Raw genomic sequence first — 454180 nt, 5'->3', positions numbered from 1 at the left:
CGGCGACGATGATCAGCGCGAAGAGGAAACGCGCGATGCTCGGATGGCCGATCGCCCAGCGCGACAGGTTGAAACGTGTCTTCTCGCTTGCAGACGCCGTCATGGCCGCCTCCATCGGGTTCGGGGAAGGTTTCCGGAGCGCCGTCTAGGGCAGCTTCACCTTCATGTTTTCCTGCATGAACTGCGTGCCGGCGGCGACGACGAGGTCGTTTTCCGCAAGGCCCTTCGATATCCGCACGCCGTCCGGCCCGAAATCGGCCACCTCGACGGCGCGGGCATGCACGGTCGCGCTCGCAGGGTCCGCCACCCAGACGATCTTGCCGCCATTCTTCTCGGCCAGCGCCTCCAGCGGAACGGAAACCAGCGGCGCGTCCGCGCCCACGCTTGCCCTGATCGTCGCCGTCATGCCGAGCAGGATGCGCGGATCGTCCGGCAGGCTGACGCGCACGCCGAATGTCCGCGAGCGCGGATCGGCGCTGCCGGCGATCTCGCGCACCTTGCCGTCCAGCTTCAACGTGTCGTCGGTCCACAAGCCGACCTCGACCGCCATGCCGGGTGTGAAGGAGCGGATCTCCGTTTCAGGCACGGCGACCTCGATCTCCTTCTCGCCGTCGACCGCCACCGAGACGACGGGCGTGCCGATGGCGACGACCTGGCCGCTATCCGCGCCGATCGCGGTGACGATGCCGCTGCGATCCGCCCGCAACTCCGTATAGCCGACCTGGTTCTTCGCCTGTTGCAGCGAGGCCGCCGCCGCATCGCGCGTCGCGATCGCCTGGTGATGGGCGAGCACCGCTTCGTCCAGGGCCGACTGCGAGGCAACGTTTTTCGCCGAAAGCCGCTCGGCGCGCCCGCGCGTCAGGGCGGCCGTCTCGACCTGTTTTCCGGCCGCCGCGAGGCTCGCTTCGGCGGCCGTCACCGCGAGCGTGTAGTCGGTGGCGTCGATCCGGGCGAGCAGGTCGCCGGCCTTCACGCGGTCGCCGATATCGACCGCCCGCTCGACGAGCTTGCCGGCCACGCGAAAACCGAGATCGGCCTGTCTGCGGGCCTTCACGGCACCGGAATACTCCACCACCCGCGCCGTCTCCGCCCGGCCGATCTCGACGAGCTTGACGGGGCGTTCGGCGGCGGGGACGGTTTCGCTCTGCGCTTCGGTGCAGGCGGCAAGGGTCGCACCGAGCGCGGCGACGAGCGCCAGCCTTGCCAGCGTACCCCTGAAAGAAAACTGCAACGCCATCATGGCATCAACTCCCATTGCCGGTTGGTTGCGTCATCTCAGTGCCCTGAGGGCGAATTCGATCAGCTCCTCGGGCGTCGCGCGGTTGGCCTTGCGCGCGCACTGGGCCACCATCTGCGGGTGGCACAGCATCGCGGTGCCCGCGCCGAAGCATTTCGCCGCGACATCCACATCGCGGTCGGCGAACTCGCCCGCCACGATGCCTTGGCGGATGATCTCCGCATAGACGGCATGGACCTGATCGATATGGCGCTCGATGACATGCCAGTCGCGCTCGATGGCGACGATCACCATCTCGTGCACCTTTTCCTGGTCGAGCATGGTTTCGACCGTCACGCGATGCTGCTCGGCGATGCAGCGGCGCAGGCGCTCCTCCGCCGGGAGCGGCAGCCGCGCGATGCCGGAAAGAGCCTCAAGCACCGCCGCCAGCATCCGGCCGCAGATCGCCTGGTGGATTTCGACCTTGGAGGCGAAGAACCGGTAGATATTGGCCGGCGACATGCCGAGGTCGCGGGCGATGTCGGCCACCGTCGTCTTCGAATAGCCGTAGTGCCGGAACAGCCGCTCCCCCGCCTCGAGAATACGCTCCACGGTGTCCTGCCGGTCGGGTTCCAACACTGCTTCCCCTGTCTCGCTCATGGCCTTGCCCATCGATTATGAATTACGACTGACGATTTTAGAATTTCGTCAGTCGTAATTCAAAGGCCTTCACATGTCAATCTTCACGAGCGTCTGTGAAACGGCGATCGATCGTGCGGTCCCTGTCCGGGATGCCACACCGGGACATGATCATCTGGACGGATAAGCAGCCGGCACGCTTTTGGTCAGCACCGCGTTATCGTCAGTTCATTCGGCCACGGATGGGGCTCCAGCGGCCTTCGAGCGTCATGGCGCAAGAAAATGAAAAGACTCGGCATTCCACGATCGCCGGCGGGACGGCGAACACCTTCGCATAGGCGCACCTTGACCGGGCGCGCGAAGAGAAAATCAAGCTGATGTCGGAGGTTTCCGGGCACTCTACGGATGAGTCGATCATCCGCAAGCACCATCTTGCCGGCCAAGAGGTCATCGATGCCATCGGCCGGGGAACAAATCGGAAATGAAATTGTAAAATTTCCGATTTGCTGTAAAATGCGGGTTGGTAGAATTCCGCTAAGTAATTGTATTTGGTGGGTGATCACGGGCTCGAACCGTGGACCCGCTGATTAAGAGTCAGCTGCTCTACCAACTGAGCTAATCACCCACTTGACCGCTCCAGCGGTCTGACGGGGCGTATAAAGGCCTTCGTGGAGCTTGTCCATAGCGATCCGGAAAAAAATGCGTTTGCGGATAAATTTCTTCCGCAGCGCAAAAATCCGTCACAAATCCAGCACCCCGGATGCAATGCGGATGGCCTCGCCGCCGATGCGCGCGCCGGCGATCGCCCCACCCGCGATATCGAGATGCAGGTGGATGAACGAGGGGCGGCCCATTTCGACGCCCTGCTCGATCAGCAGCGGATGGTGGCCGTCCACCAGCTTGTCGAAGAAGTGGATGGCGCCGGACATGGCGGCGACCGCGGCCCCCGTCGCCGGATCCTCGGCGATGCCCATGTCGGGCGCGAACATGCGGGTATGGAAGCGGGCGACGTGATTGACCCCGCCGCGGCAATAGAGGTAGGCCGAGGCAAGCCGCCCCTCGGCGAAGGGCGCGCAGCGCTCCCAGAGCGCCGGGTCGAATTCCACCGCGGCGGCCGCCGCAAGGTCGTGCACCGGGATCATCACGAAGGCGACACCAGCGCTCCACAGCGAGGGAACGTGATTCTCGAAGCCGATCTGGCCGGGCTTCAGGCTGAAGGCATCGGCAAGCGCCTGCCGGTCGAACGCGGCCTCCAGGCGCGCCGCCTTGCGCGGCACGTCGAATTCGGCAAAGGCGGCCTTGCGCGCGCCGAGTTTGACCGCGCAGCGCACCGGTCCGACATTTTCCTCCAGCACGCTGACGAGATCGCGCGGCACGGCCGCGTCCCCCTCGCCCGCCTCGGCAATGGCGATCGCCGCGCCCACCGTCGGATGGCCGGCAAAGGGCAGTTCCCGGCCGGGCGTGAAGATGCGCAGGCGCGCGCTGTGCGCCGGGTTTTCCGCCGTCCTGACGAAGACGGTCTCGGAAAGATTGAACTCGCCGGCAATCCGCTGCATCGTGCCGTCGTCGAGATCGTCGGCGTCGAAGACGACGGCCAGCGGATTGCCGGCAAGCCGCGTGTCGGTGAAGACGTCATAGATGGCGTAGCGACGGGACAAGGCATTCTCCCTGTTCAGTTTTTGCCCGAGAGCATTTTGCTAGAATTGCCCGAGGCCCATCCCGCGGGCAAGGGAAAATGACGCCGCCCGCCGCCCGGGCACTTCGCCGACGGCCGCAAAGCCGGGGCTTCACAGATCGAGCGTCATCACGACGGGGCAATGGTCGGAGGCCTTCGGCCGGTCCCAGCCGACGCGGGGATACCGCTCCACCTCCTGTCCCGGCGGGAAGGGCGTGCGGAAGGGCTGGCCGGCGCGGATGATGTCGGGAACGCGCTGCGCGTTGCGCTCGGCAAGCGAGGGCGAGAGCCAGATATAGTCGAGCTGGCAGAGATGGCGCTCCTCCGGCCCCCGGCTGTGATAGAGCGTCCAGCGATCGTCCACCGGCCGGCGCAGCATCGGATTCACGGCGAAGCCGTCCGCGCTGAAGGCATCGAGCGCGCTCACCGCCTCCTTGCGGGGGATGAAGCGAAAGCCGCTGCGCTTGTCGCCCTCGATCGCCAGCTTCTCCTGATAGTCGTTCATGTCGCCGCAGATGGCGAAGGCCTTGCCCGCCGTATGGCCGGCGCCGAAGCGATCCTCGATGATCCGGCGCACCGCCTTCGCCTCGGCCATACGCACCGGCATGGTCGACTGGCGCCCGTCCATGCCCTCCCTGCCCGGTCCCATCGACTTGAAATGCACCACATAGAGCGTCAGCGGCCGGCCGCCGATGCGCAGGTCCATCTCCAGGCAATCGCGCTTGAAGATCCTGTCGTCCGGATTGAGCCCCTGCCCGAGATCCGGCGTATGGAGGTCGAAATCGCGATAGGTGACCGCGGCATGGCTGCGGATGTCGACGCATTCGATGCGCTGGCCGTCGCGTGTTTCCTCGCGCATCAGCACGGAAACGTCGATGCCGCGGCTGTCATTGCCCTCGATCAGGTATTTCTGCCGGTAGCCGTTGCCGACCATGCGGAAGAGATAGCCGTATTCGAACGCCTGCAGGGCCGCCATGTTGTCGGTTTCCTGCAGGCAGAGGATGTCGGCATCCGCATCGGCGATGGCAAGCGCCGTATGCTGGCGGGTATCGTCCGTATGCGCGATGGTGCGCGCTTCCTCCAGCCGCTGGTATTCCGCCTCGTTGCGGATATCGAAGAGGCGCAGCACACGGTCCTGGCGAAGCTGGTTGCGAAAGCCCGTGAAATCGAAACGGGTCATGAGGTTTTCGATATTGAAGGTGGCGAGGCGTAGCGACATGGGGGCTTTCAAGGGTCCTTCCGGCAATGCCGGGCGAGTGTAACCGGCTGACCGGCAATGGAAAGCCGCTTTTCGTCCCACCACCTGCCATTGCCGGAATAAACCGGCTTGCCATGCCGTTATCCAGTACGGATGATGCGCATCCGGTGGCGGGCGGAGGATCGCTCATGGCTTTTGTTTCCAGCATCGTGCGGGCGTTCGTGGCCGCGTGGCTCGCCCTGCTGCTTCTTGCCTGCCCACCCGCCCGTGCCGCGGAAAGCTACATCACCAGCCCCGGCGAGGCCGCCCGTGCGGTGGGGCGCGTCGCCGAAGCGCTCGGCAGGACGCCGCAGGTGCACACGATCCGAATCACCGAGAAGGAAGTGAACCTCGTCGTCCAGGGGGCTGGCACCGGCGACGTGGACGAATGGCGGGTGCGGCAGGCGCCCCGCCTCCTGTTCTTCGAAGCGGAGATCGTCAGCGGCCCCTCGGCACGGTCCGCGCCGGCCATGGTCGCCGATCTGGCGAGCGGCCTCTTCCCGCTCGACGCGATCCCCCTTGCGAAGGCCGACCAGGTCGCCACCCGCGCCATCGGCTATGCCAGGCTGGAGGGCGGCGGCGCGGTGCAGTCGATCGAGATATCGAAGCGCGTGAATCTTTTGCCGACGCCCTCCTACGGCGATATCCGCTGGGCGATCTACGTCGCCTCGCCGCGCGAAAGCGCCACGGTCTATGCCGATGCCGCCGGCACGATCATCGGCGGCGACCTCTCCAACACCAACCGCGCCCGCCAGATGGATTTCTTCAGGGACGAGGACTGGCCGAAGGAGGCCGCGCTGGAAAGCCTCGCCTCCGTCATCGGCAACAAGCCCGTCGTCCGCGATCTGACGATCTACCCGAAATCCGTTCAGGTGAAAGCCGACCATCCCAGCCTGCCGGAAACCACGGTCGGCTATTCCTGGGATATTTCCGGCGTCACGCGCTCGCCCATCACCTCGCCGATGTTCCCGGGCACATCGGCCCTGCCCGGCTTTTCGATCGGCGATGTCGACCTCTCGAAGCTCACGATGATCCGCGACAAGGCGAAGGCGGCCTGGCAGAACGACAAGTCGACGATGAGCTACATGATGCTGAAACTCTCGACCGACGGGCCCGGCAAGCCGGAACTGCGCTGGGTGGTGAATCTCACCGATCTCGGCCAGCCGGGTGAAATGACGCTGTTTACCGCCAGCGGCACCGTGGAGCTGACGACGGACGGCACGGTGCGCGTCGCCAACCTGCCCGACGCCCGCAAGCCGAAGCGCAACTGGCTCGACCCCGCCATGACCTGGCAGACGTTCGGCTCGATCGGCGAGCAGTTCGGCAAGAACGCCCGCTTCGCCGAAATCACCGTCAGCAAGGATTCGATGAGCCTGCTTGCCGAAGTGCCCGACACGCCCGGCACCATGCGCGATTACAACGCCAACGACCGCGGCATCACCGCATCGAGCATGATGATGCCCTGGGATGCGGAATTCCGGCCGGAGCGGCTCTTCCGCATGGAGGACCTCGCCTTCTTCTCCGCCGAAAAGCTCGGCGAACTGACGGCGCGGACCTTCACCCGCCTGCAGGTCGGCACGGAAATGGCGGTGGCGCGCTACACCTTCTCCATCGGCCAGCTCATGTCGCCGGACGGCAGATTCATGGTGCCCTCGCCGGACGGCAAGGTGACGCTCGAAATCCGTCTGGAGGCCGCCGACGGCTGGAAGGGCGGGCGCATCACCTATTCCTCGACCGGCGAGGAAATCGACATCGTGATGCCGTAGGCCTCACAAGGTCGTCAGCAGCAGGCTGGTTTCCGATTTCGAGACGCCGTCCATGGCGCGGATGCCGCGCAGCACCCGCTCGAATTCCACGAGATTGTCCGCATGGATCTCCGCCACGAGGTCCCAGGCGCCGTTCGTCGTGTGCAGGGCGCGCACTTCCGGCAGGCCGCGCAACGCCTGGATGGCGGCAAGCGTCTTCTGGCCGGTGATCTCGATCATCATGATGGCGCGCACGGCATGCGGATCATCCGCCTCAGTCACGCGCACGGAAAAGCCGGCGATGACCCCGTCGCGCGTCAGGCGCTCGATCCGGTTCTGCACCGTGCCGCGCGAGACCTTCAAGTCCTCCGCGAGAGCCGAGAGCGAGGCGCGGCCATCCTTGCGCAGGAGGGCCAGGAGCTTGCGGTCGATCATATCCATCATACCTGCCGAATTGTCAGCCTTCGCTGGCGAAACGGCAATAGGACCTGCAATTTTTCCAAAAAATTGCCGTTTCGTCTGCCGTCGTCCTTGGCTAGCCTTGTGCTTCCCTCAATGCAACCGCTTTCGGCAGGCCCCATGACGAACGACACCGCACATGCCATCGCAACCGCGCGAGCCCGCGACCTCTCGCTCCTGATGACCCGCTGGCCGAGCGTGACGGGTTCGCCGGACGAGGCGCATTTTTCACAGCAACTGCGGGCGCATCTTGCCGAAACGCCCTATTTCACCCGCCATCCCGACCAGCTCTTCACCGTGGACAGCCATGGCGAACCGCTGACGCGGAGCGTCGCAGCGCTGGTGCGCGGCAGCGGGCGGCGCACGGTGGTGCTGGCGGGCCATTTCGACACCGTCTCGATCGCCAATTACGGCACGCTCGCGCCGCTCGCCTGCGATCCGGAACCGCTGACCGAGGCGCTTGTGAAGGAGCTGAGAAGCCGGCCGCTGAACGCCGCGGAAGCCAGGGCGCTGACGGATTTCGAAAGCGGCGACTTCATCGCCGGGCGCGGCCTGCTCGACATGAAGAGCGGCCTTGCCGCCGGCATCGCGGCGCTGGAGCGTTTTGCCGGACTGGAGGCCAGGGAGGGCAACATCCTCTTCGTGGCGACGCCCGACGAGGAGAACCGGTCGCGCGGCATGCGCAGCCTGCGCAATGCCCTGCCGGAGATCGCCCGGCGCTTCGACCTCGACATCGTCGGCGGCATCAACCTCGATGCCTCGAGCTGCGAGCGAGATGGCGCGGAAGGCCGCGCGGTCTATCTCGGCTCCATCGGCAAGTTCGCGCCCTTCGCCTTCGTCATCGGCCGGCCGACCCATGCCGGCTATCCGTTCAACGGCACGAGCGCCCATCGCATCAGCGCCGAGATCGTGCGCGCCATGGATACGGTGCCGGAGCTGAGCGACGAGGCCTTCGGCGAACGCTCCCCGCCGCCCGTCTGCCTGGAGGCGCGCGACATCCGCGACGGCTACGACGTGACGACACCGGATCGCGTCTGGCTCTCCTTCAACTGGCTGACGCACCGGCGCAGCGCCCGCGATATTCTCGGCGACTTCCAGGCCATCGTTTCCGATGCGCTGGAGACCGCGCTTCGAGCGCAGGACGACCACGCCACCCGCTACCGCGGGCGCGACGCCGGGAAGACGGAAGGGCTCGTGCTCGACTATGCCGAACTGCTGGAGCGGGTCACCGCGCGCGGCGGCCATGCGGCGCTTGCCCGGCTCAAGGCCCTCGACGACTCGCTTGCCGGCAGCACCGATCCCCTGAAGGTCAGCCGCGAGATCGTTTCCGCCGCGGCGACCGAGGCCGGCATCGAAGGGCCGGCGGTGATCATCGGCTTCGGCAGCCTGCATTATCCGCTGGTGCATCTCGACCAGTCCGAGGCCGGCCGCCGGATGCAGGCGCGTCTTCAGCCCGTGATGGAAAAGGCCGCAGCGCGGCACGGCACCTCGATCAAGTTCAAGCAGATCTTCGCCGGCATTTCCGACATGAGCTTCTTCGGCCATCGGCCGGAGGCCGGCGAGACGGGCCTGCTGACCGCCAACACCCCCTCGGCGGCCTTCACCGATGACGCGCCGGACGGCCTGCTCTCCTTCCCGACGGTGAATATCGGCCCCTGGGGTCGCGACTATCACCAGAAATGGGAGCGCGTGCATGCGCCCTATACGTTCGGCGTCTTACCGGACCTGGTGTTCGCATCGGCGCTGGCCTGCCTTGGGGAATAGGACCTAACGCCCCTCATCCGGCCTGCCGGCCACCTTCTCCCCGCAAGCGGGGCGAAGGAATATGGCGCACCCGCTTCTCCAACCAATGCCCGTTCGTAGGGCACGTCCCCTCTCCCCGCTTGCGGGGAGAGGGCTGGGGTGAGGGGCAAACCCCACCCGCATCGCCCCCCCCATTCAGGCCGCAAGGCGCTCGCTGGCGAGCAGCCGGCCGAGGCGGGAAATGCCTTCCTCGATCGTCGCATCGTCGGCGCAGGAGAAGCTGAGGCGCAGCGTGTTCGCGCCGCTGCCATCCGCATGGAAGGCCTGGCCAGGCACGAAGGCGACCTTTTCCGTCTCGATGGAGCGGGCGAGCAGCTTTGCCCCGTCCATGCCGGCCGGCAGCGTGACCCAGACGAACATGCCGCCTTCCGGCTTCGTCCAGGTAACGCCCTCGGGCATGTATTTCTGCAGGGCGGCGAGCATGGCGTTGCGGCGCGCGCTATAGGCCGCCTTGATCTTCGCCACCTGCGCATCGAAACCGCGCTCGGCGACATGGGCGATGGCCATCTGGTTGATGGTCGAGGAATGCAGGTCCGCCGCCTGCTTCATCAGCACGAGCTTGCGGATGACGGGCGCGGCCGCGACGATGTAGCCGACGCGCAGGCCCGGCGCGAGCGTCTTGGAGAAGCTGCCGCAATAGATCGTGCGCGCCGCGTCGATGCTGCCCTTGCGGGCGATTTCCAGCGCCAGGATCGGCGGAATGGCCTCGCCGTCATAGCGCAGCGACTGGTAGGCGGCATCCTCGATGACGGGAATTTCCAGCTCTTCGGCGAGGTCGAGCAACCTTTCGCGGCCCGCCCGGTCGACCGTCTCGCCGGTCGGGTTGGCGAAATCGGCGGAGAGATAGGCGAACTTGACGCGGCCGCCGGCCTCCGCCGCCGTCGCGCGATAGGCATCCGGCGTGCGGTTGCCGGAAAGGTTCAGCCGGTCGTAGGTCGGCTCATAGGCGTTGAAGGCCTGCAGCGCGCCGAGATAGGTCGGCCAGGTGACGAGCGCGGTGTCCTTGGGCGAGAGGAAGAGCTTTCCGAGATAATCGAGGCCCTGCTGCGAGCCGGAGACGATGAAGACGTTTTCCGCCGTGCAGGCGATGCCGATCTTGCCCATCTCGCCGGCGAGCCAGTCGCGCAGCGGCTTGTAGCCCTCGCTGACGGAATATTGCAGGCCCGCCGCGGCGCTGTCGCCGGACAGCACGTCGGCATAGGCGGCGGAGAAGGCTTCCTTGGGAAACAGCGCCGGATCCGGAATGCCGCCTGCGAACGAGATGATGTCGGGCCGTTCCAGGAGTTTCAGCAATTCACGGATTTCGGACGCCTTCATGCGCGACGCACGCGTCGCGAAGGCTTGTTCCCATTTGAACATAGGGGTTTCCTCGGGCTTGTTGTTTGAACGCACCTCATCACGGCGCGGTTTTTATGTCAATAATGCTGACCTAAATATTCGCACCAATAAAAGACACCGGCGACCCAAGGTTTCGCGCGGATCTAATCTCGCCGGAGCGCCCATGCCCCGGCAGCCGTTTCAGGCGCCCATGGCGCTCAGGTGGCGCGATCGCTGTAAAGGCTGAGCAGCACCAGCGTCGCTATACTGCCGAGGATCAACAGATCGAACCAGGCGAAGTATTGGATAATGGTGGACATCGCATTTTCCTCCCGATACCGGAACGAAACACGCGCGTATTTTGTTCCTGTTCGCCCTCCGGCGCAAGTTCATTACTTGCTGCACTGCAAGAGAGAGGAAGGATGCACTGCATTATTTCAGGTAGCCTGAAATAGAAAGCCGGGCGGAAATCCGCCCGGCCCCTGCCTCTGCAAAGGCAGAAGCAATCTGTTGACGGCCTTGTCGGCAAGCCGTTAGTTGACGGCCTTGTCGACCAGCTTGTTCTTGCCGATCCACGGCATCATGCCGCGGAGTTTCGCGCCGACTTCCTCGATCTGGTGCGAGTCGTTGTTGCGGCGGATACCCTTGAAGCGGGCGCCGCCGGCCTTCCATTCCTGCATCCACTCGGAGGTGAACTTGCCGGTCTGGATGTCGTGGAGGACGCGCTTCATCTCGGCCTTGGTCTCGGCGGTGATGATACGCGGGCCCGTGACATATTCGCCCCACTCGGCCGTGTTGGAGATCGAGTAGTTCATGTTGGCGATGCCGCCTTCATAGATCAGGTCGACGATCAGCTTCACTTCGTGCAGGCACTCGAAATAGGCCATTTCCGGCGCGTAGCCGGCTTCGACCAGCGTTTCGAAACCGGCGCGGATGAGCTCGACGAGGCCGCCGCACAGGACGACCTGCTCGCCGAAGAGGTCGGTTTCGCACTCTTCCTTGAAGTTGGTCTCGATGATGCCCGAACGGCCGCCGCCGACGCCGCAGGCGTAGGAGAGCGCGAGGTCAAGCGCGTTGCCGGAAGCGTTCTGGTGAACGGCGACGAGGCAGGGAACGCCGCCGCCCTTCTGGTATTCGCCGCGAACCGTGTGGCCCGGGCCCTTCGGCGCGATCATGACGACGTCGACCGAGGCCTTCGGCTCGATGAGGCCGAAATGGACGTTGAGGCCGTGCGCGAAGGCGATGGCCGCGCCGTCGCGGATGTTGCCAGCGATCTCGCCCTTGTAGATGTCGGCCTGGAGCTCGTCCGGGGTCGCCATCATCAGGAGGTCGGCCCAGGCGGCGGCTTCGGCGACGGTCATGACCTTGAAGCCGTCGGCTTCGGCCTTCTTGATGGTCGGCGAGCCGGCCTTGAGGGCGATCACGAGGTTCTTGGCGCCGGAATCCTTGAGGTTGAGGGCGTGGGCACGGCCCTGCGAGCCGTAGCCGACGACGGCGACGTTCTTCGCCTTGATGAGGTTGAGATCGGCATCACGATCGTAATAGACGCGCATCGATGGTTCCTTCCCTTCGCTAGTCTGTTTGCGTTGAACCGGCGGGTTGCTGCCGGCTTATCCTTTCGCGCCATGAAGCGTCAGGAAGGCGTCGACCGCCTTCTCCGCGCGGGGCGAGAATTCCTTCTTGAGCGCTGCGGCATTCTCGCCGAGCAGCATGCGCAGATGCATGTCGGAGACGATCAGGCCGTAGAGCGTGCCGTATGCCTCGTCCGCACTGTCAAAGGCAAGCAGCTTCGCCTTGCGGCCCGCCTCCAGGAGAGCGGCGGCACGCTTGCTGATCTGCCGGCGGCCGCGCTCCTGCAGGAGGCGGCCGAGACCGGCGCCCTCGCGGCTCGCCTGGCCGATGGCAAGACGGTTCAGCGCCAGCGACACATCGCCGGAAAGCACGTCGATCAGGTCGCAGGCGAAGGCGATGAGGTGCTTGCGCAGCGTCTCGGCCGTCAGCGCGCCGGCGCTCACCTCGACCGTGCGCACCTTGCCGGCCTGGTAGGTGATCATCGCCGAGATCAGCCCGTCGCGGTCGCCGAACCACTTATAGAGGCTTTCCTTCGAACAGTTCGCCGCGCGGGCGACACCGGCCGTCGTCAACGCCCGCTCGCCGCCCTCCACGAGCAGGCCCAGCGCACGCTCCAGCACCGCGCCCTGACGTTCCGTCAGTCCCGCGGCCGCAGCCCCCGCCTTTGCCTGTTCGAACCCCTGCAAGATATCCATCCATCCGATTGCGTACCGTACCGTACGGTTCGGCTCCTTCTAGCGATCTCCGCACGGCCGGTCAACAGCCTTCTGCCAATGAAGGAAAGATAAGTGATTTGCCGTGCTAAATCCCGTTTCGAACCGCGACATCCGGCATGCAATAATCGCTGCAATGCACAATGAAGTCGAAATTTTCTTTCCGCTATGTCGCTGATTTGAAACATATCTCTACGCCAAACCGGCAAGAGGCCCGCCCGGCACAAAATTTTTCGCTTCCCAATCCGTTTCCGCTTGTTAAGATTTGTGAGACCTGCGGTGCAGCAGGCCGTTCGCATCACGCGTCGGCACGCCGGCATCGGGGCTCTTAGTCAGGAGTATGAAGCCAATCGCCCTTACGCCAAGGAGACAGAAGATGATGAATTTCCTGCCAGACCTTCACGAAGGACATGCGCCCATCACTCTGCAGCAGCTGTTCGGCGCCGCTTTTGAAGCGCTCGACGCCTGGGAAGACGAACCCGCCGAACCGATGGTGATCTACGAGGACCAGATCGTTCCGATCGGCATCGTTTTCGAAAGCATGCGGGCGTGCACCGATATCCTGCCGCGTACCTTGTCGGACATCGTTTCCGACACGCTCGCCCGCAATCCGGCAGCGGCCGGCACGGAGATCAGCACCTTCGGCGATGCCGCCCAGCTTGCCGGCGCCCTCGTCGAGCAGCGTCGCCTGTGCGGCGAGACCGCCATCGCCGCCTTCCTCGACCATCACCGGGTCGACAAGCGCCGCCCGGCCTGATTCCCAGAAACCCCGCCCCGGGGCGGAAAAAAGAGGCAGGCGCTGCACATCTTGGCAGCGCCTGCACGAAGGTGAAGGTCGACGCCTCGCAAGGCCGGGTCGTCGTCAGTCACAGCGTCCGGCAACTGCGGGTCTTGCAGCGCTGCCGCCAGTCGAATGAAAACCTTGGGCGATCCCGGCCGCACGCATCTTGACCCGGACCACCGAACCACTTATTTCTCCCCACATCGAGATTTGAACGTTGACTTCTGCATTTGCAGGCGCTTACGCCTGCAGTTACGAACCTACCCTTCAAATTCGACCTCCCATGGTTGCCGTCCCGGCGACCGAAGATTGATTTGACGGCTTAGGAAAGGTTTCGTCATGGCAACTGGTACCGTAAAGTGGTTCAACACGACCAAGGGTTACGGCTTCATTCAGCAGGACAGCGGTGAGCCGGACGTTTTCGTCCACATCTCCGCCGTTCAGCGCGCTGGCCTTGCAGCGCTCAACGAAGGTCAGAAGGTCAGCTTCGAGCTGGTTCGCGACCGCAAGTCCGGCAAGATGTCGGCTGACCAGCTCGTCGCAGCCTGATCGGCCGCGACAGCATTGAAATCGGAAAGGCCGGAGCGATCCGGCCTTTTTTGCGTCTGTCCCTTGATATGCTTGCCACGCAACGGCAGCGACGCAAATTACTTGACTCAGTCAAATAAATAGCGACCATGGTGATCGAAGGAGATCATCATGACGGCCATTGCCCCTGAGGAAACCGGTTCGGACACGATCGAGGCGGTCCGCGCTTTCAACCGCTTCTACACCAACCGCATCGGCGTGCTCGACCGCGCCTATCTCGACACGCCCTATACGCTGACCGAGGCGCGCGTCATCTACGAACTCGCCAATGGCGGCGCGACCGCCGCCTCGCAGCTGACGACGGAACTGTCGCTCGATCCCGCCTATGTCAGCCGCATGCTGAAGGGCTTTTCCGGCACGGGTCTGGTCGACATCCGCAAGGACCCTGCCGATGGCCGGGGACGGCTGCTGAGCCTCACGGAGAGCGGCCGGGCCGTCGCCGCCGACCTCGCCACGCGGTCGCGGGCGAGCATCGCGACCCTGATCGAGCCGCTCGACGAAGCGGCGCGGCACAGGCTGACCGCGGCGCTCCGCGACGTCACGGCCCTCCTTGCCGGCGAAAGCCTTTCAGGCCCGATCCGGATCCGCCCCCACCGGGCCGGCGACATGGGCAGGGTGATCGCCAGCCAGGCCCAAAGCTATGCGGAAAGCTACGGCTGGAACGAGGAATACGAGGCGCTCGTCGCCGAGATCTGCGCAAAATTCCTGCGCGACTTCGATCCGACCCGCGAGCACTGCTGGATCGCCGAGCAGGACGGCGCGCTTGTCGGCAGCATCTTCCTGGTGAAGGCCAGCGAGACGACGGCCAGGCTGCGCCTGCTGCATGTCGCCGAGGCCGCGCGCGGCCATGGCCTCGGCACCCGGCTGGTGACGGATTGCATCCGCTTTGCGCAAGGTGCCGGCTACAGGCGGCTGGAACTCTGGACGAACGACATCCTGACGGCGGCCCGCCGCATCTACCAGGCCGCCGGCTTCACGCTGGAGAAGGAGGAGGCGCACCACAGCTTCGGCCAGGACCTCGTGGGGCAGACCTGGGTACTCGACCTGGCCGGCTGGCAGGAACCGCTCACGCCTCCTGCAGCGCGCGCTCCGGCCAGCAGCACTCCTGAAGCCCCGCCCGCGTGAACGGGTCGGCAAGCGTGCCGGAGACGATGGCCGCAAGGATCTGCGGTGCCGGCGGGACTTTCGCGACGGTCGCCACCAGCCGGTCGCGCAGCCAGGCGATCGCCCGCGAATCCGACTGGTAGAAGGGCGTGAAGACGTAGGAGAGGAGCTGGAACAGCCGGACATGGTTGCGCCGGGCGGCCGCATAGGCCGCCAGCCCTTCCTCCAGGGTGGAAGCCGCGGACAGGGCATGGGCCAGCGCCGCCGCATCGAGCAGCGCCATGTTCGCCCCCTGCCCGAGCTGCGGGCTGGTCGAATGGGCGCTGTCGCCGATGAAGGCGATGCCGTCCGCCACGGGCGGCAGCGTGGTGCGGTGGGCATAACGGGCGAGCGTCAACTGGTCCCAGTCCGTGATCTGGTCGAGGAAGGGCGCGGTCTCGGGCCAGTAGTCGAGGATGCGCGCCTTCCAGTGCTGAAGGCCGGCCCGCTGCACCGCGTCCGCGTCGGCCACCTTCAGGCTCCAGAAGAAGGCGACCTTCTGCCCCTCGCCCGCATGGGCCCGGCCGACCGGCAGCACGCCGATCATCACCTTCGCAGCGTCATAGCGTTGCACGAGCGCCCGCGCATCATGCGCGATGCCGTCGCAATCGAGCGTCGCCCAGAAGGCGCCCCAGGGCAGTTCGCGCACAGCGGGCGCGACGACGGACGCGGCGGCAAGCTGCGACCGGGCGCCCGTCGCGTCGACCACCAGGTCGTAGTCGCCGACGATCTCGCCCTCTGGATCGTGCAGGGCCGTGCGGGCCTGCCGCGTCTCGGCCTTGGCAAGCGTGATGCCGGTGCGGATGTGCAGGCCCGCGGCCGCCACCGCATCATGCAGGGTCGCAAAGAGCGCCGCCCGGTGCACGGCAAGGCCATAGCGGCCGCCGGCCAGCGCATCGTAGCGCACGTCGAGCACCGTCCGCCCGCTGCGCGCGTCGGCACCGTGCAGCCGGTCGATACGGTTGCCGAGCGCGTGAATGGCCGGGGAAAGGCCGAGCGCATCGAGCACGGTGAGCCCCGTCGGCTGCATCAGCAGGCCGGAGCCGACCGGGGACGGCTGCTCGAAGCGTTCGATCAGCTCCACCCGGTGGCCGGCGCGCGACAGAAACAGCGCCGCCGCAAGCCCCGCAGGCCCCGCGCCGGCGATAGCGATATCGAGTGGCTTCATGGCCCGCCTTCCCTGCATGCGGCTCCGGAGCGCCAGGGCCGGAGCGTCAGTCCTGAGCCGCGTCGTAGACCTGCCGGGCGGCCCGGATCGCGGCGTGGTTCTCGGAAGACCACTGCACGAGGGAGCGCAGAAGCGCAAGGAAGGAATGGCCGAGCGGCGTCAGGCAATATTCGACGCTCGGCGGCTGGGTGGGGTAGACGGTGCGGGTGAGATAGCCGTCGCGCTGCAGGTCGCGCAGCGTCTGGGTCAGCATGCGCTGCGATATGTCGGGGATGAAGCGGCGCAACTGCGAAAAGCGGCGCGGCCCGTCGGCAAGGCCGAGGATCATCAGCGACGTCCACTTGCCGCCGACGCTGTCCAGCACGTCGCGCACCGGACAATCGTCCATCGACATGGCAATGCCGTCGATGAGAATGACGCGCTCGCCCTCGGCACGGTCGACGATCCTGTTCATGGCCGGTTCCCTCCAGGTAACCACCGCAGAAAAAACTGCCTTCTTTACAGCTCCTAGCAGATTACCAGATAAGAGCAAGTCTCGATTAGAGACCAATCGCAGCAGGACCAGGGCGCCTCCCCGCCACGCCTGCAGGAACGGTCCGCAAGGGCCCAGAAAGGCAAAGACATGACCGACACAGTTCTCGTTACCGGCGCCTCCGGCCAGCTCGGCCGCCTCGTCATCGACGCGCTCCTCGCCTCCGGCAAGCTCGCGCCCGCCGATATCATCGCCACGACCCGCGACGTCTCCAAGCTCGCCGCCTATGCCGACAAGGGCGTCACCGTGCGCGCCGCCGACTTCGACGATCCCGCCTCGCTCGACGCGGCCTTCGCCGGCGCCGGCAAGGTGCTGATCATCTCCACCGACGCGCTCGACACGCCCGGCAAGCGCCTCGCCCAGCACAAGGCCGCCATCGCCGCCGCCGCCAAGGCGGGCGCAAAGCACATCCTCTACACGTCGATGCCGCAGCCGGACGATTCGCTCGTCACCTTCGCCCCCGACCATCTCGGCAGCGAGGAGGCCATCAAGGCGACCGGCATCCCCTACACGATCCTGCGCGACGGCTGGTATGCGGAAAACCTCTTCATGTCGCTGCCGCATGCGCTGCAGACGGGCTCCTGGTACACCTCGACCGGCGCGGGCCGGATTGCCCACATCACCCGCGCCGACACCGCGGCCGCCCTTGTCGGCGCCGTGCTGAAGGCCGGAAACGAGAGCCGCACCTACACCCTGACCGGCACGAAGACGCATACGGCCGAGGAGATCGCCGCCATCGTCTCCGCGGCGACGGGCAAGCCGCTCGCCGTCGTGCATGTCACGGATGCCCAGCTTGCCGAGGGGCTGAAGGCCGCCGGCCTGCCGGAAGGCTTCGTGCCGACCATCGTCTCCTTCGACGCCAACACGCGCGAAGGCAAGATCGCGATGGTGACGGAAGACGCCGAGGCGCTTTCCGGCCGCGCACCGACATCCCTTGTGGACTTCGTCGCCGCGAACAAGGCCGCGTTTCTCGGTTGATGCTATTCAAGGTGCGGCGCTCGACCGGGCGCCGCACGGACTTGTCAGACGTCCTGGCCGCAGGCGCGGCAGAAGCGCCGCACGGTTTCCGCCATGCCGTATTCCAGCGCATCGGCGGTCAGGCCATGGCCGATCGACACTTCGGCAAGGCGCGGGATGCGCGCGACGAGCGCCGGCAGGTTGGCGACCGTCAGGTCATGGCCGGCATTGACGTCAAGGCCGAGCCCGAAGGCGATATCCGCGGTCTCTCCAAGCCGCTCGACGAGCCGCGCCGCCTCGGCCGGATCGTCGTAGCAGCCGCCATAGGGGCCGGTGTAAAGCTCGATCCGGTCCGCGCCAACCTCCTTCGCGATGGTCAGCGCCTCGCGGTCCGGCTCGCCATCGGCAAAGACCGAGACGCGCAGGCCGAGCGCCTTCAGCCGGCCGACGATGTTGCCGAGGAGATTGTGGTTCGCACGGAAGTCCCAGCCATGGTCGGAGGTCGCCTGGGAGGGATCGTCGGGCACGAGCGTCACCTGCTCGGGACGATGCTCCTCGACGAGCCGCATGAACCCCTCTTCCGGAAAACCTTCCATGTTGAATTCCGTGCCCGAGAACTCGGTGTCGATGAGGCTGCGGATCGGCGCGAGATCGGAGAAGCGTATATGGCGCTGGTCGGGCCTTGGGTGCACGGTGAGGCCGCTCGCACCCGCCTGAAGGGCGATCCGGCCAAGGCCGGTGACGCTCGGCCAGGGCAGATCCCGCCGGTTGCGCAGCATGGCAATGGCATTGAGATTGACCGACAGTTTCGCAGGCATGGCGACGCACACTCCTCTTGCAGGCCACAAGCTCTAGCCTGTTGTTTCCACAAGGGCAATCGCCTCGAAGGCCCGCCTTGCCGCCGCCCTGCGGCTTTGTGGCGGGAGCCTGTGCATGCCCTCTTGCCGTTGCGCAAGAATCACCGGTAGAATCCCCCGTGATTTTGGGGGATGCCGCGCCGGCGTCCCGTCGTGGGGAACGGGAAAGGAATCGGGCAGCAGCGATGGTCTCCTCTGTGGTGGCACCATGAGCAGGACCGACAGGCCGGCGTGCGAACGTGTGCGGCGCGCGCTCGATGCCATCATCGCAAGCGAAGCGTTCGCCCGGTCCGAGCGGTTGCGCTCGTTCCTCTCCTATATCGTCGAAAACGAGCTTTCCGGCAAAGCCGCCCAGTTGAAGGGCTACACCATCGGCATCGACGTCTTCGGCCGCCCGCCGGGCTTCGATGCCGGCAACGATCCGCTCGTGCGCGTCCAGGCCGGCAAGCTCCGGAAATTGCTGGAGCAGTATTACGAGACGGAGGGCGCGACAGACCGCCTGCGCATCCGCGTGCCGCTCGGCAGCTACGTGCCGGAATACAGCGCCGCCGAGGACGAGCCGGAGACCGCGGGCAAAGCCCCGCACACACCGCCTTCCACCGTGCGGCCGCTCCGGCAGAAGCCGGCAGTGCGCCGCTCCTGGCTTCCCGCGCCGGTCTCCTCGCCGCTCGCTCTCTTCTCGCTGCTGCCGCTCTTCTTCCTGGCCCCTTCGATCTATCCGGATGCCTCCAGCACGGCGATCGCCAAGGCCCAGCTCGTGCTGTCGGTGCAGAACAAGCTCGCGGGGCGCGTCCAGGCGCTGCCGAGCCTCCACATCATGCAATGCTGGCCATCGGGCGGCGAATGCAATGCGCTGGCCCGCGCCATCGCCGGATCCGCCGGCTACCACAGGACCGTGCATCTCGTCGATTCGCGCGATGCAGCGGAACCGCACGCGCTTTCCTATGCCATCCGCATCGAGAGCCAGCCGAACGGACAAGGCATCTATGCCCGGCTGGTCCACCAACCATCCGGCACCACGGTCTTCACCCGCCATTTTTCACGCGAGCAGCTGCGCGGCGAAGGCGGCATCGCCTATGAGGCGGTCACCTTCACCGCCCGTGCCCTCACCGCCACCGGCCCGCTGTATCGCCATGCCATGCGCACGGGTGTGGCCAGCAACCTCATGGAATGTCTCGCACAAGGGGAGCAGGATCCGCCGCGCGGAACACCCCTTGCCGGCGAGCCGGCAGCCTGCAGCCATCTGCCCGCGGCGCTTGCCGACGTCTCGCCGGAAGAAGGCCCCGACATCACGCTGACGCGTTGAACGCCCTTTCTCCAGCCCGCAGGCAACGCCAGAAAATACATCCCTAGATATAACGATAGGCACATCCCCCCCTTGGGTTTATTTTAGAATGCAGGGCGGATTGGTAATGTGTGCCGCTCGGATTCACGATCCCGCACAATTAAAGCGCGAAATGGATCTGGAATCCCTGCACGATCGTATACAGTTTTACCGGCATGCACAGCCGGCGAAACAGGGGCATTGTCCGCCGGCTTGTCATCCAGCCTTCGCAATGAGGCTGGCCACGGGCCGGCGACCGGGGGTTAAGCACATGACCAATCTACTTGTTTGCGGGCTGCTTTCATGATGACCAATGAGTCGAAGAAGGCCGACAGCCGTTCGGGCACGCGCAAATCCATCCGTTTCCTGCCGGTCGCGCCCGTGCCGGAGAACCTGCCCGAAGGACGCCTTGCCATCGCCGACATGGCCAATGCCTTCGGCGTGACCCATCGCACGCTGCATTTCTACGAGGAGAAGGGCCTTCTGACCGCGGCCCGCGTCGGCCCCATGCGGGTCTACGGCCCGGATGAAATCCAGCAGATGGCGGTGGTCAACACCTGCCGCGAGACGGGCATGCCCGTCGCGGTGATCCAGGAATTGCTGGAGCGCCTTTCGTCCGCCGAAAGCCAGGAGGAAGCCGACGGCGTCTTCCGCAACGCCATGATCGCCCGCAAGCGCGAACTGGTGGCGCAGCAATCGACGATCCGCCGGCAGATGCAGCAGATCAACGAATTGCTCGATTTCAGCTCCGCCCACGAGCCGGAGACGAACGACAACACCCCCTGCGCCAACCTGGCGCCGGCCGAACTGCGCTGCCTCGCTCTGATGGCGGAAGGCTATCCGACGAGCCGCATCGCCCGCGCGCTCGAGATCGAGCCCGGCGAAGTGCAGGTGATGGAAAAGAACATCATCGCGAAATTCGACAGCAACAACCGTTTCCAGGCCGTCGCCAAGGCGGTCATGCTCGGCATCGTCGGTCACTGAGACCGATGAGACGGGCCGGACATGACGACCGGCCCCTTCCATCCGCTTCCTGAGGAGCGGTCCGCCGTGCGGGTCTCAACTATCGCACGACGGTGAGCGTTTCCGCGGCGCGCGTAATGGCGGTGTAGAGCCAGCGTTCGCGCGTGTCGCGGAAAGCATAACTTTCATCGAACAGCACGACATTGTTCCACTGCGAGCCCTGCGCCTTGTGCACGGTCAGCGCATAGCCGAAATCGAACTCGTCATAGCGCTTGCGCGTCGACCAGGGGATTTCCTCGTCGAGATTCTCGAAGGCGGCCTTCAGGAGCTTGATCTTGGCCGCGCCGCGATCCATGTCGTCGTCCTCCGGCCGGATCATCAGGTTGATGCCGGGCTTCACCGTCTCCTTCGACGAGCTCATCACCTGCCAGAGCGAGCCGTTGAGCAGGCCCTTGGCCGGGTCGTTGCGCAGGCACACCAGCTTGTCGCCGGATTGCGGATAGTCGGTGGTGAACCCCTTCAGCTCGCGCAGGCGCTGGTTGTAGCGCCGCCGCGTCCGGTTCGTGCCGACGAGCACCTGGTCGGCATCGAGCACGAGCGTCTGGTCCACCTCGTTGCGACCGATGACGCGCGCGGCGCCATAGTCGCCATAGGCGATGTCACTGCCTTCGCGCACCTGCATGGCGAGCTGGATGATGGGATTGTCGCGCGCCTGCCGGTGGATGTCCGTCAAAAGGTAATCCGGCTCCTGGTTGGTGAAGTAGCCGCCACCGGAAACCGGCGGAAGCTGGCCGGGATCGCCGAGCACGAGGATCGGCGTGCCGAAGCTCATCAGGTCCTTGCCGAGCGCCTCGTCGACCATCGAGCACTCGTCGACGACGACGAGGGCGGCCTTGGCCACCGGGCTCTGGCGGTTGATGGAGAACATCGGCGAGATCGAGGTCTTGCCCGTCTCCTCGTCCGACACCTCTTCCTCGCCGCGCGGGCGATAGATCAGCGAATGGATCGTCTTGGCATTGGTCGCGCCCTTGGAGCGCAGCACCTGGGCCGCCTTGCCGGTGAAGGCGGCGAACAGCACCTCGCCGTCGACATTTTCCGCAAAATGGCGCGCCAGCGTCGTCTTGCCCGTGCCGGCATAACCGAACAGGCGGAACAAAGGCTCGCGCCCGTCCTTCAGCCACCGCGCGACGGCCTTCAGCGCGTCATCCTGTTGGGGTGCAAATTCCATGACCGGACTTGGCAGGATTCGGCGCCGTGAAGCAAGAGAAACGTGCCCCTTTCACGGTTCGACGGACGGAATCGGCCCCCGGGCGATTTTCCCCTGTTCGCCGGTGCGCTGCCGCGCTATTGAGGGCCCAGTTTTCCGGAGCGATCCTTGTCCCGCGCCTCCCCTTCCACAAAGAACACCGCCGTGCCGACGGGGATCGGCAAGCTGTCCGCCGTCCTGCAATGGGCCACGGTCGGCGCGCTCTCGATCGTCATCACGGTGCCACTTGAACTCGGGGGCTTTCCCGCCGCCCTGCTGATGGGACCGATGCTGGCCGGCATCGTCGTGGCGCTGGGCGGCGGAACGATCCGCCTGCCGCGCATCTTCTTCTTCATCGTCCAGGTCGTGCTGGCGCTGATGATCGCCACCACGGTCTCCGAGGATTTCCTCGGGACCTTCCAGCGCAACTGGCCGCTGATGCTGTTCGTCGTGGTCTCCGTCATCAGCGTCAGCACGCTGTGCGGCTGGCTGATCACGCGCACCGGCATCCTGCCCGGCACGACGGCGATCTGGGGCTCTTCCGCCGGCGCCGCCTCGACCATGATGATGATGGCGGAAGCCTATGGCGCCGATGCCCGGCTCGTCGCCTTCATGCAGTATCTGCGCGTCGTCTTCGTCGCCAGCCTCGCCACGCTCGTCGCCCATTTCGGCGGGCACGACGGCGCGGCCGTGCCGCCGTATGCCTGGTTCGAGCCGGTGCCGCTGCCGCCGCTCGTCCTGATGCTGGCGGTCGGCATCGTCTGCGGCCTCGCCGGCCAGAAGCTGCGCATCCCGGCCGGCGCCTTCCTGGTGCCCTTCGCGCTCGCCGCCGTGCTCAACGCCTCCGGCACGATCAGCATCGAACTGCCGCAATGGCTGCTCGTCATCGCCTTCACGCTGCTCGGCTGGAACATCGGCCTCGGCTTCACCCGCGCCATCCTCCTGCATGCGCGCCGGGCGCTCCTGCCGACGGTGCTCTCCATCCTTGCGCTGATCAGCTTTTCCGGCCTGCTTGCCGGCCTGCTGATCCTCGTCCTCGGCATCGACCCGCTGACGGCCTATCTCTCGACCAGCCCCGGCGGCCTCGATTCCATCGCCGTCATCGCTGCCTCCAGCAAGGTCGACATCGCTTTCGTCATGACGCTGCAGACGGCCCGCCTCATCCTCGTGACCCTGTTCGGCCCGTGGCTCGCCCGCTTCGTCGCCGACCGGGCTTAGGATCAATCGACATCCAGCCCAGACCGGCATGGGCTGAAGGGCGACTGGTCCTGGTCGGCTGCGTTTTCAAGGAGGATGGGCTTTCCGTGCGGCGTCGCCTCGGCGGCGCGGGCCCAGCGATCGGACAGCGCGGCCTGCTCCGCCTCGCTCGCAACGCCCCTTTCGGCCAGCAGCGAGGACAGCGCGGCAACCCAGCAGTCGAAATAATCGGCACCATCGGCCGCCCTTGCGGGCCGGTGAACCTCGCGCGACAGGGCCTCGGCCCACTCGCCCCAGGTGAAGACGCCCCGTTCGTGGAGGCGCACCGTCATCGCGAAGGCCTGCGCCTGCCAGGGTTCGGCAAAGACCGGGTCGCCTTCCCGGGATTTCGGCAGGCCGGGCGAATCGGCGGGCGTCTCACACCGGCTCAAGATAGCTCTCCCAGGCGTCGATCGAGACGGTGAGGCCGGGCGCGGCCCCCTCGCCCCAGATCTCGCCGCCGTCGAAGACGACGGTATAGACCCATTGCGGGTTCTCGCCCTTGCCGTGCGCGCTGTCGTCCGGAAAGACGAAGGAGCCCTGCACGGTCTCGACCATGCCGACCTTGCCGCGGGCATAGCGCGGCAGGCGGGTATGCGTCGCCGGATTGACATTGCGGGTGCGCACGCGCGCGCCGGCGGCAAACCGTGGCGCCGTGTCGAGCGGCCGGTCGCACGGCCCGCCCCTCGCAAGGACGGCCGGCACCATCTCCGCCGTCAGCACGCGCTTCGGCGTCGCACCCTTCTCCAGCATCCGGCCCTCGGCGAGCTCCGCCCCGCTGACGAAGCCGTGGCGCGCAAGCAGCGTTTCCAGCGCCCGGATCCAGATCTCGTAATAGCTTGCGGCAAGATAGATGGCCGGCGGAATGTTTTCCCGCGCATGGCGGCTTTCGTCGATGGTCCAGGCGCCGAAGGCGCCGCAGGAGAGCGTCACGCCGAGCGCCCGCTTTTCCCACTCGGCATGGAAATACGGCTCGTCAGCCTCCGGCGCGACGGGGCCGAAGCCGTGCAGGCCGCCGAGATCGTGCGGCCCGTTCATGCCCGCGCCTCGGGGGAAAGCGCCAGCCCGGTGCCGATCATGGCATCGCGCGTCACGAGATCGGCAAGCGCTTCCTGGTCGAGCCCCTCGCTGCCCGCCGGCCGCTCCGGCACGACAAGATAGCGCAGCTCCGCCGTCGAATCCCACACGCGGATCTTCCGGTCGGCCGGCAGCGTGACGCCGAATTCCTCCAGCACGCCGCGCGGGTCCATCACAGCGCGCGCGCGATAGGCCGGCGCCTTGTACCAGACGGGCGGCAGGCCGAGCACGGACCAGGGATAACAGGAGCAGAGCGTGCAGACGACGAGGTTGTGCGTCTCGCCGTCGTTGAACACCGCCCGCATATGCTCGCCCTGCCGGCCGGTATAACCGAGGCTGGCGATCGCCGCCGTCGCATCCTGTTTCAGCCAGGCGGCGAAATCCGGCTCCGCCCAGGCCTTGGCGACGACGCGCGCGCCGTTGCGCGGGCCGATCTTCGTCTCGTAGGTCTCCACGATGACGTCGATGGCCTTCGGATCGATCAGGCCCTTCTCCGTCAGGATGGTTTCGAGCGCGCGCACGCGCGCTTCCATTGGCGAGAAATGGTTGTCGTGATGATGGTCGTCGTCGTGGTCATGGATGTGCATGGCGGTCCCTCCGCTCCGGCTTTCCTTTTACGCGCCTAGCGCAGCATCGGCCAGAGGCTTGCGACGAGCAGCAGGGCCATCGTCATGTTGAACCATTTCAGCCGCACCGGATCGGAGAGCCACTGGCGCAGCGCCGAGCCGAAGCCGGCCCAAGTGGAGACGCTGGGGAAATTGACGATGGCGAAGGCGATGCCGACGATCAGCACGCTCATCGTGTAGTTCGCCGCGTTCGTATAGGTCGCCATGGCGGAGACGGCCATCACCCAGGCCTTCGGGTTGACCCACTGGAAGGCGGCTGCCTCAAGGAAGCTCATCGGCCGCGCCCCCGTCTTGCCTTCGCTCAGCGAGCGCGACGTGCCGATCTTCCAGGCGATCCAGATGAGATAGGCACCGCCCGCGAATTTCAGCAGCGTATAGACCAGCGGGACGGCCTCCAGCAGCGCGCCGAGCCCGAAGCCGACGGCGAGCAGCAGCACGAGGAAACCGACGCCGATGCCGCACATATGCGGGATCGTGCGCACGAAACCGAAGTTCACGCCGGAGGCGAAGAGCATCATGTTGTTCGGGCCGGGGGTGATGGAGGTGGTGAAGGCGAAGACCAGAAGCGCCAGAAAAATCTCGATCTGCATGGGAGGTCCTGAATAACCCGGTTGTTTTTTTCGATTGATAGTCCATCTCCTTGCAACGACCAGCCAATTCTTGTCATGCATGCAATTCGGATGGCTGATGCATGGCCCTTGCAAGCGGAGCGCACCATGAAAGCGGAACTACCGGCAGTCACCTTCCCCGGCGGTCGGCAGGTACCGGCCCTTGGCCTCGGCACCTGGCACATGGGCGAAGGCGATGCCTCGATGGCCGAGGAGGCGAACAGCCTGCGCGCCGGCATCGACCTCGGCATGACGCTGATCGACACGGCGGAAATGTATGCCGACGGCGGCGCCGAGACCGTGGTCGGCGAGGCGATCCGGGGGCGGCGCGATGCGGTGTACCTCGTCAGCAAGGTGCTGCCCTACAATGCCAGCCGCAGCGGCACGATCGCCGCCTGCGAGGCAAGCCTGAAGCGCCTCGGCACCGACCATGTCGACCTCTACCTCCTGCACTGGCGCGGCCGCCATCCGCTTGCCGAGACGGTCGAGGCCTTCGAGATGCTGAAGGCTGAGGGCAAGATCGGCGCCTGGGGCGTCTCCAACTTCGACAAGGACGACATGCTGGAACTGCTCGACGCCGCCGAGCCCGCCCGTCCCGCCGCCAACCAGGTGCTCTACAACCTGTCCCGCCGCGGCATCGAGTTCGATCTCCTGCGCTGGAGCCAGGTGCAGGGCATCCCGATCATGGCCTATTCGCCGCTCGACGAGGGCCGCCTCGTCGGCCACCCGGTGCTGGAGGAGATCGGCCGCATCCACAAGGCGAGCGCCGCCCAGGTCGCCCTCGCCTTCCTCCTGACGAGGCCCGGCGTCATCGCCATCCCGAAATCCGGCTCGCCGGACCGCGTGCGCGAAAACTTCCACGCCGCCGAAATCCGCCTGACCTCGGAAGACCTCCGCCTCCTCGACGACGCCTTCCCGCCGCCGACGCGCAAGCGGCCGCTGGAGATGATCTGAAAGGAAGGGGCGTCCGCGCTTGGGCGGCAGGCCCCTGCCATACGTTTTACACCTCGCCTCGCCCCGCCCTCTGCCGTCATCCTCGGGCTTGACCCGAGGATCCATACCACGAACTCAAGGCGGGCCGCGGAATGTGGATCCTCGGGTCAAGCCCGAGGATGACGGAGGAGAGGTTTTTAGGTCCAGTCGCCCGTCAATACACCGGGAGGCTGACGCCGGTCGAACACGTCTGAAGGCTTCCGCCCCCCTACCCGCTCACATGCCCTGCGGACCGCGATTCATCGCGGCGATGCCCGTGCGGCACACTTCGCTGAGGCCGAGCGGCTTCATGACCGCCACGAACTGGTCGACCTTGGACGACTTGCCGGTGATCTCGAAGATGAAATGCTCGGTGGTCGCATCGACGACCTTGGCGTGGAAGGCATCGGCAAGGCGCAGGGTTTCCGCGCGCAATTCGCCGGCCCCCGTGACCTTGACCAGCGCGACCTCCCGCTCGATCGGCCGTTCCTGGCCCATCGTCTTGGCGCGGACGGTGAGATCGACGACCCGGTGCACCGGCACGATGCGCTCGAGCTGCGACTTGATCTGTTCGAGAACACCGGGCGTGCCGCGCGTCACGATGGTGATGCGCGAAAGGTGCGCCTCATGCTCGGTCTCGGAAACCGTGAGGCTCTCGATGTTGTACCCGCGGCCGGAGAACAGGCCGATGACGCGGGCAAGCACGCCCGGCTCGTTGTCGACCAGCACGGAGAGCGTGTGGCTCTCCGCGACCTGGGTTTCCTTGGCGATGAAATAGGCGGAGCCCGTGGGCTGAAGGTGTGCGTTCATGATCTTCTTTCCTCACGCAATTCCAAACGCAAAACCGCTTCACGCTTTTGCTGGAATTGCTCTCCTTTCCATCAAACGAGCTGGCGGCCCTTGGCGTCGATCGCATTGGCGACCGCTTCGTCCGTGGCCTCGTCGGGCAGCAGCATTTCATTGTGCGCCTTGCCCGAAGGGATCATCGGGAAGCAGTTGGCAAGGTTCGCCACGCGGCAGTCGAAGATGACCGGGCGCTTGACGTCGATCATCTCCTGGATCGCACCGTCGAGATCGCCGGGCTTGTCGCAGGCGATGCCGACACCGCCATAGGCTTCCGCGAGCTTGACGAAGTCAGGCATCGCCTCCGTGTAGGAATTCGACAGGCGGTTGCCATGCAGGAGCTGCTGCCACTGGCGCACCATGCCCATATACTGGTTGTTCAGGATGAAGATCTTGACCGGCAGGTTATACTGGACCGCACAGCTCATCTCCTGGATGCACATCTGGATCGAGGCATCGCCCGCGATGTCGATGACGAGGCTGTCGCGGTGCGCGACCTGCACGCCGATCGCCGCCGGGAAGCCGTAGCCCATCGTGCCGAGGCCGCCCGAGGTCATCCAGCGGTTCGGCTGCTCGAAGCCGTAGAACTGCGCCGCCCACATCTGGTGCTGGCCGACTTCCGTCGTGATGTAGGTGTCGCGGTCCTTGGTCAGTTCGTAGAGCCGCTGGATCGCATATTGCGGCATGATCACGTCGTCGCTCGCCTTGTAGGCGAACGAGTTGCGCGCGCGCCACTTGGCGATCGACGTCCACCAGTCGTTCTGGACCGCCTTGTCGTAATCCTTCGCGGCAGCACGCCACTGGCGGACCATGTCCTCCAGGATCGCGCCGACATCGCCGAGGATCGGAACGTCGACACGGACGTTCTTGTTGATCGAGGACGGGTCGATGTCGATGTGGATCTTCTTCGAGTTCGGCGAAAAGGCGTTAAGGCGGCCGGTGATGCGGTCGTCGAAGCGCGCACCGATGCAGACCATGACGTCGCAGTCATGCATCGCCATGTTCGCCTCGTAGGATCCGTGCATGCCCAGCATGCCCAGCCAGTTCTTGCCGGAGGCCGGATAGGCACCAAGGCCCATCAGCGTCGAGGTGATCGGGAAGCCGGTGATCTCGACCAGCTCGCGCAGCAGGCGCGAGGCTTCCGGCCCGGAATTCACGACGCCGCCGCCGGAATAGATGATCGGCCGGCGGGCCGAGCGCATCAGGCTGACGGCAGCCGCGATCTGGTTCGCATCGCCCTGCAGCTTCGGCTGGTAGCTCTTCTGGATGGGCGCTGCGGAGGGCGGCGTATAGGTGCCGGTCGCGAACTGGACGTCCTTCGGGATATCGACGACGACGGGACCGGGACGGCCGGACTGCGCGATGCGGAAGGCCTCGTGGATGATGCGGGCGAGATCGTTGACGTCCTTGACCAGCCAGTTGTGCTTGGTGCAGGGGCGCGTGATGCCGACCGTGTCGCATTCCTGGAAGGCGTCCGATCCGATGAGCGTGGTCGGAACCTGACCGGTGAGGCAGACGAGCGGGATGGAATCCATCAACGCGTCCTGCAGCGGCGTGACGGCATTGGTCGCGCCCGGACCCGAGGTGACGAGCATGACGCCGACCTTGCCGGTGGAGCGGGCATAGCCTTCGGCCATGTGGCCGGCGCCCTGCTCGTGGCGCACCAGGATGTGCTCGATGTCGTCCTGCTGGAAGATCTCGTCATAGATCGGCAGGACGGCACCGCCCGGATAGCCGAAGATATGTTCCACGCCATTGTCTTTCAGGGCCTGCAAGACAATTTCGGCGCCCGTCATCTGATTTTCTGTTCCGCTCATCGGATTTCCGTCCGTCTCTTTCGTATTTCGGGTGATTATCGAATTTCTGGGCATAAAAAAAGGCCCCTTGGAGGAGCCTGCTTACCGCGCATGGGTGCTTTCGCCGGGTGGTTACACCACCCTGCCCATGCGCGTTCCCACCACAAGAATGATAGAGGTCAGATTTTTCATGGGGCGAAGTGTTAACGGCAAAGCCCACGCGCGTCAACGCCTTTCCGTCTGTTTCGAAACGGCACGGATTCGCGCATATCTCCGAAATTGCAATCCAGGGATGCATCATGACGAAACGTCTTATTAAGCGCCAGCCGTTAGACTTCGCCTTTGATGGCAAGGAGTGCCGTGATTGCTGAACAGTGATTTTCAAAGTTCCATCGTGGCTGGGGAGCAGGAGCGCCGGGACGGCGTTTCGACGGGCAACCGCCTGCTCGGCCGCGTCGTCGCCTGCAACGGCTCGCATGCCACCATCAGCGCCGTCGCCGAAGGCGGGGAAACGGCGCTCACGGAACTGTGGGCCGTCGGCCGACTGATTTCCATCTCCGTCGGCCGCAACCGGATCGTCGCGCTCGTCTATTCCATGTCCACCGACCAGCAAAGCTGGGTGGAGAACCACGACACGGTCTTCCGCATCGAGGTCGAGCTGCTGGGCGAAGTGCATGTCAGCGCCGATGGCCGCGAGGAATTTTCCGCCGGCATCACCGACTATCCGCATCTCGGCGCCATCGCCCATCGCATCCGCGCTTCGGATCTCGCCAAGGTCTACGACACCGGCAAGAACGATGTCTGCGCCATCGGCAAGCTGACGCAGGACGAGACGATCGACGCGACGATCCACGTGCCCTCCATGCTGGAGAAGCACTTCGCCATCGTCGGCACGACCGGCGTCGGCAAGTCCACCGCCGTCACGCTGCTGCTGCACAAGGCGATCCAGGCCGATCCGCGCCTGCGCGTGCTCATTCTCGACCCGCACAACGAATTCGCTTCCGCCTTCGGCGATCTTGCAGTCATCATCGACACCGACACGCTGGACCTGCCCTTCTGGCTGTTCCGGCTGGAGGAATTCGCCGAAGTCGTCTTCCGCGGCCGCCCGCCGGTGCCGGAGGAGATGGACATCCTGCGCGACCTGATCCCGGAGGCCAAGCGCGCCTTCCGCGGATCGAGCGACAACGGCCTGATGCGCCGCAGCAGCGAGAAAAGCTCGGTGACGGCCGATACGCCGGTGCCCTTCCGCATCGCCGACCTGCTCGCCCTCGTCGACGAGCGCATCGGGCGCCTGGAGGGCCGGGCGGAAAAGCCGCACCTGCGCTCGCTCAAGGTCAAGATCATGTCGGCGATCAACGACCCGCGCTACCATTTCATGTTCTCCTCGAACACGATCACCGACACGATCCTCGATACGATCGCCCGCATCTTCCGCATTCCCGGCGACGGCAAGCCGGTGACGACCTTCCAGCTCGCCGGCATTCCTTCCGAAGTCGTCAATTCGGTCGCCTCCGTGCTCTGCCGCATGGCCTTCGAGATCGGCCTTTGGAGCAATGGCGGCGTGCACATGCTCGTCGTCTGCGAGGAGGCGCACCGCTACGTGCCGGCCGACATGAAGCTCGGCTTCATGCCGACGCGCCAGGCCATCGCCCGCATCGCCAAGGAAGGCCGCAAATACGGCGTCTCGCTCGGCATCATCACCCAGCGCCCCGGCGAGCTCGACCCGACGATCCTCTCCCAGTGCTCGACGATCTTCGCCATGCGCCTTGCCAACGAGCACGACCAGGAGATCATCCGCTCGGCGATCCCCAACTCATCGTCCTCGACGACCAGCTTCATCTCCTCCATCGGCAATGGCGAGGCGATCGCCTTCGGCGAGGCCGTGGCCGTGCCGATGCGTATGCGCTTTTCGCGCGTCGAGGCCAATCGCCTGCCGAAGGCGAACGGCACCGGCGTCAAGATCAGCGACGAGACGCCGCAAAGCGTCGACCTGCGCTCCATCGTCGCCCGCATGCGCGCCATCACCGGGCCCGACATTTCCGGCTTCCAGAGTTCCTACCTCGCCGCCCAGGGCCAGAACACCCCGTTGCCGACCGGCTACGAGGATGCGCCCTACGAGGACGAGGAAGACTATGTCGAGACGCTGCGGGCCGCAGAGGCCGCGCGTCCCGCCGCCCAGCCGCTCCAGCACGAGCCGTACCGGCCCGACATGCTGCCGGGCGCCCAGGGCGCCTACGACCCCTCGCCCCAGGAACGGTTCGAGGCGATCCGCCGGGAATTGACCTCCGAGCCGCAGCGCCCGGCGGCCGATCCCTATCGCCAGCCGGCAACACGCCCCGCGCCCGCCTTCGGCGAGCAGCAGGAGCCGCGGCGCGAGGGCTCCATCCGCGAACAGCTTCTCAAGAAGCCGCTGAGCAGCCTGATCCGGCGCTGAGACGTTTCCACCGACCGCTACGCACCCGCGCCGGGCGTGCCTTCTGCGGCCAGCGGATCGATGCGCCGCCAGCTCTCGTCGAGCTGGTTGCGGAACCAGGTCATCTGGCGCTTGGCATATTGCCGCGTCGCCGCCGCGCCACGCTCGACAACCTCCGCCGCACTCATCGTCCCGGCCAGCATCGCCGTGATCTGCGGCACGCCGATCGCCTTCATGACGGGCATGGCGGGGGAAAGATCGAGCGCCAGCAGGGCCTGCACCTCCTCCACCGCGCCGGATGCCAGCATGTCTGCGAAACGCCGGTCGATGCGGGCGGCAAGCACTGCCCGGTCCGGCAGGACGACGAGTTTCTCCGCCCGGTCCGCATCAATGACGGCCGGTCCTGCCGCCGCCTGGAAGGCCGAGATCGACTGCCCCGTCGCCTCCAGCACCTCCAGCGCCCGCACGATGCGCTGCCCGTCGCCCGGCTTGAGGCGCACCGCCGTCTGCGCATCGCGCGCCTCAAGGTCACGGTAGAGGGCTTCTGCCCCCTCGTCCGCGAGGCGGCCGCGCAGGTGGGCGCGGACAGCTTCGGGGATGGCGGGCATGTCGGAGAGCCCGCCCGTCAGCGCGCGGAAATAAAGCCCCGTGCCGCCGACAAAGACAGGCAGTTTCTCCCGCTGCCGCAATTCCGCAACGACCGCCGCCGCCTCGCGCAGCCAGTCGCCGGTGGAATAGGCCGCGCCGGCCGGCACATGGCCGTAGAGCCGATGCTCGATGCCGGCCATATCCGCCGGCTGCGGGCGGGCGGTGAGCACGTTCAGCGTGTCGTAGACCTGCATGCTGTCGGCATTCACCACCACGCCATCGTGCTCGGCCGCCAGCCGTACGGCGAGCGCGGACTTGCCGCTGGCCGTCGGGCCCGTTATCAGGATCGCGTCCCGCTTTCGATCAAGGTTTCTCATCATGGCTTTCGTTGCCACGCTTGTCGCCAATCCGTCAAATCCCGTCCTGACGCCCAGCCTTGCCGAAAAGGCCGCCGATGCGGTCAACGCATCCGGGCTTTACTGGCTTGCCGACGGCATCGCCTGCGACATCGCGCTGCGCGACGGCAGCGACCTTGGCGCCGCTGAGGCCGCAATCCGCGCCGTCATCGGCGGCGAGCCGGTCGATCTTGCCATCCAGGAAGCGGAAACGCGGCGCAAGAAACTGCTGATCGCCGACATGGATTCGACGATGATCGGCCAGGAATGCATCGACGAACTGGCCGCCGAAGTCGGCCTCAAGGACAAGGTCGCGGCGATCACCGCCCGCGCCATGAACGGCGAGATCGCCTTCGAGCCCGCGCTTCGCGAGCGCGTCGCCCTTCTCAAGGGGCTTCCCGTCTCCGTCATCGACGAGGTCATCGAAAAGCGCATCACGCTGACGCCGGGCGGACGCGAACTGATCGCGACGATGAAGGCCAAGGGGTATTATACCGCCCTCGTCTCCGGCGGCTTCACCGTGTTCACGAGCCGCATCGCCGCCATGCTCGGCTTCGACGAGAACCGCGCCAACCTGCTGCTCGACGCCGACGGCAAGCTCACCGGCGCGGTCGCCGAGCCGATCCTCGGCAAGCAGGCCAAGGTCGACGCTCTCACCGAGATTTCCGAACGGCTCGGCATCTCGCCGGACGAAGCCATGGCTGTCGGCGACGGCGCGAACGACCTCGGCATGCTGCACCTGTCGGGCGCCGGCGTCGCGCTGCACGCCAAGCCGGCCGTCGCGGCGGAGGCGAAGATCCGCATCGACCACGGCGACCTCACCGCCCTGCTCTACCTCCAGGGCTACCGCAGATCCGATTTCGTGACCGGCTGATGCCCATCGCCACGACCAGGCGCCTGACGCTCCGGAACTGGGAGGAAAAGGACCGGGACCTCTTCCACGAGATCAATTCCGATCCCGTGGTGATGGAATTCTTCCCGTTCCTGCGCACGCGCGCCCAGTCCGACGAGCTCTTCGAGCGCATCCGCGGCATCATCGCCGAGACCGGCCTCGGCTTCTACGCGCTCGCCGAGCGGGAAAGCGGCGTCGCCCTCGGCTTCTGCGGCCTCTCGCGCACGACGGAGCGGCTGGAACCGCACCTGCCGGCCGGCACGGTGGAGATCGGCTGGCGGCTGGCGCGGCGCCATTGGGGCCGGGGCTACGTCACCGAGGCCGCCGAACGGCTGCTCGCCTTCGGCTTCGAGGAGAAAGGCCTCGCCGAAATCGTCTCCTTCGCCGTCGCCGGCAACACGCGCTCCGTCGCTGTCATGCAGCGCATCGGCATGCGCGCCTTCCCGGAGCGGAATTTCGACATGCCAGGCCTCGACGACCCCACCCTTCGCCCGCATGTCCTCTACGCGCTGGATCGCGCCGGCTGGCAGCGCCGCTGAGAGAAATCCCCTCATCCGGCCCTTTCGGCGACCTTCTTCCCGACGGAGAGAAGGAAAACGAGACACCGGCGATCTCCCCCCAACGGGAGGAAGGTGCCGGCAGGCGGATGACGGGTTTTTCATGCAGTCCCATAAAAAGGCCGCTGAAGCAATACTCCAGCGGCCCGATTCCATCTCGCAGCTTTCGCCCGCAAGCCCCTGAAGGGACTCGCCTTAATCGATGCGCACGGTGATGTAGCGCAGCGCCCCCGTGCGGTTGGCGATCATCATCAGCGCGTTGCGGCGGTCTTCCGACTTCAGCTTGGCGATGCGGCTCTTGACCTCCTCCGCCGTCGTCACCGCCTCCTGGCCGATCTCGACGATCACGTCGCCGGGCACGATGCCGCGCTCGGCGGCGGCCGAATCGGGCGCCACCTCGGTGATGACGACGCCCTTGACGCTTTCGACGATCTCGAAGGTCTTGCGCGCCTCCTCGCCGAGGTCGCTGATGCCCATGCCGAGCACCCTGTCGACCTTGCTGGGCTGGGCTTCGCCGGTCTCGGGCGTCGTGCCCTCGTCCGGCGTGTCCTCGCCCTCGGTCACCTCGTCGTCGTCAGCCTGCTTCTCGCCGTCCTCGAGGCGGCCGAGCGTGACCTTGATGGTCATCTCCTTGCCGTCGCGCAGCAGCACGACGTCGACGGCCTTGCCAACCGGGCTTTCGGCGACGACGCGCGGCAGGTCGCGCATCTCGTCGACATCCTTGCCGTCGAAACGGATGATGACGTCGCCGGTCATGATCGAGCCGTTGTCGACCGGGCCACCCTTGATGATGCCGGCGACGAGCGCGCCCTTGGCCTCGCTCATGCCGATGCTTTCGGCGATGTCGTCGGTGACCGGCTGGATGCGCACGCCGAGCCAGCCGCGCCGCGTCTCGCCGAAATCGCGCAATTGCAGGAAGATGTTCTGCGCGAGCTCCGTCGGCACGGAGAAGCCGATGCCGATCGACCCGCCGGAGGGCGAGATGATCGCCGTGTTGATGCCGATGACCTCGCCCTTCATGTTGAACAGCGGGCCGCCGGAATTGCCGCGGTTGATGGCCGCGTCCGTCTGGATGAAGTTGTCGTAGGGACCGGCATTGATGTTGCGCCCGCGCGCCGAGATGATGCCGACCGTCACCGAGCCGCCGAGGCCGAACGGGTTGCCGATCGCCATCACCCAGTCGCCGATGCGCATGGTGCGCGAATCGCCGAAGGGCACTGCCTTCAGCGGTGCCTTCGGCTCGACCTTCAGGAGCGCAAGATCGGTCTTCGGATCGGTGCCGACGAGCTTCGCCTTCAGCTTGGAGCCATTGGCGAAGTTCACCTCGATATCGTCCGCGCCCTCGATGACGTGGTTGTTGGTGGCGATGTAACCCGTGGGATCGATGACGAAGCCGGAGCCGAGCGAATTGACGGTCTGGCCCTGGTTGCCGCCTTCGCCGCCCTCGCCCTTGAAGAACTCGTCGAAGAAATCCTGGAAGGGCGAGCCTTCAGGCACTTGCGGAACGGGCGCCTTGTCATCGCTCTTGACGTTCTGCGAGGTGGAGATGTTCACCACGGCGTCGAGCAGGCTTTCGGCGAGGTCGGCGACCGATTCCGGGCCGTTCGGCTGGACCTGCGCCGCCGCCGGGACGACGAACGGTCCTCCCGCGACCAGCGAAAAACTCACCGCGAGCGCGAGTGCCGCATGGGCAACGCTGGACCTCATCTTCAAAGCCATGGTCGGCATCCTCTTTCGTCTGGATTGTCGCGGCGAGTGTTTGCCCCGGATACGGCAAAAATCAGTCCGCCGCGCTGAAATCATGTGAAGTCTTGCCCGTCTTCGCGGGCAGCCGCAAGGGCCGCGTTCACGCGCCGCGGATGAACCACACCATGGCAACGCCGAGCGCCACGGCAACGAGCCCGGAGGCACGCAGCTGGCTTTCCGGAATCTGCGGCAGCATTTCCGCCATGCGCTTCAAAATCGAAGGGGCCAGTGCGTACACCAGCCCCTCGATGATCAGGAAGAACGCGATCCCCGTCAGGAAATCGGACATGGCGTTCTCAGTCTGCGGTCGACGGCGTCGTCGTCGTGCCGGTGCCCGCTGCCGCGCCCGAGGTTGCAGGCGTCGTGCCGGCGGCGTCCTCGAAGTAGCGGAAGAACTCCGACTGCGGCGACAGCACCAGCGTGGTGTCGGACGCGGTCATCGAGGTCCGGTAGGCGCTCATCGACCGGTAGAAGTCGAAGAAGGCCGGATCCTGCGAGAAGGCTTCGCCGAAGACGCGGTTGCGCTCGCCTTCGCCCTCACCTCTGAGGATTTCCGAATCGCGCTGTGCGGCCGCGAGGAACTCGACGACCTGGCGATCGGCGATGGCGCGGCGGCGCTGACCGGCCTCGTTGCCGCGCGCGCGGATGAGTTCGGCTTCGGCAAGACGCTCGGCCTTCATGCGCTCGAAGGTCTGTTGCGAGACTTCCTGCGTGAGATCCGTCCGGCGGATACGCACGTCGGAGATCGTGAGACCGAGGTTCGAGGCGTCGTTCGTCAGCTCGCCGCGCACTTCGCGCATCATCGACGCACGCTCTTCGGACAGGGCGGATTCGAAGCCGCGCAGACCGTAGACGCGGCGCAGAGCCGCATCGAGACGGGTGCGCAGGCGCGCTTCGGCCGATTCCCGGTCGCCCGAGACGGCTTCGCGGAAGCGGCGGGCATCCGTGATCTTGTAGACCACGAAGGCATCGACCTCGTAGAACTTGCCGCCCGAGACCTGGACGCGGATGTCGTCGAGATCGAAGCGCAGCGCCTGGTCCTGGATGTACTGCACGCTGTCGGCATCCATGAAGCCGAAGGGCAGCTTGAAGTAGAGGCCCGGCTCGGACTTGACGTCCTGGATCTGGCCGAAGCGGATGACGATCGCCTGCTGGCGCTCGTTGACGACGAACACCGAGGAATAGGCGATGAAGAGAAGAACGCCGACGGCGATCAGAATGGTCGGTATCCGGTTGCCCATTACTGCGTGCCTCCTACGCTCTGCTGCTGCTGGGTCGCGTCACGGCCCAGTTCGTGCAGCGGCAGGAAGGGAACGACACCCTGTCCGCCCTGCTTCTCGTCGATGATGACCTTCTTGGAGTTCTTCATCACGCCTTCCATCGTTTCGAGGAAGAGACGCTTGCGGGTGACGTCGGGAGCGACCTTGTACTGTTCGTAGATCGACAGGAAGCGGGCTGCTTCACCTTCGGCTTCCTTGACGACACGGTCCTTGTAGGCGGCCGCCTCTTCGCGGACCTGCGCGGCCTGACCGCGGGCAAGACCGAGCTTCTGGTTGGCATACTGGTTGGCTTCTTCGAGGAAACGGTCCTCGTCCTGCTCGGCGCGCTGCACCTCGTCGAACGCATCGGCGACTTCGCGCGGCGGGGCCGCGTCCTCGATCGCGACGGTGTTGATCGAGATGCCGGAGCCATAGGCGTCCATGGTCGCCTGGATCGTCGTCTTCACGCCTTCCGCGATCGCCTGACGGTTGTCGCGGAAGATGTCCTGGGCGGGACGGCGGCCGACGACCTCGCGCATGGCGCTTTCGGCAACCTGCTGCAGCGTCTCGGCAGGATATTCGAGGTTGAAGAGGTAGGCCTGCGGATCCGTGACCGAGTAGAGCACCGAGAACTGCACGTTGACGATGTTCTGGTCGCCCGTCAGCATCAGGCCGGAGCTGTCGGAACTGGAAGCGGCCGTGCGGCGGCCGATATTCTGCTGCTGCTCGGTGATCTTCACGAGTTCGACGGTTTCCAGCGGCCAGAGGTGGAAATGCAGGCCGGGCATGGAGACTTCCTGCTTCGGCTTGCCGAAGCGCAGCTCGACGCCGCGCTCGTCCGGCTGGACGGTGTAGATGGAGTTCATCAGCCAGAAGACGCCGACGAGAAGCAGCGCGATGACCACGACGCCGCCGTTGATGCCGCCAGGCATGACGTTCTTCAGCTGGTCCTGGCCGCGCCGGATGATGTCCTCAAGGTCGGGCGGCCCGCCATTGCCGCCGCCGCCGCGGGGGCGGTTCGGTCCCTGCCCCCATGGCCCCTGATTGTTTCCGCCGCCGCCGCCCCAAGGGCCGCCGCCGCCGTTCTGATTGCTCCAGGGCATCAATACCTCTTTCTTTTTATCCCTACGTGCCGCATTTCGCGGAGTGTTTCACCGCGCAACGCGAGGTGAACCCGTTATAGGTATCCCTCCGGCACCTTTCAACAAATCCGCGTGTGCTTGCGGGCTTGTGCGGCAAAATAGTTCGTGATCGGGGCCTATGCGGCCGCTTTTCGGCGCCAGGTGACGAAATGCATGGCGTGGCTGTCCTTCTCGCCCTGCGGAATGGGCTCTTCCGCCACCTTCTCGAAGATGGCCGGATCGATGTCGGGAAAGCGCGTATCGCCCTCCACGTCCGCCTCCACACGGGTGACGTGCAGGATATCCGCCCGGTCGAAGGCCTGGGCATAGATCTGCCCGCCGCCGATGACGCAGACCTCGTCGACCCCGAGTTTTTCCGCCTCGCGGCGGGCGGCATCCAGTCCCTCGTCGAGCGAGGAGACGACCGCGGCACCGTGCGCGCAAAACGTCGTGTCGCGGGTCATGACGATGTTCGGCCGGCCGGGCAGCGGCTTGCCGATCGAATCCCAGGTCTTCCGCCCCATCAGCACCGGCTTGCCGAGCGTCAGTTGCTTGAAGCGCTTGAGGTCCGACGGCAGGCGCCACGGCAGGTCGCCGTCGCGGCCGATGACGCCGTTCCGGGCGACGGCCACGACGAGGACGATCTTGGCTTCAGTCATGCGGATACCCGAAAATCAGACGGCGATGGGCGCCTTGATGGTTGAATCGGCTTCGTAGCCGATCAGGGTGAAGTCCTCGAACTTGAAGGAGAAAAGGTCCTTCACATCGGGGTTGAGCTTCATGAAGGGCAAGGGTTTCGGGCGGCGCGTCAACTGGGTGCGCACCTGCTCGAAATGGTTGGAATAGATATGCGCGTCGCCGAGCGTGTGCACGAAATCACCCGGCTGCAGGCCGGTCGCCTGCGCCACCATCATGGTCAGCAGCGCATAGGAGGCGATATTGAAGGGCACGCCGAGGAAGATGTCGGCGGAACGCTGGTAGAGCTGGCAGGAGAGCTTTCCGTCCGCCACGTAGAACTGGAACAGGCAATGGCAGGGCGGCAGCGCCATCTCGTCGACCAGCGCCGGGTTCCAGGCCGAGACGATATGGCGGCGCGAGTTCGGATTGCGCCTGATGCTGTCGAGGACGGCGACGATCTGGTCGAGATGGCGCCCGTCATGGGTCGGCCAGGAGCGCCACTGGTAGCCGTAGACCGGGCCGAGTTCGCCCTCGGCATCGGCCCATTCGTCCCAGATGGTCACGCCGTTCTCGTGGAGATAGGCGATGTTGGTGTCGCCCTTCAGGAACCACAGGAGTTCATGGATGATCGAGCGAAGGTGCAGCTTCTTGGTGGTCAGAACCGGAAAGCCTTCCGAAAGGTCGAAGCGCATCTGGTAACCGAAGACGCCGCGCGTGCCCGTGCCGGTCCGGTCGCCGCGGTCGGTGCCGTTTTCCATCACATGGGCGAGAAGGTCGAGATATTGCTGCATGGTCGCCGCCGATTCGTTGTCCAGCGTAAGATACTAGAGCGGGAACGGCGGCGGCCAAAGCGTGAAATCGGGTTGTCCCGGTTTTCCTCAGGCGAGCGCGCCGAGCGTGCCGAGCTCCTTGGCCGTGAGATAGTAGAAGGTGACGCGCGATTTCGTGCGGTCGTCGGCCATGGTCTTGCAGACGGCCTCCACCGCCTTGTCGGCTGCCTCGCCCGTGATGCCGAACTTCTTGGCGCACCACTTTTCCTTGACGCGGTTCAGCTCTTCCGGATCCGAGCAGGAGACGAGCGAGGAGTCGCGGTTGCGCAGCGCGATGCCGAGATGGCTCACGATCTTTTTGACGATGGCCTCGTCCGCACCGCTGTCATACTTGCGGACGTCTGCGAGATAGTCGGTCATGGTATCCCCTCTCCGATTGCCCGGCCGCCGCCCTCATGACGGACCTGCCGCGCCGCCATGTTTTTCATGCGGCCTCGGCAAGTCAAGCGCTAATAAAGCACGACCGGAAGCCGCCGGCTTGCGCAAGCTCCGCCCGCCTGGGTTACAACGGGCAACATTTTTGCACTTTCTGAAGGAATTTCCGTTACAGCTATCCGGCCAAAAGCCCGATGGACCAATCCGCAGCGAGCACCCCCGCATGTGAGACACACTGACGACTATTCCGATCGCTTCCGGCTCGTCTATGCCACGGCCTCGCTCGCCGCGGGCGTGCTGACGGCCGGCTGGGGCGTCGTCTTCGCGGCGATGCAGGAATGGTCGATGGTCGCCATGGATATCGCGCTGGTCACCGTCGCCGTCGCGAGCTTCGTGCTCGTCCGCCGCCGCCAGCTGACCGCCGCCATCCTCTTCTCCCAGGTCGCCTTCCTCGTCATCATCGCCGCCTTCTGCCTGCTGTTCGATGTCCCGAACGATGTCGCCCCGCGGGTCTCGCATCTCTTCCTGCTCGTGCTGGCGATGATCGGCTACATCAACTACCAGCAACGCCCCTCGCGCCGGCAGATGGCCATCGTCGCGCTCTCGCTCGCCGCCTTCGTCGTCTTCGCCAGCACGCAGCTCGCCCTGCCCTTCGCCCGGCCGATCTCCGATGATTTCCGCTTCGTCGGCGCATGGGTCAACGTGACGATCGCGGTCGCCATGCTGTGCGGCTGCCTCTACATGATGCGGCAGGAATTCGCCCGCAATCTCGGCCGGGAGCGCGACATCGCCGCCGCGCTGAAGAACCGCGAGTTCGAACTCTTCTACCAGCCGCAGGTGGACCAGGCGGGCGCGGTCACCGGTGCGGAGGCGCTGCTGCGCTGGCGGCGGCCGGACGGCAGCTTCGTCTCGCCCGGCGACTTCATCCCCATCGCCGAGCAGGCCGGCCTGATGCCCGCCATCGGCGACTGGGTGCTGAACGAGGCGCTCAAGACGCTGTCCTTCTGGCAGCAGGATGACGGAACGCGCCACCTGAGGCTCGCGGTCAATGTCAGCGCCGACCAGTTCATGAAAGCCGATTTCGCCGACGCCGTGCTCGCCCGGATCCGCGCGCAGGACATCGACCCCGCACGCCTCAAGCTGGAACTGACCGAAAGCATGATGGCGAACGATGTCGACGCCATCGCGGAAAAGATGGGCGTGCTGCGTGCGGCCGGCCTCACCCTCTCGCTCGACGATTTCGGCACCGGCTATTCCTCGCTCAGCCACCTGCGCCGCCTGCCGATCCAGGAGATCAAGATCGACCGCTCCTTCGTCAAGGATGCGCCGGAGAGCAAGCGCAACCGCCTGCTCCTGAAGAGCATCTTCGACATCGCCCGCACGCTCGACCTTGCCGTCGTCGCCGAAGGCATCGAGACGAAGGAACAGTTCCTGCTCCTGCAATCCTTCGGCGGCATGGCCTTCCAGGGTTTCTATTTCGGCCGCCCCGTGCCGCTGGCCGACTTCCAGACGCAATGGGCCGCGGAAACCCCGCCGCCGCTCGCCGAAACCGCCTGAACCTGAAAACTTTGCCAAATCCCTGTCACAAAGCCCTTTTCTTGGGAGCAGAGAGCGCCTATATGAAGGGTGCTGCCTCGGCAGCTATGGCAATAAACGGGCGGTGTAATAAACCCATTGGACCCGGGGGCGGTACCCGGCGCCTCCACCAAAAACCGGTCTTGAAGCGGACCGGCTTTTGATGGGGGCGAAATAGGATCGACAAGGGCGTAAAGATCGACTTTTTGCTCGGCATTGTACCACCGTTATCGGGCTAAACTTGTAGTTGCAAACGACAACTATGCGGAAGCTCGTCTCGCTGCCTAATGGCGGTGTGACACTTCACTCAAAGTCCTGACGGGTCGCACCGGCAGGCGGGGTCCGAAGGCACCTGGCAACAGAAGCCTTCACCTTCTCCAATCTCTTGAAATGGTCTATAGCTGTGCCAGATGACTCGTGCCGGAAGGTGTGAGTAGACAAGCAATGCCTGAACACAAAGGCTGGAAGAAAGACAGGAACGGATGGCGCAAGACCACATTCGCTACGACATTCTCGCCCAGGACGCGCTGCGCAGCGTCATCCGCAAGGTTTTGTCCGAGGTCGCCGTCACCGGGCACCTGCCGGGCGAGCACCACTTCTTCATCACCTTCCTCACCAACGCCCCCGGCGTGCGCATCTCGCAGCACCTGAAGGCGAAATATGCCGAGCAGATGACCATCGTCATCCAGCACCAGTTCTGGGATCTCAAGGTCACCGAGAGCCTGTTCGAGATCGGCCTTTCCTTCTCCGACACGCCGGAAAAGCTCGTCATCCCGTTCAACGCCATCCGCGGCTTCTATGACCCGTCGGTAAGCTTCGAGCTGGAATTCGACGTGCCGGCCGTCGAGGAAGACGAACACTCCGCCGAGATCACCGCCTATCCCGCCGTGGCGGAAAAGACCGAGGAAACCACCGAGGATCCGGCACCGCCGACCGGTGGCGACGACAACAACAAGGGTGGTGGTTCCGTCGTCTCGCTCGATTCCTTCCGCAAGAAGAACTGAGGCCGCGCGATGAGCGGCGACGTCGTCAATCTCCGCCAGGTCCGCAAGCAGAAGGCCCGCTCCGAAAAGGAGAAGCAGGCCGAGCAGAACCGCGTCAGCTTCGGCCGCACCAAGGCGGAGAAGGCATTGACGCGCGCGCTGAACGACAAGGCGCAGAAGGCGTTCGAACAGGGCCACTTGGAACGGCCGGAAGACGGCCCCAAGGACGGCAAAGACTGATCTTTCAAGCCCCTGCCGGCAGGAGCGGAATCGATTTCAAAGAGCGTTCCGGCGTTTCTCGGGTCAGAGAGCGCCCCTTGGCTCCCGCGCTTTCGAGCACGCAACAGCCGTGCTCTGCTGGAATGGCTCCAACCGGACGGCGGTGTGTGCAGGGATGGCCATGATCCGAAAATATTCGACCACCCTGCACGGCCACCGCACGAGCTTCTCGCTCGAACCCGCCTTTCATGACGAACTGAAGGCCATTGCCGGCGAGCGCGGCCTGCCGCTCGCCGCCCTCATCCGCGACATCGACGACACGAGGGGTGTCGAGGGCAACCTGTCCTCGGCCCTTCGGCTGCATGTGCTGGACTGGCTGAAGCACAAGGCGGGGGGCGCGGCGTAGCGCAGAAGCCGCAAAAGCATCGTCGGCCGCCCTTTCCCGGGATTGGCGCGGCCCGCCGGCTTCGCCCCCCTTTGCCGGGACGGCTCAGTTGACGCCCGGCAGCGTATCGAAATTCAGGTTCTGCCCGCTATCGAGGGGCGGCAGTTCGCCGCCGCGCTCGACGCCCTCGCCCCGCAGCGCGGGCAGGCGGCGGCGCTCGGCCTCTTCCTCGGCCCGGCGGGCTTCCTCCGCGGCGCGCTGCTCGGCAAGGCGGCGGGCCTGTTCCTCGGCCGCCTGCAGGCGGCGCGCGTCGTCCGCGGCCTTGCGGCGGGCGCGCTCGGCCGCTTCGGCGGCCTCCCGCGCGCTCCGTTCCCGCTCGGCGCGATCGCGGGCCTCGGTGCGGCGGCGCTGTTCCTCCTCCATCTGCAGCCGCATCGCCTCGGCAAGTGCGGCCCGCGCCTCGGCACGCGAACGGTAGAGCGCCGCCTCGCGCCGCAGGCGCTGCTTTTCCAGCACATTGGCCTGCAGGGTTTCCACCCGGCGGCGCTCCGTCTCGAAGCGGCGCAGTGAGAGGTAGTTGGCAAGCGGCTGCACGTCGAGCGTCACGCCCGGCGCTTCCAAGAGGCCGCGATAGTCGAGCGCCACTTCGGGCTCCGCTCCCGCAAGCGCCTCCTCGCCGGCCGCATAGGTGACGGACAGACGGCCCGTCATCGCATCGCCGGCAAGATCGATATCCGCATCCCCGGAAAAGCCGGCCTTGCCGTCCCCGGCGGTCACGTTCTGGACGCGCAGCTTGCCGCCGGCAAGCGCGAAGGGCATGCGCACCGCGCCCAGCGCCGCCTCGCCCCTGAGGATCGCATCCGCCGCGAACCCGGCCACGCGCTCGGGCGTGATGTCGCCCTCGATGTCGTCCGCCGCCTTCAGCAGCGCCGGCAGCGCGCCCGTATCGAGCCCGCGCAGGGTGAGATCGGAGATCCGCGCCTCGCCCGAGCCGCTGGCCCCCTCGACCATGGCGCGCACGCTTTTACCCGAGGCATCGACGGCCAGCGTCACATCCGCCTTGCCCGTGGCGACGGCGCCCTCGGGGCCGGCCCAGACGATCCTGGCGAGATCGACACCCGACAGTTCCGCCCGCGCCTCGAACAGACCGTTCTCCTCGGCATTGGCGACCTTGAGGCGTCCGGCCAACCGTCCGCCCAGCCAGTCGCCGGCCATGTCGGTCAGCGTCAGCTCGCCGCCCTTCCAGACGAGATTGCCCGAAAAACCCTCCACCGCGCCGTAGAGGCCCGGCCAGAACGAACCGGCCTCCAGCGCGACGGATAGATCGGCCGCATCCTGAAGCGGCTGCACGAGCGGCGCCGCATTCAGCCCGCCTTCGAGGAGATCCGTCACCGGCCCGGCGACGGCCTCGGCGAGGAAGGCGAAGTCGACCGTATCGAAACGCAGCGCGCCCGTGCCCCTGAGCGTCGGCGCCGTGCGATCGAGCGTCAGGCGGCCGGAAAAGGCGTTGCGGTCGGCCTCCCCTGCAATGTCGGTGATCGTGATCGCCTCGGCGCTCGTGGCGACGGACGCCTGCAGCGCAAGCGGCAGGCCGGCGCCGGCCTGCGGCACGGCGATGCCGTTCATCATCAGATAGGGCTCGATGTCGTCGCTTTTCGCCGAAAGCGCGAGCGCACCGACGGGGAAATCGGCAGCGTTGAGCGCAGCGGTGCCCTTGACGGAGATCGTCGTGCTGCCGGCATTGAAGGCCGCCGAGACATCGGCCGGGCCATCCTCCGGCTGCTTCACGCGGAAGGTGACGCTGCCGTCGGGGTCCGCATCAAAGGGCAGCGGGTCGAGCCCGACCTGTCCGGCCAGCACGACCGACTGCGGATTGAAGATGCTGCCCTCGATCTCGAAATTGCGCCCCTCCAGCAGATCGACGGGCGTTGCGGCCGAGAGCTTCATCTCGACCCGCCCGTCATTGACGGGACCGCTGAGCGTCAGCGTCGCCGGATTTCCCGCCTCGCCGGAAAAGGCCAGCCGGACGGCAAGGTCCGCATCGTCATAGTAGCCGGCATTGGCGAGGAAACGGGCAAGCACCGGATGGGCCGGTAGGTGCCGCGCCAGGAGCTCGGCCACCGGGCGCATCGCGGCCGCCTTCACCCTCATGTCGAGCCCGGCGCTCGGCGCCAGAAGGGAGCCGCCGAGCGTGCCGCTGGCCGAGAGGGCCGCACCGTCCAGCGAGGCAATGTTCAGACGGCTCAGCGTCATGAGGCCGTCCTTGACGGACAGCGCCGCATTGACGCCGGACACGCTCTCGCCGAAGGCGAGGAAATGGTCGGCCTTGATGTCGAGCGCGATCGAATGCTCCAGCACGGCCGAAAGCGAGGCATCGCCCGCCACGAGGCCGACAAGCGCCTGGAGCGATTCCAGCGCGATCTCGTTGCCGCGCAGTTGCAGCGACAGGGTGGGCACGGCATCCGCGCGCGATTCGCGCTCCATGCGGCCGAGCAGCGAGGCGGCGCCGATGGCGATTTCGAGATTTTCGAAGCGTTGCAGCTCGTCGGTCAGGTTCACCTCGGCGGAAAAACCGGCCGTCTTGAGCTTGCGGATTTCCGGATCGACGGATCCGGCAAGCCAGGTCGCCAGTCCCGAGGGCTGGTTCGAGGCGACCAGCAGGTCGCCGACGAAGCCGCGGTTCTCCTTGAGCCGCAGCCGGCCCTTGGCCTCCAGCGTGGTGCGACCGGGCAGAATCGCATCCGCCCGGTCGATCCGCCAGCCCTCGCCGTCCGGCTTCACGTCGAGGCGCACCTCGCGCACCGTCGTGTCGCCGACCACCACGGCCGGCAGGAACAGGCTGGCGCGGCCCGGCACCTGCGGGATCGGGATGTCGGCGGCGATCGCCAGCAGCGCCTGGAGCCGCTGGCGCACGGAGACCTGCGGGTTGCGGCCGGTCTTGCCGCCCTCGCCGCTGTTGCCGATGCGCGAGACGTCTATCTGCTGGCCGTCGGCGATCAGGAGAAACTCCGGCGCGCGGCCGGTATCGAGCGTCGCCTCGCCGGTCACCACATAGGGGTCTTCGTGCGGGCCGGCTTCGAGGCGGTATTCCGGCACGCGGATGCGCTCGTTGGAAAGCTCGAACTTTCCCGCAACGCGGATCGGATCGGCCGGCCCCTCGCCCTTCGGCCGCGGCTTTTCCGAGACGGTGAAGTCGCCGTGATATTGCGGGCGGAAATCGACGACCTTCAGCGCACCGTCGAGATCGGCGGTGAAGGCGAGCCGGTCGGGCACGATGCGGGCGCGCAGGGAAAGCGCGCCGTTCTCCACCTGGCCGCTCGAAAGCTGGAAGGCGCCGCTCTCGCCATCGAGCGCCGCGCGCCCGTCGATGCGCCACGGGCCGGCGAGCGACTTTGCCGAGACCTGCGCATCGAGGCCGGTGACATGGCGGGTGCGGCCGGTCTGCGCATCGACGAACTCGATCTCGCCGCCTGATATCGCGACATTTTCGAGGATGACGGTGCGGGCCGGGATATCGGACTTGCGGCCGCGCGCCCAGTCCAGCGTGCCGTCCTCGAAAAGCTTGATGCGCGCCTTCGGCTCCTCGATGCGCATGTCGAAGATCAGCGCCTCGCCGGAGAGGAACGGCGCCAGCTCCGCATCCATGGAAAAGCGTGCGACCTCGACCAGCGGCTGCCCGTCCTCGGGCGCCCCGACCCGCACGTCGTTGAGCGTCACGGAGGGGAACGGGATCAGACGGGCATCGACGCTGCCATGCACCACGACAGTGCGGCCCATGATGCGGCTCGCCTCGCGCTCGAAATCCTGGCGGAAGCTGGTCCAGTCGACGAAGAGCGGCGCGAGCAGCGCCGCAAAGAGCGCCACGACCACCAAGCCGCCAACGAAGAGCATAATTCTCGAAAGCACGCCGCCTGCCTTGAATTTCGTTTCACCGCCTCAGGATAACGACTAATTGCCCGAGAGGGTCGAAAAAATCTTGCCGGGGTTCAGAATGTTGTCCGGGTCGAGCGCCTGCTTGATCTGCCGCATCAACTGGACCGTGCCGCCGAGCTCGCCCGGCAGGAAGCCCTGCTTGCCCTGGCCGATGCCGTGTTCGCCGGTGCAGGTGCCATCCATGGCGAGCGCCCGGGCATTGAGCCGGCCGACGAAGGCCTCCACCTCGGCGACATGCGCCGGGTCCTTGTCGTCGAAGACGAGGCTGACATGGAAATTGCCGTCGCCGGCATGGCCGACGATCGGCGCCAGCAGCCCGTGCTCCTCGATATCCACTTCCGTTTCGGCCACGCAGTCGGCAAGGCGCGAGATCGGCACGCAGACGTCGGTCGCGATCGCCTCCCAGCCGGGCCGCAGCGCCTTGGCCGACCAGTAGACATTGTGCCGCGCCTTCCAGAGCTTCGCGCGCTCCTCCGCGTCCGAACTCCACTGGAACGCCCCGCCGCCGCATTCGGCGGCGATCGCGCCGAACTCTTCCGACTGCAGGCGCACGCTCTCCTCGTTGCCGTGGAACTCGACGAAGAGCGTCGGCTGCTCCGGCAGCGTCAGGCCGGAATAGGCGTTGCAGGCCTTGATCTGCAGCGTGTTGACGAGCTCGATGCGGGCGACGGGAATGCCGAGCTGGATGGTCATGATGACGGCATTGCAGGCGTCCTTCAGCGTCGGGAAGCCGCAGATGCCGCCGGCGATGACCGCGGGGATGCCCTGGAGGCGCAGCGTGATCGAGGTCAGCACGCCGAGCGTTCCCTCGGCGCCGACGAAGAGCCGCGTCAGGTCGTAGCCGGCGGAGGATTTTCGCGCGCGGCGGGCGGTGCGGATCTCCTCGCCGGTGGCGGTGACGGCGGTCACGGCGAGCACATTGTCCTTCATCGTGCCGTAGCGCACCGCATTGGTGCCCGAGGCGCGCGTCGAGGTCATGCCGCCGATCGAGGCGTTCGCGCCGGGATCGATCGGGAAGAAGAGACCGGTATCGCGCAGGTAGACGTTCAGCTCCTCGCGCGTGATGCCGGGCTCGACGGTGCAGTCGAGGTCTTCGGCATTGACCTCAAGGACCCGCTTCATGTTGCTGAAATCGATGGAGATGCCGCCGTTCGGCGCGTTCACCTGCCCCTCCAGCGAGGAGCCCGTGCCGAAGGGAATGACCGGCACCTTCAGTTCGGCGCAGAGGGAGACGACGGCCTTCACCTCCTCGGCATTCTCGACGAAGACGACGCCGTCCGGCAACTGGGCGGGAATATAGGTAGTGGTGTGCGCATGCTGGGCGCGGATCGCCTCGCCCGTCTGGAACCGCGCGCCGAAGCGCCCGGCAAGCCGCGGCAGCGCCGCGGCGATGCCCTCCTCGTTGCGCGCGCCGCCCCTGATATCCGCCAAAGCCATCGTAAGGTCCTCAATTCCGTGAGGATTTACTCAGCAAATTGGCGGGCGGCTGTCCAGCCGCAATTGCGCGAAGGATGAAAGTCTTGGTAGCCCCTCATCCGGCCTGCCGGCCACCTTCTCCCCGCAAGCGGGGCGAAGGGATATGCCGCACCGATTTCCCCAATTCCTCAACGTTTCGCGGAGCAAGTCGCCTCTCCCCGCTTGCGGGGAGAGGGTTAGGGTGAGGGGCAATCGCCACAGGGGACAGCGCCGCCGGCCTTTACTCCGCCGCCTGCGGCAGGACTTCCGCCGGCGGCGGCAAGGCCTCGTCCTTGCGCCTGCCGAGCGTCTCGGCATGGGCCAGCTCGGCGGCGAGGCGCTTCTCCTCGTCGGCATGCGGACTGGTGAAGCCGGCGATGACCAGATAGGCGACGGGGGTCAGGTAGAGCGTGACGACGGTGGCAAGGCCGAGGCCGCCGACCAGCACCCAGCCGAGCGAGATGCGCGCCTCCGCGCCCGCCCCGCTGGCGAGGATCAGCGGCAGGGCGCCGACGACGGTGGCGATCATCGTCATCAGGACCGGGCGCAGGCGGATGTTCGAGGCATCCTCGATGGCGCTGCGGATATCCTGCCCGCGGTCGCGCAACTGGTTGGCGAATTCGACGATCAGGATGCCGTTCTTCGCCATGATGCCGACGAGCAGCACGAGCCCGATCTGGCTGTAGATGTTCAGCGTCGTGCCCGTAATGATCATCGCGAAGACCGCGCAGGCAAGCCCCAGCGGCACCGTCACCATGATGATGATCGCGCTGACGAAGCTCTCGAACTGCGCGGCGAGCACCAGGAAGATGATGGCGAGCGCGAAGCCGAAGGTGATGAAGAGCCCGTTGGAATTCTCCTGCAGCGTCGCCGCCTCGGCCATCGGCAATACGCGGGAGCCTTCCGGCAGCAGCGGCGCGGCCATCTCCTGAACCAGGGACAGCGCCTCGCCGAGCGCCAGGCCGTCCTTGAGGCCGGCCGACAGCGAGACGGCGCGCAACTGCTGTTCGCGCGAAAGCTGCGGGGCGACGGCCTTTTCCTCCAGCGAGGCGATGGACGACATGGGCACGATCTTGCCGTCGCCGGTCTTGAGGAAGATGTTCTCCAGATCCATCGGGTCGTTGATCGGCTGCGTCGTCGAGGACAGCTTGACGGGGTAGGCCTGCCCCTCGACATAGATGTCGACGACGCTCGTGCCTTCCAGCATGGCCTGCAGCGCCGCGGAAAGACCGGTGATGTCGATGCCGAGATCGGCGGCGCGCTCGCGGTCGACGCTCACGGAAAGCTGGGCCTGGTTGGCCTCGTAGTTCAGCCGCACGTTCTGGAAGCGGCCGCTGTCCTCGATCTGGCGCACGAGTTCGGCCGCCGCATTGCCGAGCTTGGTATAGTCGTTGCCGACAAGCGCGACCTGCAGGCCGTTGCCGGCGCCGCGGATGCCGAGGCTGTTCGGCTGCATGGCGAAGGCGCGCACCGAGGGCACGGAACCGACCGCCGCGTTGATGTCCTGCACGATCTCCTGCTGCGTGCGCTCGCGCTCGCCCCAGGGCGCCAGCGTCAGCACCATGAAGCCGCTGTTCGTCGAGCCGCCCTGGCCGGAGATCGAGAAGATGTTGACGATCTCGCCGTCCTCGTAGAGCGGGCGCAGCTTGTTCTCGATCAGCTTCATCTGGTCCTGCGCATATTCCAGCGACACGCCCTGCGGCGCGTTCACGCGCAGCATGACCATGGACCGGTCCTCGCTCGGCGTCAGCTCGGACTTGATGGTGAAGAAGGAGGTGGCGCCCGCCGCGGTGAAGATGAGTGCCACGACGAAGACGATGACGGGCGCACCGAGGCAGGCGTGCAGGGTCGAGCGGTAGAGGCGTGAGGCCGCGCCGCCGATGCGGGCGAGAAGGCCCGTATGCCCGTGCGTCATGTCCTTGGTCAGCATGCGCGAGGCCAGCATCGGGCAGAGCGTCAGCGCCACGAAGGACGACAGGAGGATGGCGAAGGCGAGCACGAAGCCGAATTCGCGGAAGAGCCGCCCCGCCTGGCCGGGAAGGAAGGAGAGCGGCACGAAGACGGCGGCAAGCGTCGCCGTGGTCGCGATGACCGCGAAGAACACTTCCAGCGTGCCGAGGATGGCGGCCGCGCGCGGCTTCAGGCCCTCGGCCCGGCGGCGCACGATGTTTTCGAGGACGACGATGGCGTCGTCCACCACGAGCCCCGTCGCCAGCACGATGGCGAGCAAAGTCAGGATGTTGACGGAGAACCCGGCCATGTAGATGGCGGCGATCGTGCCGATGAGCGCGATCGGCATGCTGATCGTCGGGATCAGCGTCGCGCGCCAGTCGAGCAGGAAGAGATAGATGACGAGCGTGACGATCGACACCGCGACGATGAGCGCGATCTCCACCTCGTGGATCGCGCCCTCGATGAAGACGGCGTCGTCGCTGGTGATCTTGATCTCGGTGCCCTCGGGCAGGATGCTCCCGAACTGCGCCACCATCTGCTTCACGCCGGCCGAGATATCGAGCGTGTTGGACTGCGCCTGGCGGATGATGCCGAGGCCGATGCCCTGGCGGCCGTTGGAGCGCAGCGCGGTGGAGCCCTCGTCCGGGCCCATCGTCACCATGGCCACGTCGCCGATACGCACGCGGTTCTTCAGGATCAGGTTCTCGAAATCGGCGGGCGTCTTCAGGTCCGCCGTCGCGCGCACCGTGATGTCCTGGCTCTGGCTCTTCAGCGAACCGGCGGGCACGTCGAAGGCGGCGGTCGCCAGCGCGTTGCGCAGGTCCGCGACCGTCAGGCCGCGCGCGGCGAGCTTCGACTGGTCGACATCGACGCGAAAGATCTTCTCCTGGTCGCCATAGGCGACGACGTCGGCGACGCCCTCGACGGAGGCGAGCCGGTCGGTGATCTCGTTCTCGGCGAGCAGCGTCAGGTCTTCGAGCGAGAGCGTGTCGGAGGTCAGCGCCAGGCGCATGATCGGCTGGCTGTCCGCATCGGCCTTCACGACGCGCGGCTCGTCGGCACCGTCGGGAAGCTGGTTGGCCACGCGGCCGAGCGCATCGCGCACGTCGTTGGCCGCCTGGTTGACGTCGGTCGTGTCGGAGAATTGCAGGGTGACGCGGCTGCGGCCGAAGGAAGAGGACGAGGAAATGTCCTTGATGCCCTGGACGCGCGAGACTGCGCCCTCGATCGCATCGGTCAGCTCGCGGTCGACGGTTTCCGGCGAGGCGCCGTCGAAGGTGGTCGAGACGCTGATGACCGGCTGGTCGACGGAGGGAAGCTCGCGGATCTCCACGCCGTTGAAGGCGGCAAGGCCGGCGACGACGATCAGCGTGTTGAGCACGAGGGCGAAGATCGGCCGGCGGATGAAGAGCGCGGTGAACCCCGCCTTGCCGGATGTGTCGAGCGCGTTCGTCTCCCCCGACATTACGACCCCTCCGTCACGGAGGAGGTCGTCTGCTGGTCGCGCTCCCGGGCGGCCGTGCGCACCGCGCCGCCCGGCCTCAGCGTCTGCACGCCCTCGGTGACGATCTGGTCGCCCTCGGCGATCTCGGCCTTCACCAGAACCTTGTCCGGGTTGCGCTGCACGATATGGACCGGCACGCGCTCGACCTTTTCGTCCTTCACGCGCCAGACATAGGAACCGTCGGCGCTCCACTGCACGGAAAGCGGATCGACGCTCGGATAGAGGTCGCCGGCAAAGCGCATGGTCACCTGGAAGGACATGCCCGCGCGCAGGAGGTCCTCGGGATTGTCGATCTGGGCGCGCACGCGCAACGTCCGGCTCTCCTGGTCGATGCGGTTGTCGATCGCCTGCACCTCGCCGGTGAAGGTCTCGCCCGGCCGCGCGACCGCCGTCGCCGTCACGGCGCCGCCGACGCGCACGCTCGTCGCAAACCGCTCCGGCACCCAGAAATCGACGAGGATTTCCGAACGGTCATCGATGCGGGCGATCGCCGACGACGTGGTGACGTAGTCGCCGGGATTGACGGAGATGATGCCGACGACGCCGCTATAGGGCGCGGTGATGTCCCGGCGGCGCAGCGTCAGCTCTGCGTTCTGCAAGGCGAGTTCGGCAGCCTGCAGCGCCGTCTGGGCGTCCTGCAGCTCGGCGGTGCTCATGGTGGATTTCAGGTTCTCGATGCGCGTCAGCTTCTGCCGGGCGCTGTCTCGCGCCACGCGCGCCTGGTCGGCGGCGATGCGCTGCTCGTCGCTGTCGAGGCGGGCGATCACCTGGCCCTGCTCCACCCGTTCGCCGGATTTCACCAGAACCTCCGTGAGGTTCCCGGTGGCATAGGGCGTCACGGTCACGGTGCGGATCGCCTCGCCGTCGCCGATGGCGTTCAGCCGGTCGTTGACGACGGACATGGCCACCTTCTTGGTGGCGACCAGTGCCGGCCCGCCGCCGAAGCCGCCGCGGCGGCCACCCTCGCGGCCGCCCTGCGCCTCGCCGTCGCCGGCCGGCGCGATGGCCGCCACGAGCGTGCCGGGCAGGCCCGTGGCCTCCAGCATGGCATTTGCCCCGGGCACGAAGCGACCCCAGAGCAAGACCCCCGCCGAAATGACGCCAAGGCTTATGAGGAGCTGTTTCCAAACCCGCATGCAATCTGTCTCCGAAGGAAGCGAACCGTCATCTGTTGCGGCGCGACATAGGCCAAGTATCCCGCTTTGAAAATGAACGGGCAATGAAAGAATGCGTTCATTACGGAAATGTAAGGTTGTCGGCCCGCTCTGTTACCGAAATGTAAGAAAAGGCGGAGAAATCTTCCCTCGCCGCCCCTTCTGCGAGCATGCGCATGACTGGACGCTTCCTCCACTTGTGATAGCTTTTTCCCGGCCACAGCGGCCGAGCCCTATTTCAGTATTCTTTCATCAACGCATTGAACGACAGGGGGAATTCCATGTGTGACGCCTGTGTCATCGATACCGTCAAGAACCGCATGCTTTCGAGGAGGAGCTTTTTCCGCGCGGCTGCCGCGGGGGCAGCAACGGTCGCCGCCGCAAGTTCCGGCGCGCTCAGCCCGGCGCTCGCCCAGGCGCCGACGAAGGCAACGGACCTCACCCATGAACTCTACGAGGAATTTCCGACCTTTTTCGGAGAGCAGCAGTTCTGGCGCGAGCAGAAGTTCAATTACAAGGAACACAAGTTCAATCTCTTCGAACTGCGCGTGAACGAGCATACCGGCACCCATCTCGACGCACCGCTGCATTTCTCCGAGGACGGCACATCGGTGGCGGAAATCCCGGTCTCCGATCTCGTCGTGCCGCTCGCCGTCATCGATATCAGGGAAAAGGCCGCCGCCAATGCCGATGCGCAACTGACGCCGGACGACATCAAGGCCTGGATCGCGGCCAATGGCGAGCTGCCGGAAAGGGCCTGCGTCGCGCTGCTGTCCGGCTGGGACAAGCATCTCGGCACAGACAAGTTCCGCAATGCCGATGGCGAGGGCAAGATGCACTTCCCCGGCTTCCATGTCGAAGCGGTGCAATACCTCGCGGAAAATTCGAGCGCGGTCGGCATCGCCGTCGATACGCTCTCGCTCGACTACGGCATTTCCCCGGATTTCGCGACGCACTATTCCTGGCTTGCCTCCGGCCATTGGGGGCTTGAGGCGGCCGCCAATCTGGATCAGCTTCCGGCCAGGGGCGCGACCCTCGTCGTCGGCGCGCCCAAGGTGCGCGGCGGCACGGGCGGCCCGACCCGCGTCATCGCGCTGGCCTGATCCCCATCCGGCCGGCGGTTCCGCCGCCGGCCCATTCTCCCGGAGGAACCATGAGCACCGTCAAGCCCGCCGACGATCTGGAAGCCGACCCGCGCGTCAAGGCGGTGTTCGACGACATCCGCGCCACCCGCAAATCGGACTTCGTCAACAATATGTGGCGCTACCTCGCCTTCGACCCGGCGCTACTGGAGCGCACCTGGGCGGAGGTGAAGGCCGTCATGGCGACGCCCTCGGCGCTCGATCCGCTGGTCAAGGAAATGCTCTACATCGCCGTCTCGGTGACGAACGGCTGCAGCTACTGCGTCCATTCCCACACCGCCGCCGCGAAAGCCAAGGGCATGACGGATGCGCACCATGCCGAGCTGCTCGCCATCGTCTCGCTCGCCGGCAAGACGAACCAGCTCGCCACCGCCTTGCAGGTGCCCGTGGACGAGGTCTTCGACGCCGACCGCCGAAAGCCCTGAACGGCGCCGCTTTCCACAATCTTCCGGCCAATCTTTTTCCCCGCGGAATAAAAGCAGAACGGAAAACTGGCCTTTCGGGACCGAATCACTACATTGAGCCGCATGATCAGCGGTTACGACGACATTCCCTTCTTCGACGAGGACCCGCAACTGGCCGGCAAGCCCGCGGCGCCGGCCAAGCCGACGGGCGGCATCGCCGCGCGCGCCATGGCGGCGCGCGATGCGCACCGGGCGCCGGATTATCTCTCCGGCCTCAATCCCGAGCAGCGTGAGGCGGTGGAAACGCTCGACGGCCCCGTGCTGGTGCTCGCCGGCGCCGGCACCGGCAAGACGCGCGTGCTCACCACCCGCATCGCCCATATCCTCGCCACCGGCCGCGCCTTCCCCAGCCAGATGCTGGCCGTGACCTTCACCAACAAGGCCGCGCGCGAGATGAAGGAGCGCATCGGCCTCCTCGTCGGCGGCGCCGTCGAGGGCATGCCCTGGCTCGGCACCTTCCACTCGATCGGCGTCAAGCTGCTGCGCCGCCATGCCGAACTCGTCGGCCTCAGGTCGGATTTCTCCATCCTCGACACCGATGACGTGGTGCGGCTGATCAAGCAGATCATCCAGGCCGAGGGCATCGACGACAAGCGCTGGCCGGCCAAGCAGTTCGCCGGCATGATCGACACCTGGAAGAACAAGGGCCTCGACCCGGCGCAGATCCCGGAAGGCGACGCCCGCGCCTTCGCCAACGGCAAGGGCCGCGAACTCTACGTCGCCTACCAGAACCGCCTGAAGACGCTGAACGCCTGCGATTTCGGCGACCTCCTGCTGCACCCGATCCGCCTGTTCCGCGCCAATCCGGATGTGCTCGCCGAATACCACCAGAAATTCCGCTACATCCTCGTCGACGAATACCAGGACACCAACACCGCGCAGTACATGTGGCTGCGTCTTCTCGCCCAGCGGCCGAAGGGCACGCCGCAGAACGTCTGCTGCGTCGGCGACGACGACCAGTCGATCTACGGCTGGCGCGGCGCGGAGGTGGACAACATCCTGCGCTTCGAGAAGGATTTCCCGGGCGCGAAGGTCATCAAGCTGGAGCGCAACTACCGCTCCACCGCCCATATCCTCGGCGCGGCCGGCCATCTCATCGCCCATAACGAGGATCGTCTCGGCAAGACGCTCTTTACCGACCGGCACGATCCCGACGACGACAAGGTCGTGGTGCACGCCGCCTGGGATTCGGAAGAGGAGGCCCGCGCCGTCGGCGAGGAGATCGAGCAGCTCCAGCGCAAGGCGCACAAGCTGAACGACATGGCGATCCTCGTGCGCGCCTCCTTCCAGATGCGCGAATTCGAAGACCGCTTCGTCACGCTCGGCCTCAACTACCGCGTCATCGGCGGCCCGCGCTTCTACGAGCGGCTCGAGATCCGCGACGCGATGGCCTATTTCCGCCTGGTCAGCCAGCCGGCCGACGACCTCGCCTTCGAGCGCATCGTCAACACGCCGAAGCGCGGCCTCGGCGATACGACGATCCGCAACCTGCACGACTATGCCCGCGCCCGCGACATCCCCATGCTCGCCGCCGCCGCCGACATCATCGAGACGGACGAACTGAAGCCGAAGGCGCGCAAGGCCCTCTTCGACGTCGTCACCGATTTCAGCCGCTGGCAGTCGCTGCTGGAGACCATGCCGCACACCGAGCTTGCCGAGCAGATCCTCGACGAGAGCGGCTATACCGCCATGTGGCAGGCCGACAAATCGGCCGAGGCGCCGGGGCGGCTGGAAAACCTGAAAGAACTCATCCGCTCGATGGAGGCCTTCGAATCGATGCGCGGCTTCCTCGAACATGTCTCGCTCGTCATGGATGCCGAGCAGAACGAGAATCTCGACGCCGTCTCGATCATGACGCTGCATTCGGCCAAGGGCCTCGAATTCGAGACCGTCTTCCTGCCCGGCTGGGAGGAAGGCCTGTTCCCGCACCAGCGCTCGCTCGACGAGGGCGGCCGCTCGGGCCTGGAAGAAGAACGCCGCCTCGCCTATGTCGGCATCACGCGGGCCAAGCGCCGCTGCCACATCTGGTTCGTCTCGAACCGTCGCATCCACGGTCTCTGGCAGACGACCCTGCCCTCGCGCTTCCTCGACGAACTGCCGGAAGCCCATGTCGAGGTGGCGGAGGTGGAGCAATCCTATGGCGGTTACGGCCGCGGCGGCTACGGCCAGTCCCGCTTCGACAAGCAGGAGCCCTTTCAGAACGCCTATTCGACGCCCGGCTGGCGGCGCGCCCAGGCGAACCGCACCGACGCGACGCGCGACAACTGGGGCTCACGCTCCGGCCACGCCGTCGAGCGCATCGGCTATGGGGAAAGCGGCCCGCGGGCAAAAACCATCGACGGCGAGCTCGTGGCGAAATCGACCGTGAGCGAGCCGTCGAAATTTGCGGTCGGCGACCGGGTCTTCCACATCAAGTTCGGCAACGGCAACGTGGCGGCGATCGAGGGCAACAAGCTGACGATCGATTTCGACCGCGCGGGCCAGAAGCGCGTTCTGGACGGCTTTGTCGAGCGAGCCTGATACCGGCGGCATCTGATTATTAGCGTGTCCGGTACACCCCCCTCTGCCCTGCCGGGCATCTCCCCCTCAAGCGGGGAGATCGGCAAGCCGCGAAAACCTTGCTCGATCAGCAACGTCTTGATTTGACGAAACGGTCCTCCATCCAATCTCCCCCCTTGAGGGGGAGATGCCCGGCAGGGCAGAGGGGGGCCACCGCCGAGGATGAGAGCAATCAGGCGCCGGCCTTGCGATAGAGCGCGGCAAGCTGGGTGCGCGAGGACGGCAGTTCAGGGACCACGACCATCATCGTGACATGGCCGCGCTTGAAGGCGTTGAGGAACGGCTCGTAGTTCTGGAAGGCGACGCAGCCATGCGAGCCCTTCTGGCCGCGCAGCAGGTTGGTGTGCGTCAGAAGGCCCGTGCGGTTCTTCGGGTCCCGCCCGTCGATCGAGGTCATGCGGATCGCCTCGACGCCGTGGAAGCGCCGCTCGCGCATCTTCAGACGATAGATGCCGGCCGGGGTCGGGCCGTTCATCTTGACGTGCTCATAGCGCGGATTGTCGCGCATCTTGCCGATGCCGGAATGGGCGCGCAGCTTCGTGCCGTCGGGCATGTAGACCGTCGCGTTGGAGACATCGTAGATCGCCACCTTCGTGCCGCGGCCCGGCCAGCCGGTGCTGCTGCCGCCCTTGCCCTTGAAGAGATCGCCGAACAGCGAGCGCTCGGGCTTGACGAGGGCGACGTCTTCCTTGTCCTTCGCCTTTTCGCGCCGGCTGCGCGCGACAGGCTTTTCCTCGACCACCGGCTTTTCGATGGTGACCGTCTCCAGCGCGGGTTTTGCTTCCGGCAGCGGGATCACGCTGAGGAGATTTTCCTCCTCTTCCTCCGGCTTCTGCATGACGAGGCCGAAGGGCTGGATGTCCTTGCGGGCCGAAACGTCCTCGACCAGCGCGGTCACCATGGTCGGCTGGCCGGTGATCCGCTTCTCGTCCTCGACGGAGCGCTCGGCACGGGCGATGGCCGCCTCGATCATCGCGGCCTTGGCCTTCTCGCGCTTGACGGCGGAGGCGAGCTGGACGGAGATGCGGCGCTGGTGCGCGATCTGGATCGCCTCGGCGGTCAACTGCTTCTGGCGGATCTCGCTGTCCGAGGGCTGCGAAAGCCGCGAGAATTTTGCGACCTTCACCACGCGCTCGGCAAGCCTCTGCGTGGTAGCGGGCTTTTCGTGCAGCGAGCCGGCAAGGGTCTTGCTGCCCTCGGAGAGCGTGGACGCCGCCCCCTGCATCGCGCCGAGCGTCGAGACGACGGCCCAGACGGAGCCGGCGATGACGCCGCAGGCAAGGATTGTGCTGAGAAGGATACCCCCGGAACGACCCCGACGGGATTTGGACGCGGAACGCGCGGAACCGTATACAGACGCCATGATACTCGTTACCCGATACTCGTTACTCGACGCGGCCGCGGAAAACACGCTCCGGAAGCCGTTACGCTTGCGGCAGGCGGCGGGATCACGCGTCCCGGGCTTCTGCCGAACAAGCAAAGAATGACGAAATATGGTAAGCAATTCCTAAACGGCGCCTCGCGTTTTTGAAGGAGTCCGCCGGCAGGTCCTCAACATCCGGCAAGGCTGCCTGTCACGAGAATGCGGCGCTGGCGTGTCGAAAGCCCCCGTATCCCTAGAACTGGGGATGCCGGGCGAGCCAGTCGGTCGCCGCCTCGTAGCGCGCGGCGACCGCCAGCACGTCGCTGTCAGCCCGCGGACGGCCGATGATCTGGATGCCGGCGGGCAATCCCCCCGCCCCGAAACCGGCCGGCATGGCGGCGACGGGAAGGCCGGCCAGCGTCGGGCCGATGACCACCTCCATCCAGCGATGATAGGTGTCCATCGCCCGCCCCGCGATCGCCTTCGGCCAGTCGAGTTCGGCCTCGAAGGGGAAGACCTGGGCGGTGGGCAGGATGAGGAAATCGTAGCGTTCGAAGAGGCCGGAGACGTGGCGCAGCCAGTCGCTGCGGCCGAGCGAGGCGGCATAGACCTCCGCCGCCGAGAGGTTCTGGCCGTTCTCGATTTCCCAGATCATCTCCGGCTTCATGCGCGCGCGCCGGACCGGATCGGCATAGTCGGCCGCCTGGCCGTTGGCGACGAGGAAATGGCGCAGCGTGCGCCAGATCTGCCAGAGCCGCGCCATGTCGAAGCCCGGCGGCACCTCCTCCACGCGGCATCCAAGCCGCCGGAAGACGTCGAGCGAGGCGCGGCAAAGCTCCAGCACGCCGGGCTCGAAGGGAAGGTAGCCGCCGAAATCGCCGAGCCAGCCGATGCGGGCGCCGGAGAGATCGCGGTCGGCATCGAACGCGAGGCCATCGTCGGGAAGCGACAGCGGGTCGCGCGGATGTTGGCCGGATTGCGTCGCCAGGAGGGCAGCGACATCGGCGACGCTGCGCCCCATCGGGCCGTTGACGGCGAGCTGGCCGAGGAAGAGCTCGGTGTTGAGCGAGGGCACCCGGCCGAAGGACGGGCGGAAGCCGACGACATTGTTGAAGCCGGCGGGATTGCGCAGCGAGCCCATCATGTCGCTGCCATCGGCGACCGGCAGCAGCCGCGCCGCCAGCCCCGCCGCCGCGCCGCCCGAGGAGCCGCCGGCGCTCCTGCCGGTATCGTAGGGATTGCGCGTGACGCCGAAGACCGGGTTGTAAGTGTGCGAGCCGAGGCCCATTTCCGGCGCATTGGTCTTGCCGATGATGATGGCGCCGGCGGCACTGATGCGCTCGACATGGATGTCGTCGTAGTCGGGCACGAAATCCGCATAATTGGCCGAACCGAAGGAGCAGATGATGCCCTTCGCCTCGGAAAGGTCCTTCACCGCGAAAGGCATGCCGTGCAACCAGCCGTGACGGTCCCCCGCCGCGAGCGCCCGGTCCGCCGCCTCCGCCTCGGCCAGCAGCACATCGGTCGGGCGCAGGCTGACAAGGGCGTTGAGGCGCGGGTTGATCGCCTCGATGCGGGAAAGATAGGCCGCCATGACGCTGCGGCAGTCGAGCCGGCGCTCGGCGATGGCAGCGGAAAGGGCAAGGGCGGAAAGGTCGGTGATGTCCTGCAAGGTCGGCTCCGGCATTCGTCTGGAACAGAGCTAGCAGGCGGAAGGAAGGAGCGCCAGCCCGGTCCTAGCCGAGCGGGACGCCCTGGCGGAAGGCGAGTGCGAAGAAACCGACGGCAGCGAGCGAGCCGACCGTGCGCACGTGGTTCCACATCGTCCAGACGCCGAGATAGCGCTGCCAGAGGGCCGCCTGTTCAGGGCTGCCGGCGGGTGCGGCGGCGAGCGCATCGTTGAGCGGCACGTTGAAGACAACGGTCACGCCGATGACGGCGACAAGGAAGACGACACCGCCCGCCGCGGCCAGCAGACCGCCGGCTCCGCCCTGCAGGAAGCCGAGGACCGCCAGCACCAGCGACAGCAACGCCCCGCCGAAGAAGGCCGAGAAGAACCAGGGGTTCTGGATGACGGCATTGATGGCGTTCATCGCCGCCGCCCCTTCCGCAGGCGAAAGACGGGCAAAGGCCGCCATGATGCAGACCGAGAAGATGAAGAACAGCCCGGCATTCAGCGCCGCGGCGAGAATGGAAAGGAAGGTCAGGATGGGAAAGGCGCTTGCCATGGTCGGGTCCTCCGGAAGCCGTTTCGTCCGCATCACGGGCGAACTCGAAAAATCGCGTGGCGGTCGGCCGGCCACGCGCGGCATCACCACCCGGATGCACGTTCCACCTGTCATCGCCGCCCAAAAATATGAGCAATCCTCATATTTGCAAAATGTGAGGAATCCTCGTATTTGTCAAGACCAATCGAAAGTCCTTTCGGAAAGACCGATGGCCGAACCGCAGACCCGCCGCGCACCGACCCAGAAACGCAGCCGCGAACGGGTGGACGCCATCCTCGCCAATGCGACGGACATGATCGCGCAGGCGGGCAGCGACGCCCTGCGCATGAGCGAACTCGCCCAGCGCACGGGCATCTCGATCGGCTCGCTCTACCAGTATTTTCCCGACAAGAGCGCCGTGGTGCACGCGCTTGCCGAACGCTGCAATGCGGAAAGCCGCGCCTGCATCGCCGAAGGCCTTGCCGCCGTCGGCAGCATGGAGGCGCTTGCCGACGCCTTCGGCAGCCTAATCGACACCTATTACGCGCTCTTCCTCGCCGAACCGGTCATCCGCGACATCTGGTCCGCCGTGCAGGCGGACGGGGCGCTGCGGGCCATGGAGGCGGAGGAGAGCCGCCGCAACGGTGCCCTGCTCGCCGCCCGGCTGCGGATGTTGCGCCCCAAGGCCGATGCCGCCCGGATCGAGGCGACCGCCCTCCTCGTCATGCATCTCGGCGAGGCGACGATGCGCCTTGCCGTCTCGGTCGACCGGGCGGAGGGCGACAGGCTGGTCGAGGCCTACAAGCGCATGGCGATCCGGGAGCTGACGGCGCTGTAGCCTATCGGGCGCGCCGCGCCTCCAGCACCTCGGCCGCCTCGAGCAGCGTGGCGAAGAGATGGGCGATCTTGTCGCTGCGCGTATCGCCGTACCAGATCTGCGGCACCATCACGCGGAAGCGGGTTTGGAGCAGATCCGCCAGCGCCTCGGTGTCGCCCATCCATTCCAGCATGTCGGCATAGAGGTTCATCACGCTCGGCGCGGGAAAGCGCGACAGGAGGTCCTCGAAACCCTGTTTCGCCATGTCCGGATCGCAGAGCGTATCGGCAAGCGCGTGGTCGCCGACCTCGGTGTTGGCCTGCTGGATCAGCGCGTAGAAGCCGAGGCCGAAACGATCCTGCGTCAGTGCCGCCGCCCGGCGGGCGAAGTTTTCGAGATCCTGCGCATCGCGCCCCAGCCAGCGCGGCATGATCATGCGGGCATGCGCGCGACAGAGGTCGATATTGTAGCGATCGAGCCGCCAGGCCTGCTCGAAGCGCGCCGCGAATGTCTCGAAATCGCCGTCATTGGCCGAGCGGCGGTAGTCGCTCATCCGCCAGCAGAAATTGTCCGGGTCGACCTGGCTGTCGAGCACATCGTCCGCCGCCTTCAGCAACGCCTCGCAGCTCTGCCACTGCTCCGCCCGGACAAGGTGCCCGTAGGCGGTGCCGCGCTGCGCGAAGGCCGCCACGCGCAGGGCATCGGCATAGGTCGCGGCGGAAAAGGCCGACGGGCTGCGCTCGAAGAAAGCCCGGAAGGGTTCCAGCCCGGCGACATGCGCCGCCGCCTCGTCGTCCGGCAACTCCAGGAACGGTTCGAGGAACCATTCCTTGACCAGCGAATAGAGCGGCCGGCCGCTTTCCGTGATGACGCCGCTCGCCCGCGCCGCCTCGAAGGCCCGCTGATAGGCCTCGAAATCGCCGTTGCGCCAGGCCGCGCGCAGGGCGTCGCGCTGCGGCACGAGGGCCGGTATTTCGTCGTGGAGATCGACGAGATAGAGGTCGTAGTCGCGCACCAGCCGCTCCTCCGGCGACAGGAGTTCCTGCGGCGCCGCGCTCGCCCGGCCGAACATCCTGTTGCGCAAAGTGGCAAGAATATCCCTGAAAACCATGTCGATCCGCTTTCTCAGCCCCCGGTCCACCCGCATGCGGCGGGAACCAGCGGAAGACGGCTGCAGCCCGGCGGCTATTCGCCTGTCATCACCGATTTTTGAAGAGCGCATGCTCTTTCCCTCCGCCGGTCGTGATACATTTCCAAACCCCGGATGCACGGATGGGTGACGGCCATGCTGACAACGCTTGCCTTGCTGATGAGCCTGATGCCCGGCGCGGAACTCGCCGCCGGGGACGTTGAGGTGGATGTGGAACTGGTGCTGGCGGTCGACGTCTCCGGCTCCATGGACCTCGAGGAGGCGCAGGTGCAGCGCGCCGGTTACGTCGATGCCCTGCGCCACCCCGACTTCATCAATGCCGTGCGCGACGGGCTGACCGGCCGCATCGCCATCAGCTATTTCGAATGGGCCGGCACGATCCGCGACAATTCCCTCGTGCCCTGGCAGATCATCTCCGGCCCGGAGGACGCCGACGCCTTCGCCGCCCAGCTCGAAGCCCGCCCGATCGCCACGCGCCGCGGCACGTCGATATCAGGCGCCATTGCCTATGGCGCGCAACTCTTCGATGCCAACGGCTATACCGGCCTGCGCCGCGTCATCGATGTATCCGGCGACGGCCCGAACAATTTCGGCCCGCCGGTGACGCCGGCGCGCGACGCGGCGACCGCGCTCGGCATCATCATCAACGGCCTTGCCATCATGATCCGCCCCTCCGCCGCCTATGGCTCGCTCGACGACTACTATGCCAACTGCGTCATCGGCGGCCCCGGCGCCTTCGTGCTGCCGGTGCAGGAGCCGGAGGATTTCGCCATCGCCATCCGCCGCAAGCTGATCCTCGAAGTCAGCGGCATCGAGCCGCCTGCCCGCATCATTCCGGCCGCCGGAGGGCCGGCCGATTGCCTGATCGGCGAAAAGCTGAGGCCCAGCTACATGGAGCGCTTCTATCCGGAACTCGACCGCTGAGCCCTGTTCCAACCGAAACAGCGCCGTCCCGGTCCCCCATGCGACAGTCCCCCTGCTGGATGAAATGGTTCGTCCATTGACTGGTAGAGAGGAGACTGAAATGCGCAAGTTCATCATGTCCGCCGTTGTCGCGACCGTCGCAGCGGTGTCCTTCGCCGCCCCTTCGCAGGCCGGCGGCTTCTATATCGGCTTCGGCCATGGCTGGGGCGTCCATCACCACGGCTATGTCAGCCACTACTATGGCCATCACCGCCATTGCTTCTGGAAGAAGGTCAAGCGCTACAACAAGTGGGGACACGTCGTCTACAAGCGCGTGAAGGTCTGCCGTTAAGCATCGGTCCTGGCGCGGTTTTCCGCGGAGAATCCGCCCTGCCCCGGCCGCCCTGCGGCCGGGGTTTTGCCATTGTGAAAACACACGGCGTTCGCAACCTATTCCTTTTGAACGGAAATCGTGCTTATATTGAATGAACGTTCAGCAAAAGACAGGGGAGCGACATGAACGAGATGATCCGCGATATCAGCGTTCCGAACGACTGGGACAGGAGCGGACTTCCCGGCTGGTGTTATCACAGCCCCGCCCTCCTCGAATTGGAGAAGCAGCATGTCTTCCGCGAGCACTGGCAGATCGCCTGCCACGTCTCCGACATTCCCGAGCCCGGCAACTACCTCGCCATGGACGTCGTCGGCGAGCGCGCGCTCATCCTGCGCGGGCAGGACGGCACGGTGCGTGCCTTCCACAACATCTGCCGCCATCGCGGCTCGCGTCTCGTCGCCGACGAGAAGGGCAGTTGCCGCAACGCGCTGGTCTGTCCCTTCCACGGCTGGGTCTACAATCTTGACGGCACGCTGCGCGGCGCCGCGCGCCCCCGCAGCTTTCCCCCGCTCGACAAGAACGAATTCGCACTGAAAACGCTGGAATGCGAGGTCTGGCAGGGCTTCGTCTTCATCCGCTTCGCGCCCGGCCCGCAGCCTTCCGTCGTCGAGCTGATGAAGCCCTTCGAAGAGGAGCTGGCGCATTACCGCACCGAGGAGATGATCCCGGCGGGCGAGATCTGGACCCAGGAGACGCCCGTCAACTGGAAATCCGTGCGCGATGTCGACAACGAGGGCTACCACGTCGCCATGGCGCATCCCGCCCTGCAGGACCTCTACGGCTCGACCTACTACGACGAGCCCTTCGTCGATGGCCTCTGCCGCTCCTTCGCCACCTACAACCCGCATGCCGGCCGGCGCTGGAGCGTGCGCAACTATGTGAAGATCTCTCCCGAAAACCATGCGCTGCCGGAGCGGCTGCGCAAGGCCTGGATCTATTTCGGCCTGTTCCCGAATGCCGTCATCGCCGTCACGCCGGAGACCGTGCAGTTCTACCAGGAATTTCCGCTCGGCGTCGGCCGCACGCTGCTGCGCGGCGGCATCTACCGTTACCGGCAGGAGGAGCGCGCCCACCGCCTCGCCCGCTACCTCGCCTTCCGCATCGACCGCGACACCCAGGCCGAGGACGTGCAGCTCACCGTCTGGTCGAACGAGGCGATGACCTCCAACGCCTTTGCCGGCTTCTACCTCTCCGACCTCGAATACGGCGTGCGCACCCATCACGACCATCTGCGCAAGGTGCTGCCGGTGGTGACGCTGAAGGACGCGCCGGAGGAGAAGGCGATGGCGGAGGTCAATGCCGGGCTGCGGCAAGGCTAGGCTTCTCCGGCAGGGCCGTGGGTGCCGCGCGGATCCTCGGGTCAAGCCCGAGGATGACGATGGAAGAGAAGCACGGCGGGCAAAAGCGACATGGCCATATGCTGCACCGCTTGACGGGTGGGAGCCTCCTCCCCGTCATCCTCGGGCTTGACCCGAGGACCCACATCACACGGCAGGCCCAACGCGAAGAGCCTCAGCCCTTCCAGAGCCCTTCGCGCGTCAAGTCGTCCATCGTCAGCTCGATGCCACGACGCAGGATCGATGCCATGTCGTCGATCTGTTCCAGCGAAATGGTGAGCGGCGGCGACATCACGCACATGTTGATGAGCGGGCGCACCAGCAGGCCGAGATCCTGGCAATGCCGGTCGATGCGCTTGCCGACTTCCAGATCGAGCGTCAGCGGGTTCTTGCTGACGCGGTCGGCGACGCATTCCACGCAGGCCATCAGGCCGAGGCCGCGCACCTCGCCGACCAGCGGCAGCTCCTCCAGCGCCTTCAGGCTCGCCTGGAAATGGTCGGTGACGGCGCGCGCATGGTCGAGCAGCCCGTCCTCCAGGATGTCGAGGTTCTTCAGCGCCACCGCGCAGCCGACCGGATGGCTGGAATAGGTGAGGCCATGCGCGAACATCGCCTCCGAATGGCTCGAACGGCGCAGTTCCTCGAAGAGGCGCCCGGCGATCATCACCCCGCCGAGCGGGAAATAGCCCGACGTCACGCCCTTGGCGAAGGTGATCATGTCCGGGTCGATGCCGAAGACGTCCTGCGAGGCGAAGACATGGCCGAGGCGGCCGAAGGCGGTCACCACCTCGTCCGCGATGAAGAGGATGTCGTTGGCGCGGCAGAGCGCGTGCATGCGTTTGAGGTAACCGGCGGGCGGCACGATGACCCCGCCGGAGGCCATGACCGGCTCGGCGATGAAGGCGCCGATATGTTCCGCCCCCCTCTCTTCGATGACCGCGCGGAACTCCTCGACGAGGAAATCGCAGAAGGCCTCGACGCTCATGCCCTCCGGCCGGCGGAACGGATCGGGGCAGGAGAGCTTGACAACGAGATCGGCGGCGCTGTCCATCCAGTCATGATCGCGCGGCCGGCCGTTGAGCGAGGCGGAGAGGTATGTCGAGCCGTGATAGCCGCCCTGGCGCGAGACGATCAGCTTCTTCTCCGGACGGCCCTTCACATTGTTGGCGAACTGCATGAAGCGCAGCGCCGTCTCGACCGCCGACGAGCCGCCGGTCGTGTAGAAGACATGGTCGATCCCGTCGGGCGCATGTTCGGCAAGGCGGGCGGAGAGCACGGCGGACGGCGTGTTGGTCGTGTACCAGGGCGAATTGTAGGAGAGCTCCATCGCCTGCGCAGCCATGACGTCGGCCAGTTGCCTGTTGCGATGCCCCGCATTGACGCACCACATGCCGGCAGGCCCGTCGATCAGGCGGCGACCGGCGGCGTCGGTCACATAGATGCCCTCGCCCGCCTCGATGCGCCCGCGCGCTTCCGCGCCGATGGAGCCGGAAACCGGCCAGGGCTGCACCAGGTGGCGCTCGGCCAGCCGGGTGAGTTCGTCACCGGCCGCCTCGTCGGCACGCAGGTCCTCGTTCGCCGTCTTCGGAATTGCCGCCATGTCCCTCTCCATCGATTATTTACCAGAAAGAATCTTGGAACAACGATATGAAAGATTTTGGTTTTCCCAATCATATTGAATGTTCGTTCAATCAATATTGCAGAAACAGGGCTTGATTTCAACGGGGATTTCGGCGCATGCTGTCCATCAGGGAACAGCAGCGTGCCCGAAAACGAGCACACAGAGGCCGAAAAGGCGCAAGCGCATGGGAACGGGAAATCTCACGCTCCATGAGAGTTGTCGCGGCGGGAGGTGCGGCCGATGACGGCGGCGGCGTTTGGCGCGCTTGCCGACACGCCCTCCTCCGGGAGGCGCAGGGCCTGGATGCGCAGCGAGGAGGCCCGCGGCCTCGCCCTGATCTCGCCGACCTTCCTCTATGCGCTGGCGCTGCTCTTCCTCCCGGTCCTCATCGTCATCGCCTACAGTTTCTGGACCCAGGACTATCTCGACATCGACCGCACCTTCACGCTGGAAAACTACCGGCAAGCCCTCACCGAGCCGATCTATCGTGACCTCTTCATCCGCTCGCTGTGGATCTCGCTGACGGTCAGCATCGTCACCGTCGTCTTCTCCTATCCGATCGCCTGGTTCATCTCCTTCCACGGCGGGGTGCACAAGAACCTCTGGCTCTTCCTCGTCACCGTGCCCTGCTGGACGAGCTATCTTCTGCGCGTCATGTCGTGGAAGGTCATCCTCGGCTATGGCGGCGTCATGAACACCGGCCTCATCTCGATGGGCCTCATCGACAAGCCGCTGACCTCGCTGCTCTACAATTCCAACGCCGTCGTCATCACGCTGGTGCATAGCTGGGCGGCCTTCGCCATCCTGCCGATCTACGTCTCGCTGCAGAAGATCGACCGCACGCTGATCGAGGCGGCGCGCGATCTCGGCGACAGCCGCTTCAAGGCTTTCCTGCGCATCACCCTGCCGCTCTCGCTGCCCGGCATCATCTCCGCCTTCCTGATCGTGATGATCCCGACCGTCGGCGACTATGTCACGCCGCGCCTCGTCGGCGGCAAGGACGGCGTGATGATCGCGACCGCCATCCAGGCGCAGTTCGGCAAGGGCGCCAACTGGCCGCTCGGCGCCGCCCTCTCCGTCACGACCATGGTGCTCGTCTCGCTGACGGCAGCAGCCGTCGTGCTGGCGCTGAAATTCACCGTCAGGAGGATCAGATGAGCCTCCTCACGCAGCGCCTGCGCGTCCTTCCGTTCCTGCCGGCCTATGTCGCGCTCTATTTCCTCTTCCTCTACCTGCCGATCCTGCTTCTGCCGGTCTTCTCCCTCAACGATGCGGCGACGACCACCTTCCCCCTCGCCGGCTTCACCACCAAGTGGTACGCCTCGCTCGCCGGCAATTCGGTCATGCTGCAAGCGGCCTGGAACAGCCTCGTCGTCGGCGTCGCCGTCTCGCTGCTCTCCACCGTGCTCGGCATTTGCGCCGCCCGCGCCATCACGCGCTACCGCTTCCGCGGCCAGAGGGCGGCAGCCGGCCTCATCATGGCGCCGCTCTTCCTGCCGGAGATCATCGTTGCCGTCTCGCTCTTGATGATCGTGCTGGCGATGGGCGTCGAACTGTCGCTGATCACGGTCATCCTCGGCCAGACGGTGTTCTGCGTGCCCTATGCCATGTCGGTGCTGGTCTCCGGCTTCGAGGGGTTCGACCGCAGCCTGGAGGAGGCCTCCTACGATCTCGGTGAGACCGCCATCGGCACCTTCCGGCGCGTCACGCTGCCGGTCGTCGCGCCGGCCATCGTTTCCAGCCTGCTCGTCACCTTCACCATCTCGCTCGACGAGTTCATCCTCGCCTTCTTCCTTTCCGGCACCGAGCCGACGCTGCCGGTCTATATCTGGGGGCAGTTGCGCTTCGCGGCGAAGCTGCCGGGCGTGCTGGCGCTCGGCACCGTCATGCTCGTCGCCTCCATCCTCATGCTCACCCTTACCGAAATCCTGCGCCGCCGGGCCGAACGCCGCACGCAGATGGCCTTCACGCTGCCCTAGGAAGAGGAACCGGACATGGCCGACCGCCCGATGATCGAGATCGCCAACGTGTCGAAGTTCTACGGCATCTACAAGGCGCTCGACGATGTCTCGCTCACCATCGGCGAAGGCGAGTTCTTCTCGCTGCTCGGCCCGTCCGGCTGCGGCAAGACCACGCTGCTGCGCTCGATTGCCGGCTTCGAGACGCCGACGGCGGGCGAGATCTTCATCGACGGCGTGCCCTCCCTCGCGCTGCCGCCGAACAGGCGCCCGACCAACATGGTCTTCCAGAACTACGCCATCTTTCCCCATCTCGACGTCGCCGAAAACGTCGCCTACGGCCTGAAGCGGCTGAGGCTTTCCGCGCAGGACGAGAGGAAGCGGGTGGGCGACGCGCTCGACCAGGTGCGCCTCACGGGCCTCGGCCAACGCAAGGCGCATGAACTCTCCGGCGGCCAGCGCCAGCGCGTGGCGCTCGCCCGCGCCCTCGTCATGCGGCCGAAGGTGCTGCTGCTCGACGAACCGCTCTCCGCCCTCGACAAGAAGCTGCGCGAGGAGATGCAGGTGGAGCTGCGCACGCTGCAGAAGGCCGTCGGCATCACCTTCATCCTCGTCACGCACGACCAGTACGAGGCGCTGGCGCTCTCCGACCGCATCGCCGTGATGTTCGGCGGCCGCATCGCCCAGATCGCCAGCCCGAAGGAAATCTACCAGCGCCCGCGCACGCGAAAAGTCGCCGACTTCCTCGGCGGCATGAACTTTTTGAAGGCGAAGGTGCTGGGAGAACAGGGCAACGCCGTCTCCGTCGACGCCGCCCGCTTCGGCGCGGTCAGCCTCGACAAGCCGCAGGGCTTTGCCGCCACCAACGGCCATGTCACCGTCGGCATCCGCCCGGAACGGCTGCGGCTCCTGTGGGACGACGACCGCGCCCCGCACGAGCTTGCCGGCCGCATCGAGAACCGCGCCTATTTCGGGGAGGTCACCCACCTGACGGTCGGCGTGGACGGGCTGGAACAGCCGCTCTCCATGGTCGAGACGAACAATTTCGGCGCCGACGACCTGCCGGTCGGCGCGGAGATCCGGCTGGCCTATGATCCGGAGGCGTTCGTGCTTTTGGCGGAAGACCCGCCGGTTACGCGCGTGTGACTTAGCCCCTCATCCCGCTGCCGCGACCTTCTCCCCGCAAGCGGGGAGAAGGAAGCTGTGGTGACGCTTTTGCGATGATAGAGGGAAAACCCTGCGGCAATGTCCCTTCTCCCCGCCTGCGGGGAGAAGGTGGCCGGCAGGCCGGATGAGGGGCAGCCGCCCTCTCAATACCCCGATTTGATCTTCTCGAACTCCGCGATCATCTTCTGCCGCAGCTCCGTCGGGATCGGCGCCTGGAACAGGGTGTTGGCGACGAAGGCCTCGACATCCGCATAGCCCTTGTCGGCGAGGATCTTCGGGTCGACGGCGGCCATGCCCTTGGCGTTGGAATGGCCGTAGCCCCAGCTTTCGACCATGTAGGCCGCGACGGCCGGATCGGTGACGGCGTTGAGGTAGTCATAGGCAAGGTCGAGGCTGCCTTCGCCGCCCTTCAGCCGCGAATAGCCGCAGACCCAGGTGGACAGTCCCTCCTTGGTGTCCTTCTTGATGGCGACCGGCTGGCTTTCGGCCTGCAGCGTCGTCGCCGTCTCGTTCCAGGCCCAGGCGAGATCGACCTCGCCGCTCGCCAGCGCCTGGCTGAGGTCGGTATTGTCCGTCCAGTAGAGCCGCACGTTCTTGTGCACCTCGCGCAGGAAGGCGGAAGCCTCCTCGAACTGCGCGTCCGTCAGGCTCGCCCAGTCCTTGACGCCGATGGCAAGGCTCGCCAGCGCATAGGCGTCGTCGACATTGTCGCCGATCGAGACGCGATCCTTGAACTTCGGATCGGCAAAGGCCCTGAGCGAGGCGATTTCTTCCGGCTTCACCGTGTCGGTGCGGTAGGTCAGCACCGTGTTGCCCCATTCGAAGGGCAGGAACCAGGCCGTTCCGTCGTCCGAGGTCATCAGGTTCTTCATGTCCTTGAAGGCCGGCAGGATATCGTTCCACGCGGCCAGCCTGGCGGTGTCGAGCGGCTCCAGCAGCCCGGCCTCGCGCCATTTGACGATGCTTTGCGCGCAGGGATGCGCGACATCGGCCTTGAAGCCGGAGCGCAGCTTCTGGAAGGCCTCCTCCTCGTCGCCGAAGAACGAGAAATCCGGCGAGTTGCCGTGCTTTTCCGTGTAAGCGGGGTGGAAGGCGGGGTCCTCGTAGCCGGACCAGTCGAAGACGGTGAGCGTATCGGCGGAAAAGGCTGGAAGGGCGGTTCCGAAGGCGAGGAAGGCGGCCAATGCCGCCAGTGTGGTGCGCCTGGCCGTGTGTGCAGTCTTCATGCCGTACTCCTTCCCCGTTTCGGGTTCCCTATTGTGATTGTGGTCCTTGCAAGGTGAGATGCTTCGGGAAGATCGCGACGACGAAGGCGATGGCCGCCTCCAGCGCCTTTTCCCGCGTGGTGCCGTCGCCCATCATCAGGCGCAGCCACAGGCCCTCCAGCATGGCGCAGAGCGAGAGCGCCATCGGCTCCGGCTCGTAGGCATAGCCGCCCTCCGCCTTCAGCGCGGCGCAGAGCGAGATCACGGTCTCCTGGTACTTCACGTCACGCGCGCCGCACAGCGCCTGGTAGGTCGGCCGCGACTTGGCCTCGCCCCAGAAGGCGCACCAGGCGGCAAGCTTGCGCTTGGTGCAGATCTTGCGGTCGAAATCCGCATGCACGAGGGCCCAGACGCGGCTCGCCGCGCTCGGGCCGGCCTTTTCCAGCGCCGCGTTCCAGTGGTCCGCATATTCCTCGGACATGAACTGCAGCGTGGCGATGAGCAGGTTTTCCTTGCTCTCGAAATGGAAGTTGACGATGCCGCGCGAAAGGCCGGCACCGTCCGCGACGTCCGCGAGCGTCGTGTCGGAATAGCCGCGCCTGGCGAGCGAATCGATCGTCGCCTCGACGAGCTGCTGCCGCCGCGTCTCCTTGGAGGCCTTGCGCCCCCGCTTCTCGCCGTCGCCCGAGCCCTGTTCAGCCCCGCCTGCCCGCATCTTCACCGCCACCTTGCCTTTGGGATTGCGCATCGTCACGGTCACGGGCGAACTCCCGCGGCCGGCTTGATGCCGCGCAGATGAGCCGGACAATGCTCCCCGCTGTCAAGAACCTTCTGCATGGCCGTCCAGGTGCGGATGTTCTTGGCGACATAGGCTTCGCCGACCGCCGCCACCGCCTCGGCATGGAGCGGCCCCTTGAGCCGCGCCAGCTCGCCGCGCGCCACCTCGCGATACCAGGCATTGCGGCTCTCCACCCTGCCATCGGCAAAGCCCGCCGCCGCCATGGCCTCAAGATAGCGGCGCGGCGAGGCCATGCCGAAGCTCAGCCCTTCGGCGGCGATGTAGTCCTGCATGTCCGGGCTCGGCGCGCCGTCATGGCCGATCAGCCAGTCGGACGCGGCCAGAACGCCGCCCGGCTTCAGCACGCGGTAAAGCTCGGCGAACAGCGCCTCCTTGTCCGGCACATGGATCATCGCATCCTTGGAGAAGACGACGTCGAATTCATTATCGTCGAACGGCAGGCGGCCCGGAGGACTGGAGACGAAACGTGCGACCGCGGAAAGCCCTGCTTTGGCCGCCGCCGCCCGCGCCCGGTCGATGACCGGCTGCTCCACGTCGTAGCCGACGATCTCGGCCGGACCATGCGTCCTTGCGATATGCAGCGTGATGCCGCCGGCCCCGCAGCCGAAATCGAGGACACGCCGGCCCTTGAGGTCGACGCCCGCAAGGACGCGATCGACCTCCGCCGGGCCGCCCGGCGAAAGATAACCCTCGCCCCACAGGACCGCGAGGAAGCGGATCGCCGCCTCGTCATATTCCGGCTCCGCCGCCGCACCGTCCCTGCCTGTTGCCGTCATGGCCTCCGTCACCCTTCGGCCGCATGGCCGGCGCGCTTTTTCCCTGGCCGAAATTCTAGCGCATAATCAGGCGATTGCAAGATACTTGCTGAATGATCATTCAGAATATCTGGACAACATTTTGCTTTTGATGCAGCTTTTAGAAACAAGGGAGACATCAATAATGCAAAAGTACGATGCCCTGATCGTCGGCGGCGGCCATAACGGGCTGGTTACCGCCTGTTATCTCCAGCGCTCCGGCCTGAACGTCGCGGTGCTCGAAAAGAACGGCTGGGTCGGCGGGGCTGCGACGAGCCGCGAACTGACCCCGGGCTTCCTCTACTCCAACTGTTCCTATGTCTGCTCCCTCTTCCGGCCGGAGATCATGCGCGACCTGGAACTGCCGAAACACGGCCTCCAGGTCATCGCCTACGAGGGCGGCGCGGTCTTCACCCGCGACGGCGACTACCTCGCCTCCTACCGTGACCACGACAGCCACCGCCGCGAATTCGCGCGCTATTCGAAACGCGACGCCGAGGCCTACGAGCGCTACGCCCGCGACGTGACGCGCCAGTGCCGCTTCATCCAGCCGCTCCTGATGCGCACCGCGCCGGATCCCTTCGGTTTTCGCCCACGCGACATTTCCGAATTCCTCTATCTCGCCAAGAAGTTCGGCGAGTTCAGCCCGCAGGAAATGGCCGAGACGCTGCGCTTCTGGACCATGTCGATCTCCGACTTCCTCGACGAATATTTCGAGACCGACGTCATCAAGGCCTATCTCGCGCTCTCGGGCATCATCGGCACCGCGCTCGGCCCCATGTCGCCCGGCACCGCCTATGTCCTGCTGCACCACTACATGGGCGAGGTGGACGGCTCCGTCGGCGCCTGGGGCTATGCGCGCGGCGGCATGGGCGCGGTGACGCAGGCCCTCGCCCGCTCCTTCGAGGCCGCCGGCGGCACGATCCGCACCGACGCCGAGGTCTCCAAAATTCTCACCCGCGGCGGCCGCACCACCGGCGTCGTGCTCGCCAACGGCGACGAGGTGCGCGCCGACCTCGTCGTCTCGAATGCCGACGTGAAGCGCACCTTCCTCAAGCTCGTCGACGAGGACACCCTGCCCGGCGACTTCGTCCACCGGGTCAGGCATTTCAAGATGCGCGGCTCCTCCGGCAAGGTGAACATCGCGCTCGACAGCCTGCCGGAGTTCCCGGCCCTGCCGGAAGGCTCCTCCTGCATACGCGGCGACATGCATTTCACCGATTCGATCGAGCGCATGGAGCGCGCCTATGACGACTGGAAGGCGGGGCGCTGGTCGGCCGATCCCTTCCTCGACATGGTGATCCCGACGACGCTCGACCCGACCATGGCCTCGCCAGGAAAGCACTTCATGAGCTGCTTCGTCCAGTACTGCCCGCCAAAACTTCAGGGCCGCGACTGGACGGATGCCGACCGCGACGCCTTCGCCGAGACGGTGATCGGCCAGATCGCGGACTATTCGCCGGGCTTCCGAGAGCGCATCGTGCATATGGAGGTGCGCACGCCGCGCGAGATCGAGAACGAGGTCGGCCTGACGGAAGGCAACATCTTCCAGGGCGAGCTCACCTTCGACCAGTTGCTCTTCAACCGGCCCGTGCCCGGCTACGCCCAGTACCGCAGCCCGATATCCGGCCTCTACATGTGCGGCTCCTCCACCCATCCGGGCGGCGGGGTGATGGGCGCGCCCGGCCGCAACGCCGCCGCCGAGATCCTGCGCGACCTGAAGCGTTCCCCCGAACAGATGAGCAAAGCCCATGACGTCATTTGATGCCATCGTGATCGGCGCCGGCCACAACGGCCTTGCCGCCGCCACGCGCCTCGCCAAGGGCGGCCGCAAGGTCCTGGTGCTGGAAGCAGCAAGCGAACCGGGCGGGGCGACGCGCGGCCGCGAATTCGCGCCCGGCTTCCGCTCCGCCGGCCTTGCCCATCTCGTCAACCGGCTCGATGCGGACGTGGCGCGCGACATCGGCCTCGACCTTGCCGGCACGGACACCTTGCTGCCGACCACGGTTCTCGACGGCTCGGGAAAGGCCGCCGTGCTGCACGGCGCCTATGGCGAGCGCATCGACGGCGTCTCGCCCGAGGAGGCGGAGGCCTTCGCGGCGCTGCGCAGGAAGCTGGTCTTCCAGGCGGGCATCCTGAAGCGGTTCCTCCGCCGCCCCCCGCCGCAGATCGGCGCGCTCTCGCTCGGCGACCTCTCCACCTTCGCTTCCGCCGGCTTCGGCCTCATCCGCAAGGGGCGCGGCGAGGGCCGCGATTTCCTGCGCATGCTGCTGATGAACGTCGCCGACGTCGCCGACGAATATCTTTCGGACGACCGGCTGAAAGGCCTCCTCGCCTTCGATGCGACGCTCGGCATCCATCTCGGTCCCCGCTCGCCGACCTCCCTGCTCGGCCTCTACTATCGCCTGACCGGCGAGGTCGCGGGCAAGGCCGGCGGCCAGTTCGTGCCGGCGGGCGGCATGGCGCGCGTCGCGCCCGCCTTCCTGCGCGCCGCGGAAAAGGCCGGCGTCACCCTGCGCTGCGGCACGCCCGTCGGCCGCATCCTCGCCGATCGCGGCCGGGCGAGCGGCGTCGTTCTCGGCGACGGCACGGAGATCACCGCCCCCGTCATCGTCTCGGCGATCCACCCGCAGACGACCTTCCTCCACCTCGTCGATCCCGCCGAAAGCGGCACCGGCTTCGTGCGCTCGGTCAAGAACGTGCGCAGCCACGGCAATGTCGCCAAGCTCGACCTCGCGCTCGACCGCGTCCCGGATTTCACCGGCCTGCCGGCGGAAGCCCGCGGCGGGCGCATCGTGCTGGTGCGCTCGATGGAGCAGGTCGAGGAGGCCTTCAACCCGGCGAAATACGGCGAATTCTCCAGCGATCCCGTCATGGAGGTGACGTTGCCGAGCCTTACCGACCCGTCATTGTCCCCTGGCGGCGCCTGCACGCTCTCGGCGCTCGTGCAATATGCGCCCTATCGCCTCAAGGCAGGCTGGGAGAGCGGCAAGCCGGCCTTCCTCAAGATCGTGCTCGACACGCTGGAGCGCCATGCGCCCGGCCTCGAAAAGTCCGTGGTCGCGGCCAGCCTGATGACGCCGGTCGATATCGAGGCGGAATACAACCTGCCCGGCGGCCACTGGCATCACGGCGAGCTGCAGGCCGACCAGCTCCTCGTCAACCGACCGACCAGCGCCGCCTCCGGCTACCGCACGCCGATCGAAGGCCTTTATCTCGCGAGCGCCGGCGCGCATCCGGGCGGCGGCATTTCCGGCCTGCCGGGCTGGAACGCGGCCCGCCACATCCTTTCGGGAGCGAGCGCATGAACGCCATGACGAAATCCGCCGCGGACCTGCGCCGCGCCGCCCGCAACCATATCCTCGCGCCGCGGCTGGAAAGCCCGTTCCATGACCGCCTGATCGCGCTGAGCGAGGTCAACGACTGGTACAACTGGGCCGGCTACAAGGCGCCGCATGCGCTGTTCGACGGCGAGCTCGAATATTTCGCCATCCGCTCCACCGCCGCCCTCTTCGACATATCGCCGATGGTGAAGTACCGCATAACCGGCCCGGATGCCGGGCGCTACCTCAACCGGCTGACCCTGCGAGACGTGCGCAAGCTCGGCGTGAACCGCGTGCACTACACCGCCTGGTGCGACGACCACGGCCATGTGCTGGACGACGGCACGCTCTTCCGCCTCGGCGAAAACGAATTCCGCCTTTGCTGCCAGGAACGCCACCTGCCCTGGCTCCTCGACAGCGCCTTCGGCTTTGCGGTCGACATCCACGAGGAGACGGAGGAGATCGCCGGCCTCGCCCTGCAGGGGCCGACGAGCTACGCGGTGCTGCGCGATGCCGGGTTTGCCGGCGTGGAGGCGTTGAAACCCTTCCATATCGGCACCTTCCCGCACGAGGACGGCGCGGTGACCATCTCGCGCACCGGCTTCACCGGCGATCTCGGCTACGAACTCTTCGTGCCCCGCGCCAGGGCGCTCTCGCTGTGGGACCGGCTGTGGCGCGCCGGCGAGCCGCACACGATCCGCGCCATCGGCTACGGCGCGCTCAATGAGGCACGCATCGAGGCCGGCTTCATCGTCGCCAATACGGATTTCGTCACCGCCGAGGGAGCGCTGCGCGCCGACCGGGTGCGCATGCCCGACGAGATCGGCCTCGACTGGCTGGTCGATCCGGACAAGCCGAATTTCAACGGACGCCGGGCGATCCTCGACGCGCGGCGGAATCAATCTCTCAAGCACATCCTCGTCGGCCTTGAAATCGAAGGGAATATTCCCGCCGAGCATGCCATCGTCTATCATCGGAAAAAGCACGAGGCGGGCCTCGTCACCGCCGCGATCTGGTCGCCGACGGCCAAGCGCAACATCGCCATCGCCAGCCTCGAACGGCCCTACGGATCGAAGTTCACGGAGGACCTCTGGGTGGAGATCTATGCGATGCGGGAGCTGAAATACCAGAAGCTGATGAAACGGGCGAAGATCGTGCCGCGCCCCTTCGTCAGGCTCGCCCGGCGCACGGCGAGCCCGCCTGGCCTCGCCTGACATGGACGAGGAGACCCGCCGCAACTGGGAGATCATCACCATGCCGCCCGGCGCCGAATGGTCCGGGCGCGCGCGCTATGCGGCGGCCATGTATTTCTGCCAGCGCGGCGAGATGGCGCCTGACGTGCTGGAGGTCTACCGCATCTGCTCGCGGCTCGATGCGGAGGATCCCGTCTCGGTGCTCAAGCGCTGGCAGATCGGCGCGGAATGGATCGCGCGGCTCAAGGCCTATCGGTCAGAGTGACGGAACGTGGGAGGCGTAGGTGCGGAACAGGCGCCGCAGCGCCTCCTTGCCTTCGATCGCGATGTCGAACCGCCGCCCGAACAACAGCCACTCCGAACACAGGCCCTTGATGACCCAGCGCAGCATGGAAGCGGCGGACCGCGGCGTCCAGCAGGCGCAGAGCTTGCCCTGCCCCTGCGCCTTGGCGAACGCGGCTTCCAGCGCCTGCATGTGCTCATCGTTGATGTCGTTCTGACGCTCCGAGATGGCGGCGAATTCGCCCGACGTATCGCAACGCAGGAGGATCGACAGGATGCGCTGGCGGTGTTCGTCCGTGGCGAGCAGTTCGAGCCATTCCCGTCCGACCCGCTCCAGAACGGCGAAGACGTCGGCGTTCTCCGCCTCCAGCTCGCGGGCGATCAGCTCTTCCTGCGGCATGGGCAGTGAATTGTAGAGTTCCAGCACGAGATCCGCCCGGTTGGCGAAGTGCCAGTAGATGGCGCCGCGGGTGACCCCCGCGGCGCGCGCCACATCCGCCATGGAGGCGTGGGCGACACCCTTTTCGTAGAAGACCTTCTCCGCCGCCAGCAGGATCTGCTGGCGGGTTTCCTCGGCCTCGGCCTTGGTCCGGCGCATGGCGGCCTACTCCGCCGGGCTTGCCGCCGGAGCCGCCTCCTCCTTCTTCTTCTTGCCGTAGCCGAACAGCTTCATCACGAAGACGAAGAAGATGGGCACGAAGAAGATGGCGAGCACCGTGGCCGTGATCATGCCGCCCATCACGCCGGTGCCGATGGCGCGCTGGCTGCCCGAGCTTGCGCCCGTGGCGATCGCGAGCGGCAGAACGCCGAGCGTGAAGGCGAGCGAGGTCATCAGGATCGGGCGGAAGCGCAGGTGGCAGGCCTCGATCGTCGCCTCGATCAGCGACTTGCCGTCCTCCATCAGTTCCTTGGCGAACTCGATGATCAGGATCGCGTTCTTCGCCGAAAGGCCGATGATCGCGATCAGGCCCACCTTGAAGTAGACGTCGTTCGACATGTCGCGCAGGGTGACTGCGATGACCGCGCCGATGACGCCGAGCGGCACGACGAGGATGACCGCGAACGGGATCGACCAGCTTTCGTAGAGCGCCGCAAGGCACAGGAAGACCAGCAGGATCGACAGGCCGACGAGGATCGGCGCCTGCGAACCGGACTGGATCTCCTGCAGAGACTGGCCCGTCCACTCATAGCCGAAGCCCGGCGGAAGCTGGGCGGCGAGCCGCTGCATTTCCGCGATCGCGTCACCGGACGAGAAGCCCGGCTTCGTATCGCCGCTGAAGCGGACGGACGGGTAGCCGTTGTAGCCGACGGTCTGCGTCGGCGCCATCGTCCACTCCGCGGTCGCGAAGGCGGAGATCGGCACCATGCCGCCCGACGCGTTCCGGACATTGAGCTTCATGAGGTCGGCCACCTGCATGCGTTCGTTCTGGTCCGCCTGGACCGTCACGCGCTGCATGCGCCCGGCATTCGGGAAGTCGTTGACATAGGTCGAGCCGAGATTGGTCGAGATCGTCGTGTTGATGTCGGCGAAGGTCACGCCGAAGGTGTTGGCCTTCTCGCGGTCGATCGTGACATTGACCTGGGCCGCATCCGGCATGCCTTCGACGCGCACGCCCGCCACGACATTGCTCTGGGCGGCAAGGCCGAGGAGCTGGGCGCTCGCGGCCGACAGCGCCTGCTGGCCGAGGCCGCCACGGTCCTGCAGGCGGAACGAGAAGCCGCCCGTCGTGCCGAGGCCCTGGATCGGCGGCGGCGACAGCGCGAAGCTGATCGCATCCTTGATCTGGCTCATGGCCATGCTGGCCCGCCCGGCGATCGCCTGTGCCGAATTCTCCGGCCCACGCTCGCTCCAGTCCTTCAGCGTCACGAAGGCAAGGCCCGCATTCTGCCCCGAACCGAAGAAGGAGAAGCCGTTGATACCGACGATCGTGTTGACGGCGGGCTCCTGGCCGAAGATCTTCTCGACCTGGGTCAGAACCTCGTCGGTCCGGTGGCCCGTCGCCTCGGAGGGGAGCTGCATCATGACGATGGCGAAGCCCTGGTCCTCGTCCGGCAGGAACGACGACGGCAGCTTCACGAACAGGTAGCCGAGGCCCGCGAGGATCGCGAGGTAGATCACCATGAAGCGGCCCGCCCGGTGCACCAGCCAGCCGACGCTGCGGCTATAGCCTTTCGACGAGCGGTCGAAGCCGCGGTTGAACCAGCCGAAGAAGCCGCGCTTGGTGTGATGATGGCCCTTGGGAACCTGCTTCAGGAAGCTGCCGGCCAGCGCCGGCGTCAGCGACAGCGCGAGGAAGGCCGAGAACAGGATCGACACGACCATCGTCAGCGAGAACTGCTGGTAGATGACGCCGACCGCGCCCGGGAAGAAGCCCATCGGAATGAACACCGAGGCGAGCACCAGCGTGATGCCGATGACGGCGCCGGTGATCTGCTTCATCGCCTTGCGGGTCGCCTCCTTCGGCGGCAGGCCCTCTTCCGACATGATGCGCTCGACGTTCTCCACGACGATGATCGCATCGTCGACGAGGATGCCGATGGCGAGCACCATGGCGAACATGGTGAGCACGTTGATCGAGAAACCCATGGCGAGCATGACGGCACAGGTGCCGAGCAGCGCGACCGGGACGACGAGCGTCGGGATGATGGTGTAGCGGATGTTCTGCAGGAACAGGAACATCACGAGGAAGACGAGGCCGACGGCTTCGAGCAGCGTGTGCAGCACCTTCTCGATCGACACCTTGACGAAGGGCGAGGTGTCATAGGGCGTCGAATATTCGAGGCCCGGCGGGAAGAACTGCGCAAGCTCGTCCATGCGGGCCTTGATCGCCTCGGAGGTCGCCATGGCGTTGCCGGTCGGCGAAAGCTGCACGGCGACGGCGGCCGAAGGCTGGCCGTTGAGGCGCGTCGAGAACGAATAGGTCTCGCCGCCCACTTCGATGCGCGCGACGTCGCGCAGGCGCACGGCCGAACCGTCCGCATTGGCGCGAAGCACGATGGCGCCGAACTCTTCCGGCGTCGTCAACTGGCCCTTGATGTTGACGGGGGCCGCGATCTGCTGGGTGATCGGGTTCGGCTGCGCGCCGATGCTGCCGGCCGCGATCTGGGCGTTCTGCGCCTGAACGGCGGCGGTGACATCGGCAGCCGTCAGGTTGAGGCCGAGCATCTTGGCGGGATCGAGCCAGATGCGCATGGAGCGCTGCGTGGCAAAAAGCTGCGCACGGCCGACGCCGGGCACGCGCTGGATTTCCGACAGGACGTTGCGGTTGACGTAGTCGCCGAGGCTGATGGCGTCCATCGAGCCGTCGGTGGAGGTCAGCGCGACGATCAGGAGGAAGCCTGAACCGGCCTCTTCCACCTGCACGCCCTGGCGGCGCACGGAATCGGGCAGGCGCGGCTCGACGCGGCTGACGCGGTTCTGCACGTCGACCGAAGCCTGGCTCGGATCGGTGCCCGGCGCGAAGGTGATGTTGATTTCGGCCGAACCCGAGGCACTCGAGGTCGATTCGAAATAGAGCATGCCCTCGACGCCGTTCAGCTCATCCTCGATGAGCTTGGTGACGCTCTGGTAGGTGTCCTGCGAGGACGCGCCGGAATAGGTCGTCGACACCGTGATCTGCGGCGGGGCGACGTCGGGATATTGCGCGATCGGCAGGAGGGGAACGGAGATGGCGCCGGCGATCATGATGAAGATCGCGACGACCCAGGCGAAAATCGGCCTGTCGATGAAAAAACTGGGCATCCTTCAGATCCTCACTTCGCCTGCTCGGCCTTGGCGGCATCCTCGCCGCCCTCCGCCGTGCCGGCCTCGCCGGTCTGCGCGGCGCCGGCATCGCCAGCCTCAGCCGCGCCACCTTCGGCAGCCGGCTGGTCGGCCTTCGCCCCCGCATTCGGGTTCCACTCGGTCGGCACGACTTCGCCACCCGGCTGAACCTTCTGGAAACCTTCGACGATGATCTTCTCGCCGTCCTTCAGGCCGTCGGGAATGACCCAGTTCGTGCCGATGGCCCGCCCGACGCGCACAGAGCGGGTGCCGGCCTTGTTGTCGGCGGAGACGACATAGACGAGCGCGCTGCCCGAGCTGTCGCGCTGCACGGCCTGCTGCGGCACGATGACGGCATTCTTCTCGATGCCCTGCTCGATCTGCACGCGCACATACATGCCCGGAAGCAGGTCGCCGTCCGGGTTCGGGAACTCGCCGCGCAGCGTCACCTGGCCGGTCGTCTCGTCGACGGCGGCTTCGGAGAACAAGAGCTTGCCCGAATGCGGATAGGCGGAACCATCGTCCAGCACCAGCTTGACGTCGGCCGAATTGTTGTCGGCCATCAGGGCGCCGTCCTGCAGCGCCTTGCGCAGGCGGATGAGATCGGTCGCCGACTGGGTGAAGTCGGCATAAACAGGGTCGAGCTGCTGGATCGTCGCAAGGTTTTCCGTGCCGTTGGCCGAAACCAGCGCACCCTCGGTGATCAGCGCGCGGCCGATGCGGCCGCTGATCGGCGCCTTGACCTCGGTATATTCGAGATTGAGCTTCGCGGTCGCAAGGCTCGCCTCGGCGATCGCGACATCCGCATCCGCCTGCGCGAGCTGGGCGACGGCATCGTCATAGGTCTGCACGGAGGCGACGTTCGACTTGCGCAACTGCTCCTGGCGCTCGGCGGTGTTGCGCGCCTGGGCCTGAACGGCCCGGGCACGGCGCAGCGTCGCCTCGGCGCTGTCGACCTGCACCTGGAACGGCGCGGGATCGATGCGGTAGAGCACGTCGCCTTCCTTGACCTGCGAGCCCTGCTCGAAGATGCGCTCGATGACGATGCCGGTCGCACGCGGGCGGACTTCCGCCGTGCGGGTCGCGGCGATGCGGCCCGGCAGGTCGTTGGTGATCGGCACATCCTCTGCCTTCACGGTGATGACGGCCACCTGCGGCGGCGGAAATGCAAAGCCGCCCTGCGCCGCCTGCTCGTCCTGGCAGCCGGCGAGAATCAAAAGGGCGCCGAAGGTCGCAATCGAAATCGGTCTCGTGAAACGCATGGGTTCTTCCATAAGCGGTGCCGCCCGAAGCGCGGCAGGGTGCTGAAAACGTGAAGATGCGGTGATCGCAGGACCACCGCATCGCAACATACAAACAAGGCTGTATGTTAGTTTCCGATCTTTGACAATCGTCAGCGCGACACCAGTCACGGAATTGTGATGAGGGGCCTCATCGTATGGCTTGGCCATTTGCATCGAAGCGATGCATCTGGTCCGCCGCCGGCGTGGCAAAGACCACGTCATCAGGCTGATAGTGATGCTCCCCGAACAGGCGGACAGTGAAGGCACCGACCTTTTCCGATTCGAGATAGACGATCGTGTCCGCACCCAGATGCTCGACATGCACGGCTTTCGCCTGCCAGTCGCCGCTCTCGCGCGACAGCGTGATGTGCTCCGGGCGCACGCCGATGGTCCTGGCATCGGAGATGCCGAGGCGCTCGGCGTCGATGAAGTTCATGCCTGGCGAGCCGATGAAGCCGGCGACGAAGAGGTTGGCCGGCCGGTTGTAGAGCTCCATCGGCGAGCCGACCTGCTGGATGACGCCCGCATCCAGCACCACGATCTTGTCCGCCAGCGTCATCGCCTCGACCTGGTCGTGCGTGACGTAGATCATGGTGGCCTTCAGCTCGCGGTGCAGCCGGGCGATCTCCAGGCGGGTGTTGACGCGCAGCGCCGCATCGAGGTTGGAAAGCGGCTCGTCGAACAGGAACAGCTTCGGCTCGCGCACGATGGCGCGGCCGATGGCGACGCGCTGGCGCTGGCCGCCGGACAGTTCCGCCGGGCGACGGGCGAGGTACTTTTCCAGCGACAGCATGCCCGAGGCCTTGGCGACGCGCTTTTCGATTTCGTCCTTCGGGGCGCCCGCCTGCTTGAGGCCGAGGCCCATATTGTCCTTGACCGTCAGGTGCGGATAGAGCGCGTAGGACTGGAACACCATGGCGATGCCGCGCTTTGCCGGCGGCACGGTCACGACTTCCGCGCCGTCGATGGTGATCGAGCCGGAGGTCGCATCCTCGAGGCCCGCGATGATGCGCAGCAGCGTGGACTTGCCGCAGCCCGAGGGGCCGACGAAGATGACGAACTCGCCGTCCTTCACGTCGAGGTCGATGCCCTTGATCACGTCGACAGTGCCGAAGGACTTGCGTACGGATTTGAGTTGAAGAGAGCCCACTGATATCCCCTTAAAGCTTGACCGTTTGACCGGTTCTGACACTTTCATCGGCCGCCAGGCAGATCCGCAGCGACTGCACCGCATCGTCCATGTGCCGCGTGAGGTCGATGTCCTCGCGTATCGCCTTCAGCACATAGGCCTGCTCGCGGTCGCACAGTTCCTGGTGGCCGGGCTCCCCGGCCATCCTCAGGTCCTCGTCCGGCGACAGGAACCTGCCGTCCGGGCCGGTGGCCGCATTGTGCAGGCGGATGACCGCCGTCTTGGTGTGGGTGTCGATGTCGTCCGACTTGGCGTTCGGATCCATGACGATCGAGACGGAGCCGTTCGGCGACATGACGTCCTTCACGAAGAAAGCCGTTTCCGAGATCATCGGCCCCCAGCCCGCCTCGTACCAGCCGAGTGAACCGTCGTCGAAGAGCACCTGGAGATGGCCGTAATTGTACATGTCCGGCGCGATCTCGTCGGAGAGGCGCAGGCCCATGCCGCGCACCTCGACGGGTTTGGCGTCGGTGATCTGGCACATCACGTCGACATAGTGCACGCCGCAGTCGACGATCGGCGGCGTCGTCTGCATCAGCGCCTTGTGGGTCGCCCAGGTCGGCCCGCTCGACTGCTGGTTCAGGTTCATGCGGAAGACGTAGGGCCCGCCGAGCTTGCGCGCTTCCTCGATGAGCCGCATCCAGGAAGGATGGTGGCGCAGGATGTAGCCGACGACGAGCTTGCGGCCGTTCGCCTTGGCGCAGGCCACCACCCGCTCGGCATCCGCCACGGTCGTCGCCAGCGGCTTTTCCACGAAGACATGGGCGCCCGCTTCCATCGCGGCGATCGCATATTCGGCATGGCTGTCCGAATAGGTGTTGATCGAGCAGAGCTCCGGCTTCAGCTCCTTCAGCGCCTCGTGGAAGGACGGCAGGATCTCGTAGCCTTCGAGCCCGGCCGGAACCGGAACCTTCGAGCGGTTGACCAGCCCGACGATCGTAAAGCCCGGATTTTCATGATAGGCGAGCGCATGGCTGCGGCCCATATTGCCGAGGCCGGCGGAAAGAACGCGAATGGCAGAACTCACTTGACTGCTCCCGAGGTGATGCCGCGGATCAGTTGCCGCGAGAAGATGAAGTAGAGGATGAGGACGGGCAGGATCGCGAGCGAGAGCGCGGCGAGCACTGCGTTCCAGTTGGTAACGAACTGGCCGATGAAGATCTGCGAGCCCAGCGTCACCGTCTTGGTCGCCTCGCTCGGCGCCAGGATCAGCGGGAACCACAGGTCGTTCCAGATCGGGATCATGGTGAAGACCGCGACCGTCGCCATGGCCGGCCGCACGAGCGGCAGGACGAGGCGGAAGAAGATCGCATATTCCGAAAGGCCGTCGATGCGCCCGGCATTCTTGAGGTCGTCGGAGACGGTCCGCATGAACTCGGAGAGGATGAAGACGGCGAGCGGGATGCCCTGCGCGGTATAGACGAGGACCAGCGCCGTCAGCGTGTTGACGAGCCCCGTCGCGACCATGCCCTGCAGGATCGCCACCGTGCCGAGACGGATCGGGATCATGATGCCGATGGCAAGGTAGAGGCCCATCAGCGTGTTACCGCGGAAGCGGTATTCCGAGAGCGCGAAGGCGGCCATGGCGCCGAACAGCAGCACCAGCGCGATGGAGGCCACCGTGACGATGAAGCTGTTCTGGAAGTAGGTCGCGAAATCCCCCTGCCCCAGCACCGTCGTATAGCCGACGAGGTCGAAGGTCTCCGGCGTCGGAAGCTGCATCGGGTTGCGGAAGATGGCGTTGCGGTCCTTCATCGAGTTGATGAGCGTCAGGAACACCGGGAAGACCGAGATGATCGCGTAGCCGATCAGCGCCAGGTGGACGAGCGATGTGCGGGTCAGCGAAGTGCGTGCCTTGGACATGTCCGGCCCTCCCGATCAGAACTGGTAGCGACGCATGCGCCGCTGAATGGCGAAGAGATAGAGCGAGACGCCGGCGAGGATGATGAGGAACATGACTGTCGCGATCGTCGCGCCCATCGAGCGGTCACCGAGCTGGAGCTGGAAGCCGAAGAAGGTGCGGTAGAGCAGCGTGCCGAGGATGTCGGTGGACTTGTCTGGCCCCGCCAATGCGCCCTGCACGGTGTAGATGAGGTCGAACGCGTTGAAGTTGCCGACGAAGGTGAGGATCGAGATGATGCCGATGGCGGGCAGGATCAGCGGCAGCTTGATCTTCCAGAACTGGCTCCAGCCGGTGACGCCGTCGCATTCGGCCGCCTCGATCACCTCTTCCGGGATGTTGAGCAGCGCCGCATAGATCAGCATCATCGGGATGCCGACATATTGCCAGACCGAGATCAGCGACACGGCAATCAGCGCCGAACCCGGCTTGCCGAGCCAGGGCGAGAAGAAGGACTTCAGGCCGACGAGATCCATCAGGTAGGGCGAGACGCCCCAGATCGGCGAGAGGATCAGCTTCCAGATGAAGCCGACGATCACGAAGGAGAGCAGCGTCGGCAGGAAGATCGCCGTGCGGTAGAAGGCGGCAAAGCGCAGCTTCGGAATCGACAACATGGCCGCGAGCGCCACCCCGATCGGGTTCTGCACCAGCATGTGGATGATGAAGAAGATGACGTTGTTCTTCAGCGCGTTCCAGAAATCGGCCGCCCAGCGCTCGTCGCCGAACAGCACCATGAAGTTGCCGAGGCCGACGAAGGCCGGCTGGCCGTCCACCGTGTTGAACAGCGACAGGCGCAGCGTCTCGATGAGCGGCAGGATCATGACCGCCGAATAAACGATGAAGGCCGGCAGCAGGAAAACGCCGATATGCCAGCGCCTTGGCCGCCTGATCGGTCCTGTTGCCTCATGGGAAGAAGGTATGTCGCTCATGGCCCAACGTGCCCCGTCCGGTTGTTATTGGTTGGGTCCGCGCATGCACGGACGCGTTGCGCGGCTGGTTGTGCCGCACATGACAAATTCAGCATACACGATAGTGCCGGGGTCGCTCCCCGATTTTGCCTTGCGGCGTCCTGACCTCTCCACCTTCGGAAAGATCGGGGGCACCCAGCCCCTCATCCGGCCTGCCGGCCACCTTCTCCCCGCAAGCAGGGAGAAGGAGACTTGCCGCAACGTCTCGGTCCCCCTCTCCCTGCCTGCGGGGAGAGGGCTAGGGTGAGGGGCATCCCCCTCCCCGCGCATCCATTTGTCCCGGTCTTAATTGGCCGGCTTGTACCAGCTATCGAGGCCCTTCTGGAGCTTCTCGCCGGCCACCTCAGGCGTGTCTGTGCCGTTGATGACGTTGGCCGATTCGGTCCAGGTCTCGTTTTCGAGGTTCGGCGTGCCGCGCGACAGGATCTGGTAGGTCGAGCGGATCGTCGGCTGGCACTTCTCGCGCCAGGAGACGAATTCCTGCGCCAGCGGGTCGTTCATCTTCACGGCCGTCGAATTCAGGCTGAAGAAGCCCGGCAGCGAGTTGGCGTAGATGTCAGCGAATTCCGGCGAGGCGACGAAGCTGAGGAACGTCTTGGCAGCCTCCGCATTGCCGCCCTTGGCGTTGAGGCCGATGCCGATGTCGTTGTGGTCCGAGATGTAGCAGGTGTCGCCGGCATTCTTCACCGGCGGCGGGAACGCGCCCATCTTGAACTGCGCCTGTGTGTTGAACAGGCCGATTTCCCACGAGCCGGCCGGGTAGATGGCAGCGCGGCCGAGCGTGAAGAGGTTCTGGCTGTCCGGATAGGTTTGGGCTTCGAAGCCGTCGCCGAGATAGTCCTTCCACTTGGCGAGAACGCGGTAGGGCTCGACCCAGGCGTCGTCGGTCAGCTTCTGCGTGCCGGCGATCAGCGCCTTGCGGCCTTCCTCGCCCTTCCAGTAGGTCGGGCCGATGTTCTGGTAGCCCATGGTCGCGGCTTCCCAGAGGTCCTTCGTGCCCATGGCCATCGGGATGTAGCTGCCCTCTTCCTTGATCTTGTCGAGGGCGGCGAAGAATTCGGCTTCCGTCGCCGGAACGGCGATGCCGAGCTGGTCGAAGGCGTCCTTGTTGTAGATGAAGCCGTGGATGACCGAGGCCATCGGCACGCAGAAGGTCGTCGCGCCGTCGTCCGTCGTCCAGGCGGACTTGGCGACGTCGGAGAAGTTCTCCATGCCCGGCAGGTCGTTCAGGCCGGCAAGGTGCCCCTTGTTGAAGAGTTCGAGCGAGGCGTCGAACGGACGGCAGGTGATGAGGTCGCCGGCCGAGCCGGCGTCGAGCTTGGCGTTCAGCGCGGCGTTGTATTCGGTCGGCGCGGTCGGCGAGAAGACGACCTTGATGCCGGGATTCTTGGCTTCGAAGGCCGGGATGATCTTTTCCTGCCAGATGGACAGGTCGTCGTTACGCCAGCTTTCGACCGTCAGCGTGACGTCCTGCGCCTGGGCAAGCCCGGCCGTGCCGAGGATGCTCGTGGCGAGCAACAGGCCTTTGATTGCGGTGCGTGTCATTTCATTCTCCCCTTTTATGCGCCGCAGCGCGTTTTGAGACCAGTTTATCCAAGGGCTTTCAGGGCGCGCCGGAGGCTCTGCCCCGAGCGGTCCAGCGCCGCCTGCGCCGCGCCGGCATCCCGCGCCCCCGCAGCGAGCAGCACGGCCGTCTTGACCGAGCCTTCGGAGCGCTGAAGGAGGCGTTCCGCCTCGTCGAGCCCGACACCGGAAATGTCGGAGACGATGCGGCAGGCACGCCCTCTCAATTTGATGTTGTCGGCCTTGAGATTGACCATGTGGCCATCGTGCACATGGCCGAGATGCACGCCGACGAGCGTGGAAAACATGTTGAAGGCGATCTTCTGCGCCGTGCCGGCGCCCATGCGCGTCGAACCGGAGATGACCTCCGGCGGCGTTTCGAGCAGGATCGCAACATCGGCGCCCTCGAACAGCGCGGCGCCGGGATTGTTGGCGAGCGCCACGACCCGGGCGCCCTTCTCCTTCGCATGGGATGCGATCGCCAGCGCATAGGGCGTGCTGCCGCTCGCCGAAACGGCGACCACGCAGTCGTGCGGGCCGATATCGGCCGCCGCGGCGTCGCCGACGGCAAGCGCGCGGTCGTCTTCATAGCCGCCCGCCAGGTCTTCGAGGCTCGCGGCCCCGCCGGCGAGCAGGATGACGATGCGATCGCGGGAAATGCCGTAGGTGCCGGGAAGTTCGAGCGCGTCGGCCATGGCCATCAGGCCGGAACTGCCGGCACCGACATAGACGAGGCGTCCGCCGGACAGAAGCGCATCGGCCGCAAGACGGGCCGCAGCAGCGATATCGGCAAGCGCCGCATCGACGGCGCCGGCCGCGGCCTTCTGGGCATCCGCAAGCACTTTCAGCACATCCACGGGCTGACGTTCGTCCAGCCCGCTTGCCTGATCGTGTCTGCCTTCTGTCCTGCCTGCAGCCATCGCCGTGTCTCCTCTGGCCGGAATTAATGCCAAAAAAATACCAATTGTCCATAGGAAATTAATTTTTGAGACCACTTTTTTGGTATCAAACATTTTTATCATTTAAAAACAGCAGTTTGAACGAAAGCTTATTTTCGATACCACCATACCCCTTGGTTAATGGTATTTTTTTGGTATCGTTGTGCTCGGAGGTGCCCATGACAGATCTTATTCTCGGTATCGACGGCGGGGGAACGAGTTGCCGTGCGGCGGTCGCACGCCCGGACGGCACCATCCTGGGGCGCGGCAAGAGCGGCGCGGCCAATATCCTGACCGATCCCAACAATGCGATCATCTCCATCACCGAAGCGGCCAGGGCCGCCTATCGCGACGCAGGGCTCGACGAGGCCGGCATCGACGGCGCCTCCGCCTTCCTCGGCCTTGCCGGCACCAATGTCGGCGATCTTACCCGCTACGTGCACGACCGCCTGCCCTTCCGCCATACGGATATCGATTCCGACGGCCTGATCGCCCTGCAGGGCGCGATCGGCGACATGGACGGGGCCGTCGCGATCCTCGGCACCGGCTCCATCTATATGGGGCGCAAGAACAACGTGGTCCGCTATGTCGGCGGCTGGGGTTTTACCGTCGGCGATCTCGGCGGCGGCGCGCGCATCGGCCATGCAGCGCTCCAGGAAGCGCTGCTCGCCCATGACGGCGTGCATCCGCGCTCGGGCCTCACGGATGCCATTCTCGACGAGTTCAAGCACGATCCGCGCGGCATCGTCGAATTCGCTCGCCTCTCCAAGCCCGGCGATTTCGGCCGTTATGCCCCCCTCGTCTTCACCCGTGCGAAGGAGGGCGACCCGCAGGCGATCGCCATCGTCACGGCGGGGGCGGCAAGCGTCAACGAATCCCTCGACGCCATCATGGCGCTGGCCGGCGCGCCGCGCCTGTGCCTGCTCGGCGGCCTTGCGCCGCTCTATCCGCAATGGCTGTCCGAACATCACCGCGCGATCCTGGTGGAGGCCGAGGCGGACGCCCTGACCGGCGCCGTGGCGCTGGCCGCCAAGGGTTACAGAGAGCGAACGGGAGCTGCCGCATGACCACGCCCCTTGCCGCGATCCTCACGCCGGAAAGCCTGCAGTCGGGCGTGCCCGGCCCGCTCTATGTCAAGCTGCGCCAGATGCTGGAGGAGGCGATCACCTCGGGCAAGCTGAACTACGGCGACGCCCTGCCCGCCGAGCGTGACCTTGCCGACCATGCCAATGTCAGCCGCGTCACCGTGCGCAAGGCCGTCGACGACCTCGTCAAGGACGGCCTGCTGGTACGCCGCCACGGCTCCGGCACCTTCGTCGCCAAGCCCGTCGCCAAGGTGCAGCAGTCGCTCTCCCGCCTCACCTCCTTTACCGAGGACATGGCACGCCGCGGCCTCGTCACCCGCGCCGAATGGCTGGACCGCGGCCTGTTCCACCCTTCGCCGGACGAGATGATGATGCTCGGCCTTCCCGCCGATGCGCTCGTCGCGCGGCTCGGGCGCCTGCGCGTCGCCGACGACATGCCGCTCGCCATCGAGCGCGCCTGCATCTCGGCGGAATTCCTGCCGGATCCGATGCAGGTCACGACCTCGCTCTATGCCGCGCTGGAAAAACGCGGCTGCCGGCCGGTGCGCGCCGTGCAGCGCATCTCCGCCTACAACATGAAGGATCCGGACGCGGCCATGCTCGGCGTGCCCGCCGGCTCCGCCGGGCTTTCCATCGAGCGGGTGTCCTATCTGCGCTCCGGCCGGGTGGTCGAGTTCACCCGCTCCATCTATCGCGGCGATGCCTACGATTTCGTCGCCGAACTGACGCTTTCCGAGACGTGACCAACCGCAAAGGCAATTCCATGCAGACCAACATGCGCAAAGAGATCAACGAAATCCCGGAAGCGGCGGCGCGCCTGCTCGAAAATTCCGCCAGCGCCGTTACGGCGGCCGGCAAGGCGCTCCGGGAGCGTGATCCGCAGTTCTTCGTCACCGTCGCCCGCGGCTCCTCCGACCATGCCGCGCTCTTCCTGAAATATGCAATCGAACTCACCGCCGGCCGGCCCGTCGCCTCGCTCGGCCCGTCGCTCGCCTCCATCTACGGCGCGAAGCTGAAGCTCGGCGGCGCGGCCGCCATCGCCATCTCCCAGTCCGGCAAGAGCCCCGACATCGTCGCCATGGCCGAGGGCGCGACCAAGGGCGGCGCGATCTCCATCGCGCTCACCAACACCCTGCCCTCGCCGCTGGCGGATGCCTGCACGCACTCGCTCGATCTTTCCGCCGGCCCGGAACTCAGCGTCGCCGCGACGAAATCCTACGTCAACTCCATCGTCGCCGGCCTTGCCGTGCTCGCCGAATGGACGGGCGATTCCGACCTCGACCGCGCCGTGAAGACCCTGCCGGAACAGTTCGCGAAGGCCGTCGCGCTCGACTGGTCCGACCTTGCCGGCGACCTCAAGGACGCCCAGTCGCTCTACGTTCTCGGCCGCGGCCCGGGCCTTGCGATCGCCAGCGAGGCGGCGCTGAAGTTCAAGGAAACCTCCGGCATGCACGCCGAGGCCTATTCCTCCGCCGAAGTGCTGCACGGCCCGGTCGCCCTCGTCGGCCCGTCCTTCCCGGTCATCGCGCTGGCCGCGCGCGACGCGGCGGAAGCCTCGGTCACCGGCATGGCCGACAGCCTCGCCGATCGCGGCGCCTATGCCTGCGTCACAGCCGCCGGCGCGAAAAGCGCGCGAAAGCTCCCCTTCGTCGCCACCGGCCATCCGATCACCGATGCGCTCGCCCTCATCGTGCCGTTCTACGGCTTCGTCGAGGCCTGGTCGCGCGGCAAGGGCCTCGATCCCGACAAGCCGGTCAACCTGAAGAAAGTGACGGAAACCCGATGACAGCACTCACCGCCCTTACCGGCGCCCGCATCTTCGACGGCGATCTGTGGCATGAGGACAGCGTGCTGCTGGTCGCGGACGGCAAGGTCGCGGCCATCGCGCCCCTTCGCGATGTGCCGGCCGACGCCCGCGCCGTGCCGATGGACGGGCTCTCGCTCGTTCCCGGCTTCATCGACCTGCAGGTCAATGGCGGCGGCGGCGTGCTGCTCAACGAGCGGCCGGACCTCGAAGGCATCCGCACGATCTGCGCCGCCCATGCCCGCTTCGGCACGACGGCCCTCCTGCCGACGCTGATCACCGACACTGTCGAGGTGACGACGGAAACCGTCGCCGCCGGCCTTGCGGCGCAGCAGGCGAAGGTGCCGGGCTTCCTCGGCCTCCATCTCGAAGGCCCGCATCTTTCGGTCGCCCGCAAGGGCGCGCATGATCCGAACCTCATCCGCCCGATGGAAGAAGCCGACCTCGCCCGCACCATCGCGGCGCGAAAGGGCCTCGATGCCCTCCTGATGACGCTGGCGCCGGAAAACGCCACCAACGAGCAGATCGCCGCGCTCCATGCGGCGGGCGTCACCGTCAGCCTCGGCCATTCGGATTGCGGCTACAGGACCGCCGCCGCCGCCGTCGAGGCCGGCGCCAGCATGATGACCCATCTCTTCAACGCCATGAGCCCGCTCGGCCACCGCGAGCCCGGCATGGTCGGCGCGGCGCTCGATCTCGGCCACCTCAATGCCGGCCTGATCGCCGATGGCTTCCATGTCGATCCGGCCTCCATCGGCGTGGCGCTGCGGGCCAAGCGCGGCCCCGGCCGCATCTTCCTCGTCACCGACGCGATGTCGACCATCGGCACCGACATGACGAGCTTCTTCCTCAACGGCCGCGAGATTTTTCGCGAAGGCGGGCGCCTGACGCTGGCCGACGGCACGCTCGCCGGCGCCGATATCGACATGGCCTCCTGCATCCGCTTCATGCGCGACCATGCCGGCCTCGACCTGGAGGAGGCGCTGCGCATGGCCTCGCTCTACCCTGCCGAGGCGATCGGCATGACGGGCCGCAAGGGCCGCCTTACCCACGGCCACGATGCCGACTTCGCGGTCATAGACGGCAATATCAACGTCCTCTCCACCTGGATCGCCGGCACGCCGGTCTTCGCCGCCTGATGTCGCCGCCACGGTTCTTGCGGGCCGCGGCGGAATCGGTTCTACCCCGTCGGATGATCTGACGTATCGATCCGGGAGCGCCTCATGCAATTGATCTTCGACGGCCACAACGACGTCCTCCTGCGCCTGTGGGAGAATGCCCGGAAGGGCGCCGACCCGATCGCCGAATTCATCGACGGAACGGACCAGGGCCATATCGACGCCCCGCGCGCAAAGAAGGGCGGCCTTGCCGGCGGCTTCTGCGCCATGTTCATTCCGCCGGTGGAGGACTATCCGCCGCGCGAGGTCGACGAGAACGGTCACTACAACATCCCGATGGTCGGACCGCGCGAGCATGCAGACGCACTGAAGATCGCGCTCGACATGGCCGACATCGCCGCCCGGCTGGAAAAGGCCGGCGGCCTTTCGATCTGCCGCTCCACGGCGGCGATCCGCGCGGCCATGGATGCCGGCCGCTTCGCCACCGTGCTCCATATCGAAGGCTGCGAGCCGATCGCCGAGGACCTGTCGAACCTCGAAAGCCTCTATGACAACGGCCTGCGCTCGCTCGGACCCGTCTGGAGCCGCCACAACCTGTTCGGCCATGGCGTGCCCTTCGCCTATCCCTCCTCGCCCGATACCGGCCCAGGCCTGACGGCGGCCGGCGTCGAACTGGTGAAGGCTTGCGACCGGCTCGGCATCATGATCGACCTCGCCCACATCACCGAACAGGGTTTTTGGGACGTGGCGCGCGAAAGCAGCCAGCCGCTCGTCGCCACCCATTCCAACGCCCACGCCCTGACGCCGATCTCGCGCAACCTCACCGACCGCCAGCTCGACGCGATCCGCGAGCGCAAGGGCATTGCCGGCCTCAACTACGCCACGACCATGCTGAGGGCCGACGGCCTCGAAAACCCCGAAACACCGCTTTCCGACATGGTGCGCCACATCGACCACATGGTGGAGCGCATGGGCATCGATTGCGTGGCGCTCGGCTCGGATTTCGACGGCGCGACCATTCCCGGCGCGATCCACGACGCCGCCGGCAGCCAGGCGCTCGTCGAGACGCTGCGCCAGGCCGGCTACGGCGAGGACGACCTCGCAAAGCTCTGCCGGGAAAACTGGCTGCGGCTCCTCAAGACCGTCTGGCGCGAAGCCTGACCAGAACAACCGGAAGGACACCATGGCCAAGCCCCTCATCGAACTCTGCGTCGAAGGCATCGACGGTTTTCTCGCCGCCCAGGATGCCGGCGCCGACCGCGTGGAACTCTGCGCCAGCCTGGTGGAGGGCGGCCTGACGCCGAGCCTTGCGACGATCCGCGCCGCGGTGACGGCGGCCAAGATCCCCGTCCATGTCATCATCCGCCCGCGCGGCGGCGACTTCCTCTATTCGCAGACGGAATTCGAGACGATGGTGGAGGACGTCACCGCCCTTGGGGACGAAGGCGTTTCCGGCGTCGTCATCGGCTGCCTGACGCCCGATGGCAGGATCGACGAGGCGCGCACGAAGCAGCTGGTCGAGGCCGCCCGGCCGATGTCCGTCACCTGCCACCGCGCCTTCGACATGACGGCCGATGCCGGCGAGGCGCTGGAGGCGCTCATCCGCTGCGGCGTCGACCGCGTGCTGACCTCCGGCCAGCGCGACAGCGCGCTGGAGGGCCTCGCCATCCTGAAGGCCGCCAACGAGCAGGCCGCCGGCCGCATCGTCATCATGGGCTGCGGCGCGCTCGATGCGGACAACATCCGAAAGGTCCGCGACGGCGCCAATCTCACAGAGCTGCACTTCGCCGCGCTGAAGACCGTGCCAAGCGGCATGGCCTTCCGCAACCCGCATGTCGGCATGGGCGGTACGCAGAAGGACCGGGAATACGAGGTGACGCTGACCGACGGGGACGCGGTGCGCGCCACCATCGCCGCGGCAAAATCGTAAGAGCAAGTCCGGCAAAAGCGAAAATGCTTCAAGGGCCGGCTTGCAAGCGGCCGGCGCCTCCTTACGTTGAGGACGGAACAAGGAGACCTGCCATGCCGCTGACGATTTCTGCCGCCCCCCGCCTTCGCACGGCCATCGCCGCCGGCCTGATGGCGCTTGCCGCCCTGCCCGCCGCCGCCGAGACGGTCGGCAAGGTCGGCGTCGACTGGATCGGCAACGACATCTACATCGACGCGGTGACCGACCCTAAGGTATCCGGCGTCACCTGCCACGTCACCTATTTCGACCGCAGCGTCATCGACCGGCTGAAGAAGGGCAACTGGTTCGAGGACCCCTCGAACAATGCCATCTCCTGCCAGCAGACCGGCCCGATCACGATCGGCGACATCGACCTCGACCGCGGCGGCGAGGAGGTCTTCAAGTCCGGCCTGTCGCTGATCTGGAAGTCGCTGATCGTCACGCGCATCTATGACAGGAAGAACGACACGCTGATCTATCTCGCCCATTCGCGCGAACTGACCGAGGGATCGGCGAAGATGTCGATCTCCACCGTGCCGCTCTATGGCGAGACCGTCACCTGGACCAACGGCAAGCCCTGAAAAAACGCCCCGGCACCTGAAGAGGTCCGGGGCGTTTTCGTTGATGGGGCAGCGGTTTACTTGACGTAGACAACCTTGCCGCCATCACCCGATGTCTGGATTTCGATGACGTTCTGCAGCTGGACGTTCTTGGAAGCCAGCGCTTCGGCCAGGCCCGGTTCGCCCTGCAGCTCGGCCTGGACCTTCTCCATCGTGGCCGGGTCGTTGGCCTTGAGGCTGAGGCGTTCGGCTTCGCCGCGCTTGCTGTCGTCAGCCTCCAGCGAGGACAGCGTGACGACATTCACATTGTCCGCGCTGATCGAACCCGTGGACATGCTGTCCGAGGTCATGGGCATCGTGGCGTCCTGGGCATAGGCGATGCTTGCCGCCGGCGCGGCGACAAGAAGCGAAGCAAGGGCAATCGTAACGGTCTTCTTCATGAGAATTCTCCATGTTGTCTTTATGGGTAGCATGGAAGAAACGGGGCGGGCTTCGCATGGTTCCTGACAAATCGCCGCGAAACCGCGCATTATTAAATGTTAATTTAGGATAATATACCGGAATTGTCTTCGGACGGCCGAAGGCACCCGGCCGGAAAACCGGCCAGATGCCCGAAATCGGAACGCTCTTCCTGCTGCGATCAGGCGGCCTGGGCGAGTTCGTCGGCGATGACGGTGTCGAGGTTGAGGAAGCAGACCATCGACTTCTCCAGCGCGACGATGCCGCGGCAGAAGGCGCGCTGGGCTTCCGGGATGATTTCCGGCGCCGGCTGGAGGGCTTCGCTCTTGATGGTCATCATGTCGGAGACCTGCTCGACGAGCAGGCCGACGAGCTTGCCGGCAATGTCCGTGACGATGATCGCCGAACGCTCGGACGGCTCCGTCATCTTCATGCCGAGGCGGCAGGCCATGTCGATAACCGGGATCACCGCGCCGCGCAGGTTGATGAGGCCGAGCACATAGGGCGGCGTGTGCGGCATCGGCGTCACCGGCGCCCAGCCGCGGATTTCGCGGATGGCCATGATGTCGATGCAGAATTCCTGCTCCCCGAGATGGAAGGAGACGATTTCGAGATAGGCGCCGGACTGTTTCAGGGCGTTGGACATGGGTGAGGCTCTTTCCAATCGACAATGGACTTGTTGGAATGCGCTGCACGGCGGACATCATGTCCAGCGGGTCTGACCGGCCCTTTGCGCGTTGTCCGAAAGTGGCAAAGAGAGATTAAACAATGGCTAAGGAACGGCACCGGAAACTGCTATTTTAGCCTCTTTCGATAAAATCCGGGCAGCAAACCGCCTTCCGTTACGGCAGTCCGCCCCGGTTTGAAATCCCGCGATTCCGGGCTATACTTGCCGGCATGGACAAGACCGCCCGCCGATACACCGCCCTGCCCGCTGCGCTCCTCGTGCTCGGCCTCGGCGTGATGGCCGCCACCGCCGCCTTTGCCGGCTGGCTGGAGCATGGCACGGCGATCTTCCTCAGCCTTGCCGAATCCGGCATGGCCTGGTGCTTCTGATCACAATTCCGCGAGACGCCGATCCTGCTTCGCATTGCGGCAATTGGCCCGTTTGCGCGCGTCCGACCGAAGGACTATGACACCGGCAGACCTCGGGACCTTGCTTATCGAAGGACTGCCATGAAGACCCTGCGCCTCGTACTGTGGATCGCCGTCGCGCTCGTCGCGGCCCTGCTCGGCTGGCTGACGCTGGAAATGACCAGGACGAAGGACGAGGTCGCGGGCGGCCCGTTCGGCGTGCCCTTCGAACTCGTCGCGCAGGATGGCAAGCCGATCACCGAAAAGGCCTTCACCGGCAAGCCCACCGCCCTCTTCTTCGGCTTCACCCATTGCCCGGAAGTCTGCCCGACGACGCTGTTCGAGATGAACGGCTGGCTCACCAAGGTCGATCCCGACGGCTCGAAGCTGCAGGCCTATTTCGTCACCGTCGATCCCGAGCGCGACACGCCGGAGCTGATCGGCCAGTATGTCGGCAACGTCTCCAGGCGCATCACCGGAATTTCCGGCCCGGTGGACAAGGTGCTGGACATGGTCAAGGGCTACCGCGTCTACTATCGCAAGGTGCCGCTCGACGAAGAAAAGCCCGACGGGGACTACACGATGGACCACACGGCCTCCGTCTTCCTGCTCGACGCGACCGGCCGCTTCGTCGGCACCATCGCCTATGGCGAGAACCCCGAGGTCGCCGAGCAGAAGCTCGCCAACCTGATCAAGGGATAAGGCTGCCGGCGGGCGATCCACCTTTGCCCTCGGCTTTCGGACATGCTAGGCGGACCTGAAACAACAGGGACCCCGAGCCGTGAGCGAAATCCGCCTCTACATCACCACGACCGAGAAGCGGGCCGAGATCGCCCTCTCGCTGATGACCGACGTCTTCGAGGACGAAGGCTATGCCATCGCGACGATGGAGATCGACGAGAAGAAGGACATCTGGGAAGCCTCCGTCTACATGTTCCGTAAGGACGAGGCGGAGATCCACGCGCGTTTCGCCGCGCTGCTTGCCGGCGAGTTTCCCGATGCGACGATCGAGCGCGAGGAACTGCCCGACATCGACTGGATCGCCAAGTCGCTGGAAGGCCTGAAGCCCGTGCGCGCCGCCCGTTTCGTCGTTCATGGCTCGCATGACCGCGGCAAGGTGCGGGCCGGCGAGATCGCCATCGAGATCGACGCCGGCCAGGCCTTCGGCACCGGCCATCACGGCACGACGGCGGGCTGCCTGGAGGTGATCTCCGACGTGATGCGCACGCGCAAGGTCAGGCGCGTGCTCGACCTCGGCACCGGCAGCGGCGTGCTGGCGATCGCCGCGCGCAAGCTTGCCCCGGTCACGGTGCTGGCGACGGATATCGACCCGGTCGCCACCCGCGTCGCGCAGGAAAACGTCCGCCTCAACGGCATCGCCTCCGGCATCACGCTGGAGACGGCGCCGGGCTTCCACTCCACCGCCTTCGGCCGCCACGGCCCCTTCGACCTCATCATCGCCAACATCCTCGCCCGGCCGCTGATGCGCATGGCGCCGCAGCTCTCCGCCCAGTTGGCGCCGCAGGGCGACGTTATCCTGTCCGGCATCCTCGCCTCGCAGCGCTGGAAGGTGCTTGCCGCCTATAACTGCGCGGGCCTGCGCCATGTGCGCACGATCTGGCGCGAAGGCTGGGTGACGATCCATCTCGACAATCGTCGGTGACGACGCCAGCTTGAAGCGGGGTGGCAACATTCCGCTTCAACGCGCGGGAATCGCAGGCAAAATAAAAGGCGGTGCCAGAGGCACCGCCTATGGGCCGGCAAACCGGCCTGCCCGCGAGCTTGAGGAGGAGTGCTCAAGCGGGCCTATGTGTTCCGAGCGCCTTCCCGGAGGAGGGAGGAGGAGTGACCGGCAAGACGCCTGATCGGAACACCTAGTCTTTTGCCTTTCGGCAGTTCATTTTGCGATCCGAAGGACTGGAGGAACTTTCACTTCGTTTCGCTTGAAGCGCGTTTTGTTTCGCTTCGTTGGCGCCGCTTATACAGGATTCGAAAATTCGCGACAGGGCCTTTGAGACATGGGTGCCATGCACGAAACGCATAAGTCCAATTGCAGACCTCTTCGCGATGCCGCGGGGTTTTCCTGAGCATGGCCGCCACCGTCATCCCGCTCATCGCGCTTGCGGTCATCGTCTTCGTGCTGTGGATCGCGATCCGCGCCAATATCGAGGCGCGCAAGAACCCCTACCGGGTCGAAAGCGCCACCCGCACCGAGGCGGAGCGCCGCCGCATCGCCGAATCCCTGCGTGATGCCCTCAGCCGCAAGCCGCTCGGCGCGGCGCTGGCCGAACGGCTCTGGCACAAGCTGACGAACGAGATGCCCGGCAATGGCGTGATCTACGACCATCACCGGGATTTCTGCGGCCAGGGCCTCATCCGTACCGAGGACGGCGTGATGCTGGCCGACGTGCAGGACGGCGGGGCCTATTTCGGCCCGCCCATCGCGGAATGGAAATCCGAGGAGGACTTCGTCGCCTTCCTCGCCCGCCAGTCGGATTTCTCGATGAGCGGCTGGGATGCCGGCGAACCCGCCTTCTTCACCGAGGACGACTGGTATCGCAACAACCAGCGCCTGACCCGCGCGGTGCTGGAACGCTATCTCGCCCGCCTCTGACGCGGCCGGCCGATGGGCTAAAGCGCATCGCGATCTTCCAGATTCGCTCCTTGCGCCTTAGCTCTTTGGTTTTTCGCATGTCGTTGCCGCAAAACCGCTGCACACTTTTGCGCGACATGCTTTAGATTGCCGGCACGATTCATCGCCATACCGGAAGTCTTCCATGTTCCAGAGTTTCGACGTCACCTCCACGCCCCAGTTCGGCCGCGAACGCGCCGATGCGCTGCGCGCCACCTTCGATGCGCTCGGCATCGACGGCTTCCTCGTGCCCCGCGCCGACGAATACCAGGGCGAATACGTGCCCGCCTCGGCCGAGCGCCTCTCCTGGCTGACGGGCTTCACCGGCTCGGCCGGCGTGGCGCTCGTCATGCGCGCCAACGCCGTGGTGTTCGTCGATGGCCGCTATGTCACGCAGCTTGCCGAGCAGGTGGACGGCAGCGTCTTCACCGGCGGCGACCTCGTCGGCGAACCGCCGCATCTCTGGCTGCAGAACCACGCCCCGAAGGGTTTCCGCCTCGGCATCGACCCGTGGCTGCACACCGGCGCGGAGGTGCGCCGGCTGGAAAAGGCGCTTGCCGGCCTCGGCGGCGCCCTCGTCCTCCTGCCCCACAACCCGCTCGACAAGGCCTGGACCGACCGTCCGAGCGAACCGCTCGGCCGCGTGACGATCCAGGCGATCGACCAGGCCGGGGAATTGGCCAGGGACAAGCTCGCCAAGATGGCGGAGGCGACCGCCAAGGCCGGCGCCGATGCCCTCGCCGTCACCGATCCCTCCTCCATCGCCTGGATTTTCAACATCCGCGGCAGCGACGTGCCGCACACGCCGCATCCGCTGGCCCGCGCCATCATTCCGGCAGAGGGTCGCCCGCAGCTCTTCCTCGACAAGCGCAAGACCGGCATCGAGCCCGAGGCCTATCTCACCCAGCTCGCCGACCTCGTGCCGCCGTCGCAGTTCGACGAGCGCATCGCGGCGCTCGCCGCCGAGGGCAAGCGCATCCTGATCGATCCCGACCAGGCTCCTTTCGCGCTTGCCGAGATCGTGCGCCGCAAGGGCGGCACGCTGGTCGAGGCCAACGACCCCGCCCGCCTGCCCCGCGCCTGCAAGAACGCCGTCGAGCTGCAGGGCTCCGCGCGCGCCCACCTTCAGGACGGCGCGGCCATGGTGGAATTCCTCGCCTGGCTCGATGAAACGACGCCGGGCACGCAGACCGAGATCGCCGTCACGAAGAAGCTGGAGGCCGTGCGCGCCAGCGTCGGCGAGCGCCACCAGAACCCGCTGAAGGACGTATCCTTCGACACGATTGCCGGCGCCGGCGCCCATGCCGCCATCATGCACTATCGCGTCACCACCGCGTCGGACACCGTCATCGAGCCCGGCACGCTCTTCCTGATCGATTCCGGTGCGCAATATATCAACGGCACGACGGACATCACCCGCACGGTGGCGATCGGCACGGTGCCGGAGGAGCAGAAGCGCTTCTTCACCCTGGTGCTGAAGGGCATGATCGCGATCAGCACCGCGCGCTTCCCGAAGGGCACGCGCGGCTGCGACCTCGATCCGCTCGCCCGCATCGCGCTGTGGAAGGCCGGCGCCGATTTCGCCCACGGCACCGGCCACGGCGTCGGCTCCTATCTTTCCGTGCACGAGGGCCCGCAGCGCATCTCGCGGCTTTCGACGCAGGAACTGCTTGCCGGCATGATCCTGTCCAACGAGCCCGGCTACTATCGCCCCGGCGCCTTCGGCATCCGCATCGAGAACCTGATCCACGTCCTGCCGGCGGCCCCGGTCGAGGGCGGCGACATGGACATGCTCGGCTTCGAAACGCTGACCTTCTGCCCGATCGACCGCCGGCTCGTCGTGCCCGCCCTGATGACGGACGAGGAGCTTGCCTGGCTCAACGCCTACCACGCGGATGTGCGCGAGAAGATCACGCCGCTGCTGGCGGACGACACGACGAAGCGCTGGCTGGAAAAGGCGACGGCGCCGGTCAGCCGATAAACTGACGCAGGACCATCACGACGACCCAGCCGATGGCCAGCACCGGAAGCAGCGAAAGACGCAGGCCAACGAGGAGGGCGACCGCCATCGTCAGGCTGACATCCAGCCCGCCCGTCACGGCTGCCGGCGCCACCAGCGTGGTGAGCACGGCGGCCGGAACGGCATTCAGCGCCGCTTCGGCGCGCGGCGGGATGCGCTTCATGCGCGTGATGAAGACATAGCCGCCGACGCGCGTGAGATAGGTCGCGATCGCGCCGGCGGCGATGATCAGCAGCGTCTGCATATGGAACAGCGTATCCATGCTCACGCCTCCCCTTCCACGACATCGCCGACCGTTGCCTCGTCGCCGTCGAGCGGCATGAGCGCGGCAACGAGGATGCCGGCCAGCGCCCCCAGGCTGACATGCCAGGGCGAACCGACGAAATGCAGCGCCAGGATCGAGCCCGCCGAGGAGGCCAGCACCACCGGCAGCCAGTTCGCCCGGCTGCGGAAGCCGAGCACGAGGCCCATGAAGTAGATCGGCAGCAGCACGTCGATGCCGATCGCCTTGGGATCGCTGATCAGGTTGCCGAGCAGGCCGCCGACGATCGTCAGGCAGAGCCAGGGCACATAGACGCTGAGGCCGAGCACAAGGGACCAGATATAGCTGACGCGGATGCCCGCATCGGCGCGGCGTTCGGTTTCGGCGAACTGCGGATCGGTGAGGAAGAACAGCGACGTCGCCTTCTGCCAGAAGGTGAGGTGCCGGATATGGGCGGCGATCGCCGCCGAATAGAGCACATGCCGGAAATTCACGGCGAAGATCGACAGCACCACCAGCCAGGGCGCGACATTGTGATCGAAGAGCTCGACGCCGACGAGCTGGCTGGCGCCGGCATAGAGCGTCGCGCTCATCAGCGCCGCTTCCGCGATCGTCAGGCCGTTGTCGATGGCGACGGCACCGAACAGGACGGCAAACGGTGCCGCGGCGATCGCCACGGCGCTGCCACGCCGGAAGGCATCGCGGATTTCATCTTTCGTGGCGGGGGTCATGGGTCTGCTCTATCTTGGGATCGTACAGCCATAGAGCAGCAAGGGTCCACCTGCAAACCAATATGGCTGATGGATCGTTCAGCGCCGTTGATCGATCAGCGTCGAATTTCGTCTGATGCTGATGGATGTCGCCCCCTCTACTCCGTCATGGTCGGGCTTGACCCGACCATCCACGCGGCAGCACCCGGGGCTGTGGATGGTCGGGTCAAGCCCGACCATGACGAAAGAGAGATAGAGCCAAGCGAAAGAGAGATGGCGCCGGGCGGAAGAGAGGTGGAGCCATGGATATGGCGCCAGACGAATGGAGAGCTGGCGCCCAGACGGAAGAGTGGCGCCCGGCAGTGCCGACAATCACCCCTTCTTGAGCTGGAACGTGTGCTCCGGCCCCGGGAAGCTGCGCGCCTTCACCTCTTCGGCATAGGTCGCGAAGGCCTCGCTCATGACGGGCGCGAGATTGGCGAAATGCTTGACGAAGCGCGGCTTGAAATCCGTGAAGATGCCGAGCACGTCGTCGACGACCAGCACCTGGCCGTCGCAGGCCGGCGAGGCGCCGATGCCGATGGTCGGCACCTTGACCTTGCCGGTGATCTCGCGCGCCAGCGGCTCGACCGTGCCCTCGATGACGATGGCGAAGGCGCCGGCTTCGTCGATGGCCGCGGCGTCCCGGCGGATCTTCTCGACCTCCTTGTCATTGCGGCCGAGCGAACGGTAGCCGCCTGTCGTGTTGATGAGCTGCGGCATCAGGCCGACATGGCCGAGCACCGGAATACCGCGCTGGGTGAGGAAATGCACCGTCTCGGCCATTTCCGCCCCGCCCTCCAGCTTGATCGCCGAACAGCCGGTTTCCTTGAGCACCCGGGCGGCCGTCGCAAAGGCCTGCTCCTTCGACTGCTGGTAGGAGCCGAAGGGCAGGTCGACGACGACGCAGGCATTGGACGAGCCGCGCATGACGGCCTGGCCGTGCGCGATCATCATCTCGATCGTCACGCCGACGGTGGAATCGAGGCCGTAGAGCACCATGCCGAGGCTGTCGCCCACCAGCATGAAATCGACATGCGGATCCATGAGCTTGGCGACCGGGGTCGTATAGGCGGTGAGGCTGACGATCGGGCGCTCGCCCTTGAGGGCCCTGATATCGGCGGGCGCCAGACGGCGCTTGGCGGTGTGTACGCTCATGTCACGCTACCTTTTTCGCGTTTTTCGGGCCAAGAACCCGGTTATCGAGGAGTTTCGTGCTCCCAAAGCGCACGAAAAGCAACAAAAGAACCGGCCTGTCGCCAACCGTGTCGATCTTGGCGAGCGTCTGCGGATCGCGGATCGCGACCACTTCGGGCCTTGCCAGCGGCTCGCTGGCAAGGAAGGCAGTAACGCTCGCCTCCAGCCGTTTCGCATCGGTCTCGCCGGCCATTATCAGCCGCTCGGCCTCCTCCAGCGCGCGCGGCACGATGACGGCAGCGGCGCGCTCCTCGGCCGAAAGGTAGACATTGCGGGAGGAACAGGCGAGCCCGTCCGCCTCGCGCACCGTCGGCACGCCGATCACCTCGACCGGCTGCGCCAGGTCCTCGGCCATGCGGCGGATGATGGTGAGCTGCTGGAAATCCTTCTCGCCGAAATAGGCGCGGTGCGGCTGGGCGATGTTGAAGAGCTTGGTGACGACGGTGGCGACCCCCGCAAAATGCCCGGGCCGGACGGATCCTTCGAGCTCCGAGCCGAGCGTCGGCACATCGACGACGGTCTCCATCGGCCGCGGATACATGTCCGCGACGCCGGGCGCGAAGAGATAGTGCACGCCTTCCGCCTCCAGCATCGCCTGGTCGCGGGCAAGATCGCGCGGATAGCGCGCCAGGTCCTCGTTGGCGCCGAACTGCAGGGGGTTGACGAAAATGGTGGCGACGACGACGTCGTTGTCGGCGCAGGCCCGCCGGGCAAGCTCCATATGGCCGACATGAAGATAGCCCATGGTGGGCACGAGGCCGATCGTGCGGCCGTCCAGCCGGTGGGGCGCCAGCGCCGCGCGCAGGTCCGCGATGGTGGTGAAGGTCTGCATCGGCGGTTCCTCCTTGCTCTCGCGCTCTCCCGCGGGCGATGCCCCCGCACGATCTCTGCGGATCGTTCCAGGAGGCGCCGTTTTCTATCTTGTGCAGCGCAAAAAGACAATCGGCAAACACCTTTGGCGGCTATCGTCCGCCCCGCTCGGCAGCATTGCATTTTGCGCACTGTACATTTCGCTCAATGCCCAGTAGAGAGCGCGTTGACACGCCCGTCGCATACGAGCGCAGAGTGCGACGCCAGATCGTCGCGGAACCCGAATTCCGAAAGACCCTACATGACGAGTTTTGAAGGCCTCGCTCCGGCGATGGCAAAGGCGTTGGAAAAACGCGGCTATACCACTTTGACGCCGGTGCAGGTCGCCGTCTCCGACCCCAAGATCGGCGATGCGGATGCGCTGGTTTCCGCCCAGACCGGCTCCGGCAAGACCGTCGCCTTCGGCCTCGCGCTCGCTCCGACGCTGCTTCAGGGCGAAGAGCGTTTTGCACGCGCCGGGAACCCGCTTGCCCTCGTCATCGCCCCGACGCGCGAACTTGCCATGCAGGTCAAGCGCGAGCTGGAATGGCTCTACGAGATGACCGGCGCCGTCATCGCCTCCTGCGTCGGCGGCATGGACGTGCGCAACGAGCGGCGCGCGCTGGAGCGCGGCGCCCATATCATCGTCGGCACGCCGGGGCGTCTTCGCGACCACATCACCCGCGGCAATCTCGACCTGTCCGAGATCCGCGCCGTGGTGCTCGACGAGGCCGACGAGATGCTCGACCTCGGTTTCCGCGAGGACCTCGAATTCATCCTGGAAGCCGCGCCGGAAGAGCGCCGCACGCTGATGTTCTCGGCCACCGTGTCGAAGGAGATCGCCACGCTCGCCAAGAACTACCAGCGTGATGCGCTGCGCATCTCGACCGCCGCCGAGCGCGAACAGCATGTCGACATCGACTATCGCGCCCTGCTGGTCGTGCCGGCCGACCGCGAGAACGCCATCATCAACGTGCTGCGCTACTACGATGCGCAGAACGCCATCGTCTTCTGTTCGACGCGCGCGGCGGTGAACCATCTGACCGCCCGCTTCAACAACCGCGGCTTCTCGGTCGTCGCCCTCTCCGGCGAACTCAGCCAGAACGAACGCACCCACGCGCTGCAGGCCATGCGCGACGGCCGCGCCCGCGTCTGCATCGCCACGGACGTCGCCGCGCGCGGCATCGACCTGCCGAATCTCGAACTGGTCGTGCATGCCGACCTGCCGACCAATCCGGAAACGCTGCTGCACCGCTCGGGCCGCACCGGCCGCGCCGGCCGCAAGGGCGTCAGCGCGCTCATCGTGCCGCTCAGCGCCCGCCGCAAGGCCGAGCGCCTGCTGCAGGCGGCGAACCTCAAGGCGAACTGGGCGACCCCGCCGTCCGCCGAGGACATCCTGCGCCGCGACGACGAGCGCCTGCTCGCCGACCCGATGCTGACCGACACGATCGGCGAAGACGAGATCGAGACGATCGACGCCCTCGCCGCGCGCTTCGATGCCCGCCAGCTCGCCGCCGCCGTCGCCCGCTTCTTCAAGGCCGGCCGCTCGGCGCCGGAAGACCTGGTCGAGGTCTCGCTCGAGCAGCGCAAGCCGCGCGAACGCGGCAACGACTTCATCCCGGCCGAAACCAAGCGCCCGCGCGAGGGTTTCGGATCGAGCGTGTGGATCTCCGTCTCGGTCGGCCGCAAGCAGCGCGCCGAGCCGCGCTGGCTGATCCCCATGCTCTGCCGCAACGGCAGCATCACCAAGAACGAGATCGGCGCGATCAAGATGCAGCCGGAGGAGACCTATATCGAGCTCTCCGCCGATGCCGCCGACGGCTTCCTCGGCCATCTCGGCCCGAACAGCATGCTGGAGCGCGGCATCCGCGTCACCGTGCTGGAGGGCCAGCCCGACCTGACGCCGCAGCCCTATGCCCGCACGCCCGGCGAGAAGACGCAGCGCTACGACCGGCCGGAACGCCGTGCCGACTGGAAGCCGAAGGGCGACTTCGACAAGAAGCCGCGTTTCGAGAAGAAGCGCGATTTCGACAAGCCCGAAGGCGCCGCCGCCAAGCCGCACTGGAAGGACCGCGAGGACGGCGGCAAGAAGCCGGCAAAGCCGTTTGCCGGCGCCAAACCCTTCAAGGGCAAGCGCGACGAGAAGTTCGCCAAGCCCGACGGCGCCCCGCGCAAGCCGAAGGCCAAGAAGCCGGACCGCTTCTGACGCGGCCGGCGCGTTTGGCCGTGGTTTGGCGACACACCGCGCGCCATTCTCAACGTCATCCACGGCGTGCCGGTGGGATGGATGCTCGGGTCAAGCCCGAGCATGACGGAGGAGAGCGTAGCAGGAGCCAAGGCCAACAGGCCTGTCGATCCAGCGCGGAACTTTCATCACCGCGCCGCATTACCCTCGCGCTTTTGCGAGGGGATTTTCATGACACGCGCCGAGGGCGACAAGGACGAGTTCAACCGCTTCGTGACCGGCCTCGGCCGGGGCGTCGCCGGCGCCCTCTTCCTCGCACTGCCCATGCTGATGACCATGGAAATGTGGTATCTCGGCTTCTACATGGCGCGCGAGCGCCTGTTCCTGCTGCTGCTCCTCAACATCCCCCTGCTGATCCTGCTCGCCCACCGCATCGGCTTCGAGAAGACCTTCAGCTGGCGCGAGGCGACACGCGACGCGGCGATCGCCTACGGCATCGGCATCCTGACCAGCCTGGTGGTGCTGACGGCGCTCGGCCTCCTGCGCGGCGGCATGCCGGCGAGCGAACTTGTCGGCAAGGTCGCGCTGCAATCGGTTCCCGCCAGCATCGGCGCCATGCTCGGCCGCAGCCAGCTCGGCCACAGTGAGGACGATGCCGACACCAGGGAGACGAGCTATCCCGGCGAACTGCTCCTGATGGCGGCCGGCGCGCTCTTCCTTTCGCTCAACATCGCGCCGACCGACGAGATGATGGTGCTCGCCTACAAGATGACGATCTGGCATGCCCTCGTCGTCTCCCTCCTCTCCATCGCCCTCATGCACGGCTTTGTCTATGCGGTGTCCTTCATCGGCGGCCACGAGCTTTCGCCGCAGACACCCTGGTGGCACGCCTTCGTGCGCTTCACCCTGCCCGGCTACGTCGTCGCGCTGGCGATCAGCGTCTTGGCGCTATGGATCTTCGAACGCCTCGACGACAGCTCGCCGGTCGAGATCATGCTGTCCGTCATCGTGCTCGGCTTTCCCGCCGCGCTCGGCGCCGCCGCTGCGCGGCTGATCCTGTGAGGCCGCCATGACCCGATCCGAACAGGGCCGCCACAGGGAAAGTCACGATCCGCACTGGATCGAGTGGCTGACCGGCCTCGTTTCCGCCCTGCTGATTGCCGGCATGCTCGGCTGGATCGGCTGGGAGGCCTTCACGCGGGAAGCGACACCGCCGGACCTTTCCATCGTGGTGCTGGCGACGGAGAAGACCGGCGCCGGATATCGCGTCACCTTCGACATTGCCAATTCCGCGACCACGACCGCCGCCGCCGTCACCGTCCTCGGCCGGCTGACGGAGGGAGAGAAGATCGTCGAGGAGAACCATGTGATCTTCGACTATGTCGCCGCGGAATCGAAATCGACAGGCGCCCTCCTGTTCGCAAACGATCCGGCCGGGCGGCGGGTGGAGATCCGCGCCGCCGGCTACACCGATCCGTGACGGCCGGCGTGAAAACGGGAACCAATTTCGCATCTGGGGATTGAACAAACGCAAGTATCCATGTCCGCATCGAAATGGGCATTCGACCGACCCTGCAAGGCTCCACCATGGCATGGCCCATTCTCATCCTGCTGATCACCCAGGTCCTCCTGCCGGCCTTCTTCCTTTCCTGGCTCTGGCTGCCGCGCCCGGTCGACCGGCTCGGCTGGTTCACGCGCGCCGCCTATGGCGCCGCCTATTTCTCCTTCATCGCCGTCATCGGGCGCTGGGATTTCCTGGGGGCGGCGCTCGCCTTCCTCCTGCCGGCCGCCTACGTCGTGGCGGCCGCCCTTTCCTATCTGCGCGTTCGCGACCGCCCCTGGAACGCGTCGTCCTCCCTGCTGCGCACGCACGGCTTCACCGCGGCCATGGCTGTCTTCTTCCTGGCGCTGACGGCCCGGGCCCTTTCCGGCTACGGCTACCAGGAGACGGCAGTGGAACTCGCCTTTCCCTTCGCCGCCGGCACCTATTATATCGGCCAGGGCGGCGGCACGGCCTCGATCAACCATCACCACGGCAACCAGAGCCAGCGCTTCGCGCTCGACATCGTCGCGCTCAACACGTTCGGCATGCGGGCGAACGGGCTGCTGCCGGAGGACCTTGCGGACTACGTGATCTATGACCAGGAGGTGGAGAGCCCCTGCAACGGCATTGCCATCTCGACCCATGACGGCATCGACGACAACCGCATTTCCGAGACGAACACCGAGGAGCCGGCGGGCAACCACGTCATCCTCGCCTGCGGCACGGCGCGCATCCTGCTCGCCCATTTCCGCAAGGGCTCGATCGCGGTCGCCGCCGGCGCGATCGTCACGAAAGGGCAAGCGCTCGGCCGGGTCGGCAATTCCGGCAATTCATCCGAGCCGCACCTGCACATGCACGCCTATCTCGGCGGCACGCGGGACTATAACGAAGGCCAGGGTGTCCCTATGACCTTCGATGGCCGCTTCCTCGTGCGCGGCTCGACCGTCACGGTGCCTTGATCCGCTCGAACCAGCCGTCTTCGTCGATCACCTCGACATTGAATTCCCGTGCCTTGTCGAGCTTGGAGCCGGCGCCCGGCCCCGCCACCACGAGGTCGGTCTTCTTGGAGACCGAGCCCGCCACCTTGGCGCCCAACCGCTCGGCCATGGCCTTCGCCTCGTCGCGCGTCATCTTTTCCAGCGAGCCGGTGAAGACCACCGTCTTGCCGGCGACCGGGCTCGAGCTTGCCACGACCGCCTCGGCCGCCTCCGGCGTCACCTCCTGCAGCAGCCGGTCGATCACGTCGAGATTGCGCGGCTCCTTGTAGAATTCGACCATCGCCCGGGCGACGACCTCGCCGATGCCGTCGATGCTGTTCAGCTCGTTCCAGGCCTCGCCGGAGAGCGAGACGGAGGCCTTCATCCCCTCCTCGAAGGCCGCATAGGTGCCGTAGGCGCGCGCCAGGAGCTTGGCATTGGTCTCGCCGACATGGCGGATGCCGAGGGCATAGATGAAGCGGTTGAGCGCGATCGACCGGCGGGCACCGATGGCATCATAGAGCTTGCGCACGCTGACCTTGCCGAAACCGTCGATGTTCTCCAGCTTGGTGAGCGAATCGGCCTGCCGCTTCTCAAGCGTGAAGATGTCGGGCGCGGTGCGGATCGTCAGCGACGGATCTTCCGCCGCGAAGAAGAAATCGATCTGCTTGGCGCCCAGCCCCTCGATGTCGAAGGCATTGCGCGAGACGAAATGCTTCAGGTGCTCCACGGCCTGCGCGCGGCAGACGAAACCGCCCGTGCAGCGCGTGACGGAATCGAGTCGGCCCGTCTTCTCGTTGCGCTCGCGCACGGCATGGCTGCCGCAGACCGGGCAGGTCTTCGGGAATTCGTAGCGCTGCGCCTCCGCCGGCCGCTTTTCCATCACCACGTCCAGCACCTGCGGGATCACGTCGCCCGCGCGCTGCACGATGACGGTGTCGCCGATGCGGATGTCATGGTCTTCCGCGCGGATGCGCTCGCCGCTATTGCCGATGCCCTCGATATAGTCGGCATTGTGCAGCGTCGCATTGGTGACGACCACGCCGCCGACCGTGACGGGCGTCAGCCGCGCGACGGGCGTCAGCGCACCGGTGCGGCCGACCTGGATGTCGATCTTCTCGACGGTGGTGAAGGCCTGCTCGGCCGGGAACTTGTGCGCCGTCGCCCAGCGCGGCGAGCGGGAGCGGAAACCGAGGCGTTCCTGCAGCGCCAGCTCGTCCACCTTGTAGACGACGCCGTCGATGTCGTAGTCGAGGTCCGGGCGGGCAAGGCCGATCTCGCGGTAATGCGCGATGATGTCGTCGACGCGGCAGAGCCGTTGCGTCAGCGGATTGACGGGGAAGCCCCAGGCCTTCAGCACCTCGATCATGCCATATTGCGTATCGGCCGGCATCGCCGACATCTCGCCCCAGGCATAGGCGAAGAAGCGCAGCTTGCGGCTTGCCGTCACCGTGGCGTCGAGCTGGCGCAGCGAGCCCGCCGCCGTGTTGCGCGGATTGACATAGGTCTGCTTGCCCTCCGCCGCCATCTTCTCGTTGAGCGCCAGGAAGTCGCTCTTGGCCATGTAGACCTCGCCGCGCACCTCGACGACGGCGGGCGCGCCGGCCGGCAGGCGGTTCGGAATCTCGGCGATGGTCAGCACGTTGGCGGTGACGTTCTCGCCCGTCGTGCCGTCGCCGCGCGTCGCCGCCGTCGTGAGACGCCCGTTCTCGTAGCGGATCGACATGGAAAGGCCGTCGATCTTCGGCTCGGCGGTAAAGGCGATCGAATCGTCCGGCAGACGGCCGAGGAAACGGTAGACGGAGGCGACGAAATCGCGGACGTCCTCGTCGGAGAAGGTGTTGTCGAGCGAGAGCATCGGGCGTGCATGGGTGATCGGCGCAAAGGTCGGCAGCGGGGCGGAGCCTACCCGGCGCGACGGGCTGTCGTCGCGGACGAGCGCCGGGAACCGCGCCTCGATCGCCTCGTTGCGCCGCTTCAGCGCATCGTAGTCGGCGTCCGAGATCTCCGGCGCGTCCTGGCCGTGATAGAGCTCGTCATGGCGCGCGATTTCCGCCGCCAGATAGGCAAGCTCGGCCGCGGCCTCTTCCTCGGTGAGATTGTCGACGGGGGTTTTCACATTTGCCATGGTCTGCTCCGGATCAGGCCACCGGTTTTAGAGAAAAGCTGACGAAAGGAAAGATGGAACAACCCCTCATCCCGCTGCCGCGACCTTCTCCCCGCAAGCGGGGAGAAGGGGAACGCCGCCCGGGCTTCCCAGATTTTCTCCGCCGATTGTTTGGGAACGGAGCCACATCGCCCTTCGCCCCGCTTGCGGGGAGAAGGTGCCGGCAGGCGGATGAGGGGCAGCCTCGCTACACCCCGCCTGAAAGCAGCCGCGCCGCGGCCGCCCTCGCCTCGTCGGTCACCGAGGCGCCGGCGAGCATGCGGGCGATCTCCTCGGTGCGGGCGCCGTCATCCATCCGGGCGACGCGGGTGGCGACCGTCTCGCTGCCTTCGACCGGCCCCTTGGAGATGAGCAGATGCGTCGCCGCGCGGGCCGCGACCTGCGGAGCGTGGGTGACGGAGAGCACCTGCACGGTCGAGGAGAGCCGCTTCAGCCGCTGGCCGATCGCATCGGCCACCGCGCCGCCGACGCCGGTGTCGATTTCGTCGAAGACGAGGGTCGGCGCGGAGCCGCGATCGGCGAGCGCCACCTTCAGCGCCAGCAGGAAGCGCGAGAGTTCGCCGCCGGAGGCCACCTTCATGATCGGGCCGGGGCGCGTGCCGGGATTGGTCTGGACATGGAATTCGACCGTGTCGATCCCCTCCTCCGCGCCGCCTTCCGGATCGGTGGCGATCTCGACGGTGAAGCGCGCACGCTCCAGCTTCAGCGCCGGCAGTTCCGCCATCACGGCGGCGGCGAGCGCCTCGGCCGCATGGTGCCGCTTGTCGGAGAGCGCGCGGGCGGCCTGGTCGAATGCGGCGCGCGTCTCGGCAAGATGGGCCTGAAGCCGCACCAGCTTCTCCTCGCCGGCATCGAGATCGGCAAGATCGGCGATCATCTTGGCTGCAAGCGCCGGAAGGCCGGTGACGGGCACGGAATATTTGCGCGCGGCGGCGCGCAGCGCGAAAAGACGCTCCTCCGTGCGCTCCAGCTCCTTGGGGTCGTATTCGGTCTTGCGCAGCGCCACCTCGACGGCCATCTGCGCATCGGAAAGCTGGTTCAGCGCCTGGTCGAGCAGTTCGACCGTCTCCTCCAGAAGGCCCGGCGCCTCGTGGCTCTTGCGCTCCAGGCGGCGCACGAGCGCCGCGATGAGCGGCACGGGCGAGGCATTGCCGTTCAGGAACTCGCTCGCCTCGTTGATGTCGCCGGCGATGCGCTCGGCCTTCATCATGCGGGCGCGGGTTTCCGCCAGCGCATCCTCCTCGCCGTCCTGCGGCGAGAGGGCCTCCAGTTCCTCGACGGAGGAGCGCAGGTAATCGGCCTCGCGGGCAGCGGCCTCCACCTTTTCGCGGTGGCGGCGCAGCGTGCGTTCGGCCTCCTTCCACTGGTGATAGAGCGTGCCGACATCGCCCGCCGCCTCGCCGAGGCCGCCGAAGGCATCGAGCAGCAGGCGGTGCGCATCGGTGTCGACGAGCGCGCGGTCGTCGTGCTGACCGTGGATCTCGACGAGACGCTGGCCGGCCTGCCGCATCAACTGCACGGAGACCGGCTGGTCGTTGACGAAGGCCTTGGTGCGCCCGTCGGCGGATTGCTGGCGGCGGAAGATGAGGTCGCCGTCGTCGTCTATGCCGTTGTCGCGCAGCAGCGCACGGGCGGCATGGCCGGGCGGCACGTCGAAGACGGCCGTCACCTGGCCGCGCTCCACGCCGTGGCGCACCAGAGAGCCGTCACCCCGCCCGCCAAGGGCGAGCGACAGGCTGTCGAGAAGGATGGACTTGCCGGCGCCCGTCTCGCCCGTCAGCACGGAGAGACCCGGCTCGAAAGCGAGGTCGAGCCGTTCGATCAGGACGATATCGCGGATCGAAAGCTGCGCCAGCATGCCGTGTTTGCTCTTCGGTCAGACGCCGAGCAGGTTCTTGCCGGCGCGCGAAATCCAGGATCCGCTGTTTTCACGCGGCTCAAGCCCCTTCGACTGAAGCAGCTTGTAGCTGTCGGCATACCACTGGCTGTCGGGATAGTTATGGCCGAGCACCGCCGCGGCCGTCTGCGCTTCCGTATCAACGCCCATGGCGTAATAGGTCTCGACGAGACGGGCGAGCGCTTCCTCGATCTGGTTGGTCATCGGATATTTCTCGACGACGACGCGGAAGCGGCTGGCGGCCGCGATATATTCCTTGCGCTCGAGATAGTAGCGGCCGACCTGCATTTCCTTGCCGGCGAGCTGGTCGCGGGCAAAGCGCATCTTGGTCTGCGCGTCCTCGACATATTCCGAATCGGGATAGTTCTCGACGACGGCCTGCATGGCTTCCAGCGTCTGCTGGGAGGCACGCTGGTCCTGCGTCACGCTCGGGATCTGCTTCCAGTAGGCAAGGCCGACGATGTACTGCGCGTAGGCCGCATCGGAAGAGCCCGGATACAGGTTGAGATAGCGCTTGCCGGCGGCGATCGCCTCTTCGTTGCGACCCTGGCGATAATTCGTGAAGGCCGACATGACGAGCGCCTTGCGCGCTTCCTCGGAGAAGGGGTGCTGGCGGTCGACGGCCTCGAACTTGCGGCTCGCCTCCCCCACCTTGCCGGCATTGAGGTTGGCAAGGCCCTGGTTGTAAAGCGTGTCGGCGGGTTCGGTCTCGCCGGTCAGCTTGGTGATGTCGATGTCCGGATCCGACTGGCACGCGGAAAGAACGACAGGCGAAGCTGCCGCAAAAAGCGTAAGATAGACAATGCGCGCCGTCTTCTTCACACCAACAGACCCTGCAACAACCATGTGACAATCCCAGTTCAACGGACGCGATGCAGTGACCCGCCGCGCGCGCCCCGCGTTGTATCTCCAAATGCCTGAAGACCGCAACGCCATGCCGACGCATTAACGCATTTTTATGGCAAGGCTGGCTGGAAAGCGGCGGCCGGGAACGTTCCCCTCAAAGGGACCAGGGTGCGAATTCCGGCGCATTGACGGCGATCAGCTCGCGCTGGCCGGGGCGCGAGCGCGGCGCGGCGGCTTCGACGACCTCATAGGCCGTGCGGTCGCTGAGCAGCGCCTTCAGCGCATGGGCGTTCATCTTGTGGCCGCCGCGATAGGAGCGGTAGCAGCCGATGAACTGCGCGCCGGCAAGCGCAAGGTCGCCGACCGCGTCGAGCGTCTTGTGGCGCACGAACTCGTCCTTGGCGTAGCGCAGGCCCTCGACATTGATCACAGCGTTGTCGTCGGAGATGACGACGGAGTTTTCCAGCGACGAGCCGAGCGCAAAGCCGGCAGCCCAGAGCTTTTCCACGTCGCGCATGAAACCGAAGGTGCGGGCGCGCGACAGTTCGTTGCGGAAGGTCATCGGCGTCAGGTCGCCCTTCCAGGACTGGCGGCCGATCAGCGGGCAGTCGAAATCGATCTCGACCTCGAATCGCGTGCCGTCATAGGGCGAGAACTCGGCCCAGGAGGCGCCGGCCTCGACGCGCACCGGCTTGACGATGCGGATATAGCGGCGCTTGACGGCGAGCGGGACGAGGCCGACCTGGTCGATCGCGTCGATGAAGGGCGCGGAACTGCCGTCCATGATCGGCATTTCGGCGCCGTGGACTTCGATGAGGACATTGTCGAGGCCGAGCGCATAGAGCGCGGCCATGACGTGCTCGACGGTGGCGATCGACGTCGCGGGCGTGAAGCCGAGCACGGTGCACAGATCCGTGTTGCCGACCTGCGCGGAGACCGCGCGGTATTCGCTGACGGTGCCGTCGTTATGCAGGCGCTGGAAGACGATGCCGCTGTCGGCTTCGGCCGGGTTGAAGATGATCGACACGGCAGCGCCGGAATGGACACCCGTGCCCGAAATGGTCACAGGGCTCGCAATCGTCGTCTGGAAACCGAGCATACCGATCGTCATGTGCATTCGCCTCGTCTTACTGTCGGCTCATTTCTCGCCGACATTCCGTCTTTCATGGGCTCGCGGGAGCCCCCGGTATTTCATTGGCCCAAGGATACCCCTGGCCGGGCGCGCTGCGCCCACCGACAAGTCCGCCTCAACGTCTGGAGTGATTTGATGCGCTCCGGCGTGATGCCGGCATCCGATCCCTGACTGGCCCCTGTGCCTAGGCTGAATGTAGTAGGTCCCTCAGGGCTACACAAATCACTGTTTCTTTCGCTTTGTTACGCTTTATTCCAGCGGCAAGCTCTTGATATCAGACGGGAATCAAAAATGCCCGGACGAGGGTCCGGGCATTTTGAAAACGGGCTCCGAAGAAGGCCTCAGTTCGACTGGCGGCGCAGGAAGGCCGGGATTTCGAGCTGGTCGTCCTCACCGAGCGAACGCGGCTGCGGGTTGGCGCGGCCGTGGTCGTCGAGCTGGCCGCGACGCGGGGCGTAGAGGCTGGCTTCGGCCGAGAGCGGGCGGCGCTGCTGCTGCGGCTGGGCGACCGGCTCCTGGGCGGCCTGCGGCTCCTCGTGACGGCCGAGCGAGGACGTCAGGCGCTTGAGCAGGCCCATCGGGCCCCGCTCTTCGCTGTGCGCGGCGGCCGGCTGCTGGGCGGAGCGGTGGTCGATCTCGGCCTGCACGACCGGCGGGAAGTCCTCGATCTTCGGCATGCGCATGGTCTGCGGCTCCTGACGGATGATCGGAGCGGCGGGCTCGACGCGCTGCTGCATGACCGGGGCCTGCTGCACCGGCTGCTGCTGGACCGGACGCTGCACCGGCATCTCGGCCGGGGCGGCGAAGAGGCGGTTCTGCAGGCGCGGCTCTTCCTGGACGGAAGCGACCGGCTGCTGGACCGGAGCCGGGCGGTTCACCGGAATGGCGAGTTCCCGCTCCAGGCTCTCTTCCGAGGCGCGGATGGCTTCGGCGATCGGGTCGACCACCGGCTGCTGGGCGACCGGCTGCTGCATGACGGGCTGCTGCTGGACCGGCTGCGGCTGGGGCGCGGCGGCCTGAACCTGCGGCTGGACCGGAACGGCGGCGGAGGGGCGGACTACCGGCTTGCTGTGGCTGCGAAAGTCAGCATGACGCGCAGCCACCTCCGAGGCCGCGCGGTCGATACCGGTTGCAACAACGGAGACGCGGATGAGGCCTTCGAGCTCTTCGTCGAAGGTTGCGCCAAGGATGATGTTTGCGTCCGGATCGACTTCCTCGCGGATGCGGGTCGCGGCTTCGTCGACTTCGAAGAGGGTGAGGTCACGACCGCCGGTGATGGAGATCAAGAGGCCCTGCGCGCCCTTCATCGAGGTCTCGTCGAGCAGCGGGTTGGCGATCGCCGCTTCCGCGGCGGCCATGGCGCGGCCTTCGCCCGACGCTTCGCCCGTACCCATCATGGCGCGACCCATCTCGCGCATCACCGAGCGGACGTCGGCGAAGTCGAGGTTGATGAGGCCTTCCTTGACCATGAGGTCGGTGATGCAGGCGACGCCCGAATAGAGCACCTGGTCGGCCATCGCGAAGGCGTCGGCAAACGTGGTCTTGTCGTTGGCGATGCGGAAGAGATTCTGGTTCGGGATGACGATCAGCGTGTCGACCGACTTCTGCAGTTCCTGGATGCCCTCTTCGGCAAGACGCATGCGGCGGCCGCCTTCGAAGTGGAACGGCTTGGTGACGACGCCGACGGTCAGGATGCCCTTGTTGCGGGCCGCCTGGGCGACGACCGGCGCTGCGCCCGTGCCCGTGCCGCCGCCCATGCCGGCGGTGACGAAGCACATGTGGGTGCCGTTCAGGTGATCGATGATCTCGTCGATGCACTCTTCCGCGGCGGCGCGGCCGACTTCCGGCTGCGAGCCGGCGCCGAGGCCTTCCGTGACGGCGACGCCCATCTGGATGATCCGCGAAGCCTTGGTCATCGTCAGCGCCTGGGCGTCGGTGTTGGCGACGACGAAGTCGACGCCTTCCAGGCCCGCGGTGATCATGTTGTTGACAGCATTGCCACCGCCCCCGCCAACACCGAAGACGGTGATGCGGGGCTTCAGCTCGGTGATGTCCGGCTTCTGGAGCTTGATAGTCATTGCAGTGTTCCTTTCGTTTCCGGCTGCTTCGCCCAGCCGGTCTATTCCCAAAACTCAAGTGTCGGTCTTTCCCGGCCGTAACGCCGCCGGGAAACCCGTCAGAAACTCTCCTTCAGCCACTGGCCCATGCGGGCAATGCGGCCGTTGCCACCCGTGAGCTGCGAGAGCATGCCGCCCTGCACAGCGTGTTCTTCCAGTTCCGCGACCTGCGGATAGATCATCAGGCCCACCGCCGTCGAAAAGGCCGGGCCCTTGGCCGCCGTCGGCAGGCCGGAGACGCCGAGCGGGCGGCCGATGCGGACGTTGCGGGCGAGGATGCGGCGGGCCGCTTCCGGCAGGCCGGTGAGCTGGCTGGCGCCGCCCGTCAGCACGATCCTTTTCCCGACGATCGGCGAGAAGCCGGAGCGCTGGATGCGGTCGCGGATGAGTTCGAGCGTCTCCTCGATGCGGGCGCGCACGATGCGCGACAGCAGCGCGCGCGGCACATGGGTCGGCTGGTCGCGGTCGTCCTCGCCGATCGGCGGGACGGTGACGATATCGCGTTCGTCGCCGGCGTTCGGCAGGGCCGAGCCGTGCACGACCTTCAGGCGTTCGGCATCTTCGATGCGGGTCGACAGACCGCGCGCAAGATCCGTCGTGACGTGGTGGCCGCCAAGCGAGACGGCGTCGGAATGCACCAGCTTGCCTTCGGCGAAGACGGAGATCGTCGTCGTGCCGCCGCCCATGTCGATCGAGGCGCAGCCGAGTTCGACCTCGTCGTCGACGAGGGCCGAAAGGCCGCTCGCATAGGGCGTCGCCACCATGCCCTCGACGGAGAGGTGGGCGCGGTTGATGCAGAGTTCGAGGTTCTTCAGCGCGGCGCGTTCGGCCGTCAGCACATGCATGTCGACGCCGAGCACGTCGCCGAACATGGAGAGCGGATCGCGGATGCCGCGCTCGCCGTCGAGCGAGAAGCCCGTCGGCAGCGAGTGGAGGATGGCGCGGTCCTGGCGCAGCGACTGCTGGCCGGCGACGGCGAGCACCTTGCGCAGGTCGTTGGCGTCCACTTCCTGGCCGCCGAGATCGATGGTGGCGGTGTAGACGTCGCTCTGCAGGCGGCCGGCCGAGACGTTGACGATCAGGCTCTCGATGGTAAGGCCCGCCATGCGCTCGGCGGCATCGACCGCGAGGCGCACCACGCTTTCGGCGGCATCCAGATCGGTGATGACACCGTTCTTCACGCCGCGCGACTTCTGGTGGCCGATGCCGATGACCTCCACATTGTGCGTGCGGCCCGGGAGGATCTCGCTTTCGGCGCGCGGCGTCAGCCGGCCGATCATGCAGACGATCTTGGTGGAGCCGATGTCGAGGACCGAAACGACATGCGCCCGCTTGGAGGAAAGCGGCTTCAAGCGCGGCAGGCCGAAATGGGACGAACCGAAAATGCTCATGTGCGCTTCGCTGCCTTCTTCAGATCCTTCGTCCTCTGCTCGACCGCCGCATTGCGGCGTTCCAGCGCCCCTTCCGTCAAACGGACCGTCGTGCGGTCTTCGAGCCGAAGATCGACGGCCGCGATGTCGCGCTCCAGGATCCCCTGCTCCGCCTCCAGCGTCGCCAGCGTGTCCATGGCGCGCGGCACGTTGTGCTCCGGCAGCTTGACGACGATGCCGTTGTCGAGCCTCAGGTCCCAGCGACGGCCGGCGACCCGGATATAGGCCTTCACCCGCGCCTTGATTTCCGGCCAGTTGTCGAACTCGTCGGCAAAGCCGGCCGCGGCCGTCTCCGCGTCGCGGCCGACGAACAGCGGCAGCGTCGAAAACTTGTTGTCGCGCAGCGGCGCGATGACGCTGCCGTTCTTCTCGATCAGCGACAGGTCGCTGCCGTGCTGCCAGATGGCGAAGGCTTCCCGCTCCTTCAGCGCGATCTCGATCGTGCCCGGATAGACTTTCCGCACGGATACATCCTCGACCCAGGGCAGCTCCGTGAGCTGCTTGCGGGCTTCCTTGACGTCGAGGGCGACCAGCGAGGTAGTGCCGTCGAGGCCGAGGCGCTCCAGAATGTCGATTTCCGAGGTCTCGCGGTTGCCGGAGACCTTGACGTCCTCGATGGCAAAGCCGATCGCCGTCGTCGAGGCCTGCGCGACATCCTGCGAGTGGCCGCCGAGCGACATGCCATAAAGGCCCGTCGCACCGATGAACAGCGCGGTCGCGATGCTGCCGGTGTGGCGCGGAATATGGATGCGGCCGGCCGCCAGGCTGACCAGGAACCGGACGATCCGGCGCAGCGGGCGCGGCAGCACGCGACCGGCTTCCGCTTCCGGAAGCCCGACGGGGCGCACCCTGCTCTTCTTGACGCTCAACGCAAACACGACGCGTCCTCCACCATCCACCGCAAGAATTCACCAAAGGAATGGCCGGCATGGACGGCCATTTCGGGCACCAGGGAGGTCGGGGTCATGCCGGGCTGGGTGTTGATCTCCAGCCAGATAAGCTCGCCATTCTCGGAGAATCGGTCGTCGTAACGGAAGTCGGAACGGCTGACGCCACGGCACCCGATCGCTTGATGCGCCTTGAGGGAGAGTGTTTGTACTTTTTGGTAAATATTCGGTGAAATTTGCGCCGGGATGACGTGTTTCGAGCCGCCTTTCACATATTTGGAATCATAGTCGTAGAAGGCGTGGCCCTGCGGCACCACTTCGGTGACGCCGAGCGCGACGTCGCCCATGACGCCGCAGGTCAGTTCCCGGCCGTAGATGTAGCGCTCGACCATGACGCTGTCGCCATAGCGCCATTCCGGGGACGTGATGATCTGCGGGGGATGCGACTGGTCTTCCTTCACCATGACGACGCCGAAGGACGAGCCTTCGCGCACCGGCTTGACCACGTATGGCGGCTTCATCGGATGCGCCGAGGTGAAATCGAATCGATCCATCAGCCGCTGCTCGGCGATCGGAATGCCGGCGGCCTTGGCGATGATCTTCGCCTGCGCCTTGTCCATTGCAAGAGCGGAAGCGAGCACGCCGGAATGGGTATAGGGGATTTCGAGATATTCGAGGATGCCCTGGATGGTGCCGTCCTCGCCGAAGGGGCCGTGCAGCGCGTTGAAGGCGACATCCGGCTTCAGTTCGGCAAGCACGCTGGCGACGTCGTGGCCGACATCGACGCGCGTCACCCGGTAGCCCTCGGCCTCAAGCGCGTCGGCGCAGGCGTTGCCCGACGAAAGGCTCACCGGCCGCTCCGACGAAAAACCACCCATCAGCATCGCGACATGCTTCACGCTCATAGAACCCCCAACTGAATTCCGCACACTGCCTCTCGTCCCTTGCGCGGACCTGATTTGCCTCTGCGATCCGACTCGGCGAGCGAGATGGGACCACTAGAGCGTCATTAAGGTTAATGAAGCGTTTACTTTCGTTAACCGAAGCCGCCCGGAGGCGAATTTTCCTGTCCCGAATCAAGTCGCGCTTCGATTCTCTCTCTGGAATCAGAGAGTTGTGGCCGGCGCAAGAAAAAGAAGAATTTAGAATTCTCTAAAGCGGGGCCGCAGGACGGCCCCATAGCCGCAAAGCCTTGGTAAACGCGGGCTCGCCCGCACGCGCACGAAAAGTACGATTTTTTACCGCCCGGTATACTTTTATTGTTTCGCTGACCGCTCGGTTGGCGTAATAAACCGCCGCTGCCTCCCAAGACAGCTTCAAGAACCAAGAAAAAGGCACCCATGATGAGTGATATGCTCGCTTCCGGGTCGCCGACCGCAACGCATTCCAACCGCGCTGGACTCAACTCTCCGGCGCGCGTTCTTTTTGCAAGCCTGGTCGGAACGACCATCGAATTCTTCGATTTCTACGTCTATGCCACGGCCGCCGTGCTGGTCTTCCCGACGCTGTTCTTCCCGAACAGCGATCCGACGACGGCCCTCCTCGCCTCCTTCGCGACCTTCTCGATCGCCTTCTTCGCCCGCCCGCTCGGCGCGATCGTCTTCGGGCATTATGGCGACCGCATCGGCCGCAAGACGACGCTCGTGGCGGCGCTTCTGACCATGGGCGTCTCGACCGTGATCATCGGCCTGCTGCCCTCCTACGAGACGATCGGCGTTCTTGCGCCGCTGCTCCTGGCGCTTTGCCGATTCGGCCAGGGTTTCGGCCTTGGCGGCGAATGGGGCGGCGCGGTGCTGCTGGCGACGGAAAACGCCCCGCCCGGCAAGCGCAGCTGGTACGGCATGTTCCCGCAGCTCGGCGCGCCCGTCGGGCTCTTCCTCTCCTCCGGCGTCTTCTGGCTGCTGCTGCATGTCATGTCGCAGGAATCGCTGCTCGCCTGGGGCTGGCGCATCCCCTTCGTCGCCTCGATCGTGCTGATCGCCGTCGGCCTCTGGGTCCGCCTGTCGATCACCGAGACGCCGGCCTTCCAGAAGGCCATCGAGAAGCAGGAGCGCGTCGAGGTCCCGGTCGTGGAGCTCTTCCGCAACCACAAGCGCAGCCTCGTGCTCGGCACCTTCGTGGCGCTCGCCACCTTCGTGCTGTTCTATATCGGCTCGGCCTACCTGCTCTCCTATAATGTCAAGGTCCTGAAGCTGCCCTTCGTCGAGGCGCTGGAGATCCAGTTGCTCGGCTCGGTGCTGTTCGGCCTCTTCATTCCCCTCGCCGGCAAGCTCGCCGAAAGGTTCGGCCGTCGGGAGGTGCTGATCCTCACGACCGTGCTGATCGGCGCCTTCTCGTTCGTCCTGCCGGGACTGATGACGAGCGGCGAGAGCGGCATCTTCGTCTTCGTCATCCTCGCCATGGCGCTGATGGGCATGACCTACGGTCTCATCGGCACGGCGCTCGCCGCACCCTTCCCCACCAAGGTGCGCTACACGGGTTCGTCGATCACCTTCAACTTCGCCGGCATCTTCGGCGCCTCGCTCGCGCCCTATATCGCGACGTGGCTGCAGGCGAACTACGGCATGACCTATGTCGGCTACTATCTCGGCATATCGGCCGTGATCACGCTGGCCTGCATCCTGCTTTCGGGCAAGGAAGAGGTCTGAGCCCTTCGGGACCTTTGAGAGAAAACCCGCCGCGGCGACGCGGCGGGTTCTTTTTGCCCGCGATCAGTCGTCCTCACCGACGACCTTCCAGATCACCGCGCCGATGACGGCCCCAAGCACCGGGGCGAGCCAGAACAGCCAAAGCTGCGAGAGCGCCGCCGTATCGGCAAAGAGCGCGACGCCGGTCGAGCGGGCCGGATTGACCGAGGTGTTCGTCACCGGGATCGAGATGAGATGGATCAGCGTCAGGCCGAGGCCGATGGCGATCGGTGCGAAGCCGACCGGCGCACGGCCATGGGTCGAGCCGAGGATGATGATGAGGAAGAAGGCCGTCAGCACCACTTCGGCAACCAGCGCCGCCGTCAGCGAATAGCCGCCGGGCGACAGGTCGCCATATCCGTTGGAAGCGAATCCGCCCGCCTGGAAGCCCGTCTTGCCGGAAGCGATGAGATAAAGCACCACCGCCGCGACGACCGCGCCCACGACCTGCGCCGCGATATAGGGCGCAAGGCTGGACGCCGGGAACTTGCCGGCCACCGTCAGGCCCACGGAGACGGCCGGGTTGAAGTGCCCGCCGGAAATGCCGCCGACCGTATAGGCCATGGTGAGCACCGTAAGGCCGAAGGCGAAGGCGACACCGAGATGGCCGATGCCGACCTCCGGGAAGGCGGCGGCCAGCACCGCGCTGCCGCAACCGCCGAAGACGAGCCAGAACGTGCCGAGGAATTCGGCTGAGAGTTTCTTGAACATGAATGCCCCCTGGTCAAAACCCCGCTGGAGCGGGGCTCCATCGCGCAACCATCGCGCGACCGAGCATAGCCTTCGCTAAACCCCTATGAACAGGGGCTGAACGAAGAAAATGAATCTGCGCGCCTGCTGATCAGGCACGCAGATTCGCCTTCAATGCAAGGGCGGGGTCGGCCTGCGCCGCACTGCTTTCGCCGACGAGCCTCCAGGCCACCGCGCCGGCGACGGCGCCGAGAACAGGGGCGAGCCAGAACAGCCAGAGCTGCGAGAGGGCCGCCGTCTCGGCAAAGAAGGCGACGCCCGTCGAGCGGGCCGGGTTGAGGGAGGTGTTGGTGACCGGGATCAAAACGAGGTTGATCGCCGTCAGGCTGAGGCCGATGACGACGGGCGCGACATCCACCGGCGCGCGGCGACGGGTCGCGCCGAGGACGATGAAGAGGAAGAGCGCCGTCAGCACCACTTCGCTCACGAGGCCGGCCGTCAGCGAATAGCCGCCCGGGGAGAGATCGCCATAGCCGTTCGCGGCAAAGCCGCCCGGCTGGAAGCCCGCCTTGCCGGAGGCGATGAGATAGAGAACGGCGCCCGCAGCCGTCGCCCCCGCGACCTGCGCCACCATGTAGGGCAGGATATGACCGGCCGGAAACCGGCCGGCGACGGCAAGGCCCACGGAAACGGCCGGATTCATGTGCCCGCCGGAAATGCCGCCGATCGTGTAGATCATCGCCATCAGCGCGATGCCGGCGACAAGGGAGACGCCGGCAAGGCCGATGCCGGCCTCCGGAAACGCCGCGGCCAATATGCCGCTGCCGCAGCCGCAGAAGACGAGCCAGAACGTGCCGATGAACTCGGCGGCAAGTTTCCTGTTCATGAATACCCCCATCAGGACCCTGGCATGCAGGGCCGCGTCGCGCGCCGGAGGCGCGACGTCACACGGTTTCGTTTCGGTGAACTTGCCTGTGAGGGAGAGGGCGTTTGTCGAACGCCCCAGCAAGAATCGTGTCGGATCAGGCCGTTGCGCGGCCCAGAAACTCCTTGACCTCGTAGCCCGGCATGAAATTGCCGAGGCGCTTGATTTCCCATTGCAGCATGATGCCGGAATGCTCCAGCACGCGGCTGCGCACGGTCTCGCCGAGATATTCCAGCTCGTAGCCGGTGGCCTGGCCCGTGTTGATCATGAAGTTGCAGTGCATCGGCGACATCTGCGCGCCGCCGATCATCATGCCGCGGCAGCCCGCCTCGTCGATCAGCTTCCAGGCCGAATGCCCTTCCGGGTTCTTGAAGGTCGAACCGCCGGTCTTCTCGCGGATCGGCTGCACGGTCTCGCGATGCTGGCGCACCGCATCCATCCTGCCGCGGATATCCGTCTTGTCGCCCGCCTCGCCCTGGAAGATCGCATGGGTGAAGATCAGGTCGGACGGCGCGGCGGAATGGCGATAGGTATAGCCCATATCCGCATTGGACAGCACATGCGGATTGCCCTTGCGGTCGATCGCGTGCACCTCCACGACGAGATCCTTGGTCTCGCCGCCATTGGCGCCGGCATTCATGCGCAGCGCGCCGCCGATCGAGCCGGGAATGCCGTAATAGAACTCGAAGCCGGCAATGCCGTGGTCGAGCGCCATGGCGGCGATGTTCTTGTCCGGGCAGATCGCGCCCGCCTTGATCCGGTTCTCGCCGACGAGCTCGACATCGCCGAACCCCTTGGCCGAGAGGCGGATGACGACGCCGGGAATGCCGCCGTCGCGCACCAGAAGGTTCGAGCCGACGCCGGTCACGGTGATCGGCACCTCCTCCGGCACGAGCTTGAGGAAGGTCGCGAGATCCTCGGTGTCATGCGGATGGAACATCAGCTCGGCAAGGCCGCCGGCGCGGAACCAGGTGACGCGGTCCATCGGCGCATCCGGCGTCAGGCGTCCGCGGACCTCTTTGATCCCCTCGCCCAACGACGCCAGAAGTTTTTCCCCGTCCACCTGCTTCATGCCACCTGCCCCGAAATGCCTGCCAAGTCCTTCGGCAGCGTCTGCGCCCAATACGTGATGCTGCCAGCCCCCAAGAGAACCACAAAGTCACCGGGCTTTGCAATGCCGGCGACGACGGGCGCCAAAGCTTCCGGCGACGGCAGGAAGCGCGCGTCCCGGTGGCCGGCGGATTTGATGCGGGAAACCATCTCCTCCGCGGTGACGCCGTCGACCGGGTCCTCGCCCGCCGCATAGATCGGCGCGATCATCACCGTGTCGGCCTCGTTGAAGCAGCCGGCGAACTCCTCGAAGAGGCTCGCGACGCGGCTGTAGCGGTGCGGCTGGTGAACGGCGATGACGCGGCCCGCGCAGGCCTCGCGCGCCGCGCGCAGCACGGCCTTGATCTCGACCGGGTGGTGGCCGTAGTCGTCGTAGACATTGACGCCGTTCCAGCTACCGGTCAGCGTGAAGCGGCGCTTGACGCCGCCGAAGCCGGCAAGCCCCCGGGCGATCGCCTCCGGCGACATGCCGAGACGCTGGGCGACGGCGATGGCCGCGGTGGCGTTGGAAACGTTGTGGCGGCCCGGCATCGGCAGGCGCAGGTCCTTCAGCGCGATGACCTGGCCGGTGCGGCGGCGGCGGATCTCGACGTCGAAGACGGAGGTCGCGCCGTCCATGCGGATATTGGAAAAGCGCACGTCGGCCTGCGGGTTCTCGCCATAGGTGATGACCTTGCGGTCCTCGATGCGGCTGACCATGGCCTGCACCTCCGGATGGTCGAGGCACATGACGCCGAAGCCGTAGAACGGCACGTTCTCGACGAACTGGCGGAAGGCCGCGCGCACGGCATCGAAATTGCCGTAGTGGTCGAGATGTTCGGGGTCGATGTTGGTGACGACGGCGATGTCGGCGGGCAGCTTCAGGAAGGTGCCGTCCGATTCGTCCGCCTCCACCACCATCCATTCGCCCTCGCCCATGCGGGCATTGGTGCCATAGGCATTGATGATGCCGCCGTTGATGACGGTCGGGTCGAGGCCGCCGGCTTCCAGCAGCGTCGCGACCATCGAGGTCGTCGTCGTCTTGCCGTGGGTGCCGCCGATGGCGATGGCATTGCGGAAGCGCATCAGCTCGGCGAGCATTTCCGCCCGGCGCACGACCGGCAGCAGCTTTTCGCGCGCGGCCACCAGCTCGGGATTGTTCTTCCTGATGGCGGTGGAGACGACGACCACTTCGGCATCGCCCAGGTTTTCCGCCCTGTGGCCGACGAAGACCTCGATGCCCTTCTCGCGCAGGCGCTGCACATTGGCGCTGTCCGCCTGGTCGGAGCCCTGCACCTTGTGGCCGAGATTGTGCAGCACCTCGGCGATGCCGCTCATGCCGATGCCGCCAATGCCGATGAAATGAACGAGCCCTATGCTCTGCGGCATCTTCATGGCCGTTCTCCCTTGAATTGTACGCCCTTGAACTGTGCAATGGACCTGCCGCCCGCAATAGCCTCAACCATTAAGGCGAGCAAGCGCGCGGCGTCCGGTTTGCCCGCCTTTCTGGCGTTTGCGGCCATGGCCGCCATGCCCGCCGGGTCATGCATCGCCTTGGAGACGATGCCCGCCAGGCGCTCCGTCGAAAGCTCTCCCTGCGCGATCACCTTCGCCCCGCCGCCCGAAGCCAGCGCCGCGGCATTCGCCGCCTGGTCGTGATCAAGCGCATAGGGATAGGGCACGAGGATGGCGGGACGGCCAATGACCGAGACTTCGGAGACGGTCGAGGCGCCGGAACGGCTGATGACGAGATGGGCATTGCCGATGCGCGACGCCATATCGGTGAAGAAGGGCGAGACATCGGCCGGAATGCCGAGCTCGTCATAGGTGCGCACCACCTCGTCGCGGTCTTCCGGACGCGCCTGCTGGGTGATTCTGAGCCTTGCCCGGTCGGTAGGCTCCAGCGCCGCGATCGCCGAGGGAATGGCCTTGGAGAAGAACTGCGCGCCCTGGCTGCCGCCGAAGACGACGAGGCGGAATTCGCCATCCGTCGAGGCCTCATAGGGAATGGTCGCCGCTTCGAGCACGGCGGGGCGGACCGGGTTGCCCGTCGTCACCGTCTTTGCCGCATATTGCCCGCCCGTCTCCGGCAGGAAGCCGCCGGCAATCGCCTTCACGCGGTTCGCCAGCGCCTTGTTGGCGCGGCCCATCACCGCATTCTGCTCGTGGATCATCGAGGGGATGCCCATGCCCGTCGCGGCGAGAAGCGGCGGAACGGTGGGATAACCGCCGAAGCCGACGACCACCTTCGGCCGCAGGCGCGCCATCAGTTTGCGCGCGACGCGAATGCCCTTCCACAGCGTGAAGAGCGATTTCACGACGCTGACCGGGTTCTTCGAGCCGATCGTCGCGGAGGGAACGACATGGATTTCGTCCGCCGGAAATTTTCCGGCAAAACGCTCGGCGCGGCTGTCGGTGACAAGATGCACCGACCAGCCGCCGGCCTTCAGCTCATGCGCCAGCGCCTCTGCGGGAAAGAGATGGCCGCCGGTGCCCCCGGCGGCGAGGAGAACGATGCCTTTGCTCATGAGGTGCATGCCTTGTGCGTTGCGGAGGCATTACCCCCCTCTGCCCTGCCGGGCATCTCCCCCTCATGGGGGGAGATCGATTCGTGGCACCGCCTTGCCTCCAGCCGATCTCCCCCCTTGAGGGGGAGATGCCCGGCAGGGCAGAGGGGGGTGAAACCCGCATACGCCATCGAACCGATCACTCCGCAGGCGCCACGATGCCGCCGCGGAAGAGGCTGCGCTCGGAGGCGCGCTTTTCCGGGCGGTGGCGGGTCAGCGCCAGGATGAAGCCGGCCGTCACGCAGATCGCGATCATCGACGAGCCGCCATAGGAGATCAGCGGCAGCGTCATGCCCTTGGCCGGCAGCAACTCCAGGTTCACGCCGATATTGATCATCGACTGCGTGCCGATCTGCAGCACGAGGCCGGCGACGGCGAAACGCGTGAAATCGTTGCGCTCCTTGAAGGCATGGTTGAGGCCGCGCATCACCACGAAGGCGAAGATCATGACGATGACCATGCAGAAGAGGATGCCGAACTCCTCGGCCGCGACGGAGAAGATGAAGTCGGTATGGCTGTCCGGGATGATGCGCTTGACCGTGCCCTCGCCCGGCCCCTGGCCGAACCAGTCGCCGCGGATGATGGCCTCGCGCGCCGTGTCCATCTGGAACGTATCGCCCTCGCCGGTCAGGAACTTGTCGATACGGCCCGCCACGTGCGGCAGGAACGTATAGGCCGTCAGGAGGCCGCCGACGGCCGCGCCGCCGAGCACGATGATCCACAGCCACGGCATGCCGGCCATGAAGAACATGCCGCCCCAGACGGCGGCCGTCAGGATGGTCTGGCCAAGGTCGGGCTGGGCGACGAGCAGCGCCGCGACGATGCCGAAAAGGATGATGGCGAAGAGGTTGCCGGGAATTTCCGGCTGGCGGGCATGTTCGGCAAAGAGCCAGGCGCAGATGACGACGAAGGCCGGCTTCATGAATTCGGACGGCTGGATGGAGAAGCTGCCGATGGAGATCCAGCGCCGCGAGCCCTTGACCTCGACGCCGAAGAACAGCGCCAGCACCATGGCCGCAAGCGAGACGACGAGCAGGATCATCGCCGCGCGCCGCACCTGCCGCGGCGACATGAAGGAAATGCCGAACATCACCGCGATGGCCGGGATCAGGAACATGGCGTGGCGCTTGACGAAGTGGAAGCTGTCGAGCCCGAGGCGCTCGGCAACCGGCGGGCTGGCCGCGAAGGACAGCATGAAGCCGAGGCCCATCAACAGGATGAAGGCCGCCAGGAAGAACCGGTCTATCGTCCAGAACCAGTCCGCCAATGCACCACGTTCGGCACGACTAACCATGTCTCGTTCCTCTCGCTGAGCGGTTCGGAATCCGCTGCGTCCACTCCCTCCCCTCCGTCATCCTCGGGCTTGACCCAAGGATCCACGCGGCACGCACGGCGCAAATGGATCCTCGGGTCAAGCCCGAGGATGGCGGAGAGGCAGGGAGCAAGGTCGCAAATCCCGACACCATCCTAAACCTCGACCAGCATGGACACGCCCGGCAGGGCCGAAACGTGTTTCACGAAGGCATCACCCCTGACTTCAAAGTTCTTGTACTGGTCGAAGCTTGCGCAAGCCGGGGAAAGCAGAACGGTAACGGGGCCGTTTCCATCCCGCTCGGCATCCGCCGCCGCATCCTGGACCGCCCGTTCCAGCGTGCCGGACATCTCGAAGGGCACGGCCTCGCCGAGCGTCGCCGCGAAGGCGGGCGCCGCCTCGCCGATGAGATAGGCCTTGGCGATCTTGGGGAAGAACGTGCCGAGCGAGGAAATCCCGCCCTCCTTCGGCACGCCCCCGGCGATCCAGTAGATGCGCTCGAAGCTCGACAGGGCCGGCGCGGCCGCATCGGCATTCGTCGCCTTCGAATCGTTGACGAACAGCGTCTCGCCCTTGCGGCCGACCGGCTGCATGCGGTGCTTCAGGCCCGGGAAGGACGCAAGGCCGGTGCGGATCTCGTCCTCGCCGACGCCGACCGCAAGGCAGGCCGCGACGGCGGCGGCGGCGTTCTGCGCATTGTGGGCGCCGCGCAGGGTCTCGATCGAGGAAAGGTCCGCGATCACGCGGGTCGCCCCGCCCTGCGCCAGGACGAGGCGCGGGCCATCGGCATAGATGCCGTCGGCCAGCACGTTGCGCTTGGAGATGCGCACGACCTTCGTGCCGGCCCGCTCGACGCGGTCGGCGATGCGCTCGCAGAAACTGTCGTCGACGCCGACGATCGCCGTCCGGCTGCCGGCGACGAGGCGTTCCTTGACATCGGCATAGTGCTCCATCGAGCCGTGGCGGTCGAGATGGTCGGGCGTCAGGTTGAGAAGGATGCCGGCGGACGGGTTCAGCGTCGGCGCCAGGTCGATCTGGTAGGAGGAGCACTCCACCACATAGAAGCGGCCGGCCTTCGGCGGATCGAGCGTCAGCACCGCGGTGCCGATATTGCCGCCGAGCTGGGTATCGCGCCCGCTCGCCTTGAGGATATGGGCGATCAGCGCCGTCGTGGTCGACTTGCCGTTCGTGCCTGTTATGGCGACGAAGGGGCAATCGGGCGCATGCGCCCGGCGCTCGCGCACGAAGAGCTCGACATCGCCGATGATCTCGACGCCGGCTGCGCGGGCAAGCTCCGCGCTCCAATGGGGTTTCGGATGGGTGAGCGGCACGCCGGGCGAAAGCACCAGCGCATCCACGGCCTTCCAGTCGAGCCTGCGCAGGTCGCCCGTCCGGATGCCGGCGGACGACGCGTTCTCGACGCTCGCCGCGCTGTCGTCCCAGGCGGTGACCTCGGCGCCGCCCGCGGCAAGCGCCAGCGCCGTCGCAAGGCCGGAGCCGCCGAGCCCGAAGAGCGCGACCGTCTTTCCCTTGAAGGTGGTGACGGGGATCATGACCTCTTCACCGCAGCTTGAGCGTGGAGAGGCCGACCAGCGCCAGCACGACGGCGATGATCCAGAAGCGCACGACGACCTGGCTTTCCGTCCAGCCCTTCTTCTCGAAATGGTGGTGGATCGGCGCCATCAGGAAGACGCGCCTGCCCGTGAGCTTGAAGGAGGCGACCTGGATGATGACCGACAGCGTCTCCATGACGAAGAGGCCGCCGATGATCGCCATGACGATCTCGTGCTTGGTGGCGACGGCGACCGTGCCGATGAGGCCACCGAGCGCCAGCGAACCGGTGTCGCCCATGAAGATGGCGGCCGGCGGGGCGTTGAACCACAGGAAGCCGAGGCCGGCGCCGATGACCGCACCGAGCACGACGGCAAGCTCGCCCGTGCCGGGCACGAAATGGATCTGCAGGTAGTTCGCGAAGACCGCGTTGCCGGCAAGATAGGCGATGACGCCGAAGGAGGCGGCCGAGATCATCACGGGAACCGTGGCAAGGCCGTCGAGCCCGTCCGTCAGGTTCACCGCATTGCCGGCCGCCACGATGACGAAGCCGCCGAACAGCACGAAGAAGAGGCCGAGATTGATCAGGAAATCCTTGGCGAAGGGAAAGGCGATGGAGGAGCCGAAGGTCGAGCCGGCCGCCCCCGCGGACAACGAGGCGCGCATCATGAAATAGGTCGCAGCCCCCGCGATGATGAATTCGAGGCCGAGGCGCGCCTTGCCGGAAAAGCCCTTCTCCGTCTGCTTGGTGACCTTGAGATAGTCGTCGTAGAAGCCGATCGCGCCGAAGCCGAGCGTCACGAGCAGGGTCGCGACCACATAGACGTTGGAAAGATCGGCCCAGAGCAGCGCGCTGCCGACGATGCCGGCGAGGATCATCAGGCCGCCCATGGTGGGCGTGCCGGCCTTCTTGAAGTGCGTCTGCGGCCCGTCGGCACGGATCGGCTGGCCCTTGCCCTGGCGGATGCGCAGCGAGGAGATGATCATCGGTCCGAAGAGGAAGACGATGGTGGCCGAGGTGAACAGCGCAGCGCCCGTCCGGAAGGTAATGTAGCGGAACAGGTTGAACACCTGCACGGTGTCAGCCAGCTCGACGAGCCAAAGCAGCATTGTCACCCTTTCCCCAAAAGGTTCCCCGCATCATCCGCGGCGTGACCGACCGCGGACGGAGATGTCGATTCCATAAAAAAGAAGGCCCGGCGGGCATCTGCCCGGCCGAACCTCCCTCAAAGCTCGCGTTCCCTCTCCGGGAACGTCGGATATTTGTCAAGCAGGGCCGCCACGATACGGCTGAATCCCGTGCCCTTCGACGATTTCACGACCAGAACGTCGCCCGGCTGCACCGCATCGAGCGCATGGGCGGCAAGCGCGTCCGCCGTGTCGCGGTATTCAGTCGCCACGCCCTCCGGCAGCACATCCCGCAGCGCCGCCATGTCCGGTCCGCCGAGCCAGACGTCGCCGATACCCGCCTCCAGAAGCGGTTCGGCAAGGCCGGCATGGACGAGAAGCGAATGCTCGCCCATTTCCAGCATGTCGCCGAGCACGGCGATGCGCCGGCCCCGGCCATGCGGCTCGGCGTCGCGCAACAGCGCGATCGTCGCGCGCATCGAGGCCGGGTTGGCATTGTAGCTCTCGTCGATCAGCGTGAACCAGCCGCCGTCCTTGGCGAGCCGGTAGCGGCGTCCCCGCCCCTTCTCCGCCTGCATGGTGGCAAGCCCCGCCATCGCCTTCTCGATATCGCCGCCGGCAAGATGCACCGCGCCGAGCACGGCGACGGCGTTTTCGGCGATGTGCCGCCCGGGCGCACCCATCGGCACTTCCAGCGTCTGTCCGCCGACCGCGGCGCGCAAAAGCCCGCCCTCGGCACTCGGGATGAAATCGAGCAGGCGGAACTCCGCCGTCGGATCGGCACCGAAACTGTGGACATGCGAGACGCCGGCCGCCTGCGCCGCCTTTTCGAGGAAGGCGAACTGCTCGTTGTCGCGGTTGAGAAGGGCGTGCCCCCCCGGCACGACACCCTCGAAAATCTCCGCCTTGGCGGCGGCGATCTCCTCCAGATCACGGAAATTGCCGAGATGGGCCGGCGCGATCGTCGTGATCATCGCCACATGCGGGCGCACCATGGCGACCAGCGGGCGGATCTCGCCGGGATGGTTCATGCCGATCTCGAAGACGCCGTAGTCGGTGGTCTCCGGCATGCGGGCGAGCGTCAGTGGCACGCCCCAATGGTTGTTGAAGGAGGCGACGGAGGCGTGCACGCTGCCGGAAGGCGAAAGCGCCTGGCGCAGCATCTCCTTGGTCGTCGTCTTGCCGACGGAGCCGGTGACGGCGACGATGCGGGCCGCCGTGCGGTCGCGCGCCGCGCAGCCGAGGTCGACGAGCGCCTGGAGCACGTCCGGCACCACGATCATCGGCGTGACGAGCCGGCCGAGCGCCGGCAGCTTGCCTTCGCTGACAACGAGCAGCGCCGCGCCGTTGGCGACCGCGAAGCTTGCGAAATCATGGCCGTCGACGCGATCGCCCTTGATGGCGAAGAAGGCTTCGCCGGGCGCGATGTTGCGGCTGTCGATGGAAATGCCGGTGACGCCCTGCGGCAGGTTGCCGATGGGGCGGCCGTGCAGGGCGGCGACGAGATCAGGCGTGGTCCAGAGCCATTTCAACGGTCGAGTTCCTCCAGGGCCTTCAGCAATTCCGCGTGGTCGGAGAACGGCAGCGTCACGGTGCCGACGGTCTGCCCCTCCTCATGCCCCTTTCCGGCGACGATCAGCGTGTCGCCGGACTGCAGCATGCGGACGGCGCTGCGGATCGCCTCGGCGCGATCGCCGATCTCGGTCGCGCCCCTGGCCGCCGCCATGATCTCGGAGCGGATGACTTCAGGCACCTCGGAGCGCGGATTGTCGTCGGTGACGACCACCACGTCGGCAAGGCGCGTGGCGATCTCGCCCATGATCGGCCGCTTGCCCTTGTCGCGGTCCCCGCCGCAGCCGAAGACCACGATGACACGGCCCGTCGTGAAGGGGCGCACGGAGGTCAGCACGTTTTCCAGCGCATCCGGCTTGTGGGCATAGTCGACATAGGCGAGCGCGCCGTTCCTGGCGTGGCCCACCAGTTCGAGCCGGCCGGAGGCGCCGATCAGCTTTTCGAGGGCGGCCATGGCGACGGCGGCGGGGACGCCGGTCGACATGGCAAGGCCTGCCGCGACGAGCGCGTTCGCCACCTGGAAATCGCCGGCGAGCGGGATATGCACTTCATAGATGGCATCGCCGACATGCACCTCGGCCGTCTGCTTGTGGCGGAAATGCTCGACACGCTTCAGCGTCAGGTATTCGCCCTTGCGGCCGACCGTGCGCACGTCGAGCCCGGCCTTCCGCGCCGCCTCGATCGCAACGCCCGACCATTCGTCATCGGCATAGATGACGGCGGGCGCGCCCTTGGCGAGCAGCGTATCGAACAGCCGCATCTTCGAGGCCATGTAGTGCTCGACCGTCGGATGGTAGTCCATGTGGTCGCGGCCGAGATTGGTGAAGGCGGCGGCGGAGAGCTTCACGCCGTCGAGACGCGCCTGGTCGAGGCCGTGGCTGGACGCCTCCATCGCGGCATGGGTGACGCCGGCATCGGCAAGCTCGGCGAGCAGTTCGTGCAGCGACACCGGATCGGGCGTCGTCAGCGAGCCGTAGTCGTTGCGGCCGGGCGCGACGACGCCGGTCGTGCCGATCATCGCGGCGGCGTGGCCGGCATGGGCCCAGATCTGGCGGGTGAAGGAGGCGACGGAGGTCTTTCCGGCCGTGCCGGTCACGGCGACCATGGTTTCCGGCTGACGGCCGTAGAAGCGGGCGGCGGCAAGCGCCAGGAACCGGCGCGGCTCGGCGACGGGGATGACCGGGACGGAGGCTTCGGCCTTGCTGCCGGCGGCAACGGCAACCGCGGCGGCGCCGCGCGAGACGGCATCGGCGATGAAGGCGCTGCCATCGGCCCTGGTGCCTGAGAGTGCAACGAAGAGATCGCCCGGCTTCACCTTCCGGCTGTCGCTGGCAATGCCGCCGATGTCTATCGCGGCTGCGGCGGAAAGGTCTTCGGTTTCGGGTCCGGCGAGGTCACTGATCTTCATTGTCCGCTCTGCTGCTTTCCAGTGGAAGCCGTTTCCATTCGAATCGGCCTCCCGTCTTCTCCATTCAATAAGACACAAGCAAGGCAGACCCGTCCTCACCAAATTTCGGCTTTACACCGAGAAGGGCGGCCGAGCGGCGGATGATCTCGCCGACCATCGGCGCGGCGTTGAGGCCGGCGGTGCGCCCCCCGCCCTCACCCGTCTGCGGCGCGTCGATGAAGGTGAGGACCACATATTTCGGGTCGTCGATCGGGAAGGCGGAGAGGAAGGCGTTGAAGTTCTGGGTGTTGGAATAACGGCCGCCGACGACCTTGTTGGCCGTGCCCGTCTTGCCGCCGACATTGAAGCCCGGAACGAGCGCGCGGCGGCCGGAACCGTCGTTCGCGTTGAGCTTGAAGAGGTAGCGCATCTTGTCGCCGGTCTCCGGCTTGACGACGACCTTGGCCACCTCGTTCGCCTCCTCCACCGTGCGCGGCAGGAAGGTCGGGTTGATCAGGAGGCCGCCGTTCATCAGCGCCGCCGCGGCCACCGCCGTCTGCAGCGGCGTCGTCGAGACGCCGTGGCCGAAGGAGATGGTGATCGAGTTGATCTTCTTCCATTCACGCGGCTGCGTCGGGGTCTTCACCTCCGGCAGCTCGGTTTCGAGCCGGGTCAGAAGGCCGAGCCGCGTCAGGAACTCCTTGTGGCCGGCGATTCCGACGACGTCGGCCATCTTGGCCGTGCCGATGTTGGAGGAATACTGGAAGATCTCCGGCACGGTCAGCACGCGGTGCTTGCCGTGGAAGTCCTTGATGGTGAAGCCGCCGATGCGGATCGGCGCGCGGGCGTCGAAGCTGTCGGTGATCTTCACCTTGCCCGAATCGAGCGCCATCGCCGTCGTGAAGCTCTTGAAGGTGGAGCCCATCTCGAACGTGCCGTTCGACATGCGGTTCATCCAGCCTTCCTTGGCGCCTTCGGCCGGGTTGTTGGGATCGTAGTCCGGCACCGAGGCCATGGCGAGGATCTCGCCCGTATGCACGTCCATCACGACGGCGCCGGCGGCGATCGCCTTGTATTTCTCCATGCCCGTCGCCACGACGTCGCGCACGATGGCCTGGACGCGCAGGTCGATGGACAGGCGCACCGGCTCCAGCTTGGCATCGCTCGTCATGCCGATCGCGGCAAGGTCGGCGAGACCCTGGTTGTCGATGTAGCGCTCCATGCCGGCAATGCCGCGGTTGTCGATGTTGACATGGCCGACGATATGCGAGGCGGTGACGCCGCCCGGATAGAAGCGGCGCTTTTCCGGCCGGAAGCCGACGCCGGGAATGCCGAGCGCCAGGATGCGGCTCTGCTGCTTGGGCGTCAGCTGGCGCTTCAGCCACTGGAAGCGGGATTTCGAGGTGAGCTTGCGGTAGATGCCGCGCCGGTCGAGGTCGGGCATGACGGTGGCGAGCATTTCCACCGCCTCGTCCGCATCGACGATCTTGTGCGGCTCGGCATAGAGCGAGACGGTGCGGATGTCGGTGGCGAGGATCTCGCCGTTGCGGTCGACGATGTCGGGACGCGAGGCCATCAGGTGGTCGGCGGGGCCGATCGAGGACACGGTTTCGGGCGAGGCCATGCCATATTGCACGAGGCGGCCGCCGATGACGGCATAGACCATGCCGAAGCAGCAGATGATGACGGCGACGCGGCTGCGGGCCTGCGAGCCGGAGCGCTTGCGCGTGCCCTCGAAGGCATGGCCGCCATGGCTGCCGGCCCGGTTGTTGTTGCCGCCGGCGCTGAAATGCGCCTTGCTCTTGAGGTCCATGATGCGGGAGAGAAACGACATCAGTTTGCCACCGATCCGGTTTGGATTGCGTCCGTGCCTTTGGCTTTCTTCTGGCTCTTGGCGACCTTCTCGTCCTTCTCCGGCGCCAGCGCCGGCAGTTCGGCCGTCGGCATGGGCAGTTCGTTCGGCTGGGCGAGCTGGATCGATTCGGTCGGAACGAGCTTCAGGTCGGCCTCGAAGGTCTTCACCAGGCGGTTCAGGCGGTTCGGCTGGGTGAGCAGCGCCCAGTCGGCCTTGAGGAGGTCGATCGTGTCCTCCTCCAGCTTGATCTCGGCGTCGAGCTTGCGCACCTCTTCCAGCTTGTTCTCGGCCTGGTGCTTGATCGAATAGGTGACGGTGGCTGCTGCGGTCATGACGGCGATCATCACGACATCAAGGGTACGGAACATCACTCAGCTTCCCATCTTCGCAAGGTCGGCAAGGTTCGGCAGGTTGAAAATGGACAGATCATCCGTCCCGGCGGGGGCGCTCGTGCGCTCGCCCGCCCGCAGCTTCGCGGATCGGGCGCGCGGATTGACCGCGCTCTCCTCGTCGCTGGCCGCCACCATAGGGCGCCCGACTGGTGCGAAGGTTGCGGCCTTGTCGTGGACTTCCGGCAGATGCCGCGAGCCCGCCGCCTTTCCGGCGCGGTCCTGGAAGAATTTCTTGACGATCCGGTCCTCCAGCGAATGGAAGGAGACGACGACCAGCCGCCCGCCCGGCTTCAATACGCGCTCGGCGGCGAACAGGGCTTCGGCAAGTTCGCCGAGCTCGTCGTTGACGAAGACGCGCAGCGCCTGGAAGACGCGCGTCGCCGGGTGGATCTTGTCCTTGGCCTTGCGCGGCGTCGTCAGCTCGATGAGGTTGGCGAGCTGGCGCGTCGTGGTGAAGGGTTCCTTCTCGCGCGCCTTCTCGATGGCGCGGGCGATGCGCCCGGCCTGCTTCTCCTCGCCGAGGAAGCCGAAGATGCGGATGAGATCGGAGACCTTTGCGCGGTTCACCACATCGGCAGCCGAGACGCCGGTGGCAGACATGCGCATGTCGAGCGGCCCGTTCTTCTGGAACGAGAAGCCGCGGTCGGCCTCGTCGATCTGCATGGAGGAGACGCCGATATCGAGCACGACGCCGTCGAGCCCGCCCGCGGGCGCATGCTCGGCAAGCTCGGAAAAGCGCGAATGGATGAGGGTCAGCCGGCCGCCGGACGCTTCGGCCAGCGCCTTGCCGCCCGCAATGGCGTTGGGATCGCGGTCGAGCGCGATGACATTTGCCCCCTCGGCGAGGATGGCGGACGTATAGCCGCCTGCCCCGAACGTGCCGTCGAGGATGACCTGGCCGGGTTTCGGCGAAAGCGCCGCGAGGACCTCGGAGAGAAGAACCGGAATGTGACGGACCGGTCCGCCATCGGCATCAGAAAAACCTCCGCCAAGATCCGCCGCCATTCCGATTCTCCGTCTTACCCCAAGCCCAGACCTCGCGTCCTGAACTCTTCCCGGGCAGCCGCCTGCGTGGCTAGGAATGTCTGCGGTGCCCAGAGCTGAAAATGATCCGCCCGACCGACAAAGGTCACCTCCGTGGTGATGCCCGTATAGTCGCGGATGAAATCCGTGACCGGCAGGCGCCCCTCCGAATCGAGCTTCATGAAGACCCCGCCCCCGTGGACCAGGAGCGACATCCGGTTGGCTTGCGGCGAAAGAACGTCCTCGCTGGCGATCTGGCGCTCGAAACGATCGAGCAGATCCAGCCCGCCGACGCTGATCGCCGGAAACAAGAAATCCTGGAAGCAGTACAGCTCCCGGATGTCGCGCTGCGACAGGACGGAGCGAAAGGCCGACGGAACGGAAACCCGCCCCTTGGCATCGATCCTGTTTGTCGCATTCGACAGGAACCGGTTCATGACGCGATACAGCCGCTTCCAGAGCCATGGCGCTGTGCATCCGCCCCGGCTCACCCAACACAACACCGCACACGCAAGCCAGCCCTGATACGTCGCCTACGCGCCGTACCATCCCCAGCCGGTCAGCCTCAAAGCTTTGCGATGATCGGACGCTCATGCGTCCTTGTGCAGTGTGAGTTTGGGATACCATGGGACCATATGGGCGTCAATGGGAAGTGACCTCGTTCCCGGTGATGAGACCGTCAAATGCGAACAGTTGCGTCGCGCAAATCCACATCCTCTCGGCAGCCTGAATTGCGGGCGAAAACAGTTTGTTAACCCTACATTCCGAGGGTTAACACGAGGTTAAAAACGACGCCCGAGGAACAAAACAGGAAACCCGCAGCCTGCGCCTACATCCGCCTGAGTTCACAGCAGCAATTGTAGGGAGAGGGACAGCGAAAGGGATGGAATTGGCGCAGGCATCGGCCCGGAAACACGAATTGTTATAGGGAGACACATTCCGTGATATCGGCGTGAGCGGTTCCGGAAGAAGCCGGGCACAGGTTCGGTGAGAGCACGAGGGCCGGCGCGAACGGCGCTTCCCATAGGCCGGCAAGCCCCCCGGATCGCGCCAATCCGACCGCACGCCCAAAATCCGTGCCCGAACTAAAGAGGATGAACCACGAAATCGTTGGGGAAGGTCAGAATCCTGGGCTGATACGGCTGGATGGAGCCGTCCGCTCGCTTCGCGTCAAGGATGTCAAGGAACTCTTCCACCTTCGTGAAAGGCAGTCCTTGGAACGACGTGAAGGAGTAGTCGTGCCATCGGCTGGCGAGAAGGCGTGCGATGATCTTTTCCGCAAAGCGCATCTTCACCACGCGCCCCGGATTGCCGACAACCACCGCATAGGACGGCACGTCCTTGGTCACGACCGCATCCGTGCCGATGATGGCGCCATCGCCGATGTGAACTCCGCCGCGGATATAGGCGCGGTCGCCGATCCAGACATCGTTGCCGATCGTGATGTCCCTGTATCGCGGATGCGAGACGTCCTGGTCGACCGGGTCGAAACCGCCGTTCTGCTCGGCAAAGCCGCTGCCCAGGAAGGACCGGGCGTAAAAGGCGCTTGATGTGCTGATCCAGTCCGTCGGGTGCTCCCCCGCACCGAAGGCGACATTCGTCGCGATCGAGCAGTACCGACCGACGCGGCTGACGCGCGTGAGCATGGACCAGGAATAGGAGAACGCGCCGAACGTCAGCGGGTTGTCCACGGAGACACCGCCGAAAAGCCCGCAGGGTGCTTCCATCCTGATCCCGTCTTGCGCCCTGAAGAGCCCGCCTATCTGGACGCTGACATGCTGCTCCTTCAACCGCTGCGCAAGTTCCGGAGAGATCGAAAGGACATGCATGTTTGTTTCCCTATGGTCGGCCAGAAGGTGTTTTTCCTCGAAGAGGACTCACCTGACAAGGCCCTTCCGGGACAAACTGACACTCATCCCCTTCGAGGGGCCCTGGCCACCCGTATTCGGGAGGAGAACCGGCAGGCACCCGCATCTGCCCGGAGTGCGCGGTCGCAGGCGCAACCCTTCGGATTTCAGCGCATTGGCGCGTCGTGAAGAACCGTCCTGCGGAGGAGGTTTTTGCCAGTTGGCCTGTAAGCCGGGTTCTGTATGGCTCCGGCTTTCGCCGGAACGTGGCAGCCATTCATCTGGGACCGGACTTGCGCCCGGCCTCTTGCAACCCACCCGGATGACCGGCCCGGAAACGGGCTGAAGCGCTTGCGCGCTTCGCGTCATCCCTATTCGGTTTTGCTCCCGGTGGGGTTTACCGTGCCGTCCATGTCGCCATGGCCGCGGTGGGCTCTTACCCCACCCTTTCACCCTTACCTTCCGGAGAAGGCGGTTTGCTTTCTGTGGCACTTTCCCTGGGGTCGCCCCCGCCGGACGTTATCCGGCACCGTGTTTCCGTGGAGCCCGGACTTTCCTCACCCTGCGGCCTTTCGACCCTTGCAAGGCGCGGCTGCCCGGCCAACTGGCAGGCGCTGACTAACCGATACCGAGAGGAAAGACCAGTGTCTTATCGGAAATGAACCGCGAAATCCGTCGTGTAGTCCGGTTCGTCCATCTTTCCGCGAATCACCAGGTCCGCGCCGATGCGGCCGATCTCGTCGGAACTCTTCGCCGCCGCCCCGTTGCCGCCGGTCAGGAGCGCGACACGATCACCCTCCACGAAGCCGGCATAGGGATAGCCGTGCACCGTATAGGTCGTGACGCAGGGTGCGGAGACAAGACGCACCGGATCGAGATCGGGAATGGACCGCGCAAGCAGGCGCTTCAGATGCACGATCGCCTCCGGCCGCCCCTCGCCGCGGAACCAGTCGCGAATCGCCTGCTCCTCCTCGATCGCGACCTCCGTCGGATCGCCACCGATCTTGAGATAGGAATGGCCGTCCGGATAGACGATCGGCGGCAGGAAGTAGAAATGGTCGGCCGGATCGGCGCTCTCGTCGATCCAGGACGGCATGGCGCGATAGGCCTCGGCCTGTTCGGGCGACAATTGCGCCAGCACGACGGTGCGTGCCTTGACGACAAGGGCCGGCACCCTCGGCAACAGCCCGGGCGCACGGGAGAAACCGCCGGTCGCCACCAGCACGCGCCCGCCGGTGACCGCACCGCCCGATTTCAACGCCACCGCGGCACGGCCGCCGGCATCCGTCACCGAAAGGGCATCGTCGAGGATGGAAACGCCGCCGGCCTTTTCCATGCAGGCGACCTGTGCAGCGACGAGCTTGCGCGGATCGATATAGCCGGCACCCTTCACCTCGAAGACGCCGGCCGAGCTCTCCGGCAGGTCGAACCAGGGAAACCGCGCCCGCAGCGCCGCCCGGTCGAGCAGCGGCGCCTCCAGCGCATAGCGCTTCGCCACGGCCTCGACGGCAGTGAGGAAATCGCCGCCGGCAGGACCGCTGATCAGGCAGCCCGTCTCGCCGTAGAAGTCTATGCCGCTCTCGGCCTCGATGGTGCGGTAGCGGGCGATCGACCGCTTGGCGAGCAGGGCCCAGTCCGGGTCCTGGTCGATCGTGCGGGTGATGCGGCCGCTGTCATAGTGGCTGGCGAAGACGCCGTCGTGCTTCTGCCAGTCGGCCGGTTCCCCCCGCCCGACGAGCGCCACGGAGGCGCCCGTTGCGGCAAGGTGGCGTGCGGCCGCCGCCCCCATCATGCCCCTGCCCACGACGACGAAATCGAAATGCCGATCCATGCCCTACCCTCGCTTTTCACCGATGGCATAGCATGACCGCGGGCCGATTCCAGCCCGCGAAACGTCGCGCCGGTCAGTCGATGATGCTCTGCACCTTGCCGCAATAGCGCTTGGAGACCGGGTTCATGCGCTTGGCGCCATGGCCGGCATTGTAGCGCAGGATCGTGCCGCAGGTCGTGCCGCCGCTGAGATCGTGCGCCATGGCGAGATACTTCATGCCGAACTTGATGTTGGTCTCGGGATCGTAGAGGCCCTTGGCGCCGCCGCGATACCCCATCATGCGGGCCGTGGCCGGCTTGATCTGCATGAGGCCGATCTCGCCGGCGCTGCCGCGGGCCTTCGGATTGAAGTTGCTCTCGACGCGCACCACCGCATGGGCGAGGTCGACGGGCACGCCATAGGCCTTGGCATAGGTCTGGATCAGGCCGGAATAGCCGGCCGTCTTGCGCTCCGCCGACAGCGGATTCTCCGCCTTGGGGTAGCCGGTCGTGCTCTTGTAGGTCTTCAGTTTGCCGACGACCACGCCGTCCTTGTCGATGACGGTCGTGCGCTTGTTGCTGCGCTTGCTGGAAACCTTGCGCGGCTTCTGCTTGCCGGCGGCCTCCTGTTTTTCGGAAGTCTGGAACAGATACTGTTTCTTGGCCGAGCCCCGGGAAGGTTCGGCATAGGCCGTGGCGGCGGAAAAAACGGACACACAAAAGCAGGCCGCACTGAAGGCGGCAAGAAGTCTTCTCATCTAGTCATCGTCTCCAAAAGGCGCAAAGGCAGAGCCTTGGCCCGCGGCATCTCAAGCCGCGCAGCCCGCGCAAACGTCTCGATCCTCGTTGATTGCGGTCAGGCCCTGACCGCATGCTGCGCTGCGATGAACGCAAGCGGAAAGAACATGCCCAATCGGGTCAGGATGTGGCGAAACGGTAAACTTCTGTTACAGACCGTAATATTCGAATATTCGGATAGGCTGTCAGGCCGCCAGTCGCGGCAGCGCGGAAAGCAGCCGGTGCAGCGTGTCGATGGTCGAGAAATCGGCGATGCCATCGACCCGCCGGGGCCGGAAATGGCGCTGGAAAGCGGCGACGGCGCCTTCCGTTTTCTCCGAATAAACCCCATCGATTTCAGTGCCATAGCCGTAGAGCGACAGCATGGTCTGCAGGGCCTCGACCGGCTGGCCGGCGTCCCCCTTCTGGAAGAACCGCCCGCCGGCGATCGGCGATGGCGCTACCCAGTGCCCGACACCCCCGGCATGGAGGCGCTCCCACGGGAATTTTTCACCCGGATCGACCTTGCGAACGGGGGCCACATCGGAGTGCGCGAGCACCCGTTCCGGGGCGATTTGCCACCTCTTGCCACAATCGCGACACAGTTCGACGACCGCCGCGACCTGCGCATCGGGGAAATCCGGCAGGCCGCCGGGATGCCCGGCATTGGCGATCTCGATGCCGATCGAGGCCGAGTTGATGTCGGTCTCGCCCTTCCAGAAGCTCTTTCCCGCATGCCAGGCGCGGTCCGCCTCGCGCACGAGCTGCTCGACGCGCCCGTCCTCGTGCACGAAGTAATGACAGGAAACCTGGCTTTCCGGCGCGCAGAGCCATTTCAGCGCGCCGTCAGCCGTTTCCATGCCGGTATAATGCAGGAGGATGATATCCGGCGTGCGCCCGCCTGCCCGCTCGCCGAAATTCGGCGACGGCGCGGCCGTCGCGCCGGCATAGTCACAGATGAATGCGCTCATGCAGCGCAGCGTTCCTTCTCGATCGCCTCATAGGCAGCGTTGAGCGCGGCCATGCGGTCGTTCGCGATCTGATGGAACTCGGCCGGCACGCCACGCGCCACCAGCCTATCAGGATGGTTCTCCGAGGCAAGCACCCGGCAACGCTTGCGGATTTCCGCAAAGTCGTCGCTCGGCTTGACGCCCAGCACCTTGTAGGGGTCCCGGCCGCTGACATGGACATGCCGCGCCGTGATCTGCTCGAAACGCTCGTCCGCCATGCCGAAGATCTCGGCGACGCGGCCGAGGAAGGCCATTTCCTTCTCGTGGATCAGGCCGTCGGCCTTGGCGATATGGAACAGGCCGTCGACGATGTCCTCGAGGATCGGGCAGTTCTTCTCGCAGGAGACGCAGAGCGCCTTCATCTTCTCCGCATAGGCCTCGTAGCCGGCGACATCCTGGCGCGCGAGGTTGTAGAGCCGGGCGACATTGGCCGCCTGGTTGTCGGGATACTTGAAGATGTCCTTGAAGGCATCGACCTCGGCGGTCGTCACGACGCCGTCCGCCTTCGCCATCTTGGCGGAAAGCGCGATCATCGCCACGGAAAAGGCGACCTGCTTGCGGGTTTCCGGATCGCCTTCGAACAGCGTGCGCACGGCCTCGACCACGCCGGACAGCACATTGCTGGCGGTATCCGAGACCATGCCGACGAGGCGATCCCACACGGCACTGATGAAGCAACTGGGCGAATTCTGGAACATAAGGTGATCTTGATCAGACAATTGCAGGGAAAGCAAGGCGGGAAATGCTTGAATGACAAAATTTTGATGGCCCTCATCAAGTGGAGGCATCGAAATTTTCCGGCCAAAACATTTTCCCCGCCATGCATGAAAGACAATCCGTCATGGAGTGCGGATAAGTTCGCCGCGCCGTTCCCCTTCCGGGGATTCTGCGCTAGAGCAACTGCACATCGAGACGGGCTGACGCCGAGGAGGAAACATGGCCAAGCAGAAAGTCGCAATGCTGACCGCGGGCGGGCTCGCCCCCTGTCTGTCGTCCGCCGTCGGAGGCCTCATCGAACGCTACAGCGACATCGCGCCCGACATCGAGCTCGCCGCCTATCGTTCGGGTTATCAGGGCCTCCTGCTTGCCGACCGCATCGAAATCACGAAGGACATGCGCGAAAAGGCGCCCCTTCTCCATCGTTATGGCGGCTCGCCGATCGGCAACAGCCGCGTCAAGCTGACCAACGCCGCCGACTGCGTGAAGCGCGGCCTCGTCAAGGAAGGCGAGAACCCGCTGCGCGTGGCGGCCGAACGGCTCGCCAAGGACGGCGTGACCATCCTGCACACGATCGGCGGCGACGACACCAACACGACGGCGGCCGACCTTGCCGCCTATCTCGGCGCCAACGGCTACGACCTCACCGTCGTCGGCCTGCCGAAGACGGTCGACAACGACGTCGTGCCGATCCGCCAGTCGCTCGGCGCCTGGACGGCCGCCGAAGTCGGCGCCGGCTTCTTCGACCATGTCAGCAACGAGCAGAGCGCCGCGCCGAAAACGCTCGTCGTGCACGAGGTGATGGGCCGCCATTGCGGCTGGCTCACCGCCGCGACGGCGCGTGCCTATATCGAGAAGACCAGCGGCAACGACTATGTCGACGGCTTCATGATGAACACGCAGCTCAAGAACATCGACGGCCTCTACCTGCCGGAGCTGGACTTCAACCTGGAAGCCGAGGCCGAGCGCCTCAAGGGCATCATGGACCGCGCCGGCTTCGTCACCCTCTTCGTTTCGGAAGGCGCCTGCCTCGATGCGATCGTCGCCGAGCGGGAGGCTTCCGGCGAAACCGTCAAGCGCGACGCCTTCGGCCATGTGAAGATCGACACGATCAATGTCGGCAACTGGTTCTCCAAGCAGTTTGCCGCCCTGCTCGGCGCCGAGCGCTCCATGGTGCAGAAGTCCGGCTACTACGCCCGCTCCGCCCCCGCCAACCGCGACGACCTCCGCCTCATCCAGAGCATGACCGACCTTGCCGTCGAAAGCGCGCTCAACAAGGTCTCCGGCGTCACCGGCCATGACGAGGGGCAGGGCGGCAAGCTGCGCACCATCGAGTTTCCGCGCATCAAGGGCGGCAAGCACTTCGACACGTCGGCAAAATGGTTCGGCGAGGTGATGGACGTCATCGGCCAGAAGTGGAAGCCGGCCGCCTGACGCCTGCCGCGCAAAACGGCGCAGCGGTTTTGCGACAGCGACCGGTGCGGGACGAATCCTGGACGCGGGAGCGCATTCGAAAGATCGCGGCACGTTCCAGATCCCGCTTGACGGCGAAAATTCGTGATGGCTTGCTCCCCGGATTGCACTCGATCCGGGGAGTTTTCATGTCCTTCGAACATTGGCTTGCCTTCGCCGCCGCCTCCGCCATCATGCTGGCCATTCCGGGCCCGACCATCCTCCTCGTGATCTCCTATGCGCTCGGCCACGGGCGTCGCACGGCCGGCGCCACCGTCGCCGGCGTCGCGCTCGGCGACTTCACCGCCATGACCGCCTCCATGCTCGGCCTCGGCGCGCTGCTCGCCACCTCGGCGACGATCTTCACCGTGCTGAAATGGGTGGGTGCGGCCTATCTCGTCTGGCTCGGCATCAAGCTGTGGCGCGCGCCCGTCGCGGCCGGCGCCGAGGGTGCGGCACCGGCGGAGGAAAGGCCCGTCCGCATCTTCGCCCATGCCTATGTGGTGACCGCGCTGAACCCCAAGAGCATCGTCTTCTTCGTCGCCTTCCTGCCGCAGTTCCTCGATCTCTCGCAGCCGGTCCTGCCGCAGATGGTGATCTTCGAGATCACCTTCCTCGTGCTCGCGACGCTGAACGCCTTTTCCTATGCCCTGCTCGCCGCCGCGGCCCGCAAGACCATTCGAAAACCCTCGGTCCAGAAGGTCGTCAACCGCACCGGCGGCACGCTGCTGATCGGCGCCGGACTGCTCACCGCCGGCCTCAAACGGGCAGCCGCCTGACGCTTGGCAAGGCCTACGGGTTGCCGCTTCGCGCCCGATCGGCTATGGACGGGGAACGGCCACGGCCGATTGATTTGCAAAGAAGCGGGCGTTCCGGCGCCCGCGCACCCCGGCAAACCGAGAGCGACGACCATGGCTGATACCCCCGTTTCCCGTCCGGCACGCATTGCCACGCTTGCCTGCGCAGGCCTTCTTGCGACGCTGGCCGGCTGCGCCAGCGTTGCCGACGACGCGACCTCGGCCAGGACCGTGACGCCCGCATCGGCGGAAACCACGGATATCGCCGCCGCCGACGGCGCGACGACGGAAGTCTCCTACGCCGCCCTGCCCGACGCCAAGCCGGGCACGGAAAACACGCCGGACGCCCTGCCGACGCCGATCGCCGTCGCAGGCGACACCACGGACGCTGCCGTCCCCGTCTCGGCCCTTGCGGAAGCCAGGCCCATGACCGGCGCCGCGGCCGCCACCGCCGCACTTGCCGGCAACGACGTCGCCGGCGTCGCGACCGAAACGCAGCAGGGCTACGACACCGTCATCGGCGTTTCCGTCATGGAACCCGGCTTCGACAGCGGCGAGCCCGAAGGGCTCGAACAGCTCGTCGCCAGCCGCAAGATCGTGCCGATGGCAAAACCCGCACTGGCGGGCAATGCCGTGCTGACGACGGAGACCCGTCTTGTTGTTCCGCAGGCCGAGCAGCCGTTCACGAAGTCGGGCACGCCGATCGACGCGATCATCAGCAAATATGCCGCGCTCTACGGCATACCGGAATCGCTCCTGCACCGCGTCGTCAAGCGCGAAAGCACCTACAATCCCAAGGCCTACAACCGCGGCCATTACGGGCTGATGCAGATCAAGTACGCCACGGCCAGGAGCATGGGCTACGAAGGCCCGCCGGAAGGCCTGTTCGACGCCGAGACGAACATCAAATATGCCGGAAAATACCTGCGCGGCGCCTGGATGGTGGCCGACGACAAGAATGACGGCGCCGTGCGCCTCTATGCGGCCGGCTACTACTACCATGCCAAGCGCAAGGGCCTGCTGGACGAGACCGGCCTGAGGTAAGGATCTGCCCCTCATCCGCCTGCCGGCACCTTCTCCCCGCACGCGGGGCGAAGGGGGTTGCGGAGCGCGTTTCCTCCCCATTGTCGTCTGAATATTGACGTCCTTGCGATTTGCAGGAAGCCGGATCGGCATGGGCGGCAGCCGGTTGAGGGGCTACCGTGCCGGCTTCAGCCAGAACGTCATCGGCTTTTCCGTCTCCTCCGCCGCGCCGATATCCTGCCAGGCGAGCAGGGTGCCGAGATCCGCGCGGCGCTCATAACCGCGCTTGCCCCAGAATTCATCGAGCGGCACGTACTCCGACGGCCGCAGCGGGTGGTCCTTCGGGCGATCGACGGCGCAGAAGGCGCACCAGTCGAAACGGCCGAGGCGCCGGGCATAGGCCTCGCGCTCCTCGAAGAACCGCACGCCGAGCCCCCTGCCCCGATAGGCCGGAAGCAGCACGGATTCGCCGAAATAGAAGACTTTTGCCGGATCGATGCCGGCGGCAACGAACGGCGCCTGGAAAACCTCCGAGGCGTCCGCCATCGGCACCCCCGTCGAGGCGCCGACGATGCGCGCGCCGTCCAGCGCCAGCACGAAGAGGCTTTCGGGCGATTGCGCATAGGTCGCGAGATAGGACGCCTCGTAGTCCTCGCTGCCCTCGTAGAGATAGGGGAAGGCGCGGAAGACGTCGATGCGCAGGCGCGCGAGATCGGCGATATGCGGCGTCACGGCCGCGCCATGGACAATCTTGATCTGCATGATCCGCGAATATTCCCAACGATTTGAACAATGCTATAAGGCGGACGGGCTCCGCCCGGAAGACAACGATATGAGGGATGACATGCCAGCAAAAGAGACGATCCGCGCCTATTACGATGCTTTCAACAGGCAGGACATGGAGGCCTTCTTCGACCTCCTGCACGAGGACGTCATCCACGACATCAACCAGGGCGGCCGCCAGGTCGGCAAGGACACCTTCCGCGACTTCATGGCGCACATGAACCGCAGCTACCGCGAGACGCTGACGGACATCGTCATCATGTCGAACGACGACGGCACGCGCGGGGCGGCCGAGTTCACCGTCAACGGCCAGTACCTCGCCACCGACGAGGGCCTGCCGGAAGCCAACGGCCAGACCTATGTGCTGCCCGCCGGCGCCTTCTTCGAGATCCGCGACGGCAAGGTCGCGCGCATCTCCAACACCTACAACCTCAATGACTGGATCGCTCAGGTCGGCGCCTGACCGGCCTCCAGCTTCGCTGCGTCCAGGATGTCGAGGACGCCTTTCACCAGCGGCTGGGGCCGGTAGCCGAGTTTCGACGGCGTCAGCCCCAGCCGGATCACCGCGAGCCTCTTCGAGGGAATGACGGCGGCCGACTGGCCGTCATGGCCGAGGATCCAGAACGCCTCGTCCGGCAGGTCGTAATCCGCATCGCTCCTGTCGCCCGGCCCCTTCGCCCAGGTCTGCATGTGGGTGTAGGCGCCGCCGGATGCCTTCGTCGGCATCGCCATGGCCCCGACGAACCCGACCGGCAGCAGCCGGTCGCCCTTCCACACCCCGTCGTCGAGCAGGAAGAGCGCAAAGCGCGCCCAGTCGCGCGCGGTGGCATACATGTAGGAGGAGCCGACGAAAATGCCGGTCTCGTCCGGCTCCATCACCGCGCTCGCCATGCCGAGCGGCGCAAAGAGCGCCCGCGCCGGGAAGGACAGCGCCTGGCTGCGCCCGCCGAGCGCGCCCATCCAGATGCGCGACAGGAGCACCGCCGTGCCGCTCGAATAGGTGAAGCGCTCGCCCGGATTGGCCTCCAGCGGCAGCGACAGAACGAAGCGCGACATGTCCGGCTCCAGAAACAGCATGCGCGTGACGTCCGCCACGCTGCCGTAGCTCTCGTTGAAGGCGAGCCCGCTCTCCATGGCGAGGAGGTGGGCGAGCGTGATCTGCGACCGCGCATCGCCGCGCCATTCCGGAAAGAGATCGTCCATGCCCGGCGACAGGGCGCCGGCCTGCATCAGCCGGCCGACCAGCGCCGCATTGACCGTCTTGGTCATCGACCAGCCGAGCAGCGGCACCGTCTCGGAAAAACCGTCCCCATAGGCCTCCGCAACGATGCGCCCGTCATGCACGACGACGATCGCCCGCATCCCCGGACCGGCAAGCGCGGGATCGGCGAGAAGCGCGGCGATGCGCGCGTCCTCCGTCACCGCCTCGCCATCGGGCCAGGCGACGGCAGGATCCCCGGGCGGGACCTTCGGCAAGGCGACATCGGAGACCGCCTGCCGCGCCGCCTCGAAATCGCCGTCCGGCACGCCGGAGCAGCCGAAACCCTCATGCCAGACGGCATAACCCGGCGCGAAGAGGCCGAGAAGGCGCGTCGTCACCGTCTTGCCGGCAAGATCGACATCCTGCCGCATGAGTTTCAGGAGAGGATGGCCGGGGGCCTGCACGTCCTCGGCCAGCACCTGCTGCGGATCGCGGCCGGAGATGAAGACGCTGGAGCAGACGATCTTGGCGGCATAGCCGGAGCCGACGCTGAGCAGCGCGGGCGGCGACACGATGAGCCAGCTCGCCCCCACCAGCACGACGAGGGCAAGGACGGAAAGCGTCCAGGCGGCAAGCCTGTAGAATCGTCTCATACCGGCCTCTCCTTCGAGCCCCGAGACAATCAGGATTTGCCTGTCATGAAAAGACCTTTCGCAGTCACGCCGAAAGCCTGTCGTCGGATTGGGAAAGGAAGCGCATCACGTCGGACGCCGCCACCGGCCCGGAGATCAGGTAGCCCTGTGCCTCGGAGGCGCCGCGCTGGCGGATGAAGTCAAGCTGCCCTTCGGATTCGATGCCCTCCACCGTCGTCGTCACCTGGAACGTCCGTCCGAGCTTCAGGATGATGTCGACGAGGTCGGCATCGCGCTTGCTCTCCATCATGGCCTGCGCGAAGGAACGGTCGATCTTCAACTGATCGATCGGGAAGGCGCGCAGGTTGTTGATCGAGGAAAAGCCGATGCCGAAATCGTCGAGCGCCACGCGCACGCCATGGCTGCGCAGCTCCGAAAGGCTCTCCCGGATGACCGTCTCGTCGACCGAGAAGACCGATTCCGTCACCTCGATCGTCAGGCGTCCCGGGGCAAGCCCGGTCTCCATGAGGCATTGCTTGACATAGCCGACGAAGGCGCGGTCCTTGAACTGGTCGCCGACGACATTGATGGCGACGCCCGCCGGCGCCGGCCAGGCTGCCGCCTCGCGGCAGGCCTCGCGCACCACCCAGTTGCCGAGCGGCAGGATGAGGCCGGTCTTCTCCGCCGCCGGAATGAAGACATCGGGCATGATCCGCCCTTTCTCGGGGTGCCGCCAGCGCAGCAGCGCCTCGAAGGCGCGCACCGTGCGGCTCTCCACGCCGACGATCGGCTGGTATTCGAGGAAGAATTCCTCGGCGCGGATCGCGCGCGCAAGATCGTTCTCGATGGCCGAGCGGGCCTGCACATCGGCCGCCAGCGCCGCATCGAAGAAGCGGAAGCCGCTGCCGGGCATCGCCTTCGCCTCGTAGAGCGCGAGATCGGCGCGCTTCAGCAGCTCGGACATCGACGTGTCGCCCGCATCCATGAAGGTCACGCCGATGCTGCAGCCGCTGGCGACCCGGTGGCGCTTCAGTTCGAACGGTTCGGCAAAGAGGTCGCAGATCGTGCGGCAGACATCCTCGATCTTGCCCGCGGACGGCCGCCCGGCGATCGTCACGACGAATTCGTCGCCGCCGAGCCGGTAGACGCCGGTCGTCGCGCACAGCGCGCGCCGCAGCCGCCCGGCAATGGCGGCCAGCAGCGCATCGCCCGCGTCGTGGCCGAGGCTGTCGTTGACGAACTTGAAGCGATCGAGATCGAGCAGCAGGAGTGCCGGCCGGTCCGCTTCCTCGCTCCTCTCGACGATCGCCTGGATGTCGCGCTCGAGGCAGAACCGGTTGGCAAGCCCCGTCAGCCGGTCGTGATAGGCATCGTGCGTCAGCCGCTGCTCCGTCTGCCGGCGCTGGCTGAGTTCGGCGATGAGCAGCGCCTTCGACCGGCCGATCTGGTAGAAGCCGACGCCGAAGAAGACCGGCATGAGCGCAAGCGCCGTGGCGGTCGGCGCGGAAAAGCCGAAAAGGCTTGCCTGCGCGCTGTCGCGCAGCAACTGGTCGGCGGCAAAGCAGATGGTTGGCAGGAAGGCTCCGAAAATCGACCCCGTCAGCGCATAGCGCTGCTCGATCCTCGGCAACAAGGTTTTCAACATCATGTAACCCTAAACCGTTGTTATCATGACAACAGGGTGCATCGGGCCGGCACCGGCCCCGCGGATGTTTCTAGCGGACAAAGAATGACAGAGTGTTAAGGGAGCGTTGGCATCCGCCCCCAAGATTCAAGGGGTTCCTTTTCTTCGGAACCATCGGGGCCCTCAGACGTTCGAAACCTGTTGTCATTCGTGCGTGGGGCTTCGTGCGAGTATTCGAGTGGGAAGGACCATCAGATGAAATCCATGATATTCGGTGCCGCCGGCATCCTCGTCACCGCCGGTGCGCTCCCGGCCTTCGCGGCCGACATGACCATTGCCGAACCGCCGATGGAAACGCCGATCGTCGAGACGGCCGCCGGCGTCTATGACTGGGGCGGCTTCTATGTCGGCGTGAACACCGGCTACGCCTGGACGAATGCCAGCTCCGGCGGCCCGGCGCCCGCCATAGACGAGGGCCTCGACGATTTTGCGCTCGGCGCCTATGCCGGCTACAACTTCTTCAACGACGGCTGGGTCTACGGCGTGGAAGCCGACGTCAAGCACGACTTCAACAATGAGCGCTTCTCCTCGGGCGGCACGCGCTACGAGGCGGAGACGAACTGGGGCGGCTCGGTGCGCGCCCGTCTCGGCTATGCCTTCGACCGCACCCTGATCTACGGCACGGGCGGCTGGGCCTTCACCCGCGCGGAGCTTGAGAACCGCGATGCCGGCGTGAAGGAGAAGGACACGGTCCACGGCTGGACGATCGGCGCGGGTGTCGAGCAGGCCTTCACCGACACGGTGGCGGGCCGCGTCGAATACCGCTACACCGACTACGGCAAGTCCGACATCTTCGATGCCGCCGGCCGGCGGGGCGACCTCGATTCGCACTCGATCATGCTCGGCGTGAGCATGAAGTTCTGACGCAAGCCGGATTCGGCCGCCAAACCCCCTCCCCGTGCTGAACGGTGAGGGGCTTTCGCGCGCGGCTTAACGGGCCGCTAACCATAATTTTACGGAAACATGCGAGTGGTGTTCGATCCGTCTCGCGCGTCCGCCCTTTACGACCCGCCCCGTTCGAGGCAGGATTAGGAAACGCGCAACAACGGGACCTCCATGCGTCGGCTCATTCTGGCTCTGCTGCCCCTCGCCCTTCTCGCCTCGTCCTGTTCCACCACCGACTACGACCTCGTGTCGACCGCCTCCGTGCCGCCCCGTTTCGACGACAAGGACCCGCAGGATTTCGGCGCGCGCACTCCGCACCGCCACGATATCCACGGCATCGACGTTTCCAAGTGGAACGGCGACATCGACTGGCAGGCCGTGAAGAAGAGCGGCGTCTCCTTCGCCTTCCTGAAGGCGACCGAGGGCACCGACCGCCTCGACAGCCGCTTTGCCGAATACTGGCGCGGCGCGCGCGCGGCCGGCGTGGCCCATGCGCCCTACCATTTCTACTATTTCTGCTCGACGGCGGACGCCCAGGCCGACTGGTTCATCGCCAATGTGCCGAAGGAGGCCGTGCAGCTGCCGCCGGTGCTGGACGCCGAATGGAACCCCGTCTCGCCGACCTGCAAGCTGCGCCCGCCTCCGGACGAGGTGCGCACGGTCCTGCAACGCTTCATGGACCGTATCGAAAAGCACTACGGCAAGCGGCCGATCATCTACACCACGGTCGATTTCCACCGCGACAACCTCGTCGGCCATTTCGAGGGCTACCCCTTCTGGCTGCGCTCGGTGGCGAACCATCCGGAGAACATCTATTCGGCGCGCAAGTGGGCGTTCTGGCAATATACGTCGACAGGCGTCGTGCCGGGCATATCGGGCAATACCGACATCAACGTCTTCGCCGGCTCCGCGAAGAACTGGAATAGCTGGGTCAAGACGGTTTCCCGCTGAACCCGGGCAGGTCACAGGCGGTCTTGCATCTCGAAGACGAAGGTCGCCCGAAAGGCACAATCGCGTGAAAAGGGTGGCTGCACGCCGCAGCCGCCTTTTTCTTCTTGCTTTCGTCACATTCACCTGAGACAGCCGGGCCAGCAACGGACCAAGGAGCATTCGAGATGCGGCTAAACCTGAAGACGAAACTTGGTGTGGGCCTCACGGCCCTTCTTCTCGCCGGCAACGCACATGCCCAGTCGACGGCAGCCTGCGGCGGCGACTTGAACGCCTTCCTCCAGGGCGTGAAGGCCGAGGCGCTGACGCGCGGCGTTTCCGCCGAGGTCGCCGACCGGGCGCTCGCCGGCGCCGCCATCGACCAGAAGGTGCTGTCGCGTGACCGCGCCCAGGGCGTCTTCCGCCAGACCTTCCTCGAATTCTCCAAGCGCACGGTCAGCCAGTCGCGCCTCGACATCGGCCGCAAGAAGCTGAAGGACCTCGCCCCGGTCTTCCAGCGCGCCGAGCAGGAATTCGGCGTGCCGGGCCCGATCATCGCCGCCTTCTGGGCGATGGAAACCGATTTCGGCGCCGTGCAGGGCGATTTCAACACCCGCAACGCGCTGGTCACGCTCGCGCACGATTGCCGCCGGCCCGAGCTCTTCCGCCCGCAGCTTCTCGCCGCCATCGAGATGGTCGGCCATGGCGACCTCGACCCGAACGGCACGACGGGCGCCTGGGCCGGCGAGATCGGCCAGGTGCAAATGCTGCCGAAGGACATCATCGAATTCGGCGTCGACGGCGACGGCGACAACCATATCAACGTCAAGCAGTCCTCGCCGGACGCCATCCTGACGGCCGCCAAGTTCATCCAGCATCTCGGCTTCGTGAAGGGCCAGCCCTGGATCCAGGAAGTCTCCGTGCCCGACGTGCTGCCCTTCGAGAAGACCGGCCTGCAACCGGGCATGACGGCGGCCGACTGGTTCGCCCTCGGCGTGACGCCGCGCAACGGCGACACCTCCTTCGGCAACCTGGAAGCCTCGCTGGTGCTGCCGCAGGGCCGCAAGGGCCCGGCCTTCATCACCTACCCGAACTTCAACATCTATCTCGAATGGAACCAGTCGTTCATCTACACGACGTCGGCGGCCTATTTCGCGACCCGCCTTGCCGGCGCCCCGCCCTATGAGCGCGGCGCGCCGGAGGAAGGCCTGTCCGAGGACAGCATGAAGCAGTTGCAGACCAAGTTGCAGGGCCTCGGCCACGATGTCGGCAAGATCGACGGCATCCTCGGCTCCGGCACGCGCGCCGCGATCCAGAAGGAGCAGCTCCGCCTCGGCCTGCCCGCCGACGGCTGGGCGACCCAGGCTCTCCTTTCCGCGCTCTGACGGAAATCGGGTGGCGGCGCGCCGCCACGATTATATAGGCACGAAGAGACCCAGAGCGGCAGCGCGGTCGAAACCCGGCTGCCGCTCTGTCTTTTTGCCTGGCCGCTTGTAGGGTAGACGAGCGGGCGGCGGGATGCCCGGGAGAACGCACAATGAAACAGCAGGCGGCAGCGCGCATGAGCGCACAGACCTGGGGCCTGCTCGCGCTCCTCGGCATGATCTGGGGCGGCTCCTTCTTCTTCGCCCGCGTCGCCGTCGCCCATGTGCCGCCGGCGACCCTCGTGCTGCTGCGCGTCGGCATCGCCGCGCTTGCGCTGCACATCTATATTGCCGGCCGGTTCGACATCTATGCGACGCTGCGGGCCCGCTGGCGCGAGTTCCTGCTGCTCGGCCTCATCAACAATGCCGTGCCGCACATGCTGATCTTCCTCGGCCAGACGCAGATCGGCGCGGGTCTCGCCTCCATCCTCAACGCGACGACGCCGATCTTCACCGTGCTCATCGCCAACCGGTTCACGCTGGACGAAAAGCTCTCCTCGGAAAAGATCGCCGGCTGCCTCATCGGCCTCGTCGGCACCGCGGTGCTGATCGGCCCGCGCGCGCTCGCCCCCTTCACCGGCAACAGCGGCCCGCCGCTCTGGGCCGTCGTCCTGCCGGTGCTCGCCGCCGTCTCCTACGGTTTTGCCGCGACCTACGGCAAGCGCTTCCGCGGCACCGCCGCGCCCGTCACCGCCGCCGGCCAGCTCACCGCATCGACGCTGCTGATGCTGCCCGTCTCCCTGGCGCTCGACACGCCCTGGCAGCTCCCCCTGCCCCCGCTGCCGGCCATCCTCGCCGTGCTGGCACTGGCGCTCGTCTCGACCGCCTATGGCTACATCCTGTTCTTCCGGATCATGGCGGCCGCCGGCGCCACCAACACCTCGCTCGTCACGTTGCTCGTGCCGCCGAGCGCCATCCTCGCCGGCATGCTCTTCCTCGGCGAAACCCTGACGCCGCTCGGCATGCTCGGCATGGTGCTCGTCCTCTTCGGCCTCGTCGTGCTCGACGGGCGTGTTTTCGCCCGTTTCCGCAGCGCCTGAGAAAGCCGGGAACAAAGCGCCTTCCCGGCCGTTTCATGGCAATCCGCCGGATTATCCGCCCGACTTTCGCCATACTGGTAAATGCACAATGTCGGCATTCGTCATCCGGTAGGGATTGTGAATTTTTTGTGGCATTCGCAATAGAGGAGTAAATTCAGCAGGTTAGCGCTGTGAATAAGTGCCCGTCGGCGGACCGATGTTGCGGCGCAGCAACAAAACACCTTTCCAACACGCTTTTTTCGGTCGTAATATCGCACCGTAAACGCAAGGAGGTAGCCATGGGACTCACACATTCCTTGAATGTTCTGATGATCAGTGCAGCGTTCCTCTTCATCGCAACGATGATCTTCATCTGAGGCGATCAAAGCGCAGTCCGGGAGGTCAGGGACAAAAGCAACAAACCCTGCCGAAACCTATTCAGGAAAAATGCATGGCCCCGGAAACGGCGCCATGCATTTTCGTTTCGGGCACAGATTTATCGGACGGTGCCGGCGGTCAGGCCGCCGCCCCTGCCGCGTGGCGGTCGTTGCGGGCAAAGCCGACGCGGTCGCAGACGGCCGAGACCAGCGTGGCGCGGTTCATCGTGTAGAAATGGAACTCGCCGATGCCGCGGGCGATGAGATCCTCCACCTGCCGGGCGGCGAGGTCGATCGCCACCGCCGCGCGCTCCTGCGGCCGGTCGTCGACGGGCGCCAGCCGGTCGGCGAGCCAGCCGGGCACGGAAGCCCCGCACAGGCCGGCGAACTTCTGCACCTGGGAAAGATTGTGCACCGGCAGGATGCCCGGCACGACCGGGATCGCGATGCCGGCCTTGCGCACGCGCTCCAGATAGCGCTCGAAATCGTCGTTCTCGAAGAAGAACTGGGTGAGCGCGCGCGTCGCGCCGGCATCCACCTTGCGCTTGAGCATGTCGATGTCGGCGGCGACGTCGGGGCTCTGCGGATGCTTTTCCGGATAGGCGGACACGGAGATCTCGAAATCGGCAAGGCTGCGCAGGCCGGCGGTCAGTTCCGCCGCATTCGCATAGCCGCCGGGATGCGGCCGGTAGGCCGTGCCGACGCCGCCCGGCGGATCGCCGCGCAGCGCCACGAAATGCCTGACGCCGACCGCCTGGAACTCGGCGACGACGGCATGCACCTCCTCCTTCGTCGCCCCGACGCAGGTGAGGTGCGAAGCGGCCGGAAGGCCCATTGCAAGGAGATGGCGGACGGTGGCGAGCGTCGGCGCCTTGGTGGAGCCGCCGGCGCCGTAGGTCACCGACATGAAACCCGGCTCATAGGCCGAAAGCGCGGCGGCCGTCTCCCACAACTGGCCTTCGGCTTCCGCCGATTTCGGCGGGAAGAATTCGAACGACAGGCGGATGTCCTTGCGGGCTGGGCTGGCGGTCGCCGGTTTCATGTCAACTCCTCCTGCGGATGGCAATGGTGTCGGCCGCCCGCGCACGCTGGTCACGGGCAAGCCAGATGGTGACGGTCAGCGCATCGGCGGCCGAATGCGCGGGCTTGAGGTCGACGATCTCCTCGACGGCGAGCCCCGCCTTTTCCAGCCACTCGGCAAGCGTCTGGTGCGAGAAGCCGAGGCGGATATGGGCGTGCTCGTCGCGCAGGTGTTCGAGCGCGTGCGGGGCAAGGTCGATGATGGCGAGGCGCCCGCCGGGGGCGAGCATGCGTGCGGCCTCCGCCACCGCCGCCTCCGGCTCGTCGAGGAAGTGCAGCACCTGGTGGATCGTCACGACATCGAACTCGTCGCGCTCCAGCGGCAGGTTGAAGATGTCGCCGTGCCGGATCGAGGCCTTGGTGATGCCGGCGCGGTCGAGATTGGCGCGCGCCACCGCCAGCATGTCGCGGCTGGCATCGACGCCGACGCCGCGCCTGTAGAGCCCTTCGAAGAGCTGCAGGATGCGCCCCGTGCCCGTGCCGAGATCGAGGAAGGCGTCCACCGGCTCGGTGCCGATCATCGCGGCAAGCTTCGCCTCCACCTCCGCCTCGCTGACATGCAGGCGGCGCACGGCGTCCCATTCGGCGGCGTTGCGGCTGAAATAGGCCTGCGCCTTGTCGGCGCGGATCTTCTTCAGCACCCGCAGCCGCTCGTCGTCGCGCGCGAAAACCGCATCCGCCGGATCGGCGGCCTCGAGGAGCTGGCGGGCGAGCGCCACGGCCGGGCCGCCCTGGCTCAGCCGGAAGAAGGCCCAGGCGCCCTCCTGGTAGCGATCGACCAGCGCGGCTTCGGCGAGCAGCTTCAGGTGGCGCGAGATGCGTGGCTGGGACTGGCCGAGGATGTCGGTCAGGTCGGTCACGGTCAGGTCGCCATGCGAAAGCAGCGCGAGGAGGCGAAGGCGCGTCGGCTCGCCCGCCGCCTTCAGGATCTCCACGATGTCGTCCAGTCCGAGTTTCTGCGTGTCGCCCATGGCCCATCCAATCAAGACATAAAGATATGTTTATGTGATTAACCCGCATCGCGCAAGGGCAAATCCGTGTCGTCGATCTTCCCACCGATACGCCCAAAGAAAAACCCCGGCGAACCGGGGTTTCTCAAAGCGCGGGAAGCAACGTCCGTCAGCGCGTCAGGCGCTTGTAGGTCACGCGCTTCGGGTTGACGGCATCCGCGCCGAGGCGGCGGATCTTGTCCTGCTCGTAATCCTCGAAGTTGCCTTCGAACCATTCGACATGGCTGTCGCCCTCGAAGGCGAGGATGTGGGTCGCCAGGCGGTCGAGGAACATGCGGTCGTGCGAGATGATGACGGCGCAGCCGGCGAAGTTCTCCAGCGCATCTTCGAGCGCGCCCAGCGTTTCGGTGTCGAGGTCGTTGGTCGGTTCGTCGAGCAGGATGACGTTGCCGCCGGCCTTCAGCATCTTGGCGAGGTGCACGCGGTTGCGCTGGCCGCCTGAGAGCGTGCCGACCTTCTGCTGCTGGTCGCCGCCCTTGAAGTTGAAGGCGCCGCAATAGGCGCGGCTGTTCATCTCGTGCTTGCCGAGCTTGATGATGTCGTTGCCGCCGGAAATCTCCTCCCAGACGGTCTTGTCGCCGGCGAGCGCATCGCGGCTCTGGTCGACATAACCGAGATCGACGGTCTCGCCGACGGTGATCGAGCCCGAATCCGGCTGTTCCTGGCCGGTGATCATGCGGAAGAGCGTCGTCTTGCCGGCGCCGTTCGGGCCGATGACGCCGACGATGCCGCCGGGCGGCAGCTTGAACGTCAGGTTCTCGATCAGCACGCGGTCGCCGTAGGACTTGGTGAGGTTCTCCGCCTCGATGACCACGTTGCCGAGGCGCTCGCCGACCGGGATGACGATCTGCGCGTCGCCGGGACGGCGATCGGCCGCGGCCTGCACCAGTTCGTCATAGGCGCGGATACGGGCCTTGGACTTGGCCTGGCGGGCCTTCGGCGAGGAGGCGATCCACTCCTGCTCGCGGGCGAGCGCCTTCTGCCGGGTCGCCTCTTCGCGGCCTTCCTGCTGCATGCGCTTGGCCTTGGCCTGCAGGTAGGCGGAATAGTTGCCCTCGTAGGGGATGCCGCGGCCGCGGTCGAGCTCGAGGATCCAGCCGGTGACATTGTCGAGGAAGTAGCGATCGTGCGTGATCATCAGCACGGAGCCCGGATATTCGCGCAGGTGCTTTTCGAGCCAGGCGATCGTCTCGGCGTCGAGATGGTTGGTCGGTTCGTCGAGCAGCAGCAGGTCCGGCTGCGAGAGCAGCAGCTTGCAGAGCGCGACGCGGCGCTTTTCACCGCCCGAGAGATTGTCGACCGAGGCATCGCCCGGCGGGCAGCGCAGCGCGTCCATCGCCATCTCGACCTGGCTTTCGAGGTCCCAGAGGTTCTGGCTGTCGATGATGTCCTGGAGCTTCGCGCCCTCTTCCGCCGTCTCGTCGGAATAGTTCATCATCAGTTCGTTGTAGCGGTCGAGGATCGCCTTTTTGGAGGCGACGCCCTCCATGACGTTTTCGAGCACGGTCTTGGAGGCATCGAGCTGCGGTTCCTGCGGCAGGTAGCCGAGGGTCGCGCCGTCGGCAAGCCAGGCCTCGCCCGTGAACTCCTTGTCGAGGCCGGCCATGATGCGCAGCACGGTCGACTTGCCGGCGCCGTTCGGGCCGAGGATGCCGATCTTGGCATCCGGATAGAACGACAGATGGATGTTCTCGAGGATCTTCTTGTTGCCATAGGCCTTGTTGAGCCCCGACATGTGGTAGATGAACTGACGTGCCATGAAAACGCGCTCCGGATCGGACAAATTTGCCCGCTATGTAGGCGAATTCTCCGCCCGCGGCAATCTGGGAAAGCCGCATCGTGCCCCGGGGCGGAAACGCCGCCCCGCATCGCCGCGATACCCCCCGCGGCAGCACGGCAGTCCAGATCGGCGCGGCACCCTGCCCGCATGCCGGGCGGGATGGCATCCCGCCCGTCCGCCGCCCCTACCCCGCCTGCCCCGCGCCCGTCGCCCCCTCGGTGCAGCGGGATTTCGTCGGCGAGGCGGCGGCGATGCGGTCCGCGAGCGTCGGCGCGTCGCCGGCAAGGCCGATGGTGAGGCCGGTCACGACAGGCCCGCCGTCCGTCTTGCGGCAGATGAGGCGCACCCGCTCGCCGGCCCCCGCCCCGAAGGCGGCGTCGAAGGCGGCGCGGACTTCGGCAAGGGTGATCGCCGCCCCCGCCTTCTGCGCGAAGAGCGCGCGCACCGGCGAGGCGTTGAGCGCATCCAGCAGGTCGAGCGAGCGGCTGTAATAGACCTCCGGCGAGGCGGCGACGCAGCTACCGCTGCGCAGCCATTGCTGGCGGTCGAGGCCGAGGCGCGCGGCGGGCATCGCAGCCATCAGGCGCACCTTCGTGCCGGAAGCGAGCACGATATCCGGCAGCTCCGTCCACTTGCCCTTGCGCGCCTGCTGCTTGAGCCCCGCCTCGACGCCGCAATAGCTCTTGCGCAACTGGAAGCGGCTGAGCAGTGAGAACTGCCGGGCGGCCGGCGCGTCCACGGAGAAATCCGCGCAGCCGCGGCTTTTCGGCCGGGCGGCGCAGTAGCCGGCCTGCCAGCCGAGGGAAAGGACCTCGCGCGCGCCGCCGCCCGCTGGCGCCGTCTGCGCGACGGCAGGACGGAAACCGGCAGCCAGCGCGAGACACGCGAGAAGCAACGGCAGGACGGCAAGGAAAAGGACGGCTTTGAAAGTCAGTGCGGCATTGGTCGTCATGACCGGCTCCCCAATGAGAACAAAACAAGATCATATACAACCAAAAATCCGGAAAATGCAACCGTGAATCGGAAAAATCGCGACATGCGGGAGAAAATCGAAAAATACACGCCGCATCCCATTGTCTTTCAACGGCAAATCGCGTTGACCTTGCCAGAACGGGAGGGCCGAAACGGGAGGATGGACCGGTGTTTTCGCAGGCTTCCACGCTGCAAAGCCCGAGCGGGGCGAGCCTTGCGCTGCGGCACGAGGCTGCCCGGGGCGTTCCCCGCGGCATCCTGCTGATCAGCCACGGCCTTGCCGAGCACAGCGCGCGATATGCGGCGTTCGCCGCGCGCCTGGCGGCGGAGGGGTTCCATGTCTATGCCCACGACCATCGCGGCCACGGCTTCACCAGCGCGCCGGATGCCCCGCGCGGCCAGTTCGCGCCGAAGGGCGGCATCGCCCGGGTGATCGCGGACATGCGCGCCGTGCGCGACCATGCGGCGGCACGGCATCCCGGCCTGCCGGTCGTGCTCTTCGGCCACTCGATGGGCGGGCTCATGGCGCTCGCCTTCGCCGAGGCACACCCCGGCGATATCGACGCGCTCGCCGTGTGGAACTCCAATCTCGCGCCGGGGCTTGCCGGGCGCGCGGCGCAGGCCGTGCTGGCGGCGGAGCGCATGCTGAAGGGATCGGACGTGCCGAGCGACGTGCTGCCGCGCCTGACTTTCGGGGCCTGGGGCCGCTCCATCGCGAACCGCCGCACGGATTTCGACTGGCTGTCGCACGACCCGGCCGAGGTGGACGCCTATATCGCCGATCCCCATTGCGGTTTCGACGTCAATGTCGCGATGTGGATCGACATCTTCGCCGTCACCTTCGCCAATGCCTCGGCGCAAGGGCTTGCGCGCCTGCCGAGGCGGCTGCCGATCCATCTCGTCGGCGGCGAGGAGGACCCGGCGACGGATTTCGGCCGCGCCGTGCACGTCCTTGCCGGGCGACTGAAAAAATCGCGGCTTGAGGACGTCACGACAACCGTCTATCGCGGCATGCGTCACGAAACGCTCAAGGAGAGCCGGCCGCTCCGCGATCCCGCCGTCGACGCCTTTGCCGGCTGGTGCCGGCGGGTGGCCGAAGCCTGGACCCGCGCCCCGGAACACGCATGACCACATCCGCCACCATCGCCCCGCTGCGCAACGAGGTCGGCCTCGGGCTCCTGCTCATGGTGCTCTCGGTGCTCATCTCGCCGATCATCGATATCTTCGCCAAGCTCGCGGTCACGTCGGTCCCCGCGACCGAGATCACCTTCGTGCGCCTGCTCTTCCAGATGACCGTGCTGGGGCCGATCTGTCTCCTGCGCGGCACGCTTTTGGACGTGACCGTCCGGAAGATGGGCCTGCATGCCGCCCGCGGCCTGCTGATGGCCATCACCATGATCACCTTCGTCACGCCGCTCGCCGTCATGGAAGTGGCCGATGCCATCGCCATCTTCTTCGTCGAGCCGATCATCCTGACCATCCTCGGCTCGATCTTCCTGAAAGAGACCATCGGCTGGCGGCGCTACACGGCCTGCGGCGTCGGTTTCCTCGGCTCGCTGCTGGTCATCCAGCCGAGCCTGCAGGAGGTCGGCCCCATCGCGCTGCTGCCGGTGGTGGCGGCCTTCTCGCTCGCGCTGTTCTTCCTCCTCACGCGGCTCGTCGCCCAGAAGGAGGATCCCTGGTCCATGCAGTTCTATGCGGGCCTGTGGGGCGCGCTGTTTTCCGGCCTGCTCCTTCTTGCCGGCGGCAGGCTCGGCATCGCCATGCTGACGCCCGTCGTGCCGGACATGGCGAACACGCTCTACATCGCCGGCGCCGCCGTCGCCGCCACCATTGCCGGCGTGCTCGGCGTCTATGCCTATCGCTCGGCGCCCGCCTCCACGCTCGCCCCGCTGCAATATCTGGAGATCGTCTCGGCGACGATCCTCGGCTGGTTCGTGTTCGGCCATCTGCCGGATGCCGTGAAATGGCTCGGCATCGCCATCATCATCGCCTCCGGCCTCTATGTCATCTGGCGCGAACGCAAGCTCAACAAGACGGCGACGATACCGCCCGTCTCCACGCCGATCTGACGCCGCCCGGCCGCGCGGGCGGCGCGGCAGGCATCATGTCAGTCTGAGCCGTCATGATCTCCCCTCGGGCGCCGTCTATCGTGCCCGGCAGCTTTTTGTTATCCAAAGGGAAACGGGCGAAAGGCCCGGCGGGCGGCCGCGTTCCGGCACCGCCGGGAAGGGAGTGCACGATGGAGAAGTCGAACCTGCCGCTGTCAGGCATAAGGGTCATCGAGCTGGCGCGGGTCCTCGCCGGTCCCTGGGCCGGGCAGATGCTGGCCGATATGGGCGCAGACGTCATCAAGATCGAGAACCCCGACGGCGGCGACGACACGCGCGCCTGGGGCCCACCCTTCGTGACCGGCAAGGACGGCGAGAACCTCTCGGCCGCCTATTACCACTCAACCAACCGCGGCAAGCGCTCGATCGCCGTCGACCTCAAGACCGAGGAAGGCCGCGCCGTCGTCCACCGCCTCATCGCGACGGCCGACGTGGTCATCGAGAACTTCAAGGTCGGCGGCCTCGTCAAGTACGGGCTCGATTACCAGAGTCTTGCCAAGGTGCATCCGAAACTCGTCTACTGCTCGATCACCGGCTTCGGCCAGGATGGCCCCTACGCTGCCCGCGCCGGATACGACTATATCGTGCAGGGCATGTCCGGCTTCATGTCGGTGACGGGCGCGCCGGATGGCGAGCCGATGAAGGCGGGCGTCGCCATCGCCGATATCTTCACCGGCATCTATGCCGTCGCCGCCATCCAGGGCGCGCTCATCCATGTCATGAAGACCGGCCAGGGCCAGCATGTCGACATGGCGCTGCTCGACGTGCAGTCGGCCGTCATGGCGAACCAGAACATGAACTTCCTCGCCTCCGGCAATGCGCCGACGCGGCTCGGCAATGCGCATCCGAACATTTCGCCCTACGAGGTGGTGCCGGCGTCCGACGGGCACATCATCCTCGCCGTCGGCAATGACGGGCAGTTCCGCAAGCTCTGCGGCATCCTGAAGCTCGAGGGCGTCGCCGACGACGAGCGCTTTGCCACCAACCGGGCGCGCGTCGCCCATCGCGGCGAGGTGCGCCGCCTCGTCACCGGGGCGACCGCCGGTGTCAGCAAGGCCGAGCTTCTCGCCGCCTGCGAGCGCGAGGGCGTGCCGGCCGGGCCGATCAATTCCATCGCCGAGACCTTCGCGGATCCGCAGGTGAAGGCGCGGGGCTTGCGCATCGACCTGCCGGATGCCGACGGCAACCGCATTCCCGGCGTGCGCACGCCGATCGTCTATTCGGGCACGCCCCTTGCCTATGACCGGCCGAGCCCGCGGCTTGGCGAACATACCGACGCCGTGATGGCGGAACTCGACATCCTCGAAGCAGGAAAGAAAAGCGCATGAAGACCGGTGGCCAGTTGATCGTCGACGCCCTCGTTGCCAATGGCGTCAGGCGCGTCGCCTGCGTGCCGGGCGAAAGCTACCTCGCCGTGCTCGATGCGCTGCACGACACCGATATCGACGTCCTTGTCTGCCGCCAGGAAGGCGGCGCGGCGATGATGGCGGATTGCTGGGGCCGGCTGACGGGCGAGCCCGGCATCTGCATGGTCACGCGCGGGCCTGGCGCCACCAATGCCTCGGCGGGCCTGCACATCGCGCGGCAGGATTCGATCCCGATGATCCTCTTCATCGGCCAGGTGCAGCGCGATGCGCGCGAGCGCGAGGCCTTCCAGGAGGTGGAATACCGCCGCGCCTTCACCGAGGTCGCCAAATGGGTGGCGGAGATCGACGATGCCCGCCGCATCCCCGAATTCATCACCCGCGCCTTTGCCGTCGCCACCTCCGGCCGTCCGGGCCCGGTGGTGCTGGCGCTGCCCGAGGACATGCTGACGGACACGGTCGAGGCAGTCGAGGCGAAGGCCTATGCGCCGGTCGAGGCCCATCCGGGCCGCAGGCAGGTGGAGGAACTGGCACGCCGTCTTGAAGCCGCCGAGCGCCCGCTCGTCATCCTCGGCGGCACGCGCTGGTCCGAGGAGAGCGTCGCGGGCTTTACGGCCTTCGCGGAGCGCTGGTCCCTGCCGGTCGCCTGTTCCTTCCGCCGCCAGATGCTGTTCGATCACCGGCATCCGAACTATGCCGGCGACAGCGGCATCGGCATCAACCCGGCGCTCGGCAGGGAGATCCGCGAGGCGGATCTCGTCATCCTGCTCGGCGGCCGCTATTCGGAAATGCCGTCCTCGACCTACAGCCTGCTCAAGGTGCCCTACCCGCAGCAGACGCTGGTGCATGTCTATCCGGATCCGTCCGAGCTCGGCCGCGTCTACCGGCCGGACCTTGCGATCTGCGCCGCGCCGGAGGATTTCGTCGCCGCGCTCGACGGCCTCGCGCCGAAGGCCGCCCCGCGCTGGGCCGCGCGAACCGCCGCCATGCACGAATCCTACCTGAAATGGTCGACCCCGCCGGAAACCGGCCCGGGCGGCGTGCAGATGGGCCCGATCATGGCCTGGCTGGAGGAAAACACGCCTGACGATACGATCTTCACCAACGGCGCCGGCAACTATGCCACCTGGGTGCATCGCTTCCACCGCTTCCGCCGCTTCGCGACGCAGGCCGCCCCCACCTCCGGCTCGATGGGCTACGGCCTGCCGGCCGCGGTTGCCGCCAAGCAGCTCTTCCCGGAGCGTGAGGTCATCTGCTTTGCCGGCGACGGCTGCTTCATGATGCACGGCCAGGAATTCGCCACCGCCGTACGCTACAACCTTCCGATCATCACCGTCGTCGTCAACAACGGCATCTACGGCACGATCCGCATGCACCAGGAGCGGGAATATCCCGGCCGCGTCAGCGCCACGGACCTCACCAACCCGGATTTCGCCGCACTCGCCCGCGCCTATGGCGGCCATGGCGAGACGGTGGAGGCGACGGAGGACTTCGCGCCCGCCTTCCTGCGCGCCCGCTCGAGCGGCAAGCCTGCGATCATCGAGGTGAAGCTCGATCCGGAAGCGATCACGCCGACGCGCACGCTCTCGGATATCCGCAGCGGGACGTGATGTTTTTAAGGGCGTGAAAGCCCCTCATCCCGCTGCCGCGACCTTCTCCCCGCAAGCGGGGAGAAGGCGGATGGGGCAATGCCTCGCCCTCCAAATATCGTCGATGCTTTGGGAAACCGGTGCAGCATTCCCCTTCGCCCCGCTTGCGGGGAGAAGGTGCCGGCAGGCGGATGAGGGGCCAGGCCCTCAGCCGCGGATATGCTGCGTCTGCTCGTAGATCTTCGTCGAGCGCATGCCGGAGCGGCAATAGCCGAGCATCGGGCGCGGCAGTTCGTCGAGCGCGTCGACCATGCCGTGCACGGCCTCGGCCGTCACGCCCATCGGGCCGACCGGCACATGGGCGACCTCGATGCCGAGTTCCTTCGCGCGCGCCGCGATGACGGAGAATTCCGGCTGGTCGGGCTGCTCGTGGTCCGGGCGGTGGCAGACGATGGATTTGAAGCCCAGGGCGGCGATGGCGTCGAGATCCTCGACGGCGATCTGGCCGGAGACGGAATATTCGTCGTTGATCTCGCGGATATCCATGGGCGGTTCCTTCTAGAAAACAGGGGTGCTCACCGTTTAAGCCCGCACCGCGGGAGCGTCAATCACGCAAAATCTATAGCAATTCCCGAAAAGGCGCGAAGCGTGCCGCCCCCGGAACGCGCGAACGCCCCTCTCCGCTCGAAAAGCGTGCAAATATCCTAGCGGACCTCGAAGGCGAGGCCGTAGCCGACGCTTTCGCCGGGCGCGAAATCGGCGGCCTCGCCGGAGGCGATCAGCTCGGCGCGCGGCGCGAGCCGGTGCGAGACGGGCTCGATGCCGAGCACCGCCGAGCCCGGCGACAGGTTCCGCCAGACCTGGAGATGCGGCAGCGTATCCGTGCGGAAGCGGATATGGACGCTGCGACCGCCAAGCGCGGCGATCGGGCCGATGGCGATCTCCGCCCAGCCATGCGTTGCCGTTTCAGCCGCCGGCACGCAGAAGAGCTCGCGGTCGCCCTCGCCGAAGCGCCACGGCAGGCTGCCGCCGGGCAGCATCGCCCCGGTCAGCCGCGTGTCCGCATCGAAGAGGCCGGTGCCGAAATTGATGTGATACATGCCGAAGGGCGGCCAGGGCGTCTCGCCGGTATTGGTGACGACATCGTCGAGCGTGATATGGCCGGTGCGCCGGTCGGCGCGCCATCGGCGCGCGAGATCGGCCTTGCCGCCATGGGCGAGCGAAACGGCGACGCGCCCCTCGCAGACCACCTCCCCCTCGTCCTCCTCGATCAGCACGTCCCGCGCCGGCGAGGACGAGAACGAGCCGTGCAGCGGATAGAGCCGCCCGTCGGCCGCACCCTCGACCGGCACCGGGTGGCGGATATGATCCGGACCGCAAGTGAACAGGAAGCCGGGCAGCGCCTTGTCGATGCGCGGATCGCCATCCGACGGCACGGCCGCGCCCGGCGCGAGATCGACGCCATGGAAGACGGCGCCGGCGACGTCGAGCACCGATTGCGGCGTCAGGTCAAGGCGGAAGGACTGGTCGGGGGTTTGGGCGGTAAGGGAAAAGGTCATCCGGGACTCCGGCAAGGGGCAATCAATCGGCGGCATGCTAGGGTCTGTACTCCATCAGCACAGACCCTAGAGCAATTCCCGCAAAAGTGCGAAGCGGTTTTGCGTCCGGAACCGCAGCAAAACAAAAGGATAGCGTGTTTTCGCGATTCGGCGAAAAACGGAAACGCTCCCACGGCAGGGCGCCGGTCCGTCATGACCGGCAGACCTCGCTCTCATCGCCTCCACGGAACCTCACGGCCGGTCACAAGTTTTTGCACGGCGCGTTGACCTTCCGTTCACCATCGATTCAGTTTTTTCATATTAAGGTCTGAATTGAAGTGTTCCGTCCGCGCGACATGGGCAAGCAGGCAGGTCAAGAGTCGTGAATTCTATTTTTAAAACAAGCGTTTCGCTCCTTACCGCGGCCTCCGTCCTCGGATTCGCCATCTTGCCGGCGCAGGCCCAGCAGCGGTTCTTCGCACGCGACACGGTCCTGGTTTCGCCGGAAGGCGACATCCTCGACTACATTCCGGACGACGGCAGCGTGCGCGTGATGCGCGACAACCGCGGCCGCACCGTCTATGTCGACGGCTGGGGCAACATCGTTGCCACCGCCATGCAGGCCGACCGCTACTTCGCCCGCGGCGACGATTACCGCCCGCGCCGTGACCGCTATCGCGAGATGCGCGGTTATCCGGAAGCGAACCCCGACTATTTCCCGCCGGCGCCCGAGGCCGACTATGGCGACGAGCTGACGACGAGTTCCGTGCCGGAAATGCGCGAGGGCCTGCCGGGCGACATCGAGCGCCAGCCCCTGCCGGATGCCGATTTCGGCGGTTCGCAGGCCCTGCCCGATTTTTCCGGCGACAGCGCGGCCCTGCCGGAAAACGGCACCGATCCCGATGCGGAATTCGTGCCCGGCCCGAAATTCGACCCGGCGATCGCGATCGGCAAGATGTCGTCCGCCGAGATCACCGCGCTTCAGGTCTTCCTCGACCGCGAGGGCTTTTCGCCGGGCGTGATCGACGGCAAGAAGGGCTCGAACGTCACCAAGGCGATCGAGGCCTGGCAGCAGGCGACGGGCGAGACGCTCGACCCGAACAATGCCGACGACATCCTGGAGCGGCTGCGCCTGTCCGGCGGCCTTGCCTTCACCACCTACGAGATCACCGCCGCCGACGCGGCCGGCCCCTATGTCGCCGCCATCCCCGACGACTATGCCCAGAAGGCGGCGCTGCCGCATCTCTCCTTCACCTCGACCACCGAGATGCTGGCCGAGAAGTTCCACATGGACGAGGCCTATCTGAAGGAGATCAATCCGGGCGTCGACTTCACCATTCCCGGCACGATCATCAAGGTCGTCGACACGGGCGAGAGGAAGACCGGCAAGGTCGCCAAGATCCTCGCTGACAAGGGCCGCAAGCAGGTGCTCGCCTATGACGAGAACGGCACGCTGATCGCCGCCTATCCGGCCAGCATCGGCTCGGCCGACACGCCCTCTCCATCAGGCACGGTGACGGTCGAGCGCATCGCGCTCAATCCGGGCTATACCTACAATCCGAAGATCAATTTCCAGCAGGGCAACAACAACAAGGTGCTGACCCTGCAGCCCGGCCCGAACGGCCCGGTCGGCACGGTCTGGATCGCGCTGTCGAAGCCGACCTACGGCATCCACGGCACGCCGGAACCCTCGAAGATCGGCAAGACCCAGAGCCACGGCTGCATTCGCCTCACCAACTGGGACGCGACGGAGCTCGCCAAGATGACCAGCGCCGGCGTGACGGTCGAATTCGTCGACTGACGATCGGGGGGTAGCCCCTCATCCGGCTGCCGCCACCTTCTCCCCGCAAGCGGGGAGAAGGGATATGCCGCGCCGGCTTCCTCGCCCAATGACCGCTTGTAGGTAAGCCTCTCCCGCTTGCCAGTAATCGGATATGAATGAATCGTTGCTCCATCCCCTTCTCCCCGCTTGCGGGGAGAAGGTGCCGGCAGGCGGATGAGGGGCAGCCCGACGGCAGAGAAGGCCAGCGGTCAAGCCGCCCGCACATACCCCGATCCCTGGGCCGGGCGGGCCTCGCCGCTGGTGCGGAAGGCGCTGAGCTGGGCGGCGATGGAGGCGGCCTCTTGCGTCAGCGCCTGGCTGGCGGCATTCGCCTCCTCCACCATGGCGGCGTTCTGCTGGGTGATCTGGTCCATGGCGTTGACCGCCTGGTTGACCGCCTGCAGGCCCGTCGCCTGCTCCGCCGTGCTGGCGCGGATCGTGTTGAACACGGCGCTGACCTCCACGACCTGGGTGACGATCTGGCGCAGCGACTGGGCGACCTCACCCACCGAGCGCACGCCGTCCTCGACCTGGCCGTGCGACTTGGCGATGAGGTTCTGGATGTCCTTCGCCGCATCGGCGCAGCGCTGCGCGAGCGCCCGCACTTCCGAGGCCACGACGGCAAAGCCGCGCCCCGCCTCGCCGGCCCGCGCCGCCTCGATGCCCGCATTGAGCGCGAGCAGATTGGTCTGGAAGGCGATCTCGTCGATCACCTCGATGATGTTGGCGATGGCCGAGGAGGAAGCCTGGATCTCGCCCATGGCGACGATCGCGTGTTCCACGACCTCGCCGCCGCGCTGCGCATTGTCGCGCGCCGCCATGACGAGGGCGTTCGCCTCGTTGGCGCTCTGGGCGGTCTGGCGCACGGTGGTGGTCACCTGCTCGACGGCGGCCGCCGTCTCCTCCAGGTTCGCGGCCTGCCGCTCCGTGCGCTTGGCAAGGTCGTCGGAGGCCGCTGCGATCTCCTGCGCGCTCAGATGGATGGAGCCCGCGCCGGCGCCGATATTGCCGATCGCCTGCGAGAGCGTGGAAATGGCGTGGTTGAAGTCGTCGCGCAGCGCCTCGTAGGCCTCCGGCAGCGGGCCGGTGATGCGCGCGGTGAGGTCGCCGTCGGAGATGCGCTTCAGCGCGGCGCCGAAACTGTCGCTGACGATCTTGCGCTCCTCGGCAACGACCTGCGCCTGCACCGCCTGCTGCTTGGCGAGGTCCGACATGTCGTTGTAGACGGAGATGGAGAGGTCCATGTCGAGGAACATGGCCTTGAGCAGGCTGGAGAACCGCGCCGCAAATTCCTCCGGCCCGATTTCCTGGCGGGCAAAGAGCCCCTGCTTCGGCCAGAGCGATTTCACGGCCTCCGTCAGGAGATGCTCGACGATCAGCGCATAGCCGCCGATATACCAGCGCGGCTCCAGTCCGATGCGCGCATGCACATGGCCGATCGTCTGCACCTTGGAAGCATAGTCGCCGGTGAAATCGCCGGCCGCGATATTCGCCCAATGGCCGAGCTGGGCATTCTTCGCCCGATTCATGTGGGCGTCGTTGGAGAAGAGGTGATTCACCTCCGGGCTCTTGCGCACGATCGCATAGAACTTGTCCAGCGCCGGGCCGAGCTCCTTCTCGATGAAGGGTTTGAGCGTGCGAAGCCGCTTCAGCGCTGCCTCGTCGAGGCCGAGATAGTCCAGACGGCGCGCGATGTCGTGGTTCTGGCTGGCGGTCTGCGGGGCTGGCTTCATTCCGGGGGTATCCTGGCAACTCGAGAAAACGGGGAAAGCAACGGAAAATCGGGGCAGCAGCGCCGGGCAGCACCGCATCTTGCCCGTAACCCTTCATGGGTCCCCATGGCGACGCATCGCCGAAGGGGTGGCTTTCTGACGCGATATCATTAGGTTAAGCGTGGTAAATTGTTCATTACCAACCTTGCATTGCGGCGCAAAAAACGGCCGCGCCATTCGTCGCAGCCGTTCTTGTCATTCGTCAATCCGGAAGGTTCAGGCCGCCCGCTGCAGCGTGCGGAAGAAGCCGCGTTCGGTGGCGATGCGCTTGCGCACCGGCAGGAGGCGCAGGACCTCGTCGGCAAAGAGGCGCGCATTCTCGCAGGCCTTGTCGAGATTGCTCACCCTGGCCGCATCCATCGTATAGAGCGTGCCGCCGCAATCGAAGATGTCGCGGAAGGCGGTGCGCTCGCCGATCGGCGTATCGAGCACGGCAACGCCGCGGGCGGCGAGCAGCGCCTTGATGGCGCTCATCGCGCGCGTCGTCACCAGCGAATTCATGCGGGTGAGCACGACCGAATGGTTGATGCGGATGCCCGCCTTCTCGTCGAGCTGCTTCAGCAGTTCGAGGATATGCGCTGCCCCGCGCGCATCCATGGCACAGCCCTGCACCGGGATCATCACATGGTCGGAAAGGCCGATGGCGGTGGCGACCAGCGCATCGCGCGCGCCGGCAAGGTCGATGATGAAATAGTCGGTCGTCTGCCGGTTCTCGCGGATATGGCACTGGAGGGAGGCCATCGAGACTTCGGAGATGACGGCGATGTTGCGCTGGCGGCCGGAAACCTCGTGCCAGTGGCTGATCCAGCGCTGCGGGTCCGCATCGAGAATGGTGATGCGGTGGCCGCGGCTCGCAAGCTCGGTGGCGAGAATGAGCGCTGCGGTGGTCTTGCCCGCGCCGCCCTTGGCATTGGCAAATGTGATGACTGGCATGTCTTTCCTCATGAATGCTGCGAGCTTTGCATCGCTCTCGTCAGACGGCCCGGTGAGAATGGCGCCCGCTTGCTCAAACCTTTCAAAACATGGTTAACGAAATGGAAACATGCGCATGGCGAAGATTAACGAGAACGGCGCCGAATTTGCGCTTTCTCAAGCAAAAGGCCCGGAAAACGGCGGTTTTCCGGGCCCCTGTCATTTGTTAACGGCAAGAATTCAGATGCACTCGACGAAGAGGCGCTTGGCCGCGTCCAGCGTCAGCTCCACCGGATTGCCGCCGGCCGTCGGGTCGACGATCGCCATGGCGGCCATCTCGTCGATCCGGTCCGTGCCGACGCCGAGCGCCGACAGCTTGTCCGGCACGCCGAGCTCCTCGCGCAGGCGCAGCACATAGTCGAAGAAGCCGTCGAAGCCGCCCTCTATGCCGAGATAGGCGGCGGCGCTGGCGATCTTCGCCTCGATGGCCGGGCGATTGAAGGTCAGCACCGGCGGCATCACGACGGCATTGGTCATGCCATGGTGCGTGTTGTAGATGGCGCCGACCGGATGCGACAGCGAGTGGATCGCGCCGAGGCCTTTCTGGAAGGCGACGGCGCCCATGGCGGCGGCCGACATCATGTTGGCACGGGCCTCGATATCGGTCCCGTCCCTGTAGGCGCGCGGCAGGAATTCCTTGACGAGACGCATGCCCTCCAGCGCGATGCCCTGGCTCATCGGGTGGTAGAACGGCGAGGAATAGGCTTCCAGGCAATGGGCGAAGGCGTCCATGCCGGTGCCGGAGGTGATGACCTTCGGCATGCCGACCGTCAGCTCCGGGTCGCAGATCGTCACCGAAGGCAGGAACTTCGGATGGAAGATCACCTTCTTGGTATGCGTCTCGGAATTGGTGATGACCGAGGCGCGGCCGACTTCCGAGCCGGTGCCGGCCGTCGTCGGCACGGCGACGATGGGCGCGATGCCGTCGGAATTGGCGCGGGTCCACCAGTCGCCGATATCCTCGAAATCCCAGACCGGCCGCGTCTGGCCGGCCATGAAGGCGACGGCCTTGCCGAGGTCGAGGCCCGAGCCGCCGCCGAAGGCGACGACGCCGTCATGGCCGCCGTCGCGGAACGCCTTGACGCCGGCTTCGAGGTTCCTGTCGGTCGGGTTCGGATCGACCTCGGCGAACATCGCCCGGCCGAGGCCGGCGGCGTCGAGAATGTCGAGCGCTTCCTTCGTGATCGCCATGGTCGAAAGGCCGCGGTCGGTGACGAGCAGCGGCTTCTTCATGCCCACGGCCTTGCAGTGGTCGGCGAGTTCCTTGATGCGGCCGGCCCCGAACTTGATCGCGGTCGGGTAGCTCCAGTTGGCGGTGATGGTCATGCTCTTCAAGCTTTCCTGAAATGGTAGGACTTCGGTCGGGTGAGATTGTGGAAGCCGATGACGGAGAGCGAGCCGCCGCGGCCCGTTTCCTTGACGCCCGTCCAGCAGAGCGCCGGGTCGAGATAGTCGGCGCGGTTCATGAAGACGGTGCCGGTCTCAAGGTCGCGGGCGATGTTTGCCGCGCGGTCAGCGTCCTTCGTCCAGAGCGAGACGGTGAGGCCGTATTTGCAGTCGTTCATCAGGGCGAGCGCTTCTTCGTCGCTCTTGACCTTCATGATGCCAACGGCCGGGCCGAAGGTCTCCTCGGTCATGAACTCCATCGAATGGTCGACATCGACGAGGATCTGCGGGGCGACATAGGCGCCGCCGTCATCAGCCGGGAAGAGCTTGGGATCGACCAGCGCCCTGGCGCCCTTCGCGACCGCATCGGCGATCTGCGAACGCACGGTGGCGGCGAAACGCTTGTGCGCCATCGGGCCGAGGGTGGTTTCCGGATCGAGCGGATTGCCGAGCTTGTAGTTGGACACCCAGGCGACGGACTTTTCCACGAAGGCGTCGTAGAGCTTCTCGTTGACGTAGATGCGCTCGATGCCGCAGCAGCACTGGCCGGAATTGTAGGTCGCGCCGTCCATCAGCGTGTCGACGGCGGCATCGAGGTCGGCGTCTTCCATGACGTAGCCCGGATCCTTGCCGCCGAGTTCGAGGCCGACCGGCGTGAAGGTGCCGGCCGCCGCGCGCTCGATCGACCGGCCGCCTTCGACCGAACCGGTGAAGTTGACGAAGTCGAACGCGTTGCCGGCGATCAGCGCCGAGGTCGTGTCATGGTCGAGGAAGACGTTCTGGAAGACATCCTCCGGCACGCCCGCCTCGTTGAAGGCACGCACCAGCCGTTCGCCGACGAGCAAGGTCTGGGCGGCGTGCTTGATGATGACGACATTGCCGGCCATCAGCGCCGGCGCGACCGTGTTGATCGCGGTCATGTAGGGATAGTTCCACGGCGCGATGACGAAGACGACGCCATGCGGCTCGCGCTCGATGCGGCGCTCGAAACGCTCGCTGTTCTCGATGACGATCGGCGCCAGCGAGGAGCCGGCGATCTCGGCGACATAGTTGGAGCGTTCGTTGAAGCCCTTGAACTCGCCGCCGTAGCGGACCGGGCGGCCCATCTGCCAGGCGATTTCCGGCACGATCTCGTCGGCCATCTCGTTGACGCGGGCAACGCCCTTGAGGACGAGCTGGACGCGCTCTTCGAGCGGGCGCCTGGCCCAGGCCTTCTGCGCCTTCTTCGCACGGGCGACGGCCTCTTGCGCGGCCGCCAGCGGCATCGCCTCGCGCTCGGCATAGACCGAGCCGTCCACGGGGGATATGCATTTGATCACAGTCATGATCGACTTCCTGTTGGTTCTATTCGGAATTTCAGTTCTGGCGCAGATGCCGCCCCTCATCCGCCTGCCGGCACCTTCTCCCCGCAGGCGGGGAGAAGGGATTTGCCGCGCCGTCTCGTCCCCCTCTCCCCGCTTGCGGGGAGAGGGGCAAATCTGCACACGCTTCTACGCCCTCTCGAAGCCGCGCGCCACCTCCCAGTCGGTGATGCGGCGGTCGTATTCTTCCTGCTCCCATTCGGCCGCGCGCACATAGTGGTCGACGACGTCGTCGCCGAAAGCCTCGCGCAGCATGTCGGATTCCTTCAACGCGGCGGCCGCGCCGCGCAGGGTCTTGGGGATCTCGCGGATGTCCTTGCCGCCATAGGCGTCGCCCTCGAAGGGCGCCTCCAGCTCCAGCTTCTGCTCGATGCCGGCCATGCCGGCCGCCAGCAGCGCCGCCATGGCGAGATAGGGGTTGAGGTCGGAGCCGCCGACGCGGCATTCGATGCGGATGCCCTTGGTGCCCTCGCCGCACAGGCGATACCCGGCGGTGCGGTTGTCCTTGCTCCAGATCGCCTTGGTCGGCGCGAAGGTGCCGGCGACGAAGCGCTTGTAGGAATTGATGTAGGGCGCGAGGAAATAGGTGATCTCGCTGGCATGGGCGAGCAGGCCCGCCACATACATGCGCATCAGCTCCGACATGCCGTACTTGCCATCCCTGTCGAAGAACTTCGGCTCCTTGCCGTCGAGGCTCCACAGCGACTGGTGGATATGCGAGGAGGAGCCGGCCAGGTTGTAGTTCCACTTGGCGAGGAAGGTAACGGCCTTGCCGCGCTGCCAGGCGATCTCCTTGGTGGCGTTCTTGATGATCGAATGCCGGTCGGCCATGGTCAGCGCCTCGGCATACCGCACGTTGATCTCCTCCTGGCCAGGCGAGGCCTCGCCCTTGGAATTCTCGACCGGAATGCCGGCGCCCTGCAGGCCGTTGCGCAGCGCCCGCATGACATCCTCTTCCTTGGTGGTCTGGAAGATGTGGTAGTCCTCGTTGTAGCCGGACGCCGTGCGCAGGTCGCGGTAGCCGCTCTCGCGCGCATCGTCGAAGGTCTGGTCGAACAGGTAGAATTCGAGCTCGCTCGCCATGAAGGGCTTCAGGCCCAGGGCCTCCAGCCGCTTGACCTGCTTCTTCAGCACGGCCCGCGGCGAATGCGGAACCTCGGCATGGGTGTGGTGGTCGAGCACGTCGCAGAGCACGAGCGCCGTGCCTTCGAGCCAGGGCAGCTTGCGCAGCGTCGCAAGGTCCGGCTTCATCGTGTAGTCGCCATAGCCGGCGGCCCAGCTCGTCGACTTGTAACCCGAAACGGTCTCCATCTCCATGTCGGTCGCCAGCAGGTAGTTGCAGCTATGCGTCTCTTCATAAGCGCTGTCGATGAAATACTGCGCATGGAAACGCTTGCCCATCAGGCGCCCCTGCATGTCGACGAGGCATGCCAGAACGGTATCGATGCGGCCTTCGGCCACATCCTTCTTCAGGTCGTCAAAACTATAGGTCATGGTCATCGGTGGCGGTCCTGGGGGTTGCTGCGTTCATGCCGGACCGGGCCTTGCCGGCCCGGTCCGAAGGGACTGGATGCGGTCAGCCGTTGACGTAGGGCGGGCCGGCCTTGGTGATGATGGCATTGTAGTCCTCGAAGATCTTCACGACCTTGGCGGCCGTCTCGCTCTGGCCGGCGATCTCCTTCCAGAACACCTTCGCCGCATCCTCGACGACCTTCCATTCCTCGGTCGGGATGCTGGTGAGCTTCAGCTTGGTGCCTTCGGCGCGCAGCTTGGCCTCGCCGCCCCAGTACCACTGGTCGCGGTAGTTGTTGCCGGCCTCGATCGCCGTCATGACCAGCTTCTTCAGGTGGTCCGGCAGTTCCGCCCACTTCTGCTCGTTGACGAAGAAGGAGCCGATCCAGGCGCCCGAGATGTTGTTGGTCAGGAAGTGGTCCGTCACGTCGGCCCAGCCGACCGTGTAGTCCTCGGTGATGCCCGACCAGGCCATGCCGTCGAGTTCGCCGGTCTGCACGGCGACCTGCGCGTCTTCATAGGGGATCGTCACCGGCACGACGCCGAACTGGCTGAGGAAGCGGCCGGCCGTCGGGAAGGTGTAGAGGCGCAGGCCTTCGAGATCCTTGACGGAGGTGATCGGCTTCTTGGTGTTGAAGTGGCACGGGTCCTGCCCGGAGGAGGAGAGCCAGACGACGCCGCCGACCTTCTCGTAGGACGACTTCCAGATCTCGGCGAGGCCGTACTGCTTGAAGAGCACCGGCACGTCGAGGATCTGCTTGGTGGCGAGCGGGAAGTAGCCGCCGAAGGTGGCGACGTCCGCAGGGGACGCCATGGAATCGTCGTCCGAATGCACGGCGTCGATCGTGCCGGCCTGGAGCGCGCGGAACAGTTCGCCCGTCGGCACGATCTGGTCGGAGAAATAGAGCTCGATCTCCAGTTCGCCCTTGGCAGCGGCGTTGATCGCGTCGACGATCGGCTTGGTGACGTGCTCGCCGAGCGCGGCGCCCGCATAGGTCTGGAAGCGCCACTTGATGGCGGTCTGCGCCTTCACGATGGCGGGGGCGGAAAGCGTGGCGGCACCGGCCCCGATCGTGACTGCCCCGGCGCGTGTCAGAAATTGCCGTCTGTTGGTCATATCTCTATCCCTCTGGTTAAACGTCTCGCTTTTGCCGGGAACGGCCGTTCATCCCGGTCGGTCGATCATTTCTTCTTCTGTCGGCCTCATTGCTCCTTGATGCCGGCGGCCTTTGCCGCCGGCCAGTTCCTCACTTGGCGTAGTAGTTGTTCGGCAGCCACGTCGCGATTTCCGGGAAAACGCCGATGATGATCAGGCTCGCCAGCATGATGCCGACGAAGGGCCAGATCGAACGGTAGATGTCCCGCATGCCGATCTCGGGCGGCGCCATCGCCCGCATCATGAACAGGTTGTAGCCGAAGGGCGGGGTGATGTAGGCGATCTGGCAGGTGATCGTGTAGAGGATGCCGTACCAGACGAGGTCGAAGCCGAGCTTCTGCACCAGCGGGATGTAGAGCGGCGCGACGATGACGAGCATGGCCGTGTCGTCGAGGAACATGCCCATGACGAGGAACGAGACCTGCATCAGCACCAGAACCTGCCAGGGTTCGAGGCCGAGGTCGCCCAGGAAGAAGCGCTCGATCGACTTGACCGCGCCGAGACCGTCGAAGACGGCGCCGAAGCAGAGCGAGGCGATGAGGATCCACATGAACATGCAGGTGATGCCGAGCGTCTTCTGCAAGACGTCGTTCCACAGCCGCACGCTGAGGCGGCCGCGCCACCAGGCGACCAGCGCCGAGCAGATGGCGCCGATGGCGGAGCTTTCCACCAGGCTCGCAATGCCGCTGAGGAACAGCCACATCATCAGCACGAAGATGCCGAGCGGCACGATGCCGGCAGACAGGAGCGCCACTTTCTCGCGCAACGGCACGTTGCGCTCCTCGACCGGCAGGGCCGGGCCGAGCGACGGGTTGATCCGGCAGCGCACATAGACGTAGATCGCCATCAGCGCCGCCATCATCAGGCCGGGGAACACGCCGGCGAGCCAGAGCTGGCCGACCGGCACGCGGGCGATCATGCCGTAGAGCACGAGCACGACGCTCGGCGGCAGGAGGATGCCGAGCGTCGAGCCGCCCTGCACGACGCCCGTCATCATGACCTTGTCGTAGCCGCGGCGCAGCAACTCGGGCAGCGCGATGGTGGCGCCGATCGCCATGCCGGCGACCGACAGACCGTTCATGGCGGAGATGATGACCATGAGGCCGACCGTGCCGAGCGCAAGGCCGCCGTTGATCGGCCCCATCCAGACGTGGATCGCCTTGTACATGTCCTCGGCGATGCCCGATTCCGACAGCATGTAGCCCATGAAGACGAACATCGGCACCGTCAGCATCGGGTACCATTTGACGAGCTTCATGGCCGAGGCGAAGCCCATTTCCGAGCCCCCCGTGCCCCACAGCAGGAAGGCCGCGACGACGCCGACGAAACCGATGACGGCAAAGACGCGCTGCCCGGTGAGCAGCAGCACCATCATGCCGGCGAACATCGTTATAGCGATGAATTCATAACTCATGCGATGGGCCTTCCCCGCAGCTCGGCGATGTCCTTGAAGAGCGAGGAGATGGCCTGCGCGAGCATCATCAAGACGCCGAAGGTCATGACGATCTTGATCGGCGCCATGTAGGGCGCCCAGGCGGTAAAGCTCTTTTCCTTGAACTGGATGGCGTAGGTCGTGCTGGTGATGCCGCCATAGAGCATGAAGCCCAGGAACACGATCAGCGCGACGGCCGTGACCGTGTCGAAGATCGCACGCTTGCGCACCGACCAGGTGCCGTAGAACAGGTCCATGCGCACATGGTCGCCGGTCTGCATGGCGAAGGCGCCGCCGAGCATGTAGTAGGCCGCCATGGTGAACTGTGCCGATTCCAGCGTCCAGTTCGCCGGCAGGTGGAAGGCCTTCGAGACGGAGGAATACAGCAGGATCGCGAACATCGCGAAGATCAGGTACATCGCAAAAAGGCCGACACGCCGGTTGAACGTGTCGACGAAGCGAACATAGGTCTTGATGACATCAGGCATGGCCCCGACCTCCACCGACGGCGGTCTTCTCAACCGGGCCACACCCCTCGTGTAACAACGCAAGCATCCGCTTGGCCTCTCCTGTTTATGGTCTTGTCCGTCTCCACGGATGCCGTTCCCCGGGGTCTTGTCATTGGATTGCCGGAAGGCTCTTTTCGAGCAGTCCCGTCAGATAGCCGGCCACGACCCCTTGGCCGGCTTCGTCTTTTATGAGGTCGTTGCGGACCTCGATCATCACATTGGCAAGGCCGTTGGCAAGGCCGTGCTCCTTCAGCGTATGCGTCACGCCGTCTTCCGGTCCATAGGGTTCGTTGCGGCGGATATCGTAGGGGCCGGCGCTGCCGGCCGCGGCCAGCATGGCGTCGGCAAGGCGCGTGTCGGCGTCGTGCAGGATGCCGATCTCGACGGCGCGCGGCTTGCCGAAATAGACCGGCGTGAAACTGTGCATGGTGACGATGACCGGCGCCCTGCCTTCTGCGATCCGGCTCTTCACCAGGCCGGACAGCCTGTCGCGGAACGGCAGGTAGAGCGCCTCGGTGCGGGCATCGCGCGCTGCCTGGTCGAGGCCGGCATTGCCGGGAACCGCGAAGACCTCGCTCTTTTCCGGCATGGCGGCCGGCGATTCCGGCGGGCGGTTGCAATCGTAGACGAGGCGCGAGAAACGCTGGAAAACCAGCGTCGCATCCAGGCTTTCCGCCATCAGGCGCGCAACGGCGAGCGCGCCCGGATCCCAGGCGATATGGCTTTCAAGCGCCTCCTCGGTGAGGCCGAGCGTACCGAGCGCCTTCGGAAGCAGGCGGGAAGCATGCTCGCAGACCAGGATGACCGGGCCGCGGGCAATACTATTCTCCAGGGCGACGGGGTCGCCCTCCTCTCCAGTCAGAATTCCCATCAGCCTGATCCCCTCGACCGGCTCTTATCGTTAATGAAGAGAATTCTTCACAGTCTTGCCGCTGTCAACGGGGTATTGAAAAAATCTCTTCAAAAAAACATTTGACTCGAATTGTGACAGCGATGTTTAATTTCCCGAACTCCGGCGAAGACCGGAGCGCAGGGGAACAATTTGACACTCAACCAAGCATCCATGACGGTGTCGGATGTGATCAGTGCCCATTTCGACGCGTTGACGCGTGCCGAAAAGCAGCTGGCCACGTCATTGCTCGACAACTATCCCGTCTCCGGCCTCGGCAGCATCACGACGGTGGCGGAAAACGCCGGCGTGTCGACGCCGACGGTCGCCCGCATGGTGCAGAAGCTCGGCTTCCGCGGTTTCCCGGATTTCCAGGCCCGCCTGCACCACGAGCTGGAAGCCACCCTGTCGAGCCCGATCAGCAAGCACGACCGCTGGGCGGCCAGGGCGCCCGGCACGCATATCCTCAACCGCTTCGCCGACGCGATCATGACCAACCTGCGCCAGACGCTCTCGCAGGTCGAGACCGCCGACTTCGACAGCGCCAGCGCCCTCCTCGCCGACCGCCAGCGCAGCATCTACATCATCGGCGGGCGCATCACGAAGGCGCTGGCCGACTACCTCTTCACCCATCTCCAGGTCATTCGCCCGAACGTCACGCAGATCGCCGCCAATCCCAGTTCCTGGCCGCACTACGTCTTGAACATGAAGGCCGGCGACGTGCTCGTCATCTTCGACATCCGCCGCTACGAGCAGGAGATGGAGACGCTGGGCCGCGTCGCGCGCGAACGCGGCGTGGAGATCGTGCTCTTCACCGACCAGTGGGCCTCGCCCGTCGCCAAGGTCGCGGCGAAGGTCTTTCGCGTGCACATCGAGGCGCCGTCGGCCTGGGACTCGTCCGTCGTGACGCTGTTCATCGTTGAGGCGCTGATCGAAGCCGTCCAGAGTTCGGGCTGGGAGGAAACCAGCGGCCGAATGAAGACGCTGGAGGGCCTCTTCGAGGCCAGCCGGCTTTTCCGCAAGCCCCGGCCGGAGGTTCCCGGCAAACCCTGATAGACATCCGAAAAAAACGAAATAAAACTGTCACATAAGCTTCATCTGCCGCCAGTATCAGCTTCGCCGAAGTTGACTGACTCACAAAAGGAGAACACCCGTGATGTCACATACGAAACGTCTGCTTTCGCTCTCCACCGCGCTGGCGATTGCCGTCCCCTCGCTCGCCTTCGCCGAGCCGAGCGCCGAACTGATCGAAGCCGCCAAGAAGGAAGGCATGCTGACGACGATCGCACTGCCGCACGACTGGTGCGGCTATGGCGACGTCATCGCCTCCTTCAAGGCCAAGTATCCGGAAATCCAGGTCAACGAACTGAACCCGGACGCCGGCTCGGCCGACGAGATCGAAGCCATCAAGGCCAACAAGGACAATACGGGCCCGCAGTCGCCCGACGTGATCGACGTCGGCCTCGCCTTCGGCCCGTCCGCCAAGGCCGAAGGCCTGCTGCAGCCCTACAAGGTCTCCACCTGGGACGAGATCCCGGACACCATCAAGGATGCCGAAGGCTACTGGTACGGCGACTATTACGGCGTGATGTCCTTCCTCGTGAACAAGGACCTCGTCGAGAACACGCCGAAGGACTGGGCGGACCTCCTGAAGCCGGAATATGCCGGCCAGGTCGCGCTTGCCGGCGACCCGCGCGCCTCCAACCAGGCGATCCTCGGCGTTCTCGCCGCCGGTCTCGCCAAGGACGCGAAGTCGGGCAAGGAAGCCGGCGAAGCGGGCCTTGCCTACTTTGCCGAGCTGAACAAGGCCGGCAACTTCGTTCCGGTCATCGGCAAGTCCGGTACGCTGGCGCAGGGTTCCACCCCGATCGTCATCGCCTGGGACTACAACGCCCTCGGCTGGGCCAAGACCCTCAACGGCAACCCGCCGACGGAAGTCGTCGTTCCGGAGAAGGGCGTTCTCGCCGGCGTCTACGTCCAGGCCATTTCGGCCTATGCGCCGCACCCGAACGCCGCCAAGCTGTGGATGGAGCACCTCTATTCCGACGAAGGTCAGCTCGGCTGGCTGAAGGGCTATTGCCATCCGGCGCGCTTCAACGCCATGGTCAAGGCCGGCAAGGTTCCGCAGGACCTGATCGACGCGCTGCCGCCGGCAGAATCCTATGAAAAGGCCTACTTCCCGACGCTCGAGGAAGTCGACGCCAACAAGGCGGCCGTGACCGGCGCCTGGGATTCCGTGGTCGGCGCCAACGTGCAGTAAACGACATCCCCGTCGCCCCGGCTGCACGGCCGGGGCGACGATTGCGGTGTGCCAATGACGGCAACCCCATGAGGCCAACTTAATGTCATCAGACAGCTCAGCAGCACCGCCCCCCGCGCGGGCGCCCTTCCGCCTCCCGCTGCACTGGCTCGGCGCCGTGCCGTTCGCGATCTTCGTCCTGTTGTTCCTGATCATGCCGACGATGCGCATCGTCGTCGGCGCCTTTCAGACGCCGGAGGGCAGCTTCACGCTCGAAAACATCCGGGGCCTGTTCACCACCTCCATCCTCTCGGCCTACTGGATCTCGATCAAGATCTCCATCGCCTCGGCCCTGCTCGGCTGCCTGATCGGCTTTTCCGTCGCATCCGCCGCGGTGCTTGGCGGCCTGCCGAAATGGATCCGCGGACCGCTCCTGACCTTTTCCGGCGTCGCCTCCAACTTCGCCGGCGTGCCGCTCGCCTTCGCCTTCCTCGCGACGCTCGGCCCGGTCGGCCTCATCACGGTGTTCCTGAAGAGCCAGCTCGGCATCGACCTGCGCGCGCTCGGCTTCAACATCCTGTCCTTCTGGGGCCTGACGATCACCTATCTGTTCTTCCAGATCCCGCTGATGATCCTCATCATCACGCCCGCGCTCGACGGCCTGAAGCGCGAATGGCGGGAGGCGGCGCAGATCCTCGGCGCGACGAACGCGCAGTACTGGCGCCTGGTTGCCTTCCCGATCCTGCTGCCCTCCTTCCTCGGCACGCTGGCGCTGCTCTTTGCGAACGCCTTCGGGGCCGTCGCAACCGCCATCGCGCTCACCGGCTCCTCGCTCTCCATCGTGCCGATCCTGCTCTTCGCGCAGATCCGCGGCGACGTGCTGGGCAATCCGCATCTCGGCTATGCGCTCGCCTTCGGCATGATCGTCGTGACGGGCATCGCCAACACGATCTACATCTGGCTGCGCGCCCGCAGTGAAAGGTGGCTGAAATGAAGAAGTTCTGGGCCTGGGGCGCCCTCATCTTCGGGCTGCTCTATTTCATTCTGCCGCTCATCGGCATGACCAACTTCTCCCTGAAGATGCGCCGCGGCGTCTATTCGCTCGATGCCTATGCCGTCGTGCTCGGCGATCCGCGCTTCCAGCAGACCTTCACCTATTCGATCCTGATGGCGCTCGCGACCATCGTCTTCGGCGTGCTGCTCGTGGTGCCGACCGCCTACTGGGTGCGGCTGAAGCTGCCGGGCCTGCGCCCCTATATCGAGTTCGTCACGCTGCTGCCGCTCGTCATCCCGGCCATCGTCATCGTCTTCGGCTACATCAGGCTCTACAACACGTCGAGCTGGCTGCCGCTGACCGGCTCGATCACCGGCACGAACATCCTCTTGATGTTCGGCTATGCGACGCTGGCGCTGCCCTACATGTACCGCTCGGTCGACACGGGCCTGCGCTCCATCGACATCGCGACGCTGACGGAAGCGGCCCAGAGCCTCGGCGCCGGCTGGACGACGATCCTCGCGAAGATCATCCTGCCGAACGTGCTGGTCGCGGTGCTGTCGGGCGCCTTCCTCACCTTCGCCATCGTTATCGGCGAATTCACCATGGCCGCTCTCCTCAACCGCCCGGCCTTCGGCCCCTACATGCAGCTGCTCGGCGCCAACCGCGCCTACGAGCCGGCCGCGCTCGCGGTCATGTCCTTCGCGCTGACCTGGGGCTGCCTCGGCCTGATCCAGCTTGTTTCCCGTTTCCAGAAGGGCGCGCAGAGCGCGACTTAAGGATTTTCCATGAGCTTTCTCACCCTCACCAGCCTCCAGAAGTCCTTCGGCCCCGTCCAGGTGGTCAAGGATTTCAACATGTCGATCGAAAAGGGCGAGTTCATCTCGTTCCTCGGCCCGTCGGGCTGCGGCAAGACCACGGTGCTGCGCATGATCGCCGGCTTCGAGACGCCCTCGGGCGGCGCGATCACCATCGACGGCAAGAGCCAGCAGAACCTGCGCCCCAACCAGCGCAATATCGGCATGGTGTTCCAGGCCTATGCCCTCTTCCCGAACATGAACGTCGCCGAAAACGTCGCCTTCGGCCTCAAGGTCGCCGGCCGGCCGAAGGCCGAGATCGACGCGCGCGTGAAGGAGATGCTCGGCCTCATCAAGCTCGACCACCTCGCCGACCGCTACCCCTACCAGATGTCCGGCGGCCAGCAGCAGCGCGTGGCGCTCGCCCGGGCGCTGGCGCCCAAGCCCCAGGTCCTCCTGCTCGACGAACCGCTCTCCGCCCTCGACGCCAAGATCCGCGTGTCGCTGCGTGAGGAAATCCGGCAGATCCAGCAGCAGCTCGGCATCACCACGGTTTTCGTCACCCATGACCAGGAAGAGGCCCTGTCGATCTCCGACCGCATCGTCGTGATGAATGCCGGCAAGGCGGACCAGATCGGCAAGCCCGCGGACATCTACAACCGCCCTGCCACCCGCTTCGTCGCGGGCTTCGTCGGCACGCTGAATCTCATCGAGGCGAAGGTCGTCGACCCCGCCGCCAACCGCATCTCGATCGGCGACCAGGGCGTGACGCTGCGCGAGCCGCTCGGCAATGCGAAGGCCGGCGACACCGTCTCGCTGGCGCTGCGCCCGGAGGCCGGTTCCATCGCCCCCGATGCCAAGGGCGACACGGCGCTGACGGGCGAGGTCGTCTCCTCGAACTTCCTCGGCTCGGTCATCCGCACGCGCATGAAGGTCGGCGAAAGCATCATTTCCTTCGACATGTTCAACAGCCCCGGCCTCGTGCCCCCGACGGTCGGCGAGACGGTCACGCTACGCTTCACGGCCGGCGATCTTCTGGTCATCCGCGACTGAGCGTTCCGGCCCGGCCGCGAAGAAGTTTTCCAAGCTTCGGCCGCGCTTTGGAAAAATCTGTCGTGAATTGCGTCTTTTGCGTCGCCCGCGGATTTGATCTGCGGGCTTTCGCCGGCTAGTCTCCCATCGTTCTCAGGGCGGGGTGAAACTCCCCACCGGCGGTATCGGGCGTCAAAACCCGGAGCCCGCGAGCGCCTTGCCCCAAAGGCAAGGGTCAGCAGATCCGGTGCGATGCCGGAGCCGACGGTCACAGTCCGGATGGAAGAGAGCAAGCAGGAGCCACCCGCCGTCAGCGGCGGGGTCGCGTCCTGCGTGTTCGCCCAAGGGGACCGTTGCAAAATGGCTCAACCCTTGAAAGGCCTAGACATGAATGTGAATGCCACCCCCGCCGCCCGCATCGCCGTCATCCGTGCCCGCTGGCACGCCGGCATCGTCGACCAGGCGGTCGATTCCTTCGTCGCCGAATGGACGGCGCTCGGCGGCCGCGCCGAAGAGGTCGACATCGTCGACGTGCCCGGCGCCCTCGAAATCCCGCTGCATGCCCAGCTTCTCGCCCGCACGGGCCGCTATTCCGCCATTCTCGGCGTCGCCCTCGTCGTCGACGGCGGCATCTACCGCCACGATTTCGTCGCCGGCACCGTGGTGGACGCCATCGTGCGTGTCGGCCTCGACACCGGCGTGCCGGTGCTCTCCGCCGTGCTGACGCCGCACAATTTCCAGGAATCGGACGCCCACATCGCCTTCTTCCGCGACCATTTCGTCATCAAGGGCAAGGAAGCCGCCAACGCCGCCCGCCAGATCATCGACGCGCGGGCGCAGGTGGCGCTGGCGACGGTCGCTTGAATCACTGTCTCAAGCAGCGGAATCGATCTTTCAGGAGGATATAGCAAGCCTTTGAAAAGATTAGACGGAGCCACGTACCCACAAGCCTCCTTCGCTCCCGCCTGGGGCCGTGCCTCCGCCCCTGCCGCTGCTTCTGTCTCTGCCCTCTCCATCGTCACCCTCGGGCTTGACCCGAGGGTCCACTCACCAAGGCACATCTTCACGCGTGGCATGGATCCTCGGGTCAAGCCCGAGGATGACGGTGGGGGGTGAGGCGCTTTCCCGCCTATCGGCCGATGCGGTTGCTGCCCAGCCTAAGAGCGCCTGACAAAACTTCCGGGCGGAGGATTGGCGACGACGCGAAGGCAAAAAGCACCGGCAAGCCGACCCCGCGAGGTTTTGGCAGGCACTCTAAGACTGAAGATTCTTCAGATAGATCGACAGCAACTGGATCTGCGAGGAGATGCCGAGCTTGCGGTAGACGTTGCGGCGGTGGACCTTCACCGTTCCGGTGGAAATGTCGAGCTTCAGGCCGATCGATTCCGACGAGTGCCCCTGCAGGACGAGTTCGATGATCGAGGCCTCGCGGTCCGTCAGGTTCAGCTTGCGCCACACCCTGTCGGCCGCGCTCAAGGGCTCGCTCCGCCGCCCCCGCCCCTGGCCCGTCTCCGCGAAGCGCCCGGCAAGCCCGCTCCAGGCGCGCCGCACCACGGCGGCGACGAAGGGTTCGGCATCGCCGAGCAGCGCGAATTCCGGCGCGGGGAAGACGCCGGTCTTCTCGCGCCGCATCAGCGAGACCACCACCGTCACGCCATCCTCCACCGGCACGAAGAAACCGATCTCCTCGGCAAGCCGGGTCTGCGAGTAATAGGTGCGGAAATATTCGCTGGAGAAGAACCGGTCCGGCGCCAGCTCCCGCATGCGGAAGATGCCGGCGCGGCCGGCGCGCGTCGTGCGGTAGAACGGATCGAGCAGGTAGGGCCCGGCCTGGTAGAGCGTCACGAAGACGTGGTGGTCGTCCGCATCGAAGGTGCTGAAGAGGTCGATCGGCCGCGCCTTCTCGTGATAGGCGAAGATGACGATGTCGTCGAAGCGAACCAGCGCCCGCATCATCGCAAGCAGGGTCTCTCCGGTCTGCCGGTCGGAGCTCTCCGGTGCGCCGGCCCAGTCGGCCAGGGTGCGAAAAAGTGCCGTGAAATCGACCCGCATGGCGCCGCTGCTCCCCCGATTTCCCCCGCGGCAGCCGGAATGGACTGCCGCCGGATATACTCCTTCCACAGCCGATTTACGGATAAAATACCTCTCTCGGGGTATATACCACCCATCGGCCGCTGACTAGCATCTCCCTCGACGGTGGCCAGGGCGGCAGAGATCGCCAAGAGACCAACAACCGCAGGGAACAGACGTGACATCCGCCCCAACGAACGACATCGAGTTCCGTTCGGTGACCAAGCGCTATGGCGCGGTGACCGCGGTCTCCGACATCAATCTCTCCGTGCCGAAGGGCGCCTTCGTCGCGCTTCTCGGCCCGTCCGGCTGCGGCAAGACCACCTGTCTTCGCATGATCGGCGGCTTCGAGCAGCCGAGCGAGGGCGAGGTGCTGATCGCCGGAAAGGTCGCCAATGGCGTGCCGGCCTATCGCCGCCCGGTCAACATGGTCTTCCAGCACTATGCCCTCTTCCCGCATTTCGACGTGGAGAGGAACGTTGCCTACGGGCTGCGGCAGCTGCGCCCGAGGCTACCGGCGGCGGAGATCGCCCGCCGCGTCGGCGAGGCGCTGGAGATGGTGCGCCTCACCGGTTTCGCCAGGCGCCGCATCCATGAAATGTCCGGCGGCCAGCAGCAGCGCGTGGCGCTCGCCCGCGCGCTCGTCAACAAGCCCTCGGTGCTTCTCCTCGACGAGCCGCTCGCCGCGCTCGACAAGAAGCTGCGCACCGCCATGCAGATCGAGTTGCAGACGCTGCAGCGCGATCTCGGCATCACCTTCGTGCTCGTCACGCACGACCAGGAGGAGGCGCTGTCGATGAGCGATCTCGTCTGCGTGATGAGCGCCGGCCGCATCCGCCAGCTCGCGACGCCGCAGGAGGTCTACGACCGGCCCGCCGATCTCTTCGTGGCCGATTTCGTCGGCAAGACGAACCGTTTTGCCGGCACGCTGGAAACCGGCGGCACCGTGCGCCTCGGCAATGGCGCGGCCCTGCCCGCCGCGCGCGCCGATCTTGCACCAGGCGCGGTCACGGTTGCGCTCCGCCCCGAGGCGATCCGCCTTTCGCGCGGCACGGCCGGCGCGACCACGCTGGAAGGCACGGTCACGCATCGCATCTTCCTCGGCTCGGCCGCCGAATATTCCGTCGCCGTCGACGGGCTCGGCGATCTGCTCGTCACCGCCGAACGCCACAGCCAATCGCAAAACGACCTCGTCGCGCCGGGCGAACGGGTCGCCATAAGCTTCGATCCCGGCCAGACGCATATCTTTCCGGCCTGAGGGAAACAGGCCCAACAGGGGAACAGCATCATGTCGAAATGGTTCAGAGAGAATGCCCCGATCAGCGCTCGGGAATTGACGGACGAATTCATGCGGCTGAAGCGCGGCTCCGTCACGCGCCGCCACTTCCTCGCCGTCACCGGCCTCGGCCTTGCCGCCGCCGTGCTGGCGCGCCAGCCCGGGCTCTTCACCGGCGAGGCACACGCCCAGGAAGACCTCGGCTCCGCCATGTCGCTCGCCACCTGGCCGAACTACCACGATCCGGCGACCTTCGAGGCCTTCACCGCCGCGACGGGTGTCGCCGTCGAGGTCAACGTCTTCGGCTCGAACGAGGAGATGCTGGCCAAGCTCCAGGCCGGCGGCACCGGCTGGGATCTCTTCGTGCCGACCAACTACACGATCTCCACCTATGCCGGCCTCGGCCTGATCGACCCGCTCGACCTTGCCAAGGTGCCGAACTTCGACCCCGGCACCCAGAACACCCGCTTCACCAACGAGGGCACGGTCGACGGCAAGATCTATGCGCTGCCGAAGAACTGGGGCACGACGGGCATCGCCGTCAATGCCGACAAGGTGAAGGCGAAGGTGACGAGCTGGAAGGAATTCTTCGAGGTCGCCATGACCGAGGCGGACGGACGGGCCATGGTGCACGACTACCAGCTCACCACGATCGGCAACGCCCTCGTCTCGCTCGGCTTCTCCTTCAATTCGGTCAAGCCCGAGGAACTGGCCAAGGCCGAGGAACTGCTGATCAGGGTCAAGCCGCATCTCTACGCCATCAACAGCGACTACCAGCCCTCCATGCGCGCCTCCGACGCCTGGATGACCATGTGCTGGACGAATGACGGCGCGCAGCTCAACCGCGACATTCCGGAAATCCAGTTCGCGCTCGGCTCCGACGGCGGCGAGATCTGGTCGGATTTCTACGCGGTGCCGACGAGCGCGGCCAACAAGCCGGCCGGCTACGCCCTGCTCAACTTCCTGATGGACCCGCAGAACGCGGTGAAGGAGCACATCGCCAACGGCGCGCCGACGACGGACAGCCGCGTGCTCTCGCTGCTGCCGGCCGAAATCACCGGCAACAGGATCGTCTACCCGGACGAGGCCGCCCTGACCCCGCTCGAATTCGGCGCCGCCGTGACGCTGACGGACCCGGCGCGGGCGGAGCTGATGGCGCGGTTCAAGTCGGCTTAGCGGAAAGCCCCTCATCCGGCTGCCGCCACCTTCTCCCCGCAGGCGGGGCGAAGGGGTACGCGGCACCGCATCATTCCCTTCGAGAGGGAACGGGACGCAGCCACACATTTCCTTCTCCCCGCCTGTGGGGAGAAGGTGGCCGGCAGGCCGGATGAGGGGCAACCCACCAATACGCAACAGGATCAACCGCAATGCCCCTGACGATGACGACGAAGAGACGGCTGGTGACGGCGGCGCTGCTGGCGCCGGCCTCCGCCTGGCTGTTCGTCTTCCTCGTGCTGCCCTTCATCGCCATGCTGGTCTTCTCCGTCGGCGAGCGGGGGCCGGCGGGCGGCTACCAAGCGGCGTTCACCTTCGCGCAATATGCCAACCTGCCGGCCCGGTCCGCCGCCTATTGGAACACCCTCATGCTGGCGCCCGCCGGCGCCTTCCTGTGCCTTCTCGTCGCCTATCCGACGGCCTATTACCTCGCCGTCAAGGCGAGCCCGCGCCATCGGCTGCTGCTCGTCTCGCTGGTCGTCGTGCCGTTCTGGACGAGCCTGCTCGTGCGCACCTATGCCTGGATGTACATCCTCGGCTCGCGCGGCATTCCCAATCTGCTCGACATGATCGGTATTGCCGACGTGCGCCTGCTCAACACGCCGGGCGCCGTTCTGCTCGGCATCGTCTACGGCTACCTGCCGCTGATGATCATGCCGATCTATGTCAGCCTCGAAAAGCTCGACCGCCGCCTGCTCGAAGCCTCCGCCGACCTCGGCGCAAAGCCCCTGTCGACCTTCTTCTCCGTCACCCTGCCGCTGTCGCTGCCCGGCGTGATGACGGGCGTCGCGCTCGTCACCATCCTGCTGCTCGGCGAATATCTCATCCCGCAGCTCCTCGGCGGCGGCAAGGTCTTCTTCATCGGCAATGCGCTGGTCGATCTCTTCCTGCAGTCGCGCAACTGGCCCTTCGGCTCGGCCATCGCCGTCACGCTGGTCGCCATCGTCGTCGTGGTGCTGACGGTCGCCATGCGCATCGCCTGGCGGATTTCCGGCACGAGACAGGTGGACCTCGTCTGATGCGCGCGCTGATCACCGCCGTCTATCTCTTCCTCTACGCGCCGATCGCGCTCGTCGTGCTGTTCTCCTTCAATGCGGGGCGCAATGCGAGCGAGTTCACCGGCTTTTCCGTCGAATGGTACGGCAAGGCGCTCGCCAATCCGTTCCTCATCACGGCCTTGCAGAACAGCCTGATCATCGCCCTCGTCAGCGCCACGCTCGCCGCCGTCTTCGGCACCATGGCCGCGCTCGGCCTCGAACGGCTGGGCAGCCGCGCCCGCGCGGTCTTTGACGGCCTGCTCGCCGCCGCCATCGTCGTGCCAGGCGTCGTCATCGGCATCGCGACGCTCGTCGCCCTCGTCGCCGTCTTCGGCGCGATCAACCCGGCGATCGCCGCCATCTGGCCCGGCGAAAGGCCGCCGCAGCTCGGCCTCGGCTACGGCTCGATCATCGCCGCGCACGGCCTTTTCACCATGGCGCTCGTCACCATGATCGTGAAGGCGCGCATCGCGACGCTCGGGCGCGACATCGTCGAGGCCTCGGCCGATCTCTACGCGACGCCGCTCACCACCTTCCGCGATATCGTGCTGCCGCAGATCCTGCCCTCGGTGCTGGCCGGCTTCCTCCTCGCCTTCACCTTCTCTTTTGATGATTTCATCGTGGCCTTCTTCGTCGCGGGCTCCAAGACGACGCTGCCGATCTACGTCTTCGCCTCGATCCGCCGCGGCGTGACGCCGGAAGTGAACGCCATCGCGACGATGGTGCTGGTCGCCTCGCTGCTCCTGATCCTCATCGCCCGCCTGCTGATGCGGGAGAAAACCCGAAAATCGCCTGCCGGAGAGTAAGACCGATGATCCTGAAGAACCGTGTCGCCATCGTCACCGGAGCGGGCTCCGGCATCGGCCGGGCCGGCGCGCGCATCATGGCGCGCGAGGGCGCCACGGTCTGCGTCGCCGACCGCGACGAGGCACGCGCGGCCGAGACCGTCGATTTCATCCGCGCCGACGGCGGCAAGGCCGAAGCCGTCATCGTCGACGTCACCGACGACGTGGAACTGAAAATGGCGGTCGCGTCCGTGCTGTCGCGCCACGGCCGCATCGATATCCTGCACAACCATGCCGGCGCGCAGGTCGCCGGCGATCTGGAAAGCGTGCCGCTCGACGGGCTCGACCTCTCCTGGAACCTCAACGTACGCGCGCACCTGATCGCCGCCCGCCTCGTCATGCCAGCCATGAGGGCGCAGGGCAAGGGCGTCATCCTCAACACGGCCTCCTCCTCCGGCGTGCTCTACGACCGCGAGATGATCGCCTATACGACGACGAAACACGCCGTCATCGCCATGACCAGGCAGATGGCCGGCGACTATGCCCGCCACGGCATCCGCGTCAACGCGCTCTGCCCGGGCTGGGTGGACACGCCCTTCAACGCCCCGTTCATCAGCCAGATGGGCGGGCGCGAGGCGATCGAAGGCTATATAAGGGAAAAGGTGCCGATGGGGCGCTGGGCGGATGTGGAGGAGATCGCCGAACCGATCCTCTTCCTCGTCTCCGACCGGTCAAGCTACATGACCGGCCAGATTCTCGTGGTCGACGGCGGAGAGACCGTCACTTAGGTTCAGACGGACGCCATCGCCCCCTGATGCACGACGATGCGGGCGTGATAGGGCACGCGCTTGTAGAGGTCGAGCACATCCTGGTTGATCAGCCGCACGCAGCCGGACGAGGTCGCCTTGCCGATCGACTTCCACTCCGGCGAGCCATGCAGGCGGTAGAGCGTGTCCTTGCCGTTCTGGAAGATGTAGAGCGCCCGCGCGCCGAGCGGGTTCTTGATGCCCGGCTCCATGCCGCCGTTCTCGACGGAATACCTGGCAAGGCTCGGCGTGCGCGCGATCATGTCGGCCGGCACCTTCCAGCGCGGCCAGGGCTGGCGCCAGTGGATGATGCCCTCGCCTTCCCAGGCGAAACCCTCGCGGCCGATGCCGACGCCGTAGCGCATCGCCGTGCCGCCCGGCTCCACCACGTAGAGGAAGCGGCCGGGCGTATCGACGACCACCGTGCCCGGCGTCTCGCCGGTCGGGTCCTTCACGCGCTGGCGATAGTATTTCGGATCGATTTCCCGGTAGGGAATGGCGGGGATGAGATGGCCGCCATCCTCGACGGCGGCATAGCGCGCGGCCAGCTCCTCGTCGCTCGCCGGCACGATCGGATAGCTGACCTTCTGCGGAACCGGGGCATTCCTGACCGACGTTTCCGTGGTTGCGCATCCCGCAAGCGTCGCGGCGGCGCCCAGGAAAAAGGCTCTGCGCGACAATGTGCACACCGTAGGCATTCTCTTTACGATCTCCTTGGGAAGAAAAGGAAGGTTTGTCAGATGGCTAGCCAAACCGCGGGCGGGCTGGCAAGAAACATCGGGATCACTTCTTCGGCATTAGTCCCTGCCCGGCCGGGCGGCCAGTGCACGAAGGACACGGCTCACCGGAAAACGGGGGAAACACGATGGCACCTGTGGAAATCAACCCTGCCCATGTCCGCGAATTTCCCGGGCAGGAAGAATTCTATCGCTGGCTGGCGGAAAACCACGCCGCGGCGCCCGAGGTCTGGATAAGGATCCACAAGCGCGCCTCCGGCCTTGCCTCCATCAATCCCGAAGAGGCGATCGAGGTTGTGCTCTGCTGGGGCTGGATCGACGGCATCCGCAAGGGGCTCGACGAGAAGAGCTTTTTCCAGCGCTACAGCCCGCGGGGCAGGAAGAGCGTATGGAGCAAGAAGAACGTCGAGACGGTGGGCCGGCTGATTAAGGACGGGCGAATGACCGAACACGGCCTGAAACAGGTGGAAGCCGCCAAGGCGGACGGCCGCTGGGACAAGGCCTATGGCAGCGGCAAGGACATGAAGATCCCGCCGGACCTGCAGGCCGCGATCGACGCCGAGCCGGCCGCAAGGGCGATGCTCGGCAGGCTCACGGAGCAGAACCGCTTCGCCTTCGCCTTCCGCGTCCACACGATGAAGACCGAGGCCGGCCGCAGGCGGAAGATCGAGACCTTCGTGGAGATGCTGAAGCGCGGCGAGACGATCTATCCGCAGAAGCGGAGATAGATCGTCCGGCTCATCCGCCTGCCGTCGTCGACAATCAGTCGCGGCTGGCCGAGCGCTGGCCGGCAAGCCAGTTGTGCCAGTCGTTCACGCTGCCGTAGAAGACGTTGAGGTCGATCTTGCCGGTGACGCCGTGCGACAGGCCCGAGCCGGAATACTGCCAGAACACCCAGCGGCGGTTCGGATAGCGCTTGGACGGATGGGCGGCGACCGAGCGCAGCCAGAACGGATGGTTCGTCAGCTCGCCGGAAAGATTGTCCTCGTAGAAATCCGGCGCCGTATAGATGATCGGCCGCTTGCCGTAATGGCGTTCCAGCATCTCGGAGAAGACGCGGATCTTCTCGACATACTGGGCGCGCGTCAGGCGCTTCTTGCAGCGCGATTCACCGTTGTATTCCGCATCGATGACCGGCGGCAGCGCGTCGGGATCCTTCGGCACGTTGCGGATGAACCATTCGGCCTGCGAGCTTGCGGCGCGGCACCAGTAGAAGAAGTGATAGGCACCGCGCTTGATGCCGGCTTCCTTGGCCTTGCGCCAGTTCTTCTGGAACATCGGATCGAGATGGTCGCCGCCATCCGTCGCCTTGATGAAGGCGAAGTTGGCGCCCTGCATGCGCAGCTTCGTCCAGTCGATGTCGCCCTGCCAGCGCGACACGTCGACGCCGTGCACCTGATAATGCTGGGGCGCGCGCTTGCCGAAATTGATCGGCTTGGCATCGCGGAACTGCTGGCTGTAGACGCGCGAGCGCTTCCGCGAGCCGCCTTCGGACGCGGGCTCCTCCGCCGTCGCGGCCTCCGCCGGTCGCTCGGCGGGAATGGCCGATTGCTGGGTCACGCTCTCGAAGACGTGGGTTCCCGCCGCCGGGCCGGCCCAGGCGAGCATCTCCGCGCCGTCCGCCGTCACCTTGCTCTCGCCGACGGCGACTTCCGGCACGGGGCCGCTCGCCTTCGAAACCGAGGCGGTGGTCTCCGCGGACGGCTTGATGGCGAGCGCCGACACGGGGTTGGAGCTCGACGCACACCCCGTCATGGCGGCACAGGCAAGGAGGACCGTTGTAAGGACCGAAAGACGCATAGGCACCCGCACGCAAAACAAACCGAAGCCCCGCCCTTTCGACACATGGACGGAATTACTAACGGAAGATTACCGCGAAATGTTAAATGCAACGTTTACGGCATCACCGACATTTCAGGGAGTTAGCCCCGCCCGCATCACGATTCCCGCCGGCTCGCCTTCACGAAAGCGTGTCCGCGCGGCTAAAGCCGGTAGCCGACGGCAAGGCTCTCCGTCAGCCCCAGTTCCTTGAGCTGCCGGATCTTCCGCTTGAGCGCCAGCTTCTCCACGCCGAGCCGTTCGGCCATGTCGGCGGCGGTGCGCCCGTCCCTTTCCCCGATCATCGCGAGCACCGCGCACGTCCACGGTGCCGTGCGGTCGAGCGCGTCCAGCCGGGCGTCCAGCGCGGCGATATCGGACGGACCGACCGTATCGTTTTCACGCAGGCTTTCCCGCGGGTCCCTGCCCGCGACATGGAAGGCGATCCGGTAAAGCTGCCCCTCCGGCCGGAGGTCGCCGAGCAGGTCGGCCCGCGCGGCATAACCGGCCGCCCGCACATCCGCGTCGGGAACGGTGTTAATATCCGCGGCCGCGACACTGTCGATGGCGAGCACGCCCGCGGCGGTGCGCAGCGTGCCGCCGGCCCTGACCGTCGGCTTCAACCAGCGGCGGAAGGCGAGCGTCACCTCGCCCCTGCCGATCCTTTCAAGCACGTCCGCCTTGAACAGCATCGCCCCTCGCCGCAATCAGCCCACCGTCACGTAGCCGATGCCCTTCTTCGCGATCTCGTCGAGCGATTCGTCATAACCGGCATCGGCATAGCGGATGACGCCGAGCGACGTGTCGTTCGTCAAGGCGTGCTCCAGCCGTTCCGCACCGTCCGCCGTGCCGTCGGCGACGAGCGTCACGCCGCAGCTCGTCATATAGCCCGCATAACCACCGCCGCCCGAATGGATGACGACGAGATCGGCCATGGAGGAGGAGAGCAGCATGGCGTCCAGCAACGGCCAGTCGGCAATGGCGTCCGAGCCGTCTTTCATGCGCTCGGTCATGATGTTCGGGTGCGCCATGGCCCCGGCATCGAGATGGTCGCGCGAAAAGGCGACCGGCCCCTTGAGTTCGCCGGCCGCCACCAGCCGGTTGACCGCCAGCGCCAGCGCCGTGCGCTCGCCGTGGCCGAGCCAGGCGATGCGCGCCGGCAGGCCCTCGAAGGGCACGTTTTCCCGTGCCAGCCGGATCCAGTTGGTGACGATCCCGTTGTCCGGGAACATCTCCACGACGAGGTCGTCGATCCGCGCGATGTCGCTCTCCGCGCCGGACAGCGCCATCCAGCGGAACGGCCCGATGGCCCGTGCGAAGAGCGGCCGCAGATAGGCCTCGGTGAAGATCGGGATGTCGAAGGCATTGGCGACGCCCCCTTCCCGCGCCTGCGTGCGGATCAGATTGCCGTTGTCGAACACCTCGGCGCCCTGCCTCTGGAATTCCAGCATGGCCGAGACATGCTCGACGATGGAGGCGCGGCTCGCCGCCATCAACTGCCCCTGCCCGTCGTCGCGCAGGCCCCGCACCTGGTCGAGGCTCATGCCCTTCGGCACATAGCCGTAGACGAGATCGTGCGCCGAGGTCTGGTCGGTGACGATGTCGGGCACGATGCCGCGCCGGGCGATTTCCGGGTAGATTTCCGCCGCATTGCCGACGAGCCCGATCGAGGTCGCGCGCTTCTCCTTCACGGCTTGGCCGATCATCCCGAGCGCCGTATCGAGATCCGGCGCGACATGCTCCAGATAGCCGACGGCCTTGCGCGCCGCCGCGCGCGCCGGATCGATATCGACGCACAGGATGGCCGCCCCCGCCATGCGCCCGGCGAGCGGCTGCGCCCCGCCCATGCCGCCGAGGCCGGCCGTCAGGATGAAGCGGCCGGCGAGGCTGCCGCCGAAGCGCTTCTCCGCGATGCGCATGAAGATCTCGTAGGTGCCCTGGATGACGCCCTGGCTGCCGATATACTGCCAGGCCCCGGCCGTGAGGCCCCCCCAGCAGATCAGCCCCTTGCGCTGGAGCTCGTAGAAAACCTCGGCCTTCGCCCATTGCCCGACGATGTTGCAATTCGCCATGATGACGAGCGGCGCCTTGGCATGGGTCTTCAGCAGGCCGACCGGCTTGCCGGACTGGATGATGAGCGTCTGGTCCTCGTCCATCTCCGTCAGCGCCTTGACGATGGCCCTGTGCGCCGCCCAGTTGCGCGCCGCCTTGCCGAGCGCGGCATAGACGATGAGATTGTCCGGATCCTCACCGACCGACAGAACGTTCTCGAGGAGCCGCAGCAGCGCCTCCTGCCGCCAGCCCTTCGCGCGCAAAACGTCGCCGCTCGGGATCGGATGGTTCGGATGGCGCAGATTGGGCTTGGGCATGGTCGTCTCCTGTTCGTTCGTGGGGCGCGGCCCCTCATCCGCCTCGGCACCTTCTCCCCGTAAACGGGGCGAAGGAATATGCCGCGCCGATTTCCCCAATCAGTACCCGTTCGTGGGCAAGTCCCCTCTCCCCGCTTGCGGGGAGAGGGTTAGGGTGAGGGGCAGCCTGCATCAGCCGCCAAGCGCATACCGCACCAGCTCGATCCCCATCGCCTTCTCGACGGAGGGATAGACGGTCGGGTCGAGCACGCTGGAGGCGAGCGGGATGATCGTCTTCGGCACATGCAAGACGAAGACCGTCATGCCAACCTCAAGCTGGCCGACGCTGAGCGGCTCGCCCTCGGGCGAGAGCGTGGTGATGACGTCGGGGAACGTGGCGAGGCGCTTGCCGCCCGCCGATTCCACCGCCATGTATTCGTTCATCACATGCAGCACGGAGGCATCGTTCCCCCTGCCGACCGTCACCGTGCCGATGTCGAAGGCTTCCTTGGTGTAGACCACCGACTTGTCCGTGATGACACCCTCTGCGAGGATCGAGCCGCCCGTCGTCCTGACGATGGCGTCGATGATCGCCGCACCGCCCTTGCCCTCGGCGGCAATGATCGCCTCGCCGAGTTCCAGGGCCAGCGAGATGCCGCCGAGCGCCGCGTTCCTGCGCACATAGGAGGCGCGCAGCGGATTGCGGCAGGAGGCGATGAAGCCGCCGGACATGTCGGAGGCCGTGCGCAGGATCGGCGAGACCTTCGCGGTCGCGCCGCGCACGACGAGCTCGATATAGCGGTTCTCGTCGCGGTTTCCTCCGACGGCGGTCTGGATCATCTGCTCGGGCGAGCCCGCCATGCCGATCGACCCCATATCCCCGGTCGGATGCGCCCGCATGTCGCCGACAGCGTCGAGCACCTTCGTGCCGAGGATCGCCGCGGGCAGCCAGCCGTTGAGCGTCGAGGACTTGCCGTTCTGCCCGACCATCAGCGCCGCGACCTTCTCGCCGAGCGCGTCCTGCAGAAGCTCCACCGCCTTCACATAATCGACGCCGCGCATTTCCCAGGGCGTGGTCGAGGCCGGCGCGCCGATGGCGGCGGCGGTCGCCACCCAGTCGTCATCGGACAATTCATCGATGGATACCAGCTCCGGCTTGCCGATCGAGACGGCGGCATAGCCGAGCATGCGGCCATGGTCCGCCCAGCCCCCGCCGCCGGCGGCATAGACCGAGCCGCCCTTGACCGCCGCCTCGACGTCTTTTTCCTTTAAGATCCGGCCCATCGGTCGTCCTCCTGACTCAATGTCTTATCCAGTTGAATCACCGCGTTAAAAAGCACCGCCGCGCCGAGCGCGATATCGTCCGTCTCGGCGAACTCCTCCGGCGCATGGCTGCGCCCGCCGAGGCAGGGCACGAAGATCATCGCCGCCCGCGTCACCTTCGCCAGGAAGGCCGTGTCATGCCCGGCGCCGGAGGCCATGCGGCGATGGCGCGCGCCGGCCATCTCGCAGGCTGCGTCCAGTACATCGAGCAGCAGCGGATCGCCGGGCGTCGGCATGTTGTCGGAGAGGCGGCGCGGCGGCGCGATGAGCGTGCCGGTCTCCCGTGCGAGCTGCTCCGCCATCTGCTCGACGGAGGCGGCAAAAACATCCATCGTGGTGCGGTGCTCGGCCCGCGCGTCGATCAACAGGCGCGCGCGCGACGGCACGACATTGGCCGCGTTCGGCGCGATGGAGAATTCGCCGACGGTCGCCGTGAAATGCCCCGGCCCTTCCGAGAGCGACTTCGCCAGCGCCTCGATGCCCGTTACCAGCCGCGCGGCGGCCGCCAGCGCATCGGCGCGCGCGCCCATCGGCGTCGTGCCGGCATGGTCCGCCCGGCCCTCGACGATGATCTCGATGCGCGTGATGCCTGAAATCGCCGTCACCACGCCGATATCCAGTTTCTCCGTTTCCAGCACCGGCCCCTGCTCGATATGCAGTTCGAGGAAGGCCGCGATGTCCCGGCGCGCCTCCGCCTGCAGGCGCGCCGGATCGCCGCCGGCATCGCGAATGCCCTGCTCCAGCGTCAGGCCGCTGCTCTCGCGCGCCAGCCAGTCCGCCGGCAGGACGCCGGCCATGCCACGGCTGCCGATGCAGGAGACGCCGAAGATCGACACTTCCTCGGCAAGGAAATCGACGACCTCCAGGTCATGGTCGAGTTCGATCCCCTGGTCGGCAATGGCGCGGGCGACTTCCAGCGCCACCGCCACGCCGGCAATGCCGTCGTAACGCCCGCCATCCGGCACCGTATCGGAATGGGAACCGAGCATGATCGTGCCGAGACCCGGTTTCCTGCCCGGCCGCCGGGCGATGAGATTGCCCGCGGCGTCGATGCGCGTTTCGAGCCCGGCCGCCCGAAACCTCTGGTCAAGAAAATCCCGCCCCGCCGGGAACAGAGCGGTAAAGGCACGCCGTGTGTAGGGCCGGCCGGGCTCGGTGAGCCGGGCAAGCCCGTCGATCACATCCTCTATGCGGGCGGGATCGACCGGCAGATTGATTCGCGGCGCCGCCATCAGCGACCACCTGCGGAAACGAGCGTCGGCAACGGGCGCACGAAGGCGCCGGAACCGGGTTCGGCGAGCACCTGTTTGCCGTCGAAGGCGAGCCTGCCGCGCAGCCAGGTCGCCGAGACGCGCCACGGCAGGCGAATGCCGTTATAGGGCGACCAGCCGACGACGTTGTGGCCGCTCGCCGCCGCGTCATAGCTATAGGGCTCGGGCGTCAGCACGGTGATGTCCGCGTCCTTGTCCGCTTCGAGCGCGCCCTTCACATGATCGAGCCGGAAATGCCGGGCGGGGTTCAGCGCCATCAGCTCGGCCGCCCGCGTCAGCGGAATGCCGCGCTCCAGCGCGCCCTTGACGAAGAGCGGCACCATGACCTCCAGCCCCGGCACGCCGGAGGCGTTGGCCAGCATGTCCGGATTGGACTTTCGGTCCTCCGACCAGCTCACATGGTCGGTGGAAACGAGCGTCACATTGCCCGCGGCGACATGCCGCCAGAGCTTTTCGACCTCGGCGCGCGGGCGGATCGGCGGATTGATCTTCGCCTTGCCGCCGAGCCGCGCGACGTCGTTCTCCTCGTCGAGCGTCAGGTAGTGGATGCAGCACTCGATGGTCGCCCGAAAACCCTGCGCGCGATAGGCGCTAGCGATCTCGTAGCCCCGGCCGAGCGAGCAATGCACCACATGGGCCGGGCAGCCGGTTGCCGCGCCGGTCTCGTAGATCTGGTTGGAGGCGATGAGCTCCGTCAGCGGCGGGCGCGACAGGCCATGGGCGCGGTAATCCGTGATGCCGGCCGCCCTCACCCGGGCGATCGCGGCGCGCACCGCCTCGTCGTCCTCGTTGTGCACGCCGGCCGTCAGACCGGTCGGGGCGATGGCGCGGAAACAATCCTCAAGGAGTGCCGCCGGGATGCGCGGAAAGCGCTTCGGATCCGTGCCGAAGGTGGAGAACTTGAAGGCCGCGACACCCGCCTCGACCATTTCGCCGATCCGCGCCGGCCCCTCCTGCGGATCGACCGTGCCGTAGAGCGCGAAATCGACGCGCGCCTGCGGCCCGGCATGGTCCACCTTGCGCCGCACCGCTTCCGCCGATGACACGAGATTGCCCTCGTCATAGGGCATGTCGACGATGGTGGTGACGCCGCCGGCCGCCGCCGAGCGCGTCGACCAGATGAAATCCTCCTGGCTCTTCTGCGACAGCGAATGCACCTGCGCGTCGATCGCGCCGGGCAGGATCAGCGCGCCCGAAAGGTCGTGCCGTTCCTTCGCCGCCGGCATGGCTCCCTGGCCGACATGCGCCACCTTGCCGTCACGCACCGCGACATGGCCGCCGTCGACGATACGATCCGCCAGAACCACGGTGCCTTTCAGGACGAGATCGAAATCGGCCATGGTCTGTCTCCGTCAGGCTGTGAGGGCGAAGAAGGCGTCGAATTGCGCCATGGGCGCGGCCTCGACGAAGGCGGCAAGCGCCTCGGGGCTGGCAAGATCGCGGTCGAGTGCCTCGATCTCGGCGGAAAGCGGCCGGTCCTTGCGGTAGAACGGGCTGATCGCCCGCGTGCGCCGGTAGGCGATGGCGACGACGCCCTCGACATTGTCGCCGGCAAGGTCGATCGCCTGGGCGGAGAGCATGGCTTCGAGGGCGGCGAGCTGGCGCAGGTCCCGCACCTGGCTCTCCATGCGCTCGACGATCAGCGGCAGGAAGGTCGCCTCCTCTTCCAGCCCGCCGGCGACGACGATGGACTGCGCCGAGATCGGCACCGCCAGCGACTGGATGCGCATGTAGAGCTCCACCGCAAGCTTCAGCAGCGGCCCGAAGCCCGTCGCCGTCTCGCCGGGCGCCACGAGGTTGACCGGCAGGTTGCGGCGCACGCCGTTGGCAAGCAGCACGCAGCGGTTCAGCACGTTGCGGGCAAGATGGGCAAAACCCGTCTGCGCCGCCTCGACATAGAGCGTCGTCGAGAGCGGCAGCGAGCCGCCGGACGCCATGACATGGTTGTCGAGCACGACCGGATTGTCGTCGGACTGCGCCGTCGCCTCGACGATGCGCTCGGCGGCGTTCATCAGCGTATCGAGGCAGGCGCCGAAGACCTGCGCGGTCATGCGCAGGCTGAGCGGATCGTGGATCGCCGACGGTTTCGGCCAATGGCCGGAGGCGGCCTGCGCCTCGAACCAGGTGCCGGCAAGCGCCTCGCCATGGGCCGAGAGCCGTGCCGCCACGCGCCAGGGATCGGCCGAGGCGCCGAGCGCCAGCGAGGAGAGAACGCCCGTCACCATGAGATTGCGGATCGCCATCGCCGCCTCGCGCACCACATTGGCCGCCGCGGCATGCGAGATGGCATTGACGCTGAGGGCGGCCAGCGCATCGCGCGGCTGCATGCGATAGGGCTGGAGGCCGGCGCGCTTCAGCGCCTCCAGGGCCGGCAGGCGTTCGCCGCCGTACCAGGCCTCGCCCTCGCCGGTCAGGACCGCCGCGATCTGGCCCATCAGGCCGATATCGGCGCAACCCATCGAGCCATGCCGGCGCACGACGGGCACGACATCCCGTTCGAGCAGCCCGAGCAGGGCGTCGATCAGCTCCGGGCTGCAGCCGGAATAGCCGCCGAGCGCGGTGTTGACACGAATGCCCATCGCCTTGCGCACGATCGGCAGCGTGAACGGTTCGCCGGTGCCGAAATGGTGGGCCCGCACCAGGCTGTTGTTGAACTCGATGAGGTCGTCGGCCGTCCAGAGCTTGTCCTTCATAGAGCCGACGCCGGTATTCGCGCCGTAGATCGGCAGGCCCGTGGCGAGGCGGTCGGTGATGACGCGGCGCGACGCGCCGACACGCCCCATGCCGATCTCGCAGGCCACCGGCCGCCGCGCGGCCGTGCCGATCGCCTCCAGCGTCGCGAAATCGAGCGGCTGGCCGGTCAGATAGAGCGTGTCGGCGGAAGCGAGCATTTCAAAAAGCCTGTCTCGAACAGCAATTCCGGCAAAAGCGCCTGTCCGGAATGCATAAACCGAATGCGGATGTTATGCGGAACGCGGCCCGAACCCATATCCCAAAATCCGTACGGTTCATGCTATGAACCGAACAGTTGGGAAAACCCGAAGGAGCCGCCCGTGGATTTATCCACGCTTCGCCTTGTGCACAGCATTCTCGAAGAACGCGGCATCCGCAGGGCGGCGACCGCGGAAGGGCGCCCCGCCTCCAGCGCCAGCGCGGCGCTGCGCCGGGTCGAAGCCGTGCTCTCGGTGCCGCTGGTGCGGCGCGACGGGCAGGCGCTCGTTCCGACGCTCGATGCCGAGGCTCGCCTGCCGCGCTTTGCCGAAATCGCCGAAGCGGCCGCCGCACTGGCCGCCCTCGGCAAAGGCGGGGAAACGAGGCCGGCCGTCTCGCTCGCCGCCCTCGCCCGCTTCGCCGCCACGGCCCGCGCCGGCAGCATCAACGGCGCCGCCAAGACCCTCGGCCTCGGCCAGCCGCAGCTCACCCGCCAGCTCAGCCATCTGGAGGCGGCGATCGGCTGCAAGCTCCTCGCGCGTTCGGCGACGGGCATCGCCTGCACGCCCGCGGGCCTGGAAGCGCTGGCGCTCGCGGAACGCATCGGCGCGGCCTGGGAGTCCCTCTCCACCGCCTCGGCCGAACGGTTCCGCCGCAGCGCCGCCACCTGGCGGCTCGGCGCGATCATCCCCTTCGGCCATGAAAGCGAGATCGCCGCCATGCTCGCCCGCCTCGCCGTGGCGTGGCGCGCGGCGCGGCCCCGCCAGCCGCTCTTCCTCTCCTCCACCACGGCGGACGAACTGGTCTCGGGCCTGAAAAACCGCCGCTTCGACCTGATCCTGCTCGACACCGACCGCTACCCCGCCGAATTCGAAGGCAGCCTGATCGGCCGTTCCCGGCTGGCGCTTGCCGGCCCGCGCAGGCTGGACAGCGCCGAAAAGCAGGATTTCGCCACGCTGCTATGCCAGTACCCGATCGCCGTGCCGAGCCCGCGCAGCGGCCTGCGGCAGATGACCGACCGCTTCCTCGAAGCGACGCTTTCCCCCGCCGAGCGCACCCGCCTGACGCTGGTCGAGGTGGATTCGATCCCCGTCATCATCAACCTCGTGCTCGACCACGGCCATCTCTCGGTGCTGCCGGAGCACTCCGTCGCCAACATCAATCCGCCGCCGACGCTGCTGCCGCTCGATGACGCCTACCAGCAATCGCTGAGCCTCGTCTGGCCGCGCGACGCGCTTTCCCGCAAGGCCGCCGAGACGATGCTCGCGCTCCTGACGAAAACCTAGCCCTTCGCCCCGGCCCTCAGCCGCCGGCGCGTTTCCGTCGGGCTCTCGTGATAGTGCGCCCGGTAGCTGCGCGAGAAGGCGGAGGAGGAGTTGAAGCCGGTGAGCGCCGCGATGTCGGCGAACTCGGCCCTCGTCTCGATGACCTTGCGCCGGGCGGCATTGAGGCGGAGCGCAAGATAGTGCTGGTGCGGCGCGACGCCCATCGTCTCCTGGAACAGGTCCTGGAGATGGCGCGCGCTGACGCCGACGCGCTTTGCAAGCCGCGTCAGGGTGAGCGGCACGTCCACCGTCTCCTCCATCAGCCGCACCGCCTGGCTGACGCGCTGGTCGGCAACGCGCATGTTGCCGAGCGCCGGCACCTGCAGCAGGCCGCCGGTGCGCTCGTGCTCGTAGATGAAGAGCCGCGAGACTTCGAGCGCCAGCGAATAGCCCTGCCGGCGGCGGATGATCTCCAGCATCAGGTCGAGCGTCGGCAGGGAGCCGCCGGTGGTGATGCGCTTGCCGTCGATGACGTAGCGCTGCCGCTCGACGTCGATCTGCGGATAGGCGGAGGCGAATTCTTCCATGTCCTCCCAGTGGATCGTTACGGAATGGCCGTCGAGCAGGCTCGCCTCGGCAAGCAGCCAGCTACCCGATTCGATGCCGGCCATGGCGATGCGGTGGCGGGCGGTCTGCGAGAGCTGGCGGCGCAACAAAGGCGTCGCACTCATCTGCCATTGATAGCTCGACAGCACGAAAAGCGGCTGGGTCTCCCGCTCCGGCCGGAACGGACCGTCCACGGGCACGGGGATGCGACTGCGCGTTTCGACCGCCAGGCCGTCGGGCGAAAAAATCCGCCAGCGGTAGAGGTCCTGGCCGGAGATGCGGTTGGCGGCGCGCAGGGGCTCGATGACCGAGGCGACGAGGATGAGGTTCGTCTCGGGCAGGACGAGAATATCGATGTCGAGTGTCTCGGAGGAGGGATCCAGCATGCGGCGATCCTGTGATCCCGTCTCCCGAATTGTCAAGGATGGATCCGAAAAGTGAAAGCACTGCGCCTTCTCTTGGCTCGTAATGGCTTCAACGAGAATACTGGGAGAACGACAATGCCCCTAGCGATGAACCGCGACGTTTTCATCACCTGCGCCGTCACCGGCTCCGGCGACACCGCCGGCAAATCCCCCCATGTGCCGCGCTCGCCGAGAGAGATCGCCGAATCGGCGATCGAGGCCGCCAAGGCCGGCGCCGCCGTCGTGCACTGCCATGTGCGCGATCCGGAAACCGGCGCGCCGAGCCGCCGCAACGACCTCTACCGTGAAGTGACCGAGCGCATCCGCGACGCGGAAGTCGACGTGGTGCTGAACCTCACCGCCGGCATGGGCGGCGACATGATCTTCGGCAACACCGAGCAGCCGCTGCCGCTCAATCCCAACGGCACCGACATGGCCGGCGCGACGGAGCGCGTCTCCCACGTCGCCGAATGCCTGCCGGAAATCTGTACGCTCGATTGCGGCACGATGAACTTCTCGCTCGGCGACTACGTGATGACCAACACGCCGTCCATGCTGCGCGCGATGGGCCGGATGATGACCGATCTCGGCGTGCGTCCGGAGATCGAGGCCTTCGACACCGGCCATCTCTGGTTCGCCAAGCAGCTCGTAGAGGAAGGCGTCATCGAGGATCCGGTGCTCATCCAGCTCTGCATGGGCATTCCGTGGGGCGCGCCCGACGACCTCAACACCTTCATGGCGATGGTCAACAACGTGCCCTCGAACTGGACCTTCTCGGCCTTCTCCATCGGCCGCAACGCCATGGCCTATCCGGCCGCGGCGGTGCTTGCCGGCGGCAATGTCCGCGTCGGCCTGGAGGACAACCTCTATGTCGGCAAGGGCCAGCTCGCCACCAATGCGCAGCTCGTCGACAAGGCGGTCAACATCATCGAGAGCATGGGGGCCCGGGTCATCGGCCCGGCAGAGGTGCGCGAGAAGCTGAAGCTTACGAAGCGGGCACCGCGCGGCTGACGGGAACGAGGCACGAGGGCGCAACGCGTTTACCCCCCTCTGCCCTGCCGGGCATCTCCCCCTCAAGGGGGAGATCGGCAAGAAGCAAGTTCCTTGTCTCAACCGCAACGTCTGTAGCGGGCAAGGCATCTCCCCATCCGATCTCCCCCCTTGAGGGGGAGATGCCCGGCAGGGCAGAGGGGGGTGCCGCATCTGGACACCAAGAGTTATGAAGGCAGCATCTCTATGACCACCATCAACAAGGCAGCCTGTGTCGGCGGCGGCGTCATCGGCGGCGCATGGGTCGCCCGCTTCGCGCTGGCCGGCATCGACGTGAACATCTTCGATCCGCATCCGGAAGCCGAGCGCATCATCGGCGAGGTCATGGCCAATGCCGAGCGCGCCTATGGCATGCTCACCATGGCCCCGCTGCCGCCGAAGGGAAAAATCACCTTCTGCAAGAGCCTTGAAGACGCCGTGCAAGACGCTGACTGGATTCAGGAAAGCGTGCCCGAGCGGCTGGAGCTGAAACGCGGCGTGCTGACGAAGATCGACGCGGCGGCAAAGCCCGACGCCCTCATCGGCTCCTCGACGTCCGGCCTGATGCCGACGGACCTCCAGCGCGACATGAAGCATCCCGAGCGCCTGTTCGTCGCGCACCCCTACAATCCCGTCTACCTGCTGCCGCTCGCCGAACTCGTCGGCGGTCAGAAGACGTCGCGCGCCGTCTTGGAAGACGCCAGGGCCAAGCTCGCGCCGATCGGCATGAAGGGCGTGATCATCAACAAGGAGATCGAGGCCTTCGTCGGCGACCGCCTGCTGGAAGCCGTCTGGCGCGAGGGCCTCTGGCTCATCAAGGACGACATCTGCGACACCGAGACGCTCGACGACGTGATCCGCTATTCGTTCGGCATGCGCTGGGCGCAGATGGGCATGTTCGAGACCTACCGCATCGCCGGCGGCGAAGCGGGCATGCGCCACTTCCTCGCCCAGTTCGGCCCCTGCCTCTCCTGGCCCTGGACGAAGCTGACCGACGTCGTCGACCTCGACGACGAACTCGTCGAAAAGATCGCCGGCCAGTCGGACGCCCAGTCCGGCGCGCGCGGCATCCGCGAGCTGGAACGCATCCGCGACCAGAACCTCGTCGGCATCATGCACGCGCTGAAGGCAGGCGACGAAGGCCGCGGCTGGGGTTCGGGCAAGCTGCTCGCCGAGTTCGAGGCGCATCTCTGGGCGAAGGCCGGCAAGGCGAAGGTCGAGGTCTCCGCCACCGAGCCGCTGCGCCTCGTCGACACCAAGGTCAACGCCGCCTGGGTCGACTACAACGGCCACATGACCGAGCACCGCTATCTCCAGCTCTTCGGCGACACGACCGACGCGCTGCTGCGGCTGGTCGGCGTCGACTTCACCTATGTCGAGGCCGGCCACAGCTACTACACCGTGGAGACCCATATCCGCCATCTCGGCGAGGCCAAGCTCGGCCAGGCGCTCTACACGACGCTCCAGTTGCTCTCCTTCGACAACAAGCGCATGCACTACTTCACCCGCATCCACGACGCGGCGACGGGCGACGTCATCGCGACGGCCGAGCAGATGGTGCTGCATGTCGATTCGAAGGCCGGCAAGAGCGTCGACGCGCCCGCCGAGGTGCTGGCGAAGATCGCGCCGATCGCCGAAGCCCATGCCGGGCTGCCGAAGCCGGACGGCGCAGGCCGCAGCGTCGGGCAAAGAAAGAACTGACGGCGCGAGCCGCCACCCCCCTCTGCCCTGCCGGGCATCTCCCCCTCAAGGGGGGAGATCGGCAGGGGGCAAGCCTGCCGCCCATACGGCGGCGGTTCGAGGGAAGCGACGAGCAAGCCACAACCGATCTCCCCCCTTGAGGGGGAGATGCCCGGCAGGGCAGAGGGGGGTAGCCACACGCGCCTCCCGTAAAAGAAATACCGGGAGGACTTTTCCATGAATTTCGCATTGACCGACGAACAGCAGATGATCGTGGACACGGTCCGCGCCTTCGTCGAAACGGAAATCTATCCGCACGAAAACGAGGTCGAGCGCACCGGCCATGTGCCGCCGGAACTCGGCCAGGAGATCGCCCGCAAGTGCAAGGAGATCGGCTTCTTCGGCTGCAACATGCCGGAGGAAGTGGGCGGCGCCGGTCTCGACCACACCTCCTTCACCCTCGTCGAGCGCGAGCTCGGCCGCGGCTCCATGGCGCTGACCGTCTTCTTCGGCCGCCCCTCCGGCATCCTGATGGCCTGCAACGACGAGCAGCGTGAAAAATACCTGCTGCCCGCCGTCAGCGGCGAGAAATTCGACGCGCTCGCCATGACCGAGCCGGATGCCGGCTCGGACGTGCGCGGCATGAAATGTTTCGCCCGCAAGGACGGCGACGACTGGGTGGTCAACGGCACCAAACACTTCATCAGCCACGCCAACATCGCCGATTTCGTCATCGTCTTCATCGCCACCGGCGAGGAGGACACGCCGCGCGGCAAGAAGAAGCTGATCACCTGCTTCCTCGTCGACCGCGGCACGCCGGGCTTCGAGATCCGCGACGGCTACAATTCCGTCTCGCACCGCGGCTACAAGAACTGCATCCTCAATTTCGACGAATGCCGCCTGCCCTCCGCCCAGATCCTCGGCGAGGTGCACAAGGGTTTCGACATCGCCAACGACTGGCTCTACGCGACGCGCCTGACGGTCGCCGCCACCTCCGTCGGCCGCGCCCGCCGCGCCTTCGACTACGCGCTCAACTACGCCGCCGAGCGAAAGCAGTTCGGCAAGCCGATCGGCGCCAACCAGGGCGTCTCCTTCAAGCTCGCCGACATGATCACCGAGATCGACGCCGCCGACCTTCTGACGCTGTCGGCCGCCTGGCGCCTCGACCAGGGCCTGCCGTCGAACCGCGAGATCGCCTCGGCAAAGGTCTACGCCACGGAAATGCTCGCCCGCGTCACCGACGAGGCGATCCAGATCTTTGGCGGCATGGGCCTGATGGACGACCTGCCCCTCGCCCGCTTCTGGCGCGATGCGCGTGTCGAGCGCATCTGGGACGGCACGTCGGAAATCCAGCGGCACATCATCAGCCGCGACCTGCTCAGGCCGCTGGGGGCGTGAGGATGGCAGGCGTGGCCCGCATCACCCCCCTCTGCCCTGCCGGGCATCTCCCCCTCAAGGGAGGAGATCGGCAGGAGGCGAAAACCTCGCCTGATCGGCAACGCCGGCGGTGGGTGAAACGGTCCCCCATCCAATCTCCCCCCTTGAGGGGGAGATGCCCGGCAGGGCAGAGGGGGGTATCCTCGTGACCCGCTCCCTCGACCGCCTCATCCGCCCGAAATCCATCGCCGTCTTCGGCGGCAAGGAAGCCCGCCGGGTCATCTACCAATGCGACAAGATGGGCTTTTCCGGCGAAATCTGGCCCGTTCACCCGCGCGAGGACGAAATCCTCGGCCGCAAATGCTACCGCTCCGTCGCCGACCTGCCGGGCGCACCGGATGCCTCCTTCATCGGCGTCAACCGCGAGCTGACCATCGGCATCATCCGCGACCTCTCTGCCCGCGGCGCAGGCGGGGCCGTCTGCTACGCCTCCGGTTTCCGCGAGGCCGTCAGCGAACTTTCCGACGGCGACGACCTGCAGAAGGCGCTGGTGGACGCGGCCGGCGACATGCCGATCCTCGGGCCGAACTGCTACGGCTTCATCAACATGCTGGACGGCGCGCTGCTCTGGCCGGACCAGCACGGCATGCTGCGCATCGAAAAGGGCGTCGCCGTCCTCACCCAGTCGTCCAACATCGCCTGCAACATCTCCATGCAGCAGCGCGGCCTGCCGCTCGCCTATATCCTGACCGCCGGCAACCAGGCCCAGACAGGCCTTGCCGACCTCGCCTGCGCGGTCCTCGAAGACCCGCGTGTCACCGCCGTCGGCCTCCATATCGAGGGCTTCGACAGCCTCGAAGCGCTGGAACGCCTCGGCCAGCGCGCGCGCGACCTGAAGAAGCCGGTCGTCACGCTGAAGGTCGGCAAGTCGGAACAGGCGCAGCTTGCGACGGTCTCGCACACCGCCTCGCTTGCCGGCAACGACGCCGTCTCTTCGGCGCTCCTCGCCCGCCTCGGCATCGGCCGCGTCGAGACGCTGCCGGAGCTTCTGGAGACGCTGAAGCTGCTGCATGTCGCCGGCCCCCTGCCCAACCACGACATCTCCTCGATGAGCTGCTCGGGGGGCGAGGCCTCGCTGATGGCCGATGCCGGGGTGAAGCGGAAGGTGAACTACCGCGCGCTCGAAGATTTCCAGCGCCAGCCGCTGCGCGAAACGCTCGGCCAGATGGTGACGATCTCCAACCCGCTCGACTACCACACCTTCGTCTGGGGCAACCGCGAGAAGCAGACCGAAGCCTTCACGACGATGATGCAGGGCGGCTACGGCCTCAACCTCGTCGTGCTCGATTTCCCCCGCCTCGACCGCTGCGATGCGGCGGATTGGATCACCACCTGCCACGCCGTCATCGACGCCGCGAAAACCTCCGGCGCGAATGCCGGCATCGTCGCCAGCATGGCGGAAAACATGCCGGAGGAGACCGCCGAGATGCTGATGCGGAACGGCGTCGTGCCCTTCTACGGCATCGAGGAGGCGCTCGCCGCCGCCGATGCCGCCGCCGGCATCGGCGAGGCCTGGGCCAAACCGCAATCCGCCCCGCTTCTCAAGGCCGCCGCCGGCGAAGGCGCGCCCGTCACCCTCACCGAGCACGCGGCCAAGCAGGCGCTCGCCGCCCATGGCCTGCCGGTCCCGAAGGGGGTTTCCGCCGAGACGGCGGCGGCCGCCGCGGACGCCGCCGAAGAGCTCGGCTTCCCGGTCGTGCTCAAGGGCCTTGGCGTCGCGCACAAGACCGAGGCGGGGGCGGTGAAGCTCAATCTCGCGAACCGCGAGGCGGTGCTGGAGGCCGCGAACGCCATGGCCGGCGTCGCCGCCGGCTTCCTCGTCGAAAAGATGGTGGGCAAACCGGTCGCCGAGCTCATCGTCGGCGCCATGCGCGATCCGGTCGCCGGCCCCGTCCTGACGATCGGCGCGGGCGGCATCCTCGTCGAACTGCTCGAAGATTCCGCGATCCTGACCCTGCCGACGGACGAAAGGACGATCCGCGAGGCGATCTCCGGCCTGAATATCGCAAAACTGCTGGGCGGCTATCGCGGCGGTCCGAAGGGCGATATCGATGCTCTCGTCGCCGCCGTCGCATCAGCGGCATCCTATGTCGTTTCAAACGCTTCAATAGTCGAAGAACTGGACGTTAATCCCATAATGGTGCTGCCGGAAGGCGACGGTGTCGTCGCGGCCGACGCGCTGATCCGTCTGAGGAAGAACCCATGACCGGACCGATAAGACAGCGCCGCGAAGGCGGCATCCTGGAAGTCACCATCGATCGCCCCAAGGCGAACGCCATCGACCTTGCGACCAGCCGCATCATGGGCAAGATCTTCGCCGATTTCCGCGATGACGAAAGCCTGCGCGTCGCCATCATCACCGGCGCGGGGGAAAAATTCTTCTGTCCGGGATGGGACCTGAAGGCCGCTGCCGCGGGCGACGCGGTCGATGGCGACTACGGTGTCGGCGGTTTCGGCGGCATGCAGGAGCTGCGCGACCTCAACAAGCCGATCATCGCGGCCGTCAACGGCATCTGCTGCGGCGGCGGCCTCGAGATCGCGCTTTCCACCGACCTCATCCTCGCCGCCGAACACGCGACCTTCGCGCTGCCGGAAATCCGCTCCGGCACGGTGGCCGATGCCGCCTCGATCAAGCTGCCGAAGCGCATCCCCTATCACATCGCCATGGACATGCTGCTCACCGGCCGCTGGCTAGACGTGCAGGAGGCGCACCGCTGGGGCTTCGTCAACGAGATCCTGCCGGCCGACAGGCTGCTGGACCGGGCCTGGGAGCTGGCGCGCCTGCTCGAAAGCGGCCCGCCGCTCGTCTACGCCGCCATCAAGGAAGTGGTGCGCGCCGCCGAGGGCGAGACCTTCCAGACGACCATGAACAAGATCACCCGGCGGCAGTTCCGCACGGTCGACATTCTCTATTCCAGCGAGGACCAGCTCGAAGGCGCCCGCGCCTTCGCGGAAAAACGCGATCCCGTCTGGAAGGGACGATGAGGAGCGCGCCCCTGCATCGGGCGCAATCCGCATTCTTCCATAAGCTCCGCTTGTGGCAGAAATAGATAATTTAGGGCGTTACATATAGCTTGTGCGTGGCTAATTTATGGGAAAACGAGCCGCATCGCGGCGCAGGGAGGAGGCTTTCGGAAGACGGGAATGCACTGCCGCCGGCAAAAATCGCCGGCTGTAAGGTTGCCTTAGAGGCGAAAAACAGAAATTCTGCCAATCATAACGACAAATGCCCACTTAATGGGCCAGCAAAAGGGAACAGGGGAATGACTGATTACACCAGATACCTCACCAGCCAGGTCACGCTCGGCAAGATGAACCGCCGCGAGTTCATGGGCCGCGCCGCCGCCTTCGGCATCACGCTCGCCGCCGCCGGCACGATGTTCGACACCGCCGCCAAGGCCCAGGAGCCCAAGCGCGGCGGCCATCTGAAGCTCGGCCTCGAAGGCGCGGCCGCGACCGATTCGAAGGATCCGGCCAAGGCGCTCTCGCAGTTCATGTTCGTCGTCGGCCGCAACTGGGGCGACATGCTCGTCGAATCCGAACCGCTGACCGGCCAGCCCGTGCCGGCGCTCGCCGAATCGTGGGAACCGTCCGCCGACGCCGCCACCTGGACCTTCACGATCCGCAAGGGCGTGAAATTCCACGACGGCAAGGAACTGACCGTCGACGATGTCATCAAGACCCTGCAGCGCCACACCGACGAGAAGTCGGAATCCGGCGCCCTCGGCGTCATGAAGTCGATCAAGGAGATCAAGGCCGACGGCGACAAGCTGGTCCTCGTGCTGAGCGAAGGCAATGCCGACCTGCCGCTGCTCCTGACCGACTACCACCTCGTCATCCAGCCGAATGGCGGCCTCGACGATCCGAACGCCATGATCGGCACCGGCCCCTACAAGGTCACCAGCTTCGAGGCCGGCGTGCGCGCCACCTTCGAGCGCAACACGGACGACTGGCGCCAGGACCGCGGCTTCGTCGATTCGATCGAGATGATCGCGATGAACGACGCGACGGCCCGCATCGCCGCGCTCTCCTCCGGCCAGGTGCACTACATCAACCGCGTCGACCCGAAGACGGTCGACCTCCTGAAGCGCGCGCCGACGGTCGAGATCCTCTCCACCTCCGGCCGCGGCCACTACGTCTTCATCATGCATTGCAACACGGCGCCGTTCGACAACAACGACCTGCGCCTGGCGCTGAAATATGCGATGGACCGCGAGACCATGCTGGAAAAGGTCCTCGGCGGCTACGGCAAGGTCGGCAACGACTTCCCGATCAACGAGACCTATGCCCTCTTCCCGGAAGACATCGAGCAGCGCACCTACGATCCGGACAAGGCCGCCTTCCACTACAAGCAGTCGGGCCACAGCGGCTCGGTGCTGCTGCGCACCTCGGACGTCGCCTTCCCCGGCGCGGTCGATGCGGCGGTGCTCTACCAGGAAAGCGCCAAGAAGGCCGGCATCGACATCGAGGTGAAGCGCGAGCCGGGCGACGGCTACTGGTCGAACGTCTGGAACGTGCAGCCCTTCTCGACCTCCTACTGGGGCGGTCGCCCGACGCAGGACCAGATGTATTCCACCGCCTATCTCTCGACCGCGGACTGGAACGACACCCGCTTCCTGCGCGAGGATTTCGACAAGCTGCTGCTCGAAGCCCGTTCGGAACTCGACGAGGCCAAGCGCAAGGACATGTACCGCACCATGGCCATGATGGTGCGTGACGAGGGCGGCCTGATCCTGCCGATGTTCAACGACTTCGTGAACGCCTGCGGCAAGAACGTGAAGGGCTATGTCCACGACATCGGCAACGACATGTCGAACGGCTATGTCGCAACCCGCGTGTGGCTCGACGCCTGATGACCGGCGGCGGACCGGCGCACGGTCCGGAGCTGACGGCAAAGGCGGCTGCGGGTGAAGTCCCGCAGTCTGCCGGCGCCGCCGGGTCGGTTGCGTCCACTGGAACCCCCGTGATCGAGGGCACGCCTTCGTTCTGGGCGAAATTCAGCAAGAGCAGCCCCCTGGTTGCGCTCATCCTGCAACGCCTCGCGCTCAGCGTGGCCTTGCTCTTCGCCGTGTCCCTGATGATCTTCGGGGGCGTGGAAGCCCTGCCGGGCGATTTCGCCACGACCTATCTCGGCCAGTCCGCAACGCCGCAGGCGGTGGAGAACATCCGCAAGGACCTCGGTCTCGACCAGCCCGCCACCACGCGTTACTTCAAGTGGCTCGGCGGCGCGATCCAGGGCGACTTCGGCAATTCCTGGGCGTCGAAGAACTCGGTCAGCGAACAGATCGGCAAGCGCCTCGGCAATTCGCTGTTCCTCGCCTTCTTCGCGGCGATCATCTCGGTGCCGCTGGCGGTCGGCCTCGGCATGCTCGCGGTGCAATACAGGAACCGCCTGCCCGACAAGATCATCAACGTCATCTCGCTGGCGGCGATCTCGCTGCCGGAATTCTTCGTCGGCTATCTCCTGATCCTGTTCTTCGCCGTGCAATTGGGCATCGCGACCTTCCCGGCGACGGTCTATGACTCGATGACCATCGGCCAGCGCCTCTCGGCCATCGCCCTGCCGACCGCCACCCTCGTCCTCGTCGTGCTCGCCCACATGATGCGCATGACGCGGGCGGCGATCCTCAACGTCATGTCCTCGGCCTATGTGGAAACGGCGGAACTCAAGGGCCTCTCCAGCCTGCGCATCATCGCCAAGCATGCGGCGCCGAACGCCGTCGCCCCGGTCATCAACGTCATCGCGCTCAACCTCGCCTATCTCGTGGTCGGCGTCGTCGTCGTGGAGGTGGTGTTCGTCTATCCCGGCATGGGCCAGTACATGGTCGACGCCGTGACGGTGCGTGACATGCCCGTCGTGCAGGCCTGCGGCCTGATCTTCGCCGCCTTCTACATCTTCCTCAACATGTTCGCCGACATCCTCGCGATCGTCGCGAACCCCAGATTGAGGCACCCGCGATGAGACTTTCCACCATCCCCATCAGCGCCTGGGTCGGCATCCTTGGCATCGCGCTCGCGATCTTCTGCGCCGTCTTCGCCCCGCTCATCGCCCCCTATGGCGAAAGCCAGATCGTCGGCTCCGTCTGGCAGCCGATGGGCGGCGACCATCTGCTCGGCACCGACAATCTCGGCCGCGACCTCTTCTCGCGGCTGATCTTCGGCGCGCGCACCACGATCTTCGTGGCGCTGGCGGCCACCGTGCTGTCCTTCTCGCTCGGCATGCTGCTCTCCTTCACGGCGGCGGTGACGGGCGGGTTCATCGACCAGGCCTTCTCGCGCTTCAACGACCTGATGATGGCGATCCCGACGCTGATCTTCGCCCTCGTCGTGCTCGCCGTGCTGCCGCAGCAGCTCTGGATCCTCATCCTCGTCATGGCGGTCCTTGACAGTACCCGCGTCTACCGCATCGGCCGCGCCGTCGCGCTCGATGTGGCCGTCATGGAATTCGTGGAGGCGGCAAGGCTGCGCGGCGAAGGCACGGGCTGGATCATCTTCCGGGAGATCCTGCCCAACACGCTCTCGCCGCTGCTCGCCGAATTCGGCCTGCGCTTCGCCTTCTCGATCCTGTTCCTCTCCACCCTCTCCTTCCTCGGCCTCGGCATCCAGCCGCCGGCGGCGGACTGGGGCGGCATGGTGAAGGACAACAAGGACGGCATCATCTTCGGCATTTCGGCCGCCCTCATTCCGGGCGGCGCGATCGCGGGGCTCGCCATCTGCGTCAACCTCGTCGTCGACTGGCTGATGAAACGGACTTCCAGCCTCAAGGGGGGCCGCGGCGATGCCTGATCTTCTTTCCGTCAAGAACCTCAAGATTGAGGCGACCAGCTACCCGCCGGGCGAGCCGCCCCGGACGGTGACGCTCGTCGAAGGCGTCTCCTTCGACGTCGAGAAGGGCAAGGTGCTCGGCCTCATCGGCGAATCGGGCGCGGGAAAATCGACCATCGGCCTCACCGCGCTCGCCTATGGCCGCGGCGGGGTGCGCATCACCGGCGGCGAGGTAAAACTCAACGGCGAGGATATTCTAAAGCTCTCGCCGGCCGGCATCCGCAAGGTGCGCGGCTGCAAGGTCTGCTACGTCGCCCAGTCGGCGGCAGCGGCTTTCAACCCCGCCCACCGGCTCGGCGAACAGGTGATCGAGGCCTCGCTGAAACACGGTATCATGAGCCGGGCGGACGCGGAAAAGCGCGCGCTCTACCTCTTCAAGGTGCTCGGCCTGCCCAATCCCGAAACCTTCGGCCAGCGCTACCCGCACCAGGTCTCGGGCGGCCAGCTCCAGCGCGCCATGACCGCCATGGCGCTCTGCCCCAATCCGGAACTCATCGTCTTCGACGAGCCGACCACCGCGCTCGACGTGACGACCCAGATCGACGTGCTCGCCGCCATCAAGCACGCCATCGAGGAGACGCATACGGCCGCGCTCTACATCACCCACGACCTCGCCGTCGTGGCGCAGATCACGGACGATATCCTCGTGCTCCGCCACGGCAAGATGGTGGAATACGGCTCGGTGAAACAGATCATCGAAGCCCCGACGCAGGATTATACCCGCGCGCTGGTCAACGTGCGCGGCACCAAGCGGGACGAGGCGCCCGACCAGTCGGATACGCTCCTCAAGGTCGACAACATCACCGCCGGCTATTCCAACGGCTTCAAGGTGCTGCAGAACGTCTCGCTGCACCTGCCGAAGGGCCAGACGCTGGCGGTGGTGGGCGAATCGGGCTCCGGCAAGTCCACCCTCGCCCGCGTCATCACCGGCCTCTTGCCGCCGCAGGAGGGCACGATCAGCTTCGACGGCAAACCCTTGCCGCGGGCGCTGAAGGGCCGGTCGAACGACGAACTGCGCCGCATCCAGATGATCTACCAGATGGCCGACACCGCGATGAACCCGCGCCAGACGGTGCGCGACATCGTCGGCCGTCCGCTCACCTTCTACTATGGCATGCGCGGCCAGCAAAAAACGGAGCGGGTGAAGGAACTGCTGGAGCAGATCGAGATGGGCGGCCGCTTCGCCGACCGCTATCCGGCGGAACTCTCCGGCGGCCAGAAGCAGCGCGTCGCCATCGCACGGGCGCTGGCGGCCCAGCCCGAGCTCATCCTCTGCGACGAACCGACTTCCGCCCTCGACCCGCTGGTGGCCGAAGGCATCCTGAAACTTCTCCTGAAACTCCAGGACGAGACCCATGTCTCCTACATGTTCATCACCCACGACATCGCCATCGTCCGCGCGATTGCCGATTCGGTGGCCGTGATGCATCGGGGAAAGCTCGTGCGTTTCGGCCCGAAATCGAAGGTGCTCTCGCCGCCCTTCGACGATTACACCGACCTCCTGCTGAAATCCGTTCCCGAAATGGAGATCGGCTGGCTGGAGAAGGTGCTGACGACACGGCGCATGGAAAGCGCCGGCAACTGACAAAAACGGGCGGCTTCGGCCGCCCGTTTCCTTTTACGGCAATTCCCCGGGCCGCCCCTCATCCGGCCTGCCGGCCACCTTCTCCCCGTAAACGGGGTGAAGGGGATATGCCGCACCGGTTTCCCCAACCAATACCCGTTAGCAGGGCAAGTCCCCTCTCCCGCTTGCGGGAAGAGGGTTATGTGAGGGACAAATCCTCCGAACATTCAATTCTGCGTGCAGGTACGGCAATTCCCCGGGCCGCCCCTCATCCGGCCTGCCGGCCACCTTCTCCCCGTAAACGGGGCGAAGGGAATATGCCGCACCGGTTTCCCCAACCAATACCCGTTAGCAGGGCAAGTCCCCTCTCCCCGCTTGCGGGGAGAGGGCTAGGGCGAGGGACAAATCCTCCGAACATTCAATTCTGCGTGCAGGTCACATCGCCGAGCCGGCTGGCCGATTCGCCTTCGGCCATCACCGTCTCCTCGCCACGCGCCGTGCAATTGCCCTTCTCGCCGACGCCCGTGCGGAATTTCACCATGGGCTGGCCCTCGATCATGATGCTCGGCACGATTTCGTAGAGTTCCGGCGGGCAGTTCACCACGTCGGAGAGGCGCAGCGCCGGCGCACCGCCGATGAAGACGCTCTTCGAACCGGACATGGCGCAGGATGGAATGGGCTGGGGCGCATCCTCAGCGACGGAAACGGACGGCCCCGCCGCCCCGAGAGCGAAGCCCAGAACGGCACCCGCAAACGGCAAAGATCTCATCACCTGTCTCCCTTTTCACGCGCCGCACGCGACAGCACACGCAACGTTTCCAATGCCCGTTCGCCATCCCGCTCCGGCACGAATATATGGTCATGATGGTAGCCGGCAACCACGTTGGCGCTGATGCCTTCCGTCGTCAGCGCCGTGGCGAAGGCCGCCGTCAGCCCCACTGCCTCCAGCGAGGAGTGCACGGTGAGCGTGATCATCCGCATCGGCGGGCTTGCCGCCAGCCCTTCCGCCGCCTCGGCCGGCAGGATCAGCGTCACGCCCTCCGCCTCGCGGAAGAGACCGACCGGCCCGCGAGAAAGATGGCCTTCCAGATCGCCGGCCGGCACGCAGGCATAGACGAAAGCCCCGTCCGCCAGCGCCGGCTCCATCGTCGCCAGCAATTCGTCGAGATCGGTGATCCCGCTCATGGATGGGCCATCCGGCGCACGGCATCGCACAGCGCCGCAAAACCGGCCTTCGCGCCCGCGCTCATGAAACGCGCGCGCAGCCAGGCGTGGATCATCTGCCTCTCCTCGCGAAACTCCACCGCAACACCGGCAAGCGCCAGCCGCGCCGCATAGGCCCGCGCATCGTCGCGCAGCGGATCGAAATGAGCGCCGGTGATGAAGGCGGGCGGCAGGCCGGCAAGGTTTTCCGCCCGCAGCGGGAAGGCATGCACGGCCTCCTCCGGCGCCTTGTAGACCTCCCGGTAATAGGCGACGTCGGCGGTCGAAAGACCCGGCGCCTCGGCCATCTCCAGGTAGGAGCCGGAGGCAAGGTCGCCGCCAAGGCCCGGATAGACCAGCGCCTGCCCGGCAATGCCCGTCAGCCCCTCGTCGCGCGCCTTCAGCACGATGCCGGCCGCAAGGTTGCCGCCCGCGCTGTCGCCGACCACCACGACCGGATGGCTTTCCAGGAGAAGCTCGATCAGCACGGCCCAGCAATCGTCGAAAGCGGCGGGCCAGACATGCTCCGGCGACAGGCGGTAATCGACGGACACGAGTTCGGCGCCCGCGGCCTCGGAAAGCTCGGCACAGATCGCATCATGGCTGTCGAGCGAGCCGACGACGAAGCCGCCGCCGTGGATGTAGAAAAGCCGCGTCGCGCTCGTCACCGCCGCCGGGCGATAACGGCGCACCGGGATGCGTCCCGCGATGACGCCGTCCTGCTTGATCATGCCCGCCGGCGGCGGCGCGTCGAAGGCGGCGCAGAGCGCATCGTACCAGCCGCGCTGCCGCCCGATATCCGCGTCGACGGCATCGGCGGGATAAAAATCCTCGCAGCGCTTGTGGAAGGCCAGGATGCCCTCCTCGGTCGGCATGGGGCGTTCGGTCATGGCGGCTCCTCGTTGCCGGCGCCGTTCCGGCGTGACGGAACTGGCATCAGGACGTATCCTGTCGCATTGTCAGGTGCCGGAGCGACGCTGCCCCGGCTGGAAATGGCGGGGATCATAGCAGCGCACACCCCGCGCGCCTGTCCCGTCCGCGGCTTTCCCAAGGAATTTTCGGCGCTTGCCTCGCCCGCGCCGGGCATATTAACTGCCGCCATGGCGTTCACCTTCCGGCAATTGCAATATTTCGTCGCCGTCGCGGAGCAGGGTTCCGTGACGCGCGCGGCGCAAAACCTCTCGATCTCGCAATCCTCGATCACCGAGGCGATCAAGGAGCTCGAATCCGACCTCGGCGTCGAGCTCTTCGAGCGCCATCCGCGCGGCCTCACGACGACGCACAACGGCCACCAGTTCCTGCGCCACGCCACGAAGATCCTGGCAAACGTCTCGGATGCCCGTCGCTCCTTCTCCGACAACCGCACGGCGGAAAAGGGCCAGCTCAATCTCGGCGTCACCTCCCTCGTCGCCGGCTACGTGCTGTCGGACCTGCTCTCGCGCTATCGTCGCGCCTTTCCCGGCATCGAGGTGAGCGCCATCGAAGACAACGGCTCCTATCTGGAGCATCTCCTGGTCGGCGGCGAGCTGGACGTCGCCGTCATGGTCATCTCGAACCTGCGCGACCGTATGGCGCTGCAGGCGGAGATCCTCGAAACCTCGCCCTACCGCCTCTGGCTGCCGATCGGCCATCCGCTCGTCTCGGCCGACATCATTTCCGTCAGCGACATCGCCAAGGAGCCGCTGATCATGCTGACGGTCGACGAAATCGAGGAGAACACCGGCAAGCTGCTGACCGCGCTCGGCGCCCGCCCGCATGTCGCCTTCCGCACCCGCTCGGTGGAGGCGGTGCGCAGCCTCGTCGCCACCGGGGCCGGCATCGCGCTGCTGCCCGACCTCGTCTATCGCCCCTGGTCGCTGGAAGGCGATCGCATCGAAAGCCGCGACGTGTCGGGGGCGCTTCCCGTCGTGCAGGTCGGCATGGTCTGGCGCAAGGGCTCCAGCCTGCCGCAGGCGGCACGGGATTTCGTCGGGCTGGCGGAGGCGCTGCGAAGCGGTCGGGGGCGGTAGCGGCGGCGTCGAACCTCTTCCTGCAGCTTCATCCCCACACGCCAGCGCGCCGGGGTTTTGCGGGAGCATTCGGACGGGGCGCTGGAGGCTGCCTCGACTGAATGTTTGTATGTGGCACCGTCCAGCGCCCCGTTCGGCGGTTTTTGCCCGCGACTTCGGCCTCTCTGCAATGGCGGGGTGCGTGGGAACGGTGGCGCGCCCTTCCGAAGAAAGGTCATGCACGCCCTCAGGATTCACGGTGCCGCAGCCATGACTGCCGGTCGGCACCGTCTTCCACTGCGCCGCACGAGCCGCCATGTTGTGTGCCACACAGGCACGCCCGGCGACGTGATCGGGGCAAAACGGCGGGGCGTGTTTTTTAGCGGCGAGGGCGTGCCGTGGGGCGTGGGTCCTCGGGTCAAGCCCGAGGATGACGGAGAGGAGGAGAGGTTGCCAGCCTCTTGGCCGGTGCGGCACGCGGGCCCCTCTCTTTGTCTGACGCCCTCTCTTCTGTCGTCATCCTCGGGCTTGACCCGAGGATCCACAAGACACGGCACACCTCCGCCGCTTTCGGAATTTCCGATACCGACATTCTGATTAATGAATTTGCGAAAGCGGCGAAAGCGCGGCACCTTCTCGTCCGGGAACAATACCGCAGACAAGCGGACCAAACCGGGAGACTGTCATGAAGCGACTTCTGCATTCCTGCACCGCGCTTACCCTTTCGCTCGCCTTCGCCACCGCCGCCATCGCCCAGGAGCCGCTGAAGGAGCTTGGGCCAGGCGAGGGCGAAGTCTCCATCGTCGCCTGGGCCGGCTATATCGAGCGCGGCGAGACGGACAAGAACTACGACTGGGTCAGCGAATTCGAGAAGAACACGAGCTGCAAGGTGACGGTGAAGACCGCCGCCACCTCGGATGAAATGGTGGCGCTGATGAACGAGGGCGGCTTCGACCTCGTCACCGCCTCGGGCGACGCCTCGCTCCGCCTCGTCGCGGGCAAGCGCGTGCAGCCGATCAACACCGACCTCATCCCGAGCTGGAAGACCGTCGACGAGCGCCTGCAGAACGCGCCCTGGCACACGGTGAACGGCGTGCACTACGGAACGCCCTATCTGTGGGGGCCGAACGTGCTGATGTACAACACCGAGGCCTTCAAGGACGCGGCGCCGACGAGCTGGAAGGTCGTCTTCGAGGAGATGACGCTGCCGGACGGCAAGTCGAACAAAGGCCGCGTGCAGGCCTATGACGGCCCGATCCACATCGCGGACGCGGCGACCTACCTGATGGCGCACAGCCCGGACCTCGGCATCAAGGACCCCTACGAACTCAACGAGGACCAGTACAAGGCCGCGCTCGACCTCTTGCGCGTCCAGCGCACGCTGGTCGGCCGCTACTGGCACGACGCGATGATCCAGATCGACGACTTCAAGAACGAGGGCGTCGTCGCCTCCGGCTCCTGGCCGTTCCAGGTGAACCTGATGCAGGCGGAAAAGCAGCCGATCGCCTCGACCTTCCCGGAAGAGGGCGTGACGGGCTGGTCGGACACGACCATGCTGCATGCCGAAAGCCAGCATCCGAACTGCGCCTATATGTGGATGGAACATTCGCTTTCCGCCAAGGTGCAGGGCGATGCCGCCGCCTGGTTCGGCGCGGTTCCCTCGGTCCCGGCGGCCTGCAAGGGCAATGCGCTCCTGACCGACGAGGGATGCTCGACCAACGGTTTCGACAATTTCGAAAAGATCCGCTTCTGGCGCACGCCGGTGACCAAGTGCGAAAGCCAGGGGGAATGCGTGCCCTACCACCGCTGGGTCTCCGACTATATCGGCGTGATCGGCGGGCGTTGAGCTGCCGACGACGAACGGTCGCGTAAGCCACGCCGCCGCCGCCCGTCCCCTTCTCCCCGGCGGGGAGAAGGGACATGAGGCACGCTCGCGGTTTTCATATGCGGTGATTTTGCCGTTGCTGCAGATTGAAGAGACGCGCCGATTTTCCGCCACGAAGCTTCAGGCGACGGACGCTCCAGCCCCTCGCCCAGACAACACCGGGAGTCCCCCATGACCGCCGTCCTGTTCCAGCAAGTCTCCCGCCATTTCGGCACTGTCCGCGCCGTCGACAGCGTGGATCTCGCCATCGCCGAGGGCGAATTCTTCGCCATGCTGGGGCCGTCCGGTTCCGGCAAGACGACGTGCCTGCGCCTGATGGCCGGCTTCGAGCAGCCGACGTCGGGCCATATCGAGATCTTCGGCGAGACGGCGGAGGGCGTGCCGCCCTACCGGCGCAACGTCAACACGGTGTTCCAGGACTATGCCCTCTTCCCGCATCTCTCGATCCTTGAAAACGTCGCCTACGGGCTGATGGTCAAGGGCGTCGGCAAGGCCGAGCGGCTGAAGGCGGCCGAGGAGGCGCTCGCCATGGTGAAGCTGCCCGGCTACGGCGCGCGCCGGCCCGGCCAGCTCTCCGGCGGCCAGCGCCAGCGCGTGGCGCTCGCCCGGGCGCTCGTCAACCGGCCCCGCGTGCTGCTGCTCGACGAACCGCTCGGCGCGCTCGACCTCAAGCTGCGCGAGCAGATGCAGGAAGAATTGAAATCGCTGCAGAAATCGCTCGGCATCACCTTCGTCTTCGTCACGCACGACCAGGGCGAGGCGCTGTCGATGGCCGACCGCATCGCGGTGTTCAGCGATGGCAGGATCCAGCAGCTCGGCACGCCGGAAGAGGTCTACAAGAAGCCGAAAACGCGTTTCGTCGCCGATTTCGTCGGCTCCTCCAACGTGCTGCCGCCGGATTTCGTTCGCACCCTCGGCTTCGGCGATAGCTATGCCAGCCTGAGGCCGGAGGCGATCACGCTCGGGGATGGCCTCGGCCGCAAGAATTTTGCCGGCCGCGTTGTCGCGACCAGTTTTCTGGGCGCGGCGAACCGCGTGACGGTCGAGGCCGCGGGGGCGCGCATTGCGGCCATGACGCCGGCCTCCATCGCCCCGCCGGCGCTCGGCGAGACGGTGACCCTGTCCTTCCTGCCGGAAGACCTGCACCCGATGGATGGCGCCCGATGAGCATCGTCGCCGACACCTCCATCCTCGCGCGCCGCGAAGGCACCTCCGGGCGGCTTTCCGATTTCTTCTGGCGCAACCCGAAGATCCTGCTGCTCTTGATGCTGACGCCGCCGCTGCTCTGGCTCGGCGTCATCTATCTCGGCTCGCTCTTCGCGCTGCTCCTGCAGAGCTTCTTCTCGATCGACGACTTTTCCGGGCTGATCAACTACGAGTTCACGCTCGCCACCTACCGGCAACTGCTCATACCCTCGAATTTCGACATCATCCTGCGCACCGTGCTGATGGCCGCGCTCGTGACGCTCGCCTCCGCCGCCATCGCCTTTCCGATCGCCTATTACGCGGCGCGCTATGCCAAGGGCAAATGGAAGGTCGTCTTCTATCTCGGCGTCATGCTGCCGCTGTGGTCGAGCTATCTCGTCAAGGTCTATGCCTGGAAGCTGATCCTCGCCAAGGAGGGCATCGTCACCTGGGCCTTCGCCAAGCTCCACCTTTCCTGGCTGCTCGATGCGTGGCTTTCGCTGCCTGTCGTCGGCGGCTCGTCGCTGTCGATCAGCTATACCGGCACCTTCATCGTCTTCATCTATGTCTGGATGCCCTTCATGATCCTGCCGATCCAGGCGGCGCTGGAGCGCGTGCCGGGCAACCTGATCGAGGCCTCCGCCGATCTCGGCGGCCACCCGGCGCAGACCTTCCGCCACGTGCTCTTCCCGCTCGCCCTGCCCGGCATCATCGCCGGCTCGATCTTCACCTTCTCTCTGACGCTGGGCGACTACATCATCCCGCAGATCATCGGCTCGTCGCGGCTTTTCATCGGCCAGGCGGTCTATGCCCAGCAGGGCACGGCCGGCAACATCCCGCTCGCGGCCGCCTTCTCCGTCGTGCCGATCGTCATCATGGGCCTCTATCTCTGGATGGCCAAGCGACAGGGGGCCTTCGATGCGCTCTGACAGAAACACCTCCGCCCCGCTCGGCCTCAAGATCGCCGCAGGCCTCGGCCTCGCCTTCCTGCACCTGCCGATCCTGCTCATCTTCCTCTACGCCTTCACGACGGAGGAGAAGAGCTACCAGTTCCCGCCGCCGGGCTACACGCTCAAATGGTTCGCCGTCACCTGGAACCGGCCGGACGTCTGGGAGGCGATGGGGCTTTCCGTGCGCGTCGCGTCCATCTCCACCGCCGTCGCCCTCGTGCTCGGCACGCTGTGCGCCGCCGCCGTTTCCCGCACGAAATTCTTCGGCCGGGAGACGATCTCGCTGCTCGTCATCCTGCCGATCGCCCTGCCCGGCATCATCACCGGCATCGCGCTGCGCTCGGCCTTCTCGTTCGCGGAGATCCCCTTCTCCTTCTGGACGATCGTGCTCGGCCACGCCACCTTCTGCGTCGTGGTCGTCTACAACAACGCCGTCGCCCGCTTCCGCCGCGTCTCGGGCTCGCTGATCGAGGCCTCGATGGACCTCGGCGCCGACAGCTTCCAGACCTTCCGCTATGTCATCCTGCCGAACATCGGCACGGCCCTGCTCGCCGGCGGCATGCTCGCCTTCGCGCTGTCCTTCGACGAGGTGATCGTGACCACCTTCACCGCCGGCCAGCAATCGACCCTGCCGATCTGGATGCTGGAGGAGCTGGTGCGTCCGCGCCAGCGCCCGGTGACCAATGTCGTCGCCATGGTCGTGGTGCTCGTCACCTTCCTGCCGATCCTCGGCGCCTACTACCTCACCCGCGACGGCGACCAGGTCGCCGGCGCCGGAAAATGAACATGAGCGAATAGGGAGTAGCGAACAGCGAATAGAGGAAAATGACGGCCCGCCGGCCCGAAACTATTCGCTACTCGCTATTCGCCATTCGCTCCTCAACAACGGAGAACACGCCATGGACACCCAGATGCTGATCGGCTCGCGCTTCGAAGCCGGCACCGAGGCCGAGGAGCACATCCTGAACCCGAAGACCGGCGCGAAGATCGTCGACCTGCCGGAGGCCTCCCATGCGCAGATCGACGCGGCCGTCGACGCCGCCGAAAAGGCCTTCGTCTCCTGGGCGACCACCACGCCCGCGGAACGCTCCGGCTATCTCCTGAAGATCGCCGACGCGATCGAGAAGGACGCCGATGCCTTCGCGGCCCTCGAAGCGCTCAATTGCGGCAAGCCGATCAACGCCGCCCGCAATGACGAGCTGCCGGCCATCGTCGACTGCTGGCGCTTCTTCGCCGGCGCGATCCGCTCGCTGCATGCGCCGGTCGCCGCCGAATACCTGCCCGGCTTCACCTCCATGGTGCGCCGCGATCCGATCGGCATCGTCGGCTCGATCGCGCCGTGGAACTATCCGCTGATGATGATGGCCTGGAAACTGGCGCCGGCGATTGCCGGCGGCAACACCGTCGTCTTCAAGCCTTCCGAGCAGACGCCGCTGACGGCGCTGAAGATGGCCAAGCTTTTGGCCGACATCCTGCCGGAAGGCGTGGTCAACATCGTGCTCGGCCGCGGCGAGACGGTCGGCAATGCGCTGATCAACCATCCGAAGATCAACATGGTCTCGATCACCGGCGATGTGGCGACCGGCAAGAAGGTGCTGGCCGCGGCGGCGAAGACCGTCAAGCGCACCCATCTGGAGCTCGGCGGCAAGGCCCCGGTCGTCGTCTTCGACGACGCGGATCTGGAAGCCGTCGTCTCGGGCATCCGCGCCTTCGGCTACTACAATGCCGGCCAGGACTGCACGGCCGCCTGCCGCATCTATGCCGAGGACGGCATCTACGAGAAGCTGGTCGCCGACCTCTCGGCCGCCGTCTCCACCATCAAATACAACGACCCCGACGACACGCTGAACGAGATCGGCCCGCTGATCTCCAAGCGCCAGCGCGACCGGGTGGCAAGCTTCGTCGAGCGCGCGGCCGAGGTGAAGCATATCGAGATCACCACGGGCGGCCGGGCCGGCAGCGACGACGGCTACTTCTTCCAGCCGACGGTGGTGGCCGGCGCCACGCAGGACGACGAGATCGTGCGCCGCGAAGTGTTCGGCCCCGTCGTCTCCGTCACCCGCTTCTCCGAGGCGGACCAGGCCATCGCCTGGGCCAACGACAGCGACTACGGCCTCGCCTCCTCCGTCTGGACGAAGGACATCGGCAAGGCGATGAAAGCCGCCGCCCGCCTGCAATACGGCTGCACCTGGATCAACACCCACTTCATGCTGACGACCGAGATGCCGCATGGCGGCGTCAAGCAGTCGGGCTACGGCAAGGACATGTCGATCTATGCGCTGGAGGATTATACCGCCGTGCGCCATGTGATGGTCAGCCACGGCTGACCATGGGGCTACCCCCTCTGCCCTGCCGGGCATCTCCCCCACAAGGGCCGGGCAATCGCAGATGGACTGTAATCGTCGCTGCAACTCCCTTCTCCCCCCGGGGGAGAAGGGGTTGCGGCATCGTCCTGCCCCATAGGCAATTGCCGGCCCTTGTGGGGAGACGCCCGGCAGGCAGAGGGGGTGCCCGCCCTTTCGGGTACGGACGGGCGCCGGCTCCTTCCGGGAACATTTTCAGCCCTCGCGCGTCTTCACTCCGACACAATCGGAGGCATCGCCATGCTGAAATGGGCACTCATTTTCCTCGTCATCTCGCTGATCGCCGGCTTTCTCGGCTTCTCCGGCGTCTCGGCCGCCACAGCGACGATCGCCAAAGTGCTCTTCGCCATCGCGCTCATCATCTTCCTGATCTTCCTTGTGCTTGCAGTGATGGCCGGCAGCCTCGCCTTCTGAGTGCGGATCCTCCACAGCCTGTGTTGCATCCGGGCAACACAGGTCAAATCCTGAGCATTTAAGTCATATAATTTGTTGCAGCAGGCCAAATCCTGATAAAAACGATCACGTTATCGATCCGCTTCGTCAGAAAGTTCCCGCATGCACAAGCCCTCCCGCACGATGTTCCGCCTGGCGCTCGCCGGCACGTCCCTCCTCACGCTCGCCTCGCTCGCCCTTGCCCAGGACGAGGGGACAACGACGGCGGGCGGCGCGACCGTGCTCGAAGACATCGTCGTCAACGGCGGCAGCGGCGGCGTCATCACGGCGGACGGCTATGTCGGCAAGAGCAGCGCGACGGGCGCCAAGGTCGACACGCCCTTCATCCAGACGCCGCAGTCGATCTCCTCGGTCACGCAGCAGCAGCTCGAAGACCGCAACCCGCAGACCCTGCTCGACACGCTCGCCTATACGCCCGGCACCCGCGTCGGCGGCTACGGCTTCGACCCGCGCTTCGACAGCTTTACCGTGCGCGGTTTCGACGTGACCTATACCGGCGTCTTCCGCGACAACCTGCGCCAGCCGGGCGCCGGCTCCTCGCTGTTCAAGACGGAACCCTACGGCCTCGAAGGCGTCTCGATCCTGCGCGGCCCCTCCTCCGCGCTCTACGGTGCCTCCGGCGCCGGCGGCCTCTACAACCTCATCAGCAAGCGCCCGACGGAAGAGGCGCTGCGCGAGATCCAGCTGCAATATGGCAGCCACGACCGCTACCAGGGCCAGTTCGACCTTTCCGGCCCGATCAACGAGGAAGACCCGGTCTACTATCGCCTGACGGGCCTCCTGCGCAGCGCCGATACCGAGCAGGTCGGCGTTCCCGACGACCGCGCCTACATCGCACCGGCCTTCACCTGGAAGCCGGACGAGGACACCAGGCTGACCATCCTCGGCGAATATTCCCGCACCAAGACGGGCGGCACGGCGGCCTATTACTACGATCCGATCACCGGCAAGGTCAGCGACTTCTTCGCCGGCAACCCGACCTTCAACGATTCCGTGCAGAACCAGGGCCGCATCGGCTACGAGTTCGAGCATCGCCTGAACGAGGTCTTCACCTTCCGCCAGAACGCCCGCGCCTCCTGGCTCAACATCGACGCCGACTGGGCCTTCGCCTACCAGCCGAACGCCGCCGACCCGACGCTGCTCGACAGCAGTGCCGGCTCGTTCGAAGAGTGGATGAACACCTACACGATCGACAACCAGCTCGAAGCGAAGTTCGAGACCGGCGCGCTGGAACACACGCTTCTGACCGGCATCGACTTCACCAAGGTCTACTGGAAGTCGCTGAACGGCTACGGCGTGACGCCGCCGCTCGACACCACCGACCCGACGCGCGGCCGCCCGACGGACCCGATCGGCTTCCAGACCAAGAGCGTGCAGGACCAGTTCATCACCGGCCTCTACCTGCAGGACCAGATCCGCTACGACGCGCTGACCTTCACGCTCGGCGGCCGCTACGACTGGGTCTCGACCGACACCGACAACACGGACCTCGCCTCCGGCGCGCTCGACACGATCAAGCAGAGCGACCGCGCCTTCACCTGGCGCGCCGGCGTGACCTACGAGACCGAATGGGGCATCACCCCCTATGCAAGCTATTCGACCGCCTTCTCGCCGAATGCCGGCGTGAACATGGCCACCGGCAACCCCTTTAAGCCGACCGAGAGCGAACAGCAGGAAGTGGGCGTAAAATACCTGCTGCCGGACAGCAACACGCTGCTGACCGCCGCGCTGTTCAACATCGACCAGACCAACGGCCTCTATTACGAGGTCGTCGATCTGCCGACCGGCCCGGCCAACATCCAGGTCCAGCGCGGCAAGCTGCGTTCGCGCGGCCTGGAACTGGAAGCCTCCACCAGCCTCGACAACGGCCTGTCGCTGATCGCTTCCTACACCTATACCCAGGCGAAGATCATCGACGGCCCGGCCGGCACCGTCAACAACGACGTCTCCTCCGTGCCGCGCCACATGGCCTCGCTCTGGGCGCACTACACCATGCCGGAAGACGGCGCGCTGGCCGGCCTCGGCTTCGGCGCGGGCGTCCGCTTCACCGGCGAAAGCTACGGCGACGACGCCAACAGCATGAAAAACAAGGCACGCGCCTTCGTCGATGCGTCGATCGACTACGACTTCGCCGCCATCGACAAGGACTTCGCCGGCCTGAAGCTGCAGGTCAACGCGACGAACCTCTTCGACCGCCAGGATGCCGTCTGCTCGGCCGGCTTCTGCTACCGCGACCAGGGCCGCACGATCATCGGCAGCCTGAAATATTCCTGGTAAGCGCTTGACGGCGCTGTCCCCCCACGATGGCGAGACCGCCTTCCGGCCGGACGGCCTGAAGGCGGTCTTTACCGGTGAGCACGCCTGGTGCGGCGAGAAGATGATGCTCTCGTCGGATCTCGACGGCGCCGTGCCGCTCGCCGAGTTCCTGGGAGGAGACGGGTTTTCCCGGACGATCGACCGCTATGCGGAAAGCCACGGCAAGGCCGACCGGCGCGCCGCCGCCTCCTTCTGGTCGCTCTACTATTTCTCCGCCCTCACCATCCCCTATGTCGTGGCGCGCCGCGCGGAACGGACCCTGCCCGTCGCCTTCGAGGAGATGACCATCGCCATCGGCGAGGACGGCCTGCCGCACGCCTTCGGCCTGCCGCACGAGGGCGACTGGAGCGAGGGGGGCGAGCTCGTCGATTTCGTCACGCCGCTGGTCGATTGCCATCTCGCCCGTGCCGTCGCCCTGTTCAAGGAAAAGACCGGCATCGCGCCGAAACTCGCCTGGAACAACGCGGCCGTCTATATCGACTATGCCTTCAACGCGACGGACCGTTCGCCGCCCGAAAGCGACGACCACTGGCCGTCCCGCCCCCTCTTCGATTGTCCGCTGCTGGCGAACGGCAGCCGCAATCCCTTCCATGGATGCCTGCGCCACGAGCTGGACGCGGGTGCCGTCCACTGTCGCCGCAAGGTCTGCTGCCTGCGCTACATGCTGCCCGGCATTCCGGGCTGCGGCGAGCTGTGCGCCCTGCCGGAGCTGAGAAAACAATGATCCTGCGCCTTTCCGCCCTCATCGCCGTCGCCTTCCTGCTCCTGGCCGCCCTGCCCGCCCGCGCCGAGGTGGCCTATCCGCTGACCGTCAAGGACGCCTTCGGCCGCGAGGTGATCATTGCCGCCGAACCCAAGGCGGTGCTGCTCGGCAGTGGCTTCAACCTGGTCGCACTTTCGCTGATCCATCCCGATCCGGTCAGCATCCTTGCCGGCTGGGCGAGCGACATGAAGGGCGACAACCCGGAGATCTATGACCGCTTCAAGGACAGGTTCCCGGCAATCGACGACGTGCCGATCATCGGCGACGGCGTCACCGTCTCGTTCGAGGCCGCGCTCTCGCTGAAGGCGGATCTCGCCATCCTCGCCAACTGGCAGGCCGACACGGACCTCGGCAGGCAGGCGATCGACTATCTGGAGAGAAGCGGCGTCCCCGTCGTCGTGGTCGATTTCAACAGCGACGCGCTGAACAACACCGCGGACAACATGCGCCTCCTCGGCACGGTGCTGAACCGGGAGGAGCAGGCGAACGCCTTCGCCGATTTCCACGAGGAACGGGTCAAGCGCATCCGCGACCGCGTGGCCGGGCACAAGGAGCCCGGCCCGACCGTGCTGATGGACGCCTTCCCCAACCCGGAAAAGTGCTGCTACGCCTACGGCACCGGCGGGCTCGGCGCCTTCATCGCCATCACCGGCAGCCGCAACATCGCCGAAAGCCTGCCGGCGCAGGGCGGCATCGTCAGCTCGGAATTCATCGTCGCGGCGGATCCCGACGTCTATATCGCAACCGCCTCGCCGGGCGGCACCTACAGCACCTTCTCGGTCGGCCCCGGCGTTGCGCCGGAGGAGGCACGCGAGACATTGGCGCGCGCCGTGTCCGGCCCGTTCCTCAAGAACCTCAAGGCGGTGAAGGAGGAGCGCGTGCACGGCCTGTGGAACTTCTTCAACGCCGTGCCGCTGAACATCCTCGCCGCCGAAGCCTTCGCCCATTGGCTGCGCCCCGAGATTTTCGCCGACATCGACCCGGATGCGACGCTGGCGGAAATCAACGCGCGCTTCGCCGCCGTACCCTTCGACGGCGCCTATTGGATCAGCCTCAAGGCAAAGTGACAGAACCGGCCTTTCGGTCGCTTCTTCCGCAGGCTATATCATGCCCAGGAGGACCTGCATGATCTGGGCATTCGCAGTCGCGGCAGCGGCCATACTCTATCTCGCATTGCGCTTCCGGCGCTTCCAAAGCTGGGTCGAACCCGTTCTCACCATCGTGGTGGCCATCGGCCTTGCAAGCGCGCTTCTCATCTGGTTCGTCGAGGACCGCACGCCCTCCGGCACCGCCGTCACGCCAAACGCAACCGTTTCGGCGCTGTCCGCGGATGGGGCGGAACTCTCCGAGATGCAGGCCAGCGCCGGCCAGACGAAGACGAGCTTTCGCGTGACCGGCCGAATCGCCAACAAGGGCAGCCAGCCGATGCAGTCCTTCCGCCTCGATGTCGTGCTGTCCGATTGCCCTGGCGGCACCTGCCGCGAGGTCGGCCGCGACAGCGCGCTGATCGTGCTGCGCGTGCAGCCGGGCGAAAGCCAGCCCTTCTCCACCTTCGCCGTCTTCCCCGGCATCGACCTCAACCCCGTCATAGCCCCCGAATGGGATTTCGGCGTGCGCGAGGTGAGGGCCGCGACCCGCTAGAGCATTTCCGCTTTTCTTCGAATCGCGAAAACGCTCTATCTGTTTGTTTTCTCTAGAGGCCAGCCACGATCTCTGCCGTGCGCAGCACCGTCGCGAATTCGTGGCGCAGCGTCGCGACATGGGCGCGGTGCACGTCGCGGGCGGCGATCGTCCCGCCCTCCCCGTCCGGCAGGTCGAAGCAGTCGCAGGCGTCCTCGACCAGGATCACCCGGTAGCCGAGATTGGCCCCGACGCGCACGCTGGTCGACACGCACATATCCGTGGACACGCCGAACAGCACGACCGTATCGGCCCCAAGACGGCGCAGGCGCAGATCGAGATCCGTGCCGATGAAGGCGGCATTGACGCTCTTCGTCACCAGTGGCTCGCCCTCCTGCGGCGCAAAACCCGGGCGGAACGCGTTGCCCGGCGCCTCCGGCCGCAGGGTGGAGGCGGGTTCGACGCTGTCGTGCCGCACATGGATGATCGGCCGGCGGGCGGCCCGCCAGGCGGCAAGGAGCGCAAGGCCGTTCTCGTCCAGCCTTTCGTTCCAGCGCCGCGGCCAGGGCGCGGCGTCGAAGGCCTGCTGCATGTCGATCGGGATCAGGACGGCATTTTCCGGCAGGGTCGGCATCGGTCTCTCCTTGAAGCGATGTCCGACGAATAGTTGCTTTTCCGTCCGGTTTCGCGCAGCAAGAAGGCAGCGTGCCGGACGATCATCCGGCAACAGGGAGATTTTCCGGATGAACGAACTGGACGACAAGGACAGGCTGCTGCTCGCCGCGCTCCGCGCCGATGCCCGGCAGAGCCTCGTGGAGCTTGCGCGCCATGCGGGGCTGTCGCGGAGCGCCGTGCACGAGCGCATCCGGCGGCTGGAGGCGAGAGGCGTGATCGCAGGCTATACGGTCAAGCTCGGCATCGACCGGGAGCGGCCGGGCGTCGAGGCACTGATCGCCGTCGGCTTCCAGCAGGGCCGCAACTGCGATCACATCGTGCCGCATCTCACCGGCATTCCGAACGTCGTGACCTGCTGGTCGCTCGCCGGGCCGACGGACCTGATGCTGCTCGTCGAATGCGCCTCGAACGGCGAGCTCGACACCGTGCGCCGCCAGATCGCCACGACGCCGGGCATCGCGACCGTGCAGACGCATGTGTCGCTGCGCACCCATTTCGATCGGCGGAGCTGACTTTCGGCCGAAAGGCGTCAGAAGTAGATCTTGAACTTTTCCCGCACCGCCTGGTCCGTCGCGAAATCGAAAAGCGGGCCGCCGGCTTCGGCGAGAATGCGGTTCTTGCGTTCGATCGCCTTCTGCACGAGGTCCGGCCGGCCGATCTCGGCCCATTCCTTCGGGCTCGTGCGGTCGGCGACGGCGGGGTAGATATATTCTGTCTGCATCAGCGACAGGGTCTGCGGGTCGCCGAGATAGTGGCCCGGTCCATCGAGGCAGACGGAGCGCATGGTCTCCAGCGAGACGGAATCCTCCGTGACGTCGATGCCGCGCACGCAGCGCTGCACCTGGCCGAGAAGATCGTCGCCGAGCACGAGGCTTTCCAGGCAGAAGCCGAGCAGCGAGGCGTGCATGCCGACCGCCTCATAGACCATGTTGAGGCCGGACAGGCCCGCCATGACATTGGAGATCGCCTGTTCCCAGCCCGCCTGCATGTCCGGCAGCTTGGAATCGGCGATACCCGCGGCCGCGCCGCCGGGAAGCTTGTAGAACTGGTGCATCTGCGCGCAGCCCGCCGTCAGCAACGCCTGCTCGCCCGAACCGCCCGACATGGCGCCCGTCCTGAGGTCCGACACGAAGGGCCAGGTGCCGAAGATCGCCGGGTGGCCGGGCGCCATGGCGTTGACATAGACGACGCCCGCAAGGCACTCGGCGACGGCCTGCACGATGGCGGTGGCAAGCGGCGCCGGCGCCGTCGCGCCGGCCTGCCCGGCCGAGAGCAGCAGGATCGGCATGCCGGCCCGGATGCAGGCCTCCATGGTGATGCAGCTTTCCTCAGCGAACTTCATCGGCGGCACGACGAAGCAGTTGGAATTCGACACGAAGGGCCGTGCCCGCCACTTGTCCTCGCCGCCCGCCATCATGTGGATGAGGTCGAAGCAGCCGGCGACATGCGAGGGATCGGAGAAACTGGTGCCGACATGTTTCGACGTGCCGGCGCAGCAGCCGTAGAGCGTGTTGATGTCCATCAGGAAATTGTCGGCGACGTCGCGGCAGACCATCGCCCGCTGGAAGAAATGCACATTGTCGAGGTGGTGGACGAGCTGGGCGGCGTTGTAGAGGTCCTTCGCCGTCGATTCGCGGTATTCCCGCTTCTCCACGTCGACGATATGCACCGCCGCGCCCGCCGTGCCGTAATAGACGCGGGTGCCCGACAGTTCGAGGTCGTATTTCGGATCGCGGCCATGGAGCGTGATGTCGCGCGCGGCAAGCGCCAGCATGTCCTCCACCAGCGCGCGCGGAAAGCGCAGGCGCCCGTCCTCGCCGAGGATGGCGCCGGCCCCGGTCGTGATCTCGATGCCGGATTTCGGCGCATTGGCAAGGCCGATATTCTCCAGCGCATCCAGCGCCGCCTCGTGGATGCGGCGCACGCCCGCCTCCGTCAGCGGCTTGTACTGGCCACCGGGAAGACCCGGCCGCACCGGCCGGACGTTTTCCGCCAAGGGTGCGGCGCGCATCGCGACCCGTGCCGCACGCCCGCCCGATCGCCGGGACAAAACTGCCTGTTCACTCATGACCCGTCTCCCCCGCACCGGCGGCAAGCATTCTGTTGATGAGATCCCCCGACGCCGCGGCGGACAATTTCGCGAAACTGCCATCCTTCACGATGGCCTCCATCTGCTCGGCGATCGCGGCATGGGTGACGCGGGCGATCATCGAGCCGAGCGAGATGCGCCGCACGCCGAGCGCGGCGAAGTCCGGCACGGTGAGCTGGCGCAGCGGCCCCGCGGCAAGCCCGTTCACCGGCACCCCGACCGATTGCACGACGCGCCTGAGCTCCTCCGGCCCCGGCGGCACCGGCACATAGACGAGGTCCGCGCCCGCCTTCTCGAAAGCCTGGATGCGCCGGATCGCCTCGTCGAGGTCGTAGACACCGTTCATCACGCCATCGGCCCTGGCGCAGAGGATGAAGGGACGGCCGAGCGAACGGGCGGCATCGGCGGCGGCACGGATGCGCTCCACGGCGAGATCGAAGGCATAGGCCGGGTTGCCCTCGACCATCCGCGTATCCTCGATCGAGCAACCGGACAGCCCGACCTCGGCGGCGAGCCGGATCGTCTCGGCCACGTCGTCCGGCGCATCGGCAAAACCGTTCTCGAAATCGCCCGAGACCGGCAGCGGCGTGGCGCGCACGATATCCTGCGCATGCCGCAGCGCCTCGTCGCGCGTCACGCGGCCCATGTCGGGCCGTCCCAGCGTGAAGGCGAAGCCGGCGGAGGTGGTGGCGAGCGCCACGGCGCCCGACGCCGCCATCATGCGAGCGGAGCCCATGTCCCACGGATTGGGGATGACGAAGCAGCCCGACTGGTGCAGGGCGTGAAAACGCCGGTGGCGTTCGGCAAGGTTGCTCACGCGCGTACCCTCTCGGCTTTCGGATCGTACATCGGCACGAGCGAGGCCTCGGCCTTCACCCGCACGCCGGCGATCTCGATCTCGTAGTTGGAGGCCAGCACGTCCGCCTCGCTCTCACCGACGCATGGCACGTAGCCCATGCCGATCGCGCCGCCGAGATGGTGGCCATAATTGCCCGAGGTGACGGTCGAGACGATCCTGCCGTCGCGCACCAGCGCCTCGTTGTGGAAGAGCAGCGGCCCGGGATCGGTCAGCCTGAACTGCACCATGCGGCGCTTCAGCCCCGCTTCCTCCTTGCGCAGCACCGCGTCGCGGCCGATGAAATCGCCCTTCCTCGTGCGCACGGCAAAGCCGAGGCCGGCTTCCAGCACATGGTCCTCGTCGGTGATGTCATGGCCGAAATGGCGGAACGCCTTTTCGATGCGGCAACTGTCGAGCGTGTGCAGGCCGCAGAGTTTCAGGCCGACATCCGCCCCCGCCGCCTCCAGCGCCTCGAAGACATGGGCCGCCTGGTCGGTGGAAACGTAGAGCTCCCAGCCGAGTTCGCCGACATAGGTGACGCGGTGCGCCCGGGCGAGGCCCATGCCCACCTCGATCTGCCGCGCCGTGGCGAAGGGATGCGCCGCATTGGAAAAGTCGTTCGGGCTCACCTTCTGCATCAGGTCGCGCGCCTTGGGGCCCATGACGCAGAGCACGCTTTCGGCCGCCGTCACATCGGTGATGACCACGAACTCGTCCGCAAGGTGCTTGCGCAGCCAGGCAAGGTCGCGCTGCAGCGTCGCGCCGGGCACGACGAGGAAGAACGCCGTCTCGGAAAGGCGCGTCACCGTCAGGTCGCTCTCGATGCCGCCGCGTTCGTTGAGCATCTGCGTGTAGACGATCCGGCCGGGGGCGACGTCCATCTGGTTGGCGCAGAGGCGTTGCAGGAAGGCCAGCGCATCGCGGCCCTCCACGCGGATCTTGCCGAAAGAGGTCATGTCGAACAGGCCGACGCCGTTGCGCACGGCAAGATGCTCCTCGCGCTGATTCTCGAACCAGTTCTGCCGCTTCCACGAATAGCGGTACTCCCGCTCCTGCCCCTCCTTGGCGAACCAGTTGGCGCGCTCCCAGCCGGCGACCTCGCCGAAGACCGCGCCGCGGGCCTTCAGGTGCTCGTGCAGCGGCGATCGGCGCACGCCGCGCGCCGTCGCCATCTGGCGATAGGGGAAGTGATCGGCATAGAGCAGGCCGAGCGTTTCGGAGACGCGGTCCTTGAGATAGGCGCGGTTCTTCTGGAACGGCTGGGCGCGGCGGATATCCACCTCCCAGAGATCGAAGGGCGGCTCGCCGTCGTTCATCCACTGGGCGAGCGCCATGCCGGCCCCGCCGGAGGAGACGATGCCGATGGAATTGTAGCCGGCGGCGACCCAGTAGCCCTTCAGCTCCGGCGCCTCGCCGAGATAGTAGCGGTCATCCGGCGTGAAGCTCTCCGGACCGTTGAAGAAGGTATGGATGCCGGCCGTCTCCAGCATGGGCATGCGGTGGATGGCGTTTTCGAGGATCGGCTGGAAGTGGTCGAAATCCTCCGGAAGCTGGTCGAAGCAGAAGTCTTCCGAAATGCCGTCCATGCCCCAGGGCTTGGCCTTCAATTCGAAGGCGCCGATCAGCATCTTGCCGGCATCTTCCTTGTAGTAGGTGCATTCGTCCGGCACGCGCAGAACGGGCAGCCTCTGCAGGTTCGCGATCGGCTCGGTGACGATGTAGAAATGCTCGCAGGCGTGCAGCGGCAGGGTGACGCCCGACATGTCGGCGAGCGTGCGACCCCACATGCCGGCGGCGTTGACGACGTTTTCCGTCTCGATGCTGAACGTCTCGCCGTTCTGCTCGCAGGTGACGCCCGTCACGCGGCCGTCCTTCGTCAACACCGACGTCACCTTGACGCCTTCGATGACGGTCGCGCCGTTCTGCCGCGCGCCCTTCGCCAAGGCCATGGCGATGTTGGCGGGATCGCACTGGCCGTCGAGCGGCAGGTGCACGGCGGCCTTCACATCCGCCGTGTTGAGATGCGGATAGAGCGCCTTCACCTCCTCGACGGTGATCTCGCGTACGTCGATGTCGAAGGCACGGGCGAGCGAGGCCTGGCGGTAGATCTCTTCCTTTCGCTCGTCCGTCAGCGCCACCGTCATCGAGCCGCACTGGCGCATGCCGGTGCCGATGCCGGTCTCGGCTTCGAGCTTGACGTAGAGGTCGGCGGAATATTTCGCGAGCCGCGTCATGTTCTGCGAGGCGCGAAGCTGGCCGATCAGGCCGGCGGCATGCCAGGTGGTGCCTGAGGTGAGCTGCTTGCGCTCCAGCAGCACCACATCCGTCCAGCCGAGTTTGGCCAGGTGATAGGCGACCGAGCAGCCGGACACGCCGCCGCCGATGATGACGGCTCTCGCCTTGGAAGGGATGGGCTTCGTCATGCGCGCAGTCTTTCATTGTTGGGGTCGAAGAGCGGGCCGTCGGGCTGGACGGTCGCCTTGAAGCGCTCGCCGTAGATTTCCACCTCGATCTGCGTGCCCGGCACGGCGAGGTCGGCCCTCAGCATGCCGAGCGCGATGGATCTGCCGGTGCGGTAGCCCCAGTTGCCGGAGGTCGTCTCGCCGACGACCTTGCCGCCGTGCCAGAGCGTCGACATGTAGGGCGCATCGCAGTCCCCGGCCTCGACGGTCAGCGTCACGAAGCGCTTGGTGACGCCCTGCTGCTTCTCCCGCTCCAGCGCGGCCTTGCCCTTGAAGGCGGGCTTGGTCCAGTCGACGAAGCGTTCGAGGCCGCCCTGCAGGATGGTGTAGTCGGTCGAAAGATCGCCCTTCCAGGCGCGATAGCCCTTCTCGATGCGCAGGCTGTCGAGCGCCTCCATGCCGAAGGGCTTCAGGCCATGCTTCTGCCCCGCCGCCCAGACGGCGTCGAAGATGACGGCCGTATCCTCCACCTTGGTGTGGATCTCCCAGCCGAGTTCGCCGGCGAAGGAGACGCGCACGAGCTGGCACCAGAGACCGGCGATCTCCACCGGCTGGTGGGTGAGCCAGGGCATGGTGAGGTCCGCCTTGCAGACATCCGAAAGGATGGCGCGGGAATTCGGGCCGGAGAGGATCTGGCACGAAAAGTTCTCCGTGACGTCCTCCAGCGTGAAGACGGGATTTTCCGGCAGGTGTTTCTGCAGCCACTCGAAATCGTGCCACTGCGCCGCCGCGGCGGTGATGAGGAAGAAGAAATCCTCCGCCAGCATCATGACCGACATTTCCGTGACGATGCGGCCCTTGTCGTCGGCGAAATAGGCAAGGCCGATGCGGCCCGGTTTCGGCACGCGGCCGGTGATCAGCGAGGAGAGCCAGGCCGTCGCGCCCTCCCCCTTCACGCGGAAGCGCGAGAAGCCGGGCAGGTCGAGGATGCCGGCGGCCTCGGTGACGGCGCGGCACTCCGCCTCGATGCGCGGCCGCCAGGGGCCTTCGCGGTTCCAGGTCTGGGTCGCGGCCTCCGACGTGTCGTCGCCGGGCCCGGCATACCAGTTGGCGCGCTCCCAGCCGTTATAGGGCTTGAACTGCGCGCCGAGCGCCGCGATGCGGTCGTGGATCGGCGACAGCTTCCGGTTCCGGCCGGCCGGCCAGGCGTGTTTCGGGAAATGCATGGCATATTCGTGGCCGTAGACCTCCATGCCCTTGGCCACGCAATAGTCCTTGTCGGCAGCAAAGGACGTGTAGCGGCGCGGGTCGCAGGACCACATGTCCCATTCCGTCTCGCCTTCCGTCACCCATTCGGCCAGCACCTTGCCCGCGCCGCCCGCCTGGCAGATGCCGAAGGTGAAGACGCAGGCCTCGAAGGCGTTCGGCACGCCGGGCATCGGGCCGATCAGCGGGTTGCCGTCCGGCGCATAGGGGATGGGACCGTTGATCATGCGCGACAGGCCGGCGGTGCCGAGGATCGGCACGCGCTCGACGGCGTCGTTGAGATACCATTCCAGCCGGTCGAGATCGTCCGGGAAGAGCTGGAAGGAGAAATCGTCCGGCATCGGATCGTCGGGCGTCGTCCAGTGCGCCTTGCAGTTCCGCTCGTAGGGGCCGAGATTCATGCCCGTCTTTTCCTGGCGGAGATAATAGGACGAATCCACATCGCGCAGCAGCGGCAGCTTGTGGCCGGCCTCCTTCGACCAGGCGGCAAGCTCCGGGATCTCCTCGAACAGCATGTATTGATGGCTCATCACCATCATCGGCACGTCGCGGCCGAACCATTTGCCGACTTCCCGGGCATAGTAGCCGGCGGCGTTGACGACCTTTTCGCAGCGGATCTCGCCCTGAGGCGTCGAGATCACCCATTCCTCGCCCTCGCGGCGCGCGCCGGTCGCCGGACAGAAGCGGAAGATCTTCGCGCCCATGTCGCGCGCACCCTTGGCGAGCGCCTGCGTGAGCTGCGCCGGGTCGATGTCGCCGTCATAGGGGTCGTAGAGTGCACCGGTGAGGTCGTGCGTTTCGAGGAACGGATATTTCCCGCGCATCTCGTCGGGCGAGAGGATGTCGAGGTCCATGCCCTGGTAGCGGCCCATGCCGACGACGCGCTTGAACTCCTGCAGGCGCTCCTTCGAATGGCCGAGGCGGATCGAGCCGGTGACGTGGTAGTTCATGGGATAGTCGACCAGCGCGCCCAGCTCGCGGTAGAGCGCGGCGGAATAGCGCTGCATGTTCATAATCGACCAGGAGGAGGAGAAGGTCGGCACGTTGCCGGCGGCATGCCAGGTGGAGCCGGCGGTCAGCTCGTTCTTTTCCAGAAGCACGCAATCCGTCCACCCGGCCTTCGCCAGATGATAGAGCGCCGACGCCCCGACGGCGCCTCCGCCGATGATGACGACACGGGCATGGCTTGGCAGTGCGGACATTCTCGTTCCCCTTCTTCGCCCCGGATTTGTGGCAACCAAAGCGGCGCGCAGCAAGCGGATGGATTTTGCTTTATTAATCGACTTTCTCGATTACACTTCCGCTGAACACTAGGAAAAATCGGCGCATTCATGCAAATTGTCCTGATTGAGACATTCCTCGACCTGATGGAAACGCGCAATTTCAACCGCACGGCCGAGCGGCTGAACATCACGCAGTCGACGGTCACGCACCGCATCAACGCGCTGGAAGGAATGTTCGCGCGAAAGCTCTTCGCGCGCAACAAGGGCGGCACCCAGCCGACCGCGGCGGGCCTGCGCTTCCTCGATCACGCCAAGGCGCTGCAGCACCAGTGGCACGAGGCGGCGCGCGCGGTGGAAACGGCCGGCGCCTACGAGCGCTCCATGCGCATCGGCCTGCAGCACGACCTTGCCGCCCACTTTGCCGGCGACTGGCTGGCGGCGGTGCGCAAGGAGCTGCCGGGCACCTCGATCTATGTGGAGGTCGATTATTCCAACCAGATGAACCGCGACCTCGGCGCGGGCGACCTCGACCTTGCGATCCTCTTCACCCCGCACTACCTGCCGGACCTTGCCTATGAGCGCATCGGCGAGGTGCAATACGAGATGGTGAGCAACAGGGTGGCGCGGATCGAGGACGTCCGGCCGGAGGACTATATCCAGGCCGTCTATTCCCCCGCCTTCGACCGGCTGCACCGCCAGGCGCATCCGACCCTCTCGACCGCGCCGATCGCCAGCGGCGAGACGACGGCGATCCTCGCCCTGCTGCAGAAGCTCGGCGGCTCCGCCTTCGTGATGACGCACGATGCGAAGCGGCTGCTGCGCTCCGGCGCGGTGAGCCGCGTTACCGGCGCCGAGCCGATCGCGCAGGCCGTCTATGCCGCCACCAATGTGCGCACGCGCCACGCCCACCAGCACCGGCGCATCGTCGCCATCATGCAGGCCTTGCTCGCCGCGTGACGCCCGGCCATTGAAACGGCCCGCCGCTGCGCCTATGAACGGTCCGCCGACATTTGACGAAGGAGTTTCCATGGCCGCCCGTGACCGCTATTCGCGCAAGCTCGAATGCGCCATGTGCGGCAATTCCGGTTATGCCGAGGTCTCGGAAGACGACATGCCGAGCCGCAAGCACCCGGATTTCACCATCGATTCGCTGCCGCGCGGCTTCCTCACGGAGCGCGCCTCGAAATATCCGGACAAGCACATGCTGCGCTGCCGCTGCGGCCATGTCTTCAAGTTCCAGCAGAAGACCGTCTACGCCGAGGGCGGCGAGCCGCGGCGCTGAACCTACCCGCGCCCGACGAAGGGCATGGTCGTCGCCATGACCGTCATGGTCAGCACATTGGCATCGAGCGGCAGGCTGGCCATGTAGACCACCGCATCGGCGACGTGCTTGACCGACATGGTCGGCTCGCTGGCGATCTCGCCGTTCGGCTGGAGGATGCCGGCGCTCATGCGCTTCGTCATGTCCGTCGCCGCATTGCCGATATCGATCTGGCCGCAGGCGATGTCGTATTTGCGCCCGTCGAGGGCGGTCGATTTGGTAAGGCCGGTGATCGCGTGTTTCGTCGCCGTATAGGGCGCGGAGTTCGGCCGCGGCGTCGTGGCGGAGATCGAGCCGTTGTTGATGATGCGCCCGCCGCGCGGGCTCTGCTCCTTCATCAGTTTGAAGGCCTGCTGGGTGCAGAGGAAGGCACCCGTGAGGTTTACGGCGAGGATGTTGCTCCACTCCTCGAAGGGAATGTCCTCCAGCAGCGCCGGGGAGACGTTGGAGCCGGCATTGTTGACCAGCACGTCGAGCCGGCCGAAAGCATGCCTGATCTCGGCAAAGACCGCGGCGACCTCGCCCGGATCGCCGACATTGCAGGCAATCGCGCGGACCGGATTGCCCGTTTCACCGGTGATGGCGGCGGCGGCCTCCTCCAGCACCGCGGCCCGGCGGCCGGTGACGACGACCGCATAGCCCTCGGCGCTGAGGCCCCGGGCGATGGCAAGGCCGATGCCCGTGCCGCCGCCCGTCACCAGCGCGATCTTGCCCATGCCGGTCCGGCCCCAATCGGTCATGTCGTCCTCCTCCTTTGACGCCTTCTTCCGGTTTGCTCGAAAAGCGCATCCGCTGCAAGCGGTCATGAAAAAGTCCCCGGCACCGGCCGGGGACCTGGCTTTCCGACAAGCATCGCCCTCCACCATCGTCATCCTCGGGTTCAACCAGAGGAACCAAGTCTCACCCGCGGCGGTGGATGGACGGGTCGAGCCCGACCATGACGGAGGAGAGGGCGTCTCCGGAAGGATCTCAGAACAGCGCGGCGGTGCTCTTCAGCGTCACCCAGATGCCCCAGAGGAGCGGAAGGCCGACGACGGCCCAGGCGAGCGCCGCCCTGGCGTCGAGCCCGCCCTTGCCGATGCCGAAGGAACCGGTCGGGCCGGCATTGGCGGCCGCGGTCTTCGCCTGCAGGGAGGCGACCTCCTCGTCCGACATGAACCATTTGTCGGAAAGCGGCCGCACCAGCATGTTGGCGATGAGGCCGAGCGCCAGCATGCCGGCGAGGATGTACATGGTGCCGGTATAGAGCGCCGGCCCCGGCGCCACGCCGGCGGCGATCTGCGCCTCGCGGATATAGTTGACCACGACCGGGCCGACGATGCCGGCGGTCGCCCAGGCGGTCAGCAGGCGGCCATGGATCGCACCGACGAACTGCGTGCCGAAGATGTCGGCGAGATAGGCCGGAACGGTGGCGAAGCCCCCGCCATACATCGACAGGATGATGCCGAAAGCGAGCACGAAGAGCGCCTTGCTGCCCATGTCCGCCAGCGTCGGCGCGAGCGCGTAGAGCACGATGCCGAGGATGAAGAAGGTATAATAGGTGTTCTTGCGGCCGATCTTGTCGGAGAGCGAGGCCCAGACGAAGCGCCCGCCGATGTTGAACAGCGAGAGCAGGCCGGTAAAGCCCGCGGCGATCGCCGCGATGGCGGCCTTCTGGTCGGTATCGAGCTGGCCGAAACTCAGCTCGGGCTGGCCGATGAGGCGGCCGCCGAAGATTTCCTGCAGCATCGGCGAGGCCATGCCGATGACGCCGATGCCGGCCGAGACGTTGAGGCAGAGCACCAGCCAGATCAGCCAGAACTGCGTCGTCTTGTGCGCGTCGCGCAGGTGGACATGCTTGGTGGTGATCATCGTCGACTTGGAGGCCGGCGGCGTCCAGCCCTCCGGCCGCCAGCCGGCCGGCGGAATGCGGTAGCCGAAGGCACCGCCCATCATGAAGCAGAAATAGATGGCGGCCATGACGAGGAAGGTCTGCCAGACGCCGGCCGTCGTGTCGGTCTTGAAGACGTTCATCAGGAGGTTCGCGAGCGGGGCGCCGATCATCGCGCCGCCGCCGAACCCCATGATCGCCATGCCGGTCGCCATGCCGCGCCGGTCCGGGAACCACTTGATCAGCGTGGAGACCGGGGAGATGTAGCCGAGGCCGAGGCCGATGCCGCCGATGACGCCCGCGCCGAGCCACATCAGCCACAATTGATGGGTCATGACGCCGAGCGCCGCGACGACGATGCCGCCGCACCAGCAGCAGGCCGAGACGAAGCCCGCCTTGCGCGGGCCGACGCGCTCCAGCCAGCCGCCCCAGATGGCCGCCGAACAGCCGAGCAGCACGAAGAACAGCGTGTAGATCCAGCCGAGATCGGCGACGCGCCAGTTGCAGCTCGTGGTGAAGAGCGCGGAGACGAGGTTGAGATCGGCGCAGGCCGCATCGGCAGCGCCCGGAATGGCCCTGGACAGCGGCAGCCAGAACACGCTGAAGCCGTAGGCCATGCCGATGCAGAGATGGATGGCGAGCGCGGCCGGCGGAACGAGCCAGCGGTTGAAGCCGGGTTTGGCGATGATGCGCTCCCGGTCGAGGATGCTGCCGGAATAGTCGCCGGCATAGGTCTCGGTCGATGCAGTCATTGGGTCTCCTCCGCGACGCACCCCTCGGTGCGAAGATTTTCGTGATGGGGAGCCGGCGAAAACCGCCCCTTCGACGCCCGGATGCCTGCATCCCTCCTGCAGGCGGCCGGAGGCCGAACCTCCCGCGCGGACCGAAGCAAGGCCCATGCCAGAATGGATGTCCTTTGGAATCAGGAGGTTGGAAGAAAAAACGGGAGTAAAACGGACACTTTGTCCGGAGGGCGGACAAAGTGTCCGGTCAGGCCGCCTCGGGCAGCCAGATGGTGAAGGTCGCGCCCTCGCCCGGCCGGCTCGCCACCGAGATGGCGCCGCCCTGCCGCGTCACCAGCGTCTGGCTGATGGAAAGGCCGAGGCCCGTGCCCTCCTGCCGCTTCGTGGTGAAGAACGGATCGAAGACCTTTGCGACGAGATCCGGCTCCATGCCGACCCCGGTATCGCTGACGACGATCTCGACGCCCGGGCGCCCGCCGCGGTCGCTGTCGCGGGTGACGATGGTCAGCCTGCCGCCATCCGGCATGGCGTGGATGGCGTTGACGACGAGGTTGACGACGACCTGCTGCAGCTCGGTGCGGTTCATCAGCACCAGCCGTTCGGCCGTGTCCTCCAGCCGCACCTCGATCGCCGCCCTGGCGAGCAGGTGCTGGACGAGCGGCATGCAATCGGCCACCGCCGTGCCGGGCGCATGGCGATCGACGAAACCGGCGAATTCCTCGGGCTTGGCGAATTGCAGGAGTTTCGTGACGATCTGGCTGATGCGCTGGATCTGTTCGTCGAGGAGCTGGAACTCGACCTTGGCCAGCGCCGCCCGGTCGCCGACCACGGAGCGGATGACCTCCAGATTGCCCTGCATGACGGCGATCGGGTTGTTGATCTCATGGGCAACGCCGGCGGTGATCTCGCCGATGGCGGCAAGCTTTTCCGACAGGATGAGCTGCTTGGTCGTCGCCTCCAGCCGGCGGTTGGCGAGCTGCAGCTCGCGGGTGCGCTCGTCGACGCGCGCATTCAGCTCCTCGTTCCAGCGGCGCAACTCCAGATCGTTCTGCTCGAGCTGGTTCAGGAGGTCGTCGAGATGCACGGCGACGCGGCCGATCTCGTCCTGGCTGTCGACCGGACCGGTGCGCGCACCGAGATCGCCGCTCTCCACCCGCGCGATGGTGGCGTCCACCCGCTCCAGCGGCTCGAAGATGCCGCGCGCCCAGCGCAGAAAGATCGGCACGCTGGCCGCCGTGATGGCGAGGAAGGCGACGACGATGGTGAGCACCGTCTGGTACTTCGCCGCCGTGAACGGCGCCTCGAGGAAGCCGACATAGAGCATGCCGACGCGCTCGCCGCGGCTGTCGGTGATCGGCTCGTAGGCGGAAATGTACCAGTCGTTGACGACGAAGGCGCTGTCGAGCCAGGTGCGCCCCTCGCCCAGCACGGCCGAGCGCACGGCGGCCGAGACGCGCGTGCCGAGCGCGCGGCGCCCTTCGAACAGGCGCACATTCGTGCTGATGCGCACGTCGTCGAGGAACAGCGTCGCCGTGCCCTGGCTGCCCTCCGGCAGGCTCGCCTCGCGGTAGACGAGGTCGTTGATCGTGTCGATGAAGACGAGGTTCTGGTTGAGCAGGATGCCGCCGACGAGCACCGCCGCGCGCCCGTCGCCGAGCGTGACGGGGCTGGCACTCTGCACGACCATGCCGCGCGTCTCCTCCGTGCGCTCGGTCGGCACCGCATTCGGCGTCGAGACGAGCGGCAGCCGCGCGCGGGCGGCAAGGTCGGGCGAGAGCCGTTCGAGATCGGCGTTCTCGAAGATATCCACCCCCGTCGCCGGCTTGCCGGCCAGCGCGTCGCGGATGACCGGCCAGTCGGTGCGCAGCGTTTCCGCCGTGGTCGCGGTCACGGAGACGACGAGCCGGCCGTCGGGCGCGATGACATAGAGGAAATCGAGCTCCAGCCGCGCCCGCGCCTCGTCGAGCAGGGCTTTCAGCGCGCCGGTGTCGCCGGCGCTGTCGCGGAAGCGCACGGAGCCGCCGAGCGCGGTGACGTGCTCGCCGGTATTGTCGAGGATATGGGCGAGATACTGGTGCGCGATGGTGAGGTCGCCGTTGACCTTGGAGATCAGCGTGGCGTCGAACTTCTCGTTCCAGCGGTAGACGGTGATGCCGAGCAGGAGCGGCAGGATTACCAGCATCGGCAGGAGCGCGATGGCCAGCAGCCGGTAGCGCACCGAGCGCGCCGGCCGGATGACGCCCTGCCTGCCGTCAGCCATCCCAGGCCGCCAGCTTGCGGTCGATCGTCTTGCGGGAAATGCCGAGCTGGCGCGCCGCCTCGTCGCGCTGGCCATTGCAGGCGGCAAGCACCGAGAGGATGTGGCGCCGCTCGACATCGGCAAGCGAGCCGCCCTCCCTGCCGGCCGCCGCCTGCCCGAATCCGTCCGGGAAGCGGCCGAGGATCAGCGTGCGCTCGATGAGATTGCGCAGTTCGCGCACATTGCCCGGCCAGTCATAGGCCGATAGCGCCCGGCGGGCCGCCTCGTCGATCGGCACGGCGGGCATGGCGAGCTGCGCCGAGAGCTTCTTCATGAAGAGGACGGCCAGCTCCACCGCATCGCCGTCGCGGTCCTTCAGCGGCGGCAGGTGGATCTGCATGACATTGATGCGGAAGAAGAGATCGGCCCGGAAGCGCCCGGCCTGCACCTCCTTTTCCAGCTCCGCATTGGTGGCGAAGACGAAGCGCAGATCGACCGGCACCTCGCGTTCGGAACCGACGGGCCGCACCTTGCGATCCTCCAGCACGCGCAGCAGCTTGCTTTGCGTGGCCGGCGGCATCTCGCTGATCTCGTCGAGGAAGAGCGTGCCGCCCTGTGCATGCAGGAACAGGCCCTCGCGCGCCCGTTCGGCGCCGGTGAAGGCGCCCTTCAGGTGGCCGAACAGCTCGCTTTCGATCATATCCGCCGGGATCGCCCCGCAATTGACCGGCACGAAGGGTTTCGCCGCGCGGTCGGACAGCGTGTGCAGCGAGCGGGCCGCCACCTCCTTGCCGGTGCCCGACTGGCCAGTGAGCAGGACCGAGGTCGGCAGCGGGGCGACGCGGGCGATGGTTTCGCGCACGCGGGCGATGGCCGTCGATTCGCCGATCAGCCGGTCGCGCAGGAGGATATGGTCGGACGTCGCCTTCAACTCGTAGCGCAGCACGTAGTTTTCGCGCTGCAGGCGGATGCGGTCGAGGCAGCGCGCGACGGCATTGAGCAACTGGTTGGAGCGGAAGGGTTTCAGGATGAAATCGACCGCGCCGGCCCTGAGCGCCTGGATCGCGGTTTCGAGGTCGGCATAGGCGGTCATCAGGATGGCATCGGCGAAGAAGCCGATGGCCCGCTGCTCGGCAAGCCATTCCACGCCGTTCTTCTTCGGCATGATGTTGTCGAGGATGACCACGTCGAAATGGTTCTGGTCGAGCTTGCGCGAGGCCTCGTCCGTATCGGCCGCCAGCTCCAGTTGGCGGCAGCGCGGCCCGAGCGTGCGCATCAGGAAGTTGCGCATGCCCGGCTCGTCGTCGACGACGAGGATCGAGGCCTGCGCCAGCCACGGCCCGAATTCCGGGTCGGCGGACGTGTCGCGCAGCACGCGCGCGGCTTCAGTCGACACCTCATCTCCTCCCGATGGTCAGGCGCGTCAGGTTTGCACGCCCGGATGCGAAAGCGCTGCACGCTTCTGCCCGGACGGCTTGAACACCTACCATAGAAAGCCGCCGCCGCGAGCACAAGGCGAGCGCGGCGGCAGAGCGGGAGGAATTGTCAGGAATGTAGACGAATGCGCTCACGGCGTTCACGCATCGCCGCAAGCTCCTGTTCGATATGAATTTTTCGAGCATCCTCCATCGCCGCGGCGATGGTTTCGCTGATCACGCGCACGCTGTCTTCCGAGATGAGCGGCGATGCCCCCTGGCACTCCGCTGCATGCAGTTTGCAAAGCGCGCTGGCGAGCAGCCGCGCATAGTCTTCCGGTTTGCGACCCATGTTCCCCACCTTTTTTGATTAGAGCCACAGAAAACCACACAATAAGGCAAAAAGCCACAGGTTTCTCACATGCTAATGGAAAAAAATGTGGGCATTCGCATCGGGCCGCCCGCGCGGGAATGCCGGGAAACGAGACTGTTCAGAAATGAGGCAGGGGAAATGCCGGGCGGCGTCAGTGCGCGGCCGGAAACACGATGTCTGCCTGGAAACCGTCAACACGCCCGGCAATGGGCGATGTGAGGACGAGGCTGGCGCGCATCTGCGCCAACAGCCGCTCGGCGATGGAAAGCCCGAGACCGGAGCCCGCGGCAAGCGTCCTGCCGCGGGAAAAGCGCTTGCGCACCGCGCCAAGCTCCGCCTCGGACAGAACAGGCGCGCCGTTGCGGATGCTGACGATGCCCGTTTCGGTGAGATGGATCTCGACCGGTTCATCCGCCCGCCCGTGCAGCAGCGCGTTTTCGACGAGGTTGCGCAGCACGATGGCGAAGGCGTCGGCCGTGCCCTCGCGCAAGGCCGGTCCCGCGAGATCGTTCCGGAAGCGGATGCGGCTTGCCGCGTCCGATGCGCGCTGGAAATCCGTGACGACGACGCCGAGCACATCCACGAGGTCGAAGGTCGTGTCGCTGACGCCGATCCCGGCCTCGGCGCGGGCAAGCTGGAGCAGCTTTTCGGTGAGTTTCGTCAGCTTCTGTAGGGAGGCCTCGATCTGCCGGGCGCGGGCACGGGTCGGGCCGTCCTTCAGTTCGGCCGTGAGCAGTTGCGTCTGCGCCAGCGCGCCGGCGATCGGCGTGCGCAGTTCATGCGCGCTGTTGGCGGTGAATTCCCGCTCCGCCGCCAGCGCGGCGCGCAGGCGCGCGAGCAGGAGATTGACGGAGCGCAGGATCGGCTGCAGTTCCTGCGGCAGGCCCGCCGCCGCGATCGCCGCGAGATTGCCGCCGTCCTTTTCACCGATCGCCGCCCGCAGCGTCTCGACCGGCCGGAGCACGCGGCGCACGACGAACCACACGGCCAGCACCGTGACCGGCACGATGAGCAGCACCGGCAGCAGCAGCGCCAGCGCGCCCTCCAGCATCGCCTCCCGCCGCTCCTCGGCCGAATCCTCCACCTGCACGAAGATCGAGCCGTCCGCCGTCGCGGCGGTGTAGACCCGGCCCCGCGCGCCATCCCGGAAACCGACCCTCAGCGGCACGTCGAACGGTTCCGCCGAGGCGGTGTGCGAATGCAGCAGCACCCGGCCCGCACGGTCGCGCACCTGGTAGGTCAGGTATTCCTCGCCGGGCTGCGCGGGCGAGCGCTCGATGCGCCGGGGGGCGTTCAGGTCGTCGCGACGGTTGAGGTCGTCGATGACGAGCGGCACCAGGCGCTCGGCGGTCTCCTGCAGGGCGCTGTCGAAGATCTCGCCGAACTCGTCCTGCATGACGAGCGCGCCGAACCCCACCGCGACGAGCCAGAGGCAGGTGGTGATGACGGTGATCCACAGCATGAGCTGGCCGGCGAGGCTCTTCGGCCGGAAGGCGCTTGCGTGCGGTTTCCCGCTCTGCGGTGCCGGCCCCGTCATCGGCCGAGCCTGTAGCCGATGCCGCGCAGCGTCTCGACGCAGTCCTTGCCGAGCTTCTTGCGCAGCCGGCTGACATAGACCTCGACCGTGTTGCTCTCGATCTCCGCGCCGAAGGCATAGAGCGCCTCCTCGATCTCGCCCTTGGAGACGACGGCATTCGGCCGCGTGGCGAGCCGCGCCAGCACGGCCCATTCGCGGCCGGACAGATCGACCGGCGCGCCATCGCGCAGGACCCGTCGGTCGGCCAGCGCGATCGCCAGCGACCCGGATTGCAGCACCGGCAGCGAGGAGGCCGAGTAGCGCCGCGCGACGGCGAGCATACGGGCGCCGAGCTCGCCGAGGTTGAACGGCTTGACGAGATAGTCGTCCGCCCCGCTGTTCAAGCCCTCGATACGGTCGGAAATCTGGTCATGCGCGGTGAGGATGATGACCGGCACCGCCGTGCCGGCGCGGCGCAGGTCCTTCAGCAGCGAAAGCCCGCTGCCGTCGGGCAGGCGGAGATCCAGCAGGATCAGCTCGTAGCCGACCGCCTCCGCCGCCGTGCGGCCGTCCTCGAGCGTCTGCATCCAGTCGACCGCATGGCCGAGCCCGGCCACATAGTCGCGCACCGCCTCGCCCAGAACGGCATCGTCCTCGATCAGCAGAACCCTCACGCGCCCGTCTCTCCGCACCATGGCGACGGCCTGCCCATGCGCCCGCGCGTCACCTTCCGAAACCGGAGAATACACGGGGGAAGCCAGGCTTGCCACCGCCCGTCCCGATCAGGATACGGCGCCGCGCCGGCAGGAGGACATGAGGTCGAGCGCGGGGTCGCGCACCTTGGTTTCCACCCGCATCATGCCGAGCACGGTGTGGAAGAGTATGTCGTGCGATTGCGGCTTCACCGTCTGTGCATCGAGGCAGGCGCCGGAATAGGCGGCCTTCGCATCCTCGCCGAGCCAGAGCACGAAGGGCACATGGGTCTGCTCGCCCGGCGCGATCATGTAAGGCGCGCCGTGCAGGTAGAGGCCGAGCTCGCCGAGCGATTCGCCGTGGTCGGACATGTAGAGCATCGAAACGTCGAGGCTGCCTTCGGCCTTCTGCAGCCGGTCGATCACACCGGCGAGGATATGGTCGGTATAGGCGATCGTGTTGTCATAGGCATTCACGATCTCCTCGCGCGTGCAATCGGAAAACTCGGCGCTGCGGCAATCCGGCCTGAAGCGGCGGAATGCCTCCGGATACCGCAGGTAATAGGACGGGCCGTGGCTGCCGATCTGGTGCAGAACCAGCACGGTGTCCGCCTTCACCGAGCCGATCCAGGCGTCGAGCGCGTCGAGCATCACCTGGTCCTGGCACTCGCCGCCCGAGCAGTCGCGCGGGTTGCCGCCCGCGATCAGCGAGCGCTCCCTCACGCGGGCGGCGATCTTCTTGCTGCCGGTATTGTTGTCCCACCATTCGACGGCGACGCCCGCATGGGCGAGCACGTCGAGCAGGTTCTCGGCCTCCAGCCCCTTGCGGTGCGAATAGTCGGCGCGGGTATAGACGGAGAACATGCAGGGCAGCGAGACGGCGGTCGCCGTGCCGCAGCTCGTCGTGTCGCCGAAATAGCGGATGTCCTTCGTCTTCAGTTCGGGATTGGTCTCGCGCGCATAACCGCCGAGCGAAAAGTTGGCGGCGCGCGCCGTCTCGCCGGCAACGACGACCAGCAGCCGCGGCTTGCGCCCGGTGACGGGACCATCACCGATACGGGCATCCGTGCCGAGCGGGGCGGCGACCACGTTGCGATCGGCCGACTGGCCGGCGGCGAACTGCACGGCCGTGACGAGCGGCACGAAGGGGTTCAGCGTCTCGAACCAGTCGTGATGCGCCCGCACGGTGGCGGCATAGACGCGGGCATGGGAAAGGCCGGCGACCAGCGCGATGACCAGCGCGGGCAGGATGATGGCGAGATTGGCGCGCAGCTTCCAGAAGAAGGTGTGGTGACGCACCTTGACCCACAGGAGCAGCGCTGCGGGCAGCACGCCATAGGCCAGCATGTGCAGGACGAAACCCGGCGTGATCAGGTGCCCGGCCTCCGCGCTGTTCGTCTCGGCCGCGTTGCGGATCATCTCCATGTCGATGATCACGCCGTAGCGGTCCATGAACCAGGCGCCGGCGGCGCTTGCCAGGATGAGCAGGATGAAGACCGGCTTCATCACATATTTCAGCGAGACCGCGACGCAGAACGCGATGTAGAGGCAGGCAATGCCGACGGCGATGGAGAAAAGCGTGGTCGGCCGGCCATCGAGATAGAGCCAGCCCTTCGACCAGAAGCTGCGGTTGGTCAAGGCGAGCAGGTAGAGCGCCGTCAGGATGCTGACGGCAATGCTGCCGAGCTGCGGCCGCCAGACGGCGGGGAAGCCGGCCTTGCCGGTTGTTTCGCGCATCGGATGTCCTTTCGAAAGCGTCTCAGGCAGCCCGCGGGCCGCCATCCCGCGCCTCCCTGCCCCGCGAAGCTGACAGCCGCCTGAACGAGCTGACGGCCGCGTTCAGCGCCGCGTCAGGTTGGTGGCGGACAAGACGGCTGTTCGAATGTGAGGTGACGCGTGAAATCGAGACTGCTGCATCCGGGAATGCTGTTCGTGACGGCCCTGGTCTTCCTGGTCCTGTCGATCCCCCTCGCCCAGATGCAATTTTCAAGGCCGCATGGCCAGGATCTGAGGCAGGTGCTGCTGCTGCGCGCGGGATGAAAAAACCGATTGCAAAACGCAATCAGATTTGCGACAACGTCCGCAGACGCGGAGGTTGCCATGAAACCCGTTCTGTATGCTCATCCCTTTTCCAGCTACTGCCAGAAGGTGCTGATCGCGCTTTATGAAAACGGCACCGATTTCGACTACCGCCTGCTCGACCACAACGACGCCGAAACGCTCGCGGATTTCGAAAGGCGCTGGCCGATCAAGCGCTTCCCGATCCTCGTCGACGGCGACCGGACGATCGTCGAGGCGAGCATCGTCATCGAATATCTCGGGCTTTATCACCCCGGGCCGGTAAAGCTCATTCCCGACGATCCGAAGGCGGCGATCGAGGTGCGCATGCTCGACCGCTTCTTCGACAACTACGTCTCGACGCCGCAGCAGAGGATCGTCTTCAACGCCATCCGGCCTGAGGAGAACCGCGATCCCTACGGCGAGAAGGATGCGCGCGACATGCTGGAAACGGCCTATGCCTGGCTCGATACCCACATGGACGGCCGGATCTGGGTCACGGGCGACACCTTCACGCTGGCCGACTGCGGCGCCGCTCCCTTCCTCTTCTATGCGGACTGGACGCACGCCATCGACCCGGCCTTCGCCAATGTGCATGCCTATCGCAAACGCCTGCTCGCCCGCCCCTCCTTCGCCCGCGCCGTGGACGAAGCCCGGCCCTTCCGGAAGTTCTTCCCGCTCGGGGCGCCCGATCGCGACTAGATGCCCAACGGCTAGCCGGCGCGGCAGTGCCGCCGTTCATCGGCCGTGGCCTCGCGCTCGATGCCGGTGACGACGAGGACCGGCAGGCTCTGCCGCCGGCCGGCGATCTCCTGGTCGCGATCCTCGACATGGCCACGCAGGACAAGCCGGCCGTAGTAGAGTGCATCCGTCTCGCGGATGCGCTGCCGGTCCGATTCGGCCAACCCGTCGATATCAGGGGAGACGCCGCGCGTTTCCGCACCGCTGTCGAGATTGCGGATGGCGGAGGACGGGCATGGCGCCGTCACACAGCGAAGGCCGTTGTCGCAGACGACATAGCGCTCCTCCGCGGCAGCGAGCGGAGAGGCGAACAGGGGCAGCACGGCGGCAAGGGCAAGGGTTCGAAGGCGCATGCATCATCCTCCGCAAGGATTGCGGCCAAATAGCGTTACTTGCGGCCATCCCGCTCGCGGCGCATCTCGGCAAGCGCGCGGATGGCGTCCTGCCGGCCGGTCTCGCCCAGCGCCTCGAACAGGCGCATGGCATCGACGCGCATGCCGAGATTCTTGTAGGCATAGGCGCGCAGCACCATCAGGTCCGCCGGCTCGGCATGGAACTGGCGGCGCTGGTCGAGGAAGACCAGGGTTTCGCGATAGCGTTGCGCGCGAAAACTGCTGACGGCGCGATCGCCGAGAATGGCGGTCTGCAATTCGGCGACACGCCCCTGCTCCAGCCGCGCCTTGGTGGCGGAGACCGCGGCATCGCTCGTCAGCCCGGCGCGCAGATAGGCAAGGCTCTGGCCATAGGCGGCATCGCTGCGCGTGCGGCCCTCGCCGGCCAGCGCCGCCTCAAAGGCCTGCACGGCCTCCAGCGGCCGGTTGATCTCCATCAGGCACCAGCCGAGCGAGAGCGCACCCGCCGCCGAGAGGCGGCCGGGATCACGCGTGCTGCGGCAATCGACGGCGCCGTCCGTACGGCGCGCCGTGCGGGCGCCGCGCTGCGGCGTCAGGGCGACCTCCTCGACCACTTCGCGCACCGGCACGCGGCGTTCGGTGCGGGCGGTCCGCGCCTGCCGGTCGCGTAGCGCCGGCGCGGCATCCCCGCTCGTGTCCCGTTCGCCAAGCAGCGCGATGCGCTCGGACCGGCCGGCCCAGGCCTGCTTGACGGCGGCGAGACCGGCGCGGTCCTCCAGCCTCAACCGCGCGACGCCGAGCCCGTAGGCGGCAGGCTCGTAATCCGCCCTCCACGCGAGCACCTGCGAAAACCATTCCTCCGCCGTGCCCGGCTGGTCCATGGCGAGCGCATACCAGCCGAACTGCTCGCCGGTCTGCGGATGCTTCTCCTCCAGCGTCACCTGCGCGATGCGGCCGAGCACCTTGGCGTCGAGCTTCGGCGGCGGATCGAGCGCCAGGAGGTTGGCAGTGGCGGCGAGATAGGTCTGCATCGCCTGGTCGGAGGTCGTGCGCCAGGCATACATCACCTCCTCCGCCTCGCCCGGCATCTTGCGCGCGAGAAGGATGAGGGCGAGGCCCTGCGAGGCCGAGGCGGAATCCTCGACGGCGCGCGCCTTGCGGAAGAAGGGTTCGGCCAGCGCATTCTGCTCGCGCCGGAGGTGATACCAGCCGAGCAGCAGCGCATCGGAGGCGAGCCCCTCGTCCGTCACCAGCTTCTCGACGAGCTTCAGATAGGCCGGAGCGACCGTGATCGCCGCGTCCTCGTCGCCCTCGCCGACGAAGCGGCGGGCGAGATCGTTGCGGATCGTGTCGAATTCCTTGACGCCATCGGCGCCGGTGCGCTCGCGGGCGATGAGATCCTGCATGTCGGCATAGCCGAGCAGGGTCGAGGCCTTCTGCACGGTGGCGACACGGATCGGCCCGTCCGAGCAATTGTCGAGCATGTAGCCGTAGGCATCCTTGGCGCGCTGCACGCGCTCGGTCTTCACGAAGGCCTCGGCGACGCGCCAGAGCACATCCGCATCCGAGCAGGTGAGCAGGCTCGGCGTCTCCGCGCCGAGGCGCACGACATCCTCGCTGCGCCCCGCATTGGAGGCGGCCACCAGCTCGGCGCGCTTCTCCGCCACGTCGAGGCGCTCGACGAGGTCGGCTGGCGGCGTCCATTGCGGGTCGTCCTGCTGGCGCCGGGCGATCGCCGCGCGCACGTCCGCGTAGCGCGACTGGGCATAGAGCGCCCACATCTCCTCGAGCTGCCGGTCCTCGTTGACCGGCACGGCGAGCGGGTTTTCCGGCGGTGTCCAGGTGGGATAGAGCGCGCGCAGCCGGGCGATCTCCGCATTCAGCCGGGCGGTGTCACCGCGGGCGGCGAAGTAGCGCAATGCGCTTTCGTCGACGATCGGCTTGTTCTGCGTGACCTCCACGACGGGCGTCGGCTCCGTGCCGGTGCCGGCCGCCTGTCCGGTCTGCTGCGCCTGCGCGATTTCCACGCGCGGCTGCTTCGTCAGGGCAGCCGGCGCTTCATCGAGGCTGCCGGTGGTGACGCCGTCGGTTCCCGCACCAAGGCGCGGCAGGCCCTTCACCAGACCGGCAGGCACGCCGAAGGATACGCCTGCGACACTGGCCGCGCCGGCGGAGACGATGACGAGCGCCACGAGGATCGACTTCATCCCGAATTTCCTTCGGTCCATCACTGCCATACAGCGCCGGGCATCGGTCATGACGCACGAGGGGCGCTGCAACATTCCAACTTCAAATCGGCCCGCCCCGGTCCGCGGCGACACCATGCGCCATGAACGGCGGGACATCTCGCCCCGCCCCCGGGAAGAGCCAATCAATCGTGATAAAACCCCGATAGGGTTAACCGTCGGTAAACAGGCCCCCTCAGACTTCCCTACCGAAGCGGCGCAGGAGGCCGGACGTGGCGATGCCGAGCAGGATCGACAGGACGCAGAACACCGCCGCATAGGCGAGGATGTTGGAGGACAGCCAGTTCGCCGCGACCAGCCGCATGTTGGAGAAGGTCCAGGGCTGCGTCGCCACGAAGCGGGTGCGGCTGACCGGGCGCGTGTCGAGCGCATCCGCGTCCTTGCTGTCCAGGCTGACATAGCCGTCGAGCTGCTGCCAGCGTTCGTCCTGCGCGACCGCGACCATGCCGGCCTTGAGGTCGGCGCCGGTCGGCGCGGAGAGCACGGTCCAGGTCGCGCTCTCGTCAGGGCTGTTGCCCTGCGCAACGAGGAAGCGCGCCGTATCGCCGGGCGCCACGAGCGGTTCTTCGCCGGGCAGCAGGCGGAGTGAGGCGAGCGGGATGTCGAAGGTCTCCTGCAGCCAGGCCTCCAGCGCGGAAATCTGCCCGCGCCAGGAACCGCCGCGCACGCGCGACTGCCACTCGTCGATGGCGTCTTGGGTCGCGCCGTGCTGCGCGCCGCCATCGGCCGGCCCACCCCAGGCGGAGGCGCTTTCGGCGGCGATATGCGTCTGGCCGAGCACGAGCGGGGGAAGCTGCGAGATCGTGCCGACCAGGATGGCATTGCGTTCGCCGATGGCGAGCGCCGAGGATTCCGGACGCACCTGCAGCGCCCGCCCGCTCGACACCGCCATCTTGCCGAGGAAGGTCGCGCTGGTCGAAAGCGTGTCCGCATCGAGGCGGTCGAGATAGAGCGCCACCGGATCGGCCTGGCCGTTATAGGGAAAGCCCGTGCCCGACAGGGCGGCAAGGCTGGGAAGCTGCGCGACGCGGGCAAAGCGCGGCATGCGGAACTCGGAGGTATCGAACAGCGCGAAGCGCGGCTCGTCGCTGGCGCTGGCGCCCGGTGCGCAGATCTTGTCCGCCTCGGTCAGGAGCGCGGTCTCGATGTCGATGCGGTTCGGCCCCGGCCGGAAATGCCGCATGGTCACGCGGATCGGCAGATGGCGGAAGATGCCGCCGTTGCGGTTGGTGATCGGCACGGTCGTGGCGATGTTGCCGTTCACATAGATGTCGATATGGCTGCCCGGCAACACTTCGGGCGAATAGGCCGCATCAAGCAGCAGCGTCGCCTCGCCATAGGCATCCGCATAGAAATCCGAGGGAATGCCGACGTCGAAGCCGATGCGATAGCGCCGGCCGCTGAATTCGCCGGTGCGCACGCCGAGCGAGGCGAAGGTCGGCGACGTCTCCCCCAGGATGAGCGGCATGTCCGCGCCGTTGCGCTGGCGCACGCTGAGCGCTTCGCGCGTCACGCCGAGCGGCCGGTCGATGGGCGAGACCATGCCTTCCACCGCGCCCTCGATCGACGGCCAGTCCGGCCCGCTGACGACGAAGACCTTGCGGTCGCCGTCCGGCGCATCGACGAAGGTGGCGACGGCCGAGGAGCGCGCCGTCGCGGGCAGGCCCGGCAGCAGCGCCGCCAGATTGCCGGCCGTGCCGACCAGCACCGTCAACTCCCCGGCCCCCGCCGCCAACGGCAGCGTATCGGTGATGTCGAAGGTCTGGTTCGGCATCTTCGCGATCAGCGCCAGCCCCTGGCTGAGCCGCATCAGCGCATTGGTGGCGACGGGCTGGCCCATTTCCGGCACGACCATGACGAATTTCGTCTGCCCCGTCGGCCCGAGGCCGATAGCGGCGATGTCGTCGGTCGTCAGGAGGCGGCCGCTCGTGTCGCGCGGCACCGTCAGATAGGTGCGCGACGGGTCGAGCGACGTCCAGAGATCATAGGTCGAGCGGATCGTGCAATCCGTCCGGTGGCGGTGCACGGCGTTGAAGGTCACCCGGTTGACGCCGGGGCGCAGGAGGCCCGCCGGCAGGTCGAAGCGCACGTCCTTGATGCCTTCCGCGGACTGGACCGGCAGCTCGCCGACGACCGTGTCGTTGACGATGACGGTGAGCCGCGAGGCCTCCGGGGCCACCACGACGGCATTGGAATAGCCGAGATTGATCGCCGTCGCGCTGCCCGCCTGTTGCGGGGTCAGGAAGAGCGGGAAGGACTGGCTTGCGACCTCCCCTTCCAGAAGCAGCGACGTCGCCGGAACGATATAGCGCCGGGTGGAAAGATCGGGCATCGCCGCCTTCTTCTCCGGCTGCTTCGTTTCCCGCACGGCAGGGGTGTTTTCCTCCGTCGCCGGCGTGTTCTCGACGGCAGGGCCGCGTTCGCCGGACATGTCGAAGGGAACGGAGGTATCCTGCGCGAGGGCGACGGATGCGCAGAGCGAGAAGGTGAGGCCGCAAAGCGCGGCCCTGACGGGCAGGAGCATCACGAGGCAACCTCCTTCTTGCGGCCGCCGCCGAAGCTGCGCACGAGATAGAGAAGGCCGCGGCTCGTCTGGTAGAGGGCGATGCCGAGGAACCACAGCGAGCCGCGGAACAGGCCCGGATTGTAGCGGCGCGAGACCTGGAAATCGCTCCACTGGTTGGAATTGGCAAAGATCAGGTCGGCGACGAGCGAATGGTGCCGCGCCACCTCCGGCATGAAGCGGCAGCCGACCGCGACCACGCTGCCGAGGTTTTCGACATTGCGCACGTCGACCGGCAAGACCTCCTCATGCGCCGCGCCGTAGGGGGTGAAGCGCAGCGCGCAGCGCGCGTCCGTCGCAAGGTCCGGCTCCAGCCCGAAGACCTGCACGCGCGCGCCGTTGGCCGAGACGTTCTCCAACGTGGAGGGATATTCCCGCCCGTCGGCGATGAAGGTGCAGCGCCGCTTGACCGTCACGCGCCGGCTCGCCGCCCGTTCGCTGCGCTCCGACACGACGCCGAGCGCGCAGCCGGCGATGATGAGGTTGAGCAGGTTCCAGCCGCCGACGACGAAGGTGACGTCGGCCTTGTAGGGCTCGGAATAGAAGCGGTAGATGCTCATCAGGAAGGCGACGAACAGCACGGCGAAGATGACGAAGAACGGCCGGCTGATCTCCGAAAGCCGCGATTCGCGGATCGACTCGTCCTTCGCGGTCACCTTGAAGGTCGGCTTGGTCGGGTTGAGCATGACCGAGACGACGGCGGGCAGGAGATGCACGCTCTGCACATATTCGTAGAGCTCGGAGATCCAGGGCCAGCGGAACGAGCCGTAGAGATAGTTCTGCATCATCAGGTTCACGAACATGTAGGCGAGCGTATAGCCGAGGAATTCGCCGCCGGAGGCCGTGAAGATCTCCAGGTCGAAGAACAGGTAGAACAGCGGCGCGAAGAGGAAGATCGTGCGCGGGAAGGGAAACAGCCAGAACAGCATCGACGACATGTAGCAGAGCCGCTGCGGCACGGAGAGGCCGCGCTTGAACAGCGGGAAGCGGAAGCGCAGGATCTGCATCATGCCCTGCGCCCAGCGGCTGCGCTGGCCGATGAAGCTGGCGAAGGTGGCGGGCTGCAGGCCGGCGATCAGCGGCTTGTCGACATAGACGCTGTTCCAGCCGCGCGAATGCAGCGCCAGCGCCGTCTCGCAATCCTCGGTGATCGAAAGGCCGGAAAAGCCGCCCGCCTCGTTGAGCGCGGTGCGCCGCAGCACCGCGGCCGAGCCGCAGAAGAAGGCAGCGTTCCACTTGTCGAGGCCGCGCTGGATGATGCCGTAGAACATCTCGTTCTCGCTCGGCATCGTCTCGAAGGTCCGCAGGTTCCGCTCCAGCGGATCCGGGTTGAGGAAGAAATGCGGCGTCTGGACGAGGAAGAGCTTCGGGTCGTCGGCAAAGTAGCCCACCGTCTGGCGCAGGAAATCGCGCGCCGGCGCATGGTCCGCATCGAAGACGGCGATCAGCTCGCCGGTCGAGTGCTGCATGCCGTTGTTCATGTTGCCGGCCTTGGCATGCTCGTTGCGGGCGCGGGTGAGGTAATTGACGCCGAGATCGCGGCAGAGCGCCTGGAGCTCGCGGTGGCGGGCCTCGGCCACCTGCGCCTCGATCACCGCCGCGGCATTGCGCTTCTGCTCCGTGCCGCCGTCGTCGAGCAGCCAGACGGTGAGCTTGTCCGCCGGGTAATCCATCGCCTTGGCGGCGGCGAGCGTGTTGGCGAGAAGGCCGATATCCTCGTTGTAGCTCGGCACGAAGACATCGACGGACGGCAGCCTGCCCTCCTCGGCCAGCCGGCTCTTGCGCGGCGGCAGCGGCATCGCCACGACGAAGAGGCTGAGCGCCAGCATCATCACGCTGTACATCTCGGCAAGATAGAGCAGGAAGCCGGGAATGAAGTTCTCAAGCTGGTTCAGCGGCGGCAGCGTGCTGGTTGTGCGCCAGTAGACATAGCGCAGCACGACGGCCGTGCCGAAGGCGAGCGCGATCAGTCGCCAGATACCCTCGGCGCGCAGCACCTTGATGACAGCCATGAAGGTGACCACGGCGATGCTGGCGACGAGCTGGGTCTGCAGGTTGATGGGCAGCGTGATCACGAGGATCACCAGGGCGGAGACCAGTGCCCACAGGATGATCGTGCCGATATGTCTCATACGCCGTCCTTCGCCGTCATAGCGTTCCAACCCGGGACCTTACGCCCCATTATGTTAAGGAAAAATTAGGCGCTATTCAATTGCAGGTTGTCGAACCCGAAGAAGACGTAACGCAGACGGGTGACGGCACCACGACGGCCTCCCCTTCCGTTTCCGAGACCGCGCCGCCCGTCGGCGACGGCACGATGACGGTATCGCCCCTGTCGAGCGCTTCCGCGCGCCGCACGACGGGCCGCTTTTCCGTCTGGCGGCGGACCGCCGGCACGCGCGTCCCGGTCTCCACGACGACGGTCGCCGGCGCCCTGCGCTCCTCGATCGCGACCCGCAGCGGCTCGCCGCCGCCGATCCCGCTGTCGACCGCGGCCGGCGTGCCGTAGGGGTTCCAGGTCGTGCCGGAAAAGCCGCCGACGATGGTGTAGCCATACATCATCTCGACCAACTCCTTCTCGCCGGCGCCGGACTGGCAGACGCGCAGGCGGATCTGGATCGAGCCGTAGCTGTTGAGCCTGCCGCGGTCCGCCTCGTCCGCCCGGATCTGCTGCCAGCCATAGAGGCAGCCGTCATCGCCCGCGCCCCGCCCATAGGCGTAGCCGAACGGCCCGTAGCTGTTGCGCACGAAATTCGACGAGATCGCCAGCGCGCGGCCGGGCAGCGCGGCGCGGATCTCGCTTCGGATCGCCGAATGCTGCACCGGCTTGAAGGCCAGCGTGCCGCCGGGCATCGCCGTCGTCTCCACCGGGCCGAAGGCCTGGATGCTGATGAAATTCTGGCCGGGCGTTGCCGCCGAGGTGGACAGCGCGATCTGCTGCTCGACCGCATTGGTATATTGCCGCTGGATCACGCTGACGATCGACAGCGTGCCGGGAGCGGGCAACACCAGCGCGCTCGACGCCGGAACGGTGGTGGAAAGCGTCGCGACACCGACGCCGGGCCGCGCCGCACAGCCGGCGGCCAATACTGCCGCCGCGCAGGTCGCAAGCAGGACGCTCCTCTGAAACACCCTGCCGCCACGACCGGAAAAACGAATCGCCGCCGAATCATCCATGCAGCACTCATATTTCGCCCGGGCGCGAATAGGAATCCCCCATATCCAGCCATGGCACTGCCGGCATCAGCTTCGGGCAAGCGGCACCTTTGGCCGCCCGAACGGCAAAAAGCCCCGGCATCCGCATGATGCCGGGGCTTTTTCGTCGCGTCGACGGTGTCTTATTTCAGCTTGGCGCTGACGGCCTCGATGCCGGCGCGGGCGCATTCGTCGTCGATATCGCCGCTCGGCGCGCCGCCGACGCCGATGCCGCCGATCGTCTCGTCACCGGCCTTGACCGGCACGCCGCCGGCAAGCACCAGCAGGCCCTCGATCGAAACGAGCTGGGCAGCGGCCGGGTTCTTGCCGACATTTTCGGCGATCGTCTGGGTCGGCGTGCGCATGGACGCGGCGGTGTAGGCCTTGCGAACGGCGCTGTCGAGCGTGTGCGGGCCGGCGCGGTCGGCGCGCAGGACAGCGCGGGTGACGCCGGCGCGGTCGACGACGGCGACCGATACGTTGAATTTCTTGGCAGCGCAGGCCTTCACGGCGGCGTCGGCCGCCTCGACGGCGATGTCGAGCGGCATGTTGCGCTCGGTGAGGATTTCAGCCCGGGCGGCGCCGGCAAGCGTGAGGGCGGCGAAGGCGGCGGCAACGAAGGTCTTCATGTCTATCTCCATCTGGGCCGCCCGGTCTTCCCGGCGGCGACGGCCCTCTTTTCGGAGATTTCCGGCTTTCGCGGTATCGGTGGACGGACGGAGCGGGGTCGGTAGGACTACGGAGCCTGCCCGATCAGCGAAAGGCGCGCGAATTCCGCGACCGAGGTCGTGCCGAGCTTCTGGGCGATGTTGGCCCGGTGCGTATCGACCGTGCGGGGCGAGAGCTGCAGGGCTTCGGCGATCTCCTTCGTCGACCAGCCGCGCCCCACCATGTCCAGCACCTCGCGCTCGCGCTCGGTGAGCTGCGCCACCAGTTTCGCCGCCTCGGCCCGCTCCGCATGCACGTCCAGCGCGCCGGAGGCCTGCTGCAGCGCCTCGACCAGCACCTGCTCGTCGATGGGCTTGGTGAGGAAATCGACGACGCCGGCCTTGAAGGCGCGGCGGCAGGCGTGCACGTCGCCATGGCCGGTGCAGATGATCGTCGGCCAGTCGCAGCCGATGGCGGCGAGCTTCTCGTGCAGTTGCAGGCCCGTGATCGCCGGCATGCGCAGGTCGAGCAGCAGCACGCCGGGCTTGAGTTTCGGCGCGCGGGCGAGGAACGCGGTGGGATCGCCGAAGGTCTCGATGCGGATGCCGTAGGTGCCGAGCAGCAGCGACAGCGCGCTGCGCACCCCCTCGTCGTCATCGACCAGATAGACCGGCGCCATCGTCATTCCGCTGCCTCTTCCCGTTCCTCGATGCCGTCCGCCGCCGGCAGCCGCACGGTGAAGACCGCGCCGCCCGCCGCCGCGTTTTCCGCCGAAATGCTGCCGTCGAAACGCTCGACGATGCTTTCGCACAGGCTGAGCCCGAGCCCCATGCCGTCCGGTTTGCCGGAGAAGAAAGGCTCGAACAGCCGCGGCAGGATATCCGGCGCGATGCCGGTGCCGTTGTCGAAGACACGGATCGCATGGCCCGCCGCATCGGGCGTGAGCGCCACGCGCACCCGTCCGTCCGCCCGCCCCGTCTCGCTCACCGCGTCGGCGGCATTGCGGATGAGGTTGTGGATGACCTGCTCGATCTCCACCGGATCGATCCGAGCCGGCGCGGGGCCTTCCGGCAGGTCGACATCGAGCGCGATGCCGCGCCGGTCGAGATCGATGCGCGACAGGGCGACGATGTCGGCGACGTGGCGGGAAAGGTCGTGCACGCCGGCCTCCGGCGCGCTTCTGCCGACATAGGCGCGCAGGCGCACCAGGATATCGGCCGCGCGTTTGGCCTGCAGCACATTGGCGGCAAGCACGCCGTCGACCGGCGTGTCCGTGAGGCCGGCGGCCGCGGCGAGGCGCCGGCCCGCCTGGCTCTGGCTGAGCAGCGCCGTCAGCGGCTGGGTCAGTTCATGGGCGATGCCCGAGGCCATTTCGCCCATGCTGTTGATGCGCAGGGCATGGGCAAGCTTCGTCTCGTGCTGGCGCAGCGCCTCGCGCCGCGCGGCCGCCTCCGCCGCCTCCCGCGCCAGCGCCGCCTCCTGCCGGTGGCGCAGCAGCGAGCGCACGAGCACAAGCCCGGCAAGCGAGATTGCGGCGAAGAGGGCGAGCGGCAGCGGCGGAAGAAGCGCGGCCAGCGTGACATGGCGTTGCAGCGAAAGGCGCAGCGGCTGCGTGGCGCTGGCGATCGGCGCCTCGAAGCGGATGGTGCGGGCGAGGAAGCCCGTATCCGCGGGCGCCGCCGCCCCCATCTCCAGCAGCGTGCCCTCGCCCGTCGCCAGCCGGAGCAGGGCCCAGCGCGGCAGTTCCTCGTCCTCGACGAGCTTTGCCCCGTCTATATCGAGGCTGACGGCCATCGTGTCGTTCATGCGCTTCATCAGGCGATAGTGGCCGGGCCGCGCATCCGCGCCGTAGGCGGCCTTGCCGGCGGTCAGCGCCGCCACGGCCTTCGAGACCTCTTCGGGGCTCGCCGTCGCGCCATCGGCGGATGTCGCCGAACTCACGACGCTCGCCCCCTCGCCCGGCGCCAGGCGGATGAGGTCGATCGCGACGATGCGCGGATAGAAGCGCAGGATGGATTTCGCGACGAGATCGAAATCCTCCGACGGCTGCGCCTGCGCAAGCCCGAGGGCACTGAGGCTCGTCAGGTGGGCATCGTGCTGGGCGACGCGCTGCGAGACCGCCCTTTGCAGCGCGCGGCCGCTTTCGGAGACATCCAGTTCCAGCGCCTGCCGGTGGCTTTCGGCCGAATAGAGGCCAAAGGCGGCGACGAGCAGCAGCCAGCCGCCGGCAAGGGCGGCCGAGGAACGAAGAAAGGTCGGGCGTGCACGCATCCGGGATGAAGCCGCGTCAGGGATCGGGAGGACCATCATAGGGCCTCGCCCGCGCCTTGGCGATCCGCAGCGCCACGGATATGCGGCCCGGGATCGCTTCAGGACAGGACCGGAAGCGACAGCGGCGCGAGCGTCGCCGCTGGCCGGCCGCGCGGGTCGTTCGCCTGGAGGCGGCGCACCGCGAAGTCCTGCACCGCCTGCAGCTCCGCCACAGCGCCGTCATAGTCGACCAGCGTCGGGCGGTCCTCCCGCATGACGCAGGCGCCGTCGACATAGACGGCAGCGACCGCGCGTTCGGCGGCGCAGTGCAGGAGGTTGCGCAGCGGATCGTGGAGTGGCTGCATGCCGGGATGTTTCAGGTCGACCAGCGAGAAATCCGCCTTCGCACCCTTGGCGATGCGGCCGATGTCGCTGCGCCCGAGTGCCCTGGCACCTGACAGCGTGGCGGCCTCGAAGACCGCAGCGGTATCGACGTCGAAGACCGAACCGCCGGCGATGCGGGCGCAGATCATCGCCATGCGCATCTCCTCCAGCATGTTGAACGGATAGCTGTCCGTGCCGATCGCCACATTGACGCCCGCCTGCCGGTAGCGGCCGAGCGATTGCAGCACCATGCCGCTGCGCGAGAAGGTGACCGGGCAATGGGCGACGCTCGTCCTGCTGGCGGCGAGCCGCTCGAGGTCGGCCGCCGTGCGCTGGCGCGTCCAGGCATGGCTGTCGATGAAGATGCAGTGCCCGAGGACGAGGTCCGGCCCGAGCAGGCCGAGGCTTTCGAGATAGGCGACGGCGGTGAGGCCGTGGCGGCGCATGAGCTCCTCGTGCTCGGCCATGGTCTGCGCGGCATGGATGGTGATCGGCACGCCGCGGCTGCGCGCCGCCTCCACTGCCGCCTGCAACAGGTCCGGGGAGCAGGTCTCGACCTGCGCCGGGGCGACGATGCCGCCGAGCCGGCTCGAGGGATGTGCACGGGCGGCATCGACCGTCTCCAGCGCCCGGGCGAAGGCGTCACGGCCCCGCGCGGCGTCCCAGCGGAAATCGAGCCTGTGGCTGTCCTCGACATGCCAGGCTGCCTCGCGGAAGCCCGGGGCGACATAGGCGCGCGCGCCACTGCGTGCCAGCACCGGCAGCCAGCAGGCATGCGGGCCGGCAATGTCGACGAAGGTGGTGACGCCGCTGCGCAGGAGATCGCCGAGCATGACGGTGAGCGCGGCCTCGACCGCATCGTCACTTATCTCGATCAGCGTCGAATATTCGTACATCGCCTGTCCCCAGAGGGCCGCCGTGCCGGCATCCTCGAACAGGCTTTTCGAGACCGGCTCCTCGCCGGAATGGCAGTGCACGTTGACGAAGCCCGGCATGACCATGCGGTCGCGGCCGGAGATTTCCTCGCCGAACGGTCCTTCGTAGCGCCCGCCGACATGGACGAAGCCGGCCGCGTCGAAGGCGACATCCGCATCGTGGAGATAGGCATGGCCGCCGCGGGCCGCATCATAGGCGATGACGGTATGGGCGTTGCGGATGACGGTGACGGTATCAGGCATGGGTCGTCCGGAAGTGCTTTTCGAGGAATCGGCTATAGGCGCCCATCAGGGCACTGAAGGTGAAGTAGACGGCGGCGGCGACGAGATAGCCTTCGAGCACGGCAATGCCCTGCCATTGCGGATCGCGGATGGCCGAGCGCACCGTATCGAGGAAATCGACGAGGCCGACGATGGTGACGAGCGTCGTATCCTGGAAGAAGCCGATGAACAGGCCCACCATCGGCGGAATGACCTTCTTGAGCGCCTGCGGCAGAACGATCTTGCGCATGACCTGCCAGTAGTGCAGCCCGAGCGAGGATCCCGCCTCGTATTGCCCGGCGGGCACGTCCTGCAGGCCGCCGCGCACGATCTCGGCGATATAGGCGGAGGCGAAGAGGATGATCGCCACCTGCGCGCGCAGCAATTTGTCGATGGTCACGCCCTCGGGCATGAACAGCGGCAGCATCACCGTCGCCATGAAGAGGATGCTGATCAGCGGCACGCCGCGCACGATCTCGATGAAGCCGACGGCGAGAACGCGGATCGCCGGCAGGTTGGAGGCGCGCGCCAGCGCCAGCACGATGCCGAGCGGCATGGCGAGCGTCAGCCCGACGAAGGAGAGCATGAAGGAGAGCGGCAGGCCGCCCCAGCTCGTCGTCGCCACAGGCGTGAGGCCGAAGACGCCGCCGGCCATGAGAATATAGAGCACCGGCAGGACGAGGAGGATCCAGCCGAGAAGCAGGCCCCGGCTCCAGAAGCGCGGCATCATGGAAAAGAGGAAGGCGGCGAAAAGCAGAAGCAGCGCCAGCATCGGCCGCCACTGTTCGTCATAGGGATAGAAGCCGAACAGCATGTAGCGCAGCTTCTGCGCGACGAACGGCCAGCAGGCGCCGCTTGCCGCCTTGCAGGTCTCGCCGTTGCCGGAGAACACCGCATCGACCACCAGCCAGCCGAAGGCGAGCTTGGCGATGAAAACGACGGCGGCGATGGACAGTACGCTGATGAGCGTGTTGCCGGGCGTGCCGAAATAGGCGGAAAGCCTGCCGAGGCGCGGGGCGGTCGGCGCCGGCTGCGGCGGCGCCAAAGCAAGGGTCTGGACGTCGGCCATATCAACGCTCCTTCAGCGCGACATGCGCATTGTACCAGTTCATCAGCAGCGAGATGGCGATCGAGAGCGCAAGGTAGACGCCCATGAAGATCGCGATCGTCTCGATCGCCTGGCCGGTCTGGTTCATCACCGTGTTGGAGACCATGACGAGGTCCGGATAGCCGATGGCGATGGCGAGCGAGCTGTTCTTGAAGACGGTGAGATAGGTGTTGGTGAGCGGCGGGATGATGATGCGCAGCGCCTGCGGCAACACGACGAGCCGCATGGTCTTGGCGCGGGCAAGGCCGAGCGCGGCAGCGGCCTCCCATTGCCCCTTGCTCACCGCCTGGATGCCGGCGCGCACGATCTCCGCCACATTGGCCGAGACGCTGAGCGCAAGGCCGAAGAGCAGCGCCACGAATTCCGGCCGCACATGCAGCCCGCCCGTCAGGCGGAACTTCCCGGCGGTCGGGAACTCCCAGTCGATGCTGACGCCGCCGGCAAGCCAGAGCACGAGGGCCGGCAGCACGAAGGCGGCCGTGGCGATGAGCGCGCCGTGATTGGACCGGCCGGTCGCGACACGCTTCTGCGTAAAGACCCGGCGGATGACGAACGCCGCCGCCGCGCCGCCGAGGAGGCAGGCGAGCAGCGCGCCGCCGCCGCTTTCGACCAGGGCCGCCGGCACGACGAGGCCGCTGTTGGAGAGATAGACGCCCGGCAGGAGGTTCAGCGCCTGCCTGACCGGCGGCAGTATGAGGATGATCAGCGAATACCAGAGGAAGAGATAGAGCAGCAGCGGCACATTGCGCAGAAGCTCGACATAGACGAGCGCAAGACGCGCCAGCAGCGGATTGCGCGACATGCGCGCAATGCCCACCGCAAGGCCGATGAGCGTGCCGAGGATGGCGGCGAGCAGCGACACTTTCACCGTGTTGGCGATGCCGACGAGGATGGCGCGGCCGACCGTGTCGGTCGCCTCGAAGGCGATGGCGGCCTCGGTGATGACGAAGCCGGCGGGCCGCGAGAGGAAGTCGAAGCCGGTCGCGATGTTCTGCTTGGCGAGGTTGCCGCTGGCCGTCGAAAACATCGTCCAGCCGACGAGGATCACGGCACCGATCGCGACGACCTGGTAGAAGAAGGCGCGAAAGCGCATGTCATGCAGGAAAGCCATGAATCCCCACCGCTAGAAACCAAAAGGGGACGGGCGCGCGCACCGCCATGCGCGCGCCCGGGTGATCGCTTGAAAGCGATCAGCGGATCGGCGGCGAATAGATCAGGCCGCCGGCGTTCCACAGCGCATTGGGGCCGCGCGTCAGGCCGAGCCTGGTGCCCTCGCCGAGATTGCGCTCGAACACTTCGCCATAGTTGCCGACGCTCTTGATGATGCTGTAGCCCCAGTTGTTGTCGAGGCCGAGCATCTTGCCGAGCTCTTCCGTGGCGCCGAGCATGCGCTGCACGTCCGGGTCCTCACTCTTCAGCATCTCGTCGACATTCGCCTGGGTGATGCCCTTCTCCTCGGCGGCCATCAGCAGCCAGACCGACCAGGAAACGATGTCGCCCCAGTTGGAATCGTTCTGGCGGAAGGCCGGTGCCAGCGGCTCCTTGGAGATGGTTTCCGGCAGGACCACGTAGTCGTCCGGGTTGTTGGCGACGGCACGGATCGAGGCAAGGTCGGACCGGTCGGAGGTGATCGCCTCGCAGCGGCCGGAATAGAAGGCCGCGCGGTTCTCGTCCGGGCTTTCGAAGACGACGAGCTCGAACTTGCCGTTGATCGCGCGGAAGAAGTCGGAAATGTTCTGCGCCGTCGTGGTGCCCGGCAGGGTGCAGATCGCCGCTTCCGTCAGTTCCTTGGCGCTGGTAACGCCGAGCGACTTCGCCACCATCAGGCCCTGGCCGTCATAGAAGACCGTCGGGCCGAAATCGAGGCCGAGCGAGGCATCGCGCGAGAAGGTGTGGGTCGTCTGGCGCGATAGGACGTCGATCTCGCCGGACTGCAGCGCCTGGAAGCGCGTGTTGATGTTGGTCGGGACGAACTCGACCTTGTCGCCGTCGCCGAAGACCGCAGCGGCGATCGAGCGGCAGATATCGGCGTCGAAGCCCTGCATGCGGCCCTTGTCATCGGGTGCCGCAAAACCCGGCGTCGCCAGTGAGACGCCGCAAACCAGCTTGCCGCGCGCCTTGACGGTTTCGAGCGTGCCGGCCGCCGAGGCCTGGCCGGCCATGGTCAGCCCGAGCGCGGCCGCGCAGATCGAAAGAAGTGCCTGCTTCATGCTTCCCCTCCCATTGGGTGTCGTTGGATGCGGCCGGCGCCGCCCTCCAGCGGCACCGCCCCATCGCGATCTTCTGGACCGCAATCATTGTGTACAATGCAAAAACAGCATCATCAACAGTTCAAGACATGGAATGTCGACAATCCAGCCAAATCGGCCATGTACAATGGGTATGAAGCGATGTATGTTGAACATCAACTGCTGTTTCACACGCTCCCGGATGCGCATCTCGCACCTGAGAAGGCTTGTGCACGTCGATAAATTTATCAGGCGATACAGTTTTTCGGGTTTTTACGTATACAATTTTCGTCGGACATCGTGGCCGGCTTTCCGGCTTGGGTTTCTCCCGGACGACGGGGCCGGAACGCGAATGTTCGGGCCCCGCCGCCGTTTTGCGCACCGCTCGGCAGCTTCTGGACCGGGCTTCCCCATGCAGGCGGGATTTCCCGCCGCGGCGTGTTCGCGAACACACCCGATTTTTTCCCGGATCCACCGGAACAATCGCTCCCCTTGCCGGTTTGAGCAGGGACAACGACGATTGAGCGTGATCGCCCATGCCGGACCAATCCAAGCTCTTTCCCGACCACCGCAGGCTGTCGGGGGAACGCTACACGATAGAGACCTTTCGCGCGGCCTATGACCTGCCGGCGCAGGAGGCCAAGCGCCTCTACGACAAGTTCGGACCCTCGAAACGGGAGCTGGACCTGCTCATGCGCGCCCGCAAGAACCCGGCGCAGTTCCTGAATTTCTGAGAAGCGCCGGAACAAGCCCCGGAACAAGCAAGGAGCCGACCATGACCATCGGAAAACCACAGAGCGGTGCCCCCGGCACCACCGAGCATTCCCCCCGCTGGGAAGGCCCCGAGGCAACGCGCCCGCGTGGCTACCTCCCTGCCAAGGACGATCCGGATCGCGACCGGGACGCCCATGGCGAAAACAATGCCGACCCGTCCCGGGAGAAGCTGAGCGATGCCGGCAAGACCCGCGACGACCCGCCGGAGGATGCCGCGGAGACCGAGGAAGAACGGATCGAGCGCAAGCAGGCGACGAACCCCGCCCTGATGCCGATCGGCGACCCGTCCGGAGCGGCTTAGGGCGAACCTGTCCGCACCACCGGCCACTTCCGCGACTGGGCTCCTCGTCCCGAGGAGCCCAGCATCCCGATCGTTCAGGCCGCCGCCAGCGCCGCGCGCGCCCTCGGCACCGGCTTGAACGTCATGGCGATCAGGAAGGCGCCGAGGCCGATGCCCCAGGAGCCGACATAGAGCCAGGTATAGCTGGCGAAGGTGTCGTAGATCAGTCCGCCGGCAACCGGCCCCAGCGCCATGCCGAGGCTGCCGGCCATGGCCGTGCCGCCGATGACCGTCCCCATCATGCGCAGCGGGAAGTTTTCCCGGGCGATCACCGCATAGAGCGGCATCACGCCGGCGTAGATGAAGCCGAACAGACCCGCCACGACGTAGAAGGAGGCAAGCCCGCCGGCAAAGACATAGGCGAGCGCGCCGAAGGCCTGCGCGAAGAGGCCGAGCACGAGGATGTGCTTGGCGCCGAACCGGTCGCCAAGAAGCCCGAAGGCGACCCGGCCGCCCATGCCGGCAAGGCCCTCGATGCTGTAGATCGAGACGGCGGCGATCATCGGGATGCCGCAGGTGATAGCATAGCTCACCGTGTGGAAGATCGGCCCGGAATGGGTGGCGCAGCAGAAGAAGTTCGTCAGGCACAGGATGATGAACTGCGGCGTCTTCAGGATATCGCGCGTCGTCATGCCCGCCTGTGGCTCGTCGGTCGCGGCAGGGTCCTCGCCGCCCGCCTCCAGCGCCGGCGCACGCCGCACCAGCAGGGATGCCGGGATCATCACGACGGCGACGAGGAGCGCGATGATCTGCATCGCGCTGCGCCAGTCGTTGAAGGTGACGAGCCAGGCGGCAAAGGGCGACATGGTCATCGGCGCCATGCCCATGCCGGCCGAGACGAGCGAGACGGCAAGGCTCCTGTGCGTGTCGAACCAGCCCGTCACGCAGGCCATCATCGGCGCGAAGACCGCGGCGACCGCCACCCCAGCCACCAGGCCGAAGACGAACTGGAAGGCAAGGAGCGACGGCGCGAGGCTCGCCGCAAGCAGGCTCGCCGCCAGAAGCACCGAGCCCGACAGCACGACCGGCCGCGGCCCCCAGCGGTCCGAAAGGCCGCCCCAGACCATGCTGGCGAAGGCCATGGCGAGAAAGCCGACGGTCATGGCGGTGGAAATGCCGGTCACCGACCAGCCGGTCTCCCTGGCGATCGGCAGCAGGAAGACCGGCAGCGAGAACATCGCGCCGATGGCGATGCAGCCGAGCAGGCCGCCCGCGGCGACGATCACCCAGCGATAATGCGTATGGATCATTGTCATCTCCTCTGTGGCCCCCGGCTGGCCGGCGCCGCGCCCAACTCAATCTCGATCATGCCGCCTACCCCTTCCATCGGATAGCGAAGGCCGTCCTCGCCACGGCCCTTCGGCACGAGGACGAGGACGTGACAGGAGTAGGTGGGGCACTCCTCACACGGCCGCTCCTGTAAAAGACGCTGACGCCGACCATTTCCGACACCTTGTTCGAACAAATCGCGAAATTGTACTCGGCGCGCTTTGTCGCCAACTCCTCCGGCGGCGCGGAGGCCCGGTCGTCGAAGTTGAAGTCGCTGGGTCAGCGCCTCGCGCTGTCGGGTGCATGCCCTTTCCGCGGCCAACAGCGGCAGGCGGGCCTTCAGCCCGTTCCTCATGGGAAACGACTTGATTGCGCATCGTGAAACGCCTTTCTTCTCTATCGAGGCAGCGAGCGTAAGCGGCGGCCGCGGAAAAGCGGGAGTGACAAGTGTGACGGGAATACAATGGACTCGATGATCACCGCCGCCGCCCGGGCGCTCGCCAGTGGCGATCCGCTCGGCGCGCTGAACCGCGTGGCGCTGCGCGATGACGCGCCAGCACTGGCACTGCGCGGCATCGCCATGGCGCAGCTCGGCGATCTCGACCGCGCGAAGGCGCTGCTGAAGAGCGCCGCCCGTGCCTTCGGCCCGCGCGAGGCGGTGGCGCGGGCGCGCTGCGTCGTCGCCGAGGCGGAAATCGCCCTCGTCTCGCGTGATCTCACCTGGCCGGTGAAGGCGCTCGCCACCGCCGAGGCGACGCTCACGGCGCACGGCGACTGGCTGAACGCCGCCCATGCAAAGATGCTCGCCATCCGCCGCCTGCTGCTGATCGGCCGACTGGACGATGCCGCCGCCCTTCTTGCCGCGATCGATCCCGCCACCCTGCCTCCACCGCTTCAGGCCGCGCATGCCCTCTCCGCCGCCGGCATCGCGATCCGCCGGCTGCGCACGGCAGCGGCCCGCGAGGCCTTCATGCGCGCCGCCGCAGCCGCCCGGCAAGCCGGCATCCCCGCTCTCATCCGCGAGGTCGAGGACGCCGCCACGGTCCTGCAAAGCCCCGCCGGCCGGCTGATTGTGGAAGGCCGCGCGCAATCCCTCCTGCCGGGCGAGGTCGAGGCCCTGCTTGCCACCGACAGGATCGTGGTGGATGCCTGCCGCCACGTCGTGCGCTGCGGCGAGACCACCGTCTCGCTCGCCACACGGCCGATCCTGTTCGCGCTGCTGCGCACCCTCGCCGAGGCCTTTCCCGGCGGTGCCAGCCGGGAAAGCCTGCTGCTGCGCGCTTTCCGCGCCCGGCACGCCGACGAGTCGCATCGCGCGCGCCTGCGCGTCGAAATGGGCCGGTTGCGGGCCGAGCTCGAACCGCTCGCCGGGATCACCGCCACGAAGGACGGTTTCCTGCTGGTGCCGCGCGAAGGAAGGGCCGTCGCGGTGCTGGCGCCGCCGCACGACGAGCCCCATGCCGACATGCTCGCGCTCTTTGCCGATGGCGAGGCCTGGTCGAGCTCGGCGCTCGCCATCGCACTCGGCACCAGCGCCCGCACCGTGCAGCGCGCCCTCGAACAGCTCTCCACGGATGGCAAGGTGCAGGCGATCGGCCGCGGCCGTAGCCGGCGCTGGCTGACGCCGACACCCGGCGCTTTCTCGACAGTCTTGTTACTCCCGGGTCCGCTACCGGGCGATTAGGATCGCCCCATCAACGATCCAAAGGAGATTGAGATGACCACTTCCAAAGCCGACATCCTGCGCGAATACGGCCCCTTCCCCGGCGTGGAGCAGGTCCACGGCGTCACCTTCGACGGCAAGGCCGTCTGGTTCGCCTCCGGCGACAAGGTCAATGCTCTGGACCCGGACGACGGCCGCATGCTGCGCTCGATCGATCTTGCGGCCCATGCCGGCACCGCCTATGACGGCCGCCACCTCTTCCAGATCGCGGAAGACCGCATCCACAAGATCGACCCCGCCTCCGGCGCCATCGTCTCCACCATCCCCGCGCCCGGCAAGGGCGGCGATTCCGGCCTCACCTGGGCGGAAGGCTCGCTCTGGGTCGGTGAATACCGCAGCCGGCAGATCCACGAGATCGACCCGGAAACCGGCGCGCTCCTCCGCACCATCGAGAGCAACCGCATGGTGACGGGCGTCACCTGGGTGGATGGCGAACTGTGGCACGGCACCTGGGAGGGCGAGGAAAGCGACCTGCGACGCCTCGACCCCAGGACCGGCGCGGTGCTCGACACCATCGTCATGCCCGCAGGCACCGGCGTCTCAGGCCTCGAATCCGACGGCGCCGACCGCTTCTTCTGCGGCGGCGGGAACAGCGGAACGATCCGCGCCGTCCGCCGCCCGCGCTGAGCGTCTTGCTTCTACCGCATTGTCCGACGCCGAACCTATGCCGCTTCGGCTAGAGACCATGGGTGCCGTCGTAGCCGTTGACCGGCGGCGGCGCCCAGCCTTCCGGCAAGGCCTTCGGCTTGTAGATCTCGACGACCATCGGATAACACGCCGCCGTGTCGGAGGAGTGCTGCGCCGAGCAGTCGCCGCCCGGGCAGGCCGACATGCAGCCGAGAAGGTCGATCTCGGCGAAGAATTCCAGGTAGTCGTCCGGCCGCACCGGGCTCGCCTTCATGAAGTACTGGCCCGTATCGCGCGTGAAGCCGGTGCACATGAAGACGTTCAGCACGTCATGCACATAGGTCTCCGCCTCGCGCAGCGCCATGCCGGTCTTCGCCGCGAAGGCGCGGGTGAGGTTCGAGTGGCAGCAATGATGGTACTGCCCGCCATGGCTCAGCAGATTGTGCGTGTAGGGATCGCAGCGCGTGCCGATCACGTCATGCACCGCGCCGCCGAATTCATCGAAGCCGTACCAGTCGAGCGTATCATGCGTGATGGTCGCGATGGGGCGCAGATAGGGGAAATTGGAAAAGAGCTGGTCGCCGAGGCCGACATGGGTGCCGGCGAGCGCCCGCGTCTTGCCGGTATAGAGCCGTTCCTTCAGGTCCTTGGCATTGAACAGGTTGAGGTCGCCCACCTGCGGCCCCTCGCTGCAGACGATGCGGCAGAAATGCCCCGCCGGCACCGACCACGTCGCCGCCTCGCGCGGCGGCACGACAACCCTCTCGACAAGCGTCAGGTCGTCTCTCAGCGCACGGTAGGCCGCAAGATCGGGACGCGTCAGGGTCTCGACCGGATAGCAGGTCACCGGCCGGATCGCCTTGCGGGCAGCGGCGTCGCCGGGCGCCGCCGTGATGGGGTTGGGCTTCATCTTTCCGTCTCCATGTCATAGCGCACCGCCATGGCAGGCATCGCGCGTCGCCCGCGACTATAGCCGGTTCCTGCCGCCTGTCAGCCGTCCTTCGCCGACCTTTCACGTCGCGCTGCAGGCATAGGTCTCCGGCCCGGGCCGGGACCGTTTCAGACAACGCGCCTCCCCGTCTCGTCGAGAACCTGCTCGCCGTCTTCCTTGAAGAAGGGTCCCGCGAGCGTGTCGGGAAGGATTTCGAGGACGCGTTCGGAAGGGCGTGCGAGCCGCGTGCCCAGAAGTGTCACGACGAACGGCCGGTTGATCAGGATCGGCGTCTCCACCATCGCGTCAAGCAGCTGCTCGTCGGAGAGGCCGGGATCGTCGAGGCCGAGATCGGCATAGGGTGTCCCCTTCTCGCGGATCGCCTCGCGCACCGTCAGGCCCGCCTCCGCGATCATCCTGGCGAGGTCCTCGCGGGATGGCGGGGTCTTCAGATATTCAACGACGGTCGGCTCGATCCCCGCGGCACGGATCAGGGCCAGCGTGTTGCGGGAAGTGCCGCAGGCCGGGTTGTGATAGATGGTCGCGTCCATGGTCAGGTCCTTTCGGTCGCGGCATTTCGGGATACGGCCGGAGCCGCCTCGTACCAGCCCTTCGTCCGGTTCACGATCCAGACGACGGAAAGCATCACGGGCACCTCGATGAGCACGCCGACGACCGTCGCAAGCGCGGCTCCGGACTGGAAGCCGAACAGGCTGATGGCCGCGGCGACAGCCAGTTCGAAGAAGTTCGAAGCCCCGATCAGGGCCGACGGCCCGGCCACGCAGTGGCGCTCGCCCGCCATCCGGTTCAGAAGATAGGCCAGCCCCGAATTGAGATAGACCTGGATCAGGATCGGAACGGCCAACAGCGCGATGATGGTCGGCTGTGCGATGATCTGCCCGCCCTGGAAGCCGAACAGCAGGACCAGTGTGGCCAGCAGGGCCAGCAGCGAGAGCGGCTGAAGCTTTTCCAGCATTGCGTCCAGCGCGCGTGTCGTGCCGTCGGCCGTCAGTCTCCTTCTCAGGACCTGCGCGATCACCAGCGGAACGACGATATAGAGACCGACGGAGATTGCGAGCGTATCCCAGGGCACGGTGATCGAGGACAGGCCGAGCAGCAGGGCGACGATCGGCGCGAAGGCGACGATCATGATCGTGTCGTTCAGCGCAACCTGCGACAGGGTGAACAGCGGCTCGCCGCGCGTCAGGTTGCTCCAGACGAAGACCATGGCCGTGCACGGGGCCGCAGCCAGAATGATCAGGCCTGCAATGTAGGAATCGATCTGGCCGGCGGGCAGAAACGCCCGGAACAGCCAGCCGACGAACAGCCAGGCGAGGAGCGCCATGGAGAACGGCTTGACGGCCCAGTTGACGAACAGGGTGACCCCGATCCCCCGCCAGTAACCGCCGACCTGCTTCAGCGCGCGAACATCGATCTTCACCAGCATCGGGATGATCATCAGCCAGATGAGGGCGGCGACGGGAATGTTCACCCTGGCGATTTCCGCCGCGCCGACGGCATGGAAAACGTCGGGCAGCAGATGGCCGAGCGTCACGCCGACGGCGATGCAGAGAAGGACCCACACCGTGAGATAGCGTTCGAAAGCGGACATCAGGCCGACGTCTCCCGGCAGGTGCCCGAACACTGGCTGGCGGAAAGCGTGTTCGCGCTCACGACGGCTTCACCTGCGGTGCACAGCACGGCGTGAGTTCGGCGATCAACGGCGCGCAAAGCTCGGTCGCTCCGCCGCAACAGTCCTTGACCAGGAAAAGCGTCAGATCACGAAGCGCTTGGAGGTCGGCCCTGTAGATGATCGACCTGCTCTGCCGCTCGCTCTTGACCAGCCCTGCCCGCGACAGCGTCGCAAGATGCGCCGACATCGTGTTCTGCGGCACATCGAGGAGGCGCGCCAATTCACCCGCGGGCACGCCGTCGGGCTCATGCCTGACGAGAAGCCGGAACGTCTCGAGCCGCGTTGCCTGGGCCAGTGCGGCGAGCGCCGCGATCGCTGTATTGTTTTCCATATATCCAGATTAATGGATATAATTTTGTTGTCAAGCCGCATTCGGCGACAAGGCCGAACATCAGTAACTGAAACACAGGCTTGCAACGACAGCAAACTCCCGATCCGCCAGCACGCCTCGTATTGGCGAGATCGGGGTCGAAAACTGCCGGTCCGGTTTCGGAGAGCGAGGCCGAGACAGCAGACTTCCACAGCGCGATCGAGAACGTCGTTGCAGTTCGGATCTCCTTCGGCGGGACACGCTGAATAGATGAGATCTATGTTGACTCCATAGCCCTCGAAAATGAGCGATGAAGATCGGCTGCACCCCACTGGAGTCATCGGCGGTCCGGCCGTTTCTTCTTCATCGCACGTATTGTGTGGATTGCCGCGAGAGCGACCCCGCTACCGCATGGCCGGAGATCGGTATTGTCATTCGGTTCGGAGGCTATTTCGTAAGAATTGAGATCCGGCCGAAATCATACTTCCTGTACTGACGTCCCCATGGATCAACCCCCTCTTCCGATGTCACCTTGCCTGAAAGAACATCTTCCGTCGCGGCCAATGCGATGGGCAAAAGGTCCTTACTTTGGCAGGGCGCATTGTGGCAGGGCATCAGAAAGTCGAATTCGTCGTAGTGCCGCATCAGAAGCTCATAGCTGGCGCGCAATGCGCTGACATCCCCGCCATCGAGATGCGACCAAACGGCACCATCGAGCAGGATGTCGCCGCAAAAAAGGATGCGATGAGTTTGATCCAGCAGGCAGATGTGGTCCGGTGCCTCGCCCGGCGTATGCAGCACCTTCAACCGTATGCCGCCGATGTCCAGGACATCGCCATGCTCCAGCCACCGCGATACCTGGAAAGGCGGCAGCGCTGCATTCTCCCGCGAGAAGCCGCGCGGCCATGGCGGCGTCACGACTTTTTCGTTGAGAAGCTCCCAGAATAACGTTTCCCGCGGCACACCATTGCGCGAAATGTCACGCGAGCGTGGGTGATCAAACATTACGATATTGCTGAACTGGCTGTTGCTGCCGAGATGATCCAGATGCGTATGCGTATTGATCACAGTCACGGGATGGCTGGTCAGCAGTTCGACGACCCGCCGCAAATTTCCAATGCCGCATCCGGTATCGATGAGCACCGCGTGCTGGTGGCCTATGAGCAAATTAAGGACGGTATGCTCATAGTGGCGAGGTTCCGAGATTGCATAGAGATAGTCGGTGATCTGCTGGACTTCGAACCAATCGTCATCAATGGTGATGCGGTGTGGCTGGGGAATGGAACTTGAGTGTCGAGCTGTCGCAGGCATTTGTACTTCGCTCCCACTTTCACAATGGTAGGACCCTCCCATAGCGCAAGGCGCCCCGCAACCCAATTGCGCGTGGCGGCGCCTTCCTTTGGTGGAGTTGCACCGTGAGTTCACACACTGACGCGAGACTGACCGGTGCAACGGAGGGGAAAACTCCGTGTTTAGCCGCCGTTCGCAGATTGTACCGACCCCTTAAGTTATTAAGCAGTTCGAAGTGGAGGGCCGCCAATTGCGCCCTGCGCGCCGAGATGGGCGTATTCGCTCTTGCCGTAGACGCGAAAGATGAGCCGGCTGCGGCGCTTTATCGGCATTTCGGGTTTGTGGCCTTCGCCTCGAAGCCGCTGCAACTCTTCCTGCCGCTGGCGAGGATTGCCAGAACCTGACCGGCATATTGCGTTAGAATATCCGGCCGCGAGAGTAGATTCTCACGAAAAGTTATGGTGGGGCGCCACATTTACTATTGCTGCAACCGCTCATACCCATAAACTACCGACATAATAACAACCTATTGTCGAGACCGATCAACGGGCTCCAACGAGATGCTGTCAGCAGATTTTCGCCCATGCGTTCGCTGTGAAAACCGGAGGAAGATATGACGACCTTTTCTTACAAAGGCTACCTTTCGACCCACAACTCGAATGGTAGTGCCACGAAGCTGAAATCGACGAAGCTCGAAGTGGTGGCCACCAGCAAGGACGCGGTTTTCAGCTACAAGCGCGCCGATGGAAAAGAGGGCATTACGATTACCAGCCCCGCCATCGAGCTACGCATAGACGGTAAGGTCTACGCTCCGAAAAAGCTCGACGCAGATATAACGCAAATCTCATGGCGGGATGGAAACGGCACAAAAGGCGTGGCGAACATCCTTGTTGTCGATCTCGGCGATCAGCAGTTCACCATGCAGATATCGGGAAACGACATTCCGACCTTATCCACCGCCGGGAAGTACAATTCCTTCGTGAATTCTATTACCAGTGAGAAACCGCTCACGTTCGGGTTCTTCGGTCCCGACGGGAAAATTCCCCTTGATCGGATTATGAAGCCGTCCGTCACGGAAAACGATCGCATTCTGGGGACGAACGGAAAGAACACCTACGATGGTGGCGTGGGGAACGACCAGATTTCCGGCCAAGGCGGCAACGATATTCTGAAAGGCGGCGCTGGAAACGACAAGCTCTATGGCGGCGCGGGCCGTGACGAACTCCACGGCGGAGCGGGCAAGGACGTCTTCATATTCAAGTCGATAAAAGACTCCACCGTCGCGGTGTCGGGGCGAGACACGATCAAGGACTTCTCCAGCAAGGAGGGGGATAAAATTGATCTCAAGGCCATTGATGCGGATACTACGACCAAAGGCAACCAAACCTTTGAGTTTATCGGAACGAAGGCTTTTTCAGGTGATGCGGGAGAACTGCGCTACATCAAGAAGGGCGGCGATACCTTCGTGTTCGCCGACGTAAACGGCGACAAGAAAGCGGACTTTTCGATCCTCATCGATGCAAGCCTCACGCTGAAAGCCACCGATTTTATTCTATAGAGAAATCCTCACGGCTGTAGCCTACGCTTGATCGCCCTGGCGATTTGTCGGGCGATCAAGTTCGTCGGCGTACCTTTGCCTCCGTACGTGGCTACGTTGTGCGCTATGCAGCAGCGCCATATCCTTTGTGTGCAGCCGCCGCGTATGGTCGATTTTCCGCTGCAAGCGGCGGCGCTCGTCAAGCTGGCGTTCGATGAGGATTTGCTTAATCCGAAAAGCACGGGGCTTCTGATCGACGTCTACGGCGATCTTATTTACGGGCATCTTGCATATGTCGGTGACTAGGGAAGGAGAAAAGCCGCAACAGGAGCGGATTTAAAACAGAATCGTATGGCGGTTGGGCTTGATCCGCTCACTACCTCTTGGGAGCTGGCCAAGCTGGTGCCCAGGAAAGGCCAACGACTTGATCAATCGGAAGGTGAAAATCCGAGAGAAGGGTTCGCAATGGACGATTCAGGTAAGTTGGTGGGCCCGGCAGGACTCGAACCTGCAACCAAGCGGTTATGAGCCGCCGGCTCTGACCATTGAGCTACAGGCCCGGCCCGGCGGGTGGCCGGGGGCGTCGGTCAATGGCGGCCGACGCGTAGAGATCGTCTAGACGAATTCGGCGAGCCTCACAAGCGTCGCCGTATTCTCTACACAATCACGGGCGAAGAACGGCGCAAGGGACGCAACCATCAGGAGATTTTCTTCATGTTCTACGGAACCCTGGGCCGCCGCACGGGCGCCAGCCTTGTCGCGCTTTCGCTTGCTCTTGCCGCTGCGATGCCGATGGCCGCACAGGCGCAGGACAGCGCCAAGCCGCGCGAGGCGACCATCGTCGTCACCGGCGAAGGCAGCGCGGAGATGGCGCCCGACATGGCCCTGATCGACCTCGGCGTCGTCAAGGACGCCAAGACGGCCCGCGAGGCGCTCGACGCCAACAACAAGGCCATGGCCGACATCCTGGCCGCGCTGAAGGAAGCGGGCATCGAGGAGCGCGACCTGCAGACCTCCAGCTTCATGATCAACCCGCAATACCAGTATCCGCAGAGCTCGACCGGCGAAAATCCGCCGCCGGTGCTGATCGGCTTCCAGGTCACCAACACGGTGACGCTGCGCGTACGCGATCTCTCCAAGCTCGGGGAGATTCTCGACACGGCCGTAACGCTCGGCGCCAACCAGGGCAACGGCATCCGCTTCGTCAACGACAAGCCGGACACCGCCGTCAGCGCGGCGCGCAAGAAGGCCGTCGAGAACGCCATGGCCAAGGCCAAGGAACTGACGGATGCCGCCGGCGTCGGTCTCGGCCGCGTGCTGGAAATCTCCGAAACCACCTATCGCGCGGAACCCATGCCGATGATGCGCGCCGTGGCCAAGGACTATGCCGCCGGCGGCGCCGTGCCGCTCGCCACCGGCGAGAACAGCTATTCCGTCACCGTCAACGTGACCTTCGCGCTCGGCAACTGAGCCGCGCGGAACGACGCTTTCGTGAAGGGCCGGACAACCGGCCCTTTTTTCGTTCCTCGATCGCCCGCGAAACGGGCGCGGACCGATCATCGGCAGGGAAAGGCCGCGCTCCCGTGGCCGCACATATTCCGCAGCAGGAAGCGTGCGGGTACCCTTCCCCCTGCAAAGCCCCCTCTTCGCAGCGGCGCCTTCACCGTGAACAGCACGCTCCCCTCCCGACTGGGGTAATCGCCATGGCACGGTATCGCCGTTCCCTCTCTGCCCGCCGGACGAGTGGGCAGGCGGCACGCCCTTCGTTTCACAGACCATAATCCTGCGGCCCTGCCGGGAATGGTGAGGCGCAAAACGCAAAAACCCTCCCGGCGGAACCGGGAGGGCGGCCGCTCGCCGGCCGGGGGTGACATGGACGAGCGGTGGCCGGGGGTGACATGGACGAGCGGTGTTCTCCAGGAAGAGGCCGGCAGGCCGGCCTTCCCACTCAGCGCCAGAGCACCGGGCAATGACGGTCGTTGGCAAAGACGATCCGGCCGTAGCCCTGGTAGCGGAAGCCCTCGACGACGACCTTGCGCGGCGTGACATCGGCGATGCGGGCGCGGCGCAGGCCGAAATCGTGCGCCTTCACCATGGCCAGGCGAGGATCGCAGCGTCCGCGGCCGCCCCAGTTGCCCTGGCGGCGGTCATGCCGGCGATCCCAGCGATCGCGGCGCCCGTCATGGTCGCGGATCTCGAAGAAGCCGTTGCGGTAGCCGGCCTGCTCGATCGACAGCTCGATATTGGCGGCGGAGGCGGCCGGCATGGTGGCCGTCAGCGCGCCGAGGCCGAGGACGGCGGCAAGAAGGGATTTTTTCAGAAAGCGGGTCATCGCGGGATCTCCTGTTCACACCGGCCGGATCGTTTCGTCCGGCGATTGAGGAGACCTTAGGAGGCCGAGGCTGAACGCAGGCCGAAGCCGTCGTTCAGCCGCCGTTCAACTTCATGAACCGGTGAAGAAGGCGATGCGGGTGATGGCCCCGTCCTCGAGCTCGAGCAGCAGGATCTTCTCCTTCGAATAGGCATCGCCCGCCGCCGACCGGCCGCGCGCCGTCAGGCGGATCGCGACATTGTTGCCGAGCGCATCGCTCATCACCAGCGCGTCGCCATAACTTTCGTCGAAGGCCTCGAAGTGCCGGGCGAGACGATCGCGCAACGCATCACGGCCATTGTCCATGCCCTCGCCGATGCCGGAGATCGAAACATCCTCGTGAACCTTGCCGGCAAGGGCGGCGAAGTCGCGGGCGTTCAACGCCTCGATGACGGCATGGTTGATGCTTTCGGTATTCGCCATGAACATCTCCTTCGAAATCCGCAGCGCGGGCGCCTGCCGGGCCTTCGCCGGCGACAGGCGAGAACAGGACCCGGAACGCAAGGGTGGCACGCTCCGGGATGGATCGCCGCAGGAACGTTCCATCGGACCGGCCGGTTCCGTCAAGGGCCGAGATGCAGGACGATTTCGCGCCGGTGCGGCCGGTCACGGTGCTCGAAGAGATAGAGGCCCTGCCAGGTGCCGAGCGCAAGGCGGCCGCCGACGACCGGAATGCCGATCGAGACGGCTGTCAGCGCCGCCTTGATATGGGCGGGCATGTCGTCCGGCCCCTCCAGCGTGTGCACGATCCAGCGCATGGCGGGATCGTCCGAGGGCGGCACGAGGCGGCGGAAGAACTGGTCGAGATCGCGCCGGACATCCGGATCGGCATTTTCCTGGATGAGCAGCGAGCAGGAGGTGTGGCGGACGAAGACCGTCAACAACCCCTCCTCCACGCCCGCACCCCGCACGAAGGCGGCGGCCTCGCCGGTGAATTCGTAGAGCCCCTGCCCATGGGTCGGGACCGTCACGATCGTCTGCGGCATGGCGCGCGTCAGCCGCCGATGGCCCAGAACAGGGTGCCGACGACCACGATGAAGGCAAGGATGACGCCCATGAAGCGCGCCAGGCCCATATTCGTGTCCGTCGTGGTTCCGACGATCGCGTAGTAGAGGTTCGTCATGGCGTTTCCTTTCTTCCGGTTCCGGATAAGGGTTTAGCCTTCTTCCCCTCGGCTCACAACTCGACGACCGCCTCGAAGCCGCCGTAGATCATGCGCTTGCCGTCGAAGATATCCTTCCATTCGTCGCCCTTCAGCCGCTCGTCCGCCATCACCTTGGCAAGGATCTCGTCGCGCTTCGCGCGCGATTCATAGGTGATCCAGGAGAAGATCACCACCTCGTCGTCCTTCGCCAGAACGGCGCGGGGAAACGAGGTGAGCTCGCCATAGGGCACGTCGTCACCGATGCATTCGACATAATCGATCGCGCCGAGCTCCTTCCAGACATCGCCCGCCGTGCGTGCCATGTCCTTGTACCGCTCCAGATTGGCCTTCGATACGGCCAGCAGGAATCCATCGACATAGGTCATGATCGTCTCCTTCTTGGGTTTGGACATGACAAGGACGTGTGTCGGAAGACCGATCCGACAAGGGGGAGCGGATTTTTGTCGGGGTGGCGGTGATGGCCGGCGCAGTGGCTGGTGGACCCATCGGGTCAAGCCACGCACATTGCCCCCATGGCAGGATCTCTAACTGCAACTCTGGTGGCCGATACTCTCGACCTTACCACGCCCCGCAATTCTTCAACTGGCGCGAATAGCTGGCCGCCATGTTGGCCGCGCGCTTCGCACCGGCCTTGGCCGTGCCGCTCCAGTTGCCGCGCGAATAGCCGGCATGGCCGTGGTAGTAGGCGATGTAGAGGCGGTAGGTGTCGTTGAGGGCGATGCCGTTCTTGCGGTTGCTCTCGGCGTGATACCAGGCGATGAAGCGGATCGCGTCGGAGAAATCCTTGCGGTTGGCGGCCCAGCGGCCGGTCACGCGCTTGTATTGCGCCCAGGTGCCGTCGAGCGCCTGCGAGAAGCCGAGCGCGCTCGATTGGCGCTTCCAGGGGATGAAGCCGAAGAGCTTCGTGCGCGGCGGGCGCGCATTGTGCCGGAAGCCGGACTCCGTGTAGATCGTCGCCATGAGCACGGGAACGGGCACGCCATATTCCCGCTCGGCGCGGTAGGCGGCTCGCCGCCAGTTGTCGAACAGGCCGTCACGTTGCTCGAAGATGGCGCAGGCATTCTGCGTCTGCCGTGGAACAGACGCGCATCCGGCAAGCAACAGGAGGACGACGATCAAGACGCAACGCATCGCAGTTCCTCAGAATTTCCGGATATTTATAAATCGTAAATCTTAACAATCCGTTTTGATTCAAATGCCGCATACGGCCTTCCATTCACGCGGCTGATCCGCCCATCAAATATGCAAATGCATTATTTTGTTGCGCTTTTTCCCCTTCCGGCCTAATCAATCTGCAGCACGCCGGCCCTTCGTGAACGATTGTTCCGGACCGTGAAAGAACCCGCTCCGCATCGGAATCCGGCCAGCGCCGTCCGGACGCGTGAGCATCTGCGACCGGGCCGACCATGGCCCCAGTTGAGGAGACTCCCATGAAGAAGCAGATCTTTGCCGGCGCCCTGCTCGCCGCGTCCGTCGCCTTTGCCCCGCTCGCCCATGCGGACATCGTCATCGGCCTCGTCGCCCCGCTGACCGGCCCGGTCGCCGCCTACGGCGACCAGGTGAAGAACGGCGCGGAAGCGGCCGTTGCCGAGATCAACAAGAACGGCGGCATTCTCGGCGAACAGGTCGTCCTGAAGCTGGCCGACGACGCCGGCGAGCCCAAGCAGGGCGTTTCGGCCGCCAACCAGATCGTCGGCGAAGGCATCCGCTTCGTCGTCGGCCCGGTGACCTCGGGCGTCGCCATCCCGGCCTCCGACGTCTTCGCTGAAAACGGCGTGCTGATGGTCACCCCGACGGCGACCGCGCCGGACCTGACGGCCCGCGGCCTCGAAAACGTGCTGCGCACCTGCGGGCGCGACGACCAGCAGGCCGAGGTTGCAGCCGCCTATGTGCTCGCGAGCCTGAAGGACAAGAAGGTCGCCGTGATCCATGACAAGGGCGCCTACGGCAAGGGCCTGGCGGACGCCTTCAAGGCCGCGCTCAACAAGGGCGGCGTCACCGAAGCGCTCTACGACTCGGTCACCCCGGGCGACAAGGACTTCAGCGCGCTGATCACCCGCCTCAAGTCGGACGGCGTCGAGGTCATCTATTTCGGCGGCTACCATCCGGAAGGCGGCCTGCTCGCCCGCCAGTTGAAGGACCTCGCGGTCGATGCCACGATCATCGGCGGCGAAGGCCTGTCGAACAGCGAATACTGGGCGATCGGCAACGAAGCGGCTGCCGGCACGCTCTTCACCAATGCCTCCGACGCGCTGAAGAGCCCCGATTCGCAGGCCGCCGTCGCCGTGCTCAACGAAAAGGGCATCCCGCCGGAAGCCTTCACGCTCAATGCCTATGCCGCCGTCGAGGTTCTGAAGGCCGGCATCGAGAAGGCCGGCAGCGCGGAGGATTCGGCCGCCGTCGCGGCAGCGCTGAAGTCCGGTGAAGCCATCCCGACCGCCATCGGCAAGCTGACCTATGGCGAGAACGGCGACCTCACCTCGCAGAGCTTCTCGCTCTTCAAGTGGGAAGACGGCAAGATCGTCGCCGCCGAATAAAGCGAAAGACGCCAGGAACGGAAAACGCCCCACATGCCGCGTGGATCCTCGGGTCAGGCCCGAGGATGACGGCAGTGGGTGGGGCGGGGTTTACCGGCGAACCTGACGCCGGGGCGAGAGCCCCGGCGTTTTTGTTTGGCGACGTCCGCCTCGCCTCTCCTCCGTCATGGGCTTGACCCGACCATCCATGCAACAAACGCTGCGCTTGCCGCTGGTCGGCGGCAGTGGGTGGGGTGGGGTTTACCGGCGAACCTGACGCCGGGGCGAGAGCCCCGGCGTTTTTGTTTGGCGACGTCCGCCTCGCCTCTCCTCCGTCATGGTCGGGCTTGACCCGACCATCCATGCAACAAACGCTGCGCTTGCCGCTGGTCGGCGGCAGTGGGTGGGGTGGGGTTCACTGGCAAACCTGGCGCCGGGGCGAAAGCCCCGGCGTTCTTGTTTGCCCTCACGCGTCGCCGTCGGAATGCGCCCAGTCGAAATAGAGGTCGCGCGCCTTGGCGGTGATCGGGCCGGGCTGGAGGTCGCGGTCGTCGAGGCGCGTCACCGGAACCACCTTGGAATAGTTGCCCGAGGTGAAGATCTCGTCCGCGCTCTCGAAATCGGCGACCGTCAACGTCGTCTCGACCACCTCGAAACCGGCTTCCTTCAGCAGGCCGATGACGCGCATGCGCGTGATGCCGGCAAGGAAGGTGCGGTTGGCGGCGGGCGTGAAGACGACGCCGTCCTTGACCATGAAGATGTTGGACGAGGCGGTTTCGGCGACATTGCCCAGCATGTCGCGCACCAGCGCGTTGTCGAAGCCGCGCTTCCTGGCCTCCACCAGCATGCGGGCATTGTTCGGATAGAGGCAGCCGGCCTTGGCATCCGTCGGCATGCATTCCACCGTCGGGCGGCGGAAGGGCGAGAGGGTCAGCGAGGATGCGGCCTTCGGGTCACCCATCGGCGCCTCGAAGAGGCAGAGCGCGAAGCGGGTCGATTCCGCATCCGGCGCCACCACGCTGAACGAGCCGTGCTCGGCCCAGTACATCGGCTTGACATAGATCGCCGTCTTGCCGTCGAACTTCTTGACGCCTTCCCAGGACAGCGCCTCGATCTCCTCGGCCTTCACCATCGCCTTGAGGCCGAGCGCCTCGGCGGAGCGGTTGACGCGCTGGCAATGCAGGTCGAGGTCGGGCGCGATGCCGTCGAACCAGCGCGCGCCGTCGAAGACGGTCGAGCCGAGCCACATGGCATGCGAGGTGGGGCCGATGAGCGGCGGGTTGCCTGAAACCCATTCGCCATCCACGAAGGTCCAGGTCGTCGAGCGTGGTGAGGTATCGACTGGCATTTTGTAAACTCCTTTTTGCCCATCAAGGCCCGGTGGGCCGGACCGGTCAAGTCACAAATGCCTTCCGACAGCCGGCCGCGCTTGTCCATTCAAGATGTTGAATGGGTGCATCAGGCCTTATCATGGGTGACGCCGTTGAGGGCGTTCGAGGCGCATGCGATACAAGAACAGAAGGGAGATCACCATGCGCGCGATGTATTACGAAGCCTTCGAGGCGACACCCGAGATCCGCACCCTGCCCGACCCGACGCCTACGCCCGGCGGCGTGGTGATCAAGGTGGAGGCGACGGGGCTCTGCCGCTCCGACTGGCACGGCTGGATGGGCCATGACCCGGATATCCGCCTGCCGCATGTGCCGGGCCACGAGCTCGCCGGCAGGGTGGTGGCCGTCGGCAGGAACGTGCGCCGTTTCCGCGAAGGCGAGCGGGTGACGGTGCCCTTCGTCTCCGGCTGCGGCCATTGCGGCGAATGCCGCTCGGGCAACCAACAGGTTTGCGAAGAACAGTTCCAGCCCGGCTTCACCCATTGGGGCTCCTTCGCCGAACTCGTCGCCATCGATTTTGCCGACCACAATCTCGTGCACCTGCCGGACGCGATCGACTATGCCACGGCCGCCAGCCTCGGCTGCCGCTTCGCCACCTCTTTCCGCGCCGTCGTCGACCAGGCGCGCGTGACGGGCGGCGAATGGGTGGCCGTGCACGGCTGCGGCGGGGTGGGCCTCTCCGCGATCATGATCGCCGCCGCCCTCGGTGCCAACCCCATCGCCATCGACATTTCCGCGGAGAAACTGGACTTCGCCCGGAAAATGGGCGCCGTCGCCGTCATCAACGCACGCGAGGTCGCCGACGTCGCGGAGGCCGTGCGCGAGATCACCGGCGGCGGGGCGCATGCCTCGGTCGATGCGCTCGGCTCGCCCGTCACCTGCTTCAACTCGATAAAAAACCTGCGCCGGCGCGGACGGCACGTGCAGGTCGGCCTGATGCTCGCCGACCATGCAACGCCCCAGATTCCCATGGCCCAGGTCATCGGCCACGAGCTGGAAATCTACGGCAGCCACGGCATGCAGGCCTGGCGCTACGACGCCATGCTGGCGATGATCGAAAGCGGCAAGCTCGCCCCGCAACGGCTGATCGGCCGGCATGTCAGCCTGGAGGAGGCCGTGCCCGCCCTGACGGCGATGGACAAGGCGACGGACCTCGGCATCAGCGTCATCACGCGGTTCTGAAGGGCCTGCCGACCCGATTGACTTTCATCGTCCGATGGCGACCAATCGCCCTCGACAATGCCAGAAGGAATCGCCGCCCATGTCCCATGCCGCCTATGTCTTCGACGCCTATGGCACGCTGTTCGACGTGCACGCGGCGGTGCGCCGCCATGCGGGGGATGTCGGTCCGAACTACCAGATCTTTTCCGAGATCTGGCGCGCCAAGCAGCTCGAATATTCCTGGACGCGGGCGCTGATGGGCGCCTATGCCGATTTCTGGCAGCTCACCGAGCAGGCGCTCGACTATACGTTCAAGCGCATCGGCGGCGTCGATCCGACGCTGCGCCAGAAGCTGCTCGACGCCTACTGGAAGCTCGACTGCTATCCGGAAGTGCCGGCCGTGCTGAAGGCGCTGAAGCAGCGCGGCGCGCATATCGCCATCCTCTCCAACGGCTCGCCCGCCATGCTGGCCTCGGCGGTGAAGAATGCCGCACTCGACACCGTCATCGACGACATCTTCTCGGTCGATGCGCTGAAGACCTACAAAACCGCCCCCGCCGTCTACGATCTCGTGACGACGAACTACCGGCTCTATCCGAGCGCCGTCTCCTTCCAGTCCTCCAACCGCTGGGACATCGCCGGCGCGACGAAATTCGGCTTCCGCACCGTCTGGATCAACCGCAGCGACATGCCGGACGAGTATTTCGACCTCGGCCCCGCGCTGATCCTGCCGTCGCTCGAAAGCCTCTGAACGGAGCCGCCATGGCCTGGTCCGCCGCGCAATACCTGAAATTCGAGGACGAGCGCACCCGCCCTGCCCGCGACCTGCTGGCACAGGTGCCGGCCGACCTTGTCGCCGGAACCGTCTATGACCTCGGCTGCGGGCCGGGAAACTCGACGGAGCTGCTGGTGGAGCGCTTTCCCGGCCGGGGCGTGCGCGGCGTGGACAATGCCGGCGACATGCTGAAGGCCGCGCGGAAGCGTCTGCCCGGCGTCGATTTCGTCGAATGCGACCTTGCGAAATGGCGCCCGCACGAGCCGGCCGCCCTGCTCTTCGCCAATGCCGTCTTCCAGTGGCTGCCCGATCCGGTGGCGCTGATGGCGCGGCTGGTGGAGGGCCTGCGGCCCGGCGGCGTGCTGGCCGTGCAGATGCCGGACAATCGCAACGAACCCTCCCATCTCCTGATGGAGGAAAGCGCCCTTGCCGGTCCCTGGCGGGGCGCCTTTGCCGCGGGCACGCCGCGGCGCGGCCCGATGCCCGCCCCGGCCGCCTGTTTTGACGCGCTCAACCCCAAGGCCGCCCGCGTCGATGTCTGGCACACCGTCTACAACCATCCCATGGCGGATGCGGCCGCCATCGTCGACTGGGTGAAGGCGACGGGCCTGCGTCCCTATCTCGACCGCCTGCCGGCCGGAGAGCACGACGCCTTCCTTGCGGACTACGAGAACCGGATCGCGAACGCCTACCCGCCGATGGCCGATGGCCGCCGGCTGCTGCGCTTCCCGCGGCTCTTCATCATCGCCGTCAAGGGCTGATCACCGCCCCGCCCGGAACCTCTCCTTGAGCCGGGCGACGTCCGCCGCGCTCCAGTCCGTCACGTCCGTCACAGCGATCCACGGATCGATATAATGCTCGCCGGCATAGACATGGCCGAGCCCCATCGGCGTCGTGGTCGCCATGGCCATGTCGAGCGTCAGTTGCAGGAAGGTGACGACGGGATACCATTCGAAATCCGGCGAGACATCCGGCCCGCGCGGCACGGCCATCCAGGCCGGCTGGCGGTAGAAGGCATAGGGATCGTAGAAGGTGATCGGGTCGCTGGCATATTGCAGGTAGACGATGCGCATCGGCCCCCAATGCTCGCCCGCCGCCGGCAGCGCGTTCTCCTGGCTGGTGAAGCGCACATAGGAACCGTCGCGGAAGCGCGGCAGCCAGGCGGGCGTGCCGGCATTGCGGTCCGCCGTCATCTTGCGCCAGATGCGGCTCGGAAACGGCGGGCCGGCCCACAGCGCCCCCTGGTAGGGATCGCCGATCACCTCGAAGAGTTCGGCCGACTGTTCCGACGACAGGGCGCCGAGGCTGAGGCCGTAGAGATAGAGCTTTGGCCTCTTGTCCTTCGGCAGGCTCGTCCAGTGGCCGTACACGGCGCGGAAGAGCGCCCGCGCGGCCTCGGCGCCATAGTCCGGCTCGGCCAGCAGCGAAAGCCAGCTTGCGAGATAGGAATACTGGATTGCGACGCTGGCGATGTCGCCATGGTGCAGGTACTCGACCGTGTCAATGCCCTCCGGATCGATCCAGCCGGTGCCCGTCGGCATGACGATGACGAGCGTCGCGCGCTCGAAGCCGCCGACGCGGATCAGCTCGTCGAGCGCGACCTTCGCCCGCGCCTCCGGTGTCTCGGCGGCGTTGAGGCCGGCATAGACGCGCAGAGGCTCCATCGCCGGCTTGCCCGTGAAAGCGGCAATGTCCCCTGCCGTCGGCCCGCTCGCCACGAAGGAGCGGCCCATGCGGCCAAGCTCGTCCCAGCGCACCAGCGAGGCGGCGCTGCCGGATTTTCCGGGATCGGAAGGCTCGGCCGTGTCCGGCTCGATCACCTGGTCGAGCCGGCGGAAGGAGGAATCGGCCGTGTGCAGCACGAAGCGCACCAGAATACCGTCAGCCAGCGTCCAGAACAGCGTCGCGGCCAGCGCCGTGCCGATGACGGAGGAGAGCCGCCGCGGCGCCGCCCGGCGCGAGGTCCGAGCGAACAGCCGGGCGAGAAAGGCAAAGAGCCGCCCGAGGCCGAAGAGCACGAGGAAGACGGCGAGCGCGATGAGCCCGACATAGAAGGGATGCGCCGTCTCGATCGGCGGCAGGTGCATCAGCGTGCGGATGGAGTTCTGCCACTCCGCCGTGCGCCAGAGGAAGACCAGCACCACGACGCCGCAAAGGCCCCCGGCGCCCGCGGCAAGCCAGAGACGGACCCGGTCCTTCGGCTCCGGCAGTCCGAGCCAGAACCACAGCGCGGCAAGGGCCACGCCGAGCCCGTAGCCGCAGGCCATGGCGACGCCCGAAAGCACGCCCTGCATGACATAGGTGCGCGGCAGGAGGCTGGGCGTCAGCGAGGCGGCGAAGAACAGCGTGCCGAGCACCAGGCCGGTGGCGGAAAAGGAGAGCAGCAGACGCCAGAACCAATCCCGCATCGTTGTCCTCCGCGCATCACCCCTCTTGCGGGGATGAACCTTGCATGCCGGAAAGACCGAGGCAACCGGTGACATGCGGGAAAAGCGCGGCGTCGGGCGACTGCCGCCCCTCATCCCGCTGCCGCGACCTTCTCCCCGCAAGCGGGGAGAAGGGAAGGATGCGACGCCTTGCCTCCGCGACGATGGCGCTTTTAGGAAAACCGCACGGCAATCTCCTTCTCCCCGCAGGCGGGGAGAAGGTGGCGGCAGCCGGATGAGGGGCAGCCCCGCAAAACAAAAAGCCCCGCAACCTTTCGGGTAGCGGGGCTCGTTTTGTCTCTCTGTCGCCTCAGCTGTCGAGGAACGAACGCAGCTTGCGCGAGCGGCTCGGGTGCTTCAGCTTGCGCAGCGCCTTCGCCTCGATCTGGCGGATGCGTTCGCGCGTGACCGAGAACTGCTGGCCGACTTCCTCCAGCGTGTGGTCGGTGTTCATGCCGATGCCGAAGCGCATGCGCAGGACGCGTTCCTCGCGCGGCGTCAGCGAGGCCAGCACGCGGGTCGTCGTCTCGCGCAGGTTCGCCTGGATGGCGGCGTCGATCGGCAGCAGCGCGTTCTTGTCCTCGATGAAATCGCCGAGGTGGCTGTCCTCTTCGTCGCCGACCGGCGTTTCGAGCGAGATCGGCTCCTTGGCGATCTTCAGCACCTTGCGCACCTTTTCGAGCGGCATGGCGAGCTTTTCGGCCAGCTCCTCCGGCGTCGGCTCGCGGCCGATCTCGTGCAGCATCTGGCGCGAGGTGCGCACGATCTTGTTGATCGTCTCGATCATGTGCACGGGAATGCGGATCGTGCGGGCCTGATCGGCGATCGAGCGGGTGATGGCCTGACGGATCCACCAGGTCGCGTAGGTCGAGAACTTGTAGCCGCGGCGATACTCGAACTTGTCGACCGCCTTCATCAGGCCGATATTGCCCTCCTGAATGAGATCGAGGAACTGAAGCCCGCGGTTCGTGTACTTCTTGGCGATCGAGATCACGAGACGGAGGTTGGCTTCCACCATCTCCTTCTTGGCGATGCGCGCCTCGCGCTCGCCCTTCTGCACCATGTGCACGATGCGGCGGAATTCCGAGATGGAGATGCCGGTCTCGGTGGCGAGATTCTGGATCTCCTGGCGGATGTCGCGGATCGTCGTGTTCTCGCTCCTGGCGAATTCCTTCCAGCCGCGGGCGGCCAGGTTGGCGATCGACTTCATCCAGTTCGGGTCGAGTTCCGCGCCGTTGTACTGTTCCAGGAACGAGTCGCGCTTCACGCCATAGCTCTCGGCAAGACGCAACAGGCGGCCCTCGTTCTGCACGAGGCGCTTGTTGATGTCGTAGAGCTGCTCGACGAGGCTGTCGACGCGGTTCTGGTTGAGCGACAGCGACTTGACGGCGGTGATCAGCTCGTCCTTGAGCTCCTTGTAGCGGCGCTCCTGGGCGGGCGAGAGCGTGCCGGTCGCCTGCAGGCGGGCTTCCACCTGCTGGTCCTGCAGCTTGCGCAGCTTCTTGTAGGTCTCGGCGATCGTGTCGAGCGTTTCCATGACCTGCGGGCGCAGTTCCGCTTCCATGGCGGCGAGTGAGAGGTTCGACTCGTCGTCGTCCTCTTCCTCCTCCTCCGGCGGCATGCCGTCGCCGCCGACATTGGTGATGTCGTCGTCGTTGGCCGCGCGGGGCTTGCGGGTCTTTTCCTTTTCCTCGGCCGCCTTGCGGTCGGCCTCGATCTTTTCCGGCGACTGGAACTGCGGGGCCGCCTTCGCCTCGGGACCGGAATAGGTCGTCTCAAGGTCGATGATCTCGCGCAGGAGGGTCTGGCCTTCGTTGAGTTCATCCCGCCAGATGATGATGGCCTGGAACGTCAGCGGGCTCTCACAGAGGCCGGCTATCATCGTCTCGCGGCCGGCCTCGATGCGCTTGGCGATGGCGATTTCGCCCTCGCGCGACAGAAGCTCGACGGAGCCCATCTCGCGCAGGTACATGCGCACCGGATCGTCCGTGCGGTCGGTCGGTTCCTTCTTCTTGGCGGTGGCAAGCGCAGTGCCGCCGGACGCGGCAAGCTCGCCGCCCTCGCTCTCGCCGTCCTCGTCGCCGCCCTCTTCGTCACCGCCCTGGGCCGCCTCTTCGGCGTCCTCGTCCTCGATGACGTTGATGCCCATGTCGGAGAGCATGGCCATCGTGTCCTCGATCTGCTCCGAGGTGACCTCCTCGGACGGCAGGACCGAATTCAGCTCGTCCATGGTGACATAGCCGCGCTTCTTGGCGGCCTTGATCATCTTCTTGACGGCATCATCGGAAAGATCGAGAAGTGGGCCGTCGGATGCGCCTTCGCGTTCGTTTTCGACTTCCTCGTTCTCTTTGACCTTTGTCGCCATTTACTTCGTCGCTTTCCTGAGCATCAGTTTCCAAGCGGTTAGGGGCTCCGCGCCGATCGCCTTCCGGCGTCGTTAGCGCGAATCAGCGTCCCTGACCTAACGGATTGACAATTAAATCCCGATTAACCACATCCCGGCCCTCGGGCGTGTGGTGATGTTGCCGAAGCAACACAATTGACATGACTTCCCGATCCGCCGTACCCATTCCTTCTCAGCCAACAATGGTGATTCCCAGAATTTTCGGTTACGTCAAGCTTTTCCGGCAAAAAAGCCGGAAAAGGTTCCGATTCGGGTTCGCGGACAGGAAAGTCGGCGGATCCGGGCGATAGAGCCCACATGTAGGAGCCTTTCCCTAAAAGACAAGGCCCCCGATCCCTCGAAAACCAGCGCCTTGCCCGAACCGATTCGCAGGCGGTACGATCAGAACGAACGGCCGTCGACCTTGGTGATGGTCAGCGCCTCCAGATCGATGGCCGGAATGCAGCGCAGGTTGACCGCCGCCATCCTGTTCCCTTTCGGATCGGTTCCCTCGCCATAGGGCGCAATGCCGCATTTGGCACAGAAATGATGCTCGATGACGTGGCGGTTGAACATATAGGTCGAAACGTTCTCCTGCGGCGTCGTCAGCACGAATTTTTCGCGCGGCACGAAGGCGAGCAGCGCACCGCGACGGCGGCACATCGAACAGTTGCAGTCGAGCCCCGTATCGAATTCGCCCTCCACCTTGAAGGCGACATTGCCGCAATGACAGCTTCCCTCGTATTTCATCGACAGGCCTCCTCTTCCCGTTCCGACGCGCCCCTGCGCGCCCTGGCTCAGTGCCAGTCCATGACGACCTTGCCGGAATTGCCCGAACGCATCGCCTCGAAGCCGTCGCGGAAATCGTCGATCCCGATCCGGTGGGTGATGATCGGCGACAGATCCAGCCCGCCCTGCACGAAGGCGATCATCTTGTACCAGGTCTCGAACATCTCCCGGCCGTAGATGCCCTTCAGCGTCAACATCTTGAAGATCACCTTGTTCCAGTCGATGCCGAAACCATCGGGCGCGATGCCCAGGATGGCGATCTTGCCACCATTGTTCATCGTGTCGATCATCGAGCGGAAGGCCGGCGGCGCGCCAGACATTTCAAGGCCGACGTCGAAACCCTCGGTCATGCCGATCTCGTTCATCACCTCGGCGAGATCCTCTTTGGCGGCGTCGACGACGTAGTCGATGCCGACCTTGCGGGCGAGATCGAGGCGGACGGGGTTGATGTCGGTGATGACGACCTTCCGCGCGCCGGAGCGCTTGGCCACCATCGCCCCCATGATGCCGATCGGCCCGGCGCCCGTGACGAGCACGTCCTCGCCGACGAGATCGAAGGACAGCGCCGTGTGCACGGCATTGCCGAACGGGTCGAAGATCGCCGCCACCTCGTCCGGCACATCGTCGGGGATCGGCACGACATTGTATTCGGGAATTGCGACGAACTCGCCGAAGGAGCCCGGCCGATTGACGCCGACGCCCTTGGTATAGTGGCAGAGATGCCCGCGGCCGGCGCGGCAGTTGCGGCACTTGCCGCAGACGATGTGTCCCTCGCCCGAGACCCGCTCGCCGACACGGTACTTGGTGACGGCGGACCCCACCTCGGCGATCTCGCCGACGAATTCGTGGCCGACGACCATCGGCACGGGGATCGTCTTCTGGGCCCAATGGTCCCAGTTCCAGATATGCACGTCCGTGCCGCAGATCGCCGACTTCTTCACCCGGATCAGCACGTCGTTGGGGCCGACCTCCGGCACCGGCACGGTCTCCATCCAGAGGCCGACTTCAGGTTTTGCTTTAACCAGCGCACGCATCATGTTCGACATGACGAAATCTCCGCAAGGGATTCAGATGGCAGTTCAAATGACGCCCAGTTCGCGCCCGACCTCGGCGAAAACCTCGATCGCCTTGCGAACATCCGCCTCGCTATGGGCGGCCGACATCTGGGTGCGGATGCGCGCCTGGCCGCGCGGCACGACGGGGAAGGAAAAGCCGATGACGTAGACGCCCTTCGCCAGCATGCGCGAGGCCATCTCCTGCGCAAGGCTCGCATCGCCCAGCATGACCGGGATGATCGGATGCCCCTCGCCCGCAAGCGTGAAACCGAGCGTCGTCATCTCGGCGCGGAAGAGATCGGCATTGGCATAGAGGCGCTTGCGCAGCGCATCGCCATTGTCGATAAGATCGAACACCTTGAGCGAGGCGGCCGCGATGACCGGCGCCAGCGTGTTGGAGAAGAGATAGGGCCGCGAGCGCTGGCGCAGCCACTCCACCACCTCCCGCCGGCCGGACGTATAGCCGCCGGAAGCACCGCCCAGCGCCTTGCCGAGCGTGCCGGTGATGATGTCCACCCGCCCCTCGACGCCGCAATGCTCGGCCGAGCCGCGGCCATGTTTTCCCACGAAGCCGACGGCGTGGCTATCGTCCACCATGACCATCGCGCCGTATTTTTCCGCAAGGTCGCAGACGCCCCGGAGGTTGGCGATGATGCCGTCCATCGAGAAGACGCCGTCCGTGGCGATCATCTTGAAGCGCGCGCCTTCCACCTTCTTCAGCTCCTCCTCCAGGCTCGCCATGTCGTTGTTGGCATAACGGAAGCGCTTCGCCTTGGAGAGCCGCACGCCGTCGATGATCGAGGCGTGGTTCAGCGCATCGGAGATGATCGCGTCCTCCTCGGAAAGCAGGGTCTCGAAGAGGCCGCCATTGGCGTCGAAGCAGGAGGAATAGAGGATGGTGTCCTCCAGCCCGAGGAAGGACGAGATGCGCGCTTCCAATTCCTTGTGCTCCTCCTGCGTGCCGCAGATGAAGCGCACCGAGGCCATGCCGTAGCCGTAGCGGTCGAGCGCCTTCTTGCCGGCCTCGGCCAGCTCCTCGCTGTCGGCGAGGCCGAGATAGTTGTTGGCGCAGAAGTTCAGCACGCGCTCGCCCGAGGCGACGGCGATCTCGCCGGCCTGTTTGGAGGTGATCACGCGCTCCGACTTGTAGAGGCCCGCGGATTTGAGACCGTCGATTTCGGACTGGAGATGGGCGATGAAGGCGGAGGTCATGGGCACGCACTCACGAAAATGACGGAAAGGTTTAGGAGGCGACGGCTCAGGCCGCGCTCGCCGCATAGGCGCCGATCAGTTTCTCGTAGTCCTCCATCGGCGGGAACTTTTCATAGCTGTGCACGGCCGGCGTCTGCGCCCAGGCGAGCCTTTCGCTCGTATAGGTCTCGATGAACGGGCTGTACCAGCCGGTCTCGTCCAGCATGGTCGGCCGCACATTGACGAAGAAATCGAAGCCGGCGGGCCGGGTGAACATCCAGGTCATGCAATCCGGGCAGAAATGATGGCCGGCCTCGGCAGTCGCCCCGGCGACGACGGGTGTGCCTTCGACGACAGCAAACCCTTCGGCCGGAATCGCCGCGCTCAGCGAATAGGCACTGCCCGACATGCGCTGGCAGCCGGTGCAATGGCAGGCCATGGTCAGCATCGGCGGCGCGCTGATGCGGATTTTCACGCGCCCGCAGCGGCAGGCGCCGTCGACCGGCAGGTTCAGTCTTTTCATGGGCACGGCTCCCCTTCCGGTAAACGCCGGCTTGTCGTTTTGATCATGGTGCCGGCGAATTGCTCCACTGCGATAGTTCTAGCGCAGCGGCAGGCGACGTAAAGGGTTTTGACCGCTCTTTTCGCCGTTTCAGGATCGTTCGCAGGCGATCAGCAGGAACATCGGCCGGTTGAGCTCCACCTGCCATTCCGGATGCGCCGCAAGCTGCGCCTCGCTCGGCCGCCATTCCTCGACATGGCGGATGGAAAAGCCGGCGGCGATCAAGGCGTTGAGGGTCGTGCCGAGCGTGCGGTGGTGCTTGACGACGCCCTTGGCGAGCCAGTCCGTCGTGCGCGGGCCTTCGACGAGGTAACCGTCGACCGGCCAGACCGTCCGGCCGTCCACCTCCACCCAATCCGGCCGGGACGGCGCCATGTAGAGCGGATGCTCGATGGTGAAGACGAAGGAGGAACCCGGCACCAGCGCGGCGTGGACGGTGCGCACCAGCCGGCCGAAATCCGCGATATAGTGGAAGGCGAGCGAGCTGTAGGCGAAATCGAAGGCCCCGGCCGGCAGGTCCAGCCGGTCGAGATCGGCGATCTCGTAGCGGACGGCGGGAGACGCGGTCTCCGCCCGGGCGCGGGCGATCATGTTTTCCGACAGGTCGAGGCCGAGCACGCTTTCCGCCCCCGCCTCCGCCGCATGGCGCGCGAACCAGCCGAAACCGCAGCCGAGATCGACGATGCGCTTGCCCGCAAGCTCCGGCAGCAGCGCGCGCACCGCCTCCCACTCCGCCGCGCCCGCAAGGCCGTGCACCGAACGGGGGAGATTGGAATAGCCCTCGAAGAAGGCGGGCTGGTCGTAGATGTTCTGGGCCATGGCAAAATCCTCTCGCGCCGCTGATAGCCGCTTTTTGCCCAAGGACAAAGCCGCAACCCGCCGCCCGCAGGGTTGACAGCGACGCCCTGCCCCTGTCCGGTGGCGGCGCGAAAGGATGTGGCCATGACGATACTGGAAAGATTCTCCCAGAAGGGCCGCGTGGCGCTCGTCACCGGCGGCGGCCGCGGCCTCGGCTTCGAGATCGCCAAGGCGCTGGCCGAGGCCGGCGCCCATGTGGTGGTGACGGGCCGCACGGCCGCGACGCTCGACGGGGCGGTCGAGAGGATCGCGGCGGCCGGCGGCAGCGCCTCCGCCGCCGCCTTCGACATCGCCGACCGGGCCGCCCAGCGCGCCGTGCTCGCCGGGATCGAGGACGCCCACGGCCGGCTCGACGTGCTCGTCAACAATGTCGGCGCCCGGGACCGCCGGCCGCTGTCGGAGATGGACGACGCGGCCATCGACGAGCTGATCCGCACCGACCTTTCCGCCGCCGCGAGCCTCTCGCGGGACGCCGCCGCGCTGATGAAGCGCAACGGCCACGGGCGGCTGATCGCCGTCACCTCGATCGGCGGCCATGTGGCCATGCCGAACGACGGCATCTACCCCGCCGCCAAGCACGGCCTCACCGGCCTCATGCGCAGCATGGCCGTCGAATACGCCCCGCACGGCATCACCAGCAACGCCATCGCCCCCGGCTGGTTCGCGACGGAAACCAACGCGGCGCTCGCCGCCGACGAGGGCCTGATGCCCTTCGTGCGCCAGCGCATCCCCGTCCAGCGCTGGGCCCGCGCCGACGAGATCGCCGGCGCCGCCCTGTTCCTCGCCAGCGACGCGGCGTCCTTCGTCAACGGCCATGTGCTGGTGGTCGACGGCGGCATGACCGTCCGCATGTAGCGGCTGGACCTGCGCCTCATCCGGCTTGCCGCGCCGCGGTCGCCTCCAGCGGCGCGATGTCGAGCTTGACCATCTGGAGCATCGCCTCGGTGACGCGCTTGACCTTCGCCTGATCCGGGTCGCTCATCAATTCGCCGAGCCGCGTCGGCGCGATCTGCCAGGAGAGGCCCCAGCGGTCCCTCAGCCAGCCGCACTGCTCCACCGAGCCGCCGGCGCGCAGCGCGTCCCACAGCCGGTCGAGATCACCCTGCGTCTCGCATTCGACCATGATGGAGAAGCTGTGGTTGAACGGATCGAGCGGACCGGCCTCGATCGCCATGTAGCGCTGGTCGCCGAGCGTGAAGCTGGCGATCTTCACGCTGCCCGGCGGGCCGCTCGGCGTTTCGGCCGGAAGCGACGAGACCCAGTGGACCGAGGAACCGGGAATGAGCGACGTGTAGAAGCCGATCGCGGCCTCCATGTCCTTCTCGAACCAGAGATGCTGCGTAACCTTCATCGAAGCGTCCTCCTTGCCTGAACGCACACACAAGGACGAAGAGGGCCGGAACGTTCCGGCGGCGGCGTCAAAAAATCAGCCGCTGAATTCGTCGATGACGGCAAGGAAGGCATCGCCGAACCGGTCGCGCTTGGAAACGCCGATGCCGGGAATGTCGAGCAGCTCCTCCCGGTCGCGCGGGCGCTCCTTGGCAAGCGCGATCAGCGTCGTGTCCGGGAAGACGACATAGGGCGGCACGTCGAGATCCTTGGCGATGGACAGCCGCTCGGCGCGCAGCAGCTCGAAAAGTTCGCGATCGGAACCGGCAAGGTTCGAGCGTTCGCGGGCGGCGGGCGAGCCGCCGGCCTTGCCCTTGCGCCCCGTCGGCGGGCGGTCCTTGCGGAGCAGCACCTGCCGCTCGTGGCGGAAGACGGCGCGCGCCTCGGGCTCCAGCTTCAGCGCGCCATAGGCGGCGTGGTCGACGCTGATGAGGCCGGCCGCCAGGAGCTGCCGGAAGATCGACTGCCAGACGCGCCCGGCAATGTCCTTGCCCACGCCGAAGACCGGCATGGAGGTATGGCCGAAGCGCTCGGTCTTCTCGTTGACCGCGCCCACCAGCACGTCGATGACATGGGCGGCGCCGAAGCGCTCGCCGGTACGGTAGACGGCGGCGAGCGCCTTGATCGCCGCCTCCGTGCCGTCCCAGGTCTCGACCGGGTTGCGGCAGGTATCGCAATTGCCGCAATGGCCGGAATGGCCTTCGCCGAAATGCGCCAGGATCGCCTTGCGCCGGCAGCCGGCCGTCTCGCAGATGGCGAGCAGCGCCGTCAGCTTGGCGCGCTCGATGCGCTTGATCTCCTCGGCCGCCCCGCCCTCGTCGATCATCTTGCGGCGCTGCACGACGTCGGCCATGCCATAGGCCATCCAGGCCTCGGAGGGCAGGCCGTCGCGCCCGGCACGCCCCGTCTCCTGGTAATAGGCCTCCACCGAGCCTGGCAGGTCGAGATGGGCGACATAGCGCACATCCGGCTTGTCGATGCCCATGCCGAAGGCGACCGTCGCGACGAGGCAGAGGTTCTCCTCCTTCAGGAAGGCATCCTGGTTGGCGTCGCGCACCGCGCGGTCGAAGCCGGCATGATAGGGCAGCGCGCGAACGCCCTGCGCGTTCAGCCAGTCGGCCGTGTCCTCCACCTTGGCGCGCGACAGGCAGTAGACGATGCCGCTCTCGCCCTGGTGGCGCGAGAGGAAGCGCAGCAATTGCTGGCGCGCCTGGTCGCGCTCGGCGATCTCGTAGGAAATGTTCGGCCGGTCGAAGCTGGTGGTGAAGACCGCCGCCTCCTGGAGGCCGAGCCGCTCGATGATGTCGCCGCGGGTATGCGGATCGGCGGTCGCCGTCAGCGCGATGCGCGGCACGCCGGGATAGCGCTCGCCGAGAACGCCGAGCGTTCGGTATTCCGGCCGGAAATCGTGGCCCCATTGCGAGACGCAATGCGCCTCGTCGATGGCGAAGAGCGCGATGCGCGCATCGGCGACGAGCTCGGCAAAGCCCTCCGTGACGATGCGCTCGGGTGTGACGTAGAGAAGGTCGAGCTCGCCCGCGCGCATCGCATCGCGCACGGCGAAGAATTCGTCGCGCGTCAGGGAGGAATTCAGCGCGGCGGCCCTGACGCCGAGCTGCTTCAGTGCCTCCACCTGGTCGCGCATCAGCGCGATCAGCGGCGAGATGACGATGCCGACGCCCGCGCGGCAGAGCGCCGGGATCTGGAAGCAGAGCGACTTGCCGGCACCGGTCGGGAACAGCACGACGGCATCGCCGCCGCCGACCACATGCTCGACCACCGCCTGCTGCTTGCCGCGGAAGGCGTCATAGCCGTAGACGCGCTTGAGCACATCGAGCGGATCGTCCGTCGGCGCATCGAACAGGGCGGCAAGGGGGGTGGAAGGTCGGGCTTCGATCATCATGTGCACTTTCGTTCCCCCCATTCTGACCAAGCGGGCAAGGTTCGGCAACCGCCCGCGCGCCGACGTCCACCGCTCAATAATGTTCTTGATTTGTTCCGATTTCAAGATAGGGTTGCAAAAAATCGACATGGGAGAAGCAGGGATGGATGTCTATGCAACCCTCGGCACATCGGACGCCGCGGCCACCACGCCCTTTTACGACGCCGTCCTCGCGACGATCGGCTGGGCCGTGCGGGCGGATTATCCGGGATTGCGCGGCTACACCAGAGGCGGCGGTCCCGACGGCTTCATCCTCTGGCTGTGCACGCCCTTCGACGGCGCGCCGGCAAGCCCCGGCAACGGCACCATGATCGGCTTTCCCGCCGCTTCGCATGACGAGGTGGAGGCCTTCCATGCGGCCGCCCTCGCCCATGGCGGAACGGACGAAGGCGCCCCCGGCCCGCGCCCGCACTACGGCCCCAACTGGTATTCCGCCTATGTCCGCGACCCGGTCGGCAACAAGCTCGCCATCGTCTTCGACGAATGAGGACCGGGGCGGCGGCTACTTGCCTGCCGGCCCCTTCACGCGGCCGGAGAGCACGCCGAAGCCCTCGATGATGGCCTCCTGGTTCTCCAGGCGCACGGTCTCCATCTGCACCTCCTGCAGCGCGCGCAGGATCTGGGGAACCCGTTCGCCGTCGCCTTCCTCGGTCGCCACGGCAAGCTCGCGCTCCAGTTCGCGGCGCTGCCAGAGCAGGGCGCGGGTGCGCTTGTGCAGGGCGAGTGCCTGGAGGAAGCCCTCGCGGGCATCCTCGGGCGCGGCCTCCGCCGTCGCGGTCCACAGGCGCGAGTTGCGGATCTGCTGGTCGAGCCCGCGCAGCAGCGTGTCGAAGCCGGCCGCCTCCAGTTCCTCGACCAGCCGGTCGCGCTCCAGCCGGGCGCCGACGGAGCCGGCGATGCCGAGCAGCGCCGACCAGAGCCGCTGCAGGTCGCGGTTCTCGTATTCGATGATGGCGATCTCGTCATAATCGCTGAAGAGCAGGCCGGGATGGTTGACGACGGTGAGCGCCAGCACGCTTTCGCGCAGGGCCGGCAGCTCCTGCGCGCCGCGCACCAGCGCCGAGCGCGCCAGCCGGTCGGAAATGCCCGAAGAGACGGGCGTGCCCTGCGGCGCGCCGCGCCCGCCGTCCCTTCCCTGGCGATTGCCGGAAAAGCCGCCGCCGCCCTGCCGCTGCGCGGGGCGGAAGAAGGCGTTCAGCCGGTCGCGCATGTTCTGCTGGTAGTGGCGGCGCACATCCTCGTCGGCGATCACGCCGGTGACCTGGCGCAGGCGCGCCTCGAGTGCCGCCCGGCTTTCCGGCGTCTCGAAACTCACACCCTGCACCTCGCGGTTCCAGATCATCTCGGCGAGCGGCCGGGCGCCTGCCATCACCTTGTCGAAGGGCGCGCGGCCCTCGTGGCGCACGAGATCGTCCGGGTCCTTGCCGTCGGGCAGCAGCGCGAAGCGCACGGTGCGCTCCGGCTTGATGAAGGGCAGCGCCAGGTCGGCGGCGCGGTTCGCCGCGCGAATGCCCGCCCCGTCGCCATCGAAGCACAGCACCGGCTCCGGGGTCATCTTCCACAACAGGTCGAGCTGGTTTTCCGTGAGCGCCGTGCCGAGCGGCGCCACGGCATTCTCGATGCCGGCCTGGTGGAGCGCGATCACGTCCATATAGCCTTCGACAGCGATGACAGTGCCGGAGGTCTTCTCGTCCTGCCCGGCGCGGCTCGCGCCCTGCGCGGCCTTGCGGGCCCGGGCGTGGTTGTAGAGCACGTTGCCCTTGTGGAAGAGCTCGGTCTCGTTGGAATTGAGGTATTTCGCCGGCGCATCCGGCGACATGGCGCGCCCGCCGAAGGCGATGACCTTCTCGCGCACCGAGAGGATCGGGAACATGATGCGGTCGCGGAAGCGGTCGTAGGAGACCGGGATGTCCGGCCCGTGCACGACGAGGCCGCAAGCCTCGATCGCCTCCTTCGGCACGCCCTTGCCGGCGAGGAACTCCTTCAGCGCATTGCGGCTTTCCGGCGCGTAGCCGAGCCGGAAGGTCTCGATGGTGCGCCCCGTCAGGCCGCGGTCGCGCAGGTAGGCGCGCGCCTTCGCGCCGGCCGGCGTCTGGAGCTGGTCCTCGAAGAAGCGGGTGGCCATCTCCATGACCTCGACGAGGCCGGTGCGCTCCTTCTCGCGCTGCTCGGCCTCGCGGTCGGGCTGCGGCATGGCGACGCCCGCCATGTCGGCGATCTGCTGCACGGCCTCCGGGAAGGACAGGCCGTCGAGATCGGTGAGGAAGCGGAAATGGTCGCCGGAGACGCCGCAGCCGAAACAATGGTAGCGGCCCTTGCGGTCCTCGCAGTGGAAGCTCGGCGACTTTTCGCCATGGAACGGGCAGCAGGCCCAGTAGTCGCCGCGCGACACATTGGTCTTGCGTCGATCCCAGGTCACGCGTTTGCCGATCACCTCCGAAATGGAGACGCGGTCGCGGATCTCGTCTAGGAAGGCATTGGAAAAGCGCATGGGTCCCTCGGTCGGGGTCCATATAACCATGCGCGGCGTCCACCGCCAGCGATAGTCGCCCGCCCACAGCAATTCACAGGGCGCGTCAGAACCCCATGTCCGGCGCATAGAAGCAGCGCGGCGTGTCCTCGGTCGGATAGAGACAGAGATGGTACTCGCCGTCCTGCGAGCGGCGCGTCATGTCCTGCGGCATGAGGAAGATGTGGCTGCGGGTGGCGAGGCGATGGTCGCCGGGCGCCAGGGTCACCCGGTAGCCGCCTGCGATGATGCGCACGGTCGTCGCCGGAATCATCTGGCAGTCGCCGTTGTGGCTGTTGCCGTTGCAGCAGAAGGCTTCGTACTGCCAGCCGCTCGCCGCGTCATGCGCAAGGGCCGGCCCCGCGAGAAGAAGCGGCGCAAAAGGAAGAAGGAACATCAGGCGCATCGGCTCGGCCTCCCTTGGGCGGCCGCCGGGCATCAACGCAAGACCATATCCGGCGGCATTCTCATGCACTTCGCCGGGGCGAGCCGATGGGCCGTCCTCGCCGCATCGTCGGGCTCCTGCTGGACAATAACAGCGCTCGGCGCTTTTGGTTCCCGCAGATTGCACGGAATGCGTGCCGCCGCAAAAACCACCCGCCAAACAGCCACCCGCCAAACAGAAAGGGCGGCCGAAGCCGCCCTCTTACCGATTCGCGCCGCCGGGGCCTATTTCAAGAGATCCTTCACGATGCCGGAGGCCTTGGCGAAATCCATCTGGCCGGGATAGCGCTCCTTGAGCACGGCCATGACCTTGCCCATGTCGCGCAGGCCCTGCGCGCCGATTTCGGCGATGGCCGCGGCGATGAGGTCCTTCATCTTGTCCTCGGAGATCTGCTCGGGCAGGAAGCTCTCGATGACCTTGATTTCCTCGCGCTCCTGCGCGGCGAGCTCCGGCCGGCCGTTCTCGGAGAAGATCTTGGCCGATTCCTCGCGCTGCTTGATCATCTTGGCGAGAATCTGCAGCAGTTCGTCGTTCTCGACCGGCCCCTTGCCGACACCGCGGTTGGCGATGTCGCAGTCCTTCAGCTTGGCCTGGATCAGGCGCAGCGTGGAGACACGGCAGGCATCCTTGGCCTTGAGTGCATCCTTGAGGGCATTTGCGATCGTATCGCGCATCATTTTCTCCATTGGAAGCCGCCGGCGCCGGATGCGCGGCTTGGGCTTCGATCATCGTTCGATTGTGCATGCTCATAGACCGGCAAAGGGCCCGCCGGCAAACGGATTGCGCAAGCAATTGAATTTCAACGCTTTATAATTCGGCGCAATCCACAGGCAACGGTTGACCCCGTCATCCGCTTTGTCTATTTTCCGGCACCTGCACGAAAATTGGCAATCAGGGCGAACCAACGCGGGTTTTTCGCGCGCCTTTGCCTGCGCTCTTAAATGGTGCTCGGCGCCCTGGCTTTCAAGCCGGCGCCCGGCGCCGGAAACGGGATACTCATGACCTCGACCCCCGCATGGACCACCGAAAAGCCGACCGCCCTGCTCGTTCTTGCCGACGGCACCGTCATCGAAGGCAAGGGCATCGGCGCCACCGGCAAGGTGACCGCAGAAGTCTGCTTCAATACGGCGCTGACCGGCTACCAGGAAATCCTCACCGACCCGTCCTATCTCGGCCAGATCGTCACCTTCACCTTCCCGCATATCGGCAATATCGGCGCCAATGACGAGGACATCGAGGACCTGACGCCCGCCGCCCGCCACGGCGCCGTCGGCACGATCTTCAAGGCCGACATCACCGAGCCCTCCAACTACCGCGCCGCCAAGCATCTCGACGGCTGGCTGAAGGCCCGCGGCATCATCGGCCTTTCCGGCATCGACACGCGCGCGCTGACCGCCTGGATCCGCGAGAACGGCGCGCCGAACGCGGTGATCGCCCACGACCCGAACGGCGTCTTCGACATCGAGACGCTGAAGGCGGAGGCGAAGGCCTGGAGCGGCCTCGTCGGCCTCGATCTCGCCAAGGTCGCCTCCTCCGGCCAGTCCTCGCGCTGGAGCGAGAAGCCCTGGGTGTGGAACGAAGGCTACGAGGACCTCACCGAGGGCGACGTGAAATACCACATCGTCGCGCTCGACTATGGCGTCAAGCGCAACATCCTGCGCCTCTTTACCGGCCTCGGCTGCAAGGTCACCGTCATGCCGGCGACCTCCAGCGCCGACGACGTGCTGGCGCTGAAGCCGGACGGCATCTTCCTCTCCAACGGCCCGGGCGACCCGGCGGCGACCGGCGAATATGCCGTGCCGGTCATCAGGACGCTGATCGACACGGGCATCCCGATCTTCGGCATCTGCCTCGGCCACCAGATGCTGGGCCTTGCCGTCGGCGCCACGACCGAGAAGATGCACCAGGGCCATCACGGCGCCAACCACCCGGTGAAGGACCACACGACCGGCAAGGTGGAGATCGTCTCGATGAACCACGGCTTCGCCGTCGCCTCCGCCTCCCTGCCCGACGGCGTGGAAGAGACCCACATCTCGCTGTTCGACGGCACGAATTGCGGCCTGCGCCTTGCCGGCAAGCCGGTCTTCTCCGTCCAGCACCACCCGGAGGCTTCCCCCGGCCCGCAGGATAGCCACTACCTCTTCCGCCGCTTCATCAACCTGGTGCGCGAGAAGAAGGGCGAGGCGGCCATCCCCGAACGGGCCTGAGCCACCCCGACAGACAAAAGCCCCGGACGATGTCCGGGGCTTTTTTCGTTCCGGCACTCAGGGCGAACCCGGCACCACCGTTCCCTGGTGAAAGGCCATCTGCCAGTGCCCTCCCACCCGTTTCCAGATCGAAGAGCGCAGGACATGGCGTTCCGATCCATCCGTCGTCCGCCGGCACGTGCGATAGGTGAGCAGAACGGCGCTTTCGGCAATCGACGTCAGGGCGTAGTCGTAGGCCTGCAACGCTCCGTCCGCCGGATCGTCCGCCCCCTGAGACAGGAGACCGAGCATCTCCGCCCGGCGATAGACCGTGCCCGAACTGCCGAACTCTACGAATCCCTCGGCAAGCAGCGCCTCGACGGCCGGCCGCGAGCCGCGCACCTCCGGGCGGTGCAGTGCTTCTTCGAGCGCCTGGATTTCCTCCAGGCTGACGCCAGGGCCAGTCATCGCCGGCCCCCTCATATCGGCCGGGCGGCGGGCATGCCCCGCGTCACCAGACGGTAGAAGCGCCAGTTGAGCAGGATGGACGCTGCCGAAAGGCCGCAGAGGAAACCGAACCAGACGCCGATGCCGCCGAAGCCGGCCGGGAAGGCGAAGAACCAGGCGGCAAGGAAGCCGATCGGCCAGTAGGAGATCAACGCGAGGATCATCGGGATGCGCGTGTCCTTCAGCCCGCGCAGCAGGCCGGCGGCGATCGCCTGCAGGCCGTCGACGAGCTGGAAGATGCCGGCGATCACCACGAAGGGGCCGGCGATGGCCAGCACCGCGGCCGAATCCTCGCCCGCCTTGTCGAGGAAGATCGAGGCAAGCGTCGTGGGAATGAGCGCGAAGAGCACGCCGCCGCCGACCGCGATCACCGTCGCGATCGCCAGCACCGCCCAGGAGGCGCGCACGACGCCGAGGTGATCGCCCTGGCCATGCGCCACGCCGACGCGCACCGTGCCGGCCTGCGCGAGGCCGAGCGGGACCATGAAGGCGATGGAGGCGAGCTGGAGCGCGATGCCGTGGGCCGCCAGCTCCAGCGTGCCGATATTGCCCATCAGCAGCGAAGCGCCGCTGAAGAGGCTGACCTCCGCCAGCATGGTGAGGCCGATCGGCAGGCCGAGATGGACGACCTCGCGGAAGGCCAGCCAGTCCGGCCGCCAGAAGCGCACGAAGAGCTCGTAGCGGCGCATGTCGGGGCGTGACTGGATATAGGCCGTCAGCAGCACGAAGCTCAGCAGATTGACGCCGAACGAGACGATGGCCGCCCCCTTCATGCCCATCGCCGGGAAGCCGAAACGGCCGAGCACCAGCGCATAGGCGAAGAAGGCGTTGACCGACAGGATGATGATCGTGACATAGAGCACGATTCCGGCCCGGCCATGCGCGCTGACGAGGCCGCGCAGCGTCATGAAGAGCAGCCCGGGCGCCATGCCCCACTGGGCGATCTTCAGGTAGGTGCCGGCCAGCGCCGCCACATCCGGCTTCTGGCCGGCAAGGAGCAGGATGCTCTCCGCATTGTAGAAGAGCGGGATCATCAGCACGGAATAGAGCAGCACCACCCACATGCCCATGCGCACGGAGCGCCGCACGGACACCGGGTCGCCGCGGCCATAGGCCTGCGCCACCATGGGCATGACGGCATTGGCAAAACCCGAGCCGAGGATGAAGATGGTGAAGAAGAACGCGCTCGACAGCACGATCGCCGCCAGATGCGCGGCGCCGAGGCGGCCGAGAATGACCACGTCGGTCGTGTGAATGCCGAGCTGGGCGAGCTGCGCGCCGATCAACGGTACGCCGAGGGCAAAGGTCGCGCGAAAATGCGCGCCCCAGCCATTGTTCCCGCGATGCGGTGCCATGTGCATAATAGTTCTCACTTTCGCCTCGCTTCGGATCACAACTTCCAGCCGCGATCAATCGAATTGATTTGATGATTTCATCAAAAATGCTGGAATGCGGCGCCGAGCAGGCGGTTTCGCGCGGAAATTTCGTTGAAATGTCAAGTTTGAAAGCGCTTCAGGCGCGTTCCGGCGCGAGATTGCCGTTCGGCCCGGCCCCGGCGCCGCGCAGCCTCACGACGAAGATCACGAGGCCCACCAGGAGCATCACGGCCGCAAGCGCAAAGGGCGCCCCGGCAAAGACGACCGGCGCGGACGGTCCCGTGAAGTGGCTGAACACCTGGGTGAAGATCAGCGGACCGATGATCGTCGTGATGCTGGAAACGCTGGTCAGCGCCCCCTGCAACTCGCCCTGCGCGGAGGGCGGCACGCGGGCCGAGGCGATGGAGCGCAGCGGCGGATCGGCGAGGCTTTCGAGCGCCGTCAGCACGATCACCGCATAGATCATCCAGCCGTGAACGGAGGCGGCGTAGCCGGCAAGGCCGAGCACGGCGAAGGCGAGGCCGACGACGGCCGTGCGGAACTCGCCGAGCCTCGGCACGACGCGCGGCAGCACGAAGGCCATGACGATCGCCCCGCCGACCCCGAAAACGCCGAGCGACAGGCCGATCTGCCCCTCGCTCCAGCCATAGCGCAGCGCCGAGACGAAGGACCAGACGGAGGGATAGACGGCATGCGCCAGCCAGTAACAGAAGAAGACGAGGCCGACCCACAGCACGCCCGGATAGTTGCGCATCTGGAGGAGCGCGCCGAGCGGGTTGGCGCGGACAAGCTCGAACCGGCGGCGATGGGCCGTCTCCAGGCTTTCCGGCAGGAGGAAACAGGCCGCGACGAAATTGAGGAAGGCGAGCACCGCCGCCCCGTAGAACGGGATGCGCGGGCCGAACTCGCCGAGCAGCCCGCCGATGACGGGCCCGAGCGCGAAGCCGGTGCCGAAGGCGATGCCCATCAGCCCGAAATTCTTCGCCCGCGTCTCGTCCGTGGAGACATCGGCGATATAGGCGGCGGCCGTGCCGAAGCTGGCGCCGCTGATGCCCGCCAGCACCCGGCCGACGAACAGCATCCAGTAGCTGGTCGCCAGCGCGCAGATGAGGTTGTCGATGGCAAAGGTGAGGATGCAGGCGAGCAGCACCGGCCGCCGGCCGAAGCGATCGGAGAGATTGCCGATGAAGGGCGCGAAGAGGAACTGCATGCCGGCATAGACCAGCAGCAGCCAGCCGCCGTCGATCGCCGCCTGGCTGATATCGTCGCCCGTCAGCTCGCGCAGATAGGTCGGCAGCACCGGCATGATGATGGCGATGCCGATCACGTCGAGGAACATGATCATGAAGACGAGAAAGAGCCCGCGCCGGGTGGACCTGGCATCGATCATGGCTTCACCCCTGGAAGGATAACGCCCGGCATGCGCGGGCAAAAATGTCAGGCGAAGACTTCTATTTCACTTCCTGCCGCGAAACAATCCATGAACATCGCAATATTTTTGATGGTTTGATCGCGATTTGCTGATGAAAGGCCTCATTCCGATGAGGGATGCGCCTTCACGAAATCGACGAAGGCGCGCAGCGGCGCGGGCATCAGGGTGCGGCTCGGATAGTAGAGGAAGGGGCCGGAGAAGGTCTGGATCCAGCCGGGCATGACGACCTGCAGCGCGCCGGAGGAAAGGGCCGGCGCCAGGAATTCCTCGAAGGTGAAGACGATGCCGAGGCCGGCCAGGGCGGCGTGCTGCTCCACCTCGTTCGATTCGGAGATCAGGCAGGCGGGCGGCGTCAGCGAAACCTTCTCCTCGCCCCGCTCGAAGACCCAGGGCAGCACATGGCCGCTGGCGAAACGGTGCAGGATGCAGCGGTGCCCCATCAGGTCGCGCGGATGCTCCGGCGCCCCGTGCTCTTCGATATAGGCGGGTGCGGCGGCCACGACGAAACGCTGCCGGCGCGGGCCGATCGGCACGGCGATCATGTCCTGGTGCAGTGCCTCCTCATAGCGGATGCCGGCGTCGAAACCCTCCGCCAGCACATCCACCAGCGCATCGTTGGACGCGACCTCCAGCGTGATGCCGGGATAGGCCTTGAGAAAGGGCGTGGCGATCGGCGGCAGCACGAAGCGCGCGACGATGCCCGGCACGTTCAGCCGGAGGCGGCCGACCGGCCGGTCGCGCAGGCTGTTCATCCCGTCGATCGCCGCCTCGACCTCGGCCAGCGCCGGCGCCAGCCGCTCCAGGAGGCGCGCGCCGGCATCCGTCAGCGTCACGCTGCGCGTCGTGCGGTTGAAGAGGCGAAGATCGAGCCGCCCCTCCAGCCGCCGCATCGCCTCCGACAGCGCCGAGGCGGAGACGCCGCGCAGCTTGGCGGCGGCGCGGAAGCTCTTCACCCGGGCGATGGTGACGAAGGCATCGAGATCGGCAAGGGGGATCTGGCTCATTGTTCGGAAAACCGCACGGCTTGTTCAAGAGAGATCGGATTATCGCACAACGGCGATGGCGGTAAAAGAGCATGGACCGAAAGACAGCGCACAGGAGAAACACCATGAAGACCATCACCCTCGGCAAGACCGGCCCCGTCGTTTCCACCATCGGGCTCGGCTGCATGGGCATGTCCGGCATGTATGGCCCGGCCGACCGGGCGGAAAGCATCGCCACCCTCCACGCCGCGCTCGACGCCGGCATCACCCTTCTCGATACCGGCGATTTCTACGGCATGGGCCATAACGAGATGCTGATCGCCGAAGCGCTGAAGGAGCGCCGCCGCGAGGACGTGCTGCTCAGCGTGAAGTTCGGCGCGCTGCGCGGGCCGGACGGCATCTGGAGCGGCTACGATTGCCGCCCCGCGGCGATCCGCAACTTCCTCGCCTACTCCCTGCAAAGGCTCGGCACCGACCATATCGACATCTACCGCCCCTCCCGCCTCGATCCGGCGGTGCCGATCGAGGAAACGATCGGCGCGCTCGCCGACCTCGTGAAGGCCGGCTACATCCGCCATATCGGGTTGTCCGAGGTGGGCTCGGAAACGATCCGCCGGGCGGCGGCCGTCCATCCGATCGTCGATCTGCAGATCGAGTATTCGCTGATCTCACGCGGCATCGAGGACGACATCCTGCCGACCTGCCGGGCGCTCGGCATCGCGATCACCGCCTATGGCGTGCTGTCGCGCGGCCTGATCAGCGGGCATTGGCAGAAGGGGGCGACGACGGGCGGCGATTTCCGCACGCTGAGCCCGCGCTTCCAGGACGGCAATGTCGACCGCAACCTCGCGCTCGTCGAGGCGCTGCGCCGCGTCGCGGAGGAGAAGGGCGCCACCGTGGCCCAGCTCGCCATCGCCTGGGTCGCCGCGCAGGGCGCCGATATCCTGCCCCTCGTCGGCGCCCGCCGGCGCGATCGCCTCGCCGAGGCGCTGGGCGCGCAGCAGGTCGTGCTTACGGAAGCCGATCTTGCAGCGATCGAAGCCGCCGTGCCGAAGGATGCCGCCGCGGGCGAGCGCTATCCGGCCGCCGCGCTGGCGCATATGGACAGCGAAAAGCGGGCCTGAGGCCATGGGAGCGGGCTGCTGCCGCAGCAGCGGCCCGTTCCCGCACCAATCCTTCCGGTTCGGACGCGGCGGCAGAGGCCGTCAGCGACCTGTCAGCTTCCCCGTGAGAGAAACGCGCGGATGGGGGCTGCTTGTCATGCGCCGGTAACGGCGCGGGGCAAGATATGTCCTCCGCATGTCAGCGTTCGAGGACCGGCAATGTCATTCCGCTCAGTTCAGGGCCGCTCAGCTCAGGCCCGCTCAGTTCAGGCCCGCTTTCCCGCCGCAAGACCCGCCTTCGGCAGCCTGACGGTCAGCCTTGCGACCGGCCTCTATCTCTTCCTCATCACCAGCCGCGATTTCTGGATGGAGAGCTGGGCCCTGCTCGGCGCCCGCCCCGGCACGCTCGCGCTGGTGACGGGCGGGTTCCTCTGCCTCTTCATCGCGGCCTGCGTCGCGGTCTCCTGGAAACGGGTGATGAATCCGCTCTTCGCGGCGCTCCTGCTTCTCGCGGCGGCGGCGGCCTGGTTCATGGACGAGGACGGCGTCTTCCGAGCTGGAACGTCCTTCCAGCCGCTCTCCCTTGCCGTTCACATGCTGGTCTTCGGCGGCCTCCCGGTCGCGCTTCTCCTCTGGGTGAAGGTGGTGCACCGGCCGTTCTTCTGGCAACTACGCGGCAATCTGGCGATCGCCGTGCCGATGCTCGCGGTCGCGCTCGCCATAGCCCTGACGCACGCGACCAAATATGCCCTGATCGTCGAGGAAGACCTGAAGATCGCCGACAGCGGCAATGCCGCCGGCGCTTCCGTCAGACATCGCCCCTGAACGTGTCGCAGGCATCGACCCGGCCGGTGTCGAAGCCGCGCTTGAACCAGCGGCGGCGCTGCTCGGACGTGCCGTGGTTGAAGCTTTCCGGCACGACATAGCCCTGCATGCGCTTCTGCAGCGTGTCGTCGCCGATCTGGGTGGCAGCGTTCAGCGCCTCCTCCAGGTCGCCGCGCTCCAGAAGGCCCTTCTGCTCGGTATACTTGCCCCAGATGCCGGCATAGCAGTCGGCCTGAAGCTCGACGCGGATCGACATCTGGTTGGCCTCCACCTCGCTCATGCGCTGGCGCTGCTGGTTGAAGCGCGGCAGGACGCCGGTGAGGTTCTGCACATGGTGGCCGACCTCATGGGCGACGACATAGGCCTGCGCGAAGTCGCCGGACGCGTCGAACTTGCCTGCCAGCTCGTCGAAGAAGCTCATGTCGAGATAGACCTTGCGGTCGCCCGGGCAGTAGAACGGACCTGAGGCCGCCGAGGCGAAGCCGCAGGCCGACTGCACGGAGCCCGAGAAGAGCACCATCTTCGGCTCCTCGTAGCGCTCGCCGGCCGCCTGGAAGATGCCGTTCCAGGTATCCTCCGTCTCGGCAAGAACGGTCGCCATGAAGGCCTTGGTCTCCTCCTCCTGCGGGGAGGCGCGGCGGCTTGCGCTTTCGGTCTGCTCGAAGCCCGGCATGCTGACCTGCCCGCCGCCCTCGCCCATGACCTGCAACAGGTCGATGCCCATCGCCTTGAAGACGAAATAGATGACGACGAGGAAGATGATGGTGCCGATGCTCATGCCGCCGCCGGCGCGGCGCCCGCTGCCCATCGGAATGCGAAAACCGCCATTACCGCGGCCGAACGGATTGCGCCCGCCCGCCGAAGGACCGGCTCCGCGCTGGTCCTCGATATTGCCCGACTGGCGACGACCCTTCCATTCCATGGCGCATTTCCCCGAATTGATTGCCGACGAACGCTCACCGCATGAATTCGTTCCTCAGCAAAGACTTATAGGGCCTGCCGCGCCGCCATGCAAAACGAAAAGCGGGGCCTCAACGCCGCCGGAAAACCGCCTCGAAACGCTCCGTCCAGCCCGCCTGGCGCGCCGCAAGGGCCCCGGCCGCAACGAAGAGCGCGCTGACGGCGGCCGCCGCAAGCACGCTCGCAAGGTCCGAGGCGCCGTCGAAGATCATCGCGCCCATCACCCGGTTCGGCAGCAGCGTGAAAAGCCCCGCGACGACGATGCCGCCGAAATACATGCCCGCGACATGGGCGCGGTGCGCGCGGATATCGCGGCGGCGCGCGGCGCGGATCGCAAGGGCGCTGCCGATGATGACATAAATAGAGAGCAGATGGATCGGGCTGAAATCGCCGACCGTCTTCAGGTCGTGGATGAAGAAGGTCGAAAAACTCGTCAGCACCATCAGGAGCAACCAGACCTTGCCGAGGCGGCGATGGGCGGGCGTGCCCTTGCGGCGGGCGAGCAGCACGGCCCCCAGCACCGCCGCCGGCAGGACGGTGGCGACATGGAACTGTACGGCAAAGGGGGCGGCGAGAAGCGGCTCGAGGGTCATGGGGGGCTCCGGGACGGTTGAATTCGCCATCGTCTTCGGCCATTGATCGGGCCGCCTCAAACGCTTTGGCCCGAACGGACGGAAAACTTCGTGGAACGCCCCCTCCTGCAATCGGCGCTTCGTGAACTGCAGGTCTTCCTCAGCGCCCCGCGCTTCTGGGCGACCTTCGGTGCAGTCGTGCTGATCTTCTGGGTGACCGGTCCCTATGGCACGGCCGAGCGGCTGGCGAGCGTGCCGCGGCTTGGCTTCTGGCTCGTGCTGCATGCCGTCGCTTGGGGCATCGCCGTCCTCGCCATCGTCACCGTCAACACGCTCTTCCGGCAGAGGGTGCCGGGCCTCCTCGCCCGCATGGCACTCGGCACGCTGGTGGCCGGCGTGCCGGTGGGGCTCGCGACCGAGGCCATCAGCCTGATGACCTTCGGCGGCACGCCCACCCCGGCAAGGATCGCCGAAAGCATCGCCACGGGGCTTCTCCTCTCGGCGCTGTTCTGCGCGCTCACCTTCATGACGATGGGCAGCAGGCAGGCCGAGGCGCTGTCCAACGCGCCATCACCGGCCGTGGCTTCGGAAGACCGGGCCGAAATCCCCCTGCTGCGTCGCCTCAGGCCGGAGAACCGCGGCCCCATTCTGCACATGACGGTCGCCGACCATTATACGCAGGTGACGACGAGCCGCGGCCGCGAGCTGATCCTGCTGCGCTTTTCCGATGCGCTGGCCGAATGCGGCGACACGCGGGGCCTCAGGGTGCACCGCTCGCATTTCGTGGCCGACGCCCATGTCGACAGGCTGCTGCGCACGGAGGGCCGGCTGGCGATCCTCCTGAAGGACGGGCAGGAAGTGCCGGTCAGCCGTAGCCGCGCCGAAGCCGTGCGCACCCGCTGGGGTTAAACTCTCGCAACCCGACGTGAAGACGGGCTGGCCTTGACCGGCCGCGCCGTTGCGGCTCCTATCTTCCGAAGGAGAACGGGAGGACGGCATGAAAGCGGCGCGGCTGGAGGCGATCGGCGAATTCTTCGTACGCACGGTGGAAAAGCCGGAGCCCGGCCCGGACGATCTTCTGGTCCGGATCGAGGCGGCCGGCATCTGCGGCACGGACCGCCACCTCTTCCACGGCGATTTTCCCTGCCGGCCGCCGGTGACGCTCGGCCATGAATTCTCCGGCATCGTCGAGGCCGTCGGCAAGGCCGTCATCGATGTCCATCCCGGCATGCGCATCACCGGCGATCCGAACATCCATTGCGGCCGCTGCGCGCAATGCCGGCGCGGCCGCATCAATCTGTGCGAGAACCTGCAGGCGATCGGCATCCACCGCGACGGCGGCTTTGCCGACTATGTGCTGGTGCCGCAGAAGCAGGCCTATCAACTGCCGCTCTCGCTGCCGCCGGAACACGGCGCCTTCTGCGAACCGCTCGCCTGCTGCCTGCACGGCACCGACATGGCCGGCATCGAACCCGGCAGCACCGTCGTGGTGCTGGGCGGCGGGGTGATCGGCATGCTGGTCGTGCAGCTCGCCCGCCTTGCCGGCGCGACCACCGTCATCCTCGTCACCCGTCAGGCCGTGCGCCGGAAACTCGCCGAGGCGATCGGCGCCACCCATTCCTTCGATCCGGGCAGTGGCAACACCGTCGACGGCATAGTGGGCAAGGACGGCCTGCTGCCCGGCGGCGCCGATGTCGTCATCGAATGCGCGGGCGTTGCCGAGACCGTGGCCGAGGCGCCGAAGCTTGCCCGCAACGGCGGCACGGTCGTCATCCTCGGCGTGCTGCCGCAGGGCGAGACGGTGGAATTCGAGCCCTTCGACCTGCTCTTCCGCGAGGTGAAAATCCTCACCTCCTTCCTCAATCCCTTCACCCATGGCCGCGCCGCGGCGCTGATTTCCTCCGGCACGATCAAGGTCGATCGCCTTATCTCCCGCCGTATCGGCCTCGACGACCTGCCGGACGCCGTCGCCAACCCGCCGCGGCCGGGCGAGGTGAAGGTGCTGGTCATGCCGGGCCTGAAAACCTAGCCCAGCCCCTCCTGCGCCACCGCCTCGGCCAGCCAGGCCGAAAAGGCGGCCATGGCGGGGGTGAGGCTGCGCGATTGCAGGCGGGTCAGCCAGTAGCTTCCGAGCGCAAGGCTCGTCTCGAACGGCTGGACGACTGCACCGGCCGCCAGAAGGCGTGAAAACATCAGCGGTGGGGCAAGGCCGACGCCGGCGCCCTGGAGCACGGCCTCCATCATGGCGAGCGAGGTGTCGAAGACGATGGCATTCTGCGGCGGCGGCGTGCGCGGCAGGCCGGCGGCCTCGAACCAGCGGGTCCACTCGTCGCGGCGGTAGGAGCGCAGCAGCGTCAGGCCGAGCAGGTCCGCCGGCTCCCGGAGATCGCGCGCGACAGCGGGGATGGCAAGCACGGAGAGCGGCGCATCGAAGAGCCGCATCGCATCCGTGCCGTGCCAGGCGCCGGCGCCGAAGCGGATGGCGAAGTCGAGCCCCTCGGCGGCAAGGTCGACGCGGTTGTTGTTGGTGGACAGCCGCACCTCCACGAAGGGATGGCGCTCGCGGAACGCGGCAAGCCGCGGCAGCAGCCAGCCGACGGCGAAGGTGCCGACGGCGCCGACCGTCAGGATCTCCCGCACATGGCCGCCGCGAAAGCGCTCCACCGCATCGGCCATGCGGTCGAAACTGTCGCGCAGCACCGGCAGCAGGCTCTCCCCCTCCGCCGTGATCATCAGCCCGCGCGGCAGGCGCTTGAAGAGCACGACGTTCAGTTGCTCCTCCAGGCTCTTGACCTGGTGGCTGACGGCAGCCTGCGTGACATTCAGCTCGATCGCCGCCCGCGTGAAGCTGAGATGGCGGGCGGAGGCCTCGAAGGCGCGGAAGGCGTTCAGCGGCAGATATGGCCGAACCATGGCAAAGCCCCAATTTTCCTAATGGCTGAGACCAGTATTGATCTTTTGCCAGCGCATCAAAGCACTGCTATCCAGAATGCACAAGCCATTCAAATTTCGAGGAAAACGTGATGGACATGCGTCTTTTCGCGGCCGGCATCCTGCTGGCCGCAGGCTTCAGCGCGCCGGCCGAGGCCCGCATTATTTGTACGATCGTCGCCGATGCGGCGAGTGATGAGGTCATCCTGGAAAAGGGAGACTGCGAAAGCCGCGTGACGCCCGCCTCCACCTTCAAGGTTCCGCTCGCCGTGATGGGCTACGATTCCGGCTTCCTGGAAGACGCGGGCGAACCGGTCCTGCCCTTCATGAAGGGCGATCCGGACTGGGGCGGCGATGCCTGGCGCCAGCCGGCAACGCCGAAGCGCTGGATGGAGTTTTCCATCGTCTGGTATTCGCAGCGCATCACCGCATTTCTCGGCTACGAGCAGCTACGCGACTATGCCGATGCCTTCGGCTACGGCAATGCCGACATGGCGGGCGATCCGGGCAAGGACAACGGGCTGGAGCGCGCCTGGATCGCCTCCTCGCTGAAGATCTCGCCGCGCGAACAGGTGGCCTTCCTGAAGAAACTGGTGAACCACGAACTGCCGGTCTCCGCCGACGCGATGGACCGGGCGATGGAAATCCTCGAGCGGCGCGACCTTGCCGACGGCTGGCGCGCGCAGGGCAAGACGGGCATGGCCTATCCCCGCAAGGCCGACGGCAATTTCGACTATGCCCGGCCGTGGGGCTGGTATGTCGGCTGGGCCCGCCGCGACGACCGCACCGTCGTGTTCGCCCGGCTCATCCAGGACGAGAAGAGGCAGGAACCGCGCACGAGCCTGCGCGCGCGGGACAGCATCCTGAAGGAGCTGCCGGGGCTTCTGGCGACGGAGTAATGGGCAGGCGCGGCAGGGCACGGCCCTTCACCTGCCTGCCGGCATCTTCTCCCCGCAAGCGGGGAGAAGAGCGATGGGCTCGCCGTTTTCCCCTTCTCCCCGCTTGCCGGGAGAAGGTCCCGGCAGGGGGATGAGGGGCATGCACGCAGTTCAGCGTCGGGGAACCATCCCGAGCCCCTTGCGGGCGAGGCCGGAGAGGTTGAGCGCCAGCTTGCGGCGAAAGACCGGCGATGCGCCGAGAAGGCGAAGGACGAGGTTGCGCAGGATACGGCCGACAGTGCTGCGCATGGTCGCGATCCGCGTCAGGCGGTCGGCGAGGTCCAGGACCTCGACCGCGGCGGGGCGGCGTTTCTCCTCATAGAGGTCGAGCGTCGTGTCCGGCGCCCTGCCGGCGATGACGTCCGCCAGCAACTGTCCCAGCACGACGGCATCGACAAGCCCCGTATTCATGCCCTGCCCGCCGGCCGGGCTGTGCACATGGGCGGCATCGCCCATGACGAAGAAAGGACCGGAGCGGTAGCGCGCGGCGACGCGGTGATGCACGCGAAAGCGCGAACTCCAGAGGACCTCGCGCACGCGACCCGGCGACTTGCGCGGGCCGCGGGCATCGAGCAGCGCCTGCACGAAGGCTGTATCCGGCGCTTCGGGCGCATCCTCGACGGGTGCCACGATGCGGTAGCGATTTGCCGGCAGCGGCGCTACGACGCCCATGCCTTCCGGCGAGAAGAACAGCGTCACCTCCGTGCTCAGAGCCCAGTCCATATGGACATCGGCAAGCACGAAGGAACCGGCATGGCTCTCGCCGTCGAAGGCGATGCCCGCGGCCTCGCGCACGACGCTGTGCATGCCGTCGCCGCCGACAACATGGCGGGCGCGGATGGCCTGCGGCCCCTCCGGCGTCTCGACATGGACCACCGCCCCCGCCGCATCGCGCTCGATCCGCGTCGCCGTGACGCCGCGCGCGACGGAGCCGCCGAGGCTCGCCAGCCGGTCGGCAAGGATCGCCTCGGTCTCGTCCTGCGGGATCATCAGGATCTGGGCATAGCGCGACGGCAATGTGGAGAAGTCGAGTTCCAGCAGCGCCTTGTCGTGATCGCGCAGGGCGAAGCGGGTGAGCGGCAGCCCAAGGCGCTCAAGGTCGTCGGTGACGCCGAGCCGTTCCAGAACCTCCAGCGTGTGGGCATGAATGACCGCGGCGCGCGAGGTGTTCTGGCCGGCCGCAAGGCGGTCGATGATGACGGGCCGCACGCCCGCCTGTTGCAGGGTGACGGCCAGCGCAAGGCCGGTCGGCCCTGCCCCGACAATCAGCACATCGGTTTCCTGCGGCAGCATGGTTCGCACTCCAAAAAAATCAACATTTGTTGACTTTTATGCCGGCCACTTGAATTTGTCAACACGTGTTGGCATTTTACGCCATGACCGATTCCCCCGCGAAGAAAACCAAGTCCGACCGTACCCGCGAGGCCATCCTCGAAGCCGCGCGGCTGCTCTTTGCGCAAAAGGGTTATGACGGCACGACGGTGCGCGACATCGCCGCCGCCGCCGCGATCGATCCGGCCATGGTGATCCGCTACTTCGGCGGCAAGGACGCGCTGTTTGCCCGCGCGGCGGATCTCGATCTGCGGCTGCCCGACCTCACCACCCTTCCCCGCCACGCAGTGGGCGAGGCGCTGGTGCGGCACTTCCTTACGGTCTGGGAAGGCGACGGCGGCACCATCGGCCTGCCGATCGCCCTGCGCTCGGCCGCCTCGAACGATCTTGCCGCCGCGCGGCTGCGCGAGATTTTCGCGACCCAGGTCGCCCCCGCCATCGCACGGCTTGCCGGGCCGGATGCGCCCGCCGTCGCCGGCCTCGTGGCGACGCAGATCCTCGGCCTTGCCTTCACCCGCTACGTGCTCAGGCTGCCGCCGGTCGTGGCGCTGCCGCGCGAGCGCATCGTCGCGGAAGTCGGCCGCTCGATCCAGGCCTATATCGACGGCGCACGGCCCTGAGGCAGCCCATGGGACGGGCCAACATATTTCCTGTCGATTGGTCCATTTTCGGGGTTCCGCTCGCCTCCGCATTTGCCTATAAGCCGCTTCTAGCCTTGAAAGACCTTTTTTGCGCGCCCGGCCGGTGAACCCATCACCATGGCCGGTTTTTCGCGCACGCGGATAGATCGGATAGAGAGATGCCCAAGCGCCAAGATTTGAAATCCATCCTCATCATCGGCGCGGGGCCGATCGTCATCGGGCAGGCCTGCGAATTCGACTATTCCGGCACCCAGGCCTGCAAGGCGCTGAAGGAGGAAGGCTACCGCGTCATCCTCGTCAACTCCAACCCGGCGACGATCATGACCGATCCGGGCCTTGCCGACGCGACCTATGTCGAGCCGATCACCCCCGAGGTCGTCGCCAAGATCATCGCCAAGGAGCGCCCGGACGCCCTGCTGCCCACCATGGGCGGCCAGACGGCGCTCAACACCGCCCTCTCCCTGAAGCGCATGGGCGTGCTCGACCGCTACAATGTCGAGATGATCGGCGCCAAGCCGGAAGCCATCGACAAGGCCGAGGACCGCGCGCTCTTCCGCGAGGCCATGGCGAAGATCGGCCTCGAAACGCCGAAATCGATGCTCGCCAATGCCACCGAGATCAAGGAACAGGACCGCAAGATCCACGAGGCCCAGCGCGCGAAGCTCAAGGCCGAACTGTCCGGCGATGCGCTCGACAAGGCGCTGGACGAGCTGGAAAACCAGTGGAACCTCGGCGAGACCGACCGCAAGCAGCGCTACATGAGCCACGCCATGGCGGTCGGCGCGCAGGCGCTCGACGTGATCGGCCTGCCCGCGATCATCCGCCCGTCCTTCACGCTGGGCGGGACCGGCGGCGGCATCGCCTACAACCGCTCGGAATTCTTCGAGATCGTCAACTCCGGCCTCGACGCCTCGCCGACGACGGAAGTGCTGATCGAGGAGTCGGTGCTCGGCTGGAAGGAATACGAGATGGAGGTCGTCCGCGACAAGGCGGACAACTGCATCATCATCTGCTCGATCGAGAACATCGACCCGATGGGCGTGCATACGGGCGACAGCATCACCGTCGCCCCGGCCCTGACGCTCACGGACAAGGAATACCAGATCATGCGCAACGCCTCGATCGCGGTGCTGCGCGAGATCGGGGTGGAGACCGGCGGCTCGAACGTGCAGTTCGCCGTCAACCCTGCCAATGGCCGCCTCGTCGTCATCGAGATGAACCCGCGCGTCTCGCGCTCCTCCGCGCTCGCCTCCAAGGCCACCGGCTTCCCGATCGCGAAAATCGCGGCGAAACTCGCCATCGGCTACACGCTCGACGAGTTGGAGAACGACATCACCGGCGGCGCGACCCCGGCCTCCTTCGAACCGTCGATCGACTATGTCGTGACGAAGATCCCGCGCTTCGCCTTCGAGAAATTCCCCGGCGCCGAGCCGACACTGACCACCGCCATGAAGTCGGTCGGCGAGGTCATGGCCATCGGCCGCACCTTCGCCGAATCGCTGCAGAAGGCGCTGCGCGGCCTTGAAACCGGCCTCACCGGTCTCGACGAGATCGAGATCCCGGGCCTTGGCGACGGCAACGACAAGAACGCCATCCGCGCCGCCATCTCCACGCCGACGCCGGACCGCCTGCGCATGGTCGCCCAGGCACTTCGCCTCGGCCTCACGCTGGAAGAGGTACACGAGGGCTCGAAGATCGATCCGTGGTTCCTCGAACAGTTCAAGGCCATCGTCGACATGGAGGCCCGCATCCGCGAGCACGGCCTGCCGCAGGACGCCGAGAACCTGCGCATGCTGAAGGCCATGGGCTTCTCTGACGCCCGCCTTGCGACTCTCTCCGGCAAGCGCCCGAAGGAAGTCGCGGAACTGCGCAACGGCCTCGACGTGCGCCCGGTCTTCAAGCGCATCGACACCTGCGCCGCCGAATTCGCCTCGCCGACCGCTTATATGTATTCGACCTACGAGACGCCCTTTGCCGGCGCCACGCGCTCGGAAGCCGGCATTTCGGATCGCAGGAAGGTCGTCATCCTCGGCGGCGGGCCGAACCGCATCGGCCAGGGCATCGAGTTCGACTATTGCTGCTGCCACGCCGCCTTCGCGCTGAAGGATGCCGGCTATGAGGCGATCATGGTCAACTGCAACCCGGAGACCGTCTCGACCGACTACGACACTTCCGACCGCCTCTATTTCGAGCCGCTGACGGCCGAGGACGTCATCGAGATCCTCAAGGCCGAGCAGACCAACGGCGAGGTCGTCGGCGTCATCGTGCAGTTCGGCGGCCAGACGCCGCTGAAGCTCGCCGAAGCGCTGGAAAAGAACGGCATTCCGATCCTCGGCACCGCGCCCGACATGATCGACCTTGCCGAAGACCGCGACCGCTTCCAGAAGCTCCTCCAGAAGCTCGACCTTACCCAGCCGAACAACGGCATTGCCTATTCGGTCGAACAGGCACGCCTCGTCGCCGGCGAGATCGGCTTCCCGCTGGTCGTGCGCCCGTCCTACGTGCTTGGCGGGCGCGCCATGCAGATCATCCATTCGGAAGGCCAGCTCCAGACCTACCTGCTCGACACGGTGCCGGAACTGGTGCCGGAAGACATCAAGCAGCGCTACCCGAACGACAAGACCGGCCAGATCAACACCCTGCTCGGCAAGAACCCGCTGCTCTTCGACAGCTACCTGTCGAACGCGGTCGAGGTCGACGTCGATGCGCTGTGCGACGGCAAGGACGTCTTCGTCTCCGGCATCATGGAGCATATCGAGGAGGCCGGCATCCATTCGGGCGACTCGGCCTGCTCGCTGCCGGTTCACACGCTCTCCAACGAGATCGTCGACGAACTGGAACGCCAGACGAAGGCGCTGGCCAAGGCGCTGAATGTCGGCGGCCTGATGAACGTCCAGTACGCCATCAAGGACGGCACGATCTATGTGCTCGAAGTGAACCCGCGCGCCTCGCGCACGGTGCCCTTCGTGGCGAAAACCATCGGCGCGCCGATCGCCAAGATCGCCGCCCGCGTCATGGCCGGTGAAACGCTCGATGCCGCGATTGCCGCCTATGGCGAGAAGCCGGACCCGCGCAACCTGAAGCACATCGCCGTCAAGGAAGCCGTGTTCCCCTTCGCCCGCTTCCCGGGCGTCGACACGCTGCTTGGGCCCGAAATGCGCTCGACCGGCGAGGTCATCGGCCTCGATACCGATTTCGCGCTCGCCTTCGCGAAGTCCCAGCTCGGCGCCGGCGTCGACCTGCCGCGCGAAGGCACGGTCTTCGTCTCGGTGCGCGACGAGGACAAGGAGCGCGTCCTGACCGCCGTGCGCCTCCTGACCGAGATCGGCTTCAAGGTCATGGCAACCTCGGGCACCGCCCGCTTCCTCGCCGAAAAGGGCATCGAGGCGACCAAGGTCAACAAGGTGCAGGAAGGCCGCCCGCATGTCGAGGACGCCATCCGCAACCGTCAGGTCAGCCTCGTCATCAACACGACGGACAGCAACAAGGCGATCTCGGATTCGAAGTCGCTGCGCCGCGCCGCGCTGATGCAGAAGGTGCCCTACTACACGACTATGGCCGGCGCCGAAGCCGCCGCCCAGGCGATCAAGGCGCTCAAGCAGGGCCAGTTGGAAGTGCGGCCGCTGCAGGCCTATTTCTGAGGCCCTTCGCCTCCTCCCGCCATGCTCGTCCGCCGGGCATTTACGACTGCGGGTGCCGCGTGGATCCTCGGGTCAAGCCCGAGGATGACGTCGGCGGGTGGGGGAAGGTTACCATCAATCCGGGCCGGGCGGTGACGCCTCCGGTTCCGTTTGACAACTGTCTCCCCCCTGAACGTCATCCTCGGGCTTGACCCGAGGATCCACGCGGCACCCGCGGGCCTGGCCCGACATGACGCAGGAGGGGGCGGAGGCTTTTTCACGCTCAATAACCACCGATGATCGGCAGCACCTCCCCCGTTATGTAGCTGGAGCATTGCGGGGACGCGAGGAAGACATAGGCGGGCGCCAGTTCTTCCGGCTGGGCGGGGCGTTTCATCGGCGTGTTCGCGCCAAACTTCGCGACGTCCTCGGCCTGCTTGTCCGACGGGTTGAGCGGCGTCCAGACCGGCCCCGGCGCGACGGCGTTGACGCGGATGCCGCGATCGACCAACTGGCTTGCCAGCGAGCGGGTGAAGGCGTGGATGCCGCCCTTGGTCATCGAATAGTCGAGCAGCGCCCTGGAACCTTCAAGGCCGGTGACGGAGCCGGTATTGATGATCGCCGAGCCCGGCTCCAGATGCGGCACCGCCGCCTGGGCCATGAAGAAATAGCCGTAGAGATTGGTCTTCAGCGTCTCGTCGAAATGCTTTTCCGAGAGGTCGAGGATATCCTCCGCATGGACCTGGAAGGCGGCGTTGTTGACGAGGATGTCGAGCCGGCCGAGGTCCTTCACGGTGCATTTCACCGCCTGCGCGCAAAAGGCCTTGTCCTTGACGTCGCCGGAAAGCGCGATGCAGCGCCGGCCCTCCGCCTCGACGGCGGCGATCGTCTCCTTCGCATCCACCCCTTCGGCGAGATGGCAGATCGCGATGTCCGCCCCTTCACGCGCGAAGAGCACGGCGACCGCCCGGCCGATGCCGGAATCCCCGCCGGTGATCAACGCCACCTTGCCCTTCAGCTTTTCCGATCCCTTGTAGAACGGCGCGTCGTACATCGGCGCCGGATCGAGTTTGGCCTCCTGGCCGGGTTTCGGCTGGTGCTGTTTGGGAAAGGGCGGCACGGGATAGGTGCGCGCGCCGGCCTGCATGGCCTTCGGTGCCTTCTGTGCGCCCTTGCGGTCGGCCTTGGCCACCTCGTCCTGGATGTCACGCTGTTTTGCCGCCGTGCGGGCGGATTGGCTGGGACTCATCGTCGGCCTCCTCACAATTCGGTTGGGCGGATATTGTCGACACGCACGGTGCCGGCGACGACTTCGCGCGGGCCTTCCACCGGATAGGACGGATCGGTCTCGTCGACGACGGTGTAGAGCTTCTCGTTGCGGAAGGCGCTCGACGACGTGGTGGAATTGCCGTCGGCCGGCAGCGCGTCGATCTCCAGGTAATCGAGCTCGGCCGCCGCGGCCACGACACGCGCATCGCCGCTGGAACGGGCGCGCACCACTACCTCGCCCTGATTCGGCGCAAGGTCCCAGTTCGTGTCCGAGGCACCGGCAAGCGGCACGAGGCGGTAGAGCTTCAGTTGCTCGGGATCGGAATAGTCGGCGACAGGGTCCGGCAAGTCCTGCCGCGGCGCGGTCTCGTCGAAGCCGGCCGACCAGTCGCTGGCCGGCGCCTCCGTGCCCGGCGGCGTGCGGTGCACCGTGGCATCGTCGCTGCCGGTGATGACGCGCGGCTTGGCGCTCGACACGCCGTCATTGTCGCGACCGGCCTGCGAGACGGCGAATTGCGGCACCGCGTCGGCCTCGATGATCGTCTTGCGACCCGTCTCGGCCGAGACGACGCCGTCGGCGCCGGACACGGTGCTGCGGGCAACCGGCACGACCTGATCGTCCTTTTCCTGGTAGTCGCCCGACGCCTGCCTGCGGCCCTCGTCGTGCAGCTTCTGGTCGCCCGACACTTCGCCGGCCAACTGTTTGAAATAGCCGGAAATCTTCTGCAACATGTTCATGGATTGGTCCTCACGTCCTGGTTTCGAGGCGGGCCATCGCAGCCTCCAGGATCGCCCGTATCTCGTCGTCGGCGATCTGCTGGGCGGCGAAGGCGGCATCGGGCTCGATGCCCGGATCCTCCTCGTGGTCAAAAACCGTCTCGTTGTCGCGCGCCATGGCAAGAAGCGCCTCGCGCGCCGCGGGAATGGCCGCCACCACCGAGATCAGCTCCACAAGCAGGCGCCGATGCGCGTTGATCCTGCCTTCCAGATGAATCGAATCTTGAATGGCCATGCACGCCTCCCGCGATATCGGACTAACCGGAACGCGGGCCGATTGTTCCCGTCCTTGTGGGCGCAGAGCAGCCTGCGGCGAAAAAACTGGCTTTCGGACGATGCAATCTGCTATAAGGGGCGTTCAAATGCTTTCGACGGTTCCGGGGATTCCTCTCCGGAGACCGTTTTCTTTTGCGTTCGCGCAGGCGGGAGCCTGGGCGGCGCGGGCTGAAGGACGGGATAAAATGGTTGAAAAGGTACCGATGACTCAGGGCGGTTTCGTCAAGCTGCAGGAAGAACTGCGCTGGCGTCAGCAGGAAGAGCGTCCGCGAATCATCGAAGCGATCGCCGAGGCACGCGCCCATGGCGACCTGTCGGAAAACGCCGAGTACCACGCCGCCAAGGAAGCCCAGAGCCACAACGAAGGCCGCATCACGGAGCTGGAAGACTTCGTCGCGCGCGCCGAGGTGATCGACCTTTCCAAGATGTCCGGCTCCAAGGTCAAGTTCGGCGCCAAGGTGAAGCTCGTCGACGAGGACACCGAGGAAGAGAAGGTCTACCAGATCGTCGGCGACCAGGAAGCCGATGTGAAGCAGGGCCGCATCTCCATCTCCTCGCCGATCGCCCGCGCGCTGATCGGCAAGGAAGTCGGCGATTCGATCGAAGTGAACGCGCCGGGCGGCTCCAAGGCCTACGAGATCCTCGCCGTCACCTGGGGGTGACGGACGCGGGGAGCCCCATGCTTTCCACGAAGAAGAACGGCACCGCCGCGACGGTGGTCAAGGTCATGGACCGGGTCAGCCGGACCCATGGCATAAGCCCCCTCGCCCGGCAGGTGCCGGCCGGCTTCTCCGCAGCGCGCGGCCTCGTCTTCACCTTCGATCCCGAGGCGCGCGACTACGATTGGCTGGTGGTCTACGAGAACCTGCCGTCGGCCGGCGGCGAGCGCCGCTCGATGCGGGTGGAAGAACTCGCCTGCGCCCCTGAAAACACCATCCTCTTCACCACCGAGCCGTCGGGCATCAAGATCTACGGCCGCGCCTTCACGCGGCAGTTCGGTCATGTGGTGACGAGCCAGGAACCCTTTGCGCTGCGCCATCCCGGCCGCATCTGGAGCCAGGCGGGCCTGCGCTGGTTCTATGGCGAAGGCAGCCGCCGCCTGATGACCGCCGACGAGATCGCCGGCCATTTTCCGGAAAAGACGAACGTGCTCGGCACGGTCTGCTCGACGAAGCGGCAGGGCCACACGCTGCATCGCCTGCGCTACGACTTCACGCAGGCCATGGCCGCCCGCATGCCTGATCTCGACGTCTTCGGCCGCGGCCACCGGCCGGTCGACGACAAGGCGGAATCGATCGATCCCTACAAGTACCATCTCGCCATCGAGAACCACCTCGCCCCGCACCATTTCACGGAAAAGCTGGCCGACCCCTTCCTCGGCCTGTCGCTGCCCTTCTATTTCGGCGCGCCGAACGCCGCCGACTATTTTCCGGCCGACAGCTTCATCCCCATCGACATCCGCAAGCCGGACGAGGCCTGGCGCATCATGCGCGAGGCGATCGACAACAACGAATATGAAAGGCGCCTGCCCGCCATCCGCGAGGCGCGCCGGCGCGTGCTGGAGGATCACAATCTCGTCGCACTGATCGCCGATGTGGTGGAGAAGAATGGCACCAGGCCGAAAGGCGACGGCAAGGCCGTGCTGAAAAGCCAGCGCGCGGCGCGGCGGGGCCATCCGCTGCTGACGGCCGGCGATTTCGTCTTCCGCGAGGCGCTTCACCTGAAGAATCGCATCGCCGGGCTGCTAAGGCGCTAAGACCTACAGCGCCCATCCTGCACGGTTGCTGCTTCAACACGGGTCGCATCGAGCACATCTATGAGGATCCGCACGAGCTTGCCCGCGAAATGATGCGGAAGGACTTTGCGGAAAAGGACCGTCTCTGAATGTACGATCTTGCAGGAAAACGCGTCTTCGTCGCCGGTCATCGCGGCATGGTGGGCAGCGCCGTCGCCAGACGACTGGCGGCGGAGACCTGCACGGTGCTGACCGCGTCGCGTGATGCGATGGACCTCGAGCGCCAGGCGGATGTCGAGCGCTTCTTTACGGCGGAGCGGCCGCAGGCGGTGGTGATGGCGGCGGCGAAGGTCGGCGGCATCCTCGCCAATGACCGCGAACCGGTGGAGTTCCTCCAGCGCAATCTCGCCATGGAGATGAACGTCATCAAGGCGGCGCACGAGGCCGGCGTCGAGAAGCTGCTCTTCCTCGGTTCGAGCTGCATCTATCCGAAATTCGCGGACCAGCCGATTACCGAGAGCGCGCTCCTTACCGGCGCGCTGGAGCCGACCAACGAATGGTACGCCATCGCCAAGATCGCCGGCATCAAGCTCTGCCAGGCCTATATGAAGCAGCACGGCGCCCGCTTCATCTCGGCCATGCCGACCAATCTCTACGGCCCGAACGACAATTTCGACCTTGCGACCAGCCATGTGCTGCCCGCGCTGATCCGCAAGGCGCATGAGGCGAAGCTGGCGGGCCTCGACCATGTGACGATCTGGGGCACCGGCTCGCCGCGCCGCGAATTCCTGTTCAGCGAGGATTGCGCCGATGCGCTGGTCTTCCTCCTCAAGCATTACGAGGACTACGAGCACGTCAATGTCGGCTCGGGCGAGGACATCGCCATTCTCGACCTCATGACACTCGTCGCCGAGGTCGTCGGCTTCGAAGGGCGGATCGAGACCGATCCCTCCAAGCCGGACGGCACGCCGCGCAAGCTGATGTCGAATGCCAAGCTGGCGGCGATGGGCTGGAAACCGGCCACGACGCTCCGCGAGGGCATTGCGCGCGCCTATCGCTGGTATCTCGACACCCTCGGATAATAGAGGCAGGCGCGCCGTCGCCGCCTCAGCGCCAGTTCTCGTCGATCCAGCGCGTCGGCCGGACGTGCTTGTAGGCCTTCTTCCACCAAGCCTTCACCGGCCATTGCCCGATCACGGCCTCGTCGGGATCGGGCTTGCCGGTAAAGGCGACGATGCGGGTGCCCGCGGGCAGCGGCACGTCCTTGAAGAAGTTCAGCGGCCAGCGCGGCAGGAGCGTGTGCTTGAAGCTGACGCACCATTCCGCCGGCCAGTAGGTCATGTCGTCGGCCGCGGCGGAAACGTAACGCTGCGAGATCGTGTGCGTGTCGATCTTGGCGTCCGGGTCGCGGACGAAGTCGTCGTAGATCTGCGTGTTGGTGCCGACCGTCCAGCGATAGACCGAGGTGTTGCCGATGCCCTGGCCGAGCTGCGTCCAGTTCTCGGCGATGCAGAACCGGCCGGGCGCGTAATCGAAGAAATCGTCGAGCGGCCCGGTGATAACCACGTCGAGATCGACGAACAGCACATCGCCTTCCAGATCAGCGAGCGGCGCCTGCCACAGCGAGATCTTGCGCCACGGCTTCCAGGCGACACGCTCGGGAATGGTGATCGGCGGTAGCGGGAAGACGGAGACCGCGGGATCGATGCCGTCGGCATCTTCCGTGAAGCAGACGAGCCGCGTCGGACGGACGGTGTTGCGCTTGATCATGGACCACAAACGGTTGACGTAATCCGCCGGATAGCGCGTGCCCCATTTCATGCATACGATCGTCTGCATCCGCATCATCTCCTCTGGACCGCGCCGATTGAGCGCCGGCGCCTCCATAGACCATATCGCCTGCCGGTGGTAGGAGTTCCGCGACCACGCTGCATTTTCGAGCCTCACTATCCCATGAACATCCTCATACTCACGCAATGCTTCCCGCCGGTCGTCGGCGGGATCGAGAACATGATGGGCTCGATGGCGCTTGCCCTGCAGGAGGGCGGCCACACCGTCACCGTGCTGGCGGACGGTGCGCCAGACCCCGCCGAAAAAAGCCGCCCCTACCGCATCGAGCGTTTCTCCGCCTGGAAACCGGTGCGGCGCTGGTGCAAGGCACACGAGGCTGCCCGCCTCGTGCGCACCGGCGCCTATGACCGCATCATCGCCGACACCTGGAAGAGCGTCGAAAACCTTGGCATAGACACCGTTCCCGTCACCGTTCTCGCCCACGGCATGGAGTTTCCCACAGCCCCCTCGCCGCGCAAGGCGCAGCGCATCCTGGCGGCCATGGCCAAGGCGAAGGACGTCATCGCCAATTCCAGCTTCACCGCCAGCCTTGCCGCGCCCTATGTGGCGGCGGGCCGGCTGCGCACCGTCACCCCCACCGTACCCGCGCAGGCGGCGGCCGATCCCGACCGGCTGGCAGCGCTGCGGGCAAGCCATGGCGAGGGGCTGCAGGTCGTCACGCTCTGCCGGCTGGAGCCGCGCAAGGGCGTGGACCGGCTCATCGAGGCCGTGGCGGCGCTGCATCCGGCCTATCCCGGCCTGACCCTGCACGTCGCCGGCGACGGCGCGGACCGCGCCCGGCTCGAAGCCCTTGCCAGGGACGCCGGCATTGCCGGCGCCGTCATCTTCCATGGGCGCGTGCCGGATGCGGAAAAGGCAGCTCTTCTGGAATTCGCGGACGTCTTCGCCATGCCCGCACGGCGCGAAGGCAACTCCGTCGAGGGATTTGGCCTCGTCTATCTGGAGGCGGCCTGGTACGGTGTGCCAAGCCTTGCGGGCCGCGAGGGCGGCGCGGCGGATGCCGTGCACGACGGCGAGACGGGGCTTCTGTGCGACGGCGCCGACCCGGCCTCGGTGACGGCGGCGCTGGACAGGCTGCTCGGCGACCGTGACTTCCGGCTCCGGCTCGGCGAGAATGCCGCCCGCCATGCCCGCCAGCAGACCTGGCAGCACAAGATCGAGGATTTCCTGATGCCCCCGCCGGAGGGTAAGACGACCGCCGGACCACGCGTCCTTCAGCTCCTTCCCGCGCTCGGCGACGGCGGCGTGGAGCGCAGTGCCGTGGAGATGGCCGGCCATCTCGGCGCGCTCGGCCTGCCGAACTGGATCGCCAGCGCAGGCGGCCCGCTCGTCGCCGCCGCGGAGGCCGCGGGCGCCAGGCACGTCACGCTGCCGGTCGGAAAGAAATCGCCGTTTTCCGCCATCTCGGCTGCGCGGGCCGTCGCTCGGCTGGTCGATGCCGAGGGCATCGACATCATCCATGCCCGCAGCCGCGTGCCGGCCTGGGTCGGTCTTCTCGCCCGCCGCCTGGCGCGGCGGCCGGTGCATTTCGTCACGACCTTCCATGGCGTCTACAGCCACGGCAACGCCCTGAAACGCTTCTACAACAGCGCCATGCTGCGCGTGCCGCTGGTCATCGCGAATTCCGGGTTCATTCGTGACCACATCGTCGCCGTCTACGGCTTTCCGCAGGCGCGCGTCGTCGTCGCCCCGCGCGGCGTCGAACCCGATCTCTTCGATCCCGCCCGCGCCCCGGCCGAAACACGGTCAGCCTTGCGCAGCGAACTCGGCGCCACGGAAATAGGCCCGCTGGTGGTGATGGTCGGCCGCGTGACGCGGTGGAAGGGCCACGCCGTGCTGCTGGAGGCCGCCGCCCGGCTCGATCGTCCCGATCTTCGCCTCGCCTTCGTCGGCGGCGGCTCGGACGCGCTGGTCGCCGAACTCCAGCGCGACATTGCGCGCCTCGGCCTTGACGGCCGCGTCACCTTTACCGGCAGCCGGCGGGATATTCCCGCCGTTCTCGCCGCCGCCGACCTTGCGGTTTCTGCCTCGACGGATCCCGAGGCCTTCGGCCGCGCCGCAATCGAGGCGCAGGCGATGGGCACGCCCGTCATCGCCACCGATCACGGCGGCAGCCGGGAGACGGTGCTGCCCGGCAGGACCGGCTGGCTCGTGCCGCCCGGCGACGCCGCGGCCCTCGCCGCCGCGCTGGAAGAAGCCCTTTCCGATCCGGGCCGCCTGAAGGCCATGGGCGCGAACGGCCGGGAGCATGTGCTGGCAAACTTCACCACCCGACAGATGCTGGAGAAGGAGTTTTCCGCCTATGAACGGCTGATGGCGGAGCCGCGGCGCTGAGATGGCGAAGGGCGCCGCTCCCGTCGTCTGGGTCCTGACGGACGGCAAGGCCGGCGACGAGCAGCCGCTGATCGGCCTTGCGGAAGCCATGGGCGTGCTACCGGTCCTGCGACGGGTGGCGCCGCGCCGCGCCTTCACCTGGCTGATGCCCTGGGGGCCGATCGACCCGCAGGACGCGCCGGGGAAGGCCGGCTCGCCGCTCGCCCCGCCCTTCCCCGACATCTGCCTTGCCACGGGCCGGCGGGCGGTGCCCTATCTGCGCCGGCTGAAGGCGCTCGCCCCCGCAACCTTCTGCGTGTTCTTCAAGGATCCCCGGACCCGGCGGCACGGCGCGGACCTCCTCATCGTGCAGCAGCACGACGCACCGCGCGGCAGGGCCGTCCTCGTCGTCACCACCGCCCCCAACCGGCTCCTGCCGGAGCGGCTGGCGGAGGCGCATGCCGCCTTTGCGGAGGTCCTCGCCCCCCTGCCCCGGCCGCGGATCGCCGTGCTCGTCGGCGGCAACGGCCGGCACCATCGTTTCACCGACGCCGATAGCGACCGGTTCCTGCGCGGCCTTGAAGCAAAGCGGGAGCAGGGCTGCGGGCTGATGATAACCACGTCGCGTCGCACGCCTGCCTCGCTCGCCAAGGCCTTGGCCGGGCTCGGCAATCGCCAGGGAGTGCATGTCTGGGACGGCACGGGGGAAAACCCGCTCCTTGCCTATCTGTCCTGGGCGGACGAGATCGTCGTCACTGCCGATTCGACCAACATGGTGGGCGAAGCGGCCGCGCTCGGCGTGCCCGTGCAGCTCTTCCATCCCTCCGGCGGCCATCCGAAGATCGACAGCCTCATTTCGGCCCTGTCGCGGCAGGCCGCCATCGGCCGGTTTCCGGAGGCGCCCGTGCACGGCCGCGGCAGCCCGGTCAATTCGACGCCCGGGCTGGCGGAGGAGATCCTGAAGCGCTGGAGGGCCAGCTAGAGTTCCGGCGCAATTCCGGGCGCAGAACCTTTGCTGATACGGCTCTAAAGCTCGACCAGCCCGACCTTCTTGACCTGGCGGATCGTCAGCATGGTGCGCACGGTATCGACCTGTGCATTGGCGGTCAGTTCCTCGATGACGAAATCCTGGAAGCGCGTGAGATTTTCGGCGACACAGTGCAAGAGGAAATCGCTGTCGCCCGAGACCATCCAGGCCTGGCGCACCATCGGCCATTCGCCGGTGGCAGCCGCAAAGGCCTTGAGGTTCGCCTCCGACTGGTGCTTGAGCCCGACCATGCAGAAGGCGACGAGATCATAGCCGAGCGCCGGGGCGTTCAGCATCGCGGTATAGCCCTCGATGATGCCCGCTTCCTCCAGCTTGCGCACCCGGCGCAGACAGGGCGGCGCGGAGATGCCGGCACGGGCGGCAAGCTCCACATTGGTCATCCGGCCATCGGCCTGAAGCTCCTTCAGGATACGGATGTCGATGGCGTCGAGTTCGGCACGAAACATGGGAATTATTGAAACCTTTCAGGGACGCGACCGGAAGTGACCCGAATCGCCGCATCAGCGCAACATTGTTACCGTAAGAGGCACAAATATGTCACGCGCCATCGCTTGTCTGTTGGCAAAGCCCCGCGCGCACTTGAAACTCACGGCGCTCCCTTCATAAATGATGGCTGAACAACGACACGCTGGCCGATCCCCTGCGCGCGGCCGCGCGGGAATTGGCCCATTGGGGCAGAAGCCCCGGAAGGAAACGACCATGTCCGCCCGTCACGTCAAGGTGCTGATCATCGGCTCCGGCCCCGCCGGCTACACCGCCGCCATCTATACCGCCCGCGCCATGCTGGAGCCGGTGCTGATCGCCGGCATGGAACAGGGCGGCCAGTTGATGATCACGACGGATGTGGAGAACTATCCCGGTTATGCCGATCCGGTGCAGGGTCCGTGGATGATGGAGCAGATGCTCAAGCAGGCGAGCCATGTCGGCGCCGAGATCGTCAACGACCTCGTGACCAATGTCGACCTCGACGTGCGCCCCTTCCGCATCTCCACCGACAGCGGCACCGAATGGACCGCGGACGCGCTGATCATCGCGACGGGCGCCAAGGCCAAGTGGCTCGGCATCGACACCGAGCACAAGTTCATGGGCTTCGGCGTCTCGGCCTGCGCGACCTGCGACGGCTTCTTCTATCGTGGCAAGGACGTGATCGTGGTCGGCGGCGGCAACTCGGCCGTGGAAGAGGCGCTCTACCTCTCCAACCTCGCCAGGACCGTGACGGTCGTGCACCGCCGCGACTCGTTCCGTGCGGAAAAGATCCTGCAGGAGCGGCTGTTCGCCAAGGAGAACGTCAAGATCGTCTGGGACCATGAGGTCGTCGAATATCTCGGCGCGGATCCCAAGCCGCCGATGCCCGCCTCCGTCAACGGCGTGAAGCTGCGCAACGTCAAGACCGGCGAGACGCGCGACATGGTGACGGACGGCGTGTTCGTGGCGATCGGCCACGCACCGGCGGTCGACCTCTTCAAGGGCAAGCTGCGCCAGAAGCCGAACGGCTATCTGTGGACGGCGCCCGATTCGACAGCGACGGACGTGCCGGGCGTTTTTGCCGCAGGCGACGTCACCGACGACATCTATCGCCAGGCGGTGACGGCCGCCGGCATGGGCTGCATGGCGGCCCTCGAAACCGAAAAATACCTTGCAGGTCATATGCCTGTCGCAATTGCGGCCGAGTAGAAGCCGCCAACAAAGGGCGGCGGGACAGCCCGACCGCCCGCGTGGGAACAGTTGAATCAGCGACCGGGCGGGAAGCACGCGCTCCCCGCCATAAAGACATATGGGGGTTAGAATGCCGCTGGATTGGGATAAGCTGCGGATCTTTCATGCCGCGGCCGAGGCCGGCTCGTTCACGCATGCGGCGGACAAGCTGCACCTGTCTCAATCGGCCATCAGCCGCCAGGTGAGCGCGCTGGAGCAGGATGTCGGCATAAAGCTCTTCCACCGCCATGCCCGCGGCCTCATCCTCACCGAACAGGGCGAGATCCTCTACCGCACCGCGCACGACGTGCTGATGAAGCTCGAAAGCGTGCGCGTCCAGCTCACGGAAAACACCGAAAAGCCGAGCGGCAAGCTGCGCATCACCACCACGGTCGGCCTCGGCCAGGGCTGGCTGACCGACAAGGTGCAGGAATTCCTCGCCCTTTACCCGGACATGCAGGTGCAGCTCATCCTCGACAACGAGGAGCTGGACGTGAACATGCGCCATGCCGACTGCGCCATCCGCCTGCGCGAACCGCAGCAGTCGGACCTCATCCAGCGTCGGCTCTTCACCGTGCACATGCACATCTACGCCGCGCCCTCCTACATCAACCGCTACGGCGAGCCGCAGTCGATCGACGATCTCGACAACCACAAGATCATCACCTTCGGCGAGCCCGCGCCGAGCTACCTGCTCGACGTCAACTGGCTGGAGATCGCCGGACGCGATTCGGACAACCCCCGCCCGTCCATCCTGCAGATCAACAGCCAGACCTCGATCAAGCGCGCCTGCCTGCTCGGCATCGGGGTCGCGATGCTGCCGGACTATATTGTCGGGCGCGATCCGGGCCTCATCCAGTTGCCTGTCAGCGCCGACATCCCGTCCTTCGATACCTATTTCTGCTATCCGAGCGAGATGAAGAACTCCGCGAAGCTCAAGGTTTTCCGGGATTTCATCGTCGCCAAGGCGCGCAACTGGAACTTCTGAGGAGGCGGATTCGCAAGGCCTGCGCCTCATGCATGGCTGGCATGCACATTAAATGATTGATGTGTGCCCACAAAACCATCATATCGCACGCAGCTGATGCACTTTGGTGGCTTTTTCCTCCCAGTGCCACCGCACCAGCTGTTCCCCTCTGGAGGTTTTATTACCTTCAAAACTATAAAGGGCCCAAGTTGATCTTGTGGCCCTCTTTTTTTGCCTTCCATTAACCAAAACAGATTTTTCAGCGTTTCTGCAAAACTTGGCACGCGTTTCTCTTGAAGAAGTGCGCCGCCTCTCCCATATTCGATTCAGCCAGCGCACCTGCGGTCTTTCTCCTCCCAGTGCCGCGCGTTGGCTGTTCCCCTCTGGAGGTTTCATACCTTCACACCTGCAGGGCCCGAGCTTCGCTTGTGGCCCTCTTTTTTTGTCGGGACCTCTTGCATCGGACAATGGCGAAACCAATATCGGAAATAACCGATATATCCATCGCCGGACCACGATAGACATGAGCCCGCTCGACACCGACGAAATCCTCAAGGCCCTCGCCCATCCCAAGCGGCTGGAGATTCTCGCCTGGCTGAAGGAGCCGCAGAGCCATTTTCCCGGCCAGGAGCACCCGCTGGACTTCGGCGTCTGCGCCGGTCAGATCGAAAAGCGCTGCGACCTCTCGCAGTCCACCGTCTCCGCCCATCTTGCCACCCTGCAGCGCGCCGGCCTCGTGACGACGCGCAAGGTCGGCCAGTGGGTGTTCTTCAAACGCGACGAAGACAAGATCGCGGCCTTTCTCCACCACATCAACGGCGCTCTCTGAGCAATTCCAGGAAAAGCGTGAAACGGTTTTCCGTCCGGAATTGCGAAAGACAAAGAACGCTTCCCAAGCCAGAAGAAGGACTATCCATGACCTCGCTCTTCGACCCTCTCAAGATCGGCGACATCCAGCTTGCCAACCGCATCGTCATGGCGCCGCTGACGCGCAACCGTTCGCCGGGCGCCGTGCCGAACACGCTGAACGCCGCCTATTACGAGCAGCGCGCCAGCGCCGGCCTGCTCATCACCGAAGCAACCGCCATCAGCCACCAGGGCCAGGGCTATGCCGACGTGCCGGGCCTCTACAAGCCGGAGGCGCTGGAAGGCTGGAAGGAAGTCACCGATGCCGTGCACAAGGCCGGCGGCAAGATCGTCGTGCAGATGTGGCATGTCGGCCGCATCTCCCATGACACGCTGCAGCCGGGCGGCGGCAAGCCGGTCGCCCCCTCGGCGATCCGCGCCAAGTCGAAGACCTATCTCGTCAATGCCGACGGCAGCGGCAGCTTCGCAGAGACCTCTGAGCCGCGCGCGCTGGAGAAGGCCGAGCTTCCGGGCATCGTGGAAGACTACCGCCGCGCCGCCCGCGCCGCCATCGATGCCGGTTTCGACGGCGTCGAGATCCACGCCGCCAACGGCTACCTGCTCGACCAGTTCCTGCGCTCGGGCAGCAACGTCCGCACGGACGAATATGGCGGCTCGATCGAGAACCGCGCCCGCCTGCTCTTCGAGGTTGTCGACGCCATCACCGGGGAGATCGGCGCGGGCCGCACCGCGATCCGCATCTCGCCGGTGACACCCGCCAACGACGCCTTCGACCCGAACCCGCAGCCGCTCTTCACCCATGTGGTCGAAGGTCTCGCCAAGCATGACCTTGCCTATATCCACATCATCGAAGGCGCGACGGGCGGGGCGCGGGACCACCAGCAGGGCGACAAGCCCTTCGACTATGCGGCGCTGCGCGCGGCCTATCACGCCGCCGGCGGCAAGGCGGCCTGGATGGTCAACAACGGCTACGACCGGGCGCTCGCCATCGACGCCGTGGAAAGCGGCAAGGCCGACCTCGTCGCCTTCGGCAAGCTGTTCATCGCCAACCCGGATCTCGTCGAGCGGCTGAAGAACGGCACCGTGCTGAACGCGCCGGACAAGGACACGTTCTACGGCGGCGGCGCCAAGGGCTACACGGACTATCCGATCCTCGAAAACGTCGCCTGACATTCGCACCGGGGCGCTGCGCAATCCAGCACCCCGGCGCCGCCTCCCCCGAGGGAGGACAGAAACGCCCGCGGCTTCCTCCCCGCGGGCGTTTTCCTTTTACATGGCCTTCCGCCCCCGCCCCTACTCTCCAGGGCGACGGCCGGGTGTCAGGGGCGGTCGTATTCGCGGGTCAGGCCCTTGTAATACTCGCCGGGATCATAGCGCAGGGTGCGGGACTTGCCCGGATTGTTGAAGAAATAGTCGTAGAACGACATGTGCTGCGCCCGCTCGCTGACGACGATGCTGCCGCGCGGCGCCCGCTCGTCGCCGTTCTTGTAACCGTCCGCAGCAAGGGCGGGCCCAGCAACGACAAGGATCGCCAGGACGGCGACGGCAAGTGACTTCCTTTTCATGGTCCTGCTCCAGGATTGGCTTTCCCCCCAATATCGGCAACGAAAGCGGAGATTTCACGGGGGACGGCAATAAAAAACCCGCCGTCGCCGGCGGGCCGGATTGCTGAACGTTGGCCTCGCCGGACCTGAGCCGGCCATCCATGCCCCGGATGCGGCACCGGATCCTCGGCTCTAGGCCGAGGATGGCGGCGGCGGGTGGGGGCAAGGTTTGTCGTCCCTGCCTCCCCCTCGCCGGCGGGCTTTGCCCGCCGCTTACTTGCAGGCCGCGCAGAAGCGCTGGATGCGCTTGCAGGCTTCCTCGAGCTGGGCTTCCGACGTCGCATAGGAAATGCGGAAGTTCGGGCCGAGGCCGAAGGCCGAGCCATGCACGACGGCGACGCCTTCGGCTTCCAGAAGCTCCGAAACGAAATCCTCGTCCGTCTCGATGACCTTGCCCGAGGGGGCGGTCTTGCCGATCAGCCCCTTGCAGGACGGATAGACATAGAAGGCGCCTTCCGGCGAGGGGCACTCGATGCCCGTGGCCTGGTTGAGCATGGAGACGACGAGGTCGCGGCGGCCTTCGAAGATCTTCTTGTTTTCCGGGATGAAATCCTGCGTGCCGTTCAGCGCCTCGACGGCCGCCCACTGGGCGATCGAGCAGGCGCCGGAGGTCTGCTGGCCCTGGATCATGTCCATCGCCTTGATGAGGGCGAGCGGGCCGGCCGCATAGCCGATACGCCAGCCGGTCATCGCATAGGCCTTGGAAACGCCGTTCATCGTCAGTGTGCGATCATAGAGGCCGGGCTCGACCTCGACCGGGGTCGCGAACTTGAAATCGCCATAGGTCAGGTGCTCGTACATGTCGTCCGTCAGCACCCAGACATGCGGGTGGCGCATCAGGACGTCGGTCAGCGCCTTCAGCTCGTCATGGCTGTAGGCGGCGCCCGACGGATTGGACGGCGAGTTGAAGATGAACCACTTGGTCTTCGGCGTGATCGCCTTTTCCAGGTCCTCGGCCTTCAGCTTGAACTTGTTTTCCTGCGTCGTGGCGACGAAGACCGGCGTGCCGCCGCACAGCGACACCATTTCCGGATAGGACACCCAGTAGGGCGTCGGGATGACGACTTCATCGCCCGGATTCATCGTCGCCATGAAGGCGTTGAAAAGAATCTGCTTTCCGCCCGTGCCGACGATCGTCTGCGCGGCTGTGTAGTCGAGACCGTTCTCGCGCTTGAATTTTTTCACGATCGCTTCGCGCAGTTCGGGAATGCCGGAGACCGGCGTGTACTTCGTCTCGCCGCGGTTGATCGCGTCGATGGCGGCCTTCTTGATATTGTCCGGCGTATCGAAATCCGGCTCGCCAGCGCCAAGCCCGATGACGTCACGGCCTTTGGCTTTCAGTTCACGCGCTTTCTGGGAAACGGCGATGGTGGCGGAAGGCTTCACACGGGAAAGGGCGTCGGCAAGAAAGGCCATGATGGAGATGTCCTCATCGGGTTCAAAGACGGCTTGGCGCCATGGACCCGGAGCGCCGGGCTCCATAGCGGTTAGGTCTATGTCGAATGTGGGCGGGTCTTGCAAGCGCGAAGGCGGAAAAAAGCGGGAAAACCAGGCTTCGGCGCAAAAAATCATGAACCCCATCAGCGGAGGGAATGGATTGAAAGCCCGCCCGGAAGAAAATACACCAAATGGTTGAATCGAAGGGAAACACCGAAGATTTTTACGCGAAGGATTAAGCCAACATTAACAGGTATCGTCTATAGTAACGCGGGTCGGGACGTTCCAGCGGATGGTACGCTGCATGAGCGAAAGAAGCATCTTCTCCAATCTCGTCCGGCAGCCGGACGGCGCCTTCGGCGCAGTCTATGGCCCCTTTTTCCTGCAAACCGCCCTTCAGCCGATCTTTCGCGAAGGCGCGGACGGCCGCTTGCAGATCGCCGCCTTCAAGGGGCTGATCCGGGCCAGCGCGGGGAACATGCCCTGCTCCCCGGCGGAATTCTTCGAGCGCGTGCCGGAAGAAGAGCGCATGGCGGTGGACGGCCTTTGCCGCAGCCTGCACATCCTCAATACCGGCGTGCTCGGCCGGCGCGAGGCCGCGCTCATCATCAATTTCCACGCCGGCCTCTACACGACGCCCCAGGCGATCCGCCAGGAGGTGGAATGGCTGCGGCTTGCCGCACACGAGGCAGGCCTGCCGCCGGCACGCATCGCCTGCGAGATCCGGGAGCACCCGCGGGACGACCTCGACACGCTCGTGCCCTTCGCCGCGCGCCTGCATGACAGCGGCTTTGCCATCGCCATCGACAACTATACCGGCGAGGACCGCGACCTCGAGCGGCTGGAGCGCCTGAAACCGCAATTCGTGACCTTCGATACCGCCTGGCTGCGCAGTTTCGTCGAAAATTCCGCCGGCCTCGCCCTCCTGCGCGTCGTCATCGGCCAGTTCGCGGCAAAGGGCATCCGCGCCATCGTCGGCGGCATCGAGGAACCGGAGATGATCGCGCTGTGTCGCGACATGGGTGGACCATTGATGCAGGGCTACCTGCTCGCCCGGCCAGAACCGGCTCCGACGGGCTTCAACGTCACCTTCCCCGAAGGCGACGACGCGCCGGCACAGACGCCTGCCGCCACGGCCGCAACGGCGAGTTCCGTGCCCGTGGAAAACCGCGCCGCACGCCCCGTCCGCCAGTTCGGCCGCAGAGGGATCTAGGACGGCGGAACCGTGCGATCTATTCGGCCGAATGCACTGGAAATCCGGCTTTTTTACCTTGCCATCTTTTTGCCACAATAAATGCCGGGCCTTGCCGCAATTCGGTCCTTCTCGCGCCGATTTCGGCGGGCTTTTTCGTTGCCAAGGCAAGCGAGGGACCGGAGGGAAAACGATGTTTCTGGATGAGGACAAGATCGGCAGGAAGCCCAAGGCGCGCGAGTCCCGTGCGATGTTCCTGATCGCGATGACGGCGCTCGCCGCCTGCGTCGCCATGGTGATCAGCCTGATGTCGCCGCCCGCCGTCGCGCTCGACACGATCAAGACCTCCGGCATCGAAAAGACGACCTCTCACATCGAGCCCACGCAAAAGTGAGCCGTCGTCCCGGGCGCCGCCCTTGAAAGCCGCTCGCCTGTGGGCCAGTTAACGGCAGAAGACAGGAGACGGCGATGCGACAGGACAATCGGCCCTTGAAAGACATTCTGGCGGGCGCTGCCGCGACGCTCCTCCTGGCCGCGACGCTGCCGGCCTCCCCCGCATCCGCCGCCGAAACCCGCGAAATCCCCAGCAAGAAGGCCGCGCTCGTCGTCGAGACGCTGGCGACGGGCCTGAAGCAGCCCTGGTCCGTCGAGGTCCTGCCCGACGGCGCCCATCTTGTTTCCGAAAAGGGCGGCACGCTCCGCCTGATACGCGACGGCAAGGTCTCCGCCCCTCTTCGCGGCGTGCCGGAAGTCTCCACCACCGGCCAGGGCGGCCTGCTCGACATCGCACTCGCCCCGGATTTCGCCACCAGCCGCACGCTCTACCTGACCTACAGCGCCCGCGGCAATGGCGGTTCCGGCACGGCAGTGGCCAAAGCGAGGCTTTCGGCGGACGGCACGGCCCTGGAAGACACGACGCGCATCTTCCTCATGAACCGCCTCACCTCGCGCGGCCAGCATTTCGGTTCGCGCATCGCCATCGCCAGGGACGGCAGCCTGTTCTTCGGCATCGGCGACCGCGGCGACGGCCCGCGCGCGCAGGATCCGCGCGACCATGCCGGCGCCATCCTGCACATCAACCCGGACGGCAGCCCGCATGCCGACAACCCCTTCCTCGGCAGCAGCGAGGGACTGGCGGAGATCTGGTCGAAGGGCCACCGCAATCCGCAGGGCCTCGCCATCGACCCGAAGGACGGCACGCTGCTCACCGTCGAGCATGGCGCGCGCGGCGGCGACGAGATCAACGTCCCGCAGCCCGGTCGCAACTACGGCTGGCCGCTCGTCTCCTTCGGCCGCCATTATTCGGGTGCGGAGTTCGACCTCGGTTCGGCGGCGAAAGGGTACGAACAGCCACTCTATTATTGGGACCCCTCCATCGCGCCGGGCGCCATCGCCGTCTATCACGGCGACATGTTCCCGGAATGGGAGGGCAACCTGATCGTCGCCGCGCTCAAGTACCAGCTCATCACCCGGCTGGAGCGCGATGAGAGCGGCGCTATCGTTTCGGAAGAGCGGATGTTCGATGGCGAATTCGGCCGCATCCGGGACGTGATCGTGGCGCCCGATGGCGCGCTGTTGCTGCTGACGGACGATACGAACGGCGCACTGCTGCGCGTCTCGCGCTCGACCACGATGGACTGACGCCACGCGGCCGCGGCCGCCGAAGTATGACGGCCTCCCGCGCGCACCGCGCTTCCTTCGGCAGCGCAATATAAATCATACGAAAACTGCAAAGCCCCGCAAAGCCTGCGGGTTTTTTCGGCAATCGCCCGGAATTTGACCAAAGTGAGGCGCATCAAACCCGCGCCAAAACTTTTGCTTGCCAATTTAACGCAAACACATCACTCTTGCGCCGTTCGGGCAATTTGCGAACACGGGAAGACCTTGAATAAAAGCGCGCCGGAGACGCGAAACAATTCCGGGCAGCCAAGATCTGGACAGTCCACGGGACTATCTGGCTGGCTGGCTGCGGTGAAAACAGGACCCTTTCCTCAACCTCGAGAACTGCCTGCCTAACGCCCCTCGGGGCAAAACTGATATGCTGCCCGCCGCCAAATATACGGGCAGAGAGAAAAGGACCTGACGTATGGCCGAAACTGGCACCGTAAAATTCTTCAACACCGAGAAGGGCTTTGGCTTCATCAAGCCCGACAACGGTGGTGCGGATATCTTCGTACACATTTCCGCTGTGCAGGCTTCCGGCCTGAACGGCCTTTCCGAGAACCAGAAGGTAAGCTTCGACACGGAACCCGATCGCCGCGGCAAAGGCCCGAAGGCGGTTAACCTGCAGATCGCCGGCTGATCCGGCGCCTTACAGGATTTTCAGTTGGAGCCCGGCAGAGATGCCGGGTTTTTTCGTTCAGCCACCGTTCAGCCGCGTTTGTCTAGTTTCCTCGCCATCAGCCGGTATTGGACCGGAACCTGGGAAAGACGCCATGAACAAAGTCCTGAAAACCCTTGTCTTGTCTGCCGCCGTCGCCGCGACGACCCTCACCGCCACGGCCGGCGTCGTTGAAGCGCGTGATCGCAACCGCGATGGCTACTGGCGCGAAGGCGATACCTACGAATACCGCAAGCCGCGCCGCCATCACCGCGACCGCGACCATGGCCGCGACGCCGTCGTCGGCGGAGCGCTCGGCCTTGCCACCGGCCTGATCATCGGCGGCGCCATCGCCAGCCAACCGCGCTATGAGGAACGCCGCGTCTATGTCGAGCCGGACTACTATCCGGAACCCGAGCCGCGCGTGATCTACCGCCAGCCCGTCGTCGTGCCGAGCTACGAGCCCTGGACCCAGTCCTGGTACGATTACTGCGCGCGGCGCTACCGCTCGTTCAACCCGAACAGCGGCACCTTCATCGGCTATGACGGCCGCGAGCACTTCTGCACCGCAGGCTGAGAGCTATCCGGACTGACATCGAGAGGCGGGTGCCACGCGGCGCCCGCCTCTCTTGCGTTTACAGACCGCGCAGGAACGGATTGGTACGCCGCTCCTCGCCGATCTTGCCGCCCGGCCCGTGACCGCAGAGGAAGCCGACCTCGTCGCCGAGCGGGAACACCTTGTCGCGGATGGACTCCAGGAGCTGCTGGTGGTTGCCGCCCGGCAGGTCCGTGCGGCCGATCGAGCCCTGGAAGAGCACGTCGCCGAGATGGGCGAAGCCCTGGCCGCGGTGGAAATAGATGACGTGTCCGGGCGCGTGGCCGGGCGTGTGATAGACCTCGAACGTATGGTCGCCGAAGGACACCGTGTCGCCGTCCTCCAGCCAGCGGTCCGGCACGACATTGCTCACCTTCATCGGCACGCCGAACATCGAGGCCTGCGCCTCCAGCCGCTGCAGCAGCGACAAGTCGTCCTTGTGCGGCCCGATGATGTCGACGCCGAGCGCCTCCTTCAGTTCCTTGGCGCCGCCGGCATGATCGATATGGCCATGCGTCAGCCAGATCGCCTTCACCGTGATGCCGTTCTCCTGGAGCGTGTTGAGGATCACCTCGACATCGCCGCCGGGATCGACGACCACGCCCTCCTTCGTCTCGCTGTCGAAGAGAATGGTACAGTTCTGCTGGAAGGGGGTGACGGGGATGATGCCCGCCTGAAGCATGCCCATGGGGGTCCTCGCTCGAAATGCCGCGTTGCGCCTGATATAGCCATTCCAGCGCCGCGCGCAAAGCATGCTGCAGGACATCAGCTCTTGCGCATAAGCCCTTCAACCGACTCCGGGATTTCTGCGACGAACCACGCGAAGACCGGATGCCGGCTCAGCGCAGGCTGGCGATCTCCTGTGCGGGACCGGTCGCCAGTGTCGGCGAGACGGTGGAAAAAAGCAGCGCCACGACGGCGATGTTGACCGCGGCATAGAGGTAGACGACCGGACGAAGGCGATTGGCGACCGGGTTATCCTGTTTCGGGCTGTTCGTCTGCATGATCCTGTTTCCTGACTGTCGGCCGCGTTCGGCGCTGTCTCATCCGTTGTGATCGCTTTCTACAACGGCGGCAGAGTCGGGCGTGTTCCTGCGGGAACAGGGCAACGAGGGTGGCTGTTGCGCGCCGGCAACAGTGCTCAGAGCGGCAGCGCCATCGTCTCCTTCAGCGTATCGAGCACGATGGCGGTCTTCACATGCGAAACGGATTCGTGCGGCAGCAGCACGTCGTTGACGAAGGCCGAGAGCGCCTTGAGGTTCGGGACGACGACCTTGATGATATAGTCCATCTCCCCCGTCAACGAGAACGCCTCCAGCACTTCCGGCAGGTTGGAGATCAGCCGCGCGAAGCGCACCGCATTGTCGCGGTTGTGCGTCGAGAGCGTCACCGTGACGACGATGACGATGCCGAGATCGAGCTTTTCCCGGTCGAGCTCCGCCCGGTAGGCGCGGATGATGCCCTCCTCCTCCAGCCGGATGCGCCGGCGCGAGCATTGCGAGGGGGAAAGATGGATGCGCTCGGAGAGTTCGTTGTTGGTCAGGCGCGCATCCTCCTGCAAATGCGCGAGCAGTTTACGGTCGAAGTCGTCCAGTTGCACGGATCAGCCTCCAAATCCCAACATGATGCACGAAAATCGCATGAAATTGTCAAAGCGCAAGCACTATGCACGCACATTGCATGGAAGACGCGTCATACTTCCCGCCATCACCATCGAGGAGGACGAAGGATGGGCCCTTTCCCGCATGACGCACCGCCGGCGCTGATCACCGCCGACAACCCGGCCGGGACCGACGGGTTCGAGTTCGTCGAATTCGCCCATCCCGAGCCGGAAAAGCTGGAAGAGCTGTTCGCCCGTATGGGCTACAGCAAGGTCGCGACCCACCGCACGAAGGCGATCTCCGTCTGGCGCCAGGGCGACATCAACTATGTCGTCAATGCCGAGCCCGGCTCGCACGCCATGACATTCGCCGGCCTGCACGGCCCGTGCGCCGCCTCCATGGCCTGGCGCGTGGTCGATGCGAACCATGCCTTCGCCCATGCCGTCTCCAAGGGCGCGACGCCCTATGAAGGCAATGATAAGGCGCTCGACGTGCCCGCCATCGTCGGCATTGGCGGCTCGCTGCTCTACTTCGTCGAGAAATACGGCGCCAAGGGCTCCGCCTATGACGCGGAATTCGACTGGACGGGCGAACGCGACCCGAAACCGGCTGGCGTCGGCTTCTATTATCTCGATCACCTCACCCACAATGTCTATCGCGGCAACATGGACAAGTGGTGGGACTTCTACCGCGAGCTGTTCGGCTTCAAGCAGATCCATTTCTTCGACATTGACGGCCGCATCACCGGCCTCGTCTCGCGCGCCATAACCTCGCCCTGCGGCAAGATCCGCATTCCGCTCAACGAATCGAAGGACGAGACGAGCCAGATCGTCGAATACCTGAAGAAGTACAAGGGCGAAGGCATCCAGCACATCGCCGTCGGCACGGACGCGATCTATGACGCCACCGACAGGCTGGCCGACAACGGCGTCAAGTTCATGCCCGGCCCGCCGGACAATTACTACGACCGCTCCTATGTGCGCGTCGTCGGCCATGAAGAGCCGGTCGAGCGCATGAAGAAGCACGGCATCCTGATCGACGGCGAAGGCGTCGTCGACGGCGGCATGACGAAGATCCTGCTCCAGATCTTCTCGAAGACCGTGATCGGCCCGATCTTCTTCGAATTCATCCAGCGCAAGGGCGACGAAGGCTTTGGCGAGGGCAATTTCCGGGCGCTCTTCGAATCGATCGAGGAAGACCAGATCCGCCGGGGCGTCATCGCAGCAGAATAACAACCGCGGCAACCAAGCCACTGCGGGGAAGGAAGAGGCGGTCGCATTGCGGCCGCCTCTTTACGTTCCAAAACTCCGGTGCAGGACGCACACGGGCAAATTGACTTATCCCAATTTTGTCCGCACGTTGCGGATGCCGAGTCTTTCGGCAACGGGCGCGCGGGCCTCAGGCCACGCCCCGGTAGCGAGGCAAGTGTCCGGCTCGGATCACTCTCCATTCCGGGCGGACCTTTCGGAGGGGAAGTCATGGAAGCATTGATGCCCATCATCACGCAGCTCATCGCCGGTGCCATCGGCGGCAACGTGGCCGGCGCCGCCCTGAAACAGGCGGCCGTGAGCGCGGTCGTCCGCACCATCGTCGGCGCCATCGGCGGTGTCGGCGGCGGCTTTCTCCTGCAGATGCTGGGCGGGGAAGCCGGCCTCTCGGGCCTCGTTGCCGACGGCATCGGCGGCCTCGTCGGCGGCGGCGTGCTGACGGCGATCGTCGGCGCGGTGCTGGGCAAGAAGCCCGCCTGAGCAAACGAAAGGCGGCCCGAAAGGGCCGCCCGGTTCATTACCCGGATTTGCCGCTCACTCCGCAGCGGCGGCGGCGACGGGGTAAACTTCCTTCATGTAGTCGTTCATCAGCGTTTCGCAGATCGTGCCCGGCGTGAAGCGGTAGGGGCCGATTTCCGAGACCGGCGTCACTTCCGCCGCCGAGCCCGTCAGGAAGCATTCGGAGAAGTCCGACAGCTCTTCGGGCAGGATCGCCCGCTCGACCACCTCATAACCGCGGCGCTTGGCAAGCTCGATGACCGTGCGGCGCGTGATGCCGTCGAGGAAGCAGTCCGGCACCGGCGTATGGATGACGCCGTCCTTGACGAAGAAGATGTTGGCGCCCGTGGCTTCCGCCACCCGGCCGCGATAGTCGAGCATCATCGCATCCGCATAGCCCTTGGCTTCGGCAGCGTGCTTGGAGATCGTGCAGATCATGTAGAGGCCGGCGGCCTTCGACTTCGAGGGCGCGGTCCTCGGGTCGGGACGACGGTACTCGGCGATGTCGAGGCGGATGCCCTTCAGCTTCTCGGCCGGGTTGAAATAGCTGCCCCACTGCCAGATGGCGATGGCGACGTTGATGCGGTTGTTCTGCGCCGAAACGCCCATCATCTCCGAGCCGCGCCAGGCGATCGGCCGCACATAGGCTTCGGAAAAGCCCTGGCGCTTCAGGAGCTCGATGCTCGCCGCGTCCAGCTCTTCCACGGAATAGGGGATCTTGAAGCCGAGAATCTCGGCGGACGTGTGCAGGCGCTGGTTATGCTCGGTCAGCTTGAAGATGCGCCCGCCATAGGCACGCTCGCCTTCGAACACGGCGCTTGCATAGTGCAGGCCGTGCGTCAGCACGTGGATCTTCGCGTCCTTCCAGTCGACGAATTCGCCGTTGAACCAGATTTGCCCATCCAGTTGATCGAAAGGAACTGCCATCGTCTCATCCTCCGGCGCGTCCGCGCCATTCTTTCAAGTTGATTGTTTCGCCTGTTACGGTCTAACCAGAAACGGGCCTGGAGTATCCAACCACGATCGTAATCCGGATTGGGGATCGGAAAAACACCGGATTTCTTCGGCGCCCGGGAACCGCAAATTGCGCGGGACCCTAACAAGGGTGGAAAAATATGTCAACAAAGCTGACATATCTTGCTATAAATTACGCAGGGACGGCAAGGCATGAAAGGAAATGACAACGTGGCGCGACAGATGCCGGACAGGAACGGCGTGAGCGAGCTGCACCACGACGCCATGACGGGCGACGGCCGCATCGATTTCGAGATCATCGAGGGCTTCTTCTTCGCCTATCGCGACTTCATTTCCGATCCCGACGCGATCCTGGAAAAGAGCGGCTTCGGCCGCGCCCATCACCGGGTCGTGCACTTCGTCAACCGCGAGCCCGGCATGACGGTCGCCGACCTGCTCGACACGCTGAAGATCACCAAGCAGAGCCTGGCGCGCGTCTTGAAGCAGCTCATCGATTCCGGCTATATCCAGCAGGTGGCCGGCCCCGAGGACCGCCGCCAGCGCAAGCTCTATCCGACGCGGGCCGGACGGGAGCTGGCACTGGCGCTCGCCGAGCCGCAATCCCGCCGCATCGCCCGTGCATTTGAGGCGATGAGCGCGGACGAGCGCCAGGTGGTGATCCAGTTCCTCACCGGCATGCAGAACGCCAAGAGCGAATGAACGACTGACAAGCAGAAAAGGCAGGACAGACGATGACCGCTGCCGGCACGCCCTCCGACGACGCATCCCATCTCCTCGTCGTCGACGACGACACCCGCATCCGCGATCTTCTCAACCGCTACCTGATGGGCGAGGGTTTTCGCGTCACCGTGGCCGGCGATGCGGACGAGGCGCGGCGCAAGCTGCGCGGGCTCGACTTCGACCTCATCATCATGGACGTGATGATGCCGGGCGAGAGCGGCCTGTCGCTGACGAAGAGCCTGCGCGAAATCCGCCCCGTGCCGATCCTGATGCTGACGGCGCTCGCCGAATCGAAGGCCCGCATCGAGGGCCTGGAGGCCGGCGCCGACGACTATCTCTCCAAGCCCTTCGAGCCGCGCGAACTGGTGCTGCGCATCAACAACATCCTGAAGCGCAACGCCGCGCCGGTGACGCCAAAGATCGAACAGGTCATGTTCGGGCCCTACACCTTCTCCATCGTGCGCAAGGAACTGAAGCGCGGCAGCGACGCCATCCGCCTCACCGACCGCGAGCAGGAGATCATGCTGCTCTTCTCGCTGCGCGCCGGCGAGACCATTCCGCGCCACGAGCTGATCGGCGAAGAAACAGAAGTGGGGGAACGCACAATCGACGTGCAGATCAATCGCTTGAGGCGTAAGATCGAGGACGACCCGTCCAACCCGGTGTGGCTGCAGACCGTACGCGGCATCGGCTATCGATTGAGCGTGGAGCAAGGCTGACCGTGCGCTGCCAGGTGCAATTCAAGCAGAGGTTCAACACGGGTTTCCGTGCGCATCCGCATGAAGGTCTTGCGGCAAGGTCTTGGCGCGACTCGCACAATCGCGGCTGCACCTTCGCGGAAAATCCGCTCCCATGACCACGTTCGAGACCTTCAAGCGGGATATCGAGCGCGCGCCGGTGGCCGGCTGGAAGCGCCTTGCCCGCTGGCTGCGCCGGCAGATGCCGACGGGTCTCTACGCCCGCTCGCTGCTCATCATCATCATCCCGATGGTGCTGCTCCAGTCGGTCGTCGCCTTCGTCTTCATGGAGCGCCACTGGCAGCTCGTCACCCAGCGCCTTTCGACGGCCGTCACCCGCGACATCGCCGCCATCATCGATCTCATCGACACCTATCCGCAGGATGCCAACTATTCCGAGATCACGCGCATCGCGCGCGAGCGGCTGGAGCTCAACATCGCCATCGAGCCGGGCACGGAACTGCCCGCCCCGCGCAGCAAGCCCTTCTTCAACATCCTCGACGAGATCCTGAGCGAGGAAATCGTGCGGCAGATCCGCCGTCCGTTCTGGATCGACACGGTCGGCGAAAGCAACCTCGTCGAAATCCGCATCCTGCTCGACAACAAGATCCTGCGCGTCTATGCGCGGCGCAACCAGGCCTATGCCTCGAACACGCATATCTTCCTGCTCTGGATGGTCGGCACCTCGCTGGTGCTGATCACCATCTCGATCCTCTTCCTGCGCGGCCAGATCCGGCCGATCCTGGCGCTGGCGCAAGCGGCGGAGAGCTTCGGCAAGGGCCAGAAGATGCCCGAGGACTTCGCGCCGCGCGGGGCGGACGAGGTGCGCCGCGCCGGCCTTGCCTTCATCCTCATGCGCGAGCGCATCGAGCGGCAGATGGAGCAGCGCACGGCCATGCTGACCGGCGTCAGCCACGACCTGCGTACCATCCTCACCCGCTTCAAGCTGCAGCTCGCGCTTGCCGGCGACAATCCCGACCTGCAGGGCCTCAACAAGGATGTTGCGGACATGCAGACCATGCTCGAAGGATACCTCTCCTTCGCGCGCGGCGACGTGGAGGAGGACGTCGGCCGGCTGCGGCTCACCGACCTCTTCGACAAGTTCGCCATGGAAGCGGAGCTGCACGAACGCGCCTTCTCCAGCGAGATCGACGGCGAGGACGAGGTCATGGTGCGGCCGAACGCCTTCAGCCGCCTCGTCGGAAACCTCGTCTCCAATTCCATGCGCTATGCCAAGACCGTGCATGTCGAGGCGCGCCACCGCTCCAAATGGCTGACCATCACCGTCGACGACGACGGCCCCGGCATTCCCGAACGCTCCCGCGACGATGTCTTCAAGCCCTTCTTCCGGCTCGACGAGGCACGCAATCTCGATGCATCGGGCACCGGCCTCGGCCTTGCCATCGCCCGCGACATCGCCCGCAGCCACGGCGGCAATGTCACGCTGTCGGACAGCCCGATGGGCGGCCTTCGCGCGACGATCCGCATTCCCGCATAGGGCATTTCCAGCCGAACCGGCATCGCTTCGCTGCCGGATAGTACGGCAAGAACAGGAACCGAGAAGGGGCCAAGCCTATGAGCATATCCACTTTCGACGGCCTGACATGGCTCAATCCGCCGGCCGAAAGCGCGATCCGCGACGGCCGCCTCCACGTCCGCACCGGTCTTGAGAGCGATTTCTGGCAGCGCACCTACTACGGCTTCCAGCCGGACAGCGGCCATTTCCTGCACCGCCCCTGGACCGGCGACTTCACGCTGGAGACGGCCTTTTCCGGCCGCTACGAGACGCTCTACGACCAGGCCGGCCTGATGATCCGCCACGACGAGACGACCTGGATGAAATGCGGCATCGAGTTCACCGACGGCGCGAAACATTTCAGCGTGGTGGTGACGCGCGGCCATTCCGACTGGTCCGCCTTCCGCATCGATCACGATTTCAAGGCGATGTCCGTGCGCGTTACGCGCAACGGCGACGCACTTTTCATTCAGTACAAGACGGATGCCATGACCGAATGGCGCATGGCGCGCCTTGCCTATTTCCCGCCGGAGCTTTCGGACCTTTCGGTCGGCCTGATGGCCTGCTCGCCGCAGCGCGAGGGCTTCGAGGCGGAATTCACGGAATTCCGTCTGGGCCCGCCCCTGTCGCGGGACATCCACTAGGTCGGAGGCTGCCGCTTAGGGTTCCGGCCTGTCCTGGGCCAAGTCTCCGAACCACCCCCTAGACCAAGGCCTCCAGCCTCTCCTCCGTCATGCTCGGGCCTGACCCGAGCATCCACGCCACACCCGCAGGATCCTCGGCTCAAGACCGAGGATGACGTCGAGCGTGGGGAGAGGTTTGAATACGAGAACGGATCAGCACATCTTCTTGCCGTTCGGCACCGGCCGTTCGACGCCGGCAAGGACGATGGCGCCCGCCGCGTCCTCGAAGCCGAGCGTCAGCACTTCCGAGCGCACCGGGCCGATCTGGCGCGGCGGGAAGTTGACGACGGCCAGCACCTGGCGACCGACGAGGTCTTCCAGCGTATAATGCACGGTGATCTGCGCCGAGGACTTCTTGATGCCGATCTCGGGGCCGAAGTCGATCGACAGCTTGTAGGCGGGCTTGCGCGCCTCCGGGAACGGCAGCGCCTCGATGATGGTGCCGGCGCGGATGTCGACCCGTTCGAAATCGGCGTAGGTAATGGTCTCGGTCATGGAAATTCCCTTGTCTTGTCCCGGCCCCTCATCCGGCCTGCAGCCACCTTCTCCCCGCAAGCGGGGCGAAGGGAACATGCGGGACCGGTTTCCCCAACCAATAATATCGGGTGAGGCAAATCCCCTCTCCCCCGCTTGCGGGGAGAGGCTTAGGGTGAGGGGCAAACTCGATAGCAGGCGCTCGAAAAGATCAGCCCGCCAGTTCCTCGGCGCGCTTGCGGGCGGCGGCGATCGCCTTGTCGAAGAGCGGCTGCATGCCGTCCTCGGCCATGAGGACGGCGAGCGCCGCAGCGGTTGTGCCGCCGGGCGAGGTGACGTTCTGGCGCAGGCGCGCGGCGTCGTCGGGGGACTGGTGAAGCAGTTCACCAGCCCCCGCGACGGTTTCCCGTGCGAGTCGCATGGCGAGGTCCGCCGGCAGGCCCGCTTTGCGTCCTGCCTCCGCCATGCACTCGACGAGATAGAAGACATAGGCCGGGCCGCTGCCCGAGACCGCCGTGACGGCGTCGATATCCCCCTCGGCTGCGACCCATTCGACGGGACCGCTCACCTTGAGAAGGGCATGCACGAAATCGCGCTGTCCCGCGGAAACACGGGCATTGGCATAGGCGCCCGTCACGCCGCGGCCGATCATGGCCGGCGTGTTGGGCATGGCGCGCACCGTGGCGGCCGCACCGAGATGGCTTTCGAGATTGGCGATGGTCTTGCCGGCGGCGACCGAAACGATGACCGTCTCCGGCCCGACGAGCCCCTTCAGCGGCGGCAGCACCTGGTCGATCACCTGCGGCTTGACCGCGACGAAGAGCACGCCGGCCTTGACACCCTCGGGCGCCGCCGTCTCGTGGCGCACGCCGTTGTCGGCGATCAGCTTGGCCATGGCGGGCTGCGGGCCGGGATCGATGACGATGACCGAGGAACCGGCAATGCCGCTCTTCAGCCAGCCGGCGAGCATGGCGCCGCCCATGTTTCCGGCACCGATGAGAACGATGGGGCCCGAACCTGCAACCACCATCCCTACGCTTCCCCGACCGTCTCGAACAGGACGGCATCGACGGCCGACTGGGCGTCCATGCCGGACCAGACGACGAACTGGAAGGCCTGGAAATAGGCCTCGCAGGCTTCGAGCGCGCTGGACAGCAGCACCTCGACCTGCCTGTTGGTGGGCTCCGCCCCGCCGGCGAGCAGCAGCGACTGGCGGAAGATCACCACATCCTCGCGGCGCCACAGGTCGAAATGGCCCATCAGCACCTGGCCGTTCACATGCGAGAGCAGGCAATGCACCTCGTTGACGCGGCTTTCGGGAACCTTGATGTCGAAGGCGCAGGCAAGGTGCAGCGCCTCGAACTCCTCCATCCACGAGAAGGAGACGTGGTAATCCGTCCACTTGCCTTCGACCGTCATCGCGATCTCGTCTTCGCCGGATCGCTCGAACGTCCAGTCATTGTTGGCTGCGACGAACTCGATCATGTCGACCGGGTTGGACTGACGCCCGATATCCAATTCCATAAGGCTCATGCATCACCTTCAAGGCCGGAAGGCATGCGACATCGCGCTCACACACACGACGCGGCAAACCGTACTCCGGATACAACACTGAATGATTGCTCGGCACTCTGCGCAATCTGGACGACTTACCCTGCCCGAAGCTTGCGCTGCCCGTCTCGAATCATCATTTAAAATCAGTGTATAACGCCGGAGTCACGACGCCAGCCCCTGGCTCGCCATTTTCTCCGTCCGGTTGTGGACAGAGGTTGTGAAAAAGATTCAGGTCAAAGGCTTAAGAGACTCTTCGAAAAGGGCTTTTCGCAAGTGTCCACAGGGGTAAAAATTTTATTAAAAAAAACGGTTGGCGCGGGGTGAATCACGCCAACCGAGTCCTGTCGGTCAAAACCCGTGCCGGAACGGCTCAGCCGCCCGCGCTGAGGCGGGCTTCCAGCGCCTCGATGCGCTTCAAGAGCGCGTCGTTTTCGTCCCGCGCCTTGATCGCCATCTCGCGCACCGCCTCGAATTCCTCGCGCTTGACGAGGTCCATGCCGTTGATGAAGCGCTCGGCCTGGGCGCGGAACATCGTCTCGGCCTCCTTGCGCACGCCCTGCGCGGCGCCGGCGGCATCGGTCATCAGCTTGGCGAAATCGTCGAGAATGCGGTTCGCACCGGTGGTCATGGTCTGCCCTCCCTGAGGTGTCGATGGTCCTTTCGGGCGCCAGCGCCCGCGTCCTGGGACTGAGGTAGGGTCTGAGGCCGCCGCTTGCAAGCGGATTCCGGTGGATCGCCGCCGGTTCACGCCGTCACGCCGCCCCCGATCACGATTTATCGCCTTGACCCTGCCCCAAGGCGCCGCCATCTTCCGCCCGAAAACGCAGAAGAGCTTCATCTTGACGAACCTTGCCCAACTCCTCGCCATCATGCCCTATCCGGAGATCGATCCGATCGCCTTCTCCATCGGCCCGGTCGCCGTGCACTGGTACGGCATCGCCTATGTCGTGGGCATCCTGCTGGGCTGGGTCTATGCGCGCCGGCTGATCGAGACGCCGCGCCTGTGGGCGGGCGCGGCGCCGATGAGCCGCCCCCAGCTCGACGACTTCCTCGTCTGGGCCGCCGTCGGCATCATTCTCGGCGGCCGCATCGGCTATATCCTGTTCTACGATTTCCCGAACGTCGCCGCCGATCCGCTGCGCGCCCTGCAGGTGTGGAACGGCGGCATGTCCTTCCACGGGGGCCTTGCCGGCACGACGCTCGCCATGATCCTCTTCGCCCGGCGCAACACCATCCCGGTCTGGAGCCTTTTCGACATCGTCGCCGCCGTCGTGCCGATCGGCCTGTTCTTCGGCCGCATCGCCAATTTCGTCAACGGCGAGCTCTGGGGCCGTCTCTCCGATGCGCCCTGGGCCGTGATCTTCCCGGAGGCCGGCCCCTTCGCCCGCCATCCGAGCCAGCTCTACGAGGCAGGCCTCGAAGGCATCGTGCTGCTCGTCGTGCTCGCCCTCGCCATCTATCGCTTCGCCGCGCTGAAACGGCCCGGCCTCGTCAGCGGCCTTTTCGTGGCGGGTTACGCATTGTCGCGCATCACGGTCGAGTTCTTCCGCGAGCCGGACCCCCAGCTCGGCTATCTCCTCGGCGGCTGGCTCACCATGGGCATGCTGCTCTCGCTGCCGATGCTCGCCCTCGGCCTCTGGGCGATCTTCCGCGCCCGGCCGGCCGCAGCGGCCAGTGCCTGAGCGAACGCGCCCATGCCGACACCCCTCGCCCGCAAGATCAAGGCGCTGATCCGCACCAACGGCCCGATCAGCGTCACCGACTATTTCGCCCTGTGCCTGGCCGATCCCGAGCATGGCTACTACCGCACCCGCGACCCCTTCGGCGCCGCCGGCGACTTCGTCACCGCGCCGGAGGTCAGCCAGCTCTTCGGCGAGATGCTCGGCATCTTCCTCGTCCATGCCTGGCAGAAGCACGGCGGTCCGGCGGACGTGCGCATCGCCGAGATCGGCCCCGGCCGCGGCACGATGATGGCCGACATGCTGCGCGTCGTGGCAAGGATCGCCCCGCAGCTCTACGAGAACGCGACGATCCACCTGATCGAGACCAGCCCGAAGCTGCGCGCCGTCCAGCACGAAACGCTCGGTACCCATGCCGCGCGCGTCACCTGGCACGACAGTTTCGAGGAACTGCCCGACGGCTTCGTGCTGCTCGCCGCCAACGAGCTCTTCGACGCCATTCCGATCCGCCAGTTCATCAAGACCGCGTCCGGCTTCCGCGAGCGCCTCGTCGGCCTCGATTCGCATGACGCGCTGACCTTTGCCGCCGGCGTCGCGGGGCTCGATCCTGCGCTCTTGCCGGAAAACCACAAGGCGGTGCCGAACGGCACGATCTTCGAGATCGCGCCGGCCCGCGAAGCCGTCATGGCGACGATCGGCGAGCGCATCGCCCGCTTCGGCGGCACCGCGCTCATCATCGACTACGGCCATTTCGTCACCGGCTTCGGCGATACGCTGCAGGCGGTGCTGAAGCACGACTTCGACCCGCCGCTCGCCCATCCCGGCGAGGCGGACCTGACGAGCCATGTGGATTTCGAGCGCCTGGCCGGTGCGGCGGCAAGCGTGGGCCTGCATATGCACGGCATGCTGCACCAGGGCGATTTCCTCGTCGGCCTCGGCATCGGCGAGCGGGCCTCCGCCCTCGGCCGAAACCGCGACGCAGCGACGCAGCAATCGATTCTTGCCGATGTCGACCGGCTCGCCGGCGCAGGCGTCGGCAAAATGGGTGATCTTTTCAAGGTCTTGGCCGTCGGCAGCACGCCGCTTGCGCTCTTTCCCTTCCGCCAGCCGGATTGACACCGGGCGTCAGGCCGGACAACATCCGGCCCGATTTGCACCCCGCATGCCCCGGCCGAAATCCTTGGCCCGACGGGCCGCCCAAAGCCCAGCCGAGAGACCGATGAAGGACGACGCGCTCCCCTCCCCGATCGAAAGCCCGCTTCTGACGGAGCGTGCCGGAAAGACCGCGCAGCACGGCTTCTTCACACGTGCCGGCGGGGTTTCCGACGGCATCTATCGCGGCCTCAATGTCGGCCTCGGCTCGAAGGACGAGCGCGAGAAGGTCGACGAGAATCGCGCCCGCGTCGCCCGCTGGTTCTCCGCCACGCCCGACCGGCTTGCCACCGTGCACCAGGTCCATTCGCCCGATGTCGTCTTGGTCGACGGCGACTATGACGGCGCACGGCCGCAGGCCGACGCGCTGGTCAGCGCCACGCCCGGCATGGTGCTCGGCGTCCTCGCCGCCGATTGCGGCCCGATCCTCTTCTGCGACCCCGAAGCCCGCGTCGTCGGTGCCGCCCATGCCGGCTGGAAGGGTGCGCTCTACGGCGTGCTCGAAAGCACCGTCGCGGCAATGGAAAGGCTCGGTGCTAACAGGCGGAACATCGTCGCCAGCCTCGGCCCCTCGATCAGCCGGCGGAACTACGAGGTCGGGCCGGAATTCGTGGAACGCTTCCTCGGTGTCGACAGGGCATACGAGCGCTATTTCACGCCATCGGAAAAACCGGGCCATGCCCTGTTCGACCTGCCGGGCCTCACAACGCAGCGGCTGGCCGACGCCGGGGTGACGGCGGAAAACCTCGACATCTGCACCTATCCGGACGAAGACCGCTTCTTCTCCTACCGGCGCACCACGCACCGCCAGGAGCCCGACTACGGCCGCCAGATTTCGGCGATCATGCTACGGGGCTGAGGCCCCCAACGACACAGGACGAGGGAGACACCGCCATGGCACTTCACTTCGACAGCGAGGAATACGCCAACCGGCTCCAGCGCCTCACCGCCCGCATGCGGGAGGAGAAGATCGACGCCATGCTGCTCTTCGCGCAGGAGAGCATGTACTGGCTGACCGGCTACGATACCTTCGGCTACTGCTTCTTCCAGACGCTTATCGTGAAGGCGACCGGCGAGATGGTGCTGCTCACCCGCTCGGCGGACCTGCGCCAGGCGCGCCACACCTCCAACATCGAGAAGATCGAGATCTGGATCGACCGCGTCAACGCCGATCCGACGATGGACCTGAAGAACCTCTTGTCCGATCTCGACCTGCTCGGCTGCCGCATCGGCGTCGAATACGACACGCATGGCCTGACCGGCCGCAATGCGCGCCTTCTCGACAACCAGCTCCAGAGTTTCGGCCAGATCGTCGATGCGTCGAACCTCGTCAGCCGCCTGCGCCTCATCAAGAGCCCGGCCGAGATCGCCTATGTCGAGCGCGCCGCCGCCCTCTCCGACGACGCGCTGGCCGCCGCGCTGCCGCTCATTGTGCCGGGCGGCGACGAGGCGGCGATCCTCGCGGCGCTGCAGAACGCGGTGCTGGCCGCCGGCGGCGACTATGCCGCCAACGAATTCGTCATCGGCTCGGGCGCCGACGCCCTGCTCTGCCGCTCCAAGTCCGGCCGGCGCAAGCTGGATGCCGAGGACCAGCTCACCCTCGAATGGTCGGGCGTCAGCGCGCGCTACCATGCGCCGATGATGCGCACCGCGATCATCGGCGAGCCGACCAACCGCCACCGCGAACTTTACAGCGCCTGCCGCGAGGCGATGCAGGCGATGGAGATGGTGCTGCGCCCCGGCAACACCTTCGGCACCGTCTTCGAGACCTTCGCCCGCATCATCGACGAGCGCGGCCTTGCCCGCCACCGGCTGAACACCTGCGGCTATTCCGTCGGCGCGCGCTTCGCGCCCTCCTGGATGGACCAGCAGATGTTCCTGATGGGCAATCCGCAGGAGATCCAGCCGAACATGTCGCTCTTCGTGCACACGATCGTGCTCGATTCCGAAAGCGGCACGGCCATGACGCTCGGCCAGACCTACCTGACGACGACCGACACGCCGAAGGCGCTGTCGCGCTACGGGCTCGATTTCATCGAGGTCTGACGGGATAGACCACAGGCCCCAATATCCCGCGATTGACACGCCTTCGGGCGCCACCCATAAATCGTTGCGGGGAACGGAGGAGGCGAAAGCCTTCCGCAGGACACGGACGACGACGATGCAAGAGCTGATGAAGCGGCTGGCACTGATCGGCCTCATTGCCACCCTTGCCGGCTGCAACAGCACCGACGCGCTGACGCCGCAGGTCGATGTGGGCGGCGGCACCTTCAACTCGCCGCCCGTCACCCAGAACGACCTCGACCAGATGAGCGCCCAGACGACGCCCGTCACGCGCACCACCCAGGAAACGGCCTTCACACCGTCATCCGGCACGACGACCGGCGCGGACACCGCCGGCACGCTGCAGGGCCAGGCCGACGCGCTCGCCCGCAACACGGGGCGCCGGACGACGGATACCGAGCTTGCCCGCACCAACGCCCAGCGCTCGCTCGCGGCGGAAACGTCGAGCGGGGCGGAAGAGGTCGCCGCCGTCTCGCCGGCCGCCGCAGCCGGCGAGACCGTGCGCTTCCTGCCGATCATCGGCGCGCCGGTCGAGGCCGTGACGCCGCTCTCCAGGCGGCTCGGCGCGGAGGCGCGCTCCAACGGGCTGACGATCCGCAGCGCCTCGGACACGTCGAGCAAGTACATCCTGAAGGGCTACTTCTCCGCCATGAACGACAACGGCAAGACCACCGTCGTCTATGTCTGGGACGTGCTCGACGGCAGCGGCGCGCGGCTGCACCGCATCCAGGGCCAGGAAAGCGTCCCGGGCACGGCCTCCGACCCCTGGGCCGCCGTGCCGGCGCGCACGATGGAAGGCATCGCCCAGAAGACCATCCGCCAGTATCTCGACTGGCGCGGCGCCACACACGGTTAAGCACGCCGCAGGGTTAATCACAGCGAAATGCGAAGAAACGCTTTTCGGACATCGCAAAGCCCTTGCATTCACGGATTTTGCCGCTTAAAGCCCCCCCATCAGCATAATCCACAGGCGGACCATAGATGAAGGTTTTCGCGGGCAATTCGAACCGGCTCCTGGCCGAAGCGATCTGCAATTATCTGAATGTTCCGCTCGGCCGGGCCACGGTCAGACGCTTCGCAGACCAGGAAATCTTCGTTGAAATCCAGGAGAACGTGCGCGGCGAGGACGTCTTCGTCGTCCAGTCGACCTCGTTTCCGACCAACGACCACCTGATGGAAATGCTCATCATGATCGATGCGATGCGCCGCTCCTCGGCACGCCGCATCACGGCCGTGATCCCCTATTTCGGCTATGCCCGCCAGGACCGCAAGCCCGGCCCGCGCACGCCGATCTCGGCAAAGCTCGTCGCCAACCTCATCACCGAGGCCGGCGCCGACCGCGTGCTGACGCTGGACCTGCATGCCGGCCAGATCCAGGGCTTCTTCGACATCCCGACCGACAACCTCTACGCCGTGCCGATCCTGGCGCGCGACGTGAAGGAAAACTACAATCTCGAAAACGTCATGGTCGTCTCGCCCGACGTCGGCGGCGTGGTGCGCGCCCGCGCGCTGGCCAAGCGCCTCGACTGTCTGCTCGCCATCGTCGACAAGCGCCGCGACCGGCCGGGCGAGTCCGAGGTGATGAACGTCATCGGCGACGTCTCCGGCAAGGACTGCCTGCTGATCGACGATATCGTGGATTCGGGCGGCACGCTCTGCAACGCGGCCGAAGCGCTGCTGAAGAACGGCGCGACCAGCGTCACCGCCTATATCACGCACGGCGTCCTGTCGGGCGGCGCCGTCGCGCGCGTCACCTCCTCCAAGCTCAAGGAGCTTGTCATCACCGACACGATCCAGCCGACCACGGCCGTCCAGTCGGCGCACAATATCCGCGTCATCTCGACGGCCAACCTGCTCGGCGAGGCGATCAACCGCACCAGTGCCGAAGAATCGGTGTCGAGCCTGTTCGACTGACGGATTTTTGCCGGGGCCGATATCGGCCCCGCGATTTCTGCGCTAAGTTCCCCTCAGATTCGACAGGGGAAATCCATGATCTCGATGCCATTTCTGTCCCGGCTCGCAGGGCCTATCGTCCTCCTTCTTACAGCCGGCACCCTGGCGGCCTGCTCGGTCGAGGTTGACGAGCGCCCCGGCGGCTACAATCCGCGCCCGCCGCAACTATGCACCCGTGAATATGCGCCGGTCTGCGGCGAGCGCGGCCGCGACCGCCAGACCTTCGCCAATGCCTGCGAGGCGCGCTCCAGCGGCTACGGCATCATCGGCCGCGGCGAATGCCAGTTCCGCCGCCCGGATCGCGACCAGGTCGGCTGGCAGGACCAGGGCCGCGACGGCTGGAGCAATGACGGCCGCAATCGCCCGGACAGGGACCGCAATCGCAACGACAGGGACCGCCGGGATCGCGACCGCGATGACCGGGGCGATCGTGGAGACCGCGAGCGCCCGCGCGACCAGCGCGCCTGCACGATGGAGTACAACCCGGTCTGCGGGCGCCGCGGCACCGACTTCAAGGAATTCGGCAATGCCTGCTCGGCGCAGGCCGCCGGTTTCAGTGTCTACCGCGCGGGCCAGTGCCCGGTGCGCTGAGCCCGTCCTGACACGCAGAAAATCCGCCCGAGTTCTCCCTCGTCGGGATCGGGCTTGACCCGGCCACCCACAAGCCCTTGAGAAATAGGGATCCTCGGCCCAAGGCCGAGGATGACGTCATGGGCAGCCGGGTGGTTCCCGGAAAATGCCGGGCCATGTGCCGCGGGCGTCGGTCAGCGCCCCGGCAGCGGGCAGGCCTCGCCGCCGGAAAAGAGGCGCGAACGGGTGAGGAAGCGTTTCTCCCGGCCATTGTCGAGCGAGAACATGCCACCGCGGCCGGGCACCACGTCGATGATCAACTGCGTGTGCTTCCACACGTCGAACTGGCTCTCGCTGATATAGACCGGCACGCCGCCGATCTCGCCGAGCTTCACGTCCCGGTCGCCGACGATGTAGTCGTCCGCCGGATAGCACATGGGCGAGGACCCGTCGCAGCAACCGCCGGACTGGTGGAACAGGATTTCCGGATGATCCGCCTGGATCTCCCGGATGAGCGCGAGCGCGGCATCGGTCGCCACCACGCGCGGCTGGGTCGTGACTTCGGACATGACGGCTCTCCTCCAAACGATTTTCCCTCCCCCCGAACGGGGAGAGGGATGGAGCGGGGAGCGACGGCGGACAGGGCTCCCGCGCCCGTTGCACGCCTTCTCCGGGGGGTGGAGAAGGAGGCGGTCGCTCAGAAGAAACCGAGCGCCTTGGGAGAGTAGCTGACCAGCATGTTCTTGGTCTGCTGGTAGTGGTCGAGCATCATCTTGTGCGTCTCGCGGCCGATGCCCGACTGCTTGTAGCCGCCGAAGGCCGCATGGGCCGGGTAGGCGTGGTAGCAATTGGTCCAGACGCGGCCGGCCTGGATGTCGCGGCCGAAATGGTAGCAGCGGTTCGCATCGCGGCTCCACACGCCCGCGCCGAGGCCGTAGAGCGTGTCGTTGGCGATGGAAAGCGCCTCCGCATCGTCCTTGAAGGTCGTGACCGAGACGACCGGCCCGAAGATCTCCTCCTGGAAGATGCGCATCTTGTTGTGGCCGCGGAAGACGGTCGGCTTGACGTAGTAGCCGCCGGAGAGATCGCCGCCCAGATCGTTGCGGCCACCGCCGGTCAGCACTTCCGCGCCTTCCTGCTTGCCGATGTCGATATAGGAGAGGATCTTCTCCAGTTGCTCGGAGGACGCCTGCGCGCCGATCATCGTCGCCGTGTCGAGCGGGTTGCCCTGCACGATCTTCTCGACGCGCTTGACGGCCTTCTCCATGAAACGGTCGTAGATCTTCTCGTGCACCAGCGCGCGGCTCGGGCAGGTGCAGACCTCGCCCTGGTTCAGCGCGAACATCGCAAAACCTTCGAGCGCCTTGTCGAGATAGTCGTCATCCTCGTTCATCACGTCGGCGAAGAAGATGTTCGGCGACTTGCCACCCAGCTCCAGCGTCACCGGAATGAGGTTCTGGCTGGCATATTGCATGATCAGGCGGCCGGTCGTCGTCTCGCCGGTGAAGGCGATCTTGGCGATACGCGGGTTGGAGGCGAGCGGCTTGCCGGCTTCGAGGCCGAAACCGTTGACGATGTTGAGCACGCCGGCAGGCAGGAGGTCGCCGATGAGTTCCGCCCAGACGAGGATCGAGGACGGCGTCTGTTCGGCCGGCTTCAGCACCACGCAGTTGCCGGCAGCGAGCGCCGGAGCGAGCTTCCAGGCGGCCATCAGGATCGGGAAGTTCCACGGGATGATCTGGCCGACGACGCCGAGCGGCTCGTGGAAGTGATAGGCGATCGTGTCATGGTCGACCTCGCCGATCGTGCCTTCCTGGGCCCGGACGCACGAGGCGAAGTAGCGGAAATGATCGATGGCGAGCGGAATGTCGGCCGCCATGGTCTCGCGCAGCGGCTTGCCGTTGTCCCAGGTCTCGGCCTTGGCGAGGAGTTCGAGATTGTCCTCCATGCGCTGGGCGATCTTCATCAGGATGTTGGAGCGCTCGGTGGTGGAGGTGCGGCCCCACTTGTCCTTGGCGGCGTGGGCGGCGTCGAGGGCGAGCTCGATATCGGCGGCGTCGGAACGGGCGATCTCGCAGAGCTTGCCGCCGGTGATCGGCGTGATGTTGTCGAAGTAGCGGCCCGCGACCGGCTCCTTCCACTCGCCGCCGATGAAGTTGCCGTACTTTGCCTTGTACGGATTTTCGACGATCTTCTGGTGCAACATGTCATTCCTCCCATATAGGCCCCGGATGGGCCGTCGGAGAGGATGGTGCGGCGCTTCGGCCGATTGCGGTAGAGGGTGAAGGACGATGGCAGCGGCGACTGTTTCAGAATTGAGACAGGCCGGTGCGACAGCCTGTGCTGCGCTGCAATATCAGTTGATCGAGAGCTTCTTCATCTTTCGGTACAGCGTCGCCCGGCTGATGCCGAGCAGGTCGGCGGCCTGGCTGACATTGCCCCCGGCACGCGTCAGCACGCGGCGCAGCGCCGCGCGCTCCGCATCGTCGAGATCGCGCCCGTCCTCCGCCCGGTCCTCGTGCAGGAGATCGGAGGCGGCAACGCCCATGGCGATGCGCCGGTCGTCGAGGCCGAGCACCTGGCGCGCGGCGCGTGTTGCGCCCAGCACGAGGTCGTCGCGGTCGACGGCGAGCAGCGCCGGCGCGGTGCGGCCCTCGACGGGCACGAGCAGGATGCGGGCGGCCGCGAAGGCGCGACGGAAGAGGCCCGCCTCGATACGGGCGGCGGCATCGCGGACGGCCTGTGAGAGGATCGACATGGTCATCTCGCCCGCATCGTCGCGGCAGGTGGAGATGTCGATGGCGGCGGCAATGCGCCCGGTATGGTCACGAATCGGCGCGGTGGTGCAGGACAGGCCCGTATTCTGCGAGAGGAAATGCTGGTCGCGCAGGATGAGCACCGGCCGCTCGTCGGCGAGCGCCGTGCCGATGCCGTTGGTGCCGACACTCGCCTCGCTCCACACCGTGCCGGACCAGAGCCCGACGCCGCGGAAGTCCCGATCGTCGCCTGCCGCCCCGCGCCGCTCGAGCGCGATGCCGTTCTCGTCCGTCAGAAGCAGGCAGCAGCCCGCCTTGCCGACCGTGGCGAACAGCCGGTCGATCTCGCCCCGCGCCTCCTCGATCAGCACGCTGGAGCGCGCCCGCGCCTGCCGGAATTCCGGTTCGCTCAGCCGCCAGGGCGTGCGTACCTCCTCGGGGGAAAGGCCGTGCAGCATGAGGCAGCGGCGCCAGGAGGCGGCCACAGGCGAACTTGCCGCCGCCGACGCATGGGCCACCACGGTCTGCACATGATCTGCGTGATCGAAACGCATGGGCATCCGCTCTCCTCCCCGAAAGCTTCGACCGATCGTCGCGCCAGAATACAACGCTCAATGACTATACTCACGTTTGCACCTGCGGGTCCAGCAGGACAAAGGTCCAAGACGCGGCAGCTCGACTGCGCTGGAGCAGAAACCTCCCCCGACGTACCGGCCCTGCCCGCGTCGAAACCCTGTTCCCAAGCCGCCCGGCGCCTGTTACCAGTGCCCATTCCTTTCCAGTATTGATCTTGCCATGTTTCGTGATTTTTCCGCCCAAGCCCTGTTCATGGGCCTGCTCACCGCCTTCGTCGGTTTCGCCAGTTCCTTCGCCGTCGTGCTGCACGGGCTGACGGGCGTCGGCGCAACGGAAGCGCAGGCGGCCTCCGGCCTGATGGCGCTCTCCGTGTCGATGGGCCTGTGCGCCATCGTTCTCAGCGCCGCAACGCGGCTTCCCATCTCCATCGCCTGGTCGACGCCAGGCGCGGCGCTGCTGGCCAGCTCCGGCGCGGTGGAGGGCGGCTTTGCGACGGCGGTCGGCGGCTTTCTCGTCTGCGCGGTGCTGATCGTCATCGCAGGTCTCTGGAAGCCGCTCGGCCGCATGGTCGCGGCAATCCCGGCAACGCTCGCCAATGCGATGCTGTCGGGCGTCCTCATCGGCCTCTGCTTCGCCCCGGTGAAGGCCATCGCCTTCGATCCGCTGCTCGGCCTGCCGATCGTTCTTGCCTGGGTGGTCGTCGGCAGCATCAACCGGCTTTATGCCGTGCCCGCGGCGCTTGCCGCCTTCGTCGTGGTGCTCGCCTTCGGCATCGACATTCCCGAAGGCGCCCTTTCCGGCCTTGCCGACGCCCTGCTGCCGCGGCCGGAGATCGTCGCGCCCGTCTTCAACGTCGCCGGGCTCGTCGGCATCGCGCTGCCGCTCTTCATCGTCACCATGGCCTCCCAGAACATTCCGGGCATCGCCGTGCTGAAGGTCAACCACTACGAGCCCAGCCCCGGCCCGCTCTTTGCCGTCACCGGCGTCTTCTCGCTGCTGTCGGCCCCCTTCGGCGGCCATGCGGTCAACCTGGCCGCCATCACCGCCGCCATGTGTGCCGGCAGCGACGCACATCCCGACCCCGCCAGGCGCTACTGGTCGGCGATCAATGCCGGCGTCTTCTACGTGATCTTCGGGCTTGCCGCGGGCGCCGTCACGGCCTTCGTCAGCCTCGCCCCGCCGATCCTCATCCAGGCCGTCGCCGGCCTTGCGCTGATCAGCGCCTTCGCCGGCTCGGCGCTCAACGCCTTCCACGCCGTGGAAGGGCGCGAGGCGGCGGCGGTGACCTTCCTCGTCACCGCCTCGGGCGTCTCCTTCGCCGGCATTTCCGGCGCCTTCTGGGGGCTGATCGCCGGCGGGCTGATGCTGGCGCTCGCCCGCCTCACCGCAAGGCGCCGCGCAAGGCCCTGATCCCTACTGCTGGAACGGCAGCGGCTGGCCGTTGATCAGCACCTTGCCGTCCTCGCCGACCTTGACGTCCCAGGCCTGCGCGCCGCCGCCGGCATCGCGCGCAAGGCCCTTCATCATCAGCAGACCGAAGGCCGCCTGGCCGAATTGCGGCACGGTGGCGGCGTTCTTCTGGAGATAGGCGACCGTCTTGTCGAAGTTGCGCATGGTCAGCGTCACCTCGGCGCTGTGCCGGTCCTTCTGCTCGGGATAGACCAGCATGTTGCCGGCAAGGTGCACGTCGTAGATCGGCGAGACGGCGGAAACCTCCTCGAATTGCACGGTCATCGCGCCACCCGGCAGGATGATTCGGCCGATTTCCTTGTTCTGCTCTTCCGTCAGCGGCTCGGACCTGGTGAAGTCCGCATGATCGATGAGGTAGTTGACCGCGCCGGCAAGATCGAGATTGGCAACCGCCGCCTTGAAGGTCGCGCGCTCCGGCACCGCCTCCGCGAAGGCCGCGGGCAGGATGCCGGCGGGCGGCCTGGGTTTCTCCACGCCGAACCCGAAGCCGACGCGGGTGGAATGGGCAATGCCGTTCATGTCGATGACATAGCTGACGCTCTCGGCGCCGAACGTGCCCTGCTCCGTGCCAACAGTGACATTGGAGGCCTTGATCGTCTCGGTGAGATTGTCGAAGACCGGCAGGGCACCCCGCAGCAGGTCCTTCAGCCGCGCCGCATCCGCCGCCTCCAGCCTGTCCTTGTGCATGTTGTCGAGCACGAAGAAGACGAGGTCCTGCACCACCCTGTTGCGCGCGCCGTCCATGCTGACATCGATGTCGACCGTATCGGCACCGATATCGATCCGGCCGTTCGCCCCGCCGGTGATCGTCTCGGCAAAGGCCTTCATCACGCCGGTGCTGGATATGTCGAGGATGCCCTCGCCCTTCTTCTCGGCGGCAAGGCGCATCGCCATCCCGCCGAAGCTCGCCGTGATGCTCTCCTGCGGCGAGGTGCTGGTGAAGGCGATCTTCTCGGCCGTCCAGTCGGCGGAGGTGAAATAGAGAATGTCGGGGTCGTAGATGCCGTCGAGCTTCATCGAGGCGATGATATAGGAGAAGGAATTCTTGCCCGGCGCGACATCGACGGACCCCTTGATGTCGAAACTGTCGCTTGCCTCGACGCGGTAGGTGCCTTCGGGCATGGGCCGCAGATAGGCCGTCATCGGCTTGAGCCCTTCGACCGTCACCGCCCGGGACGTGTTCTTTTCCAGGAGCACCGCCGGGTTGAAGCGCAGCTCGTAAAACGAGGTCGCCGCCTTGACGGTGACGAGACCGGCCTCGATCATGTCCTGTGGCAGGTAGCGCGTGAGCTTCTGCTGGATGCTGTCGGCCTCGGCCGGCGAAACCGCCTGGGCGAAGGCCGCGCTTGCGGATGCCAGCGAGAACGCGGCCGAGGCCATCAGGATCTGTCGTCTCATCGTGGCCTCCTTCGCCGAACCGGATCCATGCGAACATCCAATCGCGGCGACGTTGTGTCAATCCGGCCGCGCGATCCGGTCGCGGGGCCTTGCATTTCCGGGCGTTCTCGTTTATCGAGCCCCCGTCCGCGTAGACACCCTTGGAGGCAACGTGGATGAGGCTTTCACGAAATCCTCAAGCTTTTTGCGGCAGCAGGGCGATCCCTGCCTGCGAAGGGCTCTCCAGTAACACATGAAAGGTAAAGCCATGAGCCACGACACTTACGAGCTCAAGGCCGAGACGCGCGAACGGGTTGGTAAGGGGTCCTCCCGTGAACTTCGCCGCAACGGCCTTATTCCCGCAGTCATTTACGGCGACAAGCAGGCCCCGCTCTCCATCGCCGTCTCGACCAAGGACGTCACCCAGCGCATCCACGCCGGCGGCTTCAAGACGACCGTCGCGACGATCGACGTCAACGGCGAGAAGATCAAGGTCCTGCCGAAGGACTACCAGTTGGATCCGGTCCGCGACTTCACGATGCATGTCGACTTCCTCCGCGTTTCGGGCGACACCCACGTCGTGGTCGAAGTTCCGGTTCACTTCGTCAACGAAGAGAAGTCCCCGGGCATCAAGGCCGGCGGCGTCCTGAACATTGTTCGCCACGCTGTCGAACTGCACGTCCTGGCCGGCAACATTCCGGAATTCATCACGGCTGATCTCGCTGGCCTGAAGGTCGGCGACGGCATCCACATCTCGAACGTCAAGCTGCCGAAGGGCACGAGCCCGGTCATCGCCGACCGCGACTTCACGATCGCCACGATCGCTGTCCCGGCTGCCGGCGTGAAGGAAGAAGAAGTAACGGAAGCCTCCGAGTAATCGGTTCCGTTCTGAAGACGTCAAAAACCCCGCATCCCACCGGATGCGGGGTTTTTCTTTGCCCGCCTCCCGCCGCTTCCGTTGCGGGAAGCCTGAATTATCAGCACTTTTCCGAATTGCGATTTCAGCAACATTTAAGACTTTGATGAAAGTCTAGGCCTCAAGCTGACGAAAGCCAAAGAGGGGCGTTATGGGCGGGCTTGGCATCATGGCAGGGGGGCAACCGGCATGAAAATGCATTCGGTGGAGAGCCGCTTCATCGCCATCGTCATCGGCGCCCTGCTCATCTTCGTCGCCCCGCTTTTCGCCCTCTTCCTGATCCTTTCGTCCGACCGCGTCGCGCGCGAGCGCCTGCAGAACACCGAAGTGCTGCTTGCGGCCAATGTCCAGGCGCTCGGCAAGCCGTTGTGGGATTTTGACAAGGAAAGCGTCGACCAGATCGTCGGCGCGCTGCAGGCCGATGCCGACATCGCCTTCGTGCATGTGCGCGACACGTCCGATGTCATCGACATCCAAATGCCTGCCGCCCGTCCCGACCCGGATGACGCCCGCTCGATCGTCAAGGCCGACATCCTCTACAAGGCGAATGACGGCATCAAGAAGGTCGGCACGGCGGAGATCTGGATCCGCAAGGAGGGCCTGCTCTCGCGCTTTTCGAAGGACGAGATGAGCATCTTCGCCATCTTCTTCTTCGCCGTGGCGACGCTCTTCACCGCCGCCATCATCGGCAACCGCATCACCATCATCCGCCCCCTGATGCGGCTGACGGCGGCCATCGAGGCGACGCGCCGGCTCGGCTCGCGCCACCATGTCGACTGGACGTCGAACGACGAGATGGGCGCGCTCGCCCATAATTTCAACGAGATGCAGAGCAAGCTGGAGCGCGAGGAGAAGGAGCTGAAGCTCGCCCATGCCCGCGCCACCGACATCTACAACCTCACGCCGGCCATGCTCTTCTCCATCGACGCGGACAACCGCATCACCGCCGTCAGCGACTACTGGCTGACGGCGACCGGCTATCGCCGCGCCGCGGTGATCGGCCAGGAATTCACCGATTTCGTCGCCGAGGACTGGCGCGAGACCTATCGCAGGCGCCACGACGAGAACAGCGCGGACGGCGGCATCTGCGAGGCGACGGTGCGCTTCCGCTGCGCCGACGACAGCATGATCGACGTGCTGATCCTGGAAACCGGCGTTGCGGCCAGCAGCAGCCGCCAGGCGCTGTCGCTGTCCGTCATGACCGATGTCACCGACCTCAAGGAGGCGGAGAACCGCAACCACCGCCAGGCGATCACCGATCACCTGACGGGCCTGCTCAACCGGCAGGGTTTCGAATCGGTGCTCGACGAGCTGATCGGCGATGTCGACAAGCTCGGCCAGCAGCTCGCCTGCCTCTTCGTCGACCTCGACCGCTTCAAGTGGATCAACGACAATCTCGGCCATGCCGCCGGCGACGAGGTGCTCTGCCAGGTGGCGGCGCGCCTGCGCCGGCAGCTTCGCGCGGGCGACCGCATCGCCCGTCTCGGCGGCGACGAATTCGCCATCCTGCTCGCCGCGCCCGATGCCCGCCAGCTCGCCATGGATGTCAGCGAGCGGCTGGTCGCAAGCCTGCGCACGCCGCTCACCGTCAATGGCGCCGAGCTCAATGTCAGCGCCAGCATCGGCGTTGCCGTCTATCCCGACCACGCAGAGACGGCGGCCTGCCTGCTGCAGAAGTCGGACATGGCCATGTATGCGCGCAAGCGCAGCGGCAAGAACGGCGTGCAGCTCTTCGACAACAACATGGTGGACATTGCCCGCAAGCGGCTGGAAACCGAACAGTTCATCGACCAGGGCCTGCGTGACGACTGGTTCACCGCCCATCTCCAGCCGATCGTCTCGCTTGCCGACGGGCGCGTGGCCGGCTTCGAGGCGCTGATGCGCCTCAACCATCCCGAACGCGGCCTGCTGCCGCCGGCCGAGATCATCGGCATTGCCGAGGAGAACGGCTCGATCGGCCGCATCGGCGATTGCATCCTGTCGAAGTCGATCGCAAGCCTCGCCGTCATCTCCCGGCTGGAGGGGCTCGCCGACAGCTATCTCGCCGTGAACTTCTCGCCCCTGCAGTTCGAGCCCGCCCTGCCCACCCGCCTTGCCGCCCTGCTGCTGGAGCACGGCATCACGCCGTCGCGCATCGTGGTGGAAATCACCGAGGCCGTGCTGATGCTCGACAATCCCGTCGTGCGCGAGGTGCTCGACGCGCTCTCCGACCTCGGCTGCCGCATCGCGCTCGACGATTTCGGCACCGGCTATTCCTCGCTGTCCTATCTCAACCGCTTCCCCGTCGATATCGTCAAGGTCGACCAGTCCTTCACCCGTTCGCTCTCCTCCGACCAGCCGGACGTGCGCCGCAAGAGCCGCATGCTGGTGGAGGGCATCCGCACCATCTCGCACCAGATGGGCTGCGCCGTCGTGGCGGAGGGCATCGAGACGACGGAACAGTGGGACATCCTCCAGGCGATGCAGGTGGAATTCGGCCAGGGCTATCTCCTGAGCCGTCCTCTCCCGCTTGACGCACTCCTGGAAAAGCTGGACGAATTCACGATGGCGGAAAAGCCGGAACGCCGGGCCGCCGCCTCCTGACGAAGGACAGAGGGACGAGACGATGAAGACGCTGCTCTTGACGCTTTGCCTGTCGCTCGCTCCCCTTTCCGCACCGCTTGCCGAAACCCTGCATTTCGTGACGGAGGAATACGCGCCCTTCAACTATTCCAAGGACGGCAGGATCACCGGCATCGCCGTCGAGCAGGTCGAGGCGATCGCCAAGGCGGTCGGCATCGACTACACGATCGAGATCATGCCCTGGGCCCGCGCCTTCGCCATGGCGGAAAACCAGCCGATGAACTGCGTCTTCACGACCGGCTACAACCGCGACCGCGCCGACCGCTTCGCCTGGGTCAATCCGCTCCTGAAGGACGAGATGGTGCTCCTGAAACGCAAGGACGGCAGCAAGGGGCCGGCAAGCACGCGCGAGGCGCTCGCCATGAAGGTCGGTTCGCAGCGCGGCGACTTCGCCGTGGAAGCGCTCGAAGAGCTCGGCTTCAAGGACATCGACCTTGCCACCGACATCGACATCTCCGTGCGCAAGCTGCTCTCCGGCCGCATCGACCTGATGCCGACCTCGATCAAGACCTATGAGAACCTGGTCAACCAGGGCCAGCCAGTCGAAAAAGCCATGCTGATGGCCGGCCAGATCTACGGCCTCGCCTGCCACAAGGACACGCCGCCCGAGCTCATCGAGCGGCTGCAGGCGGCGCTCGACCAGCTCATCGTCAGCGGCGAGCAGGATCGCATCTTCACCGCCTACGGCCTGCCGCCGAACACGCGCACGGCCGACGGCGGCGCGAAGAAATGAACGCGGACGGTTGACTTCCGGCCGCTTTCGCGGTGGTGAAGGCCGGACAGATCCTTTTGACGGACCATTCCATGCAGATCATCGCGGGGCTCGGCAATCCGGGCGCAAAATATGCGGGCAACCGCCACAATATCGGCTTCATGGCGCTGGACGCGATCCACCGCAAGAACCCGTTCTCGCCCTGGTCGAAGAAGTTCAAGGCGGAAATCTCGGAGGGCGAGCTTGCCGGCGAGAAGGTGCTGCTCGTCAAGCCGCAGACCTTCATGAACCTTTCGGGCGAATCCGTCGGCGAGGCGATGCGCTTCTACAAGCTCGCCCCGAAAGACATCGTCGCGATCTACGACGAACTGGACCTCGCCCCCGGCAAGGCGCGCATCAAGGTCGGCGGCGGCCATGGCGGGCACAACGGCATCAAGTCGATCGACGCCCATTGCGGCAAGGACTACCGGCGCCTGCGCCTCGGCATCGGCCATCCGGGCGTGAAGGAGCTCGTCACCAACCATGTGCTCGGCGATTTCGCAAAGGCCGATCACGTCTGGCTCGACCCGCTGCTCGACGAACTCGCCCTCAATGCCGACATGCTGGTGCGGGGGGAGGATTCGCAACTGATGAACAAGCTGGCGCTCGCCACCGGCAGCAAGCCGGACGCGGAAAAGGCGCCCGCGCAGAAGCCGGCAGGTCAATCCCATATCCGCCAGGCGCGCAACCACGCCCAGCCGAAGATCCTGCCGACGACGGGGCCGATGGCGGAGATGCTGAAGAAGCTGCTCGGCAACAAGGGCGAGTAGGACCTACAGCCAGCGGATCGTTTCGAGCCGGTAGAGGAAAAGGTCCCACAGCCAGGCGAGCGCCGTCTCGATGCCCTGCGCGACGAGGCCCGAGGCACCGTCGGAAAACAGCATGACGGCGAGGCCGGCAAGGCCGCAACCGACCGTCGCGTTCCGGAAATTCCGCCAGGAATCGAGCCGGTAGTAGCCGGCATCGTCATATTCGGTGCCGAAAATCCGGTCGTTCCAGCCGTAGCCGTCGCTGATGGCGAGATCGAGCATCGGCCGGTCGGAAAGCCGGTCGGGAAAGACATTGAAGACCGCGCGGCAGACGTGCCCGATCGCCCCCACAAGAAGGAAGAACACGAAGGCGACGGCATAGTGCCAGGTGGCGGCTTCTTCGATCATGGCAGCACCATAAACAGAAACCGCTAATATCCGATGAAGCCTATTCCTCCGGCTCGGTCTGGAAGAGCAGCGGGAAGCCCGCCTCCTTGGCAAGGTCCGTCGCTTCCTTCGCCTTGGTCTCGGCAATGTCGCGGGCGCAGACGACGACCACGGCCGTGCCCATCTTGTGTGCGGTCATCATGACGCGATAGCTCGTCTCCTCCGCCATGCGGAAGACGGCCTTCAGCACCAGCGTCACGAATTCCCGGGGCGTATAGTCGTCGTTGACGAGAATGACCTTGTAGAGCTTCGGCCGCTCCAGCTTCGGCTCCGTCACGGTTTTCGGGGTCAGGGTCGTGTCACCATTGCTGATGGGAAGCTCCTCGTACTCCGGCTTCGAGCGGTGTGGGGCCTATTGTGCACGGCAGGAGGGGTGACTTCAAGGCCCCGCGCGGCCGAAGCCCTTGACCCTGCCCCCGCCATCCCCCATAGCGATGGCAACGATTTTCTTAAGACGAATGGACCACCTTCCATGGGCTTCAAATGCGGTATCGTCGGTCTGCCGAATGTCGGCAAGTCGACCCTCTTCAACGCGCTGACCAAGACGGCGGCGGCGCAAGCGGCCAACTATCCCTTCTGCACCATCGAGCCGAACACCGGCGAAGTGGCGGTTCCCGATCCGCGCATGAAGGCGCTCGCCGCCATCGCCGGTTCCAAGGAGATCATCCCGACCCGCATCTCCTTCGTCGACATCGCCGGCCTCGTGCGCGGCGCGTCCAAGGGCGAAGGCCTCGGCAACAAGTTCCTCGCCAACATCCGCGAGGTCGATGCGGTCGTGCATGTGCTGCGCTGCTTCGAGGACGATGACATCACCCATGTCGAGGGTCGCATCAACCCGGTGGGCGACGCCGACACGATCGAGACCGAGCTGATGCTCGCCGACCTCGAAAGCCTGGAGCGCCGGCTTGAGCAGACGCGCAAGCGCGCCACCGGCAAGGACAAGGATTCCCTCGCGCAGCTCCCGATCATGGAAGCCGTGGTGAAGCTGCTCAACGAAGGCAAGCCGGCCCGCCTTCTCCTGAAGACGCTGGCGCCCGAGGAGATCGAGGTCCTGAAGGGCCTCAACCTCCTCACCTCGCACCCGGTCCTCTATGTCTGCAACGTCGCGGAGGCCGACGCCTCGACCGGCAACAAGCACACCGAGGCCGTCGCCGCCATGGCGAAGGAACAGGGCGCCGAATGCGTCATCATCTCGGCGGCGATCGAATCCGAGGTGGCGCAGCTTCCCGAGGAGGAAGCAGCCGAATTCCTCTCCGCGCTCGGCCTCGAGGAAGCGGGCCTCGACCGGCTCATCCGCGCCGGCTACCACCTGCTCGACCTCATCACCTATTTCACCGTCGGCCCGAAGGAGACCCGCGCCTGGACCATCGTGCGCGGCACCAAGGCCCCGCAGGCCGCCGGCGTCATCCACACGGATTTCGAACGCGGCTTCATCCGCGCCTTCACCATCTCCTATGACGACTACATCGCCTACAAGGGCGAAGTCGGCGCCAAGGAAGCCGGCAAGGGCCGCGACGAAGGCAAGGAATACGTGGTTGAGGACGGCGACGTCATCCACTTCCGCTTCAACACGTAAGCGACCATGACGGACGCGCGCCTGACCTTCGAGGATTTCACGCCCGGCCGCCGCTTCGACCTCGCGGAGCGGACGCTGACGGCGGACGAGATCGTCGCCTTCGCGCGGGAATTCGATCCCCAGCCCATGCATCTCGACGAGGAAGCCGGCCGCGCCAGCATCCTCGGCGGGCTCGCCGCGTCCGGCTGGCACACCAGCGCCGTCATGATGCGCATGCTCTACGAGGCCTATATCCGCGGCTCGACCTCGGAAGGCTCGCCCGGCGTCGACCGGATGGAATGGAAGCGCCCGGTGCTCGCCGGCGACACGCTCGGCGGCCATTGCGAGGTGCTGGATGCGCGCGCCTCGCGCTCGCGGCCGGAGATCGGCATCGTGCGCATGCGCGCCACGGTGACGAACCAGCGCGGGGAAACCGTCGCGCTCTGCGAATATAGCAACATGATGCGCCTTGCCGAAAAGGGAGCCGACCATGCGCATGGCTGAGCTCTACGCCTTCGGGGAGGCCATCGAGATCGGCAGCCTCACCTTCACGGCCGAGGACATCATCCGCTTCGCCGGGGATTTCGACCCGCAGCCCTTCCATCTCGACGCGGAACTGGCCAGGCGCGCGCTGTTCGGCGGCCTCTGCGCCTCCGGCTGGCATTCCTCTGCCGGCTGGATGAAATGCTTCGTGCCCTTCTGGCTCGGTGAATGCAAACGGCTCGCCGCCGAGGGCCACACGCCCCCGCAACTCGGCCCCTCCCCGGGCTTCACGAACCTGCGCTGGCTGAAGCCGGTCTTCGCCGGCGACACGATCACCTATTCGGTGACGCTGACCGCCTCGCGCGAGCTTGCCTCGCGGCCGGGCCGGCTGGTCAATACGATACTCTGCGCGGGAAAGAACCAGAACGATGAGCCGGTCATCCGCTTCGAAAGCACGGTTCTGGAATTCGTCTGAACCGCACGCGGTTTGCCCCTCACCCTACCCCTCTCCCCGCAAGCGGGGAGAGGGAACTTGCCCCACGAGTCCTAATATTTCCAGGAAACCGGCGCGGCATATCCCTTCTCCCCGCTTGCGGGGAGAAGGTGGCCGGCAGGCCGGATGAGGGGCGAGACCGCCGCCACAGATGATAGATCGCGGGCTGCCGCCCTCAATGCCCGTCGAACGCCACCAGCGTCCGAACTTCCACGCCCAACGCCTCCAGCTTCTTCCGCCCGCCGAGCTCCGGCAGGTCGATGACGAAACAGGCCGCGACGATATCCGCCCCGATCTGGCGCAGCAGCTTCACCGCCGCCTCCGCCGTGCCGCCGGTGGCGATCAGGTCGTCGACGAGGATGACCTTCTCGCCCGGCTTGATGGCGTCCTTGTGCATCTCCATCTCGTCAACGCCGTATTCCAGGCTGTAGGCGATGCGCACGGTCTCGTGCGGCAGCTTGCCCTTCTTGCGGATCGGCACGAAACCGGTCGAGAGCTGATGCGCCATGGCGCCGCCGAGGATGAAGCCGCGCGCCTCGATGCCGGCGACCTTGGAGATGCCGATGCCCGCATAGGGATGCACCAGCTCGTCCACCGCGCGGCGGAAGGCCCGCGGATTGCCGAGCAGCGTGGTGATGTCGCGGAACATGACGCCGGGCTTGGGATAGTCCGGGATGTTGCGGATCGCGGCGACGAGTTCGTTTTCGAGTGTGGACATGGGAATTCCGACTGCGGAGGGCTTTTTCCGGTTATTGCAGGTGCGCCACCGCCCCACAACAAAAAAGGCGGCCCGGAGGCCGCCTTTCGACAGAGCGGTGAGACCGCTCAGTGTTCCTTGTTCGCGTAGACCGACTTCTTCGTCAGGTAGATCAGGCCGGTGAAGATCACCAGGAAGACCATGACCATGAAGCCGGTGCGCTTGCGGTCCTCCAGGTGCGGCTCGGCGGCCCACATCAGGAAGGCGGAAACGTCATGCGCATACTGGTCGACCGTCTGCGGCGAACCGTCGTCATAGGTGACCTGGTCGTCGGAGATCGGCTTGGCCATGGCGAGCGCCGCGGCATTGGCGAAGTACGGGTTGTAGTGCGTGCCTTCGGCGACCTCGACATGCGCCGGCGGCTCTTCGTCGTAGCCGGTCAGCAGCGAGTAGATGTAGTCCGGGCCGCCTTCCTGGTACTGGGTGAAGATGTCGAAGACGAACTGCGGGAAGCCGCGGGTGATGCCGCGCGCCTTGGCGATCAGCGAGAAGTCCGGCGGGGCTGCGCCATTGTTCGAAGCGGCAGCCGCCTCGTGGTTGGCGTAGGGCGACGGGAAGTAGTCGGACGGAACGGCCTTGCGGGTGAACATCTCACCGTCGCTGTTCGGGCCGTCCTCGACCTCGTAGTTCGCCGCGAATGCCTTCACCTGGGCTTCCGAGTAGCCGAGGCCTTCCAGCGTGCGGAAGGAGACGAGGCTCATCGAGTGGCAGGCAGAACAGACTTCGGTATAGACCTTCAGGCCGCGCTGGAGCTGGCCCTTGTCATACTTGCCGAACGGGCCTGCGAAGCTCCAGTCCTGCTCCTTGGGCTTGTGGATCGGGTAGTGCGGCGTGGCGTGCTCCGCCTCCGCACCGCCGGCAGCGGCATGGTCTTCCTGCGCCGTGGCGAAGGAGATGCCGAGACCGGCGACGAGCGCGAGCGACAGAATGCCTGCAACAAGCTTTTTCATTGTCATGGTTCCTTTCGTCGCTCGCTATCAGGCCTTGGCCGCCTTGGCGTTCTTCTTTTCCAGAACCGCTTCCGTGATCGAATTCGGAATGCGCTTCGGGGTTTCGATCAGGCCGAGAACCGGCATGAGGACGATGAAGAAGCCAAAGTAGTAGACCGTGCCGAGCTGCGAGAGGATGACGTAGATGCCTTCGGCGGGCATGGCGCCGAGCCAGCCGAGCATGATGGCATTGGCCACGAACAGCCAGAAGAACAGCTTGTACCACGGACGGTAGACGGCGGAGCGAACCTTGGAGGTGTCGAGCCACGGCAGGAAGAAGAGGATGATGATCGAGCCGAACATCACCAGGACGCCGCCCAGCTTGGAGTCGATCGGGCCGATGTTGAAGGTGATGGCGCGCAGCATCGCGTAGAACGGCAGGTAGTACCATTCCGGAACGATGTGGGCGGGGGTCTTCAGCGGGTCGGCCGGGATATAGTTGTCCGGGTGGCCGAGGTAGTTCGGCATGTAGAAGATGAACCAGGCGAAGACGATCAGGAAGACCGAAACGCCGAGGGCGTCCTTCAGCGTCGCATAGGGCGTGAAGGCGACCGTGTCGGTCTTGGACTTCACCTCGACGCCGGTCGGGTTCGTCTGGCCGGTGACATGCAGCGCCCAGATGTGCAGGACGACGACGCCGGCGATCATGAACGGCAGCAGGTAGTGCAGCGCGAAGAAGCGGTTCAGCGTCGGATTGTCGACCGCAAAACCGCCGAGCAGGAACTGCTGGATCCACTCGCCGACCCACGGGAAGGCCGAGAAGAAGCCGGTGATGACGGTCGCGCCCCAGAAGGACATCTGGCCCCAGGGCAGAACGTAGCCCATGAAGCCGGTCGCCATCATCAGGAGGTAGATGACCACGCCGAGGATCCAGAGGATTTCACGCGGCGCCTTGTAGGAGCCGTAGTAGAGGCCGCGGGCGATGTGGAGATAGACCGCGATGAAGAAGAAGGACGCGCCGTTGGCGTGCATGTAGCGCAAGAGCCAGCCGTGATTCACGTCGCGCATGATCTTCTCGACCGAGTTGAACGCGACGGTGGTTTCGGCGGCGTAGTGCATGGCCAGCACGATCCCGGTCAGGATCTGCACGATCAGCATCACCGACAGCATGGCGCCGAAGGTGTAGGCATAGTTCAGGTTGCGCGGGACCGGGTAGGACACGAAGCTGTCATGGATCATGCGCGGCAGAGGCAGGCGCGAATCGACCCATTTTTCGATGCCAGTCGTCGGCTGGTAGGTGGAATGTTCAGCACTCATTATCAGGTGTCCCCTCAACCGATCTTGATGACTGTGTCGGATACGAACGAGAAGGTCGGCACGGGCAGGTTCTCGGGGGCCGGACCCTTACGAATACGACCGGCGGTATCGTAGTGAGAACCATGGCAGGGACAGAACCATCCGCCGAAATCGCCGGCCTGGCCGAGCGGCACACAGCCGAGATGGGTGCAGGAGCCGATCATGACGATCCAGTTCTCCTTGCCCTCGCCGGCGGAGCGGTCGAGGTCCGTCGCCTGGGCGTCGGATGCGATATTGGCGTTACGCGCGACCGGATCCTTGAGGTCGGAAAGCTGAACGGCTTTCGCCTCTTCGACTTCCTTGTCCGTACGGTTGCGGATGAAGACCGGCTTGCCGCGCCACTTGGCCGTCAGCGACATGCCGGGCGTCAGGCTGGAGACATCGACCTCGATGGAGGCGAGCGCCAGCGTGGACGCGTCCGGACGCATCTGGTCGATGAACGGCCAGGCAACCGCAACGCCGCCCACGACGCCCGCCATACCGGTGGTCAGGTAAAGAAAATCGCGGCGAGTGGGCTCGCCCAGGGATTCGCTTGTTGTCTCGTGTTCGCTCACGGCTAAACCATCCTCTCACGCAAAGTCTGCGGAAAACCGCAACGCCCCTTTGGAAACCGGCAAGATCCGGACACAATACGGCCATAGATTCCCCGTCAATCCGGCGCGTTCTATGCTTGATCGCAAATTATGTCCAGCCTTGGCAAGGGGAGGTGGGCACATTGTCGCGGGAAAAACGGGGCATCTTGACAAGGCGCAGGCATCGCCTTGAACCTCCAGCGCTTCCCGGCTCAAAAAGCGTGTGAGAAACGACGCTTTGCGGCCCTATTGCGCCGCTTCCTCATGGCCGAGGAACCCGCCCGACTGGCGCGACCAGAGATCCGCATAGAGCCCGCCGCGCGCGACGAGTTCCGCATGGGTCCCCTCCTCCACGATATGGCCGCGATCCATGACGATCAGCCGGTCGAGCGCGGCGATGGTGGACAGGCGATGGGCGATGGCGAGCACGGTCTTGCCGCGCATCAGGCGTTCGAGGTTGGACTGGATCGCCGCCTCGACCTCCGAATCGAGCGCGGACGTCGCCTCGTCGAGCACGAGGATCGGCGCGTCCTTCAGCATGACGCGGGCAATGGCGATGCGCTGGCGCTGGCCGCCCGACAGCTTGACCCCGCGCTCGCCGACATGGGCGTCGTAGCCTTTGCGGCCGCGCTGGTCTTCGAGATCACAGATGAAGTCGTACGCCTCGGCTTTCTTCGCCGCCTCGATCATCTCGGCCTCGCTGGCATCCGGATTGCCGAAGAGGATGTTGTCGCGGATCGAGCGATGCAGCAGCGCGGTGTCCTGGCTGACCATGCCGATATTGGCGCGCAGGCTCTCCTGCGTGACGCCGGCGATATCCTCTCCGCCCACAAGGATCCGCCCGCCTTCGAGATCGTAGAAGCGCAACAGCAGGTTGACCAGCGTCGACTTGCCGGCGCCGGAACGCCCGACGATGCCGACCTTCTCGCCCGGCCGGATCGACAGCGTCAGGTCGTCGATGACGCCGGAGGCGCGGCCGTAGTGGAAGCGGATGGCCTCGAAGCGGATTTCCGGGCGCACGACCTTCATTTCCGTCGCATCCGGCTTGTCGACGAGGCCGATCGGCTGGGAGATGAGGTCGGCGGAATTCTGGATCGTGCCGATATTGCGCATGATGCTGTTGAGCTGCGTCATCAGCCGGTTGAGCAGGAAATTCAGCCTGAGCACCAGCGCCATGGTGAAGGCGACGGCCCCGGAACTGGCAACGCCGCCGAGCCACAGATGGATCGAGAGCACCGCCATGGCGACGATCATCAGGCCCGAGACGAAGGCCATCGAGGCGCGCACGCCCGTCAGGAAGCGGGTGAAATCGAGCGTGGTCTTCTGGAAGATGTCGAAGCCGCTGCGCATGTAGCGGTCGTTCGCCTCGTCGCGCCCGAACAGTTTTAGCGTCTGGATGTTGGAATAGGCATCGACCATGCGGCCGCTGAGCATGGACGCGGCTTCGGCGGTCTGGCGCGAATGTTCGCGGATGCGCGGCACGAAGTAGCGCGCCAGCACGGAGAAGACCACGAGCCACACGCCGAGCACGGCGGCAAGCCGCCAGTCGAGCCCGCCGAGCAGCACCAGCGTCGAGGCCGTGTAGATCGTCACGAACCAGACGCTTTCCATGAAGGAGGTGATGACATCGCCCGTCGCCTGCCCCGCCGACCAGACCTTCGTGACGATGCGGCCGGAAAAATCGTTCTGGAAGAAGGAGAGCGACTGGCGCGCGACATGCACATAGGATTGCCAGCGCACCAGGTTGTAGAAGCCGGGCGTGATGACCTGCTGGTCGACGAGCGCCGTGAGGAACGTGACGAGGAAGCGCACGAGGCCGATCAGGCCGAGCATCATCAAAAGCTCCGGCCCGTGGGCGGCCATGAGCCCGCTCCACCCGTCCGCAGGCTTCACCGTCGCCAGGATATCGACCAGCCGCCCAACGAACCAGAAGGTCGCCGCCTCGATGCCCGCCGTGACGCCGCCGAGCACCAGCATCGCCGCAAACGGCGCCTTCGCCTGCCCGACATAGAACCAGATGAAGGCGAGAAGACCCTGCGGCGGGCGAAGGTCATCCCGCCGCGCGAAGGGCTGAATCCAGTTCTCGAACCAGGAGAAGAGCGGGCGGAAGATCATGCCTCCGATATAGGCGGTTTTTGACGGGGGACAAATTAAAGATTGGAAAGGTGGGAGCATATTGAAGCACCCTTGATATTCGGCGATTGTAATATTAAAGTTACTATCTCAATGACGCTCCTGATCAAGCAGACGGATACATTTCGCAAATGGGAGCGGGCGCTCGGTGATCGCAAAGAACGCGCGCTGATCGCCGCCCGGCTGAACCGGATCGCCTACGGCCTTTTCGGCGACGTCAAATCCGTCGGTGACGGCGTCAGCGAAATCCGCATCCACCATGGGCCCGGATATCGCATCTATTTCACGCGCAGGGGCGAAGAAATCATCGTGCTGCTCTGCGGCGGCGACAAGGGTTCCCAGAAACGGGATATCGCCGCCGCCAAGACCCTGGCAGCCCAATTGGACACCTGAGATGAACGAAACATTGCACACCTATGATCCGGCAGAGGCTTTGACTTCAGACGAAGCCGTCGACGTCTTCATGAAGGACGCCTTCGAAACGGGCGATGCGGGTTATATCGCGCATGCCCTCGGCGTCGTCGCGCGGGCCAGGGGCATGAGCAAGGTCGCGGAAGAAACCGGCCTCGCCCGGGAAGCGCTCTACCGCTCGCTTGCCAGCGACGGCAATCCGACCCTCAAGTCCATGCTGACGGTCATGCGCGCCCTCGGACTTGAGCTGACGTCAAAGCGCGCCGGCACTTGATAGAAGCATCCCCGCCCATCAGGCGGGGATGCGCTTTGCCTACTCCGCCGCCACTTCCGCCTCGGCATCATCGGCGATGAAGCCGCCGGACTGGCGGGTCCACAGGTCGGCATAGATGCCGCCCTTCGCGACGAGTTCGGCATGGGTGCCGGTCTCGTGCAGGCGGCCCTTGTCGAGAACGACAAGACGATCCATCTCGGTCAGCGTCGACAGGCGGTGGGCGATCGCGATTACCGTCTTGCCCTGCATCAGGGCGAAGAGGTTTTCCTGGATCGCCGCCTCGACCTCCGAATCGAGCGCCGAGGTCGCCTCGTCCAGCACCAGGATCGGCGCGTCCTTGAGGAAGACGCGGGCGATCGCGATGCGCTGGCGCTGGCCGCCGGAGAGCTTGACGCCGCGCTCGCCGACCTGGGCATCGAGGCCCGTGCGGCCGTGCTGGTCGGCGAGACCCTCGATGAACTCCCAGGCATTGGCGCGCTTCGCCGCCTCGATGATCTCCGCATCGCTCGCCTCCGGCTTGCCGTAGGCGATGTTCTCGCGGATCGAACGGTGCAGCAGGGAGGTATCCTGCGTGACGACACCGATCTGCGAGCGCAGGCTGTCCTGCGTCACCGTCGCGATGTCCTTGCCGTCGATGGTGATCTTGCCGGATTCGAGGTCGTAGAAGCGCAGCAGCACGTTCATCAGTGTCGTCTTGCCGGCGCCGGAGCGGCCGACGAGACCGACCTTCTCCCCTGCCCCGATCGTGAGGGACAGGTCCTCGATCACGCCCTTGTTCTTGCCGTAGTGGAAGCGGACATGATCGAAGTCGATCGCCCCCCTGGCGGCCGGCAGGGCCGGCGCCTGCGGCGCATCCTTGATGTCGTGCGGGCGCGTCATCATGCCCATGCCGTCATAAACCGTGCCGATATTCTCGAAGAGCGCGGTCACTTCCCACATCACCCACTGCGACATGCCATTGATGCGCATGGCAAGGCCGATGGCCACCGCAACGGCGCCGACCGAGACATCGCCCGTCATCCAGAAATAGATGCCGATGGCCGCCGTGAAGAACATCGTGACGACGTTGTTGATGTCGATCGTGATGTTGAACAGCGTGATCAGCCGCATCTGCTTGTGCACGGTGACCAGGAACTCGTCCATGCCTTCGCGGGCATAGGTCTCCTCCCGGCCGGCATGCGAGAACAGTTTTACCGTCGCGATGTTGGTGTAGCTGTCGACGATCCGGCCCGTCATCATCGAGCGCGCATCGGCCTGCTCGCGGGAGATCACCATGAGCTTCGGCACGAAGTGGCGCAGGATGCAGACATAGATGACGAACCATACGAGCAGCGGCACGACGAGGCGCAGGTCCGCCGAGGCGATGACCGCGATCATCGAGATGAAGTAGCTCACCACATAGATGAAGACGTCGATGATCTTCATCACCGTCTCGCGCACGGCAAGCGAGGTCTGCATGACCTTCGTCGAGACGCGGCCGGCGAACTCGTTGGAGAAGAAGGTCATGCTCTGGCGGATCAGGTAGCGATGCATCTGCCAGCGGGCGATCATCGGGAAATTGCCCGCGAGCGCCTGGTGCATGGTCAGCGTGTGCAGCGCGCCGAAACCCGGAATGACGATAAGCAGCAGCACCGCCATCCAGATCAGCGTGCCGCCCTCGCGGGCAAGGAACGTGTTCGGATCGCTGTTGGACAGCCAGTCGATGATGTTGCCGAGGAACTGGAACAGCACGACTTCCGCAATCCCGAGCAGCATGGAGCAGAAGCCGAGCAGCGCCAGCCAAGGCGCGGCCGGGCGCGTATAATGCCACAGGAAGGCGAAAAGGCCCTTCGGAGGCAGCGAGGGCGCCTCGGAAGGATAGGGATTCAAACGTCTTTCGAACCAGCCGAACATGGCTTTCTCCGTAATAGAAAGACGGAACCGGCACGGACGGCGCAAAACGGGCGCGGTCGGGAACGGGGTTCCGGTAGGATTGCCGTGGGGCGACGAAAAGCGTCACACGACGAAGTAAAATGAAGAGACGATGGGAATTTGGTGGCGAAACGCCTACGCGAGAAGAGGCGTCAATCCAGCCGGGAGGCGTGGTCGATAGATGGTATCCATAATGATCCTCCCTTTTCTCGTGTTGAAGATGCGCCTTGGTTAACCCGGAAAGACGCAATTTGCCAGCCGCTTTGTCGCAATTTCGTCTTTCCGGCCAATTCTGTTGCCCTCCCGCCACATCCGCGATGGCACCTTGCCGCTTTTCGCCGAAAGGCGGGGCGACACCATCTTTTTGTCTTTCCGCAATTTTTAAGACAAAACCGCTTCGCACCTTGGCCGGAATTGCTGTAGGCGAGGCCGCATGTCCGCACTTCGCATCGCTCTCTACCAGCCAGACATTGCCGGCAATACCGGAACGATCCTGCGTTTCGCCGCCTGCCTCGGTCTTTCCGTCGACATCATCGAACCGGCCGGCTTCGATATTTCCGACCGCAGCCTCAAGCGGGCCGGCATGGATTACCTCGCCGCCGTGACGCTGACGCGACATGTCAACTGGGAGCGATACGAGGAATGGCGCAGGACGAGCGGCCGCCGCCTCGTGCTCGCCTCGACCAAGGCCGCCGAACGCTACACGGATTTCGCCTACCAGCCGACCGACATCCTGCTCTTCGGCCGCGAAAGCGCCGGCGTGCCGGACCATGTGCACGACAGGGCGGACGGCCGGGTGCTCATTCCCATGATCGAGGGACAGCGCTCCATCAATGTCGCGCTCGCCGCCGCGATGATCTGCGGCGAGGCCCTGCGCCAGACGGGTTTTGCCTGACCGCACGCATTTCCGCTCCGTCCCGAATCGCAAAAGCGCTCCGCGCTTCTGGCTTCGCTCGGCTACGGGAATCGCCCTAGCCATCACCCGGCCACAACCAGCGCAGGGCGAAGGCCACGATGCCGAAGACCAGCACGACGGCACCGACAAGGGCATAGGCGCCGTCATAGCCCGACGCGGCGATCAGCGGCTGCGAGACGATGGGCGAGAGGAACTGGCCGGCGAAGATGCTGGACACCAGGAGGCCCGAAACGCGGCCGCGCCGGGCCGGCGGCGCGAGCAGCATCGCGGCGGCCGCGAAATTCGGCATGATCGTGCCCATGCAGACACCGGAGACGGCCATGGCGGCGAGCACGCCGGCATAGCTTTCCGCACCCGAGAGCAGCAGGAACGACAGGCCGGCCGAGACGAAGCCGAGGCCGAAGACGCCCATGATGCCGGCAAGGCGCCGGAACGGCGCGAAGGCAAGCGCGCTCACCACGCCGACGAGCTGGCCCGCGCCGATCGCCGTGCCGGCAAGGCTCGGGGCGGCAAAGCCGAGCGTTTCGAGGTAGAAGGGAAGCTGCGTCGGGATCATGTAGAAGGCGATCATGTTGACCGCGGCCGCGAGGAACAGCAGGGCAAGCAGCGCGGCGGCGCGCCCGCCGAGCCTGCCCTCCCCCGTGGCGGGGCCGGCCGGCCGCGCGCGGCGCGGCTCCGGCAGGAAGGCGAGCGCCGCCGGCACCAGCAGGACCGCCACCGTGTAGATGAGGAACGGTCCGCGCCAGTGGACTTCCGCAAGGAAGCCGCCGCCGGTGAGGAAAAGCGTGCCGCCGACCCCGACGAAGGCCTGCTGCAGGCCCATGTAGCGATCGCGCGCCGCGCCCTGGAAGAAATCGCCGACCAGCGCCGTCGTCGCCGTCATGATGCCGCCGACGGCGATGCCGAGCGCGGCGCGCCCGACCAGGAGGCCGGGCAACGTATCGAGGACGAGGCCGGAAGCGCCCGCGATGGCGAACAGCCCGAGCGAGGCGACGAGCAGCGGCTTGCGGCCGAACCGATCGACGAGAAACCCCGCCGCAGGCGAAAAGAGGGCGATGAACACCGCGGGCAGCGTCAGCACCAGCCGGCTGAGCAGCGCGACATTCTCGACATCGGCAAACCGCGCCGCAATGCCCGGCAGCGAGGCGGAAATCGTCGCGCCGGACATGATGGTGAGCGTGCTGATGAAGAGCAGCGTCGCATTGCGCCGGGTCTCCGCCGGGGAGCGGGCGATCTCCGCTGTCGCATAGTGTTCCGGCCTCATGCCGCGGCCTCGTCATAGCGGGTCGCGATGCGCGCCGCCTTCAGCGCGTTGGCCCACCAGGTCAGCCGCTTCATCAGGACCGCAAGCTGGCCGTTGAGCTGGCCGGGGCGGAAGGGGTTGCCGACCGGGTCGAACTGCGTCCAGGCATGGGCAAGGCTCACCGTCTCGCGGATCGCCACCGCGTGCAGCTCGGCAAAGACCAGCCGCAATTGCTCGACGGCGCGCAGGCCGCCGGAAACGCCGCCATAGGCGATGAAGGCGATCGGCTTGGCATGCCAGGGGCGGAAGCAGCAATCGATGATCGCCTTCAGCGCGGCCGGATAGGCATGGTTGTATTCCGGCGTGACGATCAGGAAGGCGTCCGCCTGCGAGATCCGGCTTTCGACCAGCTCTGCCGAGGCCTCGTCGAGGCCGCCGGGCGTGAAGGCCAGCTCCATCGGGTCAATGCGCACGATGTTGAACTGGCCGAAGCCGGCGAGTTCAGGCTCCAGCCATCCCGCGATCGTATCGGCAAAGCGCCCTTCGCGGCCGCTGCCATAGATGAGGGCGATGGTCAGTCTGTCAGTCATGCGTCGGCTCCGTCTTGGAAATGCAAGGAGCCGCTGGTATAAAACCTCAACTTAAGTTGAGGTCAACAGCCATGACGGAAAAATGTCCGAGGACCGGCGTGCCCCGGGAACTCAGCGTCGGCGAGGTCGCCGAGCGCAGCGGCATCGCGGTCTCCACCTTGCATTTCTACGAGACGAAAGGGCTGATCCGCAGCCAGCGCAACCGCGGCAACCAGCGGCGCTATCCGCGCAGCATCCTGCGCCGCGTGGCGGTGATCAAGGTGGCGCAACGCACCGGCATTCCGCTTTCGGAGATCGCCGACGCCCTCGCGGTACTGCCGCACGACCGGCCGCTGACGGCCCTCGACTGGCGCAGGCTCTCGGAAACCTGGCGCGGCCAGCTCGACGAGCGCATCGCCCGCCTGACGAAGCTGCGCAACCAGCTCGACGGCTGCATCGGCTGCGGCTGCCTGTCGATGCAGGAGTGCCCGCTGCGCAACCCGCTGGACGAACTGGCCGCCGAAGGACCAGGCCCGAGACTGCTCGAACCCTGACCTTCAGGAGCGCACAATCGCATCTGACGGGATTGGCTCAGTCCAGCCGCGTGGCGAGCAGCTTGTCGACACGGCGGCCGTCCATGTCGACGACCTCGAAGCGCCAGCCCTGGGTTTCCGTGGCCTCGCCGGTCTTCGGCAGCTTCTGCAGCGATTCGATGACAAGGCCGGCAGCGGTCTGGTAGCTGCGGCGGGCCGGCAGTTGCAGGCCGAGACGATCGGCCATCTCGTCGATCGGCATGGCGCCGGCGATCAGCCAGGAGCCGTCCTCGCGCTGCACGGCATAGTCGTCGTCACCGTCCTCGATATCGGCACGGAACACGCCGGCAATCGCCTCCAGCACGTCGGCGGGCGTGATGACGCCCTCGAAGTGGCCGTATTCGTCGTGGACCAGCATCATCGGCACTTCGGAAGTGCGCAGCTTGTCGAGCACGCGCATCGCATCCATCGTGTCCGGCACGATAGGCGCGGGGCGGATGAAAGCGCGGATGTCGAGCGGCTGGCCGGCCAGCACGGCCGAGAGCAGCTCGCGCTTCTGCACGATGCCAACGATCGTCTCCGGCCCGCCGTCGGCGACCGGCAGACGGGAATGCTGGCTCTCGTTGAGGGTCTGGTGGATTTCCTCCACCGTGTCGCCGAGGTCGATCCAGTCGACATCGTTGCGCGGCGTCATGAGGCCGCGCGCCTCGCGGTCGGAAAAGCGCATGACGCCGGCGATCATCAGCTTTTCGCCGCCCTCGATGACGCCGGCAGCTTCCGCTTCGGCGACGATCGTCTTGATTTCCTCGTCGGTGACGACGCTTTCTGGGACCTCGTGCTGGCCGGTGAGGCGGAAGATCAGCCGCGTCGAGGCATCGAGGATCCAGACCGCCGGGGCGCCGATCCTGGACAGCAGCGACATGGAGGGCGCGACGAGCGCGGCGAAACGCTCCGGGTTCTTCAGCGCGATCTGCTTGGGCACCAGTTCGCCGACCACCACCGACAGATAGGTGATGATGAAGATCACGATGCCGTAGCCGAGCGGATCGGCCAGCCAGTCCGGCACGCCCTCGGCATAGAGGATGTCCCGCAGGCGCCCACCGAGCGCGGCGCCGGAAAAGGCACCGGCGAGAATGCCGATGAGGGTGATGCCGATCTGGACGGTGGAGAGGAATTTTCCGGGGTGTTCCGCCAGCTTCAGCGCCGCGGCGGCGCCGCGCGAGCCCTGCGCGGCCATGGTCTTCAGGCGCGGTTTGCGGGCGGAGACGATGGAAAGTTCGGAAAGGGCAAAGACCCCGTTGAAGAGGATAAGGAAGACAGCAATCGCGAGTTCGAACAAGGACTGTGAGCCGTGCTTCTGAACCGCAACGGCGCCTTTCTGTTGATGACGATGGCCGCAAGATAGGGGCGCGGCGGGCCGCCGTCAATCGAACTTGCCGATCACGGTCGTGTCAGGTGGGGCTCACGAGCATGTCGAGGAGGATGTCGCGCAGGCGCGCGACCGGCGCGGAGGGTGTCGCTTCGGCCGTGTGCAGCATCAGGTCGACGCTGCCGAGCGCCGGCAATCCGGCCCGTTGCGGATCGAGCACGCGCAGATGCGCCGGCATGCCGGTCGTGGTGCGGATCGTCACGCCGAGCCCGGCCGTCACCGCCGCCCAGAGCCCGGCAAGGCCGGGGCTGGCAAAGACCTGCCGCCATTCCCGCCCCGCCGCCGAAAGCGCGTCGACGGCGGCCGCCCGGAACGAGCAGGGCGGATCGAAGGCGATGAGCGGCACCGGTTCGCCAGCCGGAACCGCATCCTCGCTGGCCGCGATCCAGACGATCGGATGGGTGGCGATGTGCTGGCAATGCGCGCTCTTCTGCCCGCCCCAGGTGACGGCCATGTCGAGGTCGCCGCGCTCCACCGCCGCCACCAGCTTGGCGCCGCGATCGACCCGCGCCTCGACGCGCAGCTTCGGATGCGCCCGCGAAAAGCGGCCGAGCACCGGCGGCAGCGACGTCTCGGCGAAATCCTGCGGTATGCCGAGCCGCAGCCAGCCGTCGAGCGCCCGGCTGGAGCCGAGCATCATCATCGCCTCGTCGTTCAGTTCGAGAATGCGCACCGCATAGTCGTGCAGCGCCTCGCCGGCATCGGTGAGCGCAAGGCCCCGGCCCTGCTTGATGAAAAGCGTCTGGCCACTGAGATCGGCAAGCTTCTTCAGTTGCAGGCTGACGGCCGGCGGCGTTCGCCCCAGCGCCTCCGCGGCCTTTGCAAAGCTGCCGAGCCGCACCCCCGTGACGAAGGTGCGCAGCACGTCCATGTCGAAGTTGCGGGGCGAAACCATTCAGTTTTCCAAAACTATTCCTGCAATGCTTCTCAATTTTAAAAACGATAGTCGCGCAATAGGCTCATCCCGTCAACGAAAGACAGGAGACGACCATGCCCTTCCTCCACATCCGCCTTGCCGGCAGGACCCTGACCGACGGCGAGCGCCTGCACCTCCAGGACGAGGCGACCCGCCTTGCCGTCACGCTGCTCGGCAAGCGCGCCGAAGCGACCGCCGTCCTCGTCGAGGGAACGCCGATCGCCGACTGGACCATCGGCGCGCGCCGGCAGAAGGTGGCCGGCCATTTCGAGATCCTGATCAGCGAGGGCACGAACACGGCGGAGGAGAAGGCCCGCTTCATCACCGCCGCCTATGCCCTTCTGGAGGAAACGCTGGGCGCGCATCTCGATCCGGTGACCTATGTGGTCATCCGCGACATCGCGATGGATAGCTGGGGCTATGGCGGCCAAACGCAGGAAAGCCGGCGCGTTGCCGTTGCGGCATGAAGCGCGTCAGTCGGCGCTCGGCAGGCGGCGCATGGTGAACTCGATGCGGTCGCCCTCCATGGCGCGCCAGCTCTCGACCTCGGTCCAGTAGGCGGCCTTCGGCCAGAGGTCGAACCATTCGCGCGCCTTCTCCCGCGCCGCCTGCCGCTCGAGGCAGAAGGTCTCGCGGACGAAATGGCCCTCGCCGGCGGGTTTTTCGCGGCGGCGACGCTCGATATGGCGCCGGAGCCCTTCGAGAGGGGGCGGACCGGGAACACGCGCCATGCAGATTTCCTCCTGGCAGCACATTCAACGGAAGAAACATAAGCCGCTCCCGCGCGTTTTGCGAGTCCCGCCATCCCCAGCCGATGGCCTGCGCGCGGTTGCCAAACGGCGCAAAGTTTTGGACTGTGGCCAAAATGTGATTCGGCGGGACGGCCCGTCAGCGGGAAGCACCATGGAACGACCAGACCTGCCGCAAGGCCTGCCCGAGGACATCGAAGAGAAAAAGAACGCCGCTCGCGCCTGGTTCGAGCAGTTGCGCGACGCGATCTGCGCCAGCTTCGAGGCGATCGAGGACGACCTGCAGGGCCCGCTCTCCGACATGCAGCCCGGCCGCTTCGTCGGCAAGGACTGGCTGCGCGACGGCGGCGAAGGCGGCGGCGGACGCATGTCGATGATGGAAGGCCGCGTCTTCGAGAAGGTCGGCGTGCACACATCCACCGTCTACGGCGAATTCTCGCCCGAATTCCGCGGCCAGATCCCGGGCGCCAGCGAGGACCCGCGCTTCTGGGCCTCCGGCATCTCGCTCATCGCCCATCCGGTGAACCCGAACGTGCCGGCCGTGCACATGAACACGCGCATGGTCGTGACCACCAGCCGCTGGTTCGGCGGCGGAGCGGACCTGACGCCGGTGCTCGACCGCCGCCGTGTGATGGACGACCCGGACACCACGCTCTTCCACAAGGCGATGGAGATCGCCTGCAACCGCCATCCCGTCGCCGACCACCGGAAATTCAAGGAATGGTGCGACGACTATTTCTTCCTGAAGCACCGGGGCGAACCGCGCGGCACCGGCGGCATCTTCTACGACTGGCTCCATTCGCCGGAAGAGCTCGGCGGCTGGGACGCCGACTTCGCCTTCACGCAGGATGTCGGCCGCGCCTTCGCCATGGTCTATCCGCGCATCGTGCGCTCGAACTTCAACAAGGGCTGGACCGAGGAGGACCGCGACGAGCAGCTCGTGCGGCGCGGCCGCTATGTCGAGTTCAACCTGCTCTACGACCGCGGCACCATCTTCGGCCTCAAGACCGGCGGCAATGTCGAATCGATCCTCTCTTCGCTGCCCCCCGTGGTGCGCTGGCCCTAAGAGGCCGCCTCCCCGCCTTGTGATTACAGATCTACGCCTTCCGTGGTATGATGCCGCCTGCATGAGTCCATGGAGGAGGCAGTCATGAAGATTGCGGTACAAGAGGCAATGCAGACGGGTCGTGACCCGAAATCCCCCGAATTTCTCGATCGTTTCGCCGAAACCATCCGTGCCGAGAGCGGCTTGGATCTGCCGCATGCCTATTTCGTCGAGGAAGCCCGGCTGCGGCTTGCCAGCGGCGTGGTGCACCACCTCGTCGACCACCACACGACACCGGCGCAGTTCCAGTCGTCCTGCTGCTTCGACGCCTGGGCAAAGGACGACGCGGCCTGAAAAGGCGCCTGCGGAACATCGATGAAGCCGCGCGCCGGAGATGGAACTCCGGGCGGTCTTCGTCGTTTTCCGAGACGGCGCCCGGAAACCCCGCGCCCGGCCTCGATTTGGCCGATCGGGGCCCATCTGCTACACTGGTTCCCTTGAAACGACAGGAGATAGGTCATGAGACTTTTTGAATGCGGTTCACTCGTCCCCGGATGCGACTGGCATACGCGGGCCAATGACGACGCCGAAGTCGTCCGCCGCGCGGTCGAGCACATGCGCACCGCCCATGGCGAGGCGATCATCCGGGAAAGCATGGTCGACCACATCAAGGAACGCATCGTCGACGAGAAGGCGGCCGACGCCGCCTGACGGCCTGTCATTCCCCGGAAAACCGGTCCCGTCCTGCCGGCATGGTTTCCGCCGGCAGGGCCCCTGTGTCGACATTCCCCTTGAGAAGGAGGTATCGGCAGGGCCTAAAGCTGCAGCAACCACGCGCCGCGGCCTCAGCGTTCTCCGGCTTCGGCCGTCAGCCGGGCAAGCAGCGCCGTCCGCCCTTCATTGAAGTTCCCCTTCACCCATTCCTCCTCGATCGCCCCCAGCACCGCGCCCACCTTCGGCCCGGCCGGAATGCCTGCGGCAAGCACATCCGCTCCCGTCAGCGGAAAGGACGGCCGCTGCCATTTTTCCGCCCGGGCCAGGAGCCGCTGGCAGAGGCCGGCGAAGGCAAGCGCCTCGCCATCGCCAAGCCCGCGCGCCCGCGCGCCGGCAAGGGCGAGCTTCAGCCGCGCGATCAACCCTTGCGGCCCGTTGCGGTAGAGCAGCCGGTCGAAGGCCGTTTCGGCAAGTTTCGGGGCAATGTCCGGCGCGGCCGCCCAATGGTCGAGGCCGGCCGCCTCCGCCTTCGACAGGCGCAGACGCCCGGCAAGGGCCTTCAACCGCTCGCGATCCGGCGGCACCATGGCGGCAAGGCGCAGCATGGCCTCCGGCTGCCAACCGAACGCCTTTTCCGCGTCGATCAGGCCGGGGATCGCGTCGATGCCCCATTTTTCCGTCTCCGGCAGGATTGCGGTGAGCACGCCGGCCTGCCGCATCCAGAGCAGCGCCCGGCCGGGATCGGGCGCGGCGAGCAGTTTCTTCGTCTCGGACCAGACCCGCTCCGCCGAAAGCCTGCCGAGCTTGTCCTTCGCGCGCGCGCAGACCTTCAGCCCCTCCGCATCCGGCCGCCCGCTGCCATAGAGCGCGAAGAAGCGGAAGAAACGCAGGATGCGCAGGTGGTCTTCCGCAATGCGCGTCGCCGCGTCGCCGATGAAGCGCACCGTGCGGCTCTCGATATCCGGCAGGCCATCGACCAGATCGATCACCGTCCCCTCCGCATCGGCATAGAGCGCATTGATCGTCAGGTCGCGCCGCTCGGCATCCGCCCGCCAGTCCGTGCCGAATGCGACATCCGCGCGGCGGCCGTCGGTGGCGACGTCGCGGCGCAGCGTCGTCACCTCGAAGGGCTTGCCGTCGAGGACCAGGGTCACCGTGCCGTGCTCGATGCCCGTCGGCACCGCCTTGATGCCGGCATCCTTCGCCCGCTCGACAACCGCTTCCGGCCGCAACGTCGTCGCGATATCGATATCGGCGACCGGCAGGCCCATCAGGCTGTTGCGCACGGCCCCGCCGGCGATGCGCGCCTCCCCGCCGTCGCTGTTGAGCAGCGCCAGCACGCGAACGAGCGCCGGATCGGCAAACCACGCCTCGCCCGAAACAGACGTCATGCATAAAGCCTTTCATAGATCACCCGCACGATGCCGGCGGTGATGCCCCAGATATTATGCCCCTCATAGGGCATGCGATAATAATGCCGTTCGCCGCCGAGCCAGATGCCGCTGCCCTGCTCGTGGTTGCGCGGATCCATCAGGAACGACAGCGGGACGTCGAAGACCTTTTCAACCTCCGCCGGATTGGGCATCAGCTCGAACCCCGGCTGCACCACGGCAAGGACAGGCGTGATGGCAAAGCCCGACAGCGCCTTGTACTGCGGCAGCCGCCCGACCGGCTCGACGAAGCGGCGGTCGAGGCTGATCTCTTCCTCGGCTTCACGCATCGCCGCCGCCTCGACGTCTTCGTCCTCGTCATCGACCGCGCCGCCCGGAAAGGCGATCTGGCCGGAATGTTTCCGCATGGTGGCGGTGCGCTGGGTGAAGATGACCCGCGCCTCGTCGCCATCGTCGACGACGGGGATCAACACCGCCGCATCGCGCAGCTTCATGCCTTCGAGATGCGGAATGACGGTCGGATTGAGCAGGCTGTCGCCATGCTCGCGCCAGGTCTCCTCGCCGAGCGTCAGCATCTGTTCCAATGCCCGGCGACGGAACTCGGCGGCGCTGTAGGGCGGAAAACTCATCGGGAGAGCGCATCCAGCTCGGCGGCCGGCATGACCGGGAAGATCACACCGCCGGAGCGCACCGCGAACATGTCTACGCCCTCGATCTCGATCGTCTCGCCAAGCTCGACCAGCTCGTACATCATCGCCCGCGAAACCAGGGCCTCCAGCCGTCCGCGCACGAGGAGATAGGGTTTCAGCTCGCTGTTTCCGCCCGCGATGACGAAGCGCAGCGGATGCTCCGGCCCCGCCTCCACCACATCGCCGACATTGGTGCGGAAGGTGAGCTTTTGCGCCTCCCCCTCGCCCGACGCATTCATCTCGACGGCGAGGAACGGCGCATCGACGACGCGGATGCCGACCTTCTCGACGGGCGTCACCAGATAGGTCCTGCCGTCCTCGTCCTTGCGCAGGACGGTGGAGAAAAGCCGCACCAGCGGCGCGCGGCCGATCGGCGTTCCCAGATAGAACCAGGTGCCGTCGGCGCGGATCTCCATGTCGATGTCGCCGCAGAACGGCGGGTTCCAGCGCTCGACCGGCGGCAGGCCGCGCCCGCCGGTTTCCGCACCGGCCCGTGCGATCAGTGCGGCCAGTCCCGCCGCATCGTTGCTTTCGCGAATTTCGCCCGTTGCCATTGTTCCGTCCCGGTTGAACCCTATCTCCGCGAGAGGCCCTTCTTCACGAAGAGGAAAGGGTGGATACACTCACGAGATAGTCATTTCGTGGCCGCTTGTCAGCCACGGGTGAGCTAATAAGCTTTCTATCTATGCAGCGGACGCGGCAAGACCACGATTCGCCAAACATTTTAGGATCGGTAGTGGAGAGACCCATGGGCGTTCAGAATTCCTCCGAGGCAGGCCTGGACGAAAAGGCGGTGGTCGCTGCCGCCGAACGGGCGCTCTCCGACATCGCGCTGATCCGCAAGGAGGTCGCCAAGGTGATCTTCGGCCAGGAAAGCGTGGTCGAGCAGACGATGCTCGCGGTGCTCTCCGGCGGCCATGCGCTGCTCGTCGGCGTGCCGGGCCTTGCCAAGACCAAGCTGGTCGTCACCCTCGGCACCGTGCTCGGCCTTTCCTCCAGCCGCATCCAGTTCACGCCGGACCTGATGCCTTCCGATATCCTCGGCTCGGAGGTGATGGACCAGGACGAGAACGGCAAGCGCTCCTTCCGCTTCGTACCCGGCCCCATCTTCACCCAGCTCCTGATGGCCGACGAGATCAACCGCGCCTCGCCGCGCACCCAGTCCGCCCTGCTGCAGGCCATGCAGGAATACCATGTCACGGTCGCCGGCCGGCCCAACGACCTGCCGAAACCCTTCCACGTGCTGGCGACGCAGAACCCGCTGGAGCAGGAAGGCACCTATCCGCTGCCCGAAGCCCAGCTCGACCGCTTCCTGCTCCAGGTCGACGTCGATTATCCGGAGCTTGCCGCCGAGCGCCAGATCCTGCTGGAAACCACCGGCGTGCACGAGGCCGAGGCGAGCGCCGCCATCTCCGCCGCGCGGCTGATGGAGATCCAGACCCTCATCCGCCAGATGCCGGTCAGCGAAAAGGTGCTCGACGCCATCCTCTCTCTCGTGCGCTCCGCCCGCCCCGGCAACGGCGTCGCCTCCACCGACAAGCATGTCGCCTGGGGCCCCGGCCCGCGCGCCGGCCAGGCCATGATGCTCTGCGCCAGGGCCCGCGCGCTCTATGAAGGCCGCCTCGCCCCCTCGGTCGACGATGTGCTCGCCCTTGCCGAACCCGTGCTGCAACACCGCATGGCGCTCACCTTCGGTGCGCGCGCGGAAGGCATGTCGGTGCGCGACGTCATCGCGGGCCTCGTCCGCCAGGCCGGCGGCTGAGCGGGGCTGATCGCATGGCGCCCGTCGGCCAGATCGTCCAACCGACCCCGACCCGCGAGGTGCTCTCGCGGGCGCAGGCCCGCGCCGCCCTCATTCCCGATTGCATGGTGGAGGCCCGGCGCCTCGCCAACACCGTCATCGCCGGCTGGCACGGCCGCCGCAAGCGCGGTATCGGCGAGAATTTCTGGCAGTTCCGTCCCTATGTCGACGGCGAAAGCCTGTCGCGCATCGACTGGCGGCGCTCGGCCCGCGACGACCACACCTATGTGCGCGACCGCGAATGGGAGGCCGCCCACACCGTCTGGGTCTGGGCCGACCTCTCCCCCTCGATGATGTACAAATCCACCTTCGGCGCCGTTTCGAAGGAAAGCCGCGCGCTCGTGCTCATGCTGGCGCTCGCCGAAATCCTCGCCCGTTCCGGCGAGCGCATCGGCTGCCCCGGCATCATGGAGCCGATCGCCGCGCGCAACGCCGCCGAACGCCTCGCCGCCGCCCTCATGCACAACGGCGCAACGGGCGGCCTGCCGGACACCGGCATGATCCGCGGCAACAGCGACATCGTGCTGATCGGCGATTTCCTCGATCCCGTCGAGGATGTCATGGACCGCCTCGCCCCCCTCGCCCGCCGGGGCCTCACCGGCCATGTGGTAGAAATCGCCGATCCGGCGGAGGAGATTTTTCCCTATGTCGGCCGCACCGAATTCACCGACCCGGAAAGCGGCCAGAAACTCACCGCCGGCCGCGCCGAGACGCTGAAGGACGACTATGCCCGCGCCTATGTTGCGCGGCGCGAGACGCTGGCCGACAACCTGCGCCATCTCGGCTGGAGCTTCGTGCCCCACCGCACCGACCGCCTCGCCTCCGAGGCGCTGGTCGCCGTGCACATGTATCTTTCCGGCATGCCGGCCATGAAGGCGGAGGGCCGCCGATGAGTGCCTTCGCCTTCGCGTTCCCCGCCGTGCTGACGACGCTGGTGCTGCTGCCGGTCATCTGGTGGCTCTTGCGCCTGACGCCGCCGAAGCCGCTGACCGAGGTCTTCCCGCCCTTCGCCATCCTCGCCGCGATCATGAAGCGCGAGGAAACCCCGGCGCAGAGCCCCTGGTGGCTGACGCTGCTGCGCATGCTGATGGCGGCCGCGATCATCTTCGCCATCGCCGATCCGGTCTTCAACCCGCGCACCAACACGCTCGCCAGCAGCGGCCCCCTCGTGCTCGTGATCGACAACAGCTGGGCCTCCGCCACCGACTGGCAGCAGCGCATCGATACCGCCTCGACGCTGATCGACGACGCGGAAAGCCGCGACGTGCCGATCGCGCTGGTGCTGACCGCCGACCGCCAGCACGACGCCGTGCCGGTCGATGCCGCGACGGCCCGCAACCGCCTCGCCGCCGCCGAAGCCCGCCCGTTGCCGGCAGACCGCGCCGCCGCCGTCGCCTCGCTGCGCACCGCGCTCGACGGAACCGCGCCGGGCACCCTCGCCTTCATCAGCGACGGCATGGCAAGCGGCGAGACGGACGAAACGGTCGCCGCATTGCAATCCCTTGTCCCCGCCGATTTCCGCCTGATCGCAAGCGACGGAGCATCCGCCGTCGCCATCACCGCGGCCACCAATGGCGCGGACGCGCTTTCCGTCACCCTCACCCGCCTCGACGGCGGCCCGGCGCGCAGCCTGCCGCTGACGGCGCACGATTCGCGCGGGCGGCCGATCGCGACGGGCACCGCCGATTTCGCCGCAGGCAGCACCACGACATCAGGCACCATCACCGCGCCCTTCGAGCTGCGAAACGACTTCGCCCGCATCGCCGTGGACGGCCTCGCCAATGCCGGCGGCACGTATCTGCTCGACGACGGCTTCCGCCGCCGCCGCGTCGCCTTCCTCTCCGGCGAGGTGGTGGATGCCAGCCAGCCGCTGCTCTCGCCGCTGCACTATATCAACCGGGCGCTCGCCCCCTATGCCGACCTGGTCGAGCCGAGCGTCGCCGACCTCTCGGTCGCCATTCCCGAGCTTCTGGAGCAGAACCCCTCCGTGCTGATCATGGCCGATATCGGCCGCTTGCCGGAGGATGTGCAGGGTGCGGTGCGCCGCTGGATCGAGGCCGGCGGCATGCTGATCCGCTTCGCCGGCCCGCGCCTCGCCGCCGCCCCGGCGGACGATCCGCTCGTGCCCGTCCTGCTGCGCAAGGGCGAACGGGCGCTCGGCGGCGCGCTGTCCTGGTCCGAGCCGCAGCCGCTCTCCGCCTATCCGGCGAACAGCCCGTTCTTCGGCATGCGCGCGCCGGAAGACATCCTGATCAAGCGCCAGGTGCTCGCCGAACCGACACCGGATCTTGCCGAGCGCACCTGGGCAAGCCTTGCCGACGGCACGCCGCTGGTGACGACCGGCCCGCTCGGCTCCGGCCGCATCGTGCTCTTCCACGTCAGCGCGGAAACCGGCTGGTCCAACCTGCCGCTGTCAGGCGATTTCGTCGAAATGCTCCGCCGCACCGTGCAGCTTTCGCGCGGCGGCGGCGTTTCGACGGGCAATGGGGTCGAGACGCAGGGCCTGCCGCCCTACCGGCTGATGACGGCGAACGGCACGCTCGCCGCCGCCACCGGCGAAGCCAAGCCGCTCGCCGCCGCCAACGCGACCAGGGCCATCGCCAGCTTCGACAACCCGCCCGGCCTCTACGGCACGGAGGACGGCTATGTCGCCCACAACCTCTTCCCGCCGGGCCACGAGATCCGTCCGCTCGCCGTCGCCGAAGGCGCGGCCGTCCGCGAGCCGCTCGCCGGCAAGGAGACCTGGTCGCTGAAACCGCATCTCTTCACCCTTGCCGCCCTGTTGCTGCTCGCCGACTGCGCCATCGTGCTCTTCATGGGCGGGGCCTTCGCCGCCGCCGTCCGCCGCGCGCCCCGGCGCGGCGCGACCGCCGCCCTGCTGCTGGCCCTCATGGCCGGCGCGCTGGCGGCGCTGCCGTCCGAAAGCCGCGCGGATGACGCAAAACCGGGTGACGAAAACATCCTCTCGCGGCTCGACACGACGCATCTCGCCTATGTCGTCACCGGCGAGGGCGAGGTGGACCGCATTTCCGAGCGTGGCCTTGCGGGGCTTACGGAATTCCTCACCTACCGCACCACGCTGGAGCCCGGCGAGCCGGTCGGCATCGACATCTCCAGGGACGAGCTATCGCTCTACCCGATCATCTACTGGCCGGTGAGCGCCAGCGCCGAAATGCCCACCAGCGCCGCGATCAGCCGCATCGATGCCTATATGCGCAACGGCGGCACGGTGCTGTTCGATACCCGCGACCAGTTCGTCTCGCTCGACGGCAATTCGACGAGCCCGAACACCGAACGCCTCCAGGCGATCCTCGCCAATCTCGACATTCCGCCGCTGGAGCCGGTGCCGGCCGATCACGTCCTGACCAAGGCCTTCTACCTGCTCGCCAATTTCCCCGGCCGCTATGCCGGAAGCCCGCTGTGGATCGAGGCGGAGCTGGACCGCGCCGAGGACCCGAGCCGCCCGGCCCGGGCGGGCGACGGCGTCTCGCCGATCATGATCACCGGCAACGATTTCGCCGGCGCCTGGGCAGTCGATGCCAACGGCATGGCGCTCTTGCCGACCGTGCCACCGGACGAGGTGCAGCGCGACCACGCCTTCCGCGCCGGCGTCAACATCATGATGTACATGCTGACAGGCAACTACAAGGCGGACCAGGTGCACGTCCCCGCCCTCCTCGAACGGCTGGGGCAATGACATGACCATCCAGTTCTCCCCCTTCCTGCCCTGGATCGCCATCGCCGTGATCGGCCTTGCCGGTCTCGCGCTCGCCGCGCTCGGTTTCTGGCGCGGCCTGCGCGGGTCGTTCATCCGTGCGGTGGCCCTCGCCCTGCTGGTCCTCGCCCTCGCCAACCCGGTCTTCCTGCAGGAGGACCGCGAGGCGCTGTCGACCGTCGTGCCCGTCATCGTCGACCGCAGCCAGAGCCAGGGCAACGAGCAGCGCACCGCCCAGACCGACGCCGCGCTGGAAGGCCTGAAGGAGCGTTTCGCCCGCTATCCCCGCATCGAGCCGCGCATCGTGGAAACCGGCGACGACGGCACGTCGGACACGCCTTCCACCCGCCTCTTCGACGCGCTCAACGCGGCGATCGCCGATGTGCCGCGCTCGCGCGTCGGCGGGGCGATCCTCATCACCGACGGCCAGGTGCATGACATTCCGGAAGCCTCCGCCTTCTCCGGCTTCGAGGCGCCGGTGCACGCGCTCGTCACCGGCCGGCCGGACGAGTTCGACCGCCGCATCGAGATCGTCAGCGCGCCGCGCTTCGGCATCGTCGGCGAGCCGCAGGAGCTGAAATTCCGCGTGGTGGACGACGGCGCAGGCCCGGGCGATGCGGCCCGCGTAAAAGTGCGCCTCAACGGCAACGAGATCGCCTCGGAGATCACCCAGCCGGGCACCGAACAGCCGCTCGGCTTCACCGTGCCGCGCGGCGGCAACAACATCCTGGAATTCGAGGTGGAGCCCGTCGAGGGCGAGATAACCACGGCGAACAACCGCGCCGTCCATGTCATCGAGGGCATTCGCGAGAACCTGCGCGTGCTGCTGGTCTCCGGCGAGCCGCATGCCGGCGAGCGCGCCTGGCGCAACCTTTTGAAGTCCGACACCGCCATCGACCTCGTGCACTTCACCATCCTGCGCCCGCCGGAAAAGCAGGACGGCACGCCGATCAACGAACTGTCGCTGATCGCCTTCCCGACGCGCGAACTGTTCGTCGACAAGATCAACGAGTTCGACCTCATCATCTTCGACCGCTACCAGCACCGCGGCGTGCTGCCGATCCTCTACTACGACAACATCGCGCAATATGTCGAAAACGGCGGCGCGCTGCTGATCGCCGCGGGGCCGGAGCACGCAGGCAACGATTCCATCGCCGGCACGCCGCTCTCCGTCGTGCTGCCGGCAAACCCGACCGGAGCGATGAACGAGGCCTCCTTCTATCCCCGCCTTTCGGAACAGGGCAAGAAGCATCCCGTCACGCGCGGGCTCGAAGGCGCGGACCAGGAGCCGCCCCATTGGGGCCGGTGGTTCCGCACCGTCGACGTGCAGCGCCCGGACGGCAATGTCGTGATGGAGGCCAATGACGGCAAGCCGCTGCTGGTGCTGAACCGCGCCGGCAAGGGCCGCGTCGCCATGTTGCTTTCCGACCAGGGCTGGCTCTGGGCGCGCGGCTTCGAGGGCGGCGGCCCGCATGTCTCGCTCTACCGGCGCACCGCCCACTGGCTGATGCAGGAGCCGGCGCTGGAGGAGGAAGCGCTGACCGCCCGCACCTTCGGCCGCACGCTCCAGATCAACCGCCAGACGATCGGCGATGCACCGGGCGAAGCGACGGTGAAGCTGCCTTCCGGCGAAATGCTGCAGGTGGCGTTGAGCGAGGCCGAGCCCGGCCTCTACCGCGCGGAAGTCCAGACGACGGAAACCGGCCTTTACGAGATCACCAACGACGACCTGAGCGCGCTCGTCCATGTCGGCGCCGTGGATGCGCCGGAATTCAAGGCGACGATCTCGACGGCGGAAAGCCTGAAGCCGCTCGCCGACGCCACGAAGGGCATGGTGCGCCGGCTGGTCGATGCCGAAGGCGAGGCCATTTCGCTGCCGCCGCTGCTGCCGGTTTCGGGGCAGGTGCGCACCGTCGACGAAAACCGCCTGTCGCTGCGCATGACGGACGAGACGGTGCTGAAGGGCATCAATTCGCTGCCGCTCTTCGCCGGCTTTGCCGGTGTCGGCCTCTTGCTGCTCGCCTTCTCGGCCATGTGGTATCGCGAAGGGCGATAAGTCCTCTGGCGTCGTACCCGCCGTTCGGCTAGTGTTTCGGAACGGTCGGAGGCGGCCGGCAGACCCGCGTCTTTTCCGAGGACATGGCGAACGCCTCCCCAAAAAACCTTTCTCCACCGTTCATCGTGGCGAAGGCGTCGGCAATGCGGGCACTGACGAAGACTTCGCCTGAGACGAGGAACGGACATGCGCGATTTTCGCGACGCCAAAGCCATGGCCAAGACCCTGCGGGAGGTGCTTGCCACCCGCAATATCGACATCACCCACAGCGAAGCCCTCGAAACCGTCGCCCGCCAGTTCGGCGTGGAGACGTGGAACATTCTCTCCGCACGGATCGAGGCGAAGCCGGAAAATGGTATCGCCTTCGAGCAGGCGGTGCCGATCGTGCGCATCTTCGACGTGCCCAAGGCGCACGAATTCTACCTCGGCTTCCTCGGCTTTTCCGTCGACTGGGAGCACCGCTACGGCGAGAATTTTCCGCTCTATACGCAGGTCGCGCGCGGCGGGCTGCGGCTGCACCTTTCCGAACATGCCGGCGACGCCACGCCCGGCGGCAACATGGTCGTCTACATGAAGGGCATCCGCGCCTTCCAGAAGGAGCTGATCGGCAAGGACTATCGCTACATGAAGCCGGGGCTGGAGGATGAGGGCACGCGGCTGGAGGTGACGGTCACCGATCCCTTCAACAACCACATCCGCTTCATGGAGTTGAAGGACTGAGATCGCCCCTCAAACGCCGGAATTGGCCCCCTCGTCATTCCGCCACGCAATCACCCCCTTCAGCCGCTCATGCGTATCCGCCGCAAAGGGCATGACCAGCACGCGGGCGGGATCGACGGGGCCGGGGAAGGTCAGCGCGTTCCAGGCGACCTTCTCGAAGCCGAGCGGGCCGTAATAGGGCGGATCGCCGACGAGCACGACGGCTTCCGAGCCCTTGCGCTTTGCGGCGGCGCAGGCGATGCGCAGGAGTTCCCGACCGATGCCGCGGTTCTTGTGCGAGGGCCGCACGGCGAGCGGGCCGAGCAGATGCCCCTTCACGCCGCCCGCCAGGACCGGCGTCATGCGCACGGAGGCGATGGTCTCGCCGTCATCGGTGCAGATGAAGGACAGCGACAGGTCGTGCGGCCCCTGCTCGCGGATGCGCGCAGCCGCGCGGACATGCCGGCCGGGGCCGAAGGCTTCTTCGTTGATGTGTTCGATGGCCGCGTCGTGGGAGGCATCTTCCGTCAGGTAGACGAGGTCGTGCTTGAGCATGTTCATGGATCAGGGAACCGGAGACGAAACGAGGGATGCGGGTGATCGCGCCGCCGCCAGGGGGCGCAGCAGGAGCATCAGCGTCGTCGTGGGGTTCCGGTGTAGAACATGCGCGTTTCGTCTTCCCTGCCGGCGTGAGCGCCGGTGCTGGTCTGCGCGGATAGCAGAAATTTCGTGTCTGTCAAAGAGCAAAACGCACTGTTCATCAAAATGCACCTATCCACGCCCCGCCCATGCGCTCACTATGGCGGCACGTTTTGGCCGCAAGGGCGGCGGAAGGAGACCATCATGGGCATGCTCGTGGACGGCGTCTGGCAGGACGTCTGGTATGACACGAAATCGACGAAGGGCCATTTCAAGCGCGCCGCCTCGCAGTTCCGCAACTGGATCACGCCGGATGGCGCCCCTGGCCCGACCGGAGAAGGCGGTTTTGCGGCGGAGGCCGGGCGCTACCACCTCTATGTCTCCTATGCCTGCCCCTGGGCGCACCGCACGCTGATCTTCCGCAGGCTGAAGAAACTGGAGGACCTGATCACCGTCTCCGTCGTCGACCCGTTGATGCTGTCGAAGGGCTGGGAGTTCAAGGGAGAGAACGGCGGCACGCTCGATCCGCTGTTCGGCGCCGCCGCGCTCTATGAAATCTACCAGAAGGCCGATCCGCACTATTCCGGCCGCGTCACCGTGCCCGTGCTGTGGGACAAGAAGCAGAACCGCCTGGTCTCGAACGAATCGGCCGAGATCATCCGCATGTTCAATTCCGCCTTCGACGGCCTCACCGGCTCGCGCGACGACTATTATCCCGAACCGCTGCGCGCCGAGATCGACGCCCTCAACGAGGCGATCTACGACAGCGTCAACAACGGCGTCTACAAGGCCGGCTTCGCGACGACGCAGGAAGCCTACGAGGGCGCCGTGCAAAAGCTCTTCGAGATGCTGGACAGCCTCGACGACCGGCTTTCGACGAAGCGCTATCTCACCGGCGACCGGCTGACGGAGGCCGACTGGCGCCTCTTCACCACGCTGGTGCGCTTCGATCCGGTCTATGTCGGCCACTTCAAGTGCAATATCCGCCGCATCGCGGATTATCCGAACCTTTCGGGATATCTGCGCGACCTGTACCAGGTGCCGGGCGTCGCCGGCACCGTGAACATGCGCCACATCAAGGAGCATTATTACCGCAGCCACACGACGATCAACCCGACGGGCATCGTGCCGGTCGGCCCGGAGCTCGACCTGACCGTGCCGCATGGCCGGGATCGGCTCAAAGCGGCCTGAACCTACCAGACATCCGAAAACGGCGCCCGGCCGGCGAGTTCCTCCAGCCGCCGTCGGGTGGCGGCGGTCGTGGCGGCCGGCAGCGCATCGAGCGCGAAGAAGCCGGCCTCGACGATCTCCCGGTCCTTCAGGCGCGGCGCGGACTGGGTGACGCCTTCGCAGCGATAGAGCAGGACGTGATCGCGCTTGCTGGTCTGCCGGTTGAAATAGACGTGCACGAGCCGTGGCGGCGTACCGAAAACGAGGTTGCCCTCCTCCCGCATCTCCTTGGCAAGCGCCTCCAGCGCCGTCTCGCCGCGCTCGATGCCGCCGCCCGGCAGGTGCCAGCCGGGCACATAGCTGTGGCGCACCAGGAAGAGACGGCCGGCTTCGTCGAAACAGGCGGCGCGCACGCCCATCGTCATGCCGCGGGAAAGCGCGAAATAGCCGTGCAGCACGCGCGTCGCGAGCCGCGTGAGGCGGCGGCGGGGCGGCTGGGCGGCGGGCTTGTCCTGGTCCATGGCGGCACTTGGCCGGAAGCTTTTGGCCAAATCAAGTCTCACCGCGTCAAAGGCCAGGGAATATCCACGCCTTGCGTTTCCCTTCCGCATCTTATGCTCTAAGGAAGGATATGTTCAGACTTGCCCATATATCGGACGTCCATCTCGGCCCGCTCCCCGCCCTCACCTTCCTGGAGCTTTTTTCCAAGCGCATCACCGGCTTCGTCAACTGGCACCGCAACCGCCGCCGACACCTCTTCGCCAACACGCTGGACATCGTGCTCGACGATATCGAGCGGCGCGACCCCGATCATCTGGCGATCACCGGCGACCTCGTGAACCTTGCCTCCTCGCTGGAAATCACCGCCGTCAAAAACTGGCTGGCGGAGGCGGGCGTGCCGGAAAACGTCTCGGTCGTGCCGGGTAACCACGACGCCTACGTGCCGGGCGCCTACGAAAAATCGACCAGGGCCTGGTATCCCTACATGCGCGGCGACAGCGGGCCGACCGAGTGGAACGAGGATTTCCACGTCTTTCCCTATATGCGCATTCGCGGCCAGGTGGCGATCATCGGCTGCTCGACGGCGGTCGCCACGCCGCCCTTCGCCGCCTCGGGCTATTTCGGCAGCCGCCAGGCGCGCGAGACCGTCAACCTCCTGCGCGCGGCCGAGGATGCCGGCCTCTTCCGCATCGTGCTGATCCATCATCCGCCGATCCGCGGCGCGACCTCGTTCCATAAGCGCATGATCGGCATCCGCCGCTTCGCCGCGACCGTCTCGACCGGCGGAGCCGATCTCGTGCTGCACGGCCACACCCACCTCAACACCGTGCATTGGCTTCCAGGGCAGATGAAGCAGATCCCGGTCGTCGGCATCGCTTCCGCCTCGCAGGGCCCGGGCGGCCACAAGCCGCCGGCCGGCTACAACCTGTTCTCCATTTCCGGCGCTCCGGGGAACTGGAACGTCATGCGCGAGCGCTACGCACTGACGACGGACGGCCTTGCGCTGGTGCTGGCGGAAACCACGCGTTTCTAAGGGCGCGTCGCGATCCTCCAGGTCGCGCCTTGCGCTTCGAATGCCAGGTGTCGTCCTCGAAACCGCTGCACATTTTCGCGCGGCATGCCGGCGCTCCCGTGCGAATAAAACCCGTCCCTCAGCCGTACCATCTCTTCAGAGCGATCCGCCCTGGAGAGGCACCAAAAAGGGCCGGGCCGCTCCCGGACGGCCAGTGCCCGACAGGCGAACGATCGAGAGGGAACCCATGACCATGCTCCGCCACACCATGCTGCTATCATTCTGCGCCGCCGTTTCGCTGACGGCGCTGTCGGCCGCGCGCGCCGCCGATTCCGACACCACGACGCCGCCGGTCGCGACCGAAACAACGACGACCTGCACCGACGGCAAGATCTGGGACGAGGACAAGAAGGAATGCTTCGCGCCGGAAGATCTGAAGCCGGCCGAAGGCACGCCCGCCGGGGACGAGGCGACGGAGGAAGAGCAGAAGAAGACCGAGCGCACCATCGACGACAAGCTCTACGAGGCAGCCCGCGAATTCGCCTATGCCGGCCAGCACGAGAACGCGCTGCGGGCGCTGCGCGCGGCCTATGACCAGGAGGATCCGCGCATCCTCAACTATATGGGCTACAACACCCGCAAGCTCGGCGACATGGCGCTGGGCATGAGCTACTACAGGCGGGCGCTGCAGAAGGACGAGAACTATATCCTCGCCCGCTCCTATATGGGCCAGGCGCTGATCGAGCAGGGCGACGTCGAGGGCGCCCGCGTCCAGCTCGTCGAAATCCGCGATCGCGGCGGCGAGGACACCTGGGCCTATCGTGCGCTGCTCCAGTCGCTCGGCGGCGAGCGCACCACTTACTGACATAGCGCCGGCGGCGCCGTCCGGAAACGGCACGGCGCCGGCCGCCACAAAGATCAATCGTTGAGGGAACGCGGGAAACTGCGCTCCGGGTTGCCGTTCATGCTTGCAGACCTTAGGAAGAATGTTTCATATCAGACGCTCGTCGCCCGCCCGGCAGCGAATAGAGTTTTGATCCCGAACGTTTCCTTGGAAAAGCAATGCGTCCGACGGCAGAATCGAATGAGTTCCGGCGAGAATTGGTCAATTTGTTGCCGAAGTTGCGCCGTTTTGCGATGACGCTGACGCGCAATGGCAGCGATGCCGACGACCTCGTGCAGGAGGCCTGCGAGAGAGCCATCACGCGGAGCCATCTATGGAACGGGGAAGGCCGGCTGGAAAGCTGGGTTTATGCCATGACGCGCAATCTCTGGGTGGACGAGATCCGCAAGCGAAAGGTCCGCACAGGGTCCGGCACGGTAGATGTTGCCGAGCAGGATAGCCTGCATATCGAAGCGTCGGCCGACAAGGCGGTCTATGCCAAGCAGTTGCACAAGTTGATCATGACCATGCCGGAAGGTCTCTCGAGTGTCTTTCTCCTCGTCAATGTCGAAGGTCACAGCTATCGGGAGGCGGCGGATATTCTGGGCATACCGATCGGGACCGTGATGAGCCGGCTTTCGGCGGCCCGCATCCGGCTTGCGGCCATGATCTCGGAACAGATGGAAAGGAGGGCCTGATGGTGGAGAGCACACAGGGTCTTCCGCTCGAAGTACGCTTGTCGGCCTATCTCGATGGCCAGCTGCCGGAAGCGGAAATGCACGAGATCAACGCGATCCTCGCCGAGGACGACGATGCGCGCATGGTCTTCGAGAAGCTGAAGCTCGGCAGCGAATTCGGCGCCCGCGCCTTCGAAAAACTGTTGCAGGAGCCCATTCCGCTCGATCTGGTGCGCAACATCAAGGAAGCCGGCAAGAAGGACGACGAACCGCCGAAAGCGGACTTTGCCGCCATTCCGGTTTCCGCTGCCGCGCCGCGCCGCCCCTCTGCCTTATGGCCGAAGGCGCTCGCCGCGTCCCTCGTGCTGTTCCTTGCCGGCGGCGCCGCCGGCTATCTCGTCGGCGAGCGTCAGGACGGCGCGTCCCAGCTCGCCTCCACCCGGTTCGCCCCGGCCCGCACCTGGCTCGACGATATTGCCGACTATCATCGCATCTATGCCCGCCAGACGCGCCATCTCGTGGAAGTGCCGGCGAGCGACAAGGAGCATATCGTCGAATGGCTCTCGGCCAGCACCGGCGTGCCCTTCAAGCTGCCCGACCTTTCCGACCAGAACCTGACCTTCGAGGGCGCGCGCCTGCTGGTCGCCGGCGGCAAGCCGGCCGCCCAGCTCCTCTATCGCAATGCCCAGAACGAGGTCTTCGCCATCTGTTTCGTCCAGAGCGATCCGATCGAAACCGTTACGGCCCTGTCCGAAAGCATGCGCAACGATATCGGCCTCGTCTCCTGGCAGAAGGGCAGCGCGTCCTATGTCGTGGTCGGCCCCTCGGCCGATCCATCGCTGGAACGCATCGCCGAGACGGTGTCCTCGACGATCTGAGCCTCCGTGCAACGCGTCCCGTCGCGGATTTCGGACAGCAAAAAGCCCGGCAGCATCGCTGCCGGGCTTTTATAATATTCAGCATCCTCGCCGCTCAGCCGCGGACGGCGAGCACGCGGTTGGCGGCCGAGACGATGGCTTCGAGCGAGGCCGTCACGATGTTCGTGTTGATGCCGACGCCGAACAGTTTTCCGCCCGGATGCTCGACTTCCACATAGGCGATGGCCGCCGCGTTGGAGCCGTGCTGGAGCGAGTGCTCGGAATAGTCCGCCACCGACATGGGGATGCCGAGATAGATCGACAGCGCATTGATGAAGCCGTCGATCGGGCCGGTGCCCTTGCCTTCGATACGCTTCGTCTCGCCGCCATCGGTGATCTCCGCGGCAACGATGCGCGTGCCCTTCTGGCCGGCATCGTCGGGATAGGTGTGGTGGTCGACGAAGCGCAGGCGCGTGCCGGGCTGCGTGACGTAGCGCTGCATGAAGCTTTCATGGATGCGCTTCGACGGCAGTTCCACGCCCTCTTCGTCGGTGATGCGCTGGATCTCCTCGCGGAACTCCACCTGGAGGCTCCGCGGCAGGTTGATGCCGTAGTCTTCCTGCAGGATATAGGCGATGCCGCCCTTGCCGGACTGCGAGTTGATGCGGATGATCGCCTCGTAGGAGCGGCCGACGTCCTGCGGGTCGATCGGCAGGTATGGCACCTCCCAGATCGGCTTGTTGGCCTTCTTGATGGCCTTCATGCCCTTGTTGATGGCGTCCTGGTGCGAGCCGGAGAAGGCGGTGTAGACCAGTTCGCCGACATAGGGATGGCGCTCCGGAATGGTCATCTCGTTGGAATATTCGTAGACGGCCTTGATGCGCTCGATATCGGAGCAGTCGAGCTTGGGATCGATGCCCTGCGTGTACATGTTGAGCGCCAGCGTGACGACGTCGACATTGCCCGTGCGCTCGCCATTGCCGAACAGCGTGCCTTCGACGCGGTCCGCGCCGGCCATCAGCGCCAGTTCCGTCGCGGCGATGCCGGTGCCGCGGTCGTTGTGCGGGTGCAGCGAGATGAGGACGTTCTCGCGGTTGTCGATGTTGCGGCACATCCATTCGATCTGGTCGGCATAGATGTTCGGCGTCGCCATCTCGACGGTGGACGGCAGGTTGAGGATCAGCTTGTTGTCCGCCGTCGGCCTGACGATCTCGACGACCGCGTTGCAGATCTCCAGCGCCACTTCCAGCTCGGTGCCGGTGAAGCTCTCCGGCGAATATTCGAAGCGATAGCCGCCGCCGGCCTTGGCGGCCATGTCGGTGATCATCTTGGCGGCATCGGTGGCGATCTGCTTGATGCCGGCGACGTCCTTGCCGAACACCACGCGGCGCTGCAATTCGCTGGTGGAGTTATAGAAGTGGATGATCGGCTTGTGCGCGCCTTCCAGGGCTTCGAAGGTGCGGGTGATCAGCTCCGGCCGGCACTGCACCAGCACCTGCAGGGACACATCCTGCGGCACATTGCCCTCCTCGACGCACCAGCGGGCGAAGTCGAAATCGGTCTGCGAGGCGGAGGGGAAACCGATCTCGATTTCCTTGAAGCCCATGTCGAGCAGCAGCTGGAACATGCGGGCCTTGCGGTCGTGGCCCATCGGGTTGATCAGCGACTGGTTGCCGTCGCGCAGGTCCACCGAACACCAGATCGGCGCCTCAGTGATGGTCTTGCTGGGCCAGGTCCGGTCCGCAATGTTGATCGTCGGATAGGCCTGGTACTTGACGGGCGCCTCGGGCATGCCCTGCTTGGGGGAATGGGTCTTCAAAATCATCGTCTTCGTCTCTTCGTCGTCCCGGCATTCGCGAAAGCGTCATAGCGCCTAACGAGGGCGAATGCACCGGAATTCATGCATGGGGTGAAGCGAGGAGCTATTGCCGGACGGGCTTTTCGGCCGCCGGGCGCTCCTCAGCGAACCCGGCAACCGCGCGTAAGGCCGAGAAGAAGAAGCGAGGAGAAGCCGCGCGAACGCTCGCGAACAGCAGCGCTGCCGCGGGAAACTCGTTCGATGATCTGTGCGCTGGTCTTCAACATGAGGCGTCTATAACGGCGGGAGGACGAAAGCGCAAGCGGGGGGCGGGATTTTTGCCCAAGTGGCCCCTCACCTGCCTGCCGGCATCCTCTCCCCGCAAGCGGGGAGAGGAACGATGGGCGCGCCGCTCTCCTCCTTCTCCCCGCTTGGCTAGGGAGAAGGTCCCGGCAGGGGGATGAGGGGCAAAGGCGGATCAGATTTCGCCCTGCGAGGTCACGATGCGCGAGACGAGGCCGTAGCCCTTGGCCTCTTCGGCCGAGAGCCAGTAGTCGCGGTCCGTGTCCCTGGCGATCTTCTCGATCGGCTGACCGGTGGCGTCGGCGAAGATCTTGTTCAGGCGCTCGTTCATCTTGATGATCTCGCGGGCTTGGATCTCGATGTCCGACGCCATGCCGCGGGTGCCGCCCGACGGTTGGTGCAGGAGGAAGCGGGTGTTCGGCAGGCAGAGGCGCTGTTCCTTCGGCGCGGCGACATAGATCAGCGCACCGGCGGAGGCGACCCAGCCCGTGCCGATCATCCACACCTTCGGCTTGATGAACTTGATCATGTCATGGATCGAATCGCCCGATTCGACATGGCCGCCCGGCGAATTCACGTAGATGCGGATGTCCTCGTCGCTGGCGGCGGCGAGCGCCACGAGCTGCGAGCAGACCTTCTGCGCCAGTTCCTGGTTGATCGGCCCATAGATGAAGATCGAACGCGACTTGAAAAGGTTCGCCTCCGTTTCCTTGCCCAGGGGCAGTTCCGTCTTCTTGTCGTCTTCGTCGCTCATCCAAAGTCTCCGGATTGCTCGTCAATAGTCCTGTCGCTGTCAGATAATGCGACTCACCGGCCAAGACAATGCAACAAAACCGATAGGCGGCGATAGAGCCTCGCCGCGCCACCGGAAAACAGGGTAAATGCGCCGGGCCCGATGCGGCCCCGACGGGTCGCCTGCGCACTTTGCGTATGGACTTGGCGCCGGCATCGCCCCTACGATGCCGTCCTTACCGATCAAAGGCGCCGGCCGTCCCCAGGCCGGCGGAACAGGGGACACCATGATCAGACGCATTCCGCTGGCGCTGGCCGCGCTCGCCGTCACGGCCGCACCGGCCTTCGCCCACCTCAACCCGGAAGAACACGGCTCCTTCATGGCCGGGGTCTCGCATCCGCTCTTCGGCCTCGACCATATCCTCGTCATGGTCGCCGTCGGTCTCTGGGCGGCGCAGATCGGCGGCAAGGCGCTCTGGGGCGTGCCGGCCGCCTTCGTCGCCACGATGGCGATCGGCTTCGGCCTTGCGCTTGCGGGGGTCGACCTGCCCTTCGTCGAGCCGGCGATCCTCGCCTCGGTCGTCGCCCTCGGCCTGCTCGTGGCGATGGCGGTGAAACTCGACACGACGGCCTCGGCCGCGATCGTCGCCATCTTCGCGCTCTTCCACGGCCATGCCCATGGCGGCGAACTCGGCAGCGCCGGCGCCCTCGAATTCGGCATCGGCTTCGTCGTCGCGACGGCGCTGCTGCACGTTGCCGGCATCGGGCTCGGCCTTAGCATCGCGCGCCTTTCGGGCGGCGCCATCGCGGCCCGCCTCCTCGGGGCCATCACGGCGCTCGCCGGCCTCGTGCTCGCCTTCGGCTGATGCCTTGCGGCGGCGGGAAAACCCGCCGCCTTCACCCGCGTCCGCGATAGGGCTGCACGCCCTGGTCCGGGATCCACACGCCCTTCGGCGCATCGCCTGTCTGCCAGAACACATCGATCGGAATGCCGCCGCGCGGATACCAGTAGGCGCCGATGCGCAGCCATTTCGGCTCCAGCAGCCCGACGAGGCGCTTGGCGATGTCGATGGTGCAATCCTCGTGGAAGGCGCCGTGGTTGCGGAAGGAATGCAGGTAGAGCTTCAGCGATTTCGATTCGACCAGCCAGCCGTCCGGGATGTAGTCGATGACGATATGCGCGAAATCCGGCTGGCCGGTCATCGGGCAGAGCGAGGTGAATTCCGGCGCCGTGAAACGCACGACGAAATCCGTGCCTGCGTGATTGCTCGGCACCTTTTCCAGAACGGCGGTCTCCGGGCCTGCCGGCAGGTCGACCGCCTGGCCGAGCTGCGATAGTCCCGATACGTCAGTCTTGCTCATTGTGAACCTCTTCGATCTTCACCCTGATTCCATGGGCCTTTTCCGTCTCCGGCTCGACATGGATGGCAATCTGCGCGCCGGGCTGCACGGAGCGGATGGCATCTTCCAGCCGGTCGCAGATGTCATGCGCCTCGCCGACAGGCATCCGCGCCGGCACGACGAGATGGAAGTCGACGAATGTCGCGGCCCCTGCCCTGCGCGTCTTCAGGTCGTGCACGCCGAGGGAGCCCGTGCCGCCGGCGGCGATCGCCGCCTGGATGGCCTCCGCCTCCTCCGGCTCCACCGCATGGTCCATCAGGCCGTCGACCGAATGGGCGATGACCTTCCAGCCCTGATAAAGGATGTTGAGCGCGACGAGCACCGCAAGCAGCGGATCGAGCACCGCATAACCGGTGGCGATGGCGAGAACGAGGCCGACGAGCACGCCGACCGAGGTCACGACGTCCGACAGGATATGCTGCCCATCCGCCGAAAGCGCCGGCGAACGATAGCGTTTTCCCGCCCGGATAAGCGTATAGGCCCAGGCCGCGTTGATGACGCCCGCAAGGAAGTTGATGGCAAGACCCAGCGCCGGCGCCTCCATGGGCGCGGGCGCCAGCACCGCCGGCAGCGCCTCGGCGACGATGAGCAGCGCCGCCACGACGATCAGCACGCCCTCCAGGACCGCCGACAGGTACTCCGCCTTGTGGTGGCCGAAAGGATGCGTCTTGTCCGCGGGCTTGGCCGCATAGGTGATCGCCGCGAAGGCGACGATGGCGGCGACCACGTTGACGCTCGATTCCAGCCCGTCCGACAGCAGCGCCACGGACCCCGTCACCCACCAGGCGACCAGCTTCAGCCCCATCACGAAAAACGCCAGCGGGATGCCCCAGAGCGCCAGCCGCTTGACCCTGTCGGAATTTTCCATGCCACTCTCCATGCGCATGCAACCGAGTTGCAAAAAGCCTGGCCCATCAACGCAAAACCGCGCGCACGGGGACGTGCACGCGGTTTTCTCTTGGGGTCGATATCGGCCAGTTCGGCCGTTTTGTCAAAGCCTCAGGCGGCTTTTACCTTCGCTTTTTTCGAAAGATGCGCCACCACGTTCTCGATCATTCGCATGCCGGCATCCTGGCCGAGCGTCATGATCGATTCGGGGTGGAACTGCACGGCCGCGACCGGCTCGCTGGCATGCTCGATGCCCATGATCGTGCCGTCCTCGCTCTCCGCCGTGATGATGAAATCGCGCGGCAGCGTGGCGGGGTCGGCGAAGATCGAATGGTAGCGGCCGACCGTCACCTCGCGGCCGAGGCCGGAAAAGACGATGCCCGGCTCCAGCACGCGGATGCGCGAGGGCTTGCCGTGCATGGGGATGGCGAGCTGGCGCAGCTCCCCGCCATAGGCCTCGGCGAGCGCCTGCAGGCCGAGGCAGACGCCGAAGATCGGCAGGTTGCGCGCCCGCGCCTTCTTGATCGTCGCCTTGCAGTCGAAATCCTTCGGATTGCCCGGGCCGGGCGAGAGCACGACGAGATCCGGCTTGATGCGGTCGAACACCTCTTCGGGAACCGGCGTGCGCACGGTGGTGACCGTCGCGCCCGTCTGGCGGAAGTAGTTGGCGAGCGTGTGGACGAAGCTGTCCTCGTGGTCGACGAGCAGGATGTTCACCCCGGCGCCCACGGCGGCGACGTCGCGCTGGACCTTGGCGGAATTGCCGGACTTGGCGTCGCGGATGGCTGCGATCATGGCGGAGGCCTTCAGTTCGGTTTCGGCTTCTTCTTCCTGCGGGTTGGAATCGTAGAGCAGCGTCGCCCCGGCGCGCACCTCAGCAATGCCGTCCTTGATGCGGATGGTGCGCAGCGTGAGGCCCGTATTCATGTCGCCGTTGAAGCCGACCATGCCGATCGCCCCACCATACCATGCGCGCGGGCTCTTCTCATGCGCCTCGATGAAGCGCATCGCCCAGAGTTTCGGCGCGCCGGTGACGGTGACGGCCCAGGCATGCGAGAGGAAGCCGTCGAAGGCGTCCATGTCGTCGCGCAGGCGCCCCTCGATATGGTCGACCGTGTGGATGAGGCGCGAATACATCTCGATCTGCCGGCGGCCGATGACCTTGACCGACCCCGGCTCGCAGACGCGGCTCTTGTCGTTGCGGTCGACATCCGAGCACATGGTGAGTTCGGATTCGTCCTTCTTGGAGTTGAGCAGCTTCAGGATCTGTTCCGAATCGGCGATCGGGTCGTCGCCGCGCTTGATCGTACCGGAGATCGGGCAGGTCTCGATGCGCCGGCCGGAGACGCGCACGAACATTTCCGGCGAGGCGCCGACGAGATATTCCTGGTTGCCGAGATTGATGAAGAAGGAATAGGGCGACGGGTTGATCGCCTTGAGGCGGTGGGAGATTTCCGACGGCTTGCTCTCGCAGCGCTCGAAGAACTTCTGGCCGGGCACCACCTCGAAGAGGTCGCCGCGGCGAAAACTCTCCTTGGCCTTGACCACCAGCTCGGCATATTCGCCGGGACGATGGTCGCCATGCGGCGGGATCACGTCGACGGTCTGGAACGGCTCGGGCGCGATCGCCTCGCCCTTGCCTTCCGTCGAAAGCCCCCCCTTGGCGAAGTCGTAGCGGTCGATCCAGGCCTTGGCGGCGTAGTGGTCCACGACAAGGATCTCGTCCGGCAGGAACAGCACCATGTCGCGCTGGTCGTCCGGCCGCTTCAGCTTCAGGTCGATCGCATCGAACTGGAAGGCGAGGTCGTAGCCGAAGGCGCCGTAGAGGCCGAGGCTGGCATCCTCCGCGGAATGGAAGAGGTCGGTGACGGCGCGCAGCACCGTGAAGACCGTCGGCATCTTGGAGCGCTCTTCCTCGGTGAAGACCCGATCGGGAAGCTTCACCTCGAGATCGAGGCGGCTTTCCGTGCGGGCGCCGAGCGCCAGTTCCGGCACCTCCGCCAGACGGTCGGCGATGAGGGAGAGCAGCACCGCGCCGCGGCCGTTGTAGGCCTCGATCCAGACGGCGCGGCCGAAGGAGGATATGCCGAGCGGCGGATCGACGACGGCGGTGTCCCAGCGGGTATAGCGGCCGGGATATTCGTAGTTCGACGAGAAGACCGCGCCGCGCCGTTCGTCCAGCTTGTCGACATAGGCGGAAATCGCATGGGCATAATCTGCGGCGCGGCGGCGGCGCGTGACGGTCACCCCGCCCTTCGTCTCGTAGGCTTCGGCGCCGTCTTCCAGAATTTTCGTGGCCATTCCCCAACTCCGTTTCAGGCCCGGTCCCGTGACGACGGCCCAAAAGAAAAAGCCGCCTCGAAGGTTCCGGGCGGCTTGTCGTCTCAATCACGCATGACTGGTCAAGGCCGCCTCAGCGAGCCCACCACCAGCCAGCGATGATGATCATCTTTTCCATGAGCGGAGTGTTAGCGTGAAGTGCGGGCGCGCGCAAGGCCGTTTGCAGCCCGCGCAACACGGCTTTCGGGATGTTGCGCGCCCGCATCACCCGCCATTGCACTTGCTGCGCCCGGAGCCGGAACCGTGAAACAATCCGTCAATATGGCGAAAATTCGCCATGCCCGGAAGTTTGCCGCTTCCGTGAGCATATGCTAATTGCGCACGGCAAAACATCGACATCAAGGCAAGAATCCATGGTCTCCATCATGGTGGAACAGTTCCGCAAGATGCAGATCCTGCTCGCGGAAACGATCGCAGATTACGAAACGCCGGAGTTCAAGAAGCTGGACGGCAGGATCGCCCGTGCCTTCGACACCCTCTATCGGCACGAACCGTGCGACGCCGACGAGGCCCGCACCCTGATCGGCCTCTTCCTCGACATCATCGAAGACAATGACGGTGGCGACAGTGTCCACCTCATCCAGCGCGTGCGCGCGATCGTGGACGACTTCATCGGCCAGTGCCGCCCGGCGATGGAAATCACCCACGGCGCGGGCATCTGACCGCACCACCGGCAACCAAATCCGTTTTCCGGCGTTTCCCCGCTGATCGTGTCAGCCGGGAGACGAAACCATCGTCACGCTCCATCGACCAGCCCTTCTTGCCGCCCTCCTCGTTCTGGCCGGCGCCGCCGACCTGCCGAAGGAAGGCCCCCTGCCGGTTGCAAGACCGGAACGGAAGACCGAGGGGGAGGCCGGAAAGGCGCCGGCCGAAACCACCGAAGCCGAACGCAAGGCAAAGGACGACGCGGAGAAGGCCAGGGAGCGACCGCAGGAGGACGACAAGCAGGATGCCGCCTGCCGGACGGCGCTGAAGGCCATCGGCGCCCGTTTCGAAGAGGCGCCCGCCGTCAACGACGGCAAGGCCTGCGGCATAGACAGGCCCGTCCTGCTCGACAGCCTGCCGGGCGACATCAAGGTCGAACCCGCCGCGACCATCCGCTGCGAGACCGCACTGCAGCTTGCCCGCTGGATGGAGGGATCGGTGAAACCCTCGCTTGAGGCCGCCATGCCCGGCGAGACCATCACGGTGCTCTCCCAGGCCTCGGCCTATATATGCCGCAACCGCAACGGCGCCGAGGAAGGCAGGATCTCAGAGCATGCCTTCGGCAATGCCGTCGACATTGCCGGCTTTGCGCTGAAAAGCGGCAAGACCGTCACGATCCGCCCAGCCGACAAGGAACCGACCCTCAACGGCGCGTTCCAGCGCGCGATCACGGAGGCCGCCTGCCTCTACTTCACCACGGTGCTCGACCCCGGCAGCGACGCGGCGCACCAGAACCACCTGCATCTCGACGTGAAGGCGCGGCGTGGCGGATACCGCTATTGCTGGTAGGCAGATTATATTTCGCCCTGCTCCTGAAAAGACCGGCGGCAGCCCCCTATGTCAGGCATGGCCCCGCGGCCTTCCGACATTTCCGCCCAACAAGGTTCCCGTCCATGTCTATTCCCCTCTACGACCTCGCCATCCCGGCCTTCCAGCGCGGATTTACCGTGCTCACCAAGCTGCTCGACAAGGCCGAGGCCTTTGCGGAGGAAAGGAAGATCAAGCCGGAGGTCCTGGTCAACGCCCGCCTTGCGCCGGACATGCTTTCGCTCGCCGGCCAGATCCAGCGCATGAGCGACACGGCCAAGGGCGCCGCCGCCCGCCTGACCGGCTCCGACGCCCCGAGCTTTCCCGATGACGAAACCACGCTGGCCGATCTACGCGTGCGCATCGCGAACACGGTGTCCTATCTCGCCACCGTGCCGGAATCCGCCTTCGAGGGCGCGGCGGAACGCACCGTAGTGCTGAAGACGCGCGGCGGCGAGACGAGCTATACCGGCAAGGACTATCTCCTCACCTTCGCCCTGCCGAATTTCTACTTCCACCTGACCACCGCCTACGCGATCCTGCGCCACAACGGCGTTCCCGTCGGCAAGCTGGATTATCTCGGGCGGACGTAAGACCTGCCAGATCGTCTTGAACGATCCGGCTCTCTCTCTCTCTCTCTCTCTCTCTCCGTCATCCTCCTCCCTCCCCTCCGTCATCCTCGGGCTTGACCCGAGGATCATGCGGCGGGTGTGGCGTGGATGGTCGGGTCAAGCCCGACCATGACGGAGGGAAGGTTTGCGAGAGCGCCGACACGCCCGCCTCCCCACCTCAGAACAACCCCTCGATATACCCCTCTTCATTGAGGAAGATCTTCTCCGACGACGGCACCTTCGGCAGGCCCGGCATGGTCATGATCTCGCCGGTGATGACGACGACGAAGCCGGCGCCGGCCGAAAGGCGCACCTCGCGCACCGGTACGGTGTGGCCCGAGGGCGCGCCGCGCAGGTTCGGATCGGTCGAGAAGGAATATTGCGTCTTGGCCATGCAGACCGGCAGGTTGCCGTAGCCCTGCTCCTCCCAGATGCGCAACTGGTCGCGCACCGACTTGTCGGCGATCACCTCGCCGGCGTGGTAGATGTCCTTGGCGATAGTCTCGATCTTCTGGAACAGCGGCATCTCGTCCGGATAGAGCGGCGAGAACTGCGACAGTCCGGATTCGGCAAGCTCCACCACCTTGTGCGCCAGGTCCTCGATGCCGGCCGAGCCGAGCGCCCAGTGCCGGCAGAGGATCGCCTCGGCCCCGAGCGTCGCGACATAGTCCTTCACCGCCTGGATTTCCGCATCCGTATCCGAGATGAAGTGGTTGATGGCGACCACGACGGGCACGCCGAACTTCTTGACGTTCTGCACATGGCGGCCGAGATTCGCGCAGCCCTTCTTCACCGCGTCGATGTTCTCCCGGCCGAGATCGTCCTTCTTCACCCCGCCGTTCATCTTCATGGCGCGCACGGTGGCGACGATGACCGCCGCATCCGGCTTCAGACCGGCCTTGCGGCACTTGATGTCGAAGAATTTCTCCGCCCCGAGATCGGCGCCGAAGCCGGCTTCCGTCACCACATAGTCCGCAAGCTTCAGCGCCGTCGTGGTGGCGACGACCGAGTTGCAGCCATGGGCGATGTTGGCGAAGGGACCGCCATGCACGAAGGCCGGATTGTTCTCCAGCGTCTGCACGAGGTTCGGCTGCATGGCGTCCTTCAGGAGCACCGTCATCGCGCCGTCCGCCTTGATGTCGCGGGCAAAGACCGGCGACTTGTCGCGGCGATAGCCGACGATGATGCTGCCGAGCCGCTTTTCGAGGTCCTTCAGGTCGGTCGCAAGGCAGAGGATCGCCATGACCTCCGAGGCGACCGTGATGTCGAAACCCGTTTCGCGCGGATAGCCGTTGGCGACGCCGCCGAGCGAGGCGACGATGTGGCGCAGCGCCCGGTCGTTCATGTCCATGACGCGCCGCCAGGCGATGCGGCGAATGTCGATGTTCTGCTCGTTGCCCCAGTAGATGTGGTTGTCGATAAGGGCGGAAAGCAGGTTGTGCGCCGAGGTGATGGCGTGGAAATCGCCGGTGAAATGGAGGTTCATGTCCTCCATCGGCACGACCTGCGCATAGCCGCCGCCGGCCGCCCCGCCCTTCACGCCGAAGCAGGGGCCGAGCGAGGCCTCGCGGATACAGGTGATCGCCTTCTTGCCGATGCGATTGAGGCCGTCGCCGAGGCCGACCGTCGTCGTCGTCTTGCCTTCGCCCGCCGGCGTCGGATTGATCGCGGTGACGAGGATCAGCCTGCCGTTCTTCCTGCCCCTCTGCGCGGCGATGAATTCGGCGCTGATCTTCGCCTTGTCATGGCCGTAGGGCAGCAGGTGCTCCGGCGGAATGCCGAGCTTTTCGCCGATCTCCAGGATCGGCCTCTTCTTCGCGGCGCGGGCAATTTCGATATCGGATTTCACGTCGGCCATGCGGTGTCGCTCCCTCTCGGCACAGCTACCGCAACCGGGTCTCCTCCCCTGACGGCGGTGCTTCCTTCTTTATTTGCCGCGCCATTTCATCGTGAAGCCGGGGGCAATGCCACACCGGGTTTTGCCGCCCGCTAGACCAGAAACGACATGGGGAGATAAATTTGCGGCGAATAGCGAATAGCGAATAGCGAATAGCGAATAGCGAAAGAGATCTTGCCCCCATTCGCTATTCGCAACGCCCTATTCGCTCACTACCGCGCCAGCACGTCGCGCATCTCGACGAGATTGGACCGCACGCGCAGGACATAGAAGCCCATCGTGGCAAGATGCGTCGGCATGATCCAGCCGTCCTCGCGGCCGTTGGAGATGATCGCCGGCTGGATGTTGAGGGCGGACCGCAACTGCTTGATGCTCTCCGTCCAGATCGGCTCGATGCCGCGCAGCTTGATGACCGCATCGAAATCGGCGCCAGCGGCCGAAAGGATGCCGTAATAGCCGTAGAGCTGGCCGTAGGCGAACCAGTAGCGGTCGTCCGCACGCGTGTCGAACCAGCCGCCATTGTGGAACTCCGACCGTTCGCGAATGATGGCGGAGGTCGAGCCGATGTCGTTGGCGATGCGGTCGAGGAATTCGATCAGGTTGTCCGAACGGCCGTCGAAGATCGCCTCGCAGGCCTCCAGCGCGGCGTTGAACTTGCGCAGATCCGCCATCGCCGTGCGGTAATAGGTCGGCGTCGGCGTCTTCGGCAGAAGCGAATCCGAGCCGAAATACCAGGTCTCCTCATCGAACTGGATATTGCCGCGGGCCCGCTGGAGATCGGCATTGATGCCCGAGGTGCCGCGCACGCGGCCGAGCGAATCGACGAGCTCGACCGCGGTGCGGCGGACCGCCTGGTTGATGCCGCGCTGGAACGAGGCCTTGTTGTCGAACCAGGGCGTGCGGTCCCAGTCGAGCCCGAAGAGGCCGAGCTTGTAGAGCAGCATGGACGAAATCCACGCATTCTGGTTGACGTTGTAGTCGATGAGATCGGCCGTCACATCGACGATGGCCGAGCGCACGCAGGTCTTCGGCTCCGGCTCGGCGACCTCGCCCGCTGCCGGCGTGGTCGCCTGCCCGCTCGATGCGCTGCCGGCATCCTGCTTGCGCTGGGCGAGATTGTAGCTGTTCACGTAATCCGGGCTGAAGCCGCTCCACATCTGGGTTTGCCAGATGAAATAGGCATAGAAGCCGACGAGCAGCACAAGGCCGATGCCGATCGGCCCCTTGATGATCCAGCCGCGGGCCCGATACCAGTTCGCCACCGTGAGGAACGGCCAGAGAACCCAGGCGATCACGAGGCCGATGCCCCGGCCGATGGCCGCGAAGATGCGCTGGAAGAACGCGACGATCGGGTCAAGCATGGGCGTCGTCCTCTCTGATACCGAAAAGTTTCCTGCGGAAGGCAGCCTTGTCCTGCAGATAGGTTCGCGTCAACGTGGCGACAACGTATTCGCGGAACTTTTCGCTGTAGTGCTCGTAGGCGGCGTAGAACCCCTGCTTGTCGAAGATGAAGCGCGAGACGAAATCATAGGGAACCATCTGTGAAATCAGGCGGTTGACCAGCCACTGGTCCGGATGCTCGGGCGCTGCGCGCACCAGCATGAAGCGCCGTTCCGGCGGCACGTCGGCGATCTTGATCTCCCCCGTCGACGCAAGCGTTCGGATCGCCTCCTGCAGGAAGGGATAGGTGCCGTCGCGCGCCATGAGCTCGGCATTGCGATGCATCCAGGTCTGCAGCCAGATGCGGTCTGCCTTTTCGAGATCGGCGGTCGGATCACCCCGGTTGACGAGGCCGACGACCGTCATCTCCGCCCGGTGCTGGAAGAGGCCCGACGGCTCCACCCAGGAGGCGCGCGGCAGCTCCAGTCGCCTGGTGGAGGCCAGGAAATCGAAGATGCGCTTGTGGTCGTCGAGCGCGATGTAGCTCACCTGCCAGGGCCGGGAGCGACGGAAGCCCGGCACGGTCGGATCGCAGATGACCGTCGTCGTCTTGTCGTCGAGGAAGACGTAGACGCCGCCGAAATGGTTCGCCCAATAGGCCTCGTGGCGGAAGACGAGCTGGTCGGGCACCAGCGCGTTCTGGCGGATGTCGCCGGTCTGTTTCGCCAGTTCCACCATGCGGTTGAGCATGGCGTCGTCCGCCCAGGCATTCGGCACGGTCTTCAGCCGGTCGACGAGGCCGCGCAACTCCCCCGCCTTGCCGAGCATGTCCTCCGCCGACAGCACCTTGAAGCGCACCTCGTTGATCGAGAGCAGGTCGTCGATGTCGTTGACGACGGAGACGGAGTCCTCGATCTCGCCATAGAGCGCGTCGCGGATGGTGATGGCGTTGATCGCCCGGGCGTTGGCCGAGAAGAACTCGTGCATCAGCGCCGCGGTGTTGGAAAAGCTCGTATGCACGACCGGCAGGTTTACCTGCTCCGGCGTCATGATGATGAAGCGACGGTTGACGCGGTTCGGATCGAGATAGTCCCGATCGCCGAGCTCGTCGGCGATTTCGGGCGAAAAACCGGTCATGTCGATGCGGAAACTGGTGAGCTCCGTGCGGCGCATGCCGAACCCGTCGAGCGCCTTGTTGTAGCGCTCGACCAGATGCGGCTCATCGATCGGCAGCAGCCGTCCATAGATCAATTCGGCTTCGAGGAGGCGTTTCATGCGCTCTCCGGCGCAGGCAGGAACGTAAAGTCTGTCCCAGACGTGCGCTCCGCCAGCCGGCCCTCGCATATCGCCACGATCGTCTCCAACACAGCCTCGCGCTCCGTTATCACGTCCATGTTCCAGAAACGGGCAACGGACCAGCCATTCATGCCCATGAATTCATTTCGCTTCCGGTCATATTCACTACCCGCATGCTGGCTTCCGTCAACCTCGACCACCAGCATTTTCTCCCGACAGGCGAAATCTGCGAAATAGGGGCCGATCGCAAGCTGCCGCACGAACTTGAAACCGTTCAGGCGCCGCCCGCGCAGGTCCGACCAAAGCAATGTTTCCGCATCATTGTCGACTTGGCGCAATTGCCGTGCTCTTTCGGTCTTTTTACCGTCCGCGCCGCGCATTTGCCCCTCACCCTAACCCTCTCCCCGCAAGCGGGTAGAGGGGACTTGCCTCACGAACGGATATTGGCTGGGGAAACCAGCGCGACATATCCCCTTCGCCCCGTTTACGGGGAGAAGGTGGCCGGCAGGCCGGATGAGGGGCAAATGCCGCACTCACTACCACCGACCCTCCGCCTTCATCGTCTCGATCTCGCGGATCGCCTTCTCGCGCTGGCGTTCGCGGCGGATGATGTCGGAAACCGCCGCGTCGTCGGATTTGTCCGTATAGCGGAATTCGCTGTCGGCGTAGCGGTTGATCTCCTGGAGGACCATTTCCATGGTGATCGGGCCGCGCAGTTCCTCGATCATCGCCTTCTTCTCGTCGTAGCCCTTGTGCATGAAGGCGCCGGCTGTGGCGAACCAGTCGTCCGGCAGGTCCACGTCCATGGCGCGCATCTTGATCGCGTCGGTGATGTTCTTGATGGCGCGGCCGGTGAAGCGGGGCTCGGCGATCTTGATGCGGTGGAGATAGGCGCCGACATCGGCGAGCGACTTGATGGCGCCGTGCTCCTTCTCGTGCATCTCCCAGACGGCGAGCAGGCCCTCTTCCTGCGGTTTTGCATGTTGTTCGTAGGAGGTGGAGACGGCACGCTTGATCTCCTGGCCCTCGAAGAGCGTGTGCGCGCCGAGCGGGATCGAGTGGTTCCTGCCGACCAGCATGGCGAAGATGTCGATATAGTCGTCCTCGGTCTGCGGTCCGTCGACCAGCCAGCGGGCGCCGGCGCGCTGGCGCAGCGCATCGTCGACGTTTTCCGGATAGTTGGAGAACATGCCGAAGGTGCAGTTGCCGCGCACCACGGTCGAGGCGCCGGCAAAACTTTCCATCAGCACCGCGGTCACCTCGTGCTGGCCGGCCGAGGCCCGGTCGTCCGAACGTTTCGCGGCGACCTGGTCGACGTCGTCGATCGTGCCGAAGCCGATCGCCTTGGGGTTGATGACGTTGTTGACGAATTCCTTGCAGTTCTGGCCGGATTTGCCCTGGTAGGAGGAAATCTGGTCGACGCCGAAATTCTCGTAATGGAAGGCGTAGCCGGCGGTCTGGCAGTAATCGTTGACGAGGCCGGCGAGCATCTGGATGAGGATCGTCTTGCCGGTGCCGGGCATGCCGTCGCCGATGAAGGTGAAGAGGAAACCGCCGAGTTCGACGAAGGGGTTGAGCTGGCGCTCGAAATCATAGGCGACGAGCATCTTGGCGAGCTTCATCGCCTGGTATTTGGCGATGTGGTTGCCGATGATTTCCTCCGGCTTCTTGAAGGTCATCGTGAGCGGCTTGCGCTTCTGGCCGGGCGCAACGTCGAAGCCGGAGAGGGTGAAATCGTCCTGCTCGATGCGGATATGGGCATTCTCGAAGCCGGCAAAGCCGGTGAAGCGCGCGCGGCGGCTGATCAGCCCCTCGATGGCGACGCGGGCGAAGGCCCGGGCGCGGGAAACGAGCGCCGCATCGTCCGGCGCACCGGCAATCGTCCGGTCGAGGCCGGCGACCATGCTCTTCAGCGCGTCCTGCGGCGTGTCGAAGAGATAGTCCGGCTCGCCGCCGTCCTCCACCGGTTCGCCCTCGCCCGGCAGCGTCGCGCCGAGATAGGCGGCGAAGGTGAAGGCGGCGATGTAGGCGGAGCCGGCAAGCAGCGCCTTGAACTGGTTCGCCTCGTCGCCCGTCAGGGGCGAGGCGAGATTGCGCGATTGCAGGCCTTCGAGATTGGTCTGGCGGGAAAAGGCATCCGTCACCGCCAGGGCGACCTGAAGACCACGGCGGGAGCGGAAGAGCACGGCATGCTGTTGCGGCGAGAGCAGAGGGTCGGCGGCGCGCACGGACTGGATGGTCCTTGCCAGCTCCACCTCGCGCGTGCGCCGCGCGCCGGCGGTCGAGACCGTCGACACGAAACGCCGGCCGGTGCCGGCAAGCGCGGTGCCCTGTCTGCCGTCGTCGCTTTCGAGGATGACGAGTTTGGTGACGAGGCTCTGCGCCGTCGCCTGGTGCTTGGCGATATCGTCTTCGTGGATCGTCGTCAGTCCGGCATTGAGGCTCATCGGTCTCAGTCCTTCTGAAAGTTCGGCGGTGAACAGGCGCCGAGGGATTTCTGGCTCCCCAAGGAGCGGTTTGCAGCCAATCTCCCGGAAGATCGGCAAGACGCGCGACACGGCGAAGGTGAAGGCGAGCCGGCAGGCCGGCCCGCCGATCGTTCCAGAATAGCCCTACCCTTCGCTGATCACCTGGTTTCCCGAGATCACATGCACCTTGTAGGCGCCGAAAATGCCGACGGTCTCGCCCGCGGCATAGAGCGCCTGATAGGCATCGTGCGGCACCAGCGCGTGTTTCTCATAGGCGCTGACGCCCATGCGGGCCGCTTCGAGATCGTCGGTCTCGATATGGAACTCCTCCTGCGCCGGGGTCGAGCTCCAGAAACCCTTCTTCGCCGGGCGCTCGGCCTTGGAGAAGACCTCTTGCACCGTCCAGGTCAGCAGCCAGGCGTTTTCCGGCTTCCGAACCTTGGAAAGGATCTCGTTGACCCGCTCGTTGTTCTCGGTGATGCCAGCCGAATAGAACGGCCCCAGCACGATGCGGCGCAACTGCTTGGGATGGAGCGTCGGAAAATCCCGGTCGAGATTGGTGGCGATCGTCGCGGGGGTGAGCGAATAGGCGCTGTTCTTCAGCGCGAAATCGTCGAAGCGGCTGGCAAGCTCGGGATTGAGCAGGCCGCCGACCGGCAGCGGGATGTCCACGTCAGGATTGAGCTTGCCATCCTTGGTCACGAGCATCTTAATGACGTTCTCGCTCGAATCCTCGATCGTCGCCATGTAGACCATCGGCAGCGTCGCCGTGCCGTCGAAGGCACCCCAGCAGACGACGTAATAGGGCCGCATGGTCTTCGGATTGACGGCGACTCGGATCGTCTCCGGCAGCACGAAAGGCGAGAAGATGTCGCCCTTGCCGATCTGCTCCAGATAGAGACGCTCGGCCATGCGCGCCTGGAGATCGCCCGGAAACGCCTTGTGACGCAGGATGAAATCCGCCATCTCGCCGCGCAACTGGTCGGCGTTCGGGATCGCGGCAAGCCGCTTTTCCGCACTCTGCCGGTCGTTCTCCAGTTCCAGCACGTTCTGGAACACCGGAAAGCCGCTCTCGGCGCGCGAGACGCGGAACTGCTGGACGAAGCCGATGCGGTTCTCCCAGCAGGCGAAGGAGGCCTTCAGCCGGGCAAGATAGGGCACGACGATCTCGCCCACCACGCTGTTGCGGTAGAGCGGCGAGTTGCGATCGGCGAGGAAGATCTCAAGGCCGCCGAGGGCGGCGCGGATGGTGGAGAAATATTGCGCGACGGCGCTGTCGGCGGGGGCGTTCATGGCGCATCCTCACCGGCACTCCAGGACTGCCCCTCATCCGGCCTGCCGGCCACCTTCTCCCCGTAAACGGGGCGAAGGGGATATGCCGATCGGGTTTCCCCAAACAATACCGGTTCGCGGGGCACGTCCCCTCTCCCCGCTTGCGGGGAGAGGGTTAGGGTGAGGGGCAATGGCATGCCTGCAACCATCACGGCTTCACGTAGTTCGCGGTGTTGTGCTTGTCCATGACAGCCTGGAAGCGCCGGGCGAAGGCGTCGTCGGCAAGTTTCTTGCGGCGCTGGATGTCCTGCGTCGCCAGCATGTTCTTCTCGTGCATTTCGAGGAGATCGCCGATATGGCGCTGGGCGGCCGAGCCGATGCCGGCCATGGTCTCTTCCGCGGCCGTGTCGACCTGCGAGCCGAGCGTGTTGATCTTGTGCGCCACATCCTGCTGGGCGGCCGTCTTCAACGAATCCTCCAGCGCCTTGTAGAGCACGATGCGCTGCTCGGTATCGATGGTCAGCTTGTTGATCAGCGTGTTCTGCGCGGCGATCTGGTTGTTGAGCGAATCGACGAAGGTCTGGAACATCGAGGTGTAGCGTTCCAGCGTCTGGCTTTCGGCGAGCAACTCCTGCTCCTTCGCCTGCATCAGGTTGTATTCCGTCGCCAGCGCGGAGCGCTCGCCTTCAAGGTCCGTGCGGGTCTTCTGGTCGGTGGAGGCGGCGATGCGGTTTTCGAGGTCCATCAGCAGCGGATTCAGTTCCTCGATGCGCTTCTGGGTGGCTTCGAGGTTGACCATCGTGCCCTTGCGCCGCTCAATCACCTGCACGAGGCTCGCCTCGGAGGTCTTGTAGCGCTGGTCGAGGATCGACTTCTGCTCCTTCAGGATGCCGACGATCGTGTCGGACTTGGAGAGCAGTTCCTGGAGGTTGCCGGCGAGCGACATGTTGCGCACGCGGTCGGTGCGCATGCGCTGCATCTTCTGCTTGGAGAAGATGCCGATGAATTTCTCATAGCCCGTATAGCTCTTCATGCTCTCGAATTCGGTGCCGAAGATGTTCGTCGCATCTTCCAGCCCGATGATGAGGTCGGCAATATTGCCTTCCATCACGCGCTGCTGGGCGATGACGTCCTGGATGCGGGCGTTCTCGATGTCGAAATTGACGTCGCCGAGCTTGGTGTCCGCCTTGGCGAACTGGTCGAGCACGGTGCTCGACTGCTCCAGCTTGCTGCGCATCTGGTTGACGACACTGCGGGTCTTCTCGATTTCCGCGTCGAAGTTCTGAAGTGTGGCCATGCTTGTCCCCTTGAAACTCTCCACGGCAGACGTCTGCGCCGCCCGATTTATTCCATCGCGGCAACACTATACGATTTCAGGCAGATAGGAACCTGCCCGCCGCCTTTACCGAACAAGATGTGGGACGGCACGGACCGGCCGCAAGACCGGCGCCGAAAATTTCCGGCGCACGGCTAGTAGCCTGCCGGCGCCTTCAGATAGGCGATGAGGTTGGCGATATCCTCGATCTTCTTCAGTCCCGCAAAGGCCATGGCGGTGCCCGGCACCATGGCCTTGGGCGACATCAGGTATTCGGCGATCAGGGCTTCGTTCCACACCCTGCCGCCCTCGGCGAAGGCCTGCATCCTCGCGGAATATCTGTAGTCCGCGACGGAGGCGACCGGCCGGCCGACAATGCCGGCGAGCGTCGGCCCGACGCGGTTGACCGGCTCGACGGAATGGCAGGGCGCGCATTTCTTGAAGACCGTCTTTCCCGCGATCGCATCGCCCTCCGCAAGGGCGGGGGCGGCAAGACAGAGGAAGGCGGCCGTGACGAGAGAAAGCTGTTTCATCGTGTGTCCCCTCGCCGCCCCTTCCGCCGTCAATCGGCGTTCATGATGTCGTCCCAATGGCGGCGGCAATAGGAAACGTACTTGTCATTGCCGCCGATTTCCACCTGCGCGCCTTCCCGCGCCACCTTGCCGTCCGCCCCGAGCCGGACGACCATCGTCGCCTTGCGGCCGCAATGGCAGATGGTGCGCACCTCGCGCAGCTCGTCGGCGATGGCGAGCAGCGCTTTCGAGCCGGGAAAGAGCTTGCCCTGGAAATCGGTGCGCAGGCCGTAGGCCATGACGGGGATGTGCAGCCGGTCGGCGACGCGGGCGAGCTGCCAGACCTGCTCCTCGGAGAGGAACTGCGCCTCGTCGACGAAGACGCAGGCGATCTCGCCGCTGCCGTCGCCATTCAGTTCCTCGACATGCTTGTAGAGGTCGTCGGCATGGTCGAAGGCGATGGCTTCCGAGGTCAGGCCGATGCGCGAGGAGATGCGGCCCTGGCCGGCGCGGTCGTCGAAGGAGGCGATCAGGATCGCCGTGCGCATGCCGCGTTCGCGGTAGTTGTAGGACGCCTGCAGGAGCAGCGTCGACTTGCCTGCGTTCATCGTCGCGTAGCTGAAATAGAGCTTGGCCATGGTTTTCTCCGTCCCCGCCTCATGGCCCGGCAAGGCGCGATTTTCCAGTCGAAAAGGCCGGAAAACCACAGAAAACCGCGCGGCCCGCCTTCTGCGACATCCATGTGCAAAATTGCGAACAGGTCCGAAATTTATTGGACCTTTCAGGGGCTTCCAGCTACGCCAAGGTGCTTGAAAGCATGTCGTTTTGATGATTGGCTAAACCATCAGTTATAAGGGGAGCAATAAAATGAAGTCTGCATCGCCATTCAAGACCCTTCTTGCCGCAGCCGTGTCCGTCCTCGCGCTTGGCGCCGCCAATGTCTCGGCCGCCGAAGCCGAAAGCTGTGGCAAGGTTCGCTTCTCGGACGTGGGCTGGACGGACATCACCGCCACGACCGCCACCGCGACCGTTCTGCTGAAGAGCCTCGGCTACGAGACGGAAGTGACGGTCCTGTCCGTTCCGGTCACCTATACCTCGCTGAAGAACAAGGACATCGACGTCTTCCTCGGCAACTGGATGCCGACCATGGAAGCCGACATCGCGCCCTTCCGCGAGGACGGCTCGGTCGAGACCGTGCGCGAGAACCTGGAGGGCGCGAAATACACGCTGGCGACCAATGCCAAGGGCGCCGAACTCGGCATCAAGGATTTCGCCGACATCGCCAAGCAGAAGGATGCGCTCGGCGCCAAGATCTACGGCATCGAGCCGGGCAATGACGGCAACCGCCTGATCATCGACATGGTCTCGAACAACAAGTTCGATCTGTCGGGCTTCGAAGTGGTCGAATCCTCCGAGCAGGGCATGCTGGCCGAAGTCGCCCGCGCCGAGCAGGAAGGCACCCCGGTCGTCTTCCTCGGCTGGGAGCCGCACCCGATGAACGCCAACTTCAAGCTGACTTATCTCACCGGCGGCGACGACGTCTTCGGCCCGGACTTCGGCGGCGCGACGGTCTATACCAACGTGCGCCAGGGCTATGTCGGCGAATGCCCGAATGTCGGCAAGCTCCTGCAGAACCTCAAGTTCACGCTGGAAATGGAAAACCAGATCATGGGCAAGATCCTGAACGACGGCCAGGATCCGGAAGCGGCCGCGACCGACTGGCTGAAGGCCAACCCGGCCGCCGTCGAGCCGTGGCTTGCCGGCGTGACGACCAAGGACGGCAGCGGCGAGGCCCTGCCGGCCGCAAAAACGGCACTCGGTCTCTAACGGACCAGAACGGGGCGGGAAGGAAACTTTCCCGCCCTTCTTGCCTCCGGATACTGCGATTGCCGCAAGAGTGCGCGAGCGGTCTTGCGTTGCGGACCGCGCAGATGTTCCGGCTGCGCATCGTCAACCTCCAGACGAAGGCTTACTGCCGTGGATTGGCTTACCGTTTCCAAAATTCCGATCGGCCCGATCGCCAAGGACGCCGTCAGTTGGCTGACGACGAACGGCAAGGGACTGTTCGACTTCCTGAAGGTCTTCCTGCAGGCTGGCATCGATGCCGTGCTCTTCCTGCTGCAGGGACCGTTTTCCAGCGCCGGCGGCAGGTTCGGCTATGCGCTGTTCCTCATCCTGCTCGTGACGGGTCTGAGCTGGTGGTTCCGCCGCTCGATCGGCGTCGCCGCCTTCACCTTCCTCGGCCTCCTGCTCATCGTGAACCAGGGCTACTGGAAGGAGACGACGGAGACGCTGGCGCTCGTGCTGGCGGCGACCGGTGTCAGCATGGTCGTCGGCGTGCCGCTCGGCATCGCCGCCGCGCGCCGGCCGTGGTTCTATTCGATCCTCCGGCCGATCCTCGATCTCATGCAGACGATCCCGACCTTCGTCTATCTCATCCCGGCCCTGATCCTCTTCGGCCTCGGCATGGTGCCCGGCCTCATCGCCACGGTCATCTTCGCCATCCCCGCGCCGATCCGCCTCACCCGGCTCGGCATCATCTCGACGCCGCCCTCGCTTGTGGAAGCCGCCCAGGCCTTCGGCGCGACGCCCGGCCAGGTGCTGCGCAAGGTGGAACTGCCCTTCGCCACGCCGCAGATCATGGCCGGCCTCACCCAGACCATCATGCTCTCGCTGTCGATGGTGGTCATCGCCGCGCTCGTCGGCGCCAAGGGGCTCGGCGTTCCCGTGGTGCGCGCGCTCAACACCGTGAACATCTCCATGGGCTTCGAGGCGGGCCTGTGCATCGTGATCCTCGCGATCATCCTCGACCGTCTCTTCCGCGCCGCCGATGATGGAGACGCCAAATGACCGAAGCCGTCGTCTTCAAGAACGTTTCCATCATCTTCGGCGACAGCCCGCAGAAGGCCCTCGCCATGGTCGATGCGGGCAAGACCCGCGACGAGATCGGCGCGGAGACCGGCCTGGTGCTCGGCGTGGCGGATGCCACGCTGTCGATCACCGAGGGCGAGATCCTCGTGCTGATGGGCCTTTCCGGCTCCGGCAAATCGACGCTGCTGCGCGCGGTCAACGGGCTCGCCCCGGTCGTGCGCGGCGATGTGCAGGTGAAGGCCGCAAGCGGCGCGGTGAACCCCTATACGGCAACGCCGAAGGCGCTGCGCGACTTCCGCATGCACACCGTCTCGATGGTGTTCCAGCAGTTCGCGCTGCTGCCCTGGCGGACCGTCGCCGACAATGTCGGCTTCGGCCTGGAGCTTGCCGGCGTGCCGGACCGCGAGCGCAAGGCGCGCGTCGCCGAACAGCTCGAACTCGTCAATCTCGCCAAATGGGCGGACCGCAAGGTGAACGAGCTGTCGGGCGGCATGCAGCAGCGTGTCGGGCTTGCCCGCGCTTTTGCCACCGGCGCGCCGATCCTGCTCATGGACGAGCCGTTCTCCGCGCTCGACCCGCTCATCCGCACGCGCCTGCAGGACGAGCTGCTGGAATTCCAGCGCCGGCTGAAGAAGACCATCCTCTTCGTCAGCCACGACCTCGACGAGGCCTTCCGCATCGGCAACCGCATCGCCATCATGGAAGGCGGGCGCATCATCCAGTGCGGCACGCCGCAGGAGATCGTCAAGAACCCGGCCAACCAGTATGTCGCGGACTTCGTGCAGAACATGAACCCGATCAACATGCTGACGGCCGGGGACGTGATGCAGCACGGCGCCTCCGCCGACGGCGGCGTGACGGCGACCGCGGCACCGCAGACCCCGCTCGTCGACATCCTCGACGCCATGGCCCGCACGCCGGGCAATGTCGGCGTCGTCGACAACGGCACGGTCGTCGGCACGATCAACGCGCAGGACATCGTGAACGGATTGACGCGGCACCGCCGGCGCGGCTGACAGGACTTCGTGAAAGGATTAGATAGAGCAGCGCCCCATGGGGCGCTGCTTTTTCATGGAAGGACGGGAGCAAGACCATGACCGAAAAGGACAAGCCGAGCGTCCTGCGCGAAACCGACGACGACGCCCGGCGGCTTGCCCGCACGCTGCTGCGCTCCGCCCGGAGCTGCGCGCTTGCCGTCATCGAGCCGGAAAGCGGCGCGCCCCTCGCCAGCCGCACGCTGACGGGCACCGATACGGATGGCACGCCGGTCATCCTCGTCTCGGCGCTTTCCGTCCACACCCAGGCGCTCCGGCGCGATCCGCGCGCCTCGCTGCTGGCGGGCGAGCCCGGCAAGGGCGATCCCCTCGCCCATCCGCGCCTGACGGTGCTCTGCGAGGCAGAGGAAGTGGCCCGCGACAGCGCCGCCCATGCCGGGCTGCGCGAACGCTTCGTCCGCCGCCATCCCAAGGCGAAGCTCTATGTCGATTTCCCCGACTTCGCCTTCTTCCGCCTCGTGCCGCTGCGCGCCCATCTCAACGGCGGCTTCGGCAAGGCCTTCGTGCTGACGGCGGACGACCTCATGATTCGCTCCCCGGCCCGCGGCGCGCTTGCCGAAATGGAAACCGGCGCCGTCGCGCACATGAACAGCGACCATGCGGAAGCGGCCGGCATCTATGCCCGCCACTATTGCGGCGCGAAGGACGGCGACTGGATCATCGTGGGGATCGACGCCGCCGGCATCGACCTTGCCAGCGGCGACAAACTGAAGCGCCTGGAATTTTCACGGGAACTTGATCAGGCCGTGGAACTTCGTGGCGAGCTTGCGCGTTTGCTTCAGGAAGCAAGGGCGGCGGGCTGAACCGCCTGCATTTGCGCGAAATCCGCTTTGGGCACCGTTCTCCGATTGGGAGAGGTGCCTATCGCTATGCGTGCAGCATACCCCCATTTCTGGCTCTTGATGAGGGGTATTTTGTTTATATGCTAACAAGCGGATTCAAATAAAATCACATAATTTGAAGCGGAAACGCCCAAAGGAGTTTCAGATGGACAAGATTTCAGACGCAGAACATGCGCAGGCCGAGGTTGCATCCGACTTTCTGTCCGCCATGGCAAACCCGAAACGCCTGCTCATCCTGAAGGTCCTGGTCGAGGGCGAAATCGCCGTGGGCGCCCTTGCAAACCAGGTGGGACTCAGCCAGTCGGCCCTGTCGCAGCACCTGTCGAAGCTGCGCGCGCAGAATCTCGTCACCACCCGCCGCGATGCCCAGACGATCTACTATTCCAGCAAGTCGGATGCCGTGCTGACGATTCTCGACGCGCTCGAGCGCATCTACCGGGCCTCCGGCAATGGCGCGACGGAAAAGAAGCTGCGCATCGCCTGAACGACCCCGATAGACCCCGATTGCAACGCCCCGGCCAAATCCGGGGCGTTTTGCATGGAACCATCCGCTTGACGGCCCCGGGCGCCTTGATAATTTGACCAGCGGGTAAAAATCCCACCCGCCGGGACGGCCACCGCTTTCAAAGGCCCCAGCATTTCAAGGATCACGGAGAGACCGCATGTCCAACCGCCTCAACACACCCAACGATCTGCGTGCCTTCTGGATGCCGTTCACGGCAAACCGGCAGTTCAAGAAGGAACCGCGCCTCTTCGTCGGCGCCAAGGACATGTACTACACCACCCATGACGGCCGTCAGGTGCTCGACGGCACGGCGGGCCTGTGGTGCGTCAATGCCGGCCACTGTCGCCCGAAGATCACCGAGGCGATCCGCGAACAGGCCGGCGAGCTCGACTATGCGCCCGCCTTCCAGCTCGGCCATCCGAAGGCCTTCGAGCTTGCCAACCGCCTCGTCGACATCGCCCCCGAGGGCATGAACCACGTCCTCTACACCAATTCCGGCTCCGAATCGGTCGAGACCGCGCTGAAGGTGGCCCTCGCCTACCACCGCGCCAAGGGCGACGGCGCACGCTTCCGCCTGATCGGCCGCGAGCGCGGCTATCACGGCGTCAACTTCGGCGGCATCTCCGTCGGCGGCATCGTCGCCAACCGCAAGATGTTCGGCACCCTGCTGACGGGCGTCGACCACATGCCGCATACCCATTTCCCCGACAGGAACGCCTTCTCGCGCGGCGAGCCGGAACATGGCGGCGACATCGCCAGCGAGTTGCAGCGCATCATCACCCTGCATGACGCCTCCACCATCGCCGCCGTCATCGTCGAGCCGGTCGCCGGCTCCACCGGCGTGCTCATCCCGCCGAAGGGCTACCTGCAGAAGCTGCGCGAGATCTGCACGCAGCACGGCATCCTGCTGATCTTCGACGAGGTCATCACCGGCTTCGGCCGCCTCGGCGCGCCCTTCGCCGCGCAGTATTTCGACGTGAAGCCCGATATCATCACCACCGCCAAAGGCCTCACCAACGGCGTGATCCCGATGGGCGCCGTCTTCGTGACCTCCGAGATCCATGACGCCTTCATGAACGGCCCGGAGCACATGATCGAGTTCTTCCACGGCTACACCTATTCCGGCAACCCGATCGCCTGCGCCGCCGCGCTCGGCACGCTCGATACCTACAAGGAAGAGGGTCTCCTGACCCGCGCCGCTGAACTCGCCGCCTACTGGGAGGAAGGCCTGCATTCGCTGAAGGACTGCCCGAACGTCATCGACATCCGGAATGTCGGCCTGATCGGCGCCGTCGAGCTTGCCTCCATTGCCGGCGAGCCGACCAAGCGGGCCTTCAATGCCTTCCTCAAGGCCTATGAGAAGGGCCTGCTCATCCGCACGACGGGCGACATCATCGCGCTCTCCCCGCCGCTGATCATCGAGAAGCGCGAGATCGACGAACTGTTCGGCAAGCTGCGCGAGGTGCTGCAGAACAACATCTGATCCGGCAGGGGGAATGGCGGCTTCGGCCGCCATTTCCGGACGCAATCACCGCCGAGAACGATGACCCGCCTCATAACACCCGGTCCGCATCCTGCGGCGAGGGTATCCAGCAGGCGGCGCGCCGTCCGAACAACCGGTAGCGGTTGCGCGCCAGCCAGCGATAGGCGGGATCGCGCAAGAAGCGCGGGATGAGACGCAGCGCGGACAGCGCCTTCCATGGCCAGCCGAGCCCGGCATGGATCGCCAGCACCGCATCGCTGTCCTTCAGCAACAGGTCGCCGTCCACGACGATCATCGATTCGGGATCGGCCGGATCGATGCCGAAGCGGCGATAGAGCGCCGCGCCGACCGCATTCTGCATGGAGGCAAGACGGAAGCGCCGGGCGTGATCGTGCCGGAGCACGAATTGCGCATTGGCCGAGCAGAGGATGCACTCCGCGTCGAAGACGATGATCGGGCCTGCCGCGTCGTTCCGGGTCATGTCCTCAACATAGGATGGTGGCGATGCGCCATCAATCCGCGACCGCCGGAGAAAGCCGCTTTTCATAGCGCCAGACCTCCAGGTCGAAAGGCCCCTCGATCGTGTCCAGCCGTTGGACGACGGTCGCGGCAAGGTGCCAGCCGCATTTCTCGTAGAAACGGGCGGCGCGGTGATTGCCGATCGCGCAGGCGAGCCAGGCGATCGCCACGCCATCGGCGGCCAGGCGTCGTTCGGCATCCGCCACGAGCGCGGCGGCAACGCCCCTGCCGCGCCCTGCCGGCGCCACGAAAAGCTGGTCGAGCTCGTCATGCCGGATGGCGCAGAAGCCGAGCGGTGCGCCGGGCTCGCCGATGACGCGCACATCCGCCAGCATGGCCGACAGGCGATCGGCAAAACTCTGCCGCGTGCGCAGGCGGGCAAGCGCGGCTGGAAGCACCGCCGCATGCGCATCCTGCCATCCGTCAAACCAGAGCTGCGCCAGCGCCTCGATTTCCGACGGTCCGGGCGTCCTTGTGGTCCATGCCGGCTGCATCCGCTTCTCCCTGAATGAAACACGGGCGTCGCCAAAGTGCGCAGCGATCTTGCAGATTTGCGCCTTGCACTTCGGGTCCCCGGTTTGCGCATGCCTCTTTGCCAAACCGCTGCGCCCATTTGCATGACCTGCTTTAGCCGCGGCCGGATGGGCCTTGCAAGTCCGGCCGCTTTGAGGGCTATTGTGCGCGCCGGAAACCTTGAGGGCGAGCCCATGCCGACCATCACCCGTATAGAGAACGACCTTCTGTCGATCGATATCTCCTCGCTCGGCGCCGAAATGCAGGCGATCACCACCCGGGACGGGGCGCAATGGCTGTGGAACGGCGACGCCGCGTTCTGGACGGGGCGCTCGCCGGTGCTCTTCCCGATCGTCGGCAAGGCGCCCGATGACACGCTCCTCATCGACGGCAAGCCCCATGCGATGGCGCAGCACGGTTTCGCCAGGCGCCGGGAGTTCTCGCTGGCCGCCGCAAGCGATACGCTGTGCCGCTACAGCCTTCAAGCCTCGGACGAAACCCGCGCCGTCTATCCGTTCGACTTCCTGCTCTCCGTCGAGCACAGCCTTGATGGACCGACGCTCACCGTCGCCGCCGAGATCGAAAACCGCGGCAGGACCGCCATGCCCTTCGGCTTCGGTTTCCATCCCGCTTTCGCCTGGCCCCTGCCCGGCGCGGCGGGGAAGCGGCATGTCGTGATGCTCCACAATGCCGGGGAGCCGCAGCGCCAGCCACTGGAAAAGGGCCTGCTGTCGCAAGACCGCACCCCTTCGCCCTTTGCGGCGGGCCGGCTCGTCCTCTCCCCCGATCTCTTCGTAGACGACGCCCTGGTTTTCCCGGAAGGCGCGGGCAGTGGCCTGACCTTCCAGGCCGAGGGCGGTCCCGCGCTGGCCTTCCGCTTCGAGAACCTGCCGAACCTCGCGCTCTGGACCAAGCCCGGCGCGCGGTTCCTCTGCGTCGAGCCCTGGCATGGCACGGCGGCGGAATATGGCGGATCGGGCGAACTGAAGGACAGGCCCTATACGACGGTGCTCGCGGCGGGAGCACACGCCCGCTTCGCCTTCACCGTCACCTTCCCGGTCTGAGCACGCAATTCGACGCACCGGCCCTTCCCTCTTGCCGCCGCGCCGCTAGAGTCTCCCGCAATGGAATCGGGAGACTTCGCCATGGCCGACTTGGAACGCTTCATCGATCAGGGAACCGGCCGGGAGCCCGCCGACATCGTGCTGAAGGGCGGGCAGTTCTTCGATCTCGTGACGGGCGACCTCGTCGCCTCCGACATCGCCATCTCGGGCGATCGCATCGTCGGCACCTGCGGCGACTACCAGGGCCGCGCGGAAATCGACATTTCCGGCCGCATCGTCGTGCCCGGTTTCATCGACACGCACCTGCACATCGAATCCTCGCTCGTCACCCCGCACGAATTCGACCGTTGCGTGCTGCCCTACGGCGTGACGACGGCGATCTGCGACCCGCACGAGATCGCCAACGTGCTCGGCACGGAGGGCATCGAATTCTTCCTCGACAGCGCGCTGGAGACGATCATGGACATCCGCGTGCAGTTGTCGAGCTGCGTGCCGGCGACGCATCTCGAAACGTCGGGCGCGGACCTGCCGATCGAGCGCCTGCTGCCCTTCCGCGACCATCCCAAGGTGATCGGCCTTGCGGAATTCATGAATTTCCCGGGCGTCATCCACAAGGACCCCGTCTGCCTCGCCAAGCTGGAGGCCTTCCAGGGCGGCCATATCGACGGCCATGCGCCGCTGCTCTCGGGCAAGGACCTCAACGGCTACCTTGCCGCCGGCATCCGCACCGAACACGAATGCACCACCGCCGAGGAAGCGCTGGAGAAGATCCGCAAGGGCATGCACATCCTCGTGCGCGAGGGCTCGGTCTCCAAGGACCTGCTGGCGCTGCTGCCGATCATCACCGAGCGCCTCTCGCCCTTCATCGCGCTGTGCACGGACGACCGCAATCCGCTCGACATCGCCGAGCAGGGCCATCTCGACTACATGATCCGCACCGCCATCGGCCATGGCCGCGCGCCGCTCGCCGTCTACCGTGCCGCCTCGATCTCGGCGGCCAGGGCCTTCGGGCTGCGCGACCGCGGCCTCGTCGCGCCCGGCTGGCGCGCCGACCTCGTCGTCGTCGACACGCTGGAGACCTGCAAGGCCGAGATGATCTTCTCCGCCGGCCGCAGGGTGGACGATGCGCTCTTTGCAACGCGCCGGCCCGTAGCCCCGGTCGGGCTCGACAGCGTCAAGGCCCGCCCGGTCAACGCCGCCCATTTCGCCGTGCCCGTCACCGATGGCGAAACGCCGGTCATCGGCGTCCTGCCGGGCAAGATCATCACCGAGCACCGCCGCTACCGGCTGCCCGCCAGGGGCAACCAGACGACCGTCGATCTCGCGCAGGACATCATCAAGGTCGCCGTCATCGAGCGTCACGGCAGGAACGGCAACCATGCCAACGGCTTCGTGCAGGGCTTCGGGCTGAAGAAGGGCGCCATCGCCTCGACCGTCGGCCATGACAGCCACAATATCTGCGTCGTCGGCGTCGACGAAGACGACATGGCGCTCGCCGCCAACCGCCTCGGCGAGATCAAGGGCGGCTTCGTCGTGGTGGAGGGCGGCAGGGTGACGGGCGAGATCGCGCTCCCGGTCGCCGGCCTGATGAGCCTCGAACCCTACGAGACCGTCCGCGACACGCTGCACCACCTGCGCCAGGCCGCCTTCGCGCTGGGCGCCACGCTGGAGGAACCCTTCCTCCAACTCGCCTTCCTGCCGCTGCCGGTGATCCCGCACCTGAAGATCTCCGACCGGGGGATGGTGGACGTGGACCGGTTCATGCTGATGGGGTGAGGTTTACCTTTCCGCGTTCGGCTCCTTCGCATAGAATAGACATGAAGGGAGCGCGACATGACGAAACTGGAGCAGATTGAGAAAAGCGTGTCTGAACTCAGCCCAGAAGAGTTCGACCGGTTTTCCGCATGGTTCGAAGCGCTTCAGGCGGAGCGGTGGGATCGGGACCTTGCCGAAGACGCCGCAAACGGCACTCTGGACGAGCTCGGCGAACTCGCTTTGGCAAAATTCCGCAACAATCGGACACGCCCGCTTTGAAGCATCACGCCACGGACACGTTCTGGACGTGTTACGCGGCACTGCCTTCTCATATACGCGAACAGGCCGACAGGAATTTCACCCTCCTGAAAGCCAACCCCGCGCACCCATCCCTGCAGCTCAAACCCGTCGGCCGCTTCTGGTCGGCCCGGGTGGGTCTTTCTTGGCGCGCCCTCGCCGTCAGAGATGCGCAGACGGACACTCTCGTCTGGTTCTGGATCGGCTCACACGCCGATTACGACCGGCTCGTCGGACGAAAACGGTAGAACGCTCCCGGAAAGGAATATTGGCTGACCGTGCTTGCGCACGGTCAGGAATTGCCGGAACCCGCTACAACCGCACGCAGGCCATATCCAACCCGTCCAGCTCGATCGTCCCGTCCTTCAGCTTTGCCCCGAAGCCGGGCACCGACAGGGGCGCGCCGAGTTTCAGCGATTTGGCCGGCACGAATTCGGCCTTTTCATGCGTCAGGTTGAAGACGAAGAGCAATTTCTCGCCGCCCTTCTCGCGGGTGAAGGCGAGGATGTCGTGGTTGGAGTGCAGGAAGGCCATGTCGCCGTCATGCAGGGTCTCGTGTTCCCTGCGGAAGGCGAGCGTGGCCCGGTAATGGTTGAGCACCGAGCCGGCGATCTTCTCCTGCACGTCGACGGCAAGCCGGGCGTGATCCTGCGGCACCGGCAGCCAGGGCTTGCCGGTGCTGAAGCCGGCATGGGCCTCGCCATGCTGCCAGGGCATCGGCGTGCGGCATCCGTCGCGCCCCTTGAAGGCCGGCCAGAAGCGGATGCCGTAGGGATCGCGCAGGTCCTCGAAGGCGAGGTCGGCTTCGGTGAGGCCAAGTTCCTCGCCCTGGTAGAGGCAGATCGAGCCGCGCAGGGTCGACAGCAGGGTGATGGCGAGCTTGGCAATGCGCTCGCGCTCCTCCGGCGCGCGGATGAAGCGGCTGACATGGCGGTTGACGTCGTGGTTGGAAAAGGCCCAGCAGACCCAGCCGTCCGTCACTGCCCGCTGGAAGCTCTGCACGCATTTGCGCACATGGTCGGCGGTGAAATCCGGCCCGAGAAGATCGAACGTGTAGCACATGTGCAGCTTGTCGCCGCCGCTCGTATAGTCGGCGACGGTCTTCAGCGAGCGGGCGCCGTCGCCCACCTCCCCCACCGTCGCGCGCCCCTCGTATTCGTCGAGCAGCGCGCGGAACCGCTTGAGAAAAGCGACGTTCTCCGGCTGCGTCTTGTCGTAGCGATGGGTCTGCATGCCATAGGGATTGACGTCCGGCGCATCGAGGCCGACCGCTTCGGGATCGGGCTCGTGGGGCGGGTTATCGCGCAGCTTCCTGTCGTGGAAGTAGAAGTTCACCGTGTCGAGGCGGAAACCGTCCACGCCGCGATCGAGCCAGAAGCGCACGGTCTTCAAGAGCGCCTCCTGCACATCCGGGTTGTGGAAATTGAGGTCGGGCTGCGAGATCAGGAAGTTGTGCATGTAATATTGCTTGCGCACGCCGTCCCATTCCCAGCCCGGCCCGCCGAAGATCGACAGCCAGTTGTTGGGCGCCGTGCCGTCGGGCTTGGGATCGGCCCAGACATACCAGTCCGCCTTGGGATTGCTCCGGCTGGAACGGCTCTCGACGAACCAGGGATGCTGGTCGGAGGTGTGCGAGATGACCTGGTCGATGATGACCTTGAGGCCGAGGCGATGGGCCTCCGCCAGCATGGCATCGAAATCGGCGAGCGTTCCGAACATCGGGTCGACGTCGCAATAGTCCGAGACGTCATAGCCCATATCGGCCATCGGCGACTTGAAGAAGGGCGAAAGCCAGATGGCATCGACACCGAGCGAGGCGACATGCCCGAGCCGCTTCGTGATGCCTCGCAGGTCCCCCATGCCGTCGCCGGTCGTGTCCTGGAACGAGCGGGGATAGACCTGATAGATCACCGCCCCGCGCCACCAGTCATCAGCCTTCTTGCGGGGCTTCGCCATGCCTTTTCGCTCCGGTTTCCTGTTGCTTTCGGCAAGATGTAACGCGGCCCCGGCGGGGCGTAAACGGCAGGTACCCCGATTTTTCGAAGGTTGACGCGAGCCGGGTCGATCGGGATGATGCCGGCAAATTCCATAGAGAAGGTTGACCCCATGACCGATGCCGTCACCCTTTCCCCGCAGGAAGCACGCGACCTTGCCCGAACGGCGCTGATGCGTGTCGGCATGGTGGAGACCGCGGCCACGGCGCTTGCCGGCGCCACGGTGGATGCCGAAATGGCGGGCAAGAACGCGATCGGCTTCACGCATCTGACGGATTACTTGCGCAGCCTCGTCGACGGGCGGATCGACGGGCGGGCGGAACCGCTCATCACCTCGCCGGTCCCCGCCATCGTGAAATGCGACGCCATGGGCGGCGTGGCCCAGCATGGCTTTGCGATCGCCCTTGAGGAACTGGTGACGAAGGCAAAGGCGCTCGGCATCGCCGTCTTCACCGTCCAGAACAGCTACACCACCGGCGAGCTCGGCTGGTATGCTGCCCAGCTTGCCCAGGAAGGCCTTGTCGCCATCGCGGCGACGAACGGGCCGGCGTTGCTGGCCGGCGCGGGAAGCCGCCTGCCCGTCTACTGCACCAACCCGCTGGCCTTCGCCGCCCCGCTCGCCGACGGGCGCTTCCTGCTGGTCGACCAGGCCTCCAGCGCCACGGCCTATGTGAAGATCCGCGAGGCGGCCGCCCGGGGCGAGGCCATTCCCGCGGGTTGGGCGCTCGACCAGGAGGGGGAGCCGACCACCGATCCCTTCGCCGCGATGAAGGGGGCCTTGCTCGCCTTCGGCGGAACGCGCGGTGCCAATGTCGCGCTCATGGTGGAAGTGCTCGCCGCCGGCCTCACCGGCGCGAACTGGTCGCTCGATGCCCCGGACTTCCAGGCGGGCGATGCCTCTCCCGGGGTCGGCCTGTTCCTCCTGGCGCTCGCTCCGCAGCTTCTCGCCGACGGTTTCTCCACCCGCTTCGCCGAGCAGGTGGAGCGGCTTTCAGGCGTCTACGGCGTCCATATCCCCGGCCTCGACCGCGTGGAACGGCAGCGGCAGGCGGAAAGCGCCGGTATCGTCTTGCCCCGCCAACTCTTTGACAGTATTTCCTCTTTCCGGCGCAACTAGAGCGTTTTGTTTTGACCGCATTCTCCGGCGCCGAAGCGATCTCGCCTCGGCAGGAAATGCACGGGTCGGGAGGACCTTGGGACATGGCGGCACGCCTGCTGACGATCGGCGAATGCATGGTGGAACTGATGCAGGCCGAGGGCGGCCTCCTGCGCAAGAGCTTTGCCGGCGACACGTTCAACACCGCCTATTATGCCCGCCAGTACCTGCCGGCCGACTGGAGCGTCGACTATGTCTCGGCCGTCGGCACCGACATGATCTCCGACGAGATGCTTGCCTTCATGGATGGCCACGGCATCGGAACCGGGCATGTCGCGCGCATCGAGGGCCGCTCACCCGGCCTCTACATGATCCACCTGAAGGACGGCGAGCGCAGCTTCTCCTACTGGCGCTCCGCCTCCGCGGCAAAGCTGCTGGCGCGTGACGGCGACCGGCTGCGCGCGGCCATCGACGCCTCCGACATCGTGGTCTTCTCCGGCATCACCCTGGCGATCCTGCCGCCCGAGGATGTCGAGACGCTGCTCGCCGAGCTGCGCCGCGCCAAGGCCGCGGGAAAACGCGTCGCGTTCGACCCGAACATCCGCCCGCGCCTGTGGGACGATGCCGAGCGCATGCGCGCGACGATCACCGCGGGCGCGCGCGCCGCGACGCTGGTCATGCCGAGCCTCGACGACGAGACGACGCATTTCGGCGATGCCGGGCTGGAGGACACCATTGCCCGCTACCGCGCGCTCGGCGTCGACGGACTTGTCGTGAAGGACGGCGCCGAAGGCGCGACCCTCGTCTTCGGCGAGAAGCGCAGCCATGCGCCGTCCGCCAAGGTGGAAAAGATCGTCGACACGACCAGCGCCGGCGACAGCTTCAACGGCGCCTTCCTCGCCCGCCTTGCGACAGGCGCCGCGCCGGAAGAGGCTGCCCGCTTCGCCGCTGATGTCGCGGCCGCGGTCATCCAGCATCACGGCGCGCTGGTGGCGAAGGACAAGCTGCCGGAGGGCTGAGGCCACAAGGGCAACGACTCCGGCCCCTCATCCGGCCTGCCGGCCACCTTCTCCCCGTAAACGGGGCGAAGGGGATATGCCGCGCCGGTTTCCCCAACAAATGCCCGCAAGCGTGGCACGTCCCCTCTCCCCGCTTGCGGGGAGAGGGTTAGGGTGAGGGTGAGGGGCAAACGCCATATCCACCGAAGGGTGAAAGGGCGCTCAGCGCTTCTTCTTCGCCTTGTTCGCGAACGGGTTGTCCGATGCGCGGAAGTGGATGCGGATCGGCACGCCCGGCAGGTTGAAGTCGTTGCGCAGGCCGTTCGTCAGGTAGCGGATATAGGATTCCGGTAGCGCATCGGGACGCGTGCAGGAGATCATGAAGCCCGGCGGGCGGGCCTTCACCTGCGTCATGTATTTCAGCTTGAGACGGCGGCCGGAAACGGCCGGCGGCGGATGCTGCGTCTGCTGCGCATCCAGCCAGCGGTTCAGCTTGGCGGTGGAGATGCGGCGGTTCCAGGTGCGGTCCGTGTCGATGACGGCCTGCATCAGCTTGTCGAGGCCGCGGCCCGTCTGGCCGGAAACCGGCACGGCGCGGATGCCGCGCGCCTGCGGCAGGAGGCGATCGGTCTTTTCGCGCAGCTCCGCGAGCACGGCCTGCGGGTCGTCGATCAGGTCCCACTTGTTGAAGGCGAGCACGGCGGCGCGGCCCTCGCGCAGCACGAGGTCGACGATCTGGAGGTCCTGCTTCTCGAAGGGAATGGTCGAATCGAAGACGATGACGACCGTCTCGGCAAAGCGGATGGCGCGCAGGCCATCGGCGACGGAAAGCTTTTCCAGCTTCTCCTGCACCTTCGCCTTGCGCCGCATGCCGGCCGTGTCGAACATCTTGATCGTGCGGCCCTTCCAGTCCCATTCGACGGAGATCGAATCGCGCGTAATGCCGGCCTCCGGGCCGGTCAGCAGCCGGTCCTCGCCGAGGAAGCGGTTGATCAGCGTGGACTTTCCGGCATTCGGGCGGCCGACGATGGCGACGCGCAGCGGCTTCGTCTCGTCATATTCCGGCTCGAAATCCTCGTCCTCTCCGGCGCCCTCGGCAGCCGCCTCGGCACGCACGTCGACATCGGTGACGGCCTCGTCCTCCTCGGGGAAGGCCCGCTCCTCGCCGATCGCTGCGACGATGGCATCGCGCAGGTCCAGCATGCCCTGGCCGTGCTCGGCGGAAATCGGCGTCGGCTCGCCAAGGCCGAGCGTGAAGGCATCGTAGAAGCCGCCGTCGGAGCCACGGGCCTCCGACTTGTTGGCGACGAGCACCACCGGCTTGCCCTTGCGGCGCAGCATGTCGGCAAGCGCCTGGTCGACCGGCGTCAGGCCCATCTTGGCATCGACGACGAAGAGCGAGAGGTCCGCCTCGTCGATCGCCGCCTCCGTCTGGGCGCGCATGCGGCCCTGCAGGGTTTCGGGCGCGGCCTCCTCGAGGCCGGCCGTGTCGATGATGCGGAATTTCAGGTCGACGAGCCGCGCATCGCCGGGGCGGCGGTCGCGGGTGACGCCCGGCGTGTCGTCGACGAGCGCGAGCTTCCTGCCCACGAGCCTGTTGAACAGGGTGGACTTGCCGACATTCGGGCGTCCGACAATGGCGACGGTGAAGCTCATGGATGTGTTCCGTTTCGGTGGCCGGCTAAAGCAGTTCCGGTAAAAGGGCGAAGCGGTCTTTCATCCGGAACTGCGTCAAAAAAGATACGAGATCAGGAGGACAGCTTGCCGCTTGCGGCGATCAGGTCAAGCAGCATCTGCGCCCGGTTGGCGACGTTGCGCGGGCTCTCGTTGTCGGCAAGGATCGCGTCGAACCATTCCTTGGCGCGCGCATAGTCCTCGTGCTTGTAGGCGGAGAGGCCGAGAACCTCGCGCGCGGAGTGGCGCAGCGCGCTCTGCGGCGTGGCAAGCTGCTCGGCTTCGGCGGAAACCTGGTCGTAGGTGCCGGTATCGACGAGCAGATAGGCGGCGCGCAGGCGCGCGGCATCGCGCAGCGCCTGCGGCACGGAACCATCCTTGGCGATCGCCGTGAAGGCATTGACGGCGCCCTGCGCATCCGTCGTCGCCAAAAGCGAGGCGGAGCGCATGCGCGCCAGCACCGGATAGGAGCCGAAGCCGTCCTTCTCCAGCGCGGTCAGCGCGGCGAGCGCCTCCTCGTTCTTGCCCTCGCGGGCGAGCGTCAGGGCGGCCAGGAAGCTGTCGCCGGCGGCCGAGGCCTCGCTGTCGCGCCAGTAATCGTAGCTCACCTTGCCGATCGTGCCGAGGACGACCAGAACGGCGGCGCCGATGAAGATGCGGCCGAAACGCTTCCAGATCAGGCGCATCTGGTCGGAGCGCAGCTCCTCGTTCACCTCGCGGATAAAGCTGTCGTCCTGATTTACCATTCCCTGCCCGGCTCTTGCTGACGATTGGAGTTTGCGCCTTCTACCCCATTTTGGCGGCGTTGTAAGGGGGCAGGCGCGAAAAGCGCGGGATGGACGAAGGGATCACGGCAGCGGCGGAACGCCGATCACCCATTCGTGAAGCTTGAAGACGATCACGGCATAGAGCGCAAGACCGACGACGATGGAAATCAGGTCGTATTTCGCCGAGACGAAAACCGGCAGCGTCGTCTCGCCGGCCGCGATGCGCTTCTTCAGCGTGATGCGCAGGATGACCGCCCAGGCGAGGATCGTCACGAAGAGCAGCACGGAATAGCTTTCGCCATTCGCCAGGAGATGGGCCAGCGCCCAGATCTTGATGGCGACGAGGATCGGGAACTTCAGCTTCGTGCGGATGTGCCCGGCCGGCAGGAAGCCGGCGACGAGACAGATCGAGGCGATCAGCATCAGCGTCAGCGCGATATGCGACAGGAAGGTCGGCGGGAAATAGAGCATCTGGCCGCCGTTCTCGCGCGCATCGACGAAGCCGTAGGCGATGAGCACGAGGCTGAGCAGCGAGACGACGCCATGCAGCGCCATCCAGCCCGGCTTGCCGATGGCGGCAATGCCCGCATTGCGCAGGCCCGGCGCGAAGGGGCGCAGAAGATGGGTGACGATGAAAAGAACAAGACCGGCGATGAGCAACGTCATGAAAATGCCCCTTGAAGAAAACACGGCCCGCGGCCGTTTCCTCTGGAATAGCCCTCGCACGGCGACAATTCCAGCCCGATCAAAGGATTGCCGCATTCGCGACCCATGAAAACCCCTTTGCAAATTGTCGCGGGTAGCCATGTCGTCTTCAGTCTCGTCCCGTATAGTCCTCCTTCCCCTCGCCGTCGCGCTTGCCGCCGGCCCGGCCCTTGCCAAGGACGATGCGGTCGAGGCCGCAAAGCGCAAGCAGCTCGTCATCGTCTCCTTCGACGGAGCACACGACAACCTCCTGTGGGAGAAGAGCCGCGCCATGGCGAAACGCACCGGCGCGCATTTCACCTATTTCCTCTCCTGCACCTTCCTCTTCCCGAAGGACGAGCGCGCCAAATACCAGGCGCCGCACGAAAAGCGCGGCCGCTCCAATGTCGGCTTCTCGCCGGACCGGGAGGACACGATCCTGCGCCTTGGCGAGATCTGGCTGGCGAAGCTGGAGGGCCACGATATCGGCAGCCATGCCTGCGGCCATTTCGACGGCGGCAAGTGGAGCGCGGAGGACTGGAAGAGCGAGTTCACCTTCTTCCACGAGGCGCTGAAGAACGCCTGGCAGAATGCCGGCGTCGGCGAGCGGGAGCCGGCGGACTGGCAGCGCTTCGTCAAGGAGGACATCAAGGGCTTTCGCGCGCCCTATCTTTCCGCCGGCAGCGGACTGATCAAGGCGCTGGAGGCGCACGGCTTCACCTATGATGCCAGCCTCGTCTCGAAGGGCCCGGCCCTGCCGGTCGCAAGCGGCGAGATCGCCCGCTTCGCCCTGCCCCTCGTGCCGGAGGGCGCCGCCCGGCGCCCGGTCATCGCCATGGACTACAACCTCTATGTCCGCCATTCCAAGGGCAAGGAGGCCCCGGAAAAGAGCGCCGCCTTCGAGGAAAGCACCCTTCAAGCCTATCGCGACGCCTTCACGAAGCAATATGGCGGCGAGCGCATCCCCCTCCAGCTCGGCTTCCATTTCGTCGAGATGAATGCCGGCGCCTACTGGCGCGCGCTCGACCGCTTCCTGACAGAGACCTGCGGCAAACAGGACGTCGCCTGCGTCAGCTATGCCCAGGCGATGGACATTCTCGCGAAAGAGAAGAAGGCGGCCGGAGCCGCCCTCTGATCGTCAAGCCTACCGCGCCAGCTCCTCGTTGCCGCCAGCCGCGATGAACTGCTGGTCGATGCTCGGCAGTTCCTGCCCCTCGATCGCCGCTTCGAAGGCGCGAAGGCGCTTGTGGATCGACTGCAGCTCGATGATCGTCGACCACGAATTCACGAGATACTGGAACGAGCTGGACACCTGACCGAAGGCCGTCAGGATCTGTTGCAGGATGCCGTAGGTGATCTTGCCGGTGACGATGGTCGGCACGAGGATGAAATAGACGAAGAGGTTGTCGGCCTGCAGGTAGAACATGCGGGCGACGTTGAAATAGAGATAGTGGAAATAGAGCCGGAAATAGTTCATCCGGACATTGTCGAAGAGCTCGCGCACCGTCGGCGGCTGGGCCTTGGTCTCGTCGTCTTCGCCATAGACCAGTTCCTTGCGGTAGGCAGCCTCGACACGCTGGTTGCGGAACTCCAGGCCCGGCAGCTTGATCCCGACGAAGGCGAGCAGGAAGGTGCCGAAGGCCGACCAGAGGATCGCCGCCCAGAACAGCGCATGCGGCACTTCGCCGATGACCGGCAGCGGGCCGATATGCACGGAGAGGGCGAAGAGCACCGGCAGGAACGCGATCAGCGTCATCACCGCGTCGATCAGGCTGACGCCGAGGCCTTCGGTGATCGTCGCGAAGCGCATCGTGTCTTCCTGCACGCGCTGCGAGGCGCCTTCGATATGGCGCACGCGCGGCCAGAGCGACATGTAGTAGTTGTTCATCGCCGTGCGCCAGCGGAAGACATAATGGCTGACGAAGAAGCGCGTCATCACGTAGACGAAGACGCTGATGAAGGCGATCTGGCAGAAGATCAGCATCAGGTCGAAGAAGTTCTGTGTGGTGACGCCGCCCGTGCCCTGGAGCGCGTTCTGCAAGGTATCACCGAACGGCCGGCGCCAGTTGTTGATAGCCAGCGACACCTGCACGCTGAAATAGGTCGAGAAGATGATGAAGGCCGAGCCCCAGATCGACCAGTTGGTCCAGGGATGGTCCTTCGCCCGGATCTGCCAGAACAGGCCGAAGAGGCCGGTGCAGATCACGAAATAGAGATAGAACCAGATATTGTCCGGCGTCACGAAATAGCCGAGGCCCACCGGGGGCGCCGTGTCGGCCGGCAGCGGCGGCAGGCCGATCAGCGCACCGAAATTGGCACCGACCGAGTACCAGACCGCGATCGAAAGCAGCGTCCAGGCGACAAGGGAGGAAAAGAACAGCTTCGGCTGCGGAAAGAAGGAATGGAACAAGGTGCGAAACTCTCGTTTGCAAGGGGCGGCAGCGCCGCCGGTTCGCGCAGAACCTAGAGGAGTTTGCGCATAGCAACAATCGTCGAGCGCCCGGATTACCGAGATTTAATGGAAAGCGCCCCGCCAAGAACGGTGATGCCGGCGGCAAGAAGCAGGATGGCCGCAGCCGCAAGGCTGGGCAGGAAATAGCTCCCCGTGCGCGCCGCCAGAAAGCCGGCGCCGAGCGGGCCGAGGATCTGCCCGACGCCGAAAGCGGCCGTCATCAGGGCCAGCACGCGCCGCGGGCTTTGGCTGGCGAGGACCCGGCCGAGCTGCAGCCCATAGGCCGTGACGACGATGAAGGTGATGCCGAGCAGCGCCCCGCCGACAAGCGCCGACCAGGGAAAGGGCAGCGTCACCGTCGCCGCGACGCCCACCGTCTCCACGAGGATCGCGAGCAGATAGGCCATCGCCACGCCGAACCGCCGCTCCAGCGGTTTCCAGGCGAGGAGCGAGAGCGCGGCGGCAGCCCCCGTCACGAGCCAGGTGAGGCATTCGAGCAGCGGGCTTTCCGCTCCCTCCCGAGCGATGGCGACGATGAAGGTGGCCGTAACGACATAGCCGATGCCGAAGAGGCCGTAGCTTGCCGTCAGGGCGACAAGCGGCCGGGTCCAGGCGATCGGCGGCTCGCGCAATGCAGACGCGCCGCCCTCCGGACGCGGCAGCAGGATCGCGACGGCGACAAGGCCCGCCGCGCCGAGCAGCGCACCGGCAAACCAGTCGACGCGCCAGGCGGGCATGGCGGAAAACTCGACCAGCGACAGGAGATAGACGAGCACGGCAGAAACCGCGATGCCGCCGCCCACACCGGAAAAATGCGCCATCTGCACGCGCGGGTCCCGGTGCACGAGGCCGATGGAGAGCACGATGCCGGAGGTGAAGATCATGGCGAAGGCGCTGGCAAGGCCGGCGAGGAAGCGCACGACGGAGAGCGCGGCGACGCCGGAGAGCAGCCCCATGGCAAGCAGCAGCAGCACCGTGGAAACCAGCGCGCCGAGCGCAAGGCGCCGTTCGAAACCGGCCGCCCAGCCATAGGCGGCCAATACGGCGCCGAGCAGGTACCCCGCGAAATTCGCCGCCGCGATGATGCCGGCATCGGCGGCGTTCAGGCCGAGCCCGGCCATCATGCCGGGCAGCACGGGCGTATAGAAGAAGCGGCCGAGCCCCATGGCGACGGCCATGGCGAGCGCGCCGGCGATCGCCGCCCGGACAGGCTCATGCGACGGGGCGGGAGTGCGGTGCATCATGGCGAGACCATCGCACCGCAACATAAAGGCGACAAACGACATTTATTGATCGACGGATCAGCGGCGGTGAAGGCTCGCCCTGCCCGCGCCAGCGGTCTGCCGGACCGGTTCAGCCCGGCAGCGTCACCACGAGCGGCCCGTTGCGGGTGGCGACGACCGTGTGCTCGAACTGCACCGTCGGCGCGCTCGGCTCGCTGTAGAGCGTCCACTCGTCGTTGCTGCCGCCTTCCGCCCAGTTGGCGCCGAGCGAGAGGAACGGCTCGACGGTGAAGACGAGGCCTTCCGTCATGCGGCGCTTTTCCTGCGGGTCCGGCCAGGTGGCGATTTCCGTCGGCTCCTCGTGCAGCGAACGGCCGACGCCGTGGCTGGCGAGGTTGGCGATCAGCGTATAGCGGTTCTTGCGGGCGAATTCGCCGATGGCATTGCCGACCTCGGCAAGCGGCCTGCCGGCCCGCACCGATTTCAGCCCGACCCAGAGCGCACGCTTGCCGTCGCGGCAAAGGCGCTCGACGGCCGGCGTCGACCGCCCAACCGTGAAGGAGGCACCCGTATCGGCGAAATAGCCGTCGAGCTCGGCGGAGACATCGATGTTGACGAGGTCGCCGTCGCGGATCACCCGCTCGCCCGGAATGCCGTGCGCCACCTCTTCGTTGACGCTGATGCAGGTCGCGCCCGGAAAGGCATAACAGCTTTCCGGCGCCGAGCGCGCGCCCGCCGCCTCCAGCATGCGCCGGCCGATCAGGTCGAGCTCGGCCGTCGTCATGCCCGGCCGGATGGCGGTCGACATGTGCTGCAGCACATTGGCGCAAATCCGGCCGATGGCCTTCAGGCCGTTGAGGTCTTCGTCGTTTTCCAGGGTCATCGCGTCTCTCTTTCGCGGGCCTCTTACCATGCCCGCGCGCCGTTGTCAGGCGGAAGCGGCCACGTCGCCCTTCGCGTCGTCCGCCAGCATCTCGCGCACCAGCGGGGCGACCTTCGTGCCGTAGAGCTCGATGCCGCGCAGCACCGCCTCGTGCGGCATCGGGCCGATCGCCATCTGCAGCATGAAGCGGTCGTTGCGGAAGATCCGGTGGTGATCGACGATCTTCTTCGCCACCGTTTCGGGATCGCCGAGGAAGAGATGGCCGGTCGGCCCGGTCGACTGGTCGAACTGCGCCCGGCTCGTCGGCCCCCAGCCGCGCTCGCGGCCAATGCGGTTCATCACCTCGGCCTGCGGGCCGTAGAAGGTGTCGGCCGCAGCCGCGGTGGTGTCGGCGATGAAGCCGTGCACGTTGATGCTGGTCTTCAGCCCGCCCGCATCCTGCCCGGCGCGGCGCGCGGCCTCGCGGTAGAGATCGAAGAGCGGCGCATAGCGCGACGGCGTGCCGCCGATGATGGCAAGCGCCAGCGGCAGCCCGTAGGCCCCCGCCCGCGCCACCGACTGCGGCGTGCCGCCGACGGCGATCCAGATCGGAAGGCGGCCATGCGCTGGGCGCGGATAGACGCCGAGCCCCGGCAGCGGCGGGCGCATCGTGCCGTTCCACGACACGGTCTCTCGCTCGTTGAGCGCCAGCAGCAGGTCCAGCTTCTCCTCGAAGAGCCGGTCATAGTCATCGAGCGCATAGCCGAAGAGCGGGAAGGATTCGATGAAGGAGCCGCGCCCGGCCATGATCTCCGCCCGGCCGCCGGAAAGAAGGTCGACCGTCGAGAACTGCTGGAAGACGCGCACCGGATCGTCCGAGGAGAGCACCGTCACCGCGCTCGTCAGCCGGATGGCCTTGGTCCGCGCGGCGGCGGCGGCCAGCACGACGGCCGGCGCCGAGGCGGCATAATCCGCCCGGTGATGCTCGCCGAGCCCGAAGACGTCGAGCCCGACCTGATCGGCAAGCGCGATCTCCTCCAGGAGGTCCTTCAGCCGCCGCTCCCCTTCCCGCCCCTTGTCGGCAGCATTGGGATCGACGTCGGCAAATGTATAGAGGCCAAGTTCCATGGGATGTTCCAGGCAAGAGGGATTTGCCCAGAGATATGGCCCGCACACGCAGGTTGAAAGGGCCGTTCGGGAAACAGTGTGTTCACGAAGATGAAAAGGACGGACGCAGGGCGCCCGTCCTCCATCCCTCCATCAGAGCCGCGAGGCCACGGCTTCCAACTGCGTCGCCACCTGGCCCCAGCCCTCGTGGAAACCCATCTTCTCGTGCATCTCGCAGTCCTCGACGGACCAGTGGCGGGCGATGGCGGTGTAGCGGGTCTTGCCGTCGCCGAGGTCGTCGAAGAGAATCTCGGCGCTGAAGAAGGCCTTTTCGGTGGGCTTCCAGTCGGGGCCGAAGGCATCGGTCGTGATGATGCGCCTGTCCTTTTCCACCTTCAGGAAGATGCCGGTGTTGTCCATGTGGAAACCGTCCGGACCGGTCATGACCGTGCGGAACTTGCCGCCGTCGCACGGCTCGATCTCGATGACCGGCGTCTCGTAGGGTTTCGGTGCGAACCATTCCTTCATCAGCTCCGGCGTCGTCCAGGCCTTGAAGAGCTGGGCGGGCGTGGCGTTCAGCACGCGGGTCAGCACCAGTTCGCGGTTGTTGGCGGGCTTGATCTCGGCGTCGGTCATGTCTGTCTCCTCGTTGGATATGTTCGGTGGTTCGTCTCAAGGACGGCCGGCGGACGGCCAATCCGACATCGAAAAGGGGTTATTTTTCGGCTGCGGTCCGTTCGCGCTGCATGCTGTCGAGATGCT

421 protein-coding genes, 2 tRNA genes, 2 other RNA genes, 1 pseudogene and 1 riboswitch (2 of these 427 cut by a window edge) are annotated in these 454180 nt (G+C 65.9%); of the genes and pseudogenes, 190 read left to right on the top strand and 236 right to left on the bottom strand.

The genetic code is table 11. The annotated features are described in order from the left end of the window. From EV665_RS02410 to EV665_RS02380, 6 genes are all read right to left on the bottom strand, one after another. A protein-coding gene (locus EV665_RS02410; RefSeq protein WP_133032942.1) for an efflux RND transporter permease subunit crosses the window boundary here: on the bottom strand, positions 1-103 show its start. It extends 3044 nt beyond the left edge of the window; only the first 103 of its 3147 coding nucleotides appear in the window; its start codon is at positions 101-103; its stop codon lies beyond the left edge, outside the window. Positions 104-145: 42 nt separating this feature from the next. Then, the gene (locus EV665_RS02405) at positions 146-1240 is read right to left on the bottom strand and encodes an efflux RND transporter periplasmic adaptor subunit (RefSeq protein ID WP_133032941.1); all 1095 of its coding nucleotides are present in this window, start codon (positions 1238-1240) and stop codon (positions 146-148) included. Positions 1241-1270: 30 nt separating this feature from the next. After that, positions 1271-1876 carry a TetR/AcrR family transcriptional regulator gene (locus EV665_RS02400; RefSeq protein ID WP_133032940.1) on the bottom strand — a complete coding sequence of 202 codons (606 nt, stop codon included), beginning with the start codon at positions 1874-1876 and terminating at the stop codon, positions 1271-1273. Between the two features lie 528 nt (positions 1877-2404). Further along, positions 2405-2480: transfer RNA gene (locus EV665_RS02390), tRNA-Lys, on the bottom strand. A gap of 115 nt (positions 2481-2595) precedes the next feature. Further along, positions 2596-3513, bottom strand: a complete 918-nt coding sequence (locus EV665_RS02385; protein ID WP_133032939.1) for a PhzF family phenazine biosynthesis protein — start codon at positions 3511-3513, stop codon at positions 2596-2598. Between the two features lie 129 nt (positions 3514-3642). Further along, positions 3643-4749: an endonuclease/exonuclease/phosphatase family protein gene (locus tag EV665_RS02380; protein ID WP_133032938.1), complete on the bottom strand. Its 1107-nt coding sequence runs from the start codon at positions 4747-4749 to the stop codon at positions 3643-3645. A gap of 167 nt (positions 4750-4916) precedes the next feature. Between EV665_RS02380 and EV665_RS02375 the strand changes: the two genes are divergently transcribed. Next, complete coding sequence (locus EV665_RS02375) at positions 4917-6533, top strand: hypothetical protein (protein ID WP_133032937.1); 1617 nt, start codon at positions 4917-4919, stop codon at positions 6531-6533. A gap of 3 nt (positions 6534-6536) precedes the next feature. On the opposite strand, the gene EV665_RS02370 is transcribed toward EV665_RS02375, so the two are convergent. Continuing rightward, the gene (locus EV665_RS02370) at positions 6537-6953 is read right to left on the bottom strand and encodes an Lrp/AsnC family transcriptional regulator (protein WP_133032936.1); all 417 of its coding nucleotides are present in this window, start codon (positions 6951-6953) and stop codon (positions 6537-6539) included. Positions 6954-7091: 138 nt separating this feature from the next. Here EV665_RS02370 and EV665_RS02365 point away from each other — a divergent pair, with 138 nt between their 5' ends. Next, complete coding sequence (locus tag EV665_RS02365; protein ID WP_245507633.1) at positions 7092-8735, top strand: M20/M25/M40 family metallo-hydrolase; 1644 nt, start codon at positions 7092-7094, stop codon at positions 8733-8735. 174 nt (positions 8736-8909) lie between these two features. Here the strand turns inward: EV665_RS02365 and EV665_RS02360 are convergent, their stop codons facing one another. The 3 genes from EV665_RS02360 to EV665_RS02350 all read right to left on the bottom strand — a co-directional run bounded on the left by EV665_RS02360 (position 8910) and on the right by EV665_RS02350 (position 12349). After that, complete coding sequence (locus tag EV665_RS02360; protein WP_064330428.1) at positions 8910-10133, bottom strand: aminotransferase-like domain-containing protein; 1224 nt, start codon at positions 10131-10133, stop codon at positions 8910-8912. Positions 10134-10624: 491 nt separating this feature from the next. Continuing rightward, positions 10625-11644: a ketol-acid reductoisomerase gene (ilvC, locus tag EV665_RS02355; protein ID WP_064330429.1), complete on the bottom strand. Its 1020-nt coding sequence runs from the start codon at positions 11642-11644 to the stop codon at positions 10625-10627. 57 nt (positions 11645-11701) lie between these two features. Then, the gene (locus tag EV665_RS02350; protein ID WP_245337385.1) at positions 11702-12349 is read right to left on the bottom strand and encodes a TetR/AcrR family transcriptional regulator; all 648 of its coding nucleotides are present in this window, start codon (positions 12347-12349) and stop codon (positions 11702-11704) included. 403 nt (positions 12350-12752) lie between these two features. Between EV665_RS02350 and EV665_RS02345 the strand changes: the two genes are divergently transcribed. The 3 genes from EV665_RS02345 to EV665_RS02335 all read left to right on the top strand — a co-directional run bounded on the left by EV665_RS02345 (position 12753) and on the right by EV665_RS02335 (position 14870). After that, entirely contained in the window at positions 12753-13133 is a 381-nt protein-coding gene (locus tag EV665_RS02345; protein ID WP_064330431.1) for a BRA0787 family protein, read from the top strand. 363 nt (positions 13134-13496) lie between these two features. Further along, a complete protein-coding gene (locus EV665_RS02340; RefSeq protein WP_064330432.1) occupies positions 13497-13706 on the top strand; it encodes a cold-shock protein in 210 nt (69 codons plus the stop codon). Between the two features lie 150 nt (positions 13707-13856). Beyond that, complete coding sequence (locus tag EV665_RS02335; RefSeq protein ID WP_133032935.1) at positions 13857-14870, top strand: bifunctional helix-turn-helix transcriptional regulator/GNAT family N-acetyltransferase; 1014 nt, start codon at positions 13857-13859, stop codon at positions 14868-14870. On the opposite strand, the gene EV665_RS02330 is transcribed toward EV665_RS02335, so the two are convergent. Further along, a complete protein-coding gene (locus tag EV665_RS02330) occupies positions 14812-16056 on the bottom strand; it encodes an FAD-dependent oxidoreductase (RefSeq protein WP_133032934.1) in 1245 nt (414 codons plus the stop codon). The two genes, EV665_RS02335 and EV665_RS02330, sit on opposite strands and share 59 nt — an antisense overlap. Before the next feature lie 46 nt (positions 16057-16102). Continuing rightward, the gene (locus tag EV665_RS02325; RefSeq protein ID WP_064330435.1) at positions 16103-16510 is read right to left on the bottom strand and encodes a winged helix-turn-helix transcriptional regulator; all 408 of its coding nucleotides are present in this window, start codon (positions 16508-16510) and stop codon (positions 16103-16105) included. Between the two features lie 168 nt (positions 16511-16678). On the opposite strand from EV665_RS02325, the gene EV665_RS02320 reads away from it, so the two are divergent. Further along, positions 16679-17566, top strand: a complete 888-nt coding sequence (locus tag EV665_RS02320) for an SDR family oxidoreductase (RefSeq protein ID WP_133032933.1) — start codon at positions 16679-16681, stop codon at positions 17564-17566. Between the two features lie 44 nt (positions 17567-17610). On the opposite strand, the gene EV665_RS02315 is transcribed toward EV665_RS02320, so the two are convergent. Next, a complete protein-coding gene (locus EV665_RS02315; protein WP_133032932.1) occupies positions 17611-18363 on the bottom strand; it encodes a pyridoxine 5'-phosphate synthase in 753 nt (250 codons plus the stop codon). 247 nt (positions 18364-18610) lie between these two features. Between EV665_RS02315 and EV665_RS02310 the strand changes: the two genes are divergently transcribed. Next, the gene (locus EV665_RS02310; RefSeq protein WP_133032931.1) at positions 18611-19708 is read left to right on the top strand and encodes a hypothetical protein; all 1098 of its coding nucleotides are present in this window, start codon (positions 18611-18613) and stop codon (positions 19706-19708) included. A 321-nt stretch (positions 19709-20029) separates the two neighbouring features. Then, the gene (locus tag EV665_RS02305) at positions 20030-20710 is read left to right on the top strand and encodes a MerR family transcriptional regulator (RefSeq protein ID WP_245337386.1); all 681 of its coding nucleotides are present in this window, start codon (positions 20030-20032) and stop codon (positions 20708-20710) included. A 79-nt stretch (positions 20711-20789) separates the two neighbouring features. Here EV665_RS02305 and EV665_RS02300 read toward each other — a convergent pair whose 3' ends face one another. Further along, positions 20790-21917: an ATP-dependent DNA helicase gene (locus EV665_RS02300; RefSeq protein WP_064330439.1), complete on the bottom strand. Its 1128-nt coding sequence runs from the start codon at positions 21915-21917 to the stop codon at positions 20790-20792. 147 nt (positions 21918-22064) lie between these two features. On the opposite strand from EV665_RS02300, the gene EV665_RS02295 reads away from it, so the two are divergent. Beyond that, on the top strand, positions 22065-23153 hold the full coding sequence (locus EV665_RS02295; RefSeq protein ID WP_380684507.1) for an AbrB family transcriptional regulator: 1089 nt from the start codon (positions 22065-22067) through the stop codon (positions 23151-23153). Positions 23154-23155: 2 nt separating this feature from the next. On the opposite strand, the gene EV665_RS02290 is transcribed toward EV665_RS02295, so the two are convergent. Genes EV665_RS02290 through EV665_RS02275 form a run of 4 tightly spaced genes read right to left on the bottom strand, consistent with a single transcriptional unit; the run spans position 23156 to position 25464 of the window. Then, positions 23156-23563 (bottom strand): nitrile hydratase accessory protein, encoded by a 408-nt coding sequence (locus EV665_RS02290; protein WP_133032930.1) that lies wholly within the window; start codon positions 23561-23563, stop codon positions 23156-23158. After that, the gene (gene nthB, locus EV665_RS02285; RefSeq protein WP_133032929.1) at positions 23550-24209 is read right to left on the bottom strand and encodes a nitrile hydratase subunit beta; all 660 of its coding nucleotides are present in this window, start codon (positions 24207-24209) and stop codon (positions 23550-23552) included. Before nthB ends, EV665_RS02290 begins: the two co-directional genes overlap by 14 nt. Then, positions 24206-24835: a nitrile hydratase subunit alpha gene (nthA, locus tag EV665_RS02280; protein ID WP_133032928.1), complete on the bottom strand. Its 630-nt coding sequence runs from the start codon at positions 24833-24835 to the stop codon at positions 24206-24208. Before nthA ends, nthB begins: the two co-directional genes overlap by 4 nt. A 35-nt stretch (positions 24836-24870) precedes the next feature. Then, positions 24871-25464: a LysE family translocator gene (locus tag EV665_RS02275; RefSeq protein ID WP_133032927.1), complete on the bottom strand. Its 594-nt coding sequence runs from the start codon at positions 25462-25464 to the stop codon at positions 24871-24873. A gap of 126 nt (positions 25465-25590) precedes the next feature. Between EV665_RS02275 and EV665_RS02270 the strand changes: the two genes are divergently transcribed. Further along, entirely contained in the window at positions 25591-26436 is an 846-nt protein-coding gene (locus EV665_RS02270; RefSeq protein WP_133032926.1) for an aldo/keto reductase, read from the top strand. 255 nt (positions 26437-26691) lie between these two features. On the opposite strand, the gene ilvN is transcribed toward EV665_RS02270, so the two are convergent. Both ilvN and EV665_RS02260 read right to left on the bottom strand, forming a co-directional pair. After that, positions 26692-27264, bottom strand: coding sequence for an acetolactate synthase small subunit (ilvN, locus tag EV665_RS02265; protein WP_064330446.1), 573 nt, complete (start codon positions 27262-27264; stop codon positions 26692-26694). A 71-nt stretch (positions 27265-27335) separates the two neighbouring features. After that, positions 27336-29114 carry an acetolactate synthase 3 large subunit gene (locus EV665_RS02260; protein ID WP_064330447.1) on the bottom strand — a complete coding sequence of 593 codons (1779 nt, stop codon included), beginning with the start codon at positions 29112-29114 and terminating at the stop codon, positions 27336-27338. Positions 29115-29457: 343 nt separating this feature from the next. Here EV665_RS02260 and EV665_RS02250 point away from each other — a divergent pair, with 343 nt between their 5' ends. After that, a complete protein-coding gene (locus EV665_RS02250) occupies positions 29458-31527 on the top strand; it encodes an ATP-binding protein (RefSeq protein WP_133032924.1) in 2070 nt (689 codons plus the stop codon). Between the two features lie 17 nt (positions 31528-31544). Here EV665_RS02250 and miaA read toward each other — a convergent pair whose 3' ends face one another. Continuing rightward, positions 31545-32474 carry a tRNA (adenosine(37)-N6)-dimethylallyltransferase MiaA gene (miaA, locus tag EV665_RS02245; protein ID WP_133032923.1) on the bottom strand — a complete coding sequence of 310 codons (930 nt, stop codon included), beginning with the start codon at positions 32472-32474 and terminating at the stop codon, positions 31545-31547. Between miaA and serB the strand changes: the two genes are divergently transcribed. Continuing rightward, entirely contained in the window at positions 32473-33363 is an 891-nt protein-coding gene (gene serB, locus EV665_RS02240) for a phosphoserine phosphatase SerB (protein ID WP_133032922.1), read from the top strand. The two genes, miaA and serB, sit on opposite strands and share 2 nt — an antisense overlap. After that, positions 33363-33920, top strand: coding sequence for a GNAT family N-acetyltransferase (locus EV665_RS02235; RefSeq protein WP_133032921.1), 558 nt, complete (start codon positions 33363-33365; stop codon positions 33918-33920). Before serB ends, EV665_RS02235 begins: the two co-directional genes overlap by 1 nt. A gap of 213 nt (positions 33921-34133) precedes the next feature. On the opposite strand, the gene EV665_RS02230 is transcribed toward EV665_RS02235, so the two are convergent. The 7 genes from EV665_RS02230 to EV665_RS02200 all read right to left on the bottom strand — a co-directional run bounded on the left by EV665_RS02230 (position 34134) and on the right by EV665_RS02200 (position 39932). Beyond that, positions 34134-35657: a DegQ family serine endoprotease gene (locus EV665_RS02230; RefSeq protein WP_064332546.1), complete on the bottom strand. Its 1524-nt coding sequence runs from the start codon at positions 35655-35657 to the stop codon at positions 34134-34136. A 127-nt stretch (positions 35658-35784) separates the two neighbouring features. Further along, positions 35785-35973 (bottom strand): DUF2065 domain-containing protein, encoded by a 189-nt coding sequence (locus tag EV665_RS02225; protein ID WP_133032920.1) that lies wholly within the window; start codon positions 35971-35973, stop codon positions 35785-35787. A 7-nt stretch (positions 35974-35980) separates the two neighbouring features. Next, entirely contained in the window at positions 35981-36925 is a 945-nt protein-coding gene (hflC, locus tag EV665_RS02220; protein ID WP_133032919.1) for a protease modulator HflC, read from the bottom strand. Continuing rightward, on the bottom strand, positions 36925-38046 hold the full coding sequence (hflK, locus tag EV665_RS02215; protein WP_064330454.1) for an FtsH protease activity modulator HflK: 1122 nt from the start codon (positions 38044-38046) through the stop codon (positions 36925-36927). The genes hflC and hflK overlap by 1 nt, the downstream gene beginning before the upstream one ends. A gap of 155 nt (positions 38047-38201) precedes the next feature. Beyond that, positions 38202-38723 carry a dihydrofolate reductase gene (locus EV665_RS02210; RefSeq protein WP_133032918.1) on the bottom strand — a complete coding sequence of 174 codons (522 nt, stop codon included), beginning with the start codon at positions 38721-38723 and terminating at the stop codon, positions 38202-38204. Between the two features lie 15 nt (positions 38724-38738). Further along, a complete protein-coding gene (locus EV665_RS02205; protein WP_064330456.1) occupies positions 38739-39533 on the bottom strand; it encodes a thymidylate synthase in 795 nt (264 codons plus the stop codon). Between the two features lie 87 nt (positions 39534-39620). Beyond that, positions 39621-39932 carry a DUF2853 family protein gene (locus EV665_RS02200; protein WP_064330457.1) on the bottom strand — a complete coding sequence of 104 codons (312 nt, stop codon included), beginning with the start codon at positions 39930-39932 and terminating at the stop codon, positions 39621-39623. A gap of 240 nt (positions 39933-40172) precedes the next feature. Between EV665_RS02200 and EV665_RS02195 the strand changes: the two genes are divergently transcribed. From EV665_RS02195 to EV665_RS02175, 5 genes are all read left to right on the top strand, one after another. Then, positions 40173-41504 (top strand): putative bifunctional diguanylate cyclase/phosphodiesterase, encoded by a 1332-nt coding sequence (locus EV665_RS02195; RefSeq protein ID WP_133032917.1) that lies wholly within the window; start codon positions 40173-40175, stop codon positions 41502-41504. A gap of 32 nt (positions 41505-41536) precedes the next feature. Next, positions 41537-41895: a transfer-messenger RNA gene (ssrA, locus tag EV665_RS02190) on the top strand. A 109-nt stretch (positions 41896-42004) separates the two neighbouring features. Further along, entirely contained in the window at positions 42005-42526 is a 522-nt protein-coding gene (locus EV665_RS02185) for an SspB family protein (RefSeq protein WP_064330459.1), read from the top strand. Positions 42527-42535: 9 nt separating this feature from the next. Then, positions 42536-42745, top strand: a complete 210-nt coding sequence (locus EV665_RS02180; protein WP_133032916.1) for a DUF4169 family protein — start codon at positions 42536-42538, stop codon at positions 42743-42745. A 160-nt stretch (positions 42746-42905) separates the two neighbouring features. Next, complete coding sequence (locus tag EV665_RS02175; protein ID WP_064332547.1) at positions 42906-43130, top strand: ribbon-helix-helix domain-containing protein; 225 nt, start codon at positions 42906-42908, stop codon at positions 43128-43130. An 84-nt stretch (positions 43131-43214) separates the two neighbouring features. On the opposite strand, the gene EV665_RS02170 is transcribed toward EV665_RS02175, so the two are convergent. From EV665_RS02170 to EV665_RS02155, 4 genes are all read right to left on the bottom strand, one after another. Further along, positions 43215-47015, bottom strand: coding sequence for an AsmA family protein (locus EV665_RS02170; RefSeq protein ID WP_133032915.1), 3801 nt, complete (start codon positions 47013-47015; stop codon positions 43215-43217). 42 nt (positions 47016-47057) lie between these two features. Beyond that, positions 47058-48479, bottom strand: a complete 1422-nt coding sequence (locus EV665_RS02165; RefSeq protein ID WP_133032914.1) for an FAD-binding oxidoreductase — start codon at positions 48477-48479, stop codon at positions 47058-47060. 259 nt (positions 48480-48738) lie between these two features. After that, on the bottom strand, positions 48739-51915 hold the full coding sequence (locus tag EV665_RS02160; RefSeq protein ID WP_064330463.1) for an efflux RND transporter permease subunit: 3177 nt from the start codon (positions 51913-51915) through the stop codon (positions 48739-48741). Next, positions 51915-53090 carry an efflux RND transporter periplasmic adaptor subunit gene (locus tag EV665_RS02155; RefSeq protein WP_133032913.1) on the bottom strand — a complete coding sequence of 392 codons (1176 nt, stop codon included), beginning with the start codon at positions 53088-53090 and terminating at the stop codon, positions 51915-51917. The genes EV665_RS02160 and EV665_RS02155 overlap by 1 nt, the downstream gene beginning before the upstream one ends. Before the next feature lie 299 nt (positions 53091-53389). Here EV665_RS02155 and EV665_RS02150 point away from each other — a divergent pair, with 299 nt between their 5' ends. The 3 genes from EV665_RS02150 to EV665_RS02140 all read left to right on the top strand — a co-directional run bounded on the left by EV665_RS02150 (position 53390) and on the right by EV665_RS02140 (position 57234). Continuing rightward, positions 53390-54211: a cyclase family protein gene (locus EV665_RS02150; RefSeq protein ID WP_133032912.1), complete on the top strand. Its 822-nt coding sequence runs from the start codon at positions 53390-53392 to the stop codon at positions 54209-54211. Positions 54212-54261: 50 nt separating this feature from the next. Further along, positions 54262-54675, top strand: coding sequence for a carboxymuconolactone decarboxylase family protein (locus tag EV665_RS02145; RefSeq protein ID WP_133032911.1), 414 nt, complete (start codon positions 54262-54264; stop codon positions 54673-54675). A 102-nt stretch (positions 54676-54777) separates the two neighbouring features. Continuing rightward, positions 54778-57234, top strand: coding sequence for an ATP-dependent helicase (locus tag EV665_RS02140; RefSeq protein ID WP_133032910.1), 2457 nt, complete (start codon positions 54778-54780; stop codon positions 57232-57234). Between the two features lie 211 nt (positions 57235-57445). Here the strand turns inward: EV665_RS02140 and EV665_RS02130 are convergent, their stop codons facing one another. The 3 genes from EV665_RS02130 to EV665_RS02120 all read right to left on the bottom strand — a co-directional run bounded on the left by EV665_RS02130 (position 57446) and on the right by EV665_RS02120 (position 60864). Beyond that, the gene (locus tag EV665_RS02130) at positions 57446-58636 is read right to left on the bottom strand and encodes a DUF2778 domain-containing protein (protein ID WP_133032909.1); all 1191 of its coding nucleotides are present in this window, start codon (positions 58634-58636) and stop codon (positions 57446-57448) included. 253 nt (positions 58637-58889) lie between these two features. After that, the gene (locus tag EV665_RS02125; protein WP_245507631.1) at positions 58890-60308 is read right to left on the bottom strand and encodes an amidase; all 1419 of its coding nucleotides are present in this window, start codon (positions 60306-60308) and stop codon (positions 58890-58892) included. Positions 60309-60372: 64 nt separating this feature from the next. Beyond that, a complete protein-coding gene (locus tag EV665_RS02120; protein WP_133032907.1) occupies positions 60373-60864 on the bottom strand; it encodes an anthrone oxygenase family protein in 492 nt (163 codons plus the stop codon). A gap of 208 nt (positions 60865-61072) precedes the next feature. Between EV665_RS02120 and EV665_RS02115 the strand changes: the two genes are divergently transcribed. Beyond that, positions 61073-61681 carry a TetR/AcrR family transcriptional regulator gene (locus EV665_RS02115; RefSeq protein ID WP_133032906.1) on the top strand — a complete coding sequence of 203 codons (609 nt, stop codon included), beginning with the start codon at positions 61073-61075 and terminating at the stop codon, positions 61679-61681. A gap of 1 nt (position 61682) precedes the next feature. Here the strand turns inward: EV665_RS02115 and EV665_RS02110 are convergent, their stop codons facing one another. Beyond that, complete coding sequence (locus EV665_RS02110) at positions 61683-62771, bottom strand: hypothetical protein (protein WP_133032905.1); 1089 nt, start codon at positions 62769-62771, stop codon at positions 61683-61685. A 174-nt stretch (positions 62772-62945) separates the two neighbouring features. Here EV665_RS02110 and EV665_RS02105 point away from each other — a divergent pair, with 174 nt between their 5' ends. The 3 genes from EV665_RS02105 (at position 62946) to EV665_RS02095 (ending at position 65426) form a co-directional block, all read left to right on the top strand. After that, entirely contained in the window at positions 62946-63734 is a 789-nt protein-coding gene (locus EV665_RS02105) for a DUF1194 domain-containing protein (protein ID WP_133032904.1), read from the top strand. A gap of 100 nt (positions 63735-63834) precedes the next feature. Further along, complete coding sequence (locus EV665_RS02100) at positions 63835-64065, top strand: hypothetical protein (RefSeq protein WP_133032903.1); 231 nt, start codon at positions 63835-63837, stop codon at positions 64063-64065. A 164-nt stretch (positions 64066-64229) separates the two neighbouring features. Then, the gene (locus tag EV665_RS02095) at positions 64230-65426 is read left to right on the top strand and encodes an aromatic ring-hydroxylating oxygenase subunit alpha (protein WP_133032902.1); all 1197 of its coding nucleotides are present in this window, start codon (positions 64230-64232) and stop codon (positions 65424-65426) included. A 193-nt stretch (positions 65427-65619) separates the two neighbouring features. Here the strand turns inward: EV665_RS02095 and EV665_RS02090 are convergent, their stop codons facing one another. Beyond that, complete coding sequence (locus tag EV665_RS02090) at positions 65620-67044, bottom strand: aminotransferase (protein ID WP_133032901.1); 1425 nt, start codon at positions 67042-67044, stop codon at positions 65620-65622. 261 nt (positions 67045-67305) lie between these two features. Here EV665_RS02090 and EV665_RS02085 point away from each other — a divergent pair, with 261 nt between their 5' ends. Genes EV665_RS02085 through EV665_RS02075 form a run of 3 tightly spaced genes read left to right on the top strand, consistent with a single transcriptional unit; the run spans position 67306 to position 70169 of the window. Continuing rightward, positions 67306-68223, top strand: coding sequence for an ABC transporter permease (locus EV665_RS02085; protein WP_133032900.1), 918 nt, complete (start codon positions 67306-67308; stop codon positions 68221-68223). Continuing rightward, entirely contained in the window at positions 68220-69044 is an 825-nt protein-coding gene (locus EV665_RS02080) for an ABC transporter permease (protein WP_133032899.1), read from the top strand. The genes EV665_RS02085 and EV665_RS02080 overlap by 4 nt, the downstream gene beginning before the upstream one ends. A 30-nt stretch (positions 69045-69074) precedes the next feature. Further along, positions 69075-70169, top strand: coding sequence for an ABC transporter ATP-binding protein (locus tag EV665_RS02075; RefSeq protein ID WP_133033062.1), 1095 nt, complete (start codon positions 69075-69077; stop codon positions 70167-70169). Positions 70170-70333: 164 nt separating this feature from the next. Here EV665_RS02075 and EV665_RS02070 read toward each other — a convergent pair whose 3' ends face one another. From EV665_RS02070 to EV665_RS02060, 3 genes are read right to left on the bottom strand one after another with little or no spacing between them, the layout of a single operon-like run. Then, the gene (locus EV665_RS02070; protein WP_133032898.1) at positions 70334-71416 is read right to left on the bottom strand and encodes an ABC transporter substrate-binding protein; all 1083 of its coding nucleotides are present in this window, start codon (positions 71414-71416) and stop codon (positions 70334-70336) included. Between the two features lie 28 nt (positions 71417-71444). After that, the gene (locus EV665_RS02065; protein ID WP_064332551.1) at positions 71445-72110 is read right to left on the bottom strand and encodes a TetR family transcriptional regulator C-terminal domain-containing protein; all 666 of its coding nucleotides are present in this window, start codon (positions 72108-72110) and stop codon (positions 71445-71447) included. A gap of 41 nt (positions 72111-72151) precedes the next feature. After that, complete coding sequence (locus EV665_RS02060) at positions 72152-72970, bottom strand: methyltransferase domain-containing protein (protein WP_133032897.1); 819 nt, start codon at positions 72968-72970, stop codon at positions 72152-72154. A gap of 163 nt (positions 72971-73133) precedes the next feature. Here EV665_RS02060 and EV665_RS02055 point away from each other — a divergent pair, with 163 nt between their 5' ends. The 4 genes from EV665_RS02055 to EV665_RS02040 are packed head-to-tail and all read left to right on the top strand — an operon-like array spanning position 73134 to position 77769. Beyond that, complete coding sequence (locus tag EV665_RS02055) at positions 73134-74753, top strand: phytoene desaturase family protein (RefSeq protein ID WP_133032896.1); 1620 nt, start codon at positions 73134-73136, stop codon at positions 74751-74753. After that, a complete protein-coding gene (locus tag EV665_RS02050) occupies positions 74740-76296 on the top strand; it encodes a phytoene desaturase family protein (RefSeq protein ID WP_133032895.1) in 1557 nt (518 codons plus the stop codon). The genes EV665_RS02055 and EV665_RS02050 overlap by 14 nt, the downstream gene beginning before the upstream one ends. 5 nt (positions 76297-76301) lie before the next feature. After that, positions 76302-77525 (top strand): aminomethyl transferase family protein, encoded by a 1224-nt coding sequence (locus tag EV665_RS02045; RefSeq protein ID WP_245507638.1) that lies wholly within the window; start codon positions 76302-76304, stop codon positions 77523-77525. 1 nt (position 77526) lies between these two features. Beyond that, a complete protein-coding gene (locus EV665_RS02040) occupies positions 77527-77769 on the top strand; it encodes a hypothetical protein (protein WP_133032893.1) in 243 nt (80 codons plus the stop codon). Here EV665_RS02040 and EV665_RS02035 read toward each other — a convergent pair. The 9 genes from EV665_RS02035 to EV665_RS01995 all read right to left on the bottom strand — a co-directional run bounded on the left by EV665_RS02035 (position 77761) and on the right by EV665_RS01995 (position 89372). Beyond that, positions 77761-78384 carry a TetR family transcriptional regulator gene (locus EV665_RS02035; protein ID WP_064330481.1) on the bottom strand — a complete coding sequence of 208 codons (624 nt, stop codon included), beginning with the start codon at positions 78382-78384 and terminating at the stop codon, positions 77761-77763. The genes EV665_RS02040 and EV665_RS02035 overlap by 9 nt on opposite strands. Positions 78385-78390: 6 nt before the next feature. Further along, complete coding sequence (locus EV665_RS02030) at positions 78391-81528, bottom strand: efflux RND transporter permease subunit (RefSeq protein ID WP_133032892.1); 3138 nt, start codon at positions 81526-81528, stop codon at positions 78391-78393. An 11-nt stretch (positions 81529-81539) separates the two neighbouring features. After that, the gene (locus tag EV665_RS02025) at positions 81540-82811 is read right to left on the bottom strand and encodes an efflux RND transporter periplasmic adaptor subunit (protein WP_483475610.1); all 1272 of its coding nucleotides are present in this window, start codon (positions 82809-82811) and stop codon (positions 81540-81542) included. 169 nt (positions 82812-82980) lie between these two features. Further along, positions 82981-83982, bottom strand: coding sequence for an ABC transporter ATP-binding protein (locus tag EV665_RS02020; protein WP_064330484.1), 1002 nt, complete (start codon positions 83980-83982; stop codon positions 82981-82983). A gap of 10 nt (positions 83983-83992) precedes the next feature. Then, positions 83993-85048, bottom strand: a complete 1056-nt coding sequence (locus tag EV665_RS02015; RefSeq protein WP_281048221.1) for a Gfo/Idh/MocA family protein — start codon at positions 85046-85048, stop codon at positions 83993-83995. Then, on the bottom strand, positions 85045-85884 hold the full coding sequence (locus EV665_RS02010) for a carbohydrate ABC transporter permease (protein ID WP_064330485.1): 840 nt from the start codon (positions 85882-85884) through the stop codon (positions 85045-85047). The genes EV665_RS02015 and EV665_RS02010 overlap by 4 nt, the downstream gene beginning before the upstream one ends. 15 nt (positions 85885-85899) lie before the next feature. Then, entirely contained in the window at positions 85900-86850 is a 951-nt protein-coding gene (locus EV665_RS02005; RefSeq protein ID WP_064330486.1) for a carbohydrate ABC transporter permease, read from the bottom strand. 324 nt (positions 86851-87174) lie between these two features. Further along, the gene (locus EV665_RS02000; RefSeq protein ID WP_064330487.1) at positions 87175-88434 is read right to left on the bottom strand and encodes an ABC transporter substrate-binding protein; all 1260 of its coding nucleotides are present in this window, start codon (positions 88432-88434) and stop codon (positions 87175-87177) included. 44 nt (positions 88435-88478) lie between these two features. After that, entirely contained in the window at positions 88479-89372 is an 894-nt protein-coding gene (locus tag EV665_RS01995; protein WP_133032890.1) for an N-acetylmuramic acid 6-phosphate etherase, read from the bottom strand. Positions 89373-89569: 197 nt separating this feature from the next. Between EV665_RS01995 and EV665_RS01990 the strand changes: the two genes are divergently transcribed. The 7 genes from EV665_RS01990 to EV665_RS01960 all read left to right on the top strand — a co-directional run bounded on the left by EV665_RS01990 (position 89570) and on the right by EV665_RS01960 (position 95926). Then, a complete protein-coding gene (locus EV665_RS01990) occupies positions 89570-90457 on the top strand; it encodes a glucosamine kinase nucleotide-binding domain-containing protein (protein ID WP_133032889.1) in 888 nt (295 codons plus the stop codon). Further along, positions 90454-91218, top strand: coding sequence for a GntR family transcriptional regulator (locus EV665_RS01985; RefSeq protein WP_133032888.1), 765 nt, complete (start codon positions 90454-90456; stop codon positions 91216-91218). The genes EV665_RS01990 and EV665_RS01985 overlap by 4 nt, the downstream gene beginning before the upstream one ends. A 20-nt stretch (positions 91219-91238) precedes the next feature. Next, positions 91239-92261, top strand: a complete 1023-nt coding sequence (locus EV665_RS01980) for an SIS domain-containing protein (RefSeq protein WP_064332555.1) — start codon at positions 91239-91241, stop codon at positions 92259-92261. After that, a complete protein-coding gene (gene nagA, locus EV665_RS01975; RefSeq protein ID WP_133032887.1) occupies positions 92258-93418 on the top strand; it encodes an N-acetylglucosamine-6-phosphate deacetylase in 1161 nt (386 codons plus the stop codon). Before EV665_RS01980 ends, nagA begins: the two co-directional genes overlap by 4 nt. An 84-nt stretch (positions 93419-93502) precedes the next feature. Next, the gene (locus tag EV665_RS01970; protein ID WP_133032886.1) at positions 93503-94558 is read left to right on the top strand and encodes a dipeptidase; all 1056 of its coding nucleotides are present in this window, start codon (positions 93503-93505) and stop codon (positions 94556-94558) included. 22 nt (positions 94559-94580) lie between these two features. Further along, positions 94581-95327, top strand: coding sequence for a copper homeostasis protein CutC (locus EV665_RS01965; RefSeq protein ID WP_133032885.1), 747 nt, complete (start codon positions 94581-94583; stop codon positions 95325-95327). 92 nt (positions 95328-95419) lie between these two features. After that, positions 95420-95926, top strand: coding sequence for a CreA family protein (locus EV665_RS01960; protein WP_064330494.1), 507 nt, complete (start codon positions 95420-95422; stop codon positions 95924-95926). Positions 95927-95982: 56 nt separating this feature from the next. On the opposite strand, the gene EV665_RS01955 is transcribed toward EV665_RS01960, so the two are convergent. Together EV665_RS01955 and EV665_RS01950 are read right to left on the bottom strand one after the other, a co-directional pair. Further along, positions 95983-96345, bottom strand: coding sequence for a hypothetical protein (locus EV665_RS01955; RefSeq protein WP_064330495.1), 363 nt, complete (start codon positions 96343-96345; stop codon positions 95983-95985). Positions 96346-96545: 200 nt separating this feature from the next. Next, a complete protein-coding gene (locus EV665_RS01950; RefSeq protein ID WP_023514279.1) occupies positions 96546-97010 on the bottom strand; it encodes a chemotaxis protein CheW in 465 nt (154 codons plus the stop codon). A 251-nt stretch (positions 97011-97261) separates the two neighbouring features. On the opposite strand from EV665_RS01950, the gene EV665_RS32180 reads away from it, so the two are divergent. The 5 genes from EV665_RS32180 (at position 97262) to EV665_RS01925 (ending at position 102051) form a co-directional block, all read left to right on the top strand. Next, entirely contained in the window at positions 97262-97420 is a 159-nt protein-coding gene (locus EV665_RS32180) for a hypothetical protein (RefSeq protein ID WP_162852945.1), read from the top strand. 120 nt (positions 97421-97540) lie between these two features. Then, a complete protein-coding gene (locus EV665_RS01945) occupies positions 97541-98140 on the top strand; it encodes an SCO family protein (RefSeq protein ID WP_133032884.1) in 600 nt (199 codons plus the stop codon). Positions 98141-98219: 79 nt separating this feature from the next. Then, positions 98220-99101 (top strand): 50S ribosomal protein L11 methyltransferase, encoded by an 882-nt coding sequence (locus EV665_RS01940; RefSeq protein WP_133032883.1) that lies wholly within the window; start codon positions 98220-98222, stop codon positions 99099-99101. Positions 99102-99527: 426 nt separating this feature from the next. After that, positions 99528-100052 carry a hypothetical protein gene (locus EV665_RS01935; protein WP_133032882.1) on the top strand — a complete coding sequence of 175 codons (525 nt, stop codon included), beginning with the start codon at positions 99528-99530 and terminating at the stop codon, positions 100050-100052. Positions 100053-100215: 163 nt separating this feature from the next. Then, complete coding sequence (locus EV665_RS01925; protein WP_133032880.1) at positions 100216-102051, top strand: aminopeptidase P family protein; 1836 nt, start codon at positions 100216-100218, stop codon at positions 102049-102051. Here the strand turns inward: EV665_RS01925 and EV665_RS01920 are convergent. From EV665_RS01920 to panC, 4 genes are all read right to left on the bottom strand, one after another. Continuing rightward, the gene (locus EV665_RS01920) at positions 102041-102352 is read right to left on the bottom strand and encodes an AzlD family protein (RefSeq protein ID WP_064330500.1); all 312 of its coding nucleotides are present in this window, start codon (positions 102350-102352) and stop codon (positions 102041-102043) included. The genes EV665_RS01925 and EV665_RS01920 overlap by 11 nt on opposite strands. 2 nt (positions 102353-102354) lie before the next feature. Continuing rightward, positions 102355-103083 (bottom strand): AzlC family ABC transporter permease, encoded by a 729-nt coding sequence (locus tag EV665_RS01915; protein ID WP_133032879.1) that lies wholly within the window; start codon positions 103081-103083, stop codon positions 102355-102357. Between the two features lie 351 nt (positions 103084-103434). Next, the gene (gene panB, locus EV665_RS01910; protein ID WP_064330502.1) at positions 103435-104259 is read right to left on the bottom strand and encodes a 3-methyl-2-oxobutanoate hydroxymethyltransferase; all 825 of its coding nucleotides are present in this window, start codon (positions 104257-104259) and stop codon (positions 103435-103437) included. A gap of 1 nt (position 104260) precedes the next feature. Then, on the bottom strand, positions 104261-105130 hold the full coding sequence (panC, locus tag EV665_RS01905; protein ID WP_133032878.1) for a pantoate--beta-alanine ligase: 870 nt from the start codon (positions 105128-105130) through the stop codon (positions 104261-104263). A gap of 279 nt (positions 105131-105409) precedes the next feature. On the opposite strand from panC, the gene EV665_RS01900 reads away from it, so the two are divergent. From EV665_RS01900 to EV665_RS01885, 4 genes are all read left to right on the top strand, one after another. Continuing rightward, entirely contained in the window at positions 105410-107353 is a 1944-nt protein-coding gene (locus EV665_RS01900) for a DEAD/DEAH box helicase (protein WP_133032877.1), read from the top strand. 210 nt (positions 107354-107563) lie between these two features. After that, a complete protein-coding gene (locus tag EV665_RS01895) occupies positions 107564-108394 on the top strand; it encodes a TIGR02587 family membrane protein (protein WP_133032876.1) in 831 nt (276 codons plus the stop codon). Between the two features lie 7 nt (positions 108395-108401). Beyond that, positions 108402-108812, top strand: coding sequence for a TIGR02588 family protein (locus tag EV665_RS01890; protein WP_133032875.1), 411 nt, complete (start codon positions 108402-108404; stop codon positions 108810-108812). A 107-nt stretch (positions 108813-108919) separates the two neighbouring features. Continuing rightward, positions 108920-109834, top strand: a complete 915-nt coding sequence (locus tag EV665_RS01885; protein WP_162852944.1) for a M23 family metallopeptidase — start codon at positions 108920-108922, stop codon at positions 109832-109834. Here the strand turns inward: EV665_RS01885 and ligA are convergent. From ligA to EV665_RS01845, 8 genes are all read right to left on the bottom strand, one after another. Then, positions 109821-111980: an NAD-dependent DNA ligase LigA gene (gene ligA / locus EV665_RS01880; RefSeq protein ID WP_133032873.1), complete on the bottom strand. Its 2160-nt coding sequence runs from the start codon at positions 111978-111980 to the stop codon at positions 109821-109823. The two genes, EV665_RS01885 and ligA, sit on opposite strands and share 14 nt — an antisense overlap. A gap of 226 nt (positions 111981-112206) precedes the next feature. Then, a complete protein-coding gene (gene recN, locus EV665_RS01875) occupies positions 112207-113877 on the bottom strand; it encodes a DNA repair protein RecN (protein ID WP_133032872.1) in 1671 nt (556 codons plus the stop codon). Between the two features lie 18 nt (positions 113878-113895). Beyond that, on the bottom strand, positions 113896-114762 hold the full coding sequence (locus EV665_RS01870; protein WP_064330508.1) for an outer membrane protein assembly factor BamD: 867 nt from the start codon (positions 114760-114762) through the stop codon (positions 113896-113898). A gap of 154 nt (positions 114763-114916) precedes the next feature. Then, positions 114917-115873, bottom strand: coding sequence for a UDP-3-O-acyl-N-acetylglucosamine deacetylase (gene lpxC, locus EV665_RS01865; RefSeq protein WP_133032871.1), 957 nt, complete (start codon positions 115871-115873; stop codon positions 114917-114919). 362 nt (positions 115874-116235) lie between these two features. After that, entirely contained in the window at positions 116236-117972 is a 1737-nt protein-coding gene (ftsZ, locus tag EV665_RS01860; protein ID WP_064330509.1) for a cell division protein FtsZ, read from the bottom strand. Between the two features lie 98 nt (positions 117973-118070). Then, the gene (ftsA, locus tag EV665_RS01855) at positions 118071-119402 is read right to left on the bottom strand and encodes a cell division protein FtsA (protein WP_064330510.1); all 1332 of its coding nucleotides are present in this window, start codon (positions 119400-119402) and stop codon (positions 118071-118073) included. After that, positions 119399-120319: a cell division protein FtsQ/DivIB gene (locus tag EV665_RS01850; RefSeq protein ID WP_064330511.1), complete on the bottom strand. Its 921-nt coding sequence runs from the start codon at positions 120317-120319 to the stop codon at positions 119399-119401. Before EV665_RS01850 ends, ftsA begins: the two co-directional genes overlap by 4 nt. Further along, entirely contained in the window at positions 120307-121233 is a 927-nt protein-coding gene (locus EV665_RS01845; protein WP_133032869.1) for a D-alanine--D-alanine ligase, read from the bottom strand. Before EV665_RS01845 ends, EV665_RS01850 begins: the two co-directional genes overlap by 13 nt. A 438-nt stretch (positions 121234-121671) precedes the next feature. On the opposite strand from EV665_RS01845, the gene EV665_RS01840 reads away from it, so the two are divergent. After that, entirely contained in the window at positions 121672-122976 is a 1305-nt protein-coding gene (locus tag EV665_RS01840) for an MFS transporter (RefSeq protein WP_133033060.1), read from the top strand. A 63-nt stretch (positions 122977-123039) separates the two neighbouring features. Here the strand turns inward: EV665_RS01840 and aqpZ (EV665_RS01835) are convergent, their stop codons facing one another. From aqpZ (EV665_RS01835) to EV665_RS01740, 20 genes are all read right to left on the bottom strand, one after another. After that, on the bottom strand, positions 123040-123726 hold the full coding sequence (aqpZ, locus tag EV665_RS01835; RefSeq protein ID WP_133032868.1) for an aquaporin Z: 687 nt from the start codon (positions 123724-123726) through the stop codon (positions 123040-123042). Between the two features lie 130 nt (positions 123727-123856). Continuing rightward, positions 123857-124591, bottom strand: coding sequence for an aquaporin Z (aqpZ, locus tag EV665_RS01830; protein ID WP_133032867.1), 735 nt, complete (start codon positions 124589-124591; stop codon positions 123857-123859). Positions 124592-124727: 136 nt separating this feature from the next. Beyond that, the gene (gene murB, locus EV665_RS01825; protein ID WP_064330563.1) at positions 124728-125702 is read right to left on the bottom strand and encodes a UDP-N-acetylmuramate dehydrogenase; all 975 of its coding nucleotides are present in this window, start codon (positions 125700-125702) and stop codon (positions 124728-124730) included. Then, positions 125699-127114, bottom strand: a complete 1416-nt coding sequence (murC, locus tag EV665_RS01820; RefSeq protein ID WP_064330564.1) for a UDP-N-acetylmuramate--L-alanine ligase — start codon at positions 127112-127114, stop codon at positions 125699-125701. Before murC ends, murB begins: the two co-directional genes overlap by 4 nt. Beyond that, a complete protein-coding gene (gene murG / locus EV665_RS01815) occupies positions 127111-128247 on the bottom strand; it encodes an undecaprenyldiphospho-muramoylpentapeptide beta-N-acetylglucosaminyltransferase (RefSeq protein WP_133032866.1) in 1137 nt (378 codons plus the stop codon). The genes murC and murG overlap by 4 nt, the downstream gene beginning before the upstream one ends. A 178-nt stretch (positions 128248-128425) precedes the next feature. Next, positions 128426-129580 carry a putative lipid II flippase FtsW gene (gene ftsW, locus EV665_RS01810; RefSeq protein WP_064330565.1) on the bottom strand — a complete coding sequence of 385 codons (1155 nt, stop codon included), beginning with the start codon at positions 129578-129580 and terminating at the stop codon, positions 128426-128428. A 173-nt stretch (positions 129581-129753) separates the two neighbouring features. Continuing rightward, entirely contained in the window at positions 129754-131151 is a 1398-nt protein-coding gene (gene murD / locus EV665_RS01805; RefSeq protein ID WP_133032865.1) for a UDP-N-acetylmuramoyl-L-alanine--D-glutamate ligase, read from the bottom strand. Between the two features lie 7 nt (positions 131152-131158). Further along, positions 131159-132259, bottom strand: coding sequence for a phospho-N-acetylmuramoyl-pentapeptide-transferase (gene mraY, locus EV665_RS01800; RefSeq protein WP_064330567.1), 1101 nt, complete (start codon positions 132257-132259; stop codon positions 131159-131161). Between the two features lie 116 nt (positions 132260-132375). Beyond that, on the bottom strand, positions 132376-133809 hold the full coding sequence (locus tag EV665_RS01795; RefSeq protein ID WP_133032864.1) for a UDP-N-acetylmuramoylalanyl-D-glutamyl-2,6-diaminopimelate--D-alanyl-D-alanine ligase: 1434 nt from the start codon (positions 133807-133809) through the stop codon (positions 132376-132378). After that, positions 133806-135257 (bottom strand): UDP-N-acetylmuramoyl-L-alanyl-D-glutamate--2,6-diaminopimelate ligase, encoded by a 1452-nt coding sequence (locus tag EV665_RS01790; RefSeq protein WP_064330569.1) that lies wholly within the window; start codon positions 135255-135257, stop codon positions 133806-133808. Before EV665_RS01790 ends, EV665_RS01795 begins: the two co-directional genes overlap by 4 nt. 64 nt (positions 135258-135321) lie before the next feature. Beyond that, the gene (locus EV665_RS01785) at positions 135322-137070 is read right to left on the bottom strand and encodes a peptidoglycan D,D-transpeptidase FtsI family protein (RefSeq protein ID WP_064330570.1); all 1749 of its coding nucleotides are present in this window, start codon (positions 137068-137070) and stop codon (positions 135322-135324) included. Beyond that, complete coding sequence (ftsL, locus tag EV665_RS01780; protein WP_064330571.1) at positions 137070-137459, bottom strand: cell division protein FtsL; 390 nt, start codon at positions 137457-137459, stop codon at positions 137070-137072. The genes EV665_RS01785 and ftsL overlap by 1 nt, the downstream gene beginning before the upstream one ends. Before the next feature lie 3 nt (positions 137460-137462). Further along, positions 137463-138488 carry a 16S rRNA (cytosine(1402)-N(4))-methyltransferase RsmH gene (gene rsmH, locus EV665_RS01775; protein WP_133032863.1) on the bottom strand — a complete coding sequence of 342 codons (1026 nt, stop codon included), beginning with the start codon at positions 138486-138488 and terminating at the stop codon, positions 137463-137465. A 14-nt stretch (positions 138489-138502) separates the two neighbouring features. Then, entirely contained in the window at positions 138503-138943 is a 441-nt protein-coding gene (gene mraZ / locus EV665_RS01770) for a division/cell wall cluster transcriptional repressor MraZ (protein ID WP_064330573.1), read from the bottom strand. A gap of 648 nt (positions 138944-139591) precedes the next feature. Then, positions 139592-140233 (bottom strand): CatB-related O-acetyltransferase, encoded by a 642-nt coding sequence (locus EV665_RS01765; RefSeq protein WP_162852943.1) that lies wholly within the window; start codon positions 140231-140233, stop codon positions 139592-139594. A gap of 332 nt (positions 140234-140565) precedes the next feature. Next, positions 140566-140961, bottom strand: an RNA gene (gene rnpB / locus EV665_RS01760) — RNase P RNA component class A. Between the two features lie 41 nt (positions 140962-141002). Next, complete coding sequence (locus EV665_RS01755; protein WP_133032861.1) at positions 141003-142184, bottom strand: NAD(P)/FAD-dependent oxidoreductase; 1182 nt, start codon at positions 142182-142184, stop codon at positions 141003-141005. 73 nt (positions 142185-142257) lie between these two features. Next, entirely contained in the window at positions 142258-142920 is a 663-nt protein-coding gene (locus tag EV665_RS01750) for a lytic transglycosylase domain-containing protein (RefSeq protein ID WP_245337285.1), read from the bottom strand. A gap of 225 nt (positions 142921-143145) precedes the next feature. Further along, positions 143146-143910 (bottom strand): N-acetylmuramoyl-L-alanine amidase, encoded by a 765-nt coding sequence (locus EV665_RS01745; protein ID WP_064330576.1) that lies wholly within the window; start codon positions 143908-143910, stop codon positions 143146-143148. Then, positions 143907-144647: a J domain-containing protein gene (locus tag EV665_RS01740; protein WP_133032860.1), complete on the bottom strand. Its 741-nt coding sequence runs from the start codon at positions 144645-144647 to the stop codon at positions 143907-143909. Before EV665_RS01740 ends, EV665_RS01745 begins: the two co-directional genes overlap by 4 nt. A gap of 238 nt (positions 144648-144885) precedes the next feature. Here EV665_RS01740 and EV665_RS01735 point away from each other — a divergent pair, with 238 nt between their 5' ends. The 3 genes from EV665_RS01735 to EV665_RS01725 all read left to right on the top strand — a co-directional run bounded on the left by EV665_RS01735 (position 144886) and on the right by EV665_RS01725 (position 147959). After that, positions 144886-146100 carry a pyrophosphate--fructose-6-phosphate 1-phosphotransferase gene (locus EV665_RS01735; RefSeq protein ID WP_133032859.1) on the top strand — a complete coding sequence of 405 codons (1215 nt, stop codon included), beginning with the start codon at positions 144886-144888 and terminating at the stop codon, positions 146098-146100. Between the two features lie 167 nt (positions 146101-146267). After that, positions 146268-146897, top strand: coding sequence for a LysE family translocator (locus EV665_RS01730; RefSeq protein WP_133032858.1), 630 nt, complete (start codon positions 146268-146270; stop codon positions 146895-146897). Positions 146898-147029: 132 nt separating this feature from the next. Continuing rightward, entirely contained in the window at positions 147030-147959 is a 930-nt protein-coding gene (locus EV665_RS01725; RefSeq protein ID WP_064330580.1) for a lytic transglycosylase domain-containing protein, read from the top strand. Between the two features lie 153 nt (positions 147960-148112). On the opposite strand, the gene EV665_RS01720 is transcribed toward EV665_RS01725, so the two are convergent. Next, complete coding sequence (locus tag EV665_RS01720; protein ID WP_133032857.1) at positions 148113-148700, bottom strand: GNAT family N-acetyltransferase; 588 nt, start codon at positions 148698-148700, stop codon at positions 148113-148115. 82 nt (positions 148701-148782) lie between these two features. Here EV665_RS01720 and EV665_RS01715 point away from each other — a divergent pair, with 82 nt between their 5' ends. Next, a complete protein-coding gene (locus EV665_RS01715; RefSeq protein ID WP_133032856.1) occupies positions 148783-149184 on the top strand; it encodes a ketosteroid isomerase-related protein in 402 nt (133 codons plus the stop codon). Here the strand turns inward: EV665_RS01715 and EV665_RS01710 are convergent. Together EV665_RS01710 and EV665_RS01705 are read right to left on the bottom strand one after the other, a co-directional pair. Then, a complete protein-coding gene (locus tag EV665_RS01710) occupies positions 149169-150575 on the bottom strand; it encodes a serine hydrolase domain-containing protein (RefSeq protein WP_133032855.1) in 1407 nt (468 codons plus the stop codon). The genes EV665_RS01715 and EV665_RS01710 overlap by 16 nt on opposite strands. A 64-nt stretch (positions 150576-150639) precedes the next feature. Further along, positions 150640-152202, bottom strand: a complete 1563-nt coding sequence (locus tag EV665_RS01705) for a putative bifunctional diguanylate cyclase/phosphodiesterase (RefSeq protein ID WP_133032854.1) — start codon at positions 152200-152202, stop codon at positions 150640-150642. Between the two features lie 231 nt (positions 152203-152433). Between EV665_RS01705 and EV665_RS01700 the strand changes: the two genes are divergently transcribed. The 4 genes from EV665_RS01700 to EV665_RS01685 all read left to right on the top strand — a co-directional run bounded on the left by EV665_RS01700 (position 152434) and on the right by EV665_RS01685 (position 156514). Further along, positions 152434-153102 (top strand): outer membrane protein, encoded by a 669-nt coding sequence (locus EV665_RS01700; protein WP_133032853.1) that lies wholly within the window; start codon positions 152434-152436, stop codon positions 153100-153102. 192 nt (positions 153103-153294) lie between these two features. Continuing rightward, positions 153295-154074 (top strand): glycoside hydrolase family 25 protein, encoded by a 780-nt coding sequence (locus tag EV665_RS01695; protein WP_064330584.1) that lies wholly within the window; start codon positions 153295-153297, stop codon positions 154072-154074. 164 nt (positions 154075-154238) lie between these two features. Further along, entirely contained in the window at positions 154239-155435 is a 1197-nt protein-coding gene (locus tag EV665_RS01690) for a lytic murein transglycosylase (protein ID WP_133032852.1), read from the top strand. Positions 155436-155587: 152 nt separating this feature from the next. Next, positions 155588-156514: a DMT family transporter gene (locus EV665_RS01685; protein WP_245507630.1), complete on the top strand. Its 927-nt coding sequence runs from the start codon at positions 155588-155590 to the stop codon at positions 156512-156514. 495 nt (positions 156515-157009) lie between these two features. Here the strand turns inward: EV665_RS01685 and metF are convergent, their stop codons facing one another. The 4 genes from metF to EV665_RS01665 form a co-directional block, all read right to left on the bottom strand. Further along, complete coding sequence (gene metF, locus EV665_RS01680) at positions 157010-157912, bottom strand: methylenetetrahydrofolate reductase [NAD(P)H] (protein WP_133032851.1); 903 nt, start codon at positions 157910-157912, stop codon at positions 157010-157012. Between the two features lies 1 nt (position 157913). After that, a complete protein-coding gene (locus tag EV665_RS01675) occupies positions 157914-158921 on the bottom strand; it encodes an ArsR/SmtB family transcription factor (RefSeq protein WP_064330587.1) in 1008 nt (335 codons plus the stop codon). A gap of 148 nt (positions 158922-159069) precedes the next feature. Then, positions 159070-160719 (bottom strand): energy-dependent translational throttle protein EttA, encoded by a 1650-nt coding sequence (ettA, locus tag EV665_RS01670; protein ID WP_064332566.1) that lies wholly within the window; start codon positions 160717-160719, stop codon positions 159070-159072. Positions 160720-160924: 205 nt separating this feature from the next. Beyond that, entirely contained in the window at positions 160925-161692 is a 768-nt protein-coding gene (locus EV665_RS01665) for a ribonuclease T2 family protein (RefSeq protein ID WP_133032850.1), read from the bottom strand. Positions 161693-161880: 188 nt separating this feature from the next. Here EV665_RS01665 and EV665_RS01660 point away from each other — a divergent pair, with 188 nt between their 5' ends. From EV665_RS01660 to EV665_RS01645, 4 genes are all read left to right on the top strand, one after another. After that, positions 161881-162840 (top strand): alpha/beta fold hydrolase, encoded by a 960-nt coding sequence (locus EV665_RS01660; protein ID WP_133032849.1) that lies wholly within the window; start codon positions 161881-161883, stop codon positions 162838-162840. Continuing rightward, positions 162837-163784, top strand: coding sequence for a DMT family transporter (locus EV665_RS01655; RefSeq protein ID WP_133032848.1), 948 nt, complete (start codon positions 162837-162839; stop codon positions 163782-163784). Before EV665_RS01660 ends, EV665_RS01655 begins: the two co-directional genes overlap by 4 nt. Positions 163785-163954: 170 nt before the next feature. After that, positions 163955-165151 carry a succinate--glutarate CoA-transferase gene (gene caiB, locus EV665_RS01650; protein WP_133032847.1) on the top strand — a complete coding sequence of 399 codons (1197 nt, stop codon included), beginning with the start codon at positions 163955-163957 and terminating at the stop codon, positions 165149-165151. Beyond that, entirely contained in the window at positions 165148-166797 is a 1650-nt protein-coding gene (locus tag EV665_RS01645) for a thiamine pyrophosphate-binding protein (protein WP_133032846.1), read from the top strand. Before caiB ends, EV665_RS01645 begins: the two co-directional genes overlap by 4 nt. 186 nt (positions 166798-166983) lie before the next feature. On the opposite strand, the gene EV665_RS01640 is transcribed toward EV665_RS01645, so the two are convergent. Further along, the gene (locus EV665_RS01640; RefSeq protein ID WP_064330593.1) at positions 166984-167322 is read right to left on the bottom strand and encodes a protein tyrosine phosphatase family protein; all 339 of its coding nucleotides are present in this window, start codon (positions 167320-167322) and stop codon (positions 166984-166986) included. Positions 167323-167480: 158 nt separating this feature from the next. Next, positions 167481-168335, bottom strand: a complete 855-nt coding sequence (locus EV665_RS01635; RefSeq protein WP_133032845.1) for a DUF4432 family protein — start codon at positions 168333-168335, stop codon at positions 167481-167483. Between the two features lie 427 nt (positions 168336-168762). Between EV665_RS01635 and EV665_RS01630 the strand changes: the two genes are divergently transcribed. Further along, positions 168763-170115 (top strand): L,D-transpeptidase family protein, encoded by a 1353-nt coding sequence (locus EV665_RS01630; RefSeq protein ID WP_380684564.1) that lies wholly within the window; start codon positions 168763-168765, stop codon positions 170113-170115. A gap of 230 nt (positions 170116-170345) precedes the next feature. Here the strand turns inward: EV665_RS01630 and EV665_RS01625 are convergent, their stop codons facing one another. The 9 genes from EV665_RS01625 to EV665_RS01585 form a co-directional block, all read right to left on the bottom strand. Beyond that, positions 170346-171869 carry a globin-coupled sensor protein gene (locus EV665_RS01625; protein WP_162852942.1) on the bottom strand — a complete coding sequence of 508 codons (1524 nt, stop codon included), beginning with the start codon at positions 171867-171869 and terminating at the stop codon, positions 170346-170348. Between the two features lie 255 nt (positions 171870-172124). Next, on the bottom strand, positions 172125-172841 hold the full coding sequence (locus EV665_RS01620; protein ID WP_064330597.1) for a ParA family protein: 717 nt from the start codon (positions 172839-172841) through the stop codon (positions 172125-172127). A 219-nt stretch (positions 172842-173060) separates the two neighbouring features. Then, on the bottom strand, positions 173061-174206 hold the full coding sequence (locus EV665_RS01615; protein ID WP_133032842.1) for an iron-containing alcohol dehydrogenase: 1146 nt from the start codon (positions 174204-174206) through the stop codon (positions 173061-173063). A gap of 5 nt (positions 174207-174211) precedes the next feature. Beyond that, entirely contained in the window at positions 174212-175591 is a 1380-nt protein-coding gene (locus EV665_RS01610; protein ID WP_133032841.1) for an aldehyde dehydrogenase family protein, read from the bottom strand. Positions 175592-175756: 165 nt separating this feature from the next. After that, a complete protein-coding gene (locus tag EV665_RS01605) occupies positions 175757-177121 on the bottom strand; it encodes a glutamine synthetase family protein (protein WP_133033058.1) in 1365 nt (454 codons plus the stop codon). Positions 177122-177203: 82 nt separating this feature from the next. After that, complete coding sequence (locus EV665_RS01600) at positions 177204-178256, bottom strand: TRAP transporter substrate-binding protein (RefSeq protein WP_064330601.1); 1053 nt, start codon at positions 178254-178256, stop codon at positions 177204-177206. Positions 178257-178386: 130 nt separating this feature from the next. Next, the gene (locus EV665_RS01595; protein ID WP_133032840.1) at positions 178387-179709 is read right to left on the bottom strand and encodes a TRAP transporter large permease; all 1323 of its coding nucleotides are present in this window, start codon (positions 179707-179709) and stop codon (positions 178387-178389) included. Next, on the bottom strand, positions 179706-180215 hold the full coding sequence (locus EV665_RS01590) for a TRAP transporter small permease subunit (RefSeq protein ID WP_064332567.1): 510 nt from the start codon (positions 180213-180215) through the stop codon (positions 179706-179708). The genes EV665_RS01595 and EV665_RS01590 overlap by 4 nt, the downstream gene beginning before the upstream one ends. Before the next feature lie 130 nt (positions 180216-180345). After that, entirely contained in the window at positions 180346-181107 is a 762-nt protein-coding gene (locus tag EV665_RS01585; RefSeq protein ID WP_162852941.1) for an N-formylglutamate amidohydrolase, read from the bottom strand. Between the two features lie 192 nt (positions 181108-181299). Here EV665_RS01585 and EV665_RS01580 point away from each other — a divergent pair, with 192 nt between their 5' ends. The 6 genes from EV665_RS01580 (at position 181300) to EV665_RS01555 (ending at position 187051) form a co-directional block, all read left to right on the top strand. Continuing rightward, the gene (locus tag EV665_RS01580) at positions 181300-182178 is read left to right on the top strand and encodes a MurR/RpiR family transcriptional regulator (RefSeq protein WP_064330604.1); all 879 of its coding nucleotides are present in this window, start codon (positions 181300-181302) and stop codon (positions 182176-182178) included. 100 nt (positions 182179-182278) lie between these two features. After that, positions 182279-183385 (top strand): ABC transporter substrate-binding protein, encoded by a 1107-nt coding sequence (locus EV665_RS01575; RefSeq protein WP_064330605.1) that lies wholly within the window; start codon positions 182279-182281, stop codon positions 183383-183385. 82 nt (positions 183386-183467) lie between these two features. After that, entirely contained in the window at positions 183468-184358 is an 891-nt protein-coding gene (locus tag EV665_RS01570) for an ABC transporter permease (protein ID WP_133032837.1), read from the top strand. Then, a complete protein-coding gene (locus EV665_RS01565) occupies positions 184355-185137 on the top strand; it encodes an ABC transporter permease (protein ID WP_064330607.1) in 783 nt (260 codons plus the stop codon). Before EV665_RS01570 ends, EV665_RS01565 begins: the two co-directional genes overlap by 4 nt. 9 nt (positions 185138-185146) lie before the next feature. After that, positions 185147-186208 (top strand): ABC transporter ATP-binding protein, encoded by a 1062-nt coding sequence (locus tag EV665_RS01560; protein ID WP_064330608.1) that lies wholly within the window; start codon positions 185147-185149, stop codon positions 186206-186208. 124 nt (positions 186209-186332) lie between these two features. Continuing rightward, positions 186333-186482: riboswitch (FMN riboswitch) on the top strand. Between the two features lie 92 nt (positions 186483-186574). Next, entirely contained in the window at positions 186575-187051 is a 477-nt protein-coding gene (locus EV665_RS01555) for a 6,7-dimethyl-8-ribityllumazine synthase (RefSeq protein WP_133032836.1), read from the top strand. Between the two features lie 390 nt (positions 187052-187441). Here EV665_RS01555 and EV665_RS01550 read toward each other — a convergent pair whose 3' ends face one another. After that, complete coding sequence (locus EV665_RS01550) at positions 187442-188239, bottom strand: helix-turn-helix transcriptional regulator (RefSeq protein WP_064330610.1); 798 nt, start codon at positions 188237-188239, stop codon at positions 187442-187444. 196 nt (positions 188240-188435) lie between these two features. Between EV665_RS01550 and EV665_RS01545 the strand changes: the two genes are divergently transcribed. From EV665_RS01545 to EV665_RS01525, 5 genes are all read left to right on the top strand, one after another. Continuing rightward, positions 188436-189515, top strand: a complete 1080-nt coding sequence (locus EV665_RS01545; protein ID WP_133032835.1) for an ABC transporter ATP-binding protein — start codon at positions 188436-188438, stop codon at positions 189513-189515. 30 nt (positions 189516-189545) lie between these two features. Beyond that, entirely contained in the window at positions 189546-190709 is a 1164-nt protein-coding gene (locus tag EV665_RS01540) for a polyamine ABC transporter substrate-binding protein (RefSeq protein WP_133032834.1), read from the top strand. Positions 190710-190900: 191 nt separating this feature from the next. Next, positions 190901-191767: an ABC transporter permease gene (locus EV665_RS01535; protein WP_133032833.1), complete on the top strand. Its 867-nt coding sequence runs from the start codon at positions 190901-190903 to the stop codon at positions 191765-191767. Beyond that, positions 191767-192591, top strand: coding sequence for an ABC transporter permease (locus EV665_RS01530; RefSeq protein WP_133032832.1), 825 nt, complete (start codon positions 191767-191769; stop codon positions 192589-192591). The genes EV665_RS01535 and EV665_RS01530 overlap by 1 nt, the downstream gene beginning before the upstream one ends. A 5-nt stretch (positions 192592-192596) precedes the next feature. Continuing rightward, a complete protein-coding gene (locus EV665_RS01525) occupies positions 192597-193358 on the top strand; it encodes an SDR family NAD(P)-dependent oxidoreductase (RefSeq protein ID WP_064330615.1) in 762 nt (253 codons plus the stop codon). A 2-nt stretch (positions 193359-193360) separates the two neighbouring features. Here the strand turns inward: EV665_RS01525 and EV665_RS01520 are convergent, their stop codons facing one another. Beyond that, a complete protein-coding gene (locus tag EV665_RS01520) occupies positions 193361-194074 on the bottom strand; it encodes a L,D-transpeptidase (protein ID WP_064330616.1) in 714 nt (237 codons plus the stop codon). 167 nt (positions 194075-194241) lie between these two features. On the opposite strand from EV665_RS01520, the gene EV665_RS01515 reads away from it, so the two are divergent. Beyond that, positions 194242-194841 (top strand): YdeI/OmpD-associated family protein, encoded by a 600-nt coding sequence (locus EV665_RS01515; protein WP_133032831.1) that lies wholly within the window; start codon positions 194242-194244, stop codon positions 194839-194841. 34 nt (positions 194842-194875) lie between these two features. On the opposite strand, the gene EV665_RS01510 is transcribed toward EV665_RS01515, so the two are convergent. The 7 genes from EV665_RS01510 to EV665_RS01480 all read right to left on the bottom strand — a co-directional run bounded on the left by EV665_RS01510 (position 194876) and on the right by EV665_RS01480 (position 203764). Next, a complete protein-coding gene (locus EV665_RS01510; RefSeq protein WP_064330618.1) occupies positions 194876-195913 on the bottom strand; it encodes a glycoside hydrolase family 25 protein in 1038 nt (345 codons plus the stop codon). 182 nt (positions 195914-196095) lie between these two features. Beyond that, positions 196096-196623, bottom strand: coding sequence for a helix-turn-helix transcriptional regulator (locus EV665_RS01505; protein ID WP_133032830.1), 528 nt, complete (start codon positions 196621-196623; stop codon positions 196096-196098). Positions 196624-196638: 15 nt separating this feature from the next. Next, entirely contained in the window at positions 196639-198300 is a 1662-nt protein-coding gene (locus tag EV665_RS01500; protein WP_133032829.1) for a thiourocanate hydratase, read from the bottom strand. A gap of 171 nt (positions 198301-198471) precedes the next feature. Further along, positions 198472-199563, bottom strand: a complete 1092-nt coding sequence (locus EV665_RS01495) for a thiohydantoin desulfurase (protein WP_133032828.1) — start codon at positions 199561-199563, stop codon at positions 198472-198474. Continuing rightward, on the bottom strand, positions 199548-200834 hold the full coding sequence (locus EV665_RS01490; protein WP_133032827.1) for a Zn-dependent hydrolase: 1287 nt from the start codon (positions 200832-200834) through the stop codon (positions 199548-199550). Before EV665_RS01490 ends, EV665_RS01495 begins: the two co-directional genes overlap by 16 nt. Next, a complete protein-coding gene (locus tag EV665_RS01485) occupies positions 200834-202213 on the bottom strand; it encodes a dihydroorotase (RefSeq protein ID WP_133032826.1) in 1380 nt (459 codons plus the stop codon). Before EV665_RS01485 ends, EV665_RS01490 begins: the two co-directional genes overlap by 1 nt. Before the next feature lie 12 nt (positions 202214-202225). Further along, entirely contained in the window at positions 202226-203764 is a 1539-nt protein-coding gene (locus tag EV665_RS01480; protein WP_133032825.1) for an aromatic amino acid lyase, read from the bottom strand. 162 nt (positions 203765-203926) lie between these two features. Here EV665_RS01480 and EV665_RS01475 point away from each other — a divergent pair, with 162 nt between their 5' ends. Then, the gene (locus tag EV665_RS01475) at positions 203927-205090 is read left to right on the top strand and encodes a LysR family transcriptional regulator (protein ID WP_162852940.1); all 1164 of its coding nucleotides are present in this window, start codon (positions 203927-203929) and stop codon (positions 205088-205090) included. Here EV665_RS01475 and EV665_RS01470 read toward each other — a convergent pair. Next, positions 205087-206061, bottom strand: coding sequence for a GlxA family transcriptional regulator (locus EV665_RS01470; RefSeq protein WP_162852939.1), 975 nt, complete (start codon positions 206059-206061; stop codon positions 205087-205089). The two genes, EV665_RS01475 and EV665_RS01470, sit on opposite strands and share 4 nt — an antisense overlap. Before the next feature lie 114 nt (positions 206062-206175). On the opposite strand from EV665_RS01470, the gene bcoG reads away from it, so the two are divergent. The 9 genes from bcoG to EV665_RS01410 all read left to right on the top strand — a co-directional run bounded on the left by bcoG (position 206176) and on the right by EV665_RS01410 (position 218635). Further along, positions 206176-207090, top strand: a complete 915-nt coding sequence (bcoG, locus tag EV665_RS01465; RefSeq protein WP_064330626.1) for a 3-dehydrocarnitine:acetyl-CoA trimethylamine transferase BcoG — start codon at positions 206176-206178, stop codon at positions 207088-207090. A 225-nt stretch (positions 207091-207315) separates the two neighbouring features. Then, positions 207316-208809 (top strand): carnitine 3-dehydrogenase, encoded by a 1494-nt coding sequence (locus EV665_RS01455; protein ID WP_133032823.1) that lies wholly within the window; start codon positions 207316-207318, stop codon positions 208807-208809. Positions 208810-209025: 216 nt separating this feature from the next. Then, positions 209026-210186, top strand: a complete 1161-nt coding sequence (locus EV665_RS01445; protein WP_133032822.1) for an acyl-CoA dehydrogenase family protein — start codon at positions 209026-209028, stop codon at positions 210184-210186. 154 nt (positions 210187-210340) lie between these two features. Beyond that, the gene (locus tag EV665_RS01435; protein WP_133032821.1) at positions 210341-212431 is read left to right on the top strand and encodes an acetate--CoA ligase family protein; all 2091 of its coding nucleotides are present in this window, start codon (positions 210341-210343) and stop codon (positions 212429-212431) included. Continuing rightward, positions 212428-213210 carry a carnitinyl-CoA dehydratase gene (locus EV665_RS01430; RefSeq protein WP_133032820.1) on the top strand — a complete coding sequence of 261 codons (783 nt, stop codon included), beginning with the start codon at positions 212428-212430 and terminating at the stop codon, positions 213208-213210. Before EV665_RS01435 ends, EV665_RS01430 begins: the two co-directional genes overlap by 4 nt. Before the next feature lie 278 nt (positions 213211-213488). After that, positions 213489-215078, top strand: coding sequence for an ABC transporter substrate-binding protein (locus tag EV665_RS01425; RefSeq protein ID WP_133032819.1), 1590 nt, complete (start codon positions 213489-213491; stop codon positions 215076-215078). Beyond that, positions 215078-216187 (top strand): ABC transporter permease, encoded by a 1110-nt coding sequence (locus EV665_RS01420; RefSeq protein WP_064330632.1) that lies wholly within the window; start codon positions 215078-215080, stop codon positions 216185-216187. Before EV665_RS01425 ends, EV665_RS01420 begins: the two co-directional genes overlap by 1 nt. Then, complete coding sequence (locus EV665_RS01415; RefSeq protein WP_133032817.1) at positions 216184-217011, top strand: ABC transporter permease; 828 nt, start codon at positions 216184-216186, stop codon at positions 217009-217011. Before EV665_RS01420 ends, EV665_RS01415 begins: the two co-directional genes overlap by 4 nt. Continuing rightward, positions 217004-218635: an ABC transporter ATP-binding protein gene (locus EV665_RS01410; RefSeq protein WP_133032816.1), complete on the top strand. Its 1632-nt coding sequence runs from the start codon at positions 217004-217006 to the stop codon at positions 218633-218635. Before EV665_RS01415 ends, EV665_RS01410 begins: the two co-directional genes overlap by 8 nt. Positions 218636-219032: 397 nt before the next feature. Here EV665_RS01410 and EV665_RS01405 read toward each other — a convergent pair whose 3' ends face one another. The 3 genes from EV665_RS01405 to EV665_RS01395 are packed head-to-tail and all read right to left on the bottom strand — an operon-like array spanning position 219033 to position 220707. Further along, positions 219033-219383, bottom strand: a complete 351-nt coding sequence (locus EV665_RS01405; RefSeq protein WP_133032815.1) for a PAAR domain-containing protein — start codon at positions 219381-219383, stop codon at positions 219033-219035. Further along, entirely contained in the window at positions 219383-219799 is a 417-nt protein-coding gene (locus tag EV665_RS01400) for an ACT domain-containing protein (RefSeq protein WP_133032814.1), read from the bottom strand. Before EV665_RS01400 ends, EV665_RS01405 begins: the two co-directional genes overlap by 1 nt. Then, positions 219796-220707, bottom strand: coding sequence for an alpha/beta hydrolase (locus tag EV665_RS01395; RefSeq protein WP_064330635.1), 912 nt, complete (start codon positions 220705-220707; stop codon positions 219796-219798). The genes EV665_RS01400 and EV665_RS01395 overlap by 4 nt, the downstream gene beginning before the upstream one ends. 210 nt (positions 220708-220917) lie before the next feature. Here EV665_RS01395 and EV665_RS01390 point away from each other — a divergent pair, with 210 nt between their 5' ends. The 11 genes from EV665_RS01390 to EV665_RS01340 all read left to right on the top strand — a co-directional run bounded on the left by EV665_RS01390 (position 220918) and on the right by EV665_RS01340 (position 233361). Further along, positions 220918-221826, top strand: coding sequence for a LysR family transcriptional regulator (locus tag EV665_RS01390; protein WP_133032813.1), 909 nt, complete (start codon positions 220918-220920; stop codon positions 221824-221826). Positions 221827-222490: 664 nt separating this feature from the next. Continuing rightward, entirely contained in the window at positions 222491-223651 is a 1161-nt protein-coding gene (locus tag EV665_RS01385) for an ABC transporter substrate-binding protein (RefSeq protein ID WP_133032812.1), read from the top strand. Positions 223652-223861: 210 nt separating this feature from the next. After that, positions 223862-224857, top strand: coding sequence for an ABC transporter ATP-binding protein (locus EV665_RS01380; protein ID WP_064330639.1), 996 nt, complete (start codon positions 223862-223864; stop codon positions 224855-224857). Then, positions 224854-225804: an ABC transporter permease gene (locus tag EV665_RS01375; protein WP_064330640.1), complete on the top strand. Its 951-nt coding sequence runs from the start codon at positions 224854-224856 to the stop codon at positions 225802-225804. Before EV665_RS01380 ends, EV665_RS01375 begins: the two co-directional genes overlap by 4 nt. Beyond that, positions 225794-226609 carry an ABC transporter permease gene (locus tag EV665_RS01370; RefSeq protein WP_064330641.1) on the top strand — a complete coding sequence of 272 codons (816 nt, stop codon included), beginning with the start codon at positions 225794-225796 and terminating at the stop codon, positions 226607-226609. The genes EV665_RS01375 and EV665_RS01370 overlap by 11 nt, the downstream gene beginning before the upstream one ends. Positions 226610-226724: 115 nt before the next feature. After that, positions 226725-228152 carry a gamma-aminobutyraldehyde dehydrogenase gene (locus tag EV665_RS01365; protein WP_133032811.1) on the top strand — a complete coding sequence of 476 codons (1428 nt, stop codon included), beginning with the start codon at positions 226725-226727 and terminating at the stop codon, positions 228150-228152. Between the two features lie 276 nt (positions 228153-228428). Further along, on the top strand, positions 228429-228602 hold the full coding sequence (locus EV665_RS01360) for a DUF1328 domain-containing protein (RefSeq protein WP_064496055.1): 174 nt from the start codon (positions 228429-228431) through the stop codon (positions 228600-228602). 141 nt (positions 228603-228743) lie between these two features. Then, positions 228744-230918, top strand: a complete 2175-nt coding sequence (locus EV665_RS01355; protein WP_133032810.1) for a TonB-dependent siderophore receptor — start codon at positions 228744-228746, stop codon at positions 230916-230918. Positions 230919-231018: 100 nt separating this feature from the next. Beyond that, entirely contained in the window at positions 231019-231681 is a 663-nt protein-coding gene (fhuF, locus tag EV665_RS01350) for a siderophore-iron reductase FhuF (RefSeq protein WP_084438320.1), read from the top strand. Continuing rightward, entirely contained in the window at positions 231678-232787 is a 1110-nt protein-coding gene (locus EV665_RS01345) for an ABC transporter substrate-binding protein (RefSeq protein ID WP_133032809.1), read from the top strand. Before fhuF ends, EV665_RS01345 begins: the two co-directional genes overlap by 4 nt. Positions 232788-232845: 58 nt before the next feature. Continuing rightward, on the top strand, positions 232846-233361 hold the full coding sequence (locus EV665_RS01340) for a hypothetical protein (RefSeq protein ID WP_133032808.1): 516 nt from the start codon (positions 232846-232848) through the stop codon (positions 233359-233361). A 52-nt stretch (positions 233362-233413) separates the two neighbouring features. Here the strand turns inward: EV665_RS01340 and EV665_RS01335 are convergent, their stop codons facing one another. After that, positions 233414-233974 (bottom strand): isochorismatase family protein, encoded by a 561-nt coding sequence (locus tag EV665_RS01335; protein ID WP_133032807.1) that lies wholly within the window; start codon positions 233972-233974, stop codon positions 233414-233416. A gap of 109 nt (positions 233975-234083) precedes the next feature. On the opposite strand from EV665_RS01335, the gene EV665_RS01330 reads away from it, so the two are divergent. Beyond that, positions 234084-234527 carry an Lrp/AsnC family transcriptional regulator gene (locus tag EV665_RS01330; protein WP_133032806.1) on the top strand — a complete coding sequence of 148 codons (444 nt, stop codon included), beginning with the start codon at positions 234084-234086 and terminating at the stop codon, positions 234525-234527. Positions 234528-234544: 17 nt separating this feature from the next. On the opposite strand, the gene EV665_RS01325 is transcribed toward EV665_RS01330, so the two are convergent. From EV665_RS01325 to EV665_RS01310, 4 genes are read right to left on the bottom strand one after another with little or no spacing between them, the layout of a single operon-like run. Beyond that, the gene (locus EV665_RS01325; protein ID WP_133032805.1) at positions 234545-236083 is read right to left on the bottom strand and encodes a trimethylamine methyltransferase family protein; all 1539 of its coding nucleotides are present in this window, start codon (positions 236081-236083) and stop codon (positions 234545-234547) included. After that, positions 236076-236921: an isocitrate lyase/PEP mutase family protein gene (locus EV665_RS01320; protein WP_133032804.1), complete on the bottom strand. Its 846-nt coding sequence runs from the start codon at positions 236919-236921 to the stop codon at positions 236076-236078. The genes EV665_RS01325 and EV665_RS01320 overlap by 8 nt, the downstream gene beginning before the upstream one ends. Continuing rightward, positions 236918-239365 (bottom strand): GcvT family protein, encoded by a 2448-nt coding sequence (locus EV665_RS01315; protein WP_133032803.1) that lies wholly within the window; start codon positions 239363-239365, stop codon positions 236918-236920. Before EV665_RS01315 ends, EV665_RS01320 begins: the two co-directional genes overlap by 4 nt. Then, entirely contained in the window at positions 239362-241812 is a 2451-nt protein-coding gene (locus EV665_RS01310; RefSeq protein ID WP_133032802.1) for a GcvT family protein, read from the bottom strand. The genes EV665_RS01315 and EV665_RS01310 overlap by 4 nt, the downstream gene beginning before the upstream one ends. A 129-nt stretch (positions 241813-241941) precedes the next feature. Here EV665_RS01310 and EV665_RS01305 point away from each other — a divergent pair, with 129 nt between their 5' ends. Both EV665_RS01305 and EV665_RS01300 read left to right on the top strand, forming a co-directional pair. After that, entirely contained in the window at positions 241942-242790 is an 849-nt protein-coding gene (locus EV665_RS01305) for a LysR family transcriptional regulator (RefSeq protein WP_064330652.1), read from the top strand. A 70-nt stretch (positions 242791-242860) separates the two neighbouring features. Next, a complete protein-coding gene (locus EV665_RS01300) occupies positions 242861-243115 on the top strand; it encodes a hypothetical protein (RefSeq protein ID WP_064330653.1) in 255 nt (84 codons plus the stop codon). Positions 243116-243117: 2 nt separating this feature from the next. Here the strand turns inward: EV665_RS01300 and EV665_RS01295 are convergent, their stop codons facing one another. From EV665_RS01295 to EV665_RS01260, 8 genes are all read right to left on the bottom strand, one after another. Next, positions 243118-243894, bottom strand: a complete 777-nt coding sequence (locus EV665_RS01295; protein WP_133032801.1) for an SDR family oxidoreductase — start codon at positions 243892-243894, stop codon at positions 243118-243120. 229 nt (positions 243895-244123) lie between these two features. Next, complete coding sequence (locus EV665_RS01290; protein WP_064330655.1) at positions 244124-245776, bottom strand: OFA family MFS transporter; 1653 nt, start codon at positions 245774-245776, stop codon at positions 244124-244126. A 238-nt stretch (positions 245777-246014) separates the two neighbouring features. Beyond that, entirely contained in the window at positions 246015-248027 is a 2013-nt protein-coding gene (locus tag EV665_RS01285) for a sensor histidine kinase (RefSeq protein WP_133032800.1), read from the bottom strand. Next, on the bottom strand, positions 248020-249402 hold the full coding sequence (locus tag EV665_RS01280) for a sigma-54-dependent transcriptional regulator (protein WP_133032799.1): 1383 nt from the start codon (positions 249400-249402) through the stop codon (positions 248020-248022). Before EV665_RS01280 ends, EV665_RS01285 begins: the two co-directional genes overlap by 8 nt. A gap of 149 nt (positions 249403-249551) precedes the next feature. Continuing rightward, entirely contained in the window at positions 249552-249773 is a 222-nt protein-coding gene (locus EV665_RS01275; RefSeq protein ID WP_133032798.1) for a hypothetical protein, read from the bottom strand. Positions 249774-249945: 172 nt separating this feature from the next. Further along, the gene (locus EV665_RS01270; RefSeq protein ID WP_133032797.1) at positions 249946-251331 is read right to left on the bottom strand and encodes a sensor histidine kinase; all 1386 of its coding nucleotides are present in this window, start codon (positions 251329-251331) and stop codon (positions 249946-249948) included. Beyond that, positions 251328-251984 carry a response regulator transcription factor gene (locus EV665_RS01265; RefSeq protein ID WP_064330660.1) on the bottom strand — a complete coding sequence of 219 codons (657 nt, stop codon included), beginning with the start codon at positions 251982-251984 and terminating at the stop codon, positions 251328-251330. Before EV665_RS01265 ends, EV665_RS01270 begins: the two co-directional genes overlap by 4 nt. Before the next feature lie 108 nt (positions 251985-252092). Further along, positions 252093-253739: a phosphoethanolamine transferase gene (locus EV665_RS01260; RefSeq protein WP_133032796.1), complete on the bottom strand. Its 1647-nt coding sequence runs from the start codon at positions 253737-253739 to the stop codon at positions 252093-252095. Positions 253740-253898: 159 nt separating this feature from the next. Between EV665_RS01260 and EV665_RS32175 the strand changes: the two genes are divergently transcribed. Both EV665_RS32175 and EV665_RS01255 read left to right on the top strand, forming a co-directional pair. After that, positions 253899-254042 (top strand): hypothetical protein, encoded by a 144-nt coding sequence (locus EV665_RS32175; protein WP_162852938.1) that lies wholly within the window; start codon positions 253899-253901, stop codon positions 254040-254042. 60 nt (positions 254043-254102) lie between these two features. Further along, entirely contained in the window at positions 254103-254762 is a 660-nt protein-coding gene (locus EV665_RS01255) for a glutathione S-transferase family protein (RefSeq protein ID WP_133032795.1), read from the top strand. A gap of 11 nt (positions 254763-254773) precedes the next feature. Here EV665_RS01255 and EV665_RS01250 read toward each other — a convergent pair whose 3' ends face one another. The 12 genes from EV665_RS01250 to EV665_RS01195 all read right to left on the bottom strand — a co-directional run bounded on the left by EV665_RS01250 (position 254774) and on the right by EV665_RS01195 (position 270954). Next, the gene (locus EV665_RS01250; protein WP_133032794.1) at positions 254774-255154 is read right to left on the bottom strand and encodes a hypothetical protein; all 381 of its coding nucleotides are present in this window, start codon (positions 255152-255154) and stop codon (positions 254774-254776) included. Positions 255155-255189: 35 nt separating this feature from the next. After that, entirely contained in the window at positions 255190-257361 is a 2172-nt protein-coding gene (locus EV665_RS01245; RefSeq protein WP_133032793.1) for a cellulose synthase, read from the bottom strand. Positions 257362-257575: 214 nt separating this feature from the next. Then, positions 257576-259924 (bottom strand): cellulose biosynthesis cyclic di-GMP-binding regulatory protein BcsB, encoded by a 2349-nt coding sequence (locus EV665_RS01240; protein ID WP_133033054.1) that lies wholly within the window; start codon positions 259922-259924, stop codon positions 257576-257578. Continuing rightward, the gene (gene bcsA, locus EV665_RS01235; protein ID WP_064330665.1) at positions 259924-262095 is read right to left on the bottom strand and encodes a UDP-forming cellulose synthase catalytic subunit; all 2172 of its coding nucleotides are present in this window, start codon (positions 262093-262095) and stop codon (positions 259924-259926) included. Before bcsA ends, EV665_RS01240 begins: the two co-directional genes overlap by 1 nt. Before the next feature lie 76 nt (positions 262096-262171). Continuing rightward, positions 262172-263140 (bottom strand): cellulose biosynthesis protein BcsN, encoded by a 969-nt coding sequence (gene bcsN / locus EV665_RS01230; protein ID WP_133032792.1) that lies wholly within the window; start codon positions 263138-263140, stop codon positions 262172-262174. A gap of 161 nt (positions 263141-263301) precedes the next feature. Next, entirely contained in the window at positions 263302-263787 is a 486-nt protein-coding gene (locus EV665_RS01225; RefSeq protein WP_064332572.1) for a GlcG/HbpS family heme-binding protein, read from the bottom strand. Between the two features lie 107 nt (positions 263788-263894). Beyond that, on the bottom strand, positions 263895-264491 hold the full coding sequence (locus EV665_RS01220; protein WP_064330667.1) for a response regulator transcription factor: 597 nt from the start codon (positions 264489-264491) through the stop codon (positions 263895-263897). Continuing rightward, positions 264488-266077: a sensor histidine kinase gene (locus tag EV665_RS01215; protein ID WP_133032791.1), complete on the bottom strand. Its 1590-nt coding sequence runs from the start codon at positions 266075-266077 to the stop codon at positions 264488-264490. Before EV665_RS01215 ends, EV665_RS01220 begins: the two co-directional genes overlap by 4 nt. Before the next feature lie 98 nt (positions 266078-266175). Continuing rightward, entirely contained in the window at positions 266176-267618 is a 1443-nt protein-coding gene (locus EV665_RS01210; protein ID WP_133032790.1) for an amidohydrolase family protein, read from the bottom strand. Further along, positions 267611-268705, bottom strand: coding sequence for an amino acid ABC transporter permease (locus tag EV665_RS01205; protein WP_084437957.1), 1095 nt, complete (start codon positions 268703-268705; stop codon positions 267611-267613). The genes EV665_RS01210 and EV665_RS01205 overlap by 8 nt, the downstream gene beginning before the upstream one ends. 1 nt (position 268706) lies before the next feature. Further along, the gene (locus tag EV665_RS01200; RefSeq protein ID WP_133032789.1) at positions 268707-269855 is read right to left on the bottom strand and encodes an amino acid ABC transporter permease; all 1149 of its coding nucleotides are present in this window, start codon (positions 269853-269855) and stop codon (positions 268707-268709) included. A 79-nt stretch (positions 269856-269934) separates the two neighbouring features. After that, the gene (locus EV665_RS01195) at positions 269935-270954 is read right to left on the bottom strand and encodes an amino acid ABC transporter substrate-binding protein (RefSeq protein WP_133032788.1); all 1020 of its coding nucleotides are present in this window, start codon (positions 270952-270954) and stop codon (positions 269935-269937) included. A gap of 554 nt (positions 270955-271508) precedes the next feature. On the opposite strand from EV665_RS01195, the gene EV665_RS01190 reads away from it, so the two are divergent. Together EV665_RS01190 and EV665_RS32600 are read left to right on the top strand one after the other, a co-directional pair. Next, positions 271509-271706 (top strand): hypothetical protein, encoded by a 198-nt coding sequence (locus EV665_RS01190; RefSeq protein ID WP_064330672.1) that lies wholly within the window; start codon positions 271509-271511, stop codon positions 271704-271706. Between the two features lie 41 nt (positions 271707-271747). Beyond that, positions 271748-271939, top strand: a pseudogene (locus tag EV665_RS32600) (hypothetical protein); the annotation flags it as partial. Between the two features lie 182 nt (positions 271940-272121). On the opposite strand, the gene EV665_RS01180 reads toward EV665_RS32600, so the two are convergent. Continuing rightward, a complete protein-coding gene (locus EV665_RS01180) occupies positions 272122-273336 on the bottom strand; it encodes an MFS transporter (protein ID WP_133032787.1) in 1215 nt (404 codons plus the stop codon). 482 nt (positions 273337-273818) lie between these two features. Here EV665_RS01180 and EV665_RS01175 point away from each other — a divergent pair, with 482 nt between their 5' ends. Next, on the top strand, positions 273819-275039 hold the full coding sequence (locus tag EV665_RS01175) for a helix-turn-helix domain-containing protein (protein WP_133032786.1): 1221 nt from the start codon (positions 273819-273821) through the stop codon (positions 275037-275039). A gap of 33 nt (positions 275040-275072) precedes the next feature. After that, positions 275073-275705 carry a Vgb family protein gene (locus EV665_RS01170; RefSeq protein WP_064330676.1) on the top strand — a complete coding sequence of 211 codons (633 nt, stop codon included), beginning with the start codon at positions 275073-275075 and terminating at the stop codon, positions 275703-275705. A gap of 49 nt (positions 275706-275754) precedes the next feature. On the opposite strand, the gene EV665_RS01165 is transcribed toward EV665_RS01170, so the two are convergent. The 5 genes from EV665_RS01165 to EV665_RS01145 form a co-directional block, all read right to left on the bottom strand. Further along, positions 275755-276615, bottom strand: coding sequence for an urea carboxylase-associated family protein (locus EV665_RS01165; RefSeq protein ID WP_133032785.1), 861 nt, complete (start codon positions 276613-276615; stop codon positions 275755-275757). Between the two features lie 149 nt (positions 276616-276764). Beyond that, entirely contained in the window at positions 276765-277187 is a 423-nt protein-coding gene (gene arsC, locus EV665_RS01160; protein WP_133032784.1) for an arsenate reductase (glutaredoxin), read from the bottom strand. A gap of 2 nt (positions 277188-277189) precedes the next feature. Then, positions 277190-278248 carry an ACR3 family arsenite efflux transporter gene (gene arsB / locus EV665_RS01155; protein ID WP_133032783.1) on the bottom strand — a complete coding sequence of 353 codons (1059 nt, stop codon included), beginning with the start codon at positions 278246-278248 and terminating at the stop codon, positions 277190-277192. Positions 278249-278306: 58 nt separating this feature from the next. Continuing rightward, positions 278307-278660 (bottom strand): ArsR/SmtB family transcription factor, encoded by a 354-nt coding sequence (locus EV665_RS01150; RefSeq protein WP_133032782.1) that lies wholly within the window; start codon positions 278658-278660, stop codon positions 278307-278309. Between the two features lie 426 nt (positions 278661-279086). Then, entirely contained in the window at positions 279087-279950 is an 864-nt protein-coding gene (locus EV665_RS01145; protein WP_162852937.1) for an MBL fold metallo-hydrolase, read from the bottom strand. Between the two features lie 592 nt (positions 279951-280542). Here EV665_RS01145 and EV665_RS01140 point away from each other — a divergent pair. Both EV665_RS01140 and EV665_RS01135 read left to right on the top strand, forming a co-directional pair. Beyond that, positions 280543-281487 carry a M10 family metallopeptidase C-terminal domain-containing protein gene (locus EV665_RS01140; protein WP_133032780.1) on the top strand — a complete coding sequence of 315 codons (945 nt, stop codon included), beginning with the start codon at positions 280543-280545 and terminating at the stop codon, positions 281485-281487. 27 nt (positions 281488-281514) lie between these two features. Beyond that, on the top strand, positions 281515-281772 hold the full coding sequence (locus tag EV665_RS01135) for a hypothetical protein (RefSeq protein WP_133032779.1): 258 nt from the start codon (positions 281515-281517) through the stop codon (positions 281770-281772). A 178-nt stretch (positions 281773-281950) separates the two neighbouring features. Here EV665_RS01135 and EV665_RS01130 read toward each other — a convergent pair. Continuing rightward, positions 281951-282026: transfer RNA gene (locus EV665_RS01130), tRNA-Ile, on the bottom strand. A gap of 154 nt (positions 282027-282180) precedes the next feature. Between EV665_RS01130 and EV665_RS01125 the strand changes: the two genes are divergently transcribed. After that, entirely contained in the window at positions 282181-282936 is a 756-nt protein-coding gene (locus EV665_RS01125) for an SIMPL domain-containing protein (RefSeq protein WP_133032778.1), read from the top strand. 478 nt (positions 282937-283414) lie between these two features. Here EV665_RS01125 and EV665_RS01120 read toward each other — a convergent pair whose 3' ends face one another. From EV665_RS01120 to EV665_RS01100, 6 genes are all read right to left on the bottom strand, one after another. Continuing rightward, entirely contained in the window at positions 283415-283798 is a 384-nt protein-coding gene (locus EV665_RS01120) for a hypothetical protein (RefSeq protein ID WP_064330686.1), read from the bottom strand. A 111-nt stretch (positions 283799-283909) separates the two neighbouring features. Then, positions 283910-284260 (bottom strand): nuclear transport factor 2 family protein, encoded by a 351-nt coding sequence (locus EV665_RS01115; RefSeq protein ID WP_162852936.1) that lies wholly within the window; start codon positions 284258-284260, stop codon positions 283910-283912. A gap of 140 nt (positions 284261-284400) precedes the next feature. Beyond that, complete coding sequence (locus EV665_RS01110; RefSeq protein ID WP_133032776.1) at positions 284401-284823, bottom strand: secondary thiamine-phosphate synthase enzyme YjbQ; 423 nt, start codon at positions 284821-284823, stop codon at positions 284401-284403. An 8-nt stretch (positions 284824-284831) separates the two neighbouring features. After that, the gene (locus EV665_RS33035) at positions 284832-284960 is read right to left on the bottom strand and encodes a hypothetical protein (RefSeq protein WP_256388462.1); all 129 of its coding nucleotides are present in this window, start codon (positions 284958-284960) and stop codon (positions 284832-284834) included. A 53-nt stretch (positions 284961-285013) separates the two neighbouring features. Then, on the bottom strand, positions 285014-285367 hold the full coding sequence (locus EV665_RS01105; protein WP_064332574.1) for a DUF1428 domain-containing protein: 354 nt from the start codon (positions 285365-285367) through the stop codon (positions 285014-285016). 193 nt (positions 285368-285560) lie between these two features. Next, positions 285561-286133: a transglycosylase SLT domain-containing protein gene (locus EV665_RS01100; protein WP_064330689.1), complete on the bottom strand. Its 573-nt coding sequence runs from the start codon at positions 286131-286133 to the stop codon at positions 285561-285563. A gap of 299 nt (positions 286134-286432) precedes the next feature. Between EV665_RS01100 and EV665_RS01095 the strand changes: the two genes are divergently transcribed. Further along, complete coding sequence (locus tag EV665_RS01095) at positions 286433-287539, top strand: ABC transporter substrate-binding protein (protein ID WP_064330690.1); 1107 nt, start codon at positions 286433-286435, stop codon at positions 287537-287539. Between the two features lie 445 nt (positions 287540-287984). On the opposite strand, the gene EV665_RS01090 is transcribed toward EV665_RS01095, so the two are convergent. Then, positions 287985-288866 (bottom strand): branched-chain amino acid aminotransferase, encoded by an 882-nt coding sequence (locus tag EV665_RS01090; RefSeq protein WP_133032775.1) that lies wholly within the window; start codon positions 288864-288866, stop codon positions 287985-287987. A gap of 184 nt (positions 288867-289050) precedes the next feature. Here EV665_RS01090 and EV665_RS01085 point away from each other — a divergent pair, with 184 nt between their 5' ends. The 3 genes from EV665_RS01085 to tam all read left to right on the top strand — a co-directional run bounded on the left by EV665_RS01085 (position 289051) and on the right by tam (position 291606). Beyond that, positions 289051-290091 (top strand): zinc-dependent alcohol dehydrogenase family protein, encoded by a 1041-nt coding sequence (locus tag EV665_RS01085; protein WP_133032774.1) that lies wholly within the window; start codon positions 289051-289053, stop codon positions 290089-290091. 79 nt (positions 290092-290170) lie between these two features. Continuing rightward, on the top strand, positions 290171-290821 hold the full coding sequence (locus tag EV665_RS01080) for a haloacid dehalogenase type II (protein ID WP_064330692.1): 651 nt from the start codon (positions 290171-290173) through the stop codon (positions 290819-290821). 11 nt (positions 290822-290832) lie between these two features. Further along, a complete protein-coding gene (tam, locus tag EV665_RS01075; RefSeq protein WP_133032773.1) occupies positions 290833-291606 on the top strand; it encodes a trans-aconitate 2-methyltransferase in 774 nt (257 codons plus the stop codon). Here the strand turns inward: tam and EV665_RS01070 are convergent, their stop codons facing one another. The 7 genes from EV665_RS01070 to EV665_RS01040 form a co-directional block, all read right to left on the bottom strand. Beyond that, positions 291607-293253 (bottom strand): alpha/beta hydrolase, encoded by a 1647-nt coding sequence (locus EV665_RS01070; RefSeq protein ID WP_133032772.1) that lies wholly within the window; start codon positions 293251-293253, stop codon positions 291607-291609. It lies immediately after the preceding gene. 328 nt (positions 293254-293581) lie between these two features. Continuing rightward, on the bottom strand, positions 293582-295636 hold the full coding sequence (rpoD, locus tag EV665_RS01065; protein WP_064330695.1) for an RNA polymerase sigma factor RpoD: 2055 nt from the start codon (positions 295634-295636) through the stop codon (positions 293582-293584). 420 nt (positions 295637-296056) lie between these two features. Continuing rightward, entirely contained in the window at positions 296057-296404 is a 348-nt protein-coding gene (locus EV665_RS01060) for a GFA family protein (RefSeq protein WP_133032771.1), read from the bottom strand. 47 nt (positions 296405-296451) lie between these two features. Further along, on the bottom strand, positions 296452-297489 hold the full coding sequence (gene tdh, locus EV665_RS01055; RefSeq protein ID WP_133032770.1) for an L-threonine 3-dehydrogenase: 1038 nt from the start codon (positions 297487-297489) through the stop codon (positions 296452-296454). 33 nt (positions 297490-297522) lie between these two features. Next, positions 297523-298710, bottom strand: coding sequence for a glycine C-acetyltransferase (locus EV665_RS01050; protein ID WP_133032769.1), 1188 nt, complete (start codon positions 298708-298710; stop codon positions 297523-297525). A 46-nt stretch (positions 298711-298756) separates the two neighbouring features. After that, positions 298757-299212, bottom strand: a complete 456-nt coding sequence (locus tag EV665_RS01045) for a GFA family protein (RefSeq protein ID WP_133032768.1) — start codon at positions 299210-299212, stop codon at positions 298757-298759. 129 nt (positions 299213-299341) lie between these two features. Then, on the bottom strand, positions 299342-300070 hold the full coding sequence (locus EV665_RS01040) for a class I SAM-dependent methyltransferase (RefSeq protein ID WP_133032767.1): 729 nt from the start codon (positions 300068-300070) through the stop codon (positions 299342-299344). A 123-nt stretch (positions 300071-300193) separates the two neighbouring features. On the opposite strand from EV665_RS01040, the gene EV665_RS01035 reads away from it, so the two are divergent. Further along, positions 300194-300964 (top strand): SDR family oxidoreductase, encoded by a 771-nt coding sequence (locus EV665_RS01035; RefSeq protein ID WP_133032766.1) that lies wholly within the window; start codon positions 300194-300196, stop codon positions 300962-300964. A gap of 16 nt (positions 300965-300980) precedes the next feature. Here the strand turns inward: EV665_RS01035 and EV665_RS01030 are convergent, their stop codons facing one another. Further along, positions 300981-301460: a VOC family protein gene (locus EV665_RS01030; protein WP_133032765.1), complete on the bottom strand. Its 480-nt coding sequence runs from the start codon at positions 301458-301460 to the stop codon at positions 300981-300983. Between the two features lie 75 nt (positions 301461-301535). Further along, positions 301536-303398 carry a DNA helicase RecQ gene (gene recQ, locus EV665_RS01025; RefSeq protein WP_162852954.1) on the bottom strand — a complete coding sequence of 621 codons (1863 nt, stop codon included), beginning with the start codon at positions 303396-303398 and terminating at the stop codon, positions 301536-301538. Between the two features lie 145 nt (positions 303399-303543). On the opposite strand from recQ, the gene EV665_RS01020 reads away from it, so the two are divergent. Continuing rightward, complete coding sequence (locus EV665_RS01020) at positions 303544-303927, top strand: VOC family protein (RefSeq protein WP_133032763.1); 384 nt, start codon at positions 303544-303546, stop codon at positions 303925-303927. A 15-nt stretch (positions 303928-303942) separates the two neighbouring features. On the opposite strand, the gene dnaG is transcribed toward EV665_RS01020, so the two are convergent. The 3 genes from dnaG to EV665_RS01005 form a co-directional block, all read right to left on the bottom strand. Further along, positions 303943-305931, bottom strand: a complete 1989-nt coding sequence (dnaG, locus tag EV665_RS01015; RefSeq protein WP_133032762.1) for a DNA primase — start codon at positions 305929-305931, stop codon at positions 303943-303945. Positions 305932-306016: 85 nt separating this feature from the next. Further along, the gene (locus tag EV665_RS01010) at positions 306017-306355 is read right to left on the bottom strand and encodes a hypothetical protein (RefSeq protein ID WP_064332577.1); all 339 of its coding nucleotides are present in this window, start codon (positions 306353-306355) and stop codon (positions 306017-306019) included. 263 nt (positions 306356-306618) lie between these two features. Beyond that, positions 306619-307068: a GatB/YqeY domain-containing protein gene (locus EV665_RS01005; protein ID WP_133032761.1), complete on the bottom strand. Its 450-nt coding sequence runs from the start codon at positions 307066-307068 to the stop codon at positions 306619-306621. 324 nt (positions 307069-307392) lie between these two features. Here EV665_RS01005 and carA point away from each other — a divergent pair, with 324 nt between their 5' ends. Beyond that, a complete protein-coding gene (gene carA, locus EV665_RS01000; protein ID WP_133032760.1) occupies positions 307393-308601 on the top strand; it encodes a glutamine-hydrolyzing carbamoyl-phosphate synthase small subunit in 1209 nt (402 codons plus the stop codon). Between the two features lie 57 nt (positions 308602-308658). Here carA and EV665_RS00995 read toward each other — a convergent pair whose 3' ends face one another. The 4 genes from EV665_RS00995 to EV665_RS00980 form a co-directional block, all read right to left on the bottom strand. After that, a complete protein-coding gene (locus tag EV665_RS00995) occupies positions 308659-309048 on the bottom strand; it encodes a nuclear transport factor 2 family protein (RefSeq protein WP_133032759.1) in 390 nt (129 codons plus the stop codon). Between the two features lie 11 nt (positions 309049-309059). Next, complete coding sequence (locus EV665_RS00990; RefSeq protein ID WP_133032758.1) at positions 309060-310448, bottom strand: MATE family efflux transporter; 1389 nt, start codon at positions 310446-310448, stop codon at positions 309060-309062. 151 nt (positions 310449-310599) lie between these two features. Continuing rightward, a complete protein-coding gene (locus EV665_RS00985) occupies positions 310600-311853 on the bottom strand; it encodes a TCR/Tet family MFS transporter (protein WP_133032757.1) in 1254 nt (417 codons plus the stop codon). 143 nt (positions 311854-311996) lie between these two features. After that, entirely contained in the window at positions 311997-312899 is a 903-nt protein-coding gene (locus EV665_RS00980; RefSeq protein ID WP_133032756.1) for a LysR family transcriptional regulator, read from the bottom strand. A 104-nt stretch (positions 312900-313003) separates the two neighbouring features. Between EV665_RS00980 and EV665_RS00975 the strand changes: the two genes are divergently transcribed. Then, positions 313004-314002 (top strand): aldo/keto reductase, encoded by a 999-nt coding sequence (locus EV665_RS00975; protein WP_064330711.1) that lies wholly within the window; start codon positions 313004-313006, stop codon positions 314000-314002. A gap of 198 nt (positions 314003-314200) precedes the next feature. After that, positions 314201-314806, top strand: coding sequence for a phosphoethanolamine transferase domain-containing protein (locus EV665_RS00970; RefSeq protein ID WP_162852934.1), 606 nt, complete (start codon positions 314201-314203; stop codon positions 314804-314806). On the opposite strand, the gene ypfJ is transcribed toward EV665_RS00970, so the two are convergent. Together ypfJ and EV665_RS00960 are read right to left on the bottom strand one after the other, a co-directional pair. Further along, positions 314790-315728: a KPN_02809 family neutral zinc metallopeptidase gene (gene ypfJ, locus EV665_RS00965; RefSeq protein WP_064330713.1), complete on the bottom strand. Its 939-nt coding sequence runs from the start codon at positions 315726-315728 to the stop codon at positions 314790-314792. The genes EV665_RS00970 and ypfJ overlap by 17 nt on opposite strands. Positions 315729-315837: 109 nt before the next feature. Then, the gene (locus EV665_RS00960; RefSeq protein WP_133032754.1) at positions 315838-316359 is read right to left on the bottom strand and encodes a DUF2306 domain-containing protein; all 522 of its coding nucleotides are present in this window, start codon (positions 316357-316359) and stop codon (positions 315838-315840) included. Between the two features lie 90 nt (positions 316360-316449). Between EV665_RS00960 and EV665_RS00955 the strand changes: the two genes are divergently transcribed. Further along, positions 316450-317247 carry a LytTR family DNA-binding domain-containing protein gene (locus EV665_RS00955; protein WP_133032753.1) on the top strand — a complete coding sequence of 266 codons (798 nt, stop codon included), beginning with the start codon at positions 316450-316452 and terminating at the stop codon, positions 317245-317247. Positions 317248-317335: 88 nt separating this feature from the next. Further along, on the top strand, positions 317336-318367 hold the full coding sequence (locus EV665_RS00950; RefSeq protein WP_133032752.1) for a zinc-dependent alcohol dehydrogenase family protein: 1032 nt from the start codon (positions 317336-317338) through the stop codon (positions 318365-318367). Here EV665_RS00950 and EV665_RS00945 read toward each other — a convergent pair. Further along, positions 318364-319251 (bottom strand): LysR family transcriptional regulator, encoded by an 888-nt coding sequence (locus EV665_RS00945; RefSeq protein ID WP_133032751.1) that lies wholly within the window; start codon positions 319249-319251, stop codon positions 318364-318366. The two genes, EV665_RS00950 and EV665_RS00945, sit on opposite strands and share 4 nt — an antisense overlap. Positions 319252-319361: 110 nt before the next feature. Between EV665_RS00945 and blaOXA the strand changes: the two genes are divergently transcribed. Beyond that, positions 319362-320168 (top strand): class D beta-lactamase, encoded by an 807-nt coding sequence (gene blaOXA, locus EV665_RS00940; RefSeq protein WP_133032750.1) that lies wholly within the window; start codon positions 319362-319364, stop codon positions 320166-320168. Positions 320169-320318: 150 nt separating this feature from the next. Here the strand turns inward: blaOXA and EV665_RS00935 are convergent, their stop codons facing one another. Then, complete coding sequence (locus EV665_RS00935; protein WP_133032749.1) at positions 320319-321500, bottom strand: FAD-dependent monooxygenase; 1182 nt, start codon at positions 321498-321500, stop codon at positions 320319-320321. A gap of 83 nt (positions 321501-321583) precedes the next feature. Here EV665_RS00935 and EV665_RS00930 point away from each other — a divergent pair, with 83 nt between their 5' ends. Both EV665_RS00930 and carB read left to right on the top strand, forming a co-directional pair. Next, positions 321584-322159: a TetR/AcrR family transcriptional regulator gene (locus EV665_RS00930; RefSeq protein ID WP_133032748.1), complete on the top strand. Its 576-nt coding sequence runs from the start codon at positions 321584-321586 to the stop codon at positions 322157-322159. A gap of 179 nt (positions 322160-322338) precedes the next feature. Next, positions 322339-325821: a carbamoyl-phosphate synthase large subunit gene (carB, locus tag EV665_RS00925; protein ID WP_133032747.1), complete on the top strand. Its 3483-nt coding sequence runs from the start codon at positions 322339-322341 to the stop codon at positions 325819-325821. 262 nt (positions 325822-326083) lie between these two features. Here carB and EV665_RS00920 read toward each other — a convergent pair whose 3' ends face one another. The 3 genes from EV665_RS00920 to EV665_RS00910 all read right to left on the bottom strand — a co-directional run bounded on the left by EV665_RS00920 (position 326084) and on the right by EV665_RS00910 (position 328081). Further along, positions 326084-327049 (bottom strand): SDR family oxidoreductase, encoded by a 966-nt coding sequence (locus EV665_RS00920; RefSeq protein WP_133032746.1) that lies wholly within the window; start codon positions 327047-327049, stop codon positions 326084-326086. Positions 327050-327060: 11 nt separating this feature from the next. Continuing rightward, positions 327061-327417 carry a hypothetical protein gene (locus EV665_RS00915; protein ID WP_064332579.1) on the bottom strand — a complete coding sequence of 119 codons (357 nt, stop codon included), beginning with the start codon at positions 327415-327417 and terminating at the stop codon, positions 327061-327063. A 400-nt stretch (positions 327418-327817) separates the two neighbouring features. Continuing rightward, a complete protein-coding gene (locus EV665_RS00910) occupies positions 327818-328081 on the bottom strand; it encodes a hypothetical protein (protein WP_064330722.1) in 264 nt (87 codons plus the stop codon). 226 nt (positions 328082-328307) lie between these two features. Here EV665_RS00910 and greA point away from each other — a divergent pair, with 226 nt between their 5' ends. The 3 genes from greA (at position 328308) to fcl (ending at position 330939) form a co-directional block, all read left to right on the top strand. Further along, a complete protein-coding gene (gene greA, locus EV665_RS00905; RefSeq protein ID WP_064330723.1) occupies positions 328308-328784 on the top strand; it encodes a transcription elongation factor GreA in 477 nt (158 codons plus the stop codon). 17 nt (positions 328785-328801) lie between these two features. Then, positions 328802-329878, top strand: coding sequence for a glycosyltransferase family 10 domain-containing protein (locus EV665_RS00900; protein WP_245507629.1), 1077 nt, complete (start codon positions 328802-328804; stop codon positions 329876-329878). A 128-nt stretch (positions 329879-330006) separates the two neighbouring features. Further along, entirely contained in the window at positions 330007-330939 is a 933-nt protein-coding gene (gene fcl, locus EV665_RS00895; protein ID WP_133032745.1) for a GDP-L-fucose synthase, read from the top strand. Between the two features lie 25 nt (positions 330940-330964). Here fcl and EV665_RS00890 read toward each other — a convergent pair whose 3' ends face one another. Beyond that, complete coding sequence (locus EV665_RS00890) at positions 330965-331696, bottom strand: hypothetical protein (protein ID WP_133032744.1); 732 nt, start codon at positions 331694-331696, stop codon at positions 330965-330967. Between the two features lie 114 nt (positions 331697-331810). Here EV665_RS00890 and EV665_RS00885 point away from each other — a divergent pair, with 114 nt between their 5' ends. Further along, positions 331811-334042 carry a glycosyltransferase gene (locus tag EV665_RS00885; RefSeq protein ID WP_133032743.1) on the top strand — a complete coding sequence of 744 codons (2232 nt, stop codon included), beginning with the start codon at positions 331811-331813 and terminating at the stop codon, positions 334040-334042. A 1-nt stretch (position 334043) separates the two neighbouring features. Further along, positions 334044-335003 carry a mitochondrial fission ELM1 family protein gene (locus tag EV665_RS00880; protein ID WP_133032742.1) on the top strand — a complete coding sequence of 320 codons (960 nt, stop codon included), beginning with the start codon at positions 334044-334046 and terminating at the stop codon, positions 335001-335003. A gap of 44 nt (positions 335004-335047) precedes the next feature. Here EV665_RS00880 and EV665_RS00875 read toward each other — a convergent pair whose 3' ends face one another. Beyond that, a complete protein-coding gene (locus EV665_RS00875; protein WP_023516337.1) occupies positions 335048-335515 on the bottom strand; it encodes an Lrp/AsnC family transcriptional regulator in 468 nt (155 codons plus the stop codon). A 253-nt stretch (positions 335516-335768) separates the two neighbouring features. Between EV665_RS00875 and trxB the strand changes: the two genes are divergently transcribed. From trxB to EV665_RS00855, 4 genes are all read left to right on the top strand, one after another. Next, on the top strand, positions 335769-336743 hold the full coding sequence (gene trxB / locus EV665_RS00870) for a thioredoxin-disulfide reductase (RefSeq protein ID WP_133032741.1): 975 nt from the start codon (positions 335769-335771) through the stop codon (positions 336741-336743). A 112-nt stretch (positions 336744-336855) separates the two neighbouring features. Next, complete coding sequence (locus EV665_RS00865; RefSeq protein WP_064330727.1) at positions 336856-337752, top strand: LysR family transcriptional regulator VtlR; 897 nt, start codon at positions 336856-336858, stop codon at positions 337750-337752. Positions 337753-338254: 502 nt separating this feature from the next. Then, positions 338255-338560, top strand: a complete 306-nt coding sequence (locus tag EV665_RS00860) for an ArsR/SmtB family transcription factor (RefSeq protein WP_064330728.1) — start codon at positions 338255-338257, stop codon at positions 338558-338560. An 86-nt stretch (positions 338561-338646) separates the two neighbouring features. Continuing rightward, positions 338647-339768, top strand: coding sequence for an alkene reductase (locus EV665_RS00855; RefSeq protein WP_133032740.1), 1122 nt, complete (start codon positions 338647-338649; stop codon positions 339766-339768). 149 nt (positions 339769-339917) lie between these two features. On the opposite strand, the gene EV665_RS00850 is transcribed toward EV665_RS00855, so the two are convergent. Together EV665_RS00850 and EV665_RS00845 are read right to left on the bottom strand one after the other, a co-directional pair. Further along, a complete protein-coding gene (locus EV665_RS00850) occupies positions 339918-340163 on the bottom strand; it encodes a hypothetical protein (protein ID WP_133032739.1) in 246 nt (81 codons plus the stop codon). Positions 340164-340415: 252 nt separating this feature from the next. Beyond that, positions 340416-341618: a pyridoxal phosphate-dependent aminotransferase gene (locus EV665_RS00845; protein ID WP_064332583.1), complete on the bottom strand. Its 1203-nt coding sequence runs from the start codon at positions 341616-341618 to the stop codon at positions 340416-340418. Positions 341619-341943: 325 nt separating this feature from the next. On the opposite strand from EV665_RS00845, the gene EV665_RS00840 reads away from it, so the two are divergent. The 5 genes from EV665_RS00840 (at position 341944) to EV665_RS00820 (ending at position 345728) form a co-directional block, all read left to right on the top strand. Beyond that, positions 341944-342852 carry an EAL domain-containing protein gene (locus tag EV665_RS00840; RefSeq protein WP_162852933.1) on the top strand — a complete coding sequence of 303 codons (909 nt, stop codon included), beginning with the start codon at positions 341944-341946 and terminating at the stop codon, positions 342850-342852. Positions 342853-343024: 172 nt separating this feature from the next. Further along, entirely contained in the window at positions 343025-343225 is a 201-nt protein-coding gene (locus EV665_RS00835; RefSeq protein WP_133032737.1) for a hypothetical protein, read from the top strand. A 74-nt stretch (positions 343226-343299) separates the two neighbouring features. After that, positions 343300-344472: a PQQ-dependent sugar dehydrogenase gene (locus EV665_RS00830; protein WP_133032736.1), complete on the top strand. Its 1173-nt coding sequence runs from the start codon at positions 343300-343302 to the stop codon at positions 344470-344472. 445 nt (positions 344473-344917) lie between these two features. After that, positions 344918-345133, top strand: a complete 216-nt coding sequence (locus EV665_RS00825) for a cold-shock protein (RefSeq protein WP_064330734.1) — start codon at positions 344918-344920, stop codon at positions 345131-345133. Between the two features lie 133 nt (positions 345134-345266). Next, a complete protein-coding gene (locus EV665_RS00820; RefSeq protein ID WP_133032735.1) occupies positions 345267-345728 on the top strand; it encodes a BA14K family protein in 462 nt (153 codons plus the stop codon). A gap of 58 nt (positions 345729-345786) precedes the next feature. On the opposite strand, the gene EV665_RS00815 is transcribed toward EV665_RS00820, so the two are convergent. From EV665_RS00815 to EV665_RS00810, 3 genes are all read right to left on the bottom strand, one after another. Further along, entirely contained in the window at positions 345787-346428 is a 642-nt protein-coding gene (locus tag EV665_RS00815; RefSeq protein ID WP_133033052.1) for an MBL fold metallo-hydrolase, read from the bottom strand. Positions 346429-346585: 157 nt separating this feature from the next. Next, on the bottom strand, positions 346586-346750 hold the full coding sequence (locus EV665_RS32165; protein ID WP_162852931.1) for a hypothetical protein: 165 nt from the start codon (positions 346748-346750) through the stop codon (positions 346586-346588). 137 nt (positions 346751-346887) lie between these two features. Next, positions 346888-347346 carry an Lrp/AsnC family transcriptional regulator gene (locus EV665_RS00810; RefSeq protein WP_064330736.1) on the bottom strand — a complete coding sequence of 153 codons (459 nt, stop codon included), beginning with the start codon at positions 347344-347346 and terminating at the stop codon, positions 346888-346890. A 129-nt stretch (positions 347347-347475) separates the two neighbouring features. Here EV665_RS00810 and hppD point away from each other — a divergent pair, with 129 nt between their 5' ends. Further along, the gene (hppD, locus tag EV665_RS00805; protein ID WP_133032734.1) at positions 347476-348579 is read left to right on the top strand and encodes a 4-hydroxyphenylpyruvate dioxygenase; all 1104 of its coding nucleotides are present in this window, start codon (positions 347476-347478) and stop codon (positions 348577-348579) included. Positions 348580-348825: 246 nt separating this feature from the next. Beyond that, complete coding sequence (locus EV665_RS00800) at positions 348826-349095, top strand: hypothetical protein (RefSeq protein ID WP_064330738.1); 270 nt, start codon at positions 348826-348828, stop codon at positions 349093-349095. A gap of 54 nt (positions 349096-349149) precedes the next feature. Here the strand turns inward: EV665_RS00800 and EV665_RS00795 are convergent, their stop codons facing one another. Next, positions 349150-350040: a branched-chain amino acid aminotransferase gene (locus EV665_RS00795; protein ID WP_133032733.1), complete on the bottom strand. Its 891-nt coding sequence runs from the start codon at positions 350038-350040 to the stop codon at positions 349150-349152. Between the two features lie 270 nt (positions 350041-350310). Here EV665_RS00795 and EV665_RS00790 point away from each other — a divergent pair, with 270 nt between their 5' ends. The 4 genes from EV665_RS00790 to EV665_RS00775 all read left to right on the top strand — a co-directional run bounded on the left by EV665_RS00790 (position 350311) and on the right by EV665_RS00775 (position 353705). Next, positions 350311-350787 carry a MarR family winged helix-turn-helix transcriptional regulator gene (locus EV665_RS00790; protein ID WP_245507637.1) on the top strand — a complete coding sequence of 159 codons (477 nt, stop codon included), beginning with the start codon at positions 350311-350313 and terminating at the stop codon, positions 350785-350787. A 32-nt stretch (positions 350788-350819) separates the two neighbouring features. Continuing rightward, positions 350820-351527: a response regulator gene (locus tag EV665_RS00785; protein WP_064330740.1), complete on the top strand. Its 708-nt coding sequence runs from the start codon at positions 350820-350822 to the stop codon at positions 351525-351527. Positions 351528-351660: 133 nt separating this feature from the next. After that, entirely contained in the window at positions 351661-353043 is a 1383-nt protein-coding gene (locus tag EV665_RS00780) for an ATP-binding protein (RefSeq protein ID WP_064330741.1), read from the top strand. A gap of 77 nt (positions 353044-353120) precedes the next feature. Continuing rightward, positions 353121-353705 (top strand): DUF1349 domain-containing protein, encoded by a 585-nt coding sequence (locus tag EV665_RS00775; RefSeq protein WP_133032732.1) that lies wholly within the window; start codon positions 353121-353123, stop codon positions 353703-353705. A 192-nt stretch (positions 353706-353897) separates the two neighbouring features. On the opposite strand, the gene EV665_RS00770 is transcribed toward EV665_RS00775, so the two are convergent. The 4 genes from EV665_RS00770 to EV665_RS00755 all read right to left on the bottom strand — a co-directional run bounded on the left by EV665_RS00770 (position 353898) and on the right by EV665_RS00755 (position 356400). Continuing rightward, positions 353898-354239, bottom strand: a complete 342-nt coding sequence (locus EV665_RS00770) for a tRNA-binding protein (protein WP_133032731.1) — start codon at positions 354237-354239, stop codon at positions 353898-353900. Between the two features lie 190 nt (positions 354240-354429). Continuing rightward, complete coding sequence (proC, locus tag EV665_RS00765; RefSeq protein WP_133032730.1) at positions 354430-355248, bottom strand: pyrroline-5-carboxylate reductase; 819 nt, start codon at positions 355246-355248, stop codon at positions 354430-354432. Positions 355249-355250: 2 nt separating this feature from the next. After that, positions 355251-355751: a type III secretion system chaperone family protein gene (locus tag EV665_RS00760; RefSeq protein WP_064330750.1), complete on the bottom strand. Its 501-nt coding sequence runs from the start codon at positions 355749-355751 to the stop codon at positions 355251-355253. 391 nt (positions 355752-356142) lie between these two features. Beyond that, positions 356143-356400, bottom strand: coding sequence for an accessory factor UbiK family protein (locus EV665_RS00755; protein ID WP_064330751.1), 258 nt, complete (start codon positions 356398-356400; stop codon positions 356143-356145). 241 nt (positions 356401-356641) lie between these two features. Here EV665_RS00755 and lgt point away from each other — a divergent pair, with 241 nt between their 5' ends. From lgt to EV665_RS00720, 7 genes are all read left to right on the top strand, one after another. Then, on the top strand, positions 356642-357454 hold the full coding sequence (lgt, locus tag EV665_RS00750; protein WP_133033050.1) for a prolipoprotein diacylglyceryl transferase: 813 nt from the start codon (positions 356642-356644) through the stop codon (positions 357452-357454). 12 nt (positions 357455-357466) lie between these two features. Next, positions 357467-358567, top strand: a complete 1101-nt coding sequence (locus EV665_RS00745) for a class I SAM-dependent methyltransferase (RefSeq protein WP_133032729.1) — start codon at positions 357467-357469, stop codon at positions 358565-358567. A gap of 103 nt (positions 358568-358670) precedes the next feature. Further along, positions 358671-359462, top strand: a complete 792-nt coding sequence (pgeF, locus tag EV665_RS00740; protein ID WP_064330753.1) for a peptidoglycan editing factor PgeF — start codon at positions 358671-358673, stop codon at positions 359460-359462. A gap of 35 nt (positions 359463-359497) precedes the next feature. After that, a complete protein-coding gene (locus tag EV665_RS00735) occupies positions 359498-360649 on the top strand; it encodes a M24 family metallopeptidase (RefSeq protein ID WP_133032728.1) in 1152 nt (383 codons plus the stop codon). A gap of 115 nt (positions 360650-360764) precedes the next feature. Further along, positions 360765-361523, top strand: a complete 759-nt coding sequence (locus EV665_RS00730) for a hypothetical protein (protein WP_133032727.1) — start codon at positions 360765-360767, stop codon at positions 361521-361523. Positions 361524-361648: 125 nt separating this feature from the next. Beyond that, entirely contained in the window at positions 361649-362581 is a 933-nt protein-coding gene (locus EV665_RS00725) for a ribose-phosphate pyrophosphokinase (protein ID WP_064330756.1), read from the top strand. 75 nt (positions 362582-362656) lie between these two features. After that, positions 362657-363211, top strand: a complete 555-nt coding sequence (locus tag EV665_RS00720; RefSeq protein WP_133032726.1) for a Kazal-type serine protease inhibitor family protein — start codon at positions 362657-362659, stop codon at positions 363209-363211. 173 nt (positions 363212-363384) lie between these two features. Here EV665_RS00720 and EV665_RS00715 read toward each other — a convergent pair whose 3' ends face one another. The 3 genes from EV665_RS00715 to EV665_RS00705 all read right to left on the bottom strand — a co-directional run bounded on the left by EV665_RS00715 (position 363385) and on the right by EV665_RS00705 (position 366506). Further along, positions 363385-363759 (bottom strand): DUF779 domain-containing protein, encoded by a 375-nt coding sequence (locus tag EV665_RS00715; RefSeq protein WP_064330757.1) that lies wholly within the window; start codon positions 363757-363759, stop codon positions 363385-363387. A 128-nt stretch (positions 363760-363887) separates the two neighbouring features. Next, on the bottom strand, positions 363888-365396 hold the full coding sequence (gene adh / locus EV665_RS00710; RefSeq protein WP_064330758.1) for an aldehyde dehydrogenase: 1509 nt from the start codon (positions 365394-365396) through the stop codon (positions 363888-363890). A gap of 150 nt (positions 365397-365546) precedes the next feature. Further along, positions 365547-366506 carry a helix-turn-helix domain-containing protein gene (locus EV665_RS00705; protein WP_133032725.1) on the bottom strand — a complete coding sequence of 320 codons (960 nt, stop codon included), beginning with the start codon at positions 366504-366506 and terminating at the stop codon, positions 365547-365549. A 235-nt stretch (positions 366507-366741) separates the two neighbouring features. Here EV665_RS00705 and EV665_RS00700 point away from each other — a divergent pair, with 235 nt between their 5' ends. Continuing rightward, the gene (locus EV665_RS00700; protein ID WP_133032724.1) at positions 366742-367932 is read left to right on the top strand and encodes a benzoate/H(+) symporter BenE family transporter; all 1191 of its coding nucleotides are present in this window, start codon (positions 366742-366744) and stop codon (positions 367930-367932) included. A 3-nt stretch (positions 367933-367935) separates the two neighbouring features. Here EV665_RS00700 and EV665_RS00695 read toward each other — a convergent pair whose 3' ends face one another. Then, entirely contained in the window at positions 367936-369390 is a 1455-nt protein-coding gene (locus EV665_RS00695; RefSeq protein ID WP_133032723.1) for a hypothetical protein, read from the bottom strand. Positions 369391-369637: 247 nt separating this feature from the next. On the opposite strand from EV665_RS00695, the gene EV665_RS00690 reads away from it, so the two are divergent. From EV665_RS00690 to pth, 4 genes are all read left to right on the top strand, one after another. Then, positions 369638-370246, top strand: a complete 609-nt coding sequence (locus EV665_RS00690; protein ID WP_064330761.1) for a 50S ribosomal protein L25/general stress protein Ctc — start codon at positions 369638-369640, stop codon at positions 370244-370246. 234 nt (positions 370247-370480) lie between these two features. After that, on the top strand, positions 370481-372868 hold the full coding sequence (locus EV665_RS00685) for an EAL domain-containing protein (protein WP_133033049.1): 2388 nt from the start codon (positions 370481-370483) through the stop codon (positions 372866-372868). A gap of 22 nt (positions 372869-372890) precedes the next feature. Next, complete coding sequence (locus EV665_RS00680; protein ID WP_133032722.1) at positions 372891-373640, top strand: substrate-binding periplasmic protein; 750 nt, start codon at positions 372891-372893, stop codon at positions 373638-373640. Between the two features lie 71 nt (positions 373641-373711). Next, positions 373712-374428, top strand: coding sequence for an aminoacyl-tRNA hydrolase (gene pth / locus EV665_RS00675; protein ID WP_133032721.1), 717 nt, complete (start codon positions 373712-373714; stop codon positions 374426-374428). A 3-nt stretch (positions 374429-374431) separates the two neighbouring features. Here pth and EV665_RS00670 read toward each other — a convergent pair whose 3' ends face one another. Both EV665_RS00670 and clpS read right to left on the bottom strand, forming a co-directional pair. Beyond that, positions 374432-374815 (bottom strand): hypothetical protein, encoded by a 384-nt coding sequence (locus EV665_RS00670; protein WP_064330763.1) that lies wholly within the window; start codon positions 374813-374815, stop codon positions 374432-374434. 40 nt (positions 374816-374855) lie between these two features. Further along, positions 374856-375167 carry an ATP-dependent Clp protease adapter ClpS gene (gene clpS / locus EV665_RS00665; RefSeq protein WP_023513608.1) on the bottom strand — a complete coding sequence of 104 codons (312 nt, stop codon included), beginning with the start codon at positions 375165-375167 and terminating at the stop codon, positions 374856-374858. Between the two features lie 159 nt (positions 375168-375326). On the opposite strand from clpS, the gene ychF reads away from it, so the two are divergent. From ychF to EV665_RS00650, 3 genes are read left to right on the top strand one after another with little or no spacing between them, the layout of a single operon-like run. Then, positions 375327-376430 (top strand): redox-regulated ATPase YchF, encoded by a 1104-nt coding sequence (gene ychF, locus EV665_RS00660; RefSeq protein ID WP_064330765.1) that lies wholly within the window; start codon positions 375327-375329, stop codon positions 376428-376430. Between the two features lie 6 nt (positions 376431-376436). Beyond that, positions 376437-376913 (top strand): MaoC family dehydratase, encoded by a 477-nt coding sequence (locus EV665_RS00655; RefSeq protein WP_133032720.1) that lies wholly within the window; start codon positions 376437-376439, stop codon positions 376911-376913. Beyond that, entirely contained in the window at positions 376900-377367 is a 468-nt protein-coding gene (locus EV665_RS00650; RefSeq protein ID WP_133032719.1) for a MaoC family dehydratase, read from the top strand. The genes EV665_RS00655 and EV665_RS00650 overlap by 14 nt, the downstream gene beginning before the upstream one ends. A 193-nt stretch (positions 377368-377560) precedes the next feature. Here the strand turns inward: EV665_RS00650 and EV665_RS00645 are convergent, their stop codons facing one another. The 5 genes from EV665_RS00645 to EV665_RS00625 form a co-directional block, all read right to left on the bottom strand. Continuing rightward, positions 377561-378103 carry an adenine phosphoribosyltransferase gene (locus EV665_RS00645; RefSeq protein WP_064330768.1) on the bottom strand — a complete coding sequence of 181 codons (543 nt, stop codon included), beginning with the start codon at positions 378101-378103 and terminating at the stop codon, positions 377561-377563. 107 nt (positions 378104-378210) lie between these two features. Continuing rightward, complete coding sequence (locus tag EV665_RS00640; RefSeq protein ID WP_064330769.1) at positions 378211-379092, bottom strand: cytochrome c1; 882 nt, start codon at positions 379090-379092, stop codon at positions 378211-378213. Between the two features lie 27 nt (positions 379093-379119). Next, entirely contained in the window at positions 379120-380388 is a 1269-nt protein-coding gene (locus tag EV665_RS00635; protein ID WP_064330770.1) for a cytochrome b, read from the bottom strand. A 14-nt stretch (positions 380389-380402) separates the two neighbouring features. Continuing rightward, on the bottom strand, positions 380403-380981 hold the full coding sequence (gene petA / locus EV665_RS00630) for a ubiquinol-cytochrome c reductase iron-sulfur subunit (RefSeq protein ID WP_084437973.1): 579 nt from the start codon (positions 380979-380981) through the stop codon (positions 380403-380405). A 264-nt stretch (positions 380982-381245) separates the two neighbouring features. Next, positions 381246-383114 carry an ABC transporter ATP-binding protein gene (locus EV665_RS00625; protein WP_133032718.1) on the bottom strand — a complete coding sequence of 623 codons (1869 nt, stop codon included), beginning with the start codon at positions 383112-383114 and terminating at the stop codon, positions 381246-381248. Between the two features lie 111 nt (positions 383115-383225). Between EV665_RS00625 and EV665_RS00620 the strand changes: the two genes are divergently transcribed. Next, the gene (locus EV665_RS00620; protein WP_133032717.1) at positions 383226-383525 is read left to right on the top strand and encodes a type II toxin-antitoxin system RelE/ParE family toxin; all 300 of its coding nucleotides are present in this window, start codon (positions 383226-383228) and stop codon (positions 383523-383525) included. A 1-nt stretch (position 383526) separates the two neighbouring features. Continuing rightward, positions 383527-383817, top strand: coding sequence for an addiction module antidote protein (locus EV665_RS00615; RefSeq protein WP_133032716.1), 291 nt, complete (start codon positions 383527-383529; stop codon positions 383815-383817). A 39-nt stretch (positions 383818-383856) separates the two neighbouring features. Here the strand turns inward: EV665_RS00615 and EV665_RS00610 are convergent, their stop codons facing one another. Next, a complete protein-coding gene (locus EV665_RS00610; protein WP_133032715.1) occupies positions 383857-385710 on the bottom strand; it encodes an ABC transporter ATP-binding protein in 1854 nt (617 codons plus the stop codon). 451 nt (positions 385711-386161) lie between these two features. On the opposite strand from EV665_RS00610, the gene EV665_RS00605 reads away from it, so the two are divergent. Further along, positions 386162-386623: a tRNA (cytidine(34)-2'-O)-methyltransferase gene (locus tag EV665_RS00605; RefSeq protein WP_133032714.1), complete on the top strand. Its 462-nt coding sequence runs from the start codon at positions 386162-386164 to the stop codon at positions 386621-386623. 76 nt (positions 386624-386699) lie between these two features. On the opposite strand, the gene EV665_RS00600 is transcribed toward EV665_RS00605, so the two are convergent. Further along, on the bottom strand, positions 386700-387908 hold the full coding sequence (locus tag EV665_RS00600) for an MFS transporter (protein WP_084437978.1): 1209 nt from the start codon (positions 387906-387908) through the stop codon (positions 386700-386702). Continuing rightward, positions 387905-388477 (bottom strand): NADPH-dependent FMN reductase, encoded by a 573-nt coding sequence (locus EV665_RS00595; protein ID WP_064330777.1) that lies wholly within the window; start codon positions 388475-388477, stop codon positions 387905-387907. The genes EV665_RS00600 and EV665_RS00595 overlap by 4 nt, the downstream gene beginning before the upstream one ends. A 71-nt stretch (positions 388478-388548) precedes the next feature. On the opposite strand from EV665_RS00595, the gene soxR reads away from it, so the two are divergent. Next, the gene (soxR, locus tag EV665_RS00590) at positions 388549-389010 is read left to right on the top strand and encodes a redox-sensitive transcriptional activator SoxR (RefSeq protein WP_064330778.1); all 462 of its coding nucleotides are present in this window, start codon (positions 388549-388551) and stop codon (positions 389008-389010) included. A gap of 37 nt (positions 389011-389047) precedes the next feature. Here soxR and EV665_RS00585 read toward each other — a convergent pair whose 3' ends face one another. Next, on the bottom strand, positions 389048-390328 hold the full coding sequence (locus EV665_RS00585) for a hemolysin family protein (protein ID WP_133032713.1): 1281 nt from the start codon (positions 390326-390328) through the stop codon (positions 389048-389050). Positions 390329-390440: 112 nt separating this feature from the next. Continuing rightward, positions 390441-391313: a LysR substrate-binding domain-containing protein gene (locus EV665_RS00580; protein ID WP_064330780.1), complete on the bottom strand. Its 873-nt coding sequence runs from the start codon at positions 391311-391313 to the stop codon at positions 390441-390443. A 95-nt stretch (positions 391314-391408) separates the two neighbouring features. Here EV665_RS00580 and EV665_RS00575 point away from each other — a divergent pair, with 95 nt between their 5' ends. Further along, the gene (locus tag EV665_RS00575; protein WP_064330781.1) at positions 391409-391801 is read left to right on the top strand and encodes a tautomerase family protein; all 393 of its coding nucleotides are present in this window, start codon (positions 391409-391411) and stop codon (positions 391799-391801) included. Between the two features lie 6 nt (positions 391802-391807). Here the strand turns inward: EV665_RS00575 and EV665_RS00570 are convergent, their stop codons facing one another. Next, positions 391808-392065 carry a hypothetical protein gene (locus EV665_RS00570; protein WP_064332591.1) on the bottom strand — a complete coding sequence of 86 codons (258 nt, stop codon included), beginning with the start codon at positions 392063-392065 and terminating at the stop codon, positions 391808-391810. 172 nt (positions 392066-392237) lie between these two features. Between EV665_RS00570 and hemF the strand changes: the two genes are divergently transcribed. The 3 genes from hemF to EV665_RS00555 all read left to right on the top strand — a co-directional run bounded on the left by hemF (position 392238) and on the right by EV665_RS00555 (position 393839). Further along, positions 392238-393149 carry an oxygen-dependent coproporphyrinogen oxidase gene (hemF, locus tag EV665_RS00565; RefSeq protein WP_064330782.1) on the top strand — a complete coding sequence of 304 codons (912 nt, stop codon included), beginning with the start codon at positions 392238-392240 and terminating at the stop codon, positions 393147-393149. Positions 393150-393233: 84 nt separating this feature from the next. Further along, on the top strand, positions 393234-393482 hold the full coding sequence (locus EV665_RS00560; protein WP_133032712.1) for a hypothetical protein: 249 nt from the start codon (positions 393234-393236) through the stop codon (positions 393480-393482). 165 nt (positions 393483-393647) lie between these two features. Next, on the top strand, positions 393648-393839 hold the full coding sequence (locus tag EV665_RS00555; protein WP_023516291.1) for a DUF1059 domain-containing protein: 192 nt from the start codon (positions 393648-393650) through the stop codon (positions 393837-393839). 134 nt (positions 393840-393973) lie between these two features. Here the strand turns inward: EV665_RS00555 and EV665_RS00550 are convergent, their stop codons facing one another. Genes EV665_RS00550 through EV665_RS00540 form a run of 3 tightly spaced genes read right to left on the bottom strand, consistent with a single transcriptional unit; the run spans position 393974 to position 396476 of the window. Next, positions 393974-395233 carry a CCA tRNA nucleotidyltransferase gene (locus EV665_RS00550; protein ID WP_133032711.1) on the bottom strand — a complete coding sequence of 420 codons (1260 nt, stop codon included), beginning with the start codon at positions 395231-395233 and terminating at the stop codon, positions 393974-393976. Then, a complete protein-coding gene (locus EV665_RS00545; RefSeq protein WP_133032710.1) occupies positions 395230-395862 on the bottom strand; it encodes a CoA pyrophosphatase in 633 nt (210 codons plus the stop codon). Before EV665_RS00545 ends, EV665_RS00550 begins: the two co-directional genes overlap by 4 nt. Continuing rightward, the gene (locus tag EV665_RS00540) at positions 395859-396476 is read right to left on the bottom strand and encodes a DUF1285 domain-containing protein (RefSeq protein ID WP_133032709.1); all 618 of its coding nucleotides are present in this window, start codon (positions 396474-396476) and stop codon (positions 395859-395861) included. The genes EV665_RS00545 and EV665_RS00540 overlap by 4 nt, the downstream gene beginning before the upstream one ends. Positions 396477-396670: 194 nt before the next feature. Here EV665_RS00540 and EV665_RS00535 point away from each other — a divergent pair, with 194 nt between their 5' ends. The 5 genes from EV665_RS00535 (at position 396671) to EV665_RS00515 (ending at position 404214) form a co-directional block, all read left to right on the top strand. Continuing rightward, positions 396671-397684: an AAA family ATPase gene (locus EV665_RS00535; RefSeq protein WP_064330787.1), complete on the top strand. Its 1014-nt coding sequence runs from the start codon at positions 396671-396673 to the stop codon at positions 397682-397684. Positions 397685-397698: 14 nt separating this feature from the next. Beyond that, positions 397699-398616 carry a DUF58 domain-containing protein gene (locus EV665_RS00530; RefSeq protein ID WP_133032708.1) on the top strand — a complete coding sequence of 306 codons (918 nt, stop codon included), beginning with the start codon at positions 397699-397701 and terminating at the stop codon, positions 398614-398616. After that, complete coding sequence (locus EV665_RS00525; RefSeq protein ID WP_133032707.1) at positions 398613-401420, top strand: DUF4159 domain-containing protein; 2808 nt, start codon at positions 398613-398615, stop codon at positions 401418-401420. Before EV665_RS00530 ends, EV665_RS00525 begins: the two co-directional genes overlap by 4 nt. Before the next feature lies 1 nt (position 401421). After that, a complete protein-coding gene (locus EV665_RS00520; RefSeq protein WP_133032706.1) occupies positions 401422-403494 on the top strand; it encodes a hypothetical protein in 2073 nt (690 codons plus the stop codon). Positions 403495-403680: 186 nt separating this feature from the next. Further along, positions 403681-404214: a glyoxalase superfamily protein gene (locus EV665_RS00515; RefSeq protein ID WP_133032705.1), complete on the top strand. Its 534-nt coding sequence runs from the start codon at positions 403681-403683 to the stop codon at positions 404212-404214. Between the two features lie 9 nt (positions 404215-404223). On the opposite strand, the gene EV665_RS00510 is transcribed toward EV665_RS00515, so the two are convergent. After that, a complete protein-coding gene (locus EV665_RS00510; RefSeq protein WP_064330792.1) occupies positions 404224-404748 on the bottom strand; it encodes a GNAT family N-acetyltransferase in 525 nt (174 codons plus the stop codon). A 288-nt stretch (positions 404749-405036) separates the two neighbouring features. Between EV665_RS00510 and EV665_RS00505 the strand changes: the two genes are divergently transcribed. After that, the gene (locus EV665_RS00505; RefSeq protein WP_133032704.1) at positions 405037-406023 is read left to right on the top strand and encodes a glutathione S-transferase family protein; all 987 of its coding nucleotides are present in this window, start codon (positions 405037-405039) and stop codon (positions 406021-406023) included. A gap of 2 nt (positions 406024-406025) precedes the next feature. Here the strand turns inward: EV665_RS00505 and EV665_RS00500 are convergent, their stop codons facing one another. After that, positions 406026-406523, bottom strand: coding sequence for an NUDIX domain-containing protein (locus EV665_RS00500; protein WP_133032703.1), 498 nt, complete (start codon positions 406521-406523; stop codon positions 406026-406028). 110 nt (positions 406524-406633) lie between these two features. On the opposite strand from EV665_RS00500, the gene EV665_RS00495 reads away from it, so the two are divergent. The 4 genes from EV665_RS00495 (at position 406634) to EV665_RS00480 (ending at position 409953) form a co-directional block, all read left to right on the top strand. After that, positions 406634-407536: a metallophosphoesterase family protein gene (locus tag EV665_RS00495; protein WP_133032702.1), complete on the top strand. Its 903-nt coding sequence runs from the start codon at positions 406634-406636 to the stop codon at positions 407534-407536. 226 nt (positions 407537-407762) lie between these two features. Further along, entirely contained in the window at positions 407763-408380 is a 618-nt protein-coding gene (locus tag EV665_RS00490) for a tetratricopeptide repeat protein (RefSeq protein WP_380684660.1), read from the top strand. A gap of 197 nt (positions 408381-408577) precedes the next feature. Then, a complete protein-coding gene (locus EV665_RS00485; protein ID WP_024270476.1) occupies positions 408578-409096 on the top strand; it encodes an RNA polymerase sigma factor in 519 nt (172 codons plus the stop codon). Then, complete coding sequence (locus EV665_RS00480; RefSeq protein WP_064330797.1) at positions 409096-409953, top strand: anti-sigma factor family protein; 858 nt, start codon at positions 409096-409098, stop codon at positions 409951-409953. The genes EV665_RS00485 and EV665_RS00480 overlap by 1 nt, the downstream gene beginning before the upstream one ends. A gap of 94 nt (positions 409954-410047) precedes the next feature. Here EV665_RS00480 and leuA read toward each other — a convergent pair whose 3' ends face one another. Continuing rightward, the gene (leuA, locus tag EV665_RS00475; protein ID WP_064330798.1) at positions 410048-411757 is read right to left on the bottom strand and encodes a 2-isopropylmalate synthase; all 1710 of its coding nucleotides are present in this window, start codon (positions 411755-411757) and stop codon (positions 410048-410050) included. Between the two features lie 451 nt (positions 411758-412208). Then, on the bottom strand, positions 412209-412787 hold the full coding sequence (locus EV665_RS00470) for an ATP-dependent Clp protease proteolytic subunit (protein ID WP_133032701.1): 579 nt from the start codon (positions 412785-412787) through the stop codon (positions 412209-412211). 265 nt (positions 412788-413052) lie between these two features. Here EV665_RS00470 and EV665_RS00465 point away from each other — a divergent pair, with 265 nt between their 5' ends. Next, positions 413053-413631 (top strand): HupE/UreJ family protein, encoded by a 579-nt coding sequence (locus EV665_RS00465; RefSeq protein WP_133032700.1) that lies wholly within the window; start codon positions 413053-413055, stop codon positions 413629-413631. A 31-nt stretch (positions 413632-413662) separates the two neighbouring features. On the opposite strand, the gene queF is transcribed toward EV665_RS00465, so the two are convergent. The 3 genes from queF to EV665_RS00450 form a co-directional block, all read right to left on the bottom strand. Beyond that, positions 413663-414127, bottom strand: coding sequence for a preQ(1) synthase (gene queF, locus EV665_RS00460; protein WP_064330801.1), 465 nt, complete (start codon positions 414125-414127; stop codon positions 413663-413665). Continuing rightward, on the bottom strand, positions 414114-415034 hold the full coding sequence (locus EV665_RS00455; protein WP_380684665.1) for a cation diffusion facilitator family transporter: 921 nt from the start codon (positions 415032-415034) through the stop codon (positions 414114-414116). The genes queF and EV665_RS00455 overlap by 14 nt, the downstream gene beginning before the upstream one ends. A 131-nt stretch (positions 415035-415165) precedes the next feature. Beyond that, positions 415166-417355 (bottom strand): anthranilate synthase, encoded by a 2190-nt coding sequence (locus EV665_RS00450; protein ID WP_064330803.1) that lies wholly within the window; start codon positions 417353-417355, stop codon positions 415166-415168. Positions 417356-417747: 392 nt separating this feature from the next. Here EV665_RS00450 and EV665_RS00445 point away from each other — a divergent pair, with 392 nt between their 5' ends. The 3 genes from EV665_RS00445 to EV665_RS00435 all read left to right on the top strand — a co-directional run bounded on the left by EV665_RS00445 (position 417748) and on the right by EV665_RS00435 (position 419499). After that, complete coding sequence (locus EV665_RS00445; RefSeq protein WP_064330804.1) at positions 417748-418056, top strand: hypothetical protein; 309 nt, start codon at positions 417748-417750, stop codon at positions 418054-418056. 70 nt (positions 418057-418126) lie between these two features. After that, positions 418127-418888 carry an extensin-like domain-containing protein gene (locus EV665_RS00440; protein WP_133032698.1) on the top strand — a complete coding sequence of 254 codons (762 nt, stop codon included), beginning with the start codon at positions 418127-418129 and terminating at the stop codon, positions 418886-418888. Between the two features lie 104 nt (positions 418889-418992). Further along, a complete protein-coding gene (locus EV665_RS00435) occupies positions 418993-419499 on the top strand; it encodes a DUF1993 domain-containing protein (RefSeq protein ID WP_133032697.1) in 507 nt (168 codons plus the stop codon). A 196-nt stretch (positions 419500-419695) separates the two neighbouring features. On the opposite strand, the gene EV665_RS00430 is transcribed toward EV665_RS00435, so the two are convergent. The 9 genes from EV665_RS00430 to EV665_RS00390 form a co-directional block, all read right to left on the bottom strand. Continuing rightward, positions 419696-421375: a formate--tetrahydrofolate ligase gene (locus EV665_RS00430; protein WP_064330807.1), complete on the bottom strand. Its 1680-nt coding sequence runs from the start codon at positions 421373-421375 to the stop codon at positions 419696-419698. A gap of 251 nt (positions 421376-421626) precedes the next feature. Beyond that, complete coding sequence (locus EV665_RS00425; RefSeq protein ID WP_064330808.1) at positions 421627-422775, bottom strand: DUF2333 family protein; 1149 nt, start codon at positions 422773-422775, stop codon at positions 421627-421629. Then, entirely contained in the window at positions 422768-424069 is a 1302-nt protein-coding gene (locus tag EV665_RS00420; RefSeq protein ID WP_133032696.1) for a DUF6638 family protein, read from the bottom strand. Before EV665_RS00420 ends, EV665_RS00425 begins: the two co-directional genes overlap by 8 nt. Beyond that, entirely contained in the window at positions 424066-424470 is a 405-nt protein-coding gene (locus EV665_RS00415) for an endonuclease domain-containing protein (protein ID WP_064330810.1), read from the bottom strand. Before EV665_RS00415 ends, EV665_RS00420 begins: the two co-directional genes overlap by 4 nt. Positions 424471-424626: 156 nt before the next feature. After that, entirely contained in the window at positions 424627-426537 is a 1911-nt protein-coding gene (locus tag EV665_RS00410) for an AAA family ATPase (RefSeq protein ID WP_133032695.1), read from the bottom strand. A gap of 165 nt (positions 426538-426702) precedes the next feature. Next, positions 426703-427851 carry a hypothetical protein gene (locus EV665_RS00405; protein ID WP_133032694.1) on the bottom strand — a complete coding sequence of 383 codons (1149 nt, stop codon included), beginning with the start codon at positions 427849-427851 and terminating at the stop codon, positions 426703-426705. Between the two features lie 187 nt (positions 427852-428038). Further along, complete coding sequence (locus EV665_RS00400; RefSeq protein ID WP_064330813.1) at positions 428039-429127, bottom strand: hypothetical protein; 1089 nt, start codon at positions 429125-429127, stop codon at positions 428039-428041. Between the two features lie 173 nt (positions 429128-429300). Next, positions 429301-429678: a c-type cytochrome gene (locus tag EV665_RS00395; RefSeq protein WP_064330814.1), complete on the bottom strand. Its 378-nt coding sequence runs from the start codon at positions 429676-429678 to the stop codon at positions 429301-429303. A gap of 29 nt (positions 429679-429707) precedes the next feature. Continuing rightward, positions 429708-430295, bottom strand: a complete 588-nt coding sequence (locus EV665_RS00390; RefSeq protein ID WP_064330815.1) for a thymidine kinase — start codon at positions 430293-430295, stop codon at positions 429708-429710. A gap of 229 nt (positions 430296-430524) precedes the next feature. Between EV665_RS00390 and EV665_RS00385 the strand changes: the two genes are divergently transcribed. The 6 genes from EV665_RS00385 to aptA all read left to right on the top strand — a co-directional run bounded on the left by EV665_RS00385 (position 430525) and on the right by aptA (position 436413). Continuing rightward, a complete protein-coding gene (locus EV665_RS00385) occupies positions 430525-431484 on the top strand; it encodes a choline ABC transporter substrate-binding protein (protein WP_133032693.1) in 960 nt (319 codons plus the stop codon). 150 nt (positions 431485-431634) lie between these two features. Beyond that, positions 431635-432507 carry a choline ABC transporter permease subunit gene (gene choW / locus EV665_RS00380; protein WP_064330817.1) on the top strand — a complete coding sequence of 291 codons (873 nt, stop codon included), beginning with the start codon at positions 431635-431637 and terminating at the stop codon, positions 432505-432507. Next, on the top strand, positions 432504-433544 hold the full coding sequence (gene choV, locus EV665_RS00375; RefSeq protein WP_133032692.1) for a choline ABC transporter ATP-binding protein: 1041 nt from the start codon (positions 432504-432506) through the stop codon (positions 433542-433544). The genes choW and choV overlap by 4 nt, the downstream gene beginning before the upstream one ends. A gap of 77 nt (positions 433545-433621) precedes the next feature. Further along, positions 433622-434386, top strand: coding sequence for a HugZ family pyridoxamine 5'-phosphate oxidase (locus EV665_RS00370; protein ID WP_133032691.1), 765 nt, complete (start codon positions 433622-433624; stop codon positions 434384-434386). A 184-nt stretch (positions 434387-434570) separates the two neighbouring features. Then, entirely contained in the window at positions 434571-434909 is a 339-nt protein-coding gene (locus EV665_RS00365) for an ArsR/SmtB family transcription factor (RefSeq protein ID WP_064330820.1), read from the top strand. A 178-nt stretch (positions 434910-435087) separates the two neighbouring features. Next, entirely contained in the window at positions 435088-436413 is a 1326-nt protein-coding gene (gene aptA / locus EV665_RS00360; RefSeq protein ID WP_064330821.1) for an omega-aminotransferase AptA, read from the top strand. Between the two features lie 70 nt (positions 436414-436483). Here the strand turns inward: aptA and EV665_RS00355 are convergent, their stop codons facing one another. Further along, a complete protein-coding gene (locus EV665_RS00355; RefSeq protein WP_133032690.1) occupies positions 436484-436894 on the bottom strand; it encodes a thiol-disulfide oxidoreductase DCC family protein in 411 nt (136 codons plus the stop codon). 31 nt (positions 436895-436925) lie between these two features. Beyond that, positions 436926-437426 carry a GNAT family N-acetyltransferase gene (locus EV665_RS00350; RefSeq protein WP_133032689.1) on the bottom strand — a complete coding sequence of 167 codons (501 nt, stop codon included), beginning with the start codon at positions 437424-437426 and terminating at the stop codon, positions 436926-436928. Between the two features lie 213 nt (positions 437427-437639). Between EV665_RS00350 and EV665_RS00345 the strand changes: the two genes are divergently transcribed. From EV665_RS00345 to EV665_RS00335, 3 genes are all read left to right on the top strand, one after another. Further along, positions 437640-438509, top strand: coding sequence for an aldose 1-epimerase family protein (locus tag EV665_RS00345; protein ID WP_133032688.1), 870 nt, complete (start codon positions 437640-437642; stop codon positions 438507-438509). Between the two features lie 81 nt (positions 438510-438590). Continuing rightward, positions 438591-440285 carry an adenine deaminase gene (ade, locus tag EV665_RS00340; protein WP_133032687.1) on the top strand — a complete coding sequence of 565 codons (1695 nt, stop codon included), beginning with the start codon at positions 438591-438593 and terminating at the stop codon, positions 440283-440285. 57 nt (positions 440286-440342) lie between these two features. Beyond that, a complete protein-coding gene (locus EV665_RS00335) occupies positions 440343-440543 on the top strand; it encodes a hypothetical protein (RefSeq protein WP_133032686.1) in 201 nt (66 codons plus the stop codon). 330 nt (positions 440544-440873) lie between these two features. Here EV665_RS00335 and bglA read toward each other — a convergent pair whose 3' ends face one another. Further along, entirely contained in the window at positions 440874-442517 is a 1644-nt protein-coding gene (bglA, locus tag EV665_RS00325) for a beta-galactosidase BglA (RefSeq protein WP_064330827.1), read from the bottom strand. Positions 442518-442667: 150 nt separating this feature from the next. On the opposite strand from bglA, the gene EV665_RS00320 reads away from it, so the two are divergent. Both EV665_RS00320 and EV665_RS00315 read left to right on the top strand, forming a co-directional pair. Beyond that, complete coding sequence (locus tag EV665_RS00320) at positions 442668-443672, top strand: Ldh family oxidoreductase (protein WP_064330828.1); 1005 nt, start codon at positions 442668-442670, stop codon at positions 443670-443672. An 83-nt stretch (positions 443673-443755) separates the two neighbouring features. Continuing rightward, positions 443756-444670: a sugar kinase gene (locus EV665_RS00315; RefSeq protein WP_133032685.1), complete on the top strand. Its 915-nt coding sequence runs from the start codon at positions 443756-443758 to the stop codon at positions 444668-444670. Positions 444671-444871: 201 nt separating this feature from the next. On the opposite strand, the gene der is transcribed toward EV665_RS00315, so the two are convergent. The 3 genes from der to EV665_RS00300 form a co-directional block, all read right to left on the bottom strand. After that, positions 444872-446305 (bottom strand): ribosome biogenesis GTPase Der, encoded by a 1434-nt coding sequence (gene der, locus EV665_RS00310; protein WP_133032684.1) that lies wholly within the window; start codon positions 446303-446305, stop codon positions 444872-444874. Between the two features lie 92 nt (positions 446306-446397). After that, positions 446398-447069, bottom strand: coding sequence for a tetratricopeptide repeat protein (locus EV665_RS00305; RefSeq protein ID WP_064330831.1), 672 nt, complete (start codon positions 447067-447069; stop codon positions 446398-446400). Between the two features lie 102 nt (positions 447070-447171). Beyond that, positions 447172-447756: an NnrU family protein gene (locus EV665_RS00300; protein WP_064330832.1), complete on the bottom strand. Its 585-nt coding sequence runs from the start codon at positions 447754-447756 to the stop codon at positions 447172-447174. Between the two features lie 139 nt (positions 447757-447895). On the opposite strand from EV665_RS00300, the gene EV665_RS00295 reads away from it, so the two are divergent. Next, entirely contained in the window at positions 447896-448909 is a 1014-nt protein-coding gene (locus EV665_RS00295) for a polysaccharide deacetylase family protein (RefSeq protein ID WP_064330833.1), read from the top strand. A 9-nt stretch (positions 448910-448918) separates the two neighbouring features. On the opposite strand, the gene sbmA is transcribed toward EV665_RS00295, so the two are convergent. The 6 genes from sbmA to EV665_RS00265 all read right to left on the bottom strand — a co-directional run. Then, positions 448919-450184, bottom strand: a complete 1266-nt coding sequence (gene sbmA, locus EV665_RS00290) for a peptide antibiotic transporter SbmA (protein WP_064330834.1) — start codon at positions 450182-450184, stop codon at positions 448919-448921. Positions 450185-450279: 95 nt separating this feature from the next. Continuing rightward, positions 450280-451470 (bottom strand): YbfB/YjiJ family MFS transporter, encoded by a 1191-nt coding sequence (locus EV665_RS00285; RefSeq protein ID WP_133032683.1) that lies wholly within the window; start codon positions 451468-451470, stop codon positions 450280-450282. A 109-nt stretch (positions 451471-451579) separates the two neighbouring features. Continuing rightward, complete coding sequence (map, locus tag EV665_RS00280) at positions 451580-452332, bottom strand: type I methionyl aminopeptidase (RefSeq protein ID WP_064330835.1); 753 nt, start codon at positions 452330-452332, stop codon at positions 451580-451582. A gap of 45 nt (positions 452333-452377) precedes the next feature. Further along, a complete protein-coding gene (locus EV665_RS00275) occupies positions 452378-453439 on the bottom strand; it encodes an LLM class flavin-dependent oxidoreductase (RefSeq protein WP_133032682.1) in 1062 nt (353 codons plus the stop codon). 132 nt (positions 453440-453571) lie between these two features. After that, positions 453572-454054, bottom strand: coding sequence for an SRPBCC family protein (locus EV665_RS00270; RefSeq protein WP_133032681.1), 483 nt, complete (start codon positions 454052-454054; stop codon positions 453572-453574). A gap of 79 nt (positions 454055-454133) precedes the next feature. Further along, positions 454134-454180 carry the 3' portion of an RNA polymerase sigma factor gene (locus tag EV665_RS00265; RefSeq protein ID WP_133032680.1) on the bottom strand. Its footprint extends 1210 nt past the window's final position, so only the last 47 of its 1257 coding nucleotides appear in the window; the start codon falls outside the window, past its right edge — the gene reads right to left on this strand; its stop codon occupies positions 454134-454136.

Source organism: Shinella granuli, from assembly GCF_004341885.1.
In the GTDB taxonomy this organism is placed as follows: Bacteria; Pseudomonadota; Alphaproteobacteria; order Rhizobiales; family Rhizobiaceae; genus Shinella; species Shinella granuli.
This window is presented reverse-complemented; position numbering and strand designations above follow the sequence as displayed.

Bases quoted from the DNA above. Each gene is read 5' to 3' on its own strand.
- EV665_RS02405 (WP_133032941.1), bottom strand. From the start codon at position 1,240: ATGATGGCGTTGCAGTTTTCTTTCAGGGGTACGCTGGCAAGGCTGGCG.
- EV665_RS02400 (WP_133032940.1), bottom strand. From the start codon at position 1,876: ATGAGCGAGACAGGGGAAGCAGTGTTGGAACCCGACCGGCAGGACACC.
- EV665_RS02380 (WP_133032938.1), bottom strand. From the start codon at position 4,749: ATGTCGCTACGCCTCGCCACCTTCAATATCGAAAACCTCATGACCCGT.
- EV665_RS02375 (WP_133032937.1), top strand. From the start codon at position 4,917: ATGGCTTTTGTTTCCAGCATCGTGCGGGCGTTCGTGGCCGCGTGGCTC.
- EV665_RS02370 (WP_133032936.1), bottom strand. From the start codon at position 6,953: ATGGATATGATCGACCGCAAGCTCCTGGCCCTCCTGCGCAAGGATGGC.
- EV665_RS02365 (WP_245507633.1), top strand. From the start codon at position 7,092: ATGACGAACGACACCGCACATGCCATCGCAACCGCGCGAGCCCGCGAC.
- EV665_RS02360 (WP_064330428.1), bottom strand. From the start codon at position 10,133: ATGTTCAAATGGGAACAAGCCTTCGCGACGCGTGCGTCGCGCATGAAG.
- ilvC (WP_064330429.1), bottom strand. From the start codon at position 11,644: ATGCGCGTCTATTACGATCGTGATGCCGATCTCAACCTCATCAAGGCG.
- EV665_RS02345 (WP_064330431.1), top strand. From the start codon at position 12,753: ATGATGAATTTCCTGCCAGACCTTCACGAAGGACATGCGCCCATCACT.
- EV665_RS02340 (WP_064330432.1), top strand. From the start codon at position 13,497: ATGGCAACTGGTACCGTAAAGTGGTTCAACACGACCAAGGGTTACGGC.
- EV665_RS02335 (WP_133032935.1), top strand. From the start codon at position 13,857: ATGACGGCCATTGCCCCTGAGGAAACCGGTTCGGACACGATCGAGGCG.
- EV665_RS02330 (WP_133032934.1), bottom strand. From the start codon at position 16,056: ATGAAGCCACTCGATATCGCTATCGCCGGCGCGGGGCCTGCGGGGCTT.
- EV665_RS02325 (WP_064330435.1), bottom strand. From the start codon at position 16,510: ATGAACAGGATCGTCGACCGTGCCGAGGGCGAGCGCGTCATTCTCATC.
- EV665_RS02320 (WP_133032933.1), top strand. From the start codon at position 16,679: ATGACCGACACAGTTCTCGTTACCGGCGCCTCCGGCCAGCTCGGCCGC.
- EV665_RS02315 (WP_133032932.1), bottom strand. From the start codon at position 18,363: ATGCCTGCGAAACTGTCGGTCAATCTCAATGCCATTGCCATGCTGCGC.
- EV665_RS02310 (WP_133032931.1), top strand. From the start codon at position 18,611: ATGAGCAGGACCGACAGGCCGGCGTGCGAACGTGTGCGGCGCGCGCTC.
- EV665_RS02305 (WP_245337386.1), top strand. From the start codon at position 20,030: ATGATGACCAATGAGTCGAAGAAGGCCGACAGCCGTTCGGGCACGCGC.
- EV665_RS02300 (WP_064330439.1), bottom strand. From the start codon at position 21,917: ATGGAATTTGCACCCCAACAGGATGACGCGCTGAAGGCCGTCGCGCGG.
- nthB (WP_133032929.1), bottom strand. From the start codon at position 24,209: ATGAACGGGCCGCACGATCTCGGCGGCCTGCACGGCTTCGGCCCCGTC.
- nthA (WP_133032928.1), bottom strand. From the start codon at position 24,835: ATGCACATCCATGACCACGACGACGACCATCATCACGACAACCATTTC.
- EV665_RS02275 (WP_133032927.1), bottom strand. From the start codon at position 25,464: ATGCAGATCGAGATTTTTCTGGCGCTTCTGGTCTTCGCCTTCACCACC.
- EV665_RS02270 (WP_133032926.1), top strand. From the start codon at position 25,591: ATGAAAGCGGAACTACCGGCAGTCACCTTCCCCGGCGGTCGGCAGGTA.
- ilvN (WP_064330446.1), bottom strand. From the start codon at position 27,264: ATGAACGCACACCTTCAGCCCACGGGCTCCGCCTATTTCATCGCCAAG.
- EV665_RS02260 (WP_064330447.1), bottom strand. From the start codon at position 29,114: ATGAGCGGAACAGAAAATCAGATGACGGGCGCCGAAATTGTCTTGCAG.
- serB (WP_133032922.1), top strand. From the start codon at position 32,473: ATGGCTTTCGTTGCCACGCTTGTCGCCAATCCGTCAAATCCCGTCCTG.
- miaA (WP_133032923.1), bottom strand. From the start codon at position 32,474: ATGATGAGAAACCTTGATCGAAAGCGGGACGCGATCCTGATAACGGGC.
- EV665_RS02235 (WP_133032921.1), top strand. From the start codon at position 33,363: ATGCCCATCGCCACGACCAGGCGCCTGACGCTCCGGAACTGGGAGGAA.
- EV665_RS02230 (WP_064332546.1), bottom strand. From the start codon at position 35,657: ATGGCTTTGAAGATGAGGTCCAGCGTTGCCCATGCGGCACTCGCGCTC.
- EV665_RS02225 (WP_133032920.1), bottom strand. From the start codon at position 35,973: ATGTCCGATTTCCTGACGGGGATCGCGTTCTTCCTGATCATCGAGGGG.
- hflC (WP_133032919.1), bottom strand. From the start codon at position 36,925: ATGGGCAACCGGATACCGACCATTCTGATCGCCGTCGGCGTTCTTCTC.
- hflK (WP_064330454.1), bottom strand. From the start codon at position 38,046: ATGCCCTGGAGCAATCAGAACGGCGGCGGCGGCCCTTGGGGCGGCGGC.
- EV665_RS02210 (WP_133032918.1), bottom strand. From the start codon at position 38,723: ATGACTGAAGCCAAGATCGTCCTCGTCGTGGCCGTCGCCCGGAACGGC.
- EV665_RS02205 (WP_064330456.1), bottom strand. From the start codon at position 39,533: ATGCAGCAATATCTCGACCTTCTCGCCCATGTGATGGAAAACGGCACC.
- EV665_RS02200 (WP_064330457.1), bottom strand. From the start codon at position 39,932: ATGACCGACTATCTCGCAGACGTCCGCAAGTATGACAGCGGTGCGGAC.
- EV665_RS02185 (WP_064330459.1), top strand. From the start codon at position 42,005: ATGGCGCAAGACCACATTCGCTACGACATTCTCGCCCAGGACGCGCTG.
- EV665_RS02180 (WP_133032916.1), top strand. From the start codon at position 42,536: ATGAGCGGCGACGTCGTCAATCTCCGCCAGGTCCGCAAGCAGAAGGCC.
- EV665_RS02175 (WP_064332547.1), top strand. From the start codon at position 42,906: ATGATCCGAAAATATTCGACCACCCTGCACGGCCACCGCACGAGCTTC.
- EV665_RS02165 (WP_133032914.1), bottom strand. From the start codon at position 48,479: ATGGCTTTGGCGGATATCAGGGGCGGCGCGCGCAACGAGGAGGGCATC.
- EV665_RS02160 (WP_064330463.1), bottom strand. From the start codon at position 51,915: ATGTCGGGGGAGACGAACGCGCTCGACACATCCGGCAAGGCGGGGTTC.
- EV665_RS02155 (WP_133032913.1), bottom strand. From the start codon at position 53,090: ATGCGGGTTTGGAAACAGCTCCTCATAAGCCTTGGCGTCATTTCGGCG.
- EV665_RS02150 (WP_133032912.1), top strand. From the start codon at position 53,390: ATGTGTGACGCCTGTGTCATCGATACCGTCAAGAACCGCATGCTTTCG.
- EV665_RS02145 (WP_133032911.1), top strand. From the start codon at position 54,262: ATGAGCACCGTCAAGCCCGCCGACGATCTGGAAGCCGACCCGCGCGTC.
- EV665_RS02140 (WP_133032910.1), top strand. From the start codon at position 54,778: ATGATCAGCGGTTACGACGACATTCCCTTCTTCGACGAGGACCCGCAA.
- EV665_RS02130 (WP_133032909.1), bottom strand. From the start codon at position 58,636: ATGGCGTCTGTATACGGTTCCGCGCGTTCCGCGTCCAAATCCCGTCGG.
- EV665_RS02120 (WP_133032907.1), bottom strand. From the start codon at position 60,864: ATGGCAAGCGCCTTTCCCATCCTGACCTTCCTTTCCATTCTCGCCGCG.
- EV665_RS02115 (WP_133032906.1), top strand. From the start codon at position 61,073: ATGGCCGAACCGCAGACCCGCCGCGCACCGACCCAGAAACGCAGCCGC.
- EV665_RS02110 (WP_133032905.1), bottom strand. From the start codon at position 62,771: ATGGTTTTCAGGGATATTCTTGCCACTTTGCGCAACAGGATGTTCGGC.
- EV665_RS02105 (WP_133032904.1), top strand. From the start codon at position 62,946: ATGCTGACAACGCTTGCCTTGCTGATGAGCCTGATGCCCGGCGCGGAA.
- EV665_RS02100 (WP_133032903.1), top strand. From the start codon at position 63,835: ATGCGCAAGTTCATCATGTCCGCCGTTGTCGCGACCGTCGCAGCGGTG.
- EV665_RS02095 (WP_133032902.1), top strand. From the start codon at position 64,230: ATGAACGAGATGATCCGCGATATCAGCGTTCCGAACGACTGGGACAGG.
- EV665_RS02090 (WP_133032901.1), bottom strand. From the start codon at position 67,044: ATGGCGGCAATTCCGAAGACGGCGAACGAGGACCTGCGTGCCGACGAG.
- EV665_RS02085 (WP_133032900.1), top strand. From the start codon at position 67,306: ATGACGGCGGCGGCGTTTGGCGCGCTTGCCGACACGCCCTCCTCCGGG.
- EV665_RS02080 (WP_133032899.1), top strand. From the start codon at position 68,220: ATGAGCCTCCTCACGCAGCGCCTGCGCGTCCTTCCGTTCCTGCCGGCC.
- EV665_RS02075 (WP_133033062.1), top strand. From the start codon at position 69,075: ATGATCGAGATCGCCAACGTGTCGAAGTTCTACGGCATCTACAAGGCG.
- EV665_RS02070 (WP_133032898.1), bottom strand. From the start codon at position 71,416: ATGAAGACTGCACACACGGCCAGGCGCACCACACTGGCGGCATTGGCC.
- EV665_RS02065 (WP_064332551.1), bottom strand. From the start codon at position 72,110: ATGCGGGCAGGCGGGGCTGAACAGGGCTCGGGCGACGGCGAGAAGCGG.
- EV665_RS02060 (WP_133032897.1), bottom strand. From the start codon at position 72,970: ATGACGGCAACAGGCAGGGACGGTGCGGCGGCGGAGCCGGAATATGAC.
- EV665_RS02055 (WP_133032896.1), top strand. From the start codon at position 73,134: ATGCAAAAGTACGATGCCCTGATCGTCGGCGGCGGCCATAACGGGCTG.
- EV665_RS02050 (WP_133032895.1), top strand. From the start codon at position 74,740: ATGACGTCATTTGATGCCATCGTGATCGGCGCCGGCCACAACGGCCTT.
- EV665_RS02045 (WP_245507638.1), top strand. From the start codon at position 76,302: ATGACGAAATCCGCCGCGGACCTGCGCCGCGCCGCCCGCAACCATATC.
- EV665_RS02040 (WP_133032893.1), top strand. From the start codon at position 77,527: ATGGACGAGGAGACCCGCCGCAACTGGGAGATCATCACCATGCCGCCC.
- EV665_RS02035 (WP_064330481.1), bottom strand. From the start codon at position 78,384: ATGCGCCGGACCAAGGCCGAGGCCGAGGAAACCCGCCAGCAGATCCTG.
- EV665_RS02030 (WP_133032892.1), bottom strand. From the start codon at position 81,528: ATGCCCAGTTTTTTCATCGACAGGCCGATTTTCGCCTGGGTCGTCGCG.
- EV665_RS02025 (WP_483475610.1), bottom strand. From the start codon at position 82,811: ATGCGTTTCACGAGACCGATTTCGATTGCGACCTTCGGCGCCCTTTTG.
- EV665_RS02010 (WP_064330485.1), bottom strand. From the start codon at position 85,884: ATGTCCAAGGCACGCACTTCGCTGACCCGCACATCGCTCGTCCACCTG.
- EV665_RS02005 (WP_064330486.1), bottom strand. From the start codon at position 86,850: ATGAGCGACATACCTTCTTCCCATGAGGCAACAGGACCGATCAGGCGG.
- EV665_RS02000 (WP_064330487.1), bottom strand. From the start codon at position 88,434: ATGACACGCACCGCAATCAAAGGCCTGTTGCTCGCCACGAGCATCCTC.
- EV665_RS01995 (WP_133032890.1), bottom strand. From the start codon at position 89,372: ATGGCTGCAGGCAGGACAGAAGGCAGACACGATCAGGCAAGCGGGCTG.
- EV665_RS01990 (WP_133032889.1), top strand. From the start codon at position 89,570: ATGACAGATCTTATTCTCGGTATCGACGGCGGGGGAACGAGTTGCCGT.
- EV665_RS01985 (WP_133032888.1), top strand. From the start codon at position 90,454: ATGACCACGCCCCTTGCCGCGATCCTCACGCCGGAAAGCCTGCAGTCG.
- EV665_RS01980 (WP_064332555.1), top strand. From the start codon at position 91,239: ATGCAGACCAACATGCGCAAAGAGATCAACGAAATCCCGGAAGCGGCG.
- nagA (WP_133032887.1), top strand. From the start codon at position 92,258: ATGACAGCACTCACCGCCCTTACCGGCGCCCGCATCTTCGACGGCGAT.
- EV665_RS01970 (WP_133032886.1), top strand. From the start codon at position 93,503: ATGCAATTGATCTTCGACGGCCACAACGACGTCCTCCTGCGCCTGTGG.
- EV665_RS01965 (WP_133032885.1), top strand. From the start codon at position 94,581: ATGGCCAAGCCCCTCATCGAACTCTGCGTCGAAGGCATCGACGGTTTT.
- EV665_RS01960 (WP_064330494.1), top strand. From the start codon at position 95,420: ATGCCGCTGACGATTTCTGCCGCCCCCCGCCTTCGCACGGCCATCGCC.
- EV665_RS01955 (WP_064330495.1), bottom strand. From the start codon at position 96,345: ATGAAGAAGACCGTTACGATTGCCCTTGCTTCGCTTCTTGTCGCCGCG.
- EV665_RS01950 (WP_023514279.1), bottom strand. From the start codon at position 97,010: ATGTCCAACGCCCTGAAACAGTCCGGCGCCTATCTCGAAATCGTCTCC.
- EV665_RS32180 (WP_162852945.1), top strand. From the start codon at position 97,262: ATGGACAAGACCGCCCGCCGATACACCGCCCTGCCCGCTGCGCTCCTC.
- EV665_RS01945 (WP_133032884.1), top strand. From the start codon at position 97,541: ATGAAGACCCTGCGCCTCGTACTGTGGATCGCCGTCGCGCTCGTCGCG.
- EV665_RS01935 (WP_133032882.1), top strand. From the start codon at position 99,528: ATGGCCGCCACCGTCATCCCGCTCATCGCGCTTGCGGTCATCGTCTTC.
- EV665_RS01925 (WP_133032880.1), top strand. From the start codon at position 100,216: ATGTTCCAGAGTTTCGACGTCACCTCCACGCCCCAGTTCGGCCGCGAA.
- EV665_RS01920 (WP_064330500.1), bottom strand. From the start codon at position 102,352: ATGGATACGCTGTTCCATATGCAGACGCTGCTGATCATCGCCGCCGGC.
- EV665_RS01915 (WP_133032879.1), bottom strand. From the start codon at position 103,083: ATGACCCCCGCCACGAAAGATGAAATCCGCGATGCCTTCCGGCGTGGC.
- panB (WP_064330502.1), bottom strand. From the start codon at position 104,259: ATGAGCGTACACACCGCCAAGCGCCGTCTGGCGCCCGCCGATATCAGG.
- panC (WP_133032878.1), bottom strand. From the start codon at position 105,130: ATGCAGACCTTCACCACCATCGCGGACCTGCGCGCGGCGCTGGCGCCC.
- EV665_RS01900 (WP_133032877.1), top strand. From the start codon at position 105,410: ATGACGAGTTTTGAAGGCCTCGCTCCGGCGATGGCAAAGGCGTTGGAA.
- EV665_RS01895 (WP_133032876.1), top strand. From the start codon at position 107,564: ATGACACGCGCCGAGGGCGACAAGGACGAGTTCAACCGCTTCGTGACC.
- EV665_RS01890 (WP_133032875.1), top strand. From the start codon at position 108,402: ATGACCCGATCCGAACAGGGCCGCCACAGGGAAAGTCACGATCCGCAC.
- EV665_RS01885 (WP_162852944.1), top strand. From the start codon at position 108,920: ATGGCATGGCCCATTCTCATCCTGCTGATCACCCAGGTCCTCCTGCCG.
- ligA (WP_133032873.1), bottom strand. From the start codon at position 111,980: ATGGCAAATGTGAAAACCCCCGTCGACAATCTCACCGAGGAAGAGGCC.
- recN (WP_133032872.1), bottom strand. From the start codon at position 113,877: ATGCTGGCGCAGCTTTCGATCCGCGATATCGTCCTGATCGAACGGCTC.
- EV665_RS01870 (WP_064330508.1), bottom strand. From the start codon at position 114,762: ATGGTTGTTGCAGGGTCTGTTGGTGTGAAGAAGACGGCGCGCATTGTC.
- lpxC (WP_133032871.1), bottom strand. From the start codon at position 115,873: ATGACGATCGGTATGCTCGGTTTCCAGACGACGATTGCGAGCCCTGTG.
- ftsZ (WP_064330509.1), bottom strand. From the start codon at position 117,972: ATGACTATCAAGCTCCAGAAGCCGGACATCACCGAGCTGAAGCCCCGC.
- ftsA (WP_064330510.1), bottom strand. From the start codon at position 119,402: ATGAGCATTTTCGGTTCGTCCCATTTCGGCCTGCCGCGCTTGAAGCCG.
- EV665_RS01845 (WP_133032869.1), bottom strand. From the start codon at position 121,233: ATGAGCGTGAAGCATGTCGCGATGCTGATGGGTGGTTTTTCGTCGGAG.
- EV665_RS01840 (WP_133033060.1), top strand. From the start codon at position 121,672: ATGAGTGATATGCTCGCTTCCGGGTCGCCGACCGCAACGCATTCCAAC.
- aqpZ (WP_133032868.1), bottom strand. From the start codon at position 123,726: ATGTTCAAGAAACTCTCAGCCGAATTCCTCGGCACGTTCTGGCTCGTC.
- aqpZ (WP_133032867.1), bottom strand. From the start codon at position 124,591: ATGAACAGGAAACTTGCCGCCGAGTTCATCGGCACGTTCTGGCTCGTC.
- murB (WP_064330563.1), bottom strand. From the start codon at position 125,702: ATGAAGCAGGTGGACGGGGAAAAACTTCTGGCGTCGTTGGGCGAGGGG.
- murC (WP_064330564.1), bottom strand. From the start codon at position 127,114: ATGAAGATGCCGCAGAGCATAGGGCTCGTTCATTTCATCGGCATTGGC.
- murG (WP_133032866.1), bottom strand. From the start codon at position 128,247: ATGAGCAAAGGCATCGTTCTCCTCGCCGCCGGGGGCACCGGCGGCCAT.
- ftsW (WP_064330565.1), bottom strand. From the start codon at position 129,580: ATGGTTAGTCGTGCCGAACGTGGTGCATTGGCGGACTGGTTCTGGACG.
- murD (WP_133032865.1), bottom strand. From the start codon at position 131,151: ATGATCCCCGTCACCACCTTCAAGGGAAAGACGGTCGCGCTCTTCGGG.
- mraY (WP_064330567.1), bottom strand. From the start codon at position 132,259: ATGCTGCTTTGGCTCGTCGAGCTGGCTGACACCGTGCAGGTGTTCAAC.
- EV665_RS01790 (WP_064330569.1), bottom strand. From the start codon at position 135,257: ATGAAGATCAGTGACCTCGCCGGACCCGAAACCGAAGACCTTTCCGCC.
- EV665_RS01785 (WP_064330570.1), bottom strand. From the start codon at position 137,070: ATGTCGTTTCTCTCCCGCATCATGGACCTCAAGAGCAAGGCGCATTTC.
- ftsL (WP_064330571.1), bottom strand. From the start codon at position 137,459: ATGTTCCGTACCCTTGATGTCGTGATGATCGCCGTCATGACCGCAGCA.
- rsmH (WP_133032863.1), bottom strand. From the start codon at position 138,488: ATGGCGGCGGATCTTGGCGGAGGTTTTTCTGATGCCGATGGCGGACCG.
- mraZ (WP_064330573.1), bottom strand. From the start codon at position 138,943: ATGAACCGGTTCCTGTCGAATGCGACAAACAGGATCGATGCCAAGGGG.
- EV665_RS01765 (WP_162852943.1), bottom strand. From the start codon at position 140,233: ATGGAAGCACCCTGCGGGCTTTTCGGCGGTGTCTCCGTGGACAACCCG.
- EV665_RS01755 (WP_133032861.1), bottom strand. From the start codon at position 142,184: ATGGATCGGCATTTCGATTTCGTCGTCGTGGGCAGGGGCATGATGGGG.
- EV665_RS01750 (WP_245337285.1), bottom strand. From the start codon at position 142,920: ATGAGAAGACTTCTTGCCGCCTTCAGTGCGGCCTGCTTTTGTGTGTCC.
- EV665_RS01745 (WP_064330576.1), bottom strand. From the start codon at position 143,910: ATGAGCGCATTCATCTGTGACTATGCCGGCGCGACGGCCGCGCCGTCG.
- EV665_RS01740 (WP_133032860.1), bottom strand. From the start codon at position 144,647: ATGTTCCAGAATTCGCCCAGTTGCTTCATCAGTGCCGTGTGGGATCGC.
- EV665_RS01735 (WP_133032859.1), top strand. From the start codon at position 144,886: ATGGCCAAGCAGAAAGTCGCAATGCTGACCGCGGGCGGGCTCGCCCCC.
- EV665_RS01730 (WP_133032858.1), top strand. From the start codon at position 146,268: ATGTCCTTCGAACATTGGCTTGCCTTCGCCGCCGCCTCCGCCATCATG.
- EV665_RS01725 (WP_064330580.1), top strand. From the start codon at position 147,030: ATGGCTGATACCCCCGTTTCCCGTCCGGCACGCATTGCCACGCTTGCC.
- EV665_RS01720 (WP_133032857.1), bottom strand. From the start codon at position 148,700: ATGCAGATCAAGATTGTCCATGGCGCGGCCGTGACGCCGCATATCGCC.
- EV665_RS01715 (WP_133032856.1), top strand. From the start codon at position 148,783: ATGCCAGCAAAAGAGACGATCCGCGCCTATTACGATGCTTTCAACAGG.
- EV665_RS01710 (WP_133032855.1), bottom strand. From the start codon at position 150,575: ATGAGACGATTCTACAGGCTTGCCGCCTGGACGCTTTCCGTCCTTGCC.
- EV665_RS01705 (WP_133032854.1), bottom strand. From the start codon at position 152,202: ATGATGTTGAAAACCTTGTTGCCGAGGATCGAGCAGCGCTATGCGCTG.
- EV665_RS01700 (WP_133032853.1), top strand. From the start codon at position 152,434: ATGAAATCCATGATATTCGGTGCCGCCGGCATCCTCGTCACCGCCGGT.
- EV665_RS01695 (WP_064330584.1), top strand. From the start codon at position 153,295: ATGCGTCGGCTCATTCTGGCTCTGCTGCCCCTCGCCCTTCTCGCCTCG.
- EV665_RS01690 (WP_133032852.1), top strand. From the start codon at position 154,239: ATGCGGCTAAACCTGAAGACGAAACTTGGTGTGGGCCTCACGGCCCTT.
- EV665_RS01685 (WP_245507630.1), top strand. From the start codon at position 155,588: ATGAAACAGCAGGCGGCAGCGCGCATGAGCGCACAGACCTGGGGCCTG.
- metF (WP_133032851.1), bottom strand. From the start codon at position 157,912: ATGAAACCGGCGACCGCCAGCCCAGCCCGCAAGGACATCCGCCTGTCG.
- EV665_RS01675 (WP_064330587.1), bottom strand. From the start codon at position 158,921: ATGGGCGACACGCAGAAACTCGGACTGGACGACATCGTGGAGATCCTG.
- ettA (WP_064332566.1), bottom strand. From the start codon at position 160,719: ATGGCACGTCAGTTCATCTACCACATGTCGGGGCTCAACAAGGCCTAT.
- EV665_RS01665 (WP_133032850.1), bottom strand. From the start codon at position 161,692: ATGACGACCAATGCCGCACTGACTTTCAAAGCCGTCCTTTTCCTTGCC.
- EV665_RS01655 (WP_133032848.1), top strand. From the start codon at position 162,837: ATGACCACATCCGCCACCATCGCCCCGCTGCGCAACGAGGTCGGCCTC.
- caiB (WP_133032847.1), top strand. From the start codon at position 163,955: ATGGAGAAGTCGAACCTGCCGCTGTCAGGCATAAGGGTCATCGAGCTG.
- EV665_RS01645 (WP_133032846.1), top strand. From the start codon at position 165,148: ATGAAGACCGGTGGCCAGTTGATCGTCGACGCCCTCGTTGCCAATGGC.
- EV665_RS01640 (WP_064330593.1), bottom strand. From the start codon at position 167,322: ATGGATATCCGCGAGATCAACGACGAATATTCCGTCTCCGGCCAGATC.
- EV665_RS01635 (WP_133032845.1), bottom strand. From the start codon at position 168,335: ATGACCTTTTCCCTTACCGCCCAAACCCCCGACCAGTCCTTCCGCCTT.
- EV665_RS01625 (WP_162852942.1), bottom strand. From the start codon at position 171,869: ATGAAGCCAGCCCCGCAGACCGCCAGCCAGAACCACGACATCGCGCGC.
- EV665_RS01620 (WP_064330597.1), bottom strand. From the start codon at position 172,841: ATGCCAGTCATCACATTTGCCAATGCCAAGGGCGGCGCGGGCAAGACC.
- EV665_RS01615 (WP_133032842.1), bottom strand. From the start codon at position 174,206: ATGACCATCACCGCCAACTGGAGCTACCCGACCGCGATCAAGTTCGGG.
- EV665_RS01610 (WP_133032841.1), bottom strand. From the start codon at position 175,591: ATGACTGTGATCAAATGCATATCCCCCGTGGACGGCTCGGTCTATGCC.
- EV665_RS01605 (WP_133033058.1), bottom strand. From the start codon at position 177,121: ATGACCTATAGTTTTGACGACCTGAAGAAGGATGTGGCCGAAGGCCGC.
- EV665_RS01600 (WP_064330601.1), bottom strand. From the start codon at position 178,256: ATGACCAACAGACGGCAATTTCTGACACGCGCCGGGGCAGTCACGATC.
- EV665_RS01595 (WP_133032840.1), bottom strand. From the start codon at position 179,709: ATGAGTTATGAATTCATCGCTATAACGATGTTCGCCGGCATGATGGTG.
- EV665_RS01590 (WP_064332567.1), bottom strand. From the start codon at position 180,215: ATGCCTGATGTCATCAAGACCTATGTTCGCTTCGTCGACACGTTCAAC.
- EV665_RS01585 (WP_162852941.1), bottom strand. From the start codon at position 181,107: ATGGGAATTCTGACTGGAGAGGAGGGCGACCCCGTCGCCCTGGAGAAT.
- EV665_RS01580 (WP_064330604.1), top strand. From the start codon at position 181,300: ATGACGGTGTCGGATGTGATCAGTGCCCATTTCGACGCGTTGACGCGT.
- EV665_RS01570 (WP_133032837.1), top strand. From the start codon at position 183,468: ATGTCATCAGACAGCTCAGCAGCACCGCCCCCCGCGCGGGCGCCCTTC.
- EV665_RS01565 (WP_064330607.1), top strand. From the start codon at position 184,355: ATGAAGAAGTTCTGGGCCTGGGGCGCCCTCATCTTCGGGCTGCTCTAT.
- EV665_RS01560 (WP_064330608.1), top strand. From the start codon at position 185,147: ATGAGCTTTCTCACCCTCACCAGCCTCCAGAAGTCCTTCGGCCCCGTC.
- EV665_RS01555 (WP_133032836.1), top strand. From the start codon at position 186,575: ATGAATGTGAATGCCACCCCCGCCGCCCGCATCGCCGTCATCCGTGCC.
- EV665_RS01550 (WP_064330610.1), bottom strand. From the start codon at position 188,239: ATGCGGGTCGATTTCACGGCACTTTTTCGCACCCTGGCCGACTGGGCC.
- EV665_RS01540 (WP_133032834.1), top strand. From the start codon at position 189,546: ATGTCGAAATGGTTCAGAGAGAATGCCCCGATCAGCGCTCGGGAATTG.
- EV665_RS01535 (WP_133032833.1), top strand. From the start codon at position 190,901: ATGCCCCTGACGATGACGACGAAGAGACGGCTGGTGACGGCGGCGCTG.
- EV665_RS01530 (WP_133032832.1), top strand. From the start codon at position 191,767: ATGCGCGCGCTGATCACCGCCGTCTATCTCTTCCTCTACGCGCCGATC.
- EV665_RS01525 (WP_064330615.1), top strand. From the start codon at position 192,597: ATGATCCTGAAGAACCGTGTCGCCATCGTCACCGGAGCGGGCTCCGGC.
- EV665_RS01520 (WP_064330616.1), bottom strand. From the start codon at position 194,074: ATGCCTACGGTGTGCACATTGTCGCGCAGAGCCTTTTTCCTGGGCGCC.
- EV665_RS01515 (WP_133032831.1), top strand. From the start codon at position 194,242: ATGGCACCTGTGGAAATCAACCCTGCCCATGTCCGCGAATTTCCCGGG.
- EV665_RS01510 (WP_064330618.1), bottom strand. From the start codon at position 195,913: ATGCGTCTTTCGGTCCTTACAACGGTCCTCCTTGCCTGTGCCGCCATG.
- EV665_RS01505 (WP_133032830.1), bottom strand. From the start codon at position 196,623: ATGCTGTTCAAGGCGGACGTGCTTGAAAGGATCGGCAGGGGCGAGGTG.
- EV665_RS01500 (WP_133032829.1), bottom strand. From the start codon at position 198,300: ATGCCCAAGCCCAATCTGCGCCATCCGAACCATCCGATCCCGAGCGGC.
- EV665_RS01495 (WP_133032828.1), bottom strand. From the start codon at position 199,563: ATGGGCCGGATCTTAAAGGAAAAAGACGTCGAGGCGGCGGTCAAGGGC.
- EV665_RS01490 (WP_133032827.1), bottom strand. From the start codon at position 200,834: ATGGCGGCGCCGCGAATCAATCTGCCGGTCGATCCCGCCCGCATAGAG.
- EV665_RS01485 (WP_133032826.1), bottom strand. From the start codon at position 202,213: ATGGCCGATTTCGATCTCGTCCTGAAAGGCACCGTGGTTCTGGCGGAT.
- EV665_RS01480 (WP_133032825.1), bottom strand. From the start codon at position 203,764: ATGCTCGCTTCCGCCGACACGCTCTATCTGACCGGCCAGCCGCTCGAT.
- EV665_RS01470 (WP_162852939.1), bottom strand. From the start codon at position 206,061: ATGCTGGATCCCTCCTCCGAGACACTCGACATCGATATTCTCGTCCTG.
- bcoG (WP_064330626.1), top strand. From the start codon at position 206,176: ATGCCCCTAGCGATGAACCGCGACGTTTTCATCACCTGCGCCGTCACC.
- EV665_RS01455 (WP_133032823.1), top strand. From the start codon at position 207,316: ATGACCACCATCAACAAGGCAGCCTGTGTCGGCGGCGGCGTCATCGGC.
- EV665_RS01445 (WP_133032822.1), top strand. From the start codon at position 209,026: ATGAATTTCGCATTGACCGACGAACAGCAGATGATCGTGGACACGGTC.
- EV665_RS01435 (WP_133032821.1), top strand. From the start codon at position 210,341: ATGCCCGGCAGGGCAGAGGGGGGTATCCTCGTGACCCGCTCCCTCGAC.
- EV665_RS01430 (WP_133032820.1), top strand. From the start codon at position 212,428: ATGACCGGACCGATAAGACAGCGCCGCGAAGGCGGCATCCTGGAAGTC.
- EV665_RS01425 (WP_133032819.1), top strand. From the start codon at position 213,489: ATGACTGATTACACCAGATACCTCACCAGCCAGGTCACGCTCGGCAAG.
- EV665_RS01420 (WP_064330632.1), top strand. From the start codon at position 215,078: ATGACCGGCGGCGGACCGGCGCACGGTCCGGAGCTGACGGCAAAGGCG.
- EV665_RS01415 (WP_133032817.1), top strand. From the start codon at position 216,184: ATGAGACTTTCCACCATCCCCATCAGCGCCTGGGTCGGCATCCTTGGC.
- EV665_RS01410 (WP_133032816.1), top strand. From the start codon at position 217,004: ATGCCTGATCTTCTTTCCGTCAAGAACCTCAAGATTGAGGCGACCAGC.
- EV665_RS01405 (WP_133032815.1), bottom strand. From the start codon at position 219,383: ATGAGATCTTTGCCGTTTGCGGGTGCCGTTCTGGGCTTCGCTCTCGGG.
- EV665_RS01400 (WP_133032814.1), bottom strand. From the start codon at position 219,799: ATGAGCGGGATCACCGATCTCGACGAATTGCTGGCGACGATGGAGCCG.
- EV665_RS01395 (WP_064330635.1), bottom strand. From the start codon at position 220,707: ATGACCGAACGCCCCATGCCGACCGAGGAGGGCATCCTGGCCTTCCAC.
- EV665_RS01390 (WP_133032813.1), top strand. From the start codon at position 220,918: ATGGCGTTCACCTTCCGGCAATTGCAATATTTCGTCGCCGTCGCGGAG.
- EV665_RS01385 (WP_133032812.1), top strand. From the start codon at position 222,491: ATGAAGCGACTTCTGCATTCCTGCACCGCGCTTACCCTTTCGCTCGCC.
- EV665_RS01380 (WP_064330639.1), top strand. From the start codon at position 223,862: ATGACCGCCGTCCTGTTCCAGCAAGTCTCCCGCCATTTCGGCACTGTC.
- EV665_RS01375 (WP_064330640.1), top strand. From the start codon at position 224,854: ATGAGCATCGTCGCCGACACCTCCATCCTCGCGCGCCGCGAAGGCACC.
- EV665_RS01370 (WP_064330641.1), top strand. From the start codon at position 225,794: ATGCGCTCTGACAGAAACACCTCCGCCCCGCTCGGCCTCAAGATCGCC.
- EV665_RS01365 (WP_133032811.1), top strand. From the start codon at position 226,725: ATGGACACCCAGATGCTGATCGGCTCGCGCTTCGAAGCCGGCACCGAG.
- EV665_RS01360 (WP_064496055.1), top strand. From the start codon at position 228,429: ATGCTGAAATGGGCACTCATTTTCCTCGTCATCTCGCTGATCGCCGGC.
- EV665_RS01355 (WP_133032810.1), top strand. From the start codon at position 228,744: ATGCACAAGCCCTCCCGCACGATGTTCCGCCTGGCGCTCGCCGGCACG.
- fhuF (WP_084438320.1), top strand. From the start codon at position 231,019: ATGATGCTCTCGTCGGATCTCGACGGCGCCGTGCCGCTCGCCGAGTTC.
- EV665_RS01345 (WP_133032809.1), top strand. From the start codon at position 231,678: ATGATCCTGCGCCTTTCCGCCCTCATCGCCGTCGCCTTCCTGCTCCTG.
- EV665_RS01340 (WP_133032808.1), top strand. From the start codon at position 232,846: ATGATCTGGGCATTCGCAGTCGCGGCAGCGGCCATACTCTATCTCGCA.
- EV665_RS01335 (WP_133032807.1), bottom strand. From the start codon at position 233,974: ATGCCGACCCTGCCGGAAAATGCCGTCCTGATCCCGATCGACATGCAG.
- EV665_RS01330 (WP_133032806.1), top strand. From the start codon at position 234,084: ATGAACGAACTGGACGACAAGGACAGGCTGCTGCTCGCCGCGCTCCGC.
- EV665_RS01325 (WP_133032805.1), bottom strand. From the start codon at position 236,083: ATGAGTGAACAGGCAGTTTTGTCCCGGCGATCGGGCGGGCGTGCGGCA.
- EV665_RS01315 (WP_133032803.1), bottom strand. From the start codon at position 239,365: ATGACGAAGCCCATCCCTTCCAAGGCGAGAGCCGTCATCATCGGCGGC.
- EV665_RS01310 (WP_133032802.1), bottom strand. From the start codon at position 241,812: ATGTCCGCACTGCCAAGCCATGCCCGTGTCGTCATCATCGGCGGAGGC.
- EV665_RS01305 (WP_064330652.1), top strand. From the start codon at position 241,942: ATGCAAATTGTCCTGATTGAGACATTCCTCGACCTGATGGAAACGCGC.
- EV665_RS01300 (WP_064330653.1), top strand. From the start codon at position 242,861: ATGGCCGCCCGTGACCGCTATTCGCGCAAGCTCGAATGCGCCATGTGC.
- EV665_RS01295 (WP_133032801.1), bottom strand. From the start codon at position 243,894: ATGACCGATTGGGGCCGGACCGGCATGGGCAAGATCGCGCTGGTGACG.
- EV665_RS01290 (WP_064330655.1), bottom strand. From the start codon at position 245,776: ATGACTGCATCGACCGAGACCTATGCCGGCGACTATTCCGGCAGCATC.
- EV665_RS01285 (WP_133032800.1), bottom strand. From the start codon at position 248,027: ATGGCTGACGGCAGGCAGGGCGTCATCCGGCCGGCGCGCTCGGTGCGC.
- EV665_RS01275 (WP_133032798.1), bottom strand. From the start codon at position 249,773: ATGGGTCGCAAACCGGAAGACTATGCGCGGCTGCTCGCCAGCGCGCTT.
- EV665_RS01270 (WP_133032797.1), bottom strand. From the start codon at position 251,331: ATGACGGGGCCGGCACCGCAGAGCGGGAAACCGCACGCAAGCGCCTTC.
- EV665_RS01260 (WP_133032796.1), bottom strand. From the start codon at position 253,739: ATGCGCGAAACAACCGGCAAGGCCGGCTTCCCCGCCGTCTGGCGGCCG.
- EV665_RS01255 (WP_133032795.1), top strand. From the start codon at position 254,103: ATGAAACCCGTTCTGTATGCTCATCCCTTTTCCAGCTACTGCCAGAAG.
- EV665_RS01250 (WP_133032794.1), bottom strand. From the start codon at position 255,154: ATGCGCCTTCGAACCCTTGCCCTTGCCGCCGTGCTGCCCCTGTTCGCC.
- EV665_RS01245 (WP_133032793.1), bottom strand. From the start codon at position 257,361: ATGAAGTCGATCCTCGTGGCGCTCGTCATCGTCTCCGCCGGCGCGGCC.
- EV665_RS01240 (WP_133033054.1), bottom strand. From the start codon at position 259,924: ATGCTCCTGCCCGTCAGGGCCGCGCTTTGCGGCCTCACCTTCTCGCTC.
- bcsA (WP_064330665.1), bottom strand. From the start codon at position 262,095: ATGAGACATATCGGCACGATCATCCTGTGGGCACTGGTCTCCGCCCTG.
- bcsN (WP_133032792.1), bottom strand. From the start codon at position 263,140: ATGGATGATTCGGCGGCGATTCGTTTTTCCGGTCGTGGCGGCAGGGTG.
- EV665_RS01225 (WP_064332572.1), bottom strand. From the start codon at position 263,787: ATGAAGACCTTCGTTGCCGCCGCCTTCGCCGCCCTCACGCTTGCCGGC.
- EV665_RS01220 (WP_064330667.1), bottom strand. From the start codon at position 264,491: ATGACGATGGCGCCGGTCTATCTGGTCGATGACGACGAGGGGGTGCGC.
- EV665_RS01215 (WP_133032791.1), bottom strand. From the start codon at position 266,077: ATGCGTGCACGCCCGACCTTTCTTCGTTCCTCGGCCGCCCTTGCCGGC.
- EV665_RS01210 (WP_133032790.1), bottom strand. From the start codon at position 267,618: ATGCCTGATACCGTCACCGTCATCCGCAACGCCCATACCGTCATCGCC.
- EV665_RS01205 (WP_084437957.1), bottom strand. From the start codon at position 268,705: ATGGCCGACGTCCAGACCCTTGCTTTGGCGCCGCCGCAGCCGGCGCCG.
- EV665_RS01200 (WP_133032789.1), bottom strand. From the start codon at position 269,855: ATGGCTTTCCTGCATGACATGCGCTTTCGCGCCTTCTTCTACCAGGTC.
- EV665_RS01195 (WP_133032788.1), bottom strand. From the start codon at position 270,954: ATGAAGCAGGCACTTCTTTCGATCTGCGCGGCCGCGCTCGGGCTGACC.
- EV665_RS01190 (WP_064330672.1), top strand. From the start codon at position 271,509: ATGCCGGACCAATCCAAGCTCTTTCCCGACCACCGCAGGCTGTCGGGG.
- EV665_RS01180 (WP_133032787.1), bottom strand. From the start codon at position 273,336: ATGATCCATACGCATTATCGCTGGGTGATCGTCGCCGCGGGCGGCCTG.
- EV665_RS01175 (WP_133032786.1), top strand. From the start codon at position 273,819: ATGGACTCGATGATCACCGCCGCCGCCCGGGCGCTCGCCAGTGGCGAT.
- EV665_RS01170 (WP_064330676.1), top strand. From the start codon at position 275,073: ATGACCACTTCCAAAGCCGACATCCTGCGCGAATACGGCCCCTTCCCC.
- EV665_RS01165 (WP_133032785.1), bottom strand. From the start codon at position 276,615: ATGAAGCCCAACCCCATCACGGCGGCGCCCGGCGACGCCGCTGCCCGC.
- arsC (WP_133032784.1), bottom strand. From the start codon at position 277,187: ATGGACGCGACCATCTATCACAACCCGGCCTGCGGCACTTCCCGCAAC.
- arsB (WP_133032783.1), bottom strand. From the start codon at position 278,248: ATGTCCGCTTTCGAACGCTATCTCACGGTGTGGGTCCTTCTCTGCATC.
- EV665_RS01150 (WP_133032782.1), bottom strand. From the start codon at position 278,660: ATGGAAAACAATACAGCGATCGCGGCGCTCGCCGCACTGGCCCAGGCA.
- EV665_RS01145 (WP_162852937.1), bottom strand. From the start codon at position 279,950: ATGCCTGCGACAGCTCGACACTCAAGTTCCATTCCCCAGCCACACCGC.
- EV665_RS01140 (WP_133032780.1), top strand. From the start codon at position 280,543: ATGACGACCTTTTCTTACAAAGGCTACCTTTCGACCCACAACTCGAAT.
- EV665_RS01125 (WP_133032778.1), top strand. From the start codon at position 282,181: ATGTTCTACGGAACCCTGGGCCGCCGCACGGGCGCCAGCCTTGTCGCG.
- EV665_RS01120 (WP_064330686.1), bottom strand. From the start codon at position 283,798: ATGACCCGCTTTCTGAAAAAATCCCTTCTTGCCGCCGTCCTCGGCCTC.
- EV665_RS01115 (WP_162852936.1), bottom strand. From the start codon at position 284,260: ATGGCGAATACCGAAAGCATCAACCATGCCGTCATCGAGGCGTTGAAC.
- EV665_RS01110 (WP_133032776.1), bottom strand. From the start codon at position 284,823: ATGCCGCAGACGATCGTGACGGTCCCGACCCATGGGCAGGGGCTCTAC.
- EV665_RS33035 (WP_256388462.1), bottom strand. From the start codon at position 284,960: ATGACGAACCTCTACTACGCGATCGTCGGAACCACGACGGACACGAAT.
- EV665_RS01105 (WP_064332574.1), bottom strand. From the start codon at position 285,367: ATGACCTATGTCGATGGATTCCTGCTGGCCGTATCGAAGGCCAATCTG.
- EV665_RS01100 (WP_064330689.1), bottom strand. From the start codon at position 286,133: ATGCGTTGCGTCTTGATCGTCGTCCTCCTGTTGCTTGCCGGATGCGCG.
- EV665_RS01095 (WP_064330690.1), top strand. From the start codon at position 286,433: ATGAAGAAGCAGATCTTTGCCGGCGCCCTGCTCGCCGCGTCCGTCGCC.
- EV665_RS01090 (WP_133032775.1), bottom strand. From the start codon at position 288,866: ATGCCAGTCGATACCTCACCACGCTCGACGACCTGGACCTTCGTGGAT.
- EV665_RS01085 (WP_133032774.1), top strand. From the start codon at position 289,051: ATGCGCGCGATGTATTACGAAGCCTTCGAGGCGACACCCGAGATCCGC.
- EV665_RS01080 (WP_064330692.1), top strand. From the start codon at position 290,171: ATGTCCCATGCCGCCTATGTCTTCGACGCCTATGGCACGCTGTTCGAC.
- tam (WP_133032773.1), top strand. From the start codon at position 290,833: ATGGCCTGGTCCGCCGCGCAATACCTGAAATTCGAGGACGAGCGCACC.
- EV665_RS01070 (WP_133032772.1), bottom strand. From the start codon at position 293,253: ATGCGGGATTGGTTCTGGCGTCTGCTGCTCTCCTTTTCCGCCACCGGC.
- rpoD (WP_064330695.1), bottom strand. From the start codon at position 295,636: ATGGCGACAAAGGTCAAAGAGAACGAGGAAGTCGAAAACGAACGCGAA.
- EV665_RS01060 (WP_133032771.1), bottom strand. From the start codon at position 296,404: ATGAAATACGAGGGAAGCTGTCATTGCGGCAATGTCGCCTTCAAGGTG.
- tdh (WP_133032770.1), bottom strand. From the start codon at position 297,489: ATGTCGAACATGATGCGTGCGCTGGTTAAAGCAAAACCTGAAGTCGGC.
- EV665_RS01050 (WP_133032769.1), bottom strand. From the start codon at position 298,710: ATGACCTCCGCCTTCATCGCCCATCTCCAGTCCGAAATCGACGGTCTC.
- EV665_RS01045 (WP_133032768.1), bottom strand. From the start codon at position 299,212: ATGAAAAGACTGAACCTGCCGGTCGACGGCGCCTGCCGCTGCGGGCGC.
- EV665_RS01040 (WP_133032767.1), bottom strand. From the start codon at position 300,070: ATGGCCCAGAACATCTACGACCAGCCCGCCTTCTTCGAGGGCTATTCC.
- EV665_RS01035 (WP_133032766.1), top strand. From the start codon at position 300,194: ATGACGATACTGGAAAGATTCTCCCAGAAGGGCCGCGTGGCGCTCGTC.
- EV665_RS01030 (WP_133032765.1), bottom strand. From the start codon at position 301,460: ATGAAGGTTACGCAGCATCTCTGGTTCGAGAAGGACATGGAGGCCGCG.
- recQ (WP_162852954.1), bottom strand. From the start codon at position 303,398: ATGATCGAAGCCCGACCTTCCACCCCCCTTGCCGCCCTGTTCGATGCG.
- EV665_RS01020 (WP_133032763.1), top strand. From the start codon at position 303,544: ATGGATGTCTATGCAACCCTCGGCACATCGGACGCCGCGGCCACCACG.
- dnaG (WP_133032762.1), bottom strand. From the start codon at position 305,931: ATGCGCTTTTCCAATGCCTTCCTAGACGAGATCCGCGACCGCGTCTCC.
- EV665_RS01010 (WP_064332577.1), bottom strand. From the start codon at position 306,355: ATGCGCCTGATGTTCCTTCTTCCTTTTGCGCCGCTTCTTCTCGCGGGG.
- EV665_RS01005 (WP_133032761.1), bottom strand. From the start codon at position 307,068: ATGCGCGATACGATCGCAAATGCCCTCAAGGATGCACTCAAGGCCAAG.
- carA (WP_133032760.1), top strand. From the start codon at position 307,393: ATGACCTCGACCCCCGCATGGACCACCGAAAAGCCGACCGCCCTGCTC.
- EV665_RS00995 (WP_133032759.1), bottom strand. From the start codon at position 309,048: ATGACTGGCCCTGGCGTCAGCCTGGAGGAAATCCAGGCGCTCGAAGAA.
- EV665_RS00990 (WP_133032758.1), bottom strand. From the start codon at position 310,448: ATGCACATGGCACCGCATCGCGGGAACAATGGCTGGGGCGCGCATTTT.
- EV665_RS00985 (WP_133032757.1), bottom strand. From the start codon at position 311,853: ATGATCGATGCCAGGTCCACCCGGCGCGGGCTCTTTCTCGTCTTCATG.
- EV665_RS00980 (WP_133032756.1), bottom strand. From the start codon at position 312,899: ATGAGCCAGATCCCCCTTGCCGATCTCGATGCCTTCGTCACCATCGCC.
- EV665_RS00975 (WP_064330711.1), top strand. From the start codon at position 313,004: ATGAAGACCATCACCCTCGGCAAGACCGGCCCCGTCGTTTCCACCATC.
- EV665_RS00970 (WP_162852934.1), top strand. From the start codon at position 314,201: ATGTCATTCCGCTCAGTTCAGGGCCGCTCAGCTCAGGCCCGCTCAGTT.
- ypfJ (WP_064330713.1), bottom strand. From the start codon at position 315,728: ATGGAATGGAAGGGTCGTCGCCAGTCGGGCAATATCGAGGACCAGCGC.
- EV665_RS00960 (WP_133032754.1), bottom strand. From the start codon at position 316,359: ATGACCCTCGAGCCGCTTCTCGCCGCCCCCTTTGCCGTACAGTTCCAT.
- EV665_RS00950 (WP_133032752.1), top strand. From the start codon at position 317,336: ATGAAAGCGGCGCGGCTGGAGGCGATCGGCGAATTCTTCGTACGCACG.
- EV665_RS00945 (WP_133032751.1), bottom strand. From the start codon at position 319,251: ATGGTTCGGCCATATCTGCCGCTGAACGCCTTCCGCGCCTTCGAGGCC.
- blaOXA (WP_133032750.1), top strand. From the start codon at position 319,362: ATGGACATGCGTCTTTTCGCGGCCGGCATCCTGCTGGCCGCAGGCTTC.
- EV665_RS00935 (WP_133032749.1), bottom strand. From the start codon at position 321,500: ATGCTGCCGCAGGAAACCGATGTGCTGATTGTCGGGGCAGGGCCGACC.
- EV665_RS00930 (WP_133032748.1), top strand. From the start codon at position 321,584: ATGACCGATTCCCCCGCGAAGAAAACCAAGTCCGACCGTACCCGCGAG.
- carB (WP_133032747.1), top strand. From the start codon at position 322,339: ATGCCCAAGCGCCAAGATTTGAAATCCATCCTCATCATCGGCGCGGGG.
- EV665_RS00920 (WP_133032746.1), bottom strand. From the start codon at position 327,049: ATGAGTCCCAGCCAATCCGCCCGCACGGCGGCAAAACAGCGTGACATC.
- EV665_RS00910 (WP_064330722.1), bottom strand. From the start codon at position 328,081: ATGGCCATTCAAGATTCGATTCATCTGGAAGGCAGGATCAACGCGCAT.
- greA (WP_064330723.1), top strand. From the start codon at position 328,308: ATGGTTGAAAAGGTACCGATGACTCAGGGCGGTTTCGTCAAGCTGCAG.
- EV665_RS00900 (WP_245507629.1), top strand. From the start codon at position 328,802: ATGCTTTCCACGAAGAAGAACGGCACCGCCGCGACGGTGGTCAAGGTC.
- fcl (WP_133032745.1), top strand. From the start codon at position 330,007: ATGTACGATCTTGCAGGAAAACGCGTCTTCGTCGCCGGTCATCGCGGC.
- EV665_RS00890 (WP_133032744.1), bottom strand. From the start codon at position 331,696: ATGCAGACGATCGTATGCATGAAATGGGGCACGCGCTATCCGGCGGAT.
- EV665_RS00885 (WP_133032743.1), top strand. From the start codon at position 331,811: ATGAACATCCTCATACTCACGCAATGCTTCCCGCCGGTCGTCGGCGGG.
- EV665_RS00880 (WP_133032742.1), top strand. From the start codon at position 334,044: ATGGCGAAGGGCGCCGCTCCCGTCGTCTGGGTCCTGACGGACGGCAAG.
- EV665_RS00875 (WP_023516337.1), bottom strand. From the start codon at position 335,515: ATGTTTCGTGCCGAACTCGACGCCATCGACATCCGTATCCTGAAGGAG.
- trxB (WP_133032741.1), top strand. From the start codon at position 335,769: ATGTCCGCCCGTCACGTCAAGGTGCTGATCATCGGCTCCGGCCCCGCC.
- EV665_RS00865 (WP_064330727.1), top strand. From the start codon at position 336,856: ATGCCGCTGGATTGGGATAAGCTGCGGATCTTTCATGCCGCGGCCGAG.
- EV665_RS00860 (WP_064330728.1), top strand. From the start codon at position 338,255: ATGAGCCCGCTCGACACCGACGAAATCCTCAAGGCCCTCGCCCATCCC.
- EV665_RS00855 (WP_133032740.1), top strand. From the start codon at position 338,647: ATGACCTCGCTCTTCGACCCTCTCAAGATCGGCGACATCCAGCTTGCC.
- EV665_RS00850 (WP_133032739.1), bottom strand. From the start codon at position 340,163: ATGAAAAGGAAGTCACTTGCCGTCGCCGTCCTGGCGATCCTTGTCGTT.
- EV665_RS00845 (WP_064332583.1), bottom strand. From the start codon at position 341,618: ATGGCCTTTCTTGCCGACGCCCTTTCCCGTGTGAAGCCTTCCGCCACC.
- EV665_RS00840 (WP_162852933.1), top strand. From the start codon at position 341,944: ATGAGCGAAAGAAGCATCTTCTCCAATCTCGTCCGGCAGCCGGACGGC.
- EV665_RS00835 (WP_133032737.1), top strand. From the start codon at position 343,025: ATGTTTCTGGATGAGGACAAGATCGGCAGGAAGCCCAAGGCGCGCGAG.
- EV665_RS00830 (WP_133032736.1), top strand. From the start codon at position 343,300: ATGCGACAGGACAATCGGCCCTTGAAAGACATTCTGGCGGGCGCTGCC.
- EV665_RS00825 (WP_064330734.1), top strand. From the start codon at position 344,918: ATGGCCGAAACTGGCACCGTAAAATTCTTCAACACCGAGAAGGGCTTT.
- EV665_RS00820 (WP_133032735.1), top strand. From the start codon at position 345,267: ATGAACAAAGTCCTGAAAACCCTTGTCTTGTCTGCCGCCGTCGCCGCG.
- EV665_RS00815 (WP_133033052.1), bottom strand. From the start codon at position 346,428: ATGCTTCAGGCGGGCATCATCCCCGTCACCCCCTTCCAGCAGAACTGT.
- EV665_RS32165 (WP_162852931.1), bottom strand. From the start codon at position 346,750: ATGCAGACGAACAGCCCGAAACAGGATAACCCGGTCGCCAATCGCCTT.
- hppD (WP_133032734.1), top strand. From the start codon at position 347,476: ATGGGCCCTTTCCCGCATGACGCACCGCCGGCGCTGATCACCGCCGAC.
- EV665_RS00800 (WP_064330738.1), top strand. From the start codon at position 348,826: ATGGAAGCATTGATGCCCATCATCACGCAGCTCATCGCCGGTGCCATC.
- EV665_RS00795 (WP_133032733.1), bottom strand. From the start codon at position 350,040: ATGGCAGTTCCTTTCGATCAACTGGATGGGCAAATCTGGTTCAACGGC.
- EV665_RS00790 (WP_245507637.1), top strand. From the start codon at position 350,311: ATGCCGGACAGGAACGGCGTGAGCGAGCTGCACCACGACGCCATGACG.
- EV665_RS00785 (WP_064330740.1), top strand. From the start codon at position 350,820: ATGACCGCTGCCGGCACGCCCTCCGACGACGCATCCCATCTCCTCGTC.
- EV665_RS00780 (WP_064330741.1), top strand. From the start codon at position 351,661: ATGACCACGTTCGAGACCTTCAAGCGGGATATCGAGCGCGCGCCGGTG.
- EV665_RS00775 (WP_133032732.1), top strand. From the start codon at position 353,121: ATGAGCATATCCACTTTCGACGGCCTGACATGGCTCAATCCGCCGGCC.
- EV665_RS00770 (WP_133032731.1), bottom strand. From the start codon at position 354,239: ATGACCGAGACCATTACCTACGCCGATTTCGAACGGGTCGACATCCGC.
- proC (WP_133032730.1), bottom strand. From the start codon at position 355,248: ATGGTGGTTGCAGGTTCGGGCCCCATCGTTCTCATCGGTGCCGGAAAC.
- EV665_RS00760 (WP_064330750.1), bottom strand. From the start codon at position 355,751: ATGAGCCTTATGGAATTGGATATCGGGCGTCAGTCCAACCCGGTCGAC.
- EV665_RS00755 (WP_064330751.1), bottom strand. From the start codon at position 356,400: ATGACCACCGGTGCGAACCGCATTCTCGACGATTTCGCCAAGCTGATG.
- lgt (WP_133033050.1), top strand. From the start codon at position 356,642: ATGCCCTATCCGGAGATCGATCCGATCGCCTTCTCCATCGGCCCGGTC.
- EV665_RS00745 (WP_133032729.1), top strand. From the start codon at position 357,467: ATGCCGACACCCCTCGCCCGCAAGATCAAGGCGCTGATCCGCACCAAC.
- pgeF (WP_064330753.1), top strand. From the start codon at position 358,671: ATGAAGGACGACGCGCTCCCCTCCCCGATCGAAAGCCCGCTTCTGACG.
- EV665_RS00735 (WP_133032728.1), top strand. From the start codon at position 359,498: ATGGCACTTCACTTCGACAGCGAGGAATACGCCAACCGGCTCCAGCGC.
- EV665_RS00730 (WP_133032727.1), top strand. From the start codon at position 360,765: ATGCAAGAGCTGATGAAGCGGCTGGCACTGATCGGCCTCATTGCCACC.
- EV665_RS00725 (WP_064330756.1), top strand. From the start codon at position 361,649: ATGAAGGTTTTCGCGGGCAATTCGAACCGGCTCCTGGCCGAAGCGATC.
- EV665_RS00720 (WP_133032726.1), top strand. From the start codon at position 362,657: ATGATCTCGATGCCATTTCTGTCCCGGCTCGCAGGGCCTATCGTCCTC.
- EV665_RS00715 (WP_064330757.1), bottom strand. From the start codon at position 363,759: ATGTCCGAAGTCACGACCCAGCCGCGCGTGGTGGCGACCGATGCCGCG.
- adh (WP_064330758.1), bottom strand. From the start codon at position 365,396: ATGTTGCACCAGAAGATCGTCGAAAATCCGTACAAGGCAAAGTACGGC.
- EV665_RS00705 (WP_133032725.1), bottom strand. From the start codon at position 366,506: ATGCCCATGCGTTTCGATCACGCAGATCATGTGCAGACCGTGGTGGCC.
- EV665_RS00700 (WP_133032724.1), top strand. From the start codon at position 366,742: ATGTTTCGTGATTTTTCCGCCCAAGCCCTGTTCATGGGCCTGCTCACC.
- EV665_RS00695 (WP_133032723.1), bottom strand. From the start codon at position 369,390: ATGAGACGACAGATCCTGATGGCCTCGGCCGCGTTCTCGCTGGCATCC.
- EV665_RS00690 (WP_064330761.1), top strand. From the start codon at position 369,638: ATGAGCCACGACACTTACGAGCTCAAGGCCGAGACGCGCGAACGGGTT.
- EV665_RS00685 (WP_133033049.1), top strand. From the start codon at position 370,481: ATGCATTCGGTGGAGAGCCGCTTCATCGCCATCGTCATCGGCGCCCTG.
- EV665_RS00680 (WP_133032722.1), top strand. From the start codon at position 372,891: ATGAAGACGCTGCTCTTGACGCTTTGCCTGTCGCTCGCTCCCCTTTCC.
- pth (WP_133032721.1), top strand. From the start codon at position 373,712: ATGCAGATCATCGCGGGGCTCGGCAATCCGGGCGCAAAATATGCGGGC.
- EV665_RS00670 (WP_064330763.1), bottom strand. From the start codon at position 374,815: ATGATCGAAGAAGCCGCCACCTGGCACTATGCCGTCGCCTTCGTGTTC.
- ychF (WP_064330765.1), top strand. From the start codon at position 375,327: ATGGGCTTCAAATGCGGTATCGTCGGTCTGCCGAATGTCGGCAAGTCG.
- EV665_RS00655 (WP_133032720.1), top strand. From the start codon at position 376,437: ATGACGGACGCGCGCCTGACCTTCGAGGATTTCACGCCCGGCCGCCGC.
- EV665_RS00650 (WP_133032719.1), top strand. From the start codon at position 376,900: ATGCGCATGGCTGAGCTCTACGCCTTCGGGGAGGCCATCGAGATCGGC.
- EV665_RS00645 (WP_064330768.1), bottom strand. From the start codon at position 378,103: ATGTCCACACTCGAAAACGAACTCGTCGCCGCGATCCGCAACATCCCG.
- EV665_RS00640 (WP_064330769.1), bottom strand. From the start codon at position 379,092: ATGAAAAAGCTTGTTGCAGGCATTCTGTCGCTCGCGCTCGTCGCCGGT.
- EV665_RS00635 (WP_064330770.1), bottom strand. From the start codon at position 380,388: ATGAGTGCTGAACATTCCACCTACCAGCCGACGACTGGCATCGAAAAA.
- EV665_RS00625 (WP_133032718.1), bottom strand. From the start codon at position 383,114: ATGATCTTCCGCCCGCTCTTCTCCTGGTTCGAGAACTGGATTCAGCCC.
- EV665_RS00620 (WP_133032717.1), top strand. From the start codon at position 383,226: ATGACGCTCCTGATCAAGCAGACGGATACATTTCGCAAATGGGAGCGG.
- EV665_RS00615 (WP_133032716.1), top strand. From the start codon at position 383,527: ATGAACGAAACATTGCACACCTATGATCCGGCAGAGGCTTTGACTTCA.
- EV665_RS00610 (WP_133032715.1), bottom strand. From the start codon at position 385,710: ATGTTCGGCTGGTTCGAAAGACGTTTGAATCCCTATCCTTCCGAGGCG.
- EV665_RS00605 (WP_133032714.1), top strand. From the start codon at position 386,162: ATGTCCGCACTTCGCATCGCTCTCTACCAGCCAGACATTGCCGGCAAT.
- EV665_RS00600 (WP_084437978.1), bottom strand. From the start codon at position 387,908: ATGAGGCCGGAACACTATGCGACAGCGGAGATCGCCCGCTCCCCGGCG.
- EV665_RS00595 (WP_064330777.1), bottom strand. From the start codon at position 388,477: ATGACTGACAGACTGACCATCGCCCTCATCTATGGCAGCGGCCGCGAA.
- soxR (WP_064330778.1), top strand. From the start codon at position 388,549: ATGACGGAAAAATGTCCGAGGACCGGCGTGCCCCGGGAACTCAGCGTC.
- EV665_RS00580 (WP_064330780.1), bottom strand. From the start codon at position 391,313: ATGGTTTCGCCCCGCAACTTCGACATGGACGTGCTGCGCACCTTCGTC.
- EV665_RS00575 (WP_064330781.1), top strand. From the start codon at position 391,409: ATGCCCTTCCTCCACATCCGCCTTGCCGGCAGGACCCTGACCGACGGC.
- EV665_RS00570 (WP_064332591.1), bottom strand. From the start codon at position 392,065: ATGGCGCGTGTTCCCGGTCCGCCCCCTCTCGAAGGGCTCCGGCGCCAT.
- hemF (WP_064330782.1), top strand. From the start codon at position 392,238: ATGGAACGACCAGACCTGCCGCAAGGCCTGCCCGAGGACATCGAAGAG.
- EV665_RS00560 (WP_133032712.1), top strand. From the start codon at position 393,234: ATGAAGATTGCGGTACAAGAGGCAATGCAGACGGGTCGTGACCCGAAA.
- EV665_RS00555 (WP_023516291.1), top strand. From the start codon at position 393,648: ATGAGACTTTTTGAATGCGGTTCACTCGTCCCCGGATGCGACTGGCAT.
- EV665_RS00550 (WP_133032711.1), bottom strand. From the start codon at position 395,233: ATGACGTCTGTTTCGGGCGAGGCGTGGTTTGCCGATCCGGCGCTCGTT.
- EV665_RS00545 (WP_133032710.1), bottom strand. From the start codon at position 395,862: ATGAGTTTTCCGCCCTACAGCGCCGCCGAGTTCCGTCGCCGGGCATTG.
- EV665_RS00540 (WP_133032709.1), bottom strand. From the start codon at position 396,476: ATGGCAACGGGCGAAATTCGCGAAAGCAACGATGCGGCGGGACTGGCC.
- EV665_RS00535 (WP_064330787.1), top strand. From the start codon at position 396,671: ATGGGCGTTCAGAATTCCTCCGAGGCAGGCCTGGACGAAAAGGCGGTG.
- EV665_RS00530 (WP_133032708.1), top strand. From the start codon at position 397,699: ATGGCGCCCGTCGGCCAGATCGTCCAACCGACCCCGACCCGCGAGGTG.
- EV665_RS00525 (WP_133032707.1), top strand. From the start codon at position 398,613: ATGAGTGCCTTCGCCTTCGCGTTCCCCGCCGTGCTGACGACGCTGGTG.
- EV665_RS00520 (WP_133032706.1), top strand. From the start codon at position 401,422: ATGACCATCCAGTTCTCCCCCTTCCTGCCCTGGATCGCCATCGCCGTG.
- EV665_RS00515 (WP_133032705.1), top strand. From the start codon at position 403,681: ATGCGCGATTTTCGCGACGCCAAAGCCATGGCCAAGACCCTGCGGGAG.
- EV665_RS00510 (WP_064330792.1), bottom strand. From the start codon at position 404,748: ATGCTCAAGCACGACCTCGTCTACCTGACGGAAGATGCCTCCCACGAC.
- EV665_RS00505 (WP_133032704.1), top strand. From the start codon at position 405,037: ATGGGCATGCTCGTGGACGGCGTCTGGCAGGACGTCTGGTATGACACG.
- EV665_RS00500 (WP_133032703.1), bottom strand. From the start codon at position 406,523: ATGGACCAGGACAAGCCCGCCGCCCAGCCGCCCCGCCGCCGCCTCACG.
- EV665_RS00495 (WP_133032702.1), top strand. From the start codon at position 406,634: ATGTTCAGACTTGCCCATATATCGGACGTCCATCTCGGCCCGCTCCCC.
- EV665_RS00490 (WP_380684660.1), top strand. From the start codon at position 407,763: ATGACCATGCTCCGCCACACCATGCTGCTATCATTCTGCGCCGCCGTT.
- EV665_RS00485 (WP_024270476.1), top strand. From the start codon at position 408,578: ATGCGTCCGACGGCAGAATCGAATGAGTTCCGGCGAGAATTGGTCAAT.
- EV665_RS00480 (WP_064330797.1), top strand. From the start codon at position 409,096: ATGGTGGAGAGCACACAGGGTCTTCCGCTCGAAGTACGCTTGTCGGCC.
- leuA (WP_064330798.1), bottom strand. From the start codon at position 411,757: ATGATTTTGAAGACCCATTCCCCCAAGCAGGGCATGCCCGAGGCGCCC.
- EV665_RS00470 (WP_133032701.1), bottom strand. From the start codon at position 412,787: ATGAGCGACGAAGACGACAAGAAGACGGAACTGCCCCTGGGCAAGGAA.
- EV665_RS00465 (WP_133032700.1), top strand. From the start codon at position 413,053: ATGATCAGACGCATTCCGCTGGCGCTGGCCGCGCTCGCCGTCACGGCC.
- queF (WP_064330801.1), bottom strand. From the start codon at position 414,127: ATGAGCAAGACTGACGTATCGGGACTATCGCAGCTCGGCCAGGCGGTC.
- EV665_RS00455 (WP_380684665.1), bottom strand. From the start codon at position 415,034: ATGGAAAATTCCGACAGGGTCAAGCGGCTGGCGCTCTGGGGCATCCCG.
- EV665_RS00450 (WP_064330803.1), bottom strand. From the start codon at position 417,355: ATGGCCACGAAAATTCTGGAAGACGGCGCCGAAGCCTACGAGACGAAG.
- EV665_RS00445 (WP_064330804.1), top strand. From the start codon at position 417,748: ATGGTCTCCATCATGGTGGAACAGTTCCGCAAGATGCAGATCCTGCTC.
- EV665_RS00435 (WP_133032697.1), top strand. From the start codon at position 418,993: ATGTCTATTCCCCTCTACGACCTCGCCATCCCGGCCTTCCAGCGCGGA.
- EV665_RS00430 (WP_064330807.1), bottom strand. From the start codon at position 421,375: ATGGCCGACGTGAAATCCGATATCGAAATTGCCCGCGCCGCGAAGAAG.
- EV665_RS00425 (WP_064330808.1), bottom strand. From the start codon at position 422,775: ATGCTTGACCCGATCGTCGCGTTCTTCCAGCGCATCTTCGCGGCCATC.
- EV665_RS00420 (WP_133032696.1), bottom strand. From the start codon at position 424,069: ATGAAACGCCTCCTCGAAGCCGAATTGATCTATGGACGGCTGCTGCCG.
- EV665_RS00415 (WP_064330810.1), bottom strand. From the start codon at position 424,470: ATGCGCGGCGCGGACGGTAAAAAGACCGAAAGAGCACGGCAATTGCGC.
- EV665_RS00410 (WP_133032695.1), bottom strand. From the start codon at position 426,537: ATGAGCCTCAATGCCGGACTGACGACGATCCACGAAGACGATATCGCC.
- EV665_RS00405 (WP_133032694.1), bottom strand. From the start codon at position 427,851: ATGAACGCCCCCGCCGACAGCGCCGTCGCGCAATATTTCTCCACCATC.
- EV665_RS00400 (WP_064330813.1), bottom strand. From the start codon at position 429,127: ATGGCCACACTTCAGAACTTCGACGCGGAAATCGAGAAGACCCGCAGT.
- EV665_RS00395 (WP_064330814.1), bottom strand. From the start codon at position 429,678: ATGAAACAGCTTTCTCTCGTCACGGCCGCCTTCCTCTGTCTTGCCGCC.
- EV665_RS00390 (WP_064330815.1), bottom strand. From the start codon at position 430,295: ATGGCCAAGCTCTATTTCAGCTACGCGACGATGAACGCAGGCAAGTCG.
- EV665_RS00385 (WP_133032693.1), top strand. From the start codon at position 430,525: ATGAAGTCTGCATCGCCATTCAAGACCCTTCTTGCCGCAGCCGTGTCC.
- choV (WP_133032692.1), top strand. From the start codon at position 432,504: ATGACCGAAGCCGTCGTCTTCAAGAACGTTTCCATCATCTTCGGCGAC.
- EV665_RS00370 (WP_133032691.1), top strand. From the start codon at position 433,622: ATGACCGAAAAGGACAAGCCGAGCGTCCTGCGCGAAACCGACGACGAC.
- EV665_RS00365 (WP_064330820.1), top strand. From the start codon at position 434,571: ATGGACAAGATTTCAGACGCAGAACATGCGCAGGCCGAGGTTGCATCC.
- aptA (WP_064330821.1), top strand. From the start codon at position 435,088: ATGTCCAACCGCCTCAACACACCCAACGATCTGCGTGCCTTCTGGATG.
- EV665_RS00355 (WP_133032690.1), bottom strand. From the start codon at position 436,894: ATGACCCGGAACGACGCGGCAGGCCCGATCATCGTCTTCGACGCGGAG.
- EV665_RS00350 (WP_133032689.1), bottom strand. From the start codon at position 437,426: ATGCAGCCGGCATGGACCACAAGGACGCCCGGACCGTCGGAAATCGAG.
- EV665_RS00345 (WP_133032688.1), top strand. From the start codon at position 437,640: ATGCCGACCATCACCCGTATAGAGAACGACCTTCTGTCGATCGATATC.
- ade (WP_133032687.1), top strand. From the start codon at position 438,591: ATGGCCGACTTGGAACGCTTCATCGATCAGGGAACCGGCCGGGAGCCC.
- EV665_RS00335 (WP_133032686.1), top strand. From the start codon at position 440,343: ATGACGAAACTGGAGCAGATTGAGAAAAGCGTGTCTGAACTCAGCCCA.
- bglA (WP_064330827.1), bottom strand. From the start codon at position 442,517: ATGGCGAAGCCCCGCAAGAAGGCTGATGACTGGTGGCGCGGGGCGGTG.
- EV665_RS00320 (WP_064330828.1), top strand. From the start codon at position 442,668: ATGACCGATGCCGTCACCCTTTCCCCGCAGGAAGCACGCGACCTTGCC.
- EV665_RS00315 (WP_133032685.1), top strand. From the start codon at position 443,756: ATGGCGGCACGCCTGCTGACGATCGGCGAATGCATGGTGGAACTGATG.
- der (WP_133032684.1), bottom strand. From the start codon at position 446,305: ATGAGCTTCACCGTCGCCATTGTCGGACGCCCGAATGTCGGCAAGTCC.
- EV665_RS00305 (WP_064330831.1), bottom strand. From the start codon at position 447,069: ATGGTAAATCAGGACGACAGCTTTATCCGCGAGGTGAACGAGGAGCTG.
- EV665_RS00300 (WP_064330832.1), bottom strand. From the start codon at position 447,756: ATGACGTTGCTCATCGCCGGTCTTGTTCTTTTCATCGTCACCCATCTT.
- EV665_RS00295 (WP_064330833.1), top strand. From the start codon at position 447,896: ATGTCGTCTTCAGTCTCGTCCCGTATAGTCCTCCTTCCCCTCGCCGTC.
- EV665_RS00285 (WP_133032683.1), bottom strand. From the start codon at position 451,470: ATGATGCACCGCACTCCCGCCCCGTCGCATGAGCCTGTCCGGGCGGCG.
- map (WP_064330835.1), bottom strand. From the start codon at position 452,332: ATGACCCTGGAAAACGACGAAGACCTCAACGGCCTGAAGGCCATCGGC.
- EV665_RS00275 (WP_133032682.1), bottom strand. From the start codon at position 453,439: ATGGAACTTGGCCTCTATACATTTGCCGACGTCGATCCCAATGCTGCC.
- EV665_RS00270 (WP_133032681.1), bottom strand. From the start codon at position 454,054: ATGACCGACGCCGAGATCAAGCCCGCCAACAACCGCGAACTGGTGCTG.